Here is a 457,064-nt window from a genome sequence, read left to right as displayed (position 1 = left end):
GCGGCACCATCCGGCCGAAGAAGACCGCCTTGGCGCCGTGCTTGGCGAACCACGCCTCACAACGATCGAAGTCGGTCACCTGCACCAGGGGCAGGCGGGCGATCAGCGCGCGGGCGCGGTCGCGGCCGAGGAGGGCTCCCGCCCAGTACACGATGATCGCGCCGACGACCGAGCCCAGTGTGGTCCAGAACAGCGCCTCGGGCAGGCTGAACACGCCCCGGCTGGCGGCGAACCCGGCCAGGGGGAGCACCAGCTCGCTGGGGATCGGCGGGAACAGGTTGTCGAGGCCGATGATCAGGGCGGCGCCGACACCGCCGAGGCTGTCCATCAGGCCGACGGCCCAACCGGTGAGATCCAGCGGTCCACTCCTCCCGTGACGGCCCCGGGGAAGCGCACCGGCGGCCGAACCGCCCTGCGCGGTGTCCGGACCACTGTTCCCGGGCTACCTGAACCGGGACCGGCTCCGGCCTGGACATCTCCTGTGAATAGGTCAGGAGGCGTCGTCGGCGCGCAGGCGGGTCACCGGGGCCGGTGCCGCTTCGGCCAGCTGGGAGAGCGCCTGCACGATCTTGTCGGCGGGCATCGGCTTGCAGAAGTGGTAGCCCTGGGCGGTCGGGCAGCCGAGCGCGATCAGCGCGGCCCGTTGCTCGACCGTCTCGATGCCTTCGGCCACCACGCGTACGCCGAGGCGGGCGCCCAGCTCGACCGCGCCGCGGACCACCGCGCCGGCCGCCGCCGAGTCGATCATCTCGTCGACGAAGGAGCGGTCGATTTTGATCTCGTCGAACGGCATCCGGGTGACCGAGGAGAGCGACGAGAAGCCGGTGCCGAAGTCGTCCAGGGAGATCTGCACGTCCAGGGCGCGCAGGCGGGCCAGCACCTCGTCGACGATCTCCTGTTCGCTGACCGCCACCGACTCGGTGATCTCCAGGACCAGCCGGGACGCCGGGGTCCGGTGCCGGCGCAGCGCCTCGGCCACCTGCACCGGGAAGGTCGGGTCGGTGAGGCTGCGGGCCGAGACGTTGACCGAGACCGGGACGTCGATGCCGCTGGCCGCCCAGTCCGCGGCCGAGGAGAGTGCCAGGTCGAGCACGCGGCGGGTGAACGGGATGAGCAGTTCGCTGCGCTCCACGGCCGGCAGGAAGTCGCCCGGGGACAGCTGCCCGCGCCGCGGGTGCCGCCAGCGGACCAGCGCCTCCACCCCGGTCGGCGCGGCGGTCACCAGGTCCACCGCGGGCTGCAGGTGCAGCACGATCTGGTCGTCGGCGGCGAACGCGTCCTGCAGCTCGGCGAGCAGGGCCAGCTGGTCGGTGCTGCTCGCGTCCTGGCCGCTGTCGTACGTCCCGACGGTGAGGCCCAGCTCTTTGGCCTTGCCGACGGCCAGCGACGCCCGGCGTAGCAGTTCGCCCGCCTCGACCTGGCCGGCCCGGGCCACCACCACGCCCACGGTGACCTCGACGGCCAGGCGCACCCCGGCCACCTCCATCGGCAGACGCAACTGTTCGACCAGTTCGCGGGCCCGGCGCAGGGCGGCCGGCAGTTGACCGGCGCTGCTCTGCGGGCGGCCCGCGTCGGCGACGGCGGTGATGGTCGGCAGCAGCAGCGCGAACTCGTCGTCGCCGGTGCGGGCGAGCAGTTCGCCGACGCGGCTCAGGTCGGTGAGCCGCCGGCCGACCAGCCGGAGCACCTCGTCGCCGCCGCGGTGCCCGAGGGTGCTGTTGACCTCGCGGAAGTCGACCACGTCGAGCAGCAGCACGGCGACCTGCCGGTCACGTTCGAGGGAGTCCAGCAGCGGGTCGCCCTCGGTGCCGAACGCGCCCCGGTTGAGCAGCCCGGTGAGCGGGTCACGGATCCGGTACCACGCCGCGCGGGTGTCCAGTTCCTCGATGCGCTGGTGGGCCGCCGCGTCGTGCAGCGCTCCGGCGAGTGCCTCGCCGTACGCCGTGATCGCCGCCTCGTCCTGCGGGACCGGCAGGTTGGGTTCGCCGAGCCACACGGTCAGCTCACCGACCGGCCGGCCGGCGACCGCCATGCTGCGCGTGATCGCCGGTCCGGAGCGGGCGGCGAGGGTGTCCTCCAGGCCGGGGCCGTCCTGGGCGTACCGGCGGTGGCCGCCCTCGAGCCGCACCTCCAGTTCGGCGCGGCGGGCGCCGAAGACGTCCAGGGCGCCGCGGAGTCCGGCGTGTGCCACCTCGGCCTCGCTGGTGCCGGGCAGCCGGGCGGTGGCCGTGGCGAACGCCTCCCACATCCGGCGTTCCTCGGCGGCGCGCAGGTGGAAGCGGTAGGTGCGGTGCAGCAGCCACAGGGCCGGGCCGAACGCGAGGAGCCAGAGCGGCTGCCGGGAGAGCGCGAAGACGGCGCAGAGGCCGACCAGCACGTTGCCGACCGACATCGGCAGTTTCGCGTAGAGCACCCGGGCGGCGATCTGTGCCGGTTCGGCGTCGCGGTGCAGCACCAGGGTGAGCACCACCAGGCCGAACGTGATGAGCAGGTAGACCGCGGCGCCGGCCACCAGGGCGAGCGGCAGGCGGGCGCTCTGGATCGGGGCGTCGCCGGCGAGCAGGGTGGTGACCAGGGCTGCGCCGGCGGCGCCGAGGGTCATCGAGGCGACCAGGTGGACGATCTCGGCGACGTTGCGGATGCCGGTGAACCAGGCGAGCAGCAGCCAGGCGACGCCGGCGCCGACCAGGGTGGCGCCGGGGAGCCAGCCGGGCGGGGCGACCACGAAGCCGACCACCACGGCGGCCTCCGCCCAGCTCACCGAGACCGCGTCCGGGCCGAGCCGGAACCGCAGGCCGGCCAGTTGGGCGATGGCGGCGAGGACGACGGCCACCGAGATGCCGTCGAGCGTGGCGAGGGGGCGCACGGCCGAGTGTCCGATCGGCTGCAGGGCGCCGAGCACCACGGTCGTCAGTGCGGCGAGGACCACGGCGGCGGTCAGGAGACGGACCGGCGCGGCACGCACGGGTGCGGTCACGACAGGGCCCCGGCAGCAGGGCGCACGGGAGGATGCACGTGCATCCTCGTCACGGAGAGTCGGCGCCGGACAGTGTGCATGTCGGCGCCCCCTTCCGCGCAGGGTCCAGGAACCGAGCGGCCCCCGGGCGGAAGGCTAAATCAATCGCGATGAACGCAACAGGGCTTGACGGACCCCGGACGGGATGCTTCGCGCCCGCGGGCCGGAACCGGTCGATGCCCGGCCGGTTCCGCATCGCTCAGGCGCGGTCTGCGGCGTCGCCGGCGGCAGCGTCCTTCTTCTGCTGGGGCACCGCTGCGACCTCGGCATCCTCGGCGGACGCGCCCGCCGGGGATCGATTCGCCTCGACGTCGGCGCCCTCGGGGAGGCCGGCGGTGGCGGGATCGGCGTCGCGACGCGCGATCTCCGCCACACGGTCCTGCTCAGCCTGAGTCGGGAAACTGTCGGGAAGCCGACGCAAGCGCTTGTTCATGTTGCGGATCAACAGCACGGTCCCGATGCACATCAGGAGGATGACGAAGAGTCCCATCGGACCGGCCAGGCCGCCCGACCGGGTGTCACCGAAGTTGTTGACCGCGAAGATGTCCACGCGCCCAGGGTACTGCTCAGGCGGCGCCGACCCGTTCCCGGATGCCCGCGAACAGGTCGGACTCCGGGACCGGGCTGTCGACGAGGGAACGCGCCAGCTCGAAGTCCTCGGTGGGCCACACCTTCTGCTGCATCTCCAGCGGGATGTGGAACCAGAAGCCGTCCGGGTCGACCTGGGTCGCGTGCGCCCGCAGCGCGTCGTCGCGGATCCCGAAGTACTCCCCGCACTCCACCCGCGTGGTGATCTTGTCGCCGCGGTCCTGGCGGTCCGACCACTTCTCCAGCCACTCCGCGTACGGCGACTCGAGGCCGGCGGCCAGCATGCCCTCGTGCAGCGCGAGCATCCGCGCCCGGGTCCAGCCGGAGTTGTAGTACAGCTTCAGCGGCTGCCACGGCTCCCCCAGCTCCGGGTAGAGCTCCGGGTCGCCGGCCGCGTCGAACGCCACCACCGAGATCTTGTGGCACATGATGTGGTCCGGGTGCGGGTATCCGCCGTTCTCGTCATAGGTGGTCATGACGTGCGGCCGGAACTCGCGGATCAGCTTGATCAGCGGCTTGGCCGCCTCCTGCGGGTCCTGCAGGCCGAAACACCCCTCGGGCAGCGGCGGCAGCGGGTCGCCCTCGGGCAGGCCGGAGTCGACGAACCCGAGCCAGGCCTGGTCCACGCCGAGGATCTCGCGGGCCTTGTCCATCTCGGCACGGCGGATGTTGGTGATGTCGGCCAGCACCTCGGGCCGGTCCATCTTGGGGTTGAGCACGCTGCCGCGCTCACCACCCGTGCAGGTGGCGACGAGCACGCTCGTCCCCTCGGCGATGTATTTCGCCATCGTGGCGGCACCCTTGCTCGACTCGTCGTCGGGGTGCGCGTGCACGGTCATGAGGCGCAACTGCTCGGCCACGTTAACTACCCTCTCGACCAGGCCTGCCGTCGGCGGGCCGGGATCGGCTGCGAAGATGGACTCTGCCATTCTGGCCGATCCCACCGACAACAAACGCACGAGAGGTCGCAAGGTGAGCGAGACGCACGCCACAACCGCGGTCTTCCCGCCCGGACGATACGGCCGGCGCCGCGACGGCAGGCCGCGCCGATGGCTGCCGATCACCGCTGCGGTCCTGTTCGGTGCGGGCCTGATCGGCATCACCATGCAGTACTACGACAAGTTCGGTCAGACCGACTACACCGCCGACATCATCGGGTGGAACGAGCCGTCCGACACCGAGTTGGTGATCCAGTTCCGGGTCCAGGTGCCCGAGGGCGGCACCGCCACCTGCATGCTGCGCGCCCGCGACTACGACGGGTTCGAGGTGGGTCGCCGGTCGGTGCGGATTCCGGCGCCGGCGGGCGGCGGAAGCGTCGAGGTGAGTGAATCCATCCCCACCAAGGAGCGCGGCTCGGTCGGTGACGTGATGGGCTGCCGCGCCACCGCCTGACACGGCCGCTCCGACCTGCGAAAACGTCAAACGGCCGGTTTCGCGTTCCGGATGGGGCAGGATCTGGCGATCCCGGCGGCATGCATACCGCTGGTAAGCTTGGTGATTCGCTGCGTTGAGCATGCCGGATTCCGGCAAGGCCAAGACACTGCTAGGCCACCACTCAGCTAGCAGGCCAAGACACTGCCCAGTTCCAGCAAGGAGATCGACCGTGCCCAGTTCCGAGGCGCCGAAGACCTGGCTCTCCCAGGACGCTCACGACCGGCTGCAGGCCGAGCTCGACGAGTTGATCGCGAACCGGCCGGCGATAGCTGCGGAGATCAACGCCCGGCGCGAGGAGGGTGACCTCCGCGAGAACGGCGGCTACCACGCCGCCCGCGAGGAGCAGAGCCGCCAGGAGGGCCGGATCCTCTACTTGAAGGAGTTCCTGCGCAACTCCGAGGTCGGCGAGGCCCAGGTCGCCGACTCGGTCACCCCGGGCTCCGTGGTCACGATCTACTTCGACGACGACCAGAGCGACACCGAGACGTTCCTCCTCGGTTCGCGGGAGATCTCGTCGACGACCGATCTCACCGTCTACAGCCCCGAGTCGGCGCTGGGCCAGGCGATCCTCGGCGCACGCCCCGGCCAGACGGTCACCTACACCGCCCCGAGCGGCTCCGACATCAAGGTCACCGTCGTGAAGTTCGGCGCCTTCGAGGGCTGACTCACGGGCTGACGGCCAGCTCGCGGCGCGCCTTCTCGTAGATCGCCGTGAGTTCCCCGTCGATGCGGGCCGATTCCGGCCCGCTCAGTTCCACCCCGGCCGGCTGTGCGGGTCGCGTCTCGATGAGAGCGGCCCGCAACCCGGTCGGCGGGTGCGATGCGAAGAACGACGCCTCGACCCGGCGGCTGAGCTGCCGCATCGCCGGCACACGCGGCACCAGGTTGGCCCGGGCGATGTCCGACGCCGCCCGCCACTCCGGTGCGCCGTGCTGCGCCCGGGCCTCCCGCCGGATCACCGTGTCGATCGCGTCCATGATCAGGAAGTGGTCGTTGAGGCGTACGGCCGCCGCGCTTCCGCCGGCCCGCACCCCGAGTTCGTCGGCGAGGTATTCGGCCCGCTGCGAGTCACGCTGACTGGTGGCGACCAGCACCAGGTGCACGCCCATCACCAGCCGGGACAACATCCAGCAGATCAGCTCCACGATCTGCTCGAGGAGGGTGACGCCGCGCTCCGGGCTCAGCAGGTACGCCACGCGGCCCAGGGTGGTGGTGGCCGCCTGGGTGAGCAGACCCCGCCGGACGTCGCCGTTCACGAAGTGCCCCAGCTCGTGGCCGAGCAACGCGACCCGTTCCTGCGGGTCGAGCACCGCCCAGAGCGGTGCGCCCAGACAGAGCACCCGGCGCCGCCGCAGACCGACCGTCGTCGTGTACGCGTTCTGCTCCGCCCCCACCAGCACCACGTCCGGCATCGGAACCCCGACCACGGCACTGACCCGCTCGATCACGGTGAACAGTTCCGGCGCGCCGTCCCGGTCGACCTCCCAGGCGTCCGCGGTCAGCGCGGAGAGCCGCCCCAGCCGCGGGCGCAGTACGACCGCGGTCACCAGCAGCAGCGCGCCGATCAGGTTGACCGGGCTGAAGAAGTCGTACAGGAGCAGCCACAGGCCGGCACCGGCCATGGCCAGGACCCCGGCGAGCAGCAGCACCGACACGCCGACCGTGACGATCCGGGCCGCGGACACCGGCGAGGCGGACGCCGGGCGCCCGGCCATCGCGGTGAACTGCCGGGCGGTCAGCCGGTACGCCGCCCGGTAGAGCAGACGGTCGGTCCACACCCAGCCCAGGTGCCGCCCGTGGTCACCGAACCGGTCCAGGCCTTCTTCGCACGACGGGCACCAGGGTTCGGCGGACCGCTCGCTGACGGTCGCGGTCGAACAACGTGGACAAAGATCATCTTCAGGCACGGCGGATGATCATCCTGGATGTCCGGCCGGGCCGGCAACCCGGTTCCGGGACGGGATCAGGGCGTCGCGTCGGCCAGCAGGGCCACCCGGTAACCGGCGTCGCGCAACGCACTGATCAGTGCGGACGAGTGGGCCGGACCGCGGGTCTCCACCGAGAGCGCCACCTCCACCTCGCCGAAACTGAGCCGCGGGCTCTGCCGCGAGTGCGACACGTCGACGATGTTCGCCCGCTGCGTGGCGATCTCCCCCAGCAGCCGGGCCAGCTGACCCGGCCGGTCCGTGCAGCGGACCGCGAGCCGCAGGAACCGCCCGGCCGAGGCCAGACCGTGTTCGATCACCCGCAGCAGCAGCATCGGGTCGATGTTGCCGCCGGACAGGATCGCCACCGCCGGTCCGCCCTCCGGCGGGGCGTAGGCGCCGGTCATCAGCGCGGCCACCGCGGCCGCACCGGCCGGCTCGACCACCATCTTGTGCCGTTCGAGCAGGATCAGCAGCGCCGCCGACAGGTCCTCGTCGGAGACCGTGACCACCTCGTCGACCAGTTTCGCCACGTGCGCGAACGTGAGGTCGCCGGGGCGCATCACCGCGATGCCGTCCGCGATCGTGGCGCAGGAGGCCAGCTTGCGGGGCGCGCCGGCAGCCAGCGAAGGCGGGTACGCGGCAGCACCGCTCGCCTGCACCCCGACGATCCGGATGTCCGGCCGCAACGCCTTCGCCGCCACCGCCAACCCGGAGATCAGCCCGCCGCCGCCGACCGCGGTCACGATCGTGGTCGCCTCCGGGCACTGCTCCAGGATCTCCAGCGCGACCGTGCCCTGCCCGGCGATCACGTCCGGGTGGTCGAACGGGTGGATCAGGATCGCGCCGGTCTCCCGGGCGAACTCGTGCGCCGCCTCGAGAGCGTCGTCCACGCTGGTGCCGGCGTATTCGACCGCGGCCCCGTACCCCTTGGTGGCGGAAACCTTGGGCAGCGGCGCGCCCTCCGGCATGAACACCGTCGCCCGGGTGCCGAGCAGGCCCGCCGCGAGCGCCACACCCTGGGCGTGGTTGCCGGCGCTGGCGGCGACCACCCCACGTTCGCGTTCCTGGTCGGACAGCCGGGAGATGCGGGTGTACGCCCCCCGCACCTTGTACGAGCCGGCCCGCTGCTGGTTCTCACACTTGAGCCAGACCGGCACACCGGTGATCTCGGTCAGCGGCCGGGACGTGATCAGCGGGGTGGTCTTGGCGACCCCGTCGAGCAGGGAACGGGCGGATTCGACGTCTGCGAGGGTGAGCAGGTCGAGCGGTGTAGCGGGGGTCATGGACACCTATCGTGCCACCCGTTCGGGTGACCGGCTCACATGCCGATGATCACACCAGGGCGTGCCGCTGCCACGGGTTGAGGACCTCGAGCTGACCGGCCACCGAGAGCAGCAGCAACTCCGAGTCGGGCGGGCCGATCATCTGGATCGCGAGCGGCAGACCGTCGGGCCGGAATCCGACCGGCACCACGATCGCGGGCAGGCCCGCGTAATTCCACGGCGCGGCGTACGGCGCGTAGGCGGCGTTCACCAGCATGTTGCGCCGCCACGGTTGACCGGAGAACCGCTCGGCCGGCGGCGGGGTGCTGGCCAGCGCCGGGGTGAGCAGCAGGTCGATCGACCGGTCGGCGAAGAACCGGATGGACCGCTCCCGCCACGCCTCCCGCTGCTTCTGCCGGACCAGGCCGGCCTTCATCGCGGCCCGGCCCAGCGTGATGTGCCGCCGGGTCCGCGGCTGCAGCCGCTGCACGTCCAGGCCCTCCGAGTTGACGTAGGCCCCGGCGAACCAGGTGGCAAGCACGCCCAGGGCCACCCCGGCGGGGTACGTCGGGTCGGCGGTCACCGTGTCGTGCCCGGCGTCGACGAGCAGCCGGGCGGCCGTGGCGACCGCCGAGGTGTTCGGCTCGTCCGGCTTGACACCGGCGGCCGGCGAGCGCAGCGACACCCCCACCCGCAGCCGGGCCGGTTCGGTCAGTTTCACCGGCTCGCGGCCGGCCAGCACGCTGAACCCGAGCGCGGCGTCGGCCACCGTGGTGGTCAGCACGCCGTTCTCCACCAGGCCGAACCAGTCCTTGTCGCCGAAGTCCACCGGCACCACGCCGCGGCCCGGCTTGAGACCGACCACGCCGCAGCAGGCAGCCGGGATCCGGATCGAGCCGAGACCGTCGTTGCCCTGCGCGATCGGCACCAGCCCCGCGGCGACCGCGGCGGCCGAACCACCGGACGAGCCGCCCGGCGTGCGATCGAGGTCCCACGGGTTGCGGGCCGGGCCGGTGTCGTCGTCGGTGAGCGCCCAGAGGCCCATCTCCGGCATCCGGGTCACACCGACCACCACGGCGCCGGCTCCGCGCAGCCTGCGGACCACTTCGTGGTCCTCCTCCGCGACCTCCGGGGTACGCGCGGCGGCCGAACCGTGCCACGTCTGCAGTCCGGCGACGGCCGTGTTCTCCTTCACCGCCACCGGCACCCCGGCCAGCGGCAGATTGGCCAGATCCTCCTGGTCGTCGACCTTCTCCGCCTCGGTGATCGCCTCCCCGCCCCGGACCACCCGGAACGCGCCCAGGGCCGGATCGGAGATGGCGATCTGTTCGAGGTGATCGGCCACGACCTGGGTGGCGCTCGCATCACCGCGGCGCACCGCACGGGCGATCTGCTTGGCGGTGGCTCCCACCCAGGTCGTCGTCATCGCGCAGATTCTCCAGCGTCGGTCGGGTTATCCGAGCGCCTGCTCCAGATCAGCGAGCAGATCGTCAACGGTTTCGATGCCGACAGACAGTCGCACGAGATCGGCGGGAACTTCAAGCGCCGAGCCCGCAGCCGACAGATGTGTCATCTGTCCCGGGTGCTCGATCAGCGACTCCACACCACCGAGCGACTCGGCGAGAACGAACAGCTTCGCCCGGTTGCAGACCGCGATGGCCTGCTCCTGGCCGCCGGCCGCCCGGAACGACACCATGCCGCCGAACCGGCTCATCTGCTTGGCCGCGACCTCGTGACCGCGGTGGCTCTCCAGGCCCGGGTAGAGGACCTCGGCGACCGCCGGGTGCTCACTCAGGAAGGCGACGATGCGCTCGGCGTTGTCACAGTGCCGCTCCATGCGTACGCCCAGAGTCTTCACGCCCCGCAGCGTGAGCCACGCGTCGAACGGCCCGTTCACCCCGCCCATCGCGTTCTGGTGGAAGGCCAGTTCGTCGCCGAGCCCGGTGTCCGCGGTGATCAGCGCGCCACCCACCACGTCCGAGTGACCACCGATGTACTTCGTCGTCGAGTGGATCACCACGTCGGCGCCGAACGCGATCGGCTGCTGCAGGTACGGCGAGGCGAACGTGTTGTCCACGGCCAGCAGCGCGTCGTACTCGTGGGCCAGCTCGGCCAGCGCCGCGATGTCGGCGATGTTCAGCAGCGGGTTGGTGGGCGTCTCGGCCCAGATCAGCCGGGTGTGCCCGGGACGGAACGCGGCCCGCACGGCGTCCAGGTCGTCCAGCGGGGCGGCCGTCCAGTCCAGGCCCCACCGCTCCGCGACCTTGGAGAAGAGACGGAAGGTGCCGCCGTACGCGTCGTTCGGGATGACCACGTGATCGCCGGGGCGGCAGACCGTACGCAGAAGGGTGTCCTCGGCCGACAGGCCGGACGCGAAGGCCAGCCCACGCCGGCCGCCCTCGATCGCGGCCAGGCACTCCTGAAGCGCGTCGCGGGTGGGGTTGCCGGACCGGCTGTACTCGTAGCCCAGGCGAGGGGCGCCGACGGCGTCCTGGGCATAGGTGCTCGTCTGGTAGATGGGCGGCACCACCGCGCCGGTCCGCGGATCCGGCTCCTGGCCGGCGTGGATGGCGAGGGTGTCGAACCCGTAAGCATTAGCCGTCATGGTTGGCAAGGCTAGTCTCACGGGATGGCCGACTGTGTGTTCTGCGGCATCGTGGCGGGATCGATCCCGGCTTTCCTGGTGGCATCCACCCCCGCCGGTGTGGCTTTCCTCGACACGAGGCCGGTCTTCAAGGGTCATGTGCTGGTGGTGCCACGTCCGCACATCGTCGAACTCACCGAGTTACCAGTCGCCGATTTGCCAGGATATTTCGGTTTTGTCCAGCGAATTGCCGCGGCGGTACCGGCGGCGCTGGGCTGCACCGGCACCTTCGTCGCCATGAACAACATCGTCTCCCAGTCGGTGCCGCACCTGCACACCCACGTGGTCCCGCGCACCAAGGGCGACGGCCTGCGAGGCTTCTTCTGGCCCCGCACGAAGTACGCCTCCGACGAGGAGGCCACCACCTTCGCCGAGACCATCACCAAGGCCCTCGGCGAGGAATAGACCGTGCAACGATGGAGTCTGAGGAAGGGGACCGTCATGCGCCGATACGCCAAACCCGTCGTCGTCGCCGACGACCTCACGCTGCTGAACGGACCGACCACCGGTGTGGTCACCCTGCCACGGCACCTGGACTGGTCGGGGTCGGCCGACTACGACCTGGAGGCGGCCGGCCGCATCGTCGATCTGTATCGCACCGTCCTGATCGAGGCCACCAAGCCGGACGATCTGCACACGTTCCTCAACCGGACGGTCCTCACTCGGCTGTGGCCCGCCCTGTGGCTGCCGCCAGCCATCCGCAAGGCGTGGGAAGACCGATTCCCGACTCTCCAACGGCCCGATTCCGAGACGGCCGCCGCGTAACCTTCACGGGCGTGGATCCACGGCATCGAGAGCTGGCTGAGATCGCCCTACGGGCTGCGGGAACCGGCTACGGCCTGGCGCTCGCCGGCGGCTATGCCGTTCGGGAACACGGCATGGGCGACCGGCCGAGCGGCGACGTCGACCTGTTCACCGACTGGCAGCGCCGAGCAGACTTCCCCGCCGTCGCGGATCTCGTCATCCAGGCCCTGGCCGACAACGGCTTCCAGGTGGAGATCGACGCCCGAGCTGAAACCTTCGCTCGGCTCCTGGTGACCCGGGCCGACGAACATGACACGGAACCCCAGAAGGTCGAGCTGGCCGCCGACTGGCGCGCCCATCCGCCGGTCATCATGAGCATCGGGCCGGTCCTGCATCCGGACGACGCGGTCGGCAACAAGATGGCAGCGCTGTACGGCCGTGCGGTCGCTCGCGACTTCCTCGACATCGACGCCGTACTCACCAGCGGACGCTACTCCGCCGAGAATCTCATCCGCCTGGCGGAGAGCGCTGATCCCGGCTTCGACCGTGCGACCTTCGCGGACGTGCTGGGAGCAATCGGCCAGATCAGCGATGCCGCCTTCGCGGCGTACGGCACCGGCCCGACCGGCCGTCCAGCACATGCGCCGGCGGTTCGCCCAGTGGCAGAGTGAGCTGCGCCAGCAATAAGCACAGTCGGCTGTTCAACCGATGATCCCGTCCGTCCTCGTCTCAGTCGGGGCGGTCCCGGTCGCCGGAGACGAGCGGAACCGGGTCCTCCGGGATGACCGGCAGCGGGTCCTGGACGAGCTCCGCACGCTGGAGCAGCCGCAGCCAGGCGTCGCTGAGTTCGCCCTTGTGCCGGCCCTTGCCGATGCGCTGCTCCAGGAGACCGGGGCCGAGCACGAGGGACACCAGCTCCGGATAACGCGGGCCGAACACCCACTCGGTGAAGAAGGTGACCGCGTCCGGCGCGATCGGGTGGTACACGTCGGCGACGGCCTCCCACTCGATGTTGCGCTGGAACCACGCCCAGTCGTCGACGTAGTAGACGTCGCCCTCGACCGGGTCGAGGGCGATCTGCTCACCGCCGCACACCCCGAGACGCCCCTCGACGGTGGACCGCCACGACCACATCTCCCAGCCGAGAACGATCGGCATGGGCCGCAACGTGTCGAGGTCGGGCAGGTCCCGCCACGCCTCGGCCGACCGCAACTCGTCCGGACAGTCGAACCGGAACAGCGGCCCCTCCACCCACTCGAACAGCCGGAACACCGCCACAGCTGCCGTCGGCGCCTCCGCGGGCGCCGCCGGCAACGCGACCGGTGACCCGATCTCCACCGGCAGCTCCGACTCCGCCGCGACGGCCCGGCACCGCTCGACCCTGCTCCGCAACTCCTCCAGCATTCCGCCCATTATCGTCACCGTCGATCGTTCGACGGCATCGAACCGGCCTCCCACACAGGCTTCCCGGGAAAACGATGACCCTCGCCGCATCCGCTGGTTGCGGCATCGGCCCGACCGCCATCCAGCAAAGGCGCCAGCGATGAGCGCGGCCGGCTGTTCAGCCGCGGACGAAGACGCCTACGCCCGGAAGCGTTTCGATGATCTCCTTGACCCGCAGGATCTGCATCGCGCGGTCGATGACCGGCTCCGTGACCTCGTAGTGGGCGATCAGCTCGCGGCGACTCGGCAGCTTGGCTCCGGGCGGGAACTCACCGGCGGTGATCCGCTTCTGCAGGTCGTCGGCGATCTCTTCATATCGGTAACGCGGCGGCACGGCATCCCCTCGGTTGACACTTCCGAGTAGACCACCTACGACTAGCCATTGACTACCCAACGGTACCTGTGGGAGCTTGGTGTCAGGGCGGCCTCGGTTGACACTTGGGAAGCCCTCGACAGCGTGGCCGGACGCATGCTGGTCCCGCCCGTGGTCAAGGTGATGGCCCGGAGCAACCTTGATGCTCCGGGCCATCACCTACAGATCCTGCACTAGCGGTCAGGCCTTCAGCGGAGTGGGGACGGTGAGTTCGCCGTGGTCGACGAGCCAGCGGACGGACTCCAGGATCGCCTGCTCCGGGGTGTGCCGGGGTGCGTACCCGAGCAGCGCCTGCGCCTTCGCCACGCTGAAGTAATGGCTGCGGGACAGATGTTCCCAACTCGCCTCGGCCGCCTCGGGATCCGTCGCGGCGCGGAACTGCTCCCACGCCACCGACCGCAGGTCCGCCTCACGGCCGAACCAGCCGGCCGCGGTGTGCGCGTAGCCGCGGACGTTCAACGCCGACGCCGCCGTCACGGCGAAGTCCTCGCCGGCCGCCGCTTCGGGGCGCTCGACGGCGGCCTCGAAGGCGGGCCACGTCGTCGGCGTGGCCGTGATGCAGGAACTCGGCGCCCAAACCCGGAATCTCCAGAGGCTCGCCCGCTGACAGCTTGCGCCACACTTCGGGGTCGAGGTTGCCGAGCGGGCCGATCGGATGCCAGCCGGGGCCGACGATGTGGCCGGGGTGCAGCGTCGTGGTGGGCATCCCACCCGACCGGGTCTCGTCCTTCAGCAGGCGGGCGATGGCGTCCTTGGCGATGCCGTATCCACCCACCGGCGGCTCGGCGTTCTCCTCGGTGATCGGCAGGCGGTGGCTGGGCCCGGCCCGCCAGATCGAACCGCAGTGCAGCAGGTGTCCGGTCGCGCCGCGCAGCCGCTCCACGAGGGCGGCCGCCGACTCCGGGGTGAAACAGATCAGGTCGACGACCGCATCCGGTCGCAGCGCGGCCACCCGGTCGCCGAACACGCCGTCCCGGTCCTCGGCGGCCCGGTCCGTGGTCTCCTGCCGAACCTGCCGCCACGCCGGGTCGTCGCCGTAACCGGCATGCCGCCCGCGACTGATGCTGATCACCTCGTGGCCGGCCCGGACCAGACGCGGAACGAGGAAGGTGCCGATATGCCCACTACCGCCGATCACCACGATGCGCATGCCGCCACGCTAACCATCGCGGCCGCTCCGAAAGACACCCTGACAGGGCACCCCGGTGAATCAACGCGACCTGCTATCACTCCTTCGAGATGATCCTTGAAAATGCGCCCACAAAATTCACATATTCAACTCGGCGTATTGCTAAGGGCCTCCCCGTGCGAGTGGGTATTTACGTGGACGGCTACAACCTTTATTACGGCGCTCGAGGACTCTGCGGCCGCGGAACTCCCGGGTGGCGCTGGCTCGACATACGCGCGCTGGCGACATCCCTCGTCGCCGCTCGCACCAACTGGCAGGGCTCCACGATCCACCGGGTCGTGTACTGCACGGCTCTGATCGACGCCGCCACGAACCCGTCCGGATATACCGACCAAGACGTCTACCTCAAGGCTCTGAGCAGCGCTGCGATCCTGATCGTGGTATTGTTGCGGCATACACCACCCGGTTCCCTCGCGGAGCCGGGTTTTCTTTTTCGATCTTTCGGCGCCGGAAAAGATCTCCGTTCCCGCCGGAAACAAAAGATCAATTGCTGAGTGGGTACGCGTACCGCAGCTGCGGCAGCGGGTGGCCGTTGACCGGCTCGGTGCGGGTGGCGCCGTCGGGGGTCCAGCCTCCGCGTTCGTAGAAGCGCCGGGCCACCGGGTTGTCCTCGAGCACCCAGAGGACGGCTCGTGGCTGGGCGAAATCGGCCATCTGCCGCAGAGCTTCGATCATCAGCTGCCGGCCCGCGCCGGTGCCGACCCGTTCCGGGGCCACGTGCAGGCCGTACAGCTCGACCGCGCCCTCCGTCTCGCTCGGGCCCACGTAAGAGAAGCCGATCAGGGTGCCGCCGTCCTCGGCGACGGTCATCCGGTGGGTGTCCTTCTCCCAGGTCCAGCGTTCGACCCACCACTGGGAGAGGCCGTCCGCGCTCCACACCTCGAATGTCTCGGCGGGGATCAGGCCGGCGTAGGCGTCGGCGCGGGAACGGTGGTGCAGGGCGCCGATCGAGGCCATGTCGGCGTCGTCGGCCGGGCGCAACAGCACGGTCATCGGTCGACGGTAGCCGGGCGGCGGGGCGGGACGAGGACCCGCGCCAGGTCCTCGGCGGCGACGATCGTGCCGGCGAACTCGGCGCGCGCCTCGTCGAGGAACTGCGACGAGTCGGGGTAGCGCTGGGAGAAGTGGGTCAGGACCAGGGTCTGCACGTTCGACTCGCGGGCCACCCGGGCGGCCTGACCGGCGGTCAGGTGACCGACCTGGGCGGCCAGGTCGGCGTCGGCGGCCAGGAACGTCGACTCGATGACGAGCATGTCGGCGTTCTCCGCCAGGGCGTACACGTTGTCGCACAGGCCGGTGTCCATCACGAAGGCGAAGACCTGGCCGGGGCGGGGCACGCTCACCTGCTCCAGGGTCACGTCACCGAGGCGCCCGGTCTTCTGCAGCTCGCCGACGGCCGGCCCGCCGATCCCGTGTTCGGCCAGCAGGGCGGGGACGATCCGCCGGGAATCCGGTTCGACCAGGCGGTACCCGTACGTCTCGATGGGGTGCCGGAGCGGCAGCGCCGTGAGTCGCCCGGCGGACGTCTCCGCGACGAAGCCCTCGCCCACCGGCCCCGGCACGATCTCGGCGTTGTCCCAGTAGCTGGTGGCGTGCCGGAGACGGTCGTAGGACTCCTGCCCACCGGCCGGATAGTGCACGGCCACCGGGTGCGGCACCCTGTCGAGCGAGATGCGCTGCAGGATGCCCGGCAGGCCGAGGCTGTGGTCGCCGTGGAAGTGCGTGATGCAGATCCGCCGGATCGGGGTGACCGGCTGCCCGGCCATCAGCATCTGCCGCTGGGTGCCCTCACCCGGATCGAAGAGGATCACCTCGTCGTCCCAGCGCAGCAGGTAGCCGTTGTGGTTGCGGTGCCGGGTGGGCACCTGGCTGGCCGTGCCGAGCACGATCAGCTCCCGCATGATCTCCCCCGGAATCGAGGCCGGACATGAAGCGACCCCAGGGGACTTCCACGACCGCGAACGGTCATGGTCCGGTCGGACAAGGCCGGATCCCCTGGGGTCGGGTGGCTGTTCGGTATTCGCCTAGCCGCTGCCACACGGTCTCGACGTCAATCTCGAAGCTGTCGAGGACAGCGGCTAGCGGACAGCCACCTCACGAGTCCCGTTGCTATACAACTTCGGACCACCTCCCTTCACGTGTACGGCCACGTTAACCACCGGAAGCGGGTCCCGCCAACGCTTTTTGAATCACTACAGCCGCGGGAATACGCGGGGGGACATCTCGGTTCCCTCGACGACGAGCGAGGCGCCGCCCACGATCTTCGGATCGGGGACTCCGACCACCTCGGGGTCCTTGCCGGCGTACTCGAAACGGTGCAGCACATGCCGCATCGCCTCCAGCCGGGCGCGCTTCTTGTCGTTGCTCTTCACCACGGTCCACGGCGCGTCGGCGGTGTCGGTGTAGAAGAACATCGCCTCCTTCGCCTCGGTGTAGTCGCCCCACTTGTCCAGCGACTCCAGGTCCATCGGAGAGAGCTTCCACTGGCGGACCGGGTCGACCTGCCGGATCGCGAACCGGGTGTGCTGCTCGCCCTGAGTCACCGAGAACCAGAACTTGACCAGCCGGATCCCGGAACGGACCAGCATCCGTTCCAGCTCCGGGGTCTGCCGCAGGAACTCCAGGTACTCCTGGCGGGTGCAGAAACCCATCACCCGTTCGACGCCGGCCCGGTTGTACCAGGACCGGTCGAAGAGCACGATCTCACCGGCGGCCGGCAGGTGCTTGATGTAACGCTGGTAGTACCACTGGGAGTCCTCACGCGGGTTCGGCTTCTCCAGGGCCACCACCGAGGCGCCGCGCGGATTCAGGTGCTCCATGAACCGCTTGATCGTGCCGCCCTTGCCGGCCGCGTCCCGGCCCTCGAAGAGGATCACCAGCCGCTCGCCGGTGTCCTTGCACCAGTTCTGCAGCTTCAGCAGTTCGATCTGCAGCAGCCGCTTGTGGTGGTCGTAGTCGGGACGGGGCAGCCGCTCGTCGTACGGGTAGTCCTCCCGCCACGTGTCGACCGAGCTGCCGTCGGCCTTCAGCAGTCGCGGATCGTCGTCCTCGTCGTCCATCACGCGGTAGCCGTTCAGCTCCGCGACCGGCCCGTCGTAGGGCGGGGTGGAGGTCTCCTCGTATCCCGCCCTGCCCTGTTCGCTCATGTCTTCTTCAGCCACCGCCGCACCCTCTTACGCCGCGCCGCCCGCACCAGAGCGGGCACCTCCGCAAGAGTCTCCTTACCCACTTGCTCCTGACGGCCGTACAGAACCCCGAAATGAAAACTGTCCGAGCCGATTTCACGAAGTGTTTCGCGGGCGATCACCGAATCCTGGTGTGCGCCCAGCCCGTCCTGCAGACCGGTGAGCGCGTCGACCAGCCGCTCGGCCCGCTTGCCGTGTTCCGGGGCGATCAGTTCGATCGCGTACCGGGCCTGTTTGAAGGTCTTCCGGGACTCGTGCAACTGCTCGTCGACACCGGACTCGCGGGCCGCGTTCAGCTCGCCGTCGGCCTTGTCGAGCACCTTGCGGGCCCGCTTCGCCGGGTCGGGGCCGGGCGTGGAGGGACGGTCGACGAGGGCGTCGATCGCGTCCAGCAGGTCGAGGTAGCGGTCCGAGTCCAGGGCGGCGGCCAGCTCCGCCCTGCCGGCCGCGGCCTTGCCGTCGAGGCTCTCCCGGATCCGCTGCGCCACCGGCACGAACTCCGGCCCGGACTCCTCGACGCCGGCCAGCAGCCTCGCCTCCAGTACCTGCGGGTCACGGACCGCGCCGAGCAGCCGCGCCAGCCAGCGCAGCTCGTCACGGACCGGCGAGGCCGGGAACCATTTCCGGTACGTCTTCAGCGTGCTGCGCAGCCGCCGGGTGGCGACCCGCATCTTGTGCACGGCCGTCTCCTCGCCGTGACGGGCGGCCGGGTCGTGCTCGAGGATGGCGTCGCGCTGCTCACGCGCGTACCGGAAAACGGGGTTGACCTTGCCTTTGACCGTGGCCGTCGTGGTGGCGGCGGCCAGCCGGCCGGCAAGCGCGCGGGACACCTTCGACGGGCCGGACGCCGGGCGCGCGCCCTTCTTGGCCAGTTTCCTCTGCACGGCGTCGAGGACCGCGGTGTCGCCGTCGACCAGCTCGACCTCGATCTCCTGCCAGGCGGTCTGGACGCCGTTCTCGTCGGTGGCCCGGACCTGGTCCTGGGCGACGAGGGCGAGGACCCGCCCCGACCTGTCGCGCAGCGGGGTCTCCACCCGGTGCGTCTGCAGCCGGGCGACCGGCAGCAGCGGGCGCCGGCGCACGATGCCGCGCACCAGGCCGACCAGTTCGTCCGGCACCACCTCGGCCGCCTGGCCGGCGAGCCGGTGTTCCTTGCGCCCGGTGCCGTCGCCGGGCGTCTTCAGGTGCCAGCCCGCGTCGTGGCCGCCGGTGCGGTGACGCAGGGTACGGCGGTTTCTCATCAACCGCAGGTCGTCGGTGTCGAAATACGTCGCGTCGAGATCGTGTGTCTCGGCGCCGTCGACGCCGGCGATACCGGCCGCACCGATCAGATCCGGAAGCTCGAAGTTCTCGGGGACGTCGTACTTGCGCTCGGTCTCGGTGGTGATCTCCACCCCTTGATTCTGCCCGGGTTCGCCTCACCTACACAGCGCCGTCTCAGGTTCGACTGTCATCGTGGGTGGCCCTTGCGCGTTTGGAGTGATCGCATGGAGAAGCAGGAACGTCGTCCCGTGTCCCTCGCCGCGGCCGTCAACGGCCTGCGCCTGATCGGAGCGGGCGCGGTCCTCGGCCTGGCCCTCACCGTCCCCGCCGCTCCGGCTCAGGCCGACACACCCCGCATCCCGCCGTCACCGGTCGCCGAGCACGACGCCTCGGAGGAGTGAGTCAGTCCCGCTCGCTCTCGAGAATGAGTCAGTCCCGCCCGCTCTCGGGAATGAGTCAGTCCCGCTCGCGGAGATAGAGCGCCCGGGCGTAATGGGCGTTCGCCGCGGTGTAGTACATCGTGGCGAGGCCCACGTGAAAGGTGTTGCCGCTGATCGCGGCCTTCGCGACCGATGACGCCGACCAGCGGATCTCGGCGTCGCTGGCGCTGATGCCCTTGCGGGCGCAGCGCTGCTTGTTCATCTCCTTGCCGGTCCGCCACTGTTCCATGGCCTTCTCGGCTTCCAGCAGCATGGCCCGGGCCTTCTGCACGAGGTTCTCGGCGGTCGCCCAGGCGGCTCGCTCGTCGTCGTTCCGGTAGTCCGGCATCATGGCCCACCTCCACATGCGGTTGCCTATGATTTTGTGGCGCGATGTCCCGACATGTCGATCTTTTTCGACCGAGCGCGTGAAAGTACGGCGGGGTACTTGCCAACGAAGAGGGCGACCATGCAATACGGCCCGGCGGCCGCGCAGCGGCTCGAACCGGGCAGGTGATCGCGCGTGAGACGGAGAGGAACCGGTAGGGCGGGAACACGTGACCGAGTGAATGCGGGGGAACCTGTAGTCACGTGCTCCCGCCCACCTCCCCGCCCGAACCCGATGCGTCTGGCCGGAGACGCGGATCGACGGAGGCGTGCCGATCCTTGATCTGGTTCAAGGGCGGGTCTGGGCGCGGGATACCGCGGCACTGGCGGGGTGCCACGGCGTCACCGCTGGGGCGACGTCGACCGGGCCGGAATGCCGTCGCTTTGCCGGGGGACGGCGAAGCTCGTCGGCGACGTCGATGCTCTGGGTCAGGCGGTGTACCTCCGGCTGCTGTCGTTGTACCCGTGGTCGGACCGGTAGCCCGTCCGCATGCTGTTGATGTCGTGCCGCAGGGTCCATGCCTCGCGCCACGGGCGCCGCGCCACGATCTCGGCGCGTTCGGCGAGGCGGCGGGCCGAACAGGGCCAGCGGCATCCACACCAGACGCAGTTTCCGTCCCGGGCCGCCGAGTGGCGGCCGAGCATCTGCTGCGCGTCGCGCCACAACAGCCGATCAACGATGTCGGCGGGCGCTGCCTGGTCGACGTCGACCATTCCCTACCCCTTCCGGGAGTGGCTCATAGCTCCGTCACGACCTATACAACCGCGACCACCCATCGGCCGGTCGGACTGTCTGTGCGATTGCGGCGACTATCAGTGACGGTCATTGGAGGTGGCCGTTCTGCGGTACCGTCCGCTGGTGATCTTCAAACGGCGGAGGAAGAACGACCCATCGGCGGCGATCGACGCCTTCTGGCAGTGGTGGGCCACCGCGCGGCCGCGCGTCGAGAAGCTGATCGCGGGGACGCCGGACGACCACCTGGTCAAGGAACTCGGCGACGCCGTCGAGGCCGTCCACCCCGACCTGCACTGGGAGTTCACCGCCGGGGACACGTCACGGCACCTGCTCGTGGTCAGCGCCGGCGGCGACCCCGCCCTGCGCTCGCTGGCCGAACGCTGGCGCCGGGCCGGTCCGGCGCCGGACGACGTGTTCGGGTACGCCTCGTCGCGCCGCGGCGACCCCGCCGCGCTGGCCGACGCCCGCCTGTCCATCGCCGGGCACGAACTGGACCTGTCCGAGCTGCGGTTCGCCGCCGACGTGGACGAGGACCGCGACTGCGTCGACGTCCGGGTGTGGCATCCGGCGTTCCCGGCCATGCCGGAGGACGCCCGCGGCCAGATCACCTTCCTGGCGCTCGACTGGGTGCTCGGCGAGGACACCGTGGAGATCTGGGTCGGCGAGATCGCCACCGCCACCGGCCCCGGACCGGAACTGACCGCGGTGGAACTGGCCGCGCTGACCGCCGGGATGCGCCCCGAGGACGGCACCGAACGCTGGCGCAACCTGACCGGGATGCGCTCCGGCAAGCCGCTGGTCGCGATGGCGCAGACACCGCTCAAGCCGGCCCGCTGGCCCGGCCACGACCTGCACATCCGGCTCGAGGTGCCGTATTCGGACGCGGACGAGAACGGGTTCCCCTCGGCGGAGGCGTTCCCCGCCCTGTACGCCTTGGAGGACCACATCTCCGCGCACGCCGACGGGGCCATCGTGGTCGCCCACGAGACCTCCGACGGGACCCGGACCACCCACCTGTACGCGGACCGCCCGGCAGCCTCACACGCGCTGGAGCCGCTGATCGCGGGATGGCAGGACGGGCGTGTCCGGATGACGGTCACGCCCGACCCGCGGTGGGACGAGGTCGCCCACCTGAACCCCTAGCGTCTAGGACAGGTGCGCCAGCAGGTCCTGCCGGGTGAGCACCCCGGCGGGCTTGCCGTCCACCAGCACCAGCGCGGCGTCCGCCTTCTCCAGCAGGGCGACCGCCTCGGCCACCGCCTCACCGCCGCCGATCATCGGCAGGGACTCCCCCATGTGCCGTTCGATCGTGTCGTGCAGGTGCGCCTGGCCGGTGAAGAGCGCGTCCAGCAGCGCCTTCTCCGAGATCGAGCCGGCCACCTCGCCGGTGACCACGGGCGGCTCGGCCTTCAGCACCGGGAGCTGGCTGACGCCGTACTCCCGCATGTAGTCGATGGCGTCCCGGACCGTCTCGGTCGGGTGGACGTGCACCAGCGGCGGGATCCCGTCGCCCTTGCCGGCCAGGGCGTCGGCCACCGTCGGGGTGCCCTCCTGGGACCGCAGGAACCCGTACCGGGCCATCCAGCGGTCGTTGAAGATCTTCGACAGGTAGCCGCGGCCACCGTCCGGCAGCAGCACCACGATCACGTCGTCCGGGCCGGCCCGGCGGGCCACCTCGAGCGCCGCCACCACGGCCATCCCGCACGAGCCGCCGACGAGCAGGCCCTCCTCGCGGGCCAGCCGGCGGGTCATCTCGAACGAGTCGGAGTCACTGACCTCGATGACCTCGTCGGTGACGTCCCGGTCGTACGCCGACGGCCAGAAGTCCTCACCGACACCCTCCACGAGGTACGGCCGGCCGGTGCCACCGGAGTAGACACTGCCCTCCGGGTCGGCGCCGATCACCCGGACCGAACCCTGTTCCTTCAGATAGCGCCCGACACCGCTGATCGTGCCGCCGGTGCCGACACCCGCGACGAAATGGGTGATCTTGCCGTCGGTCTGCTTCCACAGCTCGGGGCCGGTGTCCTCGTAGTGCGACCGCGGGTTGGCCGGATTGCTGTACTGGTCCGGTTTCCACGCGCCGGGGATCTCCGCGGCGAGGCGGTTGGAGACGTTGTAGTAGGAACGGGGATCCTCGGGGGCGACGGCGGTCGGGCAGACCACCACCTCGGCGCCGTACGCCCGGAGCACGTTCTGCTTGTCCTCGCTGACCTTGTCGGGGCAGACGAAGACGCACTTGTAGCCGCGCCGCTGGGCCACCAGGGCCAAGCCGACACCGGTGTTGCCGCTGGTCGGCTCCACGATCGTGCCGCCTGGCTTGAGCAGGCCGGCCGCCTCGGCGTCCTGAACCATCCGTAGCGCGATCCGGTCCTTGACCGAACCACCGGGGTTCAGATATTCGACCTTGGCGAGCACGGTGGCACTGATGCCCTCGGTCACACTGTTGAGCTTGACCAGCGGGGTGTTGCCGATCATCTCGACCACGTTGTCGTAAAAGTGCACGCCCTACTTTACGACCAGGGGCTTGCCCGCCTGTTCCCACTCCAGGAAGCGCTCGGTCTCACTGAGCACCGTGCCCGCCAGCCAGGTGACCACGACAGCGTCGTCGACCAGGCCGAACACCCAGAAGAACATCTCCGGGACCGCGTCGACCGGCGACACCACATAGGCCGTGGCGGCGGCCATCAGGGCCAGGCGCAGGCCACCGTCGTACTGCCCCCGGGCACTGGCACTCATCATCCGGGGGATCGCGCCGATCCTCCGCCCGAGTGACGGTCCACCCCGGTTGCTCGCGCTCAGTGCCTTGGCGAGTGCACTGAACGCCGCAGCACGTTTCAACGTTTTGGCCATCTCTGTTCCTCTCTCCGCCACTCCAGCATGACCTGGGCACGCCATGATTGCCTCTCGCCGTCGCGAGTTAGCCTCGAATTCCACCCGCCTTGTGACCGCGAGGGAGACCGTGAGCAGCCTCGATATACCCAGCCTCTCCGCCGAGCAACTCCGCCGGATCAAGCTGGCCGGCCGGATCACCGGCCAGGTCGGCGGAGCCGTGGCGGGTCTGACCGCCGTTTCCGCGTGGATCCTGCTGCGTCAGGCCGCCGACGCCCGCCGGGTGATCCCGATGGCCGAGGCGCCCCCGCCGCGTGGCGACGGGGTGTATGGCGCGAAGTTCCCCGGCAAGCCGCTCAGCCTGTGCATCCTGGGTGATTCGACGGCCGCCGGGTACGGCGTGCACCGCCCCCGGGAGACCCCCGGGGCACTGTTCGCCACCGGTATCTCCCGGCGTCTGCACCGGCCGGTCCGGCTGCACCGGCTGGCCGTGGTCGGCTCGATCTCCGCCGGGCTGCCCTGGCAGGTGGACGCCGCCCTGGAGCACCGACCCGACCTGGCGGTCATCTTCATCGGCGGCAACGACGTGACGCACGCCTCCGGGCGCCCGGCCGCGGTGCGCCACCTGGCCGACGCGGTCCGCCGGCTGCGGGAGAGCGACTGCAAGGTGGTCGTCGGCACCTGCCCCGACCTGGGTGCGATCAAGCCGATCAAGCCGCCGCTGCGGTGGCTGGCCCGGCGTTGGAGCCGTCAGCTCGCGGCCCTGCAGACGGTCGCGGTGGTCGAGGCCGGTGGGCGGACGGTCTCGCTGGGCAACCTGCTGGGCCCGATGTTCGAGGCCGATCCGGGCCGGATGTACAGCTCCGATCGTTTCCACCCGTCCGCCGAGGGGTACGCCCGGGCAGCGGCCGTGATGATGCCGACGGTGCTCGCGGCGCTCGGCGAGGACGACCGGGTGGCCGGGGTTCCGGGCCTGCTCGCGGAGGGTGTGCGCACCCTGCCGGAGGCGGCCGACGAGGCGGTCCGCGCGCCGGGTACCGAGGTCAGCCCGACCCGGGTGAACGGGCGCGACCGTGGTCCGGCCGGCCGATGGGCCCAGTTGCGGCGGCATCCCTGGTTCGGTGAACCCCGGCACTGGTTCGGCTCGAGGTCGACCGGCGACGGGGCCGTAAGGTATACCCCAGAGGATCATCAGGTCGGCTGAACGCGCAGCAGGGAGGCGAGACGATGGCCGGACTGCCGGAACGACTGAGCAGGGCCGCAGCCACCAGCCTGCTGGCCGGTGCGGTGGGCGGGGCCGCCCTGCTGGCCGGCGAGATGCTGGCCGCCAAGGCACGGCGCTACGCGAAACCCACCATGGGTCTGGCGCTGCGCACGTCGATGGGCCCGCTGAACGCGCCGCCGCTGCGCCTGGTGCTGCTCGGTGACTCGGCGGCGGTGGGCGTGGGTGTGGAGTGGCTGGCCGACACCGTGGGCGGCCAGCTGGCCCGTCTGCTCGCCGACGGCACCACCCAGTCCGGCAAGCGGCACGTGCTGCTCTCCAGCGTGGGTGTCGCCGGGTCCCGTTCGAGTGATCTGGCCACCCAGGTGGCCCGGGCGCTGCTCGGCGAGCGCCCGGACGTGGCGGTGGTGCTGATCGGCGCCTACGACGCGGCGTCCGGCCGCAGTCCCGAGGACGCCTCCGGTCATCTCGGCCAGGCGGTCCGCCGGTTGCGTTCGGCGGGTGTGCAGGTCGTCGTCGGCACCTGCCCCGATCTGGGTGCGGCCCGTTCGATGGCGCCGCCGCTGCGGCAGATCGCCGGGCTGTTCGGCCGCCGGATGGCCCGCGCGCAGGCCAAGGCGGTCACCGACGCCGGCGGCGTGGTGGTCGATCTGGCCTCCGAGACGGGCGCGGTGTTCCGCGCCGACGCCGGCACCCTCTGCTACGACGGTTTCCACCCATCGGCCGACGGCTATCGGGTGTGGGCGCACGCGCTCTATCCGGCCGTGCACCGGGCGGCGCGCGCCGGGGTGTGAAAGAGGGGCTGGCGACCATGTTACCGATGAGTAAACTGGCGGGATGCCGGAAGCTGTCATCGTCGCCACCGCCCGCTCCCCGATCGGCCGCGCCCACAAGGGTTCCCTGAGGGAGCTGCGTCCCGACGACCTCGCCACCACGATCGTCGACGCCGCCCTGTCCAAGGTGCCGCAGCTCGACCGCACGCTCATCGAGGACCTCTACCTCGGGTGCGGGCTGCCCGGCGGCGAGCAGGGCTTCAACATGGCCCGTGTGGTCGCCACCAAGCTGGGGCTGGACGGCCTGCCCGGCGCGACGGTCACCCGCTACTGCTCGTCGTCGCTGCAGACGACGCGGATGGCGTTCCACGCGATCAAGGCCGGCGAGGGCGACATCTTCGTCTCCGCGGGCGTCGAGACGGTGTCGCGCTTCGCCCGCGGCAGCTCCGACGGTCTGCCCTCCGAGGCAGCCGCGCTGGTGGGCGGCAGCTGGCAGAATCCGTATTTCTCCGGCGCCGAGGCCCGTACCGCCCGATTCGCTGAGGCGGTGAGACCTGGACCGATCCACGCTCTTATGGCGAGATTCCGGACATCTACATCTCGATGGGTCAGACCGCCGAGAACCTCGCCCAGATCAAGAACATCTCCCGGGCGGAGATGGACGAGTTCGGCGTCCGCAGCCAGAACCTCGCCGAGAAGGCCATCGCCGACGGCTTCTGGGAGCGGGAGATCACCCCGGTCACCCTCCCCGACGGCACCGTCGTGTCCACCGACGACGGCCCCCGCCCCGGCGTCAGCCTCGACGCCGTCTCCCAGCTCAAACCGGTCTTCCGCCCCGACGGCCGGGTCACCGCCGGCAACTGCTGCCCGCTCAACGACGGCGCCGCCGCGGTCGTCGTCATGAGCGACACCAAGGCCCGCGAGCTCGGCATCACCCCGCTGGCCCGGATCCTCGCCACCGGCGTCACCGCCCTCTCCCCCGAGATCATGGGCCTGGGCCCGGTCGAGGCCTCCCGGCAGGCCCTGCGCCGCGCCGGCCTGTCCATCGGCGACGTCGACCTGGTCGAGATCAACGAGGCGTTCGCGGCCCAGGTCATCCCCTCCTACCAGGACCTCGGCATCCCCCTCGACAAGCTCAACGTCAACGGCGGCGCCATCGCCATCGGCCACCCCTTCGGCATGACCGGCGCCCGCATCACCGGCACCCTGCTGAACTCCCTCTCCTGGCACGACAAGACCATCGGCCTGGAGACCATGTGCGTCGGCGGCGGCCAGGGCATGGCGCTGGTGGTGGAGCGCCTCTCCTAGGTCGAAATCAAAATCGGAGGATCGATGTCGTAGCGGGGTGGGTGGTGCGGACCGTCGCTCCCGCCGAGGGCCCGGCGACTCCCGCTGGCCGCTACGCGTCCAACCCGCGAGAGCCACCGGGCGACCTGCGTGAGCGGTTGCGCCCCACCCCGAGTCCCCCGCCGAGACGAGGCCGCCCACATGCACGTGACGAAGCTGAACCCGCACCATCCGGCATTCCCCCGGGCGGCCGACCTGTTCGACGAATACCGCACCCACTACGGCGAGCCCGCCGCCCCGGCCGCCACCCGCTCCTGGCTCACGGAGCATCTGACCGCCGGCCGCCTGACCCTGATCGCGGCCGTCGAGGACGACCGGGTCCACGGCCTGCTCACCAGCGCCGGCCTCCCGGCGTCGTTACGCCTGTCCCACACGGTCATGATCCGGGACCTCTACGTGGCTCCCGCCCGCCGCCGCACCGGCGTGGCCCAGGCGCTGCTGGCCCACGCCACCGACGAGGCCAGAGCCTCCGGAGCACTGCGCATCTCCCTGCAGACCGAGCCGGACAACACTCCGGCCAGGACCCTCTACGCCGCAGCCGGGTTCCGCCCGGTGGAGGGCCTGACCACCCTGGCGCTCCCCCTGCAGGGCCCGCTCTGACCACAACTCAGCTCACCGGCCTGACGACTTCCACATGATCGCCTCCTAGCGTCCGCACCATGCGGATTCACATGCGGAGACGCCTGGCCACCGTGGCGCTGGCGCTCGCCACTCTCGTCACCACCACAGCCGGAGCCGGCACCGGCGGCGGCAGCAGCACCGGCTTCGGCTTCGGCCTCGGGGGCAGCGGCTCCGGCGGCTCCGGCGGCAGCGGCTCCGGCGGCAGCGGCTTCGGGGGCAGCACGGCCGGGGCGAGCCCCGGTCCGATCGCCGTACTGGAATACAACCTGGGTGACGAGGCCTTCACCGACCGCCCCGATTGGGGTGGCGTCTCGGAGATGCGGGCGATCGTGCACTATCCGCGACAGGCGTCCGGGAAGCTGCCGGTCGTCGTCCTGCTCCACGGCCAGCAGGTCGCCTGCCGTTCGGCGCACGAGAAGGACTGGAACTGGCCGTGCCCGCGGGGCGTCGACCCGTACCCGAGCTACCGGGGTTACGACTACCTGGCGCACGAACTGGCCCGGGACGGGTTCGCCGTGGTGTCGATCAGCGCGAACGGGCTGAACTTCCACACCGGGACCGCCCCGGAGCGGGCCCATCTCGTCAACCGGCACCTGAAGCTGCTCCAACACCACAAGAGCCTGCGGAACCGGCTCGACTTCACCCGGGTCGGCACGATGGGCCACTCGGTCGCCGGCGAGGGCGTCATGTACCAGGCGGCCGACGCCCACCAGAGCGAACTTCCCGCCGGGGTACGCATCCGGGGCGTCGCCGCCGTCGCCTCACCCGGCCCGATCCCGATCATGGACACGCGCGTCACCACAGCGCCGATCGCTGTCATCTCCGCCGGATGCTGGTCGCTGGGCAACGAGAGGCACTTCGGGCCGGGCGTCCACGGCTTCCGCATCCGGGTGACGAAAGGCAACCACAACTTCTACAACACCGAGTGGACGAAGGGCCCCGGTCCCACCGACGGCGACGACTCCGAGTGCCGGGACACGCCGGGTCGCCCGACCGCGGCGCAGCACCAGGCCTTGGCGGTGAACTACCTCCGGGCGTTCTACCGCTACACCCTCAAGGGTGACAGCACAGCCGTCGCCACCCTGACCGCCCCGTTCCCCGGCGTCGATACCGAGCGCGTCACCTACTGAGCACTCAGCCCTCACAGCGACTCTCATCTGCTTTGCCGCACGGTGTCTGCACGTAGGCACGGACCTGTTTGCAGGCACGTGGGCGGACGCGCCTGCACCGCCCGTTGGTGGGTGCACCAGCGAACTTCACGCGCCCACAAACAGGTGCAGGCGCCGGTGCCCTTGCAGGCGCGCCGGTGTGGCAAGCGTCCGGTTGCCGGCGATTCAGTAGACAGGCGTCCAGTTACCGCCCGCCGATGGGCAGGCAGTTTCCGGTGGGCAGACGCTATCCGGTGGGCAGGCGCTTGCTGGAACCGCCCGTTCAGAGCCGGGGCCGCACCGCCTCGACAGCTCCGGCAGCGCGGGACAGCAGATCGTCGGAAGGCTCAGCGGCGAGGATGTCGTCGGCCAGCACCCGCAGCTGGTCGGACAGCACCATGTCGTGAACGTCCGGCAGCGGACGCCCCGCCCGGCCTTCAGCCTCGGCCCCGAGTTCGGCCAGCTGCCGCGCCAGCCCTCGAACCAGCGCACCCTTGCTGGCGGCCGCAACGACCGGCCCCGAAACAACCGAGCCCGAAACGACCGAACTGTCGGACGCAGTCGAGCCGTCGCCGCCAGGACCAGCCGGGGTCACAGCGGCGGGCCGGACAGCCCAGCGAGGCGTGTCCCAGTGGTGGACCTGATTGATGAGCCGGTCGATCGAGGTGGCGAAGTCGGGCACCCGCCGAGGTTACCCGCACCGCCATCGTCGCCCGGGCCAGGGACGACGGCCGGACCAGAGCCGGGAGCCGGACACCGCCGGCAAGGCCAGGCCCAGTGTCAGTGCCACTCAGCCAAAGTTGATCAGAGTGCTGGAAGGGAGCGATGTCTCGGTGCGGCTGTCGCCGTTCGTGCCCGGCCGCCGTCGGTAGCGTTGCGGGGCCTGCGCGGTGCCGTGACCGACGGCTGATCATGCCGAGCCGTCGTCGGTGGCTGTCTGGTGGCTGCTGGGGCACCGTGGTCGACGGCTGAGTGGGGTGGGCCGTCGTTCACGGCTCGTTCGGGAACGGGGATCAGCCGTCAGCGACGGCCGGGGGCGTCGAGCCGTCGTCTACGGCTGCCCGGAATGACGCAAGGACCATGAGCGAAGGCTCGGGGTACGGCGGGCGAGGAGTTCCTGGATGGCGCGCTGGACGCCCGAAGTCACCACACCGGTGGAGGCGTGTTGTTTTCGGGCGCGCTAGTCGCCCAAAGACACCACACCGGTGGAGGCGTGTTGTTTTCGGGCGCGCTAGTCGCCCAAAGACACCACACCGGTGGAGGCGTGTTGTTTTCGGGCGCGCTGGACGCCCAAAGACACCACACCGGTGGAGGCGTGTTGATTACAGGCGCGCTGGACGCCCAAAGTCACCACACCGGCGGGGGCGTGTTGATTACAGGCGCGCTGGACGCCCAAAGTCACCACACCGGCGGACCCTGACTGCGAAAGGTGTCCAGCGTCATGGCGAAGTCCCGACCTCCAGCGCCCCCGGATCCGCACCGATCACCGTGCCTGACCCCTGCGCCCACCATCGGGTCCGGACCCAGCGCCCAGACGAAGCTGGGCCGAGTGCCCGCAACCAGGGACAACCCGGCTCCGGCCGGTCAGGTCGCGGGGAACACCGGGCGGCGGAACGAAGCCGGGCCGGAACCGCAGGTGCCCGCGGAAAAGGCTGGTGCCTGGGACCACGGAGATCCGGCCGGGAAAGGGGCAACGCCCGGACCGCGGGGAGGCGGGCCGGGCGTTGCCGAAGGTGATGCGTGGTGGTGCAGCGGCTGCTAGTCGTCGCTTTGGAGGAACGCCAGGAGGCGCAGGATCTCCAGGTAGAGCCAGACCAGGCCGACGAGGATGCCGAAGGCCGCGGTCCACGAGTAGCGCTGCGGCAGACCCATCCGCACGCCCTCTTCGATCTCGTTGAAGTTCAGAATGAAGCTCAGCGAGGCGACGACGATGCAGACGATGCTGAAGATGTAGCCGAGGGGCCCGTTGTCACGCAGGCCGGTGTTGACGCCGAAGAGCGACAGCACCAGGTTGATCAGCATGACCGCGAAGAGGCCGCCCATGATCGCGATCATGGCGCGGGTGAACTTCGGGGTGGCACGGATGACCCGGGCTTTGTAGAGCGCGGCCATCAGGAAGAAGACGCCGAAGGTGGCGACCACCGCCTGAAGCACGATGCCCTGATATCCCAGGATGTCCGAGAAGAACTTGCTGACCATGCCGACGAAGACGCCCTCGATCACCGCGTAGGTGACGACGAGTGCCGGGTTCGCCATGCGCATGAAGGAGATGACCATGCCGAGCACGAGGCCGATCAGGGCCGCGCCCATCCACGCGGCGCCGGTCAGGGCGGTCGGGATGACGTTCCACGCGACGACGGCGGAGATGCCGGTGATGCCGAGCAGGGTGACCGTCTTGACCACGACATCGTCGATGGTCATCGGACGGACGGCCGGCGGCGCAGCGGGGTAGCCTGTCGCGGTCGGGTAAGGATCGCCGTAGGCCGGCTGACCGTAACCCGGCTGACCGGCCGGCCCGTATGGCCCGTACCCGGCCGCACGCTCCCGCTCGGCCGCCTGGCCGAGGCGCGAGAGCACCGGGTTCGATGTCTTCACTGTTTCCAGCCTCCCTTGATCTTCCAGGCGCATGCCTGTCGTTCCAGGGTAAGGGGTGAAGTCCCCCCACGCTGCCCGCCGACGCTGTGAGCAGGCTGAGAACCCGTGGTCACGGGCCGGATTCCAAGCGTACCCATGATCGATGTCACGCTGAATCGACAGAGCCGAATCGAAAGAAAGGGATGCTTCGCGAGAAGCATCCCTTTTGCCAGTGCCCGGGGCGGGTCTCGAACCCGCACGCCTTGTCAGGCAGCCGCTTTTAAGGCGGCCGTGTCTGCCATTCCACCACCCGGGCGGGCCTGCGAACACCGTAGCTGGTGCCGCCCGGGTGACGGAAACGGCCTTACTAGCGTGAACCCGCGCCGACCTTCTCGGTCTTGTCGCCCGAGGGCAGCGCCACCGGCGGGGTGACCTCGGTGAACTCCTCACGCGGCGCGTGCAGCTGGCCGAGGGCCACCGTCTCGCGCTTGAGGAAGAACGCCAGCACCCAGTCGGCGAGGACGCGCACCTTGCGGTTGAACGACGGGATCCGGCTGACGTGGTAGAAGCGGTGCATCAGCCACGCCGGGTAGCCCTTGACCTTGATGCCGTAGACGTGCGCGACACCCTTGTTGATGCCCAGGCCGGCGACACCGCCGACGTGCTTGTGGCGGTACTCCTTCGGGGCGCCGCCCAGCACCACCTGGCGGATGTTGTCGGCGAGCGTGGCGGCCTGCCGGACCGCGTGCTGGGCGCTCGGCGAGCACCAGCCACCCGGGTTGGTCAGGTCCGGGACCTGGGCACAGTCGCCCGCGGCCCAGGCGCCCTCGAGCACCTCACCGGTCTCGGTGTCGGCCACCTGCAGGGTCGGCAGGCAGTTGACGTGACCGCGCGGGCCGAGCGGCAGGTCGGTCTGCTCCAGCATCGGCGACGGCTTGACGCCCGCGGTCCAGACCAGGGTCTCGGCGCGGAAGGAGTCACCGTCGGACAGCACGATCTGGCCGTCGACGCAGGACTTGAGGAAGGTCTCCAGCCGCAGGTCGATGCCGCGCTTGGCGAGCTGACGCGCGGTGTAGGCGCCCATCTCGGGGCCGACCTCGGGAAGGATCCGGTTGGAGGCCTCCACCAGGATGAAGTGGACCTCCTTGGGGTCCAGCTCCGGGTAGTACTTCAGCGCGTCGGCGACCACGTCCTGCATCTCGGCGAGCGCCTCGATGCCGGCGAAGCCACCACCGACGAACACGAAGTTCAGTGAGGCCTTGCGCACCTCCTCGTCGGGGGTCACCGCGGCGACGTCCAGACGGTCGAGGATGTGGTTGCGGAGGTAGATCGCCTCACCGATGGTCTTGAGGCCGATGCCCATGTCGCTCAGTCCCGGGATCGGGAGCGTGCGGGAGACCGAGCCCGGCGCCACGATGATGTGGTCGTACTCCATCTCGTAGGCGGGGCCGTCGATCGGCTGGATCGTGACGGTCTTACGAGCGTGCTCGAGCTTCGTGACCTCACCGGAGACGATGCGGCACTTCTTCAGCTCCCGGCGCAGCGGCACCACGGCGTGTCGCGGCGAGATGTTACCGGCCGCTGCCTCAGGCAGGAACGGCTGGTAAGTCATGTGTGGAACAGGGTCGATGACGACAACCTCGGCCTGGTTCCGGTTCAGCTTCTTGGACAGGCGGAGGGCGGCATAGAGCCCGACGTGGCCTGCTCCAACGACGACTATGCGCGGCGGATTCACGGCCCTATTCTCGCGCGCGAGCACCCCCTGATGCGCTGTTCTGTGACGATCGCAACGGCGAAAGTCAAGTGTCATAACACACAGAATTCACCCACGTCGGGCCATACATGCTAGGACCATCGTCACAGCCGTCGCCGTGACGAGGCCCAGGAGCGTCGCCAGCTGGAAGGCGCTCCCGCCCAGGTCGGCGGTGAGACCGAGGGCCAGCACGATGAGAACCGCCGCGATCAGCACCACCACGGCGGCGCGCCCCAGCCAGAGCGCGGGCACATCGAGATTGACCATCGCGTCGTACGGAAGGACCGCGGCGAGCGCCGTCAGGGTGTGTGCCAGGTAGAGCAGTGCCGCCAGGGCCAGAACCCGCCAGAGAGCGATGTGGGCGTCGAAGGCGGTGGTGTCGAGCAGCCACCCCACCACGGCGACGATCGCGGCGAAGCTGCCACCACGGCCCCGGGGTGCCACGGCCGGCCAGATCGCGACCAGGGCCAGCGGGATCAGGAGCCGTCCGGCGAGCAGTTCGGCCGGCCAGGAGACGCCCATCGCGAGCAGCCCGGAGACCAGCACACCGAAGCGGATCATCAGCGGGACGGCGGTCGCCCGGCTGACGGCCGTCCGGACCCGCCCGGGGAGAGAGGTGATCGTGCTCAGCCCGGCCATGTCAGCGTCCCCTCGGTACGGAGGCGAGCCGGGACACGTCCCGCAGCACCAGGTCGAGACTGCCCGCGCCGGCCCAGGCGACCACCGGCACGCCGTGTTCGCGGATGCGGCCCAGCACGTTCTCCCGTTCGAGCCGCCAGAGCCGGGTGGCCAGCGGCGTCCACGGGTCGCGGACCGGCGGGGCGGCCGCCTCCGGCAGGGTGTCGACGGCGACGGTGTACCGGCCGGACTGGGTGAGCTGGGCCAGCATGTCGGCGGCCCGCGGATCGACGAGCGGGGTGAGCACCACGACCAGCGCGTTCGAGGAGATCTGGTGGGCGACCGGGGCCGGCTCGTACTGGTCGTCGACCGGGTCGGCGCGGACGTCCAGCAGCCATTCCAGGACGGTCAGGTACTGCCGGCGGCCGGAGGCGGCGCGCAACCGGCGGGCGGTCGCGCCGTACTCGAGCATCGAGACCCGGTCGCCACGGTGCAGGTAGTGCTCGGCGATGGCGGCGGCGGCCCGGACCGTGGTGTCCAGCACCGAGGAGCCGCCGCGGACGCCACCGGTGAGGCCGACCTCGCCGAGCACGTCGAGCAGGATCAGCACTTCGGCGTCGCGGTCCGACAGGGTGGAGGCGACGTGCAGGTCGCGGGTCCGCAACGACACCCGCCAGTCGATGCGGCGCAGCCGGTCGCCGGGGGCGAACGGGCGTACGCCGGCCAGCTCACCACCCTCGCCGTGCCGCCGGGAGCGGTGCGCGCCGACCAGCCCGGCCGCGGCGGGCATCACCTCGGCGGCCTTGAACGGCTCGGTGACCGGATAGACGCGGACGCCCCGCGCGGCGGTGACCACCGGCCGGCACGAGAGCAGTCCCCCGCAGGCCGCGGCTCGGGCGGCGGCCGGCCCGACGTCCTGCCGGCCCCAGCGCAGCGCCTCTCCGGGCAGTTCGATCGCGGCCCAGCCGTCGTTGGGGACGGTCACCGCGAACGGGCGGTCGGCGTGCTGCAGTTTCAGCCAGGGTGAGGTGCGGGTCCGGACGACGACCAGGTCGTACCCCACGGTGTCCTGGTTGGCCACGATCAGGCCGGCCTCGATCTCGCCGCCCTCGACGACGTTCGCCTCACCGGTGGTGATGGTGATCTCGGGGGCGGCCTGCGGGCGCCGGCGCAGGTGCAGCGCGGCGCCGATCGCGAACGGCGACGCCAGCAGCACCAGGTCGACCCGGCCGAACAGCACGCCGAGCAGCAGGAACAGGCCGGTGAGCAGCACCGAACGGCCGAGCGCCCGGGTGGGCGCCCAGCCGGGCGTGGTCTGGTCAGTCATGCCGGGCGTACGTGGGCAGGGCCCCACTGGCCGGGGCGGGGACCGCGCTGAGCACCTCCTGCACCACGAACGCCGGGTTGACCTGGCGCAGCCACATCTCCGGGCGCAGGGTGATCCGGTGCGCCAGGGCCGGGACGGCCACGTCCTTCACGTCCTCGGGCACCACGTAGTCGCGGCCGGCCATCGCGGCCCGTGCCCGGGCGAGCAGCAGCAGCGCCAGCGAGCCGCGTGGCGAGGAGCCGACCAGCACCGAGCCGTGCTCGCGGGTCGCCGAGGCGAGCGAGACGATGTAGCGGCCGATCGAGTCCTCGACCGCGACCGCCTCGAGGGCGGCCTGCATGACCTGCAGGGTGCGGGAGTCGACGACCGGGGTGAGGGTGGCCTCCTCCTGGCGGCGCGTCATGCGGCGCTGCAGGACGGTCCACTCCTCCTCGGCGGTCGGATAGCCGAACGACACCCGCAGCAGGAACCGGTCCAGTTGGGCCTCGGGCAGCGGGTACGTACCCTCGTATTCGATCGGGTTGGCGGTCGCCAGCACGTGGAACGGCGGGTCCAGCCGGTACGTCACGCCCTCGACCGAGACCTGCTTCTCCTGCATCGCCTCGAGCAGGGCGGACTGGGTCTTCGGCGGCGTCCGGTTGATCTCGTCGGCCAGCAGCATGTTGGTGAACACCGGGCCGGCCCGGAACGCGAAGTCACCCTTGCGCTGGTCGTAGAGGAAGGAGCCGGTGACGTCGGCGGGCAGCAGGTCCGGGGTGAACTGCAGGCGCCGGAAGTCGAGCCCGAGCGCCTGCGCGAACGACCGCGCGGTCAGCGTCTTGCCGAGCCCGGGCAGGTCCTCGAGCAGCACGTGCCCGCCGGCCAGGATGCCGGCCAGGACAAGCTCCAGGGACTCCCGCTTGCCGACCACGACGGTGCCGACCGCGTCGAGGATCGCGCCGGCCAGTCGTCCGACCTCGTGCGGGGGAAGAGTCTGCGTCACCGACGCACCTTTCTCACAGTCGTTCCAACGCGTCCACGTAAGTCTCGACGTCCCGGGCTTTCAGCCCTCGTCGTCCCGGCTGGGAGAGCACCGTCCAGAGCTGCTCGCCGAGCAGTTCACGGGCCCGGCGGGGGTCGCTCGCCCGGGTGATCCCGTGCCGCAGCCGCAGCCGTTCGTCGGTGAGCTCCGCCAGTACCGGCAGAACGTTACGCGTATACAGATCCGGGTCCGAGTGGGCCCGGCCGAGGTTGAGCTCCCAGCGCCGGACCGCGGCACGCAGCGCGTCGCCGGACCCGTGCCCGGCGCCGTCGCCCCCGCGGGACCGCAGTCTGGGGATCGCCGGCGGGGCCGCCGCGTGCGCCGCCCACACCACGATCCGCAGGCCGATCAGCAGCGGGACGAGCAGCAGCAGGGGCAGGCTGATGCCGCCGGCCCGCAGGGTGGCGACGACGACCACAGTGGCCAGGCCGATCAGCGCGACCTCGCCGGTCCAGCGCAGCACCGGGGAGCGGCGTTTCTCGCCGGCCGGGGCGGCGTGGACCACGGCCTGTTCGTCGGCCTCGCCGAAGAGCCGGTCCAGTCCACCGTCGCTCATGACGGGACCACCTGCTCGGCGCCGAGGTCGGCGCGCAGCCGCTGCAGTGCCGAGCGGGCCTGCTGGCGCATCTGATCGTCCACCGTGTGCGTGGCGTACCGCGCCTCGCGGTAGACCTCGAGCAGCGCGGCGAGCACGGCGGCGTCGACCTGCTGCTCGGCGAGCAGACGGCCGACCAGGTCGGTGGGGCTGTCGCCGGGGTGCCGGGGGGTGCCGGCCGCGGCGGCCGCGTCCTCCAGTCGCACCCAGCAGGCGATCACCGCGCGGCGCGGGTCGCGGTCGGTGTCGGAGAGTTCCTCCAGGCCGGCGTCGAGGGCGGCGACCAGGTCCTCGGCGGTGCGCTGCACGCGGCGGGGACCGTGCCGTCCGGCCCGGCGGCCGCGGCGGCGCAGGTGATCGCGGACCAGGGCCGCGGACAGGAAGACCACCATGACGATCGCGCCGGCGCCGAGCACGGCCAGGGCCGCGGTGCCCACCCAGTCGGGCAGGCCCTCGGCGGGTTCCGGCACCTGCTGGTAGGAGCTCGCCTCCGGCGTCGGCTCGGTGGGCGGTGGCAGCAGCGGGGCTGCGGTGGTGGTCGCGGTCGCCCGGGGGGTGACCTTCTCCAGTTGGGGTTCCGACCGGGTGGCGGCCAGCGAGGTCACGAAGAGCAGTCCGAGGACGGCGGCCAGCGGCCACCAGCGGCGCAGTGCGACGAGGTCCATGCGGGAAGGCTCAGATCCGTGACTCGAGGGAATTCGGCAGAGCTCGCATCATGCCAGGCCCGCGAGAATCTTCGCACGCGTGAACACGCCGTCGAGCATCGCGGGTGTCAGCCTTCCGGTGAACGTGTTCTGCTGGCTGACGTGGAAACAGCCCAGCAGGTCGGGCGCTCCCGGCAGGCTCAGGTGGGCACCGTGGCCGAAGCGGGGACGCGGGACCGGTGGGCGTACCCCATAGACCGTGGCCATCGCCGGCCACCATGCCTGCCAGGCGAAAGCACCGAGCGCGACCACCACCCGCAGGGTGGGCCGGATCAGCTCCAGCTCGCGGCGGAACCAGGGCGCGCACGTGTCGCGCTCGACGGGGAGCGGTTTGTTGTCCGGCGGGGCGCAGCGCACGGCCGCGAAGATACGGGTACCGCGCAACTCGAGGCCGTCGTCGGCGGCGACACTCGTCGGCTGGTTCGCGAGACCGGCCCGGTGCAGCGCGGCGAACAGCACGTCACCCGATCGGTCGCCGGTGAAGATCCGCCCGGTGCGGTTGCCGCCGTGCGCGGCGGGGGCCAGCCCGAGGATCGCGATCGCGGCGTCCGGGGCGCCGAACCCGGGGACCGGTCGCCCCCAGTACTCCTGGTCGCGGAAGGCCGCCCGGCGCGTCACGGCGATGTCGGTGCGCCAGGTGACCAGGCGCGGGCAGGCGAAACAGTCCGCGATGCGGGCGTCGAGCACGCTCAGCGAGGCGGCTCCGGCCGCGCTGTCGGCAACCTCGTCGGGGGTACGCGGTGAGCCCTCGGACACAAGCACCACCACAGCACAGCATCCCGGTCACACCGGCGCGCACCGGGGTCGGTCGCGGGTCACCCCTGAGAGCGCCCGCGACCGGAACTGATCAGCGTCAGTTGGCCTTGAGGCAGAGCAGGTATCCCTTGCCCTCCTCGCTGGCGATGACGGCACCCGCCTCGCCTTCCTTCAGCTTCGCCTCGAAGGCGGCGTCACAGGCGGTGCTGTTCACGTCGGACACGCCCTCGACCCGGTCGAGCATGGTGTACGCCGCGTCGGCGGAGGAGCACTCGACGATCTTGGCCTCCACCTCGGAGGCGGCCGCGCCGAGGCTGTCGCCGACCGAGATGCAGTCGCCGGCCTTGGCGTCCTCGGTCGGGTCGGACCGGAACATGCTCGCGAGGCCGGTCTTCAGGCCGATGACCACCACGATGATCACGAGAGTGCCGAGGACGCCGAGCACCTTCTTGCCGAACGACTTCTTCGGCGGGACGGGCGGCGGCACGGCCTCACCGGCGGCCGGGAAGCCCGGGGCACCGGCGTTCGGCGGCGGGAAGCCCGGGGCGCCCGCGTTCGGCGGCGGGAACCCGGGGGCGCCGGTGGTGGACGGCGATCCGGCGGCCTCAGGCGCGCTCGTCGTGGACGGCGAGCCGGCAACCTCGGGCGCGCCCGTGGTGGACGGCGATCCGGCGGCCTCGGGCACGCTCGTCGTGGAGGGCGAGCCCGTGGTGGCGGCGCCACCGGCGTTCGGCGGGACGGTTCCGCCGGGCGGGGTGGGCACAACCGGGTCTGTCATGGTCTTCCTTCGTTCCTTCGAGAGGCGACCGTGGATCGATCGCAGCCGGGAGCGTAACGACCGTCTTCACTCCTGCGCGACCCCGTAACCAGGCTTTATCGTCCGCTCGGCGCCACCGAGGGGACCGGCGGAGCGACAGACGCCGCAACGCTCTCCGACGGTGACGGCGCCGCCCCACTCGGTGACGGATCGCCACTGGGGTCCGGCACGGCGGACTCGGACGCGGAAGGGTCACCGGCCCGGAACGGCGCCCGCTCTGGGCAGTGCGGATAGCCCATGTTGCGGCTCGGCGAGGTGCCGGTCGTCTCGTTCCAGCAGAACGGCTCGCCCATCCGAATCGGCTGGCCGTTCTGGTCGAACAGCTGAGCGCCCTCGACCAGACGGTCAAACCTGTCGTAGACGAAGACGTCCTGCACATCGGCGTACTGACCGCCGCCGCTGTAGCCGGTCTCGTAGTAGGCCGGGCCGTCCTGCCGGTCGCCGTCCACCTCGGTGAAACCGACCAGCCCGAAGAGCACCAGGAACGCCGTGCCGCCGGTCATCAGCCGTCGCGACCAGAGACCCTCCGGCCGGCCACGGCGGCCCAGCCAGACCGACCCGACGACCATGACACCGAGCAGCAGCAGGGCGACGATGCCGTTGCCACCGAGGCGGGGCAGCAGGCCCAGCGGGCCGCCGCCGCTGTCGAAGACGTAGGCGAACAGCATCGCCGCCAGATAACCGCGCAGCACCCACCACGCCGGGCGCAGCAGAGTCAGGAAGTCGGTGGCTTTCGCGTACCCCAGAAGGGGCCCGACCCGCACGTCGGCCCTGCGCGCGGCCGCGGCCGAGCGCCCCCGCAGCTCGGCGAACTCCCTCCACCCGGCCGGTTGCCGCGGCACCGCGCCGGACACCCCCGCGCTGGCGAGCAGCTCGGCGGCGTAGACGTCCGGCGTGCCCAGGCGCGCCCGCAGCGAGCCGCCGCCCTCGGCCAGCACCTCGGCCAGGTGTTCGGGCAGATCCTCGAGCAGCTCGTCGCGGGTGGCGGCCGGCACACCGCCCAGAGCCGCCCGGACTCCCTCGACGTACTCCGCGATCTCGTCCTGCGCCGTGAGGTTCACGCCTTCTCCCCGTCCAGCAGATCGTCCATGATCGTTGCGAAACCGCGCCACACCTTGCCGTAGCGCTCCAGTTCGGCGCGGCCGGCGGCGTTGAGCGCGTAGTACTTGCGGTGCGGGCCCTCGTCGCTGGGCACCACGTAGCTGTTCAGCAGGCCGCCGTTGAAGAGCCGCCGCAGCGTGCCGTAGACCGAGGCGTCGCCGACGTCCTCGAGGCCGGCGGCGCGCAGGCGGCGCAGGATGTCGTAGCCGTAACCGTCCTCGTCACGCAGGACGGCCAGGACGGCCAGGTCCAGCACGCCCTTGAGGAGCTGAGTGGGATCCACGCGAAGGACAGTAGTGTGCAATGCGAAGTACCGTCAACAGCGCACTACCGAAGACATGTGTGTCGACTTATGGCGCCGTGGACGCCCGAACTCGACACACACCAGGAAGCGTGATGACTCACGGCGCCGTGGACGCCCGAACTCGGCGCGCTGCCCGGGCGGGTGGGTCAGGAGGCCAGACCGAAGGCGATGCCGTCGAGGATGTCGTGTTCGGACGCCACCACGGACGGGTGACCGGTCCGATCCTGGATGATCTTCATGATCAGGGCCCCCGCGGTGATCACATCGGCCCGGCCGGGATGCATCACCGGCAGGGCACGCCGCTCGTCGACCGTCATCGCCAGCAGATCCGCCGTCACCGCCGAGACGGCAGCGGCATCGACCCTGCGGTGGTGGATGCGCGCGGAGTCGTACACCTCAAGGCCCTGAGCCAGAGCGACGACGGTGGTGACCGTGCCGGCCAGACCGACCAGAGTCCTGGCCTTCTCCGCCGACACCGCGGCCAGAGCGGTGTCGACCGCCGCGACGATGTCCCGCTCCGCCGCCGCCAGCTCGGACGCCGACGGCGGATCGCTGCGCAGATGACGCTCGGCCATCCGGACACAACCGATGTTCACCGAGATCGACTGCTCGACGCTGTCGGTGCCGAGCACGAACTCCGTCGAACCGCCACCCAGGTCGTAGACCAGGAACGGGCCGTCCGCGTCCAGCCCCCGCACCGCACCCAGGAAGGACAGCTCGGCCTCCTGCTCCCCGGTGATCACCTCCGGGTCGATGCCGAGCACCCCACGGACCATGTCCCGGAAATCCTGCGCGTTGGAGGCGTCCCGGCTGGCCGACGTCGCACACATCCGCACCCGGGTCACCCCCAGCTCGGCGATCTCCGCGGCGTAACCGAGCAGCGCCAGACGGGTCCGCTCGATCGCCGCCGGGGCGAGCATGCCGGTCCGGTCCACGCCCTCACCCAACCGGACGATCTCCATCCGGCGGGCGACGTCGACCAGCTCGTCACCGTGCACGTCGGCGATCAGCAGGCGGACCGCGTTGGTCCCGCAGTCGATGGCGGCGACCCTCACAGGTGCAGCAGCATTCTCGTGTTCCCCAATGTGTTCGGCTTGACCCGTTCCAGGCCCAGGAATTCGGCGACACCCTCGTCGTACGACCGGAGCAACTGCTCGTAGACGGTGTGCGGCACCGGCGCCCCGTCGATCTCGGTGAACCCGAACGAGCCGAAGAAACGCGTCTCGAACGTGAGGCAGAAGACCCGTGCCACGCCCAGCGCCCGCGCCTCGTCGAGAAGCGCCGCGACGATCCGGTGACCGATCTTCTGCCCGCGCATCGACGGATCGACGGCGACCGTGCGGATCTCGGCCAGGTCCTCCCACATCACGTGCAGCGCGCCGCAGCCGACCACGCGGTCGTCCTCGTCGGCCGCCACCCAGAACTCCTGCACCGACTCGTACAGCGTGACCGTGGCCTTGCTGAGCAGCCGGCGATCAGTGGTGTACGTGTCGACCAGGGAACGGATCTCCCTGACGTCCCGGGTCCGGGCCCGACGGATGATCATTCTTTTCGGACGCACGGGCCGTCGGCCCAGAAGGGGCCGATCGCGTCCCGCACCTCGTCGCCGAACGGGTTGACCCCGGGGCCGGCCGCCAGCGCGTGACCGAGATGGACGTGCAGGCACTTGACCCGGTCGGGCATCCCCCCGGCCGACACCCGGGCGATCTCCGGAACGTCCTCGATGGCCGTCCGCCGGTCCAGATAGTCCTGGTGCGCCTCGGAGTAGTGCTTGGCGAGCTCCGGATCGGTGCTCAGCCGCTCCTGCATGTCGCGCATCACGCCCGCCGACTCGAGACGGCTGCACGCGGCCGTGGCATGCGGGCAGGTCAGGTAGTAGAGCGTGGGGAACGGGGTGCCGTCATCCAGCCGGGGCGCGGTCTCGACCACGTCAGGGTTGCCGCAAGGGCAACGGTGCGCGATCGACCGGGTGCCCCGCGGGCGGCGGCCGAGCTGGGCCTCGACAGCGTCGAGGTCTTCAGGGCTTGGTGATTCCATTAATTCGCAGGCTCCGCATTCGCGGCTTGGACGCTGCTCCACAGCGTGTCGTACCAGCGGTCCGGGGCGGCCGCCGGAGCGTTCTGCTCGGCCTCCCGGGCAGCGCCCTCCGCATCGTAGTAGACCAGCAGGGGCGTCTCACCCGGACGCACGTAGTAGAACTTCTCCCGGGCCTGGATCCGCACGTACTCCGGGTCGTCCCACTTGTCGAGCTCCTTCGCCGTGGCGGCGATGTCGGCCCGCTTGTCGTCGTTCTCCCGCTCCATCGCGGCGATCTTCGACTCCTGCTCCAGATAGACCCGGAGCGGATAGGTGTAAGCCAGTGCCAGCGCGACGAAGACCGCGATCAGGATGGTCGCCCGGCCGGTCAGCGCACTCGGGCGCGGTGCGTCGGTGCGCTTGGCGGCCATGCCGCCCTCCGAGGGGGTACGCCGTGCCGACGGCACCCGGACCGGACCGGTGTTCCGCGTCCGGCTGCTCTTCACACGGGTGGCGTTGCCGCCGGAGCGGCGTGCCGGGCCCTGGCCACTCGGCATGCGGCGCTGTGTCACTGGCGACCCTCCCCGTCTCGTGTCGCGGCACCCGCTGGGAAACCTATGCCTCCCAGCGCGGGCGCCACAACTCGATGATCCGTCGGCCTGGGGTCAGCCGACGCGGTAACGCGGGAACGCGCCCGCACCGGCGTACCGGGCGGCGGTCTCCAGCTGCTCCTCGATGCGCAGCAGCTGGTTGTACTTCGCGACACGGTCCGAACGGGCCGGGGCGCCGGTCTTGATCTGGCCGGAACCGACGGCCACCGCCAGGTCGGCGATGGTGACGTCCTCGGTCTCACCGGAACGGTGCGACATCATCGTCTTGAACCCGGCCCGGTGCGCCAGGTCCACAGCGTCCAGGGTCTCGGTCAGCGAACCGATCTGGTTCACCTTGACCAGCACGGCGTTGCCGGCCGACTCGGCGATGCCCCGGGCGATGCGCTGCGGGTTCGTCACGAACAGGTCGTCGCCGACGATCTGGATCTTGTCGCCGAGCTGCTCGGTCATCGCGCTCCAGCCGGCCCAGTCGTCCTCGGCCAGCGGGTCCTCGATGGAGACGATCGGGAAGTCGGCGGCGAGCTTCGCATAGTACGCGATCATCTCGTCGGTCGACTTCGGGGTGCCCTCGAAGACGTACGCCCCGTCGGAGTAGAACTCGGTCGCCGCGACGTCCATCGCCAGGACGATGTCGGTGCCCAGGTTGAAGCCGGCGGCCGCGACGGCCTCCGCGATCAGCTCGAGCGCGGCGGCGTTGGTCGGCAGGTTCGGCGCGAAGCCTCCCTCGTCGCCCAGACCCGTCGACAGGCCCTTCTTCTTCAGCACCGACTTGAGGGCGTGGTAGACCTCGGCACCGGTCCGCAGCGCCTCGCGGAACGTCGGCGCGCCGATCGGGGCGATCATGAATTCCTGCACGTCGACGTTGGAGTCGGCGTGCGCGCCACCGTTGACGATGTTCATCATCGGCACCGGCAGGACGGCGGCGTTCGGGCCACCGACGTAACGGAACAGCGGCAGCTCGGCGGAGAGCGCGGCAGCCTTGGCGACCGCGAGGGACACGCCGAGGATCGCGTTGGCGCCCAGCTCCGACTTGGTGTCGGTGCCGTCCAGATCGAGCATCTTCTGGTCGATCAGGCGCTGCTCGGTCGCCTCGTAACCGATCAGCTCGTCAGCGATCTTGTCCTCGATGTTGGCGACGGCCTTCTCGACGCCCTTACCGAGGTAACGGCCCTTGTCACCGTCACGCAGCTCGTGCGCCTCGAAAGCACCCGTGGACGCGCCCGACGGGACAGCCGCACGGCCGACGGTGCCGTCGTCCAGACCGACCTCGACCTCGACGGTGGGGTTGCCCCGAGAATCGAGGATCTCGCGGGCGACGATCGCTTCAATGGTGGCCATTAGTGTGTCGCTCCCTAATAGTTGTACGAATACAGTTTCGGTCCGCGACCCTGCGGGCCGACCACACCTGACGAGCGTAACGAGTCCGCCATTGACGCGTTCGCGGGGCCGGTCAACTCGACGGCTGGTATACCTCAAACCGGCGTCGCGCCTGCCGAACCAGTGGGCACTATGACCAGTAGCCAGTTTCCCCCCGCCGGCGCCCGCGTCGAGCTGGACACCGGCGACGAACGGCTCGCCGGCGTCCGTGTGGTCCACGTCGACGAACCCGCCGTGATCATCTCGATGGCCGCCGACCAGGCCCCCCTCCCCGGCGACACCGTGACCCTGCGCTGGCCGGCCGGCCCCCGCGGCCGGTACGCGGCCCGCGCCTCGGTCCTCGACGCCACCAAGGACCGCGTCGAACTCCGGCAGGTCGGCGACCCGGTCGTCGAACAGTTCCGGGACTTCGTCCGCGGCGGCGGAGGCGAGAGCATCCTGCTGGTCCGCCCCGGCGAGACCGAATCGATCGGCTGGGTGCACGACATCAGCGAACGCTCGGTGCGCGCCCACTTCACCGACGTCGACCTGCGCCCCGGCAACCGGATGGTGCTGCGGATCCAGCTCGGCCCGGAGACCGTGGAGTTCCCGGCCACCGCGGTCAAGGTCAGCGCGATGCGCCAGCAGGTGCCGTTCCGGGGGCCCCTGTCCGTGGAGATGGTCGCCGTCTTCGAACAGGACGAGCGCCAAGCCAAGATCATTCGCCGGTACGTGCTGCGCAACCAGCTGCTGTCCCGGGCCTTGAAGTCGGCGCTGGCCTGACATCGGGTCCCGGCACCTCGAGGGGGCCGGGCAGGATTGCACCGGCGTTCCAGAGACGTCCTGTCCGGCGTCACCGACACGGTATTAGGAATTCATAATCAGGGTCGAAGGGCCCGTGGAAATAGCGTCCGAAAAACGTTTGAATGGTGTCGTCAACCGATTGACGCCGGATAATCAATCGCCCGGGGTTGCGCAGGTGGCCGGGCCGGCCTCTCCCGTCCGTCCGCGCAACCCCACAGTCCCCCAGCCCTGTCATGGATGCCGCCTCCGAACGTCCCGGCGCTGCTCTCGTGGCGTCGTTCTCTCCGGCGCTGCTCTGGCGGCGTCGATCTCCCCGGCGCTGCACTCGCGGCGTCGATCTCCCCGGCGCTGCACTCGCGGCGTCGATCTCCCCGGCGCTGCTCTGCGTGCGGCGTTGCCCTGCTCGCGGGTGCTCTCACCGCGCTGCACTCGCGGAGGTTTCGCGAGACGGCCTCGTGGAGGTGCACGAGGCCGTGTTCACGGTGTCGCCCGCACGATCGTTCGTGCGGGGGCGCCGCGTGTAGACAGCCTTCACGGCGATTCGTGGGCGCCCGTGAAGGTGAACGGTGCCGGCAAGACGGTGACGCCGGCGCCCAGGTGGCACTCCTCCTGCCTGGGGACGAGTGCCACCACCGAGGCGGTCCCGCCGGAGCGTGCCAGCCCGGCGGCCGCCCGCAACGGTGGACGGGACAGCGGGAGGCGCCGCGTCCCGTCCTCCCGTTGAACGCGAGCCGAGTGGATAATTCCAGGCAACCCCGGCCGTCGTCCACGGCCTCGGGGTTGGTGAAGGCACCGCCGGGGGTTCTCCCGCACCGCGCGGCAACCCTCATCAACGGCTCGAACCCACCAGCCGTCGACCAGAGTCGCTACCGCTCACGGGCAGAACGGCGGCTGACGGCCGACGGCCGACGGCCGACGGCCGACGGGCTAACGGGCTAACGGGCGACGGCCGACGGCCGACGGCCGACGGGCTAACGGGCTAACGGGCGACGGGCGACGGGCGACGGGCGACGGGCGACGGGCGACGGGCTGAACCGTGACTAACGGCCGGAGCGGCCCCGCTTTCAGAGCCGCGGACGACGGCTGAGTCCGCCTCTGACCAGTCGGCCGTCGCCGAGGGCGGCCCCATGGCGAGATCATCGCCTGAACAGCCATAAACGACGGCCGAGCCCTCTCAGCCGTCAACCACGGTCTGTTCACGAGCCGAAAACAACCCTGCACGACGGCTGACCGACCCGGAGCCGTCGCCAGCGGCTACCTGACGCCACGAAAAGAACCATGAACGACGGCTGACCGACCCCGAGCCGTCGCCAGCGGCTACCTGACGCCACGAAAAGAACCATGAACGACGGCTGACCGACCCCGAGCCGTCACCGGCGGCTACCTGACGCCACGAAAAGAACCATGAACGACGGCTTGGCCCGCCTTGACAGGGTTGGAGAAGCACCCGAGAGGCATCGGCGAGACCATCCGGAAAGTGGCCGTGGACGCTGGCCGCAACCAGCCCAGGACACAGGTCACGAGTGCTAGTCAAGGCACCGTCATGGGATGGTTCGGAGACAGCACGGTCCGGGAGACGAGACAGCCCAGAAGACGAGACAGCGTTGACCGCCCCCGAGAAAGGGACGGCCGTTCACCGGCAGGCCGGGCAGTCAGACGCCCGGCAAACAGTCCAAACAGCAGGCCCTCAGACGCCCGACAAGCAGCCCGAACGGCAGGCCCTCAGACGCCCAACAGGCTGCGCAAGTGGCGGGGCGGCGGCGATCCGTGCGCCAGCATCGCGTCGTGCCAGGCCTTCGGGGTGGCGCCGAATGGGCGGGCCGCCGCGATCTCCGCCACCTCCGTGTAGCCCACGAAGTAGGTCGACAGCTGCGTCGATGTCAGCAGCGCCCGCCGCCACTTGCCGGCCGCCTCGCTCTCCTCCTGGAAGCCGGCGCCGGTCATCAGGTCCATCGCCTCTTTCTCGGTCATGGACTCGCAGTGGACCAGCTGGTCGATGATGGCGTTGAGGCACATCCGGACGCGCATTTTCAGCTGCTGCAGCCGGACCGGGAGGCCCCCGAAGCCCTGGGCTGCCATCACCTCTTCGGCGTAGACGGCCCAGCCCTCGACGAACGGGCCGGACCAGCCGAGGGATCGCACCCGGGTGGCGGCGCGGAACCTGCGGGAGTGGGCGATCTGCAGGAAGTGGCCCGGCATCGCCTCGTGGACGGTCAGGTTGCGGAGCATCTCGTTGTTGTATTCGCGGTAGAAGCTTTCGACGCGGGCGGCCGGCCAGTCGGCGGGCGCCGGGGAGATGCAGTAGAACGTGGGCACGTCGGCGGTTTCGAGGGGGCCGGGCGGGTCGCAGTAGGCGACGGCGACGCCCCGGGCGAACTCGGGCATCTCCTCGATGACGCACGGGTCGTCGAGCAGGGACACCAGGTCGTGCTCGCGGACGAACGCGGTGGCCTCGTCCATCGTCGCCTGGGCCAGGCCGACGATGGTGGTGTTGCCGGGGCGGTGTTCGGCGAGGCCGTCCAGTGCGAGGCGGACCGTCTCGTCGAGGGCCGGGCCGCCGGTGAACTCGGCGGCGGCGCGGCGCAGGTCGGCGACGGCGGTGTCGAGGCCGGCCCAGGCCCGGGAGAGGATCTCGGTGGCCGGGATCTCGGTGTCCAGGGTGTGCCAGAGCCGGGCCTCCCACAGGGGGCGGCCGAGGCGGGGGTCGCGGCCGGGATCGCCGCTGTCGAGCAGGCGCTGCAGCCAGCCGTCGAACTCGGCCAGGGCGGCCAGGGCGGCGGTGGCGGCGGGCTCGACCGTCGTCCGCAGGCCGGGCTCCTGGGCGAGCAGGGCGGGCACCTGGTCGCGGATCAGGGCGGCGGTGCCGGCGAACTGGCCGACGGCGGTCTCGGCGTGGATGCGGGGCACGTCGTGCAGCACGGCGCGGGCGGTGGCGAGCGCGTCGGGGATCGCGGCGAGGCGGCCGGTCAGGCTCTCCAGCCGGGCGGCGGGCGGGGCGAACGGCCGGGCGATCAGGCTGTGCAGCAGCGGTCCCGGGTTGTGTTCCAACGGGTTCCACTCGTGCTCGCGCACGTCAGTGAGCTCGAAGAGGGACCGCTCGACCTGCGCGGTGAGGATCGCGTGGTCGACCTGGTCCTCCGGCCCGAGGCCGTCGGGGTCGACGCCGCTGAGGGCGTCGCCGGCGTCGCGCAGCATGGCCACGCGGGCGGCGACCGGCTCGGCGGCGAGGTCGGGCAGGCGGCCGTCGAAGCGGTGGTCACCGGCGGAGGCGGCGGTGGCGGGGTCGCTCTCCAGGAGGGCGTCGACGATGCGCTCGGCGAGCGGTACGAACTCCGGCATGCGAGAAACCTACTCGGGCGGACCGACATTTTCTGCCGCACGCACCGCCTCAGCATGGGCGAGTGCGGCGCGGCGCAGCTCTCCCTCCGGGTCGAGTCCGGCGGTGCGGGCTTCGGCGACGGCCCGCAGCAGGGCCGGTCCGAGGCCGTCCGGGGCGGGCAGCGGCACGTCCAGTCCGCCGCGGTCGGCCCGTTGCAGGATCTTGGCGGCCAGGGCGAGGGCCGGCTGACTCAGCGCGATCCCGTCCAGCACGGAGTCGCGTTGCTTCTCCTCGCGCTTGATCCGGTCCCAGTTGGCGGTGATCTCCTCGATGGTCCCCGCCTCCTCACCGGCGAAGACGTGCGGGTTGCGGCGGATCATCTTGTCGACCAGGGTTCCGGCGACGTCGTCGACGGTCCATCCCTCGGCGAGGGCGGCGTGCAGCACGACCTGCAGCAGCACGTCGCCGAGTTCCTCGCGGAGCGCGTCCGGGTCGCCCTCGCTGATCGCGTCGTAGGCCTCGTAGCTCTCCTCGAGCAGGTAGAGCGCCAGCGTCTGGTGGGTCTGTTCGCGTTTCCACGGGTCGCCGCCGGGCGCGACCAGGCGGTCCATCACCGCGACCACGTCGAGCAGGCGGGCGCCGGGCGGGTCCCAGGAGCCGTACATCAGCTCCATCTCGGCCAGTCCGGGTTCGCGGGCCAGGCGCAGCCCGAGTTGCCGGGCGAAGTTCTGGTCGCCGGATGCGCCGGCCAGCCAGACCACGGCGGGTGCGCCCGCGACGACGTCCAGGAAGCCCTGCGCGTCGGTGTCCAGGATCGTCAGATCAACCCCCTGGTGGCGCAGGGCCGCGGTCTGCTCATTCTCGGTCGCGGAGAAGACGGGGTACGCCCGGAGCACGTCCCACGCCTCGGCGGTGAGGAGCCCGGCCGGCAGTCGGGGCGAGGTGACCAGGAGGACGATGCGGGTGCTCAAGAGACGTCCGCCACCGGGGTCCGCTCGTCGGCGCCGAGGGCGGCCGCGACGATCTGGTAGACGCGGCCGGAGTTGCTGTCGTTGATCCCGTACATGCCCAGTTCGAGCGGCTGGTAGCGCGGGTTGACGGTGACGTCCAGCTCCTGTGCCTCGGCCACGACGGCGTCCCGGACGGTGATCGCCGAGCCCAGCGCGGTCATCGCCTCGGCCGGCACCGACGAGCGGAACGCGGCGAAGTCCATCCCCGGCTCGAGCCCGCCGTTGGCGGCGAACCGCTGGTAGACGTCGCGCAAGTCGTCCTCGCTCGGGGTGGCCGGGTCCTTGACCGACTCCTCGATCTGGTTCCGCAGGATGGCGTTGCGGGTGTAGAGCCGCACGTATTCCAGGTCGGCGGGCAGGCCCAGTTGGGCGGCGGCCTCGTCGAACGGCAGGGTGGCCGGCAGGGTGGCGCCCCGGTCGGCCGCCACCCGGTCGTAGATCTCGCTGCTGACCAGGGCGTTGACCACGTCGGTCCGGCTGAACGGCACCTTCACCGGTTCGGGGGCGAGGCTCTGCCCGGCCGTCGCGCCGCGGGGCTGGGCGCGCAGTGCGTCGTACGCCTCGTCCCAGACCTCCTGCACCCGCTGTTCGGTGACCGTCCCGGCGTCGCCGAGATAGGCGGCGACCGATGGATCGGACTTGCAGGCGGACAGCCCCGCGACGGTCAGGCAAGCGGCGACGGCGGCGGCGATTCGGCGGGTACGCAGCATGGTCATCACTGTCTCACGCTCCGTGTGATCTTCGTCGCTCACCCCGTCAGCGTGTCGCCACGGCCGGGGCCGGCACGTCGCCGAGCACGTCCTTGAGCAGCTGACCGCACCATTGCAGCAGCGCCTGGTCGCGCAGCGGCTCGCCGCCGATCCGCCGGGTGCTGGGCCGGGGCACGCTGACCTGGTCGGCGCCGGGCTTGTAGACCGAGTCCGGGTGGTACCGCTTGAGCCGCATCTGCTTGGAGTCCGGCAGGGCCAGCGGCGAGAACCGGAGGTGCTTGCCCTGCATGGACACGTCGGACAGCCCGTACGCCCGGGCCGTCTGCCGGAACCGGGCGACCGCGATCAGGTTGACCACCGGGGCGGGCGGTTCGCCGTACCGGTCGGTCATCTCGGCGATCACCTCGTCGAGGCGGGCGCCGTCGCGGGCCTCGGCGAGTTTGCGGTACATCTCCAGGCGCAGCCGTTCGACGGCGATGTACTCGGTGGGCAGGTGCGCGTCCACCGGGAGGTCGATCTTGACCTCGGGCTCCTCCTCGGGGCGCTCGCCCTTGAACGCGCTGACCGCCTCGCCGACCATCCGCACGTACAGGTCGAAGCCGACGCCCTCGATGTGGCCGGACTGTTCACCGCCGAGCAGGTTGCCGGCGCCGCGGATCTCCAGGTCCTTCATCGCGACGTACATGCCGGCGCCGAGCTCGGTGTGCTGGGCGATGGTGGCCAGCCGCTCGTGGGCGTGTTCGGTGAGCGGCTTCTCCCGGGGATAGAGGAAGTACGCGTACGCCCGCTCGCGCCCGCGGCCGACCCGGCCCCGGATCTGGTGCAGCTGGGCCAGGCCGAGCAGGTCGGCGCGTTCCACGATCAGCGTGTTGGCGTTCGGGATGTCGATGCCGGACTCGACGATCGTGGTGCAGACCAGGACGTCGAACTCCTTCTCCCAGAAGCCGACCATCACCTTCTCGAGCTGTTCCTCGCTCATCTGGCCGTGGGCGACGGCGACCCGGGCCTCGGGCACCAGCTCCCGCAGCCGGCGTGCCGCCTTGTCGATCGACTCGACCCGGTTGTGCAGGTAGAAGACCTGGCCGTCGCGCAGCAGCTCACGGTGGATGGAGGCGGCGACCTGCTTGTCGTCCTGGGCGCCGACGTAGGTGAGCACCGGGTGCCGCTCCTCCGGCGGGGTGGCGATGGTGGACATCTCGCGGATGCCGGTGATCGCCATCTCCAGGGTCCGCGGGATCGGGGTGGCCGACATGGTCAGCACGTCCACCGAGGCCCGCAGCGCCTTGAGCTGCTCCTTGTGCTCGACGCCGAAGCGCTGCTCCTCGTCCACGATGATCAGACCGAGGTTCTTGAACCGGGTGGCCTTGGCGAGCAGCCGGTGGGTGCCGATCACGATGTCGGCGGTGCCGGCGGCGGCCTGCTCGAGGGCGAGCGTGGCCTCCTTCGGCGTCTGGAAGCGGGACAGCTGCCGGATCTGCACCGGGAACTGGCTCATCCGCTCGGTGAAGGTGTTGAAGTGCTGCTGGGCGAGCAGGGTGGTGGGCACCAGCACGGCGACCTGTTTGCCGTCCTGCACGGCCTTGAACGCGGCGCGTACGGCGATCTCGGTCTTGCCGTAACCGACGTCGCCGCAGATCAGCCGGTCCATCGGGACCTGCAGCTCCATGTCGTGCTTGACCTCGATGATCGCGGCCATCTGGTCGGGCGTCTCGGTGTAGGGGAAGGCGTCCTCCAGCTCACGCTGCCAGGGGGTGTCCGGCCCGAAGGAGTGCCCCTGGGAGGCCTGCCGGGCGGCGTAGAGCTGGATCAGCTGGGCGGCGATCTCCTTGACCGCCTTCTTCGCGCGCGCCTTGCTCTTCTGCCAGTCGGCGCCGCCCATCTTGTGCAGCGGCGGCGACTCGCCCCCCACGTACCGGGAGAGCTGGTCGAGCTGGTCGGTGGGGACGAAGAGCCGGTCGCCGGGCTGGCCGCGCTTGGACGCGGCGTACTCGATCACGAGGTATTCGCGGTCGGCGCCGTTGACCGTGCGCTGCACCAGCTCGACGTAGCGGCCGATGCCGTGCTGCTCGTGCACCACGAAGTCGCCGGTCTTGAGCTCCAGCGGATCGATGGTGTTGCGCCGGCGGGCGGGCAGCTTGCGCATGTCCTTGGTGGAAGCGCCGCGACCGCCGGAGATGTCGTTGCCGGTGATCACGGCGAGGCGCGACGCCTCGTCGACGAACCCGTGGTTGAGGCCGCCGCAGGTGACCAGGATCCGGTTGTCCTCGACGCCGGTGGTGATCGCGTCGACCGCGGTGATGCCCAGGCCCGCGTCGCGGAGCAGTTCGCTGGCCCGCTGCGCGGTGCCCTTGCCCTCGAAGACCAGGGCGATCGCCCAGCCGGCCGCGGACCAGCCGGCCAGGTCGGCGGCGAGTTTCGCGGTGTCGCCGTGGTAGAGCGGGACGGGCTGGGCGGCCAATGCGATCGCGTCTCCGTCGTCCGGTGAGACCTCGACGGCGTCCGCGTCCTCCCAGGGCAGGGCCTCGGCCGGGGCGGCGTCGGCCAGGCCGAACGGCGAGATGGTCCACCACGGCTGTTTCAGGGTGGCCGCGTGCGCCCGGACGTCGGACAGGGTCCGGAAGGCGACGGCACCGACGTCGATCGGGGCCTGGCCGCCGACCGCGGCCGCCGCCCAGGACGCTTCGAGGAATTCATCGGAGGTACGCGTGAGGTCGTGCGCCCGGGTCCGGATGCGTTCCGGATCGCAGAGCAGCACGTGGGTGCCCGCCGGCATGCAGTCGAGCAGCAGCTCCATGCTGCCGGTGCCGCGCAGCAGGGCCGGGGCCAGCGACTCCATGCCCTCGACCGGGATGCCCTCGGCCAGCTTGTCGAGGATCTCGGCCAGCTCCGGGTGTTCGGCGGACAGCTCGGCGGCGCGTTCGCGGACCGCCGGGGTCAGCAGCAGCTCGCGGCAGGGCGGGGCCCAGAGTCGCTCGACCGCCTCGATGGTGCGCTGGTCGGCGACCGCGAAGGTGCGGATCTCCTCGACGTCGTCGCCCCAGAACTCGACCCGGGACGGGTGCTCGTCGGTCGGCGGGAAGACGTCCAGGATGCCACCGCGGACCGCGAACTCGCCCCGCTTGGTGACCAGGTCGACCCGTGCGTACGCCATGTCGGAGAGCCGGCGGGCGACCGCCTCGAGCTCCGCACCGCGACCGGTCACCAGCTCCACCGGCTCCAGATCGCCGAGGCCCTTGAGCTGTGGCTGCAGCACCGACCGGACCGGCGCGACGATCACCTGCAGCGGCTGGTCGCCGGGGTGGGCGAGCCGGCGCAGCACGGCCAGCCGGCGCCCGACGGTGTCCGAGCGCGGCGAGAGGCGCTCGTGCGGCAGCGTCTCCCAGGACGGGTAGACCGCCACGCCGGCGGGATCGATCAGACAGCCGAGCGCGTCGGCCAGGTCGTCGGCCTCGCGGGAGGTGGCGGTGACGGCGAGCACCGGGCGCTGGGCGGCTCCGGCACCGGACGGGCCGGCGACCGTGGCGACGACGAACGGCCGCAGCGAGACCGGGGCGGTGAGGTCGAGCGCGTCCGAGTCGACGAAGCCCTTGCGGGCCAGGTCGCGGGCGCGGGCGAGGCCACGGTCGCGCAGAGCGGCCGGGATCAGACCGGCGAGTTGCATGGCGAAAACCCCCGAGGGCACGACGAACGACCCCGGACGCCGATTCCGGCGGGGGTGCGCCCCCAGCTTAGTCCGGCGGTCCGACACTTCCGGACCCGCGAGCCTTATCGGACAGCATGTCCGACATGTAGGTCCATCGGTCGTGAAGAGTGCCCGAACGTTGTGGGGGACACAACGACCCTTCAGGGACATATCGAGGAGGTTACGTGCGGATCCTGCTGCTCGTCTCGGCGTTCAACGGTCTCAGTCAGCGTGTCTGGTGCACGTTGCGGGACGCTGGACACCAGGTCGGCGTGCTGCTGGCGACGAGTGAGCGGGACATCATCGACGGCGTACGCCTCAGCGCGCCCGACCTGATCCTCTGCCCGCACCTCACCGACCGGGTGCCGACCCGTGTCTGGCGACAGTGGCGCACGATCGTCCTGCATCCCGGTCCGGTCGGCGACCGCGGCCCGTCCTCACTGGACTGGGCGATCACCGAGGGCGCCCGGGTCTGGGGGGTGACCGCGCTGCAGGCCGTCCAGGACATCGACGCCGGACCGGTCTGGGCCACCCGCACCTTCCCGATGCCGCTGTCCCCGCCACGCCGGTCGACGCTCTGCGCCGGGCCGGTCTCGGACGCCGCCGTGGAGTGCGCCCTCGAAGTGGTCGCGAAGGCCCAGGACCCGGCGTTCGTCCCGGTGCCCGCGGTGGACGTGCCGGCCCAGGTGGCCGGCGCGCGGCTGCGGCCGGCGATGCGCCAGGCCGACCGGGCGTTCGACTGGTCCGAGCCGGCCGACGCGATCCTGCGGCGGATCCGGGCCGCGGACTCGTCGCCGGGCGTGCGCACCGAGCTGAGCGGGCTGGCGGTGCACGTGTACGACGCGCACCCGGGCCTGGCCCGCGGCGAGCAGCCGGGTGCCGTCCTCGGCCGCCGGCAGGGCGCGGTGCTGGTCGCGGCGGGTGAGGGCAGCCTGTGGATCGGGCAGCTGCGCGCGGCCGGCGAGGGCGGGGTCAAGCTGCCCGCCACCGCGGTGCTGGGCCGCCGGCTGAGCGGGGTGCCGCACTCGCCGGCCGGTCCGGAGAGCGATCCGGAGGCGACCACCGCGTACCGGCAGATCCGCTACCGGCGTACCGGCGCGGTGGGCTGGCTGCACTTCGACTTCTACAACGGCGCGATGGCGCCGGGACACTCACGGCGGCTGCTGACCGGCCTGCGGCACGCGATCGGGCAGGACACCCGGGTGCTGGTGCTGCGCGGCGGCACCGAGTCGTTCGGCAACGGCATCCACCTCAACGTGATCGAGGCGGCGGCCCATCCGGAGGACGCCGCCTGGGCTGCGGTCCGGGCACTCAACGAGGTCTGCCGGGAGATCATCACCTGCACGCGACAGGTCGTGGTGGCGGCGTACGCGGGCAACGCGGGCGCCGGCGGGGCGATGCTCGGACTGGGCGCGGACGTCGTCGCCGCCCGGGACGGGATCGTGCTCAACCCGTACTACGACATCGGTCTGCACGGTTCCGAGCTGCACACGTTCACGCTGCCCCGACGGGTCGGCCGCGATCACGCGCATCGGCTGCTGGACGAGAAGCTGCCGGTCAGCGCGAGTGTCGCGGCCCGGATCGGGCTGGTCGACGAGGTCGGTCCCCGGCATCCCGAGGCGTACACGCAATGGCTGACCGCCCTGGCCGAGAGCCACAGCGACGCGCACGCGGCCCGGCGCCGGCGGACGGCGAAGGTGCGGCGGCTGGCCGCCGAACGGATACCCCTGGAGGTGTACGAGACCCGCGAGCTCGCCGAGACCAGCCGGGACGTGTACGACGACCGGTCCCGGTTCGCCGCCGCCCGTCGCGCGTTCGTCCGCAAACTGCGTCCGGACCGCACCCCGCGAAGGCTGCTGATGACCGCGGCGCCGGTCCTCGACGAGGATCAGCAGCCGCAGCTGCGCCCGGCCGTTCCGGTGTCGGCCTGACCATGAGCGTCCTGCACACCCCGGATTCCGGGGCGACTCAGCCTGCCCGCAGCCGGGCGCAGATCCCGCCGCAGCGGCCACCGGCCGGCCGCGCCACCATGCCGAACACGCTGGTCGGCAGCACCATGGTGCTGCCCAGCAAGTACGAGTACAGCGCGTACAGCGTGCTGGCCGGACCGGCCGAGCAGCCGCCGGAGGACGATGGGCCGTACCGGGTCCGGATGCGGCGGATGGCCCGGCGGATGCCGATCCGCACCCTGCTGATCACCCTCTTCGCGTTCGCCTTCGAGAGCACGTTCTTCGGCTGGCTGGTGCACTCGATCCAGCTGCCCGACGCCCGGCTGCACACCACCCTCTGGTGGGCCACCGCGTTCATGATCGTGGCGACCGCGTCGATCGAGCTCTTCCGCCTGGTCAACGTCGTGACCCTGTGTCTGGCAACGCTCTGGGCGCGGGATCCTCAACCGGTCGTCCCGGACACCGGCATGCGGGTCGCCTTCCTCACCACGATCGTGCCCGGCAAGGAACCGATCGAGATGGTGGAGAAGACCCTCCGGGCCGCCCGGAAGATCCGCTACGGCGGGCGGTACGACGTCTGGCTGCTCGACGAGGGCGACGACCCGGTGGTCAAGCTGATGTGCAAACGGCTCGGGGTCCGCCACTTCACCCGGCGGGGGCGCGACGAGTACAACACGCGGACCGGTGCCTTCAAGACCAGGACCAAGCACGGCAACTACAACTCGTGGCTGGACACGCACGGCGACGAGTACGACGTGTTCGTCTCGGTCGACCCGGACCACGTGCCGATGCCGAACTTCTGCGAACGGCTGCTCGGCTACTTCCGCGACCCGGACGTGGCGTTCGTGATCGGCCCGCAGATCTACGGCAACTACGACAACGTGGTCACCCGCTGGGCCGAGTCGCAGCAGTACCTGTTCCACTCACTGCTGCAGCGGGCCGGCAACCGGCAGGGCATCGCCATGCTGGTCGGCACGAACAACGCGGTCCGGATCTCGGCGCTGCGCTCGATCGGCGGCCTGCAGGACTCGATCACCGAGGACATGGCGACCAGCCTGGCCATGCACGCCACCGCGAACCCGGCGACCGGGAAACGCTGGCGGTCGGTCTACACCCCGGACGTACTCGCCGTCGGCGAGGGCCCGTCGTCCTGGACCGACTACTTCAGCCAGCAGCACCGCTGGTCGCGCGGCACCGACGAGGTCATGGTGCGCCGGTTCGCCGGGGTGGCCTGGCGGCTCGGACCGTTCCGGGCGCTGCACTACGTGCTGCTGATGTCGTACTACCCGCTGACCGCGCTGGCCTGGCTGCTCGGCGCCGCCAACGCCGCCGGGTTCATGCTGCTCGGCGCCAAGGGTGTGCAGGTCCCGGCCGAGGTGTGGCTGATGTTGTACGTGGACGCGGCGCTCTTCCAGGTCGGCCTCTACCTGTTCAACCGGCGGCACAACGTCAGCCCGCACGAGAAGTCCGGATCGTCGGGGCTGGCCGGGATGCTCGCCTCCACGCTGTGCACGCCGATCTACGTGTCCAGTCTCATCGGGGCGCTGCTACGGCGTAAGGCCGGCTTCGTGGTCACCCCGAAGGGCGACTCGACCAGCCCGGACCGGGTCGCCACGTTCGGTTCCGGCCTGCGCTGGGCCGCCGTGTACGCCGCGATGCTCGCCGTCGCGCCGTTCATCGACCACGTCGACCCGGCCATGTACGCGTGGCCCGCCCTCAACCTCGCCATCTGTCTGGCGCCCACGCTGATCTGGGCCGTCAACCGCCGTAAGGAGCCGTCCGCATGAAGCCCCGCACGCGTCCCACCCTCGCCCGCCGCCTGGTGAGCGGTCTGGCCACGCTGGTGGTGCTCGGCACGGTCGTGGTGGCGAACCGGCCGATGGTCGCGGTCGCCTCCGAGGCGCTGCACACCTACAAGATCAACCGGCAGTCGTACAAGGAACGGTACGGCCACTGGGCGAACCTGCCGGTGCCCCGCGACTTCCGGGTGAACGCCATCCACGCCGCCCTGCTGCACACCGGCAAGGTGCTGATCATCGCGGGCAGCGGCAACAACAAGGACTCGTTCGAGGCCGGCTCGTTCCGCAGTGTGCTGTACGACCCGGCGGCCGACTCGTTCACCGAGATCGACACCCCGACCGACGTGTTCTGCGCCGGGCACGCGTTCCTGCCGGACGGCAAGCTGCTGGTCGCCGGGGGCACCAAGTCGTACGAGGTGCTCGAGGACGAGGTCGACCACGCGGCCGGGGTCATGAAGATCAAGAACGAGTCGCCGGACGGCGGGCCGCACGTGCTGGAGAAGGGCACCCGGCTGGTCTCCGCCACGGGGCACGTCTACCGGACCCGGGACAAGGTGACGGTGCCGACCGCCCGCAAGATGACCCACGGGACCACCACCACGGTGCACGCCGGTGAGGTCGAGGTCTGGGTGGACGCCGTCGAGAAGGGCGACGCGGCGGTCGTCGGGCAGCCCGCCCAGTACTCCCTCGAGGGCCTGACCGGGCCCAACCTCTACGGCGTCTCCGAGAAGATCACCCGCGAGAAGCAGGAGTACGGCGGCGACAAGACGTCGTACGAGTTCGACCCGGTCACCGAGAAGTACGTGAAGACCGGGAACCTGCAGGACCCGCGCTGGTACCCGACCCTGATCGGCCTGAACGGCGGCGACGTGCTCGCCGTCTCCGGTCTCGACCAGTTCGGCCGGATCCTGCCCGGGCGCAACGAGCGGTACCTGACCGCCGAACGCCGCTGGGTCAAGGCGCCCGAGCTCAAGCGTTACTTCCCCACCTACCCCAGCCTGCACATGATGGGCGACGGCAAGGTGTTCTACTCCGGCGCCAACGCCGGATACGGCCCGGACGACAAGGGGCGCACCCCGGGCCTGTGGGACGTCAGGAACAACAGGTTCCAGCAGGTGCCCGGCCTGCGCGAGCCGGACAAGAACGAGACCGCCTCGTCGGTGCTGCTGCCGCCCGCGCAGGAGCAGAAGGTGATGATGTTCGGCGGCGGCGGGGTCGGCGAGTCGGAACACTCGACCGCCCGTACCGACATCGTCGACCTGGACGAGAAGTCCCCGCGCTACCGGCCCGGACCGGACCTGCCGAAACCGGCCCGCTACCTGTCCACCGTGCTGCTGCCCGACGACAGTGTGCTGACGACCGGCGGCTCCTCCGGGTACCGCGGCGGCAAGTACCGCGACCAGACCCGCAGCGACCTGTTCAACGCGCAGATCTACCGGCCGGACCGCAACGTCTTCGAGACCGCCGCCGAGTCGACCGTCGGCCGCAACTACCACTCCGAGGCGATCCTGCTCCCGGACGGCCGGGTGATCACCATGGGCAGCGACCCGCTCTACGACCCGACAGGTAAGAACGCCGGCACCTTCGAGCAGCGCATCGAGGTGTACAGCCCGCCGTACCTGTTCCGCGGCACCCGCCCGGCGATCACCGGCGGACCGGCCGCGGTCTCCCGCGGCACCACCGCCACCTTCACCACCCCGGACGCCGCCCGGATCGCCTCGGCCCGTCTGGTGCGGCCCAGCTCGGTCACCCACGTGACCGACACTGATCAGCGTTCGGTGGCGCTCGGCCTGCACCGCACGGTCGGCGGCGTGGACGTCACCGTGCCGGAGAAGGCCGGCCTGGCGCCGTCCGGCTGGTACATGCTGTTCCTCGTCGACGACAAGGGCGTACCGTCGGCCGCCCGCTGGGTCCAGGTGCGCTGACCGATGGGCCGGCACCTGCGGCCGGTCAGCAGGCGCCGTCGGGCACTGCTGATCGCCACCGCCCTCAGCCTCGCCACCGGCGCCGTGGTCCTGATCAAGGACCGGGAGCCGGCCCCCGTGGTCCGGGTCCCGGAGACCGGCAGCACCGGCGGTCCCGGCCTCTACGTCGACCCGGCGGGCGCCGCCGCCCGCGAGGTGCGGGCCCTGGAACAGGCCGGCCGGCGGGCCGAGGCCGCGGTGCTCCGGCGGATCGCCGACCGTCCCGTGGCCACCTGGTTCACCGACGCCGCCCCCGGATTCACGGACCGGGCCCGGCGGCTGGTCAGCGCCGCCACGGCCGCGGGGCGGCTGCCGGTCCTCACGCTGTACTTCATCCCGCGACGGGACTGCGGCAGCTACTCCGCGGGCGGCGCTTCCAGCGCGGCAGCGTACAAGAAATGGGTCTTCGCCCTGCGGGAGGCGATGCGCGGACACCGCGCCCTGGTGGTCCTGGAACCGGACGCGGTCGCCCAGACCGTCCGCGGATGCCTCGGCACCCACGCCCGGACCGAACGATATGCGCTGCTCGCCTGGGCGGTGGACACCCTGCGCGCGCTGCCCGGCGTCGCCGTCTATCTGGACGCGGGCAACCCGAGCTGGGTTCCGGCCGCCCGGATGGCGCCGGCCCTGCGTGCCTCCGGCGCCACCCGGGCCCGCGGTGTGTCGCTCAACGTCGCCAACTTCGAGACCACGCACGACAATCTGGTGTACGGGACGGAGCTGTCCCGTCTGCTCGACGATCGGCACTTCGTGGTGGACACCAGCCGCAACGGCAACGGGCCCGCCCAGCAGGGCGCGGGCGACCGGCACTGGTGCAATCCACCCGGCCGGCGGCTCGGCCCGGCGCCCACCCTGCGCACCGGGCATCCGCTGGCCGACGCGTATCTCTGGGTGAAACGTCCGGGAGAGTCCGACGGAGCCTGTGGATCCGGAGCGCCGAAAGCCGGACACTGGTTCCCGGCATATGCGATGGCACTCGCCCGGTGATCGTCCATGCGCGGAGCGCGCATGAGACTCTTGACTCAATCGGCCCCCGTGCGGGGTTACGCCGTTAACATCGGCGAAGTCGGGACAGCGCCGTCCTGGAGCCATCCGAGAAAAGGAGCGCCCCGATGACAGAGCAGCCTGCCCACCTCGACGAGCGGGAGGGGCCGGACGCCGAGCTGCGCGCCGACATCCGGCGGATCAGCACCCTGCTCGGACAGACCCTGGCCCGCCAGGAGGGCCGCCCCCTGCTGGACCTCGTCGAGGAGATCCGCGCCCTCGTCCGGCAGGACGAACCCGCCGCGGCCGAACGCCTCGCCGCGATGGACATCACCACCGGCACCAAACTGGCCCGGGCCTTCTCCACCTACTTCCACCTGGCCAACATCACCGAGCAGGTGCACCGCGCCCGTGAGCTGCGGCGCCGCCGGGCCAAGGACGGCGGCTGGCTGGACCAGGCCGCACAGCGGATCGCCGAGAAGGGCGTGCCGGCTGACGAGATCGCCGCGGCCGCCCGCCGCCTGGCCGTCCGCCCGGTCTTCACCGCCCACCCGACCGAGGCCGCCCGCCGCTCGATCCTGTCGAAGCTGCGCCAGGTCGCCGACTCGCTGGACGCCGAATCCGCCGCCGCCGCGCTGTACGGGGCGACCGACACCACCGCCTCCACCCGGCGTTTCGCCGAACTGATCGACCTGCTCTGGCAGACCGACGAGCTGCGCCTGGACCGGCCGGACCCGACCGACGAGGCCCGCAACGCCGTCTACTACCTCAAGGACCTGTACGCCGACGCCGCCCCGCAGGTGCTCGACGACCTGGCCGAGACGCTGCGCCGGCTCGGCGTGGAGACCGCACCGACCTCCCGGCCGCTCACCTTCGGCACCTGGATCGGCGGCGACCGCGACGGCAACCCGTTCGTCACCCCGGCCGTCACCCGCGACGTGCTGATCATCCAGCACGAGCACGGCATCCAGGCCACCGAGAAGGCGATGGACACGCTGATCGACGAACTGTCGGTCTCCCGGCGGCTGCGTGGCGTCTCCCTCGACCTGTCCGCCAGCCTGGCCCAGGACCTGGACAACCTGCCGGAGATCGCATCCCGGTTCCGGCGCACCAACGCCGAGGAGCCGTACCGCCTCAAGGTCCGGGCGATCAAGGCGAAACTCGCCAACACCCGGTCCCGGCTGCAGCACGGCACCCCGCACGTGCCCGGCCGCGACTACCTGGGCAGCGAAGAGCTGATCTCCGACCTGGAACTGATGCGCGCGTCGCTGGCCCGCAACTCCGGCCAACTGCCCGCCCTCGGCGTGGTCGCCACCGCCATCCGGCAGGCGTCCGCGTTCGGCCTGCAACTCGCCACCCTCGACGTCCGTGAACACGCCGAGAAGCACCACGAGGTGCTGCAGCAGATGTACACGCAGGTCGGCGAGGTCGACGACTACGCGGCCCTGGACCGCTCCGACCGGACTAAGCTGCTCGCCACCGAACTGGGCGGCCGGCGCCCGCTGTCCAGCTCGGACACCCCGCTCACCGACTCGGCCCGCAAGACGTTCGACGTCTTCAACACGATCCGTGAGGCGCAGGACTCGTTCGGGCAGGACGTCATCGAGACGTACATCATCTCGATGACCCTGGGCGTCGACGACGTCCTCGCCGCGGCGGTCCTGGCCCGCGAGGCCGGCCTGATCGACATCCACACCGGCCGCGCCCGGGTCAACATCGTGCCCCTGCTGGAGACCCCGGCCGAACTGGACGCCGGCGGCGACCTCCTCGACGAGATGCTGACGCTTCCGGCGTACCGCGAGGTGGTCCGCGCCCGCGGCGACGTGCAGGAGGTCATGCTCGGCTACTCGGACTCCAACAAGGAGGCCGGCATCACCACCAGCCAGTGGCGCATCCACAAGGCGCAGCGCTCGCTGCGTGACGTCGCCGCCCGGCACGGCGTCCAGCTGCGCCTGTTCCACGGCCGCGGCGGCACGGTCGGCCGCGGCGGCGGCCCCACCCACGAGGCGATCCTGGCCCAGCCGTACGGCACGCTCGACGGGGCCATCAAGGTCACCGAACAGGGTGAGGTCATCTCCGACAAGTACACGGTGCCGGCCCTGGCCCGGGAGAACCTGGAACTGACGGTCGCGGCGGTCCTGCAGGCCACCCTGCTGCACACCACGCTCTCCGTCGACCCGGTGAAGCTGAAGGTCTGGGACGCCATCATGGACACCGCCTCCGACGCGGCGTTCAAGCAGTACCGTTCGCTGGTCGAGGACCCGGACCTGCCCGCGTACTTCTGGGCCGCCACCCCGACCGAACTCCTCGGCGCCCTCAACATCGGCTCCCGCCCGTCGAAGCGCCCCAACGCGGACGCCGGGCTGGGCGGCCTGCGCGCCATCCCGTGGGTCTTCGGCTGGACCCAGACCCGCCAGATCGTCCCCGGCTGGTTCGGCGTCGGCAGCGCCCTGGCGGCGGTCCGCGAGGCCGGCCAGGGCGCCGAACTCGACGCCATGTACGGCAACTGGCAGTTCTTCAAGACCTTCCTGTCGAACGTCGAGATGATGCTCGCCAAGACCGACCTGAAGATCGCCCGCCGCTACGTGGAGACCCTCGTCCCGGAACAGCTCCACCCGATCTTCGCCAAGATCGAGGACGAGTACGACCGGACGGTCCGCGAAGTCCTGGCGATCACCGGAGGGGCGGAGCTGCTGGCCCCGCAGCCGGAGCTGTCGCGGACGCTGGGAGTGCGGGACACGTACCTGGAGCCGCTGCACCATCTGCAGGTGGCGCTGCTCCGGCAGTACCGTGACCTGGGCGAGAACGGGCGGCAGATGCCGACGGCACCGGGGGCGCGGCGCGGGCCGTCGGATTCGACGGCGCTGGAGCGGGCCCTGCTGACGACGGTGAACGGGATCGCCGCCGGCATGCGCAACACCGGCTGATCACCACCACGAACGCAACGAGGCCCCGCACCGGATTCCGGTGCGGGGCCTCGGCCTTTGTCAGCGCAGTACTTCCACCGCGTCGTCGCCGACCCGGAGGTCACGGATCTCTCGGCCGCCAAGGTCGGCAGGCGAATAGATCAGGACGTGATAGTCCTCGAAGTCGCCCTCCAGAGGCTCGCCTTCCGGATCCGGCTGCTCGACGACCGACAGCTCACCGGAGCCGATGCGTGCCAAAAGGTACTCACCGAGAAAGTCGCTGTCGCGCTCCTCGAAGCCGCAACCCAGGTGGGCTGCCAGGACAGCCGCCACAGCTTGGATGCTCCCGGTTCGCACCCCGTACAGTCGTTCCTCGCTCATGGACACCCACATGCCACAGCGGGAAGGCTGGGTGCCCGCTCCACTGCTTTATCGATATCCATGTAAATCATGAAGTTCACAGGACGCCCTGCCATATCACTCAGTTGCTTCTTCAGGTCCGTCAGCCCAAGGGCATCCAGGAGGCGCTTGTCCTTCAAGGGGCCGGTCCGGGTCTTACCGCCACGTAGCTCGATACCCAGTTCCTTTGCCTTCTGGAAGATGACATCACCACCGATCGCGATATCGTAATCGCTCTTGGAGTCGAACGGCACCTTCCGCCGGAAGCTGATGCCCGTCACCGCACTTCCCTGGAAAGCGGCCTTGGTTCCGCCATGCGCCGCGTTGAGACCCTCGTTAAGGGTGTTCACGAAGGTGTTGTAATCCGCTTTCCCCGCGAATCCGTACGGCAGAGTGCAGTTGTGCACCAGTACCGGCGTAGTACCGGCGAGGACGTAGTACGTGTGAAGATCGTCGACGGTCAGGTTGTGGACCCGGGTGACCTCGGTACGACGTTCCACTCGGGTAACCCGAACCGGGTTTCCCTCGTCATCGACCAACTCGGTGCCGGCGGCCAACTCCTTCGCCGGCACCCACGACTTCTCGGCCGGCACCCAGAACGGGTGGCCCTCGGTGACCGAGATCTTCGCGATCTCCCCGTTGTCCTCGACCTCGAGGTCGACGATCTCCTTCGTTCCATAACTGGTGAGAGTGGCGGTTACCGCACGGGCACCGACTCGACCGAGCTTCGGATCCGCTGCGAGGACGGAGTCCCCGGCCTGCAGGTTTTCGATCCGCTCGCTTCTGCCGTCGGCGAGCAGCACTCGTGTACCCGGAACAAAACTGCTGCTCCGGCACTTTGTCGTGATCTTCTCGACCAGCTGTTTGATGCTTCGTAGCTTGTCGGAGTTCTTCCATGCCTTGAGCGCGGTGGTTCCGTAACCCAGCAGTGGAACCATCGACCCGAGCGACAGCAAGCCACCGACCCAGTCGCCCCGGGCCGCGGAGACCGCAGCGTCGATGCCGTCGCAGACCTCGCCGGCTCCCGGGATCAGACCGCAACCCATCAGGACGAACTGAAGCATGTCCAGCAAGAGTTCATCGTTGTCGCCGATGAACTGCTTCAGGTCGCCGAGCATCCGGCAGCCGGGCGACTCCTGGTTGGCCGGCATGCTGCACTTCGGCTGGTCCACCATCGCGCCGGCAAAGTCCTGATAGACCTTGAGGCATTCCTTTGAAAGTGCGGACGGGTCGAGAGACAGACAGGCCCATGTCTTGTGGTCATCGGCTGCGCTGCCCACACCGTCGGCACCGGTACCGGCGGCCGTGTTGCGCTGTTCTTCCTCGATCTCCTTGAGCCTGGTGGTGTAGATCGCAACGGCTTCCTTGGCGGCCCGATCCGCCGCCGCGGCGTCTTGTCCCGCCGCCTCGGCGGCCGCGCGTGCCTGCTGGCTGGCCGCGTATGCGGCGTTGGCATCGGCACGTGCCCGCCCTGCCGCGGCGGTGGCGGTGGCCGCCGACTGGGCAGCACTGTTCGCGGCGTTCTGCGCGGTCGCCGCGGCCTGCTGGGCCTTGGTCGCCGACGCGGCAGCCGCATCCGCCGACGCCTTCGCCTCGTTCGCCGACTTCGCCGCGTCGTTGGCATACCCCGCGGCCTTGTTGGCGTAGGCAGTCGCTTCCTGGGCGGCCTTATTGGCCTCCGCAGCGTTGCCCCATGCCTCCTGAGCGGCCTTGTTGGCCTTGGCCGCGTCGGCCATCGCCGTCTGCGCGTACTGCTGGGTCTGGGCCACCAGGGTCCGTGCGGTCTGCACGTGAGCGGCCTGTTCCAGGTCCCGCTGGGCGGCCTGATACTGCGAGGTGGTCAGGAAGTACGACAGGTACGACTTCGGACCGTTCAGTGCGACGGTTCCGGCGGCCTTGACCTCCGGGCCGCCGGCGTCCATCACCCGATATGCCTCGATGCGGTCGTCGGCGGCCTGCGCGGTGTACTGCCCCTCGCGCAGGAACTTGTGCATGTCGGCCGCCGTGCCGAGCACCGCCGCCTGCGCCGCGTTCTTCAGGTTCGGCCCGGTCGCGGTGTTGTTGATGATCGCGTAGATCTTGACCCGGTCCTGGGCGAACTTCCCAGAGTAGTTCCGGGTACGCAGGAACGTCTCCACCATCGCGTCGGTGCCCGCCAGCGCCGTGTCGGCCGCGGTCTTCTCCGCACCGTCAGGCAACGTGTCGACCAGCCGCCACACCTTGGCCCGGTCATCCTGCCCCACCGCGGCACGACGCCCCTCGGCCAGCCACGACCGCATCTCCGTCTCACCGCCGATGAGGACTTCCTGTGCGGCTTCTTTGGTCCACTCGCTGCCGGTGGTCAGCAGGGTGACCGCCGCCTTACGGCCACGGTCGAGGACGACCTCGGCCGAAGCGCCAGCGGCGGTGGCCTCGGCCAGCAGCTGCCGGGTTTCCGCGTCGAGCCGGTCCTCCTCGGCGGTGTCCCAGAGCTGCTTGCTGTTCCAGGCGGCTGCCTCACCCGCGGCCGCCTTCTCCGCCTGCTCCTGGCGCAACGCATCCTGAGCCCGCAGCACACCCTGATCGGTGGCCTCGGCCAGCCGGGCGGCGTCGTCCTCACGAGCCAGTTTTTCCAGGTTCTCCGCCTGCACCGCAATGGCGACCGCCATGTTCGCCGCCTCGACCGCCGCAGCGGCCGCCTTCGACGCCTCAGTCGCCGACTTCTCCGCACGGTCCGCCGCCGCAGCAGCAGCCTCAGCCGCATCCGCCGCCCGCTCGGCGTGATCAGCCGCCTGCTTCGCGAACGCAAACGCCTGATCCGACGCCTCCGCCGCCTTACGCGCCAGGTTCACCGCACGAGTAGCAGCCCGCGCCGCGGTAGCCGCAGCCCGCCGGGCATCCTCAGCCGCGGCACGAGCCCGCGCCGCCTGCGCCTCCGACACGTTCGCCTGCGAACCGGCCTCATCAGCGGCAGCGGCCGCCGCATCGGCATCCGCGCTCGCGCCCTGCATCGCCTGCGCGGCCTTCGCCGCCTCGGCCAACGCCCGGTCCCGCTCGACCTTGATCAGGTCCAGCTCGCGGGTCTTCTTCGCCGCGTCCCGCGCCGCCTCGGCCGCGATCCGCGCCGCCCGCGCATCACCAGCACCGGTACGCGCGTTCGCCGCAGCCTGCTGCGCCGCCGCCGCGGCCTGCGCGGTCCGGGCCGCCGCCGACGTCGCCTGACGCGCCGCGTCCGACGCGATCCGCGCCGCCCGCATCGCCGCGTTCGACGCGCCGACCGCCTCCCGCGCCGCATCCGCCGCACCCTCGGCCGCATCCGCCGCACGGCCCGCCGCCGCGTCCGCCTTCTTCGCCGCGCTACCAGCGGCCTTCGTCTCGGCCGCCGCCGTCTGCGCGGCCTTCTTCGCCTCCGACGCCGCATTCGCCGCCCGCGTCGACGCACCGACCGCAGCAAGGGTCTCCCGCGCCGCCGTCTCCGACGCCTGCTTCGCCTGCTCGACCAGGCTCTGCAGCGACGCCAGCTCCTTGTCCCGGGCCCGCGCCACCGCCTGGCCGGTGGTAAGGAACTCCTGCAACTCCTCGGAAGTCCCGGCCAGCGCGGCCTTCGCCGCCGCGTCCAGCACCGGACCACTGTTGTTGACCCCACCGGTCAGCATCCGGGTCGCGGCGATCCGGTCGTCCGCGTACGCAGCCTTCTCGAATCCGTTTGTGAGGAAGTTCTCGATGTCGGCCGTGGAGCCCTTGAGAGCTGTCTCTGCCGCGGTCTTGACTGTCGGACCGCCGGCGTTCTCCAGCACCCGGGTAGCCCGCAGCCGCTCGTCAGAGTTCCACGGAGCCTGCCAACCACCATTGACGAATGCCCGCGCGGCCTCCGGAGAGGTTTCGATAGCCCGGAGCGCGGCGGTTCTCACCGTCGCCCCGTCCAGTGACGCCAGAGCCTGCGCAGCAGCGACTTCGTCGGCGGCATAAGCCTCTGGATAGGCGATGCTGAAGTAGTACTTCAGGTCCTCATCAGTACCTGTCAGAGCCACCTCAGCGGCTCTGCGTACCGAGGGACCACCGTGCATCAGGTCCGAGACCGCGAGGTCGCGATCCAGAACCTCCTCGTCCTCAGCGAGGGCCGGCGACCCGGGAACGAGGATGGCAGCGGTCATCGCCGCTACAAGCAGGGCAGCCTGCGTTCGGAACCAGGAGAGCCTGGCCCGTCCGTTTCCGGGACGAGCGGCAGGCCGCGAGCGTTTGGACACAGAACCCCCACAGAATTGGGCCAGCTTTCCCCACAGCAATGCGGACGTGCCGCCGAACGCGGACGCCCTGAGAGGTGGGGTGGTGAATGACGAAGGCGGCACGGCACCACGGCCGTGCCGCCTTCGCTTCGATCAGACCGGGGCGTTGTTCACCCGGCGGGTGTTACCAGGAGATGCAATCAGGAGAGGCGGAGCTCGACGAGGACCGCGGTGGGCAGGTTGGTGCCGTCGCCCGGGTCGATCGGGACCGGGGTGTTGGCCGGGATCTGGTAGGTCTCGGTGCCGTCCGAGGTCTGGGCCTTGGCGGTCACCGGCAGGTTGCCGGCGCGGACGCCGAACGTGCCCGGGACCTCCAGGGTCAGCACACCCGTGGTGCCGATGGTCTTGAAGCAGTAGAAGTAGCCGTACGGCTCGACGTCGAGCGACTTCTCCACCTGGATCTCGGCCGTCGCACACTGTCCGCCGTCGTCGAAGGACTTGCGCGAGGAGAAGATGATGTGCCCGTCGCCCTTGAGGACCTTGAGCTCGTAGTCGGCCAGGATCTTGTCCGCGCCGGGGTGCGTGTAGTCCTCGACCAGGGAAGCCGGGGTGTCCTCGGCCTCGGCCGCGGAGCCGACGGCGGTGAACGCGAACGCCCCCGTGGCGACGGCCATGACGACCGCCCCACCCCATGCCAGAGTCTTCATTCTCGCCTCATCAATTCGTCGTGCCTGCATGTACTCGTCCGCCGCCGCACCAGGAGCGCGCCGGCGGGCGCGTCGTTCCCGGACCGCGGCGCCGGGACGGCAGCGGTCACGACCGGCTGCACGGACGCGGCAAGCGACGTCCCCATCTGCACGCGAACCCCCGTGGAAGCGTTTCTGGTCGGTGCAAACTACCAGTGTTCATCGATGCCGGACAACGCCGTGGATCGATCGCGTGTTCGACATGGACAGCCGACAGTCTGTCGCATCTGCGATCTCTGCCATGCACGAACCCCGATGGGATGCGCGTCACACAGCGACGACCGCGGGGCGACCGACGGTGACATCGCCGAAATATCCACTGCTCAGCAGTGCGATCACTGTTCAGGGACTTCATATATCCACGTTCGTATGTAGATTGTCACATCAGCGCGTGGTGGATCGACCACACGCAGCCATCGAGGATCACCAACGACACATGGGGACGGCGTACCCCCTGCGGGGCTATGCCGAGTGAACGGGGATTCCATGAAGACTACGTACGCCCGGCGACGGGCGGCGGTGCTGACGGCTGCCCTGATCGGTGCCGGACTCACGCCGCTGGCCGGAGGAACCGCCGCCCAGGCGCTCTCCGGAACGTCCACCACCGACACCGCTCTCGCCTTCGCTGTCAAGATAACCACCGGTGACGCGGTACGCTCCTGCACCGGCGCCCTGCTCGACCAGTGGTGGGTGGTGACCGCCAAGACGTGCTTCGACGACGGCACCGGGGTCGTCGCGGGCGCGCCGAAGCAGGCCACCACCGCGACGATCGGGCGGCTCGACCTGACCACGGCGGCCGGGACAGTGGCCGCCATCGACAAGATCGTCCCGCATCCGGACCGCAACCTGGTGCTGGCCCGGCTCCGGACGGCAGCGCTCGGCGCCACCACGGTGGCACCGGCGAACTCGGCGCCCACCGAGGGCGAGATCCTGCTCGGTGCCGGATACGGCCGGACCGCCGACACCTGGGTGCCGAACCAGCTGCACACCGGCTCGTTCGCGGTGTCCTCGGTGGACGACGGCACCATCGGCGTCGTGCCCCGCGGCGACGCCGCCATCTGCAAGGGTGACGCGGGCGGCCCGATCCTGCGGTCCGTCGACGGCGGCTACCAGCTGGCCGGGCTGCACCACACGTCCACGCAGGCCGGCTGCCTGACCGTGACCGGCAGCGAGAAGTCAGCAGTGGAGACCCGGGTCGACGACATCGCGCCCTGGATCACCGCGAACACACCGGTTCCCCACGCGCTGCAGGTCTCGGTCACCGACACCCGGGTCGGCGTGCTGCGCGGCGACTACGGCACCCAGGTGAAGGAGGGCGGCCTCAGCACCAGCTGGACCCAGCTGCTGTCGAGCTCCCGGCAGATCGAGGTCGCCGACGACCGGATCGGCGTGCTCACCCAGGCCGGCGTCGCGTACGTCAAGGAGGGCGCGACGACCGCGACCTTCGTCAACGAGTCCGGCGGCGTGCAGCAGCTGGCGATCTCCGGCAACCGGGTCGGCGTGCTGTCCGACGCCGGCGTCGCGTACGTGAAGGAGGGTGGCCTGAGCTCCTCGTGGGTCAACGAGGCCTCCGGCATCAAGCAGCTCGAGGTCACCGACACCCGTGTCGGGGTGCTCTCCACCGCGGGTGTGCTGCAGGTCAAGGAGGGTGGCCTCAGCACCGGGTGGACCACCGAGTACTCCGGTGTGAAGCAGTTCTCGATCTCCGGCGACCGGATCGGCATCGTCACGAACAGCGGTGCCTCGCTGGTCAAGGAGGGCGGCCTCAGCGCCTCCTGGGTTTCGCAGACCACGTCCGGCGCGGACTCGATCGTGCTGCGCGACGACCGGGTCGGCGTTCTCACCGGTGCGGGCGCGGCCCTGGTCAAGGAGGGCGCGCTGACGTCCGCGTTCGTCACGCAGTACACCGGCGTCCGGGAGATGTCGGTCAGTGACAGCCGGGTCGGCGTGGTCACCTACGACGGCGCGGCCATGGTCAAGCACGGCGGCCTGAGCGCCACCTGGACCACGGTCTGGTAGGCAGGTACCCCACAGGAGCGACCGGCCCGCGATGCCGAAGGGCGTCGCGGGCCGGGTGAACCAGGAGTGACGAGGGTCAGCTGGTCTCGCCGGCCAGGGTGAAGCTGCCCAGGCGGTTGATCGCGGCGACGGTGCAGCCCACCACGAAGACCACGCTCATCACCAGGGCGGTGGTGAGGCCGATCTGCGCGGTCAGCATGTTCGTCGGGGCGATCGTGTCGGCGATCGTGATGACGTACTGCTCGATGGAGAGGATGCGGGTGCCGGAGAGGAAACGGCCCAGCAGGCCCTCCCACACCAGGATGTAGACCAGGCCGAGCAGGACCGGGCGCCGGGTCAGCAGGCTGAGCAGGACGAACAGGGCGGAGTACGCCAGCGCGCCGGCCGCCGCCGCCACCGAGAGGGCCGCGCCGAGTTTCGCCGAACCGGCCAGCAGGCCGACGGCGAACAGCGGGATGACCGTGGTGATCGTGGTGGCGACCGCGGCGACCAGGAATTTCGCCAGGATGATGTCGCGGCGGGGCAGCGGCTTGGTGAGGATGTGGACGAGGGTGCCGTCGTCGACCTCGGAGCCGAGGACGCCGGTGCCGACGATCAGGGCGACGACCGGGAGCACCACGGCGAAGCCGAGGCCGACGATGACGGCCTGGCCCCACTGGTCGGCGGGGACGTCGTACGCCCGGCAGATCGCGGCCAGGGCGATCAGCAGCAGGGGCAGGGGCAGCAGGAGCAGCGCCCTGCGACGGCCGAAGAGGCCGCGCGCCGTGATGAGTGCGACGGTCGACATCAGGCCTCCAGCAGGTAGGAGAAGACGCTCTCCAGGGACTCGTCGGACGGCACCAGCTGGTGCAGGCGGATGCCTTGGTCGAGGGCGATCCGCGGCAGCGCCCGGGTGAAGCTGCCGTAGTCGGCGGCCCGGACGGTCAGGCCGGTGGCCTCGACCTCGATGCCGCTGACGGACTTCTCGGCGATCAGGGCGACGGCCAGTTTGCGGTCGTCGGAGCTGCGCACCGCGAAGACGTGCGGCCGGTTCGTCATCAGCCGGCGAATCCGGCGGTAGTCGCCGGAGGCGGCGAGGCGGCCCGCGACGATCACCTGGACCAGGCCGGCGACCTGCTCGACCTCTTCCAGGATGTGCGAGCTGAACAGGATGGTGTGGCCGCGGTCGCCGAGCGAGTGCAGGAGTTCCATCATGTGCATCCGCTGGCGCGGGTCCATGCCGTTGAACGGTTCGTCGAGCAGCAGCACCCGCGGTTCGTGGACCAGGGCCGCGGCGACCCGGGTGCGCTGGCGCATGCCTTTGGAGAAGGTCTCGATGCGCCGGTCGGCGGCGTCGGTCATCTCGACCAGTTCGAGGGCGCGGCGGGCGGCGCCGGCCGGGTCGGGCAGTTTCTGCATCTTGGCGCAGGCCAGCACGAACTGTCCGGCGGTGAGGAAGCCGTGCACGGCCTCGCGTTCGGTGACCAGGCCCAGGTCGCGGTAGACCGACGGGTTGCGCCAGGTGGGTTTGCCGTCGATGGTGAGCGTGCCCCGGGAGGGTGCCAGGAAGCCGGCCATCATGTGCAGCACGGTGGTCTTGCCGGCGCCGTTCGGGCCGAGCAGGCCGGTGACGCCGGGGCCGAGCGACATGGTGATGTCGTTGACGGCGACGACGTTGCCGTACCAGCGGGTGACGTTCTGCAGCTCGATCACACCGGTGGTGGCGGTGCCGGTCGGAGCGTCGATGGTCTGGGCCGTCACAGCGAGGCCACCTTCCGGTAGCGGGCGAGCAGGAGGAGCAGGCAGACGGCGATCAGGCAGACCGCCTCGATCCCGTAGACCGGTCCGAACCGGCCGGGGTCCAGGGTGTTCTCGGTGTTGCCGGAGAGCCAGGCGCCGACCCCGGCGATCAGGGTCATCGGGCTGGCCAGGCCGGCCATCTCGTTGGCGGTGGTGGACGGCAGGATGCTGAGCACGCCGAAGATCGGGGTGGTGAGCAGGAAGACCGCGACGATGCCGCCGGCGGCGAACGCCTGCTTGCCGGTGAACGAGGCGATCAGCAGGCTGATGCCGCTGAACAGCAGGGCCCAGAGCAGGCTGTATCCCCAGCCGGGCGCCAGGTCGAGGAATTCGTTCCAGACCCCCTTCGCACCGTCGTCACCGGTGAAGGCGGCCCCCAGGAACATGATGAACTGGGGTACGCCGAGCAGCAGCCAGACCGCGGTGGTCAGGGCGGCGAACTTGGCGGTCACGTAGTCGGCGGCGCGCAGCGGCCGGCTGAAGTAGAGCGGCAGCGTGCCGGAGCGCATGTCCCGGGAGACCAGGGCGGGTGCCAGGATCGCCACGAAGAAGATGATCAGCCAGCTCATCTGGTCGGCGAACTGCACGTAGGTGAAGATGACCTGCTTGAGCTGGGAGCGGACCGCTGCCAGGATCACCGCGACCAGCAGCATGATGCCGGCCACGAGCCAGGGGAAGATCTTCGCCTTGGCCGAGCGGCCCAGGCCGAACGAGGCCCGCAGGCCGTGGACGTAGAGCGCGTTCAACGCTGCCAGCCGGCCCAGGCGCTCCCCCGCGTAGCGCTGGTAGCCGATGTCGTGGATGACGCCGGTCTCAGACATCGGCGGTCTCCTTCGTGGTGAAGAGCTCGGCGACGCGGTGCCGGCGCTGGTCCAGGCGGTGCAGGTTGAGGTCGAGCTCGCTCACCGCTTGCAGGATCCGGTCGTACGCCGCATCCGACTCCAGTGGCACCAGCAGCAGGCGCCCCTCCCGGGAGACGGTCAGGCCCCGTGCGGTGAGGGCGGCGGCGAGTTCGTCGGTGCCGTCGGCGACCTCGACCGCGAGGACGTCGGACACCGCGGTCATGCTGGAGATCCGGTCGGCGCGCAGCAGGCGCCCGCCTTCGATGGCGATGAGCGAGTCGCAGATCCGTTCGACTTCGCCGAGCAGGTGGGAGCAGACCACCACGGAGATGCCGAATTCGGTGCCGATCCGGTGGACCAGGGCGAGCATGGCGTCGCGGCCGGCCGGGTCGAGGCCGTTGGTGGGCTCGTCGAGCAGCAGCAGGTCGGGGTCGTGCACCAGGGCCTGGGCCAGTTTGACCCGCTGTTTCATGCCGGTGGAGTAGCCGCCGATCTGGCGGTAGCGCTCCTCGTAGAGGCCGACGTGACGCAGTGCCTCGGAGGCGCGTTCCCGGGCTGCGGTGCGGGGCAGGCCGCTCATCCGGCCCAGGTGGGTGACGAACTCGGAGGCCGAGACGTCCGGCGGGAGGCAGTCGTTCTCCGGCATGTAGCCGACGCGTGCCCGCACTTTGTCGGTCTCGGTGACCGGGTCGAGGTCGAAGACCCGGACGGTGCCGCTGCTGGGCGGCACCAGTCCGAGCATGATTTTGATGAAGGTGCTCTTGCCGGCGCCGTTGGCGCCGACGAGCCCGATGACTCCGGCGTCGACAGCGACGGTCAGGTCGGCGAGGGCGGTCACCCCGCCGCCGTACGTCTTCGTCAGCGCCTCCGTAGCGATGATGGTCACGGCCTCAGCCTAGGAACCCGGGGCACCTCCTCGGGATCGGGAGAACCCCTGAGCCGTACTCAGGGTCTCTCAGCGCAGTCTCAGGAAACCGACGCGGCGCAGTCTCAGGAAACCGACGCGGCGCAGTCTCAGGAAACCGACACCTGGAAGATCGGCAGCCGGCCGAGGCGCTGGTACTCCCGCAGGCCCGCCTGGGTGTTGTCCACCGACGAGTTCTGCCCCTTGTAGTTGCGGGGCGTCTCGAAGTGCACCATCGCCTTGATTCTGGGGAAGTTCCCGATCTGGCGGCCCATGTCGCGGTAGAAGGCGGCCTGGTGGCCGGGGTTGCGGCGGGAGAACCAGACGCCCCACTCGGCGATCATCAGCGGCTTGTTCGGGTGCCGGGCGCGGACCCAGTTGTAGAAGCCGGGCCAGCCGGGGCGGCTCGCGGAGCGACGGTTGAGGAGTTCGGCGAAGCCGCCGTGGCCGTATCCGGGGTCGCTGTACGCGTACGTGTCGAACCCCACCCAGTCGACCACGTCGTCGCCCGGGTACATCTGGCTGAACCAGCTCTGTGTGGTGTGCGGGACGTACGCCATGTGCACGAGGACCGTCACCACGTTGGTCGCGCCCCGTGCCCGCAGCCGCTGGACCACGTGCCGGAACATCGCCGCGTAGTCCCGGGCGGTGTATCCGGATCCGGTGCGGGCCCGTACCTCGTTCTCGGCCTCGTGGTGGATGGCGAGGAAGAAGGGTTCCCGGTAGCTCTGCCGGATGTGCACCGCGAGCCGGTCCAGGAAGGCGTCGACGCCCGGGTCCCCTTGGGCGATCCGGGCCCAGCTGACGCCTTCCGGCCGCCAGTTGAGGAGCAGGATCCGGCGGTGCCCGTTTTCGCGGGAGATCGCGGCCTCGCGGGGTGTCGGGAAGAGTTGCCGCTGACCGCGGTGGTACGCGTGGTGGATCACCTGGTACCGCCCGGTCTTGCGCTCGAATTCACGTAGTGACCGGTAGCTGTCCTGTTCGGTGTGCGCGCCGGGCGCGACTCCCCAGAGGATGCCGCAGGTGGGCACCAGTTTCGCACCGGTGTGGCAGCGGGCCGGAGCCGCCACGACGGGGGCCGGAGCCGTCAAAACAGCGATCATGGCCAGTGCAGCGAGCGTCCTGGTCTGTCTCACAAACGCCCAGTATTGAAGGATAATCCGATATTGTCCAGTAAGTTAGGTTTAAAGCCGTATTCGGAAAAACAAAGATCGGATCGAGAGCGAGAGCCCGTCTCGACCGACTCGATCGAGGCTGCGAAACTGTCCCCCAAGTCGGCTTCAGGGGGATGCGAAGGTGAATGGTTCGGTACTTCCCGAGGACGTTTTGCGGGACGCTCCCTCGTTCACGCCCCGCCCCTACGAGCTAGCGGATCTCGAGCTGCTGCTCTCCGGGGCCTACACACCGTTGACCGGCTTCCTCGGTCGCGAGGACCTGGCCACCCTGACCCGTCAGGGCCGCCTCGCCGACGGCACCCCATGGCCGGTTCCGGTCACCCTCGAGATCCCGGGTGAGCTGGCCCGAAACCTGGACGCCGCGGACCCGGCGCGCCGGACGGTGGTGCTGACCGATCTGGAGGGCGCCCCGGTCGCCGCGATCGAGGTGACCGACGTCTGGCAGACCGGCGAGAACAGGTTCGGCGTCGGCGGGCCGGTCCAGCCGCTGGGCGACGGTGGGCACGGCCCGTTCCAGCGTCTGCGCCGGACCCCCGCCGAGGTGAGCGGTCTGCTGCCGCCCGGACGGGTGCTCGGTGTGATCGCCGACCGCCCGCTGCACCGCCCGCAACTCGCCCAGATCGCGCACGCGGCCCGGACCCTCGCGGCCCACCTGCTGATCCTCATCCCGGTGAGCGGTCCCGGACCGGACGGCCTGCCGCCCGAGGCGCTGGTCCGCTCGATCTTCGCCGCCCGGGACCGGATGCCACCGGCCACCGTCGTGGCGGTGCCGCTGCTGACCCGCGGCGACGAGATGCGTGACGCGCTGCTGCGCGCGCGGGTCGCCCAGTCGTACGGCGTGACCCACGTGCTGTCCACCGGCGAGTCGCTGGCCGGCGCCGGTCTGCGCGTGCTGGTCCCGCGGGAGCTGGCGTACGACAACCGGGACGGCCAGTGGCGCTGGCGCGACGACATCCCGCCGCGCAACCGCCGCCTGGCGATGTCCCCGGCCGAGATAGACGATCTGCTGGACCGCGGGTTCCCGCTGCCCGAGTGGCACACCCCGCCGGCCGTGGCCAAGGAGCTGGCCCGGGTCCGCCCGCCGCGCCGGCAGCGCGGCCTGGTGGTGTTCTTCACCGGCCTGTCCGGTTCCGGCAAGTCGACCATCGCCCGGAACCTGGCCGACACGCTGCGCGAGACCGGGGAACGCACGGTCACCCTGCTCGACGGCGACATCGTGCGCCGCGAGCTGACCGCCGGTCTGGGCTTCAGCAAGGCCGACCGGGACCGCAACGTCCGCCGGATCGGCTGGGTGGGCGCCGAGGTGGGCCGGCACCGGGGTGTGGCGGTGGCCTGCCCGATCGCGCCGTACGACGCGGCCCGCAAGGCGGCCCGGCGGATGGCGATCGAGGCCGGTGCCGGGTTCCTGCTGGTGCATGTGGCCACCCCGCTGGAGGTGTGCGAGCAGCGCGACCGCAAGGGCCTGTACGCCCGGGCACGGGCCGGTCAGCTGCGGGGCATGACCGGGGTCGACGACCCGTACGAGGAGCCGTCCGACGCCGAGATGACGATCGACACCACCACGATGACCGTCGTGGAGGCGGTCGAGCTGGTGCTGGCGTATCTGGTGGAGAACGGCTGGGTGGAGCCGAAACTGACGTAACCCCATCACTCGCGGCGGGAGTGTGGCGTTACCCCTCTGGGGCGAAACGCCCTAAAGCTGGCAACACCACTCCTCCCGGAAGGCCGCCGAACTCTGATGGAAGCGCCACGCCCAGCGTCCGCCGATATCTCTCACTATCTGGGGGCGCTCCGACGGCACTGGTGGATTGCTCTGGTGGCCACGGGGGCGGGCCTGGGCGCGGGCGCGGTCGTGACACAGACCATGCCGAAGGTGTACGAGTCGGCCACCTCCGTGCTGGTCCAGTCGGTCGACCAGGACACCAACGCCCAGGGCGGCCGGACCAAGGGCGCGGTCAACCTGGACACCGAGGCCCAGCTGGTCGGCTCCGGCGCGGTCGCGGTCAAGGCGGGCACCCTGCTGCGCAGCGGGATCTCCCCGGTGGAACTGGCCCGCTCGGTGTCGGTGCAGGTACCGGCGAACACCACCGTCCTGGTGATCACGTTCCAGGCGGACACGCCGCAGAAGGCGCAGGCCGGGTCGCACGCCTTCGCGGAGGCGTACCTGCGCAACCGCGAGGAGACCGCCCGGTACCAGCTGGACAAGCAGATCCGCTCACTCAACCTCAAGGTCAAGCAGCTCACCGGGGCGCTGACCGGGATCAACGCGCGGCTGGCGTCGGCGGTGCCGGGCAGCCCGACCGAGAGCAACCTGCTGAGCCTGCGGAACAACTCGCAGAACCAGCTGAACTCGCTGACCGGGCGCCTCAACGAGCTGACCACCACCACGGTTGGCGGCGGCAGCATCATCAGCGACGCCCGCCTGCCGGAGACGCCGAGCAGCCCGAACACCTGGTTGAACATCGGCGCCGGCGCCATGATCGGCCTGCTGCTCGGGCTCTGCCTGGCGTACCTGCGGGAACGCTTCGACCGCCGGCTGGTGACCGCGGCGGACGTCCGGGACCGCGGCCGGGTGCCGGTCCTGGCCACCCTGGACGAGCGCAGCACCCCGCACTTCGACGACGTGCTGCAGCCGTACGGGCCGGGCGGGCGGGTCTTCAACAGGCTGCGTAACGAGGTGCTGGCCAGCCTGGAGCCGGACGACCAGATCATCGTGGTGACCGGGACCAGCCGCGGATCGGCGAGCACGCTCGTCGCCGCGAACCTGGCGGCTGCTCTGGCGCGTACCGGATCAGATGTGGTTCTGATCGGGGCGCACCTGCCGGACAGCGTGGTCGACGCCGCGCCGCTGGCCCGGATGCTCGGGGTCTCCGCCGTGCCCGGTCTCTCCGACCTGCTGGCCGGCCGGGTCGGCCTGTCCCGGGCCCTGCAGCGCACGCCGCGCATCCCCTCGCTGCGGGTGATCACCACCGGCGGGGCGGCCACCGCGGCCGGCCTGATGCAGTCGCAGCGCCTCAAGGACACCCTGCAGGCGCTGCGCGGCCAGGGCGGCTACGTGGTGATCGAGGCGCCGTCCACCAGCAGCAGCGCCGACGCGCAGAGCCTGGCCAGCCTGGCCGACGCGGCGATCCTCGCGGTCGAGCTGCGGCGTTCACGCCGGCCCGCCCTGGAGGACGCCACCGAGCAGCTGCAGCGGGTCGGCACCCGCCTGCTCGGCGCGGTGGTGATGCCCCGGCTGACCGTGCCGCGTCCCAGCGAGATCGAAGCGCCGGCGGTGACCCTGCCGGCACCCTCCCCCCGGCCGTCACCGGCGAAGGACGACGGGCACGAGGCCCCGACCCAGCAGCTGGCCGCGGTTCTAAAACGGCGCGACGGCGACACCAAGTGACCGTGGTCGCGGCGGCGGCACCCACCGCCGGACCGGACCGGCGCGGCACCCGCAACCGCACCCTGCCGGCCTGGCCGGTGGCCGGGATCCTGCTGCTCTACCCGCTCTGGTGGGCGCTCGGCCTGGGCGTGCTGATCTTCGGTCTGATGGCCGCCCCGATGATGTTCCTGCTGATCCGCAGACGGGCGGCGGGACGGCCGGTGCTGCTGCCGCCGGGCTTCGCCTGGTGGGTGATCTTCCTGGTGGCGGTGCTGGTCAGCATCGCCGCGCTGGGTGCGGATCCGGCCGGCACGGTGGTGGAGCGGGCCGGCGCCCGGCTCCCGGCCGTCGTCTACAAATTCGCGATGTACGCGTCGCTGACCGTGCTCCTGGTCTACGCCGGGAACCTCGCCGAGTCGGAGTTGTCCCGCCGTCGACTGGTCCGGCTGCTCGCCGGGATGTTCGTGGTGACCGTGCTGGGCGGTCTGCTCGGCATGGTGGCCGGCACCTTCGAGTTCACCTCACCGGTCGAGTGGCTGCTCCCGTCCGGGGTGCGCAACAAGGGCTTCGTGCGGTCGCTGGTGCACCCGTACGCGGCGCAGATCATGGACCTGGTCGGCGGTGAGAAGCCCCGGCCGGCCGCGCCCTGGGGGTACACCAACACCTGGGGCAACAACTTCTGCCTGCTGGTCGGCTGGCTGCTCGTCGCGGCCTGGGCCAGCCACCGCAACGGCCGCCGCGCCCTCGCCATGGGCATCCTGGCGGTGTCGGTGGTGCCCGCGGTCGCCTCGCTCAACCGGGGCCTGTGGATCGGCATCGGCGTGATGGTCGTCTACGTGGCGATCCGCTACGTGCTGGCCGGCCGCCTCTGGGTCCTCGGCGCGGTGGCACTCGCCGGTGGGGCGCTCGCGTTCGCGCTGCTCGCCACCCCGCTCGGCGGCACCGTGCAGGCCCGGATGGACAACGGCAAGTCCAACGGGGTCCGCTCGTTCCTGATCGAACGGGCCCTGGACGGTTTCGCCGAATCCCCGGTGATCGGGTACGGCGGCACCCGCAACACCCTCGGCGGGCGCAACTCGATCACGGTCGGGGAGAGCGCCGGCTGCGAACGCTGCGGCAACTTCACCGTCGGCGGCAACGGTCAGCTCTGGCAGTTGCTCTACGCGCACGGCACGGTCGGCACCGTCGGTTACCTGGGCTTCTTCGGGTACGGCCTGTGGCGTTTCCGCCGGGACCGCAGCCCGGCGGGGATCGCCGGCGGCGCCGCGCTGGTCGGTTCGTTCTCGGCGATGCTCTGGTACAACTCGCTGGTCACCCCCCTGGCCTTCATGGTTCTGGCGTACGCCCTGCTGTGGCGCAACTGGATGGAGGGGGACACCCCATGAGCCCGGTCAAGACCGCACCCGCCGGACTGACCGCCGACGACGCGGCCCTGCGGACCCGATACCTCGCCGAGGTTCTCGGCCGGCTCTACCCGGAGCCGTGCCGCACCGACGGCGAGCCGGGTCCGCTGATCGCCGAGTACCTGGTGGTGCCGAACGCCCGCCGGCCCCGCCTGCTGGTGCCCGCGCACTCCCCCCGGGTCGCCGCCGCGGCCGTCCGCCGGTACGCCGAACCCCAGTCCCGCCTGGCCCGGCTCAAACGTGACGCCGTGGTGGCCGCCGTGCACACCCGGACCGCGGGCCTGCTGCTGCGCGACCGGATCCGGGTGACCGGACCGGTGTCGGCGGGCATCGACGGCTACCTCAGCGAGGCGTTGCGCCGTGACCTGTCGGTCAGCATCCACATCGGCCCGGCCCGCGCCAACCGCAAGCCGGTCCTGCAGTTGCTCAGCCCGGACGGTGAGACGTTCGCCTTCGGCAAGCTGAGCACCGGTCCGCTGACCCGCCGGCTGGTCGCCGCCGAGACGGCCGCCCTGTCCACCCTCGCCACCAGCGGGCTGACCCGGCTGACCGTGCCGCGGGTGCTGCACGCCGGCGAGTGGCGCGACATGCAGGTGCTGGTCCAGTCGGCGCTGCCGGTCTGGCTGCCCCGGGCGCCCCTGAGCCCGCACCGGCTGACCGCGGCGATGCTCGACGTGGCCGGCTGTTGCGGGCACACCACCGGGCCGTTGACCGCCAGCGGGTACTGGGGGCAGCTGCTGCACCGCATCGACACGGTGGCCGACCGGCCGGAGGGCGCCGGGCTGGCGGCCGCGGCCCGGGTGCTGGCCGCGCACGCCGGTGACACCACGCTGCGGTACGGCTCCTGGCACGGCGACTGGGCCCCCTGGAACATGGCGAACCTGGACGAGACGCTGCTCGTCTGGGACTGGGAGCGGTTCGCCACCGGGGTCCCGTTCGGCTTCGACGCCGTGCACCACGAGTTGCAGCGGCGCATCCAGTCCACCGGGGACGCCCGGGAGGCGGTCGAGGCGACCGTGCGGCGATCCGGCGAGCTGCTCGCCCCGTTCGGGGTGGACCCGGCGGCCCGCGAGATGACCGCCCTGCTCTACCTCGCCGACCTGGCCGTTCGTTACCTGTCCGACCGGCAGGCCGAGGCGGGTGCCCGGCTCGGTGTGCTCGGCACGTGGCTGCTGCCGGTTCTGGTCCGGCGCGTAGAGGAGCTCTAATCAAGATGCATGTACGCGACCTGCCCGCCCCGATGAAACGGGTGGTGCACCTCGGTTCCCGCTCGTACGGACGGCTCACCGCGGAGAACCGGATGCTGCCGTCGTTCCTGATCTGCGGCGGGCAACGGTGCGGCACGACCTCGTTGTACCGGGCTCTGGCGTCGCACCCGGTGGTGCTGAAGGCCGTGCTGCACAAGGGCGTGCACTTCTTCGACACGTCGTACGACCGCGGGATGGACTGGTACAGGGCGCATTTCCCGTTGCTGCGCAGCGCCGAGAAGGTGGCCGGGCGGTACGGCGTGCCCGCGCAGACCTTCGAGTCCAGCCCGTACTACATGTACCACCCGCAGGCGGCCGCCCGGATCGCCCAGGACCTGCCGTACGCGAAACTCGTCGTGCTGGTCCGTGACCCGGTCGAACGCGCCTACTCGCAGCACCATCACGAGGTGGCCCGTGCCTTCGAGCCGGAACGCGACTTCGGGGCCGCCCTGGCCCTCGAACCGGCCCGTCTGCACCGGCAGGAGGACCGGCTCGCCGCGGACCCGGACTTCTACAGCTTCGCCCACCAGCACCACGCGTACCGGGCCCGCGGCGAGTACGCCCGCTACCTGAGCGTGATGGCGCAGCACGTCGGCCGGGAACGCATCCACGTGGTGGAGAGCGAGCGGTTCTTCACCGACCCGGAGCCGGTCTACGACGAGGTGTGCGCGTTCCTCGGCCTCCCCGCCGACCTGGGCCGTCCGCCGTTCGAGCGGCACAACGCCCGGCCCCGGCAGAGCGACATGGATCCGGATCTGCGCCGCATCCTGACCGCCTACTACCGGCCGCACGACGAGGCACTGGCCGGGTGGCTGGGGCGTACCCCGATCTGGCGACGCGGATGACCACGACCGCGACCGTTCCGGGGGGTTCGGCCGACACGGCCGGCACTGCCGGTGCGGCCCGCGGCGGTCTGGCGAACATGGCCGGATCGGCGCTGGCCGGCGGCACCGGGGTCGCGGTCACCTGGATCGTCGCCCGGGTGCTGGGGCCGGCGCAGGCCGGCGCGTTCTTCGCCGCGACGGCGGCGTTCGTGCTGCTCGGTGGCCTGGCGAAGCTGGGTACCGGCACCGGTCTGGTGTACTGGCCGGCCCGGCTGCGGGCCACCGGGCGCAGTCATCTGCTCGGCGCCTGTCTGCGTACCGGGCTGACCCCGGTGCTGGTCTTCTCCCTGATGCTGGCGGCGGGGATGTGGCTGGCCGCGCCGCAGATCGCCCGGGTGACCGCGGACGACGCCCCGCACGTGATCGCCGCGCACACCGCCGGCCTGCGGGTCCTCGCCGTCTTCCTGCCGTTGCAGGCGCTCACCGACGTGCTGCTCACGGTCACCCGCGGCTATCGCCGGATGCGTCCCACCGTGCTGCTCGACCGTCTGCTGCGCAGCGGTCTGCAGCTGGCCGCGGTGAGCGTGGCCGGGGTCGCGACGCTCTGGCTGGCCGCGTCCCTCCCGGTCTTCGCGTGTGCGTGGGCCGCCCCCTACCTGCCGGTCGCGATCCTCTCCGGGTACGCCGCCCGCCGCGTCTACCTGGCCGGGCGCCCGCCCGGGGCCGGACCGGACCGGACCGAGCGCCGTGGCCTGCGGCGCGAGTTCTGGGCCTTCACCGGGCCCCGTGCCCTGGCCGCGGTGGCCCAGCTCGCCCTGCAGCGCGTCGACGTGCTGCTGGTCGCAGCGCTCGGCGGGCTGGCCCCGGCCGCGGTCTACGCGGTGGCCGGCCGGTTCGTGGTGCTGATCCAGTTCGCCAACCAGGGCCTGTCCCAGTCGGTGCAGCCGCGTCTCGCCGAGGCGTTGAGCACCGGCGACCGGGAGGCGGCGAACCGGCTCTACCGGACCGCGACCGGCTGGCTGGTCCTGGTCACCTGGCCGATCTGTCTGCTGGTGGCGGTCTGCGCCCCGTGGTATCTGCGGCTGTTCGGCCCGGAGTACGCCGCCGGCGCCCCGGTGGTGCGGGTGCTGGCCGGGGCGATGCTGGTGGCCACCGGCTGCGGCATGGTCGACATGGTGCTGGCGATGGCCGGGCGCACCTCGCTGAACCTGGGCAACGTGCTGGTCGCGCTGGCCGTCACGATCGGCCTCGACGTGCTGTTGATCCCCCGCTGGGGTGCGCTCGGCGCGGCCGCCGGGCTGGCCTGCGCGATGGTCGTGAACAACCTGCTTCCGCTGGCCCAGGTGTACCGCGCCGCCGGCCTGCACCCGTTCGGCCGCGGCACCCGGACGGCGGCGCTGCTGGCCGCCGGCTGTTGCGGTGTCCTTCCGCAGGGCGCGGTCGCGCTGCTCGGCGACGGCCCGGCCGTGCTGGTCCCGGTTCTGACCGTGGCCGTGGCCGCCTACTGCGCAGGGGTATGGCTGCTGCGCGACGAATTGGCGCTCGGCGCTTTCGCCCGGCGATCTGATGTGGAGGATGGATGACCAGCGAGTACACCGAGGTGTTCCAGGACACCGAGGCGGTCGAGAAGTACGAGACGGTGACCTACGCGCCGGACAGCTACGCGTCGCGGATCAGCACGCGGCAGCGGGACTACCTGCGTGGCCTGGTGCGCCGGGAGTTCCCGGAGAATCCGCCGGTGCAGCACGACTTCGCGTGCGGCACCGGACGGGTGATCCGCGGGCTGCACGGCCTGGTCCGGGAGGCGCACGGGTACGACACCTCGGCCGAGATGATGGAGAAGGCGTCCGAGGTGGGCGCCCGGGCGTACTGGCATCACGTGGCGTCCGACGGTCCGGTGCCGAACCCGGTGGCGGCCGGTTTCCCGGCGATCGTGACGATCTTCCGGCTGCTGCTCAACGTGGACGAGGCGGTCCGGGACCGGGCGCTGGCGTTCGCCGCGAAGGTGCTGCCGCACCACGGATCCGGGGTGCTCGTGGTGGAGAACCACGGCAACGCCGGTTCGGTGCGGCACCTGCGGGCGCGGCGGCACGACGGCGAGCGCTGGTTCGCGGAACTCTCCCACGACCAGGTGGAGCAGCTGCTGGCCCGGCACGGCTTCGAGGTCGTCGAACGTCGCGGGTTCACCATGCTCACGCCGTCGCTGCACGAAAGCCGGGCGGCGCGGCTGGCCGACGCGGCGGCACGGCGGGTGCCGGGCAGCGACGCGTACGCGGTGAACGTCCTCTACACCGCGCGGCGGGTCCATGCGTAAGCGTGCCGCCGCCGTCGCCGTGCTGCTCCTGCTGGCCGCCGGGTGCGGCCGGGACGACAAGGACGACGCCCCGCAGCCGGCCCCGGACCTGACGAGCCGGCCGCGGGCCGTCGCGATCGCCCCGGGGCCGTTCGCGGCCGGGCCGTTCGCGCCGCCCGGACGGGGCGCGTACCTGGGCGCGTGGATCAAGCCGGACGAGCTGACCCATGTCGGCCGGTTGGCCGCGGTCGGTGGTCTGGAGCAGTCGCTGGGGCGGCGGCTGAACTTCATCAACACGTACCGCCGGTTCGACCAGATGATGGGCACCGCCTCGGACAAGGAGTTCCTGTCCCAGGGCGCGTCGCTGATGATCAGCTGGGCCACCGGGGACAACCGGTCGGTCCTGGCCGGTGAGCACGACCGGCTGATCCGCAGGCAGGCCCGCGCGATCAAGAAGATCAAGCGGCCGGTGCTGCTGCGGATGCGCTGGGAGATGGACCGGCCCAACCTGCGGGCGACGATGTGGTCGGGCGCCGACTACATCGCGGCGTGGAAGTACGTGCGGGACATCTTCCGCGACGAGCGGACCGAGAACGTGTCCTGGGTGTGGTGCCCGACCGCGGAGGGTTTCGTCCGGGGGGAGGCGCCGGACTTCTACCCGGGCGACGACCAGGTCGACTGGACCTGCGTGGACGTGTACGCCGGCGCCGAGTTCCAGCCGATCGGCACGCTGATGGGGCCGTTCCTGGACTGGGCGGCACAGCGGCCGAAACCGATCGTGATCGGCGAGTTCGGGGTGGCCAAGGCGTGGGGTTCGGCGAACCGGGCGGCCTGGCTGCGCGACGCCGAACGCACCTTCAAGGCGAACCAGCAGATCAAGGCGGTCGCGTACTTCGAGTCGGATCCGGAGGGCAACGGGCCGAACCAGCAGTTCCAGCTGAGCGGCGACAAGGCGGCCTTCGGCGCGTTCCACTCCCTCGTTCGGGACCCCTATTTCAATCCCTGATCGGTCGAACGGTGGCGCCCTCGGCCACCGGCAGCGGAAAAGTGTCGTACACGTGTTCCATAGTGGGTTCGTCCGACCGACCGCACCGACTCCGGGGGTGCCACCGATGTCCTTCCGCGACGACTTCTTCCAGCGCCAGAGCGAGATCATCGAGCAGTTCGGCTGGGCGGTGGTGCACGTGCTGCCCGACCTCGACGACCCCGACGACGCGATGCCCTTCGCCTACACGGTGGGCCTGACCGAGGCCGGGCTGCCCGAGCTGACCGTTGCCGGGCTGCCGCCGGAGACCGGTCAGGCGCTGCTCAACGAGCTGGCCACCCGCCTCACCGAGGACGGCGTGCGGCTGCGCCACGGCCAGCGCGTCGGCGATCTGCTCGAGGGCCACGACGTGGTGATCGTGGCCGGGGAGCCGACCGATCTGCTGTTCCCGGGCGCCGCCGTGGCGCGTTACGGCGGGCCCCGGGTCCGGCTGCGGCAGATCGTCTGGCCCGACCCGTGGGATCACTTCCCCTGGCAGGAGGACTACGAGTCGGCCGCCTGCCCGCAGCCGACGATCGGCCGGCCGGAACGCCCGGCCGGCGCGGCCCCGCGCTGTGCCGGTTTCCGCGGCTTCCCCCGGCGGCGGGCGAGGCACGCCCGGTGACCCGGGCCGGCGGGTCGGGGCAGGACCGATCAGGGGCGGTCGGTGACCCGGGCGACGGGGGCGGTGGCGAGCAGCCGCAGGGCGTACGGCGCGTCGTGCCGCAGATAGCGTCCGGCCAGCCGGCGCGGTTCGGAGCCGAGGCGGTGCGCCCACTCCAGACCGGACCGCTGCATCCAGCGCGGCGCCCGCGAGACGTCACCGGCGACGAAGTTCACCGAGGCGCCGAGGCCGATGAACCAGGTCTCCGGCAGTTCCGGGCGGAGCCGCTCGATCACCTCCTCCTGCTTCGGGAACCCGAGGCAGACGAAGACCAGGTCCGGCTTCGCGTCGATCACCGTCGCGCGGAACCGCGCATAGGCGTCCTCGTCGCGCTCGAACCCGTACTCCGGGCTGGTCGCCCCGGCGATCCGCAGACCGGGAGACGCGGCCGCCAGACGTGCGGCCGCCCTGGTCGCGCCGTCCGGTCCGGGTTTCTCCGGGGTGCCGCCGACGATGAAGATCGACCGGCCGTCGCGGCCGAGGCCCGCGGAGAGGGACCAGATCAGGTCGCTGCCGGCCACCCGTCCGGGCAGCGGTGAGCCGCCGAGCCGGCTGGCCCAGACCAGCGGCATGCCGTCGGCGACGATGAGGTCGGCGTCGTCGAGGTGCCGGCGGATCCGGGGGTCGGCCGCCGCACGGCGCAGGATGTCGACGTTCGGGGTGATGATCCGCCCGCCCCGCCGGTGGGCGAGGGCGTCCCGGACCACGGCCACGACCTCCTCCTCGGTGATCCGGTCGATGCCCGTACCGTCCAGCCGAACACGGTCGAAAGCCTCGATCATTATCTAACGCCTCCTTTTGCGCTCTTCGCTCGTTACCAGAGCGAAACGAGCGAAGGTGAGCAAAGTGGCACGGGTGCTTTTTTTGGGCGGATTGGGGCGAAGCGGGACAACGCTCGTCGAACGTCTGCTCGGAGAGCTCCCCGGGATGTGCGCCCTGGGCGAGGTCGTCCACCTCTGGCAGCGCGACATCCGCGACGACGAGCGGTGCGGCTGCGGCGAACGGTTCTCCGGCTGCGACTTCTGGCGCAAGATCGGCGAGCGGGCCTTCGGCGGCTGGGACAAGGTCGACGTCGACCGGGTGCACGCCCTGCGCGACGCGGTGGAACGCACCCGGCACATCCCGCGCCTGGCCACCACCACCGCGCCCGGCTCCGCGGTCACCGAGTACGCCTCCTACTACGCCCGGGTCTACGCCGCCGCCGCCGAGGTCTCCGGCGCACCGGTGGTGATCGACTCGTCGAAGCACTCGGCCCTGGCCCACGTGCTGCGCTGGGCACCCGACATCGACCTGCGGGTGGTGCACATGGTGCGCGACGCCCGCGGGGTCGCGTACTCGTGGACCAAGCGGGTGGCCCGGCCGGAGACCGACGGCGCGGGCGAGATGACCCGCTACTCCCCCGGCCGCTCGGCGCTGCTCTGGAACGCGCACAACGCCGCCTTCGGGCTGCTCGCGCGGCGGGGCGTGCCGGTGCGCCGGATCCGCTACGAGGAGTTCCTCGCCTCCCCCCGGGCCGGGCTGATCCGGCTCGCCGACTTCGCCGGCCTCACCCTGCACACGGCTGACCTGGACTTCCTCCGGGCCGGGCACGCCGATCTGCGGGCCGGGCACAGTGCGGCCGGCAACCCGATGCGCTTCACCGTCGGACGGCTGGCACTGCGCCGCGACGACGCCTGGGTCCACGCGCTGCCGAGGTCGCAGCGGCGGCTGGTCGGCGCGGTCTGTAGTCCGCTGCTGCACGCGTACGGCTACCCCCTCAACCCGGAGGCACGATGAACTGGCCGTCCGTCGGGATCGTCATCCCGACCCGGAACCGTCCCGAGCTGGTCCGCCGGGCCATCGCCGCGGTCCGCGAGCAGCGCTATCCGGGTGAGATGAAGGTCGTCGTGGTGTACGACCAGACCGAGCCGGACTACCTGCTGGCCTCCACCGACGGCGTGCCGGTGCTGGTGCTGACCAACTGGCGCGCGTCCGGCCTGGCCGGGGCCCGCAACTCCGGGGTGCTGGCACTCGGCACCGAGCTGGTGGCGTTCTGCGACGACGACGACCGCTGGCTGCCGGACAAGCTGCGCCGCCAGGTCGCCGCCCTGCTGGCCGAGCCGGACGCCGAGTTCGCCACCTGCGCGATCGAGGTGGAGTACGAGGGGCACACCACGCCCCGGCTGGCCGGCGCGAACCGGGTCACCGTGGATCATCTGGCCCGGTCCCGGATGGCCATGCTGCACTCGTCGTCGTTCCTGATCCGGCGGGAGGCGCTGGCCGAGGACGCGATGGGGCTGGTCGCCGAGGACGCGCCGGGCAGCCAGAACGAGGACTGGGATCTGCTGCTGCGGGCGGCGCGCCGGGCGCCGATCGTGCACCTGGACGAACCGCTGGTCCAGGTGCTGTGGGGGCGCACCTCGCATTACGCGTACGAGTACGCCACCAAGATCTCCTCGTTGCGGTGGATGATGCAACGGCACCCGGAGATCAGCGGCTGCCGTCCCGGCGCGGCCCGGGTGTACGGGCAGCTGGCGTGCTGGTCGGCGGCGACCGGCAACCGCAGTCAGGCCTGGCGGTACAGCAAGGAGGCGGTGCGGGCCAACTGGAAGGAGCCGCGGACCGCGATCGCCCTGGCCGCGATCACCGGTGCGGTGAAGGTGGAGAACGTGCTCTCCGCCCTGCACAAGCGGGGCCGGGGTATCTGAACTCACCCTTCCGAACACGCCTCCCGAGGAGGTAGTGTTCGAGTGTGTTCGAATTAGTGCGGTTCCCCCCAACGAATGTGGTGGAACCCTGATGCTCGCTCAGCAGCGTCAGGCATCGATCCTCGACCGGGTCCGCGCCACCGGCGGCGTCCGCGTCAGCGAGCTCGCCACCGAGTACGGCGTCTCCGACATGACGATCCGCCGCGACCTGGAGGCCCTGGCCGACCGGGGCCTGCTGGCCAAGGTGCACGGCGGCGCGACCACCGTCAACCCCGGTTCCGCGCACGAGCCCGGCTTCGCCGCCAAGTCGGTGCGCCAGCGCGACGAGAAGACGGCGATCGCCATGCGCGCCGCCTCGTTCGTCTCGCCCGGCGACGCCATCGCGCTCTCCGCCGGCACCACCACCGCCGAGCTGGCCCAACGTCTCGTCGACGTCCCCTCACTGACCGTGGTGACCAACTCGATCCCGGTCGCCGACGTCTTCTACCGGGCCGGCCGCCCGGACCAGACCGTGGTGCTCACCGGCGGCACGCGGACACCGTCGGACGCGCTCGTCGGACCGGTGGCGGTGGCCGCAATCGGCACCCTCCACCTGGACGTGCTGTTCCTGGGCGTGCACGGCATGAGCGAGCGCGCCGGATACACCACGCCCAACCTGATGGAGGCGGACGTCAACCGCGCCCTGGTGGAAGCCGCCGAGCGTCTCGTCGTGCTGGCCGACCACACCAAATGGGGCACGGTCGGCATCTCCTCGATCGTCTCCCTCGACCGTGCCGACGTCCTGATCACCGATACCGGCGTGGACGACGACGCTCGCGCTCTACTCTCGGAAACTGTTCCCGAACTCGTGGTGGTGAACCCCCAGTGACCCCGACCCGCTCGGCCGTACGTCTCTCGGACGGCCGAGAACTGATCTATTTCGACGAGACGCCGGACAGCGGCCGGGCCTCGTTCGCGGACACCCGCCAACTGCCCCCACCGCCGCCCGCCTCGCAGCTGCGGTACGACCCGCTGGTCGACGAGTGGGTCGCGATCGCCGCGCACCGCAACACCCGGACCTTCCTGCCGCCGTCGGACGCCTGCCCGCTCTGCCCGACGACCGAGCGGTTCGCCAGTGAGATCCCGGCACCGAGCTACGACGTGGCGGTCTTCGAGAACCAGTTCCCGTCGTTCAGCGACCGGATCGTGGCGAACGAGCTGACCCAGGTGACCGAGCTGGTGCCGGTCCGCCCGGGTCAGGGGCGCTGCGAGGTGGTCTGCTTCACCAGCGACCACAACGCCGCGTTCGGTTCGCTGCCGCCGTCGCGCGTCCGCACCGTGATCGACGCCCTCGCCGACCGGACCGCGGAGATCTCCACGATGCCCGGCGTCGCGCAGGTCTTCCCGTTCGAGAACCGTGGCGTCGAGATCGGCGTGACGCTGCACCACCCGCACGGCCAGATCTACGCCTACCCGACGGTCACCCCGAAGACGGCCGCCATGCTGCGGGCCGCGCGGGCACACGCGGAGAAGACCGGCGGGCGCAACCTGTACGCCGACGTCCTCGCCGCCGAGCAGGCCGCCAAGGTCCGGGTGGTCGCTTCCAACGAACACTGGACGGCATACGTGCCGGCCGCCGCCCGCTGGCCGTTCGAGGTGCACCTGGCCCCGCACCGTCAGGTGCCGGACCTGCCCGCGCTGACCGACGCCGAGCGGGACGCGTTCGGCCCGCTCTACCTCGACCTGCTGCACCGCTTCGACGGGCTGTTCGGCAAGCCGATGCCGTACATCTCGGCGTGGCACCAGGCCGTGGTCGGCGAGGGCCGCGAGCTGGGTTACCTGCACCTGCAGCTGTTCAGCATCCGCCGCGCGGCGGACAAGCTGAAGTTCCTGGCCGGGTCGGAGTCGGCGATGGGCGCGTTCGTCAACGACATCGTCCCGGAGAACGCCGCCCAGCTGCTGCGTGACGCCGTCTGAACCCCCAAACGGTGTGTTGACTTCAGGCGTCCTACGCGCCCGAAGTCAACACACCCCACTACCCGTGTCGAATTCGGGCGGCGTGGACACCCAAACTCAACACACCCCACTGCCTGTGTTGAATTCGGGCGGCGTGAGCGCCCAAACTCAACACACCCCACTACCCGTGTCGAATTCGGGCGGCGTGAGCGCCCAAACTCAACACACCCCACTACCCGTGTCGAATTCGGGCGGCGTAGGCGCCCAAACTCAACACACCGCGGTGGGTGTGTTGAATTCGGGCGCCTGAAGTCAACGCGGTGGGGTCAGCCGCCGAAGTAGGCGTTCTTCATGATCCGCTCGAGGTCGGCCAGCATCGGCATCCGCGGGTTGGCCGGCGCGCACTGGTCGAGGTAGGCGTTCATCGCCTGCTGCGGCAGCGCGTCCAGGAACTCCCGCTCCTCCACGCCGGCGCCCTTGAACGACGACGGGATCCCGACCGCGTCCCGCAGGCGCTCGACCGCCTGGGCGTACGACTCGACGCCCTGCTCCGGGGTCTCGGCGGGCAGCCCCAAGTGCCGGGCGATGTCCTGGAAACGTTCCGGGGCCACGTACCGCTCGTACTTGGGCCAGCTGTTCAGCTTCGCCGGGACGGTGCCGTTGTGCCGGATCACGTGCGGCAGCAGGATCGCGTTGGTCCGGCCGTGCGCCACGTGGAAGGTCGCGCCGAGGGTGTGCGCCATGGCGTGCACGATGCCGAGGAACGCGTTGCCGAACGACATGCCGGCGATCGTCCCGGCGTTGTGCATCTTCTCCCGGGCCAGCGGGTCGGCGCCGCCCTGCTTCACCGCCCGTTCCAGATTGCTGAAGATCAGCTTGATGGCGTGCAGCGCCAGCCCGTCGGTGAAGTCGCTGGCGTACACCGACACGTACGCCTCGGTGGCGTGGGTCAGCGCGTCGAAGCCGCTGTCCGCGGTGACCACGGCCGGCAGGTCCTTGGTCAGATGCGGGTCGATGATCGCCACGCTCGGGGTGAGCGCGTAGTCGGCGAGCGGGTACTTCTGACCGGTCGCGGTGTCGGTGATGACCGCGAACGGGGTGACCTCCGCACCCGTACCCGAGGTGGTGGGCACGCAGGCCAGCTTCGCCAGGTTGCCCAGCGTCGGGAACTTGAAGGCCCGCTTGCGGACGTCGAAGAACTTCTCCCGCATGTCCGCGAAGTCGACGTCCGGGTGCTCGTAGAGCAGCCACATCACCTTCGCCGCGTCCATCGGCGAGCCACCGCCGAGCGCGATGATGGTGTCCGGACGGAACGAGCGCATCAGCGCCGCGCCGTTCTGCACGGTGTCGATGCTGGGTTCCGGCTCGACGTTGTCGATGACCTGGATCGTCACCGGGTCGGGACGCTCGCGCAGCACGGTGCTGATCCGGTCCACGTACCCGAGCTTGGTCATGGTGTGGTCGGTGACGATGGTGACCCGGGAGACGCCCGGCATGTCACGGAAGTATCGGATGGCGTGCGGCTCGAAGTACATCTTCGCCGGCACCTTGAACCACTGCATGTTGTTCGTCCTACGGCCGATGCGCTTGATGTTGAGCAGGTTCAGGGCGGACACGTTGTCGGAGACCGAGGTGTGCCCGTAACTGCCGCAGCCGAGGGTCAGCGACGGCCGGAATCCGTTGTAGATGTCGCCGATGCCGCCCTGCGACGCCGGCGCGTTCCAGATGATCCGGACGGCCTTCATCCGCATGCCGAACCGCTCCGAGAACGCCGCGTCCTTCGCGTGCACGACGGCACTGTGGCCGAGGCCGTGGAACTCGACCATCTGCTCGGCGTACAGGATGCCCTGGTCCTCGTCCTTGGCCTTCAGAACGGCCAGAACCGGGCAGAGCTTCTCCCGGGACAGCGGCTCGGCCGGCCCGACCTCGGCGATCTCGGCCAGCAGGATCGAGGTGTCCGCGGGGACACTGAACCCGGCCTGCTCGGCGATCCACACCGGCGACTGGCCGACCACCGTGGCGTTGAGCTTCTCGCCGACGCAGTCCTTGCCGTCGCCGTCCGGCGGGAAGATGAAGTCCTGCAGGAGCTTCTTCTCCTTGGCCGACACGACGTAGCCGTGCAGCCGCTTGAACTCCTTCAGCGCCTGCGCGGCGATCTTCGTGTCCAGGATGACGGCCTGCTCGGACGCGCAGATCATGCCGTTGTCGAAGGTCTTGGAGAGCACGATGTCGTGCGCGGCGCGGACCACGTCCGCGGAGGGGTGGACGTAGGCCGGGACGTTGCCGGCCCCGACGCCCAGCGCCGGCTTCCCCGTCGAGTACGCGGCGCGCACCATCGCGTTGCCGCCGGTGGCCAGGATCGTCGCCACCCCGGCATGGTTCATCAGTTCACCGGTCGCCGCCAGTGACGGCGTTTCGACCCACTGCACGCAGTTCTCCGGCGCACCGGCCGCGATCGCCGCGTCCCGTACCACCGCGGCCGCCTCGGCACTGCACCGCTGCGCGCTGGGGTGGAAGGCGAAGATGATCGGGTTGCGGGTCTTCAACGCCAGCAGCGCCTTGAAGATCGTGGTCGAGGTCGGATTGGTGACCGGGGTGACCGCGCAGACCACTCCGACCGGATCGGCGATCTCGGTGATCCCGTCGACGTCGTCGCGGTAGATCACGCCGACCGTCTTCATCCCCGCCATGCTGTTCGTGACGTGCTCACAGGCGAAGATGTTCTTGACGGCCTTGTCCTCGAAGACACCGCGGCCGGTCTCCTCGACCGCCAGCCGGGCAAGGTGCCCGTGCTTGTTCAGCGCCGCCACCGAGGCCTTGCCGACGATGTGGTCGATCTGTTCCTGGGTGTACTCCGCGTAATCAGCGAGCGCCTTCGTCGCGTTCACCACCAGGGTGTCGATCGACACCTGCTCCTTCTCCGCCACTGCCACTGCCACTCCTCGGTAGGGCTTCGCGGGTTCTCCCGCTCAATCCCCATCCTTCGCGGCCTAGCAGTTCGCGCACGCTGCGTAAAGGCACTATCTCAACTGACGTAGGTCCCGTTCACGACAAAAGGCCCACCGGTTCCCCGGCGGGCCTTTATCGATGTGAGATCAGGCGGCGAGCTTACGCGCCAGGTTCTCGTCGAGCGCGTTCATGAACTCGTCGGTCGTCAGCCACGGCGCGTCCTTGGAGATCAGCAACGCGAGGTCCTTCGTCATCTGACCGCCCTCGACGGTCTCGATGCAGACCTGCTCCAGCGTCTCGGCGAACTTGGTGACCTCGGGGGTCCCGTCCAGCTTGCCGCGGTGCTTGAGGCCACCGGTCCAGGCGAAGATCGACGCGATCGGGTTCGTCGACGTCTTCTCGCCCTTCTGCCACTGCCGGTAGTGCCGGGTGACGGTACCGTGCGCGGCCTCGGCCTCGACACTCTGGCCGTCCGGGGTCATCAGCACACTGGTCATCAGGCCGAGCGAGCCGAAGCCCTGCGCGACGGTGTCGGACTGCACGTCACCGTCGTAGTTCTTGCAGGCCCAGACGTAGCCGCCCTCCCACTTCATCGCGGCGGCGACCATGTCGTCGATCAGCCGGTGCTCGTAGATGAGGCCGGCCTCCTTGAACGCCTCGGCGAACTCGGCCTCGAAGACCTCCGCGAACAGGTCCTTGAAGCGGCCGTCGTAGGCCTTCAGGATGGTGTTCTTGGTGGAGAGGTAGACCGGGTAGTTGCGGGCCAGGCCGTACCGGAACGAGGCGCGCGCGAAGTCGCGGATCGACTCGTCGTAGTTGTACATCGCCATGCCGACGCCGCCGGCCGGGAAGTCCGAGACCAGGAACTCCATCGGCTCGGAACCGTCGGCCGGGGTGAACGTGACGGTCATCTTGCCGGCGCTGGGCGCGACGAAGTCGGTCGCCTTGTACTGGTCGCCGTGGGCGTGCCGGCCGATGATGATCGGCTTGGTCCAGCTCGGCACCAGACGCGGCACGTTGCTCATGATGATCGGCTCGCGGAACACGACGCCGCCGAGGATGTTGCGGATCGTGCCGTTCGGCGAACGCCACATCTTCTTCAGGCCGAACTCCTCGACCCGGGCCTCGTCCGGCGTGATGGTGGCGCACTTGACGCCGACGCCGTGGCGCTTGATCGCGTTGGCCGCGTCGATCGTCACCTGGTCGTCGGTCTCGTCCCGGTACTGGATCGAGAGGTCGTAGTACTCCAGCTCGACGTCGAGGTAGGGCAGGATCAGCTGCTCACGGATCTGCTTCCAGATGATCCGGGTCATCTCGTCGCCGTCGATCTCGACGACCGGGTTCTTGACCTTGATTTTCGCCATCCGCCGGCGCTCCTCTCCCGAAACACTCGCTGTAGCAGTACGAGCGTACTGCCCGTCCGTTGAAGATCGCCGACCGACCCCGGCCAGGCGCCACCCTCCACCTTCGCAGGGTTGCCCGTACCGGCGGGCCGATAAGCTTCAGAAGGCGGTCGCCACCCTGGTCAGCGCCGCCGGGAGTGCCGCGACCAAGCGATAGCGGCATCGAGATGTGTCACTATCGATCAGTCGTCGCCCGCTCCTTGGCGGCACCGCCTCGGTGGCCGCCCCCTTGCCGGGCCGCCACTCATCGGCGCCGGCGACACCGTCCAGCCGCGTCGACGGCCCGGTCCACGCGATCGACGACCATGAGGACTCACACCCGCCACTCCGTGGGTAGGTCCGGAGCATGGGTGGCTGCGGTTGAGTGAGGAGTGGGCGTACAGGACGAGGAAGGCCGGGGCTCACGTGCCCCGGCCTCTCCCGATCAGATCTCGCGCGACCTCGTCAGAGGTTCGCCACGTCGGCCTGCTTGGCGCGAACCGCCTCCGCAGCCGCCTTCAGACCCGCGACCTCGCTGTCGGTGAGCTTGTCCTCGACGACCTTGCGGATGCCCTGCGCGCCCAGCTCGGCCTCGACGCCCAGGTAGACGCCGGAGATGCCGTACTCGCCGTCGACCCAGGCACAGACCGGCAGGACCACACCGGAGTCCTCGGCCACGGCCTTCGCCATCCGTGCCGCCGCAGCGGACGGGGCGTAGTACGCCGAACCGGTCTTGAGCAGCGCGACCACCTCGGCGCCGCCGTTCCGGGTCCGGACGACCAGCTCCTCGATCTTGTCAGCCGGGAGCAGCTCGGACAGCGGCTTGCCGTCCACCGTGCAGCGCGACGGGACCGGGACCATGGTGTCGCCGTGCGAACCGAGCGTGAGCGCCTTGACGCTCGCGACCGGAACGCCGAGCTCCTCGGCGATGAAGTTCGTGAAACGCGCGGTGTCGAGCACACCGGCCTGGCCGAACACCTGGTTCTTGGGGAACTGGGTGGCGAGCTGGGCCAGCGCGGTCATCTCGTCGACCGGGTTCGACACGACGATCACGACGGCGTTCGGCGCGTACTTCTTGATGTTCTCCGCGACCTGGCGGACGATCTTGGCGTTGACCTCGAGCAGGTCCATCCGGCTCATGCCCGGCTTACGCGGCAGGCCGGCGGTCACGACGACGACGTCGGAACCCTCGATCGCCTCGTAGCCCTCGCCGTTCGGCCCGGTGCTGGCACCGACGACCTTGGACTCGAAGCCCTCGATCGCCCGGGACTGGTTGAGGTCGAGCGCGATACCGGCCGGCTTGCCGTCGATGATGTCGGTGAGCACAACGGTCTCGAAGATGTCGTACTCGGCGAGACGCTGCGCGGTCGTGGACCCGTAGAAACCGGCGCCTACGACGGTTACCTTCTTGCCCATAGCTTCTCTTCTCCCAGTCTCCTGGCGATATTTTCGCGACCGTATCAGCCGGTTAACAGAGCATTACCGACCGGTCGGCTGAACGGGACCTAAGCCACTGACTCAGGACCAACTTCCCCTCGTCAGAGCGTTATCCACAGGTCCGTCCACAGGCCTGGCCGCCCGGGGATGCTGTTCCGATGCCGAGCCCGCCGCCACCCGGAGCCGTATTCCGCGGATCCGCGGCCATCGACGCCGGACTGCTCACGCCGGCCACACTACGCGGGCCGGCGTGGCGTCGCCTGTTCCGCGGCGTCTACACCCACCGAGAGACCGAGATGGATCACCGGCTCTGGTGCGAGGCAGCCCTGCAGCGGCTGCCCGGCCCGGCCGCGATCGGCGGCGCCAGTGCTGCGTCCCTGTGGGGTGTCGCGGCGCGGGACGCGGATGCTCCGGTGACCGTGGTGCTCCCGCGGGAGATCACCCCGCCACGGATACCGCGGATCGAGGTTCATTCCACGGCGCTCTGGCCGGGTGACGTCATGGCGATCGGCGGGCTGCCCCTCACCACCGCGGAACGGACCGCCTTCGACATCGGCCGACGATGGCCCCGCGAGGAGGCCCTGATCGTGTGGGACGCGCTTCTCCGCCGCCGGGCGCTCGATCGCGATCTGGTCCGCGACATGCTCCGGAGTCGTCACGGCTGGCACGGGACCGACCGGCTGCCCGATCTGCTCCGGCTCGCCGACGGGCGGTCGGAGTCCCCGATGGAGACACGACTGCGCCTTTTGATCAGCGACGCCGGGCTTCCGCAACCCACCCCGCAATTCGTGGTACGGCATGGCCGCGACTTCGTCGCCCGGGTCGACCTGGCCTGGCCGCACCTGCGGCTGGCCCTGGAGTACGACGGAGACCAGCACCGGGAGCGGGCCCGGTTCCGTCGTGACGCCACGCGGCTGAACGCGCTGCACCTCGCCGGGTGGCGTGTGCTGCGGTTCACCGCTCCCGATGTCCTGCGCAACCCGGCCCGCACCGTCACGGTGATCGCCGCCGCCCTGGCCGCAGCCGGCCGCACGGGGTAGTCGATCACCCAGCCCCGCGAAACGGCTGCCGAATCGGGCTGTTGGCAGCAGTATCGCGGGGCTGGGTGATCAACTACCCGACGGCAGCGGCGCCCGGCGGCGGCAGCAGCGGCAGCGGCAGCGGCAGCGGCAGCGGCAGCGGCAGCGTGCGACCTCAGTGGTAGAAGTGGCGGGTGCCCGTGAAGTAGACGGTCAGGCCCGCCTTCTCGGCGGCCTCGATGACCAGGTTGTCGCGGATCGAACCGCCGGGCTGGACGACCGCCTTCACCCCGGCCTCGATCAGCACCTCGAGCCCGTCGGGGAACGGGAAGAACGCGTCGGACGCGGCGACACTGCCGGTGGCCCGCTCGGCTCCGGCCCGGGACACCGCGAGGCGCGCCGAGTCGACCCGGTTGACCTGGCCCATGCCGACACCGACGGTCGCGCCGCCGGAGGCGAGCAGGATCGCGTTGCTCTTCACGCTGCGGATGGCCCGCCACGCGAACGCCAGGTCGGCCAGCACCTCGGGCGACGCCGGGGCCCCCGTGGCCAGTTTCCACTGGGACGGGTCGTCGCCCTGGGCGTCGATCCGGTCGGCCAGCTGGACCAGCATGCCGCCACCGACCTGCTTGACCTCCGCCGCCGGCGGGTTCCACGCGGGGGCGACCAGGACGCGCAGGCTCTTCTTCTCCTGGAACAGGGCGAGGGCGGCCGGCTCGAACGACGGCGCGACGACGACCTCGGTGAAGATCTCGGAGATCTGCTCGGCGAGGGCCAGGGTGACCTCACGGTTGACCGCGACCACGCCGCCGAACGCCGACACCGGGTCGCAGGCGTGCGCCTTGCGGTGCGCCTCGGCCACGTCCGCGCCGACGGCGATGCCGCACGGGTTGGCGTGCTTGATGATCGCCACGCACGGTTCGGTGAAGTCGTTCGCGCTGCGCCAGGCGGCGTCCGCGTCGACGTAGTTGTTGTAGGACATCTCCTTGCCGTGCAGCTGCGTCGCCTGGGCGAGCCCGGCGGGCGCCTCCGGATCGGTGTAGATCGCGGCCTGCTGGTGCGGGTTCTCCCCGTAGCGCAGCACCGACGTCCGCTTGAGCGCGATGCCGGTGAACTCCGGCCACGCCTCGTCGGTCAGGGTGCGGGCGCACCAGTTGGCGACGGCGACGTCGTACTCCGCGATGTCGGCGAAAGCGCGAGCGGCGAGCACCCGGCGCTGCGTCAGCGAGAAACCGCCGTTCTTGGCCGCCTCCACCACCAGGGGGTACGCGTCGACTGAGGTCACCACCGCCACCGAGGCGTGGTTCTTCGCCGCCGCCCGCACCATGGCGGGGCCACCGATGTCGATCTTGGCGATGCAGTCCTCTTCGTCCGCGCCGGACGCGACCGTCTCGGTGAACGGATAGAGGTTGCTGACCAGCAGGTCGAACGGCTCGATGCCCAGGCCGGCGAGCTCCTGCACGTGGCTGTCCAGCCGCAGGTCGGCCAGCAGACCGGCGTGCACCCGCGGGTGCAGCGTCTTGACCCGGTCGCTGAGCACCTCCGGGAACCCGGTGAGCTCCTCGACGCGGGTGACCGGGACACCGGCCTTCTCCACGGTCGACGCGGTCGACCCGGTCGAGACGATCTCCGCACCGGCGGCGTGCAGCGCCTGTGCCAGCTCGACGATGCCGTCCTTGTACCAGACGCTCAGCAGCGCCCGCTTGATCGGACGACGCCCCTCGTCAGATGAGGTGGTCACGGGATACGTACCTTCCTGTCCTCGATGGTCCAGCCCTCGCGGACCAGCCGGCCGACGAACTCGACCAGCTGGGCGCGCTCGGCCACCTTGATCCGCTCGGACAGCGTCTCCTCCGTGTCACCGTCGAGCACGGGAACGCTGGTCTGGGCGATGATCGGGCCGGTGTCGACGCCGGCGTCGACGAAGAAGAGCGTCGCGCCGGTGACCTTGACGCCGTACGCGAGGGCGTCCCGCGGGCCGTGGATGCCCGGGAAGGACGGCAGCAGCGCGTTGTGCGTGTTGATGTAGCGGTCGCCGAAGGACTCCAGGAACCGCTTGCCGACCAGTTTCAGGAAGCCGGCCGAGATCACCAGGTCGGGGCGGTGCTCGGCGACGTGACCGGCCAGCGCCACGTCCCAGTCGTCGCGACTCGGGTATGCCTTCACCGAGTCCACGAAAGTGGGAACGCCGGCCGCGGCCGCGTGCTCGAGACCGGCGATGCCGTCCCGGTCCGCTCCGACGGCGACCACCTCGGCGCCGAACGCCGGGTCACTGGTCGCTTCGAGAAGAGCCTGCAGGTTGCTGCCCGATCCGGAGATGAGGACGACCAGGCGGGCGGGCGCGGGGTCAATCACCTGTGCACCCTATCCGGCACGGGGTGAGGCTGCCGACAACGGGTCAATAAGGGACACCCCGCACCGGGCTGCATCTATTACGCTGCGCGAACAGTTGAAACTGTTTTTGATCGTCGTCGCTCGCGGCGAACTCGGAAGGAACACACCGTGGCATACCCGCCCCCCGCATACGGACCGCCCATGGGCCAGCCGCCGGCCGCCCCGCAGAACGGCTTCGGCATCACCGGCATGGTGCTGGGCATCGTCTCGATCGTCACCGCCTGCTGCCCCTACCTGGGCATCCTGCTGGGTGGCATCGGCCTGGTGTTCGGCTTCCTGGGCAAGAAGAAGGTGTCGACCGGCTACGCCAACAACAACGGTGTCGCGCTGGCCGGCATCATCTGCAGCGCGATCGGTCTCGTGCTGAGCATCATCATCCTGGTCGCCCTGGGCAGCATCGACGTCGACCAGCTCAACAAGTGGGTCGAGGAGCAGCAGCAGATCCAGCAGAGCGGCAACTGACCGCACTGATCGGAGCGGGGCACGCGGTGGTCCGGCGGTCGTCACGACGCCGGGCCACCGGCCTTTTCCGGTACGGGTGAGCCGGTCGCCGTCTCAGGAGCGGCGGGCCGGGGCGAACAGGCGTGCCGAAGCCGTACCGAGCAGCACCGCGACTCCGGCGATCACCGCCGCGACCAGGCCCACCTGGACCGGGTCGGGGCCGATCCGGCTGAGCCGGCCGTCGCCCAGCGCGCCGCCGGACGCCCAGGAGAGCAGCCCCAGCGTCACGCCCGCGACCGGGCCGGAGAGCAGGCTCGCGCCGACGAGCAGCGACCACGACGGTTCCGGGACCTCCGCGCCACGGCGTTTCGGGCGTTGCTGCCGTCCGGGGCCCTGCCGTCCGTGCCGCAGACGCTGGGTGAGCAGCCAGCCCGCCGCGCCGCCGGCGATCACCGGCAGGGTCAGCAGCAGCGCGCCCCACGCGCCCATCGGCCCCGGTGGCAGGCCGGCCAGCAGCGGCAGGGTGGGCAGCGGGCCGACGGTCACCTCGGTCAGCCGGATCGCCGAGTCGGTGCCGAGCGCGAACCCCGGGCCGAGCAGGTAGGCGGTGGACCAGACTGAGGCGTTCACCGCGTACGCGATGCTCAGCAGTGTGATCCCGGCCTGCCCGGCGACCCCGGTGCGGTAGGCGGCGATCATCTCGGCCGCCGATCCGCCGCCGAGGGCCAGTGACAGGCCGCCGGCGACCGCGCCCGCCGCCAGGATCAGGAATGCCGCGACCAGTCCGGACCGGATGCCGTGCCGCAGGATGGGGTGCAGCCTGCGGGCCAGGGTGGAGACCGCGCCGGTGCCGCGCAGCGAGCCGAGGCCCGCCCCGGCGACACCGAGGACCAGGAAGTGCAGCGCGGCCTCGACGGCCGAGACCTCCGTGCCGCGGCCGTCGACCAGGTGCGCGCCCGCCGTTCCCATCAGGGAGTACGTGACGCCGACGGCGACCGCCACGAGCAGTGCCCGGGGGGCGGACCCGCTGTGCCGGGCACCCATCGCGCGGGTGACGTGCAGTCCCGCCGCGCTCAGCCGCCACACCACCAGGACGGTGAGGAGCAGGGGCGTGATGGCCAGTGGCCCGATCGAGGTGCCGACCGGTACGCCGTGGCCGAGCATCCACCCGGCCAGCCCGGCGTGCGCGGCGCCGCCGATGCCGCCGGAGCCCTCGAGCGTGCGGGCCAGACCGATCACCGCGGCGACCGGCAGGTAGGTGAAGAGGGCCGCCCAGGTGGTGGCGAAGGCGACCGCTATCGGCAGCGGCGCGCGGCTGCTGCGGCGGCTCTCCGGGGGGCGGCGTTGCGAGGGCAGCCGGACGGTCTCCCGGCGGCCGAGCACGGCGTCGTCGACGAGCACGGTCTCGCGCACGTCGGTGACCGGCTCGGTATCGGCCCGCCTGGTGCCGTTCCGCTCGGCGGCGGTCCGGTCGGCGCCGGCTCGCTCGGCGGCGGTCCGGTCGGCGGCGGTCCGCTCGGCGGCGGTCCGGTCGGTGCCAGTCCGCTCGGCGGCGGTCCGGGAGCCGGCCGGGGTGGTGGCGTCCGGCTGCTCGGGGGCCGGGGGTCCGGCGTCCCGTGGCTCGGGAGCCCGGGAACCGCCGTCCCGCGCCTCCCGCGCCCGGACTCGTCTCTCCCGGGTCTCCCGGTCGAAACGCTCGAAGTCGAAGGGTTCGGTGTCTCGGCTGGTGGTGCGGTCCGGCCGGTCGCCCGGGGACAGCGGCTCGGTCTCCCGCACGACGGACTGCAGCGCCTCGGCGACCGCAAAGGGGTCCTCCGAGCCGTCGGGCCGGTCGGTTGTGCTGGGCATCGCGCCTACTTTTTCACGCCACGGCGCCGCATGCGACGCAGAAACAGCGGCGCGCCGCCGATCGGGTCGCGTTCGACCCGGTCAGCGGCGCGCCGTTCGGTCACTGACCTCAGCTCATGATCTCGCGCATGAGCTGCGCCGTCTCACTCGGCGTCTTGCCGACCTTGACGCCGGCCGCCTCGAGCGCGATCTTCTTGGCGTCGGCGGTGCCCGCCGAGCCGGAGATGATCGCACCGGCGTGACCCATGGTCTTGCCGGGCGGGGCGGTGAAGCCGGCGATGTAACCGACCACCGGCTTGGTGACGTTCGCCTTGATGAACTCGGCGGCCCGCTCCTCGGCGTCGCCACCGATCTCGCCGATCATGACGATCGCGTCGGTGTCCGGGTCGTCCTGGAACGCCTTCAGCGCGTCGATGTGCGTGGTCCCGATGATCGGGTCGCCACCGATGCCGACGGCGGTGGAGAAGCCGAACTCCCGCAGCTCGTACATGAGCTGGTAGGTCAGCGTGCCGCTCTTGCTGACCAGGCCGATCCGGCCCTGCGGGGTGATGTCGGCCGGGATGATGCCGGCGTTGGAGGCGCCCGGCGAGGCGATGCCCGGGCAGTTCGGGCCGATGATCCGGGTCTTCTCGCCCTTGGCCACGTTGTACGCCCAGAAGGCCGCCGAGTCCTGCACCGGCACACCCTCGGTGATCACGATGGCGAGGCCGATCTCGGCGTCGATCGCCTCGAGGACCGCGGCCTTGGTGAACGCCGGCGGCACGAAGATGACCGACACGTCCGCGCCGGTCTCCTTGATCGCCTCGGCGACCGTGGCGAAGACGGGCAGCTCGGTGCCGTCGAAGTCGACCTTGGTACCGGCCTTGCGCGGGTTCACACCGCCGACGACCTGGGTGCCCGCGGCGAGCATCCGCTTGGTGTGCTTCGAGCCCTCACCGCCGGTGATGCCCTGGACGATGACCTTGGAGTCCTTGGTGAGCCAGATAGCCATTAGTTCACTTCCCCGCAGCCGCGAGCTCGGCGGCGCGCTCGGCCGCCCCGTCCATGGTGTCCACCCGCTCGACCAGCGGGTTGTTGGCGCCGTCGAGGATGGCACGGCCGGCCTCGGCGTTGTTGCCGTCGAGACGCACCACGAGCGGCTTGGTGACCGTCTCGCCGCGCTCGGCGAGCAGGGCCAGGGCCTGGATGATGCCGTTGGCCACCGCGTCACAGGCGGTGATGCCGCCGAACACGTTCACGAAGACGGACTTCACGGACGGGTCGCCGAGGACGATCTCCAGGCCGTTCGCCATCACCTGGGCGCTCGCGCCGCCACCGATGTCGAGGAAGTTGGCCGGCTTGACGTCGCCGTGCCGCTCGCCCGCGTAGGCCACCACGTCCAGGGTCGACATGACCAGGCCGGCGCCGTTGCCGATGATGCCGACCTCGCCGTCCAGCTTGACGTAGTTGAGGTTCTTGGCCTTGGCCGCCTGCTCGATCGGGTCGACGGCGGACTTGTCCTCGAGGGCCTCGTGGTCGGGGTGGCGGAAGCCGCCGTTCTCGTCCAGGGTGACCTTGGCGTCCAGCGCCAGCACCCGGCCGTCGCCCACCTTGGCGAGCGGGTTGACCTCGACGAGGAGCGCGTCCTCGGCGACGAACGCCTGCCACAGCTTCACGGCGATGTCGACGACCTGGTCGGCGACGTCGGCCGGGAACTTGGCGGCGGCGACGATCTCGCGGGCCTTCGCCTCGTCGACACCCTTGCTGGCGTCGATGGCGACCTTGGCGACCCGGTCCGGGTCGGTCTCGGCCACGGTCTCGATCTCCATGCCGCCGGCGACGCTGGCGATGCAGAGGAAGGTCCGGTTGGCCCGGTCCAGCAGGTAGGAGAAGTAGTACTCCTCCTTGATGTCGGCCGTCTCGGCCAGCATCACCTTGTGGACCGTGTGGCCCTTGATGTCCATGCCGAGGATGTCGGTCGCCCGGGCCTCGGCCTCGTCCGCGCCGTCGGCCAGCTTGACGCCGCCGGCCTTGCCGCGGCCGCCGACCTTCACCTGAGCCTTGACGACGACCTTGCCACCGAGGCGCTCGGCGATCGCCCGGGCCTCCTGCGGGGTCTCAGCGACGCCGCCGCCCAGCACGGGCAGGCCGTGCCGTTCGAACAGGTCGCGCCCCTGATACTCGAACAGGTCCACGTGTCTCCTTTCGCTCGCGACGCCAAGCGCCGGCAAGCCGCACCGTTGCGTCCCGACCTGTGTGCGCGGCGCGTCGCAGCAGCGCCGCCAGCGTGAGGATCTTCGGCCCCTCCGCAAGTACGGAATGGCCCTCATCCGCAGAGTAGCGACCGTTTCGACCCCGGTGACCGCGCGGGTGCATGGTGTGCAAGACCACACACCAGTGTGACGAAAACACAGCTCCGGGGCTTTCGTGGCGACCGCGGCGCGAGTGTTCTCACAGGTCGGGTCCGGCCCCTTCGTCCCCACCGGCACCAGGCACGGCGCCCCGGGCGCCGGAGACCCGTGTCGATGTCGCAGAAAAAAGGAACGCGCGTGCGTAACCGGTCCGGCAGGGCGTCGTTGAGTCAGGTGTCGGAGCGCTACGGCGCCCGGCACGCAAGCGGCCGATGCCCTGTCGGTCGAGGGGTGGCGGCGGGGCATCGCGCATAGAGGGGCCGGACGTGTGAGGGGTGCGTCCGGTCCCTCCCCTAATGCACCGACCGCGGGTCAGTGCGGGGAAACAGCCTGATCAGGCAACCGGCGTGGCGACATTCGCCCGCACCCATTCGACGATGGAAGCGGTCGTCGCACCCGGCGTGAATATCCGGGCCACACCGAGTGACGCCAATTCCGCGATGTCGCCGTCCGGAATGATGCCGCCACCGAAAACGACGATGTCGGCCGCGTCACGCTCCGCCAACAACTCCAATACTCTCCGGAAAAGCGTCATGTGTGCGCCGGAGAGAACGGAGAGGCCGATCGCGTCGGCGTCCTCCTGAACGGCGGTCTCGACGATCTGCTCGGGCGTCTGGTGCAGCCCGGTGTAGACGACCTCCATGCCGGCGTCGCGCAGCGCCCGGGCCACCACCTTGGCACCCCGGTCGTGCCCGTCCAGGCCGGGTTTGGCGACGACCACCCTGATCCGTGCTCGCATGTCGACCCCTTCGGGTTCCGGCCCCGGCGTCCGCGCGCCGGCCGGGCCGCACCGAGGTCACCTGAACGAACGGTAACCCGCGCCGCGGGTGCGGGGATAGCCGTACGGGTGGCGCACAGGGGCCACTCAGGAAACGCAATGGTAGCCCCGGTCACATAACCGAGCGCTTTCCGAGCCATTACTCAGGGTTGTGATATCGCCCCTCGGAAAAGGTAACCAATTCGGACAATAGCTGATCAATACTGACCAGGAACTGTCACGAAATTGGCGCTGCGACTTGTGAGGGGGCTGCCGTTTCGTTACCGTGGCCACGGCTGTCGCACAGGTCCCCCCAACCGCAGCAGCCCGGCACACCACAGCTGACGGCACCACGCCGGATGTGTGGAAGCCGCCCGCAATGCCACCGACGGAGGGTTTCTTCGTGCGCCAGCGCTTGTCGTCTGAGCCCGATCGTTATCGCGGCCGCCGCCGCGTGCCCACCCCTCCCCGCAGCCGTTACGCCGCTGTCGTCACCTCCGCCTTCGTCGGAGCCGGTGTCGTCGCCCTGGGCGCAGCTTCCAACCTTCCCGATCAGAAGGCGGTCAACCCGGACGTCCTCCAGGGATTGGAGACCTCTCAGGTCGCCGCCGACGCCCTGGACTCCCGCTCCGACGACACCCGCGCCTCGCGCGGTGAGGACCGCACCGCCGACGCCGCTCTCGAGTCCGAGGTCAACACGGAGGACATCTACCTCCTACCCCTCGACGACTACCAGTTCACGTCGCCCTACGGCATCCGCTTCGGCAAGCTGCACGCCGGCATCGACCTCGCCGCCCCGGAGGGCACGCCCTACAAGGCGGTGCACGGTGGCACGGTGACGGCGGCCGGCTACAACGGCGGCTACGGCTACTCGATCACCATCCAGCAGGACGACGGCACCGAGATGATCTACGCCCACTCCCGGCGCCTGCTGGTCGAGAAGGGCGCCACCGTCCAGGCAGGCCAGGTCATCGGCGAGGTCGGCAACACCGGAGCGTCCTACGGAACGCACCTGCACCTCGAGGTCCACGTGAACGGCACCCCGACCGACCCGATCGTCTTCCTGCGCGACCGCGGCGTCGACATCAAGCTGCAGATCGAATCGGTGTATGCGGGCATGGCGGTCGGCGCCGCTTCCTGAGCCACTCCCGTCCGGGCCTCCGCTCCCGCCTGAGCACGCTTCCTGCCCGGGTCGACCGCCGCTTCACGAGCCGCTCCGTGTGGGCTGATACTTCCCCCGCCTGAGCCACTCCCGTCCGGGCCGCAACTTCCCCCACCTGAGCCACTCCCTGCCGGGCCGCAGCTTCCCCCGCTTGAGCCACTCCCGGCCGGTTGCCTCCGACCGGCTCTTCCTGATCTTTCCACCCGATCCCCGGCACGAACGGGTTCCGTACGGGTGCAAGTTTGTTGCCGTTCCCGCTCAGCACCCCGCGCCTTCCCGCCGACATGAAACGTGACGACGTAGTCATGGTCGGAAAGGGAGCAACCCGTGGGGCAGGATTCGTCATCCGGACAGGTCGGACGACACCGCAGCGAGCAGCTGCACCGACATCGCGCCGCTTCCAGCGTTCCCGAACTGGTCGCCACCGGCGCCCGTTCCGCGGTCTCGGTCACCGCCATGAGTGCCACCCTGGCCGCCGGCATCGGGGCGATCGGCTCGTCCGCGGCCGCCGCCGAGCCGCTGAGCGGAACCGTCTCCGGCGGGCACACGGCGGCGCACGCCCCGGCCGCCCTGCCGATCGTCCCGCCTCCCTGGGACGCCGCACCGGGCAAGGAGTTCCCCCTAGCCGAACGGATGGCCGCCGAGAATCCGTCGGCGGCCCCGACCCCGTCCGAGGTGCTGCGCAAACCGCTGATCGACCCGGCGTGGACGTTCGCGGGCTGGGGTTTCGCGGCGGGCGGTGTCATCCCGGCCGGGATGACCGGATGGGTGCACCCGATTCCCAGCGCGCGCGTCACCTCCTGTTTCGGGCCGCGCTGGGGCCGTCTGCACGCCGGCGTCGACCTGGCCGCCGCGCACGGGACGCCGATCGTGGCGGCCGGCGCGGGAGTGGTGGTGTCCGCCCGGGTCGAGAACGGGTACGGCAACGCCGTCCTGATCGATCACGAGGACGGGTATCTCACCCACTACGGGCACATGGCGGTGATCGGCGTGATCGCGGGCCAGCGGGTGGTGGCCGGGCAGCGGATCGGCGACGAGGGCTCGACCGGCCGGTCCACCGGTCCGCACCTGCATTTCGAGGTGCATCAGGGGTATTACCAAAATCCGATCGAGCCGACCTCGTGGATGCGTGCGCACGGCGTCGAGATCACCGGGTGTCCGGCGCCGGTCAGCGGTTCGGCTAACTTCCCGGCCGTCGAACCGGGGAACCCGCTTCTCGACGCTCCGAAGAACCCGGCAGACTCGCAGCTGAGGACGCCGCCGAAGACACCGGGGAAGGCACCGGCGAAGATGCCACCGAGGACGATCCCGGAGAATGCCCCGCCTGCTGTCCCGTCGGTCGTCCCGAAACGCGTCCCTGTCCGGACCACCGCAACCGGCACCACCGCGACCGGTACCACCACAACCCGGACAGTCGTGACCGGTACGGACACGACCGGCACGGGTGCTGCCGGTACCGAGACGACCGCGGAAGCCCGGCCGCCGCAGCAGGCGCCGGTGGTGGCGCCGGTGGTGGCGCCCAAGCACGCACGGGACACCACGACGGCGCGGGAACCCCGGCACGCGGCGCAACCGGCCACGATCGAGGCGCCGAAACACGCACTCGAAACCGCCCCGGCCCCTCAGACCGCACCCGCGCCCCACGAACAGACCGGGCCGCAGAAACAGGCCGGGCCGCACGAACAGGCCGGGCCGCAGAAACAGGCCGGGCCGCACGAACAGGCCGGGCCGCACGAACAGGCCGGGCCGCAGAAACAGACCACAGCGCAGCACCAGGCCGCGACCACCACGCAGAAGCAAGCGCCGAAGCACGCGCTTCCCGGCGACGAGGATCAGCCCGGGTTCAACGCCTTGGACCCGGCGTTGTGGAAGGCCCCGGCACGGACCGCCCCGCGGCACGCCCGCGACCGGGCCCCGGAAGCGGGCCAGCCGGCGACGCTGGCCACGCTCCTGGGCGCGGCGTCAGAGCTTCTCGATCGGCGCGTGCCGTAATACCAGCCACATCGTCTGGTCACCGAAGTCGATCTGGGCCCGGGCGCCGGGACCGTGGCCTTCCACCGCGACGACCCGGCCCAGACCGTACCGCTGGTGGTTGACCCGGTCTCCGGCGTCCACCTTCGGCGCCTGTTTCTTCAGTTCACTGGCCGTGGACAACTGGGAGGCGTCGATCCCGAGCCGCTCGGCGATCCGCTGTGCTTTGGGCGTACCCCCGGCGAAGCCTCCGCCGCGCTGGCGGTCTCCCCCACCGCGACCACCCACCCCGCCCCCGGTCCCGGACCAGGAGGTGTACGACCCGCCGGTGCGCTCCCAGCGCACCAACTCCGGCGGCAGCTCGTCGGTGAACCGGGACGGCGGGTTGTACTGCGGCTGGCCCCAGGCCGAACGGGTCACCGCGCGGGAGAGGTAGAGCCGCTGGCGGGCCCGGGTGATCCCGACGTAGGCCAGGCGGCGCTCCTCCTCCAGCTCGGTGTTGTCGCCGAGGGCCCGCATGTGCGGGAAGACGCCGTCCTCCAGGCCGCTCAGGAAGACCACCGGGAACTCCAGGCCCTTGGCCGTGTGCAGGGTCATCAGCGTGACCACGCCCTGGTGGTCGGGGTCGTCGCTGGGGATCTGGTCGGCGTCGGCGACCAGCGCGACCTGCTCGAGGAAACCGGCCAGCGACGCCGTCGACGGCGCCTCCGGGTCCGGGTCGTCCCCGGCGGCCAGGGTCTCGACGCGTTCGGTGTATTCGCGGGCGACGCTGACCAGCTCGCGGAGGTTCTCCACCCGGCCCTGGTCCTGCGGGTCGAGGCTCTCCTCCAGCTCGCCGAGCAGGCCGGAGCGCTGCAGGACCGCCTCCAGCACCTCCTCCGGCGGGGCGACGAGCGCCAGTTCGCGCAGGTCGTCGAGGAGCTGCACGAAGTCGGTGATGCTGTTGACCGCGCGGGTGGAGATGCCCGGGGCGTCCTTCGCACGTCGCAGCGCCTGGCCGAACGAGACCCGGTCGCGTCCGGCGAGCGCCTCGATGCACGCCTCGGCCCGGTCGCCGATGCCCCGTTTGGGGGTGTTCAGCACGCGGCGGATGCTGACCGTGTCGTCGTCGTTCACGATCGCGCGGAGGTAGCCCAGCGCGTCGCGGACCTCCTTGCGCTCGTAGAAGCGCACCCCGCCGACCACCTTGTAGGGCAGGCCGACCCGGATGAACACCTCCTCGAACACCCGGGACTGCGCGTTGGTGCGGTAGAAGACGGCCACGTCGCCGGGGCGCACGTCGTGGTTGTCGGTGAGCCGGTCGATCTCGCGGGCCACCCAGTCGGCCTCGGCGTGCTCGGTGTCCGCGACGTAGCCGACGATCTGCTCGCCGGCGCCCTGGTCGCTCCAGAGGCGCTTGGGCTTGCGGGAGGTGTTCCGGTCGATCACCGCGTTGGCGGCGGTCAGGATGGTCTGGGTGGACCGGTAGTTCTGCTCCAGCAGGATGGTGCGGGCCTGCGGGTAGTCGCGCTCGAACTCCAGGATGTTGCGGATCGTCGCACCGCGGAAGGCATAGATCGACTGGTCGGCGTCACCGACCACGCACAGCTCGCTCGGCTCGACCTCGCCGCCCTCGGTGCCGACCAGCTCCCGGATGAGCTGGTATTGCGCGATGTTGGTGTCCTGGTATTCGTCGACCATCACGTGCCGGAACCGGCGGCGGTAGGTCTCGGCGATCATCGGGTGCGACTGGAACAGGTGCACCACGGTCATGATGATGTCGTCGAAGTCCAGCGCGTGCGCCTCACGCAGCCGACGCTGATACAACTCGTACGCCTCGGCGACGGCCCGCTCGTTCGGCCCCTTCGCCTTGTTCTTGTAGTCCTCGGGCTCGATCAGCTCGTTCTTCAGGTTCGACACCTGGGCGGCCAGCCCGCGCGCGGTGTAGCGCTTCGGGTCGAGGTCGAGCTCCCGGGCGACCAGCTGCATCAGCCGGCGCGAGTCGTCCGCGTCGTAGATGGAGAAGGTGCTCTTCAGCCCGGCGTGCTCGTGCTCGGCCCGCAGGATCCGCACGCACGCCGAGTGGAAGGTCGACACCCACATCAGCCGGGCGCGCGGGCCGACCAGCTGGGCCACCCGTTCCTTCATCTCGCCGGCGGCCTTGTTGGTGAACGTGATCGCGATGATCTCGCCGGGATGCACGTCCCGCTCGGCCAGCAGGTAGGCGATCCGGTGGGTCAGCACCCGGGTCTTGCCCGAGCCCGCACCGGCCACGATCAGCAGCGGACCACCGGCATGGGTGACCGCGTCCCGCTGCGGGCCGTTCAGCCCCTCGAGCAGGGTTGCCGGGTCCAGCCGCCGGGGCGCGGGCCGGGGTGTCTCCGGGACCCGCACCGGGGGCAGGGAGAACAGGGCGTCGGAAGGTTCAGAGGAAGGTCGCATCGCCGGGCCAGTGTATGCCGACCCCCCGACAACACTCGTACACCCGGACGGGTCCTTCATCGGCGTTCGGCGATGCGATTCCACCGCGGGGTGGTGGTAATGGATCACCTGATCCACCAGGCTGTCCGGGTTGGTGGAAATCTCTCTCCGAACGGGGGATCGATACGATGGCTTCATCCCAGCGTCTCGCCCTGCCGGTGGCCGTCCTGGCCGCCACCGGCGTGCTCACCGCGCTCCCCGGCAACCCGGGAGCGGCCGCGCCACCCGAGTTCGCCCCGGTGTCCGTCTCGTACGGGACGCCGTCGGGCGGCACGGTGAAGGGGCAGTTCCTCAGTTACAACGACTTCCACGGGGCGATCGACCCGCCGACCGGCAGCGGCGCGGTGGTCAACGCGAGCGGCACGAGCACCCCGGCCGGCGGGGTCGAATACCTGGCGACGTATCTCAAGACGCTGCGCGCCGAGGCACGGGCCGAGGGCCGCACCACGATCACCGCCGGGGCGGGTGACCTGATCGGGGCGACGCCGCTGGTCAGTGCCGCCTTCCACGACGAGCCCACGATCGAACTGATGAACCAGGTCGGCCTTCAGGTCAGCTCGGTCGGCAACCACGAGTTCGACGAGGGTGTGAGCGAACTGCTCCGCATCCAGCGCGGCGGCTGCCACCCCACCGACGGCTGCCAGGACGGCGACGGATTCGCCGGCGCGAAGTTCAAATATCTCGCCGCGAACACCATCGACAACAAGACCGGCCTGCCGATCCTGCCGCCCATCGACATCAGGTACGTCGGGGGCGTGCCGGTCGGGTTCATCGGCATGACGCTCGCCGGCACCCCGCGCATCGTCAACCCGGCCGGCATCACGAACGTGCACTTCACCGACGAGGTGGAGACCGCCAACAAGTGGAGTGGCCTGCTCAAGGCCTTCGGCGTGAAGGCGCAGGTGCTGCTGCTGCACGAAGGCGGCTCGCAGGCGTCGGCCACACCCACCCCGGGCGTCTCCGACTGCACCGGGTTCACCGGTCCGGTGGTGCCGATCGTGGCCGGGCTCAACCCGGAGATCGGCATCGTGATCTCCGGTCACACGCACCGGTTCTACTCCTGCGCGCTACCGAACGCCGCCGGCGCCGACACGGTCGTGACCAGCGCCGGAAGCAACGGGCAGCTGATCACCGACATCGACTGGAGCATCGACCGCAGGACCGGGCGGTTCGCCACCGTCACCGCGCGGAATGTGATCGTGGAGAACGGCGTACCGGACGGCAACGGCGGCTGGGTCAAGGACGCCACCGGGGCGTACGCCAAGAATCCGGACACCGTGGACGCCGCCGCCGAGAAGGTCGCCGACAAGTACCGGACGGCGGTCGCCCCGATCGCGAACCGGCTCGTCGGCAGCATCAGCGCCGACATCAGCCGGACCGCGAACCCGGCCGGGGAGAGCCCGCTCGGCGACGTGATCGCGGACGCGCAGCTGGCGTACACGCAGAGCGCCGGGGCACGGATCGCGCTGATGAACCCGGGCGGCATCCGGGCCGACCTGGACGCCGACCAGTCGTCCGGCGGGGAGGCGTACGGGCAGGTCACCTACGGCGAGGCGTTCACCGTCCAGCCGTTCAACAACCTGGTGGTCACCCAGAGCCTCACCGGGGCACAACTCAAGGACGTCCTCGAGCAGCAGTTCGTGGGCTTCGGCGGGCAGACCGCCCAGCGGATCCTGCAGGTGTCGGCGGGACTGACCTACACCTGGTCGGCGTCCGCCCCGGCCGGCGCCAAGGTCAGCGCACTGCAGCTGAACGGGACGGCGGTCGACCCGGCCGCGAACTACCTGGTCACCACCAACGACTTCCTGGCCAACGGCGGCGACGGATTCAGCAACCTGACGCTCGGGACAGGACGGGTCACCGCGCCCGGATTCGACGTGGACGCGCTGGTGGCGTACCTGGCGACCGGCCCGGTCGCACCCGGCCCGGCGAACCGGATCAGCACCACCGGATGACCAACCGGCGGCCAACCGCACATCGGCCGCCATCACCCGGACGACCAGCACAAACCATCCCAAGGTTCGGGCGGTTTCCTTGCGGCCCGGTCCAGGGGCGGGGCATACTCGGCTCGTGATCCAGCGGGCGCGATTTTTCTACTACGGCACCGGAGGCCCGGCAGCCGTAGGTCGCCCCTGAACGTCAGACCTACATCAAGCCCCGGGCTTCACCGCCCGGGGCTTGATGCTGCCCGGGCCGGTTCGACCGGGGCGTGAGCACCCGAGGAGCAGACATGACCGCCGACGTGATGGACCAGAACACCGGAGCAGGCGCGGCACCCGCCGCCGACGCGATCCGGGGCAAGCGCGAACGCATCGACGAGATCGACCAGACGATCATCGATCTCTGGCTGGAGCGCGCGAAGATCTCCCAGGAGGTCGGCAAGACCCGGATGGCCAGCGGCGGCACCCGCCTCGTGCTGGCCCGGGAGAAGGAGATCGTCGACCGTTTCCGGGCCGCGCTCGGCCCGGACGGGACGCAGGTCGCGCTGCTGCTGCTGCGCTCCGGCCGCGGACCGCTGTAACCCCACCTCAACGGCATCGGCGCCGCACCCGGAAACGGGTGCGGCGCCGATCGAGTTACACGGTTCCCCTGGGCTGCTCACGCAGCCCAGCGGTTCAGCCGCGAATCAGGAAGCGGAACGGATGTTCGCGGCCTGCGGGCCCTTCTGGCCCTGGGTCACCTCGAACTCCACACGCTGGTTCTCCTCCAGGCTGCGGTAGCCCGACATCTGGATCGCGCTGAAGTGGGCGAAAACGTCGGCGCCGCCGTCGTCCGGGGTGATGAACCCGAAGCCCTTGTCCGCGTTGAACCACTTCACAACGCCGGTAACCATGATCGTCTCCTCGACGGTCGATCGTTGCCGACCTCTGTGGCCGGCAACGAGGTGGTAAGACCCCACATCTCGTGGGACTCGTGTCGCCGTACTGATCGCCCGTCCGGGAGAAGACCCGGGTTACGACAAAGAGCGCCTCGGGCAGACTTCCCCACAGGCGCTCCTGAGTACTTGGGAACCAAACTGACAACGCTCGCGAGCCTAGCACGGCGAGAAGGGCGGGGAAGCCCTCGGCGGGCAAGTCGCACGTCAGCCCACAATGGCGGGTTTTACCTGGTTAACGCGGTGCAGCCGCCCCTCAGACCTCCACCGGAACGTCCTCGATCAGGGCGGCCAGCGCGATCGCGTCGAGCAGATCCGCCGGTCGGACGGTGACCTGCTCCTTCACGTAATGGAAGCCGGCCCGGACATGATGCAGCGGGACCCCCGCCAACGACGCCCACGCGATCCGGTACGCCGCCAGCTGCACCGCCGCCGCCTCGGCCTCGGCACCGGACGGGCGCCTGCCGGTCTTCCAGTCGATCACGTCGAACCGGTCGTCCGAGTCGGCGAAGACGGCATCCATCCGCCCGCGAACGACCACACCCGCGATCGTCGTCGCGAACGGGACCTCCACCTCGACCGGCGTCCGGTCGGCCCACTCCCCGGTCAGGAACGCCTCCTGAAGCGCCACCAGCTCCTCGTCACCGGCGGCATCGTCGTCGGCCGCACCGGGCAGCTCGTCGATGTCGATCAGGCGGGCCGACCCGAAACGCTGCTCGAGCCAGGCGTGGAAGGCGGTGCCCCGGCGGGCCTGCGGCGCCGGGCGCTGCGGCAGCGGACGGCGCAGCGAACGGGCCAGGGCCTGCTGATCCCGGCGCAGCACGACCAGCTGCGAGACCGACAGGTGCGGTGGCACCACGACCTCCAGCGGCCCGTCGTGGTGGAGCAGCTCGGCACGCTCGGCCAACAGGAGACGGGCCTCCTTGCGCCAGCGGACGATGTCGGCGTCCTCCTCGGCGGCGTCCTCGCCCATCCGGGCTCCGTGGCCCGCCAGACCGGCGGCGTCCGCAGCCAGACCGGCCCGGGCGGCCACCTCCGGGTCGGCGCCGGCCAGCTCGGCGAACGCCTCGGCGGTCCCGGCGTCCGGGTCGACGATCATGCGGCGGATCAGATCGGCGGCCGCGGCCATCGCCGGACGCCGCAGACCCAGCGGGTCCGCAGGCCACTCGGCGCTCGCCACCACCTGCTCGCTCGGGTTCGCGGCACCGGGCGCGGGCTCCGGCGTCCACACGTCGACCACCCCGGCACCGTCCGCACACGCCGCACGGATCTCGTCGAGGAAGACCGACGGCCCACGGGGCCGCTTCACCCCGTCCCCCCACCAGTAGCCGGAACAGAGCAGCAGCCGCCGCGGCCGGGTGACCGCCACATAGGCCAGGCGGCGCTCCTCCCGCACATCGTGCTCCCGCCAGAGACGACCGAAAGTGGTCAGCGCCGCGAAGACGTCCTTCTGCTCGACCGCGTCGGACAGATCCAGTTCGGGCAGACCGGACGCGTCACCCCGCAACGGGAACGGCAACACCCCGATGCCACCGAGATAGTGATCCGAAGCGCGGGCCATCCCCGGCCAGACCCCCTTGCAGAGCCCGGCGACCGCGACGACGTCCCATTCCAGGCCCTTCGCGGCGTGCGCGGTGAGGATCTGCACCGCGCCCTCGACCACGTCGACCTGCCCCGGCTCCAGGCCGCGCTCCTCCTCCTCGGCCGCGGCCAGGAAAGCCAGGAAACCGGCGACCGTGCCACTCTCGTTCTCACTGGTGTAGCGGGTGGCCGCCGCGCCGAGCGCATCCAGATGCCCGCGGGCCAGACCGGCGTCCCCGGCCGCCCAGCCGCGCACCGCGACCTCCACGTCCAGGCCGATGGTGCGTTCGATGTCGGCGAGCAGATCGGGCAGCGGCTGGTCCAGGCGCTGCCGCAACGAGCGCAACTCTCCGCTGTACGCGACCAGCCGCGGGAACCCCTCGGACGAGTACTGGAGCGGGGAACCCAGGTCGGCCATCGCCTCCACCAGCGACGCGTCGTCCAACCGGTCCGCGGTCACCTCGTCCTGCTCCGCCCCGGCGGGGGTCGCGGCCGCCCGGTCCGCCGCGAGAGCCCGGGCCCGGCGGTGCAGGGCCACCAGGTCCCGCGGGCCGATCCGCCACCGTGCCCCGGTGAGCAGCCGCAGCAACGCGGCGCCGTCCGCCGGATCGGCGAGGACGCGCAGCGTACACACGACGTCCCGGACCTCGGGAGTGTCCAGCAGGCCGCCGAGACCGACCACCTCGACCGGTAGCCCCCGGGCCCGCAACGCCTCCTCGATCACCGGGATCTGGCTGCGCACCCGCACCAGCACGGCACTGGTCGGACGCGACTCGAGCGGGATCTCGGCGGCCGGCGCCTCCCGCATCCCGGCGGCCAGCCGCCACGCGGTCAGCATCGAGTCACCGATCCACTCGGCCTCTTCGGCGTACGTCGGCAGCAGCGCACACGTGACCGTGCGGCCACCGACCGGCTCGGCCACCCGGTCGGCCGGCTGCAACTCGGTGACCCCGGCCCGCAGCGTGGCGGACAGCACGTTCGCCACCCGGAGGATCTCCGGACGGTTACGCCAGCTCTTGGAGAGACTGCGGGTCCACGCCGGCCGGCCGTCGGCACCGGTGAAATCCACCGGGAAACGCTCGAGCGTGCCCGCCGACGCCCCCCGCCAGCCGTAGATCGACTGGCACGGGTCACCGACCGCGGTCACCGGATGCCCGCCACCGAACAGATTGTTCAGCATGGTCACCTGGGCGTGACTGGTGTCCTGGTACTCGTCGAGGAGCACGATCCGGAACCGGCCGCGCTCGACCTCACCGACCTCGGGATGATCGCGGGCGACCAGCGCGGCACGAGCCATCTGATCGCCGAAATCCATCGCCTCCAGGCCGAGTTTGCGCTGTTCGTAACGGCGGACCAGCGGAAGCAGCGTGAGCCGGTGCTGCTGGCGGCGCAGCATCTCGGTGACGTCCTTGTAGACCCGCCCCGGATACTCCTGCACCTCGGCGAAGAACCGCCCGGTCCAGGCGGCCAGATCGTCCGGGCCGACCAGATGCTCGGCCATCTCGGCGGAGAGCGCCAGCACATCGTCGGTGACGGTGCCGGGCGCACGGTTCACCCCGGTCATCTCACCGGTGTACGAGCGGACGAGCGAGTCCACGATCTGCCAGCGGGCGGCCTCGGTGAGCAGACGGGCGGACGGCTCGTACCCGGCCCGCAGACCGTGCTCGGTCACCACCCGGGCGGCGTACGCGTGATAGGTCGAAATCGTGGCCTCGCCGGTGAACGCGTCGTCGCGGCCGAGGCGGCGGACCAGCTGACCGAGCCGGGCACGGACCCGGTGCGCCAGCTCACCGGCGGCCTTGCGGGTGAAGGTGAGGCCGAGGATCTCGCCGGGAAGCGCATACCCGTTGGCGACCAACCACACCACCCGGGAGGCCATCGTCTCGGTCTTGCCCGAACCGGCGCCGGCGACCACGAGCAGCGGCTCCACCGGCGCCGCGATGATCGCCTCCTGTTCGCTGGTGGGCGGCGGCAGGCGCAGCAGCCGGGCCAGCTCGCCGGGGGTGTAGCGGGGGCCGGCGTCGGCCCGCCGCCGGGGACGGGGCACATCGGGGAAGAGACTCGGCTGGCTCACGGCTCCACCACCTGACGGCCCTTGCCGGAGATCGGGCAACTGGTCCGGACCGGGCAGACCCGGCATCGGCTGTTCGCCACCGCGGAGAAGGTGGACGCGGCCATCGTCTCGGCGGTGCGGCGGACCATCGCGTACGCCCACTGCGGGTCGGTCGCCTCGGTGATCGGCAACTGCATCTGCTCCCGGGCGTCCTTGCCCGGACCGAGCTGCACCAGGGCCGCGCCGCCGCTGTCGGTGCCGTAGTCGGCGAACGCCCCGGCGTCGACAGCCGCCTGATAGCCGGCGAGCTGCGGGTTCTCCGCCACGTCAGCGCCGGAGACGGCGGTGGTCTTGCCGGTCTTCAGGTCGATGACCACCAGCCGCCCCTCCTCGTCGATCTCCAACCGGTCGACCCGGCCGGTGAGCTGGATCGGCCGTTGCTCGTCCTCCAGCCGCACGGTGAACTCGTGCTCGATCGCGAGCAGCCGCCGCGGGTTGACCGCCAGCCAGCGCAGCAGTTTGTCGACCATGCCCTGGGCGCGTTCCTGCTCCGGGCCGGCCAGCCAGCGCGCGGCCAGCTCGATCGAGTCGAAGCGGGCGGAGACGTACTCGACCAGTTTCTCCCGGTCGGCGTTGGCGTCCTCGGCCAGCATGGCGGCGGCGTGCACCAGGTTGCCGATGCCCTGCGCCGGACCGGCCGGTGCCGCCCCGCCGTGCCGTTCGAGCAGCCAGCGCAGGCTGCACCGCAACGCGCTCTCCATGTTGGAGGGGGTGACCTTCACCGGTTGGCCCTCGTCGACGAGCGGCCGGTCGTCGGAGAGCGGCCGCAGCCCCCACCACTCGTCGGGATGAGCACCCGGCACCCCGGCCGCCGCCAGACGGGCGAGCTCCCGAGCGGCGGCAAACCGCCGTCGCGGCGTCGACCCCTCCGAGATGATCACGGTACGCAACTCGGCCACCAAGGACGCCAGTGTGAGAGCCCGGGGCGGCCGCCCCACCGGAAGCTCAGCCTCCTCCCCGTCGTCGCCCTCGTGCCCCTCACCGTTCTCGCCGCGAGAATCGCTGCCGTCGGCTGCGGGCCGATCGGCGTTGGTAGCGGGGTCGGTGGCGTCGGTGGCGTCGGTGGGTTCGCCGACAGCGGATTCGGTGACCGGGCCGACGGGGTGATCGGCGTGGCCGGGGTCGGCGGCGGCGAACTCGGTGCTGCCGGCGAACTCGTCGGCAGCAGGGTCAGTGGGTTCGGTGACCATGGGTTCGGCGACCGCGGGTTCGGTGGTATCGGTGGCGGGGTCGATCGGGTCGTCGGCGTCGTCGGGTTCGGTGGGGACGCCGGTGGCCCACAGATCGTCGTCGGGGCTCGGAGGCCCGGGCATCGGTCCGGTCGGGCCGCCCGTCCCGTCGCCCTCCGGACCGTCGTCGCGGCCGCCGCCCGGCTGGGCGATCGGCAGGGCCAGTTCGGTCAGGAAACGGCTTGGTTGTTCCTCGCCGGCCGCGCCGCCGACGCCCGACGACGCCACCGCGGTCACCACGAGACGGCGCCGGGCGCGGGTGATCGCCACATAGAACAGGCGGCGTTCCTCGTCGAGCAGCGCCGACGTCTCGCCCGCCACCGCGGCCGGGCCCGAGGCGGGACGGCCGGCCAGCACGTCGACCAGGCGTTCCGAACCGAGCAGGCTGCCGCGCAGGCGCAGGTCGGGCCAGATGCCCTCCTGGACGCCGGCAAGGACCACGACGTCCCACTCCAGGCCTTTCGCCGCGTGCGCGGTGAGCAGCCGGACCGCCTCACCCCGGTCGGCGCTGGGCGCGATCGAGTCGGCCGGGAGGTCCTGCCCGAGGACGTGGTCGATGAAGACCTCGGCGCCCGCGCCGGGCAGCCGGTCGACGAACCGGGCGGCCGCGTCGAAGAGCACCACCATGGCGTCCAGGTCGCGGTCGGCGGCCTCGGCACGCCACTGACGGGCCCGGCCCACCTCCCGGTGACCGGCGGTGGGGGCGGCACCGGTGCTCATCGCGAACCACCGGTCTGCCAGGCCGCTGGCCCGCCACACGGTCCAGAGCACGTCCTCGGCCGAGGCGCCCGGTACGGCGGCGGCCTCGCGTCCGACCCGCAGCAGCCGGGCGACCGTCTGGGCGGGCCGGGCCCAACGCCGTTCGACCAGGTCCAACCCGGCCGGGTCGCGCAGCGCGTCGACGAGCAGCTCACCGGAGGGCCGGCGGTCACCGGCGGCCAGGGCGAGGGCGCGGAGTCCCTGCCGCAGGCGGCGTTCGGCGAGCGGGTCGGCGCCACCGAGCGGCGAGTGGAGCAGGGCGACCGCGGCCTCCTCGTCGAGAATCCGCTGGTCGAGGGCGCAGCGCAGGAGCAGCAGGAACGGCGCGACCGCGGGCTGCAGGTGCAGCGGCAGGTCCTCGGCGTGCACCACGGTCGGCACCCCGGCGGCGGCGAGCGCCCGCTGCACCGTCGGTTGTTGCAACGAGGTGGACCGCATCAGCACTGCCATCCGCGACCACGGGATGCCGTGCAACAGGTGTGCCTCGCGGAGCGCATGCGCGATGAACGCCGTCTCAGCGGCCGGCGACCGAAAAGTCCGCACCACCGCCTCCGCCGTGAGCCGCTCCTCCCCCGGCTCAGCCGTGAGCCGCTCCTCCCCCGGCTCAGCCGTGGACCGCTCCTCCCCCGGCTCGGCCGTGGACCGCTCACCAGCCACGCCGGCGGCGGCACCCGAACCGGAGACAGCGCCCGAGCCGTCAGAGACGGCACCCGAGCCGCCGGAGACAGCACCCGGCCGAGGCGAGACCTCGCCCGGATCTCCCGGCGAGGCGGAAGGAGCCGGCGGGAACATCGGCCGATGACCGATCGCCCCCCGCATCCGGCGAGCCACCCGCCCCGTAGCCGACAGCAACGGCGCCGCGATCCGATAGTTCGTATGCAGGGTGATCGTCGGCGCCGGCTCCCCCGAGACCGTCCGGAACTCGTCCGGGAAGGTCGCCACCACTCCCGGCTCGGCACCGCGGAACCCGAACACCGACGAGTCCGGGTCGGCGAACGCCACCAGCGGCGTCCCCCCGCCCGCGACCAGCGACAGCAGCTCGATCTGGGCCGGGTCGGTCTCGGCCAGCTCGTCGACGTAGACGAACGACAACCGCCGGCGTTCGGCCGCCAGCAGGACGGGGTCGTCGGCGAGCAGCCCGGAGGCGGCCCGGACCAGTTCGGCCGGGTCGTAGGCGGCCGATCCCCGGGTGGTCACGTCCCGCAGGGCCAGCACCGCGACATACTCCCGGAGGAAGCGGGCCGCGGCCGGCCAGTCGTCGCGACCGAGGCGTTCGCCGAGTTGGGCGAGCCGGACCGGGCCGATGCCACGCTCGGCGGCGCGCTGCATCAGGTCGCGCAGCTGCTGGGCGAACGCCTTGGTGGGCAGGGCCGGCCGGAGCGCGTCCGGCCAGCCGATGGCGTCGGGGGTCTCCGGGTCGCCGACGGCGGACAGCAGCTCCCGGATGATCAGGTCTTGTTCGGGACCGGTGAGCAGCCGCGGCGACGGCTCGCCCCGTTCGGCCGCGGCCCGGCGCAGCAGACCGAACGCATACGCATGAAAGGTCCGCACCAGCGGCTCGTGCACGATGCGCCCGGGGTTGTCGGCGATCCGCGCCTCGATGCCGTCCCGCAGGGACGCGGCGGCGCGGCGCCCGAACGTGAGCACCAGGATCCGTTCCGGGTCGGCCCCCTCGGCGATGCGCGCGGCGACCGACTCGACGAGCACGCTGGTCTTGCCGGTGCCGGGACCGCCCACGACCAGCAGCGGACCGCTGGTGTGCCCGGCGATCCGGCGCTGGATGTCGTCGGCCGGCAACGCGGGCACGACCGGGCGGGGACGCCGCACCAGGCGATAGGCCGGCCGGCGCACCGGGGACTGGGGGGCCGGCGTGCTCACGGCATCTATGAGAGCACGCCGGTATGACGTTATTCGCCCAGGACCTGCTCGATCACATCGAGAGCCTCGGGGACGGAGCGTGTCACCCGGAGCATCTCCATCGCGGCGGGGCGGACGAACTTGTCGTCGACCAGGCCGCCGAGCCAGGTGACCAGGCCGTCGTAGAAGCCGTCCGGGTCGAGCAGGACGATCGGTTTGCGGTGTACGGCCAGGGTCGCGGTGGTCCAGACCTCGAACAGTTCGTCGAGGGTGCCGAGGCCGCCGGGCAGGGTGATGAACGCGTCCGAGCGCTCGATCATCACGTTCTTGCGGGCGCCCATGTCGGTGGTGACGACGAGTTCGTCCGAGGCGATGTCGGCGACCTCCAGGTCGACCAGGCACTGCGGGATGATGCCGAGGGTGTGCCCGCCGGCGGAGCGGGCGCCGTCGGCGACGGTGCCCATCATGCCGACGCAGCCGCCGCCGGAGACCAGGGTGTGCCCGCGTTCGGCGAGGGCCCGGCCGGTTTCGGTGGCCAGGTCGAGCCAGCGCTGTTCGAGGGTGGTGGAGGAGGCGCAGAATACGCAGATGGCGGCCATCAGTGGGTGTCCCGTTCGTCGGCGTCCATGATGATCCGGACTGCTTCGGCGACGTCGTCGGTGACCTGGATCAGGTCGAGGTCCGCCGGGCTGATCTTGCCGTCGTCGAGCATCCGGGTCTTCATCCAGTCGAGCAGGCCGCTCCAGTAGTCGACGCCCATCAGGATCACCGGGAAGCGGGTGACCTTCTTGGTCTGCACCAGGGTGATCGCCTCGAACAGTTCGTCGAGGGTGCCGTAGCCGCCGGGCAGCACGATGAAGGCCTGCGCGTACTTGACGAACATGGTCTTGCGGACGAAGAAGTAGCGGAAGTCGATGCCGACGTCCACCCAGTCGTTGAGGCCCTGTTCGAAGGGGAGTTCGATGCCGAGGCCGACGGACATCCCGCCGGCTTCGGTGGCGCCACGGTTGGCCGCCTCCATCACGCCCGGACCGCCACCGGTGATCACCGCGTACCCGGCATGGGCCAGGGCGGCGCCGACGCTCTCGGCCAGTTCGCACTCGTAGCTGTCCGGGCGGCTGCGGGCCGAGCCGAAGACACTGACCGCGGGCGGCAGGTCGGCCAGGGTGTCGAAGCCCTCGACGAACTCGGAGAGGATCCGCAGGGCACGCCAGGCGTCCTTGGTCTTCCACTCCCCGCGGTGGGGTGAGTCGAGCAGTTTGGCGTCGGCGGTGCTGGGTGGGATGGCATCCCGGCGCAACGTGACCGCGCCGCGGTGACGTTCCGGGGACGCCGGCGGTCGCCCGTTGGTGCTCTCCGTCATGCCACCAAGGTAGTGCGGACGGTCAGGACCCGGTGAACAACGGGCTGCGTTTCGGCAAGAGCATTGCGACCCGCAGACCTTTTTGCCAGATTGAAGCAACCGACGGTAGCTCTGTTACGTCTTTTCAGTTACCGGGCTCTTCAGTTATCAGGCTCTTCAGTTACCGGGCCATGCACAGTTACCGACCGCGACCACGCGGCAGGCACGGGTTTCGCCCGGCCTGACCGGGTGCCGGCGAAGGAGCGGCCACCGTGACGAACCGATTCGAACGCCTCAAGATGCAGCGCCGCATGCAGCGCCGGATCCGCCTGGTGGTGGAGGAACGGCGGGTCGCCTTTGCGGCCCGCGACGCCTCCGATCAGGCGATGGATCCGGAAACGACGATCGAGATAACGCCCGCGGCGATAGGCCGGGTCGCCGTTCCCCACATCTAGTCGTCCAGCGCGGACGACCCCAGCCACCGATAGAGGGTCGCCGCCCCTTCCCTGATCTTGCCGATTTCGACGTGCTCCTCGCGGGAGTGCGCCAACGCCGGGTCGCCCGGCCCGTAGTTCAGGGCCGGCACTCCGAGCGCCGCGAAACGGGACACGTCGGTCCAGCCCAGCTTGGCGGCCGGCTCGGTGCCGGTGGCCGCCACGAACTCCCGGGCCGGCGCCGCGTCCAGTCCGGGCAGGGCTCCCGGCGCGGTGTCGGTGACCTCCAGCTCGAAGCCCTCGAAGACCTCACGCAGGTGGGCGAGGGCCTGTTCCTCGCTGCGGTCCGGGGCGAACCGCAGGTTGACGTCGACCGTGCACTCGTCGGGGACGACGTTGCCGGCGACACCGCCGGCGATGCGCACCGCGCTCAGTCCTTCGCGGTACGTGCAACCGTCGATGGTCACGGTCCGCGGGTGGTAGTCGGCGAGCCGTCGCAGCACCTCGCCGGCCGCGTGGATGGCGTTGACCCCGCGCCAGGCCCGTGCGGTGTGCGCCCGCCGGCCGTGGGTGCCGATCCGTACCCGCATCGTGCCCTGGCAGCCCGCCTCGACCACGCCGTACGTCGGTTCGAGCAGGACCGCGAAGTCGGCCTGCAGCCATTTCGGGTGGGCCTCGGCGACCAGGTTGAGCCCGTTGAACTCGGACTCGATCTCCTCGGCCTCGTAGAACAGGTAGGTGGTGTCGTAGACCGGGTCGGGGAGGGTGGCCGCCAGGTTGAGGGCGAGGGCCACGCCGGACTTCATGTCCGCGGTGCCACAGCCGAAGATCAGGTCGTCGACGACAGTGGACGGCCAGTTCTTGTTGATCGGCACGGTGTCCAGGTGCCCGGCGAGGATCACCCGCTGCGCGCGCCCCAGTTTCGTCCGCGCCATCACCGTGTTGCCCAGGCGACGCACCTGCAGGTGCGCGACCTGGCGGAGGGCGTCCTCCACGCAGTCGGCGATCACCTTCTCGTCGCGGGACACGGACTCGAGGTCGACCAGGGCGCGGGTGAGCATCACCGGGTCGACCAGCACGTCCGGGGTAAGCGGGTTGGCCATGTGCGCACCATACCGGGGTGGCGCGCACCACCCGATGGCTCGCTCAGGCCGGGGTGATGTTCGATAGGGTTCACGTCGTGGAAACCGCGATCTCGACTTCGCCCGCCTGGGGCATCGGCCTGGCCACCGTGACCGCTGAGGGGCAGGTTCTGGACACCTGGTTCCCCGCGGGCTACCTGGGTCTGGGTGAGGAGCCGGCCGGTGTTCCGGCGCTCCCCGCCGGGCAGACCGGCCCCAAGCTGCTTCCCGGACTCTCGGTCGTCGAGGTCCGCGTGACGGTCAAGTCGCTGGCCGACCCGATCGCCGACGCCTCGGACGCCTACCTGCGGCTGCACCTGCTGTCGCACCGCCTGGTCCGGCCGAACGCGCTCAATCTGGACGGCGTCTTCGGCAAGCTGGCGAACGTGGCCTGGACCTCGGCCGGCCCGTGCCCGCCGGAGCGCGTCGACGAGCTGCGTTTCCTGGAGCGCGCCGCCGGCCGTCAGCTGGTGGTGTGGGGCATCGACAAGTTCCCCCGCATGATCGACTACGTGGTGCCGTCCGGTGTGCGGATCGCCGACGCCGACCGGGTCCGTCTCGGTGCCCACCTGGCGTCCGGCTCCACCGTGATGCACGAGGGATTCGTCAACTTCAACGCCGGCACGATCGGCACCTCGATGGTCGAGGGCCGGATCTCGCAGGGTGTGGTGGTCGGCGACGGCTCGGACATCGGTGGCGGCGCCTCGATCATGGGCACTCTCTCCGGCGGCGGCAAGGCCAAGATCCGGATCGGTGAGCGCAGCCTGCTGGGTGCGAACTCGGGCATCGGCATCTCGCTCGGCGACGACTGCGTGGTGGAGGCCGGGGTCTACGTCACCGCCGCGTCCAAGATCTCGCTGCCGGACGGCCGTGTGGTGAAGGCCATCGAGCTCTCCGGTGTGAACAATCTCCTGTTCTGGCGCAACTCGGTCTCCGGCGCGCTGGAGGCCAAGCCGCGCAAGGGCACCGGCATCGAGCTGAACAGCGCGCTGCACACCAACGACTGATCACGTCACACCCGCAACGCCGAGGCGGCCGCCGTCCGTACGGCGGCCGTCAGTGTGTTCAGGGTCGGCGAGTCGATCCGCCAGTACTGCCAGTGCAGCGGCACGTCGAGGTACCGGCCGGGGGCGATGTCCACGTACCGGCCGGCTTCGATCTCCGGACGGGCGTTCTGTTCCGGGACCATCCCCCAGCCCAGGCCGAGACGGATCGTCTCCTCGAAGGCGGCCGCGGCGGGCACGTAGTGGACCGGTGGTTCGGGCGTACCGTCCAGGAAGCGGTGCTGGAGCCGGTCCTTGCGGTTGTAGACCACCATCGGCGCCCGGGCGGGGTCCACTCCCGGGGCGGCGACCGCGAGGTACCGCATGACACCCAGCCGCTCCACCCGGCAACCTTGGACCGCCACGTCCTCCGCGGTCACCGCGGCCATCGCCACCCCCGCCCGCAGCAGGTCGGCCGAGTGGTCCTGGTCGTCGGTGTGCAGCTCGAACAGCACCCCGGGCACCTGGGTGAGGGCCGGCGGGAACCACGTGTTCAGCGAGTCCGCGTTGACCACCACCGCCAGCCGGGTGCCGTCGCGGGCCTGGTCCATCGCCTCCCGTTCGAGCAGGGCGACCTGCCCGGCGAACCGGACCAGCGCCTGGCCGGCCGTCGTCGCCGTGCACGGTTTGGCCCGGCGGACCAGCACCTGTCCCACCGACTGTTCGAGAGCCTTTATCCGTTGGCTGACCGCCGATGGGGTGACGTGCAGCATCCGGGCCGCGGCCTCGAAACTTCCCTCGGTCACCACTGCCAGGAACGTCGCCAGCTGCACCTGATCCACGTAAGAAAATCTAATCCAACGTCAAAATCTTTAGCTGGAGTACGCCGTGAGCCGTCCGTAGCGTTCGGCCCATGCTCTCCTCCGCTGTGGCCGGCTTCGTCGCGTCCGCCGTCCTGATCATCGCCATCGGCGCGCAGAACGCCTTCGTGCTGCGTCAGGGTCTGCGCCGGGAACACGTACTCCCGGTGGTGCTCACCTGTGCCCTCTCCGACCTCGCGCTGATCTGCGCCGGCATCGCCGGTCTCGGCGCGGTCCTGACCGCGCGCCCCGGCCTGGTCACCGTGATCCGCTGGGCCGGGGCCGCGTTCCTCCTGGGGTACGCCGTACTGGCCGCCCGCCGTGCCCTGCGCCCGGAACGGCTGGAGGTCACCGGCGGGGCACCCGCCACCCTGGGCGCGACGCTGCTGACCTGCCTGGCCCTGACCTACCTCAACCCGCACGTCTACCTGGACACGGTGCTGCTGCTCGGCTCGGTCGCCCAGCAGCACGCCCACCGTTGGGCGTTCGGCATCGGCGCGGCCGTCGCCAGCCTGACCTGGTTCGCCGCGCTCGGCGCCGGCGCCCGACGGCTCGCCCCGGTCCTGGCCCGCCCGGTCGCCTGGCGGATCCTGGACGGCCTGATCGCCACGGTGATGGCCGCCCTCGGCATCGCCCTGATCGTGCAGGCTTGACTCTCGAGCAGGTCGAGACACCAAGGTCGGGTGACGTGGAGAGCGACACACGAGGCATCGGTGAGGTGGCCCGGGCGAGCGGGCTGAGCGTCAGCGCGCTGCGGTTCTACGACGGCGCCGGCGTGCTGGTCCCGGCCGTGGTGGACCGGGCGACCGGCTACCGCAGATACACCGGCGAGCAGATCCGTGCGGCCCGGCTGATCGCCGGGCTGCGACGGGTGGGCATGCCGGTCGCCGAGATCGCGCAGGTGGTGAGTGACCTGAGCGACCCGGCCCGGGTACGCCACCGTCTCGACCTGCACCTGGCCCGCCTGGAAGCCGGCCTGGCCGACGCCCGTCGTGAGCTCCTCCGCCTGCACACCCTGATCGACCTGGAGGAGAACCTGATGACACGCATCATCCTGCCCGCCGCCGACCTGACCTCGGCCCTCGACGCGGTACGGTTCGCCGCGCCGTCCGGCCCCGGCCCGATCCCGGCCGGCCTGCTCTTCGAGACCACCGACGGCCTGCTCACGCTGGTCGCCACCGACCGTTACCGGCTGGCCGTCGCCTCGGTGCCGGCCGAGACCCAGGGGCAGCCGGCCCGGCAGTTCCTGCCGCTGGCCTTCTGCGACGAACTGCGGGCGTTCCGGTCCGGCCCGGTGACTCTCGACCTGCACACCGATGGGGTACGCGCGGAGCACGGCGGCCGTGTGCTCGAGGAGAAGCCGATCGCCTTGGACTTCCCGGACTACCGCCGTCTGCTCGCCCCGGCGGGCCCGGTCACCCGCCAGGTCACGGTCAGCACGGAACACCTCCGCGCACAGTTGGCCGGCACACCGGTGATCGACCGGGAGCACGACGGCAGCGCGTACCCCGTGACGGTCCTCGACCTGAATGCCGCGGGCGAACTCCGCCCGATCAGCGAGGACGAGTGGAAGTCCGGTGGTGACACCCACATCGCGGTGAACCGGGAGTTCCTGCTGCAGGCGCTGGACGCCGGCGGCTCCGGCCAGCTGCTGCTCGAACTGGACGGCCCGGTGCACCCGCTGGCCATCCGGGTGCCCGGCGACGAGACCCGTTTCTCGCTGCTGATGCCGGTCCGCGCGTAAGAGCCCGCAGACCCCCACCGGGGGTCGTCTGGTAACCGTTCAGCCACAGTCCGGCACCGGTCCCGGAAAGGACGCGTGATCGAGTCGTCCGGGGGACCGGTGCCCGGTTACTTTCGTGGGCGTGCGCAGCAACCGGCAGGAGGACGAACTCAACGCCGCGGCTACCGGCGCCTCCATGACCGGGTGGGAGTTCGCCTGGCTGGACGGCCTGGCCGTGGCGTCCGAGCCGTCGTGGTCATATCCCGATCTGGCCCGTCCCCTGGTCCGGCACGCCGCCAGCGTCCTCGACCTGGACACCGGTGGCGGCGAGCTGCTGGCCGAACTGGCCCCGCTCCCCCGCCACACGGTGGCCCTGGAGACCTGGTCCCGCAACACGCCCGCGGCGAGGGAACGCCTCGCCCCGTTCGGCGTCTCGGTCCTCACCGAACTCCCCGCCGGCGAGAACGAGTTCGACGTGGTCCTGAGCCGCCACGGCCGCCTCCCCGCCGACGACATCGCCCGCCTGCTGCGCCCCCGCGGCGTGCTGCTCACCCAGCAGGTCGGCAGCGACGACCTGGCCGACCTGAACGTCGCGCTGGGCGCCCCGCCCCCGCAGCCGCGCCGCTGGGACGCCGCGGCCGCCGTGACCATGCTGGAGGCCGCCGGCCTGCGGGTCACCGACGTCCGCGAGGAACACCCCGCCATGGTCTTCCGGGACATCACGGCGGTGGTCCACCAGCTGCGCACGGTCCCCTGGCAGATCCGCGACTTCTCCCCGCAGAAGTACGAACGGGAACTGGCCCGCCTGGCGGCCACCATCCGGGTCCGCGGCGAGTTCACCGTCCGCTCCCACCGGTTCCTGGTCCAGGCCGTCCGGCCGACAGAGGCATAACCCGGAAGCCTCTTTCAGGGGACGACTGTCTTACCTGGTTAACCCGTTAGTGTGCCGCGGTAGCAACCCCGTCCATGCCGGCGGAGCCGTACCGCGGGGGAGATTCGCGTTTCCCGGCCCCCGCCGGGCACGCACCGCGGGCTGAGAAATTCTCGGGCTTGACCCCGCCCCGCCGCGATGCCTGCCGACATCCATCCCGCTGAGGCCGAGTCCGGTCGATCTCCAGCCGGGTCACGGGCACACCCGGCGCGGATCTTCTCACCCGGTCGGGGTAGCCGGATCAGCTCGCTTGGGGCGGCGTTTTGCCCGCAAAGGGTCGGCAGGAAGAACTATCGCCGTGGTTGAGCGTTTCAGACATCTTTGTCGCAGCGCCGGAACGCCTTGAGTGCCCGGCGACAACCCGCTTAACGACGCACACCCCGCAAGGGTCGCTCCCGGCCCGCCCTGGGTTGCTCGACGCTGACTCGTTCCAGGAGGAACACCACCATGAGCAAGACCACCAAGCGTTCCGTCGCCGTCGTCACCGCCGCGATCGTCGGCATCGGCGGAGCTGGTGCCGCGTTCGCCGCCTGGCTCCTCCAGGGAGAAGGCTCTGCCTCCGCGGCCTCGGGCGAGGCTGCGACGCTCGTCGTCACTCCCAACACCACCAGCACGACCACCCTCGTTCCCGGCGGGAAGGCCGACGTCAAGTTCGAGGTGTCCAACCCGAACACCTTCCCGGTGGCCATCACGGACATCACCTTCTCCAACTTCACCTCCAGCAACGCGGGCTGCGACGACACGGACGTCGAATTCGTCGACGCGGCGCTGCCTGCCGCAGCCGGTGCCCTCAACGTCGCGGCGAAGACGGCCGGCGTCAACGGCACGAAGACGATCGAATACGTCGGCTCGCTGCGGATGGTCGCCGACGCCGCCGACGAGTGCCAGGGCGCCACCTTCAGCTTCGACGTGGACCTGACCGCCCAGAGCAACGCCGCCTGATCACGAGCTGCGGGGAATGCCCGGTTGGGCATTCCCCGCGACTTCCTTACCCACGACTTCCCAGACAGGACCGGCAACGTGCTCGCATCATCGCTCCGGGCTCGATCCGTCATCGCTGTGACAGTTGCGGTCACGCTCGCCGCCAGCGGCGGGGCTGCCTGGGCCTACTGGCGCCTCAGCGGATCGGGAGCGTCAACCGTCGCCGCGGGGTCCGCTCTAAATCTGACGCTGACCGCGCATCCCCGCCCCGATGAGCCCCTTTTCCCCGGATCGACATCCGCGCTCACTGTGCTGGTGAAGAACGACAATCGATTCGCCGTCCTGGTGACCTCGATTCGTGGAGGCTCCGGCCCGGTCACCGTGGACACACCGCACCGGAATGCCGGATGCGCCCAGACCGGCATTTCACTGACGGCTTCGAGCTACACCGTGGCCTGGCGCATTCCCGCTCGATCCACCCGGAACTTCCTGATCACCAAGGCGATTCGAATGACCAACGCGTCCGACTCGGCATGCCAAGGTGCTGCTTTCAGCGTTCCGCTCACGGCCAGTGGGCAGAGCGATGCGAGTTAGATTCGTCAGCCAGCGGGCGGCCTGGCGCGTGGCAGCCGGTGTGACGGCGCTGGCGTGCATTTGGAGCGCAGCCGGGACGCGTACCTCCGAGGCTGAGGTTTCGGCGGTGTCGGCTGTTTCGTTCGATGTCAGCTCTACACCCGTTGTCGACCTTCATCCGGGGGCCGCTAAGCGGACCCGGCTGACGTTTGCGAATCCCTATCCGTTTTCGATCAGCGTGCGCTCGGTCGGGGCCGCGGTCGCCTCGACCTCGAAGCGCAGCTGCAAGCCCGCGGCGGCGAATCTGCGGATCGGGCAGTACCTGGGCAGTCTGCCGCTGAACGTGCCGGCTCGCGGGCGGCGGAGTGCCGGAGAGCTCGAGGTGACCATGCCGAACTCGGTCGCGGACGCGTGCCAGAGGACGACGTTCCAGCTGAAGATCACCGCCAGCGCCGTGCGGGTCGGCCGATGAGGCGGGTGGGTGCGGTTGCTGTCATAGCGGCCGGGGTGGCCGGCGTCTCGGTTCTGGGCGCCGGCCTCAGCGCGTGGGCCGGCTGGGTCGTTCCCGGCAATGCGCCGGTGATCACGGCGAAGGCGGCGCGGATGCCGGAGATGGCGAAGCCGTCCGCCTCCGTCGCGCTGGTCGGGACGAGGATCTCCTGGAAGGCGGTGCGGTTCGAGCAGGGGCAGCCGGTGGGCGGATACGTCGTCACCCGACTGATCGACGGGAAGCCGCCGGTGACGGCCTGCACCGGAGCGGCCGGAGCCGTGTCGTGCGTGGACCGGGACCTGGCGACGATCGTGACGGCCCGCCGCTACACCGTGCACGCCGTTGCGGGCACGCGCTGGACCGGCCCGGCGAGCGACCCGCTGAAGGTTCCCGGGGTGCCACCGGCGAAGAAGGACACGGCTACCGTCTCGGAGCCGGATCTCGCCGGGAAAGGCAAGAAGAAGACCGAATCGGCGGTCACCGTTCCTGAACCGGCGCTGACGCCGACACCGACACCCACGAAGGCGCTCCCCACCACGTCCTCGCCCGCTCCGACGCAGACCCGGGAGACCACCGAAGCCGTGACCTCTCCGGCCACGGTCACCCCCTCCGAGGAGCCGACCCCGTAGCCGCTTCACGCCAGCGGCTCGCCTCCGGGGAGATCTTGGTGCGCTGACCACCGCCCGCGATGGTCAGCGCACCAAGATCGGTAAGCAGGCGAGCGGGCAGCGATCCTCGCGGATTTGGCGGGAGGGGTCCGATGAGCTACGACGGTGTCCGCGCTGATGACACCCGTAGTGGAACTGATCGGTCGGAAGGCGGCAAAAGGTACACTTCGCTCGAGATACCTCGGGCGGGGTAAGCCGGTCGGTTGTACCTGTCCGATTTACGCGTCCAGAACGGCGGACGGAAAACCGATCACATCGGACATCTCTATCGGGGAACGTTGTATGAGCGCCGACCACGGCATCATTCCCGCCGGCCTTCGAGGAGGAACGAGCCGCATGCCAGACCTGAGCGATTCGCTCGCGGCCGTCGTCGGGGAGGCCGCATCGTGAATCGGCGTGACGTCCTGACGAGTTTCCGTGCGGGCGAAGGACTCTCGCGTCACCCCGTCGCCGACAGCGGGCAGTCGATCGAGGCGAACAGCGGGCGGCCGACAGAGACGACCATCGGGCAGTCGCTGCAGGCGAACAGCGGGCAGCCGCCGGAGGCACACATCTCGTTGGCGACGGCGGATCATGAAGAGCCGACCTGGGAGGTACGCCGGAAGCCGCGCCGACGGTTCGACCGGCGGGCGCGGGTGATCCTCACCGCGGCGGCGATGGCGGCGTTGCTGGCGAACGCGGGCGCGGCGTGGGCGTACTGGCGGCTCAACGGGCCGACGGAGCCGTTCGACGGGCCGCGGACCGTGGTGGAGATCGCGCTGAGTGGGAGTTCCGACCCGAGCCAGGCACCGCGGGCCGATCAGACCGCCGATCTGACGGTGACCGTACCCAACCAGCATGGCGTGCCGATCCGGATCACGTCGATCGCCCGCAGCACGGAACCGGTGATCGCCGACGACGCGCACCGCGAGGCGGGTTGTGTGGACCCGCGGGTCGAGGTCAACCAGCGGGTCTTCCCGGTGTCGTGGGAGGTGCAGCGGAACACCATCGGCGCGTTCGTGCTGACCGGCGCGCTGACCCTGAGTCCCGGGTCGCCGGAGGCCTGCCGCGGGGCGACGTTCAGCGTCCCGGTCCACGCGCAGGCCCTGGTCCCCGCCTCCTGACGAGACGCCCCGGCCACGGCGCCGGAACCGCCGGCCCACGCACCAGGGAAGCCCGGACGGCTCTAGGAAGCCCGGAGGACCGTCGGGTCGGTGATCGTGACCCGGAGTCGTACCCGCGCCTCGACGACCTGCTCCTGCGGGGACAGGTCGAACGCCGGGGCGTCGGCGGCCATCTCGGCCACGCCGCCGCCGAACGCGCGGAACATCGGGCGCCCGCCGCCGGTCTCCGCCTCGGCGATCTCGACGATCCGGTCCACTTCGGCGCCGACCGCGGCGGCGTAGTCCCGGGCGCACTCGAGAGCGTCGGCCACCGCCTCCCGGCGGACGTCGGCTCCGGCCCGGCTGCCGGGGCGCAGCTGCCACCAGGGGCCGTCGATCGTGGTGAGTTCCTGGGCGGCCAATTCGGCGAGGATCTCACCGAGCACCCCGAAGTCGCTCACGGTCACCGTCGTCGAGATGTTTCCGGTGTACGCGGAGACCTTCTCCCGTCGTTTCATCTCGGGGTGCACGCGAACCCCGGTGGTCTCGCGTTTCTCGACGGCCGGGCCGTGCCGGTCGAGCACCGCGGTGACGTCGGCGGCGCGGCGGGTCAGCCGGTCCACCACGGTCCTGCGGTCGCGGTCCGAGGCGGACACCGTGGCCGAGAACACCGCCAGATCCGGCGGCACCTCGCGGTGTGCCTGCCCGTGCACGACGATCTCGGTGGGTTCGGTGGTGGTCACGATCCTCCTCGGCAGGCCAAGCGGCGGCAATACGTGAGACGGCGGCGAAGCGCCGGAACGGCACCAGACTGAAACGGGGTGCAACGGGACCGTAGGACATCGCCACAAGGCGGCACCCGGGCCACGTCCTGAAACGGCGACACGGCACCGGGATCTCGTCGCGGTGACGATGGTTCCCGATGCCGTGGCAACGAAACAGCAGAACGGAACAGCGGTCAGTCCGTGAACGGCTCCGCGAGCCGGTCCGCGGCCGCCGACACCCGCTCGTCGGACGCCGTCAGGGCGACCCGGACGTGCCGGGCCGCGGACGGGCCGTAGAAGGCGCCCGGCGCGGCCAGGATGCCGCGAGCCGCGAGCCGGTCCACGGTGGCCCAGCACTCCTCGTCGCGGGTGGCCCACAGGTAGAGGCCGGCCTCCGAGTGGCTGATCTCGAACCCCGCCTTGACCAGTGCGGTCCGCAGCACGTCGCGACGGGCCGCGTAGCGGGCGCGCTGCTCGTCGACGTGCGTCTCGTCGGTCAGTGCGGCGACCATGGCCGCCTGCACCGGCGCCGGGACGATCATGCCGGCGTGTTTGCGGACCGCCAGCAGTTCCCTGATGATCGCCTTGTCGCCGCCGACGAATCCGGCGCGGTAGCCGGCCAGGTTCGACCGTTTGGAGAGCGAGTGCACGGCGATGACGCCGGTCGGGTCGCCGTCGGTCACCCGGTCGTCGAGGATCGACACCGGTGTCGATTCCCAGCCCAGAGTGAGGTAGCACTCGTCGCTGACCACCGTGACGCCGCGCTCGCGGGCCCAGGTGACGACCTTGCGCAGGTGCTCGACGGGGAGCACCCTGCCGGTCGGGTTGGACGGCGAGTTGATCCAGATCATCGCGATCCGGCGGTCCGGGCCGAGCGCGGTCAGCGAGTCGGACCGGATCACCTCGGCGCCGGCCAGCCGGGCGCCCACCTCGTATGTCGGGTAACAGACCGACGGGATGACCACCCTGTCGCCGGGGCCGACGCCGAGCAGCGTCGGCAGCCAGGCGACCAGTTCCTTGGAGCCGATGGTGGGCAGCACGCCCAGCTCGGCCGAGGTCCGGCCGTGCCGGGCGAGCCACCCGCCGATGGCGTCACGCAGTGCCGGGGTGCCGGCCGTCAGCGGGTAGCCGGGCGTGTCGGAATTGTCGGCGATGGCCTGCCGGACGACCGGCGGGACCGGGTCGACCGGCGTGCCGACGGAGAGGTCGACGATGCCGTCCGGGTACGCCGCGGCCTTGGCTTTGGCCGGCTCCAGCAGGTCCCAGGGGAAGTCCGGCAGGGCCGACGACCGAGCGTTCAGTGGTCGCCGCCGCGCGGCGCCTGAGCGGCCACGAACGTCGCGTCCTTCTCGATCTTGCCGACCTTGGAGGCGCCACCGGGCGAGCCGAGGTCCTCGAAGAACTCGTAGTTGGCGTTCGTGTAGTCCTTCCACTGCTCCGGGACGTCGTCCTCGTAGAAGATCGCCTCGACGGGGCAGACCGGCTCACAGGCCCCGCAGTCGACGCACTCATCGGGGTGGATGTAGAGCATCCGGTTGCCCTCGTAGATGCAGTCGACCGGGCATTCCTCGATGCATGCCTTGTCGAGGACATCGACGCAGGGCTCAGCGATGATGTAGGTCACGGGTCTTTCCCTTCAGAGCCACGCCGCGGGAACCGCCGACGACGATTGCAAAGCCTAGTATTCCCGCCGAGGGAGGTACTACGTGCTCCGACAGCAGGATGTGGGACACCGGGTGGTGGTACGGCGAATTGTAGGCGTAACCGGTGAGCGCACGCTCTTCACGGATGCGCTCGGTGAGCTGGTCGACCTTACCGAGACCGATCTCACACTGGCGACTGACAAGGGCACCCTCCGTGTGCCCCTGGCCGAGGTCCACCGGGCGAAGCGGGTTCCGCCCGCCGGCCGGCCCCGCGCCGCCGAGGTGACAGCACTCGAGCTCGCAGCCGATCTGGCCTGGCCGGCGCCGGTGCGCGCCCGGCTCGGCGGCTGGATCCTGCGGGCCGCGGACAACTGGACCGGGCGGGCCAACTCGGCGCTCGCGGTGGGCGATCCGGATCGGCCCCTGGAGGCCGCCATCGACGCGGTGACGGCCTGGTATGCCGGCCGCGGCCAGCAACCCCTGATCAACGCCCCGATGCCGCTCGCCGCCCCGGTCAATGCCGCTCTGGACGCCCGCGGATGGGGCACCCGCCCGCTGACCCTGGTGCAGACCACGCCGCTGGCGCCGCTGCTGGCCGCCCCGGCCCGGTCCGACCTGCCGCCGGTGGATCTGGCCGACGCCGCCTCCGACGACTGGTACGCGATGGTCGCCGAGCACAAGGGCACCCTGCCGGCGACGGCGTTACGCGTGCTCAACGGCGTACCCGACAAGGTTTTCGCTCATGTCCGCGACGCGGAGGGTGACCTGATCGCGGTGGCCCGTGGCGCGGTGACCGGCCCGGACCACTGGCTCGGCATCTCGCTGGTGCAGACCGCGCCGGCCGCACGCCGGCGCGGCCTGGCGCAGCACGTCGTGCGGGCGCTGGCGCAGTGGGGCACGCAGCATCGCGCGACCCGGGCCTATCTGCAGGTGGAGGAGCGGAACACACCGGCGGTCACGCTGTATGGCCGGATGGGTTTCAGCACCCACCACACCTATCTGACGCGGGAGGCGCCGCCGGGGTGACCCCTCAGCGGCCGACCACCCGGCGTGGACGGTTGGTGCGCTGCGCGGAATACGCCTGCAGCGCACGCGACCGGTAGTCACGGCCGAGCACGACGGCCAGGCCGTAACCGAGGGCGCTGCCGACGATCGCGCAGCCGGCGTAGAGCCAGACCTGCAGGAAGAAGTCGCCGGCGCCGTTCGCGAACGGGGCGTTGCCGTTGAGCAGCGGTCCCACCAGGACGGTCAGCAGCATGCCGCCGAGGGCGCCGAAGCCCACGTCGGGCAGCCAACCGGACGGCGCCGTGCGATGCGCGCGGAGGAAGGTGAGCACCCCCAGCACGAGCGCGATCAGCGCGAACATCGCGGTCGAGCCGCGGTTCTGCGCGATGTTGTCACCGTCGAACCCGAACCGGACCACCAGGCGTGCCACCGCGTTGATCGCGAACAGCCCGGCCGCCAGCACCGTGATCCGGAACCAGCGCTGCTGCGTCATTGTTCCTCCCAGCGAACGTGAAAATCTGTCGAACTCTCGTGCATCTTCGCGGATGGTGCGCGGGGATTCCTAGAGGCGTGCTGAGAGTCAGCTGGCAGTCGGTGGTTTGAGAATCATTTTGTACGCATAGACGGCGAACGTCAGGCTGCCCGCGGTGATGGTCAGCAGGACCGTCCAGTTGTCGCCCTGGAACAGCAGGTCGCCCTCGGCCTTCCGGGTGCCGGCGGCGGCCAGCATCAGCAGCGTCCACAACGCCCAGGGCACGCCGACCGCCCACCGGCGTCCGGTGGTGGTCTCGGCGAACCAGGCGATGGCCAGGTTGAGACCGACCGCGACCGGGGTCGCGATCGGGATCAGAGCGCCGCCACCGGTCCACGGCGAGTCGCCGTCGAGCAGCGCCGCCACGCTGCCGACGCGGAACGCGCTCAACTCGATCTCGACGAGGGCGGTGACCAGGGTGGCGAGGATCGACACGACCACGCCGCCGGCCCGGATCACGCGCTCCCAGCCGGACCACGGCACCCGGGGTGCGGCCGCCGGCTCGGTCTCCACCTCGGAGGTCGTCATCAGTCGGCGATCTCCAGGCCGCTGAACAGGTCGTCCTCCCACTCGTGCGGTCCCGCGCCGGGGCCACGCGCGCCCTTGGCGAGAGTGAAGTACTCCACGCCCATGAACTCGCCGCCGAAGTCGCCGGCGATGCCGTAGAGCCAGGAGTTGTCCGGGATCTGGGTGGCGTGCGCCTTCATCGCGGCGGTCTTCTTGGCGTAGTGGTCGGTGCCGTCCATCCGGGCCGCGATCTCCGCGTCCGGCGTGCCGAACGGCAGGTCGGTGACCGACTCGACACCGGCGAACGGGTTGTCGTCGAGCTCGCGGAAGGCCGCCATGCCGTCCTCGAGCACGCTCAGCGGCATCGCCGTCCAGTAGATCTTCTCCGGGCCGATGTCGCCGGCCAGCTCGGCGGCGCGCATCGCGACCCGGTGGGCCTGGATGTGGTCGGGGTGTCCGTAGAAGCCGTTCGGGTCATAGGTGATCATGACCTGCGGGCGGATCTCCTTGATGATCTCCACCAGGTGCGCCGCGGCCTCGTCCAGGTCCGCCTGCCAGAAGGCCCGCGGATCGTCGTTCGTCGGCAGGCCCATCATCCCGGAGTCGCGGTAGCGGCCGGCCCCGCCGAGCATCCGGTGGTCGGTCACCCCCAGCGCGGCGCAGGCCCGCTCCCACTCCACCAGCCGGTAGCCGCCGAGCTGATCGGCCTGCCCGGCCGCCAGGCGCTCCAGGGCCGGCACATGGATCTCGCCCTCCTCGCCGAGGGTGCAGGTCACCAACGTGACGTGGGCGCCGGCGGAGACGTAGTGCGCCATCGTGGCGCCGGTGCCGGTCACCTCGTCGTCGGGGTGCGCGTGCACCAGCAGCAACCGGCGGGCGGGCAACGTGTCTGTAGCGGTCACGGCCGATACTGTACGCGCGACCACCGACGACTTCGCCCGCCCAGCCCGCGGTTTCCCCTCCACGAGGCGGTGGCGATCAGCGATGCTGTGGAGCGTGGAGTACCCCGGACTCGCCGGGCGTACCGCTGGCTTCCGCCACGGCGCCCCGCACACGGTGACCATCGGCGCCGACGGAGCCCGCGTCGCCTTCCTCCGGTCGCCCGGACCCGACGAACCGGACGACGAACTGTGGCTGCTGGACCTGGCCGGCGGCGTCGAACGCCGGGTGGCGCACGGTCCGGTGGCGTCGTACGCGACCGACCGCCTCGCCCGGACCGCGGCGTTCGCCCGGCACGGCGAGCTGTTCCGCGCCGATCTGCTCACCGGCGAGGTGACCGCGATCGGTGGCGAGGGCCCGGTCCACGATCCCCGGCCCGACCCGCAGGGACGCACCATCGGGTACGTGGCCGACCCGGACGGCTCGGCGGCGCTGCGGATCACCGGCCCGGACGGCGACCGGCTGCTCGCCGGCGAACCCGGCAACGCGTGGCGCGAACACGGCGGCAAGATCTGCTGGGGTCTCGCCGGGAGCGGCTCGGCGGAGTTCGAGCGGACGCGCGGCTGGTGGTGGTCGCCGGACGGCCGGCAGATCCTCGCGGTACGCACCGCCGGGGCGGCCAGCCTGCACCTGCTCGACCTCGACGAGGGCTGGGTCGACGTGCACTGGGACCGGGAGACGTACCCCTATCTGGCGCAGGTGCGCTGGGCCGGCGGCGGGCCGCTGATCACCGTGCTGCGCCGGATGCAGCAGCACGGCCTGGTGCTGTCGGTCGACCCCCGGACCGGGGAGACCCAGGTACACGCGGAACTCGCCGACGCCCGCTGGGTGGAGCCGATCCCGGGCACACCCCGGCACCTGCCGGACGGACGCGTGCTGGTCGGCGGGGAACTGGCCCACGACGGCTTCGACGCACGCTGCCTGTTCGCCGACGGCAGCCTGCTCACGCCGCCCGGGCTCTACGTGCGCCGGGTCGCCGGGACGCTGCCCCGCGCCGACGGTCCGGCCGGGGCGCCCGACCTGATCGTGGAGGGCAGCCTGGGCGACCCGGCGGTGCGGGAGGTGTTCCGGGTGCGTACCTCGCTGGGTGGGGGCGGCCCGGAGGTCCGCCGGATCACCGGGCTGACCGGGACACGGCCGGTCACCGTGGGCGGCGACGTGATGGTGGCCGGCGACCGGGTGTGGCGCGGCGACACCGAGGTCGCGGCGCTGCGGTCGCTGGCGGCCGACCTGCCGTACCGGCCCGAGCCGGTGCTGGAACGGGTCACCGACCGGCGGCTGCCGGCCGCGGTGCTCTACCCCCGCGGTTTCCTCGCCGGAACCCGGCTGCCGGTGCTGCTCGCCCTCGGCGAGGGCCCCGGACACCAGCAGGTGCTCGCCGACCGGTCCGCCTGGCAGGAACGGCAGTGGTGGGCCGACTCCGGCTTCGCCGTCGTCAGCATCGACGGCCGGGGTACGCCCGGAGTGGCGCCCAGCTTCGAGAAGGCGGTGCACCGCCGGCTCGCCGATCTGGCGCCGGCCGACCTGTCCGACGCGTTGCGCGCCCTGCTCGGCAAGCACCCGGACCTGGACCTGAGCCGGGTCGCGGTGCGCGGCACCGGGCTGGGCGGCTGGCTGGCGGCCCTGGCGGTGCTGCGCGACCCGGAGGTCTTCCACCGCGGGGTGGCCCGCGATCCGGTGCTGGAGTGGGCGGACCTGCCGCGCGCGCTCGCCGAACGCTACCTGGGTGACCCGTCCGACTCGGGGCACGTCTACCAGCATCACAGCCTGACCGCGGTGGCCGAGGACACCCCCGCCGCCGGCCGGCTGCTGGTCATCGGGGCGGAACTGCCCGGGGCGACCTCGCTGCCGGCCGCGGGACTCGAGGAGGAACTCGCCTTCCTCCAGCGATCCGCCTGATCCTCTTCCTCCAGCGATCCGCCTGGTCCCCTCGTCCATCGATCCGCCTGATCCTGCCCGGAGGCGGCGCATAGGGTCGGGACATGACCCACTTCGATGAGGCGGGCGCGGCCGTGCAGGCCGCGCTCGACGCCGGCGCCCGCTATGCGGACGCGCGCGTCATGGTGCGCCGCACCGAGGTTATGTCGGCACGGGACGGGGCGGTCGAGGACCTGAGCTCCGACGAGAGCGCCGGGCTGGGAGTCCGGGCACTCGTCGGCTCCAGCTGGGGCTTCTTCGCCGTACCCGAGCTGTCGGAGTCCTCGGCACGTACGGCCGGACGCCGCGCCACGCAGATCGCCGCCGCGAGCGCCGCGGTTCCCGGACCCCCGATCGAGCTGGTCGGCGCCACCGCCGTGACGGCGAGCTGGACCAGCGACTGCGTGATCGATCCGCTCGGTGTACCGCTCTCCGACAAGGGCGACCTGCTGGTCCGGGCGACCGCCGCGGCCACCGGCGCCGGTGCCGACATGGCCGAGGCCAACTACGCGATCTGGGACACCCGTAAGTGGTTCGTCTCCAGCGAGGGCCACCGCATCGACCAGCACATCCGGGAGTGCGGCGCGGGCGTGACCGCGATGGCCTTCGGTGACGGCGAGATCCAGCGGCGGTCCTGGCCGTCGCACCGGGGACAGTTCGGCACCCGCGGCTGGGAACTGATCGAGGAGATCGACCTGGTCGGCAACGCGCCCCGGATGGCGCAGGAGGCCCGGGCGCTGCTGACCGCGCCGCTCTGCCCGTCCGGCGAGACCACGCTGGTGCTCGGCGGCGAACAGCTGGCCCTGCAGATCCACGAGTCGGTGGGGCACGCCATCGAACTGGACCGGATCCTCGGCTGGGAGGCGGCCTTCGCCGGCACCAGCTGGCTGGACCTGAGCAGGCTGGGTTCACTGCGGTACGGCTCCGAGCTGATGAACATCACCATCGACCCGTCCTTCCCCGGCGCGCTGGGCAGCTTCGGGTTCGACGACGAGGGCACCCCCGCCACCAAGCGGTACGCGGTCCGCGAGGGCATCTGGGAGGGCGTCCTCGCCGGACGGGACTCGGCGGCGCTGGCCGGACTGGACTACGCGGGGAGCGTCCGCTCGGACGGCTGGGCCCGGCTGCCCATGGTCCGGATGACGAACGTCGGCCTGGAACCCGGTCCGCACACCCTCGAAGAGATCATCGCGGCCACCGACGACGGCGTGTTCATGGACATCAACCGGTCCTGGTCGATCGACGACCGTCGGCTGAACTTCCAGTTCGGCTGCGAGGTCGGCTACGAGATCAAGAACGGGAGGCTGGGCCGGATGCTGCGCAACCCGACCTACACCGGGATCGGCCCCAAGTTCTGGCAGTCGATGGACATGCTCTCGAACGAGACGGTCGCCTGGGGCACGCCGAACTGCGGCAAGGGACAGCCCGGCCAGATCGGGCACACCGGCCATCCGGCGGCGCCGGCTCGATTCACCGACGTCCGGGTGGGGGTACGCGGATGAGCGCCGAACTGCCGATCGCGGCGAGGATGGTCGAGCTGGTCCGCGCGCTGGCGGGCCCGGACGCGGAGGCGGAGGTGGTCGTCCGGCACGACACCGAGGCGCTGACCCGCTTCGCCACCTCGATGATCCACCAGAACGTGGCGGAGGCGACCACGGGCGTACGCCTGCGCCTGCACCTGGACGGCCGGACCACCGGCGCGTCGAGCACCGTCACCGGGCCGGACGGCCTGCGCGCGCTGGTCGAGCGGACGATCGCGGCGGCCCGGGTCAGCCCGCCGGACGCGGCGTGGCCGGGGCTCACCCCGCCGGCGGCTCTGCACCTCTCCTCCGGCGGGCTCGGCGCGGACGGCTTCGACGAGGCCACCGCGCGGGCCACCCCGGAGCAGCGGGCCGCCCTGGTCCGCGACTTCGTCCGGGCGGCGGACGGGCTGGAGACGGCCGGGTACTGCCGGACCGTCGCCGTCTCGGCCGCCTTCGCGAACACCGCCGGTCAGGCGGTGGAGGGCCGGGCCGTGGAGGCCGCGTTCGACGGGATCGCCCGCCTCGACGGCGCCGACGGGGTGGCCCGGCTGGCCTCGCCCCGGCTCGCCGACCTGGACGGGGCGGCACTCGGCGCCCGGGCCGCGGCCAAGGCGCGGGCCGCCCGGCAGCCGGTGGAACTGCCACCGGGCCACTACGAGGTGGTGCTCGAACCGGACGCGGTCAGCGATCTGCTGGACAACCTCGCGATGTTCGGGTTCAACGGGCGGGCCTTCGCGCAGCGCCAGTCGTTCGCCGAGCCCGGAGTGCCACAGTTCGACCCGTCGGTGACCATCGTGGACGATCCGCGCGGCAGCGGTCTGCCGTTCGACGACGAGGGCACTCCCCGGCAGCAGCTCGTGCTGGTCCGCGAGGGGGTGACCACGGCCGTCACGCACGACCGGCTCTCCGCCGCGCAGGCCGGCGGCGTCTCGACCGGGCACGCGTCACCGTCGTCGCGGTCGTGGGGGCCGATGCCGGCGCACCTGCGCATGGAACCCGGGCCGGCCGTCGTGACGGACGGGCCGGACTTCGTCGTCGCGTCGGCCCGGCCGCTGGTCGCCGGGGTCCGGCGTGGACTGCTGGTCAGCGATTTCTGGTACACCCGGGTGCTGGACCAGAAGAGCCTGGTGGTGACCGGCCTGACCCGCAACGGGGTATGGCTGATCGAGGACGGCGAGATCACCGCGCCGGTGGGGAACGTGCGCTTCACCCAGTCGTACCCGCAGGCTCTGGGTCCGGGCCGGGTCCTCGGGATCGGCGGCGAATCGGTGCTGCTGCCGCAGGCCTGGGGACGCGCGCGATGGGCCGCCCCGGCGCTGCGACTGTCCGAGTGGAACATCACCGGGAACGCGTCCGGCTAGATCCGTTACCGCATTGGTGATCGTCTTTGGGGACCGGGATGGCTGATCAGTGATCCCGGTCCCCTTTTCGTCGGACGTACGGCGTAACGTGTGCCCCAGATCACTGTCGATGGTTTCCGTGAGGAGACGGGCATGACGACGACGGCACCACGCCCTCGCGCGGCGATCACCGCGCGGACACTGCGGACGGACCGGTGGTGGCTGGCCCCACTGATCACTTTCGTCGGACTGGGCGCCTGGGTGACATATGCGACCGTCCGGGTCTTCATGCACCAGTGGTTCTTCGTCGAGGAGTTCCACTACCTCACGCCGTTCTACTCCCCGTGCCTGACCGACCTCTGTGGACCGGCTGCCATGTTCGGCACGCCGCTGCCGAGCTTCTTCCTGATCCCCGAAGCGGCGTTCACCCTGCCGTTCCTGCTGCTCTTCCGGCTGACCTGCTACTACTACCGCAAGGCGTACTACCGGGCGTTCTGGCTGTCACCGCCGGCCTGCGCCGTGCCGGACGGGCACCGGAACTACTCCGGGGAGACCCGGTTCCCGCTGGTCTTCCAGAACGCACACCGGTTCGCCTTCTACGCGGCGGGCGTCATCTCGGTGATCAACACGTGGGACGCGGTCCACGCGCAGACGACCGGCCTCGGACTGGGCAACGTGATCCTCTGGGCCAACGTGATCCTGCTCTGGGCGTACACACTGTCCTGTCATTCCTGTCGGCACATCGTCGGCGGACGCCTGAAGCACTTCTCCCGGCATCCGATCCGCTATCGCCTGTGGACCCTGGTCTCGGCACTGAACGCCCGGCACATGCAACTGGCCTGGATCACCCTCGGCACTCTCGCGCTGACCGATTTCTACATCATGGGCCTGTCCGCCGGCTGGTTCTCCGACCTGCGCGTCATCAACTGAGGAGGACCGATGACCACCTCCGTCGAACGCCATCTGTACGACGTCGTCGTGATCGGTGCCGGTGGTGCCGGACTGCGCGCGGCGATCGAGGCCCGGCTCGCCGGGAAACGCACCGCGATCATCTCGAAGTCGCTGTTCGGCAAGGCCCACACGGTGATGGCCGAGGGCGGCGCGGCAGCCGCGATGGGCAACGTCAACTCGCGCGACAACTGGATGGTCCACTACCGCGACACCCTGCGCGGCGGGAAGTTCCTCAACAACTTCCGGATGGCCGAACTGCACGCCAAGGAGGCGCCGGAACGGATCTGGGAGCTGGAGACGTACGGCGCGCTGTTCGACCGCACCAAGGACGGCAAGATCTCGCAGCGCAACTTCGGCGGCCACGAATACCCGCGACTGGCACACGTCGGCGACCGCACCGGCCTGGAACTCATCCGCACCCTTCAGCAGAAGATCGTCTCGCTGCAGCAGGAGGACTTCGCGGCGACCGGCAACTACGAGTCCCGGATCCGGGTGTTCCAGGAGACCACCGTCACCGAGCTGCTGCTGGACGGCGACCGGATGGCCGGCGCCTTCGGCTACTACCGCGAGACCGGCGAGTTCCTGCTGTTCGAAGCCCCCGCCGTGGTGCTGGCGACCGGTGGTGTCGGCCGCAGCTACAAGGTCACCTCGAACTCCTGGGAGTACACCGGCGACGGCCACGCGCTGGCCCTGCGCGCCGGAGCCACCCTGATCAACATGGAGTTCCTGCAGTTCCACCCGACCGGCATGGTCTGGCCGCCCAGCGTGAAGGGCATCCTGGTCACCGAATCGGTCCGCGGCGACGGCGGCGTACTGCGCAACTCCGACGGCAAGCGGTTCATGTTCGACTACGTGCCCGACGTGTTCCGCAAGCAGTACGCGGAGACCGAGGACGAGGCCGACCGCTGGTACACCGACCCCGACGACAACCGCCGCCCACCCGAACTGCTCCCCCGCGACGAGGTGGCCCGGGCCATCAACAGCGAGGTCAAAGCGGGCCGGGGCAGCCCCGCCGGCGGCGTCTTCCTGGACGTGTCCACCCGGATGCCGGCCGAGACGATCATCCGCCGGCTGCCGTCGATGCACCACCAGTTCAAGGAACTGGCCGACGTCGACATCACCAAGGAGCCGATGGAGGTCGGGCCCACCTGCCACTACGTGATGGGCGGCATCGAGGTCGACCCGGACACCACCGCCGCGCACGGCACGGTCCAGGGCCTGTTCGCGGCCGGTGAGGTGTCCGGCGGCATGCACGGCTCCAACCGGCTCGGCGGCAACTCCCTCTCCGACCTGCTGGTCTTCGGCAAACGGGCCGGTGAACACGCGTCCGCCTACGTCGACACGCTCGACCGCCGGCCACGACCGGCCAAGGTGGACGTGGCGGCGGCGGTGGAGGTGGCGTGCGCGCCGCTGGTACGGGCGGACGGCGAGAACCCGTACACGCTGCAACAGGATCTGCAGGCGGTGATGGGTGACCTGGTCGGCATCATCCGGCGCGAAGGCGAACTCAGCGACGCCCTCAAACGTCTCCACGAGCTCCGGGCCCGGGTGGCGAACGTCGCCGCGGCCGGCGGCCGGCGGTACAACCCCGGCTGGCATCTCGCCCTCGACCTGCGCAACATGCTGGTCGTCTCGGAATGCACCGCCAAGGCTGCGCTGGAACGCGAGGAGTCCCGCGGCGGCCACACCCGCGAGGACTTCCCCCGGATGGACCCGCAATGGCGCCGGATCAACCTGGTCTGCTCCCTCGACGACACCGGCGACGTGCACCTGGACCGCAAGCCCGTGCCGCGGATGCGCGACGAGCTGCTCGGCCTCTTCGACCGGGCCGAACTGGCCAAATATCTGACCGACGAGGAACTGGCCGAGAGCGAGGCAGAGTGAAACGCCACTTCCGTGTCTGGCGCGGCGACGCGTCCGGCGGCGACCTGCGTGACTTCGACGTCGAGGTGAACGAGGGCGAAGTCGTCCTCGACATCATCCACCGTCTGCAGGCCACCGAAGCCCCCGATCTGGCCTGCCGCTGGAACTGCAAGGCCGGCAAGTGCGGCTCCTGCTCCATGGAGATCAACGGCAGGCCGCGCCTGGGCTGCATGACGCGGATGTCGACGTTCACCGAGGACGAGACCGTCACGATCACGCCGATCCGGACCTTCCCGGTGATCCGCGACCTGGTCACCGACGTGAGCTTCAACTACGAGAAGGCCCGCGAGACGCCCGCCTTCACCCCGCCGGCCGGGGTCGCGCCCGGCGACTACCGCATGCAGCAGATCGACGTGGAACGCAGCCAGGAGTTCCGCAAATGCATCGAGTGCTTCCTCTGCCAGAACACCTGCCACGTGGTCCGCGACCATGAGGAGAACAAGGAGGCCTTCGCCGGCCCGCGGTTCTTCATCCGGGCCGCCGAGCTGGACATGCACCCGTTGGACGCCCGGGCCGACCGCAAGGAGTACGCCCAGGCCAGTCAGGGCCTCGGCCTCTGCAACATCACCAAGTGCTGCACCGAGGTCTGCCCGGAACACATCAAGATCACCGACAACGCCATCATCCCCATGAAGGAGCGTGTCGTGGACCGCCGTTACGACCCCCTGGTCCGGCTCGGCCGCAAGATCTTCCGCCGCGACCAGCTGGAAGCGCCCGCCCCGTCCGCCGGGCCCACCGGCGTGGCCTCCAGCACCCCGATGTCCAGCAGCCGGCTGCCCGAGGCCCCGCCGGTGGGCCCGGACGGACGGCTCGAGGTCGCCGAACTCCTCGCGCCGCAGCAGGGCGGGCTTTCCCCGTACGGCGAGGACGTCACGTTTCCGCTGCCGCCCGAGCGCGTGGTCTACCACCATCCGGAGCCGCGCGACCCCGAATGATCGTTCTCGGCCGATAGGGTCGGCGCATGCCCTCACTGGTGACTCCCGCACTGCCGGCGGGGACGCTCGCCGCCCTCGAGCAACCGGTGCTCGACGGGGCGGACGGGGTGCGGTTGCGGCCCTGGCGGGAGAGCGACGTGCCCGCCGTGGTGAACGCCTTCGCCGATCCGGGCATCCAACGCTGGCACTGCCGCACCCTTGACGAGGACGAGGCCCGGGAGTGGCTCGCCCGCTGGCCGCGCGACTGGCACGCCGAGGTCGGCGCAAGCTGGGCCGTCCTGTCAGAAACGGCCACACGACAGGACAGTCCCGGCACGGAACTGTTCGGATCGGTCGCGGGTCAGATCGGGCTGCGACGGATCGACCTGGAGGAGGGCCTGGCCGCCATCTCCTACTGGGTGGTCCCGGCCGCGCGGGGACACCGCATCGCGTCCCGTGCTCTGGCTGCCCTCACCGGGTGGGCGTTCGGCACCCTGGGCCTGCACCGGCTCGAACTCAGCCACTCCACGGCCAACCCCGCCTCCTGCCGGGTCGCCGCACGGTCCGGCTTCACCGCCGAAGGTGTACGCCGCAGCGAGGCCCGCCACGCCGACGGATGGCACGACATGCACGTCCACGCCCGCGTGCACTCCGACTGAGCCGTCCCGCCGGACCGTGGCTGCCTGCCCGCTCCGGCCCTCAGCGGTTCAGGGACCCGTACTCCATCCGCCATCGCCTCCACCCGCCTCCACCGCACGCGAGCTCGAACAGTCGCATCGTGGAGGCAGAACGGAAGCGGCGTGAGAGGTCAAGCGGACGCGGTGCGGGCGGGGCGGTGCTGGGCCAGCCAGCGCATCACCTCCAAGGCGTGCATCGCGGGCTCGGCGATCGGGTGGAAGACGTGCTCGACGGTGCCGTTCTGGATGATCAGGGTGATCCGGCGGTAGAGGACCATGTCGGCGCCGCCGATGGTGGGCAGGCCGAGCGCGGCGGCCAGGGTCATCCGCGGGTCGGGCAACAGCGGGTAGGGCAGGCGCAGACGGTGGACGAGCTCGCGTTGGTAGCCGGTGGACTGGGCGGACAGGCCGAACACCCGGGCGGCGCCCGCGGTCAGCAGCTCCGCGTGGTGGTCGCGGAACCAGGACGCCTGCTCGGTGGAGCCCCGGGCACCCGGGATGTGCAGGAGACTGTCCGGCAGGTCGACGCCGGGACGGCCGGTGAGCGGGTAGACGAAGACGACACTGCGGCCGGGCCCGAGATCACCGAGGTCGATCGGGCGCCCGTCGGTGGCGTAGAACTCCAGCGACGGGACGCGGACACCGACCAGGCTCGCCGGATCGGCGCTGGCGCGACCGGGTGGCGGTGGCGGGATCCGGCCGGCCGCTGAATCCAGCCGCTCGTGCAGACCGTCACGCTGGGCGGTGAGCCGGCCGATCCGCTGGTGCAGGGCGTCGATCGCGCTGCGGTAGGTGGCCACCGCCGCCGCGCAGACGTCTGCCTCCCGCCCCTCGGCCAGACTCTCGACGAACGGCCGGGTCTCCTCGACGCTGAGCCCGAGCGTGGTCAGCTCGCGGATCTGCTGGACCAGCCGGATGGCGACCGGATCGTATTCCCGGTAGCCGTTGGTCAGCCGCCGGGGCACCACCAGCCCGGCCGACTCGTAATACCGCAAAGCGCGCACCGTCGTGCCCGTGCGCCGCGCCAACTCACCCACCCGCATGCCGCGACCCTAAACCCGCACCCAAGGGTCCGGGTCAAACCCGTTCGGGGGCACGAGAACAGGGCTCCCCTCGTCAACAGCGATTCCCCTCTTCAGCACCGCTTCCCTTTTCAGTACCGCTTCCCTCGTCGGTACCGCTTCCCTCTTCGCCATGTACCGACCGTAAAGCCGTCCCCAAGGGCAGGGTCAAGCCCGAAAAACGGGCCGGGACGAGCGCGCCGATCACTCGAACATGAGTACTAAGATGGCGGGCATGACCGGCGCCTACCAGCCTTCCATGCTCGACCTGATGCCCGGGTCGCCCGACGCGCTCACCGCGTTGACCGGCCGCCTGACGCGGCATCAGCTGACCGCGGGCGCCTGGGTCGACGTCCTGCCCGGGTGGCTGACCGGGTCGGACACGGTCTTCGAGACCCTGCTCGGCATCGACTGGCGCGCCGAGCGACGGCAGATGTATGACGGCGTGGTCGACGTGCCCCGCCTGCTCCGATGGTTCGGCGGACAGGAGACGCTGCCGCACCCCGCGCTGACGGAGGCGAAGGCGGCGCTGAACGCCCACTACGCCGAGGAGCTCGGCGAGGAGTTCGTGACCGCGGGCATGTGCCTCTATCGCGACGGGCGGGACAGCGTCGCCTGGCACGGGGACACGCTCGGACGGTCGGCGCGACACGACACGATGATCGCGATCGTCTCCTTCGGATCACCGCGCAACCTGCTGCTGCGACCACGGGCCGGCGAGCACGAGACGCTGCGGTTCTCGCTCGGGCACGGCGATCTGATCGTGATGGGCGGCTCCTGCCAGCGGACCTGGGAGCACGCCGTGCCGAAAACAGCCAGAGCGGTCGGGCCGCGGGTCAGCGTGCAGTTCCGGCCAGCCGGCGTCGCCTGACCACCCGAGGAGCAGGCCGCCCAAGAAGTAAGGCCGGCCGAGGAACTGAGCGGCCGGACAAGCCCACCGGAGAGCGAACCAGCCGGGAGACGGCGAAACCCGCCGGTCCGGCGGTCGACCAGAGGAACCGGAGGTCGCATGGCGCAGGCGCGAGAACCGGCCCGGGGACAGGGCGACGCAGCGAGCCGAGTGAGACGGGCAATGCGTGGTCGCGCGCCCCACCATCACAGCAATCCATGAAGGACAGATCTCGGAGAGGTTGCCGCGACCGGCTTTCCGACGGTTCGCACCATCTCCGAGCTGGGATTCATCGCTTCAGGTAACGACGGCGTTGCAAGTGGTTGACGAGTGCGCCGATAAAGTTACACTCCAAGTGTAAATAGTTGACCATCACTTCCTACCAGGACTTCCACCGGTCCGGCGAGGTGCCCATGGCAACAGATGACGTGGCAACAGATCACGTGGCAACGGATCACGCTCCAACAGATCACGCTCCAACGGATCACCGGCCCGACGAGCTCGGGCTGCACCACATCTCGGTTCGCTTCGGCGGCCTGACCGCTCTCGACGACGTGTCGCTGCGCGTGGCGCCCGGCCGGATCGTGGGTGTCATCGGGCCGAACGGGGCGGGCAAGACCACCCTCTTCAACATCGTCTCCGGTTTCGTCACCCCGTCCGAGGGTTCGCTCACGCTGGGCGGCCGGCCATGGCGGCCCCGGCCGCACCACCTCAACCGGCTGGGCATCGCCCGCACGCTGCAGGGCGTCGGCCAGTTCAACGGCATGACCGTGCTGGAGAACGTGATGGTCGGCGTGCGCGGGCGGCACGCGGAGTCCGAGGCCTGGACCGCTCTGGAACGGTGTGGTGTCACCCGCTTCGCCGGGGATCGTCCGGGGGCACTGCCCTATGCGGTCCGCAAACGGGTCGAGCTGGCCCGGGCGCTGGCGGCCCGGCCACGGATCCTGATGCTCGACGAGCCGGCCGGTGGGCTGGACGCCGACGAGATCCGCTGGCTGGCCGGCCTGATCAAGGACGTCGGCATCACGGTTCTGCTGGTCGAGCACCACATGGACCTGGTCATGTCGGTCTGCGACGAGATCCTGGTCCTCGACTTCGGCAAGCCGATCGCGCTCGGCACCCCGGCCGAGATCAGCGCCGACCCACGGGTCACCGAGGCCTATCTGGGCACCGCGGCCTGACCGGCACGTACCACCAGAACACCACCAGCAAAGCACGCGAAGACACCCGCACGACGGCCCTGAAGGAGGGACGCCGATGAGCACCCGTACCCCGACGACGGCGGGAGACCGCCGATGACCAGCGCGCTGCTGGAGGTCGAGGGCCTCACCGCGGGCTACGGCGCGGCGCCGGTCCTGCACGACGTGGACCTGACCGTCCACCCCGGAGAGATCGTCGCCGTGCTCGGCGCGAACGGTGCCGGCAAGACCACTCTGCTGCGGACACTCTCCGGCCTGGTCCACGGCCGGGGGCGGATCACCTTCGACGGGACCGATCTGACCGGTGTCCGGGTGGAACGGATGGTGCACCGGGGCATCGCGCACGTGCCGGAGGGCCGGGGCGTCGTCACCGAGCTGACCGTCGACGAGAACCTGCGGCTCGGCGGCCTGTGGCGACGGGACCGGGCGGACGCCCGCCGGGCGCTCGACGAGGTCTACGACCTGTTCCCACCGCTGGCGCAGCGCCGCGCGTACGCCGGTCATCAGTTGTCCGGCGGTGAGCGGCAGATGCTGGCGCTGGGGCGGGCGCTGGTCGGGCGGCCCCGGCTGCTGCTGCTCGACGAGCCTTCGCTGGGGCTGGCGCCGCGGGTAACCGGACAGATCATGGCGCTGCTGCGGGACCTACGGGAACGGACCGGCCTGGCCGTGCTGCTCGTGGAGCAGAACGTCCGCAGTGCGCTGTCGGTCGCCGACGCTGGTGTCGTGCTGGCGCTGGGCCGGGTGGTCGCCCGGGACCGGGCGGCGGCGCTGAGCACCGACGACGACCTGCGACACGCCTATCTGGGGTTCTGATGAGCCAATTCGTCTATCTGAGCTTCGACGGGTTGAGCCGGGGTGCGGTCTACGCCGCGTTCGCGCTGGCCCTGGTGCTGATCTGGCGGGCTGCCCGGATCGTCAATTTCGCGCAGGGTGCGATGGCGGTCGCCGCCGTCTACGCGGCGTATTCGGTGACCGCCGCGACCGGGTCGTACTGGCTCGGGTTCGTGGTGGCGATCGTGGCGGGGCTGGTGCTCGGGGTGACCGTCGAGCGGGTGGTGATGCGTTTCGTCGACCATTCGTCGCCGCTGAACGGCGTGGTGGTGGCGCTCGGGCTGGTGCTGGTGATCCAGGGCGTGCTGGGGATCGTCTACGGCAACGAGTTCCGGCCGGTGCCGACACCGTTCAGCCGGGACGCGTTCGAGGTGGGCGGGGTGGCGCTGCTCTCGCGCTACGACGTGTTCGTGTTCGCCGCGGTGGGCGCGGTGGTGCTGGCACTCACGCTTCTCTTCACGCGTACGAACGTGGGCCTGCGGATGCGGGCGGCGGCGTTCGCACCGGACGTGTCGCGGCTGCTCGGCGTGCCGGTCGGCGGGATGTTGACGCTGGGCTGGGCGCTCGCGGCGGCGGCCGGTTCGCTGGCCGGGATCCTGGTGATCCCGACCGAGCTGGGGCTGCATCCGACCGCGATGGACGGGGTGTTCGTGGCGGCGTTCACGGCGGCGGTGGTGGGCGGGCTGGACAGTCCGATCGGCGCGGTCGCCGGTGGGCTGGTGGTCGGGTTGCTGTTGTCGTATGTCAGCGGCTATCTGGGTGCCACGGTCGCCCCGATGGCGGTCCTGCTCCTGCTCGTGGTCGTGCTGCTGGGCCGGCCGGGCGGGCTCTTCTCCACCACGACGGCGAGAACGGCATGACGAGACCGAGTGTCCGGGAGTCACGGGACGCCGCTTCGGACGTACCCCGCGGGGAGAGACCGCGGAGCCTGCGCCGCCTCGCCCCGCCCGCGATGATCCTGGCCGGCGCCTTGGTGATCGTCGGGTTGAGCTTCCTGCTGCCGCCGTTCCGCAACTATCAGCTGGCTACGGTCGGCGCCTACTTCTGCGTGACCGGCGGCCTGACCGTCCTCACCGGACTCAACGGCCAGCTCTCGCTCGGGCACGGCGCGCTGATGGCGACCGGCGCCTACACGTTCGCGCTCGCCCAGAACCGCTGGTTGAGCCTGCCGGTGAGCCTGGTCGCGGCGATCGTGGTGACCACCGTGGCCGGTCTGGTGATCGGGCTGGCCGCGGCCCGGTTGCGCGGTCCCTACCTGGCCGGCCTGACGCTGGCGGTGGCGGTCGTGGTGCCGTCGGTGACCAGCACCTTCGACGAGATCTTCAACAGTGATCAGGGGTTGTCGGTGGCGCTCGACCCGCCGCCGGGGACGATCCCGGTCGAGCAGTGGCAGGCCTGGCTGTGCTGGGCGGGCGCGCTGCTCTCGACGTCGCTGCTGGCCGTGCTGGTCCGCGGGCGGTTCGGGCGGGATCTGCGCGCGGTCCGGGACGACGAGACCGCGGCCCGGCTGGCCGGTGTGGACGTGGCGCGGACCCAGGTGGCGGCGTTCGTGGTGAGTGCCGCCTGCGCCGGGCTGTCCGGCGCCCTGTTCGCGGTGCTCGCGCAGAGTGTCTCCCCCGGTGCGTTCCCGCTCACGCTGTCGCTGTTCCTGTTGATGGCGATCGTGATCGGCGGTCTGGGCAGTCTCGCCGGGGCGCTGGGCGGCGCGTTCCTGCTCGTCGCACTTCCCACGCTGGCCCAGGCGGTCGCCGAGGGGACCGGCTCGCCGCGGCTGGAGGGCAACCTCGCGCTGGTGATCTTCGGCGTGGTGCTCGTCGTCGTCATGCTCGCCGCTCCCGGCGGCCTGGCATCCATCAGATTCCGAAGAAGGAGGACCTCATGAGACGCACCGCGACGGCATTCCTCGCAGCCGCCGTCCTTCTGACCGCCGCTTGCGACGGTGACACCGGTTCGAGCGGCGCCGCCACTCCGGGCGTCACCGGCACCGAGGTCGTCGTCGGCACGCACATGCCGTTGACCGGCCCGGCCGCCGCCGGATACTCCAAGATCGCGCCGGCCACCAAGGCGTACTTCGACTTCGTCAACGCCGGTGGCGGCATCCACGGGCGGAAGATCAGCTACACGGTCAAGGACGACGGCTACAACCCGGCGAACACCCAGCAGGTGGTACGGGAGCTGGTGCTGCAGGACAAGGTCTTCGCCATCCTCGGCGGGCTGGGCACCCCGACGCACACCGGTGTGCTGGACTTCCTCAAGACCAACCGGGTGCCGGACCTGTTCGTGGCCAGCGGCAGCCGCAGCTGGAACCAGCCGGACAAGTATCCCGGCACGTTCGGGTTCAACCCGGACTACACCGTCGAGGGCAAGGTCCTCGGGACCTATGTGAAGGAGAACCACGCCGGCAAGAAGGTGTGCTTCCTCGGTCAGGACGACGACTTCGGCCGGGACAGCCTGGCCGGCATCACCAAGATCCTCGGGCCGGTGGCGGCCGAGGAGAGTTACGTGACCAGCAACCCGAACGTCGGGCCGCAGATGGGCGCGCTCAAGGCGGCCGGCTGCGAGGTGGTCCTGCTCGCCACGGTGCCCGGCTTCACCGCGCTGGCGATCGGAACGGCCGCGAAGATTGCCTTCAAACCTCAGTTCGTGGTGAGTAACGTGGGCGCCGACCCGACGACCGTCGGCAAGGCCCTGGGCGCCGCCGCGCCGCTGCTGGAAGGGGTGGTGGCGGCGAACTACCTGCCGCTGACCACCGACGAGGCGAGCCCGTGGATCCAGCTGTTCAAGAAGGTCAACACGGAGTACAACGGCAACGCCGAGTTCGACAACAACATCGTGTACGGCATGGCGGTGGCGTACCTGTTCGTGCAGGCGTTGCAGGCCGCGGGCCAGGACCTGACCCGCGACGGGATCGTCGCCGCCGTGCAGAAGAACGGTTTTCAGGGCCCGGGGCTGGTTCCGCTGCGTTTCTCGGCGACAGATCATGCGGGGTACGGGGGCACCCAGCTCACCCGGATCGAGGGCGGCAAGGCGGTGTTCTTCGGGTCGGCGTACCAGACCGACGACGGGGACGCGCCGGTCGCGCCGTACCAGGGACAGGCCGTGGCCCCGCCGTCGAACGGCATCCCGCAAGCATGACGACAGAAGGAGTTGAGCGATGGCCGACCAGGTAGCGATCGTGACGGGCGCCAGCCGGGGGATAGGTTTCGCCATCGCGCAACGCCTCGTGGCCGCGGGCGCGCGGGTGGCCGTGACCGGCCGGGACGCCGATGCGCTCGCCGCCGCCGTCAAGGAACTCGGCGGGCCGGACACCGCGATCGGACTGGCCGGCAAGGGCGACGACGCCGAGCACCGGGCCGCCGTGGTGGACGCGGTGCGGGAACGGTTCGGGCCGGTCACCACGCTGATCAACAACATCGGGATCAATCCGGCGTACGGGCCGCTGGCCGGTCTCGACCTGAACGCCGCCCGCAAGATGACCGAGGTGAACCTGATCGGCACGCTCGGCTGGGTGCAGGAGGCGCTGCGCGGTGGTCTCGGCGAGACCGGCAACGGCTCGATCGTCACCGTCTCGTCGGTCTCCGGGGTCCGCCCGGCGCCCGGGATCGCCTTCTACGGCACCACCAAGGCGGCCCTGATCCACCTGACCGAGGAACTGGCCGTCGAGCTGGCGCCGTCGACCCGGGTGAACGCGGTCGCGCCGGCCGTGGTGAAGACCCGCTTCGCCAGCGCCCTGTTCGAGGGCCGGGAGGAGCAGGTCGCGGCGACCTATCCGCTGAAGCGTCTCGGCACCCCCGACGACGTGGCCGGCACGGTCGCGTTCCTCTGCTCGCCGGACGCCGCCTGGATCACCGGGCAGACCATCGTGATCGACGGCGGTCTGACGCTGACCGGAGCGGTCGAGTGAAGCGGGTGGTGGTGACCGGCGCCGGTGGTGGGATCGGCGCCGCGCTGGCCCGGCGGTTCGCCGCCGACGGCGCCCGGGTCGTCGTCAACGACCTCGACGCCCGGGCGGCACGCGCGGTCGCCGACGACATCGGCGGGATCGCCGTGCCCGGGGACGCCGCCCGCGAGGACGACGTCCAGGGCCTGGTCGCCACCGCGTTCGACGAACTGGGCGGCATCGACCTGTTCTGCTCGAACGCCGGGGTGCTGTCGGCCGGCGACGAGACCACCCCGGACGAGGTGTGGCAGCGCGACTTCGGGGTCAACGTGATGTCGCACGTCTACGTGAGCCGGGCGCTGCTGCCCCGCTGGCTGGACGGCGGCGAACCGAAACGGCTGCTGATGACGGTGAGCGCGGCCGGCCTGCTGACCCTGCTGGGGAGCGCCACCTACTCGGTGACGAAACACGCGGCGCTGTCCTACGCGGAGTGGCTGCGGGCCACGTACGGGCATCGGGGCCTGATCGTGCAGGCGCTCTGCCCGCAGGGGGTGCGCACCGACATGCTGACCCGCGGCAACACCCGGGGCAGTGGCAGTGCCGCGCTGCTCGAGGAGGGCGCGCTCGCCCCGGAGGCGGTGGCCGAGGTGACCGCGGCCGCGCTGCACGGCGACGATTTCCTGATCCTGCCGCATCCGGAGGTGGCCGGGTACGCCCGGTTGCGCGCGGCCGATCCGGGCCGTTGGCTGAACGGCATGAACAAGCTGCAGCGAAGCTTCGAGAAGTCATGAAAGGCCTGGACCTGGAACGCCTCCGGGCCTATCTGGACAGTCCGCCGCTGACCGCCGCGATGTTCGCCGGTGGCCGGTCGAACCTGACCTACGCGGTCACCGACGGCACCCACCGCTGGGTGCTGCGCCGGCCGCCACTCGGGCATGTGCTGCCCACCGCGCACGACATGTCCCGGGAGCACAGGGTTCTGGACGCGTTGTCCCGGGCCGGTTTCCCGGTGCCCCGGCCGGTGGCGCTCTGCACCGACACCACGGTGCTCGGCGCCCCGTTCTACCTGATGGAAAACGTCGACGGGCGGATCCTGCGGGACGCTGCGGACATCGCCGCGATCGACCTGCGGGGTCTCACGCTCACGCTCGTCGACACCCTCGCCGACCTGCACGCCCTCGACCCGGACAAGATCGGCCTGGGCGATTTCGGTCGGCCGCAGGGGTTCAACGCCCGGCAGGCGCGGCGCTGGAAACAGCAGCTCGACGCGTCCCGCAGCCGGGAGCTGACCGGCATCGAGGAACTGCACGCCCGGCTGGCCGTCGACATCCCGGAGGGTGGGCCCGCGACCGTGGTGCACGGCGACTTCCGGCTGGACAACGTGCTGATCGCCGAGGACCTCACGGTCACCGCGGTGCTCGACTGGGAGATGTCCACACTGGGCGATCCGCTCAGCGATCTCGCCCTGATGCTGGTCTACGCCGGCCGGCCGCTGCTGGTCCGGGACGGGGAGCCGGTCGCCCCGATCGACCTGCCCGGGCATCCGTCACTGGGCGAGATGGCCGCACGGTACGCCGCCCGCAGCGGCCGTGACGTCGGCGATCTGCACTGGTACGTGGGATTCGCCGCGTTCAAGCTCGCCGTCATCCTGGAGGGCGTGCACTTCCGCTACACCAAGGGCCAGACGGTCGGACCCGGCTTCGACACGGTGGGCGCGATGGTGCCCGCCCTGATCGAACAGGGCCACCGCGCACTGGAAGGACACTGATGGACTTCGAGTTCGACGCGAAAACCGAGGATTACCGCAAGCGGCTGCTCGCCTTCATGGACTCGGTCGTCTACCCGGCCGAGGCCGAGTTCCACGCCGACGGCGACGGGTGGGGGCCGCCCGCCGTCCTCGGCACGCTGCAGAAGGCGGCCCGGGAGGCCGGACTGTGGAACCTGTTCCTGCCCGGTGAGCACGGTGCCGGCCTGACCAACCTGCAGTACGCCCCGCTTGCCGAGATCACCGGCCGCAGCCCCGCCGTCGCACCGCCCGCGCTCAACTGCGCCGCCCCGGACACCGGCAACATGGAGGTGCTCGCCGAGTTCGGCACCCCCGCGCAGCAGGAGCAGTGGCTGACGCCGCTTCTCGCCGGGGAGATCCGGTCCGCGTTCGCGATGACCGAACCGCAGGTCGCCTCGTCGGACGCCACCAACATCGGCACCCGCATCGTCCGCGACGGCGACGACTACGTCATCAACGGGCACAAGTTCTACATCACCGGCGCGATGAACCCGAACTGCAAGATCTTCATCGTGATGGGCAAGACCGACCCGGACGCCGCCCGCCACGTGCAGCAGAGCCAGATCCTGGTGCCCCGGGACACCCCCGGCGTCACCGTCCGGCGCGGCATGCAGGTCTTCGGATACACCGACGGCGATCACGGCGGGCATGCCGAGATCCTCTTCGAGGACGTACGCGTACCGGCCACCAACCTGATCGGCGAGGAGGGCGGCGGTTTCGCCATCTCCCAGGCCCGTCTCGGACCGGGCCGCATCCACCACTGCATGCGGCTGATCGGCATGGCCGAACGCGGTCTCGAACTCATGTGTACGCGCGCGCTGACCCGCACCCCGTTCGGCAAGCCGCTCGCCGAGCAGGGCGTGATCCAGGACTGGATCGCCGAGTCCCGGGTCCGCATCGAACAGGCCCGTCTGCTGGTCCTCAAGGCCGCCTGGCTGATGGACACGGTCGGCAACCGGGGCGCGCACACCGAGATCCAGGCCATCAAGATCGTCGTCCCGTCGACGGTGGAGTGGATTCTGGACAAGGCGATCCAGACGCACGGCGCCGCCGGCCTCAGCCAGGACACCCCACTGGCCGGCCTGTGGGCGAGCGCCCGCATGCTGCGCCTCGCCGACGGCCCCGACGAGGTGCACAAGCGTTCCCTCGCGCACCGCGAACTCAAACGCCACCGGAGCCGTCCGTGACCCCACAGCCCCGCATCGACGGCCGCACCGCACGGTCCGAACGCACCCGCAACGCGATCGTCGACGCCCACCTGCGCCTGATCAGCGAGGGCGACCTGCGTCCCACGGCCGACCGGATCGCCAAGGTCGCCGGCGTCTCACTGCGCGCCCTGTGGAGCCACTTCGCCGACATGGAATCCCTGATGACGGCCAGCGGCCAGCGTGTCCTGGAACACCGCGACGCCTCCCACCAGCCGATCGACGCCGGCCTTCCGCTGCCGGAGCGGATCGACGCGTACTGCCGGCAGCGCGCCCGCCTGCTCGAGGAGATCGGGCCGGCGGCCCGGGCGTCCGCCCTGAAGGAGCCGTTCTCGACCGGCCTGCAGCGGTACCGCAAGGTGCACGTGTCCCGCGTCCGCGACGAACTCGAGGCCGTCTTCGGCCCGGAACTCGGCGACGACCGGGAACTGGTCGAGGCCCTCACCGCGGTCAGCCTCTGGCCGACGTGGGACACGCTGCGCGGCGCCATGGACCTGTCCGAGGAGGGCGCGCGCACCGCCCTGACCCGCACGGTCACCGCCCTGTTCGCCTCACGAACCGACTGACGGCGACACCAGCCACGGGGCCGCTCCGCCCTCCACGGGGCGGCCTGTGGACATCTGGTCATCAGCTCTCGCCCGGCGATGCGGATGGGCATCACCAAGGGCCGGGTCTCGCAGATCGAGCGCGGCGAGGTCTCCACGGTCGAGGCCATCGCCCGTTACGTCGAGGCTCTCGGCGACCGTCTGCAGATCTCCGCGGTGTTCGGCGACGATAAGTACATTCTTCGCGGGGCCGGAGCCGCGGCCGGGACCGGAGCCGGGGTGGACGCGGCGTAGGACCGCGGCCACCCCGGGAGGCGCCCCTAGAGGACGACGACGGAGCGGGCTCCCTCGCCGCGGGCCATCCGGTCGAAGGCGGCGGGGACGTCGGCCAGCGTGATGCGGTCGGTGATCAGGTGGCTCAGGTTCAGCGTGCCCGCCACCACGTCACGGGCCAGGGCCGGGATCTCCAGGTCCGGGTCGGCCTGCCCGTACACCGAGGTCTGCAGGGTCCGCGCCGAGCTGAAGATGTCCAGCGCGCTCAGCTGGACCATGTCGTCGGCCGCGCCCATGCCGACCACCGTGACCCGGCCGCCGCGGCGGGTGGCCCGCCAGGCGGCCCGGATGGTGGCGGCCCGGCCGACCGCTTCGAAGGCGTGGTCGGCGCCGCGGCCGGACGTGCGGGCCCGGATGTCCTTGGACAGCGTGTCGGAGGAGACCACGAAGTCGGTGGCGCCGGCCGCCTCGGCCAGGCCTTTCTTGGTTTCGGCGAGGTCCACCGCGATCACCTGGGCGGCTCCGGCGGCGCGGGCCGCGGTGACCACGGACAGTCCCACCCCGCCGAGGCCGATGACCACGACCGAGTCCCCGGGGGCGACCTTGGCGGTGTTGCGGACGGCGCCGGTGCCGGTGAGCACCGCGCACCCCAGCAACGCCGCAAGATCAAAATCAAGCTCCGCGGGTACGGGGATGACCGCGTTCTCCGGAACGACCACCTCCCCGGCGAACGCCCCCACCCCGAGGGTCACGTGGACCGGTTCCCCGTCCACGGTCATCCCGTTCTCCAACGCCGCCACCCCGGACGAGGTGCTGCACAGCCACACCTCGCCGCGGTCGCAGAACCAGCAGGACCGGCAGGCCGGCTGCCAGTTCAGGACCACGTGGTCGCCGGCCGACGCCCGGCTGACGCGTTCGCCCGTCTCGACGACCTCGCCGGCCGCCTCGTGGCCCAGGACGAGCGGGTGCGGGGGCCGCAGCGTGCCGTTGACCATGGACAGGTCGGAGTGGCAGACGCCGGCCGCGCGGATCCGGACCCGCACCTGGCCGGGGCCGATCTCGGGCAGGCGCAGCTCCTCGACGGCGGCCGGGACGCCGTCGGCGCGTACCACCAGGCCGGGCACGTAGTGGGTCATCGCTGGATCGCCTTCACCTGCTGGAACTCCTCCAGGCCGTGGACGCCGAGTTCGCGGCCGATGCCGGACTGCTTGTAGCCGCCGAACGGGGCGAACGGGTTGAACGCGCCGCCGTTGACGTCGACGGCGCCGGTGCGCAGGCGGCGGGCCACCGACAGGGCCCGTTCGTCGGCGCCCCAGACCGCCCCGGCCAGGCCGTACTTGGAGTTGTTGGCGATCGCCACGGCCTCGTCGTCGCTGTCGAACGCCATGATCGACAGGACCGGTCCGAAGATCTCCTCCTGGGCCAGGTCGCTGTCCGGGTCGACGTCGGCGAAGATGGTCGGCGCCACGAAGTACCCGGTGGGCGGGACCGGGGCGTCCGGTCCGCCGGTGACCAGCCGGGCGGTGGCGTGGTCGATGAAGTGGTTGACCCGGTCGCGCTGGGCGGCGGAGACCAGCGGCCCGAGCCGGGTGGTCTGGTCGAACGGGTCACCCATCAGATAGGCGGTGGAGGATTTGGCGGCCAGTTCGACCGCCTCGTCGTAGCGGCTGCGGTGGACCAGCATCCGGGTCAGGGCGGTGCAGGTCTGACCGGAGTTGAGGTACGCGTTGGCCACGCCGGTCTTGACCGCCCGGACCAGGTCGGCGTCTTCGAGGATCACGTTGGCCGACTTGCCGCCGAGTTCCAGCGAGACCTTCGCGATCCGGTCGGCGGCGGCGTGCGTGATCGCCCGGCCGGTGGCCGTCGAACCGGTGAACGACACCATGTCGATCTCCGGGTGGCCGGCGATGGCCGCCCCGACGACGGGTCCGGTGCCGGTGACCAGGTTGAGCACGCCGGCCGGCAGGCCCGCCTCGTGTGCCGCCTCGACCAGGAAGTACGCCACCAGGGGCGTCAGCTCGCTGGGTTTGAGGACCACGGTGTTCCCGGCGGCGAGGGCGGCGCCGACCTTGGCGACGACCTGGTGCAGCGGATAGTTCCAGGGGGTGATCGCACCGACCACGCCGACCGGTTCGCGGACCACCACCGAGTTGCCGATGGTCTCCTCGCGGGGTGGGCGGGCCGCGATTTCCGCGTACCCCTGAAGGACCGTGAGGGGCAGGCCCGCCTGGACCGCCTTGGCGACCTTGAGGGGGGAGCCGAGTTCCTGGCCCACGGTGCGGGCGATGTCGGCGGCCCGGGCGGCGAGCGCCTGGTGCATGCGGCCGAGGGTCGCGCCGCGTTCGGCGGGTGATGTCATCGACCAGGTGCCGAAGGCGTGGCGCGCGGCCGCGACCGCGAGGTCGACGTCCTCGGCGGTGCCGGCCGGCACGTGCCCGAAGTTCTGCTCGGTGAACGGGTTCTCCACCGGGATCCGGTCGGCGGAGTCCGGCGGCACCCATGCGCCCCCGATGTACAGCTCGTCGCGGAAGACCGACGTCATCGGCGTACCCCCTGGTCGTAGCGGTCGGAGAGGCTGGTGATCAGCAGATCCAGCCCTAGTGCGAACGCGCCCTCGTCGACCTCGTCGTGGTGTGCGGCGAGTTCGTGGGCGCGGTGCAGGTGCGGGTAGCGCGCGTAGAGCTCCGGGTCGGCGGCGAAGCCGAGCGCGAAGGACCCGAGCGCGGACCCGGTGATCAGGTATCGCATCAGCGCGCCGATGTGCGTGGCCCGGGCCCGGGACCAGCCGGCGTCGATCAGCGCGCCGTAGACCGCCTCGGCCATCGCCAGTCCGGCCGGTCGCCGGCCGGGGCCGGTGGCCAGCACCGGGACGATGTTCGGGTGGGCGGTGAGGACCGCGTGGTACGACTTCGCCCACAGTCGCAGGCCGTCGCGCCAGTCGGCGCCGGTGAACACGTCGACGTCGACCTGGGCGACGACCGATTCGGCGACCGCGTCGACGATCTCGGCCTTGGTGGCGAAGTGGTTGTAGAGCGACGGGCCCTGCACACCGAGTTCGGTGGCGAGGCGGCGCATGGACAGCGCTGCCAGCCCCTCGGCGTCGATCATCGCGGAGGCCGCCTCGACGATGCGCTGCCTGGTCAGCAGCGCCTGCCGTGGACGAGCCATCGAAACTCCTGAGAAAAAGACGTTGTCAACTCTGGACGCGTTAAAACTTACGCCGCTAGTTTATGCCCAGCTGCGACGTACATCACTTCGCGAGCTTACGAAGATCGGAGGACACATGACGACGTTGTCCCTGGCCACCGTTCTCGCCGAGTCGGCGCGCCGCTACCCCGCCAAGGTCGCGGTCATCGACGGCGGTGCACGGATCACTTACGACGAGCTCTGGAGTCAGACCCTCGCCTATGCCGCCGGGCTCCGGGAGCTGGGTGCGGGGCCGGGCAGCACGATCGCCGTGATGATCCCCAATGTGGCGGACTTCCCGCGGGTCTACTACGCCGCCCTGGCGGTCGGCGCCCGGATCGTGCCGGTCTCGCTGCTGCTGACTCCCGAGGAGGTCGGCTACATCCTGGCCGACTGCGAGGCTGATCTGCTGGTCACGCACTCCGCTCTGCTGCCGGTCGCCGCCGCGGCCGCGGCCGCCACCGGTGTCCGGCTGGTCAACGTCGGCCCGCTGCCACCGGAGTTGCCGAACCCACCGCAACGCCTGGAGGAGGTGTCCGCGCGGGTCCCCGCGCTGCCCGCCCATGTGACGCGGGAAGCCGAGGACGTCGCGGTGGTCCTCTACACCAGCGGCACCACCGGCAAACCGAAGGGCGCCCTGCTCACGCACCTCAACCTGGTGCTGAACACGGCGGTGAACGTGTTCGACATCCACGATCTGCGCCCCGACGACGTGGTCCTCGGCTGCCTGCCGCTGTTCCACACGTTCGGCCAGACGGTCGGCATGAACGCCACGTTCCGGCTGGGCGGCACGCTGGTGCTGCTGGCCCGGTTCTCCGGCGAGGCGGCGATCGACCTGATGCTGCGGGAGAACGTGACGATCTTCCACGGCGTGCCGACGATGTACATCGGGTTGCTGGAGGCGGCGGCGAAGGCGGAACGTCTGCCGTCGCTGCGGCTGTGCGCCTCGGGCGGCGCGTCGCTGCCGGTCGCGGTGCTGGAGAAGTTCGCGGCGGCGTTCGGCGCGCACATCTGGGAGGGGTACGGCCTGTCCGAGACCTCCCCGGTGGCCACCACCAACCAGCCCGCGTTCGGGACCGAGCCCGGCACGGTCGGCCACCCGATCTGGGGTGTCGAGGTGGAGATCGCCCGCCCGGAGATCCCGGAGCGCATCGAACTCCTGCCGACGGGTGAGCTGGGCGAGATCGTGATCCGCGGGCACAACGTGTTCGCCGGCTACCTGAACCGGCCGGAGGCGACGAAGGAGGCGATCGTCGACGGGTGGTTCCGCTCCGGCGACCTGGGCACCAAGGACGAGCGCGGGTTCGTCCGGATCGTCGACCGCACCAAGGACCTGATCATCCGGGGTGGTTTCAACGTCTACCCGCGCGAGGTGGAGGAGGTGCTCGCCCGGCACCCGGCCGTCCAGCAGGTGGCGGTGATCGGGGTGCCGGACGAGGTGCACGGCGAGGAGGTCTGCGCCGTGGTGATCCTGCAGGACAAGGGCCTGTCGGAGCAGGAGCTGATCGACTGGTCGAAGGAGCACCTGGGCCGGCACAAGTATCCCCGTCAGGTCAGGTTCACCGAGGCGCTGCCGATGGGCCCCAGCATGAAGGTGCTCAAGCGGGAGCTGCGCCAGCAGTACTCAGGTCAGTAGCTCGGGCAACTCGGCGACGATCGGCTTGTCGGCGGGCAGCCACGGGACGCTGTCCAGCTGGTCCACGGTCAGCCAGCGCATGGAGCGGTGCTCCAGCGCCTTCGGGATGTCGCCGCCGAGCAGTTCGGCGGCGTAGACCCGGAGCAGGGCCCGGCCGTGGGCCAGCGGCACGTCCGGGCCGACCCGGTCGCCGACGGTGACCCGGACGCCCAGTTCCTCGACGCATTCGCGGGCCAGCGCCTGCTGTTCGGTCTCCCCCGCCTCGACCTTGCCGCCCGGGAACTCCCAGCGCCCGGCCGCCTCGGGCGGGGAGCTGCGCTCGCAGGCCAGCACCCGGCCTGCGGTAATGATCACTGCCGCGACGATCACCCTGGGTGATGACGCGGGCTTGACGTACTGTTCCGGCGGCATGGATTCAAAGATCCCACAGAAGTTCACCGTTCAGGTTGCCCGTTGCGGCCCCGATCGTCACGCAAACACGGATATGTGGGCGTGGACACGGATGTCCGGAGCGGCGAAACTGTGGGGCACCGACCATGACGACACGGCGACAGTTCGGCCACAAGCCGGCAACGAACGCTAAGGGGGGTGCGACCATGCGGGCGCGGAAACGCCGGGACAAGGCCACCGACTATCTGACCGACGCCATCGACCTGCTGGGTGGCTGGACCAGGGACGGCGTACAGCTGCGCCGGGACCTCGCCTGCGACGACAGCCAGCACGCCGCGCTGACCGAACGGATCAAGGTCGCGGCGGACACCCTGCACATCCGCCCGAACATCCGGCGCATCGATGGTCACACTCAGATCTGCCTGGGTCCCCAGGACGGCGCGTCGATCACTGACGGTGAGGTCACCCTCGCTGCCCGGATCGAGGACTTCTACCGTACGGTCGTCGAACGGACGTAGATCACGACGACTAAGGTTCGCCGCATGACTGACGCGGTGTACGACAGCAAGGGCCAGTTCGAGCAGATCCAGGACGGCCTGCTCGAGGGCGAGACGATCATCGCGGTGTACGACGCGATCGGCACGGGCACCGGATTCATCGGCCTCACCGACCGGCGGATCATCGTCCAGGACCAGTCCTACGTCGGTAAGCGTTTCGCGATCACCAGCATCCCGTACTCCCGGGTCAGCAGCGTGAGCGTGGTCAGCAACAAGAGCTGGGCCGGGCAGTTCTTCTCCTCCGGCACCATCGCGATCGCCGTCGGCACGAACACGTACGAGGTGGAGTTCCGCGGCTCCGACAAGGCGCACCACGTGCACAACGTGATCCTGAGCCGCGCCGCCTGATCACCGCCGGCGGGGCCCGCCGACCGCCTGCGTGAGATCCCAGACGTACCTGCGGCCGGCGGGCTTCTCGTCCCGCCAGATCACCTCCCAGCGCCCCCGGTGGTCGCGTTCCGGTTCGGCGATCCGGCCGTACCCCTGGCGCTCCTTCACGCTCGGTGGCTGGTCGCTCTCCGGGAAGCTGAAGGTCACCTCGAAGCGGGTGAACGCCGACGGGGCGCCGCTGGCCGCCGGCAACCGGTCCTCCCAGACCAGCTGGTCCCAGCCGCGTTCGCGCAGCGGGCGCCAGAGCCCGACCGGGCGGTACTCCACCTGCCACGCGGTGGGGGTGGTCACCGCCGGGTCGAAGATCAGCCAGACCCGCAGCAGCCGGCTCTGTTCCAGCGGCAGCGCGGTGATGCTGCCGTCGACCGGGCGCAGCGCCTTGAAGTCGATGTCGTCCAGGCGGATCAGCCGGTCGGTGTCGGTGGGCACGATCGGGCGCATGGTCCGGTGGGTGACCAGCGGATCCGGCGTGGTGACACGTTTCTCGACGATGCGGTCGCTCTCATCGTCGTCGCCGACGGTGACGAGCACCTCGAGGGTCTCCGAGAAGAGCGGTTTCTCCCGGTCGCTGATCCGCTGGATGGCGTCGAGGTAGTGCTGGTGGCCGGCCCGCTGCAGGCTGAGCGCCTTGGCGGCGTCGATCAGGTCGGCGTCGAGCTGCCGGATCCGGACGACGAAGGCGAGTTGCCAGAGGCGGACCACGAAGTAGAGCAGGCAGGCGAGGAAGACGGCGGTCAGGGCCCATTGGGCGATCCGGGTCGGCACCTCGGCGAGCTGCGCGATCCCGGATGCCAGGCCGAGGAGCACGACCGCGATGTTCAAGGTTCCCCTGAACAGGGTGTGGGACTTCGACGGGGTGTCCGGCATCAGACCAATGATGACGAAACCCGGTTTACCGATAAATCCTCACAAAGGGTGAATATCCTCCGGAAGGGTCGCCCGATCGGTTATGCCAGTTCTGAACCCCGGCGACGGTTACTCATCGGTAACCGTTGTTCTCCGCTTCCGGCCCGCCGCATGCTACCGAGGATCACGTCGATTCCCTCTGGAGGCGAACCCCGGTGCTCACCCACCTGCAACGGCCGTCGACCCGCAGATACAGCACCGCGATGCCGGACACCGGAGGTGAGGGGGGACAACCGTACCGGCTGGCACACGTCGCCAACGCCGCCTTCGCCGTCGCGTTCCTGCTCTCGGCGGTCCTGGTGGGTCTCGCCACGGTCGCCCTGCATTGACGGACCGCGGCGAAACCCGAGGGTTCAGCGGTAACTGCCGCCCTCGCCGCCACGGAAGTACGTCATCGTTCTCCTCATTCTCTGCCTCGGGCCGCGTGGTGCGCCCGTTCAAGCCTAACGACGCTCCGGCCCTCAACTCCGCGGTTCCGGCAGGACACGTGTCCGCAGCGGCGTCTCGGTGACCGTGCCGTCCGGGTTGCGGCGCAGGGCGTACCCCCGCGGGCCCTCCCGGTCGGCGACCACCTCGGCCAGTGCCGTACCCCGGTAGAGCAGGCCGGCGCCGTCGTCGGTCGCGTACCCGTCGGCGAGGGTGCCCGCCCCGATCAGCTCGTGCATCTTCGGGCGGCGCTGCTCCTCCGCGTCGTAGTGCACCCCGTTGCTGTACGGCAGCCAGCCCAGCCCGTCGGTGAACCCGCGCAGCTCCAGGCCGTAACTGTCGGTACTGCCACCGCTGTGCCAGCAGATCGACCCGGCCGAGACACCACTCATCACCACGCCGGCCTGCCACGCCTCGTGCAGGATCTCGTCCAGCCCGTGCACCCGCCAGAGCGCGCACAGGTTGGCCACACTGCCGCCGTCCACCCAGACGATGTCCTGGGCCAGGAGGTGCGCGCGGATGTCGTCCACGTTCGGCATCGGGAACAGCTGCAGGTGCGACATGGTGAAGTCGGTGCCGGCGAACGCGGCGTAGAAGGCGCCGATCCGCGTCTCCGGGTCACCGGTGGCCTGGGTCAGCACGCAGATCTTCGGCTTGCGGGCGTTGGCCAGCTCCGCCGCGAAGTGGTGGATCGCCCCGGGCCGCAACGAGAGCGGGCCGTGGGCGCCGCGCCGGAAGAACGCGCTGGTCGCGAGAATGGTGGGTTCGTCAGCCGTCACCGCAACATCATCGCGCAGGCGTCGACCGTGTCCAGGACCAGATCGGCGGCGATGTCGGCGGCCGCCCCCAGCCGCAGCGGGTCGCCGTCGACCGCGGCGAACGCGGCCTCGGCCCGCCGCCGGAACTGCTGCGGCGCGCCGGGCAACGCGTCCGCGGCAGCGATCGCGCCCTTCTCGTTGATCAGCCACCGGCCGGCGGCGCCGTGCAGGGCGTGCGCGCACACCCCGGCCAGCCGGAACAGGCAGCCGGCCACGTAGGTGGCGTCGCCCCGGGAGATCGCCTTGCGGGCCAGGCCGACCATGAAGTCCGCCTCCCAGAGACCGGCCACCAGGGCTTCGGCGAGCGGCCGCGGATAGACCAGGGCACTCTCCCGCAGGGCGGTCAGTTCACCGGTCGGGTCGGCGAGGATCCGCCCCAGGGCCAGCTCACCGGGGTAGAGGAAGTCCGGCACACCGAGCGGATGCCCGGCCTGGACGTGGAACGCGTACCGGCCCTTCTCGGCCTCGGCCCAGCAGGCCCGGACACGGTCCAGGTCACGGTAGATCCAGTCGACCGCGTGCCCGTCGATGCGCAGCCAGCCGCCACCGTCCACCCAGGTGCCCCACTCGCCGGGCGGGGTGACCCGGCTGCCGCTGCCGGCCACCTCCTCGGCCAGCCGGCCCAGCCGCTCGGTGTCCAGCGGGGCCCGGTAGTACAACCCCAGATCGGTGTCCGAGTCCGGGGTGTGCGTGCCGCGCGCCCGGCTGCCGCCGAGCATCACCCCGGCGACTCCGGGCACCGTGAGCAGGCGATGGGCGAGTTCGGTCAGATCAGCGTCGGTCAGCCCCATCCCCCTACGGTGATCTTCCGGCCAGAGCGGCGCAATCAATTACCCGTCTCCGCCCTCGTCAGCACAGACTCGCCGGTTCCCGGCGCAGGCTGTCCAGCGCGCCCGGCCCGAGCAGTTCCAGTTCCTCCACCGAGAAGAGCAGCGCGCCGGCACTCTCCGGGCCCCGCACGGCGCCGCTCGGCTCCGGCCGCGCCACCGGGACCGCGTCCTGGTCCTGCGGGCACAGCGCGGCACGCCCGACCGGCACACAGACGTGCAGGTCACGCTGGCAGTCCTTGGCGTCGCCGGCCCACTGCGCGCCGAAGACCACCACCCGGTGCCGGGGCTTGCGGGTGACCGTGGTGTCCAGCAGCCGCCGGTCGGTCTGTTCACCGTCGGTCGTGGTCACCAGGTAGCGCACCCGTTCCTCGCCCGGCTTGCCCGGCGTCTGCACCCGGCGGACGCCGCGCGGCAGCGACGAGTCACGGACCAACTTGGTGTGGAAGGGGATCACCCGCGTCTCGGTCTCGGTGCGGGTGGTGACCACCGGCTCGGCCGTGGTCTTCCCCTTCGCCTTGGTGTCCGCTTTCGCCTTGCGGTTCTTCTTCCCGGCCGGTTCGGTGCGGGCTTTCTTGGGGGTACGCACGGAGCGCGGTTCCGTGCGGGCGGCGCGATCGCCGCCGTCCCGGTCCGCGCCGGCCGCCGTGGCTGCGGGCTGGTCCGCGGCGGCCGACGTCCGTCCCAGCTGGTCCGCGGCGCTGCGGGCGGCAAGCCCCGCCGCGCCCGGTGCCCGCTGGTGCCGCCGGGGCAGCGGTTCGGCGGCCGCCGCCTCCCGGCTGACCACCTCCGCCTCGTCGTCGAGCAGCGGATCGGCGACGTCGACCGGGTCGGCGACGGACGGCGCCGCGGCCACCGGATCCTCCGGCCCGCCCCCGGTGAGACCGGCCACACCGGTCGCGCCGCCCCCCACGACGGCGAGGATCGCGGTCGTGCCCACAGTCATCCGGACGCCGAACGGCAGCCGGGCCCACCAAGACTTTCGTGGCATTTCGAGCAGATGCTGCCAAGAGTCACTAGTTGTCTGGTTTTGCACCAAAGCATTGTGACTCGTCCCGGCTCGCAGGCAAGGCGCCGCGAGTCCCCCGAAAAGCTGACGCCATGCCCCGTTACCAGCCTCGCGCGTTGCTCCGGCGAGGCGCAGAGTCACCAGCGCCCCGGCCGTACCATCGGTGCCATGTCCGACACCGCCGACCGGCTCGTCCCGCTGAGCCCGCACGAAGAGGCGGTGATGCGCGCCCTCGGCCGGTTCCTGCTGGTCATGCCGCGCGCCCTGGACGCCGACCTGATGCGCGAACAGCGCCTCTCCCTCAGCGAATACTCGGTCCTGCGCCACCTGTCCGAAACCGCCGGCCAGTCGATGCGGATGAGCGAACTGGCCTACGCGTGCGACATGTCACTGAGCGGCATGACCCGACTCGCCGCGAAACTCGAAACCCAGGGCCACCTGCGCCGCATCCGCTGCACCGAGGACGCCCGCGGCGCGAACGCCGTCCTCACCGAACGCGGACTGACCCGCCTCCGCGAGGCCTGGCCCACCCACCTGGCAAGCGTCCGCCGCCACATCTTCGACCACCTCGACGGCATCGACCCGGCCCGCCTCGCGGCGGCCTTCGCCGCGATGGCCACCGAGCCCTGAACGAACCTTTGTCATCATGTGAGGCGTGATCACCACCAGCCCGGACACCAGTCCCTACACCAGCACGGCCCTGCCGGACCGGATCGCCCGGCTCGTGTCCGAAGTGCTCGCACCGGCGGTCCTGGTCGCCGCCCTGCTCATCGTCGTCGGCTGGCACGCCGGCGACACCCCCGGCGTGTCCCGCTGGTGGGGACTACCCGGCGCGCTGTTCGCGGCGGTCATCCCCCTCGGGTACGTGCTGCACGGCGTACGCCGAGGCCGCCTGACCAACCACCACATCCCGGAACGCGCCGACCGCCGCATCCCACTGCTCTTCGGCACCGTGTCGCTGGTCGCCGGCCTGGCCCTGCTGGTGGCCCTGGGCGCCCCGCGCGAGGTACTGGCCCTGCTGGCCGCCGGCGGCGTCGGCCTGTTCGTGTTCGCCCTGGTCACCCACTGGTGGAAGATGTCCATCCACGGCGGCGTGGCAGCCGGCACGGTGGCCGCCCTGACCGCCGTCTACGGCCCGGTCGCCCTGCTCGGCGTCCCGCTGGTCCTGCTCGGCGGCTGGGCCCGCATCCGCCTCACCGCGCACACCCCCGCCCAGGTCGTCGTCGGCGCCCTGGCCGGCGCACTGATCGCCGGCACCGTCTTCCCCCTGCTGCGCTCATGACCTGGACCATCACCGAACGCCCCTGGAACGACCCGGACGGCACAGCACTGCGGGCCGCGCAACGGGCCGAACTGGACACCCGCTACGGCAGCGACGACCACGAACCCGGCACCCCACCGTCAGCCGCGGACATCGACGTGTTCCTGGTGGCCGTCCGCGACGGCCGGGCGATCGGCTGCGGAGCCCTGCGCCGCCTCGACGCCACCACCGCCGAGGTCAAAAGGATGTACGTCGACCCGGCCGGCCGCGGCTCCGGCGTGGCGGCCGGCCTGCTGCGCGCCCTGGAGCAGGCCGCCCTCACCCGAGGCTGGACGACGTTGCGCCTGGAGACCGGGCCGGGCCAGCCGGACGCGATGCGCTTCTACGAACGCGAGGGCTACCACCGGATCCCGCTGTTCGGCGCGTACATCGGCTCCGAAGTCTCCGTCTGCTACGAGCGCACCCTGCCCAACCCGCAGTAGAATTTTGTCATGAGCGGCAGCAAGAAATACTCGATCAGTCTGCCTGAGGACATCGCCGAGGCCGTCCGTGCCCAGGTGGGACCTGCGGGCTTCTCCGCCTACGTGATCGAGGCGCTGGAGCAGCGCATCGCGATGGATAAACTAGGCGAAATCGTCGACGATTTCGAAGCGCGTAATGCTCCGCTGACGCGCGACGAGATCGAGGCCGCCAAGCTCCTCCTCCGGCACGACCCGCAGAGCACCAGCGGCGCCGCAGCCTGATGCCAGGAACAATGCTGCTCGATTGTGAAGGCCTGTCCAAGCTCTATCACGACGATCGCACCATCGCTGCTCTCATGCATGCCGCTCAGGAGAGCCGCATCCGGGTCGGGACCTCCGTCATGACGCTGCTCGAAGCAGACGACAAAAAGGTGCATCCGGCCCGCATCAAATGGATCCTGTCTCGCATCGACGTACACGCCATCACCCATGAAATCGCGGATCGGGCAGCTGAGCTCCTACGAACGCATCGACTTCACGGGCACAAGTACGCGATCGATGCGGTCTTCGCAGCTGTAGCACGCAGCTCGCCCCCACCCGTCACCGTGCTGACCTCCGACCCCGAGGATCTGTCCCTCCTCTGCGGTGCGGCCGTCAAAATCATCCGCGTCTGATCCCGCTCGGCAAGCCACCTGGTGTATTCCGGCACGGTCGGCGGCGCGGATCTGGTCGGCGAGGTCGGCGCGGGCCTGGTCCACCTTCTCGAGCACCCCGGCAACGATCCGGGCGGCGAGCTTCCAAGAGCCCCGGGCTGCCGCCGGATTCCGCTGTTCGGCGCGTACATCGGCTCCGAAGTCTCCGTCTGCTACGAGCGCACCCTGCCCGACCCCCAGTGGGTTCCGGCCACTGCTTGGGCCGGCCCTCCGACGCAACCGGCCGGTACAGTGCCATTGAGCTGCGAAATTGTGCCACCGAACGCATCCTGGCCCTCGAATTCCGGCCGTACTCGAGTACGGCCGAATACCTCTTTGGTGGCTACGAGTAGGCAACCATGGATTTCCCGAGTACGGTCATCTCATCGCTCGACAGTCCCCGTTCATCGAACGGGCGGTTCGACCCATCTTCAATCCTCACGGGTGACCACTGACTGGCGGAATCGCCGTAAAGGACTTCACAGTGCTGATCCCGAAGTTGATTACCGGCCTTCGCTGGAACGATTTCCATTTCACTACGGTAGTTCCATTCCATTGGGTTATCGACAACATAGTCTCCGGTCTGGTTCTCGAGGACGCCCTCCGCGACATCGGAGAAGGCCTTTCGGTGGACCCCCGCGCCGAGCAGTTGGCGCCGCTACGCAAGAAGATCCAGCGCCCCTTCCGTAAAGAAGTGACCGAGCGGCGCAGCGTAGGCGGAAGATCCGTACCGGTACGGAGGCTCGTTGCCACACGAAAACTGGAGAACACCAGGAACGGTCTTCGAGATTATCTGCTGAATACCTTCGCACTGACCCCACAGGAAGCATTCGGCGCACTTCCCGGCTTCTATGCCGTATGGCCGGAACGCATGCCGGAACGGGCTGCCCCCGTCTCCGTGGACGGCCTCGACAGCCCTTGGTACACCTATGATCACGGCCAGATCGGGCGGGGCGCACTCGCCGACGGTGAATGCCGACATCAGGCAGGTTTCGACATCCAGGCGGATCCGCGGGTCCCGGCCGCCTTGAAAGACAAGCTCATGCAGCAACCCGTAACGGTCGAGATCTTCCACGGCATCACCGCTGAACAGGCCTCTGTACTGTTCGTCGATCTTAACTATGAAGGCACGCCGGTGGACGCCATCACCAAGGCGAATCTCGACACCCGGAACAAGTGGATCACCGTCACCAAGGAGATCTTCGATGATCTTAAAATCGGATACGCCACCACCGGTCGGCAACTCACCATCACCCACCAGGCGATGAATCAGTGGATCCTCCTGACCCACGCCGAGCAGATGGTGAAGGCCATCGTCCTGGGCCCTTACAAACCGTTGACCACGTCGAAGAAGACGCCACCCTGGGAGGGCGTCGACTTCGACAGGCTCCGGGCTGCGGCAACTCGATGGTTCACCGAGATATTCGCGCACTTCGGCGGCGTCGAGGTATTGACCGACAAGTCTCGCGTCATTCGCACCATCGCGGTCCGGGTCGCTCTGGCCAGCCTCGGAAGCGCCTTCTACCATCGCGACGAGAAAGCCATGGAAGAAGCTCGACGGACATTACATGACATCAACTGGATCGTCAGCAAGGAGTGGAACGGGATCGGAGGGAAAGTAGTGGTGAGCGAGGATGGTGTAGCCACCATGTCAGCCGGATCCGGCAAGGAGTCGATCACCCGAGCCGTGCAGGCCATCACCAAACCGGACACGGTCGCGGGACGGGCAGTCCGATCACACGGCCATTCATCACGAACCGATCGGATTCCTACCAGCACGTCGCCCGCAGCGACTCCCGAATCGGCCTGACGGAGGCCCGCGCCTCTCATACATTTCCGCGGGAAACAGGTGACCGCGGAATGGAAATCACCAATCCGATCCGCCGTTGCCGAATGCTACGGTGACGGCATGACTGCGGTGCCCGAGTGGATGCGCCCACCTCGTCCTGAAGGCTGGTACTCCGAGGACCTCGACACGATCGCCGAGGCCCCACGTCACACCGAACTGATCGATGGAGCACTCGTCTTCATGATGTCCCCCCAGCAGGTCTGGCACGCTCGGCTGATCACCGCTTTGGTGAATCTGCTGACGGACCAGGCACCGGAAGGCATCGAGGTCGACCGCGAGATCACGATCCGACTCGACAAGTGGAACCGCCCCGAGCCGGATCTCCTGGTCACCACAGCGGCCTACGAGCCCTCCCGCACCTTCCACACGCCCGACGAGACACTCCTGGTCGTCGAGGTGGTATCACCGGAATCCGCACACCGCGATCGGACGGTCAAGCTGCGCAAATACGCAGAGGCCGGAATTGCCCACTACTGGCGTATCGAGAACGAGGACGGATCGCCGGTGATCCACGTCTACGAGATCGACGAGCCCACCCGCTCCTATGTGCCGACCGGCATCCACCGGCACGAACTGCACACCACGAAGCCGTTCCCGATCCGCCTCGACCTGGATGCTCTGACACCCGGCCGCAAGAGCTGAGCCAGCCGCACGCCGCCGCGAGCCTCGGCCTCGCCGTCGGCGATTTCCGGCTCACTCCGACCGCGGGCCGGCCGATCCGTCAGGGCCGCTCAGGTTCAGGAACATCACGTGCAGGCCGACCAAGCCGTGGTCGGGATGGTCGAACGCCTCCGGCACCGTGGTCAGGACCTCGAAGCCCAGGGAACGCCACAGCCGCACCGCGACCTCGTTCGTCTCGACGACCGCGTTGAACTGGATGCTGCGGTAACCGGCGGCGCGCGCCCACGCGACGACGTGTTCGCCGAGGGCGCGGCCGACGCCCCGGCCGGCATGCCGCGGGTCGACCATGAAGCTGGCCGTCGCCACGTGCGCACCCCGGCCCGGCCGGTTGGGGCCCATCTTGGCACTGCCGAGGATCGTCGCGCCGTCCACCGCGACGACGGTGCGGCCCGGCGGGGACTCCATCCACCAGCCGCGGGCCTGTTCCAACGAAAGATCTTCAGGGAACGCGTACGAGTGACCGCGCGCCACGATCTCCCGGAAGAAGGGGTGGATGGTGGGCCAGTCGCCGGCCCCGGCGTCTCGGATCATCACCGAGTCACCGTAGGCCGATCGACCGGCCGGACACCACGGCGCAGCGGCCAGACACGTGTCGTGGTCACGGTGCGAAGCCCGTCCGCGTGGTGATTACGGGCGCGCTGGACGCCCGAAATCACCACGCTGTCGTGGGTGTGGTGACTTCGGGCGTGCTGAACGCCCGAAATCACCACGCGGACGGGCTTCGCACCCGGACTGCGGAACGTGTCTAGACGTTGAAGCGGAACTCTACGACGTCGCCGTCCTTCATGATGTATTCCTTGCCCTCCATGCGGACCTTGCCGGCGGCCTTCGCAGCGGACATGGAACCGGCCTCGACCAGGTCGTCGAAGCTGACGATCTCGGCCTTGATGAAGCCGCGCTGGAAGTCGGAGTGGATGACGCCGGCGGCCTCGGGAGCGGTGGCGCCGACCGGGACCGTCCAGGCGCGGGCCTCCTTCGGGCCGGCCGTCAGGTAGGTCTGCAGGCCCAGCGTGTCGAAGCCGACGCGGATCAGGCGGTTCAGGCCGGGCTCGGACTGGCCGGTGGACTGCAGCAGCTCCAGGGCGTCGGCCTCGTCGAGCTCGATCAGCTCGGACTCGATCTTCGCGTCCATGAAGACGGCTTCGGCCGGGGCGACCAGGGCGCGCAGTTCGTCGAGGAACGTCTCGTTGCCCAGTTCGGCCTCGTCGACGTTGAACACGTACAGGAACGGCTTGGTGGTCAGCAGGTGCAGCTCGGCGAGCAGCTCCAGCTCGATGCCCGCGGCCTTCGCACCCTGGTAGAGGGTGGTGCCGTCGTTGAGCAGCTTGAACGCGGCCTCGGCGGCGGCCACGACCGGCGCCTTGTCCTTCTTGAGTTTCGCCTCTTTCTGCAGGCGGGGCAGCGCCTTCTCGACCGTCTGCAGGTCGGCCAGGATCAGCTCGGTGTTGATCGTCTCGATGTCGTCGGAGGGCGACACCTTGCCGTCGACGTGCAGCACGTTCGGGTCGGAGAAGGCCCGGACCACCTGGCAGATCGCGGACGCGTCGCGGATGTTCGCGAGGAACGCGTTGCCCCGGCCCTGGCCCTTCGACGCGCCGCGGACCAGGCCGGCGATGTCGACGAAGCTCACCGGCGCCGGCAGGATCTTCTCACTGCCGAACAGTTCGGCGAGCTTGCCCAGCCGCTCGTCGGGCAGGCCGACCACGCCGACGTTGGGCTCGATCGTCGCGAACGGGTAGTTCGCGGCGAGCACGTCGTTCTTGGTCAGGGCGTTGAACAGGGTGCTCTTGCCGACGTTGGGCAGGCCGACGATTCCGATGCTGAGGCTCACGGAACGTGAGTCTACGGGTTTGCCCGAGCCGCGCCTCAGGTCCGCTTCAGCGGAAGAACTTCCGCAGTTCGGCGGCGACCAGAGCCGGCCTGCCACTGTTGTCGGCGGCGAGATGCCCGACGCCGGTCAGGGTCACCCGCCGCGCTCGCGGCAGGACCGGTTCCAGGCCGGTGAGAACCTCTTTCAGGTACGCCGGGGAGCGTGTCCCGCCGAGCAGCAGCGTCTCGGCCGTCACGCCGTCGTAGGTGCTGAGCGGTCCGGCCGCCTCCTCGACGACCGCCGCGTCCAGTCGCATCGTCGGGATCAGTTCACCCAGCTCCCTGCCGCCGCCGGTGCGCAGGGCCAGGCCGGCGAGCGGGATCAGGGCGGCTCTCGGGACGAGACGGGCGCCCCCTGTCCCCTTGACCACGGTCGCGAACGCCGCCGCGGGGTGACCACGGGAGAGCTCCCGTTCGTACGCTGAAAGCCAGGAGAGCGGATCGTGACCGCCGTGCTTGAGCGGTGGTTCGTAGAGCGCGAGGCGTTCGACGGGGATCTCCATGGCCGTGCGCAGCGCGATCACCGCGCCGGAGCTGAGGCCGAAGACGTTGCCGGCGCCGGTCTCGCCGAGCAACGCGGCCAGGTCGTCGATCTCGGCGCGGAGGCCGTGGCCGGTGGCGGCGGGCCCGCTCTCGCCACGGCCGCGGCGATCGGGGACGTGGACGGTGAAATCGCGGGCGAGCAGGCCGGCGAGTTTCGTGAAGTTGGCCGAGGTCTGCAGGCCGCCGTGCAGCAGCACGACTTTGGGGCCGCCGTCGCCGAACGTACGCCACCGGATATCGACTTTCGCCATTGTCGTCACCATAACGTCAACCGTAGTTGACAGATCGGCAAGCGTCAACCGCGGTTGACAACCCTCGACACGGTGATGTCCGAAACCCGCCAGCCAGGCGGCGGGTACGCGGAGCAGACTCGACGGCATGGAGCTGGACTTCGAACGCTGCTACCGCGCCGTCGACAGCCGCGACCAGCGGTTCGACGGATGCTTCTACACGGCCGTCCGCACCACCGGCATCTACTGCCGGCCGTCCTGCCCGGCCGTCACCCCCAAACGAGAGAACGTGACATTCCATCCCAGCGCGGCAGCCGCCCAACGCGCCGGATACCGAGCCTGCCGCCGATGCCGGCCGGACGCCGCACCCGGATCACCCGAATGGGACGCGCGCGCCGACACCGTCGGACGGGCCATGCGGCTGATCGGCGACGGCGTCGTCGACCGGGAAGGCGTCAACGGACTCGCCACCCGGCTCGGATACACCGAACGACACCTCAACCGGATGCTCACCGCCGAACTCGGCGCCGGACCCCTCGCGTTGGCCCGGGCACAACGGGCCCAGACCGCGCGGATCCTCGTGGAAACCACCGACCTGGCGATCACCGACATCGCCTTCGCCAGCGGATTCGGCAGCGTCAGACAATTCAACGACACCATGCTCGAGGTGTACGCGCGATCGCCCGGCAAACTGCGGGAGACGCGACCGGCGGCCGGCGGCGAGCCAGGAGTCATCAACCTGCGGCTGGCCCATCGAGCCCCGCTGCACGCGGCCTCACTCCTGGAATTCCTGGCGGCACGAACACTGCCGGGCGTGGACGAAGTGGACGGCGACACGTACCGCAGAGGACTGAGCCTGCCGCACGGAACCGGAAGCGTGGCCCTGCGCGCCGGAGAACGATGGGTCCACGCGACGCTGCGCCTCGAAGACGTCCGTGACCTGGCGCCGGCGGTGGCCCGATGCCGGCGGCTGTTCGACCTGGACGCGGACCCCGAAGCGGTGGACGGCGAACTCGGCCGGGACCCGGCGTTGGAAGGCGTGGTGCGCAAGGAGCCGGGGGTGCGGGTGGCCCGGGCGGTGGACGGGTTCGAGATGGCGGTCCGGGCGGTGGTGGGGCAGCAGGTGAGCGTGGCGGGGGCTCGAGCTGCGCTGCGGCGGTTGTTACGGGGTGTCTCGGATGCGAACGATGTCGGTGATGTCGCTGCTGTGGGCCCCTCCCCCTCCCCCGAGTCCTCCGCCGCCTCGCACACCGATCCCGCTGCCGCCGTGCTCACCGGTTTCCCCAGCGCACAGGCCATCGCCGACCTCGACGACCAGGCGTTCGGCATGCCGAACGCCCGCCGCGCCACCATCCGCGCCCTGGCCGCCGCCGTCGCCTCCGGCACGGTCGACCTCAACCCGGGCGCCGACCGTGCCGAGGCCGTCGCCCGCCTGCAGGAGATCCCCGGCATCGGCCCGTGGACCGCCGGTTATGTCGCCATGCGCGCGATCGGCGACCCCGACGTGTTCCTGGAGACCGACCTGGCCGCCCGCCGCGGCGCCGCGGCGCTGGGCCTGCCGGACACGCCCCGCGCACTGGCCGAACATGCCGGGAACTGGCGTCCCTGGCGCTCGTATGCCCTGGTCAGGCTGTGGCGTTCCGCTTGAGAAGGTATCCCGGCGACGGGCCGCCAGGGCCGTCGTCCACATTCCCCGGTCATCCACAGGCCGCCGCGCGGGGATTCTCGCGACCGGCGACGCTGACCCGTAACGCGTGAGGAGACGAACATGCTGCGTCATTCGACGATGGACACCCCGGCCGGCCCGTTCACTGTGATCGTGAGCCGGGAGGGCGCGGTGCGCGCCTCCGGTTTCACCACGGATGTGGCCGAGTTGATGCGCCTGGTGCATCCGACTCTGGCCGGGCCGGTGGCGGAGGACGACGATGTGGGCCCGGCACGGACGGCGGTCCGTGACTATCTGGGTGGGGATCTGGCAGCGTTGGACGCGGTGCCGGTCGAGCAGGTCACCGGGGGCGCGTTCATGAGTCGCGCCTGGGACGTGATGCGCGAGATCAAGCCGGGGGCGCCGGTGACCTACACGCAGTACGCCGAGTTGGCGGGCCGGCCTGCGGCTGTCCGGGCGGCTGCGGCGGCGTGTGCCCGGAATGCGGTGGCGCTGTTCCTGCCGTGCCATCGGGTGTTGCGTACGGACGGTTCGCTGGGCGGCTACCGGTGGGGGTTGCCGGTGAAGTCCTGGCTGCTGGAGCACGAGAGGTTCGTTTAGCCACGGTTCGTCTAGCCACGGTTCGGTTTGTCCTGGGCGACGGGCCGGCCGGGGCAGTCGGCCGTCGCGCGCGCGGTTCCCACACGACATCCGAACGGCCGCAGACGACGGCCACACCGGTCCCGCCGTCGCCGATGGCCGCATCGCGTCGCTCGGACAGCCATGAGGGACGGCGCAGCCAGGTTAGACACCTAATGAGTCAGTCAGGGTCTGCCTCTGTGGTGAGTTCGGGCGCTCAGCACGCCCGAATTCACCACACCCACAACAGCGTGGTGATTTCGGGCGTCCAGCGCGCCCGTAATCACCACACCACCAGGGGTGTGGTGAATTGGGGCGTCCAGCGCGCCCGTAATCACCACACCGCCACGGGTGTGGTGAATTGGGGCGTCCAGCGCGCCCGAAATCACCACGCGGACGGGCTTCGCACCCTGACCACGAAACATGTCTAGCCGTCGTCCACGGTCCGCCCACGGGCTGAAGGCGACCATGGACGACGGCTGGGCCGCCCCGAGCCGTCAGCCACGGCTCCACAGCACCGCCCGGAGAACCACTGACGACGGCCGGCCGGCTTCAGCCGTCGTCGGCAAATCGGGTCCGTCGGTAAAAGCCCCGGACCGCAGGTCGGCGGAACGACTCGACGGATCGGACGGAGGCGGCTGCTGAGGGACGGGTGACAAACCGCGGCTCGGCGCGGGACGCGGGAGCGCCTAGCATGATCGGCCCAGCGTCTGGAGGAATCTGTGTCGATCCTGTGGAAGCCCCCGTTGTGGTGGCGTGCCGCGATTGTCGTCTGCGTCGTCGTCGGGCTTCTCAGTGGTGAGCAGCGGGTTCTCTTCTACACGTGTCAGAGCAATCTGATCGTGCTCGGCTATTTCGGGGCCGCGGTCTATCTGATGGTGCGGCGGCGTACCCCGGAGGCTCCTGCTCCTCGGCTGCGCGGCCCGGTGACCCTGTGGATTCTGATCACCTGCCTGATCTCGCATTTCGTGCTCAATGCGGGGGCCAGTCCGTTGCCGGGGTTGTCGGATCCTGATCTGGCGGTGGCGACGGCGAACCGGTCGCTGTTCCTGGTGCACTATGTCGTGCCGTTGATGGTCGTGATCGATTGGGTGGCGTTCGGGCCGCGTAGGGCGTCGCCTTGGCGCGATCTTCCGTGGTGGCTGGTCTTTCCTCTTCTGTACGGGGTGCTGTCGGTGTTCCGTGCGGTCGTGTTTCCCACCGCGCCGTTCCGTTATCCGTATCCGTTCCTCGATCCGGGGGTGCAGGGCGGGTACGGCGGTGTGGCGGTGCAGATGGCGTCGCTGGCGGTGGTGTTCGCTGTTCTCGGCGCGCTCCTGCTCGGCGTCGACCGGTTGATGGCGCTGGTCACGCGGGGGCCGGTGGCGGTGGTGACCACGTAAAAGGCCTCGCCGAACGGGGTGGGCGGGTCCTAGGCTGGCCGGCATGACTGATTCGGGAACCGGGCGTCACGGTCTCCCCGAGAAGCCGTCGTTGGACGGTCTCGAGGAGAAGTGGGCGTCGCGTTGGCAGGGGGAGGGCACGTACACGTTCGACCGTTCCAGGGAGCGGGCGGACGTGTTCTCGATCGATACACCCCCGCCGACCGTATCCGGTTCGTTGCATGTCGGGCATGTCTTCTCGTACACGCACACTGACACGGTCGCGCGGTTTCAGCGGATGCGCGGTAAGGCCGTCTTCTATCCGATGGGGTTCGACGACAACGGGTTGCCGACGGAGCGCCGGGTTCAGAACGTTTTCGGGGTGCGGTGTGATCCGTCGTTGCCGTATGACCCGGGGTGGGAGCCGCCGTCTCCGGTTCCGGAGCGGCCGGTGGCGATTTCGCGGCGGAATTTCGTCGAGTTGTGCGGCCGGTTGACGGTTGAGGACGAGAAGTCGTTCGAGGCGTTGTGGCGGCGGCTGGGTTTGTCGGTCGATTGGGGTTTGACGTATACGACGATCGGTGACCGGGCGCGGGCGGTGTCGCAGCGGGCGTTCCTGGCGAATCTGGCGGCCGGTGCGGCCTATTCGGCAGAGGCGCCGACGTTGTGGGATGTCGGTTTCCGGACGGCGGTGGCGCAGGCCGAGTTGGAGGACCGGGAGCGGCCGGGGGCGTTTCACCGGTTGGCGTTCCGGGGGCCGGACGGCCGGGTGGTCGAGGTCGAGACGACGCGGCCGGAGTTGTTGCCGGCGTGTGTGGCGCTGGTTCACCATCCGGGTGATGAGCGGTTCGCGGGTGTGACGTCGGTGCGGACGCCTGTCTTCGGGGTGGAGGTTCCGGTTGTCGAGCATCGGGCGGCGGCGGTCGACAAGGGCACCGGCATCGCGATGGTCTGCACGTTCGGGGATGTGACCGATGTCGTCTGGTGGCGGGAGTTGTCGCTGGAGACGCGGGTCGTGCTGGGGCGTGACGGTCGTTTCCTGGCGGAGGCGCCGCCGGGTGTTCCGGTGGAGCTTTACGCGCGGCTGGCCGGGTCGACGGTTGCCGGTGCGCGGCGGGAGGTCGTGGCCGCGTTGCGGGAGTCGGGTGAGTTGCTCGGGGAGCCGCGGCCGGTCAGGCATCAGGTCAAGTTCTACGAGCGGGGCGACTCGCCGCTGGAGATCGTCACCAGTCGGCAGTGGTTCATCCGTAATGGTGGGCGTGACGCCGATCTGCGGGAGTGTCTGCTGGCCCGGGGCCGGGAGTTGGCGTGGGTGCCGGAGAGCATGCACGTCCGGTACGAGCATTGGGTCGGCGGTCTGACCGGTGACTGGCTGGTCAGCCGGCAGCGGTTCTTCGGGGTGCCGATCCCGGTCTGGTACCGGCTCGACGACGCTGGCGAGCCGGACTACGACCAGATTCTCATACCGGACGAATCGGCGTTGCCGGTGGATCCGTCCTCGGACTGTCCGCCGGGTTTCGCGGCGTCGCAGCGGGACGTTCCGGGTGGTTTCGTGGCCGATCCGGATGTCATGGACACGTGGGCGACGTCGTCGCTGTCGCCGCAGATCGTCACCGGGTGGGGCACCGACGAGGATCTGCATGCCCGGACGTTCCCGATGGATCTGCGCCCGCAGGGTCAGGAGATCATCCGGACGTGGTTGTTCTCCTCGGTGTTGCGGGGTGAGCAGCTCGCCGGCACGCTGCCGTGGCGGCGGGCGGTCCTGTCGGGCTGGATCCTGGATCCGGACCACAAGAAGATCTCCAAGTCGAAGGGCAACAGTGTCGCCACGCCGATCGACGTGCTCGAGCAGTACGGCTCGGATGCGGTGCGGTACTGGGCGGCGAGCGGCCGGCCGGGCGCGGATCTGGCGTTCGAGCCGGCGCAGTTGAAGGTCGGGCGGCGGCTGGCGACGAAGTTGCTGAACGCGTCGCGGTTCGCGTTGGGGCTGGGCGCGGAGCGGGCGTTGCGGCAGCCGGTCACCGAGCCGTTGGACCGGGCGATGCTGGGCCGGCTGGCGACGGTGGTCATCGAGGCGACGGAGGCGTTCGAGCGGTTCCAGCACACGGACGCGTTGCAGGTGGTGGAGCCGTTCTTCTGGACGTTCTGCGACGACTACATCGAGTTGGTCAAGGACCGGGCGTACGGGTCGGGTCCGGCGGCCGAGTCGGCGCGGGCGGCACTGGCGGCGGCGTTGTCGGTGCTGTTGCGGTTGTTCGCGCCGTTCCTGCCGTACGTCACGGAGGAGGTCTGGTCGTGGTGGCGGTACGGGTCGGTGCATCAGGCGACGTGGCCGACGCGGTACGAGGTGGAGCGGGTGGCTCCGGAGTCCGATCCGGGGCTGCTGGATCTGGCCGGTGAGGCGTTGCGTCAGGTCCGCCGGGCCAAGTCGGACCGGAAGGTGTCGATGCGCACGGAGGTGCCGCTGGCGGAGGCGCTGGGGCCGGCGGAGTTGCTCGACCGGCTGGAGCTGATCGAGGGCGATGTGCGGTCGGCGGGCCGGATCGGCAAGCTGGACCTGCTGCGGGGGCGTACCCCTGAGTTGGTCGTGGCCTGCGGTTTCTAGCGGTTCTGAATGGAAGAAGGTGGCCCACCGGCCGGGCTGGTGGGCCACCATGGAAGTCATGTCGATCGCGCCGAAGCAGGTCGAGGCCCCTGCGCAGGATGCCGTGTTGTTCCGGTCGTCGCCGGCGCGGACGTTTGTCGTCGTGTTCGGCGCGCTGCTGGTCGCCTATCTGGCGACCACTCCGGTGGTGGCGGTGGTCGTCGGGGACACCGGCGATCCGTGGTGGGTGGTCGCGCTGCAGGGTGTGGTGATCGCCGTGCTGGCGGCGGGCGGTTATGCCGTGTCGGCGCGGGCGGCGTTGCCGACGTGGGTGCGGGTGTCCGACGGTGGTCTGGAGCTGGCCGCGCAGGGCAGTGATCCGGTGTTGCTGGCGTGGCCGGACATCGCCGTGGTGGCGGTCCGCCGGGTGGGTCTGCGGACGGTGCTGGAGGTGGTGCCGGCGGATCTGGACACGGTGCATCCGGTGCAGGGCCGGGACGAGGACACCGAGCCGGTGCTGGTGGACACGCCGCGCGGTCCGGCGTTCACCGCGGATCTGACGCAGATCTGGCCGGGTCCGCGGGTGTTGCGGCGGGAGTTGGACCGGCGGTCGGCCCGGTGTTAGAAGTCGCCGCCGAAATCTCCGCCGCCGCCCCAGTCGCCGCCACCCCAGTCGCCGCCGCCGATGTCGCCCATGCCCATGTCGCCCATGCCCATGTCGCCGACGCCCATGTCACCGCCGAAGTCGCCGAGGCCCGGTGAGAACAGCGCGTCGAAGATCAGCATGCCGCCGAGGACACCGGCGCCGGTGCCGAGGGCGGTCTTCCACACCGGTGTCGAATACCAGCCGGCCGGCACCGGGCGTCCTTGGACGCGGCCGCCCGGGTAGTAGTAGGGGGTTTCGGCGCCCGGCTGCGGCCCGGCCTTGTACGCGTGTCCCTGCACGGTGACCTCACGCGGCTGGGTGAGCTGCCCGGCACCTTGGGAGACGGCGAGCGGCGGCAGGTCGGGGCCGGGGTCGAGGCCCATCGCCAGGCGGGCGGCCCGCACGTAGGCGAGTCCCTCCAGGGCCGACTCGCGGGCCAGTTCGAACTGGCGGACCGTGCCCGCCTGCTGGAGTTGACCGCCGGCGGCGTTGTAGCGTTCGCTCGCGTCGGCGAGGGCCTGCCGGGCCGCGGGTTCCTCGGAGTTCAGGTTCATCACCTGGCCGCCGAGTCGTTCGTACCACCGCTGGGCTTCGGCGCGGGCGTCGGCGAGCTGTGTCTGCTGCCGCCCCTGGCCGTTGCGCTGGGTCGCGGCGATGACCAGGACGACCACCGCGACTATCGCCAGGATCAGCAACACGCTCATCATGTTTTCCACCGTACCCCCGCTGGTCATGAAGCGGCTTTCTGGCAATCTGCGGTGGTGACGTTCTCGACACTGGCGGTTGTTCTGGTTTGTCTCGTGGTGGGTGCCGCTCTGGGCTGGTTGGCGGCCCGGTCGCGGGCGGCCACGGACATCGCGCGGCTGGAGGCGACGCTCGCCGCGTCGCGCGACGGCGAGCAGCGGATGGAGCAGTCGCTGCGGGCACTGTCCTTTGAGGCGACGGCGCAGTCGCAGGAGGCGGTGGCCCGGGCGGTGGCGCCGTTGCACGACGCGTTGCGGCGGTACGAGGAGCGGGTGGTGCAGCTGGAGCACGACCGGGTGGACGCGTACGCGGAACTGCGTGAGCAGGTGAGGGCGATGGGCGCGGTGTCCGGGGAGTTGCGGACCGAGACGCGGCAGTTGGTGGCCTCGTTGCGGGCGCCGCAGGTCCGTGGCCGGTGGGGGGAGCATCAGCTGCGGCGGGTCGTCGAGGCGGCCGGCCTGTTGGAGCATTGTGATTTCGACGAGCAGGTGACGGCGTCCACGGACCGGTCGGTGGTGCGCCCGGACCTGGTGGTGCGCCTGCACGGTGGCCGGTCGGTGGTGGTGGACGCGAAGGCGCCGCTGGAGGCGTATCTGTCGGCGATGGAGTCGCGGGAGGAACGGGACCGGGATCTGCATCTGGACCGGCATGCCCGGCATGTGCGGGCGCACGTGGACGCGTTGTCGGCGAAGAAGTACTGGTCGGCGTTCGAGTCGGCACCGGATTTCGTGGTGTTGTTCGTGCCGGCGGATCCGTTCCTGGATGCGGCGTTGCAGCGGGATCCGGTGCTGCTGGATTACGCGTTCCGCCGCAACGTGGTGCTGGCCACCCCGGCGACGCTGGTGGTGCTGTTGCGGACGGTGGCGTATTCGTGGCGGCAGGAGGAGCTGGCCCGTAACGCCGTGGCGGTGCACGCGCTGGCCCGGGAGTTGTACGAGCGCCTGTCCACCCTGGGTGACCATGTGGGCAAGCTGGGTTCGTCGTTGTCGGGGGCGGTGACGGCGTACAACCGGGCGGTGGGGTCGTTGGAGTCGCGGGTGCTGGTGAGCGCCCGCAAGCTGGCCGACATGGGCGTCGCCGACCATGATCTGCCGGCGCCGGCGCAGGTGGAGATCGCCCCGCGCCAGCCCCAGGCGCCTGAGCTCAGTTAGCGGCGGCAGCGGCCGCCGCGGCTGCCTTCATGTCGCGGCGTAGTTCCTGCGGCAGCGAGAAGGTGAGGCGTTCGTCGGCGGTGGTGTATTCGGTGACCTCGCCGTAGCCGCGTTCGGCCAGGTGGGCGAGGACCTCCATGACCAGGTCCTCGGGGACGCTCGCGCCGGACGAGACGCCGACCGTGGTGGCGCCGTCGAGCCATTCGTCCTGGATCTCGCTGGCGTAGTCGACCAGGTGGCCGGCGCGGGCGCCGGCGCCGAGGGCCACCTCGACGAGGCGCACCGAGTTGGACGAGTTGGTGGAGCCGACCACGATGACCACGTCGCAGTCCGGGGCGATCTCTTTGATCACGTGCTGCCGGTTGGAGGTGGCGTAGCAGATGTCGTCGCTGGGCGGCGACTGGAGCAGCGGCAGCCGGGTCTTGAGGCGGGCGACGGTCTCCATCGTCTCGTCGACGGAGAGGGTGGTCTGGGACAGCCAGACGACTTTCTCCGGGTCGCGGATGACGAGGTTGTCGACGTCGTCGGGGCCGTCGACGAGCTGGATGTGGGCGGGTGCCTCACCGGCGGTGCCGATGACCTCTTCGTGGCCTTCGTGGCCGATGAGCAGGATGTCGTAGTCCTGCGCGGCGAACCGTTTGGCCTCGTGGTGGACCTTGGTCACCAGGGGGCAGGTGGCGTCGATCGCCTTGAGGTTGCGTTCGCGGGCCTGGTCGTGGACCTCGGGGGCCACGCCGTGGGCGGAGAAGACCACGGTGGCGCCCTCGGGCACCTCGTAGTTCTCCTCGACGAAGATCGCGCCGCGGGCCTCGAGGGTGCTGACCACGTGTTTGTTGTGCACGATCTGCTTGCGGACATAGACCGGGGCGCCGTAGAGCTTCAGCGCCTCCTCGACCGTCTGGACGGCCCGGTCGACACCGGCGCAGTAGCCACGCGGTTTGGCGAGCAACACCTGCTTGCGAGATTCGGTCACCCGGCCATGGTACGTGGCCCGGTCCCCCGCCCGCTTTTCTGCGACCAGTACCACAACCGGCTTGCCACCGGGGCCGTACTTCTGCGAAGAGAAAGACGATGAGCGGAACGGGGCGGGTGCGATGAGCAGGGCGGGACGGACGCTGGCGCAGCGGGCGGCGGGTGTGGTCAGCATGGTCGGGGCGATCGAGGAGCTGGACAAGGCGCGCCTGGCCTCGGGGGCGGACGAGCGCTGGCCGGCGCTGGTGGCGGGGGTGCTGCTGCTGGCGGGTGGGCTGGTGTTCGTGTTGTGGCGGCGACTGACGCCCCCGGTGAAGCCGGTGCTGGCGGCAGCGGTCGCGGCGGCGGTGGCCGCCACAGCGGCCGGGACGCTGTACGCGTCGTCGTCGGTGTGCTGCATGTATTCGTACGGGGAGGGCCGGGGCTGGCCGTTCTTCTGGCTCGGCCGGGGCGCGTCGGCGGACGATCCGGAGACGGCGCGGCTGCTGGCGGAGGCGAACGGCTGGGCGTTGCTGCCGGACGGGCTGCTCGGCAACGTGGTCGTCGGGGCGTACGCCGGAATGATCGTGATGGTGGTGATCAGCGTGGCCCGGCGCTCGAAGAGCGGGCGAAAGGTGATTTCCGCCCCGGGCGTCACGGGCTGACGCGATACTCGGTCCATGATCGCGGAACGGGGCGCCGAGGTGCTCCGGGTGATGGCGGGCTGGTTCCTGCTCGGGATCGGGGTGCTGAACGTCGCGGTCGAGGTGGACGGCGGCCTGACCCCGGTGTACCTGCTGTTCCACGGGGTGCTGGCGGCGGCCGGGTCGGTCGCGTTGATGCGGCACCGGCTGCGTCCGAGCCGGGCCGCGGTCGTCGTCGCCGGTCTGCTGGCCGCGGCCGGGATGCTGGCCGGTGCGGTGCCGACGACGACGCGTTGCTGCCTGGACGCGGCTTTCCCGCAGCGGCGTGGTTTTCCGTTCCCGTTCCTGGGCACCGGTGACGGCGCCCGCCTCGACCTCGAGTACCTGTTCGCGGACCTGCTGTTCTGGGCCTGCCTGGCGGTGGTGCTGCTGATCGTGCTGGCCCGGGTCGAGGTGCTGCTGCCGGAGCGGCGTACGCCGGTGGCGGTCCCCGGGTATGTGCCGCGGCACGCCGAGGCGCGCCTCACCGCCGAGGAGCCGACGCCGGCCGCGCCCCGGCATCGCCGCGACGAGAATGTCGGTGGTCTTACGTAGTCTGGCCGGGTGACGGAGCCCGCGAAGACCGATAAGAGCAGCGCCGACGAGCCGTGGCCGGTCCGTGTGGTCAGTCAGAAGATCGGGGCCTGGATCGCGAAGCTCGGCTGGGTGTGGGTCGACGGGCAGGTGGCGCAGATCAGCCGCCGTCCCGGGTCGGGGGTGGTCTTCCTGACCCTGCGTGACCCGTCCGCCGACCTGAGCCTGACCGTGACCGCCCACCGGGATGTGCTCGACGCGGGCGCACCCGAGTTGTCGGAGGGTGCCCGGGTCACGCTGCACGCCAAACCCGAGTTCTATCCGGCCCGCGGCACGTTGAGCCTGCGGGCCGACGAGATCCGCCAGGTCGGTCTGGGTGAGTTGCTGGCCCGGCTGGAGAAGCTGAAACGGCTGCTCGGCGCGGAGGGCCTGTTCGCCCGGGAGCGCAAGCGGAGGCTGCCGTTCCTGCCGGGCCGGATCGGCCTGATCACCGGGCGGGCCAGCGCGGCCGAACGCGACGTGCTGATGAACGCCCGGCGGCGCTGGCCCGGGGTGGATTTCCGGGTGGTCAACGTGCCGGTGCAGGGTCCGACGGCGGTGCCGCAGATCCTCGACGCGCTGAAGGTGCTGGACGGCGACGACACCGTCGACGTGATCGTGATCGCGCGCGGCGGCGGCAGTGTGGAGGACCTGCTGCCGTTCTCCGACGAGGCGCTGTGCCGGGCGGTGTTCGCGGCGCGGACCCCGGTGGTCAGTGCGATCGGCCATGAGACCGACACGCCGCTGTTGGACTACGTCGCCGACCTGCGGGCGTCGACGCCGACGGACGCGGCCAAGCGGATCGTGCCGGACCTGGGTGAGGAGTCCCGGCTGATCGGTCACGCCCGGGACCGGCTGGACCGGGCCGTGCGGACCCGCGTCGACCGGGAACGGCAGCGGATCGAGGCGTGGCGGTCGCGGCCGGTGCTGGCCCGGCCGCACACCCTGATCGACCAGCGGGCGTCCGAGGTGACGGCGTTGCGGGACCGGGCCGGGCGCAGCCTGGAGCACCGGGTGCGCCGGGCCGACGACGACCTGCGGCACACCGTGGCCCGGCTGCGCGCGTTGTCGCCGGCGGCGACGCTGCAGCGGGGTTATGCGATCGTGCAGCGCCCCGACGGGCACGTGGTCCGCGCCGCGGACGAGGTGACCGGTGACGACGTGATCCGTGTGCGGCTGGCCGAGGGCGAGCTGCGAGCAACCGTGATGGAGAGCCGATGACCGACGAGAAACTCAGCTACGAGCAGGCCCGCACCGAGCTGGCCTCCGTGGTGGAACGCCTGGAGCAGGGCGGCGGCACCCTGGAGGAGTCGCTGGCGTTGTGGGAACGCGGCGAGAAACTGGCCGACGTCTGCCAGCGGTGGCTGGACGGCGCGCGGGAACGCATCGACGCCGCCCGGGCCGCCCGCGACGGCGACTAGCAGGGCGGGCCGGGCCAGGACGGGGCAGAACGGGTCAGGGCAGGGCGGAGGCGAGTTCCTGCAGGCTCTCCGGCTGGTCCTCGGCCCCCAGGATGATCATCGTCCGGTCGGTCTCGGTGACGACCAGGGCGATCTCGCCGTCGCGTCCGCTGTACATCAGCCAGTTGCGCTGTTCGGCGCGGAAGTTGCCCAGCCGTTCACCGGAGTCGCCCAGCTGTGCGGGGACCAGGGCGGCCGCGTCGACCGTGCTCTCCAGCAGCTGGACCGCGTCGCCGCCCGGCGCGACGTAACCGACGCGCAGAGTGTCGCCGTCGTCCTCGCGGCGGAACGACGCCGACGCGACGATCCAGTCGTCGCCGAGGCCGGCCGGCCGGGCCACCGGGAACACCCGGGCGGCCTGGTCGAAGGCGGGCGTCGCATCCTTGGAGACCGGCTGGTCGCCGTCGAGCACCACCCGGTAGTAGCCCATGAACAGGGCGATCGGGACGAGCAGCACGGCCAGCGACAGCAGCATGTCGCGGGGCGCACGGCCCTCCTTCTTCGCGAGGCGCGGGGAGGGGGCGGGCGCCGGTGACGGGGTCTCGGGGGCGGGTGACGGCGATGCTGGTTCCACGGACCCATTGTTAACCATGTCGCTGAACCGAGACGTCGGCCGCCCTCGGATGCCAGGATCGAGGGCACATCCAGCCCCGCAACGTCGCGAGGAGGCACCCGTGCCCGCCCGAGTCCCCCAGGATCTGGACCGCAACATCGCCCTCGACCTCGTCCGTGTCACGGAGGCCGCCGCCATGGCCGCCGGACGATGGGTGGGGCGCGGTGACAAGAACGGTGGTGACGGCGCCGCCGTCGACGCCATGCGCAAACTCATCAACTCGATCCAGATGCGTGGCGTCGTGGTGATCGGTGAGGGTGAGAAGGACGAAGCGCCGATGCTGTTCAACGGCGAGCGGGTCGGTGACGGCACCGGCCCGGAGGTGGACGTCGCGGTCGACCCGGTCGACGGCACCACCCTGATGAGCAAGGGCATGCCCGGTGCGGTCGCGGTTCTCGCGGTCGCCGAACGCGGCGCGATGTTCGACCCGAGCGCCGTCTTCTACATGGAGAAGATCGCCGTCGGGCCGGACTGCGCCGACGTGATCGACATCAATGCCGGTGCGACGGAGAACCTGCGGCGGATCGCGAGGGCGAAACGGTCGAGTGTGTCCGACGTGACGGTGTGCATCCTGGACCGGCCGCGGCACGCGAAGCTGGTCGAGGAGGTGCGTCAGGCCGGGGCGAACATCCGGTTCATCTCGGACGGTGACATCGCCGGGGCCATCTCGGCGGCGCGCGGCGAGTCGGACGTCGACGTGCTGATGGGCATCGGCGGCACCCCGGAGGGCATCACCGCGGCGTGTGCGATCAAATGCCTGGGCGGCATGATCCAGGCGAAGCTGTGGCCGCTCGACGACTCGGAGCGGGAGAAGGCCATCGCCGGCGGTCACGACCTGGACCGGGTGCTCACCACCGACGATCTGGTCACCGGAGACAACTGTTTCTTCGTGGCGACCGGTGTGACGTCCGGCGACCTGCTCAAGGGTGTGCGTTACCGGTCAGGGGGCGCGCACACGCAGTCGATCGTGATGCGGTCCAAGAGCGGCACGATCCGGGTGATCGACTCGTATCACCGGTTGGAGAAGCTGGCGCTGTATTCGGCTGTCGACTTCGACGGGCATCTGCCGACGGTTCCGCTGGGCGACGGCGACCCGGTGATCTGAGCAGAACCCACGATCTGAGCAAACCCCGTGGTGGGCCGGGCTTCGTGCCCGGCCCGCTCTCTTTCAAGACCTCGGGGGTACGCGCTGCCCCTGTTTCAATCCGCCAGGATCGACGGCCGGCCGCGCGCCCGATCCGCCCGGACTCCCGTGGCAGAGACCGCAGGCCCGCGGCAGAGGCTGCAGGCCCGTGCCCGTGCCCGCGACCTTCAGAACGCGGCCGTGCACGAGGCCGTGGCCGTGTCAGCCCGTGGCCGTGGCCGTCAGCCCGTCGACGTCAGCCCGTGGCCGTGGCCGTCAGCCCGTGACAGATGTCGCCGAGAACGACCGTGCAGCCGTCAGAGGCGGCGGCGCCGGAACACGACGGCGGCGATGAACCCGCCGAGCAGGCCGAGCAGGTGCCCCTGCCAGGAGACCCGCGGGTCGGTCGGCAGGATGCCGTACAGCTGGTACCAGTACAGCAGGCCGATGAAGAGGAACACCGCGAAGTTCCACCAGCTGCGTTCGACGATGCCGCGCATCAGCAGCAGGCCCAGGTATCCGAAGATGACGCCGCTGGCGCCGACCGTCACCGTGTTCGGGTCACCGATGAACCACACGCCGATCCCGGACACCATCATGATCAGGAACGTGGACCAGATGAACCGGCGGGCGCCGCCGGCCATCGCGAACGTGCCGAGCAGGATCAGCGGGACCGCGTTGCCGTAGAGGTGGTCCCAGTCGGCGTGCAGGAACGGGCTGAACAGGATGCCGTCCAGGCCGTCGAGGCGGTGCGGGATGATGCCGCCGGCCACGTCCAGGGTGCCCGGCCCGAGGGCGACGTCGATCGCCTCGACCAGGAACAGGGCGGGGACGATCGCGCACATCGTGACGAAGGCCCGGCCCACGGAGGCGTAGAACGCCTCGGTGCCGAACCTGGCCGCTTCGTCGGAGCGTGTCGTGGCCCACTCGTACCCCATGCATCGATGATTCCAGGGCTGCGGCGGACCGGCCACCCGAGTGGGGAGACGTTCAACTCAACCGCCGGGTCGCGGCCCGGATGTCTGACCGGAATGTCGAGATCTGCGTGTAGACGCCGAAATAGCCGTCGCGGGCGCAGCCGAGTCCCCAGCTGACGATGCCGACCTGTTCCCACCGGCCGGTGTCGGCCTTGACGACCATCGGGCCGCCGGAGTCTCCCTGGCAGGTGTCGACGCCGTGCCGGCCGGCGCAGATCGATTCGTCGCGGACCAGTTCGACGCCGGCCTTGCGGTAGGAGACCGCGCACGTCTCGTCCGGGATGATCGGCACCTCGGCGTAGTGCAGGCGGCGTTCCTGGCGCGGCGAGCCCTCCTTGGTCTGGCCCCAGCCCATCACGGTGAACGGTCCCTCGTCGGAGGGGCCGCCGCGGCCGATCTCCAGGGTGGGCAGGTCCAGCTCCCGTTCCAGTTTGATCACCGCCCAGTCGTCGCCGCGGGTCTCGGTGACGAAGTTCGGTGAGCGGTACACCTCGACCGAGCGGACCGTGATGGCCTGGCGGGATTTCAGGTCGGACACCCCGGCGGTCACGGTGATCTTGTCGTTGCGGCCGCTCGCGCCGACGCAGTGCCCGGCGGTGAGCACCACGCGAGGGGCGGTCAGTGCGCCGCCGCAGCCCATCGAGAGGCGCACGGCCCAGGGGAACAAGCCGGATTCGGCCACCTCGCCGCCGACGACGGCGCGGGCCGCCCGGTCGCCGGTGGACGCGTGCGCCGGGGTGCCGGCGCTGACGAGCGTCAGGAGCACGACCAGGAAACCCGATGGGACAATTCGGACCATACGGACATTTGATCACAGTAGAACGGGGCTGCGCGGTGTGCCGCGCAGCCCCGTCACTACGAGATCGTCAGTACCAGCCCACGTTCTGCGAGTGGTTCCAGGCACCGCACGGAGTGTCGTAACGACCCTCGATATAGCCGAGACCCCACTTGATCTGGGTGGCCGGATTGGTCTTCCAGTCCGAACCCTCGGACGCCATCTTGCTGCCGGGCAGGGCCTGCGGAATGCCGTACGCCCCGGAGCTGCTGTTGGTGGCCTTGTAGTTCCAGCCACTCTCCTTCTTCCACAGCTTGTCCAGGCACGGGAACTGGTCGATCGAGAAGCCGGCGCTGACCATCAGGGCACAGCCGGTCTTACGACTGCCGCTGTACTCGTTGCAGGAGGACGGGATGTCCCCGGTGAACTCCACCGGGCCGCCGGACTCCTCGGCCTTCTTCTTCTCGGCGGCGGCCTTCGCGGCGGCAGCCTCCTCGATCGCCTTCTTCTCCAGCGTGCGGGCCTTCGACGCGGCGGTCTTGGCCTCCGACGCGGCCTTCTCGGCGGCGGCGTTCTCGGCCACCGTCCGGAACGAGCGGGCCGCGGCGTGTTCGGCCGCGCGATCCTTCAGCAGCCGCCACTCGTCGGCCTGAGCCTGCGAGACGAGCTGCGACTCCGCGCTCTGTTGCTGGACCTCGCGGTTCTGTCCGAGGTAGACGCCACCGGTGAGACCCAGAACCAGGAGACCGACGGAAGCCACACGGACTCCCACTCGGCCGACGAGCCGCTTCACGAAGATTCCCTTCGTCGGGGGCAATGACGCGGCGCGTCCCCACCGTTACGGGTGGAACGCGCCGCGAGCACCGCGACCATCCGGGCCGCCTCCTCGAACTCGCGAGGGGGTGGCCTCCAGTCGATCTCCGACGTCGCGGCCACGCGTTGGCACTCGCCGAACACCATGGCGCAACGTGATGCGGATGTGAAATGTCGAGACCTTCTTGTGATGTTAGTCACAAGAATTTCTACTACATTTCCCTACAAAACCCGACGGCGGGGTCGCTCAGAGGGGGATTTCCTCCAACAGGTCGGTGACCACCTCGGCAATGGGAGAACGCTCCGAACGGGTGAGGGTGACGTGCGCGAAGATCGGATGGCCCTTCAACGCCTCGATCACCGCGGTCACCCCGTCGTGCCGGCCGACCCGCAGGTTGTCCCGCTGCGCCACGTCGTGGGTCAGCACGACCCGGGAGTTCTGGCCGATGCGCGAGAGCACCGTGAGCAGCACGTTGCGCTCCAGCGACTGCGCCTCGTCGACGATGACGAACGCGTCGTGCAGGCTGCGGCCGCGGATGTGGGTCAGCGGCAGGACCTCGAGCATGCCGCGGGCCATCACCTCCTCGACCACGTTGGCGTGCGCCACCGCGCCGAGCGTGTCGAAGACCGCCTGCGCCCAGGGCGACATCTTCTCCGCCTCGCTGCCGGGCAGGTAGCCGAGCTCCTGGCCGCCGACCGCGTACAGCGGGCGGAACACGATCACCTTCTTGTGGCGGTTGCGTTCCATGGTCGCCTCCAGCCCGGCGCAGAGCGCCAGAGCCGACTTGCCGGTGCCGGCCCGGCCGCCCAGCGAGACGATCCCGACCGACTCGTCGAGCAGGATGTCCAGCGCCACCCGCTGCTCGGCCGAACGACCCCGCAGCCCGAAGGCGTCGCGGTCACCGCGTACCAGCTTGATGGTCTTGTCGGGGTTGACCCGGGCCAGGGCCGACCCGCGCGGTGAGTGGATCACCAAGCCGGTGTGGCAGGGCAGGATCTCGGCCTGCTCCGCCTCCAGCTCGTCGCCGGCGTAGAGGGAGGCCACCTGCTCCTCGGTCAGCTGCAGGTCGGCCATGCCGGTCCAGGTGGGATCGCTGGCCTGGCCGTGGCGGTACTCGTCGGCGGTCAGACCGACCGAGGCGGCCTTGACGCGCAGCGGCATGTCCTTGCTGACCAGTGTGACGTCGCGGCCCTCCGCGGCCAGCCCGAGCGCCACCGACAGGATGCGGGTGTCGTTCGAGTCGTTGCGGAAACCCTGCGGGAGCACGCTCTGATCGGCGTGGTTGAGCTCCACCCGCAGCGTGCCGCCCTCGTCGTTGCAGAGGACCGGCTGGTCGAGACGGCCGTGCTTGATCCGCAGCTCGTCCAGCACCCGCAGGGACTGCCGGGCGAACCAGCCCAGTTCGGGGTGGTGCCGTTTGCCCTCCAACTCGGAGATGACCACCAGCGGGACGACCACCTCGTGGTCGGTGAACCGGCGGAAGGCCGCCGGGTCGGACAGCAGGACTGAGGTGTCCAGGACGAAGACCCGTCCGGCAGGAGCGGGTTCGGCGTCGGCGTGCCGGTCCCGCGTCTTGCGACGGGTCGTCGTGGCACGGCTCTTGGTCACCTTGTCGGCCGGGTCGGTCTGAGGGGCGACACCGGCATCGGTACGGCGAGATGTCACAGGCCTGCTCCAGCGGGCGTGCAACCCCAGCCACCCGCGGTCCGCCACCTCCGGCCGCCGGGCTCTTGCACGGGGACGGGATGCGGGCCCCGTGGCGCAAAAACGCAGGTCCGGGCCGACCGGCTGGCTCGGGATGACCCCGTGCCATGACTCAAACGCTAGCGGTCAACAGCGTCCTGCGGTAGTGCGCAAAATCGGGCACCGCGGGGTGACGCTCGCCCCACGCGAAAATCACCCGGCATAAAAGACGACCATCCGCGGGTAGTCTGGCGGCGTGGCAGAGACTGCACGTCCGACCCGTCCGTTGACTCCCGGCGACGCCTGGGCGTTCACCGCCCGCCACGCCGCCGAGACCACCTTCTTCTTCGATTTCGACGGTGTGCTGTCGCCGGTGACCGACGACCCGGACGCGTCCCAGCCGGTGCCCGGTGCGGTCGACGTGCTGGAACGCCTCGGTGGGGTGGTGTCCCGTGTGGCCATCGTCTCCGCCCGGCCGGTCGACTTCCTGCGCTCGCGGTTCGGCGCCCTGGAACACGTCGACCTCTACGGGCTCTACGGCCTCGAGGTGTGGCACGACGGCCAGGTGGTCACCGAGCCGACCGCCCTGGAGTACGTCGAGACCATGCGTGAGCTGGCCGAACGCGCCCGCGTCGAGCTCGGTGAGCCGGTCCTGGTGGAATACAAGCGGATCGCCGTCGCCCTGCACTACCGCCTCGACCCGTCGCGTGCCGACGACGTCAAGCGGTGGGCCCACGACCAGGCCGAACGCCAGGAGCTGCGGATCCAGAACGGCCGGATGGTCGTCGAGTTGAAGCCGCCGGTCCAGCAGGACAAGGGCATGGTGATCGCCGAGGCGGTCCGCGGCACCCGCTGCGCGTGGTATTTCGGTGACGACATGTCCGACATCAAGGCGTTCACCGCGCTGCACGACCACGAGGCCGGTGACCCGTCGTTCCTGGGCATGGCGGTGGCCGTGGCCAACCCGGAGACCGGCGCCGAGGTGTCCCGGGCCGCGGACCTCACCCTGGACTCGCCGGAGACGGTGGCCGCGTTCCTGACCGAGGGCCTGGACCGCCTGCGGTGACCACCGCCGGCGACCCCGCCGGTGGCGCCTGAGCCCGCCCCCTCGCGCGGGGCGATCCGCTCAGGCGCCGAAACGGCGCTGCCGGTTGGCGTACGAGCGCAGGGCCCGCAGGAAGTCGATGCGACGGAAATCGGGCCAGTTCGCGTCGTGGAAGTAGAACTCCGAGTGCGCCGACTGCCAGAGCAGGAACCCGGAGAGCCGCTGCTCGCCGCTGGTCCGGATGACCAGGTCCGGGTCGGGCTGCCCGCGGGTGTAGAGGTGCTCGGCGATGTGCTCGACGTCGAGGATCTCGGCGAGTTCCTCGATGGTGCCGCCGGTCGCCGCGTGTTCGTAGAGCAGTGACCGGACCGCGTCGGTGATCTCCCGCCGCCCGCCGTACCCGACGGCCATGTTGACCTCGACACCGTCGCAGCGGTCCCGGGTCTTCTCCTGGGCCGCCTTGAGGGTCGCCGCGGTGCCGGCCGGCAGCACGTCGAGCGCACCCACCATGCGCAGCCGCCACGGGTTGCCGTCCTCGGCCAGCTCGGTGGCGAGATCCTCGATGATCTTCACCAGCGGGTCCAGCTCGGCGGCCGCCCGCCGCAGGTTGTCGGTGGCCAGCAGGTAGAGCGTCACGTGCTCGATGCCGGCCTGGTCACACCAGGTCAGCATCTCCTTGATCCGGGCGGCACCGACCCGGTGGCCGTCGTTGGGGTCGACGAAACCCATCTCGCGGGCCCAGCGCCGGTTGCCGTCGCACATGACCCCGACGTGCCGGGGCACGGGCTTGCCGGCCAGCTTTCCAGCCAGCCGCCGCTCATACAGGGAGTAGACCAGGGAACGCAGACTCATCACCGCAAAGGGTAGCCACCCCCGCCCAGCGCCCACGCGCGGACGGTCCGCCCTGAGACGATCCGCGCGACGACGCGCCCGATCGTGCCGGTGAGCGGCTCCACCGTCCGGACACCCGCCGGGACGGTGACCGGAATCGGCCGGTGTCCCGGGGTGTCCCGTCGCGGGCGCTGCGGGTCGCCCTCCACGAGCGGCGGACGGTCAGCGGCTGAGCCGGGCCCTCAACGCGTCCAGCTCCGCCCAGAGCACCGCCGGCAGTTTGTCGCCGAACTTCTCGAACCACTCGGTGACCTGTGGGATCTCGGCCAGCCACTCGGCGGTGTCGACCCGCAGCACGGCCTCGAGCGCCGCCGGGTCGAGGTCCAGCCCGGTCAGGTCCAGTGACTCCGGCGTGGGTACGTGCCCGATCGGCGTCTGCACCGCGGCGGCCGTGCCGTCCAGCCGTTCGGCGATCCACTTCAGCACCCGGCTGTTCTCGCCGAACCCCGGCCACAGGAAGGCGCCGTCGTCGTCGCGCCGGAACCAGTTGACGTAGAAGACCTTCGGCAGCAGCGCGGCGTCGCCGGACGCGCCCTTGGCCATGTCGATCCAGTGCTGGAAGTAGTCACCGGCGTGGTACCCGATGAACGGCAGCATCGCCATCGGGTCGCGCCGGACCACGCCGACCTTGCCGACCGCGGCCGCGGTGGTCTCGCTGGACAGCGTCGCACCCAGGTAGACGCCGTGCACCCAGTCCCGGGCCTCGGCCACCAGCGGCACCGTGGTCCGGCGGCGCCCGCCGAACAGGATCGCGTCGATCGGCACGCCCCGCGGGTCGTGGTACTCCCCCGCGAGGATCGGGCACTGCTCGATCGGGGTGCAGAACCTGCTGTTCGGGTGGCTGGACGGGCGGTCCGCGTCCGGCGTCCAGTCCTGGCCGGTCCAGTCGGTGAGGTGCGCGGGCGGCTCGCCCATGCCCTCCCACCAGATGTCGCCGTCGTCGGTCAGCGCCACGTTGGTGAAGACCGAGTTGCCGCGGGCCAGGGTGCGCATCGCGTTCGGGTTGGTGTGGAAGTCGGTGCCGGGCGCCACCCCGAACAGGCCGAACTCGGGGTTGGTCGCCCACAGCCGGCCGTCCGGGCCGAACCGCATCCAGGCGATGTCGTCGCCGATCGTCTCGACCGTCCACCCCGGGACCGTCGGCTCCAGCATCGCCAGGTTGGTCTTGCCGCACGCCGACGGGAACGCCCCCGCGATGTAGCGGACCCGGCCCGCGGGCGAGGTCAACTTCATGATCAGCATGTGCTCGGCGAGCCAGCCCTCGTCGCGGGCGGCCACGCTGGCGATCCGCAGCGCGAAGCACTTCTTGCCGAGCAGCGAGTTGCCGCCGTACCCGGAGCCGTACGACCAGATCTCCCGGGTCTCCGGGAAGTGCGAGATGTACTTGGTCTCGTTGCACGGCCACGCGACGTCCTGCTGCCCCGGGTCCAGCGGCGCGCCGACCGAGTGCAGGGCGGGGACGAAGTCGGTGTCGTCGCCCATCGCCGCCAGGACGTCGGCGCCCATCCGGGTCATGATCCGCATGCTCGCGACCACATACGGGCTGTCGGTCAGCTCGACGCCGAACATCGGCTGCGGCGCGTCCAGCGGTCCCATGCAGAACGGGACGACGTACATCGTGCGGCCGCGCATGCTCCCCCGGTACAGCACGGTCATCGTCTGCTTCATCGCGTCCGGGGCCGTCCAGTTGTTCGTCGGCCCGGCGTCGGCCTCGTCGACCGAGCAGATGAACGTCCGTTCCTCGACCCGCGCCACATCCGACGGGTCGGTCCGGGCCCAGAACGAGTTGGGCCTCTTCCGCGGGTCCAGGCGGACCAGTGATCCCGCCTCGACCAGCTCGTCGGTGATGCGGGTCCACTCGGCCGGTGAACCGTCGCACCAGACGATCCGGTCCGGTGTCGTCAGTGCGGCGACCTCGTCGATCCAGGCCAGCAGGCGCGGGTGCGAGGTTGGGGGCTGCGTCACGGTGAAGCTCCTTCGGTCGTCGCTGACCAATGACGAATCAACCGGCGTGATGCCGGTCACGTCTTGGGGAGTTCGGGCCAGCCTAAGCCCCCGAAGCATCGAGTTCATCGGTCGTTCTTGTGGACAACCACACAATCCATGGATGTCATGCTCAAAAACGATCGATTCTTCGACACTCAGCGCAGTTGTGCGCAATCACTCCGCCGCGCCGGGCAGCCATGCCGACGCTCGCGACAACTTTCGCAAAACGGACTTAACGCCTTAGGCTTTCACCTAATCGGGCCTTCCTCGCAGTTCCGGCCACAGGAGGCGGAATGACGATCCCGGACAACGACGCGAACACGGACATCGACCTGCTCGCCGCCGTCCGGGCCGGCGACACCGCCGCCTTCGGCACGCTCTACGAACGCCACCGGGCGGCGGCACGGCAGTTCGCGTACGGGCTGACCCGGGACCCGTCCGACGTCGACGACCTGGTCGCCGAGACGTTCGCCAAGGTGTTCGCCACCCTGCGGGCCGGCCGCGGACCGCTGGTCGCGTTCCGCGCCTACCTGCACACGACCATGCGGCACGTCTGCTACCACCGGGCCCGCATCGACCGCCGCCTGGAGTTCACCGACGACCTGACCCGCTACGACGCCGGCGTCCCGTTCACCGACCCGGCCCTCGACCGCCTCGAACGCGCCTTCGCCGCGGCCGCCTTCCGTCAGCTCCCGCCCCGCTGGCGCGACGTGCTGTGGCAGACCGAGGTGGAGGGCAGCACCCCGGCCGAACTGGCACCCCGGATGGGCCTGACCCCGAACGCCGTCGCGGTCCTCGCGCACCGTGCCCGTGAAGGCCTGCGCAGCCTGTACCTGCAGCAGCACGTGGCCGCCGCGGAACGCCCGGAATGCCGGTGGGCCGGCGAACGGTTCAGCGGGCACATCCGCGGCCGGCTCGCCCCCCGCGACGCCCACCGGATGGGTGCCCACCTGGAGTGGTGCGCCGAATGCCGGGGCCGGCTGGCCGAGATCCGCGACGCCGACAACTTCCGGCACGGACCGTACCGGCAACGTCACCACGTGGATACGACTGGTTAAGACCCGGCAACGGGGACAGCCGACCGTGGTTACTCCCGGTACCCTCGGAACGTGCCCTCGAAGCCGCCGCAGCCGTCCGGACTGCGCTCCCGGATGCAGGCGCTGCTCCGCGAGGTGAGCAAGTTCGGCACGGTCGGCGGCGCCGCCTTCGCCCTCGACCTGGTGATCTTCAACGTGCTGCTCGGCACCGGCAGCGAGACCCTGCTCGCCAAGACCGTCGCCACCACGATCGCGACGACCTTCGCGTTCTTCGGCAACCGTTACTGGACGTGGCGCGACGGCCAGCACACCACCATGGCCCGGCAGTACACGACGTTCTTCGTGCTCAACGCCATCGGACTGGGCATCGCCCTCGGCTGCCTGGCGCTCAGCCACTACGGTCTCGGGCAGATCTGGCCGGTGCTGCAGAGCAAGGTCGCCGACAACATCGCCGGACAGTTCGTGGGAACCGCCATCGGCACCCTGTTCCGTTTCTGGTCCTATCGTCGTTTCGTCTTCCGGGTCACCGACGACCCGACCGGGAGTGTGACGACCCCGTCATCCGTCTCCCCGTGACCCGGCGTCATCGCCCCCGTCCCCGTAAGGTTGCTCAATGCCCTCAGCCCGTACGCTGTCGGATCGCCTCCGCCGCCTCGCCCCGGAAGCCATCGCCTTCGGCATCATCGGCGCCGGCAACACCCTGCTCTACATGGCGATCACGTACGTCCTGCTGCCGATCGGCGCGGTCAAGGCCAGTGTCGTCGGCACGGTCATCACCACGACGCTGGCATACGTCGCCAACCGCTACTGGACGTACCGGCACCACACCAAGACGGCACTGCGACGCGAATACACGCTGTTCTTCGGGTTCAACCTGATCGGCATGGTGATCCAGTCCGGTGCGATCGCCATCGGCAAGTACGGCTTCGGCCTCACCGAGGAGCACGACAAGATCGCCTTCCTCGGCGTGACGCTGTTCGGCATCGTCATCGCCACCGTCTTCCGGTTCTGGGCGTACCGGACGTTCGTCTTCCTCAAGCCGCCGGTCGACGGCCACGAGACGGTCATCGCCGAACTGGACGCGACCGCCGGACTCGCCGAACTCAGTGCGGTGGACCGAGAGCTGGATCCTCGCTGAGCTCGTCCTCCTGCTCGTCCTCCGCCGGGCTGTGCTCGATCAGCTCATAGAGCAGCGACTGCACCCGCTGGGCATCGGGGACGCCGGCCAGCACCGCCTTCTGCTCACCGATCGAGTCGACGGTCAGGGTGCCGCTGCCCAGCATCCGGTCCAGCAGCGACTGGTGCAGCGCGTGGTCGTTCACCCGGTTCAGCGGCAGGTCACGCCGCTCCCGGGCGAGCACCCCGTCCTGCAGCAGGATCCGCTCGTCGGTGAACACGTAGTGGGTGCAACGCCAGGCCAGCAGCGGATGCAGGGCGTACCGGACGCCGTACCAGAGCATCACGGCGACGACCAGCAGCAGGCCGATCCGGCCGCCCTCGGTCGGCGGCAGCAGCACCAGCGCCATCACCGCGCCGGTCACCGTCAGGGCCAGCACCAGCAGCGGGGCCACCGACGCCCTCCAGTGCGGACGGAGGTGGAGGACCAGCTCCTCCTCGTCCGACAGCACATCGTCCGGGAACGCCACGTGGTCAGCGTACGTGCAGGACGTCACCGGCCGAGACTCGAAGATCGGCGGCGTCGCCCGTACGGATCACCAGCTGACCGTCACCGTCCACGGTGACCGCCTCACCGGTCGCCTCCCCGCCACCCGGCAGCAGCACCCGCACGGTGCGGCCGATCGTCGAACACCCCCGCCGGTACTCACCGAGCAGGCCGCACATCTCCGCGTCCCCACCGGCCTCCCGCCACCCGGAGTACCACCGGTCCAGGCCGCGCAGCAGCGCCCGGGCCAGCGGGTCCCGGTCGAACTCGGCCGCACCGGCCACCCGCAGCGACGTGGCCGGCAGACCGGTCGTCTCCGGAAGCTCCTCGGCGCGCGTGCCGACGTTGACGCCGATCCCGATCACCACGGCGTCGCCGGCCATCTCGGCGAGCAGGCCGGCACACTTGCCGTCACCGTCGCCGGACGGCACCAGCAGATCGTTCGGCCACTTCAGGGTCGCCTCCAGACCCGTCGTGCGGATCACCGCCTCCCGCAGTGCCACCCCGGCCAGCAACGGCAGCCAGCCGGACCGGGCCGCCGGCACCGGCGCCCAGTCCCGGGCCGGGTCGGCCGCGCCGGGCCGCAGCAGCACGCTCAGCGTGAGACCGGCCCGCGGCGGGGAGAACCACTGCCGGTCGCGGCGCCCCCGGCCGGCGACCTGGCTCTCGGCGATCAGCACCAGGCCCTCCGGCTCGCCCGTGGCCGCGGCCGCGGCCACGTCGGCGTTGGTGGAGCCGGTCTCCGGCAGCACCTCGACCCGTTTCCAGAGGGCGCCCGGCGTGACCAGTGCCCGGGACAGGGACCGGGCGGAGAGCGGCGGGCGGTCGAGATCGGAGTACGACTCGGAGTACGACGAGGCCATCCGGCAAGCCTAGGCTTCCGGCGATCTCGGCGGTGGCCTGGTCATGCTCCCCGGGAGTGCCGGCTCACGTAGGACGGGCCGTTGTCGGACTGGGCGAACGGCCGGGGCCGCGGGCGGCGCCTCGGCTGCTGCTCGTCGGCGACCCGGCGGTTGCGGCGCGAGACACCACCCTGGGTCTCCCAGGAGCGGGGCGGACGGGCCCGCTCCGGCCGTTCCGGATCGGCGTACAGGTGATCCGGCACGGGGGTCCAGTAGTCGCCGGTGGGCGGCCGGTCGTCCGTCTCGACGACATCCGGTGGGGGATACGGCGCGTTGACCGGCTGCTCGGCCATCACCTCCTCGGAGATCTCCGGGAAGAGGTCGCCCAGCTGATCAGCGTCCCGCAGGGTCCAGGGTGTCTCGCTCTCCCACTGATCCGCTGCGATCGGTTGTCGCGCCGCGACCGGTTGTTCCGGGACGGCCGGTGGCGGCAAGGGCATCTGCCGCGCCTCGGGCGCCTCCGGCACTTCCGGCGGGAAGAACGGGCCCTCCTCGAAGAACGACGGTTCCGCCCCTGCAGCGGCCCGGCGCTTGGCCGCCCGCGCCGTGCGTTCGCCGCCACCGCCGAACAACACGGTGCGGAAACTGATCAGTGTGGCGAGTCCGCCCGCGATGAAGGCGAGCCCGGCCGCGGTCATCCAGTTCGTCACGGGGGATGTAACGAATGGGGCATTGGGTACGAAACGCACCCGTAACGACGCCCGGCACAGCGTCGCCGATATCGCTACGATCATCGCGAGTGCCCCGCCGCCGCCGACGCGTTGGAGACCACCGTGACCACGGAACCCGACATCCACAGCACCGCCGGCAAACTCGCCGACCACGCCCGCCGCACCGAGGAGGCCGTGCACGCGGGCTCCGCGCGCGCGATCGAGAAGCAGCACGCCCGCGGCAAGAGGACCGCCCGCGAACGGATCGAGCTGCTGCTCGACAAGGGATCGTTCGTGGAACTCGACGAACTCGCCCGGCACCGCTCCACCGCCTTCGGCATGGACCGCAACCGCCCCTACGGCGACGGCGTGGTCACCGGGCACGGCACCGTCGACGGCCGGCAGGTCTGCGTGTTCTCCCAGGACTTCACGGTGATGGGCGGATCCCTCGGCGAGGTGTTCGGCGAGAAGATCGTCAAGGTGCTCGACCTGGCCATGCGGATCGGCTGCCCGATCATCGGGATCAACGACTCCGGCGGCGCGCGCATCCAGGAGGGCGTGGTCGCGCTCGGCCTCTACGCCGACATCTTCTTCCGCAACGTCCGCGCCAGCGGCGTCATCCCGCAGATCTCACTGATCATGGGCCCGTGTGCGGGCGGCGCGGTCTACTCCCCCGCGATCACCGACTTCACGGTCATGGTCGACCAGACCTCACACATGTTCATCACCGGCCCCGACGTGATCAAGACGGTGACCGGGGAGGAGGTCGGCTTCGAGGAGCTGGGCGGGGCGCGCACCCACAACACCCGCAGCGGCAACGCGCACTACCTGGCCAGCGACGAGGGCGACGCGATCGACTACGTCCGGGCGCTGCTGTCGTACCTGCCGAGCAACAACATCGACGAGCCGGTCACCTACGACGAGCCGGCCGACCTCGAGGCCGCCGACACCGACCTGGCCCTGGACACCCTGATCCCGGACTCGCCGAACCAGCCCTACGACATCAAGAAGGTCGTCGAGACGGTCGTCGACGAATTCCTCGAGGTGCAGCCGCTCTACGCACCGAACATCGTGGTCGGTTTCGGACGCGTCGAGGGCCGCCCGGTCGGTGTGGTGGCCAACCAGCCGATCAGCCTGGCCGGCACCCTCGACATCGCCGCCTCGGAGAAGGCCGCCCGGTTCGTCCGCACCTGCGACGCCTTCAACATCCCGGTGCTGACCTTCGTCGACGTACCCGGCTTCCTGCCCGGCACCGGCCAGGAGTGGGACGGCATCATCCGGCGCGGGGCCAAGCTCATCTACGCGTACGCGGAGGCCACCGTCCCGAAGGTGACCGTCATCACGCGCAAGGCCTACGGCGGTGCCTACGACGTGATGGGCTCCAAGCACCTGGGCGCCGACGTCAACTTCGCCTGGCCGACCGCGCAGATCGCCGTGATGGGCGCCCAGGGCGCGGTCAACATCCTCTACCGGGGTGAGTTGTCCGCCGCGGAGGATCCGGCTCAGCGCCGGGCCGAGCTCATCGCGGAGTACGAGGACACGCTGGCGAACCCGTACATCGCGGCGGAACGGGGGTACGTCGACGCGGTCATCCGCCCGTCCCAGACCCGCGCGCAGGTGACCCGGGCGCTACGGATGCTCCGCGGCAAGCGGGAGACACTGCCGCCCAAGAAGCACGGCAACATCCCCCTCTGACCGCGGGTTTCAGACAGTCAGCGTGGGGAGCCACTGGCCGGCCAGCAGGAACGCGCCGGCGAGCAGGGCGACCAGGTTGACGACGAGGAAGAGACCGACCCAGAACAGCGCCGGCAGGTGGGTCAGCCGGGACAACTGGTCGGCGTCCGAGTCCCGCATCCGGCCGCGGGAGCGCAGCTGCTGCAGCTCGAAGACCGGCCGGATGCCGCCGAACAGCAGGAACCACACGCCGGCGTACGCGAACGCGGCCTGCACCTCGGGCTCGGCATACCAGGACACGACGAAGACGATCGCCCCGGTGATCAGCAACGAGATCACACCGAACAGGTTCCGGATGTTGATCAGCATGAGGAGCAGCAACACCACCGCCAGCCAGAGCAGCAACGTGATCCGGTTGCCGCCGAGCAGCCACGCGCCGAGAACACCGACCAGCGACGGTGCGATGTAACCGCCGAGCAGGGTCAGGATCATGCCGGGCCCGGTCGGACGGCCGGCCGACAGCGTCAGCCCGGACGTGTCGAACTCCAGGCGGATGCCGCGCAGCTTGCGCCCGGTCACCAGGGCGAACAGCGCATGCCCGCCCTCGTGCGCGATGGTCACCGCATTACGGGCCACCCGCCACACCGGGCGGATCGCCACCGCCAGGAATCCGGCGACCGCGGTGATCAACACCAGCAGGCCGGGCGGATCCGGCTGCGCGCCGAGCAGTTGGTCCCACAGGTCAGTCACACCGTCGATCGACACGCCGGGGACTGTAGCCGATTCCGCTATGCGCGGCGGCGCACGGCCACCTCGACAGGCTCGGCCTCCCGCCGTCCGAGTGCCCGGCCGGCCACCACCGCACCGGCGGCGATCACCGCCACGGCGAGGACGAAGAAGAGCGCGAGGAGCAGCCCGGTGGACGCGACGATGATGATCACGTCGGCCACCGCCACCAGCATCCACAGCGCGATCGTGGGCTTACTGCCATATCGTCGGCAGCTCATGTCACACCTCCCATCCGTGGTGCTGGATAACTACCCAACGACCCGGATCCCACGCATGGGAGGTCTGATCAGTTTGCCGTGAAACCGGCGAAAACCGCTTCGATGTCGGACTTTGCCTTGTCCCAGTCCTCCGGCGTCGTGTACCAGGACAGGTTGTACGTCGTCCCGCCGATCGCGAAGACCCGCTTCACCACACGCTGCCGGTTGCCCGACGAGGTGGTGTAGTAGAACTCCCAGTCCGCGGCCTCGCCCTTGTAGGCGACCTCGCTGATGCCGATCTCCTCGTACTGCGGGTACCGGCCGGTGTCCTGCGAGCGCCAGTAGTTCACCGGGTCGCCCGGCTCGCCGTCCACCTTGTTGATGATCAGCAGCCGGTTCTTCCACCGCAGCTGGGTGCCGTTGCCGCCACCACCGCCGCTGACACTCGACGGCACCGGAAGCTTGAACCCACTGCCGCTGTACGTCTTCCAGTTCGCCGGGATCGTCGCGGCCGCCGACGTGGTGGCCGACGGGCTGGGCGCCGCACTGGTCGCCCCGCCCTGACCGGTGGTGGCCGCCGGGTCCACACCCTGCGACGAGCTGATCCCGTTCTGGTCGAGGCCGGTCGGCTCGTCGTCGAAACCGCCGAACGCCTGCACCACGATGATGCCGATCAACAGGACGAAGGTGAGCAGGATGGCCAGCCCGATGATCGCCTGCTGACGGGTGAGCGTGGTGCCCAGGATCGTGATCCCACCGGGCCTGCGCTGCTCGGAACGAACCTCGGCCGGATTCCAGGCCCGACGCGGCGGCCGGGAGGAGTAGTTCGGCACCGACCGGTAGTCGACCATCTGGGTCGCTCCGGCGGCCGGCGGCGACTGCGGCACCACGGTGGTGAAGTCCACCATCGAGGTCTTGTCGCTGTCGACCGACGGAACCGGCGCCTGATAGACGGGCGACGGCGACACCGGAGCCTGGTAGGTCGCGGCCGGCGAGACCGGGGCCTGATACGTCGGCGCGGGAGACACGGGAGCCTGATACGTCGGCGCCGGAGACACGGGAGCCTGATAGGCCGGTGCCGGCGAGACCGCGGCCGGGGAGACCGGGGCGGGAGACACCGGAGCGGGATCGGCGACCGGGCGGGCAGCCGGGACGGAGATCGCGGCAGGCTGCTCGGGAGTCGCCTCCGGGACGTCCTTCGCCGCCGGGGAAGCCGCGACGGCCTCCTCGGCAGGCGGCGCAGAGCCCTCGACGACGGCCGGGGAGGCAGTCGTGTCCGGCTCGGCCGCCTGCACCGCAGGCTCCGTCTCAGCAGCCGTGGCCGCGCCGTCAGTCTCGGACGCTGCGTCCGCCTCGACCGGTGCGCCGGTTGCGGCCGTGGCGCCGGCGGTGGCCGTGGCGCCAGTGGTGGCCGTGGCGCCAGTGGTGGCCGTCGCGCCGGCGGCCTCGGCAGGCGTTTCGGTCGTGGCTGCCGGTGCCTCGTCAGCGGATCCGGTGGCGTCAGCCGACGGGTCCGAGGACTCCGCATCAACCGCCGGACCGGTCGCATCATCGACCGCCACAGCATCGGCCGGCGCGGCAGTGGCCAGCGCGGCAGTGGCCGGTACTGCGCCGGTCGGTGCTGCGCCGGTCGGTGCTGCACCGGCCTCCGGTTCGGCGGCCGACGTCTCCACCGCGGACTTCTCCGTGGCGGAATCGGCGGCGGAAGTCTCGGTGTCAGCAGTAGCACCCGCGTCCTCGCCGGGCGCCGGGACCGGCGTGGTGGCCGGAGCCTGGGCAGCGCCGGACTGGGCAGCGCCGGACTGGGCAGCGCCGGACTGGGCAGCGCCGGACTGAACAGCATCAACCTGAGCAGCGCCGGACTGAGCAGCGTCAGCCCGGGCAGCGTCGGACTGGGCGGCGTCGGCCGGCATGGCGGTGGTCGCCTGCTCGGCCTCGTCCGCGGCGGGCTGCTGGCCGCGCGGGGTCACCACGGGATAGCCCGAGGTGGCCTGGGCCAGGGACTGCTCGTGCTCGGGGGCCGCCTGCTTGCGCCGGTGCGCCACCACGTCGGCGGCGGTGAAACCGGTCCGCAGGGCGTTCGTCGGGGCGTTGCCGGCCGCCATCGACTGCGCGGGCGGGTTCTGCGACGGCGACGACTGCGGGTTCACCGGTGTGGTCGCCGGAGCCTGCCGGTTCGGAGCACCCATCGGCGTGGTCGGCGGCGCCTGCAGACCCGCGGCGCCCATCGGTGTGGTCGGCGGGGCCTGGCCGGGAACACCCATCGGCGTCGTGGGCGGCACCTGATGGCCCGGGGCGCCCATCGGCGTCGTCGGCGGCATCTGGTGGCCCGGAGCACCCATCGGCGCGGTCGGCGGCGTCTGACGTCCCTGGTCCTTGACCTGGGGCGTGTCGAAGCGGGTGGCGTCGAGCGGTTTCGCCGGTGGGCGTGCGCCGGGTGGCGGCACCGGCGTGCGGCCGACGGTCGCCTTGCCGGGCGTGAACGACGGCGGCGGGCCCGCGGGCATCGGCGGCGCGGGACGACCCTGCTGCGGGTCACCCGGACGGCCACCGACCGCGGACCGGCCCTGCTGCGAATCCTGCGGACGGCCACCGATGGTGGACCGGCCCTGCTGCGGGTCGGGACGACCGCTCGCGGCGGCCGGACGGCCCTGCTGCGGGTCGCCGGGGCGTCCACCGGTCACCGGCGGGCGCGGACCCGGCACCACCGGCGCGGAGCCGGTGGCGGTCCCCCAGCCGCTGCCCGGGAGCACCGGGGGCCCGCCCGGGCCGCTCGGCAGCGACGGGCGTTCCCGGCCGACGCCGGGCCGGCGCATGGTCGGGCTCATCGGGAACGAGATCTTGGAGCGGCGGCCGGCGGCGCGCGCCAGCAGGCGCTCGGCCTCCTCGGCGTCCATCCGCTGGGCGGGATCCTTGCGCAGCAGACCGTTGAGTACGGGCTTGAGCGGCCCCGCGTTCCGCGACACCGGGACGTTCTCGGTCGCGAGGGCGGCGAGGGTCGCGATCGCCGACGGACGGGCGAACGGCGACTGCCCCTCGACCGCGGCGAACAGGGTGGCGCCGAGCGACCACAGGTCGGCGGCCGGCCCGGCGGTGCCGTCCCGGGCGCGTTCCGGCGCGATGTAGGCCGGGGAGCCGAGCACCAGGCCGGTCCGGGTCACGTTGGGGTCGCCGGGCACGGTGGCGAGACCGAAATCGGTCAGCACGGTGCGACCGTCGGTGGCGATCAGCACGTTGCCCGGTTTGACGTCGCGGTGCACCACGCCGGCACGGTGGGCGGCGCGCAACGCGTTCAGCACGCCGAGACCGATCTCGGCGGCACGCAACGCGTTGAACGGCCCGTCGGCGGCCAGGGTGTCCTGCAGCGAGCGGTTGGGCACGTACTCCATGACGATCCACGGGTCGGCGTCCGTGCGCAGCACGTCGAAGACGCGGACCACGTTGATGTTGTTGAGCCGGGCGATGGCACGTGCCTCGCGCAGCGAGCGCTCGCGCATCTCCTGCCGCTCCGCCGGGGTGAGCCCGGGGGGCGGCACGAGTTCCTTGATCGCGACGTCACGGTGCAGCACGACATCGGTCGCTCGCCAGACACGCCCCATCCCGCCCTGACCGAGCGGCGCGACGAGCCGGTACCGATCAGCGACAACGGTGGGGAGAGAAGAAGACATCACGCAGAAAATACCTGGTTCTGTCGAGCGGCCGCGAATTGATCAGCCGAGTGTGGGACACGTGTCACCGGATCTCCGGGCACCCGTCGTACGCTCGGCCGATGAATGAGGAACCGCTGGTCAGCGTCGTACGGGGAAGCCTAGACGATCATGAGCTGGCCGCGTTGGTCGCCATCCTGGCATCGCGATCCACTTCGGTCAATTCCGGAACTTCGCAGGTCCCGGCCCCGGACTGGATCCGATCAGCCCGTCCGGGAGCCGCGCCGCGCACGTGGCGAGCCGCCGGCCGGCCTGTCCACAGGGGCCGATGACACGCGGTGTGACCGGATAATCTCGCGGAGTTCATCCCGACCGTGTTCGAGGAGTTCCGGATGATCCCCACAGAAGATCGCGGCCCTGACCGGCTGCGCGATTACGGTCACATGGCATTCGCCGCCGTCGAGGCCGACCCGCACGCGATGACGGAATGCGCGGCCCGGTGGAAAGCGGACGCCGACCACGTTTACGCACCGCATGCGGCCGGTGTCGTCAGCGCAATGATCGAGACGCTGGGGACGGAATCGCCATTTTCCGAACTCGAACAATTCCTGAAAGCACACGGACGGGCACAGGAAGTGACCCTGCGGAACATTCAGGGGTACGCCGCCGGCACGCACGCCCTCGCCACGGCCGCCGCTGAGATCGCCGCCCGCTTCCGGGAGTCCGACGAGGCCGCCCGGTCCCGGATCGGCGCCGCCGGCTCCGAACTCGGCACCGCGGGGCCCGGTTCACGGCGGGGCGGCGCCGATCCGGCCACGGGGTCCTGATGCTCGACGTCCCGGCCGGCACCGACTGGTCCACCCGGAACGTGGATCAGATGTGGGCGATGCTGGAGCGCCACGACGGTTCCGGCCACCGCCGCGTCCTGGTCGGCTGGCGCCGGTCGGCCGAGCTGGCCCAGCAGCACCTGGCCGGGGCTCTGCGGTACCGGGAGGCGCTGGTCGCCGTGTGGCCGCCGCGGGGCAACCGGGCGGCGGCCGCCTACATCGAACGGCTGGACGCGCTGATCGCCAGCCTGCGCGAGACGTCCGAGGCCGCGCTGACCGGTCACCGGCTGCTCGGGGCGGTCACGGTCGCCCTGGAGTCGGTCCGGCGGGAACTGGCCGGGATCCACCGGGAACACACCGCCAACCGGGTCGCCCTGGCCGCGTTCGAGGAGGCGAAGCAGCTGGCCATGTCCGGTCCGGGCAAGGCGCTCGGCCCGCCGCCACGGTCGCCGGTGGAGCCGGGGCGGCAGGCGGAGCTGACCCGCCGGGCCCGGGTGCTGATGTCCGGTCTGTGCCGGGAGCTGGCCGAGGCCCAGGCCGCCCTGGTCACCCCCGGCGGCTACCGGGCCGGCGGGCCGACGGCCGCACCGGCTCCGGCGGCCGGTCCCGGGCCGGCCGTTACGCCGGGCACCCGCACCGCGATCGGTGACGACGGGAGCCGGCCGGCGGCCGCCACAACACCGAACGGCGAATCCCGCGCGCCGGATCCACGATTGATTCCGGCGGCCGGCATCGCGGCGGCGGCCATTTCCGCGGCGGTCTTTCCCGCAACGGCGGGAATGACGGCCGACAATGCGGTTTCCCGCGGGGACACGGCGGGGAGAACGACCGTCCGCCGGACTTTCCCCGTGAACGGCATCATCGGCTCGGGGCCGGCGCAGGCCGGTTCGAGGACACGATCCGGGCCGGCCGGATCGCAGCCGGTGGCCGCGCAGGCGGGGACGGAACCGCATGCCGGATCAGGAGCACAGGCCGGGCAGCCCGGACCCGGACCAGCAGCACAGTCCGCACCGGCCGGGCCGGAGTCACGGTTCGGGCGGATCGCCGCGGAACCGCTGCCCCCGCACCGCGTGGTCCCGGCCGGCGGCGTCATCGGCGCCACACCCACCGCCCGCCCGGCCGTCCCGCGGGTGATGTCCGCGGGTGATCGGCCGGGGAACCGCGCGGCACCCCGGCCGGCCCGGCGGGGCCCGGTCATCACCGCCGACCGCGATCACCCGATCGATCCGGGACCGGTCATCGGCGCCGAAAAGCCGTGATCGCGATCCCGGCCGGAAAAGCCGAACCCGTCGCCTTAATTGGCATCATCTGAACAGGACGAACAGCGACGAAACTGCTCACGGCGTACCCCGGAAGGGTCTGACGAAAGCGGGCCGGGCGATCCAAGATCGCCCGGCCCGTTGACCGCCTTTGATCAGGCCGATCAGAGATCGGCCCGGCCGGGAGGACCGGCCGTGGTGCTCAGTGGCCGCGCACCACGTCGCGAACCTCCGCGAAGTGGCAGGCGCTCGGGTGTGCGGATCGATCGCGGATCTGCAGGAACGGGTCCTGCTGCGAGCAGATGTCCTGCGCCTTCCAGCACCGGGTCCGGAACCGGCAACCCGACGGCGGGTTGGCCGGCGACGGCACGTCGCCCTCGAGCACGATCTGGTCGCGGTGGCCGCGCAGACGCGGGTCCGGAACCGGCACCGCGGAGAGCAGCGCCTGGGTGTACGGGTGCGTCGGCTGCTCGTAGATCTGCTGGTCGTGCCCCTCCTCGACGACCCGGCCGAGGTACATCACGGCGACCCGGTCGGAGATGTGCCTGACCACCGAGAGGTCGTGCGCAATGAAGATGTACGACAGACCCAGCTCGTTCTGCAGACGCTCCAGCAGGTTGATCACCTGGGCCTGGATCGACACGTCGAGCGCGGAGACCGGCTCGTCGCAGACGATGATCTCAGGCTTGAGGGCCAGGGCACGGGCGATGCCGATGCGCTGACGCTGACCGCCGGAGAACTGGTGCGGGTACCGGTTGATGTGGTCGGGGTTGAGACCGACCGTGTCGAGCAGGTCCTGCACCGCCGCCTGCCGTCCCCGCTTCGGGACGACCTCGGGGTGGATCTCGAAGGGCTCCCCGATGATGTCGCCGACCGTCATACGCGGGTTCAGCGACGTGTACGGGTCCTGCAGCACCATCTGGATGTTGCGGCGGGCGCGGCGCAGCGCGTTGCCCTTGAGCTTCACCATGTCCTGGCCGCGCACCATGATCGAGCCGGAGGTCGGCTTCTCCAGGCCGACCAGCAGCTTGGCCAGGGTGGACTTGCCACAGCCGGACTCGCCGACCACGCCGAGGGTCTCACCACGGCGCAGCTGGATGTCGACACCGTCGACTGCCCGGACCGCGCCGACCTTGGTCTGGAAGACGATGCCCTGGGTGATCGGGAAGTGCTTGACGAGACTCTTGGTCTCGAGAACGACGTCACTCACCGAGGACCTCCCGGAAGAAGTGGCAGCGGGCGGTACGTTGCGGCGCGACGGCGTAGGCCGGCGGCGCCGGGTCCTGGCGGCACGGGTCCTTCGCGAACCGGCAGCGCGGGTTGAACGCGCACCCCTGCGGGATGGACGTCAGCGCCGGCGGCAGGCCCTGGATGACGTTGAGCTGCTGACCCTTCATGTCGAGGCGAGGGATCGACTCGAGCAGGGCCCGGGTGTACGGGTGGGCCGGCCGGGAGTAGATGTCGTAGACGCCCGCCTCCTCGACGACCTTGCCCGCGTACATCACGGAGATCCGGTCGGCGACGTCCGCGACCACGCCCATGTCGTGCGTGATCAGGATCAGGCCCATGTTGCGCTGCTTCTGCAGGTCCGCGAGCAGACCCATGATCTGCGCCTGAACCGTCACGTCGAGAGCCGTGGTGGGCTCGTCGGCGATCAGCACCTCGGGGTCGAGGGCCAGCGCCATGGCGATCATGACGCGCTGCCGCATGCCGCCGGAGAACTGGTGGGGGTAGTCGTCGACCCGGGTCTTCGCGGCCGGGATCTTGACCTGGTCCAGCAGTTCGATGGCGCGCTTCTTGGCGTCCTTCCGGGACATTCCCCGGTGGATACGGAACAATTCGGCCAGCTGGAACCCGACGGTGTAAACCGGGTTGAGAGCCGAGAGCGCATCCTGGAAGATCATGGCGATCTGGTTGGCGCGCACCTTGCGGCGCTGCTCCTCCGCGACGCCGAGCAGATCGACACCGCGGTACTTGATCTGACCCTTCGTGATGAACCCGGGAGGACTGTCCAGGATGCCCATGATCGCCTGGGCGGTCACCGACTTGCCACAGCCGGACTCGCCCAGGATCGCCAGGGTCTCGCCGGCCGCGAGGCGGAAGTTCGCGCCGTTGACGGCCTTGGCCACGCCGTACTGGGTGCGGAACTCGACGTGCAGATCGTTCACCTCGAGCAGAGGTGCACGCGGATCGGCGCCGGGAAGGACGTCGATGTGCGCTTTGGTAACAGTCACAGGGTCACCGCAACTTCGGGTCGAAGGCGTCGCGGATGGCGTCGCCCAGCATGATGAAGGCCAGCACCGTGGCAGCGAGGAAGAGCGACGGGTAGACCAGCGGGCCCGGCGCGACACGCGCGTACCGGGAGGCCTCCGAGATGGAGATGCCCCAGCTGATCGCGTCGCCCTTGAGCCCGACGCCGAGGAACGACAGCGTCGCCTCACTGGCGATGTTGGTGCCCAGCAGGATCGTCAGGATGACGATGAAGGACGCGATCGAGTTCGGCAGGATGTGCCGGAGCATCAGTCGCGCCGGGGTCGCGCCGAGCATCCGGCCGGCCGCCACATAGTCCTGGTTCTTCGACGAGATGACCGCGGATCGCATGACCCGGGCCGCGGAGGTCCAGGTCAGCAGGCCGAGCGTCATCGTCACCGCGAGAACGCCGTCGGAGTTCGGGTCCGCCGCGAGGCGGGACGAGAGCACGATGGCGCCGAGCAGGAACGGGATGCCCAGCATGATGTCGATGCCGCGGGACAGCACGGCGTCGAGCCAGCCGCCGTAGTACCCGGCCGCGAGACCGAACACCAGGCCGATCACGCCGGACAGCAGCGTGGACAGCGCACCGACGATGATCGAGTTCTGGGCGCCGTAGATCGTCTTGGCGTAGACGTCACAGCCCTGGAAGTCGTACCCGAAGTACGCCGAACCGCTCGGGCCCTTGTGCTGGTTGGCCAGCGTGCAGGCACGAGGGTCGATTGAGGTGAACAGCGTCGGCCATGCGGCCATCAGCAGGATCACGGCCACCAGGACGATCGAGATCCAGAACACCGGGCGCTTGCGGAGGTCGTTCCACGCGTCGCCGGCGAGGCTGCGCGGCTTGTCCGTCTTGACCGGCCCGGTCGGCGCGGGGACGCCCGCCCCGGGCGCTTCGACGGCGGTGATGGAGGTGGGGTCACTCATAACGGATCCTGGGGTCGAGGGCGGCGTAGAGCAGGTCGACGACGAGGTTCACGACCAAGAAGATGATCACCAGAATGCTGACGAATCCCACCACCAGGGGTCCGTCCTCGGTGCTGATCGCGCGGGCGATGTTGAAGCCGACGCCGGGGATGTTGAAGATCTTCTCGGTCACGATGGCGCCGGACATCAGGCCGCCCAGGTCCACGCCGATCAGCGTGACGACCGGGATCAGCGAGTTGCGCAGCACGTGCACCCAGATGACCCGCCGGCCGGTGAGGCCCTTGGCCCGGGCGGTCCGCACGTAGTCGGCTCGCAGGTTCTCCACCACCGAGGTCCGGGTGACCCGCAACTCGGTGGCGATGGCCAGCGTGGCGAGCACCAGGGCCGGGAGGAACAGCGCATAGAGGCTCGCGTCCCGCGTCGCGGTCGGCGGGAACCACCCCAGCTGGATGCCGAAGAGCAGCTGAGCCATCGGCGCCAGGACGACGATCGGCATCGCGAGCAGGACCAGGGTCAGGAACAGCGTGATGTTGTCGAAGGCCCCGCCGCGACGGATCGCGGAGTAGACGCCCGCGGTCACGGAGATCACCACGGCCAGGACGATGGCGATCAGGGCGAGCCGCATGGTGACCGGCCATGCGTTGACCAGCATGTCCCCGATCTTCTGACCGGTCAGCGACGTGCCGAGGTCTCCGGTGAGCAGGCCCTTCATGTAGTACCAGTACTGGGTGAGGAATGGCTCATCCAGGTGGTAACGCTCGGTCAGCGCCAGGCGCTGACTCTCAGTGATGGGTCGTTCGCCCGCCAAGGCCTGGAGGGGGTCGTCCTGGTTGGCGAACGTCAGCGCGAAGACCACAAATGTCGCCCCGAAGAAAGTCAGGACCATCTGCAGTAAGCGCCGCACGATGTAGCGGAACATACGGGTTTAGCCTCTTCCGCGGAAGAGCGCCGGCCTCGTGAGCACGGCGACGAGAGGTAGGGGGTCTAACACAGTAGTGGCGCCACGGTATCTTACGCTCCGTGACGCCACCACCGTTCGAGCGGTTAAATCAGCTGACTACTTCGATCGCGTAGATGTCGACCTTCTGGAACAGGTCGACGGTCACGTTGGTGACCTTCTCGGAGAAACCAAAGACGTTCTGGCCGACACGCAGCGGGATGACCGGCATGTCCTTGGCGAGGATGTCCTCGGCGGCCTGCCACTTGGCGATGGCCTCCTCCGGCGTCGCCGCCTCGGAACCTTCCTTGACCAGCGCGTCGAACGCGGTGTTGCTGTAGCCGTAGTAGTTCGAGGAACCACCGGTGCCGTACAGCGGGCCGAGGTAGTTCTCCATCAGCGGGTAGTCCATGATCCAGCCGAGGCGGATCAGACCCACGTTCTCCTTCTTCTCGACCTTGGTGAGCAGGTCAGCGAACTTCTGCTCGCCCTGGCCGGTGCAGTTCACACCGAGCGAGGCCTTGATCTGGTTGCACGTGGCGTCGACCCAGGCCTTGTGGCCACCGTCGACGTTGTACGTGATCTTGATCTCGGCCGGGCCCTTGGCTGCGGTGTACAGCTTCTTGGCCTCGGTCGGGTTGTACTCGCAGTTCGCGCCACAGGTGTTCTCGCGGTAACCGGCGACGACCGGGGACACGAAGGAGGTGGCGGGCGTCTGGGAGCCCAGGAAGATCTGGTCCGTGATCTCCTGGCGGTTGATCGCCATCGAGATCGCCTTACGGACGTCGACGTTCTGGTATTCCTTCAGGAACGTCGGGAAGCCCACGAACTGGAAGACCGAGTTCGGGCTCTTCTGGAACCGGTCACCCAGGTCGGCCGAGGCCGAGGCCAGCGACTCGATCGGGATGGTGGTCTGCACGTCCAGGTTGCCCGCGACGAGGTCGGCGTACTGCGCCTGGTCGTCCTGGTAGATCTTCCAGGTGATGCCGTCGACCTTCGGGATCTGACCCTTGAAGTCGGTGACCTTCTCCACGACGATCTGCGCGTCGTGCTCCCACTTGCCCTTCAGCTTGAAGGGGCCGTTGCCGATGATGGAGTCCTCGAAGCCGTCGGCGATGACGCCGTCCGACGAGAAGGCAGCCTTCGGCAGCGGGTAGAAGACGGTGTAGCCCAGGAGCGACTTGAAGCTCGCGAACGGGGCGGACAGCGACACGGTGAAGGTGGTGTCGTCGACCTTCTTCAGACCGGTCAGCTTCTTGGCCTTGGGCTCGGGGGCCTTCTGCGGGCCCTCCTCGCCATCCGGGTCCTCGGACTGCAGGTCGTCGAAGCCGGCGATACGCGTGAAGAAGTACGAACCACCCTGGCCGTTGGGGCCGTAGGCGGCGTAGTTCCAAGCGTCGATGTAGTTGTCAGCGATGACCGGCTCGCCGTTGTGGAACGTGAAGCCGCTCTTCAGCTTGACGGTCCACACCTTGTTGGTGGCGTCAGCGGTGATCGACTCGGCGGCAACCTCAGTCGGGTTGTTCTTGTCGTCGAAGTCCACCAGCGGGTAGAACAGCGACGACAGAACCTCGGCACCGTTCGACTCCGTCGTGTTCGACGGGATCAGGTGCTGCGGTTCGCCGATACCGATGATGGCTGTATTCGAAGAAGCGGCCGAGTCGTCGGACCCGCCGCTTCCGCAACCGGCGGCCAACAAGGCGATGGCGGTCGCACCGACCGCCATCTTCCATGGGCTTTTCCCAGGCATGGGAGTGCCTCCTTCAGGGGCGCTCACGAGGGGTTGTGTGAGTAGCTGCCACTGTGACACAGAGGCACGGAAACCAAAGAGCGCCGTTATCAAGCCGATATTAGCCGTTTACGTCCGTACGCAAGCCGGAAGATCGTCCATCGGTCAGATCCGACCCCTCTGAGCTGCGGGTACTCCCCTGGGTGTCCATTCGGGTACAGTACGCCGCCGAAACGATCGAAACTGGTGAACGTTTGGTTGACCTTCAGACCAGACGCCGGTCAGCGGCCCATCGTGACAGCTCGTAACGGTTACTCATCTGCAGCTTCCGCAATACGTTGGAAACGTGCGTCTCCACCGTCTTGATCGAGATGAACAGCTCCTTGGCGATCTCCTTGTACGCATAACCCCTGGCCAGGAGCCTCAGGACCTCGCGCTCCCGATTGGTCAACTGGTCCAGTTCGGGGTCGGCCACCGGCACGTCCGGCCGGGAGGCGAACGCGTCCAGCACGAACCCGGCCAGCCGGGGGCTGAACACCGCGTCGCCGTCCGCCACCCGGCGTACCGCGGCGGCCAGCTCGTCCGGCGAGATGGTCTTCGTCACGTACCCCCGGGCACCGGCCCGGATCAGGCCGATCACGTCCTCCGCCGCGTCCGACACCGACAGGGCCAGGAACCGCACCTGGGGATGGGTGCGCCGAACCTGCTCCAGCACCGCGCGGCCACCACCGTCCGGCATGTGCACGTCCAGCAGGACCACATCCGGCTGGATGGTCGCGATCCGGCTGACCGCCTCGGCCACCGTGCTCGCCTCGCCCACCACGTCGACGTGCGCCCCCAGCTCCGCGCGCACCCCGGCACGGAACATGGCGTGGTCGTCGACCAGGAAGACACTCAGCCGGCGGGCCGCGGGCTCGATCATGGGCTCGGTCATCGTGCTGACTCCTTACCGGCGGTCACGCTCTCCCGCGAAACGGGGAGCATGAGCCGCACCTCCGTTCCGTCGCCCGGCGCACTGCGGATCTCCGCCCGGCCGCCGTGGCGTTGCATGCGCCCGATGATCGACCCCCGGACGCCGTGCCGCGAATCCGCCACCCCACCCAGGTCGAAACCCGCACCCCGGTCCCGGACGAAGACACTCAGCTCGTCCTGCTCGACCTCGGCGTACAGGGAGACGGTCTGCACCCCGGCATGCCGCGCGGCGTTGACCAGAGCCTCCCGGCCGGCCGCGACCAGCGCCGCGACCCGCTCGTCGCACTGGGTGTCGCCGACCACCACGGTCTCCACCGAGATCGCGTAGGTGTCCTCCACCTCGGCCGCGGCCTGCTCCAGCGCGGCGGCGAACCGCTCACTCGGCGAGGCGGCCGGCTTGTAGAGCCAGTTGCGGAGGCTGCGCTCCTGGCCCCGGGCCAGCCGCTGCACCTCCTTGATGTCGGCCGAGTTGCGCTGGATCAGCGCCAGGGTGTGCAGCACCTGGTCGTGGATCATGGCGGCCAGCTCGGCTCGCTCCTGCTCCCGGATCCGGCCCTCACGCTCGGCGCGCAGCTGCCCGAAGGTGCGCCAGGCCAGCGGAGCCACCACCACGCCGACCCCGAGCAGGCCGACGAACGCGAAGATCACGCCGTTCAGGACCGCCGAGAGGGAGTCGCCGGGCGCGTAGACCGCGACCAGGCCGATGATGCCGACGGCGACCAGGATGCCGCCGCCGACGAACCGGAAGAGGAACGAACGCCGGTCGGTCTCCGCCACGATCGCGGCCAGCCAGGGCGCCGGGGCGGTCAGGCCGTCGGCGAGCTGATCACGGCGGCTCGGGTCGGACTGGTGCCAGATCACGCCGGCCCCGACGGTGATCACCGCGACCATCCAGCCGGCGGTGGTGGCGACCTGGTCGTCGAAGACCAGGGCCTGCAGCAGGACGACGCCGAGGCCGATCGCGGCGAACGGGATCAGGGCGGCGAAGTCGCGACGGGCCGGCTGCTCGTCGGCACGGGCCTCCTGCGGCAGCACGGCCCAGAAGGCGGCGTACAACAGAAGGCCCAGCGCGTTGAAACCCAGAAGGACCACCAGGGCGATCCGCACGGCCAGCACCGGCACGCCGAGATGACGCGCCAGGCCGGCGGCGACGCCCGCGACGATCCGGTGGTCGCGCGGCCGGAACAACCGGCGCGTCGGGGCCGTGGTCGGCGTGGCTGTGGTGGTCACCCTCCGATCGTCACACGTGCCGCCCCACCCGGCCACGGGTAAGTACCCGGGGAAACCGGGACCGGATATCTCAGGGTGGCCTCAGGGTCGGTTCCGGAAGCGACTCGGGTGGCCCGGCCAGCAGGATCGAAGGCATGAACGACGAAGCTGCCGAACCCCGCGGACCTTCCACGCCGGGCGCCGGTCCGCAGGACGGGCCGGCGCCGTCGACCGAACGGACCGAACAGTTCACCAACGTCCCGCCCTGGGTGGCGCAGGCCCATGCCGCCTTCACCCGCCAGCAGCTGGTCCGCCCCCGCGAGGGGCGTTACGTGGCCGGCGTCTGCGGCGCCCTGGCCCGGGCCACCAACACCGACCCGGTGCTCTGGCGGGTCCTGCTCGCCGTGCTCGGCATCCTGGGCGGCACCGGCGTCCTGCTCTACCTGATCGGCTGGCTGATCATCGCGTCCGAGGGCGACACCGCCTCGCCGATCGAGTCGCTGCTCGGCAAGGGCCACTCCGGCATGACCCCGCTGTCGGTGGTCCTGCTCGGCGGCGCCGCCCTGCTGACCTTCGCCTTCATCGTCAACTCGGGGGCGCGGGCCAGCATGCTCGCCGCCGCGGTGATCGTCGGCGCGTTCCTGCTGATCAAACGAGGCGGTGCCACCACGCCTGCGCCGGCGCCGGTCCCGCCCACCACGGACACGACCGAGGAACCGCCGGTTCCGCCCCGTTACGAGCCGCCTACGTTCACTCCTTCGAGCGAGGGTGTCCGCCCGCCGTTCGCCCCGCACGGGCCGTACGCGAGCTCTCAGCCCCCCTACTCGCCGCCTCCCGCGGCGCCCCGCCCGCCGAAGACACCGAAGCCGCCCAAGGAGCGCTCGATCCTCGGCCGCCTGACGTTCTTCGCGGTCGTCATGGTGATGGGTGTGCTCGCCGCGGCCGACATGGCCGGCGCCGGCGTCGCGGTCTCCGCCTACTTCGCGGCCGCCCTGGTCACCATCGGACTCGGTCTGCTGGTCGGCGCCTGGTTCGGCCGGGCCCGCGGGCTGATCTTCCTGGCCCTGCTCACCACCATCGGCCTGGTGGTCTCCACCGGCACCGAACGCTGGGGCGCCGAGTTCCGCGACAGCGTCGTCCACCCGGCGAGCCTGGCCGAGGTCGCCGACCGCTACGAGTTCACCTTCGGCAACGTCACGCTCGACCTGCGCGACGTCGACTTCGCCGGCGCCGAGCAGAACACCGCGATCGACATGAAGGTCGGCCAGCTGCGGGTGCTGCTCCCGCCGGAGGTCGACACCACCGTCGACGTCCAGGTCGGCGGCGGCCGGACCTTCCTGTTCGGCAACGAGTGGAACGGCTCCGAGTCCGAGACCCGCAGCGTCACCGACCTCGGCACCGAGGGCGCCGGCGGCGGCAGACTCACCCTCGGCCTGCACCTCGACACTGGAAACCTGGAGGTGACCCGATGAGGGCACACCGCACCGACGGCGTCTCGCTGACCTTCGCTCTGATCTTCCTGGGCGTCGCCGCATGGTGGGCGGTCTCCCAGGTGGTCACCGTGCACCTGCCCGCGGTGGGCTGGATCGTCGCGGGCGGCCTGATCCTTTTCGGCGTGATCGGACTCCTCGGGGCGATCCGCTCAGGTCGCCGCGACCAGCCCGTCCCGGAACCGGTCGTGGCCCGCGCCGAAACCCCCGGCGACCTCCCGCCCGAGATGCACGCCTCGATCGTCCAGGAACTCCTCGACGACCCGTCCGACCGCTTCGCCAAGGACCACCCCGGCGACCATCAGCGCAAGGAATGAACGTGCCACTGCCCCGCCCACCGGGAAACAACCGGCGGGCGGGGCAATATGCTCGCGGAATGACCCCGTTTCCCGCCGTGTCCTCCACATCCGTTCCCGGCGTGGGCGCCCGGGCCGCCCGTGTCCTGACCGCCGAGTTCGCCCGGCAGAACGCGGCCACGTCCGCCCTGCTGGTGGGCGCCGACCACGCCTCAGCCGTGGTCGCCGCCGCCGTCGAGGCGCTGCTCCCCGGCGACACGCTCACCCTGGTCCCCGGCGAGCACAGCAGCGCCGAACTCCTCCGCGGCCACATCACCGGCCTCGGCAGCTGGGTCGCCGATCGGGTGAAGGTCGTCGACGCCCTCGACGAGGCGCAGCCCGCCGACGTCGTGATCGTCGCCGAGCCGCTGACCGGCACCGCCGACGAGACCCGCACCCTGCTCGACCGGCTCGGCAAATACCTGGCCGACGGCGCGGTCCTCTCGGTCGCCGCGCCCGCGACGCCCGGCCGCACCGGTGGCGCCGCCGCCGAACTGTTCCGGCAGGGCGCCCTCTTCGGCGTCGGCTCCGACCTGGTGGTCCGCAACCAGCCGCCGCTGCGGGTGCACAAGCTGCGCTTCACCCCGGCCGAGGTGTCCACGGCGGCGACCCTCGCCCCCGCGTACCGGCCGTCCAGCGTGCCGGTGACCCGCACCATGCACATCGACTCCAACGGCGTCGCCGCCGTCGGCATTGCACTCGGCCTGGCCGCGCTGGCCCGCCGCGCCCGGCCCAAGTCCAAGCTGTGGCTGGTCCCCGCGCTGCTGTCCGCCCCGGTCGCGCTCTTCTTCCGTGACCCGGAACGCGACGTCCCGACCGACCCGACGACGATCATCTCCTCCGCCGACGGCAAGGTCCTCTCCGTCGAGCGCATGCACGACGAGCGCTTCGGCCCCGGCGAGTTCCTGCGCATCGCGGTCTTCCTCTCCGTCTTCGACGTGCACGTCAACCGCGCCCCGGTGGCCGGGCGCGTCGCCGACTACTTCGTCGAGGAGGGCGGCTACGCCAACGCCGCGACCGCCGCAGCCGAACACAACGTGGCCGCCTACACGGTCCTGGACACCGACCACGGCACCGTCGCGGTCGTCCAGCGCACCGGCCTGATCGCCCGCCGCATCGTCCAGCGCACCCCCGTCGGCACCCTGCTGGCCAAGGGCGAGCGCTACGGCCTGATCCGCTTCGGCTCCCGCACCGACGTCTACCTGCCGGCCGACAAGGCCGAGGCCCTGGTGAGCGTCAACGAGCGCGTAGTCGGCGGCTCCACGGTGATCGCCCGCTGGAAGACCGATCGGTCTAGCTGACCTTTTTCGGTCACGCTCTTTCTGGGGTACGACCTGGCCCCAGCACCGTGGCTCCACGCGGTCTCCCCGGTGGTCCGGCCTTTGCCGCGACCGCCGGGCTGAGATCGGTGGTCCACCACCACCCGCATCACTTTTCGCAGACCTACACCGGCCGGCCGGCTGGCTTGCTCACTGGCTGGCTGGCTGGCTGGCTGGCTGGCTGGCTGGCTGGCTGGCTGGCTGGCTGGCTGGCTGGCTGGCTGGAACGATGATCGCCCCGCACCACCCCGTGACGTCCCGTTACGCTCTGCTGACGTCGCGCATGGGCATGGGCATGGGCATCGATCGAGCAGACAGCCATGGACGACGGCTCAACCAACCCGACCCTCCACCACGGCCCACCTGTCGAAGCGGCACCAGCCCTGGACCACGGCGGACACCCCCCGATGCCGCTCAGCTTAAGTTGATCAACGCCGTGGCCGGTGACCATGCGATCCCCTTCGCCGCGGCGACTCGTCGGCCGTTGACGGCGGCGATGGCGATGGCGGTCGCATCAGCGCAGCTCAACTCAGCTGTTTGTCGCAGCGTGGGGTCATGTCCGTGATCAACTTAAGCTGGGTGGCGCGGCGCGACCGTCGGCCGTCGCTCACGGTCGTTTTCGGCGCGCGGACGGACCACAGCCGACGGCCGGACCGGTCGAGCCGTCGACTACGGCTGCTCGGTAGGACGGAAACCAGCCGTGAGCGACGGCTCGAGGGCACCCAGCCGTCGCCCACGGTCGTATTCGGCGCGCGGAAGGACCACAGCTGACGGCCAAGCCGGTCGAGCCGTCGACTACGGCTGCTCGGCAGAGCGGAAACCAGCCGTCAGCGACGGCTCGAGGGCACCCAGCCGTCGCCCACGGTCGTATTCGGCCCATGGGCGGACCGCGACCGACGGCCGAGCCGGCCGGAACGTCACCGAACCCATTCCGATCTCGGCGACGGCCCGGTAAGGCCGCGCGTTGCTGAACGGCGCCGACGCACCGGGGCGACCGGAGACGGCGCCCGGCAGACATGATCACAGCCGCGGCGAAGTCGATGGGCAGACCCATGATCAACTAAAGCGGACAACCCCCAGCCGTCGGTGGTGGCAGCGAGACGTCGCGAGAGCGGAACGAAGCCGGCGGCCCGCAAGCCGAGCCGTCGATGACCGCTGAACTGCGCCTCCCGAACAGGCATAGACGACGGCCCGACCAACCCCAGCCGTCGAATCCGGCCCGACCAACCCAGCCGCCGAACACGGCCTACCCGCGCTCCGAACGACCGTCAACCGCGGCCGACACCTCCGAGCCGTCGCAGGCGGCTCGATCACACCTCGCGAACAGCCGTGAACAACGGCTCAACCGACCCGGCCGTCCACCACGACCCACCCCGCCGAGGCGACAGCAACCATGAGGCACGGCCGCCGATAGTGGTTGCGTGACGTCGCAAGAGAGGACCGTGGGCGACGGCTCGGGGGTCTGACATACATCCGAACCGCTTCGATTCTGGACGGCTCCGTTACAGCGGCAAGTGACCGACCGGAACCTCTTCGACGAAGCGCCAGCCAGGTGCGAAACCAGGCGTCCGGGCGGAAAGCGCGCAGGGGCCGCCCCGAAACGGGACGGCCCCTGCGCGGAGTCGGGTGGTCAGACGCGCTTGGCGCGCATCCACAGGATCGGGCCGCTGACCAGGTAGACCGCGACGATCAGCACGAACGTCATGCGGGGCTGGAGCAGCGCGCCCACGATCGGGAGCAGCCACAGCCACGGCGGCAGCTTCAGCAGCCGGGCCAGTTTCGCGTAGGGGAAGCTCGACACCATCGCGAAGGCCAGCAGCGTCACGCCGCCCAGCATCACCATGCCGGGCAGGGGCAGGCCGATCAGCACGGTCAGGGCCAGCACCGCCGCGGCCATCGTCGTCGGGACGCCGCAGAAGAACCGGCCGTCCTTCGGCGAGACGTTGAAGCGGGCCAGGCGGATCGCCGCGCAGCCCGCGACGAGGGCGCTGGCGATCGCCGCTGCGTACTGCGGGACGGAGCCGGCCAGCGACGCGTAGACGACCACCGGGGCGGCCAGGCCGAACGAGCACATGTCGGCCAGCGAGTCCATCTGGGCGCCGAACGGGCTGGAGACGCCGAGTTTGCGGGCCAGCGCGCCGTCGAGGCCGTCGAAGGCGACGCAGGCGACCAGGCAGGCGGCCGCGATGCGGGCGTTGCCGTCCATGGCCAGGAAGATCGCCATCAGGCCGAGGCCGAGGCTGCTCAGGGTGCACGCGTTGACCAGGGCGAACGAGACACGACGGGACATCGTGTGCTCGCCCGGGAGTAGCGGGATGGAGGCCCCGTCGTCGGCGACGGCGGGCGTTTCCATGGGGATGCCGGGCGCTGAGACGTGCGGCCGCACGTGCTGTTCGGGACCGGTGTAGAGCACCTCGGCCCGCGTCGCCGTGGCGGCACGGCCGCCCGTGTCGGCGACGCTGCGGCGGCCCACCCGAACAAGCAGGGCCTGGCGCGCGAGCGTCCCACTGCGGCGCAGACGGCCAGCCCAACGACGCCCTGCGGGACGGGGACTATCCGTCGTACGCCGGCGCCAAGGGGTTCTCGGCACGTGCTTCCTCCATGGTGTTCGGTTGTTCCGTCGGCACCGTCGCGGGTTCCGGCGAAATTGCGGGTTACACCATCGCACAGCCGGACGGCCTTGGCGAGAGGGCGAACAGTGGTGGAACTCCACCCCTGCAGCCGCCGCGCAGACCGGCGGATGTCGCCTCGAGCCTTCCGTAGACGATTTTAACCCGTTCGGCGCAAAGCTTCCCGGCTCAGCTCGGTGAGCGGCAGTGTGGCGACCTCCGCGGGGGTGAGCCAGGCGGCTTCCGCGGTCGATCCGCCGGCCGCCTCGGTGACCGTGGCGGCGGTCGGTGCGTCGACCGTGACCTGGTAGAACGCGCGGATCACATGCCAGTCCATCGGTACGCCCTCGGGGCCGAGGGCGGCCGGGTCGTAGCGGTGGGACACGCCGAGAAGTCCGGTGATCCGGCCGTGTTGGGACGTCTCTTCATAGAGCTCGCGGGCGAGGGCGGTCTCCGGGGTCTCGCCGAAGTCGGTGCCGCCGCCGGGGAGGTGCCACTGTCCTGCGCCCGGGTAACCGTCGGCGATGCGGGTCAGCAGGATCCGGCCGGCCGGGTCGGTGGCCAGGGCGTACGCCCCGAACCGCTGGACCGGCCCGTCCGGGCGGGTGATGTCGACCGGCCCGTCGAGCTCCAGGGCCGGGTCGTCGAACCGGACGCCGAGGACACCGGCGGTGAAGCGCAGCAGCGGCCGGGTGGCCACCTGCTCCGGGTCCGCCCATTCGGCGATGTCGCTGGTGCCGTCGAGTTCCGGCCGCAGGTCGCCGCCGGTCACCGCGACGTCGTAGATGATCCGGTCGGTGTGTTCGACCGAGTCGTCGGGCAGCCGGGCCAGGTCGGAGAGGACGGCGCGCAGGCCGGTCACCCGGACGGCGAGACCGGTCTCCTCGGTGAATTCCCGGACGATGGTGTCGTCCGGGTTCTCACCGTGATCAATGCCACCGCCGGGCAGTGACCACACTCCGGGAAACGCGGCCGCCTCCGAGGCTCGGGTGATGAGCACCCGGCCGTCGGACGAGCGGCAGACGCCGTACGCCGCAGCCCTTCTCCTGATCTTCACCAAGCCGAGAATAGTCGCGTCTAGATCAGCCGCGCGGCCCGCAGCGCATCGGCTGTCACCTCGGTCAGCTGGTCGGCGGCGAGTTCGGCGACCTCCTTGAGCGGCATCCACCGGGCCTCGTCGGTCGAGCCGCCCACGTCGTGGATGGTCACCTCGGTGGGGGCGTCGACGACGACCCGGTAGAACGCCCGTACGCCGTGCCAGTCGATCGGGTAGCCCTCGGGGCCGAGGGATGCCGCGTCGCGGTGGCTGGCCACGCCGAGCAGTTCGATCAGCCGGCCCTGCTGGCCGGTCTCCTCGACCAGTTCGCGGATCAGGGCCGCGCCGGGCTGCTCGCCGTAGTCGGTGCCGCCGCCGGGCAGGTGCCAGCAGCCGGCTCCGGGGTATCCGGGGGAGATCCGGGTGAGGAGCAGGTTCTCGTACGGGTCGGTGGCGATGGCGTACGCCGCGAACCGCTGCGACCGGTGCAGACCGTCCGGCCCCTGGTAGGCGTAGAAGGACGGGAAGTCCGGCGCTTCTTCGGGCCGCAGGTCGGCCGAGGCGGCGGACAGTCCGAGGGCGGCCGCCGTGAACGGGCGCAGCCGCAGCCTCTCGGCCTCTTCGAGGGTGTGCCAGCGGGCGAGGTCGGTCGGGTGCCCGACCCGGTCGATCAGGTTGCCGCCGCGGACGGACACCGAGTAAATGAGACGGTCGGTGTGGATGGTCACGCCGCGGTGCGGCAGGGAGCGCATGTCCGCCAGGACGTCATGCAGCCCGGAGACTGCGACGGAGAGCCCGGTCTCCGCCGCGGTCTCGCGGACGACGGTGTGGTTGGGATCTTCGCCGTGATCAACGGCGCCGCCGGGCAGCGACCAGACTCCGGGGGTGCCGGATTTGGACGAGGCCCGGACCAGGAGGACGCGGCCGGCGTCGTCGCGGGCGACGGCGTAGGCGGCGATCCTGCGGAGCGGTTCCAGTGCGGGGGTCACGGGCAGGCATTCTGCCCGGATTATGTTAACTCTCGAGAACTTCTGTCGGGTTCCTGACAGTGGGATAGCGGACTGTAACTGCAGCTCAGGGCGATTTTACCCGCCCTGAGCTATTGATCCACTACTGACCGTCACTCCCACTCGATGGTGCCCGGGGGCTTGCTCGTGACGTCCAGAACGACCCTGTTGATCTCCCGAACCTCGTTGGTGATGCGGTTCGAGATGGTGGCGATCACGTCGTACGGCAACCGGGACCAGTCGGCCGTCATGGCGTCCTCACTGGAGACCGGGCGCAGCACCACCGGGTGCCCGTAGGTCCGGCCGTCGCCCTGCACCCCGACACTGCGCACGTCGGCGAGCAGCACGACCGGGAACTGCCAGACGTCCCGGTCGAGACCCGCCGCGGTCAGCTCCTCGCGGGCGATCAGGTCGGCCTGGCGCAGGATGTCCAGCCGCTCCCGGTCCACCGCGCCGATGATGCGGATCGCCAGGCCCGGACCCGGGAACGGGTGCCGCTGCACGATCTCGTCGGGCAGGCCGAGCTCCTTGCCGATCGCGCGGACCTCGTCCTTGAACAGGGTGCGCAGCGGCTCGATCAGGGAGAACTGCAGGTCGTCGGGGAGACCGCCGACGTTGTGGTGCGACTTGATGTTGGCCGTGCCGGTGCCGCCACCGGACTCCACCACGTCCGGGTAGAGGGTGCCCTGCACCAGGAACTCGATGTGCCGCTCGGCGTCCAGCTCGCGGGCCGCGGCCTCGAACGTCCGGATGAACTCGCGGCCGATGATCTTGCGCTTCTGCTCCGGGTCGGTGACGCCGGCCAGGTGACCGAGGAACTGCTCCTCCGCGTCCACCACCACCAGCCGCACGCCGGTGGAGGCGACGTAGTCCTTCTCCACCTGCTCGTGCTCACCGGCACGCAGCAGGCCGTGGTCGACGAAGACACAGGTCAGCTGGTCGCCGATGGCCTTCTGCACCAGGGCCGCGGCGACCGCCGAGTCGACGCCGCCGGAGAGCGCGCAGAGGACCTGCTTGTCGCCGACCTTCTCGCGGATCAGGGCGACCTGGTCCTCGATGATGTTGCCGGGCGTCCAGGTCGGCTCGAGACCCGCGATGTCGTACAGGAAACGCTTGAGCATCTCCTGGCCCTGCTCGGTGTGCGCCACCTCGGGGTGGAACTGCACGCCGGCGCGCTTGGCGGTGAGGTCCTCGAAGGCGGCGACCGGGGCGCCCGGGGTCGACGCGGTGACCGCGAAGCCCTGCGGGGCGACCGCGACGCTGTCGCCGTGGCTCATCCAGACCGGCAGGTCGGCGGGCAGGTCACGCAGCAGGGTGCCGCCCTGGGCGGCCAGAACGGTCCGGCCGTACTCCCGGTAGCCGGTCTGGGCGACGGTGCCGCCGAGCGCCTGGGCCATCGCCTGGAAGCCGTAACAGATGCCGAAGACCGGGACCTCGTTGTCGAACAGGGCCGGGTCGAGCATCGGAGCACCGGGCTCGTAGACGCTGGACGGGCCACCGGACAGGATGATCGCGGCGGGGTTCTTGGCCAGCATCTCGGCCACCGGCATCGAGTGCGGGACGATTTCGGAGTAGACGCGGGCCTCACGGACCCGACGGGCGATCAACTGAGCGTATTGGGCGCCGAAGTCGACGACGAGAACGGGACGCGGTGTACTCACCCGGCGAGTTTACCGGCGGCGATGAGGCCGGGATGCGATGAGGGGACGGCCCGTACGGACCGCCCCCTCGTGATCACGCTAGGTCAGGCGCGTTTGTACGTCCGCGTGGCGGTGTACTTGACATTGCCCGCTTTGTCGTACGCCCGGACCCGGACCTTCATCGTCTTCTTCTGCTTGGCGACCTTGAAGGAGAGCGAGTAGCTCGCCTTCGTGGTGGTCGCCACGACCTTGCCGTTCACCATGAGCTGGACCTTGGCGATGCCGTTGGCGTCGCTGGCCTTGCCCTTGACCGTGACGGTGCCCTTGACCTTGGCCTTGTTCGCCGGGGCCTTGGTGACCGTGACGGTCGGCACCTTGTTGTCGGCGATCACGGTCCGGACCGCGCTCCAGCGGATGTTGCCCGCCTTGTCGGTGTACCGAACCTGGATCTTGATGGCGCCGTTCCGCTTGGCCGTGTTCAGCTTCGGCTGGAAGGGCGAGGTGTAGTCCCAGCTGTGCCACTTGCCGTCGACGTAGAGGTCGACGTTGCGAATCCCCGACCAGGCGTCCTTCAGTCCGGTGGTGGAGACCGCGACGGTGCCGTGCACCTTCGCGTTCGCCGCCGGGGAGAAGGAGGTGAAGGTCGGCGCCGTGGTGTCGTTGCCCTTGGCCAGCGCGGCCTTGGCGTCGACCAGGCCGTACTTCACCCAGCTGCCGATCGGCTTGGCCGACTGGGTGATCGCGTTGCCGAGGCTCCAGCCCGCGTACTTCGGGTTCTTGGAGGCCACCAGCGCGGCGATGCCGGAGACCAGCGGCGCCGAGAACGAGGTGCCCTGCACCTTGTAGTTCCCGTCCTTGCGGCACGAGGCCGGGCTGCTGGTCGTGTCGTAGCAGTACGTCGCGTCGTTGTACATACCGGCGGTGATGGCCGGCGCGGCGACGTCCACCCAGCTGCTGCCGTAGCTGGAGAAGCTGACCCGCGAGTTGGTGCCGGTCCGGGTGTTGGTGCCACCCACGGCCAGCACGTCGGCGTACGCCGCCGGGTACTGCTTCACGGTGTTGCCCTCGTTGCCCGCGGCGGCCACGACGAGCGCGCCCTTGCCGTTGGCGTACGCGATGGCGTCCTTCAGCACCGGGTCCGATGCCGGACCACCGAGCGAGAGGTTGATGATCTTCGCGTTCTGCTTGGCCGCGTAGATGACGCCCTCGGCGATGTCGGTGTAGTGGCCGGAGCCACCCGAGCCGAGCACCTTCACCGGCAGGATCTCGCACTGCGCGCAGACGCCCGCCATGCCGGAGCCGTTGTTCGGCGCGGCGGCGATCAGCGACGCGACGACCGTGCCGTGCGGGAAGACCCCGTCGTCACTCGCGTCGTCGTCGTAGTTGTAGAAGTCGCGCCCGGGCAGGACCTTGCCCGCCAGGTCACCCACCGAGCTGACGCCGGTGTCCACCACGGCCACCCTGATCTTCGCGCCGGTCGTGGTGTCCCACGCGGCCGGCACGTTGACCTGGCCGAGTTCCCTCTGGTTGCCGGCCGTGTAGAGCGGGTCGTTCGGCGTCACGGCGGAAGCCGTGGCGACCGGGTCGATGCGGACGGAGGCCACGGCCGGGTCGCTGCGCAGCGCCGCCATGACGGCCGACGCCTTGTTGCCGGGCACCTCGATCGACTTCGCGCGTACCTCGGCGAGGAGCTTGCGGGCGAACGAGCCGCCCTTGGCGTCCGCGCTTGCCAGCCCCAGACGAGACAGGCTCGGCAGTGTCGCCTCCGCGTCGACACCGGCGCTGAGACTCACCACCAGGCGTACCGGCTCGGCCCGGCCCTCGGCCGCGGACGCGACGGACACGGGAGCGAAACTCACTCCGGCGAGCAGCGATGCAGCGGCGACGCCGACGACAGCACGCCGGTTGGAAGATTTCATACCTTGAATGCCTCCCCGTAGCGACGGTCGCGTACCGACGCGTCGCCGGGACAAAGTACCAGCGATCTCACCACTGGCAATATCGGCCATTCAGCGGGGTCTAATTCGTCGTTGAGCCGCCGTGCGTGTGCCGACTACTGTTCGCGATATGCGGAACAGCAAGATCACCTGGGCGGTGGTCATCGGCGCGTCCCTCGCGTTGCTGATCGGCGTGGGCGTCGCCATCGCGGTCAACCGTGGCGCCGAGCCGGCCGCCGCGCCGGCCGGCACCACGGCCTCGTCCGCACCCGCCGCCGCGCCGACGTCACCGGCCCCGTCGGCGGGCGCGGACATCAAGGGTCCGCTCGACCTGCTGCTCGTCGGCGTCGACACCCGGGTCAGCATCCCGGACTGGGACCCGCACGCCGACGCGATCATGCTGCTGCACGTGGACGCCGGCCTGGAGAAGGCCTACCTCTATTCGCTGCCCCGCGACCTGCGCGTCGACATCCCGGCCTACAGCAAGTCCGGGTTCGGTGGCGGCCGCCACAAGATCACCGAGGCGATGAGCCGCGGCGCCCGGATCAAGGGCACCGACAAGAAGAGCGTCGAGCAGGGATATGAGCTGCTCAGCAAGACCGTCAGCGGCTACACCGGGATCAAGACGTTCCAGGGCGGCGCCATCCTGAACTTCGGGGGCATGGCGAAACTCGTCGACCAGCTCGGCGGCGTCGACATCACCCTCGACCGCAAGGTGAAGTCGCGGCACCGCAAGCCGGACGGCACGATGCGGCCGCTGGCCTCCGGCGGCGGCGACTACACCGGACCTCAGGCCGTCTATCCGACCGGCAGGCAGCACCTGGTCGGCTGGCAGGCGATCGACCTGGCCCGCCAGCGGTACGGCCTGCCGAACGGTGACTACGACCGCCAGCACCACCAGCGGCAGCTGGTCGAGGCCATCCTCGGCAAGGCACTGTCCGGCGGCTTCGACGACTCGGCGAAGCTGGGCGACGTCATCGACGCGCTCGGCAAGTCCCTGGTCTACGTCGGCGGGCGTACCCCGTTCGAGTACGCGTACGCCCTCCGGGGCCTGACCCCCGAGAAGATCACCATGGTGGATCTGCCCGGCTCCGGTGTCGGCAACGGCAGCGGCTACCTGGGCGAACAGCTCACCAGCGAGGGCAAGGGATTCATCAAGGCACTGGCCAAGGGGCAGGCCGCGAAGTACCTCGACGCCCATCCCAAGCTGATCGATAAGTAACCTTCAGACATGAGGCGACGGGCTGGGCTGGTACTCGTTCTCCTGCTGGCCGGAGGCTCGGCCGGGTGTTCGGCCGACGAGAAGGAAACGCCGCCGGAGCCGTCCGCGGCGAACTTCCAGCCCGGCGCGGACGGCGCCGGCGACCCGTACTTCCCGAAGTACGGCAACGGCGGCTACGACGTCGCCGGCTACGACCTGGACCTGCGCTACGAGCCGGCCACCGGCAAGCTGAGCGGCACCGCCACCATCACCGCCACCGCGACCCAGGACCTGTCCCGCTTCAACTTCGACCTGTCCCATCTGACCAGCAGCGCGGTCACCGTCGACGGGGCCGCCGCCACCGCCGTCGCCGAGGGCACCGAGCTGGTGATCACCCCGGCCACCGGCATCCGGTCCGGCCGGGCGTTCACCGTCGTGGTCGCCTACGCGGGACAGCCCGGCCAGCTGGAGAACAAGACCCTCGGCAACGGCGGCTGGTTCCGGACCACGGACGGCGCGATCGCTCTCGGACAGCCGGAGTCCGCCAGCACGTGGTACCCGGTCAACGACCACCCCTCCGACAAGGCCACCTTCCGCCTCGCCATGGAGGTGCCGGACGGCCTCGAGGTGATCAGTAACGGCGTGCCGGGCACCCGGGAGACCGTCGACGGCTGGACCACCTGGCGGTGGACCGAGAACGCGCCGATGGCCAGTTATCTCTCCACCGTCGTGATCGGGCGGTACCGGATCGCCACGACCACCCACAATGACCTGCCGATGGTCACCGCGATCCCCGAGTCACTGCCCGCCGACGGCGCCGCGGCCCGGTCCCTGGCCCGCACCGGCGAGATCACCGACTACCTGGCGACGCAGTTCGGGCCCTACCCGTTCGCCGCCAACGGCGGCGTCGTCGTCGACGAGGACGAGATCCGCTACGCGCTGGAGACCCAGGCCCGGCCGGTCTACGGCGACACCTTCTTCAGCGGGGGCGTCAACACCGGCGTGGTCGCGCACGAACTGGCACACCAATGGTTCGGCGACAGCGTGGCGATCAGCCGCTGGCAGGACATCTGGCTCAACGAGGGGTTCGCCACCTACGCCGAGTGGCTGTGGTCCGAGCACGACGGCCAGGACACCGCAGAGGAGCTGTTCGACCAGAACTACAAGGCGTTCAACTGGGCCGAACCACCCGGCGACCCCGGACCCAACCGGATCTTCGGCGACGCGGTCTACCAGCGCGGCGGGATGACCGTGCACGCACTGCGCCGCACCATCGGCGACGACGAGTTCTTCCCGCTGATCAAGGCGTGGGCCGCCGACCACAAGGACGGCAACGTCACCACCGACCAGTTCATCGAGGCGGCCGAGGAGGCCTCCGGACGCGATCTCGGCACGTTCTTCCAGGACTGGCTCTTCAGCGCCGAACGTCCCCCGCTCCCCTAGACCCTTCTTCATCGGTACGCGTAAAGCGCCCCCGTCCCCGGTGCCACCACGGTGCGTCCTGTCACGCGTACGAGAAAAGGAAAAGCGACGGACCCGAAGGCCCGTCGCTCAGCTCTCCCCGCAGCTCATCGGTCCAGCACGAGCGCGACTTTCTGGAATTCCTTGACGTCGCGGTAACCGCACTTGGCCATCGCCCGGCGCAGTCCGCCGAACAGGTTGAGCTGGCCGTCGGCGCGGGCCGCGGGACCGTAGAGGACCTCGTCGAGCGTGCCGTCCGGCTCGCCCGCGATGCAGAAGCCACCGCGCGGCAGGTCCGGGTGGCTGGCCGACGAGTGCCACCACGCGCCGCCCGCCGGAGCGCCCTCGGCCAGCGACAGCGGCTCGCCGAGCATCACCGCGTCGGCGCCGCAGCCGATCGCCTTGGCGATGTCGCCCGAGGTCGCGATGCCGCCGTCGGCGATCAGGTGCACGTAACGGCCACCGGTCTCGTCCAGGTAGTCGCGGCGCGCGGCCGCGGCGTCGGCGATCGCGGTCGCCATCGGCACCCGGATGCCCAGGACGGTGTCGGTGGTCGACCACTCGTCGGCGCCGACGCCCACGATCACGCCGGCCGCACCGGTGCGCATCAGGTGCAGGGCCGTCTTGTAGTCGGTGCAACCGCCGACGATGACCGGCAGGTCGAGGTCGGCGATGAACTCCTTGAGGTTGAGCGGCTCGTCCGTCGTGGAGACGTGCTCCGCGGAGACCAGCGTGCCCTGGATGACCAGCAGGTCGACGCCCGCGTCCAGGATCACCGGGGCGAGGGCCAGGGTGTGCTGCGGCGACACCCGGACGGCCACGGTGACGCCGCCGGCGCGCATCTGCCGGACCCGCTCACCGATCAACTCCGGCCGGATCGGCTCGGCGTAGACCTCCTGCAGACGCTTGGTGGCGTCGGCGTCCTCGCCCAGCGAGGCGAGTTCCTCGAGGATCTTGGTGGGGTCCTCGTAGCGGGTCCACAGGCCCTCGGCGTTGAGCACGCCCAGGCCGCCGAGGCGGCCCAGCGCGATCGCGGACTCCGGGCTCATGGTCGCGTCCGACGGGTGCGCGACGCAGGGGATCTTGAAGGGGTACGCGTCGAGCTTCCACTCGGTCGACACGTCGTCGACGTCGCGGGTGCGACGGCTCGGAACGATGGCGATGTCGTCCAGGTGGTAGCCGCGCTGGGCGGTCTTGCCTAAGCCGATCTCCACGACGTCACGCATTGGACCTGTTCCTTATTAGCGGGAGTGGTAGTTGGGAGCCTCGACCGTCATCTGGATGTCGTGCGGGTGGCTCTCCTTGAGCCCGGCCGCGGTGATCCGGATGAGCTGTCCCCGCTCCTGCAGGTCGGGGATGGTCTCCGCGCCCACGTAGCCCATGGCCGCGCGCAGCCCGCCGATGAGCTGGTGCGCCACCCTGGACAGAGGACCACGATAGGGCACCTGACCCTCGACGCCCTCGGGGACCAGCTTGTCCTCGTTCACATCCTGCTGGAAGTAACGGTCCTTCGAGTACGACTTGGCCTGACCGCGGGACTGCATCGCGCCCAGCGAACCCATGCCACGGTACGACTTGTACTGCTTGCCGTTCAGGAAGATCAGCTCGCCGGGGCTCTCCTCGGAACCGGCCAGCAGGCTACCGAGCATCACCGTGCTCGCGCCGGCCACGATCGCCTTGGCGATGTCACCGCTGTACTGGATGCCACCGTCGCCGATCACCGGGACGCCGGCCGGGGCACAGGCCCGGGCCGCCTCCATGATCGCGGTGATCTGCGGGACGCCGACACCCGCGACGATCCGGGTCGTGCAGATCGCGCCCGGGCCGACACCGACCTTGACCGCGTCGGCACCCGCCTCGACCAGTGCCTTGGCACCGGCGTACGTAGCGATGTTGCCGCCCACGATGTCGATCGTGGTGTCCTTCTTCAGACGGGCGACCATCTCCAGCACCGCGCGCTGGTGACCGTGCGCGGTGTCGACGATGACCACGTCCACACCGGCGTCGACCAGGGCCCGCGCCCGCTTGTAGGAGTCGTCGCCGACGCCCACCGCGGCCGCCACCCGGAGCCGGCCCTGCGCGTCCTTGGCGGCGTTCGGGTACTGCTCGCTCTTGGTGAAGTCCTTCACCGTGATCAGGCCACGCAGCCGGCCGCCGTCGTCGACGAGCGGAAGCTTCTCCACCTTGTGCTTGCTGAGCAGCGCGAGTGCCTGGTCCTTGGTCACCCCCACCGGGGCGGTGATCAGCGGGGTCTTCGTCATCACGTCACGCACCTTGGCGCTGTGATCGCTGACGAACCGCATGTCGCGGTTGGTGACGATGCCGACCAGCACGCCGGACGCGTCCACCACCGGGGCGCCGGAGATCCGGTAACGCCCGCAGAGCGCGTCCACCTGCTCGAGGGTGTCGTCCGGGCTGCACGTCACCGGGTTCGTGATCATGCCGGATTCGGAACGCTTCACCAGGTCGACCTGAGCCGCCTGGTCCTCGACCGAGAGGTTGCGGTGCAGCACGCCGATGCCGCCCTGCCGCGCCATGGCGATCGCCATCCGCGCCTCGGTGACCGTGTCCATGCCCGCGGAGAGCAGCGGGATGGAGAGCTCGACGTTGCGGGTCAGGCGCGTCACGGTGTTGACCCGGCTGGGAACGACATCCGACTCACCGGGCTGCAGCAGCACGTCGTCGAAGGTCAAACCGAGCGGAACGGTGCGGGCGCTGTCAGTTTCCACAAATCATCCCTAGAGAAGAGGCGGGGTCCCATCATCCTACCCAGCTGGAACGGGGCACCCAGGCGGCGGACAGAACGTGCGGGCCAGCACACCCGCTCGGGAGGTGAGTACGGTGTGAGGGTGCAAGATGAGCCGATCGACCCGTTCAACGGCGATCCCGCCGACCCGGCCGCCGGACTCGACGACCTCAACGAGGACGCCGAGAACGAACCGCTGACCGAGGACGAGCGGCAGGACGTCCTCGAGGACCTCTCCGACCTGGAGATCTACCAGGCGTTGCTGAGTCCGACCGGCATCCGCGGCCTGGTCATCGAGTGCGAGGACTGTCACGAGCCGCACTACTTCGACTGGGACCTGCTCCGCGGCAACCTGCGTCACCTACTGAGCAGTGGGCGGCCACGGGTGCACGAGCCGGCGTACGACCCGGACCCGGATCACTATGTGACCTGGGAGTATGCCCGCGGTTACGCCGACGGCGTCCACGACACCCTGACCGAGGGCACCGACGACGACTGACCGGTCCTGCCGGTGGTCGTCGTCCATCTGCCGTCCCGTCATCGGCTCCGTCGGGACGAATTTTCGCCAGATGACCTGATTTATCATTTTTTATCGGTGGATGCCACCGACGACTGGCGTCCCGGATTCCAGGGTGAGAGTGGCTTGCGGGTGGGAACGCGAGCGGCGGCCACCGGAAGAACCGGTGACCGCCGCCCCCTCTCGACCCCCCGGGAGGAATCAGGCGACCAGCCCCGCCCGGAACCCCGCCGCCACCGCGTGCGCCCGGTCGCGGGCGCCCAGTTTGCGGAACAGTCTCCGTGCGTGGGTCTTGACGGTGTCCTCCGAGACGAAAAGCTCCCGGCCGATCTCGGCGTTGCTCTTGCCGTCGGCCATGCCTCGCAGGACCTGCAGTTCACGCTCGGTGAGCGTGAGCCGCCGCCCGGCCGGTGCGGCATCGCCCATGCCGCCCTCGTTGCCCGGCCAGGCCACCATCGGCCGGCCGGTGGCCGGATCGATGGGTGCGTCGCCGCGCTGTGCCGGGACCATCGGTGAGTTGGGCAGCATCGCCGGCACCGCGGACGCGTTCGGCACTCCCATGCCGAGCCCGTCGCGGTACTGGCCGCGTGCGGCCGGTGAGTTGGTGTTGCGGACGCCGCCGGCCACGGTGGCCGGTTGTGCGTTGGCGCCGTTGATCGGCATGCCCTGCGGGCGTACCGGCAACAGCAACAGGAGCAGCGCCTTCGCGACGACGCTGACCAGGTCGTGCTCGACGCCACGGATGACTCCTCGGGCACCCGCGGCGACAGCCGCCGCGGCTACCCGAGGGTCTTCCGCACCGAAGAGCACCACTTGCGCCTGGGGGGCGCGGGCAAGTACGCGTCGGGTGAAACCGACGCTGTCGGGTCGGGTCACGGCGGTGTCGGCCAGGACCACTTCGGCGGGCCGTTCCGCCAGTCGGATCATGGCCTCGGTCTCGCTGACCGCTGTCCGGACGACGCCGGTCATGCCGAGCCGGGCCGCGGTGGACGCGACGGTCTGGGCCGCCAGCGGGGTTCGGACGCACACGAGGACGGTACGCACAGTGATCCTCCTTCTCTCTCAGAGGAGATCACGCGAGGGCCGCAGCATTACGCGCTTTAGATGGAAAAAACGGGAAAGATAGGTATGACTTGCCACCCCTTTGCGATACCGCTCACGAAGACATCGACATGGCGCGTGTGAGTCGGCGTCAACCTGGGTACAGCCGCCAAAGGCCTGACCCAGGCCCCTCATGAGGAACGCTCCGCGGTGCCGCGCGGGAGGAGGGTGTAGATGTCGAACGTTCGCAGACTGCCCGGCCCCATCGCCGATCTTTGGGACTGGCAACGACTCGGTATTTGCCGTGGCCGGGACAGCGCGCAGTTCTTCCACCCCGACGGCGAACGCGGGTCGTCCCGCAATCGCCGCGAGGTCAAGGCGAAGACCATGTGCGGTGCCTGCCCGGTCCGGGCCGAATGCGCCGCGCACGCCCTCGCGGTACGCGAGCCGTACGGTGTCTGGGGAGGTCTCAGCGAGTCGGAGCGGCTGCGGCTGCTCGCGGTCGGCTGGGAGGACCTGGCCGATCGTCACGGACGGGTCGACCTGCTCCGGCTCGAGGCTCGCCTCGGCCGGCCCCACAAGACGGCAGTTCCCGCGCAGCGGCAGGCCCCGGCGGCCTGACGCCGTCCGGAGCGCGGCATCACCACGCGACTGACGACACGGTCCTCCCCGGAGGGCCGTGTCGACTGGTTCCGCGGTTCTTCAACCGCATCGGTGGACATGCAACCCACCGTATGAGCGACTTGCGTTCTCGAGTCGGACCGAAAGTGCGGTTTCCGGCTACTCGACGTCGATGTTGACCTGATGCCACCCGGTGGCGCCGTCGGGCGCCGGTGGCGCGGTGTCGGCGGTCTGCACGGCACCGTCGAGATCGGTCGCCCGCACCCGGAGCGTGTGCGTCCCGGGAGTCGCCTGCCAGGTGTGCGTCCACTGCCGCCAGGTGTCGGCGGACACCGTCGGCGCGAGGGTGACGGTCTCCCAATCCCCCTCGTCCACCTGCAGTTCGACCTTGGCGACCCCGCGGTGCTGCGCCCAGGCCACCCCGGCCACCGTGACCGCCCCGGCAGGCTTCGAGGCACCGTCCCGAGGACTGTCGATTCGTGACTGGGTCTTGATCGGGCCCTGCGCCGACCAGCCTCGCGGCACCCAGTAGGCATCGAAATCGGCAAATCTCGTCAGCTCGATCTCGGTGATCCACTTGCAGGCGGAGACGTACCCGTAGAGTCCGGGAACGATCATTCGGACCGGGAACCCGTGCGGCACCGGCAGCGCCTCACCGTTCATCCCGATCGCGAGCAGCGCGTCCCGCCCGTCCCGCAGCACGGCGGTCGGCGTGCCACAGGTCCAGCCGTCCGCCGATCGCTGCACGGCCTGATCCGCCTCGGGCAGCGGATCCGCCTCGTCGATCAGCGCCTTGATCGGCGTACCCAGCCACAGCGCGTTCCCGATGAGATCGCCACCCACCTCGTTCGATACACAGGCGATGGTCACGTGTCGCTCCACCATCGGGCGTTGCAACAGCTCCGCCCAGGTGATGGTGATCGGGTTACGGACCATCCCGTGGATCCGCAGCGTCCACGACGAGGGGTCCACCTGAGGGGTGACCAGCGCGGTGTCGATCCGGTAGAACTCCCGGTTCGGCGTCACCCAGGGCACCGCGCCGGAGACCTGGGCCGCGGCGGGCACGACCGGGGCGGGCTCCGCGGCCACCGGCAGCACCACCGACTGCCGGGCCGAGGTGACCGCGCGGCGCGAGCCGATCAGCCGTCCCGCGCCCCCGGCCGCCAGGGCCGCCACACCCGCGATCCCCAGACCTTTCAGAAACCGGCGGCGGCTCTCTCGGGGGTACGCGTGAACGGCCGTCCCGGCCCCCTCGTCCCGTCCCGCCTCCGCGGCGGGAGCGCCACCGCGGTCCGTGCCGCCGGCCGCCGCCGCACCCCGGTGCCCGCTCTCCGACCGCCCGTCCGCCGCCGCCAGCAGGTAGCGCAGAACGGGGACCGCCAGACCGGCACCGATCAGGGCCGGTAACGCCGCCGTGGCACCCGCGCCCGGCCGGGTCACCGCCGCCACCACGCCGGCCACCGCGAACAGCCCGATCCCGGCCACCGCCCACGGCCACCGGCGACGTCCGACAACGCCCAGCCCGTACGCGTAGCAGGCCAGCAGGATCGCCGTGCCCACCAGCAACGCGGTCTTGTCGTGCACCCCGAAGACCGCGATGCCGAAGTCCTTGACCGACGCCGGCACGTGATCGACCACCACCGCACCGACCGCGACCAGCGGGGACGAATCCGCCCCCGTGCCCGCCGCGACCGACTCGGCCGCGCCCAGCGCGACTGCGGCCGCCGCCACTCCGGCCAGGCCGGACCGTACCGTTGCCTTCACCTCACCATCCTGCCCCCGCACCGGGACCGGCGGCCGAAACTCTCAGCGCCCTCGCAGGCTGCGGACAGCTTTGAACACGCCGTATCCGGCACCGGCTGCGAAGGCCAGGAAGATCAGTCCGAGGACGACCTCGAAGCCCCTGTCCACGTCGTCGAGTGTCGACGCGAGCAGCATCAGCAGGCCGAGACCACCGAAGAGGAGCAGCCCCGGAACGGCGAAGACCAACCCCACGATCGGGCCGGCCTTGCCACCCTGCGACGGCGCCTGCGGGTGGCCGTACCCGCGCTGCCCCGGCGGCTGCGGGGCCGGGATGCGGGACGGGTCACGGGCCGGCATGGCGGCGTGCAGCTCCGGGCGTACCCGGGAGTCCAGGGCCGGCAGCAGGGCGTGCCCGTTGGTGAACAGGGTCGGCTCGAAGTGCACCTGGATGCCGTCGTGGCCGACGAACCGGCGGGCGCCGTCCGGCCAGATCAGCAGCACCGAGCACTCGTCGAAGTGGACGGTCGCCGCCGAGCCGTCACCGACCAGGCTGATCCCGCGCTCACCGGCCACCACCACGACGGACGGGTCCTCCAGCGAGGGGTACGCCGTGCCCTGCGCCACCGACTCGGACTCCCGGGGTGCCTCGGCGTATCCGGCCCAGTCCGCGCGGGTCCGCCCCGGCGTCATCAGCAGGCCGTCGGCGTGCGCGGTCACCGCGACCGCCGCCACATCGGCCACCGTGACCGCGCGCAGCTCGGCGAGCGAGTCCTCGAGCGTCTGCACGGGCCGGCCGGACAGCAGGTTGAACGCCTGTCCGGGCAGACGGGCGCCGCTCTCCTCGGCCCGCGTGGCCTCCTCGGCCCGTTGGGTGATCACGGTCTTGACGTCGGCCTCGTCGATCAGGCCGAGCCGGAACCCGGCCAGCACGTCGACGAACCCGCCGAGCACCGCGGACTGCTTCTCCGGCAGCACGTCGGCGACCGCGGTGACGACCGCACTGCCGTCGGCCCGCGGCTCGTAGTTGGTCTGCACCGTGTACGACAGGCCGCTCTCCTGCCGCAGGGAACGGAACAGCGCGCGTTCCAGGACGCCGCTGAACACCGCGGACCGGGCCTCCCGGCGGACCACGGTGTCCCAGCCGACCACGTTGGACGGACCGGAGAAGTGCGCCGGGCGTACCGGAAGAGCCGACGACGGTGCCGGAACCGGCTGCCGCCGCCCGGACGGCAGGTTGAGTTCGAGGCCCTCGGGAACGCCCGGACCGGCGATCCAGAGGACCGCGTTCTCCTTGGTGAAGTACTGCGCGACCCAGGCGCGCAGGTCGTCGGGGGTGATCCCGGTGAGACCCCATTCCGGGTACGTGGCCAGGCCGTAGTCGCGGGCCCCGTGCCGCCACAGCGCCATCGCCTCGGTCGGTCCCTCGCCCCGCCCGTTCTCCTCGGTGCGCAGGATCTCCTTCTCGGTGACCAGGCGCTGCATCGGCAGGTCGCTCAGCGCGGCGCAGACGCCGTTGAGGAACGCCACGATGTCCGCCTCGGCGCCCTGCATGTGGAAGAAGGTGAACTCCACCCCGGTGGCGCCGTTGTAGTGGTAGTCGGCGACCCCGAACGAGTGCAGCGCCAGGTGCTCGACCAGGTGGGTGATGCCCCGCCGGGCCAGCGTCTCGTCCGCGAAGCCGACCCGGAAGACCAGGCCGGCGTGCATCGGTCCGGTGGTCGGCGCCAGCACCACGGGGATGCCGCCGACCTCGAGCTCAGTGATCATCGTGCGCCTCCGAACGCCCACGTGCGTGCCTGCCGGATCCGGACGGCGGCGTCCGCCTCCTGGTGCGACCAGGGATCGGCGACGGCGAGGTTGCCGAGGACGCCGAACATCCGGGCCGTGTTGGGCTGGTCCTGGACGAGCGCGAAGTATGCCGCAAAGGTGTTCGCCGCGCGGACCCAGCCGTAGTCGCGACGGAACTCCGGGTGCAGCACCGAATGCTCGGCCACCCGGTAGAGGTCGTTGCGCATCCGCTGGTCGTGCAGCAGCGAGCCGCGTTCGGCGTCGTTGTCGGCGGTGGTGTACCGGGCGAAGAACGCCTCGGCGAGCAGCAGGCCGTGCGGGCTGCCGGGCGGGGCGGCCAGCGCCGAGTCCCGGGCGAACTCGTGCAGCTCCTCCCAGCTGCCGAACCACTTGGGCTCCAGCCCCCAGGCGAGCTCCATCTGGCCGGGCAGGTGGTGCGGCACGGCGGCGGAGAGACGGTCGTACCGGCGGCGGCTCTCGGCGCTGCCCAGCGACAGTCCGCGGGCGGCCAGCAGCCGGGCCGTCCAGACCGCGGCGTCGGACCGGTCGTACGCGCTCGCGTCGATCAGCGCCTGCTCGGCCCGGCACAGGTGGTCCCGGAAACCGGCCCACTGCTCCGGCGTCACGTCCTTGGCCCAGGCCGCGGTGCGGATCTCCCAGCCCAGGTAGATCAGGTGGAAGCCGAGCAGCGCCGACGCGGCGCCGTCCCGGGGGTCTTTGCGCAGCACCTCGCGGAGGAAGCCCTCCAGGTCCTTCTCGTCGCCGGCGGTGCGGATCAGCGAGGTCCGGTCCGCGGGGCTCACCGAGTCGAGCAGGGCACGGCACGCGGACCAGTCCCGCCGGGCGAGGGCCGCGGTCAGCACCGGGATGTCCGGATACGCGGCGGCGGGGTCGAAGACCACGTCGGAGGGATGCGACATGGCGCGCAGCATAAGCGTCGATCAACCGTCGACGCATCGGCGATACCGGCCTCAGCCGTTCGACCGACGGTTCAGGTCTCTCGGCGCCACCACGGACGGCCGGCCACCGGGGCCGGGACCGCCGACGGGTCACGGGCCGGCATCACCACCCGCAGCGCACCGGGGAAGCGCTGGTCGAGGTCCCGGACGACCTCTTCGGCGCCGCGGAACAGGGTGGGTTCGACCTTCGCCACGATCGCGTCCTCACCGACCAGATGGCGTCCGCCGTCCGGCCAGGCGAGCAGGGCGGCGCAGGTGTCGTACCGGACGGTCGCGGTGGCATCGCCGGTGATCACACTCACACCCTCGTCGCCGTGGATCAGGCGCAGCGCCCGGTCCTTACGCCCCCGGTACGCCCGGCCGCTCACCACCGGGCCGGACGAGACCGGGGCGGCGGCGTACCCGGCCCAGTCGGCGGCCGTGCCCTCCGGGGTCATCAGCAGACCCTCCCGGTACGCGTCCGCGGCCACCTCCGCCACGTCGGCCGCGGTGACCGCGCGGACCTCGGCGAGCACCTCACCGATGCCCTGCACGCCACGGCCGGCGAGCAGGTTGAACGCCTGCCCCGGCAGCCGGCCGCCCCGGGACTCGGCGTGCTTGAGACCGTCGCAGGTCAGGCCGACGACGGTGGCCACGTCCTCATCGTCGATCCGGCCGGCCCGCATCCCCGCCAGCACGTCGACCATCCCGCCGAGCACCGCCTCCCGCCGTCCGGGCAGGGAGTCGGCGTACGCGGTGATCCGGGCGGAACCGGCGGCCCGGGGTTCGTACTCGGTGCGTACCTGATCCGAGATGCCGCCCCGCAGGCGCAGGTCACGGAACATCTGGCGCTCCAGGACGTTGGCGAAGACCGCGGCACGGGCCTCACGGCGTACCACGGTGTCCCACCCCACCATGTCGCTGTCGCCGGCGAACCAGGCCGGTGCGCCAGGGGGTGCGGCCGACGGTGCCGGAGGCGCCTGCCGGACGCCGGAGCGCAGGTCCAGGCGCAGACCCTCGGCGGGACCGTCACCGGCCACCCAGAGCGCCGCGTTCTCCCTGGTGAAGAACCGGCCGATCCAGTCGTGCAGGTCCTCGCCGGTGATCCGGTCCAGGCCCCACTCGGGGTAGCTGGCCATGCCGAAGTCGCGGGCGCCGTAGCGCCACATCGGCAGCCGGTCGCGTCCCCGGCCGGCCGATTCGGCGTGCAGGGCCTCCGCCGCCTCGGCGATCCGGTCGGCCGGCGGGTCGCGCAGCACCGCGCAGACCCCCTCCAGGAAGGCGGTGATCTCGTCAGCGGTGCCCTGGGTGTGGAAGTACGTGTGCTCCACGCCGGTGGCGCCGTTGCGGTGGTGACCGGCGGAGGGCCGGCCGAGCACCAGGTGCTCGACCAGGTGGGTGATGCCGCGCCGGGCCAGCGGCTCGTCCGCGATGCCGACCCGGAAGACCAGGCCGGCGTGGGTGGGACCGCCGGTCCGGGCGACCACGGCGGGGATCCCGTCCACCTCGGTCAGCCTGATCATCGGTCTCCTCCGGCGGCCCGCTCGGCGTTGCGGCGGTACTTGGTGATGACGGTGGCGGGGTCGCCGAGCAGGTTCCACGGGTGCGCGGAGTCCAGCTCGCCCAGTTCGGCGAAGAGGGACGCGGCTGCCTGCTGGTCGTCGAGCAGCGCGAAGACCATCGCGAAAGTGCTCACGACCTCGACCCATCCATGGGTACGCCGGAAGTCCGGGTGCCACACCGCGTGGTGGGCGGCGTCGTACAGCTCGGCCCGGACGGTCTCGCCCGCCAGGTGGCCCCGGCCGGTCTCCCGCCACCGGCCGAGGTGCACCTCGGCGATCAGCACCGGCTGGTGCGCGCCGGGCGGGGCGTCCTCGGCGGCCTCCACGGCGAACCGGTGGGCACGCTCCCAGGAACCACCGCGACGAGGCGTCAGGTGGTGCAGGAATTCCACCTGTCCGGGCAGGTGGTGCGGGTCGAGCTCGGCCAGCCGGTCGTACCGCCGTCGGGCCTCGGACCGGCCCAGTTCGAGGCGCCGGGCGGTGATCAGCCGGGACACCCAGACCGCGTGGTCGCCGGGGCTGTGCGCGGCGGCCGAGATCAGCACCCGCTCGGCCTTGCGGAAGCACTCCGGGCAGCCCGGCTCGGCGCGCTCCTCGGCGTGCACCTCCCAGCCCACGTTGATCAGGTGCCGGCCGAGCAGGGCGCCGGCCGCGCCGTCGGCCGGGTCGGCGCGCAGCACGCCGCGCAGGAAGTCCTCCAAGCCGGGCTCGTCCGCGCCGGCCTGGATCAGCGCGGTGCGCTCCGCGGGCTCGGCCGGGTCGAGCAGTCCCCGGCAGGCCGGCCAGTCACCGTCGTCCAGAGCCGTCCGCAGTCCCGCGATCTTCGGGTACGCGACGGCCGGGTCCAGAACCGGGTGGTGGGGGGGCATGGCGGGCAGCATAGAGCTTCCGCGATGGCCCCTGGATTTCGGGTGATCAGGCCTTTGTCAGGACAGGCCACTCAGGACAGCAACGGATCGCCGAGCAGATGCTCGAAGGCGAGTTCGGCCGCCCCGATCAACCCGGCGTCCGGACCGAGTTCCGGCGTCCGCAACCGCACGTGTTCCCGGCAGGCGGCGAGCCCGACCCCGTTGAGCCGGCTGCGGATCTGCGCCGCCGCACCGAGATAGACGTCCCGCAGCGTGCCCCCGAAGATGACCACCTCCGGGTTGAAGATGTTCACCAGGTTGCCGACGCCGAACCCGAGCCAGTCGCCGACCTGCCGCATCGCGTGCTGGGCCTGGCTGTCGCCGCGCTGCGCGGACTCCACCACGCCGAGTACCGCCTCCCGGCCGCTGTCGCCGGTCCGCCCGGCCAGCCGCAGCAGCGCGTGCTCACCGATCTCGGTCTCCCAGCATCCGCGCGAGCCGCAGCCGCACGGCCGCCCGTACGGGTTGACGACCATGTGCCCGACCTCGCCGCCGTACCCGCCGTGCCCGGTGACCCGGCGGCCACCGGCCACGATCCCGGCGCCGACACCCGCGTCGCCGTAGAGGTAGATGACGTTGTCGCAGCCCACCGCCGCACCACGGGCGTGTTCGGCGAGGGCGCAGACGTCGGCGTGGTTGCCGGCCGTGAGCCGTCCGAGATCGCCCAGTTCGGCGCGCAGGGCCGCCCCGGCCGGCTCCTGGATCCGGCCGGCCGGTGGGGACAACCGGACCATGCCGTCCTCGCCGCGGACCATGCCGGCCACCGCGAGTCCGGTGCCCACGCACCGGGCGTCGTCCGGCACCCCGGTGCGCATCGCCCGGACGTAGCGGGCCAGGGGCCGCACCGCGTCCTCGGCGGTCATCCCGGGTGGGCGTTCGGTCTCGTACTGCTCCAGGATCCGGCCGCCGAGACCGATCCGGGCCGCCCGCAGCCGGTCCACCTCGATGCTCAGCGCGTACGCGTAGATCCGGCCCGACTCGGGCCGGACGACCAGTGACGGCCGCCCGGCCCGGTGGATCCGATTCGGCACCGCCTCGCTGACCAGTCCCGCACTGATCAGGTCGGCGGTGAGTGCCCCGATGGTGCTGCGGTTGAGTCCGAGACGGGAGGTGAGTTCCGCCCGGGACGTCGCGCCGTGGACGTGCACGTACCGCAGAAGTGTTCCCAGGTTGTGCCGGCGTACCTCTTCCTGACTGGGGCCGGCACGCATCAGCGGAGCACCGTCCCCCGTGCCGGCGCTCGATTCATCGGTTGCCCGTTGCCGCTGCTCTGCGCCGGGCCAGCGCGTCGACGCTCGCCGCTGCCAGCAGCACCAGACCGGTGAAGATGAACTTCTGGCCGGAACTGAAACCCATCAGGCCCATGCCGTTGTCGATGACCGCGATCACCGCGCCACCGATCACCGCGTTGATCACCTTGCCCTTGCCGCCGAAGAGGCTGGTGCCGCCGATGACCGCGGCGCCCACCGAGTAGAGCAGCACGTTGCTGCCACCGGTGTTCGGGTCGACCGAGCCGGCCCGGCTGACGATGAGGATGCCGCCGATCGAGGCCATGAACGAGCCGATGACGAAGACGGAGATGCGGATCCGGTCGACCGGGATACCGGCGCGCCGGGCCGCCTCGGTGTTGCCGCCGACGGCGTACACGTGCCGGCCGTACGTGGTGCGGCCGAGCACGAACGTCCAGATCACCATGAACACCGCGATGATCGGGACGACGATCGGGACGCCCTTCAGCGAGTTGATCGCCGGGTTGATCGACCGTTCCTGGGTGAGCACCCAGGTGCCGGCGACCAGCAGCAGGCCGAGCGCCACGATGCGGGTCGCGACGATGCCGAACGGCTCGGTGACCAGGTTGCGGGACGCCCGTGCCCGGTAGCGGTTGAGCTGTGCCAGGGCGAATCCGGCGACGCCGACGAGGGTGACCACCCAGCTCCAGGTCACCGACAGGTTCGACTTGTTGAGCGAGTTGACGAACTCGTCGGTGATCGAGATGTTCTTGCCGCCCTCGAGCAGGGTCAGCAGGATGCCCTGGAAGCCGAGGAAGGCGGCCAGGGTCACCACGAACGACGGGATCCCGAGCTTGGTCACCAGCAGACCGAGCACGAGACCGATGACCACACCGGTGAGCATGGCCGCCGGGATCGCCACCGACCAGGGAAGTCCCTCGTTGGTGAGCAGGATGGCCAGGACCGCGCCGCACACGCCGCTGGCGAAGCCGGCGGAGAGGTCGATCTCGCCGAGCAGCAGCACGAACACCAGGCCCATGGCGATGAAGACCACCTGGGCGCTCTGGTTGAACAGGTTGGCGAAGTTCAGCGCGGACAGGAACGTGTCGCTGCGGGCCACGCTGAAGATCAGCGTGAGGACGAGCAGGCCGAGGACGGCCGGCAGGGCGCCGAGGTCACCACCGCGGACCCGCGCCCAGTAATCGCGGACGTGGCTGGCGACCGTGGGTTTGACCGCCTGGATGCCGCCGGCCGTGGTCGTGGTGGTCGTCGTGGTCATGGCGCCTCTCCCGGCGTGATGTCGATGAACTCGGCCGGCTTCTCGGCCGGCAGGCCGAGGTCGCCGCTGCGTCCCGCGGTGATCAGTTCGACGATCTGGGAGTGGGTCACGTCCGCGGCCTTCACCTCGGCGGCCATCCGGCCGAGGTAGAGCGCCGCGATCCGGTCGGAGACCGCGAAGACGTCGTTCATGTTGTGCGAGATCAGCACGACGCCGAGGCCGTTGTCGGCGAGCCGCCGGACCAGTTCGAGGACCTGGGCGGTCTGCGCCACGCCGAGGGCGGCGGTCGGCTCGTCGAGGATGACGACCCGGCTGTTCCAGAGGACCGCCTTGGCGATGGCGACGGTCTGCCGCTGGCCGCCGGAGAGGCTGGCGACGAGCTGCCGCAGGGATTTGACGGTGCGGACCGAGAGGCTGCGCAGGGTCTCCCCGGCCATCTCCTCCATGGTGGCCTCGTCCAGGACCAGGCCGGACTTCTTCTCCCGGCCGAGGAACATGTTCTGGACAATGTCCAGGTTGTCGCAGAGCGCGAGGTCCTGGTAGACGACCTCGATGCCGAGCGCCGAGGCGTCCCGCGGGCTGTGGATCGCGACCTCGTCACCGTCGAAGGTGACCGTGCCGGCGTCGATGGTGTAGATACCGCTGATGCATTTGACCAACGTGGACTTTCCGGCGCCGTTGTCGCCGACCAGGGCGGTGACCTCACCCGGGTAGACGTTCAGTCCGACGTCGTGCAGGACCTGGACGGGACCGAAGCTCTTGTCGATCCCGCGCAGTTCCAGAAGGGGTGTCGCGGTCACTGATGGTTCTCCTTCGTCCGGTGACCGTGGTGCCCGGCTCCGCCACCTCGTCGTGGCTCCGCCGACAGCGGGAGGGGTGACACAGAGCGACTCCGGCGCCGCCCACGGGATCCGTGGACGGCGCCGTCGCGAGTCGCTGTCGCAGGCTGGTCGTCAGCCTTGGGTCAGCTGATGCCGGCCTCGGTGCACGCCGCCGCGAAGTCCGCGGTGCAGAGCTCCTCCTTGGTGACGAAGCCGTCGGCGATGACGTCCTTGACGTTCGCCTTGGTGATCGACTTCGGGGTCAGGAGCACGGACTTGACGTCCTTCTTGGACTCCGGGTCGGTCACGCTGCTGGTGGCGGTGGTGGGCGCCTCGCCCTTGGCCAGCGCGATCGCCAGTTCGGCGGCGGCGTCGGCCTCGTCCTTGATCGCCTTGTAGACGGTCATGCACTGGTCGCCGACCAGGACGTTCTGCAGGCCCTGCACCGTGGCGTCCTGACCGGTCACCGGGACCTGGCCGTTCAGCTTGTTCTTCTTCAGCACCTGGATGGCCGCGTTGCCGAGGCCGTCGTTCGCCGCCAGGACACCCTTGATGTCCTTGTTGGTGGTCAGGTTCTGCTCGAACAGGGTGCCGCCCTGGGCGTTGTCCCAGTCCGGAACGTCGGTGTCCGGGCCCTTGAGGTACTCGCCCGAGTCGAACTTCGGCTTGAGCACCGAGTCGTAGCCCTGCTTGAACAGCGAGGCGTTGTTGTCGGTCGGCGACCCGTTCAGGTACGTCACGACCGGCTTGACGGCCTTCTTCTCGGTGAGGCAGTCGATCAGGCCCTGGCCCTGCAGTTCGCCGACCTTGACGTTGTCGAAGGACACGTAGAAGTCGGCGCCGCCGTTGAGGGTCAGACGGTCGTAGTCGATGGTCGCGATGCCCGCGGCCTTGGCCTTGTCCAGGACGGCCTTACCGGTGCCGGAGTCCAGGTTGACGGTCACCAGGACCTTGACGCCGCTGGAGATCATGCCGTCCGCGAGGGTCTGGAACTGGGTCTTGTCGCCCTGCGCGTTCTGGATGTCGGCCTCGACGCCGGCCGCCTTGAAGGCGTCGGTCAGGTATTTCACGTCGGCGGTAGCCCACCGCGCGGAGCTCTTGGTATCGGGCAGGATCACGCCGACCTTGCCGACGGCCGAGCCGCCCTCGGCGCCGCCTTCGTCACTGTCGCTGTTGCTGCCGCAAGCGGCCGTGCTTCCGGTGGCCAGCAGGCCGACCGCGGCAAGGGCGAACAGTCCCTTACGCATTCCTTGTGTCCTTTCGGGGGGTAAATCCGGAGCCTTATTTCGGATTTGTCAGGGTGCGTGCTGCCTGGGAACGCCGCCGCCCTGGTGACGCCGATGGATCAGGAACCGGTTTGTTGTGCCCGGCAACGTATTCCCGTAGTGGCCTGGAACACAAGGCACAACGAGCGTCGATCCCGTACTCAGGGATAACAATCCGGCAACACGGCTGTGCGGTGATCCCGAAGGACAGTCCCGAGATAACGGGACAAGTCAGGATCGGATGGGCGCCACCGTCGCGTCGGACAGCCGGATCAGATCGGCCGGAGCGAGGGACACCTGCAGGCCACGGCGGCCGGCGGAGACGTACATCAGGTCGAGGCCGGTCGCCGAGTCGTCGATCACGGTGGGCAGGCGCCGGCGCTGGCCGAGCGGGCTGATCCCACCCCGGACATAGCCGCTGCTGCGCTCGGCGGCGGCCCGGTCGGCGAGCACGGCACGCTTGCCGCCGGCCGCGTGAGCGAGCGCCTTCAGGTCGAGGTCGCCGGTCACCGGCACCACACCGACCACGAGGCCGCCGTCCACCTCGGCGACGAGCGTCTTGAACACCCGGCCCGGCTCGATCCCGAGCGCCTCGGCGACCAGGGCGCCGTAGTTCGGCGCGTCCGGCGAGACGTCGTACGGGTGCAGGGTGTGCTCCACCCGCTCCTTGATCAGCAGGACGGTGGCCGGGGTGCCCGCCGCTTTCTTGGCCATGCGGGCACGCTACTCCCCTGGTGACCGCCGTTACGCCGCGGAGGTCAACAACACCACTGGCGCGCCGTTCATCCTGGTCAGCACCACTCCGGCCGGATTCGGACCGGACAGCTTCAGATCCTTGCGCAGCTGCTCGGGCACCAGCGCCGAGCCCCGCTTGCGGATCTCCAGCCGGCCGACGCCCCGCTCGCGCAACAGGGCCCGCAGACGCTTGAGCGAGAACGGCAGCACGTCGGTGACGGTCAGCCGGCGCGCGTACGGGGTGTCCACCGGCTCGTCGGTGTAGACATACGCGATCTCCGGGTCGGCCAGCCGACCGCCGACCGTCGCGGCGAACTCGGCCACCAGATGCGAGCGGACCACCGCCGGATCCGGGTCGTACAGGTAGCCGCCCACCGCGCCCACCGGCGCCGCCTCGACGCCGGTGCCGGTCAGCTCGCGGACCTCGCCGGACGCGCCGATCAGCGTCGCCCGCCGGGGCGCCGCGGCCAGCGGGCCGCACCAGAACGCGGCCTCGACCAGGTCGCCGCCGACGCTCACCCACTCGCCCTCGGCGCCCGGCGGCAGCAGATCGTGGTCGATGCCGGGCGCGAGCTTCAACGTGGTCAGCGGGACCCGGCCGGGCAGGCCTGCGATGAAGTCCCAGGACGGCGAGTACGACTTCGGATTGAACACCCGCCCCCGGCCGGTCTGTCGGCGGGCCGGGTCGGCGAAGACCGCGTCGTAGCGCTCGACCTCGACCGTGGTGGCGTCGGCGCACTCGACGGTGATCAGCTCGGCGAGACCGGCCGCCTCGGCGTTGGCCGCCGCGATCGCCGCGGTCAACGGGTCGGCCTCCACGGCGTACACCCGGATGCCGCGCCGGGCCGCGGCCAGCGCGTCGGAGCCCAGCCCGCATCCCAGATCCACCAGGGACCGCACCCCGGCATCCGCGAGGCGCGCCGCCCGCCGGTCCGCCACCACCGACCGCGTCGCCTGCTCCCATCCGGCCCGAGTGAAGAACATCCGGGCGGCGTCCGGGCCGAACTTGCATGCCGCGCGCCCGCGCAAACTAGCCTGGGTCAGAGCGGCCGCGGCCAGATCCGCGGGGATGCCCCGCGACCGCATGGCCGAGGCCGCCACGAGTGGGTCGGCACCGGCCAGTTCGTCGGCCGTGGCCAGGGCTTTCTCTCCGTCGGGAGAACGCAGCACGCGCAGCAGCTCAGGGGTCACACCAGGCATTCTCCCTGGCGTGACGTGTTGGCACTCTGGTTGACGGAGTGCTAGATCCGGAATAGTCTCCCCGTTAGCACTCTCAACATGAGGGTGCCAGCCGCACGGCCCGTCCGTGCGGTTAGGCACCAGGCGGACCGGCACCCGCGACGACGGCCCCGCCCGGTGGCATGAGGCATCTGACCGGCCTGACTCAAGGTCGGCGAAACCTGTACCCAGGAGGGTATGCCCGTGACTACCGCGACCAAGGTTGCGATCAAGCCGCTCGAAGACCGCATCGTGGTTCAGGCGAACGAGGCTGAGACCACCACGGCGTCCGGCATCGTGATCCCCGACACCGCCAAGGAGAAGCCGCAGGAGGGCACCGTCCTCGCTGTCGGCCCCGGCCGGATCGACGACAAGGGCAACCGCGTCCCGCTCGATGTCAAGGTCGGCGACGTGGTCCTCTACTCGAAGTACGGCGGCACCGAGGTCAAGTACGCCGGCGAGGAGTACCTGGTGCTCTCCGCCCGCGACGTCCTCGCGGTCATCGAGAAGTAAGACCTAACTGATTGCGCTCGCGCCCTGTTCCGATAACTCGGGGCAGGGCGCTGGTGCGTGAAGGGACCATAAATGGCGAAGATCCTCAGCTTCTCCGACGACGCCCGGCACCTGCTGGAGCACGGCGTCAACACGCTCGCCGACACGGTCAAGGTCACCCTCGGGCCGCGCGGTCGCAACGTCGTCCTGGACAAGAAGTTCGGTGCGCCCACGATCACCAACGACGGCGTCACCATCGCCAAGGAGATCGAGCTCACCGACCCCTACGAGAACCTCGGCGCGCAGCTGGTCAAGGAGGTGGCGACCAAGACCAACGACGTCGCCGGCGACGGGACCACCACCGCCACCGTGCTCGCGCAGGCGCTGGTCCGCGAGGGCCTGCGCAACGTGACCGCGGGTGCCAACCCGATCGGCCTCAAGCGGGGCATGGACCAGGCCAGCGAGGTCGTGTCCAAGGCTCTGCTGGCGAAGGCCGTCGAGGTCTCCGACCACAAGGCGATCGCCAACGTGGCCACCATCTCGGCCCAGGACGCCACCATCGGCGAGCTGATCGCCGACGCGATGGACCGGGTCGGCCGCGACGGTGTCATCACCGTCGAGGAGGGCTCGGCGCTGCACACCGAGCTCGACGTCACCGAGGGTCTGCAGTTCGACAAGGGCTTCATCTCGCCGAACTTCGTGACCGACGCCGAGTCGCAGGAGGCGGTGCTGGAGGACGCGTACATCCTCCTCACCACCCAGAAGATCTCCAGCATCGAGGAGCTGCTCCCGCTGCTGGAGAAGGTCCTGCAGACCGGCAAGCCGCTGCTCATCGTGGCGGAGGACGTCGAGGGCCAGGCCCTGTCCACCCTCGTGGTGAACGCGCTGCGCAAGACCGTCAAGGTCGCCGCGGTGAAGGCGCCCGGCTTCGGTGACCGCCGCAAGGCGATCCTGCAGGACCTGGCGATCGCGACCGGTGGCGAGCTGATCGCCCCCGAGCTCGGTTACAAGCTCGACCAGGTCGGCCTCGAGCAGCTGGGCAGCGCCCGGCGCATCGTCGTCGACAAGGAGAACACCACGATCGTCGACGGTGGCGGCCAGTCCGCCGAGGTCGCCGACCGGGTCTCGCAGATCCGCAAGGAGATCGAGGCGTCCGACTCCGACTGGGACCGCGAGAAGCTCCAGGAGCGCCTCGCGAAGCTCGGCGGCGGTATCGCGGTGATCAAGGTCGGCGCCGCGACCGAGGTCGAGATGAAGGAGCGCAAGCACCGCATCGAGGACGCCATCGCCGCGACGAAGGCCGCGGTCGAGGAGGGCACCGTCCCCGGCGGCGGCGCCGCTCTCGCCCAGGTCGCCAAGGAACTCGAGGGTGGCCTCGGCCTGACCGGCGAAGAGGCCCTCGGTGTCGCCATCGTCCGCAAGGCGCTGGTGGAGCCGCTGCGCTGGATCGCGCAGAACGCCGGCCACGACGGCTACGTCGTGGTGGGCAAGGTCAACGAGCTGGGCTGGGGCCACGGCCTCAACGCCGCCACCGACGAGTACGTCGACCTGGCCGCGTCCGGCATCATCGACCCGGTGAAGGTGACCCGTAACGCGGTCTCCAACGCCGTCTCGATCGCCGGCCTGCTGCTCACCACGGAGAGCCTCGTGGTGGAGAAGCCCGTCGAGGCCGCTCCGGCCCCGGCCGGCGGCCACAGCCACGGCGGTCACGGCCACAGCCACTGATCGTCCGCTCACGGAAAGGGCGCGTCCTGCGGGGCGCGCTCTTTTTGGTCCTCACCCTGCCAGGAGTGCCACAGCGCCGCGTAGGCGCCGTTCTTGGCCACCAGCTCGTCGTGCGAACCCAGTTCCACGATCCGGCCGTCCTCGACCACCGCGACCCGGTCCGCGTCGTGCGCCGAGAACAACCGGTGGGCGATCGCCACCACGGTCCGGCCGCGGACCACCGCCGCCAGCGACCGTTCCAGGTCCCGGGCCGACCGCGGATCCAGCAGCACCGTCGCCTCGTCCAGCACCAGCGTGTGCGGATCGGCCAGGATCAGCCGGGCCAGGGCGACCTGCTGCGCCTGCGCCGGGGTGAGCAGCCGGCCACCGGCGCCGACCGGCGTGTCCAGCCCGGCCGGCCAGCCGTCCACCCAGTCCAGCGCGTGCACCGCGGCCAGGGCGGCGCGGATCTCCGGGTCGGGGGCGGCGGGGCGTACCATCGCGACGTTCTCGCGCAGCGTGCCGGCGAAGACGTGATGCTCCTGGCTGACCAGCGCCACGTGGGCGCGGAGCCGGTCCGGCGACAGCTCACCGAGCGGGACCCCGCCGACCGTGATACTGCCGGACGTGGGCCGGTGCAGGCCCGCAAGCAGGCAGCCCAGGGTGGACTTGCCTGCGCCGGAGAGGCCGACAACCGCGATCCGCTCGCCCGGTTCCAGGGTCAGATCGATGCCGTGCAGCACCTCGCGGCCCGCGACGTAACCGAACCGGACGTCGCGCAACTCGATCCGGTCGTTCTCCGGTTCCCGCGCCGGTGTCCGCCCGGCCGGCGGATCGGCCGCCACCCCCAGCAGACGGGCCAGCGAGGCCGCGCCCACCTGCAGTTCGTCGAGCCAGTTGAGCAGCCGGTCGAGCGGGTCGATCAGCTGCTGGACGTAGAGCACCGCGGCCGCGGTCTGCCCCAGGGTCACCGCGCCCCGCAGATACAGCCAGCCACCGGCCAACAGTGTGATCACCAGCGGGAGCACGTAGCTCACCTCGAGCACCGGCCACCAGACGGTCCGCAGGTGCAGCGTGTACCGCTCGGCGATCCAGGACCGCCGCAGGTCGGCGTCGGTACGCCCGGCCCGCTGCCCCTGCCGCCCGAGGGCCTCCACCGTCCGGGCCCCCTCGACGGTCTCGCTGAGCCCGTCGGTCACCTCCGAGTACGCCGCGTTCTGCCGCAGGTACCCCCTCGGCGCCCGGCGCAGGTACCACCGGGTTCCGGCCACCGTCAGCGGCACCCCGACCAGCAGCGGCGCCGCCAGCAACGGGTCGAGCACCAGCAGCGCCACCACGATCAGCACCGTGGTGATCAGCGCGATCATCGTCTCCGGCACCGCGAACCGCACGCACTTCGACAGCGCGTCCACGTCCCGGGTGGTCCGGGTCAGCAGGTCACCGGTGCCGGCCGCCTCGACCGTGCCCAGCGGCAACGACAGCACCCGGGCGATGAACCGTTCCCGCAGCCGGGCCAGCACCCGTTCGCCGAGCCGGGCCGACGCCACGTGCGCGAACCGGATCAGCACCGCCTGCACCAGCACGAACCCGGCGATGGCCAGTGCCAGCCGGTCCAGTTCGGCGATCCGCGCACCGTCCTGGATGCCCTGCACCAGTTCGCCGAGGAGCCGGGGACCGGCCAGCCCGGTGCAGGCGGCGAGCAGGTGCAGCCCGACGGCGGCCTGGAACATCCGGGCATGACCGCGGTAGAGGTCGCGGGCGTACCGGCGTACCTGGGCGGTGCCGGCCACCGGGAGCGGTCGGTTCACGGCAGGTCCCCGCGCGACACCATGGCGGCGTAGCGGGGCTCCGCGACGAGCAGGTCGTGATGGGTACCGGACGCGACCACCCGGCCCTGCTCCAGGTAGAACACGTGGTCGGTACGGTTCAGCACCAGCGGACTGGACGTGCAGATCACCGTGGTCCGCCCGGCCCTCGCCGCCCGCAGCCGCTCGGCGATCAGTTCCTCGGTGTGCGGATCGACCGCGTTCGTCGGCTCGACCAGGATCATGATCTCCGGGTCGGCGAGCAGCGCCCGGGCCAGCCGCAGGCGCTGCTGCTGGCCGCCGGAGAAGGACCGGCCCCGTTCGGCGACCCGGGTCTGCACCCCGGCCGGCAGCGCCTCGACGATCTCGGTGGCCGCCGCGGCCTCCAGCGCCTCCGGGAGGGCACCGTCACCGGCCGGGTCCAGATCGGACCGCAGCCGGCCGGAGAAGAGCCGCGCCTCGTTCTCCACCACCAGGATCCGACGGCGGACCTCGGACAACGCGGCGGCGGCGAGCGGCAGGCCGTCCAGGGTGGCGCCGTCGGCGTACCGGCCCAGCCGGTCGGCGACCCGGGCCGCGTCCACCGGGTCGGCCGCGGCTATCGCGGTGAGCCGGCCCGCGGCGATCACCACCCGCGACTCCGGGTCGGCCAGTTCGCCCCGGGGCAGCGGCACCGGGGCCGCCGGATCGGGCAGGTCCGTCCGCACCCCCAGCATCGTCACCACCCGCTGGGCCGACACGTGTCCCCGGGTCAGCTTGTCGATCGCCTCGGTGAGCTGCCGCATCGGCGCGACCAGGAAGGCGGCGTACGCGTAGAACGACACCATCTCCCCCACGGTGATCCGCTGCTGCAGGGCGAACCGGGCGCCCAGCCACGTCACCAGCACCAGGAAGATCCCGGGCAGCAGCACCTGGGCCGCTTCGAGCAGCGCCTCCACCCGGGCGGTACGCACCCCGGCGTCCCGCAGCGCCCGGGACTCGGTGGCGTACCGGTCGGCCATCGCCTGTTCGCCGCCCACCCCGCGGATCACGTGCAGTCCGGCGACCAGGTCGGCCGCGTTGCCGGTCAGCCGGCCCTGCTGCCTGCGGTACGCCTCCTGCTGCCGGTGCAACGGCCGGATCAGCGCCCCGGCGACCAGCAGCAGCACCGGTACGCCGAGCAGCACGACCAGTCCGAGCGGCACCGAGACGTGCAGCAGCAGCACGGTGACGGTGACGATCGCGATCAGCCCGCCGAGGCTGCGGGCCGCGATGTCGATGGCCCCGCCGATGTGGGTGAGGTCGGAGGTGCCGATCGCGACGACCTCACCGGCGTCCAGCCGTCGCGGCAGGGTGGCGCCGAGCAGGTTGGCGTGCCGGACGGTCACCTGCACGGTCCGGAAGGAGGCGCCCAGCCAGTTCGCCACCGCGAACCGGTGCCGGGCGATGCCGGCGAGCGCGTGCGCGACCCCGACGAAGAGCAGTATGAGTCCCCAGCCCAGCAGGGCGGTGCCCCGCCGCTGGGCGGCCGCGTCGATCGCCTGGCCGACGATCGCCGGCACCATCGCCTGGAATCCCATCCAGGTGACGGCCAGGCCTACGGCGGCCGCGGTGGTCAGGCGGGAGCGCCGCACGAGCCAGCAGAGGTACCGGGCGGCGGACCGGTCAACGGGACGGCCGGGATCGGCCACGGGCAATCTTCGCATCAGGCCCCGACGGTAAGGGCCGGAGCACGGGGACGGCGACTACTCAGCGATCGACGGGACTGAAATCCCAGACATGCGGAGTGCGTGCCACCAGGTTCTCCGGTGGCACCGGCATGTTCTCCGGGCTGTTACGCCATTTGGTGATGACGACGATGCGAAGATCGGTGGACGAATAGACGTCACTCGACACATGTTGTGGCAGTACCTCCAGTCCGGGTACCGCCGCGTCACACACCCAGGCCAGCAGCTCGTCGAAGCCGGTCCGGGAGGCCCGAACCTCCCACATCCGCGCGATCATGATGGCTTCCTACCCCGGCACGCTCACCGCGGTCAAACTCATCGACGAGTCGGCGGGCAGGTCCAGGCGGCTCGGGGCGACGCCGGCCGCGACCAGATGCGAGCCGAGCGCGGCGACCATCGCGCCGTTGTCGGTGCACAGCTGCGGCCGGGGCACCCGCACGGTGATGCCGTACTTCGCGGCCCTCTGTTCGGCGAGCACCCGCAGCCGGGAGTTCGCCGCCACCCCACCCCCGATGACCAGGGTGTCCACGCCGTTGCTGCGGCACGCGTCGATCGCCTTGGCGGTCAGCACGTCACAGACCGCCTCCTGGAAACTGGCCGACACGTCGGCCACCGGGACCGGCTCACCGGCCCGTTCCCGGGCCTCCACCCAGCGGGCGACGGCGGTCTTGAGACCCGAGAAGGAGAAGTCGAAACGGTGCTCCGCCTGGTCTTTCGGCGCGGTCAGGCCGCGCGGAAAGGCGATCGAGGCGTGGTCACCGTCACGCGCCGTCCGGTCGATCACCGGGCCGCCGGGGAAGCCCAGGCCGAGCAGCCGGGCCACCTTGTCGAAAGCCTCGCCGGCCGCGTCGTCGATGGTCGCGCCGAGCGGCGTCACCCCGGCGGTCAGGTCGTCGACGAGCAGCAGCGACGAGTGGCCGCCGGAGACGAGCATCGCCACCGCCGGGGCGGGCAGCGGACCGTGTTCCAGGGTGTCCACCGCAACGTGCGCGGCCAGGTGGTTCACGCCGTAGATCGGTTTCTCGGCGGCGAGCGCGTACCCCTTGGCGGCGGCCACCCCGACCAGCAGCGCGCCGGCCAGTCCGGGGCCGCTGGTCACCGCGATGGCGTCGATGTCGGCGAGCGTCACCCCGGCCGTGTCCAGAGCCCGCTGCATGGTCGGGACCAGCGCCTCCAGGTGGGCGCGGCTGGCCACCTCGGGCACCACCCCGCCGAACCGGGCGTGCTCATCCACACTGGACGCGATCGCGTCGGCCAGCAGAGTGTGCCCGCGGACGATGCCGATGCCGGTCTCGTCGCAGGAGGTCTCGATCCCGAGGACCAGGGGCTCGTCACGCATCACGCATCATCACCAGGGCGTCGGTGTTGCTCGGTTGGTAGTAGCCGCGCCGGATGCCGACCGGCTCGAAATCGTAGGTCGCATACAGCTTCTGGGCCGGCCCGTTGTCGACCGCCACCTCGAGCAGCGTCTTGCGGGCGCCGCGCCGGGCCGCCTCGGCGAGCAGCGTCTCCAGCAGCAGCCGGCCGGCGCCACGGCGCTGGGCGTCCCGGCGTACCGCGATGTTCTGCACCCAGGACTCGTCGGCGTCCACCACGGACAGGCCGGCATAGCCCAGCACCGGGCCGCCGGGCTCGTCGGTCGCGACGACGTAGAAGTGCCGCTGCGCCAACTCGTTCCAGAACATCGAGGCGGACCACTTCTCCGCCCCGAAAAGGTCCTCCTCGACCGGGAGGATCTCGTCGATGTGCCACCAGCGGAAGCGTTCGACAAGCATCAGGTCAGCACCGGTTTGCGCGCCGACGGCTCGACCGCGTCCGGCCGCCGCAGATAGAGCGGGGTCAGGATCTCGCTCGGCGCCGCCTCGCGGATCCGCTGCGCGGCGATCGCGACGAGGGCGGCGCCGGGCGGGTGCAGAAGATGCTCCTCCACGGGTACGCCGAAAACGTCCCCGTATTTCAGCGCGCCCTCACCACAGGCCCGTTCCACCGACTCGACGGACACCGCCGCGGGCTTGTCCACGTCCGGCCCGCTGACCCGCTCACCGTCCTGATAGGTCGCGTAGTAGACCTCACGACGCCGCGCATCGGTCGCCACCAGCACCCGGCCCGGACCGGCCGCCCGGCCCAGAGCGTCGAGCGAACAGACGCCGTAGGTCGCGATGCCGAGCGCCTGCCCCATGCTCGCCGCGGTCGCCAGTCCGACCCGCAGGCCGGTGAACGGTCCGGGACCGAGCCCGGCCACGATCGCGCCCAGGTCACGCGGCCGGACGCCGGCCTCGGCCAGCGCCGCCGCGATCTCCGGCGCGAGTTTCTCCCCGTGCGCCCGCGGGTCGACGGTCCGCTGCTCCACGACCCCGAACAGGCCGTCAGCGGTCACCTCGACCAGCGCCGCCGTCGACGCGGGCGTTGCGGTGTCCAGAGCTAGTACGAGCACAGGCTGACCCTAGACGGTGGCCTTCGGGTCCCAGTCGATGACCGGCCGTCCCCCGTCGGCGAGAGCCTTGTTGGCCGCGCTGAACGGGCGGCTGCCCAGGAAACCGACCCGGTTGAGCGGGCTCGGGTGCCCCGCCTCCAGCACCGCGTGCACCGGGTTGGTGATCAGGGACGCCTTCTTCTTGGCGTAGCTGCCCCAGAGCAGGAAGACGATCCGCTCGTCCCGCTCGTTCAGCGCCTTGATGGTGGCGTCGGTGAACGCCTCCCAGCCCTTGTTGCCGTGCGAGCCGGCCTTGCCCGCCCGGACGGTCAGCACCGCGTTGAGCAGCAGCACACCCTGCCGCGCCCAGCCGGTCAGGTCGCCGTCGGCCGGCTTGGCGATGTTGACGTCCTCGGAGAGCTCCTTGAACACGTTGCCCAGCGACGGGGGCTTGCGGACCCCCTCGCGGACGCTGAAGCTCAGGCCGTGCGCCTGGCCGGGACCGTGGTACGGGTCCTGGCCGAGGATCAGCACCCGGGTCTGCTCCGGCAGGCACAGCCGGTACGCGTTGAACAGGTCCTCCCGCGGCGGGTAGATCGTCTGCGAGTCGTACTCCGCCTCGACGAACTCGCCCAGTGTCGCCGTGGCGGCCTCGTCGAGGAAGGGCGACAGCTCGGTCCGCCACTCGGCGGGCAGCAGCTCGATCAGGTTCACATGTTCTCCAGTCGGTGTGCCCAGTCGCCGCCGTGCGGCACCAGGTCGATCACTCGGGTGTCGTCGTCCAGCCGGTCGATGGCGACCTGCAGGTATTCGTCGTTGAGCTGCTCCACCAGCCCGGCGCCCCACTCCACGACCGTGACCGCGTCGTCCGCCGAGGCGTCCAGGTCGAGGTCGTCGATCTCGGCGCGCGGGTCCGGCCGGTCGCCCAGCCGGTAGGCGTCGGCGTGCACCAGCGGCACCGGACCGCGGTGCACCCGCGCGATCACGAAGGTCGGCGAGGTGATCGGGCCCTGCACCCCCAGCCCCGCCCCGATGCCCTGCACCAGGGCGGTCTTGCCGGCGCCCAGCGGGCCGGTGAGCAGCAGCAGGTCGCCGGGCCGCAGCAGACCGGCGAGCCGCCGGCCGAAGTCGCGGGTCTCGTCGACCGTGGTGAACTTCACGAGATCTTCTCCAGGAAGGGGAGCAGTGCCGCGTTGACCTCGTCGGCCTTCTCGAGCATCACCACGTGGCCACTGTTGTCGATCTTCAACAACTCGGCCTCGGGCAGGTGCCGCAGGATCTCCTCGGAGTGGGTGACCGGGGTCAGGTAGTCGCGGGTGCCCACGATCACCAGCACCGGCACGCCCCGCAACGCGGACAGCGCCGGGAACCGGTTGTGGGTGTAGAGGGTGTGCAGATATTTGGTCAGCGTCTCGACCGAGGTCCTGGAATTCATCGTCTCGACGAACGTGACGAGTGTCGGGCTCGGCTTGGGCTCGCCGAACCCGTACCGCCGGGTGAGCAACCAGGCCAGATCGGAGGAGGCGATCCGGGCCCGGTCGATGGTGCCGCCGCCGAGGTGCGCCGCCTTGTCCCACAGCGGGAAGAACGGCGCGCTGGCCCGGGCCACCAGGTTGGTGATGCCGAGCTGTGTCTTGTCGACCAGCCCGGCCGAGGTGGAGATCAGCACCACGCCGGTCACCCGGTTGCCGAACCACTCCGGGTACTGCTCGGCGAACGCCATGATGGTCATGCCGCCCATCGAGTGGCCGACCAGGATGATGTGCCCGTCCGGCACCACCTCGTCGAGCACCGCGGCCAGCGAGCGGCCCAGCGCGGCGATGTCGTAGGTGCCCGACTGCAGACGCCCGGACCGGCCGTGACCCGGCTGGTCGTAGAAGACCAGGCGCTGGTCGCCGCGCTCGGTGAGCAGCTTGCGCTGGAAGTAGAAGGTGCCCATGTCCAGGGCGAACCCGTGCACGAAGACGATGGTGGGCTTGTCGTTCGCCTCGGCCGGCTCGACGATCTCGACGTGCATGTCGGTGCCGTCGGCCGCGGTCACCGTCAGCTCCTCGTCGAACACCTGCTCACCGAACGGCTCCTCGGTGTACGGGTCGCCGGGCGCGTTGACCGACCGCCGCACCAGCACCCGCTCGACCGCGAACGCGGTGGCCAGGCCGGCCGCCGCCACACCGACGGCGGCGCCGAAGACGCCGGCCACCGCCCTGCCCCGGATCACCGCTCGACCTCCCCGGTGTAACGCCGTGGCACCCGGCCACTGCCGAACCTGGTGACGATCTCGTAGTGGATCGTGCCGGTCGCCGCGGCCCAGTCGATCGCGGTGGGCTCGCCGTCGTCGCCCGGCCCGAACAGGGTGGCCACGTCGCCCGGCTGGACCGGCTCGTCGCCGACGTCGACCACCACCTGGTCCATGCAGACCCGGCCGGCGATCCGGGCCGTCACGCCGCCGATCAGCACCGGCGCGGTGTTGGACGCGTGGCGGGGCACCCCGTCGCCGTAGCCCAGCGGCACCACGGCCAGCGTCGTCTCGCGCGGGGTGCGATAGGTCAGGCCGTAGGAGACGCCCTGGCCGGCCGGCACCCGTTTGGCCATGGTCACCCGGGCCCGGGCGGTCATCGCCGGGCGCAGGCCGAACGTCTCGCCGGCCACCGGGGACAGGCCGTAGGCCGCCACACCGATCCGGACCAGGTCGAAGTGGGTGTCCGGCCGGGTCAGGGTGGCCGCGGAGTTGGCGATGTGCCGGTGCGTCGGGACGACCCCGTGCCGCTCGGCCACCGCGAGGGCGTCGGTGAAGGCGGCCAGCTGCCGGTCGACCGACTCGTGGCCGGGCTCGTCGGCGCAGGCGAAGTGGCTGAACACCCCGATCACCTCGATGTCACCGGCGTCGCGCGCCTTGGCGGCCGCGTCCACCAGGACCGGCCACTCCGCCGGGGTGGCGCCGCCCCGGGCCAGCCCGGTGTCGATCTTGAGGTGAACCCGCGCGGGCCGGCCCACCCGCCGGGCCGCCACGACGATCTCGTCGAGCAGCTCCGGCGACGCCGCAGCCAGGTCGATGTCGGCGGCGACCGCCTCGTGCAGCGGCAGACCCGGCGCCAGCAGCCAGGCCAGCACCCGGGCCGGCAGACCCGCCCGGCGCAGCTCGAGCGCCTCGTCCAGGGTGGCGACACCGAGCCAGGTCGCACCGCCGGCCAGCGCGGCGCGGGCCGCCGGCACCATGCCGTGGCCGTAACCGTCCGCCTTGACGGCGACCAGCACCTCGGCCGAGGTGCGGGCGCGCAACGCCGCCACGTTGTCGCGGATGGCGTCCAGATCGACGCGGACTTCGGCCTGCCACATGTCTTCCACCCTACTGAGGCGTATGACAGTTTCCGGCCGCCCCGGGTCAGTCCAGCAGATCAGCGAGTACCGGGCGTAGGGCGCACGCCACGTCCGACGACGACACCGGACCGCCCTGCGCCGCCCGGCGGCCGGCGAGACCGTGCACGTACGCCGCCGCGACCGCCGCCCGCACCGGCGGCACCCCGGCCGCCAGCAGCGACCCCAGCAGCCCGGCCAGCACATCCCCGGTCCCGGCGGTGGCCAGCACCGGACTGCCGGTGGGATTGGCCCAGATCTCGCCGGCCGGCGACGCCACGATCGTCCGGTCGCCCTTGAGCAGCACCACCGCGTTCGTCCAGGCCGCCAGCCGGGCCGCCGCACCGGCCCGGTCCGCGCCCGGCGCCTCCCCGGCCAGCCGCTTGAACTCACCGTCGTGCGGAGTGATCACCAGCGGGGCGTCGCGCCGCAGATCCTCGGCGTGCTCACCTCCGACCAGCAGCGAGATCGCGTCCGCGTCCAGCAGCACCGGCAACGACGTGGCCAGCACACTGCGCAGCTCGGTGCGCGCCGCGGCATCGGTGCCGAGACCGGAACCGCACACCCAGGCCTGCACCCGGCCGGCCTCGGCCACCCGGGGCGCCACCACCACCGACGGATGCGCACGGACCACCTCGCGGTGGGCGCTGCCCGCATAGCGCACCATGCCGGCCGGACCGGCGAGCGCACCGGTGGCCGAGAGCAGGGCGGCGCCGGGATACTGCTCCGAACCGGTCGCCAGACCGACCACACCGCGGTTGTACTTGTCCGAGGTGGTGCCGGGCCGGGGCCACCACCCGGCGACGTCGGCAGCCTCCGCCACCCGGACCGCCGGATCGGCCACCAGAACCGGCCCGATACCGATATCGATCAGATCGATGAGCCCGCAGCGGGTGGCCGCGGCGCCCAGCACGTGCGCCGGTTTGAGACAGCCGAACGTCACCGTGACATCCGCGGTCACCGCCTCACCCGGCACGTCACCGGTGTCCACGGCCACCCCGCTGGGCACGTCGACAGCCACCACCGTCGCCCGCTCCCCGGTCCGCCCGCGCAGGTCACCGAGGCGGCGCACGATCGCCACGGCAGACTCCCGCAGGCCGCCGCTCGCCCCGATCCCGACGATGCCGTCCAGCACCAGATCGGCCCGGGCGGGCAGCTCCCCGGTGGTGAACCCGCCGGCCGCGCGCAACGCCGCCACACCGGCCAGATGCACCCGGTCCGGGTTCAGCAGCAGGGCGCGGACCTGAGCCCCACGACGGGCCAGCGCCGCGCCGGCATAGAGCGTGTCGCCGCCGTTGTCACCACTGCCGACCAGCAGCAGCACCCGGGCGCCGTAGACGCCGCCGGCCGCCTCCAGCAACAGCGCGCATCGCCGGGCCAGACCGGCCGCTGCCCGCTGCATCAGCACGCCCTCCGGCAGCCGGGCCATCAGCGATTTCTCCGCCGCACGGACGTCCGCGACCCGCCACGCCTGACGCATGTGCCCTCCCAGGGGTCAAGTCCCGGTCTCCGCGACCACCATTGCGGACGCTATCCCGCCGTCGTGGGACAGCGAGAGATGCCACCGCCCGATCCCGCGCGCGGTCGCCGCGGCGGCGACCGTACCGGAAACGGTCAACCACGGCCGGCCGTCCGGATCGGTGACGATCTCGCAGTCGTGCCAGCGCAGACCGGCCGGCGCGCCGAGAGCCTTGGCCACGGCCTCCTTCGCCGCGAACCGCGCGGACAGCGACTCCGCGGACCGGGGACCACCGGATCCGGTGACGCGTTCGGCCTCGGTGAAGAGGCGGTCAGCGAGCAGCGGGGTGCGGTCCAGGGCACGGGCGAAACGCTCCACCAGGACGACGTCGATGCCGACAGACACGATCACACCGGTCACCCTAGCGGTGGGTCCGGCTGCTTCCAGCGTACGAGTGACCGCACCGCACCGCCCAGACCTCGGCACCGACCAGGTCCACAAGGCCTGTGGACAACCGGATCCCGGCGCCCGGTGGGCTGTCCACAGGGCCGCCCCGGCGCCCCGGCCCGGCCCCTACCGTCGGCGCATCCCCATCCCGTACGTCCCACCCGCCCACCTCGCCACCGGAGGCCGCCGATGAATCCCGATCCGCACGCCGACACCGCTTCCGTTTTTCAGGCCGCCACGGTTTTTCAGGCCGACACCGCCGACCTGCGCCGGCACGCCGCCGACGTCGAAGCGACCGCCCGTCGACTGGACGGCGCCGGTGCCGCCGCCCCGCACACCGAGACGACTCCCCGCTGGGCCACCGCCACCGCCGCCGATCTCGCCGCCGGCGCCGCCCGCCGGTCGCTCGCCTTGATCGGGAACGACACCGCCGAGACCGCTCAGCGGATCACCGCCGCCGCCCGGGCGTATGAGGAGGCCGACGCCCGAGCCGCCACCCGCCTGCGGCTGACCCGATGAGCACACTCGTCCGCGCCCGGTTGCGGGTGACCCGATGAGCACCCTCGTCCACGCACGGTTGCGGGTGACCCGGTGAGCGCTGTCGTCTACGCCCGGTTGCGGGTCACCGATCCGGGCCGGTGGTGGGCGGCCGCGCTGTCCTGGCGCCGCTGGGCGGCCGTCGCCGGGGTGCTGGCCGCCGAGTTCGAGCCGCTCGCCGCGGGCCTGCGGGCGATCTGGTCCGGTCCCACCGCCACGGCCGCCGGGTCCCGGCTGCGCGGGCTACGACGGCGTCTCACCCTGTTCCGGCTCTTCTGCTGGCGGGCCGACCAGGCGCTCAGCGAGTTCGCCGCGGCGCTCGACCGGGCTCGGGCACTGCTCGACCGGGCCCGGACCCGGGCCGAAGCCGCTGGCCTGATCATCGACGACACCGGCACGGTCCGGTCCCGTTCACCGGAGTCAGCGGATTCGGCCTCCGCCACCACGGCGGGTTCGGTCTCCGCCGCCGCGGGCCTGGCCGCGGCCGACCTCGCCGCGGCCCTGACGGTCGCCGCCGGCGCCGACGAGTCCGCTGCCGCCCGGTTGCACGAGCTCTCCCCCGAGGCCGCCGCGCCCCAGGGAGCCGGCCGGCCCGGCTGCACCGCGTCGCCGGCCGAGGTCCGCCGCTGGTGGGCCGGCCTGACTCCGGCGGAACGCAACTGGCTGCTGGTCACCGAACCGGGCCCGCTCGGGTCCACCGACGGCATCCCGATCGCGGACCGGGACCTGGCGAACCGGCTGCTGCTCCCGGACCACCGCGCCGGCACCGCCGACCGCGGACTACGCGACGGCCTGGACGAGTTGGACGCCCGGCTCGGCGACGACGCCGGACGCCGGGCCTACCTGGTGGGCCTGGACGTCGCCGGTGAGGGCCGGGCCGTGGTGGCGCTCGGTGATCCGGACCGGTCGCGGTCGGTGCTCACCCACGTACCGGGCATGACCTCCGGTCTGGCCTCGATCGGTGGTGAGCTGACCCGGGCCGGGCGGGTCGCCGACCGGGCTGCGGAGCTGGGACCGGCGAGTGCGGCGAGCGCCGTGCTGTGGCTGGACTACGACGCCCCGGACTTCCTCGACGAGGCGTTCTCCGACCGGCAGGCGATCGCCGGTGCGGCCGGTCTGCGCCGGTTCCAGGAGGGTCTGCGGGTCACCCACGAGGGCCCGGCGGCGGTGCAGACCGTGCTCGGGCACAGCTACGGCTCGCTGGTCGTCGGGGAGGCCGCCACCGGACCGCTGGAGGCCGATCGGCTGGTGTTCGTCGGGTCGCCCGGGGTCGGCGTGCGATCAGCCGAGCAGTTGAGTGTCCCGGCCGACCAGGTCTGGTCGTCGACGTCGAGGACCGACGTCATCCAGTACGCCGCGCTCGCCCCGGCCGGACTCGCCCGCGACCTGGCGATCTCGGGGGCCGTACCGGTGGTCGGGCCGGCGTTCGCCTTCGGCCGGCCGGAGCGGGATCTGTGGTTCGGCACCAACCCGAGTGATCCGGCGTTCGGCGGACGGGTCTTCGCCAGTCAGCCGGAAGCCGGCCACCTGGGCTACTGGGAACCCGGACGGCCGGCTCTGGATGCCCTGGCCACCCTGGCCCTGGGCGACACACCCGCGGAAGGCCGGTGAGCCGCGGCTCACCGGCACATCACTCGACGGTGACCGACTTCGCCAGGTTGCGGGGCTGGTCCACGTCGTGGCCGCGGGCGGCGGCGATCTCGCAGGCCAGGATCTGCAGCGGAACCGTGGTCATCAGCGGCGCCAGCAGGGTCGGGGTGTGCGGCACCAGGATCAGGTGGTCGGCGAACTGCGCCACGTCGTCGTCGCCCTCCTCGGCGATGACGATGGTGCGGGCGCCCCGGGCCCGGACCTCCTGGATGTTGGAGACCATCTTGTCGCGCATCACGCCGCGGCCCTGCGGTGACGGCACCACGCAGACCACCGGCGTGCCCTGGTCGATCAGGGCGATCGAGCCGTGCTTGAGTTCGCCGGCGGCGAAGCCCTCGGCGTGCATGTAGGCCAGCTCCTTGAGCTTGAGCGCGCCCTCCATGGCCACCGGGAAGCCGACGTGCCGCCCGATGAACAGGATCGTCGAGGCCTCTTTGAGGTCCCGGGCCAGCGCCCGCACGTCCTCCATCCCGTCGAGCAGCGTCCGCAGGTTGTCCGGGGTGCGGCGCAGGCGGGAGACCACGGCGGCGACCTCGTCGGCGTACATCACGCCGCGGATCTGGGCCAGGTGCAGGCCGATCAGGTAGCAGGCGACGAGCTGGGTGAGGAACGCCTTGGTGGAGGCGACCGCGACCTCCGGGCCGCCGTGCGTGTAGAGCACCGCGTCCGACTCGCGCGGGATGGTGGAGCCGTTGGTGTTGCAGATCGCCAGGACGCGGGCCTTCTGCTCCTTGGCGTGGCGCAGCGCCATCAGGGTGTCCATGGTCTCGCCGGACTGGCTGATCGCGATCACCAGCGTGGAGCGGTCCAGGATCGGGTCGCGGTAGCGGAACTCGCTGGCCAGCTCCACCTCGCACGGGATGCGGACCCAGTGCTCGATGGCGTACTTGGCGACCATGCCGGCGTGGAAGGCGGTGCCGCAGGCGACGATGAAGACCTTGTCGACGTCCCGCAGGTCCTGGTCGGTGAGCCGGACCTCGTCCAGGATGATCTCGCCGCGCTCGGAGAGACGGCCCAGCAGCGTGTCGGCGACGGCCTGCGGCTGCTCGGCGATCTCCTTGAGCATGAAGTAGTCGTAGCCGCCCTTCTCCGCGGCCGAGGCGTCCCAGTCGATGTGGAACTCGGTGCCGGTCGCCGGGGTGCCGTCGAAGCCGGTGATCTCGATGGCGTCCGGGGTGATCAGGACGACCTGGTCCTGGCCCAGCTCGATCGCCTCGCGGGTGTGCTCGATGAACGCCGACACGTCGCTGGCCAGGAAGTATTCACCGTCGCCGCGGCCGACCACCAGCGGCGAGTTGCGCCGGGCGGCGACCACCGCGCCGGGCACGTCGACGTCCACGGCGAGCAGCGTGAACGCGCCCTCCAGGCGGCTCACCACGTGGCGCATGCCCTCGGCGAGCAGGGCCGGCCCGTCCTGGGCGCCGGACTCGCGCAGCGCCCGCATCTCCGCGGCCAGCAGGTGGGCCGCGCACTCGGTGTCGGTGTCGCTGTGGAACTCGACGCCGGTCGCCTCGAGCTCGGCGCGCAGCCGGGCGAAGTTCTCGATGATGCCGTTGTGGATGACCGCCACCCGGCCGTCGGCCGACAGGTGCGGGTGGGCGTTGCGGTCGGTGGGGCCGCCGTGGGTGGCCCAGCGGGTGTGCCCGATGCCGGTGACGCCGGCGGCGATGCCGTCCGTGGCGCGCTCGGCGAGCGCCTTCTCCAGGTTGGCCAGCTTGCCGGCCTTCTTCTCGGTCAGGACGCTGCCGCCGTTGATGACGGCGACTCCAGCGGAGTCGTATCCGCGGTACTCCAGACGGCGGAGCCCGTCCAGGACGATACTCAATGCCGGTCGATTGCCAACGTAACCCACGATCCCACACATGACGGGCAGCGTAACCGACTTTCGCTCATCCGTCATGCTCGTGGGGCGCACTTTCGAGCATCCCATCTGATCGGAACATCGGGCATCCTCCCATCGGTCAGCTCGTCCCGGCAAACTCGGACGCCCGGGGAACAGCCGCGTACGCCTGTCATCCGTATGGGTGGGTGACGGGGACGGTGCGCGACTGACGTACCGTCGGCTACGGCACCGTCACGGCGGCCCGACCGGGAGGACAGATGAGCGACCAGAGCGATCCGCCCCAGCCGCCCCAGCCGCCCCGTCCGCCGCAGTTCAATCCGGGTCAGGCCACACCGCCGTCCGGCGATCCCGCCACCTCGCAGTTCCCGCCGGCGCAGTTCCCGCCCGCGCCCTACGCGCCGCCGACCGGAGCACCCGCCGGGGACTACCCGCCGACCTCGTCGTTCCCGCCGGTCAACTACGCGCCGCCGGGCCACCCGCCGGACTACGGCACCGCGTCCCCGCCCGGTTCACCCCCGCCGGGGTACGGCCAGGGTGGATACCCGCCGCCGGGATACGCCCCTCCCGGGTACGCCCCGCCGCCCCCGCCGCGGCGCAGCAACGCCCCGCTGATCGCCGTGATCGTGGCCATCACGGTGCTGCTCTGCGGCGGCGTGATCACCTCCGGGGTGCTGCTGGTCCGCAACACCGTCGACTCGGCGAAGGAGGCCGTCGCGCCGATCCTCGACCCGACGCTGCCCACCGGCTTCCCGACCGGTCTGCCCACCGATCTCCCCACCGGCCTGCCGACGGACCTGCCGACCGATCTGCCCACCGGGCTGCCCGACATCCCGGGCATCGGCGCAGGCCGGGAGATCAAGGTCACCTACGAGGTCACCGGTGACGGACCAGCCAAGATCCTCTACACCGAGCAGCTCGGCGGTGCACCCCAGGTCCTCGACGACGTCGACCTGCCGTGGACGTTCACCGCCACGGTGCAGGTGCCCGCACTGCTCTCGATCACCGCGCAGCGCAGCGGCGGCGACGACGGCGAGATCGCCTGCAAGGCCACGATGGACGGCGAGATCGCGGCACAACGGTCGGCCAACGGCGCCTGGGCCACCACGACCTGCAACAAGTTCGTGTTCGACTGAGCGTCGGACGACGCCCCACGGCATCGAGAAGACCGGTGACGTGAGCGTCGGACCACGCCTCACGACATCGAGGAGACCGGTGACCACAGCGCAGCCGGGAGATCCGCTGGTCCAGCGGATGCGCCCGTTCGGGACCACGATCTTCTCCGAGATGTCCGCGCTGGCGGTCCGCACCGGCGCGGTCAATCTCGGACAGGGCTTCCCGGACACCGACGGTCCGCCCGAGATGCTCGCCGCAGCGGCCGAGGCGCTGGCCTCAGGTGCCAACCAATATCCGCCACTGCCCGGGATCCCCGCCCTGCGCGCCGCGATCGCCGACCACGAGCAGCGGTTCTGGGGCCTGACCCGCGACCCGGACACCGAGGTCGGGGTGACGGCCGGCGCCACCGAGGCGGTCGCCGCCACCGTCCTGGCCCTCTGCGAGACCGGTGACGAGGTGATCTGCTTCGAGCCGTACTACGACTCGTACGCGGCCTCGATCGCCCTGGCCGGCGCCGTCCGCCGGCCGGTCACCCTGCGTCCCGGGCCGGACGGGCGGTTCGTGTTCGACGAGGCCGAGCTCCGTGCCGCGTTCGGCCCGCGGACCCGCCTGGTCCTGCTGAACTCGCCGCACAACCCCACCGGCAAGGTCTTCACCCGCGCCGAGCTGGAGCTGATCGCGGACCTCTGCCAGGAACACGACGTGCACGCCGTCACCGACGAGGTCTACGAGCACCTGGTCTTCTCCGACGCGGCCACCCCGCACCTGCCACTGGCGTCCCTGCCCGGCATGCGCGAACGCACCCTGCGCATCTCCTCAGCGGGCAAGACCTTCTCGTGTACGGGCTGGAAGGTCGGCTGGGCCACCGGTCCCGCGCCGCTCGTCTCCGCGATGCTGCGCGTCAAGCAGTTCCTGACGTTCGTCAACGCCGCGCCGCTGCAGCCCGCCGTGGCGGTGGCGCTCGGACTGCCGGACGACTACTTCCACGACTTCACCGCCGGCCTGCAGGATCGCCGGGACCGTCTGGTCGCCGGGCTGACCGAGGCCGGGCTGCGGGTGCTGCCGTCCGAGGGCACCTACTTCGTCACCGCCGACATCCGTCCGCTGGGCGGCGTCGACGGTGTCGAGTTCTGCCGTGATCTGCCCCGTCGTGGCGGGGTGGTGGCCGTGCCGACCCAGGTCTTCTACGACGATCAGGACGCCGGGCGCCACCTGATCCGGTTCGCCTTCTGCAAGCGGTCCGACGTGATCGACGAGGCGGTCCGCCGTCTCAAATCCCTGACCTGACGTGCGAAACGGCCCCGGAGGCGTCCTCCGGGGCCGTTCGTCAGATCAGGATCGGTCAGGCCGGGCTGGCCGACCGGACCTCTTCCGCGATGACCTCGGCGACGCTGCGCGCCTTCTCCTCGGTCGCGGCCTCCACCATCACCCGGACCAGCGGCTCGGTGCCGGACGGGCGCAGCAGCACCCGGCCGGTCTCGCCCAGGTCCGCCTCGGCGAGCGCCACCGCGGCCTGCACGGTCGGGGCAGCCGCGCCGGCCTCCCGGTCGCCGACCTTCACGTTGATCAGGACCTGCGGCAGGGTGTGCACGACCGAGGCCAGGTCGGCGAGCGACTTGCCGGACGACGCCACCTGCGCCATCAGGTGCAGGCCGGTCAGCACGCCGTCGCCGGTGGTGGCGAACTCCGGCATCACGATGTGCCCGCTCTGCTCGCCGCCCAGCGCCAGGCCGCCGCTCTGCAGCTCCTCCAGCACGTACCGGTCGCCGACCTTGGTCTCGATCAGCTTGACGCCGGACTGCTTCATCGCGATCCGCAGGCCCAGGTTGCTCATCACCGTGGCGACGAGCGTGTCGCCGGTCAGGGTGCCGGCGTCGCGCATGGCCAGCGCCAGGATCGCCATGATCTGGTCGCCGTCGACGACCTCGCCGGACGCGGTGACGGCCAGGCAACGGTCGGCGTCGCCGTCGTGGGCCAGGCCCAGGTCGGCGCCCTCACGGATCACGGCTTCGCGCACCTTGTCCAGGTGGGTCGAGCCGCAGTTCTCGTTGATGTTGATGCCGTCCGGCTCGGCGTGGATCGCGATGACCTCGGCGCCCGCCTCGCGGTACGCCACCGGCCCGACCTCGCTGGCCGCGCCGTTCGCGCAGTCCACCACGACCTTGATGCCGTCCAGCCGGTGCGGGATCGAGTCGACGAGGTGTTTGATGTACGCCGCGTCGCCGTCGAGCAGGTCGTGGACCCGGCCGATGCCGGCTCCGGTGGGACGGCCGACCAGCCCGTGCCCGTCCTCGATCGCCTTCTCGATGCGCTCCTCCAGCTCGTCCGGCAGCTTGGTGCCGCCGGCGGCGAAGAGCTTGATGCCGTTGTCGGGCATGGCGTTGTGCGACGCGGAGAGCATCACACCCAGGTCGGCGTTGGTCTCCCCGACGAGGAACGCGACCGCCGGTGTGGGCAGCACGCCGACCCGCACCACGTTCGCCCCGGCACTGGTCAGGCCGGCGACGACGGCGGCCTCCAGCATCTCGCCGCTGGCCCGCGGGTCACGTCCCACGATGGCCATCGGCTGGTGACTGCTGTCAGTCTCGACCAGGACTCTGGCGGCCGCGACGGCGACCTGCAGAGCCAACTCCGGAGTGAGCAGGTCGCCGTTCGCCAGTCCGCGAACGCCGTCCGTGCCGAAGAGTCGCCCCATAACGGCTTCCTTTCGCCGGTAACACGCTGACCTCAAGCCTGCAACAAGGGTGCCGCTGTTCAGGAGTACCGGAACGGCTAGTTGGGGAGGGAAGTGAAGTAGAGCAACGACGGCTGTGCTGAGCCTTCGAGGCGGAACAGCGGGGGCTGTGGCCGGCCCCCGCGGTGAAACAGCGATGGCCCTCGTGGTGGAACACCGACGGCCCCGCGGTGAAGCGGCGACGACCGCGGTGAAACCACGACGGCCCCACGGTGAAACACCGACGGCCGAGCACAGCCCCCGTGAGACGGGGGTGCACTCGGCCGTCGATCAGAAGCGGCGCAAAAATCAGCGCTTCGAGTACTGCGGAGCCTTACGGGCCTTCTTGAGACCGTACTTCTTGCTTTCCTTGACGCGCGCGTCACGGGTCAGGAAGCCGGCCTTCTTCAGGGCGGGGCGGTCGTCGGGCTCGACGGTGATCAGGGCGCGGGCGATGGCGAGACGCAGCGCACCGGCCTGGCCGGTGATGCCGCCGCCACGCAGGTTCGCGATCACGTCGAACTGCTCGGCGCGCTCGGCCGTCACCAGGGGCTCACGGATGAGCTGCTGGTTGACCTTGCTCGGGAAGTAGTTCTCGAGGTCGCGGCCGTTGCAGGTGATCTTGCCGCTGCCGGGCACGAGGCGCACCCGGACGATGGCCTCCTTGCGGCGGCCGACGGTCTGGACGGGACGGTCACCGGGACGCGGGGCGCGGACCGGGGCCGGCGCGGCCGTCTCGACGACGACGACCGTCTCAGCGGGCTCCTCGACGGTCTCGACGACCTCGGGCTCGATGATGTCAGTCATGCTGGTGCCTTCTCCCGCGCTCACTGCGCGATCTGGGTGATTTCGAACGGCTGCGGCTGCTGGGCAGCATGCGGGTGCTCAGCGCCCGGGTAGACCTTCAGCTTCTTGATGATCTGGCGGGCGAGCTTGTTGTGCGGCAGCATGCCCTTGACCGCCAGCTCGATCGCCTTCTCGGGGCGCTTGGTGAGCAGCTCCTCGTAGCCGATCTGCTTGAGACCACCCGGGTAACCGGAGTGGCGGTAGGCGACCTTGGTCTGCCGCTTGTTGCCGGTCAGAGCGACCTTGCCAGCGTTGATGATCACCACAAAGTCGCCGGTGTCGACGTGAGGGGCGAACGTCGGCTTGTGCTTACCGCGCAGGAGAGTGGCGGTGTGGGTAGCCAGGCGGCCCAGAACGACGTCAGAAGCGTCGATAATGTGCCACTGACGCTCGATCTCACCCGGCTTCGGGCTGTACGTACGCACAGAATTACCTTGTCTCGTCGTCGGTCTGGGGCGCGCGCTGGTCGCATCGAGTCGATGCGTCAAGCGACCCCGCATAGGGACCACTCGCAACAGTCGCACAACAGCAGGCAACAGTACCCGGCTACGCGGCGCGTGGTCAAAACAGGCAGTGTCTAGGGCACTAGGAACCCGGCGAGCGTTCTGGTTGCAAACACTCAGCCCTGGCGGAACCCCAAACGAGCCAAGCATACTCGATGCGACGAACGCCCCCGAAGCGGGTGGGTCAAGTCACCCCGACGCCTCTTAGCAGGCTTGAAACAAAAGGGACGCTCGACCGAAATTCGCCCCCGGCACGCTTCGGTGCATGGCCAATGGAGGCGACCCGAAGACTACGCGGCCCGGTTATGGCCGACGCCGCGGCTCCGGGCGTTCCATGGGAGGACCATCGTCAGGGTTGAGGACGGACCTGACGATGTCCGCCGGGCCGGCTCGCCGGTTCGGCGAGGAGGAGTCGCGGCGTGCCCCGGACGGAGGCACGGCGAAGAACGCAGGCGTGACATGGGAGCGGGTCGACGCTGAGGACGGCGGGCTTCGAGCGTGCCCTTCGGTGGACCGTTCGGCCACGCCGCGACTTCTCGCCCCGGGGATCGGATGATCGACCGGACCCCGGGCACACGACGGACGGTGCTGACCGCGGCCGCGCTTGCCGAACCGGCGGCGTCGCTGTCCGGATACACGATCGGCGTCACCGCCGACCGCCGCAAGGACGAGCTCGCCACCCTCCTCGAGGCCCGCGGCGCCCGCGTGGTGATCGCCCCCGCGCTGCGCATCGTCCCGATCGCCGACGACGCCGAGCTGCGCGCCGCCACCCGCGCCTGCCTCGACGATCCACCCGACATCGTGCTGGTCAACACCGGCATCGGCATGCGCGGCTGGCTGGAGGCCGCCGAGGGCTGGGGGCTCGCCGAACCGCTGCGGGCGGTGCTCGGCCGCGCCTACCTGGTCGCCCGCGGGCCCAAGGCCCGGGCCGCGGTCCGTGCCGCCGGCCTGAAGGATCACTGGTCACCCGAGGGCGAGGGGTACGAGGAGGTCGTCGACCACCTGACCACCCGCGGCCTGACCGGGCTGACCGTGGCGATGCAGCTGCACGGCGAGAGTCAGCCGGAGTACACCGCCGCGCTCGTCGCCGCCGGCGCCCGGGTGATCGAGGCGCCGGTCTACCGCTGGGCGCCGCCGGCCGACCCGGCCCCGCTGCACCGCCTCGTCGACCTGATCATGGCCAAGCTGGTGGACGCCGTGACGTTCACCTCGGCGGCCGCCGTCCAGGCGGTGCTGCGCGCGGCCGGGACCGGCGCGGACGCCCTGCTGGACGCACTGCGCGCCGACGTGATGGCCGCCTGTGTCGGGCCGGTCACCGCGGAACCGCTGCGCCGGCAGGGTGTGCCGGCTGTCACGCCCGGACGGGCCCGGCTCAGTGCGCTGGTCCGGACCGTCGTCGACGAGTTGCCCCGGCGCGCGGTCAATCTGGAGATCAACGGTCATGCGCTGACCCTCCGCGGACACGCGGCGATCGTGGACGGCGAGTTGCGCCAGTTGGCCCCGGCCCCGATGGCGGTGCTGCGGGCCCTGGCCGAATCCCCCGGCCGTGTCCTGTCCCGGGCGGCGCTGTTGCAGGCGCTGCCCCGGGGCGCCGACGAGCACGCGGTCGAGATGGCGGTGGCCCGTCTCCGCGCCGGTCTGGCCCTGCCCGGCGTGGTCCAGACCGTGGTCAAACGCGGCTACCGGCTACCTGTCTGACCCCACCGGGCGACTCGGGGTGGGGCGCAACCGCTCACGCAGGCCGCCCGGCGGCTCTCGCGGGTTGGACGCGTAGCGGCCAGCGGGAGTCGCCGGGCCCTCGGCGGGAGCGACGGTCCGCACCACCCACCCCGCTACGACATCGATCCTCCGACTTTGATCTTCAAAAGCCGGGGGATCGTCAGAGGTCTGACCGGATCCGGGAGTAGATCACCAGGTCCACCCGTCCGCCGTGCGTGATGCCCGCGCTGCGCGCGACGCCCTCGCGGCGGAACCCGGCCTTGACCGCGACCCGGTTGCTGGCGATGTTGCCGGTGGCCACGCGCAGTTCCGTGCGCTCGAAACCCAGCTCCTGCAGCACCCAGCGGGCCAGGATCGACGTCGCCTCGGTGACCACGCCCCGGCCCCGGGAACCGGGCATCGCCCAGTAACCGATTTCGGTCACCCGCGCTGTCCAGTCGGTGCGTTTGAGGTCGATCAGGCCGGCGAAGCGCCCCTCCGCCTCGATCGCCCGGACCAGGCCCGCACCGCCGATCCGGGTGCCGGGCGCGGTCCTGGTGATGAAGGTCAGGGCGTGTTCGACCGTGTAGTCGTGCGGCAGCGGCAGCCAGCGCTGCGTCGTCGCGTCGGTGACCCCGGTGACCAGATCCTCCGCGTCGGACACGCGGAGGTCCCGCAACACCACGTTCCCGCCGCGCAGGATCCGGTCCGGGAACCGGGGGATCCGCCTAACCGACCGGTGCCGGGTGGCCCTTCTCGTGCTCGGCCACCAGGGTTGCCATCGCATGCTCGACCACCCCGATCAGTACGGCCTTGACCGAATCACGATGCCGCGCGTCGCACATGAGCAGCGGCACGTGGGCGGGGATCGCGAGCGCCTCGCGGACCTCCTCCGGCTCGTAGCGGGGCGCGTCGTCGAAACAGTTGACCGCCACCAGGTACGGCAGGTGGCGGTTCTCGAAGTAGTCCAGAGGCGCGAACGCGTCGGTCAGACGCCGGGTGTCGACGAGCACGGCCGCGCCGACCGCGCCCCGGATCAGCTCGTCCCACATGAACCAGAACCTGGTCTGTCCGGGCGTTCCGAACAGGTACAGGATGAGATCGTCGGCCATGGTGATCCGGCCGAAGTCCATCGCCACCGTGGTGGTGGCCTTCCCCGGCACCTTGGAGGCGTCGTCGATCCCGGCGCCGGCGGAGGTCATCACCGCCTCGGTGGTCAACGGTTCGATCTCGGAGACCGCACCGACGAGAGTCGTCTTGCCGACGCCGAACCCGCCGGCAATGACGATCTTCGCGGAGGTGATCTCCGTGGGTTGTGTCGCCGCCCGATCAGAGCTTGCGAAGTCCACCTAAAACCCTTCCCAGCAGGTCCATCCGCTCCGAGAATCCGGTTCGGGGAGCGGCACTGTGCAGCGTGAGCAGCCCGTCGGCCACCATGTCGGCGACGAGCACCCGGGCGACCCCGAGCGGTAAGCGGGTGAGCGCCGCGAGTTCAGCGAGCGATTGGGCCTTGGGCTCGCACAACAACGCGATGCGGTACTTGTCGTGCCCGGCGAACCGTGCCTCCTGCACGGCTGCCGAACCCGCGACCAGGACCGCCTCGATCGGGATGTCCCGGATCGGTTCGGTCCGGCCACGGGTGACCGCGTACGGCCGCACCAGGTTGCCCCGGGGATCGTGCGGCTCTGTCATGTCGCGGTCACCTCGTCTCCACCGGAGCGGTCGGCCCCGGCGTCTAGTAGCTGACGGCCTCGCGACGCGTCGGCGACAGCGCCGCGCCGACGCGTTCCACCAGGAGGGCCATCTCGTAGCCGACCTGGCCGACGTCGCTGCTCCGCGACGCCAGGACGGCCATCGACGATCCGTCGCTGATGGACATCAGGAAAAGGTATCCGCTGTCCATTTCGATGATGGTCTGCTGCACCGCACCGGCGTCGAACATCCGCGACGCGCCGTCGGTGAGGCTGACCACGCCCGACGTGATCGCGGCGAGCTGGTCGGCACGGTCCGCGGGCAGGTCCCGGGACGAGGCCAGCAGGATGCCGTCGGCGGAGACCGCCACGACGTGTGCGATGCCGGCGACACTGTCGGCGAAGTTGCTGAGCAGCCAGCCCATGTCGTGCATGGTGGGGGGCCTGGTCACTGATCATTCTCCTTAGGAGCCCATGTTGCTGCGGCGGCGGTTTCGGCAACGCCGTCCGTCCGCCCCCGTTGCACGCCGCGGTGGTACGCGGACAGTAGTCCACGGACGTCGTCCGGGCTGCGACGCTGTTGAACCCGCTGCACACTCTGCACCCCTCCGGGCACGAGTTGCGCCTGCGGAACCCGCTTCGGGAGGCCGGTCCGGGTCGTCCCGGCGTGCTGCGGCTCGGCTGCCGCCCTGGCACGTTGCCACCCGTCGTCGGCCGTGGTCTTCCACCTATCCTCCACCGCTTCCCGGGGCCGGGGCACGGTGATGGTGGGCGGTGGCGGCAGAGGCGGCAGGGGAACGCCGCTCGGCGGTGGCGCGTATCCGGCGGTGGGCATGCCGCGCCCGTCGTCGGCCGTCTCCCCGTCGAACCAGCCCTGCTGCATCTCCATCTGGATCGGCGCCGTGGCGGCGGCCGGGGCGGGAGCCGGGGTGGGCTCCGGCTCGGCCGGCGCGGGGAACGCCTCGAACGAGGCGCCCCAGCCCGGGGTCTCCCCGGTGTCCTGCGGGACCCGGGTGGGCAGTTTCGGACGGCCGGTGGTGGGTTTCAGGTCCAGTTCGGCCGGTGGCGGCGCGTGCCGGGTCGCCCGGTAGGCGGGCTCGGCCGCTCGGGGTGCCCGGTTCGCCGGCCGGGACTCCACCGCGGGCACCGGCCGCGACCAGCTCACCGGGCGGGCAGGCGGCGCGGGCAGGCCGGGCATGATGACGATGTCCGCGGGCAGCGACACCTCGGCGATGGTGCCGCCCTCCGGGCCGGGGCGCAGGTCGATGCCGATGCCGTGCCGGGCGGCGAGACGGCCGACGACCGCGAAGCCCATCAGCCGGAAGGTGCCGGCGTCCACGTCGGACGGCGCGTGCAGCCGCCGGTTGATCTGGTCGAGCTGGTCGGCGGAGATGCCCAGGCCGTGGTCCTCCACCTGCACCAGCACCCGGTCACCGGACCGGCTGCCGTGCGCCATCACCACGGTGTTGGGCGGGGAGAAGCGGGTGGCGTTGTCGAGCAGCTCGGCGATCAGGCGGACCACGTCGTTGACGGCTGCCGACGCGACCGAGATGTCGGTGTCGATGCTGCCGAACTCGATCCGGTGGTAGAGCTCGACCTCGGACTGGGCGGCCCGGATCGCGTCGACCAGCAGCGCGTCCTCGCGGCGCGGGGTGCCGACCTCGGCGCCGGCCAGCACCAGCAGGTTCTCGTCGTTACGGCGCATCCGGGTGGCCAGGTGGTCCAGCTCGAAGAGCCGGGCCAGGCGTTTCGGGTCCTCCTCGTTGCGCTCGATCTGGTCGAGTTCGCCGATCATCCGGTCGACCAGGGTCTGGCTGCGCCGGGCCAGGCTGAGGAACATCGTGGACAGGCTGGCGCGGAGCGAGGCCTGTTCGGCGGCGACCCGGACGGCCTCCCGGTGCACCATGTTGAACGCCTCGGCGACCTGCCCGAACTCGTCGCGGTCGACGATCCGGATCGGGTTCCTGGTCTGCGCGACGATCCGGTCGACACCGCCCTCGCCGAGGTTCTCCGCGTCCTGCAGCCGCTGGACGACGTCCGGCAGGTCGCGGTTGGCCACCGCCAGCGCGCCCTCGCGCAGCCGGCGCACCGAGATGTGCAGCGAACGGGCCAGGTAGAAGGCGAGCGCGACGGCGATCAGCAGCACCAGCAGCACGACGACGAACTCGATCGTGGTGCGCCGGGAACTGGCCGTGCTGGCGGAGCCCGCGACCGCGGCCACCTCCGCCTCGATCTGCTGCTCGGCGCCGCTGAGCAGGGCGACGACGTCACCGAAGACCTGGGCGATCTCCTCCGGGGAAGCGGTGTTCGGACCGGTCAGCCGGGCGGTCACGGCGTCCGCGCGGACGACCTCCTCGTCGCCGAGGACCGACTCGACGAGGGCGATCTGCTGGGTGTCCGCGACGGCGCGGAAGTCGGCCAGTGCGTCCGCGCGGATCGCCTGGGCGGAGATCAGGGCGCGTTGCCGGTCCGCGCCGGCGTCCCCGGTGAGCCGGGCCACATACGCCTGGACGGCCTGCTCGGCGGCCGCCGCCTCGATCTTGCTGAACGCGGCCAGTGCCCGCAGGCTGTCGGCGACCACGCCGGGCTCGGCGACCCGGCTGACCACCGTCTCGTACCCGGACAGGCCGGTCAGGACCACGCCGTACCGCTTGGCGGTCTCCGACACGTTCCGGTCGGCACGCCCGCCGACTCCGGCGCGGATCGCGGCGAGCCCGGCCAGCGAGTCGTCGACGCCGTCGAGGCGGGCGGCGACCTCGGCGGGGACCTGCTCGATCGCCGAACGGTCGGCGCGGATCAGCTGGATCTGCGTGTCGACGGCCTTGACCGCCTCCCGGAAACCGGTCTCCTGGGTGGCCGGCACCGCCAGGTAGCCGACCGCGGTCATCCGCTCCTCGTGCAGCAGGCGGGTCAGTTCGGACAGGTCCGATCCGAGTGCGGCGAGTTCGGTCACCCGGCCGGCGTCGCCGGCGCGTTCGCCGACCTCGATCAGCCGGACCGTCGCCAGGACCAGCACCGCGGCCAGCGGCAGGACGAGCAGGCCGGCGAGTTTGCCGCGGATCCCCAGGCCGCCGCGTCGTGCGGGCAGAGCCGCGAATCCCGTGCTCACGACATCTCCTTCGCGGTCGTCCCGGCTGAGCTCCACCACGTCGGACGGCTCATCGGACGCTGCGGTCCGGCCTCGTCCGATGCCCACAGAAGGGCCCGCGCCGTTTTCGGCACGGCGGCGATTTCATCAGAACGCCGGACCGTTTGGGAAGCCTGGATCCTCCCGCGAACAACCCGCGTGTCCGGGTGATAGGCGCGCGCGCGAGCGCGGCATCGCCGAGCTCCCGGGGTTGACGTGCGCGAATACCTCACTCGCGACCTTCCGTGATCACGCGCTCACCGAACACCATCTCGATTTCAACCACTATGTGGGACGATCATCCCGCGACCTCGGTTTATCGCGGCTCATCCGCCGTCCCACGGTGGCGTCTCACGGTGGCAAGGATCGGCGCGACGCGACGGACTCGTTGTCCGTGTCGCGACAGTGTCCACTGCGGACGAACGCGTGGCAACTACCGATATACGAGTCTCGAATGACGGAGTGTGATCACGCAGTAGTCACGCCGATCGATCACCCATGATCGAGACTTTAGGATTTCTTAAGAAGCGGACGCCTGACTGGCGTGTCACGCCGAATATTCCGTAACGTGCTCACCATGGCATTTCGGAGCTGGGTGAAGCTGTCGGCCGCCACCGCCACCGCCGCTGCGGTGGTCGGCGCCGGCCAGCTCGGCATCGCTTACGCGCTCACCCTGGTGCGGTTCGACCGCGTCATCGAGGTCACTGCGCGTGATCAGTGGACGTCGCAGCTCGCCTGGGTCGCCTGGATCGCCATGACCGCCGCCGCGATCGGCGCCGTGGTCGGCGTGAGTCTGCGACAGCGCTGGCTGCCCCAGCCGGTGGGCACCGGCGGCGCACTGGTGATGGGCCTGTCCGCCGCCCTCGGCGCGCTGGCCACCCTCCCGCTGACCATGCAGCCGGCCCGCGCCGCGCAGGTCACCGGGGTGCACCCGGCCTTCGTCATCGGCGTCTGCGCCGGCCTCGGCGCGGCGATCGGCATCTTCGCCGCCTGGGCCGCCGCGGCCCGGCCCGCCGCCCGCTGGAACATCGTCGCCCTGACCGTTCTGATGTGGATCGTCGCGCTGATCTCGATCGGCCCGTCGCTGAAGCCCGGCGGCGCGACGATCACCTCGCGGCTCGGTGTGCTCGAGGGCGACCTGATCCCGGCCGCGCTCAGCGGGCGCACCCCGTTCCTCACCATGCCGACCCTGGCCCTGCTCGCCGGCCTGGTGGTCGGCTGGACCGCCCGCGGACACCGGATGCCGGTCCTGGCCGTGGCGCTGGCCGGGCTGCCCGGCCCGGCCCTGCTGACGATGGCCTACCTGATCGCCGGCCCCGGCTCCGGCGGCGCGGGCTTCACCCTGAGCCCCTACTGGGCCGCGATGACCGCGGCCGGTGCCGGCGTGCTGGGCTCGGTGCTCGCCGCGATCGTCCGGCCCGCGCCCGGATCGGGCCGCCCCCGCGACGACCGGCCGAGCAGCCCGTCGGCCCCGGTGGTCGCCACCCCCGAGCCGCCGGCCCCGGACACCACCGCTTCCGCTCCTGAGGCGGACAACCCGCTCCCCCGGCGCGACGTGCCCACCCAGTCCGCGATCGCCCAGGCCGCCGCGGTCGCCGCCCAGCGCCCCGACGAGCAGCTCCGCCCCTCGGACACCGGCATCTTCACGACGTCCGGCCGCCCGCACCCGCTGGCCGACCTCGCCTCGGCGTCCGGTCAGGCTACGGTTCCGCCGCAGGCCCCGCGCGGTCAGACCTACGGCTCGGCGCAGGGCCAGACCTACGGCCAGCCGCAGGAACAGCCGACCTCGCCCGCCCAGCCGGATGCCGGGCCCCGCTTCTCCGGCCAGCAGCCTCCGGCCGAGGGCCGCGCCTCCTCGATCCGTGGCGGCTGGCGCTCCCGCCGCGAGGCGACCCCGGCGTCCCCTGCCGCGGCCACGACGGCGTCCCCGGCCGGCGATCCCGCATTCGACGGGTTCGCCGCCGCCCAGTCCGGGACGGCCACGCCGCCGGGCCGCGCCAAGCCCGGCGAGGGCGACTACGTCGACTGGGTGAACGGCCTCGGCGGCGCGTGAAAAGCATGCGGAAAAACGCGTGACAGATAGGCGAACGCCGATGGAATGATGCGGCCGGGAGGTACCGCACCGACTCCCCGCCGGTGACGATGAGCCATGTCCGGGTCGCATCCCCCGATGGCATCGGAGTCCGATCATGACCATCCTCGGCCGTTTCCTCCTCACCGTCTCCCTCGCCGGCGCCGCCCTGGTGGCACCCGCCGTCGTAGCTCCCACCAGCACCGACGCCGCCCAGGCCGCGGTCTACTCGACGTGCACCATCAGCCGCTGCACCGACGCGCGGACCGCGCGGACCGGCTGGTCCTCGCTCAGCTGGCCGACCACCGCGGGCTGGTACGCCTGGCCGTACGGCAACTACAACTACACCGGCGGCACGTTCCAGAACCGCGAGGGTCAGCTGCCGGCCGGCGCCTCCTACGGCGAGTACGACGTCTACTCCCGGGCCCGCGGGGCGTCGCGGGACGCGTACCGGATCGTGGTCAACCGCAGCACCAAGGAGACCTGGTTCACGCCGGACCACTACGTCACGTTCTACAAGCTCTGACCCCCTCCTTCCGGGGTACGCCGTGAGCGCCGTACCCCGGAAGGAGGCGGTGACTCAGGTGGCCGTGGTGATCGGCAGGTGGACGCGGGCGCCGGATTCCCGGAACTCCGACGACTTGGCCCGCAGTCCGGCCGCCCGCAGCTCGTGACTGATCTTCATCGAGCAGAACTTCGGCCCGCACATCGAGCAGAAGTGCGCCGTCTTGGCGGGCGCCGCGGGCAGCGTCTCGTCGTGGTACGCGCGGGCCGTCTCCGGGTCCAGGGCCAGCTCGAACTGGTCCTCCCAGCGGAAGTCGAACCGCGCCCGGGACAGCGCGTCGTCCCACTCCTGCGCGCCCGGGTGCCCCTTCGCCAGGTCCGCCGCGTGCGCCGCGATCTTGTAAGCGATCATCCCGGCCTTCACGTCGTCCCGGTTCGGCAGTCCGAGGTGTTCCTTGGGGGTGACGTAGCAGAGCATCGCCGTCCCGAACATGCCGATCATCGCGGCGCCGATCGCCGACGTGATGTGGTCGTAGGCCGGGGCGACGTCGGTGGTCAGCGGGCCCAGCGTGTAGAACGGCGCCCCGTCGCAGATCTCAGCCTGCAGGTCGACGTTCTCCTTGATCTTGTGCATCGGCACGTGGCCGGGGCCCTCGACCATCACCTGCACGTCGAGGGAACGGGCGATGCCGGTCAGCTCCCCCAGTGTCCGCAATTCGGCGAACTGCGCCTCGTCGTTGGCGTCCGCGATCGACCCGGGACGCAGCCCGTCGCCGAGGGAGAACGTGATGTCGTACTCCCGGAAGATCTCGCACAGCTCCCGGAAGTGGGTGTAGAGGAAGTTCTCCCGGTGCTCGGCGAGACACCAGGCCGCCATGATCGATCCGCCCCGGGACACGATCCCGGTGACCCGTTCGGCGGTCAGCGGCACGTGGGACAGCAGTACCCCGGCATGGACCGTCATGTAGTCGACCCCCTGCACGGCCTGTTCGATCACCGTGTCCCGGAACAGTTCCCAGGTCAGTTTCAGCGGGTCGCCGTTCACCTTCTCCAGGGCCTGGTAGATCGGCACGGTTCCGATCGGCACCGGCGAGTTCCGGACGATCGCCTCCCGGGTCTCGTGGATGCGCGGCCCGGTGGACAGGTCCATCACGGTGTCCGCACCCCACCGGGTCGCCCAGGTCAGTTTCTCCACCTCCTCGGCGACCGACGAGGTGACCGCGGACGTGCCGATGTTCGCGTTGACCTTCACCAGGAACCGGGAGCCGATCACCATCGGCTCGGACTCCGGGTGGTTGACGTTGGCCGGGAGCACCGCGCGGCCGGCCGCGATCTCGTCGCGGACGACCGACGGCGGCACCCCTTCGCGGATCGCGGCGAACTCCATCTCCGGCGTGACGATCCCGGCCCGCGCGGAGGCGAGCTGGGTGCGCCCGGTCCGCCACGGGGTGCGCAGCGGCGGCAGTCCGGCCTCCGGGTCGCCGCCCGGTCCGGACGTGTCGTAGAGCCGGACCGGCGGGTGGTCGCCGCTGAGGACGACCTCGGTGAACGGCACCCGGATGTCCGGTCGCGGACCTTCCACATAGACCTTGCGTCGCACGATCAATACCTCCACAAATATGGATGAAAGCGGCACGCTACGGCCGCAAGAAGCCACCCTGCGACGTGCAGGAACGATCTAGACCGACCAGCCGAAGTGATCAAGCGGCCCGGGACCGGCGCCCAGCCGCCACGAACCACCGCCGCGCAGACCCCGGCGCACATACGCCTTCGCCGCCGCGACCGCCACCGGAACCGGATCACCCGCGGCCAGCCGCACCGCGACCGCCGACGAGAAGGTGCACCCCGAACCGTGGTTGTTCCCGGTCGGCACCGGCTCACCGGGCAGCGCCGTACCCACCCCACCGGCGTGCAGCACATCGAGCGCCGTCTCGCTGCCGGTCACCACCACCGCGCGCGGCCCGAGCGCCGCCAGTTCCGCCGCCGCCGCGAACATCTCCCCGGCCGTCTCGATCGCCCTGCCGAGGAGGGCACCGGCCTCGTGCCGGTTCGGTGTCAGAACGTGGGCGTACGCCAGAAGCACGCCGACGACCGCAGGATCCGCCAGCCGGCTGCCGGCGGTAGCCACCAGTACCGGGTCGACGACCAGGTTCGGCAGGTCCCGGGCCCGGGATGCGATCACCTCCGCGACGGCCGGGTCGGACACCATGCCCACCTTGACCGCGGCCACCGGCAGGTCCGACAGCACCGCGTCCAGTTGCGCCGCCACGATCCCGGCCGGCACCGGATGGATGGCCGTCACGCCGAGGGTGTTCTGCGCGGTGATCGCCGTCAGGACCGACGTCCCGTACGCCCCGAGTGCCGCGAACGTCTTCAGATCCGCCTGGATGCCCGCGCCGCCACCGGAGTCCGAGCCGGCGATGGTCAGCACCACCGGCGGTGTCACGACCCGCTCCCCCGGACGAACCCGGCCACCAGCGTGCGGGCCAGGGCCTCCGGCGACGCGGACCGCATGAGCGCCCCCATCACCGCGATCCCGGCCGCACCGGCGACGGCGCACGCGGCCGCCCGGTCCGCCGAGTCGATCCCGCCGAGAGCCAGCCACGGCACACCCGGGCGGCGGAACGTCAACCCGATCGCCGGGCCGTACCCCGGTTTGGACTCGGTCGGGTACACCGGGGACGCGGTCACGTAGTCCACACCGGACAGGCTCTCGGTGCCGTGCCAGGAGCGGCCGACCAGCGGCACCCCGTCCGGCACCGGATCACTTCCGGTCAGGTGCACGGCGGTGCCGCCCAGCGGGTCCACACCGGCCACGATCAGGCGCCGCGGTGGCAGCAGCGACCGGAGCCGCGTGGCCAGGGCGGTGCGGTCCGCGTACCCCAGGTCCCTCTCCCGCAGGATCACCCACCCGGCGCCTCCGCGGACCGCGGCCCGGACCACCTCGGTCAACGGCCCGGCGGCGGATCTCCGGTCGGTGAGCACGACGAGCCCGCCCGGGGTCACCATCGTGCGATCCCGTCGTCCGGTGTGGACGCCAGCGCGTGGAACCGGCGCGGGATGCGCCCGGCTCCGCGGGCGAGCCGTCCGGCGGCCACCGCGTGCCGCATCGCCGCGGCCATCGCCGGCGGGTCGTCCGAGCGGGTGATCGCGCTGGCGATCAGCACCGCGTCGCAGCCGAGCTCCATGGCGAGAGCCGCGTCCGAGGCGGTGCCGATCCCGGCGTCGAGCACCACCGGCACGTCCACGCTCTGCCGGATCAGCTCGATGTGGTGCGGGTTCGCGATGCCCAGACCGGAACCGATCGGCGAGCCGGCCGGCATCACCGCGGCGCATCCGGTGTCGGCGAGACGCCGGGCCAGGATCGGGTCGTCGGTGGTGTACGGCAGGACCGTGAAACCCTCCGCCACCAGGGTCTCGGCCGCCCGCAGCAGCTCCACGCCGTCCGGCAGCAGGGTCCGCTCGTCGCCGATCACCTCGAGCTTGATCAGGTCGGTGCCGAACGCCTCCCGGGCCATCCGTGCGGTCCGCACCGCGTCACCGGCGGTGTAGCAGCCGGCGGTGTTCGGCAGCACCCGCACACCGGCCCGGTCGAGCATCGGCAGCAGTCCCGGGCCGGCCGCGTCGACCCGGCGCAGCGCCACCGTGACCAGCGTGGTCTCCGACACCCGGATCGCCTCCTCCAGGACCGCGAGGCTCTGCGCGCCGCCGGTCCCGAGGATCAGCCCGTTCGGGGGCAGGAAGTCACCCATGTCAGCCGCCCTGCGAGGCGGTGAGGACCTCGACCCGGTCACCGTCGGCCAGCTCGACCGCCGGCCACGTCGACCGCGGCACCACCGTGCCGTTGACCGCGACCGCCACCCCGCGGTGCGCATCGGTGATCTCCGCGACCAGGGCCGCCACCGAACATCCGTCGGGCCGGCTCTGCGGCCGCCCGTTGACCGTCACGCGCATCCGTTCCTCCCGGGTGCGAAGTCGTCGAGGAAGGGATCGTCCGAGCCGGTGAGCACCAGGTCGGCGACGAGCCGCGCGGTGATCGGCGCGAGCAGGATCCCGTTGCGGTGGTGCCCGGCGGCCACCACCGTCCGTGCGTCGAGCCGTCCGAGGAGCGGCCCGTTGTCCGGTGTGCCCGGCCGGTGCCCGACGGTGATCTCGGTGAGCGTGTGCTCGGCGAGTCCCGGAACCAGGTCGAGGGCGGCCCGCAGCAGGTCGTGCACCCCGCCGGCGGTGGCCGCGGAGTCACCGCGTTCCTCCTGGGTCGCACCGACCACGATCTCGCCGTCGGCACGCGGCACCAGATAGACGTGCCGCCCGTCGGCCGATCCGTCGATCACGTGCCGGAGCAGGCCCGGCTCGCCGCGCAGCCGCAGCACCTGACCCTTGACCGGCCGGATCGGCAGTCCGGTGAGCGCTGCCGTCCCGCATCCGGCGGCGACCACGACGGTGTCCGCCGCCACCTCGCCCAGGTCGGTGATCCGCCGGGCGACGATCCGCCCGGCCAGTGCGCGGCGCAGTGCCGCGACCACCCTGCGGGGATCGGCCTGGACCTCGTGCGGGGCGTGCACGCCGGCCCGGATCCGGGGTGACAGCGCCGGTTCCCGGTCGCGGACCTGCGACCCGGTCAGCGGCTGCAGCTTCTGGTGCCGCCACTCCCGGGCCGCTTCGACGTGGTCGTCCGCGGTGAGCGCCACCCCGAGCGTGCCGGTGGTGTCGTAACCGACGTCGCCCAGGCCCGCCGCGAACTCCGGCCACAGCGCGAGCGACGCCTCCAGCAGGCTCTCCAGCCGCGGATGTTCGAAGGCCGACTCCCGGCCGGGGGCGAGCATCCCGGCCGCGACGTGCCAGGCGCCCCCGGTCCCGTCCGGCTCGGGGTCGTAGACGGTGACCTCGGCGCCGCGCGCCCGCAACGAGCGGGCGATCGACAGGCCGATGATCCCGCCGCCGATCACCGCGATCACGACAGCACCGCCAGGAACTGCGCGACCGCTCCCTTCGGGTCCGCCACGAAGGCGGAGACAGCCGCGACGCCGTGCACCCCGGGCAGGGGCAGCCGTTCCGCGGTGATGCCGCCGATCGCCACGACCGGCGTCCCGGGAACGGCGGCCGCGACCGCGGCCACCCCCTCCGGTCCGAGCGGCGGCGGCAGTCCGTCCTTGGTGGACGTGGGGAACGCCGGTCCCACACCCAGATAGCTCGCGCCCGCCGCGACGGCCGTCCGGGCCGCCTCCGGGGTCCGGCAGGTGGCGCCCACGACCGCGTCCGGGCCGAGCACCCGGCGGACGGCCTCGACCGGCAGGTCGTCGGCGCCCACGTGCACGCCGTCCGCACCGGCCGCCAGGGCGACCCCCACCCGGTCGTTCACCAGGCACAACGCCCCGGCCTCGCGACAGAGCCGGACGGCGGCGACGGTCAGGGCCCAGGCCTGGGCATCGGTGGTCTTGACCCGGATCTGGACGGCGACGCCGGGCTGCGCCGCCCCGCGGACGACGTCCAGCGAATCGGTGATGACGTGCAAACGGGGAAAAACAGATGCGTGCATGACGCACTCCTCCCTGCGCCGGCATGACCCGGATCAGGTTCGACGGTCGGGGGCCGCATCAGCCCCCCTCTCAGCCCGGTGCCCGGACTCCCGTGGGGTTTTCGTTTGTAGTCGGACCATAACCCGACTCCGCGACGAAAATCTAGCGCACGTCCCAGACCGGCTCGGGCACCTCGGTGACCTCACCGTCGGAGTTGAACAGCACGAAACGATCGAAGGACCGGGTGAACCAGCGGTCGTGGGTGACCGCGATCACGGTGCCCTCGAAGGCCTTCAGGCCCTCCTCGAGCGCCTCCGCCGACGCCAGGTCCAAGTTGTCCGTCGGCTCGTCGAGCAGCAGCACCGTGGCGCCGGAGAGCTCGAGCAGCAGCACCAGGAACCGGGCCTGCTGGCCACCGGAGAGAGTCCCGAAACGCTGATCACCCTGGGCGGCCAGCTCGTAGCGGTTGAGGACCTTCATCGCACCCGCCCGGTCCACTCCGGAGCGATGTTCGTCACCCCGCCACAGGATCTCGACGAGTGTCTTCTCCAGCAGCTCCGGACGGTCGTGGGTCTGCGAGAAGTGGCCCGGCCGGACCCGTGCGCCGAGACGAACCCGGCCCTGATGCGCCACGTGTGCCAACGGCGCACCGTCGACCGGCTTGTGCTCGGCGTCCGGCTCGGTGCCACCGGCCGCGAGCAGCCGCAGGAAGTGCGACTTGCCGGTGCCGTTCGCGCCGAGAACCGCGACCCGGTCGCCATACCAGATCTCCAGGTCGAACGGGAACGTCAGGCCCTCCAGCTCCACCTGCTCACACATCACGGCGCGCTTCGCGGTGCGGCCACCGCGCAGGTTCATCCGCAGCGACTGGTCCTTGGGCGGCAGCGGCGGCGGCCCGGGCTCCTCGAACTTGCGCAGCCGGGTCTGCGCCGCCTGATAACGCGAGGCCAGGCCGTCGTTGAAGGCCGCCTTGTTCTTCAGGGTGAAGACCAGCTCCCTGAGCTTCTCGTGTTCCTCGTCCCAGCGCCGGCGCGTCTCCTCCATCCGGTCGTGGCGGTCGCCGCGCGCCTCGTGCCACGAGGCGAACCCGCCCGGATGGGTCCAGGCGCCGCCGCCCTCCACCGCCACCACCCGGTCGGCGGTCTGCGCCAGCAACTCCCGGTCGTGCGACACGAAGAGCACCGATTTCGACGACTCCCGCATCCGCTGCTCCAGCCAGCGTTTCGCGGGAACGTCGAGGAAGTTGTCCGGCTCGTCGAGCAGCAGCACCTCGTCGGCACCCCGGAAGAGCAGATCGAGGGCGAACCGCTTCTGCTCGCCGCCGGAGAGGGTCCGCACGATCCGCTCCCGGGCCTCGTCCCACGGCGTGCCGAGGATGGCCACCGAGACGGTGTCGAAAAGCACCTCGGCGTCGTAACCGCCGCTCTCACCCCAGTGCGTCAGCGCGTTCGCGTAGGCCAGCTGCGACTTCTCGGTCTCGTCCAGGGCCGCGGCGGCCGCGCGCAGCCGCGCACCCGCCGCGCTCAACGCCGGCGCCACCAGGGACAGAGCCAGGTCCTCGAGGGTCCGGTCGTCGCCGATCATGCCGATGAACTGGCGCATCACACCCAGCCCGCCGGAGCGCGCGATGCTCCCGGACTGGGCCGGGATGTCGCCCGCCACCATCCGCATCAGCGTGGTCTTGCCCGCCCCGTTCGGCCCGACGAGCGCCACCTTGGCGCCCTCACCGACCCGGAACGACACGTCGGTGAACAACTCCCGGCCGTCCGGGAGCACAAAACCGGCGCCGGCCACATCCACGTAACCCATGACGGGCATCCTCCCTGGGCGGACGTCGCTCAGTCAGCCGAATTTCGGGTGACCCGGAGCACCCGGAACCCCTTCTGACTGGCCACCCGCTGCACGTCCCAGTCGTGGGCGACCAGCCAGGAGTGCAGCGAGTCGCCACCCAGGTGCTTGTTGATCACCAGCCAGGCGGTGCCCTCCGGGGCGAGCCGGGGCATCCAGCGCTCCAGCAGCACATGCAACTCGGCCTTGCCGATGTGAGTGGGCGGGTTGCTCCAGATCTCGTCGAAGACCACGTCGTCCGGCACCTCGTCGGGTGCGGCCACCCGGATCCGGCCGGACGCCTCCAGTGCCTTCGCGTTCTCCTCGGTCAGCTCGCGAGCCCGGGAGTTGACGTCGACCGCCCAGATCACCGCCTTCGGCGCCTCCACGGCCAGCACGGCGGCGATCGGGCCGTAACCGCAACCGAGGTCGAGGAAGGTGCCCTCGACACCGGCGGTGGGCAGGTCGGCCTTGCGCAGCAGCACGGCGGTGCCCGGGTCCAGCCGTCCGGCGGAGAAGACACCGTTCGCGACGGCCAGGCGGTAGTCCCGCCCGGCGACACTGAACTCGATCTCGCTCCGGCGCAGCGGGGCACCCGGCTCGGCGGTGAAGTAGTGGTCGGCGCTCACCCCGCCAGTCTCCCGCCGCACCACGACAGGCGGCACGGCGGGGTGCCGGACAAACTGTGCGTTAATAGATCGTCGTGCGCGTCTAACCTCGGGCGATGCGGTACGCCACCCCGACGCGCTCCGCCCATCGCGCCGCCCCCGCCGGCCTCGCCCTGTTCGTGAGGCTCCCCGGACCCATCGGTCAGCACCGCTACCGCCCACGGGTCCGGCCCCGGCCGCAACGGCACGTGCGGCATGAGCCCGACAAGACCGTCCACCTGCTCAACCGCGGCCTCGCCGCCCTGATCGTGCTGGGCATCTGCGTGATGCTGGGCATCCTCGTGTTCGCCGACCAGCGACGCGCACCGTCCACCGGCGACAACGACACCGGAGGGGCCGACCGGCTGATCGCGTCCCGCACCGCCGACCCGGTGCCGCTGACCGCCACCGAGGTCTTCCCGACCGGTGCCGCCGGATTCGTGGTCGGCGCCACCGACGTCCGGACCGACTGCACCACTGCGGTCACCGGCGCGCTCCGCGTGGTCCTCGCCGGCACCGACTGCTCACAGGCGGTCCGGGCCGAGCTGACCGCACCGGACGGGCACCGGGTCACCGCGGGCGTCCTCAACCTGCTCGACGAACGCGGCGCGGCCGGCGTGGACGAACGGGTCGGGCGCCTGGTCGAGACCGGAGACGGCGGCTTCACCGCGATGGCCGGCACGGAGATCCCGCCGGGAACACCGGTGGTCTGGCGGGTCCGGGGGCACTACCTGCTCTACGGGGCGATCACCGGGCCCGGTGGCGAGCCGGCGGCGACCGACCGGGCGGCTGTCGACCGGATCACCGCCACGCTGCTCGACGGGCACCTCGGCGAGACCGTTCTGGGCGCCCGCAGCCGCTGAGCCGTCACCGAGCGGCGGGCCTCAGGCTCGCAGACGGCGGGTGGCCTCGGCGCGCGACGCGTACTCGGTCTGGTCGGGGTAACCGACCGCGATCAGGGTCAGCCCGTGCGCCGGGGCCACGGTCACCTCACTGGACCGCTCCCGCAGGGTGAGCAGCCTGGCCGGCCACTCCGGCTCACGACGGCCGTCGCCGACCGTCAGCATCGCGCCGACCAGGCTGCGCACCATGGCCTGGCAGAACGCGTCGGCCTGCACCGTCGCCACACAGACCCCGTCCGGATCCCGGCGCCACTCCAGCCGGTTGATCGCCCGGATCGTGGTGGCGTGCTCCTTACGCTTGCAGAACGCGGCGAAGTCGTGCTCCCCGAGCAGACCCCGGGCCGCGGCGTTCAGACGGTCCAGGTCGAGCGGTCGCAGCCAGCCGAGGGTGTCGTGGCGACGCAACGGCTCCGGCCCGGACGGGACGTCGGAGACGCGGTACTCGTACCGGCGGAACGTGGCCGAGAACCGGGCGTCGAACGTCTCCGGCACCGGCGTCACCGCGCGGACCCGGGCATCCGGGGGCATCAGGGCGGCCAGCCGTCGCAGCAGTGAGCCCTCCAGCTCCGTCCACTTCGCCACCGGCAGCTCGATGTGGCAGACCTGACCGGTCGCGTGCACCCCCGCATCGGTACGCCCTGCGACGGTCAACCCGAGCGGGGTCTCCGCGTGCTCGGCGCCCAGGAGACGTCGCAGCGCCTCGACCAGGACACCCGCGACGGTCCGCCGGTTCGGTTGTACCGCCCATCCCGAGAACTCGGCGCCGTCGTACGACACGTCCAGTCGCAGGCGAATCGCTTCCGTCATCCCGCAGCGCGCTCCTCGGCCGTTCTCCACGGCGCTGTGCTCAGCCCGTACGTCTTCATACCGCTGGTGAAACAGATGAGGCCCGGCACCCCGAAGGATGCCGGGCCTCACCGAAGTGGAACTCAGGCCTTGGACTCGTCGCCCTCGACCTTGTCGCCCTCGGCGCCCTTGTCACCGGACGCGCTGACCGGAGCCTCGGCGTCCTGGTCGGCGTCGGTGTCGGCGTCGACGCTCTTCGGCGTCTCTTCCTCGGGGGCCAGAGCCTCGACCTTGGCCTGCTGCGCGGCGGCCTTGCGGGCCTCCTTGGACGGGCCGGTGACGGCCGCGACCTGCAGCTCCTCGACCAGCTCGATGACGGCCATCGGAGCGGCGTCACCCTTGCGCGGGCCGGTCTTGGTGATCCGGGTGTAGCCACCAGGACGGTTCGTGTACCGCGGAGCGATCTGCTCGAACAGGGCGTACACGACGTCCTTGTCCTTCACGGTCGCCAGGACGCGACGGCGAGCGTGCAGGTCGCCGCGCTTGGCCTTCGTGATGAGCTGCTCGGCCAGCGGGCGCAGCCGGCGGGCCTTCGTCTCGGTGGTCTTGATCTTCCCGTGCCGGAACAGCTCGGTGGCCAGGTTGGCCAGGATGAGCTTCTCGTGCGCCGGGCTGCCGCCGAGGCGGGCACCCTTGGTGGGCGTGGGCATTTCCGATGCTCCTTGGTTGTGGCGGCAGCCGAGCTTACAGCTGCTCGGTCTCGCGGTAGTCGTCGGTGTCGTAGTCCACGTCGCCGAACGAATCCACGACGTGCGCGGGGTCGAAGGACGGCGCGCTGTCCTTCAGGCCCAGGCCCATTCCGGCGAGCTTCATCTTGACCTCGTCGATGGACTTCTGGCCGAAGTTCCGGATGTCCAGAAGGTCCGCCTCGGTGCGCCCGATCAGCTCACCGACGCTGTTGATGCCCTCACGCTTGAGGCAGTTGTAGGACCGGACGGTCAGGTCCAGTTCCTCAATCGGCAGGGCCAGGTCGGCAGCGAGCTGCGCGTCCTGCGGCGACGGGCCGATGTCGATGCCCTCGGCGGTCTCGTCCAGCTCCCGGCACAGGCCGAACAGCTCGACGAGGGTCGAGCCGGCCGACGCGAGCGCGGTCCGCGGCGAGATCGACGCCTTGGACTCGACGTCGATGATCAGACGGTCGAAGTCGGTCCGCTGCTCGACACGGGTCGCCTCGACGCGGTAGGTGACCTTGAGAACCGGCGAGTAGATCGAGTCGACCGGGATCCGGCCGATCTCGGCGCCGGCGCTCTTGTTCTGCGCCGCCGTGACGTAGCCACGGCCACGCTCGACGGTCAGCTCCATGTCGAGCCGGCCCTTGCTGTTCAGGGTCGCCAGCTTCAGATCGGGGTTGTGCACGGACACACCGGCCGGGGGCTGGATGTCACCGGCGGTGACGTCGCCCGGGCCCTGCTTGCGCAGGTACATGCTGACCGGCTCGTCGTGCTCGGAGCTGACGGTGAGCTCCTTGACGTTCATGACGAGCTCGACCACATCCTCCTTGACACCGGGGATGGTGGTGAACTCGTGCAGCACGCCGTCGATCTTGATGCTGGTGACCGCCGCGCCCGGGATGGACGACAGCAGGGTCCGCCGCAGCGAGTTGCCGAGGGTGTAGCCGAAGCCCGGCTCCAGCGGTTCGATGGTGAACCGGGAACGGGTCTCGCTGAGCGACTCCTCCGAGAGGGTCGGCCGCTGGCTGATGAGCACGCTGTTCTTCCTTCTGTCGGGCCACCCGCTATTTGATGGCCGTCCGTTGATTCCCCAGAGGTGCCGGCCGACCGGCCGGCACCTCTGGAAGAGCTGCTACTTGGAGTAGAGCTCGACGATCAGCTGCTCCTGGACCTGCGTGTCGATGACAGCGCGGGCCGGGAGCGTGTGGATCAGGATCTTCATCTCGCTCGGGATCGGCTCCAGCCAAGCCGGAACCGGCCGGGAGCCGGCCTGGGCCTGCGCGACGACGAAGGGGGTCATCTCCTTCGACTTCTCGCGGACCGAGACGATGTCGTGCTCCTTGACGCGGTACGACGGGATGTCGACCTTGTTGCCGTTCACCAGCATGTGGCCGTGCTTGACCAGCTGGCGGGCGGCGTCACGGGACGGCGCGTAACCGGCCCGGTAGACGACGTTGTCGAGACGCGTCTCGAGGATCTGCAGCAGAACCTCACCGGTCTTACCCGGCTTGTTCACGGCTTCCTCGTAGTAACCGCGGAACTGCTTCTCCAGCACGCCGTACGCACGACGGGCCTTCTGCTTCTCGCGGTGCTGCAGCAGGTACTCGGTCTCCTTGACCCGGCCACGGCCGTGCTGGCCGGGCGGGAAGGGACGCGACTCGAACGGGCACTTCGGCCCGTCGCACTTGCTGCCCTTGAGGAACAGCTTCATCTTCTCGCGGCGGCAGCGCTTGCAGTCCGCACCTGTGTAACGAGCCATCTTCAGCTTCCCCCTAGACCCGGCGACGCTTCGGCGGGCGGCATCCGTTGTGCGGCTGCGGCGTGACGTCGGAGATCTGCCCGACCTCGAGGCCGGCGGCCTGCAGCGAACGGATGGCGGTCTCCCGGCCAGAACCGGGACCCTTCACGAACACGTCGACCTTGCGCATGCCGTGCTCCATCGCCCGACGAGCGGCGGCCTCGGCGGCCAGCTGCGCGGCGAACGGAGTCGACTTGCGGGAGCCCTTGAAACCCACCTGGCCGGACGAGGCCCAGGAGATGACAGCACCGGTCGGGTCGGTGATCGACACGATGGTGTTGTTGAAGGTGCTCTTGATGTGCGCCTGCCCGTGGGCGACGTTCTTGCGTTCCTTGCGCCGGACCTTCTTGACTGCGGCCCCTGCGCGTGCCTTCGGTGGCATAAGTCAGTGCGCTCCTATTACTTCCGACCGGGCTTCTTCTTACCGGCGACCGTCCGCTTCGGACCCTTACGGGTACGAGCGTTGGTACGGGTCCGCTGGCCCCGGACGGGCAGACCCTTGCGGTGACGGATACCGGCGTAGCAGCCGATCTCGACCTTGCGGCGGATATCCGCAGCGACCTCGCGGCGCAGGTCGCCTTCAACCTTGAAGTGGGACTCGATGTAGTCGCGGAGCTGGACCAGCTCCTCGTCCGTGAGGTCCTTGGCGCGCTTGTTCAGGTCAATGGCGGTAGCGGTCAGTGCCTCGACGGCACGGGTGCGACCGATCCCGTAAACGTAGGTGAGCGCGATCTCCATCCGCTTTTCGCGGGGGAGGTCAACGCCGACGAGTCTTGCCATAAGTGGGCATACTCCTCAGGTTCACTCGGAGGTCTATGCCCGTTCCACCCCGCCTGCCCGGGCGGGCCCCGGCCTCCGACCGGGGGTGCCGCCGCGATTCACCCGGAGGTGAGACTGCGGCGGGGACGAGCTTGTGCTGTGGTGCGGATCCTGCTGCGCGGAGGCTTGTCAGCCCTGGCGCTGCTTGTGGCGCGGGTCAGTGCTGCAGATGACCATGACCCGGCCGTGCCGCCGGATGACCCGGCAGTTGTTGCAGATCCGCTTGACGCTCGGCTTGACCTTCACGGTTTGCCTTAACTCTCAGTCAGACGGGATGTGGAATCCCCCGCGACCCGTTACTTGTAGCGGTAGACGATGCGCCCACGGGTCAGGTCGTACGGCGACAGCTCGACGACGACCCTGTCCTCGGGAAGGATGCGGATGTAGTGCTGCCGCATCTTGCCGGAGATGTGTGCCAGGACCTTGTGACCATTAGCGAGCTCCACGCGGAACATTGCGTTCGGCAGGGGCTCGATCACTCGGCCTTCGATCTCGATGGCTCCGTCTTTCTTTGGCATGTCCTCCGCTACCTGACATCGGGATCTGGGGTAGGCGTTCACAACGTCATCCCCGGGCTCGAAAAGAGCCCGGACCAGCCGCGGCCCCCTCGGTCCTCGAAGCGCTTGAGGACATGAAGGAGAGGACGCTGTGCGCCAGCGAGCCAGTCTACGCGCCCACGACAAGGACACCAAACCGAGGGTTCCGCAACCCGGACTCGGGCGTGTCTGCACTCGACATCTATGACGATATCGCCTCAGTGGTGGCGTTTGCCCCGGTTGTTGAAGTGCGCCAGGACAGCGAGCACCAGCGGGATCAGAACCCAGCCCGGCCAGAAGTACTGCATCTCCCCCGAGGACATGCTGGTGAGCGCCCAGACCAGGGTGCAGATCACGAAGACGCCGAACATCCCGGAGGCACCGGATCTCCTCGGGGCGTCCGGCCCACCCTTGGCCACCGGAGACGGCGCCTGCGCGGCCGGCTCGACCTGGGCGGCCCGCACCGGGATCGTGCCCGGCAGATCGTCCAGCAGGCCGTCCAGATCGCCATACGTCCGTGCGGCGTAGGCCCGCTGGACCCGCTCGTCATACTCGTCGAGGTCCAGGCGGCCCTCGTCGAGAGCGCTCTTCAGCTGATCCGCGACCTGCTGTCGGTCCTGATCGCCGGCTCGCATCCCCTCACGCCCCATGCGCACCAGCATGCCAGGCACGAACCACCGACGCCTATGCCGCTCTCACGTCCCCGGTGACGGCCCGGAACCCCGGACCCCACCCATGGAACACCTAGGGCTGTCGCGCGGTCACCAGATCGCCGAGACGGGCCCGGCCGCCGTCGGTGGCGGTGGTCACCCACACGCCGTCCTCCAGGAGCGCCATGGTGTGCTCGACGTGCGCCGCGCGGGAGCCGTCCCGGGTCACCACGGTCCAGCCGTCCTCGAGTTCGAGCGTCCGCGGCGAGCCCATCGTGATCATCGGCTCGATCGCCAGGGCCATGCCCGCGATCACCCGGACGCCCCGGCCCGGCTTGCCGTGGTTGAGCACGTGCGGATCCTGGTGCATCTCGGTGCCGATGCCGTGGCCGCCGTAGCCGTCCACGATGCCGTACCGCCCCGCCTTGCGGATCACCTTCTCGATGTTGAACGAGATGTCGGTGAGCCGGCCCCGGCCGTTGGCGACGCCCCGCGCCGCCGCGGCGATGCCGGCCCACATCGCGTCCTCGGCGACCTCGGCCATCTTCAGCAGCGCCGGGTCGGTCTCGCCGACGCCGACGGTGATCGCCGAGTCGCCGTGCCAGCCCTCCAGGATCGCGCCGCAGTCCAGCGAGATCAGGTCACCCTCACGGAGGACCTGCTCCTGGCTCGGGATGCCGTGCACGACCTGCTCGTTCACCGACGCGCAGATCGAGGCCGGAAAGCCGTGGTAGCCCTTGAACGACGGGACCGCACCGTGGTCGCGGATCACCTTCTCGGCGATCGCGTCCAGGTCTCCGGTGGAGACGCCCGGGGCGACCGCCTCGCGCATCGCGGTCAGCGCCGCCTCCACGACCAGGCCGGCAGCGCGCATGAGCCCGATCTGCTCCGGCGTCTTGAGCTGGATGCTGAGTTCCTGACGACCCATCTCAGCCGCCGTAGGAACGCAGAGCGTCGATCGCGCGGACGGTGACGTCCTCCACCGGGCCGGTCGCGTCGATACCCACCAGCTTGCCCTGAGCGCCGAAGAAGTCGACCAGCGGCGCGGTCTTGTCCGCGTACTCCACCAGGCGGTTCGCGATCGTCTCAGCCTTGTCGTCGTCGCGCTGGAACAGCTCGCTGCCACAGCGGTCGCAGATGTCGGTCTTGCTCGTCGGGTCGAACTCGACGTGCCAGATCTTGCCGCAGCCGCGGCAGGTGCGCCGGCCGGAGAGCCGGCGGATGACCTCGTCGTCGTCGACGACGAGTTCCATCACGATGTCCAGCGCCGTGCCCAGGTCGGCGAGCAGCTTGTCCAGCGCCGAGGCCTGCGGAACGGTCCGCGGGAACCCGTCCAGCAGGAAACCGTCGCTGGCATCGGGCTCGGCGAGCCGGTCGCGGACCATGTTGATGGTGACCTCGTCCGGGACCAGCTGTCCGGCGTCCATGTACCGCTTGGCCTCGACGCCGAGCGGCGTCCCCTGCGACACGTTGGCCCGGAAGATGTCCCCGGTCGAGATCTTCGGTACGGCGAGATGGGCGGCGATGAACTCAGCCTGGGTCCCCTTGCCGGCCCCCGGAGGGCCCACCAGTACCAGCCGCACCTACATCGCCTCGCTTCGGAAAGGAGAAGCCACGCCCACCATCGACACCAGAGCCCCGCGGCCCTGCGCCCCCACTACCGGAGGAACCCTTCGTAGTTCCGCTGCATGAGCTGGCTCTCGATCTGCTTCACGGTCTCCAGACCCACACCCACCATGATCAGCACAGCGGTACCACCGAACGGGAAGTTCTGGTACTGCTGCTGATTCAGCCAGATGAAGAAGAAGTTCGGCAGAACCGAGATCAGACCCAGGTAGAGCGCACCCGGAAGAGTGATCCGGCTGAGGATGAAGTCCAGGTAGTCAGCGGTCGGCTTGCCCGGGCGGATACCCGGCACGAACCCACCGTACTTCTTCATGTTCTCCGCGACCTCAGTCGGGTTGAACGTGATCGACACGTAGAAGTACGTGAAGAAGATGATCAAGAGGAAGTAGACACCGATGTAGAGCGGGCTGGTCGGGTCGGCCAGCCAGTTCTGGATCCAGACCTGGTACTTGTTCAGGTTGTTCTGGTCGAAGAACTGCAGGTACAGCTGCGGCAGGTAGAGCAGCGAGGAGGCGAAGATGACCGGGACGACACCCGCCTGGTTCACCTTCAGCGGGATGTAGGTCGAGGTGCCGCCGTACATCCGCCGGCCGATCATGCGCTTCGCGTACTGCACCGGGATGCGCCGCTGCGCCTGCTCGATGAAGACCACCAGCGCGATGATGACCAGAACCAGACCGATGACCAGCAGGAACTTGCTGGTGCCGCTGGTCTCCTTGATGCTCCAGCCCTCACCGGGAAGGCGGGCCGCAATCGAGGTGAAGATCAGGACGGACATGCCGTTGCCGACGCCACGGTCGGTGATCAGCTCGCCGAGCCACATGACCATGCCGGTGCCGGCGGTCATCGTCATCACCAGGACGGTGAGGGTCAGCCACATCGGCAGACCGGTCTCCTCCGGGATGATCTGGTAAGCCGGGTTGTCCTGGTCGCAGACGTTGCCGAACAGCTGGCCCGTGCGCGCGAGCGCGACGAACGCGGAGGCCTGGAGAACCGCGAGGCCCAGCGTCAGGTAGCGGGTGTACTGCGTGATCTTCGCCTGGCCGGACTGGCCCTCCTTGCGGAGCTGCTCCAGACGCGGGATGACCACGGTCAGCAGCTGCAGGATGATCGACGCCGTGATGTACGGCATGATGCCCAGCGCGAAGACCGAGAGTTGGAGCAGAGCCCCGCCGGAGAAGAGGTTCAGCAGGTTCAGAACCTGGTTCCCGGACTGCTCGGTGAGCTTGAGGCACTCACGCACGTTGGCATAGGACACACCGGGGCTGGGCAATGTGGCACCGAGCCGGTAGAGCCCAATAATGGCTACCGTGAAGAGTAGCTTCTTCCGCAGGTCAGGCGTCCGAAGCGCGCTCGAGAAGGCGGACAACAACTGATCCTCCTGCGTGGTCGCCACACTCTGGTTGCGGGTTCCCGGAAAAACTTCGGGCACACATCATTAGCAGCCGTATAGGCCGCCAGCGGAGCACTGTATCAGCTAGGCCGAGAGCACAACCACCGGCACCGTATAGCCGATGTCCCAGTACAACACAACTGTCCCGCTTCGTGGCCGCACCGCTTGCTTACGCCACGAAGGGAAGCCATGCTCCACCGTGCCCGGTCACCCCCGTGCCCGAGACAGCCTCACATTACGGTACGACATCGCTCGATCGAAGAGCTGTAATCGGCCGACCGCCTCCTGTGGCCCGTGCCGCAATTTTCCGTCCCCTGTGTGCCGGGGACGGGGCGGACCGCAATCGTCGCCTCACGCGCCGCACAGACCCCTTCACAGCATGCCCGGAGTCACCGGTTCGCCCCACTGTCCGGGAAACGCACGAGTGTCCGGGAAACGCACACGCCGCTGATCGCCCCAGGGGACATGCGAAGAGGCCGTGACCCCGGTCTCCCGGTGTCACGGCCTCTCGATGCCGCTTACGCCTTACAGCTCGGTGACGGATCCACCAGCTGCGGCGATCTTCTCCTTGGCCGACTCGCTGAACGCGTGGGCCGAGATGGTCAGCGAAACGCCGCCCAGCTCGCCCGAGCCCAGCACCTTGACCGGCTGGCCCTTACGGACGGCGCCGGCCTGAACCAGCTCCGCCGGGCCGACCTCGCCACCGCTGGGGAACAGCTCGGCGAGACGGTCCAGGTTGACGACCTGGAAGATGACCTTGTTGCGGGGCTTGTTCCGCAGACCCTTCATCTTCGGCAGGCGCATGTGGATGGGCATCTGCCCACCCTCGAACGCCGCCGAGACGTTCTTGCGGGCTCCGGTGCCCTTGGTACCGCGACCGGCGGTCTTGCCCTTGGAGCCCTCACCGCGACCCACACGGGTCTTCGCGGTCTTGGCACCGGGCGCCGGGCGCAGGTGGTGGACCTTGATCGCCATTACTCGACCTCCTCGACAGTGACGAGGTGGTTCACCACGAAGATCATGCCCCGGATCTCGGGACGGTCCTCCTTGACCACCACATCGTTGATCCGCTTCAGACCGAGCGAACGCAGCGAGTCCCGCTGGTTCGACTTACGGCCGATCCCGGACCGGATCTGGGTGACCTTCAAGCGGGCCATCAGCGCACCGCCGCTTCCGCGCGCGCCGCCAGCATGGCAGCCGGCGCCACATCCTCGACCGGCAGGCCACGGCGAGCCGCGACCTTCTCCGGCGACTCGAGACCCTTCAGAGCCGCGACCGTGGCGTGCACGATGTTGATCGGGTTCGAGGAACCCAGGCTCTTCGACAGGATGTCGTGGATGCCCGCGCACTCGAGCACGGCACGCACCGGGCCACCGGCGATGACACCGGTACCAGCGGAAGCCGGCTTGAGCAGGACCACACCGGCCGCCGCCTCACCCGTGATCGGGTGCGGGATGGTCGCGCCGATGCGCGGAACCTTGAAGAAGTGCTTCTTGGCCTCTTCGACACCCTTGGCGATAGCCGCGGGCACCTCCTTGGCCTTTCCGTAACCGATACCGACGGTACCGTCACCGTCGCCGACGATCACCAGGGCGGTGAAGCTGAAGCGACGACCACCCTTGACGACCTTGGCGACACGGTTGATCGCGACGACCCGCTCGAGGTGCGGGGTCTTCTCGACGGGCGCGTTGCCGCGGCCGCCCTCGCGGCGGTTGTCCCGGCGGTTGCCACCCTCGGTGTTACCGCCGGACCCGCCGCCTCGGCGCTGCTGACCAGGCATTGGTCAATTCCTCCTAGAACTCGAGTCCGGCTTCGCGGGCGGCGTCCGCAAGCGCGGCGATCCGGCCCGCGTACTTGTTGCCACCGCGGTCGAAGACGACCTTGGAAATGCCCGCGGCCTTGGCCCGCTCGCCCAGGAGGGCGCCGACCTTGCCCGCAAGAGCGCTCTTGTCGCCCTCGGTGCCACGGATCGTGGTGTCGAGGGTCGAGGCCGAAGCCAGCGTGTGGCCCTTGAGGTCGTCGATGATCTGCGCGGTGATGTGCCGCGCGGAACGGGTGACGACCAGGCGGGGACGCTCGGCGGTGCCCCGCACGTTCTTGCGGACCCGGAAGTGCCGACGCGCCTTGCCGACGGCACGCGTGGCGGCAACCCCGCCGCCGTTGCGGCGCTTGAGCAGCGTGGCGGTCACTTCTTACCTGCCTTTCCAGCCTTGCGGCGGATGACCTCGCCCTGGTACTTGACGCCCTTGCCCTTGTAGGGCTCCGGCGGGCGGACCTTACGGATGTTCGCGGCGACCTCACCGACAAGCTGCTTGTCGATGCCGGCCACAGTGAACTGGGTCGGCTTCTCCACCGAGAAGGTGATGCCCGCCGGCGGGACCACGACGACCGGGTGCGAGAAGCCCAGAGCGAACTCCAGGTCCTTGCCCTTGGCCGTGACGCGGTAACCCGTGCCGTTGATCTCGAGCGTCTTCTTGTAGCCCTCGGTGACGCCCAGGATCATGTTGGCGACCAGGGTACGCGAGAGGCCGTGGAGTTCCTTGGCCTTACGCTCATCGTTGGGGCGGTTGACGTGCAGCTCGGCGCCGTCCTGCTCGACCGTGATCGGTTCGGCGACGGTGTGCGAGAGCTCGCCCTTGGGGCCCTTGACCTTGATGGTCTGCCCCGTGATGGTGACGTCGACACCGGCCGGCACCGGGATCGACTTACGTCCGATTCGCGACATGTCTAAGTCTCCAGTTACCAGACGAAGGCGAGGACTTCCCCGCCAACGCTCCGCTTGCGGGCCTGCTTGTCGGTCAGCAGTCCCTGGGACGTCGAAATGATCGCGACACCGAGACCACCGAGCACGCGGGGCAGCTCGTCGGACTTGGCGTAAACCCGCAGGCCAGGCTTCGAGACGCGCTTGATGCCGGCGAGGCTGCGCTCACGGTTCTGGCCGTACTTGAGCTCAACGACCAGACGCTTGCCGACAGCGCCCTCCTCGGGCTCCTCAGCCGCCCACGAGGCGATGTAACCCTCGGCCTTGAGGACCTCGGCGATGTTCGCCTTGATCTTCGAGTAGGGCATCGTCACCTTGTCGTGGTACGCCTGGTTGGCGTTACGCAGACGCGTGAGCATGTCTGCGATCGGGTCCGTCATCGTCATGGGTATTCGTCAACCTTTCTCGCCGGGGTTCCCGGGTTGGCCCCAGGCCTACGGCGAAGCGGTATTACTAAGTCGGTTACCAGGAGGCCTTGGACACGCCGGGGAGCTCACCGCGGTGGGCCATGTCCCGGACGCAAACCCGGCAGAGGCCGAACTTGCGGTAGACCGAGTGCGGACGACCGCACTTCTGGCAGCGGGTGTAAGCACGCACGGCGAACTTCGGCTTCGCGGCCGCCTTGATGATCAGCGCCTTCTTAGCCATGCTCAGTTCTCCTTGAACGGGAAGCCCAGGAGCTTGAGCAGCGCCCGGCCCTCGTCGTCAGTCGTGGCGGTCGTGACCACCGTGATGTCCATGCCCCGAGGACGATCGATCTTGTCCTGGTCGATCTCGTGGAACACCGACTGCTCGGTCAGGCCGAAGGTGTAGTTGCCGTGGCCGTCCAGCTTGCGCCCGTCCAGACCACGGAAGTCACGGATACGCGGCAGGGCGATCGACAGCAGCCGGTCCAGGAACTCCCACATCCGGTCGCCACGAAGGGTGACCTTCGCGCCGATCGGCATGCCCTCACGCAGCTTGAACTGCGCGATCGACTTGGTCGCCCGCCGCACCAGCGGCTTCTGACCGGTGATCGTGGTCAGGTCACGGACCGCACCGTCGATCAGCTTGGCGTCCCGGGCAGCCTCGCCGACACCCATGTTCACGACGACCTTGACCAGGCCGGGGATACGCATGGGGTTGTCGTACTTGAACTGCTCGTTGATGGCCGACGCAACCTCGGAGCGGTACTTCTCCTTGAGGCGCGGCAGCGTCTTGGTCTCGGTAGCCGCAGTCATCAGAGTTCCTTACCGGTCGTACGCGCGATACGGACCTTGTTGCCGCTCTCGTCGATCCGGTAGCCGATCCGCGTCGGCTTGCCCTGGTCGTCCAGCACCTGCACGTTCGAGATGTGGACGGGGGCTTCCTGGGTGACGATGCCACCGGTCTTCGAACCACGCTGGGTGGTGCGGATGCGTTCGTGCTTCTTGATCCGGTTGACGCCCTCGACCAGGACCTTGTCCTGCCGCGGGAAGGCCGCAATGACCTTGCCCTTGGCACCCTTGTCCTTGCCGGCGATGACGACGACCGTGTCGCCCTTCTTGATCTTCACGGTCAGAGCACCTCCGGCGCCAGGCTGATGATCTTCATGAACCGCTTGTCGCGCAGCTCGCGCCCGACCGGGCCGAAGATGCGGGTGCCGCGGGGGTCCCCGCCGTCCTTGATGATGACGGCGGCGTTCTCGTCGAAGCGGATGTACGAGCCGTCCGGACGCCGCTTCTCCTTCGCGGTGCGGACGATGACAGCCTTGACGACGTCACCCTTCTTCACACCAGCGCCGGGGATGGCGTCCTTGACCGTGGCCACGATGACGTCGCCGATGCTCGCGTAACGGCGACCGGAGCCACCGAGCACCCGGATGCACAGGATCTCCCGGGCACCCGTGTTGTCGGCGACGCGCAGTCGCGACTCCTGCTGGATCACGTCTGTCTCCTATGTCTGCCAGTTCTCCGGGTCCTTGCCCGAAGCTTGGCGGAACGCTGTGGGCCGCTGGGCCGGCCGTAACCGGCCCAGCGTACTCACTTGGCCTTTTCGAGGATCTCCACGATCCGCCACCGCTTGGTGGCGGAGAGCGGACGGGTCTCCATCAGGAGAACCCGGTCGCCGATGCCCGCCGCGTTCTGCTCGTCGTGCACCTTCAGCTTGCGGGTACGGCGGATGACCTTGCCGTACAGCGCGTGCTTCACGCGGTCCTCGACCTCGACCACGACGGTCTTGTCCATCTTGTCGCTGACCACGAGACCCTCACGCACTTTGCGCTGGGCGCGCGGCTCAGTAGCGTTCTCGCTCATGCCGTCACCTCATCCGGCGCGACCGAGAGCCCCAGCTCGCGCTCACGCATGATCGTGTAGATCTTCGCGATGTCCTTGCGGACGACCTGCAGTCGACGGTGATTGTCGAGCTGCCCGGTCGCGCGCTGCACACGAAGGTTGAACAGCTCCGCCTTGGCCTCCCGCAGCTTCGCGATCAGCTCCTCTTCGGAGGACTCGCGCAGCTCGGATGCCTTAACGCCCGCTGCCATCAGCTTTCACCCACTTCGCGCGTCACGATGCGGCACTTCATCGGGAGCTTGTGGATCGCGCGGCGCATCGCCTCACGCGCGACCGTCTCGTTCGGGAACGACATCTCGAAGAGAATGCGTCCCGGCTTGACGTTCGCCACCCACCACTCGGGAGAACCCTTACCGGAACCCATGCGGGTCTCGGCAGGCTTCTTGGTAAGGGCCTGGTCCGGGAAGATCGAGATCCAGACCTTGCCGCCACGCTTGATGTGACGGGTCATCGCGATACGCGCCGACTCGATCTGCCGGTTCGTCACGTACGCCGGCTCCAGAGCCTGGATACCGAACTCGCCGAAGACCACTCGGTTGCCGCCCTTGGACGCGCCGCTGCGGTCCGGGTGGTGCGGCTTCCGGAAGCCCTTCGGGGGCTTACGGGGCATCAGCACGGGTCAGCCCTCCTGCTGCGTTTCAGCCGCAGCCGGAGCAGCGGCGGTGTTGTCTGCGGTCGCCGCGGCCTGCTGAGCAGCGCGGCCGGCCTCGGTCCCGCCGGCGGTCGTGCCGGACGAACCGGAACGGCCACGACGCGGGCGCTCGGGACGGTCGCCGCGGTCCCGGCGCGGACGCGCGGGAGCCTCGGTGACGACCTCGCGACCCGGAACGGCGTCGCCCTTGTAGATCCAGACCTTCACGCCGATGCGGCCGAACGTGGTACGGGCCTCGAAGAAGCCGTACTCGATGTTGGCCCGCAGCGTGTGCAGCGGAACGCGACCCTCACGGTAGAACTCCGTGCGGCTCATCTCCGCGCCACCGAGGCGGCCGGAGACCTGAACCCGGATGCCCTTGCAGATCGGGTTCTTCATGGCGGACTGCATGGCCTTACGCATCGCCCGGCGGAAGCTGACCCGGGAGGACAGCTGCTCGGCGACGCCCTGGGCCACCAGCTGCGCATCCGACTCGGGGCTCTTGACCTCGAGGATGTTCAGCTGGACCTGCTTGCCGGTGAGCTTCTCGAGCTCGCCGCGGATCCGGTCGGCCTCCTGGCCCTTACGGCCGATGACGATGCCCGGCCGGGCGGTGTGGATGTCGACACGAACCCGGTCACGGGTCCGCTCGATGTCCACCTTGGAGATGCCGGCGCGCTCGAGGCCCTTGGACATCATGCGGCGGATCTTGACGTCCTCGCCGATGTAGTCCTTGTAGAGCTTGTCCGCGAACCAGCGGCTCCGCCAGTCGGTGGAGATGCCGAGACGGAACCCGGTGGGGTGAACCTTCTGACCCATTACTCGGCACCCTCCGTGCTCTGGGACTCGGCAGCCTGCGGCTCAGCCGGCTTGGACGCCTTCTTAGCCGCGGTCTTCTTCGCCGGGCGGGCCACCTGGACCGCCTCGACCGCAATGGTGATGTGACTGGTGCGCTTGCGGATCCGGTACGCGCGGCCCTGGGCCCGCGGACGGAAACGCTTCAGCGTGGGGCCCTCGTCGACGAACGCCTCACTCACGAGGAGTGCGTCGGGGTCGAGCCGCTCGTTGTTCTCCGCGTTCGCGATGGCGCTGGCGAGCACCTTGTAGACCTGCTCGCTGGCGGCCTGCGGTGCGAACTGCAGAACGGTGAGCGCCTCCTTCGCGGGCAGACCGCGGACGAGGTTGACCACCCGGCGCGCCTTGTTCGGCGAGATGCGCACGTGTCGCGCAATCGCCCGCGCGCCCGGAAGCACCGGAGCGTCGCCCTTAACTGGCATCGCTGTAGCTCCTAAATCCTCTGATCCGTGTATCTGCTTAGCGCCGACGGCTCTTGCGGTCGTCCTTCTCGTGACCCTTGAACGTGCGGGTCAGAGCGAACTCGCCGAGCTTGTGCCCGACCATCGCCTCAGTGACGAACACCGGGACGTGCTTGCGGCCGTCGTGCACGGCGATCGTGTGCCCGAGCATGTCGGGGATGATCGTCGAGCGGCGCGACCACGTCTTGATGACGTTCTTCGAGTTCTTCTCGTTCTGGACTTCCACCTTCTTGAGGAGGTGGTCGTCGATGAACGGGCCCTTCTTCAGGCTGCGAGGCATCTTTTAACTCCCGTTACCCGCGCTTGCGGGTTGCGTAGCGGCGGCGAACGATCAGCTTGTCGCTCTCCTGGCCCTTGCGGCGGGTACGGCCCTCCGGCTTACCAGCCGGGTTGACCGGGTGGCGACCACCGGAGGTCTTACCCTCACCACCGCCGTGCGGGTGGTCGACGGGGTTCATGGCGACACCACGGACGGTCGGGCGCTTGCCCTTCCACCGCATACGGCCGGCCTTACCCCAGTTGATGTTCGACTGCTCGGCGTTGCCGATCTCGCCGACGGTCGCCCGGCAGCGGATGTCGACGCGACGGATCTCACCGGAGGGCATACGCAGCGTGGCGTACGCGCCCTCACGGCCGAGCAGCTGGATGCCGACGCCGGCCGAACGGGCCAGCTTGGCGCCGCCGCCGGGACGAAGCTCCACACCGTGGATCGTCGTACCGACCGGGATGTTGCGCAGGGGCAGGTTGTTGCCCGGCTTGATGTCCGCGCCCACGCCCGACTCGACGCGGTCGCCCTGCTTCAGGTCCTTCGGGGCGAGGATGTAGCGCTTCTCGCCGTCGAGGTAGTGCAGCAGCGCGATGCGGGACGTGCGGTTGGGGTCGTACTCGATGTGAGCGACCTTGGCCGGCACGCCGTCCTTGTCGTTGCGCTTGAAGTCGATGAGCCGGTACTGCCGCTTGTGGCCACCGCCCTGGTGCCGCGTGGTGATGCGGCCGTGGACGTTGCGACCACCCTTTTTGGGCAGCGGAACCAGCAGAGACTTCTCCGGCGTCGACCGGGTGATCTCGGCGAAGTCGGCGACGCTGGAGCCGCGACGGCCCGGCGTGGTCGGCTTGTACTTACGGATTCCCATGATTCACAAACCCCTTAGCTGACCGGGCCGCCGAAGGCCTCGATACGGTCACCGTCAGCCAGCTTGACCATCGCGCGCTTGGTTGCCTTGCGCTGACCCCAACCGGTCTTGGTGCGCTTGCGCTTGCCCTCGCGGTTCGCGGTGTTCACGGTCAGCACGCGGACGTTGAAGATCTGCTGAATAGCGATCTTGATCTGCGTCTTGTTCGCGTCCGGGTGAACCTGGAACGAGTACCAGTTCGCGTCGAGCAGGCTGTAGCTCTTCTCGGAGACCACCGGAGCGACGATGACGTCGCGCGGGTCGGCGATCGTGCTCACTTGTCGCCCTCCTCGGACTTCTCGGAGCCGCCCAGGAACTCGTCGAGCGCGACCTTGGTGAAGACGATCTCGTCGGCGACCAGCACGTCGTACGTGTTCAGCTGGCCGGACTCGATGAGGTGCACCGTCGGCTCGTTGCGCAGCGACACCCAGTTCAGCTCGTCCTGGCTGTCCAGCACGACGAGGACCTTGGTGGTCTGTGCGACCTTGCGCAGCGTCGCGATCGCGGCCTTCGTCGACGGCTTCTCGCCGGTGACGAACGACTCGACCACGTGCAGGCGGCCGTCACGGGCCCGGTCCGAGAGGGCGCCACGCAGAGCGGCGGCCTTCATCTTCTTGGGGGTCCGCTGGCTGTAGTCGCGCGGCACGGGACCGTGCACGACGCCACCGCCGGTGAACTGCGGCGCGCGGATCGAGCCCTGGCGGGCGCGACCGGTGCCCTTCTGCTTGTAAGGCTTCTTGCCGCCGCCGGCGACCTCGCCGCGCGACTTCGCCTTGTGCGTGCCCTGGCGGGCCGCGGCGAGCTGCGCCACGACGACCTGGTGCATCAGCGGGATGTTCGCCTGGACGTCGAAGACGCTGGCGGGAAGCTCGACGGAGCCGGTCTTGGCGCCCTCGGCGTTGATCACGTCAACCGAGCTCACTTGGCACCGCCCTTCTTCTTCGCCGCGGTACGGACCAGGATGAGCCCACCCTTGGGGCCGGGCACCGCGCCGCGGACCAGGATCAGGTTGCGCTCGGTGTCGACCGCCTGGATCGTCAGGTTCTGCACGGTGAAGCGGTTGCCACCCATACGGCCGGCCATCCGGACACCCTTGAAGACGCGACCGGGGGTCGCGCAGGCGCCGATCGAGCCGGGCGAGCGGTGCTTGCGCTCGACACCGTGGCTGGCGCGCAGGCCGTGGAAGCCGTGACGCTTCATGACGCCGGCGTAGCCCTTGCCCTTGGTCTTGCCGGTGACGTCGATCGGCGCACCGACCGGGAACGCGTCCACGGTGACTTCCTGGCCGAGCTCGTACTCGCTCGCGTCGACGGTGCGCAGCTCAACGACGTGCCGACGGGGCGAAACGCCCGCCTTCGCGAAGTGCCCGTTCTTCGGCTTGCTGACCTTGCGGGGGTCAATCGAGCCGTAAGCGAGCTGGACTGCGGCGTAGCCGTCCTTCTCATCGGTGCGGACCTGGGTCACGACGCACGGGCCGGCCTGCACCACGGTTACCGGGACGACCTTGTTGTTGTCCCAGACCTGGGTCATGCCGAGCTTGGCGCCCAGGATCCCCTTAACTTGCCTGTCCATTTGTCTGGATCCCTACAGCTTGATCTCGATGTCGACGCCAGCCGGAAGGTCGAGGCGCATAAGCGAGTCGACCGTCTTCGGAGTCGGGTCGATGATGTCGATCAGTCGCTTGTGCGTGCGCATCTCGAAGTGCTCGCGCGAGTCCTTGTACTTGTGCGGCGAACGGATCACGCAGAAACGGTTGATCTCCGTGGGCAGCGGCACCGGGCCCGCGACCTGCGCCCCCGTACGCGTCACCGTCTCAACGATCTTCCGCGCCGAGGAGTCGACGACCTCGTGGTCATAGGCCTTGAGCCGGATGCGGATCTTCTGTCCCGCCATGGTGGCTTCTGTTTCCTTCTCTCGATGCCGCTACGTGCGAAAGCGGGTGGCCTCCGCAGCCCGCAGGACCGTTGATCCTGCGTTGTCCGACCCCCGCGGTCGGGCGTGTCGCGCCTTGTCACAGAATGCTGGGCACTCTGAGCACCGCTTCAGTCTCCCGAAGCGGATTGATCGCGGGGATCAGGGATGTCGGGCGGCAAAAATGGATCACACCCGGACACCCGGCGAGGGTGGGTACCTGAACGAGCCAGCTACCCACCCCGCGCGGACGCAACCTGACTAGTATGCCCGATGTTCTCTGGCAATGCTAATCGGGGTCACCGATGGGGGTTGCCGACGGCCGAATCGACCGCGAACAACCCTCACATCACTTGTTGATCTTCGTGACCGTTCCGGCGCCGACGGTGCGGCCACCCTCACGGATCGCGAACTTCAGGCCCTGCTCCATGGCGATCGGCTGGATCAGCTTCACGGACATGGAGGTGGAGTCGCCGGGCATGACCATCTCGGTGCCCTCGGGCAGCGTGACGACGCCGGTGACGTCCGTGGTGCGGAAGTAGAACTGCGGCCGGTAGTTCTGGAAGAACGGGGTGTGCCGGCCACCCTCCTCCTTGGAGAGGATGTAGACCTGGCCCTCGAACTCCGTGTGCGGGGTGCTGGTGCCGGGCTTCACGACGACCATGCCGCGCTCGACGTCCTCGCGCTTGATGCCGCGGAGCAGCAGACCGACGTTCTCACCCGCGCGGGCCTCGTCGAGCAGCTTGCGGAACATCTCGATGCCGGTGCAAACGGTCTTGGTCGACTTCTCGCGGATGCCCACGATCTCGACCTCCTCGTTCGGCTTGAGGATGCCACGCTCGGCGCGACCGGTCACCACGGTGCCACGACCGGTGATCGTGAAGACGTCCTCGATCGGCATGAGGAACGGCTTCTCGGTCTCACGCTCGGGCTGCGGGATCGCGGTGTCGACCGCGTTCATCAGCTCGAGGAGCTTGCCGGTCCACTCGGGGTCGCCCTCGAGCGCCTTGAGCGCCGAGACGCGGACGACCGGAAGGTCGTCGCCCGGGAACTCGTAGGTGCTGAGCAGCTCGCGGACCTCGAGCTCGACGAGCTCCAGGAGCTCCTCGTCCTCGACCATGTCGCTCTTGTTCAGGGCGACGACGATGTACGGAACGCCGACCTGGCGGGCCAGGAGCACGTGCTCCTTGGTCTGCGGCATCGGGCCGTCGGTCGCGGCAACCACCAGGATCGCGCCGTCCATCTGCGCGGCACCGGTGATCATGTTCTTGATGTAGTCGGCGTGGCCGGGGCAGTCCACGTGCGCGTAGTGACGCGTCGCGGTCTGGTACTCGACGTGCGCGATCGAGATCGTGATACCGCGGGCCTTCTCCTCCGGCGCCTTGTCGATCTCGTCGAACGGCGTGTAGGGGTTCAGGTCCGGGTACTCGTCGTGCAGGACCTTCGTGATGGCCGCAGTCAGCGTCGTCTTACCGTGGTCGATGTGACCAATGGTGCCGATGTTGACGTGCGGCTTAGTCCGCTCGAACTTCGCCTTCGCCACTGGTGTCCTCCTGTGGACTGATCATTACTTTTCGCCCGGCACGCCGGATAAGGCGCTCAGGACTCTGTCGACTGCTAGTGCACGTGCGGCCCTCGACAGGCCGCACGTGCCTCATCGGTCAAGCACAGATGTCAGGCACCTGTTGCTTTAGCGATGATCTCCTTCGCCACGTTCGCGGGAACCTCGGCGTAGGAGTCGAACAGCATGCTGTAGCTAGCCCGGCCGGCAGTCTTCGACCGCAGGTCGCCGACGTAGCCGAACATCTCCGAGAGGGGCACCAGAGCCTTGACGACGCGGGCGCCGTGGCGCTCCTCCATCGACTGGATCATGCCACGCCGGGAGTTGAGGTCGCCGATGACGTCACCCATGTTGTCCTCAGGGGTGGTGACCTCAACGGCCATCATCGGCTCGAGGAGAGCCGGGTCGGCCTTGCGGGCCACTTCCTTCATCGCCATGGAGCCGGCGACCTTGAAGGCCATCTCGGAGGAGTCGACCTCGTGGTACTGACCGTCGACCAGCGTGAACTTCACGCCGACCAGCGGGTAGCCGGCGAGGACGCCGTACTGCAGGGAGTCCTGCGCACCCGCGTCCACCGAGGGGATGAACTCCTTGGGGATACGGCCACCGGTCACCGCGTTCACGAACTCGTACGTGGGGCCGTCGGCGTCGAGCGGCAGCGGCTCCACGTTGACGACGACCTTCGCGTACTGGCCCGAGCCACCGGTCTGCTTCTTGTGGACGTACGTGTGCTTCTCCACGGTGCCGCGGATCGTCTCGCGGTACGCCACCTGCGGCTTGCCGATGTTCGCCTCGACGTTGAACTCGCGACGCATGCGGTCGACGAGGATGTCGAGGTGGAGCTCGCCCATGCCGGCGATGATGGTCTGACCGGTCTCCTCGTCGTTGAAGACCCGGAAGGTCGGGTCCTCCTCGGCGAGGCGCTGGATCGCGGTGCCCAGCTTCTCCTGGTCGGACTTGGTCTTCGGCTCGATGGCGACCTGGATGACCGGCTCCGGGAAGGTCATCGACTCGAGGATGACCGGCTTCGCCGGGTCGCAGAGCGTGTCACCGGTGGTGGTCTGCTTCAGACCCTGGACGGCGATGATGTCGCCGGCCTGCGCGGTGGCGCGCTCCTCACGCTTGTTCGCGTGCATCTGGTAGATCTTGCCGATCCGCTCCTTGCGGTCCTTGGTGGAGTTGACCACCTGGGTACCGGTCTCGAGCGTGCCGGAGTAGACCCGGACGTACGTCAGCTTGCCGAGGTGCTTGTCGGTCTGGATCTTGAAGGCCAGCGCCGAGAAGGGCTCGTCGTTCGACGGCTTGCGCAGCAGCGGCGTCTCGCCGTCCGTCGCGGTGCCCTCGATGGCCGGGATGTCCAGCGGCGACGGCAGGAACTCGACAACGGCGTCCAGCATCGGCTGCACACCCTTGTTCTTGAACGCCGAGCCGCAGAGCACCGGGTTGGCCTTGCTGGCGATCGTGGCGCGCCGGATGGCGGCCCGGATCTCCTCGACCGACAGCTCCTCGCCCTCGAGGTACTTCTCCATCACCGCGTCGTCGACGTCGGCCAGGGTCTCGAGCAGCTTCTCGCGCCACTCGGCGGCCTGCTCGGCGAGATCCGCGGGGATCTCCTCGACCGCGTAGTCCTCACCCTTCTGGGTCTCACCACGCCAGGTGAGGGCACGCATCTCGATCAGGTCGACGACACCGATGTGGTCGCTCTCGAGCCCGATCGGGATCTGCAGGACGAGCGGGGTGGCGTTGAGCCGGTCGATCATCATCTGCACGCAGCGGAAGAAGTCGGCACCGGTCCGGTCGAGCTTGTTGACGAAGCACATCCGGGGGACGTCGTACTTGTCCGCCTGACGCCACACGTTCTCGGTCTGCGGCTCGACGCCGGCAACACCGTCATACACCGCGACAGCACCGTCGAGCACACGCAGCGACCGCTCGACCTCGACCGTGAAGTCGACGTGGCCGGGCGTGTCGATGATCTGGATCGTGTGACCCTTCCACTCGCACTTGGTGGCGGCGGAGGTGATGGTGATTCCGCGTTCCTGCTCCTGCTCCATCCAGTCCATGACGGCAGCGCCCTCGTGGACCTCACCGATCTTGTACGTGATGCCGGTGTAGAACAGGATGCGCTCAGTCGTCGTGGTCTTACCAGCGTCGATGTGCGCCATGATGCCGATGTTGCGAACCTTGGCGAGCGCGTCTGCGGCGGCCACTTCCATCCCTACTTTTCTTCGTCGTCGTCTCGTGGACCGGTACGACTGCCACGGCCCGGCGGTGTGCCGGGCCTCAGCAGGGTCTTACCAGCGGTAGTGCGCGAAGGCCTTGTTGGACTCCGCCATCTTGTGGGTGTCCTCGCGACGCTTGACAGCGGCGCCGAGACCGTTGCTGGCGTCGAGCAGCTCGTTCTGGAGGCGCTCGATCATGGTCTTCTCGCGGCGGGCCTTGGAGTACTGGACCAGCCAGCGCAGACCGAGAGTGGTCTGACGCGGGGTGCGGACCTCAACCGGAACCTGGTAGGTCGCGCCACCGACACGGCGGCTGCGGACCTCGAGGGTCGGCTTGACGTTGTCCATCGCGCGCTTGAGGATGACCACCGGGTCGGTGCCACTCTTCTCGCGCGCACCCTCGAGGGCGCCGTACACGATGCGCTCGGCGAGCTGACGCTTGCCGGCGACCAGGATCTTGTTGACCAGCTGAGTCACCAGCGGGGAGTTGTACACCGGGTCTGCGACCACAGGGTGGCGCGGAGCGGGTCCCTTACGCGGCATATCAGCTCTTCTCCTTCTTCGCGCCGTAACGGCTGCGGGCCTGCTTGCGGTTGCGGACACCCTGGGTGTCCAGCGAACCGCGGACGATCTTGTAGCGGACACCCGGGAGGTCCTTCACACGACCGCCACGCACGAGCACGATCGAGTGCTCCTGGAGGTTGTGGCCGACGCCCGGGATGTAAGCCGTGACCTCGATCTGGCTGCTCAGCTTTACGCGAGCCACCTTGCGCAGTGCCGAGTTCGGCTTCTTGGGGGTAGTGGTGTACACACGAGTGCACACGCCGCGCCGCTGAGGGCTTCCCTTCAGCGCCGGCGTCTTCGTCTTGCTCGTCTTCGCCTGGCGGCCCTTGCGGACCAGCTGCTGGATCGTGGGCACCGGGTTTCTCCGCTCCCTTCGGCCGCTTCCTGTTGTACGGCCGCACCGTGTATTTCTGCCTCTGTGTGCCAGGGGCTCCTCGACGAGGAACCTCCGACACCCGCGGTCGGGCGTGTCGTCCGGCTCACGGTCCCGCCACGCGCGAAAACCTCACGCGCACCGGGTCTTGTCTTTGTCGGGGCAGGCATTCGTGATGAACCCTGCCCGTCGTGGTGCTTAACCCGCCGTAGCTTCCGATTCGGGCGCACGCACGAGTTGCCCGGGCGAGCCCGGGCACGAGGGGAAAGAGTACCCACCCCAGGCACCCAGGTCAAAATGACTTCAGGCTCCCACGATGGACATCTCCGTATACCAGTGTACCGGGTGCCCCTTCGTGACAACGCCGCGGTGCCGGATCCGGCGCCGACACCCCGGTTCGGCTCACGCCAACTGCATCAGCAGGGACAGCGTCAACGCGAGCAAGGCTATTCCTCCGCCGATCGCTGCGCACCAGATCCCGGAGAGAGCGAGGGCCCGTCCGGTGAAGCGCACCCGGCCCGGACCACCGGAGCGGCGGATCTGCCGCAACGCGATCGCGCCGGCCGCCACCGCCCCGGCACAGGCCAGCACGGCCAACAGCGTGAACGCTCCGGCCACCCACCCGCCCCAGCCCTCGGAGGCGCCGGCCAGACCGAAACAGGCCACCAGGAACGACACCAGGATCGAGGCGATGCCGGCGATCAACGAGCCGGTCGCCAGACCCGACGTGATCGGCACGACACGCAGCTGGGCCAGCCCGAACCCGGTCCCGGCCACCGGGTCCACCCGCTCGAGCTCCCAGCCCGCCGAGGGCGGCGGAGGGGGCGCGGGAGCGTACTGCTGGGGAGGTCCGTAGTACGGCGGCGAACCCGGCTGCTGCGGTGGATAGGCGGTTCCCGGGTGCTGCGTCATATCGAAAGCATGTCACCCGTACGAGCCGCGGCGCAGCCCACCCGGTCCGCCCTCGGGTCAGTCGGTGCCGGGTGCGAAGTCCTGTCCCCCGGGCACGGTGGCCAGATGCAGCAGCCCCGCGATCGAGGCGATCACCAACGCGGTCAGCGCCAGAATGATGCCGGCCCAGGCCAGACGCCGGCCCACTCGCAACCACACACCACCGGTCAGGAAGCCGCCGGCGGCATAGGCCTGCCGCGACGCCTGCCGGGCCAGCAGCAGCGCGATGGTGGCCGGGATCACCCCACCGACGAACGGTCCGGTCAGCAATCCCACCAGACCGAGGGCGAAGACGGCCCGCGCTTTCGTCGAGGGCACCGGATCCGGGTCCCTCGGATGGCGGGTGGGCACGACGGGCATCACGGGCAGGGTCACCCACCCATCTTAGGAACCCGGGAACGCCGAAGGGCGGCCGCGCAAACGCGCGACCGCCCTTCGCAGAGAAACCCTTAGCGGTACGACCCGAAGTCGAAGTCGTCCAGCGGCACAGCCTGCCCGCTGGCCGGCCCGAAGCCGTAGTCGGTCTCCGGGTACCCGGTCATCGAGTACACCTTCGCCTTGGCCTCCTCGGTCGGCTCCACCCGGATGTTGCGGTACTTGGAGATACCGGTACCGGCCGGGATGAGCTTACCGATGATGACGTTCTCCTTGAGGCCCACCAGCGAGTCGCTGCGCGAGTTGATCGCAGCGTCGGTGAGCACCCGGGTGGTCTCCTGGAAGGAGGCCGCCGAGAGCCACGAGTCGGTCGCCAGCGAGGCCTTGGTGATACCCATCAGGACCGGGCGACCGGCGGCGGGCTCACCGCCCTCGCCGACGATCCGGCGGTTCTCGGACTCGAAGAGCGCCCGGTCGACCAGGATCCCGGGGAGGAACTCCGCGGCACCCGAGTCGATGACCGTCACCCGCTTGAGCATCTGGCGGATGATGATCTCGATGTGCTTGTCGTGGATCAGCACACCCTGCGAGCGGTAGACCTCCTGGACCTCACTGGTCAGGTGGACCTGGACCGCGCGCGGACCCATGATGCGCAGCAGCTCGTGCGGGTCGATGGTGCCCTCGGTGAGCTTCTCGCCGACCGCGACGTGGTCGCCGTCGTGGGCCCGGAGCTTCACGCGCTTGGAGATCTTGTCGTAGACGATCTCCTCGCTGCCGTCGTCCGGGATCACGATGATCTTGCGAGAGCGCTCGCCGTCCTCGATGCGGATGCGACCGGGGGTGTCGGCGATGGGCGCCTTACCCTTCGGCACGCGGGCCTCGAAGATCTCCTGGACACGCGGCAGACCCTGGGTGATGTCCTCACCCGCGACACCACCGGTGTGGAAGGTACGCATGGTCAGCTGCGTGCCGGGCTCACCGATGGACTGGGCGGCGATGATGCCGACCGCCTCACCGATGTCGACCGACTTGCCGGTCGGCAGCGAACGGCCGTAGCAGGCCGCACACACGCCGAGCTTCGACTCACAGGTCAGGACGCTGCGCACCCGGACGTTCTCGACACCCGCGGCGACCAGCTTGTCGACCAGGATCGAGTTGAGGTCGTCACCACGCGACACCACACGGTTGCCCGCGGCGTCGTCGATGTTGTCGGCCAGGGTCCGGGCGTGCACACCGGTCTCGGCGTGCACGTGCACGACCAGGGTGCCGTCCGCCTCGCGCTCGCCGACCTGCATCGGGATCGCGCGCTCGGTGCCGCAGTCCTCCTCGCGGATGATGACGTCCTGCGAGACGTCCACCAGACGACGGGTCAGGTAACCCGAGTCGGCGGTACGCAGTGCGGTGTCCGCCAGGCCCTTACGGGCACCGTGCGTGGAGATGAAGTACTCCAGCACGGTCAGACCCTCGCGGTACGACGAGGTGATCGGCCGCGGGATGATCTCACCCTTGGGGTTGGCCACCAGACCACGGATCGCGGCGATCTGCCGGAGCTGGAGGAGGTTACCGCGAGCGCCGGAGTTGATCATGACCCAGAGCGGGTTCTCCTGCGGCAGCGCGGTCTCCATCTCCTTGGAGATCTCGTTCGTCGCCTTGGTCCAGATCTCGATGAGCTCGCCGCGACGTTCCTCGGCGGTCATCAGACCACGCTGGTACTGCTTGTCGATGCGGTCGGCCTCGACCTGGTAGCGGGCCAGGATCTCCGGCTTGCGCGGGGGACCGATGACGTCGCCCATACCGATCGTCACACCGGACCAGGTGGCCCAGTGGAAGCCGGCCTCCTTGAGCGCGTCCAGGGTCGCGGCCAGCGCGACCTTGGGGAAGCGCTCGGCGAGGTCGTTGACGATCGCCGACAGCTGACCCTTGCGGATCTCGTAGTTCACGAAGCGGTAGCCCGGGGGCAGCGTCTCGTTGAAGATCACCCGGCCGAGGGTGGTCTCGACGAGCAGCGGCTCGCCCTCGGTCCACTCCTCCGGAGCGTCCCACTTCTCGCTCTTGGCGCCGTTGTCGACACCGATGACGTCCCGCAGGCGGATCTTGACCTTCGCCTGCAGGTGCAGCTCACCGTTGTCGAAGGCCATCCGAGCCTCGGCGTCCGAGCTGAACACCCGTCCCTCACCCTTGGCACCGGCCGTGAGGTGGGTCAGGTAGTACAGACCGATGACCATGTCCTGGGTAGGCATGGTGACCGGCTTGCCGTCGGCCGGCTTGAGGATGTTGTTCGACGACAGCATAAGGATCCGGGCCTCGGCCTGCGCCTCGGCCGACAGCGGCACGTGGACCGCCATCTGGTCACCGTCGAAGTCGGCGTTGAACGCCGTACACACGAGCGGGTGGATCTGGATGGCCTTGCCCTCGACCAGCTGGGGCTCGAAGGCCTGGATGCCGAGGCGGTGCAGGGTCGGTGCACGGTTCAGCAGAACCGGGTGCTCGGAGATGACCTCTTCGAGGACGTCCCACACGACCGGGCGCTGACGCTCGACCATCCGCTTGGCCGACTTGATGTTCTGCGCGTGGTTGAGGTCCACCAGGCGCTTCATCACGAACGGCTTGAACAGCTCCAGCGCCATCTGCTTCGGCAGGCCGCACTGGTGCAGCTTGAGCCGGGGGCCGACGACGATGACGGAACGACCGGAGTAGTCCACGCGCTTGCCGAGCAGGTTCTGACGGAACCGGCCCTGCTTGCCCTTGAGCATGTCGGACAGCGACTTCAGCGGGCGGTTACCCGGACCGGTCACCGGCCGGCCGCGGCGGCCGTTGTCGAACAGCGCGTCGACGGCCTCCTGCAGCATCCGCTTCTCGTTGTTCACGATGATCTCGGGAGCACCGAGGTCGATGAGACGCTTGAGGCGGTTGTTCCGGTTGATGACCCGGCGGTACAGGTCGTTCAGGTCGGACGTCGCGAAGCGGCCACCGTCGAGCTGCACCATCGGGCGCAGGTCCGGCGGGATGACCGGAACGCAGTCCAGGACCATGCCGAGCGGCGAGTTGCGGGTGTTCAGGAACGCCGCGACGACCTTCAGCCGCTTGAGCGCCCGGATCTTCCGCTGGCCCTTGCCGCTGCGGATGATCTCCCGAAGGTTGTCCGCCTCGGCGTCCAGGTCCATGTTCTGCAGCAGGGCCTTGATGGCCTCGGCGCCCATGCCACCGGTGAAGTACTCACCGAAGCGGTCGCGCAGCTCGCGGTAGAGCAGCTCGTCGGTGACCAGCTGCTTGGAGTCCAGCTTGCGGAAGGTGTCGAGCACCTCGTCGAGCCGGTCGATCTCGCGCTGGGCCTTGTCCCGGATCTGGCGCATCTCGCGCTCGCCGGCTTCCTTGACCTTGCGGCGCACGTCGGCCTTGGCACCCTCGGCCTCGAGTTCGGCCAGGTCCTGCTCCAGCTTGGCGGCCCGCTTCTCGATCTCGGAGTCGCGGCCGTTCTCGGACTGGCGCTTCTCGGCGAAGATCTCGTTCTCGATCGTGGACATGTCGCGGTGACGCGCCTCGGCGTCAACGCTCGTGATCACGTACGAGGCGAAGTAAATGATCTTCTCGAGGTCCTTGGGCGCGAGGTCCAGCAGGTAACCCAGCCGGCTCGGAACGCCCTTGAAGTACCAGATGTGCGTGACCGACGCGGCCAGCTCGATGTGGCCCATGCGCTCACGCCGGACCTTCGAGCGGGTCACTTCGACGCCGCACCGCTCACAGATGATGCCCTTGAAGCGGACGCGCTTGTACTTACCGCAGTAGCACTCCCAGTCCCGCTGCGGACCGAAGATCTTCTCGCAGAAGAGTCCGTCCTTCTCGGGCTTGAGGGTGCGGTAGTTGATCGTCTCGGGCTTCTTGACCTCGCCGTGCGACCACTGCCGGATGTCGTCAGCGGTAGCAAGGCCGATGCGCAACTCGTCGAAGAAGTTGACGTCGAGCACTTGGACTATCCCTCGTGTTTCGTTGCTCGGGTGAATTCAAGGCCGGCGGGTGCGGCCCCGGGCTCCTCGCGAAGTCCCGGGGCCGCTTCCGTCAGATCTCTTCGACGCTGCTGACGCCCTCGTTCGGGCGGCGCGACAGGTCGATGCCGAGTTCCTCCGCGGCCCGGAAGACCTCGTCGTCGGTCTCACGCATCTCCAGGGCAACACCGTCGCTGGAGAGCACCTCGACGTTCAGGCACAGCGACTGGAGCTCCTTGAGAAGCACCTTGAACGACTCCGGGATTCCCGGCTCCGGGATGTTCTCGCCCTTGACGATGGCCTCGTAGACCTTCACTCGGCCCAGGACGTCGTCGGACTTGATGGTGAGCAGTTCCTGCAGGGCGTAAGCAGCCCCGTAGGCCTGCATGGCCCAGCACTCCATCTCGCCGAACCGCTGGCCACCGAACTGCGCCTTACCACCCAGCGGCTGCTGCGTGATCATGGAGTAGGGGCCGGTCGACCGAGCGTGGATCTTGTCGTCGACCAGGTGGTTCAGCTTGAGGATGTAGACGTAGCCGACCGAGATCGGGTCCGGCAGCGGCTCACCGGAGCGACCGTCGAACAGCTGCGCCTTGCCGTCGCCGTTGACCAGGCGCTTGCCGTCCCGGTTCACCAGCGTCGACTCGAGCAGACCCTTGATCTCCTCCTCCTGGGCACCGTCGAAGACCGGGGTCGCGACGTTGCTGTCAGCGGGGGACTCATGAGCCTCGATGGCGCGGAGCTGACGCTTCCACTCCTCGTCCTCGCCCTCGATCGACCAACCGGTCTTGGCGATCCACCCGAGGTGGGTCTCCAGAACCTGGCCGATGTTCATACGCGAGGGCACACCCAGCGGGTTGAGCACGATGTCGACCGGGGTGCCGTCCTCCAGGAACGGCATGTCCTCGACCGGCAGGATCTTGGAGATGACGCCCTTGTTGCCGTGCCGGCCGGCGAGCTTGTCACCGTCCTGGATCTTCCGCTTCTGGGCCACGTAGACGCGGACCAGCTCGTTGACGCCAGGGGGAAGCTCGTCGCCGTCCTCGCGGGAGAACGTACGGACACCGATGACGGTGCCGGTCTCGCCGTGCGGAACCTTCAGCGAGGTGTCCCGGACCTCCCGGGCCTTCTCACCGAAGATCGCGCGCAGCAGCCGCTCCTCCGGGGTCAGCTCGGTCTCGCCCTTGGGCGTGACCTTGCCGACCAGGATGTCGCCCGGCACGACCTCGGCGCCGATCCGGATGATGCCGCGCTCGTCGAGGTCGGCGAGCATCTCCTCGCTGACGTTCGGGATGTCGCGGGTGATCTCTTCCGGGCCCAGCTTGGTGTCGCGGGCGTCGACCTCGTGCTCCTCGATGTGGATCGAGGTGAGGACGTCCTGCTGCACGAGGCGCTGCGACAGGATGATCGCGTCCTCGTAGTTGTGGCCTTCCCAGCACATGAACGCGACGAGCAGGTTGCGCCCGAGGGCCATCTCGCCCTCGTCGGTGCAGGGACCGTCGGCGATGACCTGGCCGGCCTCGACCCGGTCGCCTTCGAAGACGACGGGCTTCTGGTTGACGCAGGAGCCGGCGTTGCTGCGACGGAACTTGTGCAGCAGGTAGGTCCGGCGGTGGCCGTCGTCCTGGTGCACCGTCACGTAGTCGGCGCACAGGTCCTCGACCACGCCACCGACCTCGGCGACGACCACGTCACCGGCGTCGACAGCAGCGCGGTACTCCATACCGGTGCCGACGAGCGGGGACTCGGCCTTGACCAGCGGCACCGCCTGGCGCTGCATGTTCGCACCCATGAGGGCGCGGTTGGCGTCGTCGTGCTCGAGGAACGGGATCATCGCGGTGGCGACCGAGGTCATCTGCCGCGGCGACACGTCCATGTAGTCGACCTCCGTGCCGGGCACGTAGTCGACCTCACCACCCTTACGACGGACCAGAACGCGGTCCTGCGCGAAGGTGTTGTCGCTGGACAGCACGGCGTTCGCCTGCGCCTTGATGAAGCGGTCTTCCTCGTCGGCCGTGAGGTAGTGCACCTCGTCGGTGACGACACCGGCCTCGACCTTGCGGTACGGCGTCTCGATGAAACCGAACGGGTTGACCCGCGCGAACGTGGAGAGCGCGCCGATCAGACCGATGTTCGGTCCCTCGGGGGTCTCGATCGGGCACATCCGGCCGTAGTGGGACGGGTGCACGTCACGGACCTCGAAGCCGGCCCGCTCACGGGACAGACCACCCGGGCCGAGCGCCGACAGACGGCGACGGTGGGTCAGACCCGCGAGCGGGTTGGTCTGGTCCATGAACTGCGACAGCTGCGACGTACCGAAGAACTCCTTGATCGCAGCCACCACGGGGCGGATGTTGATCAGGGTCTGCGGCGTGATCGCCTCGACGTCCTGCGTGGTCATACGCTCGCGGACGACGCGCTCCATGCGGGAGAGGCCGACGCGAACCTGGTTCTGGATGAGCTCGCCGACCGTGCGCAGACGCCGGTTGCCGAAGTGGTCGATGTCGTCGGCCTCGTAGCCTTCCTCACCGGCGTGCAGCCGGCAGAGGTAGTCCACGGTCTTGACGATGTCTTCCTCGGAGAGGGTGCCCCGGACGATCGGGACGTCGATCTCGAGCTTCTTGTTGAACTTGTACCGGCCGACCTTGGCGACGTCATACCGCTTCGGGTTGAAGAAGAGGTTGTCGAGCAGGGTCTGCGCGTTCTCCCGGGTCGGGGGCTCGCCGGGACGCAGCTTGCGGTAGATGTCGAGCAGAGCCTCGTCCTGCCCGGCGATGTGGTCCTTCTCCAGCGTCGTCATGAGCAGCTCGGACCACCCGAACCGCTCACGGATGCGGTCCGCCGACCAACCGACGGCCTTGAGCAGGACGGTGACGGCCTGCCGGCGCTTGCGGTCGATGCGGACACCCACCGTGTCGCGCTTGTCGATGTCGAACTCCAGCCAGGCACCCCGGCTCGGGATGACCTTGACGCTGGTGAGGTCGCGGTCGGAGGTCTTGTCCGGCTCCTTGGTGAAGTACACGCCCGGCGAACGGACGAGCTGACTCACCACGACCCGCTCGGTGCCGTTGATGACGAACGTCCCCTTGGGGGTCATCATCGGGAAGTCACCCATGAACACGGTCTGGCTCTTGATCTCGCCAGTGGTGTTGTTGGTGAACTCCGCGGTCACGAACAGCGGGGCACAGTAGGTCAGGTCCTTCTCCTTGCACTCCTCGATAGAGGCCTTGACCTCGTCGAATCGGGGAGCCGAGAAGGACAGCGACATGGTGCCGGAGAAGTCCTCAATGGGACTGATCTCTTCGAGGATCTCTGCGAGGCCCGAGTGGGCGTGCGGGTCGTCCGTCGTCCGGGCCTGCCAAGCCTCGTTGCCGACCAGCCAGTCGAAGGAGTCCGTCTGGAGGGCGAGGAGGTTGGGGACCTCTAGCTGCTCGGTGATCCGGCCGAAAGAGACCCGGCGGGGTGCGTAAGCGCTCGACGTACGGCTGGTCTTCGCAGGGCGGGAAGCTGCCAAGATGCGTCCTTCCGAGGACCGGTGCTGCTATGCGGCTGAGTTGCTGATGCAACTGGTCTGCGTGCACTCCAATGAGCCCCCGGAAATTATCCACATGGATATCCCGACAGGCATCAAGACAGAAGGCAGCGCAAACTAGCAGTGTAGCCGCTCGGCTAACCGCTGTCCAGCCCACATCCGAAGAAGGCCTGCGGAACGTGTCCCCGCCACGCTGACCTGCGCATCCATGGTCAACGCCGATGGCGGGGCCGCTCAAGAAACGCGGCAACTCTCCTCGGGTGCCGGCCACGGGATCGGTGGAAGCCCGATTACCCACAGCCTGGCTGTCGCAAGCGCGGAAACTTGCTGATGTCAGCGTGCCTGCCCGCCGACACTCAGTCAAGGGCTGAGACGCGGGTCGGACCCCCGCGGTTGTCCACCCGCCGCACCAAAGGGACCTTAACGCATGAAACGCGTGCTTTGACAGCCTTTGCCGCCCGTTCGAGTGGCGGCCGTTTCAGCGATTGCTGACCTGCGGAGACACTGATGACAACGACGATGGCGGAGACCCGTTACGGATCCCCGCCATCGACGAACAGCTCTGTGGAGCGTTAGATCACTTGAGGGTGACCTTGGCGCCTTCGCCCTCGAGCTTGGCCTTGGCGGCCTCGGCCTTCTCCTTGTTGACGCCCTCGAGGATCGCCTTCGGCGCGCTCTCGACGGTGTCCTTGGCCTCCTTGAGGCCCAGGCCGGTCAGCTCACGCACGACCTTGATGACCTGGATCTTCTTGCCGCCGTCGCTCTCGAGAACAACGTCGAAGGAGTCCTTCTCCGCCTCGGCCTCGGCCGGAGCAGCAGCGCCACCGGCGGCCGCGATGGCAACCGGAGCGGCAGCCTTGACGTCGAAGACGTCCTCGAACTGCTTCACGAACTCGGAGAGCTCGATGAGGGTCATTTCCTTGAACGCGTCGAGCAGCTCGTCGGTGCTGAGCTTCGCCATGTCGGCAACCTTTCCTAAGTGCTTACTTTGAACGTTTAACAGGTCACGCGAGGGCTCAGGCCTCCGCGGAACCGTCCTTCTCGCGCTCGGCCCGCAGAGCGTCCACGGTGCGCACTGCCTGCGACAGCGGCGCCTGGAACGTAGCGGCAGCCTTGCTCAGGTTGGCCTTCATGGCGCCGGCCAGCTTGGCCAGCAGCACCTCACGGGACTCGAGGTCAGCAAGCTTGTTGACATCGTCAGCCGTGAGAGCCTTGCCCTCGAAGACGCCGCCCTTGATGACGAGAACGGGGTGGGCCTTGGCGAAGGCACGAAGGCCCTTGGCCGCCTCGACCACATCGCCGTTCACGAAGGCGAGCGCGGTAGGACCGGTGAACAGCGCGTCGAGGCCCTCGATGCCAGCGTCGGTCGCCGCACGCTTCGCGAGCGTGTTCTTGGCGACCTGGTACTTGGCCTCGCTGCCCAGCGAGCGACGAAGCTCGGTGAGCTCCTTCACGGTGAGACCGCGGTATTCGGTCAACACGGTGGCCGCGGAGCCACGGAAGCTCTGCGTAAGCTCGTCAACAGCCGAAGCCTTGTCGGCCCGGACCGGCTTGTCCGCCATGTCCCTCCTCTCTCAGTGCTACAGCCACTGGTCGAGAGGGTCCGCACAAAGCAAAACGCCCCGGCGCAGGGGCACGGGGCGACAGATGGCACACGCGAGGTGGCCGCACAATCACGAACCGTTCGCCCTGCGCAGGTCGCCCGCTCTTGCGGAACCTTCGGCCGCGGCCTCCGTCGTGATGACGGCTGCTGCGGCGACCAGCGGTCTATGGGTGGAACTTCAAGACATGAGGGTACGCGCACCGGCCGCCCACACCAAATCGGGGTCGTCCCGCGGCGCACCCAGGTAGTTCGCCAGCCCCGCACACTGAGGCCCAGCCCGCCTGATCAGGACCGTCCACGACGCAGGCGGCCGTAGATCGCGAAGGCCACCGCACACCACAGGAGCGTGTGGACGACCAGGCCGGCCAGGGTCCCGGCGTCCGGTGCGGACTCCGCGCCCAGTGCACGGGCGGTGGACATCACCGGCGGGACCAGCCACGGGACGACCGATCCGCGCAGACCCAACACGATCGCCAGCACCGAACCGGTGACCAGCACCACCACGCCGGGCAGCACCCGGCGGGTCACCACCCGGGCGGCCAGCGCCCCGAGCGCCAGCGCTCCGAGCAGGGCCAGCAGGTGCGCCAGCACGCCGAGCAGCACCCCGGTGAGGACCGGCGGCTCGGTGGAACCCGCCAGCGGCCCGCGGATGCCCCGGAACGGCCACGGCGCCACCATCGCGAGCAGACAGACCCCGCCGGCGAGCAGGGCCGCGGCCAGCAGACCGGCGGTGGCCTCCCGGACCGGGCCGACCGTCAACCGGGCCAGCCGGCGCTGGACGTCGGGCTCGGTGTCCAGGACCAGCTTCACCAGCCAGGCCAGGATCGGGAAGAGCATCACGGCCGAATACCCGTACGCCGAGGAGGCGGACGAGGCGCCGCCCCCGTAGAGGAGGGACAGCACCGCCAGTACCGCGATCAGGGGCGGCAGCGCACGGCCGGACCTCACGAAACCGGTGACCCGCATCCGGGTGAGCGCGATCATCGGTCCTCCACGGGCGTGTGCTTCTCGCGTACCCCCAGAACGCGGTGACCGGAGGCACGCAGCCGGACCACCGCCTCGTCGGCCTCGCGCCGGGCGACGGCGACCTCCACCACCACGTCGTCCTCTCCCCCGCCGGGATCGTCCGTGGCGTCCCGGTGCAGTTCACCGTCCCGGACCGTCCAGTGGATCGCGCCGGGCAGGCCGGCGACCTCACCGCGGTGATCACTCACCAGGACCACTCCCCCGGCCCCGGTCACCTCGGCGACGATCTGTGGCACGAGCGTGCGGGAAGCGGCGTCCAGGCCCTCCCAGGGCTCGTCCAGGACCAGCAGACCCGGCGGGGCGAGCAGAGCCTGCGCCAGACCGACCTTCTGCGCGGTGCCCTTGGAGAGGTCGGCGAGCGGGGTGTCCACGTGCTCACCGAGCCCCAGCCGCTCGATCCACGGGTCGGCGGCGGTCACCGGAAGACCCCGGACCGCGGACATCGACCGCAGATAGTCGACCGTGGTGAACGGCTGGGCTGCCGGAAAACGCTCGGGCACCCAGCCGACCACCCGCGGACGATCCCGGATCACGCCCCGGCCCGGGTGCAGGACACCGACGGCCAGCTGCAGCAGCGTGGACTTGCCGGCGCCGTTGTGGCCGAGCACCACGACCGTCCGGCCGGGCTCGACGGTCGCCTCGACTCCGCGCAGCGTCCAGTCGGCGCGGCGGGCATAGCGGAACCAGATTCCCTCGAAACGCACGGCCGGTAGCCTGCCATGAAAAAAGCCCCCGGGGTGTCCCCCGGAGGCTCGTCTCATGGTGCGTGAGGCGCTCAGGCCTCGCTGTCGCTGCGCAGGTTCTTCTGCGCGTTCGGGTCGACCTGCACGCCGGGGCCCATCGTGGTGGCGACGGTGACCTTCTTGAGGTACTTGCCCTTGGCTGCGGACGGCTTCGCCCGCAGGATCTCCTCGAGCACGGCGGCGTAGTTGTCCACCAGCTGCTCGGGCGAGAAGGACGCCTTGCCGATGATCAGGTGCAGGTTGGAGTGCTTGTCCACCCGGAAGGTGATCTTGCCGCCCTTGATCTCGTTGATGGCCTTCGTGACGTCCATGGTCACGGTGCCGGTCTTCGGGTTCGGCATGAGGCCACGCGGGCCGAGGATCCGGGCGATCCGGCCGATCTTGGCCATCTGGTCCGGCGTCGCGATCGCGGCGTCGAAGTCCAGCCAGCCACCCTGGATCCGGGCGACGAGCTCGTCGGTGCCGACCTCGTCGGCGCCGGCCGCGACGGCCTCCTCAGCCTTCGCACCCTGGGCGAACACGATGACGCGGGCGGTCTTACCGGTGCCGTGCGGCAGGTTGACGGTGCCGCGGACCATCTGGTCGGCCTTACGCGGGTCGACGCCCAGACGCATCGCGACCTCGACGGTGGCGTCGAACTTGGTCGGGTTCGTCTCCTTCGCGAGCTTGATCGCCTCAGCCGGCTCGTAGAGCTTGGTGGCGTCGATCTTCTCGGCGGCCTGACGGTAGGCCTTGCTGCGCTGTGCCATGTGACTTACTCCTGTGGTTGCTGGCGGGACCGGCTTGACGCGGCCCCTCCCACTGACATCGCCGGGGATCCGGCGATCAGACTGGCGGCCCGGGAGGAGATCCTCACCGGGCCGTATTCAGTTCGCAAATCAGATCTTGGTGACCTGGTTGAAGTTCAGCTCGACCGGCGTCTCGCGGCCGAAGATCGAGACCAGGACCTTGAGCTTCTGCTGGTCCGCGTTGATCTCGCTGATCGAGGCCGGCAGCGAAGCGAACGCGCCGTCGGTGACGGTGACCGAGTCACCCACCTCGAAGTCCAGCACCTTGATCTCGGGCTTCGCCTTCTTCTCCTCGGCCTGCACGGCCGGGGCCAGCCACTTCAGCACCTCGTCGAGCGAGAGCGGGGCCGGACGGTCCACCCGGTCGGTGGCGCCGACGAAGCCGGTCACACCGGGCGTGTTGCGGACACAGGAGTAGGACTCCGGGCTCAGGTCCATCCGGACGAGGATGTAACCCGGGAAGACCTTGGCCTGCACCTGGTTGCGCTTGCCGTTCTTGACCTCGACCTCTTCGCGGGTCGGGACCTCGACCTGGAAGATGAAATCCTCCATGTCGAGGCTCGTGATCCGGGTCTCGAGGTTGGTCTTGACCTTGTTCTCGTAACCGGCGTAGGAGTGCACCACGTACCAGTCGCCGGGCGCGTAGCGCAGCTTCTGCCGCAGCTCCTTGACGGGGTCGTAGTCCTCGTCAGCCTCGGGCGCCTGGGCCTCGGCCGTCGAATCGTCGGCCACCTCGACCGACTCGTCGGTGTCCGGCGACGACTGCTCGTCAGCAGACTGCACGGTCTCGTCGTCGTACTCAGGCACGTTCGCTCACTTCCAGATAACGTCTCGTCGGTTCAGGGCTCGCCCGGACTAGCCGAGCGCCCAGAGGATGGCCTTGCCGAACCCGTAGTCCAGGCCCGCCACGATGGCCGTCATGACCACGACGAAGACGATCACCACACCGGTGTAGGTCAGGAGCTCGCGCCGCGTCGGCCAGATGACCTTACGGAGTTCGCTGACGACCTCACGGAAGAAACCACCGATTCGGCTGAGAGGACCACGCCTACGCGGCTTCTTCTTGGAGCCCTCCGCGTCGTCGGCAGAACGCTCGGCGACCGCAGTCCCACCACCGCTGGTGACCGAAGAGTCGGCGTCGTCCGGAACGTCACCACCGTCGGCGGCGTTGGCGAGCACCTCGTCGTCGCCCGGGACGTCGTCACCGGGCCGGTCCTTCTCGGCCACTTCGCCCTACTTCCGTCGTCGGTGGAGAACTTTCCTGTCAGCGCTCGACCGGACGCGGAATTTGTGCGAACCGCGCACCGGGCGGGCACGTCTAGGAGGGTTGCGCAGGGGTGACAGGACTTGAACCTGCAGCCTGCGGTTTTGGAGACCGCTGCTCTGCCAATTGAGCTACACCCCTATGCGGGACCGTCATCGCTAGGATTCAGTGCCCCACGGCGCATCAGTGTACGGGTAAGCCGGGCGTTATCCCAACCCGGGTTGTCCCACCCGGGGCTTACCTCTTCCTGACAAGCGCCTGCGCCAATGAGAGTACCTTGTCGCCGTTGCAGGTCGCAGTGAGGCTCAACCTGGTGTGTCCCTCCGCGGTGACCTCCTTCACCTTCGCCGACACCACGACCTCGGTGCCCTCGTCGGTGTCGGGCACCGGGACCGGGCGGCTGAACCGCACGTTGAACTCGACGACCGCGTCCGGGGCGCCGGCCCAGAAAGTGACCGCGCGGCCCACCAGAGCCATCGTGAACATGCCGTGGGCGATGACGCCGGGCAGGCCCACACCCGTGGCGATCCGCTCGCTCCAGTGGATCGGGTTGAAGTCTCCCGAGGCGCCCGCGTAGCGGACCAGGTCCGCCCGGGTCACCCGGAAGGTCTGCGGCTCGAGGCTCTCGTCGGTCATCAGGACTCCTCGGCGCGCTGGACGAGCTTGGACCAGACCGTGACGACGGGCTCGCCGGCCTCGGTGGTCACCTCGGTCCGGGTGGTGATGAACTGGTGGCCGCCGCGGCTGCTGATCTCGTCGACGCTGTTGACGCACACCAGGGCGTCACCGGCCACGATCGGGCGGGTGTAGGCGAACTTCTGGTCGCCGTGCACCACCCGGCTGTAGTCCAGGCCCAGAGCGGGGTCGTCGACGACCTGCCGGCTGGCCGACATGGTGATGGCGATCGGGAAGGTCGGCGGGGCGACCACGTCCGTGTAACCGATCGCGCGGGCTGCCTCAGGATCGTGGTACTCCGCGTCGGTGGCACCGATCGCCCGGGCGAACTCGCGGATCTTCTCCCGGCCCACGAGATAGGGCGCGGTGGGCGGCCAGATGCGGCCGACGAATGACTGGTCCAGGGGCATGCCCCACAAAATACTCTGCGCCGCCCGGAAGAATCCGGACGGCGCAGAGTGAAAGATCGGGGTGTTGCGATGGATCAGCGCGTCTCGCGGTGCAGGGTGTGCTTGCCGTCACGCGGGCAGAACTTCTTGAACTCAAGACGGTCCGGGTCGTTGCGCCGGTTCTTCTTGGTGATGTAGTTCCGGTCCTTGCACTCCGTGCACGCCAGGGTGATCTTCGGACGGACGTCGGTCGCCTTGGCCACGGCGGGGTGCCTTCCTGCTAACGGGTTCTAACTGACAGCAAGCCAGCGTAGACGCTTGGTCTGCCGTTCTGCAAAGTGGGGTCCCCGGGTGGGGTCCACAGAAAAGTAGCGGTGGCCGGACTTGAACCGGCGACACAGCGATTATGAGCCGCTTGCTCTGCCATCTGAGCTACACCGCCGAGCCGGGCTTATAGTCCAGCGCCGGGCAGGGCGGGAACGAAACCCGGTAGAGCCCCCTTACGGAATCGAACCGTAGACCTTCTCCTTACCATGGAGACGCTCTGCCGACTGAGCTAAGGGGGCTTGCCGCTTGCGATCACTCGCTCGCTGCAGGAGTAACATTACACGGCCTCGCGGCCGGGGTGAAATCAGTACCCCCCTCTCGGCGAAACGCCTGCTCAGAAGGCGAGTCAGATGACCGCCCGGAGCCGCCTGATCTCGCCGGTGGGGGTGGATTCCAGCTCCGTCTGAGCGCTGAGCCAAGCCTCCAGCCGCTCGTACGGCAGAGGACGGCTGAAGAGGTAACCCTGACCGATCTCGCAGCCCATCTCCTCGAGCAGCTCCAGGGTCAGTTCGCTCTCCACACCCTCGGCCACCACGGCGAGACCGAACTCGCGGGACAGGCCCACCACGGCCCGCACGATCGCGAGATCACCGGTGTCGGTCGCCATGCCCTGCACGAAGTTGTCGTCGATCTTCACCTCGTGCACCGGCCACTGCCGCAGGTACGCCAGGGAGGAGGCACCCGTCCCGAAGTCGTCCACACTCAGCCGCACCCCGAGGTCGCGCAGCCGGTAGAGGCTGGGCAGCACCCGCTCGATGTCGCTGAGCATGCCCGGCTCGGAGATCTCGAACGTCAGCTGCCCCGGCTCCACCCGGTGCTCCTCCAGCAGCTCCCCCACCAGATCCGGGAACCGGGAGTCGAGCAGGGTCCGGGCGGACAGGTTGACCGAGATGGAGAGCGGGCGATCCGCCGCCGCCCAGTCCCGGCAGCGGCGCAGGCCGGCGGTGAGCACCACCTCGGTCAGGCGGGCCAGCTGCCCGGTGTGCTCGGCGACCGCCACGAAGTCCTCGGCCGCCACCTCGCCGTGCGCCGGATGCACCCAGCGGGCCAGGCACTCCACCCCGACCACGTGCCGGTCGGCGAGCGTCACCTTGGGCTGGAACCAGACCTCCAGCTGGTCGTTGTCGAGCGCGCGCCGCAGATCCGCCGCGATGCCGAGCCGGCGGACCACCCGCGACTCCAGGGCCGGGTGGAAGGGCTGCACGCCGTACGGCAGGGCCTTGGCGGAGTTGGCGGCCAGCTCGGCCCGCTGCACCAGGCTCTCCGGGTCCGACCCGTGGTCGGGGTAGACGGCGAGCCCCACGGCGGTGTCCACGTCCAGGGTGAGCGAGCCGACCGTCATCGGGCCGCGCAGGCTCTCCCGCATCTGGGTGGCGAGCGCGATGGTCGCCTCCAGGCTCTCCGCCCGCAGGGTCACCACGAACTCATCGCCGCCGATCCGGCCGACCAGGGCACCCGGGCCGGCGATCGCCCGCAGACGTTCGGCGACCTCGGCCAGCAGCTTGTCACCGGCGGCGTGACCCATCGACTCGTTGACGTCGCGCTGGCCGTCGACGTCGAACAGCAGGACGGCGACGACCTCGTTCTCCACCTGGACGGTGACGGACTCGGCGAGCGCGTCGAGAATCCGGCGGCGGTTCGGCAGGGCGGTCAGCCGATCGTGGTACGCGTCGTGGCGCAGCCGGTCGACCAGCCGCGAGTTCTCCACCGCGACCGCCGCGTGTGCCGCGATGGTCTCCAGGATCTGCACGTCGGTGTCGCGCAGCGTCGCGTACGGCCCGAGGCGGTTCACCACCTCCAGGGTGCCGATCACCGTCTGCCCGGAGCGCAGCGGCACGACCACGACGTCACGCAGGCCGGCCCGCCGCAGCGTGCCCCGCAGATCGGTGGTCTCCTCGAACTGGCTGCCCACGGCGACCGCGGAGCGGGCCGTGACGGCGCGCTCACGGATCTCGGCGGGGGTGGGTGCGATGTCGAGCAGACCGGCCTCGTCGTCGACCCGGGCGGTCAGCAGGACCTCGGGGTAACGCCCCTGCGCGGAGAGGTAGAGCGTGGAGAACTCGGCCCGCATCAGGGCCCGTACCCGCCCCAGCAGCACGTCCGGAAGGCCACCGTCGGCGGCCTGGTCGCGGACCGCCAGGGTGAGCTCGTAGACCTCGGCCAGGGTCCGGTGCTGGCGGAAGAACCCGGCGACCGACCGGAAGGCCAGCACCAGGGCGGTGATCAGGATGATCAGCAGAATCGCGGCCCACGGCGTCGCCTCGAGCGTGACCAGGAAGACCAGGCCGATGACGATGTTGATCGCGGCGATGATGAACGCCGGGACGCTGGACCTCAGGACCTCTTGGCCGGCCCGTGAGCCCTGCACCACCCGGAAGACGGCGGCCACCGCCATGTGCGAGGTGACGGCACTGGCCATGGCGGCCACGAAGAGCACCACCCAGGCACTCGGATGGGTGCCGTCGGTGCGTGGGAAGACGGCGACGATGAGCACCGCGATGGTGGCACCGGCCGCCGTCTTCACGACGTTGAACCACAGTTTGGTGGGTTCCAGCCGGTTCTGCAGATGCGTCGCGAGAGCCGCGAACGTCATCGCCAGGACGACCGTGACCGACGGCAGGAAGTGCAGCGCCAGGACGAGAGGAATCTCGGTGACGACGATGAAATACGTCTGCCGCCGAATATAGATCTGCGTAACAGCCGTGTTCGCGATATAAGCGCCTATGGCGACGCAGACACCACCGAACCAGGCGTCATACCACTCCGGATCTGCGACCCAGAGTCCGATTATTCCGATGAGTGCGAAGACCGCCAGTGGCCCCGTGATCAACCATGATTTGGCCTGGGAACGACTGGCCGGTACCCGAGACCCGGTCATGGCGCTCCCTGCCTCCTACTTCCACCGGCGGTGCATAGGGTGGCGCTATCTGTCAGCCCCAGCCCGTTTCGCCGTTGGTGTAGACCGTCGTAGTGGGTTCGCCCGTTTCATAAGTGGCTGCTTGCGCAGCGGCAGCGCCGCCGAACACCGCGGCCAGCAGGAAAACGAGGCCCGCGGTGAAGCGGGCCATCTTCCTTGCAGACATAGTTGGCTCCTCGTGGGGGGAGTCGCATCGGTTGGGGGGTTCCATGATGGTGCCACACCGGTTGTGCGACGGGGAGTGTCCACCGGCGGGTCGCCACGAGGTACCGTCAAATCCTGGCCGAACGGTTGAGTAAGGGTGTCGTTCCATACCCTCACAATTGACAGCTTTGCGTCCGATTTAAGGGATAAGTGAGTGACACTCACGCCAGATCGAACGGCAGAGCCGACACCACGCCGACGTCACGGCGAGTCGCGAAATCGTGACGCTCCCCGCATGCAGGGATCGCTCTCCGTGAAGTCAGCGACCGGAGAGCGATCGCGAAAGCCGGACCGCGGCCCATGGTGACCGCCGCACGGAGCACCAGCGCGGTGTCCAGACCCGGCGTGATCGTCAGAAGCGCACCGAGCACGCGAACGAGAGAACCGCATCAGCCAGATCCACGGCGGAACCCTTCGCGGGTCTTCAGCGGTGCGGGCGGAACCTGACGAGGGCGACCATCACCAGGACGATCGCGAGCAGCGCCAGACTGGTCCGGGACTGCCCGGCCGGGAGCAGGGCGCCCACCATCAGGATCATCACGGCGACGCCCATCAGCAGGTGATAGCAGCCGCCCTCCCAGGAGGTGGCGAACGCCCGCGTGATCAGCGCCGGCACCCGGCCGCCGAGCAGCATCCGGGCGCCCAACGCGGCAAGAGCGAGGCCGATGAGGCCGCCGAACACCGCGGGCGCCATCGGCTCAGTCTCCTCGGCCCGGGCCCACGGTTCATCCCCTTCCCGCGCCCCGGACCGTGATCCACCACTCAGCGGTAGTTGTCGAACTGCAGCGCGACGCCGAAGTCCTCCTGCTTGAGCAGTGCGATGACCGCCTGCAGGTCGTCCCGCTTCTTGCCGGTCACCCGCAGCTGGTCACCCTGGATCTGCGCCTGCACACCCTTGGGACCCTCGTCCCGGATCTTCTTGCTGATCGCCTTGGCCTTGTCCGTCTCGATGCCCTCGACGACCTTCAGATCGATCTTGTACGTCTTGCCGGACTGCCGCGGCTCACCGGCGTCCAGCGACTTCAGCGAGATGTTCCGCTTCACCAGCTTCTCCTTGAAGACGTCGAGCGCGGCCGTGGCCCGCTCCTCGGTCTCCGAGGTGATGGTGAACGCCTCCCCCGACTTGGCGAGCGTGGTGTTGGTGCCCCGGAAGTCGAACCGGGTGCCGAGCTCCTTCTCCGCCTGATTGAAAGCGTTGTCGACCTCCTGCCGGTCGACCTTGCTGACGATGTCGAACGACGGGCTGGCTGCCATGATCAAACTCCTGCGACTGGGTTCGTGTCGATGTCGTCGCCCGGGCCGGTTCCGGCCCGCGACATGCCGACCGTACCCGGTTGCGAAGGCGGGTGGCGGTGCGGCTATTCTTATGTCCGCTGCTGCGGGAAACCGCGGTGGATGCCCAGGCGGGTTGCCCGAGCGGCCAATGGGAGCGGACTGTAAATCCGTCGCGAAAGCTACAGAGGTTCGAATCCTCTACCCGCCACAGGCAGGCAGGAAAGCCCCTCACCACGGTGAGGGGCTTTCTTCATTTCTCACCCCGTTCGGGCTCGCGGAAGTGGTGGGCCAGGTCGGCCGCCAGGCGGGTCAACTCCTCGCCGGCCTCCAGCACGAAGACCGCCCGCGCCGACCACGAGGTGGCGTTCAGGGAACGGCTCACTCATGTCGGCGAGCATAGAGGGAACGGCGGGGTCCTACGCCGACCGCGACAGCCGCCTCTCGACGTCGTCGCGCAGGCCGGCCGGCAACTCGTCCGCGTCCAGCAGCCGACCCAGCCGTGACGCGTCATGCATGTAGATCTCGAACGCCTCGGTCACCGTCACCCCATGGGCCGGCCGCGGCCGTACCTCGATCCGGTCACCGACCCGGATCGCCCCACTCTCCACGATGCGGAGATAGGCCCCGGTCCGGTTGGCCTCCGCGAACCGCTTGATCCAACGCGGCTCGCCCATCCGGTGCTGGAACGTCGCGCACGGAATCCGTCCGAACGTCACCTGCAGCACGACCTCAGGGCCGACCGCCCAGCGCTCCCCGATGACCGCGCCCAGCAGGTCCACGCCCTCGGTCGTCAGGTTCTCCCCGAAGAGCCCGTGCGGAAGGTCCCGCCCCAAGGTTGCCGACCACCACGCGTAGTCCTCCACCGCGTACGCATAAATCGCCTGATCGTCCCCGCCATGATGATCCACGTCGCCGATGTAGTCACCGATCAGCCCGCTGTGCAGACCTGTCGTTTTCGGGCCGGGCGGGCGCACCGTCACCGGGTGGGTCACCGGGCGTTTGCCGATGCCCGTCGCCGGCACGTTCTTGGCGGGGTTGGGTTCGGCGCCGCCCATGTTCAGGGACAGGATGACTCCGCTGCTCATGACGCGTTTCCCCCTCAGCTCGGGTCGGCCCCGAAAGGCTCAGGTCATCCTCCCGTCCCCGAGAGGGACCCGCATCCGATTTCTACAGCCCCCAGGCTTTGGCGATCCGGGCCAGGCTGTCGGTACGGGTGGCCGGGTCGTAGACGGTTCCGGCCAGCATCAGTTCCGCCGCACCGGTCCGTTCGACCAGCTGGTCGAGGGCGGCGACCACTTCGTCGGCGGTCCCGGCGAACTGGGTGCCGGGCAGGGACGCGAGGACCGCCTGATCCATGTCGGACAGTTCGCGCTTGGCGGCCTCTTCCGGCGAGATGATCGGGCCGAGGCGCCCGGTCCGCAGGCTCAGCGCCATGATCCGGCTCGGGCCGGCGAGGTACTGCGCCTCTTCGGTGGTCTCGGCGGCCATCACCGACGCGCTGACCATCAGGTGTGGTTCCGGGAACTGCGCGGAGGGCTGGAAGCCGTCGAGGTAGAGCCGTGCGGCACTGTCCACGTCGGAACTCATCGCGAAGTGATATGCGTAACAGAACGGCAGGCCCAGTCTTGCGGCGAGCTGCGCGCCGTAGGTGGACGAGCCGAGGATCCAGATCTCCGGGTAGCTCTCCTGCACCGGTGTTGGCCGCAGCCGGGGCGGGGTCGGCGACAGCATCGACATCAGGGTCTGCAGGTGTTCCGGGAACTTCTCCACCGTCAGGTACGGCGAGACGCCCCGTAACGCCATCGCGGTGGCCTGGTCGGTGCCCGGCGCGCGGCCGATGCCCAGGTCGATCCGGTCCGGGTAGAGCCCGGCCAGCAGGGAGAACTGTTCGGCGACCACGAACGGCATGTGGTTGGGCAGCATCACGCCGCCGGAGCCGATCCGGATCCGGGAGGTGTGCGCGCCGACCGCGCCGAGCAGGACCGGCGGCGAGGTGGAGGCGACGGCCGGCATGTTGTGGTGTTCGGCGACCCAGAACCGGGAGTAGCCGAGGTCGTCGGCGGCCTTGGCGATCTCGATGGTGCCGCGCAGGGCGTCGGCGCTGCCGTGGCCTTCGCGGACCGTCGCGAGGTCGAGCACGGACAGGGGAACGCGGTGGGATGCGCTCATGAGGCAATCCGTTCTGGTGAGTACAGGAGGTCGAAGCCCTCCCGGATCAGGTGGTGCAGGCCTTCGACGCCGGTGTCCGGGTCCCATCGGGGGCAGACCGTGTTCAGCACCGTGCGGGCGGTGTTGACCAGTAGGTCGAGGTGCAGGTCGTCGATCGGCTGCCGGGTTGCGGCCCAGGCGCGTACCGCGTCCCAGAACCGGTCGGCGACCTCCCGGGAGCAGCAGCCGTCCAGTTCCGGGGAGGCGCGCAGGACGCGCCGTTGCCGGGCCATCCGGTCGGCGGTGGCCGCGGTGTATCCCAGGATCAGTTCGCGCAGCGCGGTCCGGATCGGTTCGCCGGACGGTCGTGCCGTGGTGAGTTCGGCCCAGAGCCGCGGTTCGTCAGGGTCCGGGTCGAAAAGGACCGACTCTTTGGCGTCGAAGTAGTTGAAGAACGTGCGCCGGGAGATCCCCGCTTCGGCGGCGATGTCGTCGACCGACACCGCGTCGAAGCCGCGCTCACCCATCAGTCGCAGGGCGGTGTCGCGTGCCGTCCGCCAGTTGTCGAGTCTGCTCTGCCGCACGTCTCGACCGTAGCTCGACTTGCACTCAGTGCAAATCCAAACAGACCTTTTGCGGGGTACGCCTCCGTGAGAGTCCCGTCTCCCCGCCGGCCCGGGCGCGACCCCCTCAGGCGGGATCGACGGCCAACGCCGTGGACGGCTGGACGCCGGCGTTCCGGTCGGCACGGGCCAGTGTGTTCTCCGGAAGAGCCGCCACCGCCGCCGCGATCAGCAGACCCGCCGCCGGGTAGACGAACGCCCAGACCAGCCCACCCGGCTGGTCCACGATCAGCCCGACGACCGCGCCGCCGGCCGCACTGCCCGCCACCGAGACGGTGACCAGCCAGGTGTACGCCTCGTTCAGCATCCCGGCCGGGGCGATCCGGCTGACCAGGTTGTTCTCCACGGTCAGCGCCGGCGCGATGGTGGCGCCCCCGACCACCAGCGCCGCACCCAGCCAGACCGGGCCCGGCATGAACGGCAGCACCAGGAAACTCACGCCCACCCCGGCCAGCAGCCAGGCGAACTGGCGGGTCAGCGCCATCGCCGGACGGCGGGTGCCGAACCAGATGCCGCCGACCGCACTGCCCAGCCCCCAGACGCCGAGCAGGACCCCGGCCAGCGACTCGCCGCCGCCGTGCTCCGACGCCCAGGCGGTCACCACCACACCGGCCGCGCCGAACGCGTTGCCCAGGGCTGCGATGCAGACCAGCAGTACCGGGAACCCGCTGACCCGCAACGGCCCGAGCCCCCTCGTGGCGTGTTCCGCCGCGGTCGCGCCGTGCCGCCGCATCACCGGCAGCCGCACGATCCACGCAGTGCCCGCCAGCGTGGCCACCGCCGAGCAGATCAGTGCCGCCTCCGGGCCGCCGTCCGACGCCATGAGCACCCCGACCAGGATCGGCCCGAGCACGAACACCAGCTCGAACAGGGACGTCTCGGCGGCCATCGCGGCGGACCGCAGTTCGAGGTGCCCACTGCCGGCCGACGTCATGTCGGTCCAGGCCCGGCGGATCGCCGCGGTCAAGGGTGGGTACGTGGCACCGGCCACCGCCGTCGCCACGAAGATCAAGCCGACGGATCCGCCGCGGTGGTGCGCGGCCAGGATGACGGCGACCAGGGCGAGCGGGTGGACGACCGCGGTCGCCAGCAGGATGGGCGCCGCACCGATCCGGTCGGCGAGGCGCCCCGCGATCGGGCTCAGCGCGGCGCCGGACAGCGCGTAGACCCCACCGGCCAGACCGGCGACGGCGTACCGGCCGGTGACCTGTTCGACCAGCATGAGCAGGGCCAGCGCCGTCATGCCCAGGCCGAGCCGGGCCGAGATGCCGGCCACCAGCAGGGTCGGTCCGCCCGGGAGCCGCCACACGCCGAGGTACTGACGCAACGCGGTCACGGGCGGACCTCCGGAAGGAGCAGAAGTGAGGCGGGACGTCACCCGAGGCTAGCTTCGGCCGGATATTTACACAGCTGAAATAGTCCTGGTGTCGCGCTGCTCACTACCCCTTGCTACCGACGGCTTCCGGTGAGTGCGGCCTGCTCGTGGAGCCGGCGGATCCGCTCCTGCATCGGCGGGTGCGTGGCGAAGAGGGAGGCCATACCCCCACCCCGGAACGGGTTGGCGATCATCAGGTGGGCGCTGCTCGTCAGGGTGCCGTCGGCCGGGAGCGGTGCGCGTTGCGTACCGAGATGAATCTTCTCCAAGGCACTGGCGAGCGCAAGCGGATCGCGGGTCAGCGTGGCGCCGGAGGCGTCCGCCTGGAACTCCCGGTTCCGGCTGATCGCGAACTGGATGATCGTCGCCGCCAGCGGTCCCAGAATCATCATGAGAAGCAGCGAAGCCGGGTTCGGCCCGTCCTCGTCGTCCGCGGAACCGAACGGCAGGAAGATCGCCAGCTGCGCCAGCATGGTCACGATGCCGGCCAGCCCCGCCGCCACACTGGAGATCAGAATGTCCCGGTTGTAGACGTGCGACAACTCGTGACCGATCACCCCGCGAAGCTCGCGCAGGCTGAGGACCCGGGTGATCCCGACCGTGACGGCCACTGCGGCGTGCTCCGGGTCACGGCCGGTCGCGAACGCGTTGGGCTGCATCGACGGCGAGACGTAAAGCCTCGGCATCGGCTGGCCGGCGTCTCGGGAGAGTTCCCGCACCATCGCGTACAACTCGGGGAACTCGGCCTCGCTGACCGGCTGCGCGCCCATGGACCGCAGCGCGATCCGGTCGGAGAAGAAGTAGCTGACGGCGTTGGTCACCAGCGAGACGACCACGGCGAGCACCAGACCCGTGCCGCCGCCCAGCCAGTAACCCACGGCCAGGATCAGGCTCGTGAGCAGACCCAGCAGAGCTGCCGTCTTGAGACCGTTGTGTTGGCTGTGCACTGTCACTCCTTCGAACGCTTGGGTTCGTACTTGGAGAACAGCTCCCACCTCCGCATTTCATCCGATTACGCGTTGTGAGTTCGCTGTGTGCAGCCCGTCACAACGGTTCGTCCTGCCCGGTCGGCCGATCCAGCCTCGACCGACATTTCGCCGCTGGGGGGACCGCATGACCGAGGAGCAGCTCCTGCTGCGCCGACACCACCGGCGCACGTTCGAACTCCTCCCGGTGGAGGGCCTACTGCCCCCGTTCCTGCTCTTCGCGGGTACGGCCGTGATCCGCACCGGGCCGGCCGACTACCACTGGTTCCCCGTGCCGGCGAACATCACCATCGGGTTCTGGGCCCTGCTGGTGCTGCCCGCCTTCGCGAATCAGCGCCACGACCCGGCGCCGACCAGCACCTACTAGCTGTATCGCAGTAGGGGCGGAGCGGTCAGCGACGGACGAGAGAGCGCGTGTCGAGTGCGAATCGGAACGGGAACTCGGAGGTCAGACTCGCGCCGGTGTTCGCGACGGTCTCCTCGACGTAGTGCCGGCCGTCGAGACGCCGTCATCCAGCGCGTTCGCCAGGCGGCGGGAGAGGCGCTGATGGCTCATGCTCGGCGCGGGGCATCGACGGCACGTCGGCATCCAGGTCGAGGTCGGTCTCTCGTCCGCCGGTCAGTCCGGGCACCTGAGGGCTCCGCACGGTCCAGCCGTACTGGCCTTCGTGGCTGTAGATGAGGTCGATCGCCTTCAGGTCAGGCACGTCCGATCACCTCCGCGGCTTCGTCCAGGCTCAGGCCGACTTTATCGGGCGAAAACGATCTCGATGGATGCGGGCGGGGTCAGAGGAGGGCGTTGAAGAGGGCCTGCGGGGCGAACCCCAGGGCCACCGCGGCCACCACCGTCAGCGCCAACGTCAGGCGGACCGGGAACGGGACCGGAACGTGCGGATGGGTGGCGGCGTCCAGCAGGACCGGGTCTGCCGCCGAGAGGCCCACCCGGGGCGGCAGCGTGTAGAGCACGGTGCCCACCCGCACGTAGTAGGCCAGCGCCACCACCGCGTTGACCACCACCACCGCCGCCAGCCACGTCCAGTTCGCAGCGACCAGGGTTTCGACCACGGTCAGCTTGGCGAACAGGCCGGCCAGGCCCGGGGGTAGGCCTGCCAACCCTGCCAGGGCCAGCACCATCGTGGCGCCCAGCCACGGGCTGCGACGGCCGGCGCCGCGGTAGTCGTCCAGGGTTCCGCCGTCGTCTCCGGGTAGGCGGAGGGCCGACAGCACGCCGAAGGCGAGCAGTTCCAGGATGACGAAGAAGACGGCGTACGCCAGGGCCGCGGCCACCCCTGCGGAGCCCAGGGCCAACGCTGCCAGGATGTAGCCGGCCTGCGCGACCGACGACCAGGCCAGCAGGCGGACCATCCGGGACTGCCGGAGGGCCACCAGATTGCCGATGGTCATCGTGAGTACGGCCAGGACCGCCACCACCGCGCCGGTGTCCAGGCGGGCGACCACGGCGGCCAGGGCCAGGACGCCGCCCAGTTTTGACGCCGTGGACAGGTATGCCGCGACCGGGATCGGGGCGCCGTCGTAGACCGTCGGGGCCCAGGCGTGCAGGGGGACCGCGGCCACCTTGAAGGCGAGGCCGATCACCAGGAGGGCGGCGCCGACGCCGGCCAGGGCGGCGAACGGTGGGGCCGCCGGGAACGGGGCGGTCAGGTGGATCGAGCTGGTGGCGGCGTAGTGCAGGGCCGCGCCGAGCAGGGCCACCGCGGTGGAGACCACGCTGACCAGGAAGAACGTCAGCGATGCCGCGGCCGGGGCGGTCGTTACGCGTTCGCCGGGGGCGAAGCGGCGCAGGCCTACCAGCACGTACAGGGGAAGGGTCAGGGTTTCCAGGCCGACGATCAGGGTGATCAGGTCGCCGGCGTAGCCGACCACCACGCCGCCGGTCATCGAGCAGGCCAGCAGGAAACAGAACTCGCCTGCGGGGGCGACGCCGAGGCGCAGGGCCGGTGTCGAGAAGACCAGGACGGCAGCGGTCAAGGCCGCGAACAGTGCTGCGGCGACCGCCGCGGGCCAGGTGGGCAGCCAGGAGCAGCCGCCGGGTACGCAGAAGGTGGGTTCTGCCGTGGCGGTGGCGAACGCGGTCACCGCCACGGCCACGGTGCCGAGCAGGGTGGCGCCGACCGTCACGACCCGGCGGCCGGTGAACAGGTCGGCCAGCAGGGCCAGGACGGCGGTGCCGGCGGCGGCGTACAGCGGCAGGAGGGCCAGGTGACCGACGGTCTGACTGCTCACGGACGGCCTCCCGTCAACAGGCCCTCGAGCGGCAGCGACACGTCGGACAGCACCAGCGCCGGCAGCAGGCCCACCGCCAGTGTCAACAGCACCAGCGGCGCCCAGGCGAACCATTCCAGACCGGCGATCGTGGGGCGCATGGCGCGTACCTCCGGAGTCGCCGGGCCGTGCGTGACCTGGCGGAGCAGGCGCAGGAAGTAGGCGGCGGTCAGGGCGCCGCCGATCGCGGCCACCACCGCCAGGGAGGTCCAGAACACGCCGCCGACGCGGACCGCGGCGACGACCGCGAACGCCTCGCCCCAGAAGCCGGCCAGGCCGGGCAGGCCCAGCGAGGCGATCGCCGCGAAGCCGAGCAGGCCGGCCAGCCGGGGTGAGCTCTCCCGCAGGCCGCCCAGCTGGTTGATCGAACCCGTACCCGAGCGCTCCTTGATCGTGCCGACCAGGAAGAACAGCAGGCCGGTGATGAGGCCGTGCGCCACGTTGCCGATCAGGGCCGCCTCCAGGCCGATGGTGGTGAAGGTGGCGATGCCGAGCAGCACGAAACCCATGTGACCGACACTGGAGTAGGCGATCAGCCGTTTCAGCTCGTGCTGGCGCAGGCAGATCAGCGCGCCGGCGACGATCGCGATCACGGCGAGCAGGCCGAGGACCGGGCCGGCGGCGTGGGCCGCGTCCGGGGCGACGCCGAGACCGACCCGGATCAGGCCGTAGGTGCCCATCTTCAGCAGCACGCCGGCCAGGATCACCGAGCCGACCGTGGGCGCCTCGGTGTGGGCGTCCGGCAGCCAGGTGTGCAGCGGCCAGAGCGGGGCCTTCACCGCGAACGCGATCAGCAGCAGGGTGAAGGCGAGCGCCTGCGTGCCCCGGCCGAGGGTGTTCTGGCCGGTCAGGGCGACCAGGTCACCGGTGCCCGCGGCGGCGAGCACGGTGACCACGCCGAGCAGCAGCAGCACCGAGCCGGCCAGGGTGTACAGCACGAACTTGCGGGCCGCCCGGCGGCGTTCCGGGCCGCCCCAGCCGGCGATCACGGCGTACATCGGCAGGAGGACGACCTCGAAGAACACGAAGAACAGCAGCAGGTCCAGCGCCAGGAAGGTGCCCAGCACCCCCACCTCGAGGACCAGGAGCAGCGCGGCCAGGGCACGTCCGCTGCCGCCCTCCGGGACATTCTTGACCGTGTACGCGCAACAGAGCACCGTCAGCAGCCCGGTGAGCGCCACCAGCGGATAGGAGACACCGTCCACACCGAGGTGGAAGTCGAGTCCGAGTGCCGGCACCCACGGCACGTGCACGTCCGTCCACGGGATCAGCGCGGGTGGACGATCGTCGAGTGGCGTGTACGCGAACCACCCGAAATCAGTCGGCCGCATGACCGGGACGACCAGTGTCAGCAGGAACGTCAGGCCGGCGAAGACGGTGGCGACGACCCGGGCCTGCCGGTCGCGGGCACTCGGCAGCACGGCGGTGACGATCGCGCCCAGCGCCGGGACGACGAGGAGCGCGACCAGCAGCACCTGCGCGGCCGACCAGTCCGGGTCGAGGTAATCGCGGTACATCAGATCAGGGCTCCCCACCACGCGACGAACCCGAGGACGAGGGCGCCCGCGCAGACCGCGAGCACCGCGGCGGGCAGGCCCACCCGGTGTGCCAGGGCGAGCAGGCCACCGAGCCGGCTGGTCAGCGTGCCGGTGCCGTGGACCGCGGCGTCGACCACCCGGACGTCACCGGCGGTCACCAGGCGGGCCAGCGCTCTCACCGGCACCACGACCAGCCGGTGCTGGACGTCGTCGAGGCGGAACCCGGCGGCGAACAGCGGACGGAACCGGCCCAGGGCGCGCGCCGGGTCGACGCCGGGTGCCGCCCACCAGAGCCACCATGCGGTGCCGGCGCCGGTGACGAGCAGCAGCATCGGCAGGGCGACGGCCACCCCCAGGTGCGGATCCTCCAGTTCCAGGGCGGTCCGGAAGCCGGGGGCGAACGCGGCCAGGCCGAGCAGCGCGGCCGGGACGGACAGCACGATCAGCGGCCACCGCATCGTGGCCGGCGGGTCGTGCGGGACGTCGGCGCCCGCGTAGTGGGCGTCACCGAAACCGACAGCCCATTCCGTCCCGTGCCCACGGTTCGTGCCGAGGAAGGCCCGCAGCAGCAGCCGGGTCGCATACCAGGCGGTGATCCCGACGGCGAGCAGCGCGGCCACCCAGACCAGCCAGCCGGCCCAGACCGGCGCCGGCCCACCGCCCTCGGTGGCGTGGGCGGCCGCGGTCAGCACGTTCTCCTTGGACCAGAAACCCGACAGCGGCGGCAGGCCGGCCAGCGCGCCGAGGCCGATCACGAACGCGGTGAAAGTGACCGGCATGTGTTCGCGCAGGCCACCCATCCGGGACAGCAGGTTGGTGCCGACCGCGTGGATCACCGCCCCGGCGGCCAGGAACAGCAGCGCCTTGAACGCGGCGTGGGTGAGCAGGTGGAACAGGGCCGCGGCGGGCGAACCGACGGCCAGCGCGCCGGTCATGTAGCCGATCTGGCTCACCGTCGACCAGGCCAGCACGCGTTTCAGGTCGTCCTGGGCGGTGGCGGCGAGCGCGCCGAGCAGGATGGTGACCGCGGCCGACACGGCGAGCACGGCCAGCGCGACCGGGGACTGTTCGAAGAGCGGGTAGAGCCGGAAGACCGCCCACACTCCGGCCGCGACCATGGTGGCCGCGTGGATCAGGGCGGAGATCGGCGTCGGTCCGGCCATCGCGTCCGGCAGCCAGGTGTGCAGCGGGAACTGGGCGCTCTTGCCGGCCACCCCGGCCAGGATCAGCAGCAGCGCGGCGGTCAGGGTGCCCGGTGAGTAGTCGGTGGTCAGCACGCCCGGCAGCCACGAGGTGCCCGCCCCGGCGATCAGGATCGCGATGCCCAGCAGGAACCCGACGTCACCCACCCGGGTGACCAGGAAGGCCTTCACCGCGGCGGCGGGCGCCTCCGGCAGCCGGCGGTCGTGACCGATCAGCAGGTAGGAGCAGGCGCCCATCACCTCCCAGCCGATCAGCATCCAGATCAGGTCGTCGGTCGCGACCACCACCAGCATCGCGGCGGTGAAGACGCTGATCTGGGCGGCGTAGGGGGCGTACCGCGCGTCGTCGTGCAGGTAACCGACCGAGTAGATCTGCACCAGCAGAGCGACCAGGCAGACGGCGATCGCCAGGTAGGCCGCCCCGGCGTCGACCATCGTGCCGAAAGTGACGGTCAGGATGCCGAAGTCGTCGGGAACCCAGAAGGATTCCTCGGGCGGGACCTGAGGATCGAAGGCCAGCCGGATCGCGAGCAGCAACGCCCCGGCCGCCCCCGCGACACCGAGGATCGCGGCGATCCTCCTGCGTGGTCCCTCCCCGTCGCCCGGCGGCAGCAGGAGACCGATCAAACCCATGATCAGGAGTACGAGCGGAAGCAGGGGTCCCGCGACATCCACGCTCACCCGGCCACCCGTTCCTCGTCCGCGTCAGCGTCCAGCCGCACCTCGTCGGTGATCACTGCCTGCCGCATGCGGTAGAACTGCAGGACGATCGCGAGTCCGACGCCCACCTCGGCGGCGGCCAGCACGATCACGAACAGGGCGAAGACGCCACCGGTCGGGCCGGCCACGCCCTGGGCTGCCGGGGCGGCCCACGACTCGACGAGCACGCCGGACAACGCCGAGCGCACCGAGACGTCCGCGGTGACCAGGATCAGGTTCACCGCGTTCAGCATCAGCTCGACCGCCATCAGGACCAGGATCGCGTTCCGGCGGCGCAGAACGCCGTAGACACCCAGGCCGAACAGCAGAGCACCCACGACGTAGGGGATGACGACGTGCATCAGGCGTCCACCCCGTTCGCGTTTTCCGTGCTGCCCGTGCTGCCCGTGCTTCTTCTTGCGCCGAGGTCGGGGCGGGACAGGATGATCGCGCCGACCAGGGCGGACAACAGCAGGATCGACAGCACCTCGAACGGCAGCACCCAGGCGCCGAAGATCTCCTCGCCCATCCGCTCGGCGGTGGCCGGATCGGGCGCCGGATAGCGCACCCAGCGGAAGGCGTCGGCGAACAGCGCGGACAGGCCCAGTCCGGCACCGGCGCCGACCAGCGCGGCGGGCAGAGCCGGGCGGTCCAGATTGGCGGACGGGCCGATCGGGGCGCGGGTCAGCATCACCGCGAACAGCAGCAGCACGACGACCGCGCCGATGTAGACCAGGATCTGCACCCAGGCGACCAACTCGGCGCCGAGGACCAGGTAGAGGCCGGCGAGGGCGCCCAGGCTGACGACCAGGTAGAACCCGGACCGCACCAGGTGGCTGGAGGTGACGACGAGCGCGCCCGAGCCGACGGCCACCACGCCGAGGGCCAGCAGCAGCACGTCCGCGACGGTCACCGGCCGGGCTCCGGGTTCGGGTTCTCGGGATCCGGCTCCGTTGACCGGGGTTCCTGCACGGAGCGCTGGGGGGCGGTCCCCGTGGCGCGCGAGGGTGGGACGGCTCGGGGTGCGGTTGTGGGAGCGGTAGCTCGTACAGCGGAAGGTCTTGCGGTCTTGGCGGCAGTGGCCGCGCCCGGGCCCGCGGCCTTGCGTGCCGCGGTGGCCTCCTCCTTGCTCGGCTCACCGAGCACGTCGTGCGCGGGCGGCGGAGGAACGGTGCGCATCCACTCGCCCAGCCGGTCCTTGTCGTGCAGCAGGGACAGCACGTCGGTCTCGGCGTATTCGAACTCGGGCGTCCAGTGCAGCGCGTCGAACGGGCAGACCTCGATGCAGATCCCGCAGTACATGCAGAGGGAGTAGTCGATGTCGAACTTGTCCAGCACGTTGCGCTGGCGGGCGCGCGCGGCGCCCGGGACGACGACCTCCTCCTTGTGCGAGTCGATGTAGATGCACCAGTCCGGACACTCGCGGGCGCAGAGCATGCAGACCGTGCAGTTCTCCTCGAGCAGCGCGATCACGCCCCGGGAGCGGGGCGGCAAATCCGGTTCGACATCCGGGTACTGCTGCGTCGTGGAGCGCCGTGTCATCGTCTTGAGCGTGACGGCAAGCCCGTCGAGCAGGCCTTTGCCGGGCGCGATGCGGTCGCCTTCATCACTCACAAGGAGATATCCTGCCCCTCTCGCCCGAGTGACGCGACCTCACCCCCGGTGGATCTTCCGGTACGGTGAGCGAACGGGTTGAGCGATCCCGCCTGGAGGCCCCGATGACCGCTGCCATGAGCGATGTCCCACCGGCGGACGGCTGGACGGTCGAGGATCTCGACTCCTTCCCGGAAGACGGCGTGCGTCGCGAGCTACTCGATGGAGTCCTGCACGTGTCCCCCTCCCCTGCACCGAGTCACCAGGTCATCGCCGGTCGGCTGATGGTTTTCCTGGAGGAGAACTGTCCGGATCACTACCACGTCAGCCAAGCGAACGACGTGATCCTTTCGCCGCAACGGGTCTTCATACCCGATGTCCTCGCTACCACCGATCTGGCAGCCAGCCGCAATGCGAAGTTCATGGCGGACGAGGTCGTTCTGGCGGTCGAGATCATCTCGCCACGGTCACAGAGCATGGACCGGGTGATGAAACCCGCCCTCTACGCGAAGGCCGGAATTCCGTTCTACTGGATGATCGAGGTCAAGAACGGCCTGACCGTGCACACCCACAAGATCGACTTTGACGAGAAGATCTATAAGCCGACAGGCAGCTTCACCGACACGATCACGCTCGATGAGCCCTGGCCCATCGAGATCTCCATCGCGCGGCTGACCCCTCGTCACATCTGATCATGTGAGGGTCTTCACGGCGACGGTGAGGACGAGCTGGGCCAGGGCGACCGGGACCAGGATCAGCCAGCAGAGGCGTTGCAGCTGGTCCTCGCGCAGGCGGGGATACGTCACACGGAACCAGATGATCACGAAGGACAGGGCGAAGATCTTCAGCAGGGTCCAGAGCCAGCCCAGGTGATCCTCGAACGGACCGTGCCAGCCGCCCAGGAACAGGACCGTGGTCAGGGCCGCGATGACGACGATGCCGACGTACTCGGCGAGCAGGAAGAACGCGAAACGCAGGCCGGTGTACTCGGTCATGTAACCGAAGACCAGCTCGGAGTCGGCGATCGGCATGTCGAACGGGGGACGGCGGATCTCGGCCAGACCGGCGACGAAGAAGACCACCGCGGCCGGGGCCTGCCAGATCAGCCACCACGGGCGCCACGCCTCGACGATACCGGGCAGGCTGAGCGTGCCGGCCGCCATCGCGACGCTCGCGGCCGCGAGCACCAGGGGCAGCTCGTAACCGAGCATCTGCGCGGCGCCGCGGACCCCGCCCAGCAGGCTGTACTTGTTGGCCGACGCCCACGCCGACATCAGCACCGCGACCACCCCGATGCCCAGCACCGCCAGGACCAGGAACAGGCCGATGTCCAACGGCTGGGCGACCAGGCCCGGGCCGATCGGGATGGTCAGGATGACTATCAGGTACGGGAACAGGGCGACGATCGGTGCCAGCCGGAAGATCGTGCGATCAGCATCGCGCGGAGTGATGTCCTCCTTCTGCACGAACTTCACGCCGTCGGCGACGAGTTGCGCCCAGCCGTGGAAGGCGCCGGCGTACATCGGACCGACCCGGCCCTGCATATGCGCCATGACCTTGTGCTCGGCCTGCCCGATGACCAGCGGCAGCACCAGGAAACCGGCCATCACGGCGGCGATCCTGATCAGCAGGTCCAGCCAGAGCGGCATCAGTCGGTCCCGTCCTCGGCACGACGCGGCGGACGGGCCGGACGGGCCGGACGGGCCGCGCGAGCCGGCGCCTCCGGTGCGGGCACCTTGCCCTTCATCGGGCCCCACTCGTTCGGGTCGGGGACACCCGGCGGGCGCATCGGCGCGCGCTTGGCCGCGCCGCCCTCCGCCTCGCCCGGCTCCTTCGCGCCCGGCCACGGTTTCGCGACCCGGGACGCCAGCACGAACTCCTTGCGCAGCGGGTGACCCTCGAACTCCGGGGGCAGCAGCAACGGCCGCAGCCCGGGATGCCGGGCGAACCCGATGCCGAACATCTCGTGCGTCTCACGCTCGTGCCAGTCGGCGCCCGGATAGAGGTCCACCAGGGACTCGATCACCGGCTCGGCGCGGGGCACCCGGGCCCGCAGCAGCAGGCCGTGCCGCCGGCGGGTGGACCACAGGTGGGCGATCACCGAGAAGCCGCCGTCCAGTTCGTCGACGGCCGACAACCAGTCGAAGAAGTCGCAACCCAGCGCACCGGCGTCGCGGGCCGCCTCGGCGGCGAACCACCATCGGGCGGCCGGCACGTCGACCACGGCACGCGCGTGCCCCGGGCCGCCACCGGACACCGAGGCGACGACCTCGCCGGTCCCGGCGTCCTCGGTCGCCAGCAGAACGACCAGCCGCTCACCGACCTCTTCGGGCGTCATGCGTCACATCCTATGATCCGAGCGGGACCTGTAACCTTCCGCCGGGTGGGGACGTATCCGCGTCGATGACTTCCATCGCCGACTCTCGATCGGATCAGCCGCGTGCCACGCGGGACGATCCGCCGTCCTTCGACGAGCTCTACGCCGCGCACTACGCCGGCCTGATCGTGCAGTTCTACGCGTACTTCGGGGACCGGCAGGAGGCCCAGGACGTCGTCCAGGAGGCGTTCTGCCGGGCACTGGCCCGCTGGCGGACCGTCTCGACCTACGAGGACCCGGTCGCCTGGGTCCGCAAGGTCGCCTGGAACCTGGCGGTCAGCCGGTGGCGACGGGCCCGGACCGCGCTCGGATTCGTCCGCCGGCAACGCCTGGAGGAGCCGCGGACCGACGGCCCCGGACCGGACCGGGTCAGCCTGGTCGCCGCACTCGGCACCCTGCCGCCGAAACAGCGGCGGGCGCTGGTCCTGCACTACCTGGGTGACTTCACGGTGGCCGAGATCGCCGAACGGGAACGGGTCGCCGACGCCACCGTCCGGTCCTGGCTGCACCGGGGGCGTACCGCGCTGGCCGCCGAGTTCGAGGGGGAGTCCCGGTGACCGACATCGACCAGCTCTTCGCCGAGCTCCGCACCCGGACGATCGCCGAGGTGCGGCCACCGTCCGTGGACACCGTCCACCGGATCGTGCGGCGCCGCCGGGCCGTCCGGAACGCCGTCGCCGGCACGGTCCTGCTGGCGCTGGGCGGAACCGGCCTGCTGCTCCTGCCGGGTGAGCCGGAACCGGACGCGCCGGACCCCCGGGCGGGGTACGGCACCATCGCCGCCGCCACCGTGAAACTGGACGTGGCGACACCCCGGCTCGGCGCCCTGGTCACCGATCTGGGTGACGGCACCTGGCAGCACCGGCTGGAGCTGATCGGGGCCACCTACCGGACGACGCTGACCTGCGTGGGGGCCGGCGAGATCACCGCGGTCCTGACCCCGGCGGGCGGCGACCCGTCACGGGTGGTGGTGCCGTGCACCGCGGAACCCCTGGAAACCATGATCGATGTGGTTCTCGGCGGGGACCTCGGGACGCTCACCACCGAGGTCGTGCCGGACGACGTGGCCGCGGAGAGTGCCGCGTTCGCGTACACGACGGCGCTCTCCACGGCTGATCAGGACCGGCTCGGCAAGCTGGCCGGCGGGGTGGTCGGCGGCCTCACCACACCCGCGTTCGTCCTGGGCGACACGACGCCGGCGATCGAACAGCGCCTGACGGGCGCGGCCTATCAGGCCACGGCGGCGTGTGCCGGCACCGGCAGCGCGACGTTCACCGTGGTGGCGACAGGCGCGGACAACACGGAAACGGTCCTCGGGCAGACCCGGGTGACGTGCTCCCCCGCCCCGAAACCGGTGACGGTGACCGTCACCTATCCGGCCGGGGCCACCGCACTGGCACTACGGCTCGCCCCGGAGGCGGACGCGTACGGCCAGGCGGTCGGTGTGGTCGGCTACCGACCGACCTGAAATTGATCGACTGATTACCGCAACCGGCCGGGCGGGGCGGGCGTGTAATGGCCGTGACAGCCACAGCCAGCACCGGAGCGGAGGCACGGATCGTCGTGCGCCGGGAACCGCCACCGTCCTTCGACGAGGTGTACGCGGCCCACTACGCGGACCTCGCCGTGCAGCTCTACGCGTACTTCGGGGACCGGCAGGAGGCCCAGGACATCGCGCAGGAGGCGTTCTACCGAGCGCTGGTCCGGTGGGGTGGCATCGCCGAATACGACGATCCGGTCGCCTGGATCCGCAAGGTCGCCTGGAACCTGGCGGTCAGCCGGTGGCGACGGGCCCGGACCGCGCTCAGCTTCCTGCGGCGGCAGCGGGCGGCCGAGACGCACAGCGACGGGCCGGCCCCGGACCGGGTGGCCCTGGTCGCCGCGCTCGGCACACTGCCCGAATCGCACCGCCGCGCGGTCGTGCTGCACCACCTGGCCGACATGAGCGTGGCCGAGATCGCCCAACGGGAAGGCGTCGCCGCCGGAACCGTGAAGTCCTGGCTGCACCGCGGGCGGACCGCGCTCGCCGCCCACTTCGACGTCCACGACAGCACCGGAGGCACCCGATGAGCGACCGGATCGACCAGATGCTCGCCGACTTCCGGTCCGAAGCGCTGCCCGCGGTCCAGCCGCCGGGTACCGCGCCGCTGCGCCGGGCGGCCCGGCTGCGCCGCGCCGCGATCACCTCGGCGGCCGCGGCCGCGGTCCTCGGCATGGCCGCGCTGGTGGCGGTGGTCCGCCCGCCGACCGGGGCGGCACCGGCCGCCGACACCCCCGCCCCGTCCCGGCCGCCGGTCTACACGACGACCGCCCTCACCGACGCGGTGGAGAACGCACTGAACTACGAGACCGACCGGATCTGGACCGACCTCACCGACGGCACCCCGGTCGAGGCGACCCGAAAGACGCTCGGCGGGACGTACGACCTGACGGTCAGCTGCCCCGGCATCGGCGCGATGGAGGTGTCGGTCGACGCCGACCCCATCGTCACCACGGTCCCCTGCACCGACTCCGGTACGCCGATGACCATCCCGGTCACCGTGCCGGAACCGAACGGCGAACTGGCCGTCCGGATCGTCCCGCACGTCGCCGGGCCCCGCCAGGCCGCCGTCGGTTACCGCCTGGAGATGACCGCCGAGGACGTGACCCGGTGGACACAGGCCGCCGAGGACGCGCTGCCCCTCGGCGAGAAGCAGCGGTCCCGCGAGATGTACCTGCTCGGATCCAACCCCGGGACGGCGGACTCCAGCCTCGAACCCGGCACCTACCGGATCACCATGATCTGCCTCGGGTTCGGCAGCGCCGTCCTCCAGGCGGGTGACGCGCCCCTGGAGGACGGCGAACCGCAGGAGGGCGAATCCGACGACGTCGCTACCATCCCCTGCACGGTGACCGGCGGTAGACCAGTCACGGTCACCTACGACGTCACCGACGGCCTCAGCACCTTCCTGCGGCCGGACGGCACCGCCCGCAACACCAGCGTCGCGGCGCTCATGATCGAGAAGGTATGAGAGCACACCGTCGGAATGTGGCCCCCTCGGGGAAGGACTACCCTTTCGCCTATGTCCGTTGCACGCCGGGTGCGTATCGGGACGCGCTCCTCCCCCATGGCTCTCGCCCAGGTCGACCGGGTCCGCCGGATGCTCGCCGAACGGCGGCCCGAGATCGAGGTCGAGGTGCTGCCCCTGTCCACCAGCGGCGACCGCTGGCAGGGCTCACTCGCCGACCTCGGCGGCAAGGGCGCCTTCACCAAAGAGGTGGACCAGGCGCTGCTGGACGGCCGGGTCGACCTGGCCGTGCACTGCGTCAAGGACGTGCCCGGCGATCGGCCGGCTCCGGCCGGCACCGTGCTCGCCGCCTACCTGACCCGCGACGACGTGCGGGACTGCCTGGTCGACCCGGCCGGCCGGCGGATCGAGGACCTTCCCGCCGGGGCACGGATCGGGACTTCGGCCGTACGCAGAATGGCGCAGCTGGCGTTGCACTGGCCGCACCTGACCCCGGTGCCGATCCGCGGGAACGCCAACTCCCGCCTGGCGAAACTCGACGCGGGCGACTACGACGCCCTGCTGCTGGCGGTGTCCGGGCTGCACCGGATCGGCCTGCCGGAGCGGATCACCCAGCCGATCGACGTGGACACCTTCGTGCCGGCGGTCGGCTCGGGCACGCTGGTGCTGCAGTGCCGGCAGGACGACGAGGCGGCCCTGGAGACGGCGACGCTGCTCGGCGACCGGAACACCGCCCGGGAGACCGAGGCGGAACGCACCATGTTGCACATCCTGCAAGGCAACTGCCATTCGCCGATCGCGGGGTACGCCCGGACCGAGCCGGACGGGCGGATCAGCCTGCGCGCCCGGGTGATCAGCCTCGACGGCAAGACGGTGCTCGACGCCCACGAGTGGGCGACCGACCCGCTGGTGCTGGGCACGTCGGTGGCGGCGGCACTGCTCCGGCAGGGCGCCCGGGAGATCCTGGAAGACGCCGCCGGACGCTAGACATGTTTCGTGGTCAGGGCGCGAAGCCCGTCCGCGTGGTGATTTCGGGCGCGCTGGACGCCCGTATTCACCACACCCGTGGCGGTGTGTTGATTATGGGCGCGCTGGACGCCCCAAATCACCACACCCCTGGTGGTGTGGTGAATACGGGCGCGCTGGACGCCCCAAATCACCACACTGTTGTGGGTGTGGTGACTTCGGGCGTGCTGAGCGCCCGAAATCACCACGGAGGCAGACCCTGACTGCGAAACGTGTCTAGGCGCCGGGTGGGGCCACGATCGGGGCGGTCAGCGACGCGACGTCGCGGGCCGCCAGCGGGTCCGGCCGGTGCACCCCACCGGGGCCGGACTGCTCGGCGGCGATCTTCTCCTGCAGGCGCAGGATGCCGTGCAGCAGCGCCTCCGGCCGCGGCGGGCAGCCGGGCACGTACACATCCACCGGGATGATCTGGTCGACGCCCTTGGTGACCGAATACGAATCCCAGTAGGGTCCGCCGCTGTTCGAACAGGAACCGAACGAGATCACGTACTTCGGCTCGGGCATCTGGTCGTAGAGCCGCTTGATCGCCGGCGCCATCTTGTCGGTGACCGTGCCGGACACCACCATGAGGTCGGCCTGGCGCGGGCCGTGCGCAAACGGGATGACCCCCAGGCGCATGAAGTCGTGCCGGCTCATGCTGGACGCGATGAACTCGATCGCGCAGCAGGCCAGCCCGAAATTGAACACCCAGAGGGAGTAGCGGCGCCCCCAGTTCAGCACGAACCGGATGGGTTCCCCGAGTACTCCTGGCAGACCGGCCACGGCGTCAACCTACTGCATCGGGGTAGGGCATGCTCAGCGTCATCGGCGTACGCGCATTGACCAGTCCTTTGCTGTACGCGAAATCGGTGACGTCGTGCAGCGTCTGGACATAGGTCATCATCCGCTGGTAGGCGAGGGTCTCTTCGCGGTTCTCATCGGAGACCTCGACGTCCTTCTCGCCGTCGATCAGGTCCTGGACGTCGATGGTCGAGACCCGGAAACCCTCGATCGCGTTGGACGCGGCCACGGCGTCGGCGGTCAGGAACTTGCGCAGGCCGAGAGCCCATTTCGCGGGGCGGGACTGCAACACGTGGCGCAGGTCCCGGCGCATCTGCTCGATGCCGGTGAGGACGGCCTCGTCCTTGCCGGACAGGGCAGGCACCGGAAACAGCACTCCGCCACCATATGACGCAATCATGGCGTCATCACATCAGCGTTGGGAGTTCGGCGGCGATACCGTGCGTGTCGGCCGGATATGGCAGAAACAGCAAACCGGGCACTGCGCCGGACACTCCGCGAGCCCGCAGCCAGCGGCATATCCAGCCAAAACGCCGCGGAGAAGTGCACCCGGGCGAGGTACCACGGGAGAGGGACGACCCCTCTTCATCGACGCGCATCGTAACCATGATCGGCCCTCGCCGCCTACGCTCGCCGCATGACAAGCGTTGCGGCCGGCGTCGCCGCCAGTCATCCGGCGACCACACGCACCGGGATACGCATTCTGGAAGCCGGGGGCAGCGCGGCCGACGCCGCGGTCGCCTCCGTGCTGGCCTGTTGCGTCGCCGAGACCGTCTACACCGGGCTCGGTGGTGGCGGCTTCGCCACCTACTTCGACGCGGCCACCGGCGAGGTCACCTGCCTCGACTTCTTCGTCGCGGTGCCCGGCCTCGACGGCGACCGCAAGGCCGAACCGATGGTCACCATCGACGTGTTCTTCGGCGGGCTGCCGCAGGCGTACTCGATCGGCGGGGCCAGCGTGGCGGTTCCCGGCGTGCCGGCCGGCCTCGGTGAGGTGCACCGGCGGTGGGGGCGGCTCCCCTGGCGGGACGTGGTGGCCCCGGCGGCGGGACTGGCCCGGACCGGGGTGCTGCTGCCGGCGGCCCACGCACGCAGCCTCGCATCGTGTGCGCCGGCGCTGGCGTGGGGTGAGGGGGCAGCGCTGTACCAGCCGGGCGGGCGACTGCTCCAAGGCGACGAGCTGCTGTTCCACCCGGGGCTCGCGACGGCGATGGACGTGCTGGCCACCGACGGCCCGGAGATCTTCTACACCGGGCCGTACGCCGCGCTGCTCGTCGACACGGTCCGGGCGGCCGGCGGCACGATCGGGCCGGCCGACCTGGCCGGATACCGGGTGGAGTCGACGGTGGTGGACTGCGCGATGCTCGCCGGGCACCGGGTTCTCGCCCGGCACGACCTGAACCGGACCGTCGACACGATCGGGGCGCTGCCGGCCGACCTGTCCCGGCCGGGCCGGGCGCCCGGGGTGGCGTCGGCGCTGCGCAACACCGGGGCGCAGCGGGTCGGCGACACCACCAACGTGTCGGTGGTCGACGCCGACGGCAACGCGTGCGTGATCACCACGACGTTGGGGCTGGGCGCGGGGATCTGGCTGCCGGGACTGGGCATCAACCTGAACTCGATGCTCGGCGAGGGCGAACTGCTCACCGAGGAACTGGTGCCGGGGCGGCGGATGGCGTCGTACATGTGCCCGCTGGTGGTGGTCGGGCCGACCGGTGACCTGGTGGTGGCGGCCGGCTCGGCGGGCGCGTCGCGGATCCGGACCGCCCTGGTGGACACGCTGCTGGGTGTGCTGGTGGACGGGTTGAGCGTGCCGGAGGCGGTGGGCCGCCCCCGGTTCCACGTGGTGGAGGAGACGGTGCACGCGGAGGCCGGGTACGCCCCGGCGGAGTTGGCGGAGCTGCGCGGGGCCGGCTGGCAGGTGGTCCAGTGGCCGGACGCCAACCACTACTTCGGCGGCGTCTCCGCGGTGGGCCTGGCGGGCGCCGCCGGCGACCCTCGCCGCGGCGGTGTGGGCCTTCTCCTTCACCCGTAAGGTGGTAGGAACGCGTTCCTACCAGAGTTATGGTGGGGATATGAGCGCGCGAAAGCTGTCGATCTCGGTGCCGCCCGAGGTCGAAGAGACGATCAAGGCGGCGGCCGCCGGGGAAGGTAAACCGGTGTCCGCATGGCTGGCCGAGGCCGCCGTGGAGAAGGCCCAAGTCGCAGCATTGCATGCGGCGGCTCGTGCCGCCTCCCGGGAACTGATCGCGGAGTACGAGGACGAGCACGGAAAGTTGCCGGAGGAATCGCGCCGGCGGGCCCGGAACTTTCTCAGCGAGGCCGGGCTGCTCGATGACGAACCGTGGCAGGCCGCGAGCTGATGCGTGCCGTCGTCTACGACACCGGAGCGTTGCTCGCCGCCGAACGACGCAATCCGGACTTTCTCGCCCTGCACGATGAACTGACCATCGCTCACCTCCGGCCGATCGTGCCGGTCGTGGTTCTGGCGCAGGCCTGGCGCGGCGGCCCACAGCATCAGATCTCCCGGGTCCTGAAGGGCTGCGACATCCGGCCGGACGACGAGCGGACGGGCCGGGCCGCTGGGGTGGCCTGTGGCGCCGCGGGGACCGCCGACGTCGTGGACGCGATCGTCGTCACCACCGCCGTGCAGTATCAGGCCGCCGTGGTGACCAGTGATCCCGGCGATCTCCACCGCCTCGCCGATTCCCTCGGCGTGAAACTGCATCTCTTCACCGTCTGACCGGAACAGCGCGGATAGCAGCGGGTCACATGGTGCGGGCGGCGGTGGCGGCGGCGTTGTCGGCGATCTCGCGGAGGGCCACGTCGAGCGGGGTGGCGGTGAGGCCGAAGGTGCGCTCGGTCAGGGACGCGTCGAGGATGAACGGGGCGTAGAACTGGTAGTCCATCTCGGCCAGCTCGTGGGCCATCGGGACGGCCAGGCCCGCGGTGCGCATCACGAAGCGCGGAAGTCTGTGCAGGGTCAGCGGTGCCACGCCGGCCAGGGCGCAGTAGCGGTCGGTCAGCTCGCGGATGGTGAGCGGGGCGACTGACGGCACGTGCCAGGCCTTGCCCCAGGCCCGGTCGTCGGCGGCCAGGGTGATCAGGGTCTGTGCCATGTCGCCGGTGTAGGTGAAGCTGTGCGGCAGGTCGACGTCGGCCGGGGCCATCGCGGAGCTGCTGCCCTTGAGCAGGGCGGGCAGGATCACCGCGGAGAAGACGCTGTTGGCGCCGCCGCCCACGTAGTCGGAGGCCCGCGCCTCGACGGTGCGGACGCCACTGGCCAGGGCGTCCTGCCACATCTTGATCCGGATGCGGCCCTTGCGGCCGGTGGCGGCGAGCGGGCTGGTCTCGGTCATCAGGCCGCCGGGCTGCGGGCCGTAGCCGTAGAGGTTGCCGGTGATGGCGTAGACGGCGCCGGCGGAGCGGGCCGCGGCGATCATCGCGTCGTTCATCGGGAACCAGAGCTTTGCCCACTCGGTGTATTTCGGGTTGGCGCAGTTGTAGACCACCTCGGCGCCGCGGGCCAGGTCGGTGAGGCGGGCCCGGTCGGCGGCGTCGGCGGCGACGCGTTCGATCAGCGGGTGGTCGGGGCCGCTGCCGCTGCGGGTGACGACCCGGACGCTCTCCCCGCGGTCGGCGAGGCGGCCGGCGACCGCGGAGCCGATCGGGCCGGAACCGATGACGAGATGCTGGGCCATGGTGATCTCCTTTGCGAGCAGTGCTCTCTGTTGAGAACAACAGTCCCACAGGGGCCGACCGAAAAGCAAGAGCACTGCTCTCGTTGTGGCACACTGGGCGCCATGAGCGCCGCCAACCTGCGGGCCCGCGTCCGGGCCGAGATGACCGAAGAGATCAAGACGGTGGCTCGACGGCACCTGGCCACCGACGGGGCGAACCTGTCACTGCGGGCCGTCGCCCGGGATCTCGCAATGGCGTCCTCGGCGGTCTACCGCTACTTCGCCAGCCGGGACGAGCTGCTCACGGCACTGATCATCGATGCGTACGACGCGGTCGGTGAGCGGGCCGAACAGGCCGCGGAACGGGGTGCGACCCCACTGGCGAAATGGCTCGCGGCGGGACACGCGGTCCGCGACTGGGCGCTGGAGCACCCGCACGAATGGGCGCTGATCTACGGCAGCCCGGTGCCGGGATATCAGGCGCCGCAGAACACCGTGGTCCCGGCGACCCGGGTGCTGCTCCTGCTCGGGGCGACGCTGGCCGAGGCGTACCACGCCGGGCAACTGACCGAGCCGGCGACGACGACCACCGGCGGGTACGCGGACGAGCTGACCGAACTCGCGGCCACGTACTACCCCGGGCTGCCCGGCTGGGTCGTCGGCGCCACGATCAGCGGGTTCTTCCACCTCTGCGGCGCCATCAGCTCGGAACTGTTCGGCCAGCTCAACCACTCGGTCGACGGGGACCGGCGGGGCTTCTTCGAGTTCCAGATGCGCGGGGCGGGGCGGCTCGCGGGCCTGGTGGGCTGACGCCAGGCGTACTAGATGACGGGTGTCCAGAAGGCCTTGGTCATCACGACGCGCTCACCGCGCATCGGTACGCCCTCGGCGAGCAGCCTGGCGCGGGCCTCCTGCTCGTGGCCGGGCGGAAGCCCCCCGGAACTGTTGACCACCCGGTGCCAGGGCACACCACCACCGTGCCGGGACATGATGCCGCCGATCTGCCGGGGTGAGTTGCGGCCGGACCGGTCCGCCAGGGCGTCCGCGATCGCGCCGTAGGACGTCACCCGGCCCTCCGGAATCCGCTCGACCAGGCTGAGGACCTCTTCGACGTACTCCTGAGGTGTCATCACCCGCCACGATATGGGATCTGACGCGGATCGACGGTACCCGGCCGAGCACAATGGGCCTGGTGCGGGAAGTGGTGACCGGCGCGCGCCGGATCGTGGTGAAGGTGGGGTCGTCCTCACTGACCACCGCCGAGGGTGGCATCGACGAGCAACGGGTCGACGCCCTGGTCGACGTGCTGGGCAAGCTGTCGGCCGACGGCCGGGAGGTGGTCCTGGTCTCCAGCGGCGCCATCGCCGCCGGCCTGGCCCCGCTGCATCTGCGCCGCCGGCCGCACGACCTGGCCACCCAGCAGGCCGCCGCCTCGGTGGGCCAGGGGCTGCTCATCGCGCGCTACACCGCGGGGTTCGCCCGGCACGGCCTGACCGTCGGCCAGGTGCTGCTCACCGTGGACGACGTGACCCGGCGATCGCACTACCGCAACGCCTATCAGACCCTGCGCAAGCTGCTCGACCTCGGCGCGCTGCCGATCGTCAACGAGAACGACACGGTCGCCACCGAGGAGATCCGGTTCGGCGACAACGACCGGCTGGCCGCCCTGGTGGCCGCGCTGGCCGACGCCGACCTGCTGCTGCTGCTCTCCGATGTGGATGCGCTCTACACCGGCAGCCCGGCCGACCCGGCGTCCCGGCGGATCCCGCTGGTCGCGGGCGACACCGACCTGGCCGGTGTCGCGATCGGCGCGGCCGGCAGGTCCGGCGTCGGCACCGGCGGCATGGTGACCAAGGTCGAGGCGGCCCGGATCGCCACCGGTTTCGGCATCCCGGTGGTGCTGACCGCCGCGCCGCTGGCCGAGGCGGCGCTGGGTGGCGAGGAGGTCGGCACGCTCTTCCAGGCGGCGTCGAGCCGTCCCGCGGCACGGCTGTTCTGGCTGGCCCACGCCACCACCCCGCGCGGTCGCCTGCACCTGGACCCGGGCGCGGTCGCGGCGGTGGTCGCCCGGCGCAAGTCGCTGCTGCCGGCCGGGATCACCGCGGTGGACGGTTCGTTCGCGGCGGGTGACCCGGTCGACCTGATCGACGCGGATTCCGGCACGCCGGTGGCCCGCGGGCTGGTCAACTACGACGCGGTGGAGTTGCCCGCGCTGCTCGGACGGTCCACGCCGGAGTTGGCCGCGTCCCTCGGGCCGGGATATGAACGAGAGGTCGTCCACCGGGACGACCTGGTGCTTCTCTGAGATCTGGAAGGTCAACCATGAGCGTGCTGGAGCAGGCGTCCGCGGCCCGGGTCGCCGCCATCGACCTCGCCGGAGCCACCCGCGCCGAGAAGGACGTCGCCCTGCTGCTGATGGCCGACCGCCTGATCGAACGGTCCGACGACATCGTCACCGCGAACGCGGTGGACATCGCCAAGGCCCGCGAGGACGGCCAGAGCGAGGCGATGATCGACCGGCTGGCGCTGACCGCGGAGCGGATCGTCGCGATGGCCGACGGCCTGCGGCAGCTGGCCGCCCTGCCCGACCCGGTCGGTGACGTGGTGCGCGGCTCCACCCTGGCCAACGGTCTGGAGCTGCGGCAGGTCCGGGTGCCGTTCGGCGTGGTCGGCATCATCTACGAGGGCCGGCCGAACGTGACCGCGGACGCCGCCGGCATCTGCCTCAAGTCCGGCAACGCGGCGCTGCTGCGCGGTTCCGGTTCGGCCTTCTCGTCGAACGCCGCGATCGTCTCGGTGCTGCGCAAGGCGGTCGCCGACGCCGGTCTGCCGGTGAACACCATCCAGCTGCTGGACGCCACCACCCGCGACTCGGTGAAGGAGCTGATGCGGGCGCGCGGCCTGGTCGACGTGCTGATCCCGCGCGGCGGCGCCTCCCTGATCAAGACGGTGGTGGAGCAGTCCACGGTTCCGGTGATCGAGACCGGGGTGGGCAACTGTCACGTCTACGTCGACGCCGCCGCCGACCTGGAGAAGGCGCTGGCCGTGACGCTGAACTCGAAGACGCAGCGCCTGTCCACCTGCAACACCGCCGAGACGCTGCTGGTGCACGCCGAGGTCGCCGACGCGTTCCTGCCGCTGGTCCTGGAGGAGCTCGAGGTCAAGGGCGTGACCGTGCACGGCGACGCCCGGGTGGCCGGCTACAGCGACTCGGTGGTCCCGGCCACGACGGAGGACTGGGAGACCGAGTACCTGTCCGCGGACATCGCGGTGTCGGTCGTCGACTCCCTGGACGACGCCCTCGACCACATCCGCCGGTACGGCACCGGCCACACCGAGGCCATCGTGAGCGAGTCGACGACCGCGACGCGCCGGTTCACGGCCCGGGTGGACGCGGCCGCGGTGATGGTGAACGCGTCGACCCGGTTCACCGACGGGGGTGAGTTCGGGTTCGGGGCGGAGATCGGCATCAGCACGCAGAAACTGCACGCCCGCGGGCCGATGGGGCTGCCCGAGCTGACCTCGACGAAGTACGTCGTGACCGGCAACGGGCACACCCGCTGACCGTTCGGCCAGCCAGGCCGATACGCCCGTTTTGCTGGGACTAACCGCAATGCGGATGATGTCCGCTTTGCCCGCTGGCAGAGTAAGCGCCGCAGCCGGTCGACACCGGCTGTGGACGAAGCGTTGATCCACCCGGATGAGTCTGGTCGTCGTATCCGGGTGGGGAGCTAGCGACGAAACCGGCGTCCTCGGGCGCACCACGTGAAACGGCGCGGTGCATTGCACGGGGAGAGTAAGTAAATTGTCCTTGTCGACCTCGATGAACACGCAATCCGTCCCGTCCCCGGACGCGACACACGGCGAATGCGTCGCCATCGTCGGACTCGGATACGTAGGCCTGCCGACGGCACTCGCCTTCGCAGCCGCCAGTAACCAGGTGATCGGCCTTGACGTCAGCACCAAACGGATCGCGGACATCGAGCGGGGCAACGTCGACCTGCTCGCGTCCGACCACGACCGGCTGCGTACCCACCGCAACACCCCCGCCCTGACCCTGACCCGCTTTCCGGCCGCCATCGCGCAGGCCGGCACCGTCATCGTGTGTGTGCCGACCCCGGTCGACAAGCACCTGGTGCCCGACCTGACCGCACTTCGCGCCGCCTGCCGGACCGTCGTCGACGAGGCCGTGCCGGGCCAGCTCATCCTGCTCACCTCGACGACGTACGTGGGCACCACCCGCGACCTGCTGATCAAGCCCTTGGAGGAGCGCGGCTTCGAGGTGGGCCGGGACGTGTTCGTGGCGTTCGCGCCGGAACGCATCGACCCGGGCAACTCGGTGTACCCGCAGGAGCGCACCCCCCGCGTGGTCGGCGGCGTCACCGCGGCCTGCACCGCCCGCGCCACCGCGGTCCTGTCGCTGGTCACACCCTCCATCCACCAGGTGGAATCGCCGGAGACCGCGGAGATGACCAAGCTGCTGGAGAACACCTTCCGCGCGGTCAACATCGCCCTGGCCAACGAGTTCGCCGACGCCTCCCGCAGCATGGGCATCGACATCATGGAGGTCATCGCGGCGGCGGCCACCAAGCCGTACGGGTTCATGCCGTTCTACCCGGGCCCCGGCGTGGGCGGCCACTGCATCCCCTGCGACCCGCACTACCTGCTCTGGCAGATGCGCGGCGAACGCCGGACCGCTCCGCTGGTCGAGTCGGCGATGTCGCTGATCGCCGGCCGGCCCCGCCAGGTCGTCGAGCGGGCCCGTGAGGTCCTCGCCGAACGCGGACAGCCGATGAAGGGCTCCCGGGTGCTGGTCGTCGGGGTCACCTACAAGCCGGACGTCGCGGACGTCCGGGAGTCGCCGGCCCTGGAGATCATCGAGGAGCTGCTGGCCTCCGGTGTGCAGGTCGCCTACCAGGACGAGCTCGTCGACGAGCTGACTGTGCACGGGCGACGGATGCGGACCGAGACCGACCCGGCCGCCACCACCTGGGACCTGGTCCTCGTGCACACCGCGCACCCGGACGCCGACCTGACCTGGCTCGCCGGGCAGCCCGCGGTCCTGGACACCACCTACCGTCTGCCGGGCTTCCCCACCCGCCGGACGCTCTGACTCTCCCTCCCCCGCTCCCCCTCGCACCCGGTGGCCACTCCCGGGTGAACGGAAAGGCCCACCCCATGCACGGCATGCTGCCGCTGATCATCGCTGCCTGTTGTCTGTCCCTGGTCCTCATTGGCGCGACCGCCGCCCGTCTCGGCTTCCGCCGCGGCAAGAAGGCGACCGACGCGTGAACGACGAAACCCCGAAGAACCGCCTGAGCGTGGTGTACCGGGAACCCCGGGCACTCGTCATCGCCGCCGTCGTTCTGGTACTGCTCGGCACCTGGAGCATCCACCACGTCATCGCCGTGGACGGCTACGTCTCCACCGGCCGGGCCGCCCTGAGCGTGATCTGGGCGCTGCTGTTCCTCATGCTCGCCTGGCAGCTGGCCTGCTCGTACTTCGAGCGGCCCCGGACCGTCACCGACGAGCAGTGGGATGAGCTGGAGAACCTCAGCATCGCGGTGATCATGCCGGTCTACAACGAGGACCCTGCGATCGTCCGCCAGTCGATCGAGTCGATGCTGGCGCAGACCCGGCCGCTGCAGGCGATCAGCGTCTGCGACGACGGCAGCGACCTGGTCGACTACACCGAGCTCGAACAGTGGTTCCACCAGGCATGCCGGGACGCCGACGTCAGCGGCTACTGGACCCGCACGGTGAACCGCGGCAAACGCCACGCCCAGATGGCCGCCCGTGAACACGTCGACTGGTGCCACATCTACGCCCTGGTCGACAGTGACAGCGTGCTCGACCCGTACGCCACCGAGGAGGCGGTCAAGCCGTTCGCCGACCCGGAGATCATGTCGGTCGCGGCGATGGTCGGTGCGGCCAACGTCCGGCAGAACCTCTTCACCCGGGTGATGGACCTCTGGTACGTGGCCCTGCAGTTCACCGACCGGTCGATGCTGTCCCAGTTCAAGTCGGTCCTGGTCAACTACGGCGCGCTGGCCTACTACCGGGCCGAGGTGGTGGACGACAACGTCGACGCGTACCTGAACGAAACGTTCAACCGGCAGGAGATGCGGATCAGCGACGACTCGCTGCTGACCCTCTACGCCCTGCTCAAGGGCAAGACCGTGCAGCAGGTGACGGCGTGGGCGTTCACGTATATGCCGACCACCTTCCAGCACCACAAGAACCAGCAGATCCGCTGGATGCGAGGCTCGTTCATCCGGTCGATCTGGCGATTCCGGTACCTGCCGATGAACCGCTTCGCCTTCTGGGGACACCTGCTCAAGTGGTGCCAGTACGCGCTGGCGACCGCCGGCCTGATCGGTGTCCTCGCCACCCAGGACCTGAGCAACCATAAGACGGTCGGGCTGCTCCTGCTGATCCAGGGCGGCATCTACTACGGCGTGATGCTGCGGTATCTCACCATCCGGCGCAGCACGGAGTCGACGGCGTACCAGATGGGCACCTGGCTCCTCACCCCGCTGGCCGCGATCTGGGCCGGCACGGTGCTGCGGGTCTGGCGCATCTATGCCATGTTCACCTGTGTGAACATGCGCTGGGGCACCCGCGGCAAGGTCGAGGTCACCGCCGAGGCCTGACCCTCCCTTGAAGATCAGCGACAGGCCCGCAACGCCGTGAGCGTCATGTTCACGTCGAACAGCGGGCCTTCGTTGCTGTCCCAGGCACCGTCGCTGCGCTGCGTCTCCGCCAGCCGTTTCCGGGCGCTCTGCAACAGCCAGTCGTCGCCCAGGTTGACCCGGCGCAACGCGGCCGCCATCGACGCCACATCCGCCGGGGACATGTCCGGCAGCCGGTCGCCGAGCACCTGCTGCACCCGGGCCGACTCGTAGAAGAACTGCTGCTGATGGAGCAGACCGGCCGCGTGCCAGCCCGCCGCCAGGAACGACGGCCATGTGCCGTCCGGCCGCACCTGCGAGACCACCCAGCCGGCGGCCCGGGTCAGCGCCTCACCGTAGGGCGCGCGGGTCTGGCGCGGGTCGGCCTCGACCGCCGCCGACGTCAGCCAGAAACCGGCCACCGACGTCAGGTAGAGGGTCGCCTCGGGATCACCGGGCATCGCCCACGGTGGCGCCTCACCGGCCAGCGCCTCATGCTCCTGCCAGGTGCCGTCACCCCGCTGCGCGCCGGTCAGCCAGGCGAGCGCCCGGTCGACCACCGGACCACGCAGACCACCGAGATCGTCCAGCTCGCTGAGCCGGAAACAGGTGGCATCGATGGACGGCACCGCACCCTCGGCGGAGGCCGGCCAGCCGCCCTCCGGCATCTGCCCCGAGGCGATGCGGTCGACCACGTCGTCGGGCGCGGGCTGACCGGTGCGGAGATAGGACAACCGGGCCCGTTCGATCGGGTCGCCGTGAGCGACCACGTACCCGATCGCGGCGTCAATATCGACCACGCTGCGACGCTACCGTTCGTCGCCGACTTTCGCCGGACCGAAAAGACTTCTGTCGCAATGGTCCGTTTCGGTGGTGCCGTCATCACTCTGAGGAGTCAATTTCATGACCCCCCAGAGTGACAAGCATCAGTACGACGGAAGCGACGGGTCAACCGTGTTGACCCAGGAGACGATGCCACCCTGGACATGCACCGCGTCCTTGAACCCGGCCGCCTTCAGCGCCGCGAGCGCCTCCGCCGACCGCACACCCGACTTGCAGTGCAGCACGATCTGCCGGTCCTGCGGGAACTGCGACAACGCCGTACCCGAAAGGATGTCGCCCTTGGGGATCAGCGTCGCCCCCGGGATCCGGTTGATCTCCCACTCGGCCTGCTCGCGCACGTCGACCAGGAAGATGTCCTTGCCGGTGTCCTGCCAGTCCTTGAGCTCCCGGGCCGTGATGGTCGCACCGGTCGCCGCCTCCTGTGCCTCGACCGAGACCGCGCCGCAGAAGTCGTCGTAGTCCTCCATCAGATCGGTCAGCGTCGGGTTGTCCCCGCAGAGCACGCAGGCCGGGTCCTTCCGGACCTTGATCTTGCGATATTCCATCTCCAGGGCGTCGTAGACCATCAGACGGCCGACCAGCGGCTCACCGATGCCGGTGATCAGCTTGATGGCCTCGTTGACCTGGATCGAGCCGATCGACGCGCAGAGCACACCGAGGACACCACCCTCGGCGCAGCTCGGCACCATGCCGGGCGGCGGGGGCTCCGGGTAGAGGCAGCGGTAGCAGGGACCGTGCTCCTCCCAGAACACCGACGCCTGACCGTCGAACCGGTAGATCGAACCCCACACATACGGCTTGCCGAGCAGCACCGCGGCGTCGTTGACCATGTAGCGCGTCGCGAAGTTGTCGGTGCCGTCGACGATCAGGTCGTACTGGCTGAAGATCTCTTTGACGTTGTCGCGGTCCAGCGCGGTGTTGTGGATGACCACGTTCACCAGCGGGTTGACCTCGGCGATGCTGCGCGCCGCCGACTCCGCCTTGGGCGTGCCGATGTCGGAGACGCCGTGGATGATCTGACGCTGCAGGTTGGACTCGTCGACGGTGTCGAAGTCGATGATGCCGAGCGTGCCCACACCCGCGGCGGCGAGATAGAGCAGCGTCGGCGAGCCGAGACCGCCCGCGCCGACCGCGAGCACCTTGGCGTTCTTCAGCCGTTTCTGCCCGTCCATCCCGACGTCGGGGATGATCAGGTGGCGTGAGTATCGACGAATCTCATCGATGCTCAGCTCAGCGGCCGGCTCGACGAGCGGGGGCAGAGCCACAGTTCACTCCCCGGGTTTCGGTGGTTTCGGAGGTAAGGATCGCCTGCCATTGTCGCTCGTACACGGCGGATGTGCCCATGACGTCGAACACGGCCCGACATGCGGGATCGCGGAATAATCAGGAGGCCGGCTCACCGCTGTACCGTTCACCGTCCAGATAGGGCCACTCGTTCGGGACGCAGCCGCGCAGGCCGTACGTCTGCGGCATCATCACCGGCGCCGGCTCACCCCGGCCCGGACACGTCTCGTGACCGTGCCCCAGCTCGTGGCCGACCTCGTGATTGACCGCGTACCGCCGGTACTTCTCCAGCTCACCCTCGTAGTCCGGGATCCCGCCGGCCCACCGGTCCGCGTTGATGATCACCTGCCCGGGGAGCCGGCACGACGTGAACCCCTCGGTCTCCAGGCCGCCGGTCGCGCACATCACCTCCGACGTACGCGCGGACGCCAGGTAGACGGTGAAGTCCGCGCCGGCGGCGGTCGCGACCCGGCGCATCCGGAGACGGCCGTCGGAGACCCAGCTGCGGTCGTCGCCGAGAATCAGATCCAGGGCGTCGGCGAACTCCCGGGGGGCGGGCTCGGCCAGGGTCTCCTCGACGGCCACCCGGAAACGGTGCAGGCGTCCGCCGGTGCCCAGGACCGGGCCTCGGGTCTTCGCGTACCGGAAATCCCCTGCCTTGCCCTGGGTCTCGGGCTCCGCGGTAGGCGTCTGCTTTTCCGCGGGCTCCGTGGGTTCGAGTTCCTTCTGGTCAGGCTCGTTCTGCTCGGGCTCCTTCTGCTCGGGCTCTCTCTGTTCGGGCTCGGCCACCGCGGGGACGGCGTCCCGGACCGGATCGACCGTCCGGGACCGCTGCTGCAACAGGTGCGCGCCCACCAGGACCAGTGCCGTCACCACCACCACGTAGGCGACCGCGACACCACGACGGCGACGGCGCACCCGGGGGCTGGGGCCGGCCTTCTCCGTCTCCGCACTCGCCATCACGGTGCGCAGGAAGGCGTCACCCGACTCGGACGGGACAGCCGGGGACTCCCGGGTGGCGGTGTCGTCGACGGGTGCGGGCGCGGCGGCCACAGCGGGCAGCAGGACCTCCGGGGCGGCGACGTTGGCCACCGGGGCGGACTCCAGCAGACCGGGCGGCGGCCACAGGTTGTCCGGCAGTTCGGCGGGCAGACGGACACTGTCCGGCAGGCCGGTGGCGGGACGGTTCGTGGTCCGCGGATAGCGGGCGTCGGCCTCCAACGTGGGATCCGCGACCCGCCAGGCGGGAAGATGCGCGGACGGAGCGCCGGACGAGGTGCCGGGAAGTCCGGTGTGCGGGTTGGCGGGTTCGACGGCACGTTCGGCGGCCCAGCCGATCGGATCCGGCGGGGTCAGGGAGTGCGGGCGGTTGCCGTTCGAGGGATGCTGCGGACCGGCCGGAGGGCGCGGCCCGAAGGGGGTGCCGGCTGGGTGCGGCGAGCACCGGGCAGGCGGATCAGGCAACAGGGGTACGGGCTCCGCCCCCAGAATCGCGTCGTCAGGATCGGCGGGTCGAGTGGTGGCGGCATGGCCGTTCGCAAACCCGTTGTTCGCGCCCCCACCGTTCGTAGATCCGCCGTTCGTGGGTCCGCCGTTCGTGGGCCTTCCGTTCGTGGGTCCGCCGTTCGTGGGCCTTCCGTTCACGTTTCCGGGGGAGCCGTTCCGTGCGGCGGAGGTCGAGCCGGAGTTCGGGTTCTGGACGGAGTTCGGGTTCAGGACGGAGTTTGGGTTCAGGACGGAGTTCGGGGCGGCGCCCGGGCCGGCATTCGCGCCGAAGCCGGTACCTGGGCCGAAGCCGGACCCGGGCGCGGCGTTCGGGATGGCCTGGGCCCCGGGTGCGCTCGTGTGTCCGTTGCCGTTGCCGTTGCCGTTGCTGTTGCCGTTGCCGTTGCCGTTGTGCGGTGCGTTGCCGTTGTGCGGTGCGTAGCCGTTCGCCGGAGCCGGAGGATTCGCGACGGAGGGAACGGCGGCCGGAGGATCGGCAGTCGGCGACGCGAAGGGTCCGGACGGGGACGATTGCGGGCCGCCCGGTGAAAGGCGCTGGGTACCGTTGGCGGGCGCAGGCTGACCCACGGATGTCTGGTGGCCCACGGATGTCTGGTGACCTGCGGATGTCTGGTGACCCGCGGCTGTCTGGCCGGTGGCGGATGTGGCGGCAGCTCGAGCCGCGGCGGCTTCGGCAGCTGCCGTGCGTGTGGCCGCGGTTTCGAGGGCTGCGGCATGGGCGGCTGCGGCACGGGCCGCGGCGGCGCCCGCGGCCGCGATGTGGTCGGTGGCGGTTCGGGCTGCCACGGCGTTCTCCGCGGCGGTCTGGTCGGTGGCGCGGCCGGCCGCGGTACGGTCGGCGGCCGCGCGGATGCCGGCGGCAGCCCAGGGCTCGGCGGCCAGGTCGACGGCTCGGTGCGACGTCTCGGGTGAGGCGGCGGGCCTTTCCCGGCGGACCGTGGTCCTGCGCGGTGCGGCAGTCCCGCCCGGTGCACCGGTCCCGCCCGGCGTAGCAGTCCCGCCCTGTGCAGCGGTCCTGCCCTGTGCAGCGGTCCCGCCCGGTGCAGCGGTCTGGCGCGCTGCGGCACCCTCGTCCGAGGTGCCGGGCCTGATCGCGGCGAGGTTCCTGTCAGCGCTGTTCGGGGTGTCGGGCCGGCCCGGGGTCGTGGACGAGTCCGGGCGGGTCATGTTCCGGCGAGGGCGGGAGGTACGCGGCGGCGGAGGCTGCTCGAGAGCGGTCGGAGTCTCGGGAATCAAGGACTCCGTCGGCATCATGCCGGTGTCGATCACCGCGGGCCGGGTCCAGCGGCGGCGTGGCCGATCAGGACCGGAACCGCGGGCGGTTTCCCGCGCGCCGCCGCGACCGTTCGCCACACCGGCCGTTCCAGCGGTCCTCGCGGCTCCACCACTTCCGAAGGTGCCGGAAGCTCCCGAGGTACCAGAAGCTCCCAGGGTGCCGGCAGTTCCGGAGGTGCCGATAGTTCCCGAGGGGCCGGCGGTGCCGACGGGCGGTGTGCCCGCGGTCCCCGCCGAATCGGAGACATCGGGTTCGCCGGAGGGGCGGGCGGGGGTGAAAGCGCCGGGCTTCGCGGAACTGGTCGTCTTGCGGGCGGTCGGCTTCGACGAAGTGGGAGTCCGGCTCGATGTCGACTTCACCGCGGCCGATGAACCCGCCGTCGGCGCCGAGGGAGCGGCTGACGACTTGAGCGTCGTCTTGACGGGGCTCACCGACGGCGTGTTCGTCTTGCCGTCGACGGTGGTGCCCGGCTGCTTCGCCGGGGGCCTGCCCGCGGCGCCGGGACGAGCCGCTGCCGCTGAAGGCCTGTTCACGGCCTTGGCAGCGGCCTTCGGTGGCGGCTTGATCGCACCCGCGCCAAGACTTGAACCGGCACCGGTTGCGGACCGGCCTCCGGCGTCCGGCCTGGACAGGGACTTGGCGGGAGTGGAAGGGCTGGACTTCGGCGAGGGCGGCTCCGCGGGGCCGGACGTCGAGGTCACCGATTTCCCGCTCACCGTCTTGGCCGGCCCAGTCTTGGCGGTCACGGTTTTGGCCGTCACCGTCTTGGCAGCCTCGGACTTCGCCGCCAACGTCTTCGCGGTCCCGGGCTTCGCGGCTACCGGCTTCACGGTTACGGACTTCGCGGTCACGGACTTCGCGGGCCTGGTGGCCGCCGATTTGGCGGCTTTCGCGGCCACGGACTTGGTACCGGGTGACGTGCCGGATGACACGGCGGCCGTCGTTCGTGAGGACACCGACTTCGCCGCGGCCTTGGCGGCTGCGGTCCTGGTCGTGGCCGTGGCGGTTGACGACGTGACGGTGGCGGTCCGGGAACGCGCCGATCCTCGGGCCGCAGATCCACCGGAGCGGGCGTCGGCGGACCGGGCACCGGCACTCGGGGCGGCGCCCGCCCGGCGGGACGAATCCGGGGCGGCCTGGCGGGACGAATCCGGGGCGGCCTGGCGGGACGAATCCGGGGCGGCCGGGGAGGTGCTCGTGCGGCGGGGCGGTTCGGTGGAGGCCGTGACCATGGTTCTTCCCGTCGCCGTCGCGGGGACCGTTCGTGTACGGGACCGCACCGGCGGTTCTCCGCTGCCTCGCGTGAACGATGGCGTTCCGTCCCGGCTCAACCGTTCACCTGCTTCCGTGCCGCGTACTCGCGTCCCGCGTGCGTCGGTCTGGGCCGCGACGTCAGCCTCACTGTCGACGCCGGTCACGCGTGCGGCCGCGGTCGGAGACAATCCGGCCAGCAGGGCGGCTTCGACGCGGGAACGTTCGGCGAGCGCACGCCGGTCGAGGATGGAATCATCCGGACCAGCGGGGCTATTTGTCGCGTTTGCCATAGCAAGCGATAGCCTGCCACGACTCGCCGCTTGTCACAGGAGTTTCGGATTTCCGCACCGGAATCCGGTCGTGGCCCCTCCAGCCCCACCCCGAACTCCCCGCACACCGCGGCGACCCGGCCGGGCCACGGGCCCACGAGGCCGGATCACACCGGCCGGCAGGAACAGCCGCGGATCAGAGGCGCGGACCGGAGAGCGACCGGTCGTTGCGGCGCGGCCAGGAGTACGGCAGGCAGCCGCGCAACGTCAGCGTCTGCTGCACCATCACCGGCGCGGGACCGCCGGCCTTCGGGCAACCCTCGTGGCGATGCCCCAGTTCGTGGCCCACCTCGTGGTTGATCACGTACTGGCGGTACTGGGCCAAGTCGATCTTCGCCGACAGGTACGGGGTTGAGGACAGCCGCCAGCGGTCCAGATTGATGATCGCTTTGCCGGTCGTACGGCAGGACGTGTACGGCACCCCGTCGATCCGGATGTTGGTGCCACCGCGCAGGCACATGGCGCCCGCCGTCTGCCGGGTGGCCAGGTACACCGTGAAGTCCGCCTTCTCGGTGCCGGTCACCATCTGCAGCCGCAGTCTGCCGTCGCCGATCCAGCTGCGGTCGTCACCGAGGATCGCGCGGACCTGCTCGCCGAAGGCGGACACGTCCTCGCCGCTGCCCTTCTCCACCGCCACCCGGAAGCGGAGCAGGCTCCCCTTGGTGCCGAGCACGGGACTGCGCAGGTTCGCGTACGAGAACTCGCCGGAACCCCTGGTGGGCACCTTGCCGGACAGACGCAGCACACCGGGCGCCGGGAAGGTCGTGGCCGAGGGCGAAGCCGAGGCGGAGGTCTCCGACGGCACCGCCATGGTCTCGGTCGGCACCGGCGAGACCGCCGGGACGGGTGAGGTGTCCGCCGCCACCGGGACCTGCGGTACGTCCGCGGCGATCCGGTCACCGAGCAGTCCGGCGACGAGCACCATCAGCAGGGACGCGACTATCACCAGCCAAGACTTACGTGTTCTCTCCTCGGCTGTCAGAGCTTCGGCGGCGACCACCTGAGAGAGGTCGAACCTGGTGGCGCGGGCGACCATCCGGGGAAGGCCGACTTCGGTGGCGCGGCGGAACAGGGTGGCGAGACGGGCGATCATCGCGTTGCAGCCTGGCACACCCGGCCCCGCGTTCCCACCCGAGACAGACCTTAAGGACAAAGTTGTGCTGAGCAGCACATATCTCAGGCCGCGGTGGCGCGCACGTCGTCGAGCATGCCGACGACCGCCCGGGCGACCAGCGCGGGACCTCCATCTGGGCGACGTGACCGACGCCCGGCAGGATGAGCAGACGGCCGTCCTGCACCGTCCGGGCCACCTGCGCAGGCACCCGGGGATCGACCAGCCTGTCGTTGAGACCGCCGATCACCAGGGTCGGCACCTCCACCCGCGAGGCGAGCCGCCACTGCGAGTTCACCCCGGGCAGATAGGCCCGCAGGAAACTGCTGACCAGGCCGCGCAGCGTGCCGAGGTAGGCCTTCGGGTAGTGGGCGACGGTGTACCGGAGCTGGATCTCCTCCATCGCCTCGGCCCGGCGTTGCGGATGCACCTTGCTGGTGTCACCGAAACAGGCGGCGAGCACCTGTTCGGCCATCTGCTCGGCGGTGAGCCGGGTCAGCGCCCAGGCCATCAGGCGTTCCGCGCCGGGCACCGCGAGCAACGGCAGGACCGGGCCCTGCGCGGTGCGGCGCGGATCCAGGAACGGCATCGCCGGCGAGACCAACGTGAGGGTACGCACGAGGTCCGGCCGTAACGCCGCCACCCGCACCGAGATCGAACCGCCGAGCGAATTGCCGATCAGGTGGACCGGCCCGCGGCCGTCCTGCTCGAGGTATTCGATGAGGATCGCGGCGAACGCCGGAATCGAGTATCGCGGGATGGCGTCGCTGTACCCGAAGCCGGGCAGGTCGACGGCCTGACCGTCGAGCCGGCCGGCGAGCAGCGCGGCGAGGTCGGTGAAGTTCTGGGACGAGCCGCCCAGCCCGTGCACGTAGACCGCGGGCTCGGCCCCCGGCGCGACGGCCGGAGTGTCGCGGACGTGCAGCATCGCGCCGCCGACCGTGACCCGGCGTGCGGGCCACGGCGGCGGTGCCTCTCCCTCTTCCGGCGACAGCACGCTGTCGTCGGCAAGCACCGCGCCTCTCATCACGCCAAGAGTGCCTCGAGCCGGCGGTTGACGGCGGCCAATGTGGCGCGAACCATCGCATGCCGATCGTCACCGGTCACCACGGCCGAGCCGGCCAGTTGCTCGACCCACCCGCCGGCCGACGAGAGCAGCAGCACCACGACGGCGACCTGCATCGATCCGAACGACACCTGGGCGGCGTGCTCGACGAAACAGCGGGCCGGCCCGTCGGTGTGCCGGGAGGTGGAGAGCAGGTCGTCGACCGCGCCGGCGGTGGCGGTGGCGCACAGGCGCAGGAGGTAGCCGTCGACCGCGGGGCCGGTGGCCACGCCGGCCGCGGTCCGTCCGCCGGCCTGCAGGCGCACCTCGACGGTGGCGTCCGCCCCGAACGTGTTGACGTGCACGTTCTCGATCACGACGCGGGGGCCGGGGTGGTCGCCCGGATCCAGCGGCCGGGCCTTGCTGCCGTCGAACGGCACGGCCGCAGCGGCGAGGTCGGTGGGCCTGGACCCCGCGCCACGATCACCGGCACGGGCAGTCGCGGCACGGTCGGTGGCCCGCGACGACCCGGTGAGGGACGACGCGGCGAGGTCGGTGGCTCGGGACGCCGACGGACGGTCCGTGACCCGGGCCGCCGCGGGTGACACCGGAGCCGACGACAACGGCGCCGGACGCGAGGGCGCGGCCGGGGGTGCCGAGGCGGGCGCCACCGGGGCCGGCGGTTGCGGTGGGAGCATCGGCTGCGGCGGCGCCGAGGCGGGTGCGGACGGCATCGCGGACACCGGCGCGGACGCCGAGGCGCGATTGATCTGACCGGGCACGAACGGGGCCGGGCCGGGACCGGGCGCCGGCCGGGACGGGGCGTTGCGGGCCAGGGCGGCGGCCAGGCCGTCGCCGGGCAGGTTGGCGTCCAGGCCCATCCGGTCCTGGAGCAGGCGGGCCACCTGGCGGCTCACCTCGGCCGGGTCGGCGCCGTCGGAGAGGTCCAGGCGCAGGCTGTGCGCGCCGGCCGGGGTGGTCCGCAGCGCGGCGTCGCGGACCCCGTCGACCTCGCGGACCGCGGCCAGGATGTCCTGGACGTCGAAGCCCTCCTGGCGTTCCTGCACCGGCAGCACGTCGCCGCGGCGCAGGTGCGTCGCGATGCGGGCCAGGGCGGGCACCTCGGCCGAGGGTTCCCCGGCGGGCGCCTCGGGAACGCCGGGCATCTCGAGCTGGCCCGGGACGCGCTGCGGGAGAGCGCCGTTGGCCTCGGCCTCCGCATCGGCGGCGGATCCCGCGGAAAGCGGGGATCCCGCGGAAAGCGGGGAGGCGGGCGAGGCGGGTGCCTCGGGCTCACCGGCGAATCCGGGGAACGAGGTCGGGGCCGGCTCGAACGACCGGCGGCCGAAGCCGGGCGAGTCGTACGCCGACCGGGCCGCACCGGTCTCCTCGTCGGTCGGCAGTTTGTCGCCGACCAGGGCGCTGTCCACCCGGAGACCCTGCGAGAGGGTGTCGCTGACCAGGGCGTGCCGGGAGCGTTCCGGACGGTCCGTGTCGTTCTCCTCGGGCTGCGCCCAGCCGGGACGGCCGGCCGGCATCGGCGGGCGCGCCATCGGCACCGAGGCGCGCTGCGCCGCCGGGGACGGCCCGCGGTAGGAGTCGTCCAGGTCGCCCTCGTACGGGTACGGCGGGGCGCTGCTCGGTGAGGGCGCGTCGAAGCCGCGTGCGCCGGCGCCGGACGTCGGGGCGGGGCCGTGTCCCGGGCCGTCGGGTCCGGGAGCGCGCCGCCGGCCGAGGATGTCGGCGAGACGGCCGCGTTCGGACGTCCCCTGCCAGGTCTGCTCGCCGGCAGCGCCGGGGGTCTGCCAGGTCTGCTCGCCCGGAGTCGCCCCGTTCGGGGTCTGCCAGGTCTGCTCCCCCGGTGTTCCCGTCCCGGAAGGGGGAATCTCGGGAGAATTTTCCGGGTAGCCGGACGGTGCCGGGATGCCGGACGCGGGCGCCGAGCCATAGGTGCGTTCGGGTGGGAACTGCTGCCGGCCGAAGCCACGCGTGTCCGACGAACGCCGCCATGTCGGCACGTCCGCCTCCTGCTCCGCCGCCGTGCCCGCGTTCGTCCACGGTCCGTCGGCGTTGGCCCAGCCGTTCACCCGTGTGCGGTCACGCGAGTCGGCACCGTTGCCACCCACTGCGGCTCCGGCGTCTCCGGAATGCCCTGTTTCATCCACCGCGTGCTCCTCGCTCGCCCCCGCTGAGGCTACCGTGTGGTTGCAGTGGCGATAAGTTGCAGCGTCGCGACAATTGCCCGCACGACCGCGACAAGCGCCGATCCGGGCAGTCCGATACGACAAACCGCGGGGACCCGACCCCCTGGAGGTTCGAAAGAAATGACCGCTGCGTCCAGCGGGGCACCGCCCACCCGCCCCACCCGTCTGCCACGTTCGGCCCGCCGCAAGCAGCTTCTGGCCGCCGCGCAGCAGGTCTTCGTCGCCCACGGCTACCACGCCGCGGCGATGGACGACATCGCTGAGAAGGCGGGCGTCTCGAAGCCCGTCCTCTATCAGCACTTCCCCGGCAAGCTCGAGCTCTACCTGGCGCTGCTGGACACGCACTGCGACGCGATAATCGCCAAGGTGCGGGGTGCGATGCTGGCCACTCCGGACAACAAGGAGCGGGTGAAGGGCGCCGTCCGGGCGTATTTCGACTTCATGGACCACGAGAGCGAGGCGTTCCGTCTCGTCTTCGAGTCGGACCTGCGCAACGACCCGCAGGTGCGCCAGCGGGTCGAGCGGGTCGAGCAGGGCTGCATCGCCGCGGTGACGGACACCATCATCTCGGACACCGGGCTGCGTCAGGACCAGGCCGAGCTGCTCGCCTCCGGGCTCGCCGGGGCCGCCGGACAGGCCGCCCAGTTCTGGTTGGCGAACGGCCGGCGTACGCCCAAAGCTGAAGCCGAGGCCCTCGTCGCCGCTCTGATCTGGCGTGGGATCGCCAGCTTCCCGCTCCAGGGCGGTTCAACGGCCGGTACGCCGCCGGAAATCGGATAGCCTTTCGATCGGTAGACGGTTGACAGAGGAGGGCCCCGTGGAGGTCAAGATCGGCGTGCAGCAGACGCCGCGTGAGCTGGTGCTGGAGAGCGCTCAGACCCCGGCGGAGGTCGAGCAGGCTGTTTCCGAGGCGCTGGCCAAGGACGGCATCCTGTCGCTCACGGATGAAAAGGGCCGCAAGGTGATCATCCCGGTCGCCAAGCTGGCGTATGTGGAGATCGCCGAGGCGACACACCGCCCCTTCGGGTTCACGACCCGCTGAGGGCGAAAAACACAGTTGCCGGGAGGGCACCCTGGTCCCAGGGTTCCCTCCCGTAACTTTGCTCTCCGGTGCGTCTGCCTCCTGGTCGGGTAGACTGGCGCTGTCGCCGTTCTCGTCGATCTGTCAAATCGACCGAGCTGGGGTTTTCACCACACGGCGACCGCGCGTGCGGCCCGCTTCTGGCGTGTGGCCCGCGCCCTACACAGACCGCGCCCCAGAGACACCGACGGGCGCACCACGAGAGGGCACCCGTAAAACTTCATGACCGACAATGAGCAAGCTCTAGTTCCCGTGACCAGCCGTGCTCCGGTTCGTCCGGACAGCCCGACGTTCGCCGATCTCGGCGTCCGGGCCGAGACCGTGGAAGCCCTGGCCCAGGCCGGCATCACCCACGCGTTCGCCATCCAGGAGTACACCCTTCCCATCGCCCTGCGCGGCACCGACCTGATCGGTCAGGCGCCGACCGGCACCGGCAAGACCCTCGGCTTCGGTCTGCCCCTGCTCGAGCGCGTCCTCGCCCCGTCCGAGGGCGCCGACGGCCAGCCGCAGGCCCTGATCGTCGTGCCGACCCGTGAGCTGGGCATCCAGGTGGCCCGTGACCTGGCCGCCGCGGGCAGCACCCGCGGCGTGCGGGTGCTGGCGATCTACGGCGGTGTGGCCTACGAGCCGCAGGTCGACACCCTCAAGAAGGGTGTCGAGATCCTGGTCGGCACCCCCGGCCGCCTGCTCGACCTGGCCAAGCAAAAGCAGTTGAAGCTCGGATCCGTGCGGGCCCTGGTGCTCGACGAGGCCGACCGGATGCTCGACCTGGGCTTCCTGGAGGACGTCGAGAAGATCCTGGCGATGCTCCCCGCGCAGCGTCAGACGATGCTGTTCTCGGCGACCATGCCGGACCCGATCGTGGCGCTGTCCCGCCGGTTCCTGCGCAACCCGATGACCATCCACGCCGGTCACACCACGGAGAGCGCCGCCTCCCCGCTGACCAAGCAGGTCGTCTACCGCACCCACCCGCTGAACAAGCTGGAGATGGTGGCCCGGATCCTGCAGGCCCACGGTCGCAGCCTCACGATGATCTTCACGCGGACCAAGCGGGCCGCCGACCGGGTCGCCGAGGACCTCGACTTCCGCGGTTTCGCGGTCGCGGCGGTGCACGGTGACCTGGGCCAGGGCGCGCGGGAGCGTGCGCTGCGGGCGTTCCGCAGCGGCAAGATCGACGTGCTGGTCGCCACCGACGTCGCGGCCCGTGGCCTGGATGTGTCCGGTGTCACCCACGTGATCAACTACGACTGCCCGGAAGACCCGGAGACCTACACCCACCGCATCGGCCGGACCGGCCGTGCGGGCGCCACGGGTGTCGCGGTCACCTTCGTCGACTGGGAGGACATGCCGCGCTGGGTGCTCATCGACAAGTCGCTCGGGCTGAGCATGCCCGAGCCGCCGGAGACGTACCACACCAGCGCCGCGCTCTACGCCGACCTGGACATCCCCACCGACATCTCGGGCACCCTGCCGACCGCCGAGCGCAGTCGTGCCGGGCTGTCCGCCGAGGTCGAGGAGGACCTGGGCACCGTCGGCCGGCGCCGCGACGGTGGGCGCAACAGCCGGACCCGTTCCGGCGGACGGCCGCCGCGGGCTGGCTCCGCGCCGGCCGAGACCCCAGCCGCCGAGGTGGAGACCTCCGACCGTCCCAAGCGCCAGCGTCGCCGGCGCCGGGTGGTCGAGGACGAGGCCGCCGTCACGGGTACGCCCGCGGCCACGCCCGCCACCGCCCCGGAGACTCCGGCGGTGACCTCGCCGGCCGAGGCACCCACCGGTGCGACCGACACGGCCGGGGCACCCGCCGGTGCGACCGGCACGGCCGCCGCCGCGACGGAGACGGCCGCGCCGCGGACCCGGTCCCGGCGTCGCCGGTCGGCCGCGACCACCATGCTGTTCTCCGACGTGACCGAGGGCGGCGACACCGCTCCGGCGCCGGCCGAGAAGGCCACCGAGACGATCACGGAGAAGGCGGAGAACGCCCCCGCGACCGTCACGGAGAAGACGGAGAACGCCCCCGCGACCGTCACGGAGAAGGCGGAGAAGGCCCCCGCGACCGTCACGGAGAAGACGGAGAAGGCCCCCGAGACCGTCACGGAGAAGGTCGAGAAGGCCGCCGGGACCGTCGTGGAGAAGGCGGAGAAGCCCGCCCGGGCCGCTCGCAGGACCGCCGCCAAGGCCGCCGAGAAGGTCGTCGAGGCAGCGGAGAAGGTCGTCGAAGCCGTCGCCGGCACGCCCGCCGAGGGCGAGAGCGCCGCGCCGCGCCGTCGCCGCCGCACCCGCAGCACCGCCGAGGCGGCCGACACCGCCGAGGCCGGCGCCACCGAGGCCTGATCGAGTTCGAGAGGGCACGTCGACCGTGCCCTCTCAGGACCAGATCCGGCCCAGTTCGTCCAGCACGTCGACGTTCAGCCGGTAGGCCGCCGACACCTCGTCGATGAAGGCGTCCTGCTCGGCGTGTGACCACGGTGCCGCGTTGAGCCGGTCGCGATAGTGCGCCCGGAACATCCCCGGGTCCACGCCGTCGAAGACGAAGAACCGGTGGCCCTCCCCGCGGAACCCGTACGCCTGCACCACCGCCTGGCCGAGCCACTGCCCGCCGGACAGGTCGCCGAGGTACCGCGTGCAGTGATGCGCCACGAACCCGCTGGCCCGGTCGAAGGCCGCCGACCGGATCCGGGTGCAGTACGTCGTCGTGGCTGGCAGCGCCGTGATCCGGCTCTGCCAGCGCGGACCGTACAGAAACCGCAGGTCGGCTTCGAGGGCCGGGAGCCGGACCAGTTCCGGGAAGACGAACCGGCCGGCCACCGGGTCGTCAGCCATCGCGGACGCGGCCGGCTCAAGCGTCTCGTAGATGAACCAGTGCTGCGCGGCCAACTCGGCGTAGGCGGCCATCGGCAGGGCACCAGCGGCCAGCAGATCGACGAACGCGCTGCGCCGCGACTCCAGCTGGGTGCGTTCGCGCAGCCGCCAGGAGAGCTGACGCGTCTGCGACGGGTCTGCCGTCAACGACAAGGTTTCACCTCCGGTCCGCCGAACAAAATACCCCCGATGCACAGCCCCGTGGGTGCTCCGAACGTCCCGGGCAGAATGGTCGTCATGCCAGAACCGCTCGATCAAGTATTGGCCGAGGTCCGCGAGTTGCTGCTCGCGCCGGGTCTCACCCGGGCCGTGGCGGCCGGCCGTCGCCGCGGGTCGGCGCCGTCGGTCGTCCGGGCCCAGGTGCGCCCGGTCACCCTCAAGCACGGGCGGAAACTCCAGATCGTCACCGACGACGGCGCCCGCCCGTTCACCCGTAACGTCGCGCCCGGCGACGAGGCCGCCGAGGCGGTCGACGCGCTGCTGGCCGAACCGTTCGGCAACTGGCACGTGGAGACCGAGTCGGCGACCGTCCAGGTGCGTGTCACCAAGAAGGGTGACGCCCAGGTGCACCGGGCGGGCGCGGTCGCGCCGGCGACGCCGCAGGAGCACGACCGGGCGAAGCAGTGGCTGCTCGACCCGGGTGATCCGCTGTTCGAGGTGATCGGTGGCAACGCGGCGAAGCGCCGGCAGATCGACGCGTTCCTGCGGGCGCTGGCCGCGACGCTGCCCGAGGAGTTGCCGACGCCGCTGCGCGTCGTCGATCTGGGGTGCGGCAACGCCTATCTGACCTTCGCCGCGTACCGCTATCTGGCCGGCCGGGGCGCGCAGGTCCAGGTCGTGGGGGTCGATGTCCGTGAGGATCAGCGGGTACGCAACAGCGACGTCGCGACCAGGCTCGGATGCTCCGCCGACGTGACCTTCGTGGCGGGCACGATCGAGGACGCGGAGCTCCCGTTCACGCCGGATCTCGTGCTCGCCCTGCACGCCTGCGACACCGCCACCGATCAGGCCCTGGCCCGCGCGGTGCGCTGGGAGTCCCGCTGGGTACTGGCCGCGCCGTGCTGCCACCACGACATCGCCGCGCAGCTCAAGGGCAACCCGGCGCCGTCGCCGTACGCGGAGGTGACCCGGCACGCCATCCTGCGGGAACGGTTCGCCGACGTGCTGACCGATTCGCTGCGGGCCGGCCTGCTGCGGCTGAACGGCTACCGGGTGGACGTGGTGGAGTTCATCGACTCGGCGCACACCCCACGGAACCTGATGCTGCGGGCGCGGCGGACGGACGCCGCCCCCACCGAGGATCAGCGCGCCGAGTACGACGCGCTGACCACCCAGTGGGGCGTGAAGCCCGCCCTTGCCGCAATGCTCTAACCCGTGTGTCGATTTGGGGCGCGTAGCGCGCCCCAAATCAACACAGCCAGAAGCGTGTGTTGATTTCGGGCGCCCTGGGCGCCCGAAATCAACACACCGGGGTCAGCGCTTCTTCTTCTTGAGGGAGAGCAGCTCCCAGCCGCCTTCGGGCATGTCGTCGGTGGGGTCGGCGCGCAGGTTCATCGGGTTGGCCATCCCGATGAAGAGCCCGTCACCATCGACGATCATGTTGCGGATGCCGTAGTTGAGGTAGTTGCCCAGCCCGTTGGTGTCGATGGCGGTGGCGGGCTGGTCCGGTGCGGGGAACATCCACAGGTCACCGCCGAACTCGGCCGGGTCGGGCCCGGTGGTGCCGTCCGGGACCAGGTTGTGCACCAGGTAACTCCAGTCCATCGTGCCGACGAAGAGTCTGCCGTCGGTGACCGCCATCCGCCACGTGTAGTTGTTGAACGCGTGACCGAAGCCGGACGTCCCGTACACCGGGGTGTAGTTGGTGGAACCGGCCGACCAGGTGCCGGCCGTCGTGTTGTAGACGGGCAGCTGGGTGGCGCCGTACAGCAGTTGCACCTCCTGCTCGGCGGTGCCCAGGTTGCGCCCCCGGAAGATCGAGATCGCCCGCTGGGTGTACCGCACCTGGAGCTTCTTCGCCTCCTCGGTGGGCTGCGGGAACAGCTTCTGGTGCACCTTCGTGGCCTTGGTCGGGACGTGCATGGTGCCCCAGTACAACCATCCCCCGTACGAGGCGACACCGCCGAGCCCGTAGGTGGCCGCGGTGATCCGGTCCGGCTCGTACGCGCCGACGTTCCACACCTGCGCCCAGCCGGCCGCGTCCTCCGGGTTCAGGCCGGGTGCGCCGTCGGCGAGCGGCGGGCTGATCCAGACGCCGGCCATCTTGGCGGTCGACGTGCCGGAGCCGTCGGCCGGCCAGCTGGTGGCGGCGATCCGCCCGTCGTGCACGGACAGGTCGGCGGCCTGCACGGGCAGGTCACCGACCGAGACGAAGTCGAACGGTGACGACTTCGAGCCGGTCCAGCGGACCACCGCCCCGCCCAGCGCGCCGTTGCGGCCGATGCCCACGCCCAGGTACAGCGCCTTGCCGTGCTGCAGGAAGGTCCGGATGTTGCCGTACTCGTCGTAGGTGTGCGAGCCGAGGAACCGTTTGGTCTTCGCGTCGAACGCGAACATGTTGAGCCGCTGGTCGGTGGTGGGGCCGCCGAGCAGCACCACGTCCTTGAAGTTGCCGGCGGCGCGCAACCCGATGGTGTGTGCCAGCCGGTACGCGTCGTCGGCCGAGGCGCGGGTGATCTCCGACGACTTGTTCACCGACTTCTTCGTCCTCGCGTTGTAGAGCCAGACCTGCGGGGCGCGCATGTCGCCGACGGTCACCGGGATCTCCGGGTCGTTCTTCACGATCTGGCTCTCGCCGTACTCGCAGACCCAGTCCTCGTTGACGACCGGCACGATCACGCCGATGGTGGCTCCGGTGGTCAGGCAGTGCACGTTCGCGCCGGTGCCGAACCAGACGTCGTCGCCGGTCTTGGTCAGGCCCCAGACGTACGCCTGGTTGACCTTGGCCTGTCCCTCGGCGCAGGGCGGCCCGGCCGGATAGACCACGCCGACGCCGTTGAAGCACTCGTCGGCCTTCGCCTTGGCGAGCAGCTTCATGTCGTATCCCGGCTCCGCGGACTGCGCATACGCGGGCGCCGCGGCCGAGGCCACGGCGAGAACCACGCCGGCGGCCAGCGCCATCAGTTTCACCGAGCTGTCTCCATTCGCTTCACACGGGCGGAGACCCGGTCGGCCCATCCGGCCGGGTCGTCGAAGAGCAGGAACTCGCCGACCTCGGTGAGCCGTGCCACCGGGTCGAGGAGGAGGTCCTCGTAGGCGAGGGTGTGCAGCATCGCGGGCGGGGTGTCGGCGAGCGCCTGCTCGGCCTGGCCGCTCATGAACGCGCAGAGGTGCACGTACCGTCCGGGGTCGGTGCCGCGTTCGCGCAGCCGTTCGGCGGTGATCCGCTCCGGCATATAGGGCAGCATCTCGGCCGGCACCTCGTCGCCGGGCCGCACCTGGAACGGGTCGATCCCGTACCGGTTGAGGGCTTCGACCCGCAGCTGCACCATCTGGAACGACGAGTGCCGGCTCATCGACTTCGCGGTGTCCACCCAGTTGCGGGTCAGGTAGACGATCCGCGCCTCCGGGTAGCTGTCCAGCAGCACCTTGGCGATCTGGCTGGACCCGCCGGACCGTTCCACCCAGCGCCGCCGGCCGAGCAGGCCGGCGAGCAGGTCCAGGAAGAGGGCGTGCTGGCGGGCGAGGCTCTGCCGCGGGAAGTCCGGCACCCGGGCGGCCAGCCGGTCGTAGAGCGCGTCCGGGTCGCCGGTCAGCTTGGCCAGGGTGATGCCGAGGATCCGTGGCATGTCCTGGCCGTCGGACACCCACCGGCCGGTCGGCGGGTAGTGCCGGACCTCCTTGGGGGCGAGACCGATCCGGAACAGGGTGGCCACGTCGGCGCGCGGGCTGGCGAGCAGCTCCCAGTACTCCTGGCCGGACATCTCCGCGGTGCTGTCGCGCCACGGCATGGACATGAAGAACTCCTGGGCGGAGAGGGTGTCCGGCTCCTCGTGCACCAGGTCCGACAGCAGCGTGGAGCCGCATCGGCCGTTACTGATGATGATCGATCGCTCCATCACTGTCCTCCATGGAATTCGGTGCGCAGCCAGTCGGTCACCGCGGCCCGTACGTCGTCCGGCCGGTCCACCAGCAGGGTGTGCCGTTCACCGGGGAACACCCGGGTCCGCACCCGGGGCAGCAGCAGCCGCGCCTCCCCGGCCATGTCGTGCACCGGGGACCGTCCGCCGTACAGGCAGAGCACCGGGCAGGCGATCGCGGACAGCGAGGACGGCTCGGGCAGCGTGCTCTCCGGCAGTTCGGTGCGCAGCCCGGTGGCGACCAGGGCCGGCTGCCGGACGCGCAGACGCCGGCGCATCCGGTCGAACCAGTCCACCGTCGGCGGGCTCGACTCGACGGCGACGATCCCGGACACCCGCTCCGGGTGGCGGGCCGCATAGCCGAACGCCACGGTGCCGCCGAACGAGTTGCCGAACAGCAGGACCGGCTCCGGCTCGGGGGCCAGCAACGCCTCCAGGTCGTCGACGAAGTCGGTCAGCGCGTACCCCGCGGGTGGATGTTCGCTGCGGCCGTGACCACGCAGATCCTGGAGCAGAACCCGGAAGCCCTGTTCGACGAGCGGGTTCGCCAGGGTGAAGTACCAGCTGGCCATGGTGTCGGCGGCCAGACCGTGCAGCAGGACCGCGGTGGGCGGCGACAGCACGCCGGGTGGGGTCAGCTCCTGGACGTGCAGCCGGATACCGTTGGCCTCGACGAAGCTCACCGGCTCGCCCCGACGATGTGGTCCACGAGCTGGCCGACCCGCAGCTCGCCGACCGAGGCGACGTCGAGGGTCGCGACGAACCGGGCGAAGTTCACCTCGGTGTAGCGGGCCTGCAGCCGGCCGGCGAGCGCGACGACGTCGATGCTCTCCATGCCGAGGTCGTCGCGGAACGTGCTGGCCGGGGTGATCGGGGTGTCCGGCTCGAGGTCGCCGAGCACGGTGTGCAGGATCCGGGTCACCTCGGCGGTGACCGATGCGGTGTCGACGGGCATGACAGGTCTCCTCATGACGGCTCCGGACCCCAGGTCCAGGCGACGGTGTAGCGGCGCGGGGGCAGATCCGGCGGGTTGCCCACCTCACGGTGGGCGACGGTGTACGTGCGGCCGCCGACCCGCACGGTCAGGCCGTCCACACCGGATCCGGTGACGGCGAAGTCCCGGGGACGGCCGCCCAGCCCGGTGCCCTCGGCCTTGGCCGCGGCCTCCTTCGCCGCCCAGAACCGGGTGAACCAGAGATCCCGGCCGCCGTCCGCGGAGAGCCGCCCGAGCAGGGCGATCTCGGCGTCACCGCAGGCCAGGCGGATGGTGCTGTCGTCGACCGGGGTGATCTCGGCGGCGTCGATGCCGACGCCGGGACCGTCCGGGTCGTCGCCGGGACCGTAGGGGCGGGCGATCGCCACACCCAGATCCGCGCAGTGCGCCAGCGAGACGTCACACGGGCGCAGACCCCGATTCTCGCGTACGGCGACACGCGGCCGCCCGTTCGGTTCGTTGGTGACGGTCAGCTCGATCGGGTACACGTCGGTGTGCCCGGCCTCCCACTGCCGGAACCGCACCGCGTCCTTCACCGCGATCCGTCCGAGCAGCCACTGTTTGCGGGTCGCCGGGGGTTTGCCCTCGTACTCGCGTCCGCCGTCGGCGCCGAGGATGCCGCGGGCCGCCATGCCCCGTGTGACCAGGTCGGTCCAGTACTCGTAGGCGAGCGTCCAGCCCTCCGGCTGCGGCTGCGACATGGCGTGCCGCTGCGGGAAACGCTCGGCGATCCGGGCCGTCGGGTGACTGTCGAACCGGCGGTCCACCACACCCTCGATGACCGCCCAGATCCGGCCACCGGACGACAGCTGGGCGTCGCCGACGATCTGGTCGTGGTCGCAGACCCGGATCCGGGCCACCACGTCCAGGACGGTTCCCGGCGGCGGGAGCGGCCCGGCGAAGCTGACCCGGCCCAGCCGGACCGGCAGGGCGACCGTCCGGTTCGGCTGGGTACTGATGATCCAGTTCCCGATCAGCTGGAGCGCGTTGTCGAGCACCGCGCCGGGCACCGCGGTGGCGGTGACCTGGCCACGGACGTGCCGGTCGCCGAACGCGTGCACGGCGGTGACCGCCTGGAACAGCGGGCCGTGGAACATCAGGCGTTCGGCGTACATCCGCTCGGCGCTGATCGTGGCGGGCCGTTCGGAGGCCGGATCGTGGCGCCAGACGGCGGTGCTCGGCGCCGGATAGTCCGGGGCCAGTTCCACGGTGGACCGGGCGTACGCGCCGAAGACCACATCGACCTCGTTGCGCCCGGACGGCCGGACGGTGATCTCGACGTCCTGGGCGGGCGCGGCGATCAGCCACCGGTTGAAGCGGGCGTCCCGGATGGCGACCGCGCGCATGCCGGGGGCGGCTGCCGCGGCGGCGTCGAGCATGTGCTGAGCGACCGTGGTGGCCGGGACGACCGGCCAGCGGTCCTCGGGTTCCGGCCAGTCGTCGGGGAGGGCGTAGAAGCAGTGGTCCTTCAGATAGGGCATGGCCTGCATGGAGACCGTCAGCACCGATCGCCGTTCGGACGACGAGGCCGGGCGGGCAGGGTTCGCGGGCGGCGTTGCGGGCGGCGTTGCGGCCGGGCTTGCGGCCGGTCTTGCGACCGTTCTTGCGGGCGGGTTCGCGGGCGGGTTCTTCGCCGCGGAGATCATGGTGACCGCGTCGGTGGCCGTCTCCTGGAGGAGTGCGGCCAGCTCGGCCGCGGCACTGGAATGCCCCGCGAGCTGGCGCAACGCACCGAGCATCGTGTCGGTGGCCGCCACTGGGGCCGGCTCTTTCGAGACCGGCTCTTTCGAGACCGGCGCCTTCGAGACCGGCGCCTTCGAGACCGGCGCCTTCGAGACCGGCGCCTTCGAGACCGGCGGCGGCAGAGCCTTGGCCGGCGGCGCCGGGGGCATGGGCGGATGCGGTCGCGGCCGGGAAACCGGCGGAGCCGGCGCAGTGGTCGGATGCGGTCGCGGGCGGGCTGTGCGGGAGATGTTCAGGACCTGGGCGGCGTCCGTACCCAGGGAGAGTTGCGGACCGCCCAGGTCGAGCCGGACCGCCGGGCCGGTCCCGGCCTTCGGCATCGCCACCCGGGCACCGTCCACGGACCGCGCGGGGCCGCTCTCGAGCGGGCCGAAGTCGGGATCGGCGCCCTCCACCCAGAGGGCCGCCGCCACCCGGCGCAACTGGTCCAGGCCGGAACGGCGGGTCACGTTCACCGGCATCGCCAGGTGGTCGCGACCGGCCAGGTTGTCGCTGATCAGCGAGGCCAGCTGACCCGCGCCGACCTGGAGGAACACCCGGAACCCGGCGTCGTACGCGGCCGCGATCGTCTCCCGGAAACGGACCGGAGTGATCATGTGACGGATGAAGGTCTCGCCGACCCGGGCCGGATCGGCGGCCGGGAACGGCGCGGTCAGGGTGGCCGACCAGACCGGCGCGTCCGGTTCGGTGATCTCGAAGCGGCCGAGGGCCTCGCCGATCGCGCGCAGACCCGGCTCGAACGCCGGCGTGTGGAAGGCCGACCGGAACGGCAGCGCCTGGCACATGATCCGGCGGTCGCGCAGGTCCTCGACGAGCCGGTCGACCATGCCGCTCGGCCCGTTGACCACCACCTGGCCGGGCGCGTTGTCGTGGGACAGCACCACGCCCGGATAGTCCGCCAGCACCGGCGCGATGTCGGCGGCGCCCGCGCCCACGGCGGCGAACGCGTGCCCGGCGACCTCGACCGACTGCGCGTCGAAGGCGTGCAGGAACTCGTCCACACCGCGGGCGCTCATCAGGCCGCTGACCCGGGCCGCCGTCCATTCGCCGAGGCTGTGTCCGGCGTACCCGTCAGGTCTGATTCTGATCTGCCGCAACGCGGCGGTGAGCAGCACGCCGGCCTCGACCAGTCCGGTGCCGTGCCGGCCGAGGTCCGCCGAGGACCACTCCCGGTCGGGTAGTCCGAACCGGGCCGCGAGGTCGGCGGTCCGCGGCGCGAACTCGGCCTCGACGCCCGGATAGACGAAGAGCACCCGGCCGCCGCCGGTCAGCAGCGGTCGCGGGGCGAACCAGATGTCGCGCCCGCCACGCCACGGCTCCCCCTTGCGGACCAGGCGCCCGGCCAGGGCCAGTCGCTGTCCGGTCGGGTTCGCCACCGCGACCCGGCAGGGACCGTCGCCACCCGCACGTCCGGCGGCGACCCGGTCCGCCAGCTCGGCGGGGTTCGCGGCGGCCGCCCGCAGGATCCGTTCCGGTTCGCTGACCACCGCCGACCGGGCCGGTGGCGTCCACTGTTCGAGGATCACGTGCGCGTTGATGCCACCGAAGCCGAACGCGTTCACCCCGGCCCGTCGTGGACCGTCCCAGGTCCGGGCCTTGTCGATGGTCGCGAAGCGGGTGTCGGCGAGCTCCCGGCGCGGGTTGTCCACGTGCAGCGTCGGGAGCAGCACCCCGTGGTGCACGGCGAGCGCCGCCTTGATCAGGCCGGCGATCCCGGCGGCCGGCATGGCGTGCCCGATCATCGACTTCACCGAGCCGACCACCGCCCGGGAGCCGCCCCGATGCGGTCCGAAGACGGTGGCCAGCGTGGTCAGCTCGGCCGCGTCCCCGGTCGGGGTGGCCGTGCCGTGTGCCTCGAGCAGGCCGATCGCGTCCGGGGCGGTGGGGTCCAGACCGGCCGCCGCCCAGGCCCGTTCGATCGCGAGCACCTGGCCGGAGGTGGCCGGGTTGAACATGCTCGCCGACCGGCCGTCGCTGGAGACACCGGTCCCGCGGATCACCGCGTAGATCCGGTCGCCGTCGCGTTCGGCGTCGGCCAGCCGTTTGAGCACCACCATGCCGGTGCCCTCACCGATCAGCAGACCGTCGGCGGCCGCGTCGAACGGCCGGATCCGGCCCTGCCGGGACAGCGCCCCGAGCTGCGAGAACACCGACCAGAAGCTGATGTCGTGCACGTGGTGCACACCACCGGCGAGCACCACGTCGAGCTTGCCCGCGGCCAGCTCGGCGATCCCCTGGTCCACGGCGAGCAGCGACGACGCGCAGGCGGCGTCCACCGTGTACGCCGGGCCGCGCAGGTTGAGCCGGTTCGCCACCCGGGACGCGGCCAGGTTGGGCACCAGACCGATCAGGTTCTCCGGCTGGCACGGGCCGAGCTGCTCGTCGAAGCGGCGGCGCACCGCGGCGACCTGGTCGTCGGTGAGGCCGGGGATCAGTTCGCGCAGGATCTGCACCATCTGGGTGGGCAGCCGCACCCGTTGGGCGTGCCGGGCCTGCCCCGGGCTGAGCGTGCCGCCCCGGCCGACGATCACACCGATCCGGTCGCCGGTGGGCATCCGCTCACCGCCTCCGGCGTCCTCGATCGCCGCGGTCGCCACGTCCAGCATGAGCAGCTGGTCGGGCTCGATGTCGTCGACCGAGTTCGGCATGATCCCGTAGCGCAGCGGCTGGAAAGTGGCGAACTCGTCGACGACCCCGCCCCGGTTGCAGTAGAGCCGGTCGGGACGGTCGGCGTTCGGCGGGTCGTAGTACGGTCCGCCCCAGCGTGCCGCCGGGACCTCGGTGATCGCGTCCCGGCCCTCGGTCAGGTTGCGCCAGTAGGTGCCCAGGTCGCCGGCGCCGGGCAGGATCGCGGCCATCCCGACGATCGCGGTCGGTTGCACGGCGCTCACCAGCCCGAGGCGGTGTAGACGACCGAACCGTCGGTGCCGAAGGCGAGCTCGCGCATCAGGGCGAGCGCGCCCTCCTCGGGGTCGATCAGGTCGATGCCGCGGCGGGCGTACTCCTGGGTGAGCTCCGGGGTCACCATCCCGCCGTGTCCGGAACCGGGTGCCCACGGACCCCAGTGGACGGTGAGCAACCGTTGACCGGTCCGTCCGGACCAGCGGGCGCCGAGCGAGTCCAGCGCGTCGTTGGCCGCCGCGTAGTCGCTCTGGCCGCGGTTCCCGTACGCGGCCGCGATGCTGCCGAAGAGCACCACGAACCGGGCCGGCGCGTCCAGCGCGTGCATCGCGTCCAGCACGTTCACGGCGCCGTCCACCTTGACGCCGTAGACCCGGGCGAACGACTCCGGAGCCTTGTCCGCGATCAGCTTGTCCTCGATGATCCCGGCCGCGTGGACGACACCGTCGATCCGGCCGTGCTCGTCGTGGATCTTCTTGATCAGGTCCCGGGTCGCGGACGCGTCCCGGACGTCGACCGCGTGGTAGCGGACCTCGGCGCCGAGGTCGCGCAACTCGGCCATGGTCGTCTCGACCTCGCGGGCGGCCAGGATCGCGCTCGCGGTCCGCTCGATCTCGGCCGGCGAGCGCATCCCCCGCCGGGCCAGGGCGCCTCGCAGCGCCGCTCTGTCCATTCCGGGCGGGAGGTCCGGGTCGGCCGACGACTCCGGGAGCGGGGTCCGCCCGGCCAGCTCGATCCGGCAACGGGCCGACGAGGCCAGCAGCCGGGCGAACCACGGGGTGATCCCGCGGGCGCCGCCGAACAGCACGATCACCGAGTCCGGTTCGAGGCCGATCGCGCGGGCCTCGGCGGTGCCGTCGCCGACCGGCCCGGCGCCGCCGTCGGCGAGCACGCCGAGGCCGCGGGCCGCGAGGTCGTCACGGAACCGGCCGTCCGGGGAGTGCAGGACGATCGGCGCCGGGACGGATTCGCCCAGCTCGGTCATCAGGAGCGGGGCGAGCGCCTCATCGGTGATCTCCGGATCGGCCTCGACGTACCGGGCCACTACCCCCGGGTACTCGCGGGCGATCGTGCGGAACAGGCCGCGGAGTCCGTCGGTGCGCTCCCCGGGGCGGCCGGCGGCGATCAGCCACCGGACCTTCCCGCTGGTCAGTGCCGCCCGCAGCAGGGGGAAGGCGTCCGGGAGCATCGGGGTGCCGGTGGTCAGCAGCCCGTCGAGCAGGATGACGCCGTCGGCGTCGCCCGGGTCGTCGTCGAACGTGGCGGTGGAACCGGTGGCGCCCGCGTCGGCCAGCGCCTGGGTCAGCGGGGCGAGTGCCCCGGTCCCGCCGGTCACCAGGAACGTGGTCCCGGTCAGGTCGGCGGGAGCGCCGGTGGTGCCGGCCGGATGCCAGACCGGCACCAGTCGCTGGGGCGCCTTGCCCAGCCGGGACTCGTCACCCGCGCCGGCCTCCGGCGCGGGCTCAGTAAAATCCGGCGCCCCCACGGCGGCGGCACCGGCAGCGGGGGTGCTGATCCGGTCGGTCAGCCAGTCGGCCATGGCCCGCACGGTCCGGGCCCGGATCAGGTCCTCCAGGTCGGTCTCGCCGCCGTCGCCGGTCAAACCGAGCCGGACGGCCACCTCGCCGGCCACCTCGGCCCGCTTGATCGAGTCGACGCTCAGGTCGGCTTCCAGGTCGAGGTCCAGTTCGATCAGCTCGACCGGGTATCCGGTGCGGTCGCTGATCACCGCGAGGACGGTGCCGTGAACGTCGAATCCGCCGGATCTCTCCGGCACAGGGGTCTCGAGGGAGGGCTGTTCGTAGACCGGCTGTGCGTAGACCGGCTGTTCGTAGACCGGCTGCTGAAGGGCCGGCTGCTGGACCGGTTGCTGGACGACCGGCTGCTGGATCACCGGGGCCGACTGATAGACCGGCGCCGGCGTCTGGCCGAGGAAGGCGAGCATCACATCCCGCTGGGACGTGATCATCTCGCGGGTGGTCCGCAGGTACTCGGCGAGCAGCGCGCCCGGTCCGTCCTGCGTCTGCTGAGGGGCGGTCGTCATGATCAACTCCTGAGTGATGAGCCGGGCAGGGCGGAGCCCACCGGGAAGGCAGGATCCGTCCGGGTCACGGACGAGATGGCCGTCGACGGTCCACATCGGCCGGGTCGCCTTGTCGTCTCCCCGGCCGTCCTCCGAGGATCGGCCGTGGAAGAGCCAGCCGGTGTCCACCGGGACACCGGCGCAGGCCAGTTGGGCCAGCGCGAGCAGGAAAGCGGTGATGCCGTCACCGGACCGGCCGTCGACCGGCACGGCCAGGTGCGGGCGGTCACCGAGCACCGCCCCGACCAGGCCGGTGAGCACCTGACCCGGGCCGGCCTCGACGAAGATCCGGGCGCCGGCGGCGTACATGGCCTCGATCTGGTCGGCGAAGCGGACCGGGGAGGCGACCTGGGCGGCCAGCTCCGCGCGGACCCCGTCAGCGCCGGACGGGTAGGCGTCCGCGGTCCGGTTGGCCCACACCTCACCGGCCGGCGCGACGATCTCCCTGGTCGCGAGCACCGCGGCGAACGTCTCGCTCGCCGCCGCGACCACCGGGCTGTGGAAGGCGCAGGCCACCGGGATGGGCCGCGCGGTCACCCCGGCCGCACCGAGCGCCGCGGAGGCGGATCCGACCGCCGCGCTCGGACCGGAGATCACCACCTGGCCGGGGGCGTTGTGGTTGGCCAGGACGACCGTCCCGGCCAGCCCCGCCGCCGTGAGAACCTCGGTGATCCGTTCCGGGGCGGCGCCGACCGCGGCCATCGTGCCCGGGTCGTCACCGGCGGCGGCGAGGATCGCGGCGGCCCGTTCCCGGCTCAGATCCAGCAGCGTGGCCGGGTCGAACGCGCCGGAGACGCAGAGGGCCACCAGTTCGCCGTAGCTGTGGCCGGCGGTCATGTCCGGGCGTACGCCCACCCGGCGCAGCAGATGGTCGGCGGCGAGACCGCCGATGCCCAGCGCCGGCTGAGCGTTGCGGGTGTCGCGCAGCCGGTCCTTCTGCGCCCGGCCGGTCTCGGTGTCGAAAGCCGCCGGAGGGAAGAGCAGCTCCGCGAACTCCGGCCGGAGATCGAGGTAGTCGCGCAGCTCGGGGAAGGCGACGAACAGGTCGGCCAGCGCACCCGGGCGCTGACTGCCCTGCCCCGGGAAGAGGAACGCCACCCGGCCGGCGTCGTCACCGGACTCCACCGGCTGGACCAGGCCGCGCGCCGGATCGTGCTCGCCCTCCAGCGCCCGGGTCAGCAGCGTGGTCAGCTCGTCCCGGTCGTGGGCGACGATCGCGATCCGGACCGGTCCGGCGCCGGCCTGCGCGGTCCCGGCCAGCTCCCGCAGCGTCGTCCCCGGCTCCCCGAGCAGATCCAGGATCCGGCGCACCCCGCGGTACGCGGCCGTCCGGTCCGCACCCCGGAAACAGAACAGCTCGGCCGGCCAGGCGGTACGCGCGTGCCGCACCCCGGTCGAGGCCGGATGCGCCGCCAGCACCGCGTGATAGTTCGTGCCGCCGAAGCCGAACGCGCTGACGCCGGCCACCCGTTCACCGGCCGGCACGGTCCACGGACGCGCGCCGGTGTGGAAGGCGAACGGGCTGGTCTCCGCCGACCACGCCGGATTCGGGCGGGTCAGGTGGATGGTGGGCGGCTTCACCCCGTGGTGCAGGGCGAGCGCCGCCTTGATCACACCGGCCAGTCCGGCGGCGCACTTGGTGTGCCCGATCTGCGACTTGACCGACCCGAGCGTGCACGACCCGGGTTCCGCGCCCGCCTCGGTGTAGACCCGGGTCAGCGTCTCCAGCTCGGTGCGGTCCCCGACCACGGTGCCGGTGCCGTGCGCCTCGACCAGGCCCACGTCGCGGGGGCTGAGGCCGGCGGAGGCGTACGCCCGGTCGAGCGCCCGCCGCTGCCCCTCGGCCCGCGGGGCGGTCAGTCCGAGCGCCCGCCCGTCGCTCGCCGCGCCCAGGCCCTTGACCACGGCGTACACCCGGTCGCCGTCGCGTTCGGCGTCGGCGAGACGCTTGAGCACCACGGTGGCGACGCCCTCGCCGAGCGCGATCCCGTCGCCGGTGCTGTCGAACGTCCGGCAGCGGCCGGTCGGGGAGAGCGCGTGTGCCGAGGTGAACATCAGGTAGTCGTTGATGCCGTTGTGCAGGTCCGCTCCCCCGCAGACGACCAGGTCGCTGCCGCCGGCGGTGAGTTCCTTGCAGGCGGCGTCCAGGGCGGCCAGCGACGAGGCGCAGGCCGCGTCGACGGTGAAGTTGGGGCCGCCCAGGTCGAGGCGGTTCGCCACCCGGCCGGCGATCACGTTGGCCAGCACGCCGGGGAACGAGTCCTCGGTGATCGCGGGGAGCTGGTCGTCCATCTCGGACGGCAGGTCACCGAGGTAGCCGGGCAGGGTGGTCCGCAGCGTCTTGGCGCCGGCCAGGTCCCCGCCGGCCTCGGCGCCGAACACCACGCCGGTCCGGGAGTGGTCGTGGTCCTCGTACCCGTATCCGGCGTCGGCGAGTGACCGGGCGGCGACCTCCAGGGCCAGCAGCTGGGTGGGGTCGATGCTGGCCAGGGCGGACGGCGGGATGCCGTACCGGATGGCGTCGAAGCGCACCGGGTCGATGAAGCCGCCCCACTTCGACACGGTGATCCGGCCGGCCTGGCCCGGTCCGACTTCGGGGGCGTAGTACGTCCCGATGTCCCAGCGTCCCGTGGGGATCTCGGTGACGGTGTCGACGCCGTCGAGAATCGTCCCCCAATACGCCGATAAATCTCCTGACCCCGGAAAAATGCAGGCCATTCCGATGATCGCGATGTCAAGCGGGCCCGCGGCAGCGGCTGAGGCAGCGGCGGACGCCTCGGCCGCCGGACGGGTGAGCAGCGCGACGGCGCCCGACGTGACCGATGCGTGCAGGTCCGCGATCGTGGTCACATCGTCGCGGAGCACCGCGACCTGACCGGCCATGAACAGTCCCTCGTCGGACTGCCGACTCTCGTCCACCGTGATCAGCTGATCGCCCTGACGGCGCAGGCCCTTGCTGGCCACCCGCAGACGGCCCACGTTCAGCGTCTCCAGCTGCTCCCAGACCTGCCGGTGATCGACACCGGCGTCGGTCAGGCCGTCCCGCAGCGCGTGGAAGTCGTCGACGAACTTGCTGCTCAGGCACCGGGTGGCATGACCGGGCGCGGTCTCCAGCAGCGCGGTTTCCTGAGCCCGGACCGCCTCCTGCTGGAACAGCGGCTGGATCGCCCCGTGCCGCACGGCCTCCTCGGTGAACAGGTAGGCGGTGCCCATCAGCACGCCGATCCGTACCCCGCGGGCGGCGAGCGGCGCGGCGAGCACCGCCACCATCGCGGCCGACCGGGCGTCGTGCACTCCCCCGGCGAAGAAGATCTGGATCTCCTCGCCCTCTTTCCGCGGGTGGCCATCCAGGTGCTCCGCCAGCACGCCGAGCTGCGCCTCCCACAGCGGGAAGCTCGCGCGCGGACCGACGTGACCGCCGCACTCGGCGCCCTCGAAGACGAACCGCCGCGCGCCGGCCTGCAGGAACTGCCGCAACAGGCCCGGCGACGGCACGTGCAGGAAGGTCCGGATGCCCTCCGCCTCAAGCGCCTTCGCCTGCGCCGGCCGGCCACCCGCGATGATCGCGAACGCCGGCCGAACCCGCCGGATGACCTCGATCTGCGCGGATTTGATCTCCTCCGGCGCGAACCCGAGCACGCCGACACCCCAGGGGCGGGTGCCGAGGGCCTCGGCCGCGCCGGTCAGCATCTTCTCGGTGCGGGCCGCGTCGGCCAGGGCCAGCGCCAGGAACGGCAGGCCACCGGCTTCGGCGACGGCTGCCGCGAAGGCCGGCTCGTCACTGACCCGGGTCATCGGCCCCTGCGCCACCGGGAGCTCGATGCCCAGGTCACGGGCGAGCGGACTCCCCGGGGCGAGCAGACCGGCCGCCGTCTCGTCGCTCACCGCTTCGCGGATCGCGCGATGGATCGCCCGGATCGCCGTGCCCATCTCCGGCCATTTTTTCGTGTACGCCGCCGCGAGCGCGCCGTCCTGACCGACTCCGATCATCCCGCCCGTGGTCCGCAGCACGCGCTGCCCGTCCACGGTGGTGACCTCGGTGCCGTCCATCCGGGTGATCAGGGCTCGGGCGTCGCCGGGCAGTTCCGCCTCCGGCATCAGCAGCAGCTGACTGTCCAGCAGGACACCGGCGGCTCCGCCGGTGACCGCGGCCGCGGCCGTCCGCGGGCCGATCCCGCCGGCCGCCCAGACCGGCGGCAACCCCGGCCGGCCCTGGCGTCCCGGCGCCTCGTCCTCGGGCTCGTCCTCGGTGTCCTTCTCCTGCTTGTCGCCCTGTGGCGTGCCCGGACCGTCCTCGGGGCCGTCGGACGCCGTGTCGTCGATCGGGCGGGCGGCCATCAGTTTCTGCAGCAGGACGAAGGTGCTCAGGTCGCTGGACCGGCCGCCGGACTCCATGCCCCGGGCGATCAGGCCGGCGGCTCCGGCAGCGGCGGCGGCGTGCGCCTCACCGACGTCGGTGACCTCGGCCAGCACGTGGTGGTCGCGGGCCAGAGCGGCGACCGGCCAGGGCGAGTCGGCGGGGAGGACGAGCGCCGCCGGGGGCCCGCCCAGCGCGGTCAGCACCTGGTCGAGGGTGGCGGCACAGCCGGCCGGGACGCGGACGCCGATCGGGCCGGCGGCCCGGGCGGCCGCCTGTCTCAGCAGCCGCAGGGTCCAGGACGTGCCACCGCCCAGGTCCACGACGGCCAGGGCGCCGGCGGCGGTGGCGGCCGCCGCGGCGAACGGACTCGGCTCGAGGCCCGTACCGCCGGTGACGACGATGACGAGCTGGCTTTTCGAGGGCGTGGTTCTCATCGGACTCCCGCTCCATCGCGCTATGCATACAGACCTTTCGATCTGACACTCCGTGAAAGTTAGCGACGGTCGGTTACAGATTAGTTAACCAATCTTGATCGACATAGTCCTATTTGGATGGCGACTCGAGGGTTAACCCTTGCGTTTGCCCTGTTCATATCAGCCGAGGCGGCGTTTGCCATACCACGAGGCAAATGAAGTTGACCTATAGGAATTCAAAGAGTAATTGCATTTGTCGTTACTCTTCGCAGTGTTCGCGACGGTACGTGTCGCCTACCCGCTGGTAGCAACGATGATCGCCGAGCACATCCAGTAAACAGATCGTTCTCGATGTCTTGACAGTTGTCACCGCCGTCGACATGACCGATTCGGCATGACTGATCGAGGAAATTCCCGGCCTTGACACGACAAATATGTGCACGTGCACAGCCGGTGCACAGCGACCTCATAGACCTGTGAGAAAGGGGCGACGAACGCCGTCCTCCATCAGCCGGGAAACAGCCTCGCCGTCAGCTGACGACGACGGTCCACGCCGCCGTGGAGACCCGGCCGGCGACCTGGAAGTCGAAGAACATCCGGTACGTGCCGGGGCTCGGCGCGGTCATCCAGAACTTGACCTTGCCGTCCACCAGTTGCGTCTCCGGGTGCACGTGGACGTACCCCAGGTCGCCCTGCCGGATCACCACCAGGTGGCCGAACGCCCCCAGATACGGCTCGACGGTCTCGGGACGGCCCGCCGCGTCCGTGACGGTCATCAGCAGAGGTTGGACGGCGGTGGTCACGGGCGTTCCCTCGTACCCCACGGAATGACCGGAAGTGGCCACCTGCCGGACCGGATCGGGAAGAGTGACCGGCGCATAGCCGCCGGCGACCGTCAGGTCGGTGCCCAGCGTCGTCGCGATCTGGCTGCCGCCGACGAGCGCGGTGAAGTCGGCGACCATCCGGTAGATGCCGGGCTCGGCGAGCGTCAGATCGATGCTCCACGTGCCGTCCGGGGCCATCTCCGGGTGCAGATGCTGAAAACCGGTCAAGTCACGGCGCACCACGATCAGGTGCAACGGTTTGTCGTGCACCACCGAGTACGTGGTCACCGGCGCACCGCCCGGACCGGCGATGGTGAACTCGAGACGCTGCGCCTGCCCGGCGGCGAAGCTGGTGGTGACCGGGGTCAGAGTGAGACCGCTCGCACTCAGCGAGAGCCCGCCGACCGCGGCGCCCGCCGCGGCCCCGGTGACCGGAACGCTCGTGCCGTGCGTGTGCGGCCGGCTCTCGTCGACGACGGTGGCCTGCGGCGCGGGCTGCTGCGCGGCAGGCATGGCGGACGCGGTGGTCCCGTTGTTCAGGCGACCGAGGCCGTAACCGGCGAACAGCACCACGATGAGCAGCGCGCCGAACGCCGCGAACCGGAACCCGGGACCGTCCGGCTGCCGCGGGAGACCGGCGTCCGCCCGCAGTTCCGCCTCGGTGTACATCCGGGCGGCCTTCTCCGGCTCGATGGCGGAGTGCTCCGACTCGATGGCGGGCTGATCCGGATCTGCGGCGGACTGATTCGGATCGGTGGCGGGCCGCCCCGGATCTGCGGTGGGCGTCGTCTCGGTGTGCTCAGGCATCCGCGAGCTCGTAGCCGGCCTCGTCGACCGCCTCCCGGACCGCCTCGGCGTCGAGCGGCGTGTCACTGGTCACGGTGACCCCGCCGGACGGCAGATCCACCAGCACGCCGGCGACGCCCGGCAGCGCCGAGATCTCCGTGGTCACGGCCTGGACGCAGTGCTCGCAGGTCATGCCGGTCACGGTGTAGGTGCTGGTCACAGCCATATCGCCAACCCTTTTCCTCGGCTTACCCCACAGGGTACCGCCGATGTCCCGCGCCGCCGGGAGCCGTCCGCCCCCGGTGGGAACCGCGTTGGCCGGGCGGCATCCGGCTGATAGACCAGGTGCCGGACAGTCCGGCCTGGGATGAGGGAGAACGACGGTGACCGACTTCGTACGCGGAGACTACGTACTGACCGACGACCGGGAGCGGGTGAACCTGGCCTGGGTGAGCCGCTGGCTGACCGAGGAGGCCTACTGGGCGGTCGGGCGGTCGGGCGACGTCGTGGCGCGGTCGATCGAGGGTTCGCTGCCGTTCTCGGTGTTCGCCGGTGACGAGCAGGTGGCGTTCTCCCGGGTGGTCACCGACGGCGCGACCTTCGCCTGGATCTGCGACGTCTTCGTGGCCGAGGAGCACCGGGGGCGGGGTCTGGGCACCTGGATGGTCGACACGATCGTGGCCACCCTGTCCGAGCGCGGCCTCCAGCGCTTCCTGCTGGCCACCAAGGACGCCCAGGAGGTCTACCGCAAGTCGGGCTTCGCCGAGTTGCAGGGCGCCCACCGTTTCATGGAGATCGACCGGCGGCCGAACCGCGCCTTCATCCTCGGCACCGCCTGAGCCCCCGGCCCCACCTGAGCTCACGTCCCCACCTGAGCTCACGGCACCGCCTGAGCTCACGGCACCGCCTGAGGGGCACCCCGCACCGCCTGAGAGGCGCCCACCCGCCCCGTGGATCACCCGGCGACGGCCAGGGCGAACGGCAGCACGCCGGGGGCGCCCGCGCGGCGAAGGGCCCGGCCGGCCAGGGTCATCGTCCATCCGGAGTCGACCAGGTCGTCGACGAGCAGGACCGGGCCCTCCAGCCGGGCCACCTCGGCGGCGATCTCCGCGGGAACACTGAAGGACTCGTGCAGGGCGAGAACCCGCTGGGCGCTGTTGCCCCGCGGGCCGTCGTCACCCACCCGGTCACCGGACAGCACGCCGAGGAAGGGCAGGCGGCCGACCGTGGCAATGTGCTCCGCCAGGCTGTGGATAAGTTGTGGATGACGCTGTGAATAAACCGCGACTACGCAGGTGGGACGCGTTTTCCAGGCGTCCTCACCACGGGCCCAAGCTTTCAGCACCTCGACCACCGCGGCACCCAGCTCGGCGGGGATCGGCGCATCCGCGGACTCCGGCGACACCAGGCCCCGAAGCCGGGAACCCCAGCCCAGATCGGAGAGCCGGCCCACCGCCCGGCCCGGCTCGGCCTGCTCAGCGGGCGCGATCTTGCCCTTGAGGGAGATGCCGACCGCGGCCAGACCCGTCGGCCACATCTTCTTCGGCGCGATCTCGGCGCCGGGACGGCCCAGGAACGCCTCGGCGGCGGCCAGCGAACCCGCCGACACGTCCGCCCCGAGCAGCGGGCCGGCACAGTTGTCGCAGCGCCCGCACGGGGCGGCCGACGGGTCGTCCAGGCACCGGCGGAGGTACTCCATGCGGCAGGCGGTCGTCTCCGCGTACTCGATCATGGTCTTCTGCTCGGAAGCCCGCGCCTGAGCGACACGCTCGAGCCTCTCGGTGTCGTAGGTCCACGGCTCACCGGTGGCGAGCCAGCCACCGCGCGTGCGACGCACCGCGCCGTCCACGTCCAGCACCTTGAGCATCAGCTCCAGACGGTTGCGCCGCAGGTCGACGAGCGGTTCCAGCGCCTGCGTGGACAGCGGGCGCTCCGGCGACAACTGCGACAGCACGGCCCGCACCTGATCCTCGGGCGGGAAGGCGAGCGAGGCGAAATAACGCCAGATCGCGGCGTCCTCGGCACCCGGCAACAACACCACCTCGGCGTGCTCCACGGCACGCCCGGCACGGCCGACCTGCTGGTAGTACGCGATCGGCGACGGCGGCGCGCCCAGGTGCACCACGAATCCCAGGTCCGGCTTGTCGAACCCCATGCCGAGCGCCGACGTCGCCACCAACGCCTTGATCTTGTTGTCCAGCAGGTCCTGCTCGGCGGCCCGGCGCTCGGAATCCTCCACCTGACCCGTGTAGGACGCGACCGGGAAACCCCGCGACCGCAGGAAGTCGGCCGTCTCCATCGCCGCCGCCACAGTCAGCGTGTAGACGATGCCCGAACCCGGCAGACGCTCCAGATGATCGGCCAGCCAGGCCAGCCGGTGCGCCGGATCCGGCAGGCGCAACGCGGCCAGCCGCAACGAATCCCGCTCCAGCGTGCCGCGCAACACCAGCGCGTCACCCAGCTGGTCGGCCACGTCGGCGGTCACCCGGGCGTTGGCGGTCGCGGTGGTCGCCAACACCGGGGTACGCGACGGAAGCCCGTTCAGGAACGTCCGGAGGCGCCGGTAGTCCGGCCGGAAGTCGTGTCCCCAGTCGGAGACGCAGTGCGCCTCGTCCACCACCAGCAGACCGGTGCCCGACGCCAGACCCGGCAGGACGTTGTCCCGGAAATCCGGATTGTTGAGACGCTCCGGGCTGATCAGCAGCACGTCCACCTCACCGGCCCGGATCTCCTGCTCGATCAGCGACCACTCGTCCAGGTTCGCCGAGTTGATGGTCCGCGCCCGGATGCCCGCCCGCGCCGCCGACTCCACCTGGTTGCGCATCAACGCCAGCAGCGGCGACACGATGACCGTCGGACCGGCCGGCCGGTCGCCCTCGCGCAACAACGCGGTGGCCACGAAGTAGACCGCCGACTTGCCCCACCCGGTGCGCTGCACGCACAGCACCCGCCGGTGGTCCACGGTCAGGGCCTCGATCGCCCGCCATTGATCCTCACGAAGCCGCGCATGGTCGCCGGCCAAGCGCCGGAGGATCTCCTCAGCGCGCTCCCTGATGGTGGAGCGCTCGGCCGGAGTGGCCGCTTCCCGCGTCGGTTCAGTCACCCGGCATGTCTATCAGGGGTTCGGGACCGGATCGCCGTCATCCACAGTCCGCGGTTGTCCACAGGGCTTCGCCCGGTCCGCGGCGGAATCCGCCCAGGATGGGCGGCGAGCGTTCCGGGCATGCGGCGCGGGGCGCTCGCCGCCGGGCACTCGGGGCGCTCGCCGCCGGGCACTCGGGGTGAGCGCCGCCGGGCACTCGGGGTGAGCGCCGCGGGACGCTCGCCGCGGGGCGCCGGCACGGGTTCTGTACGCCTCGAGCCGGCGCCACCGTGCGGCACCCATCGAGAGGAGGTGAGGAATGACCGATCAGAGTACGGAGACTGCCGGGGCACGGGAGAGGAGACGGCGGATCCGCGAGCCGGGCGAACCGGGCCCACGGCCACCACCATGCCGGGCCCGGCTCCGGCCGGGTCCCCCGCAATGCCACCGACTCAAGTTGATCATGAGCCTGCCCATCGCCTTCGCCACGGCTGCGATCACGTCTGCCGGGCGTCGTATCCGGTCGCCCATGCATCGGCGCCGTTCAGCAACGCGCGCCCCCACCAGGGCCGCCGCCGAGATCGGAATGGGTTCGGTGGCGTTCCGGCCACCCCCAGCCGTCGGCCACGGTCCGCCCATGAGCCGAAAGCGACCGTGAGCGACGGCTGAGAGACCCCGAGCCGTCGCTCACGGCTGATTCCCGCCCTCCCGAACAGCCGTGGCCGACGGCCCGACCGACCCGGCCGTCAGCTGCGGTCCGCCCGCGAGCCGAGAACGACCGTGAGCGACGGCCGACGATCGTGCCATGCCACCCAGCCTCAGTCGATCATGGACATGACCCCGCGCTGCGACAAACAGCTGAACTGCACCGATGCGACCACCACGACCGACGACCGACGAGTCGCCGCGGCGAAGGGGACCGGATGGTCACCTGTCACGGCATTGATCAACTTAAGCTGAGTGGCATTGGGGTCACCCGCGCGAGACCTTCCACATCGGGACTTTTTCGATAATTGACACTTCGGCATGACTGGCCGATCAGGTAATGGACTGTCAACTGTTCGGTCAAAGTTGGCAGCCCCCGGCACGGAACGGCGATCAGCGTCGATACAAACGCGCAGCTCTCCGTACTACATACCGTCGCGTACCAGCCACGCGGCACCGAGCTCGCGGGCGCTTTCCGTCAAACCGACCTTGACGGTGAGCGCACATAACGGCACTGTCGGTTGCCGAGTAAGGGCTGCGTTACCGACGGTGGGAGTTTACAGTTGACTAAAGTCAAACGGCGGAAGGTGGTGGAGGGTGAGTGTCATGTCATCCACTGCGCCATCCGGGGAAACGCCGCCCAATCACCCGCAGCCTCCTTCCTTGATCAACTCAAGAGCGGTTCCTACGTGGAGGACCCGGACTTCCAAGGCCTTCCCGATGATGCTCAGATCCACGACTACGACACGTTTCTGTGGTTCTGCCGCGTTCTCGCCGACGACGGCTTACCGGCTCGCACCCGCGCGGTCAACGACCTTGAGGGCGGCATCTGGGAATTCAAGGTCGGGGCCAAACGGCTGTCATTCTATGACACACCTGGCGATGGGACTTTTTCGCCGAAATACCGCCCCAGGAACAGGGAAGAAGCGTACTCACAGGACGACTTTTACTGGTTTCCCCGATTCGACGACTACATCCGTCTGGGCCACGCCTTTCCCAAGAGCGGGCCGCGCACCATTCCCGACGACATCGCGATGACGCTCGAAGTGCGGAAGGAGGATTTGCATCATGACCTACCAGAATAATGAAGAGCGCTCTTTGTACGAGGAGCGCGCATCGACATGGGTGGGCCTGCTCGGACTCGCGGCCGCAGCTGCGGCATGGCAGGTCGTACGCCTCTTCACGGCTGCCAGAGCCGCCTCCGGCATCTCCTCCAAGACGCTTGCCGAGCGGATGAGCGTCACCGAGGGCCGCGTCTCCCAGATCCTCTCCGGCGAGGGCAACGTGCACATCGCCACGGCGGCGAGGGTCCTGCGGGCCATGGGTTACGAGTTGACCCTCACCGCGGTGCCCGTCGACCCGGGCAAACCCCCGCTGGTCCTCAACCGCCGAGGACCGCGCAAGCAGGCGGTGGCACGGCCCGACCGGGCGTACGACGTCTATGCGCAGATGTTCCTGACACATGAGGGGCCCCGTGCCTTCCCGCTGCTGGTTCCGGCGCACGACACGCTGCGCACCACCCCGTACGGCACTCCGGTCAAGCTCGGCGAGGTGACCATCTCGGACCGGGGACAGGTCAGGCCGATACGCCCGATCCGGCCGGAATGGCAGGCGAAGGCCACCGAAAAACCGCGGCTGGCTACGACATGACCGACGTCGAAGAGGACACCGCCGCTCTCCTCGGTCGCCTCGAACTGCAGGCGCTCATCCTGGACGAATGCAGGGTGAAACGCGGTCGTGCGGAGGACGCGACGCCGGGAGACGTACAGACCGACCTCTCGGTCGCCATTGCGCACGGCGACCCGATCGTCTTCACCGTGCGGACGCTCAACGCTTTTCACAACCAGGCCGACGACATGATCGCTGAGATCGAGGCTTCGTTCTCGGCGTCGTACACGTACACCGGCGACCGGCCGACCGAACGCGCCGTGCAGAACTACGCGCGGGAGGCCCTGATGATTCAGGTGCTCCCTTTCGTCCGGGAGTTCCTCGCGTCGATGACGAATCGACTGGGCCTGACTCCGTTCTACCTTCCGCTCTTCGGTCCCGCGGCTGAGGTTCTTCGTACCGCTCAGCAGGTACCGCCCGGCGCAGACCGAGGCTGAGCGGTGTCGCCGGCGCCCGGCACCACATCGGGTGCTTCGTGCGCCAAGCTCTCAGCGCGGGTGGTCCATGGATGGAATTCTCGGGGAATGACCAAGACGATCGCCGAGAAGCTGCTGATCAAACCGCATTCGACGCTCTGGCTGGATCAGCCGGCTCGGCTGCCGCTGCTGACGCCGATGCCGGAGGGGGTCCGGGAGACCGGGACGCTGTCCACGGCCGGGACGGCGGTCATGTTCGTGGAGGACGCGGCGGGGCTCCGGGAGCGGCTGGCCGAGCATCATGAGGACATCGACAAGCCGGGCGCGTTCTGGATCGCCTATCCGAAGGGGAACAAGGCGGACGTCAACCGGGACACCCTGTGGCCGATCGTGGCCGACTTCGACATGCGGCCGTGCGGTCAGGTGGCGATCGACGAGCGGTGGTCGGCGCTGCGGTTCCGCGCCAACAGGCCCGGCGAGGGGCGTTTCACCGGCGGCGCGGCGTAACGCCCCTGACCGGGGAGGGACCTGTCAGCGGCCGAGGACGGAACCGCCGTTGACGTTGATGATCTGGCCGGTGACGAACGGGCCGCCGGGTCCGACCAGCCAGCGGACCGTCTCGGCGATGTCGGCCGGGGTGCCGGCCCGCTTCACCAGGGTGGCGTCGACGCGCGAGCGGTGGCCTTCGGGCGTCATCCGGCCGTCGAAGAACTCGCTGTCGGTGACGTATCCGGGGGCGATCACGTTGGCGGTGATGCCCTCCTGGCCGAGGCTGGTGGCGAGGTCCAGCGCGTACCCGTGAAGGGCTGCCTTGGCCGCCGAGTAGGGCCCGCCGCCACCGCGCTGGGCGGCGACCGAGCTGGTCAGGATGATTTTGCCACCGGGACGGCGGAGTCGGGGCAGCAGCGCGGTGGTGGTCAGCACCGCGGACAGGACGTTGGAGTCGAGGTTGGCGCGCCATCGGTCGGCCACCCCGGACAGGGTGGATTCGTCGCCGCCCAGCCAGGCGCCGGCGTTGTTGACCAGGACGTCGAGGGGGCGGCCGGCGACCGCGTCGACCACTGCCGGGATCTGGTCCGGGTCGGTGACGTCGGCCGTGACCGCGGTGGCCTGCGGGCCGATCCACTCGATCGCGGCGGCGAGCACCTCGGGACGGCGGCCGACGATGATCACGTCGTAGCCCTCGCCGGCCAGCATGCCGGCCGTCGCCCTGCCGATGCCCGTGCCGCCGCCGGTGACCACTGCGAGTCTTGTCATGAGACCGACCCTATCCGGCATGATCAGAAGGCGGTCAGAAGGCCAGGGAGAAGCCCGTGCCACGCTTGGGGACGGGCACGGCCGGCGGCCCCTGCGGCGCCGGCGTGACCCGCTTGCGGGGTGTCGCACCGCCCCGGTCGGCCGGGGGCCGCTTGCGTTTGCCGGGCTTGTCGCGGACGCGCGGCGACTCGACGGTGCTGGTGCTGACCGAGTCGTCCGCGGCGGGTTGCGGGTTGGTGCTGCCGAGGACCTCGGCGCGGCAGGGCCGGCCGTCCAGTTTGAAGGCGAGCGGCAGCGGGTTGCGGTTGCGGTACCCGCCCCGCAGGGTGAGCGCCCGGGTCCGGCCCTGGCCGCGTACCACCACGCGACGGCCGTGCTGGGTGACCGATTTCGGCGTGGCGGCGAGGCGCTGGGTGCCGGGGTAGGAGAACTCGACACGCCAGTCGCCGGGTTCGTCGCCGGCCACCACGGTGAGGCGGGCCTCGAAGTCGGCGCCCGAGTCGCGGCGCACCTGGTACCGGACCGAGCAGCGGATGGTGTCGGCGCCCGCCGCCACGGCGGGTCCGCCGGCGCCGGCGGCGGTGGTCTGGGCCTGTTCGGCGTCCCGGGATTCGCGGCGGAACGACCAGTTGAGCGTGGTCGCGGCGAGGAGCACCACGGCGGCCAGGGCGGCCAGGGCGGGCATCCGGTCGCGGCGGGGCAGCAAGCGCGGGGAGAGCCTGCGGGCGAGGGCGGTCAGGCCGGGCCGGGCCGCGTCGGCCGAGGACCTGAGCAGCGAGAAGACCGGGATCTCCGGCGACGTGGACGTGATCGGCATGGCAGCGGCGGACGTAGAGGTCGTGGCCGTAACACCAACAGCCGCGGAACCGGCAGCTGTGGAGGTGGCGGGTGGAGCGGTGACCGACGTGGCGACGGCGGACCGGTAGACCGACGGTGCCGCGCGGAAGACCCGGCCGGCCCGGAAGATGCCACCACCCAGCGGACGCGCGCGGCCCAGATGCAGGGCGGTCAGGAGACGCATGCCGGCGCGTACCCGGAAGCGGGCCATCCGGCCGCCGCCCGCGCCGGGGATCCGGACCACCGCCCGGGCCGCGGGCACCGCGGACCGTTCGCCGGACCGCAGCGGTGGGATGATCGGGCGCAGGCCCACGGTCGCGCCGAGCGCACGGGCGATCTCCGCCGCCGCCGGCCGGCCGTCCGGGCTCTTCGCCAGGCAGCGCAGGCACAGGTCGGCGACGCCCACCGGCAGTCCGGGCAGGTCCGGCACCGGATCCGGGTCGGCGTAGAGGTGGGCGCGCAACGCCTCCGCGGTGTTCTCCGCCGACCACGGCATGTGCCCGGTGAGCGCCCGGTAGAGCAGCAGCCCGAGGGCGTAGACGTCGGTGGCCGGGGACACGCAGGAGCCGCCGAGGCGTTCCGGGGCGAGGTACGCCGGTGTCCCGAGCAGGCTGCCGTCCGGGGCCGCGTCGCGCTGGCCGGCGAGCGCGGAGATCCCGAAGTCGACGACCTTGGCGCCGGAGCCGGTGAGCATCACGTTGGCCGGGGTGACGTCGCGGTGCACGACGCCCCGGGCGTGGGCGGTGGCCAGGGCGGACGCCACCTCGGCGGCGACGATCACGGCTTCGCGCCAGTCGAGGGAGCCCTGCCGGCTGATGCGGGCGGCGAGGGATTCGCCGTCGTTGAGTTCCATCACGACGTACGGCACGGTCACGCCGTCCGGGATCATGGCTTCGCCGAAGTCGTGGATGCCGGTGATGTGCGGGTGGCAGAGTCGCGCGGCGGCGAGCGCCTCCTGGCGGAGCCGGTCGCGGAAGGTGCGGTCCTCGGCGAGGGTGGGTGAGAGGACCTTCACGGCGACGTCGCGGCCCAGCGTCTCGTCGTATCCGCGCCAGACCACGGACATGCCGCCGGTGCCGAGTTTCTCGACGAGGCGGTATCGCCCGGCGATACGGAGCGGACCGTCGTGACCGTTCTGCTCCGTACGCCCCATGTCAGGATTGTCGCCCGCGCGGCTTACCCGCCGGTGCCACACCGGGAAATCGGGCCGTGGGAAAAGCCCCTCCGGGCCACGGACCGGCAGGAACCGGATCAGCCGGCCAACAGCTGGTCGACCGGTGCGTAATCGTCGGTCAGCACGCGGGCGCCGTCCACGAAATCGGTCAGCGCCTCTCCCTCCACCAGGGTGGCCCCCTCCGGAAGGACGATCGCGGCCGGCGGCAGAGGGCTCTTCGACGCGACGATCACGAAGTTCGCGCCGCCGCCGGTGCCCGCGACGGACTCCGGCGTGGCGATCAGGGCCACGTGCGGGAACGCCGCGGCGACCGTGGCGATCTCGGCCCGGATGAACCGGCCGGGCGGGTAGTCGATCACGTTCTGGGCGTACACGCCGTCGGTGCGCAGGACGCGGGCGACGTCGGCGGCCATCTCCCGGGTGGCGAGGTGCCACGGGACGACGAGGTGGCCGAACGCGTCGCCGACCACCAGGTCGTACCCGGCGTCCGGCTGGGCGGCCAGGCCGACCCGGGCATCGCCGACGCGGACCCGCAGGTCGGGGCCGGTGACCAGGCCGAGTTGCTCGCGGTCCAGGTCGACCAGGCCACCGTCGAGTTCCAGGACGAGCTGCTCGCTGCCCGGCCGGGTGTCCCGCAGGTACGCCGGCACGGTGAACCCGCCGCCGCCCAGGTGCAGGGCCTGGACCGGGGTGCCGGCCGGGCGGGCGGCGTCGGCGACCGCGGCGATCCACTGGACGTACTCGAACTCCAGGTGCCGTGGGTCGTCCAGGTCGACGTACGAGTGCCGCGCCGAGTTGAGTTCCAGGGTCCGCCCGCCCTGCCGGTCCGGGTCCTCGACCACGCTGGCGCAGTGGTACGCCGTCTCCACGTCACACGGCGTCGGCGTGGCCACCCCGAGCCCGGTGCCGGCGAGTCCCAGCACGGCCAGGCCGGCCCGGACCTTCGGGGAGCCATTGACCGAATCCCGCAGCCACCAGCCGAGTGCCACGCCGCTGACCGCCAGCAGCACCGCCAGACTGATGATGATCGCGCTGCTGGGCATCGCGGCGACGAAGACGAAACCGGTCACCAGGGTCGCCGTGATCGCGCCGAGCGTGCCGATCCCGGAGAGCCGCCCGACCACCGAGCCGGCCTGCCGCAGGTCACCGAGCTGGAGTTTGACCACCATCGGCGCGACGCTGGAGAGCACCAGGGCGGGCGGGAAGACGGCCAGCGCCGCGAGCAGCAGCACCGCCGGGGCGGCACCGCCGCGCAGCAGTTCGCCACCCCACCAGACCAGCGGCAGGGTGAGTCCGGTGCCGACCGCGCCGAGGATCAGCGCCGGCGCGAGCAGCATCCGCGGGTCGTACTTGTCGGCGAGGCGGCCGCCGGCCCAGGCGCCGTAGGCGATGGCGGCCAGGGCCACGCCGATGACCGAACTGCTGACCTGAAGGGTCACCCCGACGTAGGGGCCGACCAGCCGCAGCGCGACGATCTCGAGGACCAGGACCGCGCCACTGGATCCGAACGCCAGAGCGGTGGCCAGAGCCGAGGGCAGGGGACGGGGCGGGTTATCCACCGCTGAAAGGCTAAAGCATCGACAGGTGAACGTGGTTCGTGTGCACCGCGGCCGGTCCCCCGCTGGCGCTGTAGGCCCGCCATCCGGTGCTCGGCATCCAGATCTGCCGGTACCAGATCACGTACATCACGCCGAGCGAGTCGGCGTTCTTGACGAAGTACGCCGCCAGCCGGTCGCCGTAGGCCTTGTCGCCGCCGGTGGCCGCCTTGTCCTCGAAACCGCCGGCCGCGGCGGAGAAGTCGCAGGCCCGGCCCTTCGGGTGTTCGCCGGAGGCCCGTTCACTGAAGCAGACCGTGTAGCGCTTGAAGCCGTCCGACCGGGATTCCTGGTAGGCGTGCAGGGTGCGCGGGGTGATGCAGCCGGTGGAGGTCGGGTCGTCGACCGTGCACTTCTCACTCGGCCAGGAGCCGTCCGAGTTGCGCGGCGCGGGCTCGGCCGCCGGCGAGTCGGCGCTGACGAACCCGCCGGACGAACCGCCGCCGACCTCGGCGAGCGCGATCTCGGCCTGCTTCTTCTTGCGGGCCATCACGTTGACCTGCCGCTGCTGTTCGGTCACCTCGGCGTCCAGGGCGGTCTTGGCCCGTTTCGCGGTCTCGATCTGTTCCTGGTACGTCGCCAGCGTCTGGCTGTTGACCTGGGCGAGGATGTCGAGGCTCTGCGCGCGCTGCACGAACCGGTCCGGGGTGGCGCTGTTGAGCAGCAGGCCGACGCTGCTGATCCGCCCCATCTGGTACGACTGCTGGGCGACCGCGGTGACCTGGCTCGTCATCGCCTTCGCCGTGCTCTCGGACTGGCTCAGGCGCGTGGTGAGCTGCTTCTGCCGCTTCTTGGAGGCGGCCAGCTTGGTCTTCGCCTGGTCGTAGCCCTTGGCGGCGTTCTCCAGCGCGGTCCGCAGCTTCTTGGTGCCGCCTTCGGGATCGGCGGCCGCGGCTGGGGACGCGGGCATGGCGAGGGTCACCGCGACGGCGGTGACGATCAGGGCCAGCAGTGCAGTGCACCGGCGCGGGAGAACGGCCGCCACAGATACCTCCAAGTCGTGAGCGCCGGTACTCTACCGTGCCGGACCTGGGGAAAGGGAGATCGATCAGGTCGCGGAGTATCCACCGTCGACGAAGAGTGTCTGACCGGTCACCGCTTGCCCTGCATCACTCGCCAGAAAAACGGCACATCCGGCGAAATCCTCGGGCAGGCCGTTGCGCCCGATCAGCGTACGGGCGACATGCGCCGCGACCTTTCCAGGATCCGAGAAGACAGCCTCGGTCAATGGGGTATGCACCACGCCCGGGGCGATCGCGTTGCAGGTCACCCCGTGCCGCGACCAGGCCTCGGCCTGCGACCGGGTGAGCCCGACCAGCCCGGCCTTGGCCGCACCGTAGGCGCCGCTGTTGCCGTAGGCCCGGAACGCCTGCTGGGAGACGACGTTGATGATCCGTCCCCAGCCGCGCTCGGCCATCACCGGGCCGAACGCCTGCCCGAGCTGGAACGGCGCGGTCAGGTTCGCGGCGAGCGTCCGGTCCCAGACGTCGTCGGTCAACTCGCTCAACGGCGGGCGCAGGTTGATCCCGGCCGAGTTCACCAGGATGTCCGGAGCCCCGTACCCCGCAAGGGTCTGCTCGATGACGGCCCGGACCGCCTCCCGGTCGCCGAGATCCGCCGAGATCGCGCCCGCCTCGCACCCCTCGGCCCGCAGCTCGGCGACGACCTCGGCCATCGGCGCCTCGCGCCGGGCCACCAGCACCACCCGGGCGCCGGCCCCACCGAGCGCGAGGGCCATCGCCCGGCCGATCCCGGAACTGCCACCGGTGACCACCGCGGTCCGCCCGCTCAACCCGAAAAGCTTCTCGAGGTACGCCGTCATACCGACACTTTAGACAACGCCATCCGGGAACAGCGTTTCATGGACGGTGTCCCAGATATCGGCGTTCGTCGCGACCAGCAGACCACGGGTGTGGTCAGTCGGGTGGTACACGCCACCGTCGAGGTGCCGCACCACTCCGCCGGCCTCGCGCACGATCAGCGAGCCGGGCACGTGGTCCCAGGGCAGGATGCGCCAGAACATCGCGAACTGCTGTTCGTCGGTGGCGAGCGCGGGATATTCGTAGCCCGCGCAGTGCCGGCCCATGCTGAACTGCTTGAACGCGGCGGCGTTGGCCACCACCCGGGTGCGCAGGTCGTCCGGGAAGTACCGGTGGGCGATCACCCCGGTCAGGGCGGCGGCACCGGGATCGTCGGTGCGGACGGTGATGCGTACGCCGTCACGGTGCGCTCCGGAACCGGCCTCGGCCACCGTCATGCTGTCGGCGAGCACGTCCAGGATCCAGGCCGCCACCGGCTCGCCGTCGCGGACCAGGGCGACCATCACGCAGAACGGTCCCTTGCCGGCGGCGAAGTTGTTCGTGCCGTCGACCGGGTCGACGATCCACACGTAGCCGGCGACGCCCACCAGGTCACGGACTGCGGGATCGGCGTGGACCGCCTCCTCGCCGACCACCACGGAACCGGGCAGCAGGGCCGTCAACCGGCGGGTCAGCTCGCGCTCGGACTCCTGGTCGGCGATGGTGACCGTGTCGTGGCCGCCGGGGACCTTCTGGTGGATCTCGTCCGCGGACAGGTGCTGGAAACGGGGCAGCACGATCGTGCGGGCCACCTCGCGGATGATGTCGGCGACTTGATCAAGCACGCGGCGGCAACTTCACGACGGAGACGAAGAACTCATCGATCTGCCGGATGACCGCGATGAAACGCTCGAAGTCCACCGGCTTGGTCACGTATGCGTTCGCGTGCAGCTGGTAGCTGCGCAGGATGTCCTCGTCGGCGGACGACGTGGTGAGCACGACCACCGGGATCCGGCCCAGGTCGTCGTCCTTCTTGATCTCCTCGAGGACCTCGCGGCCGTCACGCTTGGGCAGGTTGAGGTCGAGCAGGATGAGGTCCGGGCGGACAGCGCCGGTGAACGGCCCCTCGCGTCGCAGATAGGCCAGGGCCTCCGCGCCGTCGGAGACGACGGTGAGCCGGTTGCGCACCTTGTGCTCCTCGAACGCCTCCTGCGTCATCAGGACGTCGCCGGGGTCGTCCTCGACGAGGAGCACCTCTATCGGTGTCCCGCTCTCCCGGGTGTCACTCATTGCTCCACCATCACCTTTCCGGACCCCTCGGAGGGCTCCGGCTCGTCCGCACCGGGCATCACCGGCAGCGTGAAGTAGATCGAAGCGCCCTCCGGCACGTCGACGTCCAGCCAGACCCGACCGCCATGGTATTCGACGATCTTCTTGACGATGGCCAGCCCGATCCCGGTCCCCTCGTAGGCGTCCCGGGCGTGCAGCCGCTGGAAGATCACGAACACCTTGTCGGCGAACTCGGCCTCGATCCCGATGCCGTTGTCACGAACGTTGATCCGCCACTCGGATCCGTCGCGCTCCGCGGTCACCGTGACCACGAGCGGCACGTCCGGCCGGCGGAACTTCAGCGAGTTGCCGATCAGGTTCACGAAGAGGGTGGTGAGCAGCGGCTCCTCACCCTCCACCGTGGGCAGTCCCGACCACGTTATCTCGGTGTCCTCACCGGCCCGGCTCTCCAGCTGCGATTTCACCTCTCCGAGCAACCTGTTCAGGTCGATGTCGGAGAATCCGCTGGTGAGCCGGCCGATCCGGGAGAACGCCAGCAGGTCGTTGATGAGCCGCTGCATCCGGGAGGCGCCGTCGACGGCGAACCCGATGTACTGGTCGGCGCGTTCGTCGAGCTGACCCGCGTACCGGCGCTGCAGGAGCTGGCAGAAGCTGGCCACCTTGCGCAGCGGTTCCTGCAGGTCGTGCGACGCGACGTAGGCGAACTGCTCAAGGTCGCGGTTCGACCGGGTCAGCTCCTCGGCCTGCGACTGGAGCTGCTGGTTGATCCACTCGACCTGTTGCCGGGCCTGCCGGACCTCGCTCAGCTCGCTGGCGATCTGCTGGCGCATCCGGTCCACGTCCTCGGCGAGCGCCACCAGGTCGGACGAGCCGTACTCGTTGTTGATGTGCCGGTCGTAGTCGCCGGACGCGACCTGCCGCACCTGGGCGGCCAGGTCGGTGACCGGACGGCTGACCATCCGGTCGAGCAGCACCAGCAGGATGATGCCGGCCAGCACGATGATCACCGCGGCGGCGATCTCGATGGCCACCAGCGCCTGGCTGGAGTCGCGGGCGGCGTCGGCGGACGCGGCCCGCAGCACCGAGATGTGGTTCTGCATCTCGGCGATGGCGGCCCGCAGCTGGTCGAACTCGGTCGTGGCGGCGTTCTCGACGACGTCCTGCGCGGCGGCAGTGCCCCCGGTGCCGACCGCGGCGATCACCGGATCGGCGACCGCGGCCCGCCAGGCGTCGGCCCGCTGCTCGACCACCCGCAACGCGTCCCGGATGTCGTCCTCACCCGGCGCGAGCAGGCGTTCGATCCGGTCGACCTGCTTACGCTCCTCGGCGAGGCCGCTCCGGTAGGGCAGCAGGTTGGCGTCCCGGCCGGTGATCGCGTACCCGCGGACACCGGTCTCCTGGTCGACCACCGCGGTGTTCAGCGTCTCGCCGGCCGCCCGCATCGGGCTGGCCCGGTCGAGCACGTTGTCCAGCTGACGGTTGTTCTCCGCGGCGGTCACCGCGGCGAAGACCCCGAGCAGGGCGAGCAGCATCCCGACGGTGGCGCACAACGCGATGATCCGCTGACGCAGGGTCCAGGAATGGACCGCTGACAGACTCACCGCCCACCGCCACGGGAGATCAGCAGCATCGCCACGTCGTCGGTGAGCGGGCCGCCGTTGGCCTGGTCGGCCCGGGCCACCAGCCACGGCGGCAGGTCGGGCAGCGGCACCTCACGGGCGGCCGGCTCGCCGAGCAGGCGGCACAGGCCGTCCACGTCCAGTCGCTCGTTGCCGGCGCCGATGTGTCCCTCGATCAGTCCGTCGGTGTACATCAGCAGAGACCAGTCATCGCCGGAGAACTCCAACTCAGTGGCGGGCGTGGGAGTGGGACGTACCCCGAGCACGATGCCGGTACGCGCGGCGACCGGCTCGGCCTTGCCCCCGGCGAGCACGACGGGCTGCGGATGACCGGCCAGCCGGACGGTCGCCCGGTTGCCCGGCAGGTCGATCACGGCCGAGGCGACCGTGGCGAACACCTCCCGGGCCCGGCGCTCGGTCATCAGGACCTGTTCCAAAGCGGCGAGCACGTGGTCCTCGGGCACACCGGCCAGCACCAGCGCACGCCAGGCGACCCGCAGCTCGACGCCGAGTGCGGCCTCGTCCACCCCGTGCCCGCACACGTCGCCGACGATCACGTGCAGCCGGTCGCCGGTCTGCACCACGTCGAAGAAGTCACCGCCGAGCAGGCCCAGCGCGCGCCCGGAACGGTAGAACGTCTCCACCGTCACCTCGGACGTCTGCATCAGCGGCTGCGGCAGCAGACCACGTTCCAGGCGGGCAGACTCGGCCTGCAGCAGTTCCACCTCGCGCAACCGGCGGGCGTTCTCGTCGGCGCGTTTGCGCTCCACCGCGTACCGCAGCGAACGGATCAGCAGGACGCCGTCGACCTGGCCCTTGACCAGGTAGTCCTGGGCGCCCTCGGCCACAGCCTGCACGCCCAGGTGCTCGTCGGAGCGGCCGGTGAGCACACAGACCGCGGCGTTGTCCGCGATGGCGAGCAGTTTGCGCAGGCCGTCGATGCCCTCGGCGTCCGGCAGACCCAGGTCGAGCAGCACACAGTCGGCGTCGGCGACCAGACCGGTGGCCTCGCGCAGGGTGCTGGCGACGGTGAGCCGGAACGGGGCCTCCGCCTCGCTGAGCAGCTCACGGACCAGGAAGGCGTCGCCCTCGTCGTCCTCGACGAGAAGGATCCGCAACCGTTGCAACTGTTCCGTCGCATACCGCCGGGGGGCGAGCGACCGCTCCGTCATCAGGATTCCCCACTCGACGCATAGGTGACCCGCAAATCGTGTACCACCGGGGCCGGGTGCACAACTTCGGTCACCACCTCGTGACCTGAGCTCACATCGGGCCTCCCGGCCGGGGCGCCTCTCCGTCGGCTGCGGCCCGGCGCATGTGCTCGGCGATGACCTGGCCGAGAACGCCGTGCAGGCGCCCGCAGTCGCGGCAGTGCAGGTTCTCGTCCAGGTGGCGGCCACCGCAGCCGGCACAGTCGCCGCGGTCCTCGGGGTCGCGATAGGACTCCAGCGCCCGGCACATGGCACGGATCACATGGTCACTCAGGGTGAAGACGTCTTCGCCGTACGCGGTGCGCAGACCGACGACGGCGACGGGCGCGGCCTCCGGATGCGGGTTGTAGGGGGACACCGCGTCGATGAACTCCGCGATGACGGCGGCTGGGTCGAACGGGGCTGTCACCCACAACACGCTATCGCCCGCCTGAACCGATCCCGGTGGGTACCCGGCTGTCATAGCCGGGCGCTTAGATGTCATCCATGCGTGATTCCGCCCTCACCCGTCCGCCCCGGCGTGCCGTCGCCGCGGCCGCCGCCCTCGCCGTTCTGGCGCTGGCCGGCTTCGCCGCGGTCCGGTCGATCCTGCCGCCCGCGGCCCGGCCGGACACCGCGGCGGCCGGTGATTTCAGTGCGGAGCGCGCCTTCGCGCAGATCCGGACCATCGCCTCTCGCCCGCATCCGGCCGGCAGCGCGGCCAACGACACCGTCCGCGACCACCTGATCGATACCCTGCGCGGGCTCGGACTCACCCCGCAGGTGCAGGACACCGTCTCGGTCCAGGGTGTCGCGCTGTCGTCGAGCGCCGGCGGCACGAGCCTGGCCCGGGTGCGCAACGTGGTGACCCGCATCCTGGGGACCGCCTCGACCGCTCCGGTGTTCCTGGTCGCCCACTACGACTCGGCGCAGTCCGGCCCGGGCGCCAACGACGACGCGTCCGGGACCGCCGCGATCCTGGAGACCGCGCGGGCGCTGACCGCCGCCGGCGACCGGCTGCGCAACGACGTGGTGCTGGTGCTCACCGACGCCGAGGAGGCCTGCCTCTGCGGGGCCAAGGCCTTCGTCGACCAGCACCCGCTGGCCCGCTCCGGCGGCGTCGTGCTCAATCTCGAGGCCCGCGGCAGCTCCGGTCCGACGATCATGTTCGAGACCTCGGCGGGCAATCAGGATCTGGTCGATGCGTACGCGGAGACGCCCGTCCCGGTCGGCACGTCGTTCGCCGTGGAGATCTACCGTCTGCTGCCCAACGACACCGACTTCACCGCGTTCCGGGAAGCGGGTTTCCGGGGGCTGAACTCGGCGTACATCGACGGTGCCGCGGTCTACCACGCGCCGACCGACACCCCGGAGGCGCTCGACCGCGACAGCCTGCAGCACCACGGGGAGAACCTGCTGGCGCTGACCCGGGAGCTGGGCGGCCGTGACCTGGCGGCGCTCGACGACGACGCCGACGCCACCTACTTCCCGGCGCTGGGTGTGCTGGTCCGTTACCCCGGCGGCCTGGTGCTGCCGCTGGCGATCCTGGCGCTGGTGGCGGTGCTGGCCCTGGGCTGGCTGGTCCGGCGCCGGGGCCGGGCGAGCGGCCGGCGGCTGGTGGCGGCGGCCGGTCTCGCCCTGGTGCCGGTGGTGCTCGCGCCGGCGCTCGCCCAGGGGCTGTGGGCGGCACTGGTGGCGGTCCGCCCGGAGTACGCCGGGATGCCCATCGACCCGTACCGTCCACTGTGGTACAGGTCGGCGGTCGTCGCGCTGGCCGCGACCGTCGTGCTCGTCTGGTTCGTGCTGCTGCGCCGTCGCGTCGGTGCCGCCGCCCTCGCCGTCGGTGGCGCGTTCTGGCTCGCCGTGCTGGGCGTCCCGCTCGCGATCCTGACGCCGGGCGGGGCCTACCTGACGACGCTTCCCGCCCTGGCCGTGGCCCTGTCCGGGCTGATCGCGATCCACGTCCGCCCGCTCGCCGCCGTCCCGGTGATCGTCGCCGGCGCCCTGGTCCCGGTCGTCGTCCTCGCGCCGACGATCGTGATGCTCTTCCCGGCGCTGGGCATGCCGATGGCCGGGATCGGGGCGTTTCTGACCGCGCTGCTCGGTCTGGCCCTGCTGCCGGCACTCGACCTGGCGCACCCGGCACCGGACGGCGCCCGTGGCCTGGTCGCACTCCGGGACCGCCGCCTCGCGATGGTGCCGGGGCTGGCCGCTTTCGTGGCGTTCCTGGTGTTCACCGCCACCGGGCTGGCCGTCGACCGGTTCGATGCGAAACACCCGTCCCTGACCCACCTGATGTACGCGCTCGACGCCGACACGAACACCGCCCGGTGGCTCAGTGAGGAGAGCGAACCGCAGGAGTGGACCACCCGGTACGTGACGCAGGAGCCCGCCGAGGTCGCCGCGACGCTGCCCGCCTTCGGACCGGAGCTGTTGCGCACCGGCCCGGCCCCGGCCGCGTCGCTGCCCGCGCCCGCCGTCACCCTGGTCTCGCAGGCGCCGTCAGCCGGTGGCCGGACCCTGAACCTGCTGGTCGAACCGCAGCGTACGGCCCGTTTCGTCACCCTGCACGTGGCCGCGGCGACGACCGTGACCGCGGCGACGGTCGGTGGTCGCGCGGTCGAGACCGGCACGGTGGCCGGTGGCGGCTGGGGCTTCGGTTTCGTCTTCCACGCCCCGCCCGCCGAGGGCGTGCAGGTCACGCTGACCGTGCAGGGCACCGGCCCGGTCCAGCTGCGGGCGATGGACGCCAGCGACGACGTGTCCGCGATGCCCGGTTTCCAGCCGCGCCCGGCCGGCGTCGGCGTGATGGGCTCACACAGCAGCGAGATGGTCGCGGTGGCGAAGAGCTACACGATCTAGCCGGTCACCGACCGCGGCCACGGCGGCCGGTGGGGGCGTCGTGACGGAAGTGCACGAACAGGCGCCCCCAGTTGTCGCCGTCCTTCTCGACCCGGTGATAGAGCTGCTTGATCTCTTTCTGGTCGAGGAAGCGGATCACCTTCTTCTTCAGGGCGCCGCTCCCCTTACCCGGGATGATCTCGACGAGGCTCGCCTTCTTGGCGATGGCCTCGTCGATGATCCCGCGCAGGGCCCGGTCGATCTCGTGGCCCTTGTTGAAGATGTCGTGCAGGTCCAGCTTCAGCTTCACAGGACAGAGCCTATGCGGCGCCGGCCTTGCCCAGCCACGTCTCGACGCGGTGCAGCGCCTCCTGATAGTCGCTCTGCGCCTTCATCGCGGCGGCCAGGCGCAGGTGCGGCAAGGCCTCGCGGAAGCGTCCGGCCCGTTCCAGGGTCCGGCCGAGCACGTGATGCGCGTAGTGATCCGACGGATCATGCTCGATCAGTGCCCGGAGCTGTGTCTCCGCCCCGTTCAGCTGGGCTGAGTTGAAGTAGGCCCGGGCGAGCAGCTGACGGACTGCGGTGTTGTGCGGTTCGGCCTCGACTATCGGCTCGAGCAGCCGCGAGGCGGCGAGCGGATCGCCCGCCTCGAAGAAGAAGGTGGCCCTGCGGTACTCCTCGAGAAGATCCACGTGCATGCTCCCCACGCTCGCCCTCCGACCCTGATGACCAACGCTTTCACAAACATCGGGCGTACGGCGAGTGTTCCCACGTCACTCTGCTGCGCAAGTCAGCGTCTCAGCAGCAGGAGGGCCAGGCCGCCGGAGAGGAGGAGGAAGGCCGCGGCGGACAGCGCCGCGGGCACCTTGGGCGCATGAGGCATCCGCCCATTATGGGTTTGCTGTGCGTTCTGCCCGGTTCGCCACGCCACCGGGCAGACTGGTGGAATGCCTCATGGGCTGGAAGCGTCATGCCGAAAACCATGACGGCGCCCCTTGTCCCCGCCCTGTGTCATCCGCGTGGGCGGCCTGTGGCGCAAGGACACAGCTCGTACACAGGAAACGGAAAGCGGGCGCCGAGCGTCGCCCCGCACAGTAGGGGCATGACGATGGCGAACGCAGACTCCAGCACCGAACTTCGGCGGCCCGACGGGACCCCGGTCCGTGTCCTCGTCGTGGACGACGAGCCGACGCTGGCCGAGCTCCTCTCGATGGCCCTGCGGTACGAGGGCTGGGAGGTCCGCAGCGCGGGCGACGGGATGACCGCGGTGCGCACCGCCCGCGACTTCCGCCCCGACGCCGTCATCCTCGACATGATGCTCCCCGACATCGACGGCCTCGAGGTGCTGCGCCGGCTGCGCGGCGAGTCCCCCGAGGTCCCGGTGCTGTTCCTGACCGCGAAGGACTCGGTCGAGGACCGGATCACCGGGCTGACCGCCGGCGGCGACGACTACGTCACCAAGCCGTTCAGCCTGGAGGAGGTGGTGGCCCGGCTGCGCGGCCTGATGCGCCGGATGGGGCACGCCCCGATGCGCACCGAGTCGCAGCTCGTCGTCGGTGACCTGACCCTGGACGAGGACTCGCACGAGGTGCGCCGGGCCGGCGACCTGATCACCCTCACCGCCACCGAGTTCGAACTGCTGCGCTACCTGATGCGTAACCCGCGTCGAGTCCTGAGCAAGCCTCAGATCCTGGACCGCGTCTGGAACTACGACTTCGGAGGGCAGGCCAACGTGGTGGAGCTGTACATCTCGTACCTGCGTAAGAAGATCGACGCCGGCCGCGCGCCGATGATCCACACCATGCGCGGCGCCGGCTACGTCCTCAAGCCGGCCGACTGATCATGCCCGCTGCCGACACCACCCCGTCCCTGGCCGCCCGTCTGCGTAACCCCGCGGGCTGGCCCCTGCGCACCCGGCTGGTCGCCATAATGATCGCCCTGCTGGCGGTTCTGGGCCTGGTCGTCGGCAGCACCGCCGAGCTGTATCTCTACAACTCGCTGCACTCGCAGATCGAGAACGAGCTGCAGGACGTCGAGAAGCGCGTCAACGGCGGCCCCAACAAGCAGGACTTCCCCGGCATGGGCAGCCGCAAGTACCAGACGCAGCAGTCGCCCCAGGGACAACCGGACAGTGAGATCCCCGGCAACCCGCCGACCAAGGCCCTCGTCTACACGGTCGATCCCACTTCGGGACCCGAGGGCGGCATCGTGGACTTCCTGGAGCCCACCGGGACCGACGACAACGGCAGCCTGACGTTCACCGCGCTGTCCGCGGAGGCGATCGCCACGATGACCAGCGAGGTGCCGACCACCGGCAAGATCGTTCAGGTCGACCTGGGTGGCGGCCTGCCGGAGTACCTCATCGTCGCCACGGTCAAGAACGGCGCCACCCGCTACGTCGGCCTCTCCCTGGAGAACGTCAACACCACCCTCATCACCGTCGCCGCGTTCACCGGGTGCGTCATCGTGGGGTCGCTGCTCATCGCCGGATGGGCCGGGGCGCTGATCATCCGGCGTACCCTGCTGCCTCTGAACCGGGTGGCGGCGACGGCGACCCGGGTGTCCGAGCTGCGGCTGGACCGCGGTGAGGTACGCCTCGCGCAGCGGGTCCCCGAGCAGGACACCGACCCGCACACCGAGGTGGGACAGGTCGGGGCCGCCCTCAACCGGATGCTCGACCACGTCGGCAACGCCCTGGAGGCCCGGCACGCCAGCGAGATGCAGGTCCGGCAGTTCGTCGCGGACGCCAGCCACGAGTTGCGCACCCCGCTCGCCGCCATCCGCGGGTACGCCGAACTGAGCCGCCGCAGCCGCCAGGTCATCCCGCCGGAGATCTCGCACGTGCTGACCCGGGTCGAGTCCGAGGCCAAGCGGATGACCGCCCTGGTCGAGGACCTGCTGCTGCTGGCCCGGCTGGACGCCGGCCGGCCGCTCGCCCAGGACCCGGTCGACCTGACCATGCTCGCCGTGGACGCCACCAGTGACGCGCACGCCGCCGGGCCCCGGCACTACTGGCAGCTCGACCTGCCCGAGGAGCCGGTCACCGTGATCGGCGACGGCGCCCGCCTGCACCAGGTGGTGGCCAACCTGCTCGCCAACGCCCGCACGCACACACCGGAGGGCTCGACCGTCACGGTCAAGGTCGGCGCGATGCCGAACGCCGCCGTGGTCCAGGTGATCGACAACGGTCCGGGCATCCCGGCCGAGTTGACCCCGCGGATCTTCGAGCGGTTCGCCCGAGGTGACAGCTCCCGGTCGCGCGCGGCCGGCAGCACCGGCCTGGGCCTGTCGATCGTGCACGCGGTGGTCTCCTCGCACCGCGGCAAGGTCGGCGTGCAGAGCCGTCCCGGGCAGACCGTCTTCACCGTGATGCTGCCGCTCGGCCCACCGCCGGTCGTCCCAACAGCTGAACAACGGCCCCAGATGCTGCATCCGGTCCGGTGATGTGGCTATGCTGGCGGGCGTGTCTCACTCTGCGTCTTTCTTCTATTGGTTTACGAGGCCGGCTCGCGCCGGTGCCTCGGCCATGACCGCATGACCTGAGACACCCCCGCCGGAGCCGGCTGAGGCAGCGACGATGTCGCTGCCTTTTTGTTTGCCATGAGCAAGCCGGCTCTCGCCCCGGGCGCCGGCGCTTCTAAGGAGAACGCCATGACCGCCCCAGAGGTACAGCGCGTCCGCGACCAGCGCATCGAGAAGGTCGTCCCGCTGATGAGCCCGGCGCTGCTGCACCACGAGTTGCCGTTGACCAGCGCGTTGCACGACACCGTGCTGGCCGGCCGCAAGCAGGTCGAGGACGTGCTCAACGGCCGAGATCAACGGTTGATCGTGGTGGTCGGCCCGTGCTCGGTGCACGACCCGGTCGCCGCCGCCGAGTACGCCCAGCGCCTGAGGACCGAGGCCGAGCGGCTCAACGAGGACCTGCTGATCGTGATGCGGGTGTACTTCGAGAAGCCGCGGTCCACGGTCGGCTGGAAGGGTCTGATCATGGACCCGGCGCTCGACGGTTCCGGTGACGTCGGCGCCGGCCTGCGGATCGCCCGCAAGCTGCTGCTGGAGGTCGTCGGCCAGGGCCTGCCGGTGGCGGTGGAGTTCCTCGACCCGATCACCCCGCAGTACATCGCGGACACGGTCGCCTGGGGCGCGATCGGGGCGCGGACCGTCGAGTCGCAGGTGCACCGGCAGCTCGCCTCCGGGCTGTCGATGCCGATCGGCATGAAGAACCGCCCGGACGGCAGTGTCGCCACCGCCGTCGACGCGATCGAGGCCGCCGCCGCGTCGCACGTGTTCCCCGGCATCGACTACTCGGGCACCCCGGCGATCCTGCACACCGCCGGCAACCCGGACTGCCATCTGGTGCTGCGCGGCGGCGGTGGTAAGCCGAACTACAGCGCCGAGGACGTGGAGGCGTCGCTGGCGCTGCTGCGCAAGGCCGGCATGCCGGAGCGTCTGGTGATCGACTGCTCGCACGGCAACAGCAACAAGGACCACCTGCGCCAGCCGCTGGTGGTCGAGGACGTGGCGCAGCAGATGGAGGCCGGCAACCTGGGGATCAGCGGTGTGATGCTGGAGAGCTTCCTGGAGCCGGGACGGCAGGACCTGGGCGGCGAGCTCGCCTACGGCAAGTCCGTGACGGACGCGTGCATGGGCTGGGACGCCACCGTCGAGGTGCTGGACCGCCTGGCCACGGCCTCCGCGAAGCGCCGCAACCGCTGACGTGCCTCGATCCCTGTGGGTCCATTCGGGACTCACAGGGATCGCACAGTGGGGCCACAAGGGTGCGACAGTGCACCGGCCGAACCTTCATCGGGTACGCATCCGCCGCTTCTGGGGAGTACCCGATGACCCTGCTGTTGCCCTCCGAAGAGACGGTGGCGCCGGCACCACCGCCGTCCCGTGATCGCACCGGTGCGGCACGTCTCCTTCTCGGGCGTACCGATGCTCCCTGGATCCGGCCCTCCCTGATCGCCCTCCTGGTGCTGACCGGGGTCCTCTACATCTGGGGGCTCGGCGAGTCCGGCTGGGCCAACGCGTTCTACTCGGCCGCGGTCCAGGCCGGCTCGGAGAGCTGGAAGGCCTTCTTCTACGGCTCGTCGGACGCGTCCAACGCGATCACCGTGGACAAGACGCCCGCCGCCCTCTGGATCATGGCGCTGTCGGTGCGGATCTTCGGCCTCAGCTCGTGGAGCATCCTCGTCCCGCAGGCCCTGCTCGGCGTCGCCGCCACCGGCCTGCTGTACGCGACCGTCCGCCGCGGTTTCGGGCCGGTCGCCGGCCTGCTCGCCGGTGCGGTCATGGCGCTCACCCCGGTCGCCGTCCTGATGTTCCGGTTCAACAATCCGGACGCGCTGCTCGTGCTGCTCATGGTGGCCGCCGCGTACGCGACCCTGCGCGCCGTGGAGACCGGCTCCACCAAGTGGATCGTGCTGTGCGGGGTGTTCGTCGGGTTCGGCTTCCTCGCCAAGATGCTGCAGGCGCTGCTGGTGGTGCCGGCGTTCGGCCTGGCGTACCTGATCGCCGGCCCGCCGAAGCTCGGCAAACGGATCTGGCAGCTGCTGCTCGCCCTCGGCGCGATGATCGTGTCGGCGGGCTGGTACATCGCCATCGTCGAACTGGTTCCGGCGTCGATGCGGCCCTTCATCGGCGGCTCGCAGAACAACAGCATCCTCGAACTGACCCTGGGCTACAACGGGCTCGGCCGGCTCAACGGCGACGAGACGGGCAGCGTCGGCGGCGGGGGTGGCGGTAACGCCGGCGGCATGTGGGGCGAGGGCGGACCGCTGCGGCTCTTCGAGAGCGCCCAGGGTGGACAGATCTCCTGGCTGCTCCCCGCCGCGCTGATCCTCCTCGCGGCCGGGCTCGTGATCACGGCTCGGCGGGCGCGCACCGACCTGCAACGGGCCGGGCTCATCGTCTGGGGGATGTGGCTGCTCGTCACCGGCCTGGTGTTCAGCGCCATGCAGGGGATCTTCCACGCGTACTACACGGTGGCGCTGGCTCCGGCCGTGGGCGCGGTGGTCGCCATGGGTGCGGCACTGCTGTGGAGGCACCGGGAGAACATCCTGGCGGCGCTGACCATGGGCGCGGCGATCGCGGTGACGGCCTGGTGGTCGTGGGTGCTGCTGGGACGCAGCGAGGACTTCCTGCCGTGGCTGCGGCTGCCGGTGCTGATCGTGGGGATCGTCGCGGCGGTCGCGGTGGTGGTGTCGTTCCGGCTGGCGAAGCGGCTGGCGATGATCGCGGCGAGTGTGGCGGTGATCGTGGGACTGGCCGGGCCGGCGGCGTACGCGGTGCAGACCGCGTCGGAGCCGCACACCGGGTCGATCCCGTCGGCGGGGCCGTCGGTGTCGGGCGGGGGCGGCGGGCCGGGCGGCGGTGGTGGTGGTTTCAACCGCGGCGGGGGCGGCGGTCCCGGTGGGGGCGGGATCCCCGGCGGCGGGGGACAGAACGGCCAGAACGGCGGCGGCTTCCCCGGCGGACAAAACGGCCAGAACAACCAGACCGGGCAGAACACGGCAGGCGGTCAGAACAACACCGGCGGGCAGAACAGCGGCGGGCAGAACAGCGGCGGGCGGCAACGCGGCGGCACCGGTGAAGGGCGCGGCGGACAACAAGGCGGCGGCCGGAACAGCCTGCTCAACGCCTCCGAGGTCAGCGCCGAGATGAAGACCCTGCTCGAGGCGGACGCCGACGAATACACCTGGGTGGCCGCGGCCGTCGGCTCGCAGAACGCGTCCGGCTATCAACTCGCCACCGAGAAGCCGGTCATGGCGGTCGGCGGCTTCAACGGCACCGACCCGTCACCCACCCTCGAACAGTTCCAGCAGTACGTCACCGACGGGAAGATCCACTACTTCATCGGTGGCAGCATCGGCGGCGCCCAGAACGGCGGCTCCGACTACAGCTCGCAGATCAGTTCGTGGGTGTCCGAGAACTACACCGCGCAGACGGTGGGCGGCACGACCGTTTACGACCTGACCACTCCGAAGACCACGTCCTGACGTCTCCGGCAGCCGCGGCCCCCTCGACCTATCCGTCGAAGGGGCCGCGGCTGCGTTTCCGTGGGTGGCGGCCCGGGACGGATCATCTGCGGTCGAGGGAGGTGTGGCCCGTACCCGGAAAGGGGGTGGAAAGCAGTCACACGGTCCTCACAGGAAGACCACGGAACGGGCAAAGCCGCGCGGCGCACCGTTGCCGCATGAGCCTTTCGACGCTGCCCTCCCACGACGCCTACCCGAGCCGCGTCACGGCGCCGGTTCTCGATGTGGTCATCCCGGTGTACAACGAGGAGACCGATCTCGAACCGTGTGTGCGGCGTCTGCACGGCTATCTGGCGGCCAATTTTCCCTATCGGTTCCGGATCACGATCGCCGACAATGCGAGCGTCGACAGCACGCTGACGGTGGCGCGGCGGCTGGCGCACCACTACCCGGAGGTGGCGGCGGTTCACCTGCCGGAGAAGGGCCGGGGTCGCGCCCTCAAATACGTCTGGACACATTCGGACGCGGCTGTGCTCGCCTACATGGACGTCGACCTGTCGACCGACCTGGGCGCGCTGCTGCCGCTGGTGGCGCCGCTCATCTCCGGGCACTCCGACCTGGCGATCGGTTCCCGGCTGGCCCGCGGCTCACGGGTGGTCCGGGGCGCCAAGCGCGAATTCATCTCGCGCAGTTACAACCTGATACTGCGGGGCACCCTGGCCGCCCGGTTCTCCGACGCGCAGTGCGGCTTCAAGGCGATCCGTTCCGACGTGGCGACCCGGCTGCTGCCGATGGTCGAGGACACCGGCTGGTTCTTCGACACCGAGATGCTGGTCCTGGCGGAACGCGCCGGCCTGCGGATCCACGAGGTTCCGGTGGACTGGGTAGACGACCCGGACAGCCGGGTCGACATCGTGTCGACCGCGATGGAGGATCTCAAGGGCATCGTTCGGGTGACCCGTGCGCTGTCCACCGGCCGCCTCCCGCTGGGCACTCTCCGTGAGCAGCTGGGCCGCAACCCGCTGCCCGTCGACGGTGTCCCGGCGGGCCTGACCGGCCAGCTGATCCGCTTCGCCGGCGTCGGCGTGGCCAGCACTCTCGCCTATGTCGTCCTCTACGCGCTGCTGCGCACCGGCATCGGCGCCCAGTCGGCGAACCTGATCGCGTTGCTGGTCACGGCGGTGGCGAACACCGCCGCCAACCGTCGGCTGACCTTCGGCGTACGCGGCGGCGACGGCGCCGTCCGTCACCAGGCGCAGGGTCTCGTGGTGTTCGGCATCGGTCTCGCGCTGACCAGCGGAACCCTTGCTCTCCTGCACGCGGCGGTGGCCGTGCCGACCTGGCCGATCGAGGTCGCCGCACTCGTCGTGGCCAATCTGGTGGCCACCGCGGTCCGCTTCCTCATGCTGCGGGTGTGGGTGTTCCGCGCCCGGGGGTGAATCTTCCGGTCGGCCGAGGCGGCACCTGTTGTCAGGTGCCGCCTTCTTCGCATATCCGCTTAGATCGCCGTCATCACGGGACTGTCGGCCCGTTGTATCCGGTGAACGTCCGGCATCCCCTCGGAATCGAGCCGAGAAAATTCGGCACACGCGGGCGTATCACAAAGGCAATGCAGAGGTAACAATGACTGTGATCGGGATCTCTCGATGTCGATCGATGCTTTACGGATCAAGGCCCCACCGGCGCGGCGGACCGGAAGGTAACTACATGCTCAGCAAAGAGGACAGCCGACGGCTGGCGCAGATGGAACGGCAACTCCAGCGCGACGACCCCGACTTCTGCACCCGCATGGGCGGCGGCAACTTCAGCATCACCGCACCGACACGCCCCGCACTCCCCCTCTTCGCCGTCGCCGCGATGATCACCCTGGCCGCGGCGGGCCTGGCCCTGGTCGGCTGGTGGATCGCCGCGGCGATCACGGCGGCCTGGTCGCTGGTCACCCTGCTCGCCGCCGCCTTCCGCTTACGGCGCTGACGTCAGCGCTTCCGGGTCGGCTTGTCGCGCGGGAGCGGAAACGGCGTGCCGTAGTAGACCGGCGCCAGGAGCATCGAGCTCAGTGTCTGCGGGCCGTCGGACACCGCCCTGAGCAGTGGGATCTCGGTCAGCTTCGGGCGCCAGACCTTCGGCGGGATCAGGAAGTAGACGGCCGACCCGCCCGGCTCCAAGGTCGCCGGACCGTGGTTGACCTTCCAGAACTGGCCCATGTAGACGCCGGTCGTCACGGTGAAACTGGGCGACAACGGGTGATCGGAATCGTTGGTCACCGCCACCACCAGGCGTTCCACCTTCTCACCGAAGACCAGGGGTGACATCACCTGGAAGGTCAGCGGGGCCGGCGAGGTCATCGCGACGGTCAGGCAGGTGGCCACCGGGAGGAACAAAATCACGGTCACGGCGGCCCGGAGGACGGTTCCGACCCGGGACTTCCGTGGCGCGATGATCGGCTCCGGCTGCCGCTCCGTCTCCCGCTCCGGCTCCGGCCCTTCCGGCTTTTCGGTCTTTTCCGGCTCTTCCGGCTCGTCCAGCTCGAGATCGACCGGCTCGGAGGAGGAGTCGGGGGCAGCGCCGGACGACGCGAGGACCGATGACTTCGCAGGCGCCTTGACGGAAGCAGGCGCATTGACGGAAGCAGGCGGCTCAACCGCAGCAGCCGTCTCAACGGAAGCGGGCTCAGCAGGCACGGACTCAGCAGGCACCGGCTCGGGACCGACGGGTGCCGGCTCGGAGACGACAGACGTGGGCGGGACCGGCCGGCGGCGTCGGTGGAGGAACTGGTAGGCGGTGGCGAAATCGGCCCGGGATGTGGTGCAGAGACCCACCACCCAGAGCGGCATCGTCAACACCCAGTACCCGTCCTGGGATCGCAACGCCACCCAGAACACGATCCACGGCAGGATCACCGCGGCCGGACCCCAACTGCGGATGTTCACCGCGTACGCCGCGATCAGCGCCACCAGCATCGCGATCGTCGCGTGCCCGTAGAAGTCCAGAGCGCCGCTGCCCCGGATCAGGTGGTAGGTAACCGCCATGATGCCCTGCCCGTGCGGCACGGCGTGCTGGGTGAGGGGTTCGGTGATGCCGTGGATCCAGGTGACCGGGTCGCGGAGGGCGAACGGCGCGTTGACCGCCACCGCCACCAGCACGGCGATGCCGACGTAGCGGGCGGCCAGCAGCAGGGTGCGGGCCCAGGACAGTTCGCCGCGGCGCAGCAGGATGATGCCGACCAGCAGGAAGATGCTGAGGAACCAGCCCAGCTGGTGGGTGCAGACGGCCAGCCCGATCGCGACGGCCCGCAGGACGCCGCCGAAGCCGAGGCGTCCGCCGCGACCGATCGAGGTCCACTTCCACACCGCGAGGCAGAGGAACGGCAGGGCGATCATCGAGGGGTAGGCGTTCTCCGCGTACGCGGTGAGAATGCCCGTCCCGAGGATGCCGAGAGTCGCCAACGGCCGTAAGGGGGCGGGCGCCACGCAGAAGGCGATGATCGCGGTGGCGAAGAGGGCGAGCGTGGCGGCCACGACGATGCCGACGACGGCCCCGCCGCCGAGCCACTGGAACAGCGCGCCGAGTTGGATGCCGAACGGCGGGTAGCCGAAGGTGAAGGCGCCGCCGCCGTCCATCAGGCGGGTCGCCGTGTCCGGATTGATGTACGGCCAGGACAGCTGATACGGGTCGAAACCGTAGGTTATCGCCCGGCTGGCCCGGTCCATCAGGATGCCCTCGTCGACATCGATGTCATGCTCGCCGGTGATCGCCGGCCAGAGGGCGATCCCCTTGATCACGATGGCGGTGACCAGCACCAGCACGTCGACCCGGGCCAGTGCCCGGGTGCTGCGCAGGCAGAGGGCGAGGACCGCGGCGACCAGCATGGCCAGGTAGCAGCCGGTCAGGGCGAGGGCCAGCCCCGGATCGGGAAGCGCGAACGCGGTCCAGAACGTGCGCAGGTTGATCGCGAGACCGATGACGGCGGCCAGCGTCAGGCCGCTGTGCAGCCAGGGCGTCGGATCGGTACGGGCTTTCTCTGCTGGCACCCGCGGATCTTATGCGGAAAGGCCCCCGCCTCCCGGCAGGGGCCTTTCGGCTAAATCATCTTGTTACTTGGTGATACGTGCCGTGTAGGTCTTGGTTGACGACGTGTTACCGGCCTTGTCCTTCGCTCCGTAGCTGAGCTTCAGGGTCATGCCCTTGGCCACGCCGGTCAGACCGGCCTTCCAGGTGCCGTTGGCGCTCGGGGTGACGGTGATCGCGACGGCCTTGGCCGCGGCGTCCTTCTCCGAGGAGGCCTTCACCCACTTCGTGCCGTTGTAGTAGAACCAGCTGCTGCCGTTCTTGGCGTACGCCTTGACGGTGACCGCGGCGATGCCGGTGCCGATGTCGAAGCTCCAGCCGGTCACGCTCTTCCAGGACGACGCGCGGTCGCTCTGGGCCGGCGGGCTGAGCACCACGGTCGGCTTGAAGGTGTCCTTGGCGACGGTCACCGCGCCGACCGTGACGGTCGTGCCCGCGCCCGCCGCGTTCGACGGCGTCACCGTGACGGTGAAACGGCCCGCCTTCGCGTACGTGTGCGGCACCGTCGCGTTGGTCGCGGCGGAGACGGTCGTGCTGCCGTCGCCCCAGGCCACCGTGAGCTTCGTGGCGCCGGTGACGCCACTGACCTGCACGGAGGTTCCCTGGGTGGCCCAGATCGCCGTCTTCTCCAGCTTGTACTTGCCGGTCTGCGCGGCGACCTTGACCGTGGACGCGCCCTCGAAGATCGCCGGGCCGCCGTTGCCGGCCTCGTCGGTGAGGGTGACCGTCACGGTGTAGCTGCCGGCCTTGGCGTACGTGTGCGACGCGGTGGTCGCGTCCGCCGCCAGGGTCTCGGCGGCGCTGCCGTCGCCCCAGTTCATCACACGGGTGATCTTGTCGGCCGCGCTGACGTCGTCGGCGAGCGCCTTCTGGGTCAGCGTGACCTTCTGGCCGGGCCAGAGGGCGGCGGTGTTCAGCGTGTACGTGCCGGTCGGGGCGGTCTCGTCGCCGACGCCGGGGGTGCTGCGCGGCGTGGTGTCCGCGGTGATCGGCGTGTACGCGGCGAAGTAGTTGACCAGCATGGTGAGGTCGTTGTCGCCGGTCGTCACCCGGTTGGTGCCCAGGCCGAGGGTGGTGAAGTTGTCGCCACCGGCGGCGAGGAACGAGTTGGACGTCACCCGGAAGGTGGCGGCCGGGTCGATGACGACACCGTTCAGCTTCAACGACGACGCGATGATCTTCGAGCCGCGGGGGCGGCTCACGTCGTACGAGTAGGTCAGGCCCTTCGACGAACCGAGGTGCAGTACCGGGCGGGAGGCCCCGTCCGGCTGCCACTGCTCCTCGAGCACCTGCTTGATCTGCGCGCCGGTGAGCGTCTGGGTGACCACGTCGTTGGCGAACGGCTGGACGGCGAACGCGGCCGAGTAGGTGACCGTGCCGTCGGTGCCGTACTTGAGGTCCGCCCGCAGGCCGCCCGGGTTCATCAGGGCGATCTGCGCGCCACCACGACCGGCGTCCTTGGTCTGGTCGAGCTGGACGTCGGCGATGAAGTTGCCCATCGGCGACTCGGCGCCGCGGTCCTCCGAGCCGGTGGCGCTGTAGGCCCGCAGGATGTCACCGCTGATCTTGCCGAGCTCACGCTTGCCGAGCTCGGTGGCGGTGGTCTTGGCGGTCTCCACGATGCCGGCGACCGTCGCGTCGGACGGGTAACCGGTGACGTTGAGCAGCTCCGCCGACGAGTTGGTGATCGTCTTGGTGGCGGGGTCCCAGCTCAGCACGGCCCGGCCCAGACGCAGACCGTAGTCCTCGGCCTGGATCACCGGACGGGTCTTGCCCGTGACACCGGGGACCGGGACCTCGAAGGCGTACGGCTGGTGGGTGTGCCCGCTGAAGATCGCGTCGATCTCGGCGCTGACCCGGGTGAAGTCGCCGAACACCTCGTCGGCCTGCAGCGCCTCGGCGGAGCCGATGTTCTCGGTGGCCGCGCCCTCGTGGGCGAGCATCACCAGCACGTCGGCCTCGCCGTTGGCCTCGTCGCCGTCGGACAGCTGCCCCGCGAGCGTGTTGACCTCGGCGACCGGGTCGCGGAACTCCACGCCCCTGATGCCGTCCGGGCTGACCAGCGAACCGGTCTGCTCGGTGACCACACCGATGTAGCCCACCTTGACGCCGCCCACGGACTGCACGACGTAGCCGGGCAGGACCCGCTCGCCGTCCTTGTAGACGTTCGCCGCGAGGTAGGGGAAGTCGGCCCGGTCGGAGACCCGGCCCAGCAGGTCGGACAGGCCCTTGTCGAACTCGTGGTTGCCGACCGCGGAGACGTTCAGGCCACCGGCGTTCAGCGCGTCGATCGTCGGGTTGTCGTCGTCGATCGCGGAGATGAAGGTGGAGGCGCCGATGTTGTCACCGACCGAGACCCAGGCGGTGTTCGGGTTCTCCGCACGCAGCTGGTTGACCGCGCCGACCAGCTGGGCGGCGCCACCGTTGCCGGTGGTCGGCGACTCGAGCCGGCCGTGGAAGTCGTTGATGCTGAGCAGCTGCAGGTCGACCGGTCCAGCGACGCCGGTGTCCAGGCCGATGACGACCGGGTCGTGGTCACTGGCCCGGAACGGGCCCGCGTCGAAGAACGGCGCGTAACCGTCGTACTGGAAGGCGTACGACTCGACGGAGTTGATGTTCCAGATGTCGACGCCGGTGATCCGGCTGTTCAGCGCACCGGTCACCAGCGCGTGGTCCAGGGAGCCGGACTCGCCGCTGTACACGTACGACGACTTGCCGGGCGCGAACGTGGAGTGCGCGTCGGTGTAACCCGCGTCGTAGAGGACCTGCATCGGGTCTTCCTGGGTGTACGCGTTGAAGTCACCCAGCAGGATCACGTTGTCGGTGCCGAGCGTGCCGACGAACGTCGCCAGCGCCGCGGCCTGCCGCTTCCGGTCACCGTTGTACGCGCCCTGCCCGTCACCCGTGTCGACGTTGTCGCCGGTCGGGGCGACCGAGGCGCTCTTGGACTTCAGGTGGTTCGCCACCACGGTGAAATCGATCGAGCCCGCGGTGAAGGTCTGCGCGATCGGCTCGCGGGCGTTCGACCACACCGTCTCGTCGTTCACCGACTTGGACGCGCCCTTCGGCGTGACCGCGGCCGGCTTGAAGATGATCGCGCTGGTGATGTAGTCCTGCTCGGCCGCCGACGGCAGTTCGGCGGGCGACCGGACGTAGTCCCAGGTGCCCGCCCCGTCCGCCGCGTTGAGCTTGCCGACCAGCGTCTTGAGCGCCAGCTGCGGGTCGTTCGCCTCGAAGCGGACCGAGTTCTCGATCTCCATCAGGGCGACCACGTCGGCGTCGAGTGCCGTGATCGCGGAGACGATCTTCGCCTCCTGCTTCGCGAACGCCGCCTCGTCGGCCGCGCCGCGTGCCTCGCCACCGAAGTGGACGAAGTAGTTCAGCACGTTGAAGCTCGCGACCCGCACGTCGCCGCCCACGTTCACCGGGGCGTTCGTCCGCGGGTTGCTGTCCTTGAAAGTGGTGCGGTTCGCCGGGGCGGTGTCCGCGTCGACCGGCGTGGCCGGCTGCAGACGCCACTCGCTGAACCCGTACGCCAGGACGGCCGGGCCGAACTGCTCGACGGTGTCGCCGACCCGGATCGGGTCGTTCTTGCCGAAGTACGGCGGGGCGATGTTGTTCGACGACAGGTTCGTCGTCTTGCCGTCGTCGAGCAGGATGCGGCCGGCCTTGTTGGCGGCCTTCACCGCGGCGGCCTCGGTGCTGCCGGGACGAGCCACGTCCGTGGGGACCTTGGCCACGTCGGAACCGGCGGTCAGGGCGATCTCGCCGTACCGGTTGGTGTTGTAGTTGTCCGACACGGTGAACGTGCCGACCGGCGCGACCAGCATCGACTCGACCGACTCGCGCACGTCGTCGCCGACCGGGAGGACCAGCGCGACCGGGGTGGGCACGGTGGCGCCGGTGGCGCAGACGGCCACGTCGGCCTTGGCGCCGATGGTGATCTGCGTCTGGTCGTTGTACTCACTCGCGGTGCCGGTCACCCGCACCTGGTCGCCGATCGCGATCGACGGGTGCAGCGCGGTGTTCGACGTCAGATAGACGAAGACCGCGTCGGAGGCGGTGCCCGCGGCGACCGTACGCTCGCCGCCGGTCCCCGCCGTCTGCAGGTAGAAACCGTTGTAGCCGCCGGTGCGGTGGTCCGCGGTGACGACACCCTCGACGGTCACGGTCTGCCCGGCCAGCGGGGTCGCCGCGCCGGTGCCCTGCACCTCGGCGATGGTATTGGTGACCGGGGTGACGCAGCCCTCGGAGGGCTCCTCCGGCTCCTCGGGCTCCTCCGGCACGGTGCCGTTGATCGCGCCGAAGCTGTTGACGCCCGGCGCCTGCCAGCTGCCGTCGACCTTCTGCAGCGAGTGGCCGACCGGGGTGGTGTCCGGCTCGGACACACCGATGTCGACACCGGCCTGACCGGCGGCCGGACCGTTGGTCGCGGTGAACGTGCCCTCGTAGGTGAGGAACTCGGCGACCGTGCCGTCCGGCTTGACCAGGGCCACGCCGTCCGGAGAGCCGTTCTGGACGCCGTTCGCCGGGTAGGTCTGCACGACCACACCGGACGCCGGGGTCACACCGCTGAGCGTGGCCGTGTTGTAGGACGCGCCACCGGTTCCGTTGTAGAGCACGATCTGCCAGCCACTGAGGTCGAACCCCGCGGGGGCCTCGACCTCGATGGCCTCACCACTGTCGGTGCCGGCGTTGTCGTAGTGAATCTCGCTGATGAATGGCGTTTCCGTGGCCGCTACGGCGGGGCCGGTGAGACTGAGACCGAGTGCGGTGACCACGGCGACAGCACCCATCGTGCGGAACCCGGAGGGGACCCGCAGCACAGGGAGGAGTCGGCCGGTGGCACCCGCGCTGCGTATGTATGAACGCATCGAGGATGACCCTCCGAACGAAGTAGATCCGCCGGAGCGTAGGGAAATCCCATGACGATCGATTCTCGTTGAGGTAACGAAAAGGCATTCAACGGGTGATCAGGCGACGCATTGTTCGATTTTGTACGCCCCTTTTCACCCTTCCGTGCGTATGACGGGGTATCACACCCGCGCCCTCAGCCAGTGCGCTGCCTGATCCGCACGCAGAGCGGGGAGCCGCCGCCTCTCTCCGCGTGCAGACCTCGTCACATTGACCGACGACCGGATCGACTGGTTCCTCACCCATGCCCGGACCTGCGCGAACGCTCTGCAGATCCTGCTGTCACCGCCTGCTGACCGACCGGTGCCCGGCGCCTTGACCACATAGTTCAGAAAGGTCGACTGCGCTATCGTTACCGCCGCTCTGTCCATCCGCCGGCGCCAGGGGGATCATCGTGATCGACTTCGAGTTGATCGTTCCGGACGGCTGGGCCGAGGTCCCGGTCACGCCGGCCTCCGCCGGTGACCGTCCCCGCCTGATAGACGGCCTGGTCCGGGCGGCACTGCCCGCCGACCTGCCCGAGGACAAGGCCGCGACCTGGCAGAAGGCGTTGCGGCGTGAGGTCACCGCCGCGGCGGACGAGGCGGCCCGCAACCAGGCGCGGACGGTGCTGCTGCCGGTTCCGGGCTTCGACGGCACCCGGCTGCCCGGTTCGCTGTTCGTCTCGGTGGTGGAGAACGTCGAGGAGAACACCGCCCCGGAGCAGTTGTTCGCCTCGGTCCTGGCCGGGGCCGGTGACGACGGCTCCTACCTGGAGATCGCCGGCGCGCAGGCGATCCGGGTCGCCACCACCGCCGGCGCCGAGCGGTCCCAGCAGGTGAGGTACTACATCGCCCACCCGTCGGTGGCCGGCGCATACGGCCTGGTCACCTTCACCGTGGCCGGGGGCGACGAGGCCGAGGTCACGGTCCAGATGTTCGACGCGGTCGTCGGCACGCTGCGCTGGGAGGAGCCGGAGCCTGAGCCGCCCGTCCTGGAGAGAGCGGAGAGAGCGGAGAGAGCGGAGGAACCGGAGAAACCGGAGGAACCTGCCGAGGACGAGCCCACCACGGTGCTCGCCGCCGAACCGGCCACCACGGTCATCGCCGAGCCGTCCACCGAGATCGTCGTGGCACCACTCACCGCGGTCGTCCCGGCGGCGCAGCCCACCACCCCGGCTCCCCGGCGCAACCTGCGGCGCCCGATCGCGCTCGGCGTCGTCCTGGCGCTCGCCGCGCTGACCGGCGCCGGCGGCTTCGCGGCCCGGCAGGCGGCCAGCGCGGCCGAACCGCTCGAGGGCAACCGGCTCTCCGCCTCCGACGTCCGGATCCTGGTCGACGCGTCCTCCTCGTGCACCGCGCTGACCCCGCCCCGGCTGGCCGGCCAGGTGATGATCGCCTCGAACTTCGGCAGCCAGCCGGTCGAGGGGATGCGCACCGGCGGGGCGGCCGGTGTCGCCGCGCTGACCCCGGCCCAGTGGCAGCAGAACGTGCCGTGGGAGGGCGCACAGATCACCGACCGGGAAGCCTCCGTCACCGCTCTCGCCCACCACATGTGCGGTCTGATCGGCCAGTCCCGGGCGGTGGCCATCGCCGAGGATCCGTGGCGGGTCGCGCTCGCCGCGCACCGGCTCGGTATGGACCAGGTGCTGGTGGCCGGCGGTATCCCGGGCGAGGCGCAGAACTACGTCGACACCGCTGAGCGGTACGCGAACTGGTACGCGCTGCAGCCCGCCTTCGCCGGTGGACCGGCCTCCCCGTCGCCGACGGTCACGCCGGTCTCCGCCGACACGGTGCCGCCGGTGCCGGACGCGTACCTGAAGGCGGTCGTCACCGGCGGCAAGAGCTGCCCCGAGATGCCGCCGGCCCGGCTCGCCGCGCAGCTCATGGCCAGTTCCGGTTTCGACGCCGACAAGCTGGGCCCGGCCGGCGAGCAGGGCATCGCGCAGTTCCCGCCGCAGGTCTGGGTGGACAACGTCAAGGCGTCGGCGACCCGGTCGCCGTGGGATCCTGCGGTGGCCATCCCGGCGCTCGGCCGCACCATGTGCAAGCTGATCAAGCAGACCGGTGGTTATCCGGCCGCCCTGGCCGCCTTCACCCGCGGTGACAAGGCGGCGCCGGTCACCGAGCTGGCCGCCACCGTCACCAAGGCGCAGACCGAGTACGCCAAGGACACCCGCCTGCAGCCGGCCAAGGCGCCGTCGAAGGCCCCGTCGGTGTCGGTCTCCCCCTCCGTCTCCGGTTCGGCCAAGCCGGCCAAGTCCTCGGCCGCCCCGAAGCCGGCCGCGCCGCAGGGCCGGGCCAACCAGCCGGCGATCATGGCGACCGACGCGAACGGCAGCGACTACGGCCCGTATTTCATCCACAACCTGGCCACCGGCATGTGCGTCGACATCGGCGGGTACGGCCCGGGTGCCGCGGACGGCCCGGTCACCCAGTTCCCGTGCGCGAAGACGACCGAGGACAACCAGGAGTGGCACTTCGTCCCGCGGATCGTGGACGGGGACGGTTACCAGCTCTACTGGATCCGCAACGCCGACGACGGCCTGTGCCTCGACGTGCCCGGCGCCGACGGCGTGGACTCCGGCACCGCGGTCAGCGAGACGAACTGCTTCGACAACGACAACCAGTACTTCCGGCTGGAGAAGCGGACCACCTCCGGTGGCTTCGAGTACTACTGGCTGCGTAACACCACCACCTGGATGTGCCTCGACGTTCCCGGCGTGGGCGAGGCCGGCGCGGACGCCCGGCTGGCCCTGGTGCCCTGCGCCCCGAACGACGACCACGACTGGGCGCTGATCGAGAAGTCCGAGTGGTGAGGGGATTGACCTCGATGACGCTGCGCGCCGTCGCGCTGTCGGCCGCGCTGGCCGCCGTGACGACCGCCCTGCCGGTCCTGCCCGCCCGCGCGGAACCGCCGGTGGACGCCGCGGTGAACCGGTACTACTACACGGTCACCGCCTCGTACCAGAACGCGCCGGAGAACCTGTGGGAGATCGCCGAGCGCTTTCTCGGTGACGCGAACCGGGCCGGGGAGATCCTGGAGCTGAACGCCGGCCGGGTGCAACCGGACGGCGGCCGGCTGGCGAACCCGAACAGGCTGGTCGAGGGCTGGCACGTGGTCCTGCCCTGGGACGCGGTCGGCGCCGAGCTGGAGCAGGGTCCGCTGCCGTCCAGCGCCGCCCGCACGTCGCAGTGCAAGTGGGGCGACGCCGTGCCGGAGGCCGCCTCGTGGGGGCAGTCCCTGCTCACCCCGAGCCGGGCCTGGACCGTGGCGAACGGCTCCGGGGTCACGGTGGCGATCATCGGGTCCGGTGTGGACGGTTCCGCGCCCGAACTGTCCGGCCGGGTGCTGACCGGCACGGACGTCGCCGGCGGCACCGGGCGTGGCGACGACAGTTGCACCGGCTCGGGCACCGCACTGGCCGGCATCACCGCCGGTGACGACGGGTCGGGTGGCGAGTCCTTCGGGGTGGCTCCGGGGGCGCGACTCGTACCCGTCAAAGCGGGGACCGGCAAGCTGACGCCGCGCCTCGCGGCGACCGCCGTCGATGTCGCGACGTCGGCCGGCGCGCAGGTGGTGCTGATCGGCGCGCAGGTGGACGCGGCGAACCCGGTGGTGAGTGCCGCCATCACCGACGCGATCGCCCGTGACGTGGTGGTCGTGGTGCCCGCGACCGTGTCGGCGACCGCCGCGGACGGCCTGCTCCGGGTCGGTGCGACGGGTGAGGACGGGCAGCGGGCCGACGCCGCCGGTACGGACGCGGTGGATCTGCTGGCGCCCGGCGCCGGGGTGGCGAGCATCGGCGTGGCCGGCGACGGCCCGGAGTTCGCCGCCGCGTTCGTGGCCGGCACGGTCGCCCTGGTCCGGTCGGCCCACCCGGAGCTGCGGGCCGCCGAGGTCACCCGTCAGGTGCGGGACACCGCCGCGGAAGGCCTGGTCAGCCCGGCCGGGGCGGTCACCGCTCCGCTGCCGGCCGGGATCGGGGTCGACGCCGCCGCCACGCCGGTGCCGCAGAGCCGGCTGGGCACGCTGGGCACGGTGCTGATCGGGGTCGCGATCGGCCTGGTCGTGCTGCTGCTGGCGTTCCTCGTGCCGCAACTGCTCAAGCGGCGCCGGACGGCCTGATCAGTCGGCGGCCACGTCCCGCCGGGCGGTCCGCAGCGCCGCGACGTATTTCGGCAGTTCCCGGGCGGCCCGTTCGATCCGGCCGGGGCACAGCTGGTCGTCGAAGACCACGTCCACCACGGTGTCCGCCATCGCCGGGGGCATCTCGGCGAGCGACGGCGACCGCTGCCAGAGGTCGAGCAGGCGCAGCCGCTCGTTCAGGACGGCGATCGTCTGTTCCAGGCCGGCGATCAGGGCGTCGGCCTGTTCCGGGGCGACCACCAGCCGGCCCTCGTTCGCCAGGGCGAGAAAGGTCTCGCCCGCGAATTCGTCGCCCATCCGGCCCCCGATCCCGATCACCCGGCGGGGCGCCGGGAACCGCCTCAGAGTCCATCACCTCGACCGATGTTGAGGCAGTGTGACGAGCGGGACAGTGCCCGGCTCTGCTAGCCAAGGTGCCCCTCCTTGCTGTTTGCTGTGCAACCCGGCCGTACTTCGAAAAGCCAAGAACACCAACCTCCCCGGCACGAAGAGTTGACCTGTTACATCGTTCGGCTACGATTTCGGCCGAAAGGTTGAAATGAGCGGCGAGCACGGATATCGCGAGGAACGCGTATGACGGCAGTGCGCACCAGCTTCGAGGTCTCCTTGCTGGGCACGCTCCGGGTCACGCGCGGGGGACGGGAACTGGCCCTGGGATCCGCCCGCCGCCAGGCGGTCTTCGCCGCCTTGGCGCTGGAGCCGGGACGCGCCGTGCTGCGCGAGGAGCTCATCGCCGCGGTCTGGGGCGACGAGCCGCCGGCCAGCGCGATGGGAAACCTCTACACGTACGTGTCCGCGCTGCGTCGCGTCCTCGAACCGGACCGGGACCGCTGGACCTCCGGCGACGTGCTCACCTCCCGGGGCGGCAGCTACCGTCTGCACCTGTCGCCGGAAGACGTCGACGTGTCCCGTTTCGAGCGGATGCGCGAGCAGTCCCGGGCCGCCCGCGCGGCCGGGGACGCCGTCGGTGAGCTGGCCGCGCTGGACGCCGCCCTCGCCGAGTGGGGCGACGGCGAGCCTCTGGCCGGGATCCCCGGGCCGCACGCCGAGAACCAGCGTGTCCGGCTCGGCGAACTGCATCTGACCTCGGTCGAGCGCCGCGCCGAGCTGATGCTCGGGTTCGGCCGGGCCGCCGAGGTCACCGGTGACCTGCTCGTGCTGGCCGGGCGCCACCCGATGCGGGAGAGCCTGTACGCGGTGACCATGCTGGCGCTGGCCGCCCAGGACCGCGTCGACGAGGCGATCGCCATGTACACCGCGTTGCGCGAACGTCTGGTCGAGGAGTCCGGGACCGAACCCGACGCCGCCGTCCGCCAGATCCACGCCCAGCTGGTCGGCGACGCCATCCGCCCGGCGACGATCACGTCGACGCTGCCGCGGCGGCACGCGGGTTTCCGCGGCCGGACCGCCACCGTCACCCGGTTGCGGCAGGCGGTCGCCGGTCTCGCCGAGGGCCACGGCGGCAGCATCTGGATCAGCGGTGAGGCCGGCATCGGCAAGTCGGCACTGCTGGCCGAGGGCCTGCGGGACGCCGCCGTGCTCGGTGTCCAGGTCGGCTGGGGTGTCGGCGAGGAGTCCGACCGCGGCAAACCGCTGAACCTGCTGCCGGAGTACCTCTCGCACGGCCCGGCGAACAACCTGCTCGACGCGGTACGCGCGACCGGCGCCACCCCGCCGACGATGGCCGTGATCGACATCATCCAGGCGTTCGTGATCACCCAGTGCGCCGAGGGCCCGGTCCTGCTCGTGATGGACGACATGCAGTGGGCCGACGACATGTCGCTGCTGGTCTGGCACGCACTGCACCAGCTCACCGGGCGGCTGCCCCTGCTGCTCGTCTCGGCCTCCCGCCCGCTGCCCTTCGGTTACGAGATGCGGCTGCTGCGCCGGGCGCTGCCCCGCAACGGCACGACCCTGATCGACCTGGGCCCGCTCGACGACCCGACCGCCACCGCGCTGGTCCGGGCCTGGACACGCCGCCCGGACATCGAACCGCCGACGGTGCGTTCGCTGGTCGCGGCCGCCGCGGGCAACCCGTTCTACCTGCTGCACCTGGTCCGGACCGAACGGCAGGGGCTGACCGCGGACACGCCCGCGACCGAACTCGTCGAGGCGGTCTCCCGGCATCTGCGCCCGCTCTCCGACGACACCCGGCAACTGCTGCGCGCCATCGCCTTCCTGGGCAACAACCACCTGGTCACCGACCTGTCCGCGGTCACCGGCCGACCGGTTCCGGCACTGGTCACCGCGGTCGAGGAGGCCCTGGCGGCCGGGGTACTGGTCGAGGACGGCCGGCGCCTGCGGTTCCGGCACCCGGTGGTCCGCCAGGTGCTGCACGGCGCCATCCCGACCGCGCTGCGGGTCACCATGCACCGCCAGCTCGCCCAGCGGATCGCCGAGTCGGACGGCGCTCCCAGCCGGGTCGCCGGCCAGCTGCTGGCCGGGCCGGTCCCGATCGACGCCTGGGTGGAACGGTGGCTGACCACCCACGCGGAGCAGCTGACCAGCACCGCGCCCGCATCGGCGATCGCCGTCCTCCGGCACGCCGTCTCCTCACCGGCCCTCTCCGAACCGGCCCGGGCACTGCTCACCACCCACCTGGCACAGGGGTTGTTCCGGGCCGGGTTGTTCTTCGAAACCGAAGCCTCCGGTGAATTCTCTGTTATCCGCTGATGGCACCGCCCGTCTCCACCGGGGAACCGGCGACGTGGAGGAGCGATGAGCGGGCTGTGCGTCAGCGTGCTGGGACCGGTACGCGCGTGGAACGGCGACCACGAGGTCGATCTGGGTACCGCCCGGCGGCGGGCCCTCTTCGCGGTGCTCGCCGCCAACGCCAACCGGGTGGTCAGCCGCAACGAGCTGATCCTCGCGCTGTGGGGTGACTCCGCGCCGACCACGGCGGCGGGCAACGTGTACACGTACATCTCCGGTCTGCGCCGGAGCCTGGAGCCGCACCGCGTCCCCGGGTCGGCGGGCGGGTCGCTGCTCTCCGGTCCGGCCGGGTACACCCTGCGGCTCGCCCCGGACGCCCTCGACGCGGACCGTTTCCAGAGCCTGTACGGCGCGGCCATGGGACTGGCCGCGGCGGGACGCACCGACGACGCGGTGGCCGGCCTCGACGAGGCGCTCGGGCTCTGGCACGGTGACGCGTACGCGAACCTGACCGGCCGTTTCGTGGAGCTGGACCGGTACCGCCTGGGTGAGTTGCGGATCGCCGCCGCGGAGCAGCGGGCCCGCCTGATCCTGGCCGGTGGCGGTGACGACGGCCTGGTCGCCGACCTGACCACCCTGGTCCGGCTCTCCCCGCTGCACGAGCCGTTCCACGAGCTGCTGATGCGTGCGCTGCACCAGGCCGGGCGCAGCACCGAGGCGCTCGACGCGTTCCACGCCGCCCGCCGGGTGCTGGTCGACGAACTCGGGGTGGAGCCGGGACCGTCGATCCGCGCGTTGCAGAGCCGGATCCTGGCCGAGTCCGCAGAGCCGTCGGCGGCTGCGGCACCCGCGCCGTCGCCGCACTGGAGTCCGGCCGCGGCCGAGGCTCCGGCGCCACCGGCCCACGTCGGCCGGGACGCCGAGGTGACGCTGCTGCGGACGCTGACCGCGGCGGCCGGCGCGGGCCGGGGCGCCACCGTGTGGATCGAGGGTGAGCCGGGCATCGGCAAGTCCGAGCTGTTGACCGCGGTGCTGAACGAGGCCGAGCGGATCGGCGTCCGGGTCGCCCGGGGTGTCGCCGACGAGCTGAGCAGCCGCATCCCGCTGCAGGTGATGATGAAGGCCCTGGGGCTGGAGACCAGTTCGGACGACCCGGAGCGGGCCGCGCTCGCCGCCGTGCTGCCGGGCGATCCGGACGGGGTCGACCGGGTCGTCGCGTTCGTCCGGGAGGCCTGCGCCTCGGGTCCGCGAGTGCTGCTGGTCGACGACATGCAGTGGGTCGACGAGGCCGGCCTGCGGGTCTGGGAACGGCTGTCCGAGCTGACCCGCACGATGCCACTGCTGCTGGTCGCGGCGACCCGTCCCGAGCCGAACGGCCGGGAGCTGGCCCGGCTGCGGCAGGGTGTGATCGACCGGGACGGGCACGTGCTGGACCTGGGTCCGCTGCACCGCGACGACATCGAGCGGATCCTCGGGACCGCGGTGGGCGCCGACCCCGGCCCTTCGCTGCGGTCGCTTGCCGAGTTGACGGCCGGCAATCCGCTCTACGCCCGGGAGCTGATCGCCGGTCTGCTCCGGCAGGAGGCGATCGTCGTCGACGGCGGGATCGCCGAGGTCGCGGCCGGGATGACCACGATGCCGCAGTCACTGCTCGACACCGTGCAGGCGACCCTGGACGACCTCTCCCCCGGCAGCCGGGAGACGCTGCGGTACGCGGCCCTGCTCGGTGTCGGGTTCGCCGTCGCGGACGTCGCGGCGTTCACCGGCCGGACCCCGTTCGGCGTGACGACCGACCTGGACGAGGCGGTCGCGGCAACCGTGGTGGTGCGGACCCGCGACGGGCTGGCCTTCCGGCAGCCGGTGTTGCGCCAGGCTCTGGTCGAGAGTGTGCCCGCCGCGCTGCGGCCCACCCTGCACCGGCACGCGGCCGAGGTGCTGGCCGGGCACGGCGCGGCGGCGGGCCTGATCGTCGAACATCTTGTCCGGGGTACGCCGGAAGTCGACTCGTGGCTGCTCGATTGGCTCGTCGGGCACCGTGCCGAGGCCGTCCGGGAGACCCCCGAGCTGGCCGGTGAGCTGTTGCGCCGAGCGGTGGCGGATCCCCGGTGCACCCCGGCTCAGCGGGCGGCCCTGACCGCGTCCCTGACCGAACTCGATCAGCTTTTCGGCGATCACTGATCGGGCTGGTTGACCGGATCAGATCAGGCCGGGGACGTTCATGAACCGGCTCGCCGACGTCGGTGGCACCAGCGGGCGCGGTCCCGCCATGGCGTTGCGCTCGACGCACCGGCGCAGTGCCGTGAGCGCCAGGTCGTCGAGGGGCGCCCGCTGATCGGTGACCGCCTCGCCCCTGATCAGCTCGCGCAGCAGCAGCCGCCCCCGGGCATCGCCCACCGGCTCCTCCACCTCGAGCACCTTGAACGAGGTCCCGGGCAGGAACAGGACCCGGCCCGGCAGCCCGGTGCCACCCTCCGGTTCCAGCAGCCGGGTACGCCGCGCCGTCGTCGACCAGAGCATCACCTCGACGTTGCCGGGCAGCCCGGCCGGCTGCTCGGTGAGCGCGTTGGTGAACGCCCAGTCGGTCAGCGTCCGCCGTTCGGTGACCCGGCGCAGCTCGTCCGGGGTGAGATCGGCGGCGGCGTACGTGACACCGCGGTGCGACGGCAGCCGGCTCAGGCCCGCGGCCACACACCGGGCGAACGAGACGTGCACCCCCGGTTCGGCCAGGCGCAGCATCTTGTCGACGCTGTCGCCCCAGACCGACAGGTAGAGGCGGACGGCGACCGCGTACTCGAGGGCGTCCGCGCCGCTCTGCAGGATCGCGTGTTCGGCGAGGATCCGGGCGATGCCGCCGGAGGCCGCCTCGAACTCGCGGCTGAACGCGCGGCGCAGCCAGGCCCGCTCCTCGCGCAGGTCGAGGTCGGACCGCATGCCGCGGACGTCGTCGCCGGGACGCTGCTGGAACAGGCCGGGCGGTCCGGTGTGGGCCGGCGTGGTCCGGTCTTTCGGGGGCGGCGCCGAGGGAGAGACCGGCTTGGTGACCGCCGGGTTCTCGACCGTGTTCCCGGTCCAGGCCGGGGTGGGTGCCCAGGACGGTGTCCCGCCGGGCTGCGGGGCGGGCCGGATCGGCTGCTGCAGTGGCAGGAGCGCCATCGTCGGACCGGACGCCCAGGACGGCCGATCGGTCGACGGGCCTGTGGATAAAGGTGTGGACAACTCGGTGACGACCCGGATGTCGGGGGTCTCCGGACCGGCCGCCGCCTCGGCGACCTGCGCGGCCGCCGGGACCGCCGGGACCGCCGGAGCAGCCGGCGCAGCCGGCGCAGCCGGCGCAACCGGCGCAACCGGCGCAACCGGCGCAGCCATCTCGGGAGCCGGGTCCTCTTCCGGAGCCTCCGGACCGGCGACGGTGAAGGACACCGGCACGGTGGGCGGCTCCGGCAGCGGCGCGACCGGGACATGCCGCGGGACGACCGGTTCGGCGTGGTGGGCCGGCCCGTGCGGCGCGGTCTCCACACCACCGGCACGGCCGGGCGCCCGCAGGCCGGTGCGGACCGCGACCGAGGACAGCGGCGTCGTGGCCCGGTCCCGGGTCGGCTTGTCGAGGCGGCCCGCCAGGTCACCGGCCAGCTCCCAGTACCGGTCGACCATCGCCGGGACCTCGTCGTCCACGATCAGGCGCACGCTGTCCGGGTCGGCCGGGATGGCGCGGATCCGCTCGGCGTACCGCGGCGGCTCCTGTCCCCGCAGCCAGAGACCGGACTGGATCACCTCGACGACCGCGTCGGTGGTGTATTGGTAGGCGAACGCGCCGAGCGGCTCACCGAGCAACTCCGGGGCGCGGTGGCCGAGGATGTGCGGGATCCGCGCCGCCGAGCCGGGGCTCTCCCGCGGCTGATAGCCGAGTTCCCGGGCGAAGACCTGCCAGCCCGGGCGGCCGTCCGAGCCGACGGTGAACAGTTCCGGGTCGCCGGGCCGGCCGGCCGGCACGCCGGTGAAGACCACCACCGGGGTCTCCAGCAGGTCGGCCAGAGCCTGACCGAGGGTCTCGCCCTCCCGCAACGCCACCGGTCCGTAGTGGACGAAACGGGCCTTGTCGCGGCCCTGCGGCGCCAGGCCGCGCCAGAACCGGGCGACGTCGTCGAGGCTGAGCGGGGCGGTGCCGGGGCAGCCCAGGACGACCGACATCGCGTCCGGCAGGCACGGCATCGTCGACATCAGCCGGTGCCAGTGCGCGGCGATGGCGGCCTCGTCGCGGCTCTCCCGCAGCCAGACGCCACCGGGCAGCGGCTCCACCGCGGCGGTCGAGCTGACCGGCAGATATTCGACGGCCGCGCCGTCCCAGGCCGGGACGGGGTACCGCTTCGACTGCCAGACCGGCGGTTTGCCCTGCCGGTAGCAGACCCAGCCACCGAGGTCCTCGGCGTGCACGAAGAGCAGGCCGGCCGCGCCCGGGATCATCCGGCCGAACGGCGCGATCACCGGCCGGCCCAGCCGGTCGGAGAGCCACTGTCCGGCGAGCGCGCCGGTCTCCGGGTGGGCGCCCAGGACCACCAGGCGTATGCCCCGGCCACGGCGCTGCAGGGCGGCCGCGACCGAGTCCCAGATGTCGAAGGGGAGTTCGTTCTGCAGGTCGAGGATCACGATGTCGTTCTCGGGATCGTCGTCGACCGACAGCGCCACCGAACGGGCCTCGGCGCTGATCTGCTCACGGGCGTGCAGCACCAGGGCGTTGCCCACGGTGTGCCTCGTGATCACTGCCGCTTCCGGCATGGACGCCTCAGATCACGCCGGAGCGTACGGCGTAGGCCACCGCGTGCGAGCGGTTGCGCAGCTTCAGCCGGTGGTTGAGGCCGTAGATGACGTTCTTCACGGTCCGCTCGGAGTAGCACAGCTCGTCGGCGATCTCGTTGGTGTCGAGGCCGTCGGCCATCAACCGGAGCACGTCGATCTCCCGCGAGGTGAGGCCGGACGCGTTCAGCCCGTTCGGGGTGAGCACGTCACGCTGCAGCCGCTCGACGTGCTTGAGCAGCTCACCGACCAGGTTCGGCGGCATGACCCCGCCACCGGAGGCCGCGGCGAGGACGCTGTGCGCGAGACGCTCGGCGGTGACCACCGCGCGGGGCAGGATCGCCACCACCCGGCACTCCACCGCGGTCAGCAGTTCCTGCTCGCTGATCTCGGTGGTGACCAGCACGACGGGTGCGCCGACCTCGGTCGCCGCGAGCCGCAGCATGGCGACCACGTCGGTGGTCAGGCGTTCCGCCGCGACGATGAGGACCTGCGCCTGGGACCGGTCGTCACTGCGCAACACGCTGATGTCCGATCGTGCCCGCAGATGACTCACCAGTCCCGCATAGGTCAGCGGGTCCGGCGCGTGCACCGCGACATCAACCTGCTCCACAGCCACCTCCGTCACTCGATGTAGGCTGTGGAAGTCTCTTGAAAGGTTCTTCAAAAAATCTTCACAGCAGCCTTCATCGCGACGAACGAGGCATGAAGGTTCAGAGATAACCGCAGGTCAAGACGGCCTTCATGAACCTTCACACGCTCAGTGCAGGTTGATTTCGACGTCGCCTAGCTTCTGGGACGCGAGGTTTCCGGCGTTCGCACCGGCCGCCCGGATCGCCTCGGCGATTGCGTTCTGTAGTGACGAAACATCACGCTGTTCGTACACTTTCGGATCGACCCGGACACCGTGCAGCTTGCCGAGGCCGGTCGCCATCACGACGACCGTCCCGTCCTGCGAGCGGCCGGTGACGACCGCCTTCGCCAGCTCGGCCTGCGCGTTCATCATCTGGTCCTGCATCTGCTGGGCGTTCGACATGAACTCCTCGAACGTCGGCGGGACCGGCTTGGAGTGCGGCTGCATGATCAGGACCTTTCTGGCGGGGCCGGTCAGCCGACCGAGGCGAGACCGACCGACTGGCCGCCCAGGGCGGAGGCCATCAGGGACAGGTCGGCCAGCGCGATCGTACGGGACCCGGTGCGCCGGGCCAGCGTGGTCGAGAACTGGTGCGCGGCCCGGACGGTGCGGTCCGGCAGTTGCTTGGCGAGTTCGGCGAGGGCGGCCTGCACGTCCTCGGGCACCTCGTGCCCGCGCCGCACCAGGTGTCGCACCACCACCGTGGCGAGTTCGTCGGCGCCGAGGTCCGGCACCGGCCACTGCTGCCCGAACAGTTCGTTGACCGCCGGGACGGTGGACCGCAGGCTCGCCAGCGCGGCCTCCTCACCGACCAGCACGACCACCGGGTCACCCAGCCGGGAACGCATCTGAGTGGCGAGCGCCTCGCCGATCTCCTGGACCGCGCCGCTGCCGTCGTCCGTCCAGTCGATCTGCAGAACGCCGCCGGCCGCGTCCTCGAGCGCCGCGGCGACCAGGTTGCGGGCCTGACCGTCCCACTGCGGGGCGAGTTCCAGCCCGGTGCTCACCCGGACCAGCTGGCCGACCGGGACCAGGTCGAGTTCGGCGAGGCCGGCCGCGTAGAGCCGGGCGTACTCACTGCGCCCGTTCCCGGGACGGCCACTGATCAGCACGTTGCCGGTCTTGCCCGGTCCGCGGCGGCGGTTGCGTCCCTCGCAGAGTTGCAGCAGGGTCTGCCCGGCCGCCTCCTTGACGGTCCGCCCGCCGACCAGGTCACAGATCCGCTTCCAGCTGCGCGCGGCGTTGATCGCGCCGGCCGGGTCGGTCGCCGCGTCCGGTTGCGCGCCCTGTTCGACCGGCAGGTCCTCCAGCTGCGACAGCTCGGGTTCGACGTCGGCGCCGGTGAGCCGGTTCAGCTCGTTGTCCTTGACCGCCGGCATGCTCGCCAGACGGGACGCCTGGTTGTTGATCATCGCCTCGAACAGCTTGCGGGCGACACGACCGTTACCGAACGTCGAGTTCTTCGGCACCCGGGTGAAGTACTCGGTCAGGGCGTCGGTCGCGTCGTCGGTCAGCTCGTAGTAGTGCTTGCGCACCAGGTTGGAGGTGATCGTGACGAGTTCCTCGACCGAGTAGTTCGGGAACTCGACCGTACGCGTGAACCGGGAGGCCATACCGGGGTTGGAGGCGAGGAACTGTTCCATCAGCTCCGAGTACCCGGCGACGATCACCACAAGCTCGTCGCGGTGGTCCTCCATCATCTTCATCAGCGCGTCGATGGCCTCCTGACCGAAGTCCGGTCCGGAGCCGCCGGAACCCGCCGACAGGGTGTACGCCTCGTCGATGAAGAGCACACCGCCGATGGCCTTGGTGACCAGTTCGGTGGTCTTGATGGCCGTCGAGCCGATGTACTGGCCGACCAGGTCGGCGCGGGCCGCCTCGATCATGTGGCCGCCGGAGAGGATGCCCAGTTCCTTGAGCACCGAGCCGTAGAGCCGGGCGACCGTGGTCTTACCGGTACCGGGCGGGCCCGCGAAGACCAGGTGCCGGCTCATCGGCGGCATCGGCAGGCCCATCTGCAGGCGTACCTGAGACATCCTGATCAGGTTGATCAGGGCGGTGACCTCATGCTTCACGCCCTTGAGACCGATCAGGCCGTTCAGCTCACGCAGCGGCTCGCTGAGCTCGTCGTTGCCGCTCTCCTCGGTGGCCTGGCCGTCCTGGTCCGGATCCGGCGCCGGTGCCGGATCGGACCGCGGCGACGGAACCGTGCTCGGGCCGGCCGACTGCTGACGGCGGCCGACGGTCAGCGCGTCGGCGGTGACCTTGGCGCCGGGTACGCGGCGCACGTCCTCGTTGCCGCTGTCCTGCACCACGCACCGGGTCAGCGCGACCGGCTCCTCGGTGTCCACGTTGATGCCGACCGCGGCACTGTTGAGCACCTCGCACTCGGTGAAGGAACCCCCGGCCCCCGCCTCGAGGCTGATCCCGTCCGCCTTGGCGTTGCGGATCCGGGTCTGCGTGGCGGTGACCGCCCCCTTGATCCGCAGACCGTCACGGGAGGCGTCGACCACCTCGCTGTCGCGCAGATGCACGGTGCCCTCGGACATCAGCCCGGAACCGCGGAGTGTGGCGGACTGCAGGGTCAGCTCCGCACCGGAGCCCACCTGGACGACGACGGCGCCCGTACCGTGGAAACGGGCTTCCCGGACGATGCCGCGCGCCGGGCCGCTCAGGGTGAGGCCCACCGCGCCGCCCGCCTCGACCACCAGGTCGGCGCCGTCGATCGAGGCGTTCTCCTGGACCTGGATGCCCGCGCCCTTGGTGATCTCGGCGCGCAGCCGCTGCAGGGTGACGGTCGCGTCGCCGCTGATCGTCGCGACGTTGTCGCCGGTCCCCCGCACGGTCAGGCCGGTGAAACGCGGGGTGCCGTTGCTGCCGGCCAGGATCCCGACCGGGACGTCGCTGATCGTGCAGTCGGTGAAGACCGGGTTCGCGCCGGCGAGCACCTGCACGGCGGCGTGCTTGGCACCGGTGAAGACACAGTTCTTGAAGGACGGCGAACCGCCCTCGGTGAGGTGCACCGACTGGACCGCGGCCCCGGTGAAGGTCGAGTCGCTGATCTGCACGTCGGCCTCGCCGCGCACGAAGACGTCGACGTTGCCGCTCTCGGTCACCGACAGGGCCCGGACCCGGGCGAACGCCTTCTGCTCGATCACCAGGGCGGGCTTGCCGGAACCGGTGATCTCGCACTGCTCGACGATGAGCCGGGAGTCGCCACCGGCGCAGATGCTGTTCGCACCGGCCGCCTTGACCCGGCAGCGGCGCAGCGTCAGGGCGCTCTTCTCGCCGACCACCACACCGGTCGTCGCCACGTCGTGGATGACGGTGTCCTCGATCGTGCTCGCGCCGACCGACATCACCACCACGCCCGCGCCGACCGAGCTGGTCACGTCGCAGCCGCGCAGGGCCACCGAGCCCTGCATCCGGGCCAGCAGGGTCACCCAGGAGGCGCCGCTGACCCGGCAGTCGTCCAGGGCCACCTCGCCCGCATAGACGTCGACCGCGGCGAGTTTCGGATCGTCACTGGTCAGCGTGATCCCGCGCAGCTGGGCGCCCTCACCGTGCACGACGAGGACGCTGCCCTCCTCGACGTGCACCTCGACGGTGCCGGCCTGGGCCGCGCTGATCGTCACCCGGTTGCCGACGACCAGTTTCTCGACGTACTTGCCGGGGTGGACGTTGATCGTGGCGCCCGGTTCGGCACGGGACAGCGCCGAGCCGATCGTCGGATAGGAGCCCTGCTTCCGGTCACCCACCACGAGTACCTGCCGACTCATGGCGTCACCCCTTCCCGTCGAGTCCGGGCTGCGCGATGCGTTCCAGCCCGGGCAGCGTACGAAGCCGCCCGCGGGCCCCGGCGCCGATCCGCTTGCGAGGTTCGGCCGCGGCCCAGCGGTCGACGCTGCGACGCAGTGACGTGACCGCCAGCTCGTCGAGCGAGACCCGGTTGGAGTCGACCTTGCCGTTGTCGTCGATCTCGTTGGCGCCGATCTCCCGCATGAGGACCGCGCCGCGCTCGCCCTCGGAGGGTTTACGCAGTTCCAGAACCTTGAAGTTGGTGCCCGGCAGGTACAGCACACGGTCCTCGACGGACTCGTCGCCGTCCGGCTCCAGCACGGTGGTCCGCCGCGCCGTCATCGACCAGATCAGCACGTCGGTGTCGCCGTCCTCGGTGGAGCACGGCTGGGTGAGCGCGTTGACGAACCCCCAGTCGGTGACCAGCCGGCGATCCTCGTAGAGCTCCCACTCGAGGTCGGTCGGCGAGATCCGGTAGATCGTCGTCCCGCGGAACGACGACATCCGGGACAGGCCGGAGACCACACAGCGGGCGAACGGGACGTGCGGGCCCTTGCGCCCGGACCGCAGACCGGCGTCGACGCCGGGACCGCGGCCGGTGAGGTAGAGCCGCAGCGCCACCGCGTCGGCCAGGACGTCCTCGGTGGACTGCCCGGAACCCTGCATGCCCGGGTGCTCGGACATGATCCGGGACACCGAGCTGGCCATCACGTCGAACTCGCGGCTGAGCGTGCGGCGCAGCCAGCCCCGCTCGTCGGCGAGGCCCTTCTTCTCCCGCAGCAGGGCGCTCGCCCCGGCCGACGGCACCGGCTGCCAGCGGGCCTCGACCAGGCTGACGGCCGGCTCCGGTTCCTCCTGCGGCTGCTCCGGCGCCTTCTCCGGTACGGGGGCCGCCTCGACCGGGTTCTGGGCCGGTGCGGACGCCAGGTCGGGGACGACCGGCTCCGGGATCACCGGTTCGGGCTGGGACACCGGGACCACCGCGTCGGGGGTCACCGGCTCGGGAGCGGGCGGAGTGGGCGCGGGCGGAGTGGGGGCCGGCGGGAACGGCGACGCGGGTGTCCCGGCCCGGACCGGCTCGCCGAACCCGGCGGGCATGGTCGGCGGCTCCGGCACGACCTCGGCCACCGGCGCCGGAACGGCCGGGATCTCGACAGCCGGCGTCTCGACAGCCGGCGTCTCGACGACCGGCGTCGCGATCACGGGAGTCGCGAACACCGGCTGCTCGGGAGCGACAGGTGCGACGGGTGCGACCGGTGCGCCGAAGCTCATCGGCACGGTCGGCGGTTCCGGGGAGGGCTCGGCACGGACGATCGGCTCGGTCGGCGGCTCCGGCTCGGCCTGCGCGACCGGCTCCGGAGCGCCCGGGACCGTCGGGCCGGACACGAAGATCGGCTGGGCGCCGAACCCGACCAGCACCGACGGTGGCGCGGGAAGTGCGTAGTCGACCGGTTCCGCGTACCCCTGCGGGGGGTTGTCCTCGATCGGCGCCGGACCCGCCGGCACCGCCTGGATCTGCTCCGGGGCCGGCGCCACCACCTGCTCCTGAGCCAATACCTGCTCCTGAGCCACCACCTGCTGCTCCTGAGCAACCACCTGCTCCTGAGCAGCCGACAGCGGGATGCGCTCCGCCTCGGCCTGCGCGTTGATCTCGAAACGCGCGGCCGGCACCGAGACCGCGGCGATGACCACGTTCTCCGCTGCCGACGGGGCGACCGGGGCCGGCGGAGCGATGTCCACATAGGCCGGGATCGGTGCCTCCGCGCCGAACTTGCGGGTCTCCTCCTCCAGGTCGATGACCGCCTGCGCCCGGCTGGCCGGTTTCGCGCCCGGCACCAGCACCGAGGCGGGCATCAGCGCGCCGCCGGTGCCCTCCAGGCCGCTGACCCGCGCGGCCAGGTCGACCGCCAGCTCCCGCATCCGGTCGGTCGCGGAGTGGATCGTGTCGTCGAAGACGAGGGTGCCGCCCTCGGCGTCGAGCATCGCCGAACGGACCTGCTCGGCGTTCTTCGGCTCCTCGGCGGAACGGACCCAGAGGCCGGTCTGCACGACCTCGACCACCGCGCCGGGAGCGAACCAGTAGACCCGCGGAGCGATCTCCTCGGCCGCGTTCAGCGGCGGCCGGTGGCTCAGCACGGTCGGGCGCTTGGCGCGGGAGTTCGGGTGCGCCCGGGGGACGTAGACGAGCTCGAGCGCGAACGGCGCCCAGCCGAGCGTGCCGTCCGGCAGGACCGTGCGGATCTCGTTCTTCTGCGGGCTGCCGATCGGCATGCCGGTGTAACAGACGACGCTGGTGTTCAGCAGGTCGGCGAGTGCCTGCCCGAAGGCCTCACCCTCGGGCATCCGGACGTCGCCGAACTGCGCGAACCGAACCCGCTGACGGTTCTCCTCGTCCAGGCCCCGCCAGAAGCGCACCACGTCGTCGAGGGACAGCGCCGGTGTGCCGGGGCAGCCGAGCAGCACGGTCATGGTGTCCGGGTGGCACGGCACGTACGAGGTGAGCCGCTGCCGGTGCTGCTCGACCACCTCGGGGTTGCGAGTGCTGTGGATCCACACACCGGCCGGGATCGGCTCGATCTCACCCGTCGCGCTCGACGGCTGGGTGTTGATCGCGGCCCGGTCCCAGAGCGGGGTCGGGTACCGCTTGGCGTCCCAGGTCGGCGGGCGCCCGGGGCGGAACTTCACCCAGCCGCTGCCCGGCGCGGAGTGCACGAAGAGCGCACCGGCCGAACCGCGGACCAGCTCGCCGTCCGGCGCGATGACGGTACGGTTCAGCCGCTCGGAGAGCCACTGACCGGCCATCGCCGCGGAGTTGCGGTGCCGGCCGCACGCCACCAGCCGGATGCCGCGGCGGCGCCGGGGCAGCACGACCGCCATCGACTCCCAAGCCGTGATCGGCATGCCGTCACCGAGGTCGAGCACGACGACGTCGTTCTCGGTGTCCTCGATCATCGACAGCGCGAGCGACTGCGCCTCCGGGCTGATCTTGTCCTCGGTGTGGACCACCAGGGCGTTACCGACCGTGTGCTGGACTATGCCCTCGGGTCGGTCCTTGCCACCACCGAGCAGGTCGCGAAACCGGGATGCCATTTGATCGACTCACCCCACTTCTGCGGCCGCTATGGCCCTCACGCTCAACGTCGGCCCCTGCGGCAACAACGCGAGCAAGCTCTTCGGGAAAGGAACCGCGGCGACCTTGTTCAGTTTCAGCGCCGCTGCCGAATCCGTGTCACCGATCTGGTACGCCTTCCCGTCGTCCGCGATGTACGTGGCGAGGGGATCGCTGTACCCCTCCTGGAACGGTGCCGGGAGCACCGCCATTCCGGATCCCGGCGCGGTGATCACGCCGGTACGCCCGGTGGTGTTCACTCCGGACTGCGCCAGCGGGACGAAGACCGCCGTGCTGGCGAACGACTGCTCGCCGACCACCGTCTGGCTCAGGCAGAGCGCCTCCACGCCGGTCGTCTCCTGCGGCGTCAGGCCGGTCAGGTCCGGGAGCCGGGTGAGCAGCGAACGGTCGCTCGACGCCTCCGACGAGACCAGGTCGGCCGCGTCCAGTTCGACCGGCTTCGCGTCGCTGGTCGCCGAGGCGAAGAGGAACTCGGTGCGGCTCATCGCGGCCAGGCCGTCGCGGCGGAGCACGAACAGCTGCTCGGAGCCGGTGTCCGGCTGCTGACGGAACAGCGTGCCGACCGGGTACTTCTTGCCGCCGACCTTGCCGTTCTCGCCGGCGCCGGGAATCTTCGCCGGGCCGAGGTCCGGTCCGTCCGGCAGGAAACCGAGCCAGACCTGCGGCGCCTGCACCCGGCGGACCGTGCTGGCTCCGAGGGCGACGAGCACGGCCGGGTCGGTGACCTTGAACTTCTGCGCGGCGGTCACCAGGTACGTGACCGACTTGGGGCCGCGGACGACCACGAACCGGTCGGCGGGGACGGCGGTCCCGGTGGCCCGCGGGTCCAGGTTCAGGCCCAGGCTCTCCGCCGGGTCGTCGACGACCGAACCGGGCAGGCAGGTCAGCCACGGTCCGGCGACCATCGAGTCGGTCGCGATCGACTGTGGCGCGCCGTCGATACCGATCGACGGTCCGCGCGGGATGTCCTTGATCGATTCCTTGGAGATCAGCTTCACCGTGGCGGAGCCGCCCTGGATCAGCATGGCCGAGGTGAGGTTCGGCGTCGGCCGCAGCATCCCGTTGAGGAACACGTACCGGGTGCCGCTCTCCTTCTCCACCAGGATCACGCCGGCCTGGGTGTACGCCTTGCTGCCGCCCGGCACGATCCAGCCGTAGACGGCGAAACCGGCCACCACCAGCACACTGATCAGAACGCCGAACGCCATACCGGTGAGCGCGCGCCGACCGGGGATCTCCGCGGTCGACGGGTCACCCTGCACCAGGGCCGAACTCAACCGGCCCATCATGAACTGATGGGCGTGGACGTGGTCGCGCTGCGTCTGCATGCTCGCCTACCCGAACAGTCCGCGGGCCCAGGCGTAGAGCCCGAGCACCTGCGCGAGCACCGGCAGCACGACCAGGCCGGTGGCGACGTCCAGACCGGTGGCCGTGTACTCCCAGAACGGCAGCATGCGCCGCGGCCACGGCCGCAGCGCGGCCATCACCAGCGGGATCAGCAGCGCGACGAGTCCGCCCAGCAGGACGTACCGGCCGGACTCGCCGAACATGTCGGAGAACTTCAGGACCACCATGAGGTAGCCGACGGTACCGGCCGCCACGAGGGCGATCCGCTGCCAGAGGCCGAAGAAGGTACGCGAGCGCAGCAGGATTGCACTCGAGATCACCAGCACCAGGGTCCAGCCCGACCAACCCGGCGCTTCCATCGTGAAGTGCATCAGAACCGGCAGCACCAGGGCGGAAGCGGTCATGCAGACGGTCAGGTAGGTGTCCGCGTCGTTGGCCCGCGACTTGACGACGTCGGAGTCCTCGGGCTCGATGTCGTACGACATGTCCGCGCCGGTCTTGGGCAGCTGCGGGCCGCGCAGCCGGGAGAACTTCACCGCCATCCGGGGCGCCAGCACGATCAGCATCAGGATCAGCGACGCCGCGGTGCCGGAGACCGCCGGGGCGGTCAGCTGGGCGATGCTCTGGGTGAGCAGGACCAGCACCACCATCGCGGCCGTCACCCCGATGATCAGCATCGGCGGGAACGGCATCACCGGGGTGACCGTGCGCTGCGCGATCAACAGCAGCGCGGCCACCACCATCACGCCGACCGCGGCGGCCAGCAGGGCCGGCCCGGTCAGCGAGACCCCGTCCGGGTTGCCGTCGACGGCGCTGGACGTGGCGACCGCCGCGAAGAACGCCGCACCACCGCCGAACAGCAGCGGAAACGCGCCGTCGTTCTGCCGGCGGGCGCTGACAAGCGCGGCGATGAAGAGGCCCGCCGCGAGGACCCCGCCGACGATCACCTGCGGCAGCACCGGACCGCGGTCGACGAGCACCGCCGCCAGCGTGCCCATCGCCACCATCGAGAGCACCAGGAACAGCACCCGGCGGTACTCCGGCTGCCACCGGTCCGCCCGGCGGTTGACCATCGTCGCGACGCCCTCGGCGAGGTCGTCGAAGTCCAGCTCCGGCAGCGGGTCCTGGGCCGGGCGCAGGTACATCTCCTCGCCCTCCAGCCAGTCCAGGCTCTCCGGGGTGCCGGAGAGCTCGAACGGCGTCTGGCCCAGACGCTGCAACACCCAGGACTCCTCCGGCACGTCACCGTCCGGAACCCGGGCCAGGTTGGTGGTGTGCCGGACCAACAGGGGCATCAGGCTGGCGACCGGCGTGCGGGTCGGCACGGCCAGGTCGACCCTGCGTTCCGGCCCGATGACGGTGATGCGGCAAAGCTGCTCGTTCAACGCTGTACTCACCAGCGAGCCTTTCTGATGGTCACTTCGCCGAGTCCGATACGTAGCCGGTCTGCATCAGGCGCACACCGCGCCGGGTGACGAGCTGTGCCCGGCCCGGCGGCAGCTGCCGGGGCCGTGCCTCGCCGAGGAACTTGCCCTCCTCCTTGGGGTAGGAGAAGAGCGTCGCGGGCGTGCCGAGCTCCCACATCCGCCGGATGACCGGGTCCATCATCGCCCGCATGGCGCCCGAAGTGCTCCGGGCGACGATCACGTGCAGACCGATGTACATGCCCTGGGCCAGCAGCGGGAGCACCGGGTCGAGTGTCGAACCCAGCCCGGTGCCCTTCGACATCAGGTCGTAGTCGTCGACGATGACGAAGAGTTCCGGGCCCTCCCACCAGTCGCGCCGGCGCATCCGCTCCGAGGAGATGTCCGCGCCGGGCATCCGCTTGTTCATCGACACCGACGCCTGGCCGGCCAGCTCGAACATCTTGTCGCCGGTGAAGGCGAATCCGACCTGGTAGGCGGCGTCGATCGCGGTGTCCAGATCACGGCGCTGGTCACCGAGCACGACCTTCGCCTGGTCCGGGGTGTACCGCTGCTGGATCGCCCGCAGCACCAGGCGCAGCATGTTGGTCTTGCCGGTCTCGGTGTCACCGAAGGCGAGCAGGTGCGGCGTGGCCATGAAGTCGTGCCAGACCGGGGCGAGACGCTGCTCGTCGTACCCGAGAACGACCTTGAACTCCGGCTCCGGTTCGGGAAGCGAATCGGCCATCAGGTGGGCCGGCAGCATCCGGACCGGCGGCGCGGACGGGCCGGGCCAGAACGTGCCGATCTCCTCGACCACGGCCTTCGTCGCCTCGGCCAGATCACCGGCGTCCGAGATGCCGTCCATCCGGGGCAGCGCCGACAGGAAGTGCAGCGCTCCGTCGGTCAGACCACGGCCCACCTGGTTCGGCACGGTCTGCGCCTTGCGGTTGCCGTGCTCGGACTCCATCGAGTCACCGAGCCGCAGCTCCAGCTTGGTGCCG

At 70.6% G+C, this 457,064-nt stretch carries 418 protein-coding genes, 5 tRNA genes, 4 pseudogenes and 1 riboswitch (2 of these 428 cut by a window edge); of the genes and pseudogenes, 154 read left to right on the top strand and 273 right to left on the bottom strand.

Annotated features, from left to right (window positions below; all coding sequences use genetic code 11):
* From QSK32_RS07425 to mca, 4 genes are all read right to left on the bottom strand, one after another.
* Positions 1-328 carry the 5' portion of a DedA family protein gene (locus QSK32_RS07425; RefSeq protein WP_502872513.1) on the bottom strand. Its footprint begins 302 nt before the window's first position, so only the first 328 of its 630 coding nucleotides appear in the window; the start codon lies at positions 326-328; the stop codon falls past the left edge of the window.
* A 162-nt stretch (positions 329-490) separates the two neighbouring features.
* The gene (locus tag QSK32_RS07420) at positions 491-2,977 is read right to left on the bottom strand and encodes a putative bifunctional diguanylate cyclase/phosphodiesterase (protein ID WP_285471502.1); all 2,487 of its coding nucleotides are present in this window, start codon (positions 2,975-2,977) and stop codon (positions 491-493) included.
* 238 nt (positions 2,978-3,215) lie between these two features.
* Complete coding sequence (locus tag QSK32_RS07415) at positions 3,216-3,566, bottom strand: hypothetical protein (protein WP_502872512.1); 351 nt, start codon at positions 3,564-3,566, stop codon at positions 3,216-3,218.
* Positions 3,567-3,582: 16 nt separating this feature from the next.
* On the bottom strand, positions 3,583-4,464 hold the full coding sequence (gene mca / locus QSK32_RS07410) for a mycothiol conjugate amidase Mca (RefSeq protein ID WP_045746544.1): 882 nt from the start codon (positions 4,462-4,464) through the stop codon (positions 3,583-3,585).
* 112 nt (positions 4,465-4,576) lie between these two features.
* Between mca and QSK32_RS07405 the strand changes: the two genes are divergently transcribed.
* Both QSK32_RS07405 and greA read left to right on the top strand, forming a co-directional pair.
* Complete coding sequence (locus QSK32_RS07405) at positions 4,577-4,996, top strand: DUF4307 domain-containing protein (protein WP_045746560.1); 420 nt, start codon at positions 4,577-4,579, stop codon at positions 4,994-4,996.
* A gap of 211 nt (positions 4,997-5,207) precedes the next feature.
* Entirely contained in the window at positions 5,208-5,702 is a 495-nt protein-coding gene (greA, locus tag QSK32_RS07400) for a transcription elongation factor GreA (RefSeq protein WP_045746543.1), read from the top strand.
* A 1-nt stretch (position 5,703) separates the two neighbouring features.
* Here greA and QSK32_RS07395 read toward each other — a convergent pair whose 3' ends face one another.
* Genes QSK32_RS07395 through QSK32_RS07380 form a run of 4 tightly spaced genes read right to left on the bottom strand, consistent with a single transcriptional unit; the run spans position 5,704 to position 10,833 of the window.
* Positions 5,704-6,945 carry a M48 family metallopeptidase gene (locus QSK32_RS07395; protein ID WP_285471501.1) on the bottom strand — a complete coding sequence of 414 codons (1,242 nt, stop codon included), beginning with the start codon at positions 6,943-6,945 and terminating at the stop codon, positions 5,704-5,706.
* Between the two features lie 56 nt (positions 6,946-7,001).
* Positions 7,002-8,249 carry a threonine ammonia-lyase gene (gene ilvA / locus QSK32_RS07390; RefSeq protein WP_045746541.1) on the bottom strand — a complete coding sequence of 416 codons (1,248 nt, stop codon included), beginning with the start codon at positions 8,247-8,249 and terminating at the stop codon, positions 7,002-7,004.
* Between the two features lie 49 nt (positions 8,250-8,298).
* Positions 8,299-9,654, bottom strand: a complete 1,356-nt coding sequence (locus QSK32_RS07385) for an amidase (protein ID WP_285471500.1) — start codon at positions 9,652-9,654, stop codon at positions 8,299-8,301.
* A gap of 27 nt (positions 9,655-9,681) precedes the next feature.
* Positions 9,682-10,833, bottom strand: a complete 1,152-nt coding sequence (locus QSK32_RS07380; protein ID WP_045746539.1) for a cystathionine gamma-synthase — start codon at positions 10,831-10,833, stop codon at positions 9,682-9,684.
* A gap of 24 nt (positions 10,834-10,857) precedes the next feature.
* Between QSK32_RS07380 and QSK32_RS07375 the strand changes: the two genes are divergently transcribed.
* From QSK32_RS07375 to QSK32_RS07365, 3 genes and pseudogenes are all read left to right on the top strand, one after another.
* A complete protein-coding gene (locus QSK32_RS07375; protein ID WP_285471499.1) occupies positions 10,858-11,277 on the top strand; it encodes an HIT family protein in 420 nt (139 codons plus the stop codon).
* A gap of 36 nt (positions 11,278-11,313) precedes the next feature.
* On the top strand, positions 11,314-11,637 hold the full coding sequence (locus QSK32_RS07370; RefSeq protein ID WP_045746537.1) for a hypothetical protein: 324 nt from the start codon (positions 11,314-11,316) through the stop codon (positions 11,635-11,637).
* 11 nt (positions 11,638-11,648) lie between these two features.
* Positions 11,649-12,303 (top strand): annotated as a pseudogene (locus tag QSK32_RS07365) (nucleotidyl transferase AbiEii/AbiGii toxin family protein).
* A 42-nt stretch (positions 12,304-12,345) separates the two neighbouring features.
* On the opposite strand, the gene QSK32_RS07360 reads toward QSK32_RS07365, so the two are convergent.
* From QSK32_RS07360 to QSK32_RS07345, 4 genes are all read right to left on the bottom strand, one after another.
* Positions 12,346-13,029: a hypothetical protein gene (locus QSK32_RS07360; protein WP_157411430.1), complete on the bottom strand. Its 684-nt coding sequence runs from the start codon at positions 13,027-13,029 to the stop codon at positions 12,346-12,348.
* Positions 13,030-13,177: 148 nt separating this feature from the next.
* Positions 13,178-13,393, bottom strand: a complete 216-nt coding sequence (locus QSK32_RS07355) for a winged helix-turn-helix domain-containing protein (protein ID WP_045746534.1) — start codon at positions 13,391-13,393, stop codon at positions 13,178-13,180.
* Positions 13,394-13,612: 219 nt separating this feature from the next.
* Entirely contained in the window at positions 13,613-13,909 is a 297-nt protein-coding gene (locus tag QSK32_RS07350; protein WP_245674225.1) for a hypothetical protein, read from the bottom strand.
* Positions 13,842-14,582 (bottom strand): NAD-dependent epimerase/dehydratase family protein, encoded by a 741-nt coding sequence (locus QSK32_RS07345; RefSeq protein ID WP_285471497.1) that lies wholly within the window; start codon positions 14,580-14,582, stop codon positions 13,842-13,844. Before QSK32_RS07345 ends, QSK32_RS07350 begins: the two co-directional genes overlap by 68 nt.
* Positions 14,583-14,755: 173 nt before the next feature.
* On the opposite strand from QSK32_RS07345, the gene QSK32_RS07340 reads away from it, so the two are divergent.
* A complete protein-coding gene (locus tag QSK32_RS07340; RefSeq protein ID WP_285471496.1) occupies positions 14,756-15,115 on the top strand; it encodes a PIN domain-containing protein in 360 nt (119 codons plus the stop codon).
* Here the strand turns inward: QSK32_RS07340 and QSK32_RS07335 are convergent.
* The 4 genes from QSK32_RS07335 to QSK32_RS07320 all read right to left on the bottom strand — a co-directional run bounded on the left by QSK32_RS07335 (position 15,105) and on the right by QSK32_RS07320 (position 19,200).
* Positions 15,105-15,614 (bottom strand): GNAT family N-acetyltransferase, encoded by a 510-nt coding sequence (locus QSK32_RS07335; RefSeq protein ID WP_285471495.1) that lies wholly within the window; start codon positions 15,612-15,614, stop codon positions 15,105-15,107. The genes QSK32_RS07340 and QSK32_RS07335 overlap by 11 nt on opposite strands.
* The gene (locus tag QSK32_RS07330) at positions 15,611-16,522 is read right to left on the bottom strand and encodes a ribonuclease Z (RefSeq protein ID WP_285471494.1); all 912 of its coding nucleotides are present in this window, start codon (positions 16,520-16,522) and stop codon (positions 15,611-15,613) included. Before QSK32_RS07330 ends, QSK32_RS07335 begins: the two co-directional genes overlap by 4 nt.
* Positions 16,523-16,813: 291 nt before the next feature.
* Positions 16,814-17,782: a polyphosphate kinase 2 gene (gene ppk2 / locus QSK32_RS07325; protein ID WP_425394683.1), complete on the bottom strand. Its 969-nt coding sequence runs from the start codon at positions 17,780-17,782 to the stop codon at positions 16,814-16,816.
* On the bottom strand, positions 17,764-19,200 hold the full coding sequence (locus tag QSK32_RS07320; RefSeq protein WP_285471493.1) for a CYTH and CHAD domain-containing protein: 1,437 nt from the start codon (positions 19,198-19,200) through the stop codon (positions 17,764-17,766). Before QSK32_RS07320 ends, ppk2 begins: the two co-directional genes overlap by 19 nt.
* A gap of 93 nt (positions 19,201-19,293) precedes the next feature.
* On the opposite strand from QSK32_RS07320, the gene QSK32_RS07315 reads away from it, so the two are divergent.
* Positions 19,294-19,470: a hypothetical protein gene (locus QSK32_RS07315; protein ID WP_169792529.1), complete on the top strand. Its 177-nt coding sequence runs from the start codon at positions 19,294-19,296 to the stop codon at positions 19,468-19,470.
* Between the two features lie 55 nt (positions 19,471-19,525).
* Here the strand turns inward: QSK32_RS07315 and QSK32_RS07310 are convergent, their stop codons facing one another.
* Both QSK32_RS07310 and QSK32_RS07305 read right to left on the bottom strand, forming a co-directional pair.
* Complete coding sequence (locus tag QSK32_RS07310; protein WP_045746558.1) at positions 19,526-19,837, bottom strand: hypothetical protein; 312 nt, start codon at positions 19,835-19,837, stop codon at positions 19,526-19,528.
* Positions 19,838-20,304: 467 nt separating this feature from the next.
* Positions 20,305-20,589 (bottom strand): hypothetical protein, encoded by a 285-nt coding sequence (locus tag QSK32_RS07305; protein ID WP_045746528.1) that lies wholly within the window; start codon positions 20,587-20,589, stop codon positions 20,305-20,307.
* Between the two features lie 145 nt (positions 20,590-20,734).
* Here QSK32_RS07305 and QSK32_RS07300 point away from each other — a divergent pair, with 145 nt between their 5' ends.
* Complete coding sequence (locus tag QSK32_RS07300) at positions 20,735-21,754, top strand: DUF695 domain-containing protein (RefSeq protein WP_157411429.1); 1,020 nt, start codon at positions 20,735-20,737, stop codon at positions 21,752-21,754.
* A 3-nt stretch (positions 21,755-21,757) separates the two neighbouring features.
* Here the strand turns inward: QSK32_RS07300 and QSK32_RS07295 are convergent, their stop codons facing one another.
* Entirely contained in the window at positions 21,758-23,116 is a 1,359-nt protein-coding gene (locus QSK32_RS07295; protein WP_285471492.1) for a cystathionine beta-synthase, read from the bottom strand.
* Between the two features lie 3 nt (positions 23,117-23,119).
* Positions 23,120-23,464 (bottom strand): YkvA family protein, encoded by a 345-nt coding sequence (locus QSK32_RS07290; RefSeq protein WP_045746526.1) that lies wholly within the window; start codon positions 23,462-23,464, stop codon positions 23,120-23,122.
* Positions 23,465-23,573: 109 nt separating this feature from the next.
* On the opposite strand from QSK32_RS07290, the gene QSK32_RS07285 reads away from it, so the two are divergent.
* The 5 genes and pseudogenes from QSK32_RS07285 (at position 23,574) to QSK32_RS07265 (ending at position 28,536) form a co-directional block, all read left to right on the top strand.
* On the top strand, positions 23,574-24,647 hold the full coding sequence (locus QSK32_RS07285) for an SGNH/GDSL hydrolase family protein (protein WP_052721034.1): 1,074 nt from the start codon (positions 23,574-23,576) through the stop codon (positions 24,645-24,647).
* A gap of 23 nt (positions 24,648-24,670) precedes the next feature.
* On the top strand, positions 24,671-25,459 hold the full coding sequence (locus QSK32_RS07280; protein ID WP_045746525.1) for an SGNH/GDSL hydrolase family protein: 789 nt from the start codon (positions 24,671-24,673) through the stop codon (positions 25,457-25,459).
* 43 nt (positions 25,460-25,502) lie between these two features.
* Positions 25,503-26,746: pseudogene (locus QSK32_RS07275) on the top strand (acetyl-CoA C-acetyltransferase).
* Positions 26,747-26,926: 180 nt separating this feature from the next.
* A complete protein-coding gene (locus QSK32_RS07270) occupies positions 26,927-27,385 on the top strand; it encodes a GNAT family N-acetyltransferase (RefSeq protein ID WP_285471491.1) in 459 nt (152 codons plus the stop codon).
* A 59-nt stretch (positions 27,386-27,444) separates the two neighbouring features.
* Positions 27,445-28,536 (top strand): alpha/beta hydrolase, encoded by a 1,092-nt coding sequence (locus QSK32_RS07265; RefSeq protein WP_285471490.1) that lies wholly within the window; start codon positions 27,445-27,447, stop codon positions 28,534-28,536.
* Positions 28,537-28,837: 301 nt separating this feature from the next.
* On the opposite strand, the gene QSK32_RS07260 is transcribed toward QSK32_RS07265, so the two are convergent.
* The 18 genes from QSK32_RS07260 to eno form a co-directional block, all read right to left on the bottom strand.
* Entirely contained in the window at positions 28,838-29,236 is a 399-nt protein-coding gene (locus QSK32_RS07260; RefSeq protein ID WP_045748528.1) for a hypothetical protein, read from the bottom strand.
* A gap of 1,076 nt (positions 29,237-30,312) precedes the next feature.
* Positions 30,313-31,149, bottom strand: a complete 837-nt coding sequence (locus tag QSK32_RS07255; protein ID WP_045747694.1) for a Bax inhibitor-1/YccA family protein — start codon at positions 31,147-31,149, stop codon at positions 30,313-30,315.
* A gap of 212 nt (positions 31,150-31,361) precedes the next feature.
* Positions 31,362-31,444 (bottom strand) — tRNA-Leu (locus tag QSK32_RS07250).
* 51 nt (positions 31,445-31,495) lie between these two features.
* Positions 31,496-32,863 (bottom strand): NAD(P)/FAD-dependent oxidoreductase, encoded by a 1,368-nt coding sequence (locus tag QSK32_RS07245; RefSeq protein ID WP_045747693.1) that lies wholly within the window; start codon positions 32,861-32,863, stop codon positions 31,496-31,498.
* Positions 32,864-32,950: 87 nt separating this feature from the next.
* Positions 32,951-33,520 carry a hypothetical protein gene (locus QSK32_RS07240; RefSeq protein WP_045747692.1) on the bottom strand — a complete coding sequence of 190 codons (570 nt, stop codon included), beginning with the start codon at positions 33,518-33,520 and terminating at the stop codon, positions 32,951-32,953.
* 1 nt (position 33,521) lies between these two features.
* Positions 33,522-34,826, bottom strand: coding sequence for a DUF58 domain-containing protein (locus QSK32_RS07235; protein ID WP_045747691.1), 1,305 nt, complete (start codon positions 34,824-34,826; stop codon positions 33,522-33,524).
* On the bottom strand, positions 34,819-35,808 hold the full coding sequence (locus QSK32_RS07230) for an AAA family ATPase (RefSeq protein ID WP_045747690.1): 990 nt from the start codon (positions 35,806-35,808) through the stop codon (positions 34,819-34,821). Before QSK32_RS07230 ends, QSK32_RS07235 begins: the two co-directional genes overlap by 8 nt.
* Before the next feature lie 13 nt (positions 35,809-35,821).
* On the bottom strand, positions 35,822-36,403 hold the full coding sequence (locus QSK32_RS07225) for a hypothetical protein (protein WP_052721190.1): 582 nt from the start codon (positions 36,401-36,403) through the stop codon (positions 35,822-35,824).
* Complete coding sequence (locus QSK32_RS07220; protein ID WP_045747689.1) at positions 36,400-37,107, bottom strand: DUF4129 domain-containing protein; 708 nt, start codon at positions 37,105-37,107, stop codon at positions 36,400-36,402. Before QSK32_RS07220 ends, QSK32_RS07225 begins: the two co-directional genes overlap by 4 nt.
* 48 nt (positions 37,108-37,155) lie before the next feature.
* On the bottom strand, positions 37,156-37,908 hold the full coding sequence (locus QSK32_RS07215) for a uracil-DNA glycosylase (RefSeq protein ID WP_281179144.1): 753 nt from the start codon (positions 37,906-37,908) through the stop codon (positions 37,156-37,158).
* Positions 37,909-37,999: 91 nt separating this feature from the next.
* Positions 38,000-38,680 (bottom strand): LppU/SCO3897 family protein, encoded by a 681-nt coding sequence (locus tag QSK32_RS07210; RefSeq protein WP_285471489.1) that lies wholly within the window; start codon positions 38,678-38,680, stop codon positions 38,000-38,002.
* Between the two features lie 95 nt (positions 38,681-38,775).
* Entirely contained in the window at positions 38,776-39,780 is a 1,005-nt protein-coding gene (locus QSK32_RS07205; RefSeq protein WP_285471488.1) for an HAAS signaling domain-containing protein, read from the bottom strand.
* The gene (locus QSK32_RS07200) at positions 39,777-40,103 is read right to left on the bottom strand and encodes a PadR family transcriptional regulator (RefSeq protein ID WP_045747687.1); all 327 of its coding nucleotides are present in this window, start codon (positions 40,101-40,103) and stop codon (positions 39,777-39,779) included. The genes QSK32_RS07205 and QSK32_RS07200 overlap by 4 nt, the downstream gene beginning before the upstream one ends.
* 167 nt (positions 40,104-40,270) lie before the next feature.
* Complete coding sequence (locus tag QSK32_RS07195) at positions 40,271-41,179, bottom strand: Ppx/GppA phosphatase family protein (protein ID WP_285471487.1); 909 nt, start codon at positions 41,177-41,179, stop codon at positions 40,271-40,273.
* Positions 41,176-41,670 (bottom strand): amino-acid N-acetyltransferase, encoded by a 495-nt coding sequence (locus QSK32_RS07190; protein WP_045747685.1) that lies wholly within the window; start codon positions 41,668-41,670, stop codon positions 41,176-41,178. The genes QSK32_RS07195 and QSK32_RS07190 overlap by 4 nt, the downstream gene beginning before the upstream one ends.
* Positions 41,667-42,161 (bottom strand): DUF501 domain-containing protein, encoded by a 495-nt coding sequence (locus QSK32_RS07185; RefSeq protein WP_045747684.1) that lies wholly within the window; start codon positions 42,159-42,161, stop codon positions 41,667-41,669. Before QSK32_RS07185 ends, QSK32_RS07190 begins: the two co-directional genes overlap by 4 nt.
* Complete coding sequence (locus tag QSK32_RS07180) at positions 42,161-42,712, bottom strand: FtsB family cell division protein (protein ID WP_045747683.1); 552 nt, start codon at positions 42,710-42,712, stop codon at positions 42,161-42,163. Before QSK32_RS07180 ends, QSK32_RS07185 begins: the two co-directional genes overlap by 1 nt.
* A 93-nt stretch (positions 42,713-42,805) precedes the next feature.
* On the bottom strand, positions 42,806-44,089 hold the full coding sequence (eno, locus tag QSK32_RS07175) for a phosphopyruvate hydratase (RefSeq protein ID WP_045747682.1): 1,284 nt from the start codon (positions 44,087-44,089) through the stop codon (positions 42,806-42,808).
* A gap of 171 nt (positions 44,090-44,260) precedes the next feature.
* Between eno and QSK32_RS07170 the strand changes: the two genes are divergently transcribed.
* A complete protein-coding gene (locus tag QSK32_RS07170) occupies positions 44,261-44,890 on the top strand; it encodes a hypothetical protein (RefSeq protein WP_045747681.1) in 630 nt (209 codons plus the stop codon).
* Between the two features lie 1,743 nt (positions 44,891-46,633).
* Here QSK32_RS07170 and QSK32_RS07165 read toward each other — a convergent pair.
* From QSK32_RS07165 to mfd, 4 genes are read right to left on the bottom strand one after another with little or no spacing between them, the layout of a single operon-like run.
* A complete protein-coding gene (locus tag QSK32_RS07165; protein ID WP_285471486.1) occupies positions 46,634-48,250 on the bottom strand; it encodes a DUF885 domain-containing protein in 1,617 nt (538 codons plus the stop codon).
* A gap of 9 nt (positions 48,251-48,259) precedes the next feature.
* Positions 48,260-49,201, bottom strand: a complete 942-nt coding sequence (locus tag QSK32_RS07160; protein ID WP_285471485.1) for a nucleoside triphosphate pyrophosphohydrolase — start codon at positions 49,199-49,201, stop codon at positions 48,260-48,262.
* Positions 49,198-49,992: a hypothetical protein gene (locus tag QSK32_RS07155; protein ID WP_157411555.1), complete on the bottom strand. Its 795-nt coding sequence runs from the start codon at positions 49,990-49,992 to the stop codon at positions 49,198-49,200. The genes QSK32_RS07160 and QSK32_RS07155 overlap by 4 nt, the downstream gene beginning before the upstream one ends.
* A gap of 4 nt (positions 49,993-49,996) precedes the next feature.
* A complete protein-coding gene (mfd, locus tag QSK32_RS07150) occupies positions 49,997-53,611 on the bottom strand; it encodes a transcription-repair coupling factor (RefSeq protein WP_285471484.1) in 3,615 nt (1,204 codons plus the stop codon).
* A gap of 206 nt (positions 53,612-53,817) precedes the next feature.
* Between mfd and QSK32_RS07145 the strand changes: the two genes are divergently transcribed.
* The 5 genes from QSK32_RS07145 (at position 53,818) to ppc (ending at position 63,255) form a co-directional block, all read left to right on the top strand.
* Positions 53,818-55,563 (top strand): enoyl-CoA hydratase-related protein, encoded by a 1,746-nt coding sequence (locus QSK32_RS07145; RefSeq protein ID WP_285471483.1) that lies wholly within the window; start codon positions 53,818-53,820, stop codon positions 55,561-55,563.
* Between the two features lie 2 nt (positions 55,564-55,565).
* On the top strand, positions 55,566-57,368 hold the full coding sequence (locus tag QSK32_RS07140; protein ID WP_285471482.1) for a glycosyltransferase family 2 protein: 1,803 nt from the start codon (positions 55,566-55,568) through the stop codon (positions 57,366-57,368).
* On the top strand, positions 57,365-59,305 hold the full coding sequence (gene glxA, locus QSK32_RS07135) for a radical copper oxidase GlxA (RefSeq protein WP_285471481.1): 1,941 nt from the start codon (positions 57,365-57,367) through the stop codon (positions 59,303-59,305). Before QSK32_RS07140 ends, glxA begins: the two co-directional genes overlap by 4 nt.
* Positions 59,306-59,308: 3 nt before the next feature.
* On the top strand, positions 59,309-60,331 hold the full coding sequence (locus QSK32_RS07130; RefSeq protein ID WP_045745551.1) for a glycoside hydrolase family 6 protein: 1,023 nt from the start codon (positions 59,309-59,311) through the stop codon (positions 60,329-60,331).
* Between the two features lie 125 nt (positions 60,332-60,456).
* Complete coding sequence (gene ppc, locus QSK32_RS07125; RefSeq protein WP_285471480.1) at positions 60,457-63,255, top strand: phosphoenolpyruvate carboxylase; 2,799 nt, start codon at positions 60,457-60,459, stop codon at positions 63,253-63,255.
* A gap of 60 nt (positions 63,256-63,315) precedes the next feature.
* On the opposite strand, the gene QSK32_RS07120 is transcribed toward ppc, so the two are convergent.
* From QSK32_RS07120 to QSK32_RS07110, 3 genes are all read right to left on the bottom strand, one after another.
* Positions 63,316-63,567, bottom strand: a complete 252-nt coding sequence (locus QSK32_RS07120) for a hypothetical protein (protein ID WP_285471479.1) — start codon at positions 63,565-63,567, stop codon at positions 63,316-63,318.
* A 44-nt stretch (positions 63,568-63,611) separates the two neighbouring features.
* Positions 63,612-67,766, bottom strand: a complete 4,155-nt coding sequence (locus QSK32_RS07115) for a polymorphic toxin-type HINT domain-containing protein (RefSeq protein ID WP_285471478.1) — start codon at positions 67,764-67,766, stop codon at positions 63,612-63,614.
* A gap of 272 nt (positions 67,767-68,038) precedes the next feature.
* Complete coding sequence (locus tag QSK32_RS07110; protein ID WP_157411307.1) at positions 68,039-68,545, bottom strand: hypothetical protein; 507 nt, start codon at positions 68,543-68,545, stop codon at positions 68,039-68,041.
* A gap of 525 nt (positions 68,546-69,070) precedes the next feature.
* On the opposite strand from QSK32_RS07110, the gene QSK32_RS07105 reads away from it, so the two are divergent.
* A complete protein-coding gene (locus QSK32_RS07105) occupies positions 69,071-70,603 on the top strand; it encodes a S1 family peptidase (RefSeq protein ID WP_285471477.1) in 1,533 nt (510 codons plus the stop codon).
* A 76-nt stretch (positions 70,604-70,679) separates the two neighbouring features.
* Here QSK32_RS07105 and QSK32_RS07100 read toward each other — a convergent pair whose 3' ends face one another.
* The 5 genes from QSK32_RS07100 to QSK32_RS07080 form a co-directional block, all read right to left on the bottom strand.
* A complete protein-coding gene (locus tag QSK32_RS07100) occupies positions 70,680-71,390 on the bottom strand; it encodes an ABC transporter permease subunit (protein WP_045745549.1) in 711 nt (236 codons plus the stop codon).
* Complete coding sequence (locus tag QSK32_RS07095) at positions 71,390-72,328, bottom strand: ABC transporter ATP-binding protein (RefSeq protein ID WP_425394674.1); 939 nt, start codon at positions 72,326-72,328, stop codon at positions 71,390-71,392. The genes QSK32_RS07100 and QSK32_RS07095 overlap by 1 nt, the downstream gene beginning before the upstream one ends.
* Before the next feature lie 11 nt (positions 72,329-72,339).
* Positions 72,340-73,203, bottom strand: a complete 864-nt coding sequence (locus QSK32_RS07090) for an ABC transporter permease (RefSeq protein WP_045745547.1) — start codon at positions 73,201-73,203, stop codon at positions 72,340-72,342.
* On the bottom strand, positions 73,196-74,110 hold the full coding sequence (locus QSK32_RS07085; RefSeq protein WP_045745546.1) for an ABC transporter ATP-binding protein: 915 nt from the start codon (positions 74,108-74,110) through the stop codon (positions 73,196-73,198). The genes QSK32_RS07090 and QSK32_RS07085 overlap by 8 nt, the downstream gene beginning before the upstream one ends.
* 128 nt (positions 74,111-74,238) lie before the next feature.
* Positions 74,239-75,219: a glycosyl hydrolase gene (locus tag QSK32_RS07080; protein ID WP_285471476.1), complete on the bottom strand. Its 981-nt coding sequence runs from the start codon at positions 75,217-75,219 to the stop codon at positions 74,239-74,241.
* Between the two features lie 205 nt (positions 75,220-75,424).
* Here QSK32_RS07080 and cysC point away from each other — a divergent pair, with 205 nt between their 5' ends.
* The 9 genes from cysC to QSK32_RS07035 all read left to right on the top strand — a co-directional run bounded on the left by cysC (position 75,425) and on the right by QSK32_RS07035 (position 86,086).
* Complete coding sequence (cysC, locus tag QSK32_RS07075) at positions 75,425-76,945, top strand: adenylyl-sulfate kinase (protein WP_285471475.1); 1,521 nt, start codon at positions 75,425-75,427, stop codon at positions 76,943-76,945.
* 174 nt (positions 76,946-77,119) lie between these two features.
* Entirely contained in the window at positions 77,120-78,691 is a 1,572-nt protein-coding gene (locus QSK32_RS07070; protein ID WP_502872511.1) for a lipopolysaccharide biosynthesis protein, read from the top strand.
* Entirely contained in the window at positions 78,688-80,055 is a 1,368-nt protein-coding gene (locus tag QSK32_RS07065) for an O-antigen ligase family protein (protein WP_285471473.1), read from the top strand. The genes QSK32_RS07070 and QSK32_RS07065 overlap by 4 nt, the downstream gene beginning before the upstream one ends.
* On the top strand, positions 80,052-81,281 hold the full coding sequence (locus QSK32_RS07060) for a hypothetical protein (protein ID WP_052720915.1): 1,230 nt from the start codon (positions 80,052-80,054) through the stop codon (positions 81,279-81,281). Before QSK32_RS07065 ends, QSK32_RS07060 begins: the two co-directional genes overlap by 4 nt.
* A gap of 5 nt (positions 81,282-81,286) precedes the next feature.
* Entirely contained in the window at positions 81,287-82,165 is an 879-nt protein-coding gene (locus tag QSK32_RS07055) for a sulfotransferase family protein (RefSeq protein ID WP_045745542.1), read from the top strand.
* Entirely contained in the window at positions 82,162-83,727 is a 1,566-nt protein-coding gene (locus tag QSK32_RS07050) for an MATE family efflux transporter (protein ID WP_045745541.1), read from the top strand. The genes QSK32_RS07055 and QSK32_RS07050 overlap by 4 nt, the downstream gene beginning before the upstream one ends.
* Positions 83,724-84,458, top strand: coding sequence for a methyltransferase domain-containing protein (locus QSK32_RS07045; protein ID WP_045745540.1), 735 nt, complete (start codon positions 83,724-83,726; stop codon positions 84,456-84,458). The genes QSK32_RS07050 and QSK32_RS07045 overlap by 4 nt, the downstream gene beginning before the upstream one ends.
* Positions 84,451-85,443, top strand: coding sequence for a glycosyl hydrolase (locus tag QSK32_RS07040; protein ID WP_285471472.1), 993 nt, complete (start codon positions 84,451-84,453; stop codon positions 85,441-85,443). The genes QSK32_RS07045 and QSK32_RS07040 overlap by 8 nt, the downstream gene beginning before the upstream one ends.
* A gap of 106 nt (positions 85,444-85,549) precedes the next feature.
* The gene (locus QSK32_RS07035) at positions 85,550-86,086 is read left to right on the top strand and encodes a DUF4262 domain-containing protein (RefSeq protein WP_063775561.1); all 537 of its coding nucleotides are present in this window, start codon (positions 85,550-85,552) and stop codon (positions 86,084-86,086) included.
* 29 nt (positions 86,087-86,115) lie between these two features.
* On the opposite strand, the gene QSK32_RS07030 is transcribed toward QSK32_RS07035, so the two are convergent.
* Complete coding sequence (locus tag QSK32_RS07030) at positions 86,116-86,907, bottom strand: WecB/TagA/CpsF family glycosyltransferase (protein WP_045745538.1); 792 nt, start codon at positions 86,905-86,907, stop codon at positions 86,116-86,118.
* A 64-nt stretch (positions 86,908-86,971) separates the two neighbouring features.
* Here QSK32_RS07030 and QSK32_RS07025 point away from each other — a divergent pair, with 64 nt between their 5' ends.
* The 4 genes from QSK32_RS07025 to galT all read left to right on the top strand — a co-directional run bounded on the left by QSK32_RS07025 (position 86,972) and on the right by galT (position 90,768).
* Complete coding sequence (locus QSK32_RS07025; RefSeq protein WP_045745537.1) at positions 86,972-87,901, top strand: sulfotransferase; 930 nt, start codon at positions 86,972-86,974, stop codon at positions 87,899-87,901.
* Positions 87,898-88,812, top strand: coding sequence for a glycosyltransferase family 2 protein (locus tag QSK32_RS07020; protein WP_045745536.1), 915 nt, complete (start codon positions 87,898-87,900; stop codon positions 88,810-88,812). The genes QSK32_RS07025 and QSK32_RS07020 overlap by 4 nt, the downstream gene beginning before the upstream one ends.
* A 91-nt stretch (positions 88,813-88,903) precedes the next feature.
* The gene (locus QSK32_RS07015) at positions 88,904-89,680 is read left to right on the top strand and encodes a DeoR/GlpR family DNA-binding transcription regulator (RefSeq protein WP_045745535.1); all 777 of its coding nucleotides are present in this window, start codon (positions 88,904-88,906) and stop codon (positions 89,678-89,680) included.
* Positions 89,677-90,768, top strand: coding sequence for a galactose-1-phosphate uridylyltransferase (gene galT, locus QSK32_RS07010; protein ID WP_285471471.1), 1,092 nt, complete (start codon positions 89,677-89,679; stop codon positions 90,766-90,768). Before QSK32_RS07015 ends, galT begins: the two co-directional genes overlap by 4 nt.
* A gap of 305 nt (positions 90,769-91,073) precedes the next feature.
* Here the strand turns inward: galT and adhE are convergent, their stop codons facing one another.
* From adhE to mdh, 3 genes are all read right to left on the bottom strand, one after another.
* The gene (adhE, locus tag QSK32_RS07005; RefSeq protein WP_281179103.1) at positions 91,074-93,680 is read right to left on the bottom strand and encodes a bifunctional acetaldehyde-CoA/alcohol dehydrogenase; all 2,607 of its coding nucleotides are present in this window, start codon (positions 93,678-93,680) and stop codon (positions 91,074-91,076) included.
* 162 nt (positions 93,681-93,842) lie between these two features.
* The gene (locus QSK32_RS07000; protein ID WP_045745532.1) at positions 93,843-95,060 is read right to left on the bottom strand and encodes an NADP-dependent isocitrate dehydrogenase; all 1,218 of its coding nucleotides are present in this window, start codon (positions 95,058-95,060) and stop codon (positions 93,843-93,845) included.
* Between the two features lie 483 nt (positions 95,061-95,543).
* The gene (gene mdh, locus QSK32_RS06995) at positions 95,544-96,494 is read right to left on the bottom strand and encodes a malate dehydrogenase (RefSeq protein ID WP_045745531.1); all 951 of its coding nucleotides are present in this window, start codon (positions 96,492-96,494) and stop codon (positions 95,544-95,546) included.
* A gap of 179 nt (positions 96,495-96,673) precedes the next feature.
* On the opposite strand from mdh, the gene QSK32_RS06990 reads away from it, so the two are divergent.
* Together QSK32_RS06990 and QSK32_RS06985 are read left to right on the top strand one after the other, a co-directional pair.
* Positions 96,674-97,555: an endonuclease domain-containing protein gene (locus QSK32_RS06990; RefSeq protein ID WP_285471470.1), complete on the top strand. Its 882-nt coding sequence runs from the start codon at positions 96,674-96,676 to the stop codon at positions 97,553-97,555.
* A 41-nt stretch (positions 97,556-97,596) separates the two neighbouring features.
* A complete protein-coding gene (locus QSK32_RS06985; protein WP_285471469.1) occupies positions 97,597-97,719 on the top strand; it encodes a hypothetical protein in 123 nt (40 codons plus the stop codon).
* Here QSK32_RS06985 and purH read toward each other — a convergent pair.
* Together purH and purN are read right to left on the bottom strand one after the other, a co-directional pair.
* Positions 97,710-99,275, bottom strand: coding sequence for a bifunctional phosphoribosylaminoimidazolecarboxamide formyltransferase/IMP cyclohydrolase (gene purH / locus QSK32_RS06980; protein ID WP_285471468.1), 1,566 nt, complete (start codon positions 99,273-99,275; stop codon positions 97,710-97,712). The genes QSK32_RS06985 and purH overlap by 10 nt on opposite strands.
* Positions 99,272-99,889 (bottom strand): phosphoribosylglycinamide formyltransferase, encoded by a 618-nt coding sequence (gene purN / locus QSK32_RS06975; RefSeq protein ID WP_045745528.1) that lies wholly within the window; start codon positions 99,887-99,889, stop codon positions 99,272-99,274. Before purN ends, purH begins: the two co-directional genes overlap by 4 nt.
* Before the next feature lie 180 nt (positions 99,890-100,069).
* Here purN and QSK32_RS06970 point away from each other — a divergent pair, with 180 nt between their 5' ends.
* Complete coding sequence (locus tag QSK32_RS06970; protein ID WP_045745527.1) at positions 100,070-100,390, top strand: DUF4190 domain-containing protein; 321 nt, start codon at positions 100,070-100,072, stop codon at positions 100,388-100,390.
* A gap of 93 nt (positions 100,391-100,483) precedes the next feature.
* On the opposite strand, the gene QSK32_RS06965 is transcribed toward QSK32_RS06970, so the two are convergent.
* The 4 genes from QSK32_RS06965 to icmB form a co-directional block, all read right to left on the bottom strand.
* Positions 100,484-102,217 carry a cell division protein PerM gene (locus tag QSK32_RS06965; protein ID WP_285471467.1) on the bottom strand — a complete coding sequence of 578 codons (1,734 nt, stop codon included), beginning with the start codon at positions 102,215-102,217 and terminating at the stop codon, positions 100,484-100,486.
* A gap of 109 nt (positions 102,218-102,326) precedes the next feature.
* Positions 102,327-103,208, bottom strand: a complete 882-nt coding sequence (sucD, locus tag QSK32_RS06960; RefSeq protein WP_045745526.1) for a succinate--CoA ligase subunit alpha — start codon at positions 103,206-103,208, stop codon at positions 102,327-102,329.
* Positions 103,209-103,212: 4 nt separating this feature from the next.
* Positions 103,213-104,391, bottom strand: a complete 1,179-nt coding sequence (gene sucC, locus QSK32_RS06955) for an ADP-forming succinate--CoA ligase subunit beta (RefSeq protein WP_045745525.1) — start codon at positions 104,389-104,391, stop codon at positions 103,213-103,215.
* Positions 104,392-104,941: 550 nt separating this feature from the next.
* On the bottom strand, positions 104,942-105,346 hold the full coding sequence (icmB, locus tag QSK32_RS06950; protein WP_045745524.1) for a coenzyme B12-dependent isobutyryl CoA mutase small subunit: 405 nt from the start codon (positions 105,344-105,346) through the stop codon (positions 104,942-104,944).
* A 421-nt stretch (positions 105,347-105,767) separates the two neighbouring features.
* On the opposite strand from icmB, the gene QSK32_RS06945 reads away from it, so the two are divergent.
* Both QSK32_RS06945 and QSK32_RS06940 read left to right on the top strand, forming a co-directional pair.
* Positions 105,768-106,505, top strand: coding sequence for a M23 family metallopeptidase (locus QSK32_RS06945; RefSeq protein WP_045745557.1), 738 nt, complete (start codon positions 105,768-105,770; stop codon positions 106,503-106,505).
* A 348-nt stretch (positions 106,506-106,853) separates the two neighbouring features.
* Positions 106,854-108,518, top strand: coding sequence for a M23 family metallopeptidase (locus QSK32_RS06940; protein WP_285471466.1), 1,665 nt, complete (start codon positions 106,854-106,856; stop codon positions 108,516-108,518).
* On the opposite strand, the gene pcrA is transcribed toward QSK32_RS06940, so the two are convergent.
* Entirely contained in the window at positions 108,489-110,918 is a 2,430-nt protein-coding gene (gene pcrA / locus QSK32_RS06935) for a DNA helicase PcrA (protein ID WP_245674156.1), read from the bottom strand. The genes QSK32_RS06940 and pcrA overlap by 30 nt on opposite strands.
* Positions 110,919-111,085: 167 nt before the next feature.
* Between pcrA and QSK32_RS06930 the strand changes: the two genes are divergently transcribed.
* Positions 111,086-112,912 (top strand): bifunctional metallophosphatase/5'-nucleotidase, encoded by a 1,827-nt coding sequence (locus QSK32_RS06930; RefSeq protein WP_045745523.1) that lies wholly within the window; start codon positions 111,086-111,088, stop codon positions 112,910-112,912.
* 290 nt (positions 112,913-113,202) lie between these two features.
* Positions 113,203-113,478, top strand: a complete 276-nt coding sequence (locus QSK32_RS06925) for a chorismate mutase (RefSeq protein WP_245674161.1) — start codon at positions 113,203-113,205, stop codon at positions 113,476-113,478.
* Positions 113,479-113,583: 105 nt separating this feature from the next.
* Here QSK32_RS06925 and cspE read toward each other — a convergent pair whose 3' ends face one another.
* The 5 genes from cspE to QSK32_RS06900 form a co-directional block, all read right to left on the bottom strand.
* Entirely contained in the window at positions 113,584-113,790 is a 207-nt protein-coding gene (gene cspE / locus QSK32_RS06920) for a transcription antiterminator/RNA stability regulator CspE (RefSeq protein WP_045745522.1), read from the bottom strand.
* A gap of 298 nt (positions 113,791-114,088) precedes the next feature.
* On the bottom strand, positions 114,089-117,487 hold the full coding sequence (locus QSK32_RS06915; protein WP_285471465.1) for an ATP-dependent helicase: 3,399 nt from the start codon (positions 117,485-117,487) through the stop codon (positions 114,089-114,091).
* Positions 117,484-121,392 carry an ATP-dependent helicase gene (locus tag QSK32_RS06910; RefSeq protein WP_285471464.1) on the bottom strand — a complete coding sequence of 1,303 codons (3,909 nt, stop codon included), beginning with the start codon at positions 121,390-121,392 and terminating at the stop codon, positions 117,484-117,486. Before QSK32_RS06910 ends, QSK32_RS06915 begins: the two co-directional genes overlap by 4 nt.
* A gap of 29 nt (positions 121,393-121,421) precedes the next feature.
* Positions 121,422-121,970 (bottom strand): LOG family protein, encoded by a 549-nt coding sequence (locus QSK32_RS06905; RefSeq protein ID WP_045745519.1) that lies wholly within the window; start codon positions 121,968-121,970, stop codon positions 121,422-121,424.
* Positions 121,970-122,734, bottom strand: coding sequence for an LOG family protein (locus QSK32_RS06900; protein ID WP_045745518.1), 765 nt, complete (start codon positions 122,732-122,734; stop codon positions 121,970-121,972). The genes QSK32_RS06905 and QSK32_RS06900 overlap by 1 nt, the downstream gene beginning before the upstream one ends.
* 251 nt (positions 122,735-122,985) lie before the next feature.
* Between QSK32_RS06900 and QSK32_RS06895 the strand changes: the two genes are divergently transcribed.
* On the top strand, positions 122,986-123,168 hold the full coding sequence (locus QSK32_RS06895) for a hypothetical protein (RefSeq protein WP_045745517.1): 183 nt from the start codon (positions 122,986-122,988) through the stop codon (positions 123,166-123,168).
* Here the strand turns inward: QSK32_RS06895 and dapE are convergent.
* Complete coding sequence (gene dapE, locus QSK32_RS06890) at positions 123,165-124,250, bottom strand: succinyl-diaminopimelate desuccinylase (protein WP_045746027.1); 1,086 nt, start codon at positions 124,248-124,250, stop codon at positions 123,165-123,167. The genes QSK32_RS06895 and dapE overlap by 4 nt on opposite strands.
* 77 nt (positions 124,251-124,327) lie before the next feature.
* On the opposite strand from dapE, the gene dapD reads away from it, so the two are divergent.
* A complete protein-coding gene (dapD, locus tag QSK32_RS06885) occupies positions 124,328-125,275 on the top strand; it encodes a 2,3,4,5-tetrahydropyridine-2,6-dicarboxylate N-succinyltransferase (RefSeq protein ID WP_285471463.1) in 948 nt (315 codons plus the stop codon).
* 5 nt (positions 125,276-125,280) lie between these two features.
* Here the strand turns inward: dapD and QSK32_RS06880 are convergent, their stop codons facing one another.
* Positions 125,281-126,093: a LysR family transcriptional regulator ArgP gene (locus tag QSK32_RS06880; protein WP_045746028.1), complete on the bottom strand. Its 813-nt coding sequence runs from the start codon at positions 126,091-126,093 to the stop codon at positions 125,281-125,283.
* Positions 126,094-126,164: 71 nt separating this feature from the next.
* Between QSK32_RS06880 and QSK32_RS06875 the strand changes: the two genes are divergently transcribed.
* The 8 genes from QSK32_RS06875 (at position 126,165) to QSK32_RS06840 (ending at position 132,520) form a co-directional block, all read left to right on the top strand.
* Positions 126,165-126,764: a LysE/ArgO family amino acid transporter gene (locus QSK32_RS06875; protein WP_045746029.1), complete on the top strand. Its 600-nt coding sequence runs from the start codon at positions 126,165-126,167 to the stop codon at positions 126,762-126,764.
* Between the two features lie 35 nt (positions 126,765-126,799).
* Complete coding sequence (locus tag QSK32_RS06870) at positions 126,800-127,855, top strand: DNA polymerase III subunit beta family protein (protein WP_045746030.1); 1,056 nt, start codon at positions 126,800-126,802, stop codon at positions 127,853-127,855.
* A 121-nt stretch (positions 127,856-127,976) separates the two neighbouring features.
* On the top strand, positions 127,977-128,726 hold the full coding sequence (locus QSK32_RS06865) for a class I SAM-dependent methyltransferase (RefSeq protein WP_045746074.1): 750 nt from the start codon (positions 127,977-127,979) through the stop codon (positions 128,724-128,726).
* A gap of 486 nt (positions 128,727-129,212) precedes the next feature.
* Positions 129,213-129,707, top strand: a complete 495-nt coding sequence (locus tag QSK32_RS06860; protein ID WP_285471462.1) for a hypothetical protein — start codon at positions 129,213-129,215, stop codon at positions 129,705-129,707.
* Positions 129,708-129,731: 24 nt separating this feature from the next.
* Complete coding sequence (locus QSK32_RS06855) at positions 129,732-130,280, top strand: hypothetical protein (protein ID WP_285471461.1); 549 nt, start codon at positions 129,732-129,734, stop codon at positions 130,278-130,280.
* A gap of 106 nt (positions 130,281-130,386) precedes the next feature.
* On the top strand, positions 130,387-130,731 hold the full coding sequence (locus tag QSK32_RS06850; protein ID WP_285471460.1) for a hypothetical protein: 345 nt from the start codon (positions 130,387-130,389) through the stop codon (positions 130,729-130,731).
* The gene (locus QSK32_RS06845; RefSeq protein WP_285471459.1) at positions 130,728-131,378 is read left to right on the top strand and encodes a hypothetical protein; all 651 of its coding nucleotides are present in this window, start codon (positions 130,728-130,730) and stop codon (positions 131,376-131,378) included. Before QSK32_RS06850 ends, QSK32_RS06845 begins: the two co-directional genes overlap by 4 nt.
* A 425-nt stretch (positions 131,379-131,803) precedes the next feature.
* Positions 131,804-132,520: a hypothetical protein gene (locus QSK32_RS06840; protein ID WP_285471458.1), complete on the top strand. Its 717-nt coding sequence runs from the start codon at positions 131,804-131,806 to the stop codon at positions 132,518-132,520.
* 62 nt (positions 132,521-132,582) lie between these two features.
* Here QSK32_RS06840 and QSK32_RS06835 read toward each other — a convergent pair whose 3' ends face one another.
* The 3 genes from QSK32_RS06835 to fdxA all read right to left on the bottom strand — a co-directional run bounded on the left by QSK32_RS06835 (position 132,583) and on the right by fdxA (position 134,887).
* Positions 132,583-133,242: an SIMPL domain-containing protein gene (locus QSK32_RS06835; protein WP_045746034.1), complete on the bottom strand. Its 660-nt coding sequence runs from the start codon at positions 133,240-133,242 to the stop codon at positions 132,583-132,585.
* 215 nt (positions 133,243-133,457) lie between these two features.
* Positions 133,458-134,564 carry a succinyldiaminopimelate transaminase gene (dapC, locus tag QSK32_RS06830; RefSeq protein WP_285471641.1) on the bottom strand — a complete coding sequence of 369 codons (1,107 nt, stop codon included), beginning with the start codon at positions 134,562-134,564 and terminating at the stop codon, positions 133,458-133,460.
* A complete protein-coding gene (gene fdxA, locus QSK32_RS06825; RefSeq protein ID WP_045746035.1) occupies positions 134,561-134,887 on the bottom strand; it encodes a ferredoxin in 327 nt (108 codons plus the stop codon). The genes dapC and fdxA overlap by 4 nt, the downstream gene beginning before the upstream one ends.
* Before the next feature lie 82 nt (positions 134,888-134,969).
* Between fdxA and QSK32_RS06820 the strand changes: the two genes are divergently transcribed.
* Entirely contained in the window at positions 134,970-135,932 is a 963-nt protein-coding gene (locus QSK32_RS06820) for a GNAT family N-acetyltransferase (RefSeq protein ID WP_045746036.1), read from the top strand.
* Between the two features lie 4 nt (positions 135,933-135,936).
* Here QSK32_RS06820 and QSK32_RS06815 read toward each other — a convergent pair whose 3' ends face one another.
* From QSK32_RS06815 to mshB, 3 genes are all read right to left on the bottom strand, one after another.
* Positions 135,937-136,404, bottom strand: coding sequence for a hypothetical protein (locus QSK32_RS06815; RefSeq protein WP_045746037.1), 468 nt, complete (start codon positions 136,402-136,404; stop codon positions 135,937-135,939).
* An 87-nt stretch (positions 136,405-136,491) separates the two neighbouring features.
* The gene (locus tag QSK32_RS06810; RefSeq protein WP_052720984.1) at positions 136,492-136,971 is read right to left on the bottom strand and encodes a hypothetical protein; all 480 of its coding nucleotides are present in this window, start codon (positions 136,969-136,971) and stop codon (positions 136,492-136,494) included.
* Positions 136,971-137,852 carry an N-acetyl-1-D-myo-inositol-2-amino-2-deoxy-alpha-D-glucopyranoside deacetylase gene (gene mshB, locus QSK32_RS06805; protein ID WP_045746038.1) on the bottom strand — a complete coding sequence of 294 codons (882 nt, stop codon included), beginning with the start codon at positions 137,850-137,852 and terminating at the stop codon, positions 136,971-136,973. The genes QSK32_RS06810 and mshB overlap by 1 nt, the downstream gene beginning before the upstream one ends.
* Positions 137,853-137,934: 82 nt before the next feature.
* Here mshB and QSK32_RS06800 point away from each other — a divergent pair, with 82 nt between their 5' ends.
* The 7 genes from QSK32_RS06800 to QSK32_RS06770 all read left to right on the top strand — a co-directional run bounded on the left by QSK32_RS06800 (position 137,935) and on the right by QSK32_RS06770 (position 147,116).
* Positions 137,935-139,788 carry a S9 family peptidase gene (locus QSK32_RS06800; RefSeq protein WP_502872510.1) on the top strand — a complete coding sequence of 618 codons (1,854 nt, stop codon included), beginning with the start codon at positions 137,935-137,937 and terminating at the stop codon, positions 139,786-139,788.
* Positions 139,789-139,871: 83 nt separating this feature from the next.
* Positions 139,872-141,308 (top strand): TldD/PmbA family protein, encoded by a 1,437-nt coding sequence (locus QSK32_RS06795; protein WP_285471456.1) that lies wholly within the window; start codon positions 139,872-139,874, stop codon positions 141,306-141,308.
* A complete protein-coding gene (locus QSK32_RS06790; protein ID WP_285471455.1) occupies positions 141,305-142,690 on the top strand; it encodes a TldD/PmbA family protein in 1,386 nt (461 codons plus the stop codon). Before QSK32_RS06795 ends, QSK32_RS06790 begins: the two co-directional genes overlap by 4 nt.
* A 132-nt stretch (positions 142,691-142,822) precedes the next feature.
* Positions 142,823-143,599, top strand: coding sequence for a succinate dehydrogenase subunit SdhC (gene sdhC, locus QSK32_RS06785; protein WP_045746041.1), 777 nt, complete (start codon positions 142,823-142,825; stop codon positions 143,597-143,599).
* 9 nt (positions 143,600-143,608) lie between these two features.
* Positions 143,609-145,504: a fumarate reductase/succinate dehydrogenase flavoprotein subunit gene (locus QSK32_RS06780; protein ID WP_285471454.1), complete on the top strand. Its 1,896-nt coding sequence runs from the start codon at positions 143,609-143,611 to the stop codon at positions 145,502-145,504.
* Positions 145,501-146,478, top strand: coding sequence for a succinate dehydrogenase/fumarate reductase iron-sulfur subunit (locus tag QSK32_RS06775; RefSeq protein ID WP_285471453.1), 978 nt, complete (start codon positions 145,501-145,503; stop codon positions 146,476-146,478). The genes QSK32_RS06780 and QSK32_RS06775 overlap by 4 nt, the downstream gene beginning before the upstream one ends.
* A 26-nt stretch (positions 146,479-146,504) precedes the next feature.
* On the top strand, positions 146,505-147,116 hold the full coding sequence (locus tag QSK32_RS06770) for a GNAT family N-acetyltransferase (protein WP_285471452.1): 612 nt from the start codon (positions 146,505-146,507) through the stop codon (positions 147,114-147,116).
* A 149-nt stretch (positions 147,117-147,265) separates the two neighbouring features.
* Here the strand turns inward: QSK32_RS06770 and QSK32_RS06765 are convergent, their stop codons facing one another.
* Positions 147,266-148,177: a MerR family transcriptional regulator gene (locus tag QSK32_RS06765; protein WP_045746044.1), complete on the bottom strand. Its 912-nt coding sequence runs from the start codon at positions 148,175-148,177 to the stop codon at positions 147,266-147,268.
* A gap of 253 nt (positions 148,178-148,430) precedes the next feature.
* Between QSK32_RS06765 and QSK32_RS06760 the strand changes: the two genes are divergently transcribed.
* The 12 genes from QSK32_RS06760 (at position 148,431) to QSK32_RS06705 (ending at position 158,824) form a co-directional block, all read left to right on the top strand.
* Entirely contained in the window at positions 148,431-149,066 is a 636-nt protein-coding gene (locus QSK32_RS06760; RefSeq protein WP_285471640.1) for an alpha-ketoglutarate-dependent dioxygenase AlkB, read from the top strand.
* A 383-nt stretch (positions 149,067-149,449) separates the two neighbouring features.
* Positions 149,450-150,265 (top strand): ABC transporter ATP-binding protein, encoded by an 816-nt coding sequence (locus tag QSK32_RS06755; RefSeq protein ID WP_285471451.1) that lies wholly within the window; start codon positions 149,450-149,452, stop codon positions 150,263-150,265.
* A 114-nt stretch (positions 150,266-150,379) separates the two neighbouring features.
* On the top strand, positions 150,380-151,096 hold the full coding sequence (locus QSK32_RS06750) for an ABC transporter ATP-binding protein (protein WP_083449438.1): 717 nt from the start codon (positions 150,380-150,382) through the stop codon (positions 151,094-151,096).
* Entirely contained in the window at positions 151,096-151,974 is an 879-nt protein-coding gene (locus tag QSK32_RS06745; RefSeq protein ID WP_045746047.1) for a branched-chain amino acid ABC transporter permease, read from the top strand. Before QSK32_RS06750 ends, QSK32_RS06745 begins: the two co-directional genes overlap by 1 nt.
* On the top strand, positions 151,971-152,996 hold the full coding sequence (locus tag QSK32_RS06740; RefSeq protein WP_083449439.1) for a branched-chain amino acid ABC transporter permease: 1,026 nt from the start codon (positions 151,971-151,973) through the stop codon (positions 152,994-152,996). Before QSK32_RS06745 ends, QSK32_RS06740 begins: the two co-directional genes overlap by 4 nt.
* On the top strand, positions 152,993-154,249 hold the full coding sequence (locus QSK32_RS06735; protein WP_045746049.1) for an ABC transporter substrate-binding protein: 1,257 nt from the start codon (positions 152,993-152,995) through the stop codon (positions 154,247-154,249). The genes QSK32_RS06740 and QSK32_RS06735 overlap by 4 nt, the downstream gene beginning before the upstream one ends.
* 19 nt (positions 154,250-154,268) lie before the next feature.
* Positions 154,269-155,018: an SDR family oxidoreductase gene (locus tag QSK32_RS06730; protein WP_045746050.1), complete on the top strand. Its 750-nt coding sequence runs from the start codon at positions 154,269-154,271 to the stop codon at positions 155,016-155,018.
* Entirely contained in the window at positions 155,015-155,785 is a 771-nt protein-coding gene (locus QSK32_RS06725) for an SDR family oxidoreductase (RefSeq protein WP_045746051.1), read from the top strand. The genes QSK32_RS06730 and QSK32_RS06725 overlap by 4 nt, the downstream gene beginning before the upstream one ends.
* A complete protein-coding gene (locus tag QSK32_RS06720; protein ID WP_285471450.1) occupies positions 155,782-156,762 on the top strand; it encodes a phosphotransferase family protein in 981 nt (326 codons plus the stop codon). The genes QSK32_RS06725 and QSK32_RS06720 overlap by 4 nt, the downstream gene beginning before the upstream one ends.
* Positions 156,762-157,967: an acyl-CoA dehydrogenase family protein gene (locus QSK32_RS06715; RefSeq protein WP_045746053.1), complete on the top strand. Its 1,206-nt coding sequence runs from the start codon at positions 156,762-156,764 to the stop codon at positions 157,965-157,967. Before QSK32_RS06720 ends, QSK32_RS06715 begins: the two co-directional genes overlap by 1 nt.
* A complete protein-coding gene (locus QSK32_RS06710) occupies positions 157,964-158,551 on the top strand; it encodes a TetR/AcrR family transcriptional regulator (protein ID WP_045746054.1) in 588 nt (195 codons plus the stop codon). The genes QSK32_RS06715 and QSK32_RS06710 overlap by 4 nt, the downstream gene beginning before the upstream one ends.
* Positions 158,552-158,629: 78 nt before the next feature.
* Complete coding sequence (locus tag QSK32_RS06705) at positions 158,630-158,824, top strand: helix-turn-helix domain-containing protein (RefSeq protein ID WP_285471449.1); 195 nt, start codon at positions 158,630-158,632, stop codon at positions 158,822-158,824.
* A gap of 26 nt (positions 158,825-158,850) precedes the next feature.
* On the opposite strand, the gene QSK32_RS06700 is transcribed toward QSK32_RS06705, so the two are convergent.
* The 3 genes from QSK32_RS06700 to QSK32_RS06690 are packed head-to-tail and all read right to left on the bottom strand — an operon-like array spanning position 158,851 to position 161,971.
* Positions 158,851-159,939, bottom strand: coding sequence for an alcohol dehydrogenase catalytic domain-containing protein (locus QSK32_RS06700; RefSeq protein ID WP_285471448.1), 1,089 nt, complete (start codon positions 159,937-159,939; stop codon positions 158,851-158,853).
* Positions 159,936-161,345: an aldehyde dehydrogenase family protein gene (locus tag QSK32_RS06695; protein WP_045746055.1), complete on the bottom strand. Its 1,410-nt coding sequence runs from the start codon at positions 161,343-161,345 to the stop codon at positions 159,936-159,938. The genes QSK32_RS06700 and QSK32_RS06695 overlap by 4 nt, the downstream gene beginning before the upstream one ends.
* Positions 161,342-161,971 (bottom strand): TetR/AcrR family transcriptional regulator, encoded by a 630-nt coding sequence (locus QSK32_RS06690; RefSeq protein WP_045746056.1) that lies wholly within the window; start codon positions 161,969-161,971, stop codon positions 161,342-161,344. The genes QSK32_RS06695 and QSK32_RS06690 overlap by 4 nt, the downstream gene beginning before the upstream one ends.
* Before the next feature lie 115 nt (positions 161,972-162,086).
* On the opposite strand from QSK32_RS06690, the gene QSK32_RS06685 reads away from it, so the two are divergent.
* Positions 162,087-163,625: a long-chain-fatty-acid--CoA ligase gene (locus QSK32_RS06685; RefSeq protein WP_285471447.1), complete on the top strand. Its 1,539-nt coding sequence runs from the start codon at positions 162,087-162,089 to the stop codon at positions 163,623-163,625.
* On the opposite strand, the gene QSK32_RS06680 is transcribed toward QSK32_RS06685, so the two are convergent.
* Positions 163,614-164,036, bottom strand: coding sequence for a (deoxy)nucleoside triphosphate pyrophosphohydrolase (locus QSK32_RS06680; RefSeq protein WP_211275523.1), 423 nt, complete (start codon positions 164,034-164,036; stop codon positions 163,614-163,616). The two genes, QSK32_RS06685 and QSK32_RS06680, sit on opposite strands and share 12 nt — an antisense overlap.
* A 185-nt stretch (positions 164,037-164,221) precedes the next feature.
* Here QSK32_RS06680 and QSK32_RS06675 point away from each other — a divergent pair, with 185 nt between their 5' ends.
* Positions 164,222-164,533 carry a hypothetical protein gene (locus tag QSK32_RS06675; RefSeq protein WP_045746058.1) on the top strand — a complete coding sequence of 104 codons (312 nt, stop codon included), beginning with the start codon at positions 164,222-164,224 and terminating at the stop codon, positions 164,531-164,533.
* A 24-nt stretch (positions 164,534-164,557) separates the two neighbouring features.
* Entirely contained in the window at positions 164,558-164,920 is a 363-nt protein-coding gene (locus tag QSK32_RS06670; RefSeq protein ID WP_045746059.1) for a PH domain-containing protein, read from the top strand.
* Here the strand turns inward: QSK32_RS06670 and QSK32_RS06665 are convergent, their stop codons facing one another.
* Complete coding sequence (locus QSK32_RS06665; protein WP_285471446.1) at positions 164,921-165,829, bottom strand: hypothetical protein; 909 nt, start codon at positions 165,827-165,829, stop codon at positions 164,921-164,923. It lies immediately after the preceding gene.
* A 242-nt stretch (positions 165,830-166,071) separates the two neighbouring features.
* On the opposite strand from QSK32_RS06665, the gene QSK32_RS06660 reads away from it, so the two are divergent.
* Positions 166,072-166,197: a hypothetical protein gene (locus tag QSK32_RS06660; RefSeq protein WP_285471445.1), complete on the top strand. Its 126-nt coding sequence runs from the start codon at positions 166,072-166,074 to the stop codon at positions 166,195-166,197.
* 132 nt (positions 166,198-166,329) lie between these two features.
* On the opposite strand, the gene QSK32_RS06655 is transcribed toward QSK32_RS06660, so the two are convergent.
* From QSK32_RS06655 to QSK32_RS06645, 3 genes are read right to left on the bottom strand one after another with little or no spacing between them, the layout of a single operon-like run.
* Positions 166,330-167,073 (bottom strand): Type 1 glutamine amidotransferase-like domain-containing protein, encoded by a 744-nt coding sequence (locus QSK32_RS06655; RefSeq protein WP_045746061.1) that lies wholly within the window; start codon positions 167,071-167,073, stop codon positions 166,330-166,332.
* A complete protein-coding gene (locus tag QSK32_RS06650) occupies positions 167,070-167,903 on the bottom strand; it encodes a nucleotidyltransferase domain-containing protein (protein WP_045746062.1) in 834 nt (277 codons plus the stop codon). The genes QSK32_RS06655 and QSK32_RS06650 overlap by 4 nt, the downstream gene beginning before the upstream one ends.
* Before the next feature lie 58 nt (positions 167,904-167,961).
* Positions 167,962-168,930, bottom strand: coding sequence for a G5 domain-containing protein (locus QSK32_RS06645; RefSeq protein WP_285471444.1), 969 nt, complete (start codon positions 168,928-168,930; stop codon positions 167,962-167,964).
* Between the two features lie 186 nt (positions 168,931-169,116).
* On the opposite strand from QSK32_RS06645, the gene QSK32_RS06640 reads away from it, so the two are divergent.
* The 7 genes from QSK32_RS06640 to QSK32_RS06610 all read left to right on the top strand — a co-directional run bounded on the left by QSK32_RS06640 (position 169,117) and on the right by QSK32_RS06610 (position 173,853).
* Positions 169,117-169,578 carry a MarR family winged helix-turn-helix transcriptional regulator gene (locus QSK32_RS06640; RefSeq protein WP_285471443.1) on the top strand — a complete coding sequence of 154 codons (462 nt, stop codon included), beginning with the start codon at positions 169,117-169,119 and terminating at the stop codon, positions 169,576-169,578.
* A gap of 25 nt (positions 169,579-169,603) precedes the next feature.
* Positions 169,604-170,230: a phosphoesterase PA-phosphatase gene (locus QSK32_RS06635; RefSeq protein ID WP_285471442.1), complete on the top strand. Its 627-nt coding sequence runs from the start codon at positions 169,604-169,606 to the stop codon at positions 170,228-170,230.
* A complete protein-coding gene (locus tag QSK32_RS06630) occupies positions 170,227-170,691 on the top strand; it encodes a GNAT family N-acetyltransferase (protein ID WP_285471441.1) in 465 nt (154 codons plus the stop codon). Before QSK32_RS06635 ends, QSK32_RS06630 begins: the two co-directional genes overlap by 4 nt.
* 9 nt (positions 170,692-170,700) lie before the next feature.
* Positions 170,701-170,952, top strand: coding sequence for a hypothetical protein (locus QSK32_RS06625; RefSeq protein ID WP_285471440.1), 252 nt, complete (start codon positions 170,701-170,703; stop codon positions 170,950-170,952).
* A gap of 11 nt (positions 170,953-170,963) precedes the next feature.
* Complete coding sequence (locus QSK32_RS06620) at positions 170,964-171,344, top strand: type II toxin-antitoxin system VapC family toxin (protein WP_285471439.1); 381 nt, start codon at positions 170,964-170,966, stop codon at positions 171,342-171,344.
* 502 nt (positions 171,345-171,846) lie between these two features.
* The gene (locus tag QSK32_RS06615; protein ID WP_285471438.1) at positions 171,847-173,172 is read left to right on the top strand and encodes a hypothetical protein; all 1,326 of its coding nucleotides are present in this window, start codon (positions 171,847-171,849) and stop codon (positions 173,170-173,172) included.
* Between the two features lie 39 nt (positions 173,173-173,211).
* Positions 173,212-173,853 carry a Uma2 family endonuclease gene (locus QSK32_RS06610; protein WP_285471437.1) on the top strand — a complete coding sequence of 214 codons (642 nt, stop codon included), beginning with the start codon at positions 173,212-173,214 and terminating at the stop codon, positions 173,851-173,853.
* Positions 173,854-173,904: 51 nt separating this feature from the next.
* On the opposite strand, the gene QSK32_RS06605 is transcribed toward QSK32_RS06610, so the two are convergent.
* The 3 genes from QSK32_RS06605 to QSK32_RS06595 all read right to left on the bottom strand — a co-directional run bounded on the left by QSK32_RS06605 (position 173,905) and on the right by QSK32_RS06595 (position 176,555).
* The gene (locus tag QSK32_RS06605) at positions 173,905-174,423 is read right to left on the bottom strand and encodes a GNAT family N-acetyltransferase (RefSeq protein ID WP_285471639.1); all 519 of its coding nucleotides are present in this window, start codon (positions 174,421-174,423) and stop codon (positions 173,905-173,907) included.
* A 214-nt stretch (positions 174,424-174,637) separates the two neighbouring features.
* Positions 174,638-175,723, bottom strand: a complete 1,086-nt coding sequence (ychF, locus tag QSK32_RS06600) for a redox-regulated ATPase YchF (protein WP_045746069.1) — start codon at positions 175,721-175,723, stop codon at positions 174,638-174,640.
* 46 nt (positions 175,724-175,769) lie between these two features.
* Positions 175,770-176,555 (bottom strand): alpha/beta fold hydrolase, encoded by a 786-nt coding sequence (locus QSK32_RS06595; RefSeq protein WP_157411370.1) that lies wholly within the window; start codon positions 176,553-176,555, stop codon positions 175,770-175,772.
* A gap of 127 nt (positions 176,556-176,682) precedes the next feature.
* On the opposite strand from QSK32_RS06595, the gene QSK32_RS06590 reads away from it, so the two are divergent.
* The 5 genes from QSK32_RS06590 (at position 176,683) to QSK32_RS06570 (ending at position 183,388) form a co-directional block, all read left to right on the top strand.
* A complete protein-coding gene (locus QSK32_RS06590; RefSeq protein ID WP_285471436.1) occupies positions 176,683-178,182 on the top strand; it encodes a DNA-3-methyladenine glycosylase 2 family protein in 1,500 nt (499 codons plus the stop codon).
* 120 nt (positions 178,183-178,302) lie between these two features.
* Positions 178,303-178,800 carry a methylated-DNA--[protein]-cysteine S-methyltransferase gene (locus QSK32_RS06585; RefSeq protein ID WP_045746072.1) on the top strand — a complete coding sequence of 166 codons (498 nt, stop codon included), beginning with the start codon at positions 178,303-178,305 and terminating at the stop codon, positions 178,798-178,800.
* A gap of 740 nt (positions 178,801-179,540) precedes the next feature.
* The gene (locus QSK32_RS06580; protein ID WP_045744379.1) at positions 179,541-180,200 is read left to right on the top strand and encodes a Pr6Pr family membrane protein; all 660 of its coding nucleotides are present in this window, start codon (positions 179,541-179,543) and stop codon (positions 180,198-180,200) included.
* A gap of 43 nt (positions 180,201-180,243) precedes the next feature.
* The gene (valS, locus tag QSK32_RS06575; RefSeq protein WP_285471435.1) at positions 180,244-182,784 is read left to right on the top strand and encodes a valine--tRNA ligase; all 2,541 of its coding nucleotides are present in this window, start codon (positions 180,244-180,246) and stop codon (positions 182,782-182,784) included.
* 58 nt (positions 182,785-182,842) lie between these two features.
* Entirely contained in the window at positions 182,843-183,388 is a 546-nt protein-coding gene (locus QSK32_RS06570) for a hypothetical protein (protein WP_045744393.1), read from the top strand.
* On the opposite strand, the gene QSK32_RS06565 is transcribed toward QSK32_RS06570, so the two are convergent.
* Positions 183,385-184,113, bottom strand: coding sequence for a hypothetical protein (locus QSK32_RS06565; RefSeq protein ID WP_502872516.1), 729 nt, complete (start codon positions 184,111-184,113; stop codon positions 183,385-183,387). The two genes, QSK32_RS06570 and QSK32_RS06565, sit on opposite strands and share 4 nt — an antisense overlap.
* 57 nt (positions 184,114-184,170) lie before the next feature.
* Between QSK32_RS06565 and QSK32_RS06560 the strand changes: the two genes are divergently transcribed.
* Positions 184,171-185,304, top strand: coding sequence for a DNA recombination protein RmuC (locus tag QSK32_RS06560; RefSeq protein WP_045744391.1), 1,134 nt, complete (start codon positions 184,171-184,173; stop codon positions 185,302-185,304).
* Here the strand turns inward: QSK32_RS06560 and QSK32_RS06555 are convergent.
* A complete protein-coding gene (locus QSK32_RS06555; RefSeq protein ID WP_285471433.1) occupies positions 185,297-186,277 on the bottom strand; it encodes a 4-hydroxy-3-methylbut-2-enyl diphosphate reductase in 981 nt (326 codons plus the stop codon). The genes QSK32_RS06560 and QSK32_RS06555 overlap by 8 nt on opposite strands.
* A 121-nt stretch (positions 186,278-186,398) precedes the next feature.
* On the opposite strand from QSK32_RS06555, the gene QSK32_RS06550 reads away from it, so the two are divergent.
* From QSK32_RS06550 to QSK32_RS06535, 4 genes are read left to right on the top strand one after another with little or no spacing between them, the layout of a single operon-like run.
* Complete coding sequence (locus QSK32_RS06550; RefSeq protein WP_045744376.1) at positions 186,399-186,920, top strand: hypothetical protein; 522 nt, start codon at positions 186,399-186,401, stop codon at positions 186,918-186,920.
* Between the two features lie 15 nt (positions 186,921-186,935).
* Entirely contained in the window at positions 186,936-187,493 is a 558-nt protein-coding gene (locus tag QSK32_RS06545; protein ID WP_045744375.1) for a hypothetical protein, read from the top strand.
* Between the two features lie 9 nt (positions 187,494-187,502).
* Positions 187,503-188,732, top strand: coding sequence for an exodeoxyribonuclease VII large subunit (gene xseA / locus QSK32_RS06540; protein WP_045744374.1), 1,230 nt, complete (start codon positions 187,503-187,505; stop codon positions 188,730-188,732).
* The gene (locus tag QSK32_RS06535) at positions 188,729-188,932 is read left to right on the top strand and encodes an exodeoxyribonuclease VII small subunit (RefSeq protein WP_045744373.1); all 204 of its coding nucleotides are present in this window, start codon (positions 188,729-188,731) and stop codon (positions 188,930-188,932) included. The genes xseA and QSK32_RS06535 overlap by 4 nt, the downstream gene beginning before the upstream one ends.
* Positions 188,933-188,966: 34 nt before the next feature.
* Here the strand turns inward: QSK32_RS06535 and QSK32_RS06530 are convergent, their stop codons facing one another.
* Positions 188,967-189,545 (bottom strand): DUF4245 domain-containing protein, encoded by a 579-nt coding sequence (locus QSK32_RS06530; protein ID WP_245674076.1) that lies wholly within the window; start codon positions 189,543-189,545, stop codon positions 188,967-188,969.
* A gap of 49 nt (positions 189,546-189,594) precedes the next feature.
* On the opposite strand from QSK32_RS06530, the gene glpX reads away from it, so the two are divergent.
* Positions 189,595-190,689 carry a class II fructose-bisphosphatase gene (glpX, locus tag QSK32_RS06525; protein ID WP_045744371.1) on the top strand — a complete coding sequence of 365 codons (1,095 nt, stop codon included), beginning with the start codon at positions 189,595-189,597 and terminating at the stop codon, positions 190,687-190,689.
* Between the two features lie 335 nt (positions 190,690-191,024).
* On the opposite strand, the gene QSK32_RS06520 is transcribed toward glpX, so the two are convergent.
* The 4 genes from QSK32_RS06520 to phoH2 form a co-directional block, all read right to left on the bottom strand.
* The gene (locus tag QSK32_RS06520; RefSeq protein WP_045744370.1) at positions 191,025-191,645 is read right to left on the bottom strand and encodes a rhomboid family intramembrane serine protease; all 621 of its coding nucleotides are present in this window, start codon (positions 191,643-191,645) and stop codon (positions 191,025-191,027) included.
* A gap of 52 nt (positions 191,646-191,697) precedes the next feature.
* Complete coding sequence (locus QSK32_RS06515; RefSeq protein WP_285471432.1) at positions 191,698-192,483, bottom strand: S1 family peptidase; 786 nt, start codon at positions 192,481-192,483, stop codon at positions 191,698-191,700.
* 67 nt (positions 192,484-192,550) lie between these two features.
* Entirely contained in the window at positions 192,551-193,252 is a 702-nt protein-coding gene (locus QSK32_RS06510) for an aggregation-promoting factor C-terminal-like domain-containing protein (RefSeq protein ID WP_045744368.1), read from the bottom strand.
* 267 nt (positions 193,253-193,519) lie between these two features.
* Positions 193,520-194,938, bottom strand: coding sequence for an RNA 5'-3' helicase PhoH2 (gene phoH2 / locus QSK32_RS06505; RefSeq protein ID WP_045744367.1), 1,419 nt, complete (start codon positions 194,936-194,938; stop codon positions 193,520-193,522).
* Positions 194,939-195,212: 274 nt separating this feature from the next.
* Between phoH2 and otsB the strand changes: the two genes are divergently transcribed.
* Positions 195,213-196,022, top strand: coding sequence for a trehalose-phosphatase (gene otsB / locus QSK32_RS06500; RefSeq protein WP_045744366.1), 810 nt, complete (start codon positions 195,213-195,215; stop codon positions 196,020-196,022).
* 60 nt (positions 196,023-196,082) lie between these two features.
* On the opposite strand, the gene QSK32_RS06495 is transcribed toward otsB, so the two are convergent.
* Both QSK32_RS06495 and QSK32_RS06490 read right to left on the bottom strand, forming a co-directional pair.
* Positions 196,083-196,853: an isoprenyl transferase gene (locus QSK32_RS06495; protein ID WP_045744365.1), complete on the bottom strand. Its 771-nt coding sequence runs from the start codon at positions 196,851-196,853 to the stop codon at positions 196,083-196,085.
* Positions 196,854-197,054: 201 nt separating this feature from the next.
* Positions 197,055-198,857 carry a phosphoenolpyruvate carboxykinase (GTP) gene (locus QSK32_RS06490; RefSeq protein WP_285471431.1) on the bottom strand — a complete coding sequence of 601 codons (1,803 nt, stop codon included), beginning with the start codon at positions 198,855-198,857 and terminating at the stop codon, positions 197,055-197,057.
* Between the two features lie 314 nt (positions 198,858-199,171).
* Here QSK32_RS06490 and QSK32_RS06485 point away from each other — a divergent pair, with 314 nt between their 5' ends.
* The 3 genes from QSK32_RS06485 to QSK32_RS06475 are packed head-to-tail and all read left to right on the top strand — an operon-like array spanning position 199,172 to position 201,053.
* Complete coding sequence (locus QSK32_RS06485) at positions 199,172-199,936, top strand: sigma-70 family RNA polymerase sigma factor (protein ID WP_045744363.1); 765 nt, start codon at positions 199,172-199,174, stop codon at positions 199,934-199,936.
* Positions 199,937-199,987: 51 nt separating this feature from the next.
* Complete coding sequence (locus QSK32_RS06480; RefSeq protein ID WP_045744362.1) at positions 199,988-200,491, top strand: GtrA family protein; 504 nt, start codon at positions 199,988-199,990, stop codon at positions 200,489-200,491.
* A 37-nt stretch (positions 200,492-200,528) separates the two neighbouring features.
* On the top strand, positions 200,529-201,053 hold the full coding sequence (locus QSK32_RS06475) for a GtrA family protein (protein ID WP_045744361.1): 525 nt from the start codon (positions 200,529-200,531) through the stop codon (positions 201,051-201,053).
* Here QSK32_RS06475 and QSK32_RS06470 read toward each other — a convergent pair.
* The 3 genes from QSK32_RS06470 to QSK32_RS06460 are packed head-to-tail and all read right to left on the bottom strand — an operon-like array spanning position 201,019 to position 203,130.
* Positions 201,019-201,561 (bottom strand): PH domain-containing protein, encoded by a 543-nt coding sequence (locus tag QSK32_RS06470; protein WP_285471430.1) that lies wholly within the window; start codon positions 201,559-201,561, stop codon positions 201,019-201,021. The two genes, QSK32_RS06475 and QSK32_RS06470, sit on opposite strands and share 35 nt — an antisense overlap.
* A gap of 4 nt (positions 201,562-201,565) precedes the next feature.
* Positions 201,566-202,441: a biotin--[acetyl-CoA-carboxylase] ligase gene (locus tag QSK32_RS06465; protein ID WP_045744360.1), complete on the bottom strand. Its 876-nt coding sequence runs from the start codon at positions 202,439-202,441 to the stop codon at positions 201,566-201,568.
* A 41-nt stretch (positions 202,442-202,482) separates the two neighbouring features.
* Positions 202,483-203,130, bottom strand: coding sequence for a hypothetical protein (locus QSK32_RS06460; protein ID WP_157411200.1), 648 nt, complete (start codon positions 203,128-203,130; stop codon positions 202,483-202,485).
* Positions 203,131-203,253: 123 nt separating this feature from the next.
* Between QSK32_RS06460 and QSK32_RS06455 the strand changes: the two genes are divergently transcribed.
* A complete protein-coding gene (locus QSK32_RS06455) occupies positions 203,254-204,825 on the top strand; it encodes an acyl-CoA carboxylase subunit beta (RefSeq protein WP_045744388.1) in 1,572 nt (523 codons plus the stop codon).
* A gap of 9 nt (positions 204,826-204,834) precedes the next feature.
* Here QSK32_RS06455 and QSK32_RS06450 read toward each other — a convergent pair whose 3' ends face one another.
* The 3 genes from QSK32_RS06450 to QSK32_RS45705 all read right to left on the bottom strand — a co-directional run bounded on the left by QSK32_RS06450 (position 204,835) and on the right by QSK32_RS45705 (position 209,458).
* On the bottom strand, positions 204,835-205,569 hold the full coding sequence (locus QSK32_RS06450; RefSeq protein ID WP_083449229.1) for a M50 family metallopeptidase: 735 nt from the start codon (positions 205,567-205,569) through the stop codon (positions 204,835-204,837).
* A gap of 23 nt (positions 205,570-205,592) precedes the next feature.
* On the bottom strand, positions 205,593-205,811 hold the full coding sequence (locus QSK32_RS06445) for a hypothetical protein (protein ID WP_045744358.1): 219 nt from the start codon (positions 205,809-205,811) through the stop codon (positions 205,593-205,595).
* A 68-nt stretch (positions 205,812-205,879) separates the two neighbouring features.
* Complete coding sequence (locus QSK32_RS45705) at positions 205,880-209,458, bottom strand: serine/threonine-protein kinase (protein WP_502872509.1); 3,579 nt, start codon at positions 209,456-209,458, stop codon at positions 205,880-205,882.
* 101 nt (positions 209,459-209,559) lie between these two features.
* Between QSK32_RS45705 and QSK32_RS06435 the strand changes: the two genes are divergently transcribed.
* The 3 genes from QSK32_RS06435 to QSK32_RS06425 are packed head-to-tail and all read left to right on the top strand — an operon-like array spanning position 209,560 to position 211,523.
* Positions 209,560-209,769 carry an acyl-CoA carboxylase subunit epsilon gene (locus QSK32_RS06435; RefSeq protein ID WP_083449233.1) on the top strand — a complete coding sequence of 70 codons (210 nt, stop codon included), beginning with the start codon at positions 209,560-209,562 and terminating at the stop codon, positions 209,767-209,769.
* Positions 209,770-209,811: 42 nt separating this feature from the next.
* The gene (locus QSK32_RS06430) at positions 209,812-210,264 is read left to right on the top strand and encodes a hypothetical protein (RefSeq protein ID WP_285471429.1); all 453 of its coding nucleotides are present in this window, start codon (positions 209,812-209,814) and stop codon (positions 210,262-210,264) included.
* Positions 210,264-211,523: a hypothetical protein gene (locus QSK32_RS06425; protein ID WP_285471428.1), complete on the top strand. Its 1,260-nt coding sequence runs from the start codon at positions 210,264-210,266 to the stop codon at positions 211,521-211,523. The genes QSK32_RS06430 and QSK32_RS06425 overlap by 1 nt, the downstream gene beginning before the upstream one ends.
* 202 nt (positions 211,524-211,725) lie before the next feature.
* Here QSK32_RS06425 and QSK32_RS06420 read toward each other — a convergent pair whose 3' ends face one another.
* The 7 genes from QSK32_RS06420 to QSK32_RS06390 form a co-directional block, all read right to left on the bottom strand.
* Positions 211,726-212,733: an ABC transporter ATP-binding protein gene (locus QSK32_RS06420; RefSeq protein ID WP_045744355.1), complete on the bottom strand. Its 1,008-nt coding sequence runs from the start codon at positions 212,731-212,733 to the stop codon at positions 211,726-211,728.
* Positions 212,726-213,757, bottom strand: a complete 1,032-nt coding sequence (locus QSK32_RS06415; RefSeq protein ID WP_045744354.1) for an ABC transporter ATP-binding protein — start codon at positions 213,755-213,757, stop codon at positions 212,726-212,728. Before QSK32_RS06415 ends, QSK32_RS06420 begins: the two co-directional genes overlap by 8 nt.
* Positions 213,758-213,761: 4 nt before the next feature.
* A complete protein-coding gene (locus QSK32_RS06410; RefSeq protein ID WP_045744353.1) occupies positions 213,762-214,700 on the bottom strand; it encodes an ABC transporter permease in 939 nt (312 codons plus the stop codon).
* A complete protein-coding gene (locus QSK32_RS06405) occupies positions 214,693-215,619 on the bottom strand; it encodes an ABC transporter permease (protein ID WP_045744352.1) in 927 nt (308 codons plus the stop codon). The genes QSK32_RS06410 and QSK32_RS06405 overlap by 8 nt, the downstream gene beginning before the upstream one ends.
* Positions 215,620-215,749: 130 nt before the next feature.
* Positions 215,750-217,387 carry a peptide ABC transporter substrate-binding protein gene (locus QSK32_RS06400; RefSeq protein ID WP_052720772.1) on the bottom strand — a complete coding sequence of 546 codons (1,638 nt, stop codon included), beginning with the start codon at positions 217,385-217,387 and terminating at the stop codon, positions 215,750-215,752.
* 244 nt (positions 217,388-217,631) lie between these two features.
* A complete protein-coding gene (locus QSK32_RS06395; protein ID WP_045744350.1) occupies positions 217,632-218,300 on the bottom strand; it encodes a response regulator in 669 nt (222 codons plus the stop codon).
* Positions 218,297-219,568, bottom strand: coding sequence for an ATP-binding protein (locus QSK32_RS06390; RefSeq protein ID WP_045744349.1), 1,272 nt, complete (start codon positions 219,566-219,568; stop codon positions 218,297-218,299). Before QSK32_RS06390 ends, QSK32_RS06395 begins: the two co-directional genes overlap by 4 nt.
* A 134-nt stretch (positions 219,569-219,702) precedes the next feature.
* Here QSK32_RS06390 and QSK32_RS06385 point away from each other — a divergent pair, with 134 nt between their 5' ends.
* The 3 genes from QSK32_RS06385 to QSK32_RS06375 are packed head-to-tail and all read left to right on the top strand — an operon-like array spanning position 219,703 to position 222,673.
* A complete protein-coding gene (locus QSK32_RS06385; protein WP_285471427.1) occupies positions 219,703-221,019 on the top strand; it encodes a PspC domain-containing protein in 1,317 nt (438 codons plus the stop codon).
* Entirely contained in the window at positions 221,016-221,354 is a 339-nt protein-coding gene (locus tag QSK32_RS06380; protein ID WP_045744347.1) for a phage holin family protein, read from the top strand. The genes QSK32_RS06385 and QSK32_RS06380 overlap by 4 nt, the downstream gene beginning before the upstream one ends.
* Before the next feature lie 59 nt (positions 221,355-221,413).
* Positions 221,414-222,673 carry a phosphatidylserine decarboxylase gene (locus QSK32_RS06375; RefSeq protein ID WP_285471426.1) on the top strand — a complete coding sequence of 420 codons (1,260 nt, stop codon included), beginning with the start codon at positions 221,414-221,416 and terminating at the stop codon, positions 222,671-222,673.
* A gap of 1,648 nt (positions 222,674-224,321) precedes the next feature.
* Here QSK32_RS06375 and QSK32_RS06370 read toward each other — a convergent pair.
* The 5 genes from QSK32_RS06370 to QSK32_RS06350 form a co-directional block, all read right to left on the bottom strand.
* Positions 224,322-225,209, bottom strand: coding sequence for a CDP-alcohol phosphatidyltransferase family protein (locus QSK32_RS06370; protein ID WP_285471638.1), 888 nt, complete (start codon positions 225,207-225,209; stop codon positions 224,322-224,324).
* A 251-nt stretch (positions 225,210-225,460) separates the two neighbouring features.
* Entirely contained in the window at positions 225,461-226,357 is an 897-nt protein-coding gene (locus QSK32_RS06365; protein ID WP_285471425.1) for an NUDIX hydrolase, read from the bottom strand.
* Positions 226,358-226,377: 20 nt separating this feature from the next.
* Positions 226,378-227,325, bottom strand: a complete 948-nt coding sequence (locus QSK32_RS06360; protein ID WP_045744345.1) for an NUDIX hydrolase — start codon at positions 227,323-227,325, stop codon at positions 226,378-226,380.
* Positions 227,326-227,456: 131 nt separating this feature from the next.
* Positions 227,457-229,004 (bottom strand): glutamine-hydrolyzing GMP synthase, encoded by a 1,548-nt coding sequence (gene guaA, locus QSK32_RS06355; protein WP_285471424.1) that lies wholly within the window; start codon positions 229,002-229,004, stop codon positions 227,457-227,459.
* 83 nt (positions 229,005-229,087) lie between these two features.
* The gene (locus tag QSK32_RS06350) at positions 229,088-230,902 is read right to left on the bottom strand and encodes a S8 family serine peptidase (RefSeq protein WP_285471423.1); all 1,815 of its coding nucleotides are present in this window, start codon (positions 230,900-230,902) and stop codon (positions 229,088-229,090) included.
* Between the two features lie 148 nt (positions 230,903-231,050).
* Here QSK32_RS06350 and QSK32_RS06345 point away from each other — a divergent pair, with 148 nt between their 5' ends.
* Together QSK32_RS06345 and QSK32_RS06340 are read left to right on the top strand one after the other, a co-directional pair.
* Positions 231,051-232,142 (top strand): LCP family protein, encoded by a 1,092-nt coding sequence (locus tag QSK32_RS06345; protein WP_285471422.1) that lies wholly within the window; start codon positions 231,051-231,053, stop codon positions 232,140-232,142.
* Between the two features lie 9 nt (positions 232,143-232,151).
* On the top strand, positions 232,152-233,564 hold the full coding sequence (locus QSK32_RS06340) for a M1 family metallopeptidase (RefSeq protein WP_285471421.1): 1,413 nt from the start codon (positions 232,152-232,154) through the stop codon (positions 233,562-233,564).
* A gap of 125 nt (positions 233,565-233,689) precedes the next feature.
* Here QSK32_RS06340 and QSK32_RS06335 read toward each other — a convergent pair whose 3' ends face one another.
* Positions 233,690-234,808 (bottom strand): GuaB3 family IMP dehydrogenase-related protein, encoded by a 1,119-nt coding sequence (locus tag QSK32_RS06335; RefSeq protein WP_045744340.1) that lies wholly within the window; start codon positions 234,806-234,808, stop codon positions 233,690-233,692.
* A gap of 15 nt (positions 234,809-234,823) precedes the next feature.
* Positions 234,824-236,311, bottom strand: a complete 1,488-nt coding sequence (guaB, locus tag QSK32_RS06330; RefSeq protein WP_285471420.1) for an IMP dehydrogenase — start codon at positions 236,309-236,311, stop codon at positions 234,824-234,826.
* Between the two features lie 120 nt (positions 236,312-236,431).
* On the opposite strand from guaB, the gene QSK32_RS06325 reads away from it, so the two are divergent.
* Positions 236,432-236,827: a DUF5319 domain-containing protein gene (locus QSK32_RS06325; RefSeq protein ID WP_045744338.1), complete on the top strand. Its 396-nt coding sequence runs from the start codon at positions 236,432-236,434 to the stop codon at positions 236,825-236,827.
* Between the two features lie 219 nt (positions 236,828-237,046).
* On the opposite strand, the gene QSK32_RS06320 is transcribed toward QSK32_RS06325, so the two are convergent.
* Positions 237,047-237,889 (bottom strand): response regulator transcription factor, encoded by an 843-nt coding sequence (locus QSK32_RS06320; protein WP_045744337.1) that lies wholly within the window; start codon positions 237,887-237,889, stop codon positions 237,047-237,049.
* Between the two features lie 231 nt (positions 237,890-238,120).
* Here QSK32_RS06320 and QSK32_RS06315 point away from each other — a divergent pair, with 231 nt between their 5' ends.
* Positions 238,121-238,507 (top strand): WhiB family transcriptional regulator, encoded by a 387-nt coding sequence (locus QSK32_RS06315; RefSeq protein WP_045744336.1) that lies wholly within the window; start codon positions 238,121-238,123, stop codon positions 238,505-238,507.
* 159 nt (positions 238,508-238,666) lie between these two features.
* On the opposite strand, the gene QSK32_RS06310 is transcribed toward QSK32_RS06315, so the two are convergent.
* From QSK32_RS06310 to QSK32_RS06260, 11 genes are all read right to left on the bottom strand, one after another.
* Complete coding sequence (locus QSK32_RS06310) at positions 238,667-240,271, bottom strand: molybdopterin-dependent oxidoreductase (RefSeq protein WP_285471419.1); 1,605 nt, start codon at positions 240,269-240,271, stop codon at positions 238,667-238,669.
* A 42-nt stretch (positions 240,272-240,313) separates the two neighbouring features.
* Positions 240,314-242,017 (bottom strand): M16 family metallopeptidase, encoded by a 1,704-nt coding sequence (locus QSK32_RS06305; protein ID WP_045744334.1) that lies wholly within the window; start codon positions 242,015-242,017, stop codon positions 240,314-240,316.
* Complete coding sequence (locus QSK32_RS06300; protein ID WP_285471418.1) at positions 242,014-242,958, bottom strand: DUF4034 domain-containing protein; 945 nt, start codon at positions 242,956-242,958, stop codon at positions 242,014-242,016. The genes QSK32_RS06305 and QSK32_RS06300 overlap by 4 nt, the downstream gene beginning before the upstream one ends.
* Before the next feature lie 71 nt (positions 242,959-243,029).
* Positions 243,030-244,499 carry a peptidase M16 family protein gene (locus QSK32_RS06295; RefSeq protein ID WP_285471417.1) on the bottom strand — a complete coding sequence of 490 codons (1,470 nt, stop codon included), beginning with the start codon at positions 244,497-244,499 and terminating at the stop codon, positions 243,030-243,032.
* Positions 244,496-245,407, bottom strand: a complete 912-nt coding sequence (locus tag QSK32_RS06290; protein WP_211275435.1) for a hypothetical protein — start codon at positions 245,405-245,407, stop codon at positions 244,496-244,498. The genes QSK32_RS06295 and QSK32_RS06290 overlap by 4 nt, the downstream gene beginning before the upstream one ends.
* Before the next feature lie 71 nt (positions 245,408-245,478).
* Positions 245,479-246,657, bottom strand: coding sequence for an ROK family transcriptional regulator (locus QSK32_RS06285; RefSeq protein ID WP_045744331.1), 1,179 nt, complete (start codon positions 246,655-246,657; stop codon positions 245,479-245,481).
* A gap of 34 nt (positions 246,658-246,691) precedes the next feature.
* On the bottom strand, positions 246,692-247,954 hold the full coding sequence (locus tag QSK32_RS06280; protein ID WP_045744330.1) for a sugar ABC transporter permease: 1,263 nt from the start codon (positions 247,952-247,954) through the stop codon (positions 246,692-246,694).
* Entirely contained in the window at positions 247,951-248,754 is an 804-nt protein-coding gene (locus QSK32_RS06275; RefSeq protein ID WP_045744329.1) for an ATP-binding cassette domain-containing protein, read from the bottom strand. The genes QSK32_RS06280 and QSK32_RS06275 overlap by 4 nt, the downstream gene beginning before the upstream one ends.
* A gap of 164 nt (positions 248,755-248,918) precedes the next feature.
* Positions 248,919-250,022 carry a sugar ABC transporter substrate-binding protein gene (locus QSK32_RS06270; protein ID WP_045744328.1) on the bottom strand — a complete coding sequence of 368 codons (1,104 nt, stop codon included), beginning with the start codon at positions 250,020-250,022 and terminating at the stop codon, positions 248,919-248,921.
* A gap of 249 nt (positions 250,023-250,271) precedes the next feature.
* Positions 250,272-250,754 carry a Cys-tRNA(Pro) deacylase gene (ybaK, locus tag QSK32_RS06265; protein ID WP_045744327.1) on the bottom strand — a complete coding sequence of 161 codons (483 nt, stop codon included), beginning with the start codon at positions 250,752-250,754 and terminating at the stop codon, positions 250,272-250,274.
* 30 nt (positions 250,755-250,784) lie between these two features.
* Positions 250,785-251,975: a class I SAM-dependent methyltransferase gene (locus QSK32_RS06260; RefSeq protein WP_285471416.1), complete on the bottom strand. Its 1,191-nt coding sequence runs from the start codon at positions 251,973-251,975 to the stop codon at positions 250,785-250,787.
* A 222-nt stretch (positions 251,976-252,197) separates the two neighbouring features.
* Between QSK32_RS06260 and groES the strand changes: the two genes are divergently transcribed.
* Both groES and groL read left to right on the top strand, forming a co-directional pair.
* The gene (gene groES, locus QSK32_RS06255) at positions 252,198-252,506 is read left to right on the top strand and encodes a co-chaperone GroES (RefSeq protein ID WP_014687825.1); all 309 of its coding nucleotides are present in this window, start codon (positions 252,198-252,200) and stop codon (positions 252,504-252,506) included.
* Positions 252,507-252,578: 72 nt separating this feature from the next.
* Positions 252,579-254,210, top strand: coding sequence for a chaperonin GroEL (groL, locus tag QSK32_RS06250; protein WP_045744325.1), 1,632 nt, complete (start codon positions 252,579-252,581; stop codon positions 254,208-254,210).
* An 8-nt stretch (positions 254,211-254,218) separates the two neighbouring features.
* On the opposite strand, the gene QSK32_RS06245 is transcribed toward groL, so the two are convergent.
* Genes QSK32_RS06245 through QSK32_RS06190 form a run of 12 tightly spaced genes read right to left on the bottom strand, consistent with a single transcriptional unit; the run spans position 254,219 to position 265,337 of the window.
* Positions 254,219-255,997 carry an ABC transporter ATP-binding protein gene (locus tag QSK32_RS06245; protein ID WP_285471415.1) on the bottom strand — a complete coding sequence of 593 codons (1,779 nt, stop codon included), beginning with the start codon at positions 255,995-255,997 and terminating at the stop codon, positions 254,219-254,221.
* A complete protein-coding gene (locus QSK32_RS06240) occupies positions 255,994-257,679 on the bottom strand; it encodes an ABC transporter transmembrane domain-containing protein (protein WP_045744323.1) in 1,686 nt (561 codons plus the stop codon). Before QSK32_RS06240 ends, QSK32_RS06245 begins: the two co-directional genes overlap by 4 nt.
* Positions 257,680-257,722: 43 nt before the next feature.
* A complete protein-coding gene (locus tag QSK32_RS06235) occupies positions 257,723-257,977 on the bottom strand; it encodes a hypothetical protein (RefSeq protein ID WP_285471414.1) in 255 nt (84 codons plus the stop codon).
* A gap of 9 nt (positions 257,978-257,986) precedes the next feature.
* Entirely contained in the window at positions 257,987-259,039 is a 1,053-nt protein-coding gene (tsaD, locus tag QSK32_RS06230; RefSeq protein WP_045744321.1) for a tRNA (adenosine(37)-N6)-threonylcarbamoyltransferase complex transferase subunit TsaD, read from the bottom strand.
* The gene (rimI, locus tag QSK32_RS06225; RefSeq protein WP_045744320.1) at positions 259,032-259,475 is read right to left on the bottom strand and encodes a ribosomal protein S18-alanine N-acetyltransferase; all 444 of its coding nucleotides are present in this window, start codon (positions 259,473-259,475) and stop codon (positions 259,032-259,034) included. Before rimI ends, tsaD begins: the two co-directional genes overlap by 8 nt.
* Positions 259,475-260,134: a tRNA (adenosine(37)-N6)-threonylcarbamoyltransferase complex dimerization subunit type 1 TsaB gene (tsaB, locus tag QSK32_RS06220; RefSeq protein ID WP_045744319.1), complete on the bottom strand. Its 660-nt coding sequence runs from the start codon at positions 260,132-260,134 to the stop codon at positions 259,475-259,477. Before tsaB ends, rimI begins: the two co-directional genes overlap by 1 nt.
* A 9-nt stretch (positions 260,135-260,143) precedes the next feature.
* On the bottom strand, positions 260,144-260,827 hold the full coding sequence (gene ung / locus QSK32_RS06215) for a uracil-DNA glycosylase (protein ID WP_083449228.1): 684 nt from the start codon (positions 260,825-260,827) through the stop codon (positions 260,144-260,146).
* Positions 260,824-261,273: a tRNA (adenosine(37)-N6)-threonylcarbamoyltransferase complex ATPase subunit type 1 TsaE gene (gene tsaE, locus QSK32_RS06210; RefSeq protein WP_045744318.1), complete on the bottom strand. Its 450-nt coding sequence runs from the start codon at positions 261,271-261,273 to the stop codon at positions 260,824-260,826. Before tsaE ends, ung begins: the two co-directional genes overlap by 4 nt.
* Positions 261,270-262,331: an alpha/beta fold hydrolase gene (locus tag QSK32_RS06205; protein ID WP_045744317.1), complete on the bottom strand. Its 1,062-nt coding sequence runs from the start codon at positions 262,329-262,331 to the stop codon at positions 261,270-261,272. Before QSK32_RS06205 ends, tsaE begins: the two co-directional genes overlap by 4 nt.
* A complete protein-coding gene (alr, locus tag QSK32_RS06200; protein WP_045744316.1) occupies positions 262,328-263,449 on the bottom strand; it encodes an alanine racemase in 1,122 nt (373 codons plus the stop codon). Before alr ends, QSK32_RS06205 begins: the two co-directional genes overlap by 4 nt.
* Positions 263,450-263,495: 46 nt before the next feature.
* Positions 263,496-264,947, bottom strand: coding sequence for an NAD(P)H-hydrate dehydratase (locus QSK32_RS06195; protein ID WP_285471413.1), 1,452 nt, complete (start codon positions 264,945-264,947; stop codon positions 263,496-263,498).
* A gap of 15 nt (positions 264,948-264,962) precedes the next feature.
* Complete coding sequence (locus QSK32_RS06190) at positions 264,963-265,337, bottom strand: holo-ACP synthase (protein WP_045744314.1); 375 nt, start codon at positions 265,335-265,337, stop codon at positions 264,963-264,965.
* Positions 265,338-265,562: 225 nt separating this feature from the next.
* On the opposite strand from QSK32_RS06190, the gene QSK32_RS06185 reads away from it, so the two are divergent.
* Complete coding sequence (locus tag QSK32_RS06185; protein ID WP_285471412.1) at positions 265,563-265,892, top strand: hypothetical protein; 330 nt, start codon at positions 265,563-265,565, stop codon at positions 265,890-265,892.
* 72 nt (positions 265,893-265,964) lie between these two features.
* Entirely contained in the window at positions 265,965-267,521 is a 1,557-nt protein-coding gene (locus tag QSK32_RS06180) for an alpha/beta hydrolase (protein WP_285471411.1), read from the top strand.
* Positions 267,522-267,540: 19 nt separating this feature from the next.
* On the opposite strand, the gene glmS is transcribed toward QSK32_RS06180, so the two are convergent.
* A complete protein-coding gene (gene glmS, locus QSK32_RS06175; protein WP_045744311.1) occupies positions 267,541-269,424 on the bottom strand; it encodes a glutamine--fructose-6-phosphate transaminase (isomerizing) in 1,884 nt (627 codons plus the stop codon).
* Positions 269,425-269,660: 236 nt separating this feature from the next.
* Here glmS and QSK32_RS06170 point away from each other — a divergent pair, with 236 nt between their 5' ends.
* The gene (locus tag QSK32_RS06170) at positions 269,661-270,536 is read left to right on the top strand and encodes an MmpS family transport accessory protein (protein WP_052720770.1); all 876 of its coding nucleotides are present in this window, start codon (positions 269,661-269,663) and stop codon (positions 270,534-270,536) included.
* 79 nt (positions 270,537-270,615) lie between these two features.
* Positions 270,616-271,803, top strand: coding sequence for a pyridoxal phosphate-dependent aminotransferase (locus tag QSK32_RS06165; RefSeq protein WP_285471410.1), 1,188 nt, complete (start codon positions 270,616-270,618; stop codon positions 271,801-271,803).
* A gap of 55 nt (positions 271,804-271,858) precedes the next feature.
* Here the strand turns inward: QSK32_RS06165 and glmM are convergent, their stop codons facing one another.
* The 3 genes from glmM to rplM all read right to left on the bottom strand — a co-directional run bounded on the left by glmM (position 271,859) and on the right by rplM (position 274,500).
* Positions 271,859-273,211 carry a phosphoglucosamine mutase gene (gene glmM / locus QSK32_RS06160; RefSeq protein ID WP_045744309.1) on the bottom strand — a complete coding sequence of 451 codons (1,353 nt, stop codon included), beginning with the start codon at positions 273,209-273,211 and terminating at the stop codon, positions 271,859-271,861.
* A 327-nt stretch (positions 273,212-273,538) separates the two neighbouring features.
* Complete coding sequence (gene rpsI / locus QSK32_RS06155; protein ID WP_045744308.1) at positions 273,539-274,036, bottom strand: 30S ribosomal protein S9; 498 nt, start codon at positions 274,034-274,036, stop codon at positions 273,539-273,541.
* A 20-nt stretch (positions 274,037-274,056) separates the two neighbouring features.
* Positions 274,057-274,500, bottom strand: coding sequence for a 50S ribosomal protein L13 (rplM, locus tag QSK32_RS06150; RefSeq protein ID WP_045744307.1), 444 nt, complete (start codon positions 274,498-274,500; stop codon positions 274,057-274,059).
* 630 nt (positions 274,501-275,130) lie between these two features.
* Here rplM and QSK32_RS06145 point away from each other — a divergent pair.
* Positions 275,131-276,276, top strand: a complete 1,146-nt coding sequence (locus QSK32_RS06145; RefSeq protein ID WP_285471409.1) for a uroporphyrinogen-III synthase — start codon at positions 275,131-275,133, stop codon at positions 276,274-276,276.
* A 181-nt stretch (positions 276,277-276,457) separates the two neighbouring features.
* Here the strand turns inward: QSK32_RS06145 and QSK32_RS06140 are convergent, their stop codons facing one another.
* From QSK32_RS06140 to QSK32_RS06120, 5 genes are read right to left on the bottom strand one after another with little or no spacing between them, the layout of a single operon-like run.
* Positions 276,458-277,063, bottom strand: coding sequence for a GNAT family N-acetyltransferase (locus tag QSK32_RS06140; RefSeq protein ID WP_083449313.1), 606 nt, complete (start codon positions 277,061-277,063; stop codon positions 276,458-276,460).
* Entirely contained in the window at positions 277,005-277,625 is a 621-nt protein-coding gene (locus QSK32_RS06135) for a GTP-binding protein (protein WP_045745066.1), read from the bottom strand. The genes QSK32_RS06140 and QSK32_RS06135 overlap by 59 nt, the downstream gene beginning before the upstream one ends.
* Complete coding sequence (locus QSK32_RS06130; protein ID WP_045745065.1) at positions 277,606-277,968, bottom strand: DUF742 domain-containing protein; 363 nt, start codon at positions 277,966-277,968, stop codon at positions 277,606-277,608. Before QSK32_RS06130 ends, QSK32_RS06135 begins: the two co-directional genes overlap by 20 nt.
* Positions 277,969-278,011: 43 nt before the next feature.
* Complete coding sequence (locus QSK32_RS06125; protein WP_083449312.1) at positions 278,012-278,419, bottom strand: roadblock/LC7 domain-containing protein; 408 nt, start codon at positions 278,417-278,419, stop codon at positions 278,012-278,014.
* Positions 278,416-281,076, bottom strand: a complete 2,661-nt coding sequence (locus tag QSK32_RS06120) for a sensor histidine kinase (RefSeq protein WP_285471408.1) — start codon at positions 281,074-281,076, stop codon at positions 278,416-278,418. The genes QSK32_RS06125 and QSK32_RS06120 overlap by 4 nt, the downstream gene beginning before the upstream one ends.
* Positions 281,077-281,671: 595 nt before the next feature.
* Between QSK32_RS06120 and QSK32_RS06115 the strand changes: the two genes are divergently transcribed.
* Together QSK32_RS06115 and QSK32_RS06110 are read left to right on the top strand one after the other, a co-directional pair.
* Entirely contained in the window at positions 281,672-283,147 is a 1,476-nt protein-coding gene (locus tag QSK32_RS06115; protein ID WP_285471407.1) for a hypothetical protein, read from the top strand.
* 136 nt (positions 283,148-283,283) lie between these two features.
* Positions 283,284-283,691, top strand: a complete 408-nt coding sequence (locus tag QSK32_RS06110) for a ribonuclease domain-containing protein (RefSeq protein WP_045745063.1) — start codon at positions 283,284-283,286, stop codon at positions 283,689-283,691.
* Positions 283,692-283,745: 54 nt separating this feature from the next.
* Here the strand turns inward: QSK32_RS06110 and thiC are convergent, their stop codons facing one another.
* From thiC to QSK32_RS06065, 9 genes are all read right to left on the bottom strand, one after another.
* On the bottom strand, positions 283,746-285,275 hold the full coding sequence (thiC, locus tag QSK32_RS06105; protein WP_285471637.1) for a phosphomethylpyrimidine synthase ThiC: 1,530 nt from the start codon (positions 285,273-285,275) through the stop codon (positions 283,746-283,748).
* A gap of 72 nt (positions 285,276-285,347) precedes the next feature.
* Positions 285,348-286,115, bottom strand: a complete 768-nt coding sequence (gene thiD, locus QSK32_RS06100) for a bifunctional hydroxymethylpyrimidine kinase/phosphomethylpyrimidine kinase (RefSeq protein WP_285471406.1) — start codon at positions 286,113-286,115, stop codon at positions 285,348-285,350.
* Positions 286,112-286,678 (bottom strand): thiamine phosphate synthase, encoded by a 567-nt coding sequence (locus tag QSK32_RS06095; RefSeq protein WP_045745060.1) that lies wholly within the window; start codon positions 286,676-286,678, stop codon positions 286,112-286,114. The genes thiD and QSK32_RS06095 overlap by 4 nt, the downstream gene beginning before the upstream one ends.
* Complete coding sequence (locus tag QSK32_RS06090) at positions 286,672-287,421, bottom strand: thiazole synthase (protein ID WP_045745059.1); 750 nt, start codon at positions 287,419-287,421, stop codon at positions 286,672-286,674. The genes QSK32_RS06095 and QSK32_RS06090 overlap by 7 nt, the downstream gene beginning before the upstream one ends.
* Before the next feature lies 1 nt (position 287,422).
* Positions 287,423-287,623: a sulfur carrier protein ThiS gene (gene thiS / locus QSK32_RS06085; RefSeq protein WP_045745058.1), complete on the bottom strand. Its 201-nt coding sequence runs from the start codon at positions 287,621-287,623 to the stop codon at positions 287,423-287,425.
* On the bottom strand, positions 287,614-288,627 hold the full coding sequence (gene thiO / locus QSK32_RS06080) for a glycine oxidase ThiO (protein ID WP_045745057.1): 1,014 nt from the start codon (positions 288,625-288,627) through the stop codon (positions 287,614-287,616). The genes thiS and thiO overlap by 10 nt, the downstream gene beginning before the upstream one ends.
* Positions 288,624-289,208, bottom strand: a complete 585-nt coding sequence (locus QSK32_RS06075) for a thiamine phosphate synthase (RefSeq protein WP_285471405.1) — start codon at positions 289,206-289,208, stop codon at positions 288,624-288,626. Before QSK32_RS06075 ends, thiO begins: the two co-directional genes overlap by 4 nt.
* A riboswitch (TPP riboswitch) is annotated at positions 289,202-289,312 on the bottom strand. It overlaps the preceding gene by 7 nt.
* 38 nt (positions 289,313-289,350) lie before the next feature.
* Positions 289,351-290,997 (bottom strand): ABC-F family ATP-binding cassette domain-containing protein, encoded by a 1,647-nt coding sequence (locus QSK32_RS06070; protein WP_285471404.1) that lies wholly within the window; start codon positions 290,995-290,997, stop codon positions 289,351-289,353.
* Between the two features lie 29 nt (positions 290,998-291,026).
* Positions 291,027-291,644, bottom strand: coding sequence for a class I SAM-dependent methyltransferase (locus QSK32_RS06065; protein WP_285471403.1), 618 nt, complete (start codon positions 291,642-291,644; stop codon positions 291,027-291,029).
* A gap of 95 nt (positions 291,645-291,739) precedes the next feature.
* Here QSK32_RS06065 and QSK32_RS06060 point away from each other — a divergent pair, with 95 nt between their 5' ends.
* Positions 291,740-292,525, top strand: coding sequence for a hypothetical protein (locus QSK32_RS06060; RefSeq protein ID WP_045745054.1), 786 nt, complete (start codon positions 291,740-291,742; stop codon positions 292,523-292,525).
* Between the two features lie 21 nt (positions 292,526-292,546).
* Here QSK32_RS06060 and truA read toward each other — a convergent pair whose 3' ends face one another.
* The 58 genes from truA to QSK32_RS05770 form a co-directional block, all read right to left on the bottom strand.
* A complete protein-coding gene (gene truA / locus QSK32_RS06055) occupies positions 292,547-293,371 on the bottom strand; it encodes a tRNA pseudouridine(38-40) synthase TruA (protein ID WP_285471402.1) in 825 nt (274 codons plus the stop codon).
* 122 nt (positions 293,372-293,493) lie between these two features.
* On the bottom strand, positions 293,494-294,060 hold the full coding sequence (gene rplQ / locus QSK32_RS06050) for a 50S ribosomal protein L17 (RefSeq protein WP_045745052.1): 567 nt from the start codon (positions 294,058-294,060) through the stop codon (positions 293,494-293,496).
* Between the two features lie 34 nt (positions 294,061-294,094).
* On the bottom strand, positions 294,095-295,117 hold the full coding sequence (locus tag QSK32_RS06045; protein ID WP_014440749.1) for a DNA-directed RNA polymerase subunit alpha: 1,023 nt from the start codon (positions 295,115-295,117) through the stop codon (positions 294,095-294,097).
* A 96-nt stretch (positions 295,118-295,213) separates the two neighbouring features.
* Positions 295,214-295,840, bottom strand: coding sequence for a 30S ribosomal protein S4 (gene rpsD, locus QSK32_RS06040; protein WP_045745051.1), 627 nt, complete (start codon positions 295,838-295,840; stop codon positions 295,214-295,216).
* A gap of 13 nt (positions 295,841-295,853) precedes the next feature.
* Positions 295,854-296,261 (bottom strand): 30S ribosomal protein S11, encoded by a 408-nt coding sequence (gene rpsK, locus QSK32_RS06035; RefSeq protein WP_014440747.1) that lies wholly within the window; start codon positions 296,259-296,261, stop codon positions 295,854-295,856.
* 17 nt (positions 296,262-296,278) lie between these two features.
* Entirely contained in the window at positions 296,279-296,659 is a 381-nt protein-coding gene (rpsM, locus tag QSK32_RS06030) for a 30S ribosomal protein S13 (protein WP_045745050.1), read from the bottom strand.
* A gap of 168 nt (positions 296,660-296,827) precedes the next feature.
* Complete coding sequence (gene rpmJ / locus QSK32_RS06025; protein WP_014440745.1) at positions 296,828-296,944, bottom strand: 50S ribosomal protein L36; 117 nt, start codon at positions 296,942-296,944, stop codon at positions 296,828-296,830.
* 50 nt (positions 296,945-296,994) lie between these two features.
* Positions 296,995-297,216 (bottom strand): translation initiation factor IF-1, encoded by a 222-nt coding sequence (gene infA / locus QSK32_RS06020; protein ID WP_007073013.1) that lies wholly within the window; start codon positions 297,214-297,216, stop codon positions 296,995-296,997.
* Between the two features lie 236 nt (positions 297,217-297,452).
* Positions 297,453-297,884, bottom strand: coding sequence for a DUF1707 SHOCT-like domain-containing protein (locus QSK32_RS06015; RefSeq protein WP_285471401.1), 432 nt, complete (start codon positions 297,882-297,884; stop codon positions 297,453-297,455).
* Positions 297,885-297,978: 94 nt separating this feature from the next.
* Positions 297,979-298,812 carry a type I methionyl aminopeptidase gene (gene map / locus QSK32_RS06010; protein WP_285471400.1) on the bottom strand — a complete coding sequence of 278 codons (834 nt, stop codon included), beginning with the start codon at positions 298,810-298,812 and terminating at the stop codon, positions 297,979-297,981.
* Position 298,813: 1 nt separating this feature from the next.
* The gene (locus QSK32_RS06005; RefSeq protein WP_045745048.1) at positions 298,814-299,467 is read right to left on the bottom strand and encodes an adenylate kinase; all 654 of its coding nucleotides are present in this window, start codon (positions 299,465-299,467) and stop codon (positions 298,814-298,816) included.
* Between the two features lie 74 nt (positions 299,468-299,541).
* Complete coding sequence (gene secY, locus QSK32_RS06000) at positions 299,542-300,882, bottom strand: preprotein translocase subunit SecY (RefSeq protein ID WP_045745072.1); 1,341 nt, start codon at positions 300,880-300,882, stop codon at positions 299,542-299,544.
* 546 nt (positions 300,883-301,428) lie between these two features.
* On the bottom strand, positions 301,429-301,878 hold the full coding sequence (rplO, locus tag QSK32_RS05995) for a 50S ribosomal protein L15 (protein WP_045745047.1): 450 nt from the start codon (positions 301,876-301,878) through the stop codon (positions 301,429-301,431).
* The gene (rpmD, locus tag QSK32_RS05990; protein ID WP_045745046.1) at positions 301,878-302,060 is read right to left on the bottom strand and encodes a 50S ribosomal protein L30; all 183 of its coding nucleotides are present in this window, start codon (positions 302,058-302,060) and stop codon (positions 301,878-301,880) included. Before rpmD ends, rplO begins: the two co-directional genes overlap by 1 nt.
* Positions 302,060-302,683: a 30S ribosomal protein S5 gene (gene rpsE / locus QSK32_RS05985; RefSeq protein ID WP_014440738.1), complete on the bottom strand. Its 624-nt coding sequence runs from the start codon at positions 302,681-302,683 to the stop codon at positions 302,060-302,062. The genes rpmD and rpsE overlap by 1 nt, the downstream gene beginning before the upstream one ends.
* Before the next feature lie 13 nt (positions 302,684-302,696).
* Positions 302,697-303,092, bottom strand: a complete 396-nt coding sequence (gene rplR / locus QSK32_RS05980; protein ID WP_045745045.1) for a 50S ribosomal protein L18 — start codon at positions 303,090-303,092, stop codon at positions 302,697-302,699.
* A complete protein-coding gene (gene rplF, locus QSK32_RS05975) occupies positions 303,089-303,628 on the bottom strand; it encodes a 50S ribosomal protein L6 (RefSeq protein WP_045745044.1) in 540 nt (179 codons plus the stop codon). Before rplF ends, rplR begins: the two co-directional genes overlap by 4 nt.
* Positions 303,629-303,642: 14 nt before the next feature.
* Positions 303,643-304,050 carry a 30S ribosomal protein S8 gene (gene rpsH, locus QSK32_RS05970; RefSeq protein ID WP_045745043.1) on the bottom strand — a complete coding sequence of 136 codons (408 nt, stop codon included), beginning with the start codon at positions 304,048-304,050 and terminating at the stop codon, positions 303,643-303,645.
* Positions 304,051-304,126: 76 nt separating this feature from the next.
* Complete coding sequence (locus QSK32_RS05965) at positions 304,127-304,312, bottom strand: type Z 30S ribosomal protein S14 (RefSeq protein ID WP_014440734.1); 186 nt, start codon at positions 304,310-304,312, stop codon at positions 304,127-304,129.
* Between the two features lie 2 nt (positions 304,313-304,314).
* On the bottom strand, positions 304,315-304,884 hold the full coding sequence (gene rplE / locus QSK32_RS05960) for a 50S ribosomal protein L5 (protein ID WP_045745042.1): 570 nt from the start codon (positions 304,882-304,884) through the stop codon (positions 304,315-304,317).
* Entirely contained in the window at positions 304,884-305,204 is a 321-nt protein-coding gene (gene rplX / locus QSK32_RS05955) for a 50S ribosomal protein L24 (RefSeq protein ID WP_157411253.1), read from the bottom strand. The genes rplE and rplX overlap by 1 nt, the downstream gene beginning before the upstream one ends.
* A complete protein-coding gene (gene rplN / locus QSK32_RS05950; protein WP_015619002.1) occupies positions 305,201-305,569 on the bottom strand; it encodes a 50S ribosomal protein L14 in 369 nt (122 codons plus the stop codon). Before rplN ends, rplX begins: the two co-directional genes overlap by 4 nt.
* Before the next feature lie 95 nt (positions 305,570-305,664).
* Positions 305,665-305,937, bottom strand: a complete 273-nt coding sequence (rpsQ, locus tag QSK32_RS05945) for a 30S ribosomal protein S17 (RefSeq protein ID WP_045745040.1) — start codon at positions 305,935-305,937, stop codon at positions 305,665-305,667.
* Positions 305,934-306,167 (bottom strand): 50S ribosomal protein L29, encoded by a 234-nt coding sequence (gene rpmC / locus QSK32_RS05940; protein WP_045745039.1) that lies wholly within the window; start codon positions 306,165-306,167, stop codon positions 305,934-305,936. The genes rpsQ and rpmC overlap by 4 nt, the downstream gene beginning before the upstream one ends.
* On the bottom strand, positions 306,167-306,592 hold the full coding sequence (gene rplP / locus QSK32_RS05935) for a 50S ribosomal protein L16 (protein ID WP_014440729.1): 426 nt from the start codon (positions 306,590-306,592) through the stop codon (positions 306,167-306,169). The genes rpmC and rplP overlap by 1 nt, the downstream gene beginning before the upstream one ends.
* Positions 306,593-306,595: 3 nt before the next feature.
* On the bottom strand, positions 306,596-307,426 hold the full coding sequence (rpsC, locus tag QSK32_RS05930) for a 30S ribosomal protein S3 (RefSeq protein WP_045745038.1): 831 nt from the start codon (positions 307,424-307,426) through the stop codon (positions 306,596-306,598).
* Positions 307,426-307,884 (bottom strand): 50S ribosomal protein L22, encoded by a 459-nt coding sequence (gene rplV, locus QSK32_RS05925; RefSeq protein ID WP_045745037.1) that lies wholly within the window; start codon positions 307,882-307,884, stop codon positions 307,426-307,428. Before rplV ends, rpsC begins: the two co-directional genes overlap by 1 nt.
* Positions 307,885-307,921: 37 nt before the next feature.
* Entirely contained in the window at positions 307,922-308,203 is a 282-nt protein-coding gene (gene rpsS / locus QSK32_RS05920; RefSeq protein ID WP_045745036.1) for a 30S ribosomal protein S19, read from the bottom strand.
* A gap of 13 nt (positions 308,204-308,216) precedes the next feature.
* Positions 308,217-309,056 (bottom strand): 50S ribosomal protein L2, encoded by an 840-nt coding sequence (rplB, locus tag QSK32_RS05915; RefSeq protein ID WP_045745035.1) that lies wholly within the window; start codon positions 309,054-309,056, stop codon positions 308,217-308,219.
* A 14-nt stretch (positions 309,057-309,070) separates the two neighbouring features.
* Complete coding sequence (rplW, locus tag QSK32_RS05910; protein ID WP_045745034.1) at positions 309,071-309,373, bottom strand: 50S ribosomal protein L23; 303 nt, start codon at positions 309,371-309,373, stop codon at positions 309,071-309,073.
* Positions 309,370-310,017, bottom strand: a complete 648-nt coding sequence (rplD, locus tag QSK32_RS05905) for a 50S ribosomal protein L4 (RefSeq protein WP_045745033.1) — start codon at positions 310,015-310,017, stop codon at positions 309,370-309,372. The genes rplW and rplD overlap by 4 nt, the downstream gene beginning before the upstream one ends.
* Positions 310,014-310,667 (bottom strand): 50S ribosomal protein L3, encoded by a 654-nt coding sequence (gene rplC, locus QSK32_RS05900; RefSeq protein ID WP_045745032.1) that lies wholly within the window; start codon positions 310,665-310,667, stop codon positions 310,014-310,016. The genes rplD and rplC overlap by 4 nt, the downstream gene beginning before the upstream one ends.
* A 12-nt stretch (positions 310,668-310,679) precedes the next feature.
* Positions 310,680-310,988 (bottom strand): 30S ribosomal protein S10, encoded by a 309-nt coding sequence (gene rpsJ, locus QSK32_RS05895; RefSeq protein ID WP_007073037.1) that lies wholly within the window; start codon positions 310,986-310,988, stop codon positions 310,680-310,682.
* 367 nt (positions 310,989-311,355) lie between these two features.
* Complete coding sequence (tuf, locus tag QSK32_RS05890) at positions 311,356-312,549, bottom strand: elongation factor Tu (RefSeq protein WP_045745031.1); 1,194 nt, start codon at positions 312,547-312,549, stop codon at positions 311,356-311,358.
* 131 nt (positions 312,550-312,680) lie between these two features.
* Positions 312,681-314,777: an elongation factor G gene (gene fusA, locus QSK32_RS05885; protein WP_045745071.1), complete on the bottom strand. Its 2,097-nt coding sequence runs from the start codon at positions 314,775-314,777 to the stop codon at positions 312,681-312,683.
* Positions 314,778-314,861: 84 nt separating this feature from the next.
* Positions 314,862-315,332 (bottom strand): 30S ribosomal protein S7, encoded by a 471-nt coding sequence (gene rpsG / locus QSK32_RS05880; protein WP_045745030.1) that lies wholly within the window; start codon positions 315,330-315,332, stop codon positions 314,862-314,864.
* A 1-nt stretch (position 315,333) separates the two neighbouring features.
* Entirely contained in the window at positions 315,334-315,708 is a 375-nt protein-coding gene (gene rpsL, locus QSK32_RS05875; RefSeq protein ID WP_014440718.1) for a 30S ribosomal protein S12, read from the bottom strand.
* A gap of 420 nt (positions 315,709-316,128) precedes the next feature.
* Positions 316,129-316,638 (bottom strand): hypothetical protein, encoded by a 510-nt coding sequence (locus QSK32_RS05870; protein ID WP_157411252.1) that lies wholly within the window; start codon positions 316,636-316,638, stop codon positions 316,129-316,131.
* Positions 316,639-316,695: 57 nt separating this feature from the next.
* Complete coding sequence (locus tag QSK32_RS05865) at positions 316,696-317,037, bottom strand: hypothetical protein (RefSeq protein WP_045745070.1); 342 nt, start codon at positions 317,035-317,037, stop codon at positions 316,696-316,698.
* Positions 317,038-317,126: 89 nt separating this feature from the next.
* A complete protein-coding gene (locus tag QSK32_RS05860) occupies positions 317,127-321,017 on the bottom strand; it encodes a DNA-directed RNA polymerase subunit beta' (RefSeq protein WP_045745028.1) in 3,891 nt (1,296 codons plus the stop codon).
* A 91-nt stretch (positions 321,018-321,108) separates the two neighbouring features.
* Positions 321,109-324,549 (bottom strand): DNA-directed RNA polymerase subunit beta, encoded by a 3,441-nt coding sequence (rpoB, locus tag QSK32_RS05855; RefSeq protein ID WP_045745027.1) that lies wholly within the window; start codon positions 324,547-324,549, stop codon positions 321,109-321,111.
* A gap of 595 nt (positions 324,550-325,144) precedes the next feature.
* Positions 325,145-325,528, bottom strand: a complete 384-nt coding sequence (gene rplL / locus QSK32_RS05850) for a 50S ribosomal protein L7/L12 (protein WP_045745026.1) — start codon at positions 325,526-325,528, stop codon at positions 325,145-325,147.
* A gap of 55 nt (positions 325,529-325,583) precedes the next feature.
* A complete protein-coding gene (gene rplJ, locus QSK32_RS05845; protein ID WP_045745025.1) occupies positions 325,584-326,129 on the bottom strand; it encodes a 50S ribosomal protein L10 in 546 nt (181 codons plus the stop codon).
* Positions 326,130-326,455: 326 nt separating this feature from the next.
* The gene (locus QSK32_RS05840) at positions 326,456-327,154 is read right to left on the bottom strand and encodes a hypothetical protein (protein WP_285471398.1); all 699 of its coding nucleotides are present in this window, start codon (positions 327,152-327,154) and stop codon (positions 326,456-326,458) included.
* Positions 327,151-327,900, bottom strand: a complete 750-nt coding sequence (locus QSK32_RS05835; RefSeq protein ID WP_045745023.1) for an ABC transporter ATP-binding protein — start codon at positions 327,898-327,900, stop codon at positions 327,151-327,153. The genes QSK32_RS05840 and QSK32_RS05835 overlap by 4 nt, the downstream gene beginning before the upstream one ends.
* Positions 327,901-327,971: 71 nt before the next feature.
* Complete coding sequence (rplA, locus tag QSK32_RS05830; protein WP_045745022.1) at positions 327,972-328,688, bottom strand: 50S ribosomal protein L1; 717 nt, start codon at positions 328,686-328,688, stop codon at positions 327,972-327,974.
* A 129-nt stretch (positions 328,689-328,817) separates the two neighbouring features.
* Entirely contained in the window at positions 328,818-329,534 is a 717-nt protein-coding gene (gene nusG, locus QSK32_RS05825; protein WP_045745021.1) for a transcription termination/antitermination protein NusG, read from the bottom strand.
* Positions 329,535-329,582: 48 nt separating this feature from the next.
* On the bottom strand, positions 329,583-329,954 hold the full coding sequence (gene secE / locus QSK32_RS05820; protein ID WP_045745020.1) for a preprotein translocase subunit SecE: 372 nt from the start codon (positions 329,952-329,954) through the stop codon (positions 329,583-329,585).
* A 105-nt stretch (positions 329,955-330,059) separates the two neighbouring features.
* Positions 330,060-330,132: transfer RNA gene (locus tag QSK32_RS05815), tRNA-Trp, on the bottom strand.
* A gap of 96 nt (positions 330,133-330,228) precedes the next feature.
* On the bottom strand, positions 330,229-330,627 hold the full coding sequence (locus QSK32_RS05810) for a MaoC family dehydratase (RefSeq protein ID WP_045745019.1): 399 nt from the start codon (positions 330,625-330,627) through the stop codon (positions 330,229-330,231).
* On the bottom strand, positions 330,627-331,076 hold the full coding sequence (locus tag QSK32_RS05805; RefSeq protein WP_045745018.1) for a MaoC family dehydratase N-terminal domain-containing protein: 450 nt from the start codon (positions 331,074-331,076) through the stop codon (positions 330,627-330,629). Before QSK32_RS05805 ends, QSK32_RS05810 begins: the two co-directional genes overlap by 1 nt.
* Before the next feature lie 74 nt (positions 331,077-331,150).
* A complete protein-coding gene (gene rpmG / locus QSK32_RS05800) occupies positions 331,151-331,318 on the bottom strand; it encodes a 50S ribosomal protein L33 (RefSeq protein WP_045745017.1) in 168 nt (55 codons plus the stop codon).
* A gap of 106 nt (positions 331,319-331,424) precedes the next feature.
* Positions 331,425-331,497, bottom strand: a tRNA-Met gene (locus QSK32_RS05795).
* Positions 331,498-331,548: 51 nt separating this feature from the next.
* A tRNA-Thr gene (locus QSK32_RS05790) sits at positions 331,549-331,621 on the bottom strand.
* Positions 331,622-331,728: 107 nt separating this feature from the next.
* Complete coding sequence (locus tag QSK32_RS05785) at positions 331,729-334,260, bottom strand: putative bifunctional diguanylate cyclase/phosphodiesterase (RefSeq protein WP_045745016.1); 2,532 nt, start codon at positions 334,258-334,260, stop codon at positions 331,729-331,731.
* 52 nt (positions 334,261-334,312) lie between these two features.
* Complete coding sequence (locus QSK32_RS05780) at positions 334,313-334,465, bottom strand: hypothetical protein (protein ID WP_157411251.1); 153 nt, start codon at positions 334,463-334,465, stop codon at positions 334,313-334,315.
* A 462-nt stretch (positions 334,466-334,927) separates the two neighbouring features.
* Entirely contained in the window at positions 334,928-335,197 is a 270-nt protein-coding gene (locus QSK32_RS05775; RefSeq protein WP_045745014.1) for a hypothetical protein, read from the bottom strand.
* 68 nt (positions 335,198-335,265) lie between these two features.
* A complete protein-coding gene (locus tag QSK32_RS05770) occupies positions 335,266-335,757 on the bottom strand; it encodes a YajQ family cyclic di-GMP-binding protein (RefSeq protein WP_045745013.1) in 492 nt (163 codons plus the stop codon).
* A 148-nt stretch (positions 335,758-335,905) separates the two neighbouring features.
* On the opposite strand from QSK32_RS05770, the gene QSK32_RS05765 reads away from it, so the two are divergent.
* Positions 335,906-335,986, top strand: a tRNA-Tyr gene (locus QSK32_RS05765).
* A 42-nt stretch (positions 335,987-336,028) separates the two neighbouring features.
* Here the strand turns inward: QSK32_RS05765 and QSK32_RS05760 are convergent.
* From QSK32_RS05760 to htpX, 6 genes are all read right to left on the bottom strand, one after another.
* Entirely contained in the window at positions 336,029-336,160 is a 132-nt protein-coding gene (locus tag QSK32_RS05760; protein ID WP_285471397.1) for a DUF6228 family protein, read from the bottom strand.
* A 34-nt stretch (positions 336,161-336,194) separates the two neighbouring features.
* The gene (locus QSK32_RS05755; RefSeq protein ID WP_045745012.1) at positions 336,195-336,863 is read right to left on the bottom strand and encodes an MOSC domain-containing protein; all 669 of its coding nucleotides are present in this window, start codon (positions 336,861-336,863) and stop codon (positions 336,195-336,197) included.
* 82 nt (positions 336,864-336,945) lie between these two features.
* A complete protein-coding gene (locus QSK32_RS05750; RefSeq protein ID WP_285471396.1) occupies positions 336,946-337,947 on the bottom strand; it encodes an LLM class flavin-dependent oxidoreductase in 1,002 nt (333 codons plus the stop codon).
* Positions 337,944-338,510 carry a TetR family transcriptional regulator gene (locus tag QSK32_RS05745; protein WP_052720858.1) on the bottom strand — a complete coding sequence of 189 codons (567 nt, stop codon included), beginning with the start codon at positions 338,508-338,510 and terminating at the stop codon, positions 337,944-337,946. Before QSK32_RS05745 ends, QSK32_RS05750 begins: the two co-directional genes overlap by 4 nt.
* A 106-nt stretch (positions 338,511-338,616) precedes the next feature.
* Positions 338,617-339,885, bottom strand: coding sequence for an MFS transporter (locus tag QSK32_RS05740; protein ID WP_285471395.1), 1,269 nt, complete (start codon positions 339,883-339,885; stop codon positions 338,617-338,619).
* Between the two features lie 113 nt (positions 339,886-339,998).
* Positions 339,999-340,871 carry a zinc metalloprotease HtpX gene (gene htpX / locus QSK32_RS05735; protein WP_285471394.1) on the bottom strand — a complete coding sequence of 291 codons (873 nt, stop codon included), beginning with the start codon at positions 340,869-340,871 and terminating at the stop codon, positions 339,999-340,001.
* 166 nt (positions 340,872-341,037) lie between these two features.
* Between htpX and QSK32_RS05730 the strand changes: the two genes are divergently transcribed.
* Positions 341,038-341,277, top strand: a complete 240-nt coding sequence (locus QSK32_RS05730; protein ID WP_285471393.1) for a hypothetical protein — start codon at positions 341,038-341,040, stop codon at positions 341,275-341,277.
* 142 nt (positions 341,278-341,419) lie between these two features.
* Here the strand turns inward: QSK32_RS05730 and QSK32_RS05725 are convergent, their stop codons facing one another.
* The 7 genes from QSK32_RS05725 to QSK32_RS05695 all read right to left on the bottom strand — a co-directional run bounded on the left by QSK32_RS05725 (position 341,420) and on the right by QSK32_RS05695 (position 348,246).
* Complete coding sequence (locus QSK32_RS05725) at positions 341,420-341,617, bottom strand: hypothetical protein (RefSeq protein ID WP_285471392.1); 198 nt, start codon at positions 341,615-341,617, stop codon at positions 341,420-341,422.
* A 79-nt stretch (positions 341,618-341,696) separates the two neighbouring features.
* A complete protein-coding gene (locus QSK32_RS05720) occupies positions 341,697-343,154 on the bottom strand; it encodes an NADH-quinone oxidoreductase subunit N (RefSeq protein WP_285471391.1) in 1,458 nt (485 codons plus the stop codon).
* Positions 343,151-344,710 carry a complex I subunit 4 family protein gene (locus tag QSK32_RS05715; RefSeq protein WP_285471390.1) on the bottom strand — a complete coding sequence of 520 codons (1,560 nt, stop codon included), beginning with the start codon at positions 344,708-344,710 and terminating at the stop codon, positions 343,151-343,153. Before QSK32_RS05715 ends, QSK32_RS05720 begins: the two co-directional genes overlap by 4 nt.
* Positions 344,710-346,566: an NADH-quinone oxidoreductase subunit 5 family protein gene (locus QSK32_RS05710; RefSeq protein WP_285471636.1), complete on the bottom strand. Its 1,857-nt coding sequence runs from the start codon at positions 346,564-346,566 to the stop codon at positions 344,710-344,712. Before QSK32_RS05710 ends, QSK32_RS05715 begins: the two co-directional genes overlap by 1 nt.
* 44 nt (positions 346,567-346,610) lie before the next feature.
* Positions 346,611-346,994 (bottom strand): NADH-quinone oxidoreductase subunit NuoK, encoded by a 384-nt coding sequence (gene nuoK, locus QSK32_RS05705; RefSeq protein ID WP_045745003.1) that lies wholly within the window; start codon positions 346,992-346,994, stop codon positions 346,611-346,613.
* Complete coding sequence (locus tag QSK32_RS05700; RefSeq protein ID WP_285471389.1) at positions 346,994-347,545, bottom strand: NADH-quinone oxidoreductase subunit J family protein; 552 nt, start codon at positions 347,543-347,545, stop codon at positions 346,994-346,996. The genes nuoK and QSK32_RS05700 overlap by 1 nt, the downstream gene beginning before the upstream one ends.
* On the bottom strand, positions 347,542-348,246 hold the full coding sequence (locus QSK32_RS05695) for a NuoI/complex I 23 kDa subunit family protein (RefSeq protein ID WP_285471388.1): 705 nt from the start codon (positions 348,244-348,246) through the stop codon (positions 347,542-347,544). Before QSK32_RS05695 ends, QSK32_RS05700 begins: the two co-directional genes overlap by 4 nt.
* A 104-nt stretch (positions 348,247-348,350) precedes the next feature.
* Here QSK32_RS05695 and QSK32_RS05690 point away from each other — a divergent pair, with 104 nt between their 5' ends.
* Entirely contained in the window at positions 348,351-348,917 is a 567-nt protein-coding gene (locus QSK32_RS05690) for a Uma2 family endonuclease (protein WP_045745001.1), read from the top strand.
* Here the strand turns inward: QSK32_RS05690 and nuoH are convergent, their stop codons facing one another.
* Together nuoH and QSK32_RS05680 are read right to left on the bottom strand one after the other, a co-directional pair.
* Complete coding sequence (gene nuoH / locus QSK32_RS05685) at positions 348,918-349,874, bottom strand: NADH-quinone oxidoreductase subunit NuoH (protein WP_285471387.1); 957 nt, start codon at positions 349,872-349,874, stop codon at positions 348,918-348,920.
* A complete protein-coding gene (locus QSK32_RS05680) occupies positions 349,874-350,563 on the bottom strand; it encodes an NADH-quinone oxidoreductase subunit C (RefSeq protein ID WP_045744999.1) in 690 nt (229 codons plus the stop codon). The genes nuoH and QSK32_RS05680 overlap by 1 nt, the downstream gene beginning before the upstream one ends.
* Before the next feature lie 65 nt (positions 350,564-350,628).
* Here QSK32_RS05680 and QSK32_RS05675 point away from each other — a divergent pair, with 65 nt between their 5' ends.
* From QSK32_RS05675 to hemC, 5 genes are read left to right on the top strand one after another with little or no spacing between them, the layout of a single operon-like run.
* Positions 350,629-351,159 (top strand): RNA polymerase sigma factor, encoded by a 531-nt coding sequence (locus QSK32_RS05675; protein WP_045744998.1) that lies wholly within the window; start codon positions 350,629-350,631, stop codon positions 351,157-351,159.
* Entirely contained in the window at positions 351,156-352,070 is a 915-nt protein-coding gene (locus tag QSK32_RS05670; RefSeq protein ID WP_285471386.1) for a hypothetical protein, read from the top strand. The genes QSK32_RS05675 and QSK32_RS05670 overlap by 4 nt, the downstream gene beginning before the upstream one ends.
* A gap of 47 nt (positions 352,071-352,117) precedes the next feature.
* The gene (locus QSK32_RS05665; RefSeq protein WP_045744996.1) at positions 352,118-352,672 is read left to right on the top strand and encodes an RNA polymerase sigma factor; all 555 of its coding nucleotides are present in this window, start codon (positions 352,118-352,120) and stop codon (positions 352,670-352,672) included.
* A complete protein-coding gene (locus QSK32_RS05660) occupies positions 352,669-353,613 on the top strand; it encodes a hypothetical protein (protein ID WP_045744995.1) in 945 nt (314 codons plus the stop codon). The genes QSK32_RS05665 and QSK32_RS05660 overlap by 4 nt, the downstream gene beginning before the upstream one ends.
* A 51-nt stretch (positions 353,614-353,664) precedes the next feature.
* Positions 353,665-354,597 carry a hydroxymethylbilane synthase gene (gene hemC, locus QSK32_RS05655; protein ID WP_045744994.1) on the top strand — a complete coding sequence of 311 codons (933 nt, stop codon included), beginning with the start codon at positions 353,665-353,667 and terminating at the stop codon, positions 354,595-354,597.
* A 255-nt stretch (positions 354,598-354,852) separates the two neighbouring features.
* Here hemC and QSK32_RS05650 read toward each other — a convergent pair whose 3' ends face one another.
* Positions 354,853-355,398, bottom strand: a complete 546-nt coding sequence (locus QSK32_RS05650) for an NADH-quinone oxidoreductase subunit B (RefSeq protein WP_211275475.1) — start codon at positions 355,396-355,398, stop codon at positions 354,853-354,855.
* Positions 355,399-355,402: 4 nt separating this feature from the next.
* On the bottom strand, positions 355,403-355,792 hold the full coding sequence (locus QSK32_RS05645; RefSeq protein ID WP_052720879.1) for a hypothetical protein: 390 nt from the start codon (positions 355,790-355,792) through the stop codon (positions 355,403-355,405).
* Positions 355,793-356,053: 261 nt separating this feature from the next.
* On the opposite strand from QSK32_RS05645, the gene QSK32_RS05640 reads away from it, so the two are divergent.
* Genes QSK32_RS05640 through QSK32_RS05630 form a run of 3 tightly spaced genes read left to right on the top strand, consistent with a single transcriptional unit; the run spans position 356,054 to position 358,159 of the window.
* On the top strand, positions 356,054-357,451 hold the full coding sequence (locus tag QSK32_RS05640) for a gamma-glutamyltransferase (protein ID WP_285471385.1): 1,398 nt from the start codon (positions 356,054-356,056) through the stop codon (positions 357,449-357,451).
* A 40-nt stretch (positions 357,452-357,491) separates the two neighbouring features.
* Positions 357,492-357,779: a type II toxin -antitoxin system TacA 1-like antitoxin gene (locus QSK32_RS05635; RefSeq protein WP_285471384.1), complete on the top strand. Its 288-nt coding sequence runs from the start codon at positions 357,492-357,494 to the stop codon at positions 357,777-357,779.
* Positions 357,761-358,159 carry a hypothetical protein gene (locus tag QSK32_RS05630; protein WP_285471383.1) on the top strand — a complete coding sequence of 133 codons (399 nt, stop codon included), beginning with the start codon at positions 357,761-357,763 and terminating at the stop codon, positions 358,157-358,159. Before QSK32_RS05635 ends, QSK32_RS05630 begins: the two co-directional genes overlap by 19 nt.
* A gap of 25 nt (positions 358,160-358,184) precedes the next feature.
* Here the strand turns inward: QSK32_RS05630 and QSK32_RS05625 are convergent, their stop codons facing one another.
* Positions 358,185-359,117, bottom strand: coding sequence for an NAD-dependent epimerase/dehydratase family protein (locus QSK32_RS05625; RefSeq protein WP_285471382.1), 933 nt, complete (start codon positions 359,115-359,117; stop codon positions 358,185-358,187).
* Between the two features lie 102 nt (positions 359,118-359,219).
* Between QSK32_RS05625 and QSK32_RS05620 the strand changes: the two genes are divergently transcribed.
* A complete protein-coding gene (locus tag QSK32_RS05620; protein ID WP_285471381.1) occupies positions 359,220-359,906 on the top strand; it encodes a TetR/AcrR family transcriptional regulator in 687 nt (228 codons plus the stop codon).
* Between the two features lie 11 nt (positions 359,907-359,917).
* Here the strand turns inward: QSK32_RS05620 and QSK32_RS05615 are convergent, their stop codons facing one another.
* On the bottom strand, positions 359,918-360,226 hold the full coding sequence (locus tag QSK32_RS05615) for an MGMT family protein (RefSeq protein WP_285471380.1): 309 nt from the start codon (positions 360,224-360,226) through the stop codon (positions 359,918-359,920).
* Positions 360,227-360,288: 62 nt separating this feature from the next.
* Here QSK32_RS05615 and proB point away from each other — a divergent pair, with 62 nt between their 5' ends.
* From proB to QSK32_RS05595, 4 genes are all read left to right on the top strand, one after another.
* Complete coding sequence (proB, locus tag QSK32_RS05610; RefSeq protein WP_211275477.1) at positions 360,289-361,401, top strand: glutamate 5-kinase; 1,113 nt, start codon at positions 360,289-360,291, stop codon at positions 361,399-361,401.
* 17 nt (positions 361,402-361,418) lie between these two features.
* Positions 361,419-362,660 carry a glutamate-5-semialdehyde dehydrogenase gene (locus QSK32_RS05605; RefSeq protein WP_045745226.1) on the top strand — a complete coding sequence of 414 codons (1,242 nt, stop codon included), beginning with the start codon at positions 361,419-361,421 and terminating at the stop codon, positions 362,658-362,660.
* 259 nt (positions 362,661-362,919) lie between these two features.
* Positions 362,920-364,209 carry a nucleotide sugar dehydrogenase gene (locus QSK32_RS05600; RefSeq protein WP_285471379.1) on the top strand — a complete coding sequence of 430 codons (1,290 nt, stop codon included), beginning with the start codon at positions 362,920-362,922 and terminating at the stop codon, positions 364,207-364,209.
* A 175-nt stretch (positions 364,210-364,384) separates the two neighbouring features.
* The gene (locus tag QSK32_RS05595) at positions 364,385-365,749 is read left to right on the top strand and encodes a glycosyltransferase (RefSeq protein WP_285471378.1); all 1,365 of its coding nucleotides are present in this window, start codon (positions 364,385-364,387) and stop codon (positions 365,747-365,749) included.
* A gap of 14 nt (positions 365,750-365,763) precedes the next feature.
* On the opposite strand, the gene QSK32_RS05590 is transcribed toward QSK32_RS05595, so the two are convergent.
* The 3 genes from QSK32_RS05590 to QSK32_RS05580 all read right to left on the bottom strand — a co-directional run bounded on the left by QSK32_RS05590 (position 365,764) and on the right by QSK32_RS05580 (position 369,358).
* Positions 365,764-366,567 (bottom strand): prenyltransferase/squalene oxidase repeat-containing protein, encoded by an 804-nt coding sequence (locus QSK32_RS05590; protein ID WP_045745232.1) that lies wholly within the window; start codon positions 366,565-366,567, stop codon positions 365,764-365,766.
* A 126-nt stretch (positions 366,568-366,693) separates the two neighbouring features.
* The gene (gene moeZ, locus QSK32_RS05585; protein WP_285471377.1) at positions 366,694-367,875 is read right to left on the bottom strand and encodes an adenylyltransferase/sulfurtransferase MoeZ; all 1,182 of its coding nucleotides are present in this window, start codon (positions 367,873-367,875) and stop codon (positions 366,694-366,696) included.
* Between the two features lie 118 nt (positions 367,876-367,993).
* Positions 367,994-369,358 carry a DUF3152 domain-containing protein gene (locus QSK32_RS05580; protein ID WP_285471376.1) on the bottom strand — a complete coding sequence of 455 codons (1,365 nt, stop codon included), beginning with the start codon at positions 369,356-369,358 and terminating at the stop codon, positions 367,994-367,996.
* A 636-nt stretch (positions 369,359-369,994) separates the two neighbouring features.
* On the opposite strand from QSK32_RS05580, the gene QSK32_RS05575 reads away from it, so the two are divergent.
* Positions 369,995-370,312, top strand: a complete 318-nt coding sequence (locus tag QSK32_RS05575) for a hypothetical protein (RefSeq protein WP_285471375.1) — start codon at positions 369,995-369,997, stop codon at positions 370,310-370,312.
* A gap of 2,083 nt (positions 370,313-372,395) precedes the next feature.
* On the opposite strand, the gene QSK32_RS05570 is transcribed toward QSK32_RS05575, so the two are convergent.
* The 3 genes and pseudogenes from QSK32_RS05570 to QSK32_RS05560 form a co-directional block, all read right to left on the bottom strand.
* Positions 372,396-373,205, bottom strand: coding sequence for a DUF3152 domain-containing protein (locus QSK32_RS05570; protein ID WP_285471635.1), 810 nt, complete (start codon positions 373,203-373,205; stop codon positions 372,396-372,398).
* Positions 373,206-373,435: 230 nt separating this feature from the next.
* Positions 373,436-374,397: pseudogene (locus QSK32_RS05565) on the bottom strand (alpha/beta fold hydrolase).
* Positions 374,397-376,580: a Daple gene (locus QSK32_RS05560; protein WP_285471374.1), complete on the bottom strand. Its 2,184-nt coding sequence runs from the start codon at positions 376,578-376,580 to the stop codon at positions 374,397-374,399. Before QSK32_RS05560 ends, QSK32_RS05565 begins: the two are co-directional and overlap by 1 nt.
* Positions 376,581-376,739: 159 nt before the next feature.
* Here QSK32_RS05560 and QSK32_RS05555 point away from each other — a divergent pair, with 159 nt between their 5' ends.
* From QSK32_RS05555 to QSK32_RS05545, 3 genes and pseudogenes are all read left to right on the top strand, one after another.
* Positions 376,740-377,399, top strand: a complete 660-nt coding sequence (locus QSK32_RS05555; RefSeq protein WP_045745237.1) for a TetR/AcrR family transcriptional regulator — start codon at positions 376,740-376,742, stop codon at positions 377,397-377,399.
* A 37-nt stretch (positions 377,400-377,436) separates the two neighbouring features.
* Positions 377,437-377,661: a DUF3107 domain-containing protein gene (locus tag QSK32_RS05550; protein WP_045745238.1), complete on the top strand. Its 225-nt coding sequence runs from the start codon at positions 377,437-377,439 to the stop codon at positions 377,659-377,661.
* 261 nt (positions 377,662-377,922) lie between these two features.
* Positions 377,923-379,467: pseudogene (locus tag QSK32_RS05545) on the top strand (DEAD/DEAH box helicase); the annotation flags it as partial.
* A gap of 597 nt (positions 379,468-380,064) precedes the next feature.
* Here QSK32_RS05545 and QSK32_RS05540 read toward each other — a convergent pair.
* Entirely contained in the window at positions 380,065-380,712 is a 648-nt protein-coding gene (locus tag QSK32_RS05540; protein ID WP_045745240.1) for a biliverdin-producing heme oxygenase, read from the bottom strand.
* An 84-nt stretch (positions 380,713-380,796) separates the two neighbouring features.
* Between QSK32_RS05540 and QSK32_RS05535 the strand changes: the two genes are divergently transcribed.
* On the top strand, positions 380,797-381,930 hold the full coding sequence (locus QSK32_RS05535; protein WP_045745270.1) for a class I SAM-dependent methyltransferase: 1,134 nt from the start codon (positions 380,797-380,799) through the stop codon (positions 381,928-381,930).
* A 102-nt stretch (positions 381,931-382,032) separates the two neighbouring features.
* On the opposite strand, the gene QSK32_RS05530 is transcribed toward QSK32_RS05535, so the two are convergent.
* The 8 genes from QSK32_RS05530 to QSK32_RS05495 all read right to left on the bottom strand — a co-directional run bounded on the left by QSK32_RS05530 (position 382,033) and on the right by QSK32_RS05495 (position 398,968).
* A complete protein-coding gene (locus QSK32_RS05530) occupies positions 382,033-383,679 on the bottom strand; it encodes a hypothetical protein (protein WP_285471634.1) in 1,647 nt (548 codons plus the stop codon).
* A 5-nt stretch (positions 383,680-383,684) separates the two neighbouring features.
* Positions 383,685-384,617 (bottom strand): sulfotransferase, encoded by a 933-nt coding sequence (locus tag QSK32_RS05525; protein WP_045745272.1) that lies wholly within the window; start codon positions 384,615-384,617, stop codon positions 383,685-383,687.
* Positions 384,617-385,321, bottom strand: coding sequence for an alpha/beta fold hydrolase (locus QSK32_RS05520; RefSeq protein WP_045745241.1), 705 nt, complete (start codon positions 385,319-385,321; stop codon positions 384,617-384,619). The genes QSK32_RS05525 and QSK32_RS05520 overlap by 1 nt, the downstream gene beginning before the upstream one ends.
* Positions 385,318-385,593 (bottom strand): acyl carrier protein, encoded by a 276-nt coding sequence (locus QSK32_RS05515; protein WP_211275478.1) that lies wholly within the window; start codon positions 385,591-385,593, stop codon positions 385,318-385,320. Before QSK32_RS05515 ends, QSK32_RS05520 begins: the two co-directional genes overlap by 4 nt.
* A gap of 11 nt (positions 385,594-385,604) precedes the next feature.
* Positions 385,605-390,266 carry a type I polyketide synthase gene (locus QSK32_RS05510; protein ID WP_285471373.1) on the bottom strand — a complete coding sequence of 1,554 codons (4,662 nt, stop codon included), beginning with the start codon at positions 390,264-390,266 and terminating at the stop codon, positions 385,605-385,607.
* Positions 390,263-397,153 carry a type I polyketide synthase gene (locus QSK32_RS05505; protein WP_285471372.1) on the bottom strand — a complete coding sequence of 2,297 codons (6,891 nt, stop codon included), beginning with the start codon at positions 397,151-397,153 and terminating at the stop codon, positions 390,263-390,265. Before QSK32_RS05505 ends, QSK32_RS05510 begins: the two co-directional genes overlap by 4 nt.
* Before the next feature lie 509 nt (positions 397,154-397,662).
* Complete coding sequence (locus tag QSK32_RS05500) at positions 397,663-398,763, bottom strand: DUF8832 domain-containing protein (RefSeq protein WP_285471371.1); 1,101 nt, start codon at positions 398,761-398,763, stop codon at positions 397,663-397,665.
* A complete protein-coding gene (locus QSK32_RS05495) occupies positions 398,756-398,968 on the bottom strand; it encodes a heavy-metal-associated domain-containing protein (RefSeq protein WP_045745244.1) in 213 nt (70 codons plus the stop codon). The genes QSK32_RS05500 and QSK32_RS05495 overlap by 8 nt, the downstream gene beginning before the upstream one ends.
* Before the next feature lie 157 nt (positions 398,969-399,125).
* Here QSK32_RS05495 and QSK32_RS05490 point away from each other — a divergent pair, with 157 nt between their 5' ends.
* On the top strand, positions 399,126-399,581 hold the full coding sequence (locus QSK32_RS05490) for a GNAT family N-acetyltransferase (protein WP_045745245.1): 456 nt from the start codon (positions 399,126-399,128) through the stop codon (positions 399,579-399,581).
* Between the two features lie 116 nt (positions 399,582-399,697).
* Here the strand turns inward: QSK32_RS05490 and QSK32_RS05485 are convergent, their stop codons facing one another.
* Complete coding sequence (locus QSK32_RS05485; protein WP_502872508.1) at positions 399,698-401,845, bottom strand: RecQ family ATP-dependent DNA helicase; 2,148 nt, start codon at positions 401,843-401,845, stop codon at positions 399,698-399,700.
* Between the two features lie 1,247 nt (positions 401,846-403,092).
* Between QSK32_RS05485 and QSK32_RS05480 the strand changes: the two genes are divergently transcribed.
* The 4 genes from QSK32_RS05480 (at position 403,093) to QSK32_RS05465 (ending at position 405,120) form a co-directional block, all read left to right on the top strand.
* Positions 403,093-403,614, top strand: coding sequence for a hypothetical protein (locus QSK32_RS05480; RefSeq protein WP_157411273.1), 522 nt, complete (start codon positions 403,093-403,095; stop codon positions 403,612-403,614).
* Positions 403,598-404,179 carry a helix-turn-helix domain-containing protein gene (locus QSK32_RS05475; protein WP_083449343.1) on the top strand — a complete coding sequence of 194 codons (582 nt, stop codon included), beginning with the start codon at positions 403,598-403,600 and terminating at the stop codon, positions 404,177-404,179. Before QSK32_RS05480 ends, QSK32_RS05475 begins: the two co-directional genes overlap by 17 nt.
* A complete protein-coding gene (locus QSK32_RS05470; RefSeq protein WP_157411274.1) occupies positions 404,134-404,634 on the top strand; it encodes a hypothetical protein in 501 nt (166 codons plus the stop codon). The genes QSK32_RS05475 and QSK32_RS05470 overlap by 46 nt, the downstream gene beginning before the upstream one ends.
* A gap of 87 nt (positions 404,635-404,721) precedes the next feature.
* On the top strand, positions 404,722-405,120 hold the full coding sequence (locus QSK32_RS05465; RefSeq protein WP_285471370.1) for a hypothetical protein: 399 nt from the start codon (positions 404,722-404,724) through the stop codon (positions 405,118-405,120).
* A gap of 24 nt (positions 405,121-405,144) precedes the next feature.
* Here QSK32_RS05465 and QSK32_RS05460 read toward each other — a convergent pair whose 3' ends face one another.
* From QSK32_RS05460 to QSK32_RS05415, 10 genes are all read right to left on the bottom strand, one after another.
* The gene (locus tag QSK32_RS05460) at positions 405,145-405,870 is read right to left on the bottom strand and encodes an SDR family NAD(P)-dependent oxidoreductase (RefSeq protein ID WP_045745250.1); all 726 of its coding nucleotides are present in this window, start codon (positions 405,868-405,870) and stop codon (positions 405,145-405,147) included.
* 34 nt (positions 405,871-405,904) lie between these two features.
* Positions 405,905-407,860, bottom strand: coding sequence for a serine/threonine-protein kinase (locus tag QSK32_RS05455; protein ID WP_285471369.1), 1,956 nt, complete (start codon positions 407,858-407,860; stop codon positions 405,905-405,907).
* 98 nt (positions 407,861-407,958) lie between these two features.
* The gene (locus tag QSK32_RS05450) at positions 407,959-409,440 is read right to left on the bottom strand and encodes a fused MFS/spermidine synthase (RefSeq protein ID WP_285471368.1); all 1,482 of its coding nucleotides are present in this window, start codon (positions 409,438-409,440) and stop codon (positions 407,959-407,961) included.
* Positions 409,441-409,450: 10 nt separating this feature from the next.
* Positions 409,451-410,461, bottom strand: a complete 1,011-nt coding sequence (locus QSK32_RS05445; protein ID WP_502872507.1) for a coiled-coil domain-containing protein — start codon at positions 410,459-410,461, stop codon at positions 409,451-409,453.
* 63 nt (positions 410,462-410,524) lie between these two features.
* Positions 410,525-411,298, bottom strand: coding sequence for an SDR family NAD(P)-dependent oxidoreductase (locus QSK32_RS05440; protein WP_045745253.1), 774 nt, complete (start codon positions 411,296-411,298; stop codon positions 410,525-410,527).
* 9 nt (positions 411,299-411,307) lie between these two features.
* Positions 411,308-412,120, bottom strand: a complete 813-nt coding sequence (locus QSK32_RS05435) for an inositol monophosphatase family protein (RefSeq protein WP_045745254.1) — start codon at positions 412,118-412,120, stop codon at positions 411,308-411,310.
* On the bottom strand, positions 412,113-412,565 hold the full coding sequence (locus QSK32_RS05430) for a response regulator (protein ID WP_045745255.1): 453 nt from the start codon (positions 412,563-412,565) through the stop codon (positions 412,113-412,115). Before QSK32_RS05430 ends, QSK32_RS05435 begins: the two co-directional genes overlap by 8 nt.
* Positions 412,562-414,166 carry a sensor histidine kinase gene (locus QSK32_RS05425; protein WP_353050958.1) on the bottom strand — a complete coding sequence of 535 codons (1,605 nt, stop codon included), beginning with the start codon at positions 414,164-414,166 and terminating at the stop codon, positions 412,562-412,564. Before QSK32_RS05425 ends, QSK32_RS05430 begins: the two co-directional genes overlap by 4 nt.
* The gene (locus QSK32_RS05420; protein WP_045745257.1) at positions 414,163-415,356 is read right to left on the bottom strand and encodes a PP2C family protein-serine/threonine phosphatase; all 1,194 of its coding nucleotides are present in this window, start codon (positions 415,354-415,356) and stop codon (positions 414,163-414,165) included. Before QSK32_RS05420 ends, QSK32_RS05425 begins: the two co-directional genes overlap by 4 nt.
* A 91-nt stretch (positions 415,357-415,447) precedes the next feature.
* On the bottom strand, positions 415,448-415,804 hold the full coding sequence (locus QSK32_RS05415) for a hypothetical protein (protein ID WP_045745258.1): 357 nt from the start codon (positions 415,802-415,804) through the stop codon (positions 415,448-415,450).
* Positions 415,805-415,881: 77 nt separating this feature from the next.
* Between QSK32_RS05415 and QSK32_RS05410 the strand changes: the two genes are divergently transcribed.
* Positions 415,882-418,236: a M20/M25/M40 family metallo-hydrolase gene (locus QSK32_RS05410; protein WP_285471367.1), complete on the top strand. Its 2,355-nt coding sequence runs from the start codon at positions 415,882-415,884 to the stop codon at positions 418,234-418,236.
* Positions 418,237-418,240: 4 nt separating this feature from the next.
* Here the strand turns inward: QSK32_RS05410 and QSK32_RS05405 are convergent, their stop codons facing one another.
* A complete protein-coding gene (locus QSK32_RS05405) occupies positions 418,241-418,525 on the bottom strand; it encodes a Smr/MutS family protein (RefSeq protein WP_045745260.1) in 285 nt (94 codons plus the stop codon).
* 10 nt (positions 418,526-418,535) lie between these two features.
* Positions 418,536-418,907 (bottom strand): tetratricopeptide repeat protein, encoded by a 372-nt coding sequence (locus tag QSK32_RS05400; protein ID WP_045745277.1) that lies wholly within the window; start codon positions 418,905-418,907, stop codon positions 418,536-418,538.
* A 410-nt stretch (positions 418,908-419,317) separates the two neighbouring features.
* On the opposite strand from QSK32_RS05400, the gene QSK32_RS05395 reads away from it, so the two are divergent.
* The 6 genes from QSK32_RS05395 (at position 419,318) to QSK32_RS05370 (ending at position 427,169) form a co-directional block, all read left to right on the top strand.
* A complete protein-coding gene (locus QSK32_RS05395) occupies positions 419,318-420,055 on the top strand; it encodes a response regulator transcription factor (protein ID WP_045745261.1) in 738 nt (245 codons plus the stop codon).
* Between the two features lie 2 nt (positions 420,056-420,057).
* Positions 420,058-421,659 carry a sensor histidine kinase gene (locus QSK32_RS05390; RefSeq protein ID WP_045745262.1) on the top strand — a complete coding sequence of 534 codons (1,602 nt, stop codon included), beginning with the start codon at positions 420,058-420,060 and terminating at the stop codon, positions 421,657-421,659.
* 207 nt (positions 421,660-421,866) lie between these two features.
* Positions 421,867-422,931 carry a 3-deoxy-7-phosphoheptulonate synthase gene (locus QSK32_RS05385; protein ID WP_285471366.1) on the top strand — a complete coding sequence of 355 codons (1,065 nt, stop codon included), beginning with the start codon at positions 421,867-421,869 and terminating at the stop codon, positions 422,929-422,931.
* 125 nt (positions 422,932-423,056) lie between these two features.
* Positions 423,057-425,216, top strand: coding sequence for an ArnT family glycosyltransferase (locus QSK32_RS05380; RefSeq protein ID WP_285471365.1), 2,160 nt, complete (start codon positions 423,057-423,059; stop codon positions 425,214-425,216).
* A 197-nt stretch (positions 425,217-425,413) separates the two neighbouring features.
* Positions 425,414-426,634, top strand: coding sequence for a bifunctional glycosyltransferase family 2/GtrA family protein (locus QSK32_RS05375; protein WP_285471364.1), 1,221 nt, complete (start codon positions 425,414-425,416; stop codon positions 426,632-426,634).
* Between the two features lie 268 nt (positions 426,635-426,902).
* Complete coding sequence (locus QSK32_RS05370) at positions 426,903-427,169, top strand: DUF3040 domain-containing protein (RefSeq protein WP_285471363.1); 267 nt, start codon at positions 426,903-426,905, stop codon at positions 427,167-427,169.
* Between the two features lie 2 nt (positions 427,170-427,171).
* On the opposite strand, the gene QSK32_RS05365 is transcribed toward QSK32_RS05370, so the two are convergent.
* On the bottom strand, positions 427,172-429,226 hold the full coding sequence (locus tag QSK32_RS05365; RefSeq protein WP_285471362.1) for a hypothetical protein: 2,055 nt from the start codon (positions 429,224-429,226) through the stop codon (positions 427,172-427,174).
* Positions 429,227-429,289: 63 nt separating this feature from the next.
* On the bottom strand, positions 429,290-434,137 hold the full coding sequence (locus QSK32_RS05360) for an ExeM/NucH family extracellular endonuclease (RefSeq protein WP_285471361.1): 4,848 nt from the start codon (positions 434,135-434,137) through the stop codon (positions 429,290-429,292).
* A gap of 434 nt (positions 434,138-434,571) precedes the next feature.
* Here QSK32_RS05360 and QSK32_RS05355 point away from each other — a divergent pair, with 434 nt between their 5' ends.
* Together QSK32_RS05355 and QSK32_RS05350 are read left to right on the top strand one after the other, a co-directional pair.
* On the top strand, positions 434,572-436,974 hold the full coding sequence (locus QSK32_RS05355; RefSeq protein WP_285471360.1) for an RICIN domain-containing protein: 2,403 nt from the start codon (positions 434,572-434,574) through the stop codon (positions 436,972-436,974).
* Positions 436,968-438,284, top strand: coding sequence for a S8 family serine peptidase (locus tag QSK32_RS05350; RefSeq protein WP_285471359.1), 1,317 nt, complete (start codon positions 436,968-436,970; stop codon positions 438,282-438,284). The genes QSK32_RS05355 and QSK32_RS05350 overlap by 7 nt, the downstream gene beginning before the upstream one ends.
* Here QSK32_RS05350 and QSK32_RS05345 read toward each other — a convergent pair whose 3' ends face one another.
* A complete protein-coding gene (locus QSK32_RS05345; RefSeq protein WP_045747111.1) occupies positions 438,285-438,602 on the bottom strand; it encodes a hypothetical protein in 318 nt (105 codons plus the stop codon).
* A 276-nt stretch (positions 438,603-438,878) separates the two neighbouring features.
* Between QSK32_RS05345 and QSK32_RS05340 the strand changes: the two genes are divergently transcribed.
* Entirely contained in the window at positions 438,879-440,978 is a 2,100-nt protein-coding gene (locus QSK32_RS05340) for an ATP-binding protein (RefSeq protein ID WP_285471358.1), read from the top strand.
* Between the two features lie 45 nt (positions 440,979-441,023).
* Complete coding sequence (locus QSK32_RS05335) at positions 441,024-443,135, top strand: ATP-binding protein (protein WP_285471357.1); 2,112 nt, start codon at positions 441,024-441,026, stop codon at positions 443,133-443,135.
* Between the two features lie 18 nt (positions 443,136-443,153).
* Here the strand turns inward: QSK32_RS05335 and QSK32_RS05330 are convergent, their stop codons facing one another.
* From QSK32_RS05330 to QSK32_RS05295, 8 genes are all read right to left on the bottom strand, one after another.
* The gene (locus QSK32_RS05330) at positions 443,154-445,715 is read right to left on the bottom strand and encodes a hypothetical protein (protein WP_285471356.1); all 2,562 of its coding nucleotides are present in this window, start codon (positions 445,713-445,715) and stop codon (positions 443,154-443,156) included.
* 22 nt (positions 445,716-445,737) lie between these two features.
* Entirely contained in the window at positions 445,738-446,271 is a 534-nt protein-coding gene (locus tag QSK32_RS05325; RefSeq protein WP_425394688.1) for a helix-turn-helix transcriptional regulator, read from the bottom strand.
* A gap of 237 nt (positions 446,272-446,508) precedes the next feature.
* Positions 446,509-446,784, bottom strand: a complete 276-nt coding sequence (locus QSK32_RS05320) for a YbaB/EbfC family nucleoid-associated protein (protein WP_245674277.1) — start codon at positions 446,782-446,784, stop codon at positions 446,509-446,511.
* 71 nt (positions 446,785-446,855) lie between these two features.
* Positions 446,856-450,161 (bottom strand): right-handed parallel beta-helix repeat-containing protein, encoded by a 3,306-nt coding sequence (locus QSK32_RS05315; protein ID WP_045747101.1) that lies wholly within the window; start codon positions 450,159-450,161, stop codon positions 446,856-446,858.
* 4 nt (positions 450,162-450,165) lie between these two features.
* Positions 450,166-453,270: a hypothetical protein gene (locus tag QSK32_RS05310; RefSeq protein ID WP_045747100.1), complete on the bottom strand. Its 3,105-nt coding sequence runs from the start codon at positions 453,268-453,270 to the stop codon at positions 450,166-450,168.
* 9 nt (positions 453,271-453,279) lie between these two features.
* Complete coding sequence (eccB, locus tag QSK32_RS05305) at positions 453,280-454,638, bottom strand: type VII secretion protein EccB (protein ID WP_285471355.1); 1,359 nt, start codon at positions 454,636-454,638, stop codon at positions 453,280-453,282.
* 6 nt (positions 454,639-454,644) lie between these two features.
* Positions 454,645-456,054 (bottom strand): type VII secretion integral membrane protein EccD, encoded by a 1,410-nt coding sequence (gene eccD / locus QSK32_RS05300; protein ID WP_285471354.1) that lies wholly within the window; start codon positions 456,052-456,054, stop codon positions 454,645-454,647.
* A gap of 19 nt (positions 456,055-456,073) precedes the next feature.
* On the bottom strand, positions 456,074-457,064 hold the end of the coding sequence (locus tag QSK32_RS05295) for a type VII secretion protein EccC (protein ID WP_045747097.1). It continues 2,972 nt past the right edge of the window; the window shows 991 of its 3,963 coding nt (coding positions 2,973-3,963); the start codon falls outside the window, past its right edge; it ends in the stop codon at positions 456,074-456,076.

Origin of the sequence: Actinoplanes sp. NBRC 101535 (genome assembly GCF_030269225.1) — a bacterium.
GTDB lineage: Bacteria > Actinomycetota > Actinomycetes > Mycobacteriales > Micromonosporaceae > Actinoplanes > Actinoplanes rectilineatus.
Note: the sequence above shows the minus strand (reverse complement) of the source record. Positions and strands in the feature narration are given on the sequence as shown.

What these genes read in the sequence shown, in the direction of transcription:
- QSK32_RS06930 (WP_045745523.1), top strand. Translation starts at nt 111,086, where the DNA reads ATGGCTTCATCCCAGCGTCTCGCCCTGCCGGTGGCCGTCCTGGCCGCC.
- mfd (WP_285471484.1), bottom strand. Translation starts at nt 53,611, where the DNA reads ATGCAACTCGCCGGTCTGATCCCGGCCGCTCTGCGCGACCGTGGCCTC.
- QSK32_RS06290 (WP_211275435.1), bottom strand. Translation starts at nt 245,407, where the DNA reads ATGCCCCCCCACCACCCGGTTCTGGACCCGGCCGTCGCGTACCCGAAG.
- QSK32_RS06750 (WP_083449438.1), top strand. Translation starts at nt 150,380, where the DNA reads ATGACCAGCGCGCTGCTGGAGGTCGAGGGCCTCACCGCGGGCTACGGC.
- rpsQ (WP_045745040.1), bottom strand. Translation starts at nt 305,937, where the DNA reads ATGAGCGAGAACGCTACTGAGCCGCGCGCCCAGCGCAAAGTGCGTGAG.
- QSK32_RS06735 (WP_045746049.1), top strand. Translation starts at nt 152,993, where the DNA reads ATGAGACGCACCGCGACGGCATTCCTCGCAGCCGCCGTCCTTCTGACC.
- QSK32_RS06115 (WP_285471407.1), top strand. Translation starts at nt 281,672, where the DNA reads ATGGCATTTCGGAGCTGGGTGAAGCTGTCGGCCGCCACCGCCACCGCC.
- QSK32_RS06130 (WP_045745065.1), bottom strand. Translation starts at nt 277,968, where the DNA reads ATGACAGAGCCGCACGATCCCCGGGGCAACCTGGTGCGGCCGTACGCG.
- QSK32_RS05475 (WP_083449343.1), top strand. Translation starts at nt 403,598, where the DNA reads ATGACCTACCAGAATAATGAAGAGCGCTCTTTGTACGAGGAGCGCGCA.
- QSK32_RS07360 (WP_157411430.1), bottom strand. Translation starts at nt 13,029, where the DNA reads ATGGGCGGAATGCTGGAGGAGTTGCGGAGCAGGGTCGAGCGGTGCCGG.
- rpsH (WP_045745043.1), bottom strand. Translation starts at nt 304,050, where the DNA reads ATGACGATGACGGACCCGATCGCAGACATGCTCACGCGTCTGCGTAAC.
- QSK32_RS05345 (WP_045747111.1), bottom strand. Translation starts at nt 438,602, where the DNA reads ATGGGCGACGAATTCGCGGGCGAGACCTTTCTCGCCCTGGCGAACGAG.
- QSK32_RS07000 (WP_045745532.1), bottom strand. Translation starts at nt 95,060, where the DNA reads ATGGCGAAAATCAAGGTCAAGAACCCGGTCGTCGAGATCGACGGCGAC.
- QSK32_RS07315 (WP_169792529.1), top strand. Translation starts at nt 19,294, where the DNA reads ATGGAGAAGCAGGAACGTCGTCCCGTGTCCCTCGCCGCGGCCGTCAAC.
- QSK32_RS05865 (WP_045745070.1), bottom strand. Translation starts at nt 317,037, where the DNA reads ATGCCCGTCGTGCCCACCCGCCATCCGAGGGACCCGGATCCGGTGCCC.
- ybaK (WP_045744327.1), bottom strand. Translation starts at nt 250,754, where the DNA reads ATGGCCAAGAAAGCGGCGGGCACCCCGGCCACCGTCCTGCTGATCAAG.
- QSK32_RS06595 (WP_157411370.1), bottom strand. Translation starts at nt 176,555, where the DNA reads ATGGCGAAAGTCGATATCCGGTGGCGTACGTTCGGCGACGGCGGCCCC.
- QSK32_RS07090 (WP_045745547.1), bottom strand. Translation starts at nt 73,203, where the DNA reads ATGTCTGAGACCGGCGTCATCCACGACATCGGCTACCAGCGCTACGCG.
- QSK32_RS06375 (WP_285471426.1), top strand. Translation starts at nt 221,414, where the DNA reads ATGACCCCGTTTCCCGCCGTGTCCTCCACATCCGTTCCCGGCGTGGGC.
- rpsM (WP_045745050.1), bottom strand. Translation starts at nt 296,659, where the DNA reads ATGGCAAGACTCGTCGGCGTTGACCTCCCCCGCGAAAAGCGGATGGAG.
- rpsG (WP_045745030.1), bottom strand. Translation starts at nt 315,332, where the DNA reads ATGCCGCGTAAGGGACCCGCTCCGCGCCACCCTGTGGTCGCAGACCCG.
- QSK32_RS06625 (WP_285471440.1), top strand. Translation starts at nt 170,701, where the DNA reads ATGAGCGGCAGCAAGAAATACTCGATCAGTCTGCCTGAGGACATCGCC.
- QSK32_RS06875 (WP_045746029.1), top strand. Translation starts at nt 126,165, where the DNA reads ATGCTCTCCTCCGCTGTGGCCGGCTTCGTCGCGTCCGCCGTCCTGATC.
- QSK32_RS06730 (WP_045746050.1), top strand. Translation starts at nt 154,269, where the DNA reads ATGGCCGACCAGGTAGCGATCGTGACGGGCGCCAGCCGGGGGATAGGT.
- QSK32_RS05840 (WP_285471398.1), bottom strand. Translation starts at nt 327,154, where the DNA reads ATGATCGCGCTCACCCGGATGCGGGTCACCGGTTTCGTGAGGTCCGGC.
- QSK32_RS06465 (WP_045744360.1), bottom strand. Translation starts at nt 202,441, where the DNA reads ATGGCCTCGTCGTACTCCGAGTCGTACTCCGATCTCGACCGCCCGCCG.
- glmM (WP_045744309.1), bottom strand. Translation starts at nt 273,211, where the DNA reads ATGGGGCGACTCTTCGGCACGGACGGCGTTCGCGGACTGGCGAACGGC.
- truA (WP_285471402.1), bottom strand. Translation starts at nt 293,371, where the DNA reads ATGACGGAAGCGATTCGCCTGCGACTGGACGTGTCGTACGACGGCGCC.
- rplV (WP_045745037.1), bottom strand. Translation starts at nt 307,884, where the DNA reads ATGCCAGTTAAGGGCGACGCTCCGGTGCTTCCGGGCGCGCGGGCGATT.
- eccB (WP_285471355.1), bottom strand. Translation starts at nt 454,638, where the DNA reads ATGCAGACGCAGCGCGACCACGTCCACGCCCATCAGTTCATGATGGGC.
- QSK32_RS06340 (WP_285471421.1), top strand. Translation starts at nt 232,152, where the DNA reads ATGAGGCGACGGGCTGGGCTGGTACTCGTTCTCCTGCTGGCCGGAGGC.
- QSK32_RS06405 (WP_045744352.1), bottom strand. Translation starts at nt 215,619, where the DNA reads ATGTTCCGCTACATCGTGCGGCGCTTACTGCAGATGGTCCTGACTTTC.
- QSK32_RS05770 (WP_045745013.1), bottom strand. Translation starts at nt 335,757, where the DNA reads ATGGCAGCCAGCCCGTCGTTCGACATCGTCAGCAAGGTCGACCGGCAG.
- QSK32_RS06585 (WP_045746072.1), top strand. Translation starts at nt 178,303, where the DNA reads ATGCTGCGTCATTCGACGATGGACACCCCGGCCGGCCCGTTCACTGTG.
- rplQ (WP_045745052.1), bottom strand. Translation starts at nt 294,060, where the DNA reads ATGCCCACGCCCACCAAGGGTGCCCGCCTCGGCGGCAGCCCGGCGCAC.
- QSK32_RS45705 (WP_502872509.1), bottom strand. Translation starts at nt 209,458, where the DNA reads ATGTCTTCTTCTCTCCCCACCGTTGTCGCTGATCGGTACCGGCTCGTC.
- QSK32_RS07290 (WP_045746526.1), bottom strand. Translation starts at nt 23,464, where the DNA reads ATGGCCAAAACGTTGAAACGTGCTGCGGCGTTCAGTGCACTCGCCAAG.
- QSK32_RS05515 (WP_211275478.1), bottom strand. Translation starts at nt 385,593, where the DNA reads ATGCCCGTCGACACCGCATCGGTCACCGCCGAGGTGACCCGGATCCTG.
- QSK32_RS06925 (WP_245674161.1), top strand. Translation starts at nt 113,203, where the DNA reads ATGGACCAGAACACCGGAGCAGGCGCGGCACCCGCCGCCGACGCGATC.
- QSK32_RS06550 (WP_045744376.1), top strand. Translation starts at nt 186,399, where the DNA reads ATGAGCAGGGCGGGACGGACGCTGGCGCAGCGGGCGGCGGGTGTGGTC.
- QSK32_RS07335 (WP_285471495.1), bottom strand. Translation starts at nt 15,614, where the DNA reads ATGACCGTGCTGTTGCGCCCGGCCGACGACGCCGACATGGCCTCGATC.
- QSK32_RS05360 (WP_285471361.1), bottom strand. Translation starts at nt 434,137, where the DNA reads ATGCGTTCATACATACGCAGCGCGGGTGCCACCGGCCGACTCCTCCCT.
- rpmC (WP_045745039.1), bottom strand. Translation starts at nt 306,167, where the DNA reads ATGGCAGCGGGCGTTAAGGCATCCGAGCTGCGCGAGTCCTCCGAAGAG.
- QSK32_RS07240 (WP_045747692.1), bottom strand. Translation starts at nt 33,520, where the DNA reads ATGGCCGGGCTGAGCACGATCACCTCTCTCCCCGGGCGGGTCCGGACG.
- QSK32_RS07060 (WP_052720915.1), top strand. Translation starts at nt 80,052, where the DNA reads ATGAGCCCGGTCAAGACCGCACCCGCCGGACTGACCGCCGACGACGCG.
- alr (WP_045744316.1), bottom strand. Translation starts at nt 263,449, where the DNA reads ATGTGGCAGGCCGAAGTCCGCGTCGATCTGGACGCCATCCGCGACAAC.
- QSK32_RS05380 (WP_285471365.1), top strand. Translation starts at nt 423,057, where the DNA reads ATGACCCTGCTGTTGCCCTCCGAAGAGACGGTGGCGCCGGCACCACCG.
- icmB (WP_045745524.1), bottom strand. Translation starts at nt 105,346, where the DNA reads ATGCGAGCACGGATCAGGGTGGTCGTCGCCAAACCCGGCCTGGACGGG.
- QSK32_RS06235 (WP_285471414.1), bottom strand. Translation starts at nt 257,977, where the DNA reads ATGATCGCGCGGATGTGGGAGGTTCGGGCCTCCCGGACCGGCTTCGAC.
- QSK32_RS06185 (WP_285471412.1), top strand. Translation starts at nt 265,563, where the DNA reads ATGAATCCCGATCCGCACGCCGACACCGCTTCCGTTTTTCAGGCCGCC.
- QSK32_RS06905 (WP_045745519.1), bottom strand. Translation starts at nt 121,970, where the DNA reads ATGGCCGCCATCTGCGTATTCTGCGCCTCCTCCACCACCCTCGAACAG.
- QSK32_RS05665 (WP_045744996.1), top strand. Translation starts at nt 352,118, where the DNA reads ATGGCCGTGACAGCCACAGCCAGCACCGGAGCGGAGGCACGGATCGTC.
- rplC (WP_045745032.1), bottom strand. Translation starts at nt 310,667, where the DNA reads ATGGACAGGCAAGTTAAGGGGATCCTGGGCGCCAAGCTCGGCATGACC.
- QSK32_RS07015 (WP_045745535.1), top strand. Translation starts at nt 88,904, where the DNA reads ATGCTCGCTCAGCAGCGTCAGGCATCGATCCTCGACCGGGTCCGCGCC.
- QSK32_RS06140 (WP_083449313.1), bottom strand. Translation starts at nt 277,063, where the DNA reads ATGCGATGGCAACCCTGGTGGCCGAGCACGAGAAGGGCCACCCGGCAC.
- QSK32_RS06535 (WP_045744373.1), top strand. Translation starts at nt 188,729, where the DNA reads ATGACCGACGAGAAACTCAGCTACGAGCAGGCCCGCACCGAGCTGGCC.
- rplA (WP_045745022.1), bottom strand. Translation starts at nt 328,688, where the DNA reads ATGGCACAGCGCAGCAAGGCCTACCGTCAGGCCGCCGAGAAGATCGAC.
- QSK32_RS05870 (WP_157411252.1), bottom strand. Translation starts at nt 316,638, where the DNA reads ATGACGCAGCACCCGGGAACCGCCTATCCACCGCAGCAGCCGGGTTCG.
- QSK32_RS06645 (WP_285471444.1), bottom strand. Translation starts at nt 168,930, where the DNA reads ATGCCACGAAAGTCTTGGTGGGCCCGGCTGCCGTTCGGCGTCCGGATG.
- QSK32_RS07030 (WP_045745538.1), bottom strand. Translation starts at nt 86,907, where the DNA reads ATGATCGAGGCTTTCGACCGTGTTCGGCTGGACGGTACGGGCATCGAC.
- QSK32_RS05335 (WP_285471357.1), top strand. Translation starts at nt 441,024, where the DNA reads ATGAGCGGGCTGTGCGTCAGCGTGCTGGGACCGGTACGCGCGTGGAAC.
- QSK32_RS06665 (WP_285471446.1), bottom strand. Translation starts at nt 165,829, where the DNA reads ATGCCGGACACCCCGTCGAAGTCCCACACCCTGTTCAGGGGAACCTTG.
- QSK32_RS05455 (WP_285471369.1), bottom strand. Translation starts at nt 407,860, where the DNA reads ATGGGGCGTACGGAGCAGAACGGTCACGACGGTCCGCTCCGTATCGCC.
- QSK32_RS05375 (WP_285471364.1), top strand. Translation starts at nt 425,414, where the DNA reads ATGAGCCTTTCGACGCTGCCCTCCCACGACGCCTACCCGAGCCGCGTC.
- QSK32_RS06400 (WP_052720772.1), bottom strand. Translation starts at nt 217,387, where the DNA reads ATGCCTGGGAAAAGCCCATGGAAGATGGCGGTCGGTGCGACCGCCATC.
- QSK32_RS05640 (WP_285471385.1), top strand. Translation starts at nt 356,054, where the DNA reads ATGACAAGCGTTGCGGCCGGCGTCGCCGCCAGTCATCCGGCGACCACA.
- QSK32_RS05785 (WP_045745016.1), bottom strand. Translation starts at nt 334,260, where the DNA reads ATGACCGGGTCTCGGGTACCGGCCAGTCGTTCCCAGGCCAAATCATGG.
- QSK32_RS06795 (WP_285471456.1), top strand. Translation starts at nt 139,872, where the DNA reads ATGACCCACTTCGATGAGGCGGGCGCGGCCGTGCAGGCCGCGCTCGAC.
- QSK32_RS05775 (WP_045745014.1), bottom strand. Translation starts at nt 335,197, where the DNA reads ATGGCGCCCGCGGTGTTCGGCGGCCTCATCGGCCTCGCTCTTGCCGCG.
- QSK32_RS06570 (WP_045744393.1), top strand. Translation starts at nt 182,843, where the DNA reads ATGTCGATCGCGCCGAAGCAGGTCGAGGCCCCTGCGCAGGATGCCGTG.
- QSK32_RS05430 (WP_045745255.1), bottom strand. Translation starts at nt 412,565, where the DNA reads ATGAGTGACACCCGGGAGAGCGGGACACCGATAGAGGTGCTCCTCGTC.
- QSK32_RS07185 (WP_045747684.1), bottom strand. Translation starts at nt 42,161, where the DNA reads ATGGAATCACCAAGCCCTGAAGACCTCGACGCTGTCGAGGCCCAGCTC.
- QSK32_RS06900 (WP_045745518.1), bottom strand. Translation starts at nt 122,734, where the DNA reads ATGACGGAGAGCACCAACGGGCGACCGCCGGCGTCCCCGGAACGTCAC.
- QSK32_RS05600 (WP_285471379.1), top strand. Translation starts at nt 362,920, where the DNA reads ATGAACACGCAATCCGTCCCGTCCCCGGACGCGACACACGGCGAATGC.
- QSK32_RS07105 (WP_285471477.1), top strand. Translation starts at nt 69,071, where the DNA reads ATGAAGACTACGTACGCCCGGCGACGGGCGGCGGTGCTGACGGCTGCC.
- QSK32_RS06170 (WP_052720770.1), top strand. Translation starts at nt 269,661, where the DNA reads ATGAGCGACCAGAGCGATCCGCCCCAGCCGCCCCAGCCGCCCCGTCCG.
- glpX (WP_045744371.1), top strand. Translation starts at nt 189,595, where the DNA reads ATGCCAGGATCGAGGGCACATCCAGCCCCGCAACGTCGCGAGGAGGCA.
- QSK32_RS06780 (WP_285471454.1), top strand. Translation starts at nt 143,609, where the DNA reads ATGACCACCTCCGTCGAACGCCATCTGTACGACGTCGTCGTGATCGGT.
- QSK32_RS06650 (WP_045746062.1), bottom strand. Translation starts at nt 167,903, where the DNA reads ATGGGGCTGACCGACGCTGATCTGACCGAACTCGCCCATCGCCTGCTC.
- QSK32_RS05470 (WP_157411274.1), top strand. Translation starts at nt 404,134, where the DNA reads ATGGCAGGCGAAGGCCACCGAAAAACCGCGGCTGGCTACGACATGACC.
- QSK32_RS05410 (WP_285471367.1), top strand. Translation starts at nt 415,882, where the DNA reads ATGCGTGATTCCGCCCTCACCCGTCCGCCCCGGCGTGCCGTCGCCGCG.
- ilvA (WP_045746541.1), bottom strand. Translation starts at nt 8,249, where the DNA reads ATGACCCCCGCTACACCGCTCGACCTGCTCACCCTCGCAGACGTCGAA.
- QSK32_RS06410 (WP_045744353.1), bottom strand. Translation starts at nt 214,700, where the DNA reads ATGAGTGACCCCACCTCCATCACCGCCGTCGAAGCGCCCGGGGCGGGC.
- QSK32_RS06765 (WP_045746044.1), bottom strand. Translation starts at nt 148,177, where the DNA reads ATGCGGGTGGGTGAGTTGGCGCGGCGCACGGGCACGACGGTGCGCGCT.
- QSK32_RS05805 (WP_045745018.1), bottom strand. Translation starts at nt 331,076, where the DNA reads ATGCCCCTGGACCAGTCATTCGTCGGCCGCATCTGGCCGCCCACCGCG.
- QSK32_RS06335 (WP_045744340.1), bottom strand. Translation starts at nt 234,808, where the DNA reads ATGCGTGACGTCGTGGAGATCGGCTTAGGCAAGACCGCCCAGCGCGGC.
- QSK32_RS07380 (WP_045746539.1), bottom strand. Translation starts at nt 10,833, where the DNA reads ATGACGGCTAATGCTTACGGGTTCGACACCCTCGCCATCCACGCCGGC.
- QSK32_RS06700 (WP_285471448.1), bottom strand. Translation starts at nt 159,939, where the DNA reads ATGACCCACTACGTGCCCGGCCTGGTGGTACGCGCCGACGGCGTCCCG.
- QSK32_RS05465 (WP_285471370.1), top strand. Translation starts at nt 404,722, where the DNA reads ATGACCAAGACGATCGCCGAGAAGCTGCTGATCAAACCGCATTCGACG.
- QSK32_RS06285 (WP_045744331.1), bottom strand. Translation starts at nt 246,657, where the DNA reads ATGCGTGCCGGCCCCAGTCAGGAAGAGGTACGCCGGCACAACCTGGGA.
- QSK32_RS05390 (WP_045745262.1), top strand. Translation starts at nt 420,058, where the DNA reads ATGCCCGCTGCCGACACCACCCCGTCCCTGGCCGCCCGTCTGCGTAAC.
- QSK32_RS07345 (WP_285471497.1), bottom strand. Translation starts at nt 14,582, where the DNA reads ATGCGCATCGTGGTGATCGGCGGTAGTGGGCATATCGGCACCTTCCTC.
- QSK32_RS06300 (WP_285471418.1), bottom strand. Translation starts at nt 242,958, where the DNA reads ATGTCGCATCCCTCCGACGTGGTCTTCGACCCCGCCGCCGCGTATCCG.
- sdhC (WP_045746041.1), top strand. Translation starts at nt 142,823, where the DNA reads ATGACGACGACGGCACCACGCCCTCGCGCGGCGATCACCGCGCGGACA.
- QSK32_RS07235 (WP_045747691.1), bottom strand. Translation starts at nt 34,826, where the DNA reads ATGACTGACCAGACCACGCCCGGCTGGGCGCCCACCCGGGCGCTCGGC.
- QSK32_RS06240 (WP_045744323.1), bottom strand. Translation starts at nt 257,679, where the DNA reads ATGCGAAGATTGCCCGTGGCCGATCCCGGCCGTCCCGTTGACCGGTCC.
- QSK32_RS05625 (WP_285471382.1), bottom strand. Translation starts at nt 359,117, where the DNA reads ATGGCCCAGCATCTCGTCATCGGTTCCGGCCCGATCGGCTCCGCGGTC.
- QSK32_RS05635 (WP_285471384.1), top strand. Translation starts at nt 357,492, where the DNA reads ATGAGCGCGCGAAAGCTGTCGATCTCGGTGCCGCCCGAGGTCGAAGAG.
- QSK32_RS06425 (WP_285471428.1), top strand. Translation starts at nt 210,264, where the DNA reads ATGCTCGACGTCCCGGCCGGCACCGACTGGTCCACCCGGAACGTGGAT.
- eno (WP_045747682.1), bottom strand. Translation starts at nt 44,089, where the DNA reads ATGGCCACCATTGAAGCGATCGTCGCCCGCGAGATCCTCGATTCTCGG.
- QSK32_RS05340 (WP_285471358.1), top strand. Translation starts at nt 438,879, where the DNA reads ATGACGGCAGTGCGCACCAGCTTCGAGGTCTCCTTGCTGGGCACGCTC.
- QSK32_RS06060 (WP_045745054.1), top strand. Translation starts at nt 291,740, where the DNA reads ATGCGGTACGCCACCCCGACGCGCTCCGCCCATCGCGCCGCCCCCGCC.
- QSK32_RS06990 (WP_285471470.1), top strand. Translation starts at nt 96,674, where the DNA reads ATGCCGAGCCCGCCGCCACCCGGAGCCGTATTCCGCGGATCCGCGGCC.
- QSK32_RS05420 (WP_045745257.1), bottom strand. Translation starts at nt 415,356, where the DNA reads ATGACGGAGCGGTCGCTCGCCCCCCGGCGGTATGCGACGGAACAGTTG.
- QSK32_RS07375 (WP_285471499.1), top strand. Translation starts at nt 10,858, where the DNA reads ATGGCCGACTGTGTGTTCTGCGGCATCGTGGCGGGATCGATCCCGGCT.
- QSK32_RS05675 (WP_045744998.1), top strand. Translation starts at nt 350,629, where the DNA reads ATGACTTCCATCGCCGACTCTCGATCGGATCAGCCGCGTGCCACGCGG.
- QSK32_RS06475 (WP_045744361.1), top strand. Translation starts at nt 200,529, where the DNA reads ATGCCCTCAGCCCGTACGCTGTCGGATCGCCTCCGCCGCCTCGCCCCG.
- QSK32_RS06195 (WP_285471413.1), bottom strand. Translation starts at nt 264,947, where the DNA reads ATGCGTCAGGCGTGGCGGGTCGCGGACGTCCGTGCGGCGGAGAAATCG.
- QSK32_RS06110 (WP_045745063.1), top strand. Translation starts at nt 283,284, where the DNA reads ATGACCATCCTCGGCCGTTTCCTCCTCACCGTCTCCCTCGCCGGCGCC.
- QSK32_RS06590 (WP_285471436.1), top strand. Translation starts at nt 176,683, where the DNA reads ATGGAGCTGGACTTCGAACGCTGCTACCGCGCCGTCGACAGCCGCGAC.
- QSK32_RS06815 (WP_045746037.1), bottom strand. Translation starts at nt 136,404, where the DNA reads ATGACGCAGCAGCGCTGGTTCCGGATCACGGTGCTGGCGGCCGGGCTG.
- QSK32_RS06305 (WP_045744334.1), bottom strand. Translation starts at nt 242,017, where the DNA reads ATGATCACTGAGCTCGAGGTCGGCGGCATCCCCGTGGTGCTGGCGCCG.
- QSK32_RS07210 (WP_285471489.1), bottom strand. Translation starts at nt 38,680, where the DNA reads ATGACAGACCCGGTTGTGCCCACCCCGCCCGGCGGAACCGTCCCGCCG.
- hemC (WP_045744994.1), top strand. Translation starts at nt 353,665, where the DNA reads ATGTCCGTTGCACGCCGGGTGCGTATCGGGACGCGCTCCTCCCCCATG.
- QSK32_RS07220 (WP_045747689.1), bottom strand. Translation starts at nt 37,107, where the DNA reads ATGGACCTCGTCGCACTGCGCCGCTGGTGGCCGCTGGCCGCCGTCCTC.
- pcrA (WP_245674156.1), bottom strand. Translation starts at nt 110,918, where the DNA reads ATGCGACCTTCCTCTGAACCTTCCGACGCCCTGTTCTCCCTGCCCCCG.
- QSK32_RS06695 (WP_045746055.1), bottom strand. Translation starts at nt 161,345, where the DNA reads ATGACGTCGGTCTTCCGCGACGAGCTGTACATCGGGGGCGCATGGGTG.
- QSK32_RS05385 (WP_285471366.1), top strand. Translation starts at nt 421,867, where the DNA reads ATGACCGCCCCAGAGGTACAGCGCGTCCGCGACCAGCGCATCGAGAAG.
- cspE (WP_045745522.1), bottom strand. Translation starts at nt 113,790, where the DNA reads ATGGTTACCGGCGTTGTGAAGTGGTTCAACGCGGACAAGGGCTTCGGG.
- QSK32_RS06845 (WP_285471459.1), top strand. Translation starts at nt 130,728, where the DNA reads ATGAGGCGGGTGGGTGCGGTTGCTGTCATAGCGGCCGGGGTGGCCGGC.
- QSK32_RS05530 (WP_285471634.1), bottom strand. Translation starts at nt 383,679, where the DNA reads ATGGCGCTGGCCGCCGGCGTGGTTCTCGCCGTGGCCTCGGCCGCGGCG.
- QSK32_RS07045 (WP_045745540.1), top strand. Translation starts at nt 83,724, where the DNA reads ATGACCAGCGAGTACACCGAGGTGTTCCAGGACACCGAGGCGGTCGAG.
- glxA (WP_285471481.1), top strand. Translation starts at nt 57,365, where the DNA reads ATGAAGCCCCGCACGCGTCCCACCCTCGCCCGCCGCCTGGTGAGCGGT.
- QSK32_RS06690 (WP_045746056.1), bottom strand. Translation starts at nt 161,971, where the DNA reads ATGGCTCGTCCACGGCAGGCGCTGCTGACCAGGCAGCGCATCGTCGAG.
- QSK32_RS06435 (WP_083449233.1), top strand. Translation starts at nt 209,560, where the DNA reads ATGAATGAGGAACCGCTGGTCAGCGTCGTACGGGGAAGCCTAGACGAT.
- QSK32_RS06545 (WP_045744375.1), top strand. Translation starts at nt 186,936, where the DNA reads ATGATCGCGGAACGGGGCGCCGAGGTGCTCCGGGTGATGGCGGGCTGG.
- QSK32_RS05965 (WP_014440734.1), bottom strand. Translation starts at nt 304,312, where the DNA reads ATGGCTAAGAAGGCGCTGATCATCAAGGCGGCCGCGAAGCCGAAGTTC.
- QSK32_RS06565 (WP_502872516.1), bottom strand. Translation starts at nt 184,113, where the DNA reads ATGAGCGTGTTGCTGATCCTGGCGATAGTCGCGGTGGTCGTCCTGGTC.
- rplJ (WP_045745025.1), bottom strand. Translation starts at nt 326,129, where the DNA reads ATGGCGGACAAGCCGGTCCGGGCCGACAAGGCTTCGGCTGTTGACGAG.
- QSK32_RS07100 (WP_045745549.1), bottom strand. Translation starts at nt 71,390, where the DNA reads ATGTCGACCGTCGCACTCATCACGGCGCGCGGCCTCTTCGGCCGTCGC.
- QSK32_RS05810 (WP_045745019.1), bottom strand. Translation starts at nt 330,627, where the DNA reads ATGACCGACGAGAGCCTCGAGCCGCAGACCTTCCGGGTGACCCGGGCG.
- rplF (WP_045745044.1), bottom strand. Translation starts at nt 303,628, where the DNA reads ATGTCGCGAATCGGACGTAAGTCGATCCCGGTGCCGGCCGGTGTCGAC.
- QSK32_RS05555 (WP_045745237.1), top strand. Translation starts at nt 376,740, where the DNA reads ATGACCGCTGCGTCCAGCGGGGCACCGCCCACCCGCCCCACCCGTCTG.
- QSK32_RS05710 (WP_285471636.1), bottom strand. Translation starts at nt 346,566, where the DNA reads ATGGGTTTGATCGGTCTCCTGCTGCCGCCGGGCGACGGGGAGGGACCA.
- ppc (WP_285471480.1), top strand. Translation starts at nt 60,457, where the DNA reads ATGACAGAGCAGCCTGCCCACCTCGACGAGCGGGAGGGGCCGGACGCC.
- infA (WP_007073013.1), bottom strand. Translation starts at nt 297,216, where the DNA reads ATGCCAAAGAAAGACGGAGCCATCGAGATCGAAGGCCGAGTGATCGAG.
- QSK32_RS05660 (WP_045744995.1), top strand. Translation starts at nt 352,669, where the DNA reads ATGAGCGACCGGATCGACCAGATGCTCGCCGACTTCCGGTCCGAAGCG.
- QSK32_RS06145 (WP_285471409.1), top strand. Translation starts at nt 275,131, where the DNA reads ATGATCGACCGGACCCCGGGCACACGACGGACGGTGCTGACCGCGGCC.
- QSK32_RS06395 (WP_045744350.1), bottom strand. Translation starts at nt 218,300, where the DNA reads ATGACCGAGCCCATGATCGAGCCCGCGGCCCGCCGGCTGAGTGTCTTC.
- QSK32_RS07035 (WP_063775561.1), top strand. Translation starts at nt 85,550, where the DNA reads ATGTCCTTCCGCGACGACTTCTTCCAGCGCCAGAGCGAGATCATCGAG.
- QSK32_RS07225 (WP_052721190.1), bottom strand. Translation starts at nt 36,403, where the DNA reads ATGAGCGACGGTGGACTGGACCGGCTCTTCGGCGAGGCCGACGAACAG.
- QSK32_RS06680 (WP_211275523.1), bottom strand. Translation starts at nt 164,036, where the DNA reads ATGCCGCCGGAACAGTACGTCAAGCCCGCGTCATCACCCAGGGTGATC.
- QSK32_RS05440 (WP_045745253.1), bottom strand. Translation starts at nt 411,298, where the DNA reads ATGACGGCGTACCTCGAGAAGCTTTTCGGGTTGAGCGGGCGGACCGCG.
- dapE (WP_045746027.1), bottom strand. Translation starts at nt 124,250, where the DNA reads ATGGCCAACCCGCTTACCCCGGACGTGCTGGTCGACCCGGTGATGCTC.
- QSK32_RS05605 (WP_045745226.1), top strand. Translation starts at nt 361,419, where the DNA reads ATGAGCGTGCTGGAGCAGGCGTCCGCGGCCCGGGTCGCCGCCATCGAC.
- QSK32_RS06280 (WP_045744330.1), bottom strand. Translation starts at nt 247,954, where the DNA reads ATGACCACGACGACCACCACGACCACGGCCGGCGGCATCCAGGCGGTC.
- QSK32_RS06350 (WP_285471423.1), bottom strand. Translation starts at nt 230,902, where the DNA reads ATGAAATCTTCCAACCGGCGTGCTGTCGTCGGCGTCGCCGCTGCATCG.
- QSK32_RS05310 (WP_045747100.1), bottom strand. Translation starts at nt 453,270, where the DNA reads ATGGCATCCCGGTTTCGCGACCTGCTCGGTGGTGGCAAGGACCGACCC.
- QSK32_RS06260 (WP_285471416.1), bottom strand. Translation starts at nt 251,975, where the DNA reads ATGCCTGGTGTGACCCCTGAGCTGCTGCGCGTGCTGCGTTCTCCCGAC.
- QSK32_RS07385 (WP_285471500.1), bottom strand. Translation starts at nt 9,654, where the DNA reads ATGACGACGACCTGGGTGGGAGCCACCGCCAAGCAGATCGCCCGTGCG.
- glmS (WP_045744311.1), bottom strand. Translation starts at nt 269,424, where the DNA reads ATGTGTGGGATCGTGGGTTACGTTGGCAATCGACCGGCATTGAGTATC.
- QSK32_RS05715 (WP_285471390.1), bottom strand. Translation starts at nt 344,710, where the DNA reads ATGTACCGCGATTACCTCGACCCGGACTGGTCGGCCGCGCAGGTGCTG.
- QSK32_RS05495 (WP_045745244.1), bottom strand. Translation starts at nt 398,968, where the DNA reads ATGGCTGTGACCAGCACCTACACCGTGACCGGCATGACCTGCGAGCAC.
- QSK32_RS06015 (WP_285471401.1), bottom strand. Translation starts at nt 297,884, where the DNA reads ATGGGGCGTGAGGGGATGCGAGCCGGCGATCAGGACCGACAGCAGGTC.
- QSK32_RS07270 (WP_285471491.1), top strand. Translation starts at nt 26,927, where the DNA reads ATGCACGTGACGAAGCTGAACCCGCACCATCCGGCATTCCCCCGGGCG.
- QSK32_RS05780 (WP_157411251.1), bottom strand. Translation starts at nt 334,465, where the DNA reads ATGTCTGCAAGGAAGATGGCCCGCTTCACCGCGGGCCTCGTTTTCCTG.
- QSK32_RS07330 (WP_285471494.1), bottom strand. Translation starts at nt 16,522, where the DNA reads ATGCGGGAGCTGATCGTGCTCGGCACGGCCAGCCAGGTGCCCACCCGG.
- rplB (WP_045745035.1), bottom strand. Translation starts at nt 309,056, where the DNA reads ATGGGAATCCGTAAGTACAAGCCGACCACGCCGGGCCGTCGCGGCTCC.
- thiS (WP_045745058.1), bottom strand. Translation starts at nt 287,623, where the DNA reads ATGCGCGTGACGGTCAACGGGCGGCCGCAGAGCCGGCCCGACGGATGT.
- QSK32_RS05460 (WP_045745250.1), bottom strand. Translation starts at nt 405,870, where the DNA reads ATGACAAGACTCGCAGTGGTCACCGGCGGCGGCACGGGCATCGGCAGG.
- rpsC (WP_045745038.1), bottom strand. Translation starts at nt 307,426, where the DNA reads ATGGGTCAGAAGGTTCACCCCACCGGGTTCCGTCTCGGCATCTCCACC.
- QSK32_RS06790 (WP_285471455.1), top strand. Translation starts at nt 141,305, where the DNA reads ATGAGCGCCGAACTGCCGATCGCGGCGAGGATGGTCGAGCTGGTCCGC.
- rpsE (WP_014440738.1), bottom strand. Translation starts at nt 302,683, where the DNA reads ATGCCTGGTCAGCAGCGCCGAGGCGGCGGGTCCGGCGGTAACACCGAG.
- QSK32_RS05315 (WP_045747101.1), bottom strand. Translation starts at nt 450,161, where the DNA reads ATGAGTCGGCAGGTACTCGTGGTGGGTGACCGGAAGCAGGGCTCCTAT.
- QSK32_RS05615 (WP_285471380.1), bottom strand. Translation starts at nt 360,226, where the DNA reads ATGACACCTCAGGAGTACGTCGAAGAGGTCCTCAGCCTGGTCGAGCGG.
- QSK32_RS07115 (WP_285471478.1), bottom strand. Translation starts at nt 67,766, where the DNA reads ATGACCGCTGCCATCCTCGTTCCCGGGTCGCCGGCCCTCGCTGAGGAC.
- rpsK (WP_014440747.1), bottom strand. Translation starts at nt 296,261, where the DNA reads ATGCCACCGAAGGCACGCGCAGGGGCCGCAGTCAAGAAGGTCCGGCGC.
- QSK32_RS07305 (WP_045746528.1), bottom strand. Translation starts at nt 20,589, where the DNA reads ATGGTCGACGTCGACCAGGCAGCGCCCGCCGACATCGTTGATCGGCTG.
- QSK32_RS06640 (WP_285471443.1), top strand. Translation starts at nt 169,117, where the DNA reads ATGTCCGACACCGCCGACCGGCTCGTCCCGCTGAGCCCGCACGAAGAG.
- QSK32_RS06445 (WP_045744358.1), bottom strand. Translation starts at nt 205,811, where the DNA reads ATGAGCTGCCGACGATATGGCAGTAAGCCCACGATCGCGCTGTGGATG.
- rplE (WP_045745042.1), bottom strand. Translation starts at nt 304,884, where the DNA reads ATGACTGCGGCTACCGAGACCAAGACGCTGCCGCGCCTCAAGGAGAAG.
- QSK32_RS07370 (WP_045746537.1), top strand. Translation starts at nt 11,314, where the DNA reads ATGCGCCGATACGCCAAACCCGTCGTCGTCGCCGACGACCTCACGCTG.
- QSK32_RS06070 (WP_285471404.1), bottom strand. Translation starts at nt 290,997, where the DNA reads ATGGGTTACGTGGATGTGGCCGGCGCCGGTTTTGTGCTCCCGGACGGC.
- QSK32_RS06670 (WP_045746059.1), top strand. Translation starts at nt 164,558, where the DNA reads ATGACTGACGCGGTGTACGACAGCAAGGGCCAGTTCGAGCAGATCCAG.
- QSK32_RS06760 (WP_285471640.1), top strand. Translation starts at nt 148,431, where the DNA reads ATGACCGGCGCCTACCAGCCTTCCATGCTCGACCTGATGCCCGGGTCG.
- QSK32_RS06520 (WP_045744370.1), bottom strand. Translation starts at nt 191,645, where the DNA reads ATGGGGTACGAGTGGGCCACGACACGCTCCGACGAAGCGGCCAGGTTC.
- QSK32_RS06295 (WP_285471417.1), bottom strand. Translation starts at nt 244,499, where the DNA reads ATGATCAGGCTGACCGAGGTGGACGGGATCCCCGCCGTGGTCGCCCGG.
- QSK32_RS06770 (WP_285471452.1), top strand. Translation starts at nt 146,505, where the DNA reads ATGCCCTCACTGGTGACTCCCGCACTGCCGGCGGGGACGCTCGCCGCC.
- QSK32_RS06495 (WP_045744365.1), bottom strand. Translation starts at nt 196,853, where the DNA reads ATGAGTCTGCGTTCCCTGGTCTACTCCCTGTATGAGCGGCGGCTGGCT.
- QSK32_RS06810 (WP_052720984.1), bottom strand. Translation starts at nt 136,971, where the DNA reads ATGACGACCTCCGAGGTGGAGACCGAGCCGGCGGCCGCACCCCGGGTG.
- QSK32_RS06705 (WP_285471449.1), top strand. Translation starts at nt 158,630, where the DNA reads ATGCGGATGGGCATCACCAAGGGCCGGGTCTCGCAGATCGAGCGCGGC.
- QSK32_RS06860 (WP_285471462.1), top strand. Translation starts at nt 129,213, where the DNA reads ATGAGCAAGACCACCAAGCGTTCCGTCGCCGTCGTCACCGCCGCGATC.
- rpsI (WP_045744308.1), bottom strand. Translation starts at nt 274,036, where the DNA reads ATGACTGACATCATCGAGCCCGAGGTCGTCGAGACCGTCGAGGAGCCC.
- rimI (WP_045744320.1), bottom strand. Translation starts at nt 259,475, where the DNA reads ATGCTTGTCGAACGCTTCCGCTGGTGGCACATCGACGAGATCCTCCCG.
- QSK32_RS07280 (WP_045746525.1), top strand. Translation starts at nt 24,671, where the DNA reads ATGGCCGGACTGCCGGAACGACTGAGCAGGGCCGCAGCCACCAGCCTG.
- QSK32_RS05505 (WP_285471372.1), bottom strand. Translation starts at nt 397,153, where the DNA reads ATGAGAACCACGCCCTCGAAAAGCCAGCTCGTCATCGTCGTCACCGGC.
- QSK32_RS07310 (WP_045746558.1), bottom strand. Translation starts at nt 19,837, where the DNA reads ATGCCGGACTACCGGAACGACGACGAGCGAGCCGCCTGGGCGACCGCC.
- QSK32_RS06675 (WP_045746058.1), top strand. Translation starts at nt 164,222, where the DNA reads ATGCGGGCGCGGAAACGCCGGGACAAGGCCACCGACTATCTGACCGAC.
- QSK32_RS05680 (WP_045744999.1), bottom strand. Translation starts at nt 350,563, where the DNA reads ATGACGCCCGAAGAGGTCGGTGAGCGGCTGGTCGTTCTGCTGGCGACC.
- QSK32_RS06715 (WP_045746053.1), top strand. Translation starts at nt 156,762, where the DNA reads ATGGACTTCGAGTTCGACGCGAAAACCGAGGATTACCGCAAGCGGCTG.
- QSK32_RS05395 (WP_045745261.1), top strand. Translation starts at nt 419,318, where the DNA reads ATGACGATGGCGAACGCAGACTCCAGCACCGAACTTCGGCGGCCCGAC.
- tsaD (WP_045744321.1), bottom strand. Translation starts at nt 259,039, where the DNA reads ATGCGTGACGAGCCCCTGGTCCTCGGGATCGAGACCTCCTGCGACGAG.
- QSK32_RS06270 (WP_045744328.1), bottom strand. Translation starts at nt 250,022, where the DNA reads ATGCGTAAGGGACTGTTCGCCCTTGCCGCGGTCGGCCTGCTGGCCACC.
- rpsD (WP_045745051.1), bottom strand. Translation starts at nt 295,840, where the DNA reads ATGGCTCGTTACACAGGTGCGGACTGCAAGCGCTGCCGCCGCGAGAAG.
- QSK32_RS06380 (WP_045744347.1), top strand. Translation starts at nt 221,016, where the DNA reads ATGAGGGCACACCGCACCGACGGCGTCTCGCTGACCTTCGCTCTGATC.
- QSK32_RS05320 (WP_245674277.1), bottom strand. Translation starts at nt 446,784, where the DNA reads ATGTCGAACGCCCAGCAGATGCAGGACCAGATGATGAACGCGCAGGCC.
- QSK32_RS07140 (WP_285471482.1), top strand. Translation starts at nt 55,566, where the DNA reads ATGAGCGTCCTGCACACCCCGGATTCCGGGGCGACTCAGCCTGCCCGC.
- QSK32_RS06620 (WP_285471439.1), top strand. Translation starts at nt 170,964, where the DNA reads ATGCTGCTCGATTGTGAAGGCCTGTCCAAGCTCTATCACGACGATCGC.
- rplO (WP_045745047.1), bottom strand. Translation starts at nt 301,878, where the DNA reads ATGGCGATCAAGGTCCACCACCTGCGCCCGGCGCCCGGTGCCAAGACC.
- nuoH (WP_285471387.1), bottom strand. Translation starts at nt 349,874, where the DNA reads ATGCCGCTCTGGCTGGACCTGCTGATCAGGATCGCCGCCGTGATGGCC.
- QSK32_RS05535 (WP_045745270.1), top strand. Translation starts at nt 380,797, where the DNA reads ATGCCAGAACCGCTCGATCAAGTATTGGCCGAGGTCCGCGAGTTGCTG.
- QSK32_RS07040 (WP_285471472.1), top strand. Translation starts at nt 84,451, where the DNA reads ATGCGTAAGCGTGCCGCCGCCGTCGCCGTGCTGCTCCTGCTGGCCGCC.
- QSK32_RS05620 (WP_285471381.1), top strand. Translation starts at nt 359,220, where the DNA reads ATGAGCGCCGCCAACCTGCGGGCCCGCGTCCGGGCCGAGATGACCGAA.
- map (WP_285471400.1), bottom strand. Translation starts at nt 298,812, where the DNA reads ATGGGTCGTCAGGAACTCAGCATCCAGCTCAAGACGCCGGAGCAGATC.
- QSK32_RS06385 (WP_285471427.1), top strand. Translation starts at nt 219,703, where the DNA reads ATGAACGACGAAGCTGCCGAACCCCGCGGACCTTCCACGCCGGGCGCC.
- QSK32_RS06720 (WP_285471450.1), top strand. Translation starts at nt 155,782, where the DNA reads ATGAAAGGCCTGGACCTGGAACGCCTCCGGGCCTATCTGGACAGTCCG.
- QSK32_RS05500 (WP_285471371.1), bottom strand. Translation starts at nt 398,763, where the DNA reads ATGCCTGAGCACACCGAGACGACGCCCACCGCAGATCCGGGGCGGCCC.
- mdh (WP_045745531.1), bottom strand. Translation starts at nt 96,494, where the DNA reads ATGGGCAAGAAGGTAACCGTCGTAGGCGCCGGTTTCTACGGGTCCACG.
- QSK32_RS05690 (WP_045745001.1), top strand. Translation starts at nt 348,351, where the DNA reads ATGACCGCTGCCATGAGCGATGTCCCACCGGCGGACGGCTGGACGGTC.
- QSK32_RS06605 (WP_285471639.1), bottom strand. Translation starts at nt 174,423, where the DNA reads ATGATCCGAGACGCCGGGGCCGGCGACTGGCCCACCATCCACCCCTTC.
- rplL (WP_045745026.1), bottom strand. Translation starts at nt 325,528, where the DNA reads ATGGCGAAGCTCAGCACCGACGAGCTGCTCGACGCGTTCAAGGAAATG.
- rpmD (WP_045745046.1), bottom strand. Translation starts at nt 302,060, where the DNA reads ATGGCCCGCTTGAAGGTCACCCAGATCCGGTCCGGGATCGGCCGTAAG.
- QSK32_RS06345 (WP_285471422.1), top strand. Translation starts at nt 231,051, where the DNA reads ATGCGGAACAGCAAGATCACCTGGGCGGTGGTCATCGGCGCGTCCCTC.
- QSK32_RS07055 (WP_045745542.1), top strand. Translation starts at nt 81,287, where the DNA reads ATGCATGTACGCGACCTGCCCGCCCCGATGAAACGGGTGGTGCACCTC.
- rpsS (WP_045745036.1), bottom strand. Translation starts at nt 308,203, where the DNA reads ATGCCTCGCAGCCTGAAGAAGGGCCCGTTCATCGACGACCACCTCCTC.
- QSK32_RS06800 (WP_502872510.1), top strand. Translation starts at nt 137,935, where the DNA reads ATGCTGTGGAGCGTGGAGTACCCCGGACTCGCCGGGCGTACCGCTGGC.
- QSK32_RS05370 (WP_285471363.1), top strand. Translation starts at nt 426,903, where the DNA reads ATGCTCAGCAAAGAGGACAGCCGACGGCTGGCGCAGATGGAACGGCAA.
- groL (WP_045744325.1), top strand. Translation starts at nt 252,579, where the DNA reads ATGGCGAAGATCCTCAGCTTCTCCGACGACGCCCGGCACCTGCTGGAG.
- QSK32_RS06095 (WP_045745060.1), bottom strand. Translation starts at nt 286,678, where the DNA reads ATGGTGACCCCGGGCGGGCTCGTCGTGCTCACCGACCGGAGATCCGCC.
- QSK32_RS07020 (WP_045745536.1), top strand. Translation starts at nt 87,898, where the DNA reads ATGAACTGGCCGTCCGTCGGGATCGTCATCCCGACCCGGAACCGTCCC.
- QSK32_RS06090 (WP_045745059.1), bottom strand. Translation starts at nt 287,421, where the DNA reads ATGGGTGACTTCCTGCCCCCGAACGGGCTGATCCTCGGGACCGGCGGC.
- QSK32_RS07170 (WP_045747681.1), top strand. Translation starts at nt 44,261, where the DNA reads ATGACCAGTAGCCAGTTTCCCCCCGCCGGCGCCCGCGTCGAGCTGGAC.
- QSK32_RS06970 (WP_045745527.1), top strand. Translation starts at nt 100,070, where the DNA reads ATGGGCCAGCCGCCGGCCGCCCCGCAGAACGGCTTCGGCATCACCGGC.
- nuoK (WP_045745003.1), bottom strand. Translation starts at nt 346,994, where the DNA reads ATGCACGTCGTCATCCCCTACGTCGTGGGTGCTCTGCTGTTCGGCCTG.
- rpsJ (WP_007073037.1), bottom strand. Translation starts at nt 310,988, where the DNA reads ATGGCGGGACAGAAGATCCGCATCCGGCTCAAGGCCTATGACCACGAG.
- sucD (WP_045745526.1), bottom strand. Translation starts at nt 103,208, where the DNA reads ATGGCTATCTGGCTCACCAAGGACTCCAAGGTCATCGTCCAGGGCATC.
- QSK32_RS07190 (WP_045747685.1), bottom strand. Translation starts at nt 41,670, where the DNA reads ATGATCATCCGTCGGGCCCGGACCCGGGACGTCAGGGAGATCCGTTCC.
- QSK32_RS05525 (WP_045745272.1), bottom strand. Translation starts at nt 384,617, where the DNA reads ATGGAGCGATCGATCATCATCAGTAACGGCCGATGCGGCTCCACGCTG.
- QSK32_RS07265 (WP_285471490.1), top strand. Translation starts at nt 27,445, where the DNA reads ATGCGGATTCACATGCGGAGACGCCTGGCCACCGTGGCGCTGGCGCTC.
- QSK32_RS06685 (WP_285471447.1), top strand. Translation starts at nt 162,087, where the DNA reads ATGACGACGTTGTCCCTGGCCACCGTTCTCGCCGAGTCGGCGCGCCGC.
- QSK32_RS07165 (WP_285471486.1), bottom strand. Translation starts at nt 48,250, where the DNA reads ATGCCGGAGTTCGTACCGCTCGCCGAGCGCATCGTCGACGCCCTCCTG.
- QSK32_RS06515 (WP_285471432.1), bottom strand. Translation starts at nt 192,483, where the DNA reads ATGGTCCGAATTGTCCCATCGGGTTTCCTGGTCGTGCTCCTGACGCTC.
- QSK32_RS06745 (WP_045746047.1), top strand. Translation starts at nt 151,096, where the DNA reads ATGAGCCAATTCGTCTATCTGAGCTTCGACGGGTTGAGCCGGGGTGCG.
- QSK32_RS06740 (WP_083449439.1), top strand. Translation starts at nt 151,971, where the DNA reads ATGACGAGACCGAGTGTCCGGGAGTCACGGGACGCCGCTTCGGACGTA.
- QSK32_RS07130 (WP_045745551.1), top strand. Translation starts at nt 59,309, where the DNA reads ATGGGCCGGCACCTGCGGCCGGTCAGCAGGCGCCGTCGGGCACTGCTG.
- QSK32_RS06630 (WP_285471441.1), top strand. Translation starts at nt 170,227, where the DNA reads ATGACCTGGACCATCACCGAACGCCCCTGGAACGACCCGGACGGCACA.
- QSK32_RS06485 (WP_045744363.1), top strand. Translation starts at nt 199,172, where the DNA reads ATGACGATCCCGGACAACGACGCGAACACGGACATCGACCTGCTCGCC.
- QSK32_RS07110 (WP_157411307.1), bottom strand. Translation starts at nt 68,545, where the DNA reads ATGAAGACTCTGGCATGGGGTGGGGCGGTCGTCATGGCCGTCGCCACG.
- QSK32_RS06965 (WP_285471467.1), bottom strand. Translation starts at nt 102,217, where the DNA reads ATGCCCAGCACAACCGACCGGCCCGACGGCTCGGAGGACCCCTTTGCG.
- QSK32_RS06660 (WP_285471445.1), top strand. Translation starts at nt 166,072, where the DNA reads ATGCCGGACACCGGAGGTGAGGGGGGACAACCGTACCGGCTGGCACAC.
- QSK32_RS05730 (WP_285471393.1), top strand. Translation starts at nt 341,038, where the DNA reads ATGACCGAGGAGCAGCTCCTGCTGCGCCGACACCACCGGCGCACGTTC.
- QSK32_RS05755 (WP_045745012.1), bottom strand. Translation starts at nt 336,863, where the DNA reads ATGAGCAGCGGAGTCATCCTGTCCCTGAACATGGGCGGCGCCGAACCC.
- QSK32_RS06075 (WP_285471405.1), bottom strand. Translation starts at nt 289,208, where the DNA reads ATGCACGCATCTGTTTTTCCCCGTTTGCACGTCATCACCGATTCGCTG.
- valS (WP_285471435.1), top strand. Translation starts at nt 180,244, where the DNA reads ATGACTGATTCGGGAACCGGGCGTCACGGTCTCCCCGAGAAGCCGTCG.
- QSK32_RS06315 (WP_045744336.1), top strand. Translation starts at nt 238,121, where the DNA reads ATGTCGAACGTTCGCAGACTGCCCGGCCCCATCGCCGATCTTTGGGAC.
- QSK32_RS05750 (WP_285471396.1), bottom strand. Translation starts at nt 337,947, where the DNA reads ATGAGCGCATCCCACCGCGTTCCCCTGTCCGTGCTCGACCTCGCGACG.
- QSK32_RS07050 (WP_045745541.1), top strand. Translation starts at nt 82,162, where the DNA reads ATGACCACGACCGCGACCGTTCCGGGGGGTTCGGCCGACACGGCCGGC.